The 344,293-nt window shown below is 39.7% G+C and carries 292 protein-coding genes, 1 tRNA gene and 1 pseudogene; 184 read left to right on the top strand and 110 right to left on the bottom strand.

Translation table 11 applies throughout. The annotated features are described in order from the left end of the window. Positions 1-98 precede the first annotated feature (98 nt). The 8 genes from MWU82_RS03365 (at position 99) to MWU82_RS03330 (ending at position 15,150) form a co-directional block, all read left to right on the top strand. Complete coding sequence (locus tag MWU82_RS03365; protein ID WP_281502393.1) at positions 99-668, top strand: DUF6268 family outer membrane beta-barrel protein; 570 nt, start codon at positions 99-101, stop codon at positions 666-668. A 431-nt stretch (positions 669-1,099) separates the two neighbouring features. After that, entirely contained in the window at positions 1,100-5,266 is a 4,167-nt protein-coding gene (locus tag MWU82_RS03360) for a two-component regulator propeller domain-containing protein (protein ID WP_247095219.1), read from the top strand. A 352-nt stretch (positions 5,267-5,618) separates the two neighbouring features. Further along, a complete protein-coding gene (locus tag MWU82_RS03355; protein WP_247095218.1) occupies positions 5,619-6,878 on the top strand; it encodes a prolyl oligopeptidase family serine peptidase in 1,260 nt (419 codons plus the stop codon). 47 nt (positions 6,879-6,925) lie between these two features. Then, on the top strand, positions 6,926-8,737 hold the full coding sequence (locus MWU82_RS03350) for an alpha-L-fucosidase (protein ID WP_247095217.1): 1,812 nt from the start codon (positions 6,926-6,928) through the stop codon (positions 8,735-8,737). Positions 8,738-8,755: 18 nt separating this feature from the next. Next, complete coding sequence (locus MWU82_RS03345; protein ID WP_247095216.1) at positions 8,756-10,294, top strand: sialate O-acetylesterase; 1,539 nt, start codon at positions 8,756-8,758, stop codon at positions 10,292-10,294. A gap of 140 nt (positions 10,295-10,434) precedes the next feature. Then, entirely contained in the window at positions 10,435-11,934 is a 1,500-nt protein-coding gene (locus MWU82_RS03340) for an alpha-L-fucosidase (protein ID WP_247095215.1), read from the top strand. 29 nt (positions 11,935-11,963) lie between these two features. Then, positions 11,964-13,547 carry an arylsulfatase gene (locus MWU82_RS03335; RefSeq protein WP_247095214.1) on the top strand — a complete coding sequence of 528 codons (1,584 nt, stop codon included), beginning with the start codon at positions 11,964-11,966 and terminating at the stop codon, positions 13,545-13,547. A gap of 193 nt (positions 13,548-13,740) precedes the next feature. Next, positions 13,741-15,150 (top strand): sulfatase-like hydrolase/transferase, encoded by a 1,410-nt coding sequence (locus tag MWU82_RS03330; protein WP_247095213.1) that lies wholly within the window; start codon positions 13,741-13,743, stop codon positions 15,148-15,150. A gap of 97 nt (positions 15,151-15,247) precedes the next feature. On the opposite strand, the gene MWU82_RS03325 is transcribed toward MWU82_RS03330, so the two are convergent. Next, positions 15,248-15,589, bottom strand: a complete 342-nt coding sequence (locus MWU82_RS03325) for a hypothetical protein (RefSeq protein ID WP_247095212.1) — start codon at positions 15,587-15,589, stop codon at positions 15,248-15,250. 175 nt (positions 15,590-15,764) lie between these two features. Between MWU82_RS03325 and MWU82_RS03320 the strand changes: the two genes are divergently transcribed. The 4 genes from MWU82_RS03320 to MWU82_RS03305 all read left to right on the top strand — a co-directional run bounded on the left by MWU82_RS03320 (position 15,765) and on the right by MWU82_RS03305 (position 19,673). Further along, positions 15,765-16,193 carry a hypothetical protein gene (locus tag MWU82_RS03320; protein WP_247095211.1) on the top strand — a complete coding sequence of 143 codons (429 nt, stop codon included), beginning with the start codon at positions 15,765-15,767 and terminating at the stop codon, positions 16,191-16,193. Between the two features lie 287 nt (positions 16,194-16,480). After that, a complete protein-coding gene (locus MWU82_RS03315) occupies positions 16,481-17,629 on the top strand; it encodes an NEW3 domain-containing protein (RefSeq protein ID WP_215949282.1) in 1,149 nt (382 codons plus the stop codon). Next, on the top strand, positions 17,629-18,600 hold the full coding sequence (locus tag MWU82_RS03310) for an ABC transporter ATP-binding protein (protein ID WP_247095210.1): 972 nt from the start codon (positions 17,629-17,631) through the stop codon (positions 18,598-18,600). Before MWU82_RS03315 ends, MWU82_RS03310 begins: the two co-directional genes overlap by 1 nt. After that, on the top strand, positions 18,597-19,673 hold the full coding sequence (locus tag MWU82_RS03305; protein ID WP_247095209.1) for an ABC transporter permease subunit: 1,077 nt from the start codon (positions 18,597-18,599) through the stop codon (positions 19,671-19,673). Before MWU82_RS03310 ends, MWU82_RS03305 begins: the two co-directional genes overlap by 4 nt. A 35-nt stretch (positions 19,674-19,708) precedes the next feature. Here the strand turns inward: MWU82_RS03305 and MWU82_RS03300 are convergent, their stop codons facing one another. The 3 genes from MWU82_RS03300 to MWU82_RS03290 all read right to left on the bottom strand — a co-directional run bounded on the left by MWU82_RS03300 (position 19,709) and on the right by MWU82_RS03290 (position 23,264). After that, entirely contained in the window at positions 19,709-20,434 is a 726-nt protein-coding gene (locus MWU82_RS03300; RefSeq protein WP_247095208.1) for a DUF6250 domain-containing protein, read from the bottom strand. 80 nt (positions 20,435-20,514) lie between these two features. Further along, positions 20,515-21,987 (bottom strand): sulfatase-like hydrolase/transferase, encoded by a 1,473-nt coding sequence (locus tag MWU82_RS03295; RefSeq protein ID WP_247095207.1) that lies wholly within the window; start codon positions 21,985-21,987, stop codon positions 20,515-20,517. Between the two features lie 26 nt (positions 21,988-22,013). Further along, a complete protein-coding gene (locus MWU82_RS03290; protein ID WP_247095206.1) occupies positions 22,014-23,264 on the bottom strand; it encodes a glycoside hydrolase family 88 protein in 1,251 nt (416 codons plus the stop codon). 470 nt (positions 23,265-23,734) lie between these two features. On the opposite strand from MWU82_RS03290, the gene MWU82_RS03285 reads away from it, so the two are divergent. The 6 genes from MWU82_RS03285 (at position 23,735) to MWU82_RS03260 (ending at position 30,282) form a co-directional block, all read left to right on the top strand. Next, positions 23,735-24,700 carry an SMP-30/gluconolactonase/LRE family protein gene (locus MWU82_RS03285; protein ID WP_247095205.1) on the top strand — a complete coding sequence of 322 codons (966 nt, stop codon included), beginning with the start codon at positions 23,735-23,737 and terminating at the stop codon, positions 24,698-24,700. Between the two features lie 254 nt (positions 24,701-24,954). Continuing rightward, complete coding sequence (locus MWU82_RS03280; RefSeq protein ID WP_215949289.1) at positions 24,955-25,431, top strand: RidA family protein; 477 nt, start codon at positions 24,955-24,957, stop codon at positions 25,429-25,431. A 24-nt stretch (positions 25,432-25,455) separates the two neighbouring features. Next, positions 25,456-26,382 carry an RraA family protein gene (locus MWU82_RS03275; RefSeq protein WP_247095204.1) on the top strand — a complete coding sequence of 309 codons (927 nt, stop codon included), beginning with the start codon at positions 25,456-25,458 and terminating at the stop codon, positions 26,380-26,382. Then, on the top strand, positions 26,382-26,888 hold the full coding sequence (locus tag MWU82_RS03270) for a nuclear transport factor 2 family protein (protein WP_247095203.1): 507 nt from the start codon (positions 26,382-26,384) through the stop codon (positions 26,886-26,888). The genes MWU82_RS03275 and MWU82_RS03270 overlap by 1 nt, the downstream gene beginning before the upstream one ends. Before the next feature lie 27 nt (positions 26,889-26,915). After that, entirely contained in the window at positions 26,916-28,004 is a 1,089-nt protein-coding gene (locus tag MWU82_RS03265; protein ID WP_247095202.1) for a bile acid:sodium symporter family protein, read from the top strand. 61 nt (positions 28,005-28,065) lie between these two features. Next, positions 28,066-30,282: a c-type cytochrome gene (locus tag MWU82_RS03260; protein ID WP_247095201.1), complete on the top strand. Its 2,217-nt coding sequence runs from the start codon at positions 28,066-28,068 to the stop codon at positions 30,280-30,282. Between the two features lie 21 nt (positions 30,283-30,303). Here the strand turns inward: MWU82_RS03260 and MWU82_RS03255 are convergent, their stop codons facing one another. The 6 genes from MWU82_RS03255 to MWU82_RS03230 form a co-directional block, all read right to left on the bottom strand. Continuing rightward, positions 30,304-31,296, bottom strand: coding sequence for a Gfo/Idh/MocA family oxidoreductase (locus tag MWU82_RS03255; RefSeq protein ID WP_247095200.1), 993 nt, complete (start codon positions 31,294-31,296; stop codon positions 30,304-30,306). Positions 31,297-31,304: 8 nt separating this feature from the next. After that, positions 31,305-32,216 carry a dihydrodipicolinate synthase family protein gene (locus tag MWU82_RS03250; protein ID WP_247095199.1) on the bottom strand — a complete coding sequence of 304 codons (912 nt, stop codon included), beginning with the start codon at positions 32,214-32,216 and terminating at the stop codon, positions 31,305-31,307. Positions 32,217-32,370: 154 nt separating this feature from the next. Continuing rightward, entirely contained in the window at positions 32,371-33,303 is a 933-nt protein-coding gene (locus tag MWU82_RS03245) for a dihydrodipicolinate synthase family protein (protein ID WP_247095198.1), read from the bottom strand. A 1-nt stretch (position 33,304) separates the two neighbouring features. Further along, entirely contained in the window at positions 33,305-35,647 is a 2,343-nt protein-coding gene (locus MWU82_RS03240) for an alpha-glucuronidase family glycosyl hydrolase (protein ID WP_247095197.1), read from the bottom strand. Between the two features lie 47 nt (positions 35,648-35,694). Beyond that, entirely contained in the window at positions 35,695-36,390 is a 696-nt protein-coding gene (locus MWU82_RS03235; RefSeq protein ID WP_215949297.1) for an SUMF1/EgtB/PvdO family nonheme iron enzyme, read from the bottom strand. 20 nt (positions 36,391-36,410) lie between these two features. After that, the gene (locus tag MWU82_RS03230) at positions 36,411-37,631 is read right to left on the bottom strand and encodes a hypothetical protein (RefSeq protein ID WP_247095196.1); all 1,221 of its coding nucleotides are present in this window, start codon (positions 37,629-37,631) and stop codon (positions 36,411-36,413) included. 555 nt (positions 37,632-38,186) lie between these two features. Between MWU82_RS03230 and MWU82_RS03225 the strand changes: the two genes are divergently transcribed. From MWU82_RS03225 to MWU82_RS03100, 26 genes are all read left to right on the top strand, one after another. Then, positions 38,187-38,531, top strand: a complete 345-nt coding sequence (locus MWU82_RS03225) for a rhodanese-like domain-containing protein (protein ID WP_247095195.1) — start codon at positions 38,187-38,189, stop codon at positions 38,529-38,531. A 45-nt stretch (positions 38,532-38,576) separates the two neighbouring features. Further along, complete coding sequence (locus MWU82_RS03220; protein WP_247095194.1) at positions 38,577-38,849, top strand: heavy-metal-associated domain-containing protein; 273 nt, start codon at positions 38,577-38,579, stop codon at positions 38,847-38,849. A gap of 19 nt (positions 38,850-38,868) precedes the next feature. Further along, positions 38,869-39,903 carry a DUF3365 domain-containing protein gene (locus MWU82_RS03215; RefSeq protein ID WP_247095193.1) on the top strand — a complete coding sequence of 345 codons (1,035 nt, stop codon included), beginning with the start codon at positions 38,869-38,871 and terminating at the stop codon, positions 39,901-39,903. A gap of 284 nt (positions 39,904-40,187) precedes the next feature. Further along, positions 40,188-40,790: a TetR/AcrR family transcriptional regulator gene (locus MWU82_RS03210; RefSeq protein WP_215949302.1), complete on the top strand. Its 603-nt coding sequence runs from the start codon at positions 40,188-40,190 to the stop codon at positions 40,788-40,790. 86 nt (positions 40,791-40,876) lie between these two features. Next, on the top strand, positions 40,877-42,142 hold the full coding sequence (locus MWU82_RS03205) for a TolC family protein (protein WP_247095192.1): 1,266 nt from the start codon (positions 40,877-40,879) through the stop codon (positions 42,140-42,142). Between the two features lie 22 nt (positions 42,143-42,164). Beyond that, on the top strand, positions 42,165-43,067 hold the full coding sequence (locus MWU82_RS03200) for an HlyD family efflux transporter periplasmic adaptor subunit (protein ID WP_215949304.1): 903 nt from the start codon (positions 42,165-42,167) through the stop codon (positions 43,065-43,067). Then, entirely contained in the window at positions 43,064-43,447 is a 384-nt protein-coding gene (locus MWU82_RS03195; RefSeq protein WP_215949305.1) for a hypothetical protein, read from the top strand. The genes MWU82_RS03200 and MWU82_RS03195 overlap by 4 nt, the downstream gene beginning before the upstream one ends. 3 nt (positions 43,448-43,450) lie before the next feature. Continuing rightward, on the top strand, positions 43,451-43,927 hold the full coding sequence (locus tag MWU82_RS03190; protein ID WP_215949306.1) for a hypothetical protein: 477 nt from the start codon (positions 43,451-43,453) through the stop codon (positions 43,925-43,927). A 36-nt stretch (positions 43,928-43,963) separates the two neighbouring features. Continuing rightward, positions 43,964-44,875 (top strand): ABC transporter ATP-binding protein, encoded by a 912-nt coding sequence (locus tag MWU82_RS03185; RefSeq protein ID WP_247095191.1) that lies wholly within the window; start codon positions 43,964-43,966, stop codon positions 44,873-44,875. Further along, a complete protein-coding gene (locus tag MWU82_RS03180; RefSeq protein ID WP_247095190.1) occupies positions 44,876-45,610 on the top strand; it encodes an ABC transporter ATP-binding protein in 735 nt (244 codons plus the stop codon). A 10-nt stretch (positions 45,611-45,620) separates the two neighbouring features. Next, entirely contained in the window at positions 45,621-46,727 is a 1,107-nt protein-coding gene (locus MWU82_RS03175) for an ABC transporter permease (RefSeq protein WP_111622703.1), read from the top strand. A gap of 227 nt (positions 46,728-46,954) precedes the next feature. Then, complete coding sequence (locus MWU82_RS03170; RefSeq protein WP_215949378.1) at positions 46,955-48,076, top strand: ABC transporter permease; 1,122 nt, start codon at positions 46,955-46,957, stop codon at positions 48,074-48,076. Next, entirely contained in the window at positions 48,076-48,819 is a 744-nt protein-coding gene (locus tag MWU82_RS03165; protein WP_215949309.1) for a TIGR00730 family Rossman fold protein, read from the top strand. The genes MWU82_RS03170 and MWU82_RS03165 overlap by 1 nt, the downstream gene beginning before the upstream one ends. After that, entirely contained in the window at positions 48,820-49,719 is a 900-nt protein-coding gene (locus MWU82_RS03160) for a phospholipase A (RefSeq protein WP_215949310.1), read from the top strand. Between the two features lie 17 nt (positions 49,720-49,736). Then, a complete protein-coding gene (locus MWU82_RS03155; protein ID WP_247095189.1) occupies positions 49,737-50,585 on the top strand; it encodes a restriction endonuclease in 849 nt (282 codons plus the stop codon). A gap of 3 nt (positions 50,586-50,588) precedes the next feature. Beyond that, a complete protein-coding gene (locus MWU82_RS03150) occupies positions 50,589-51,161 on the top strand; it encodes a Pycsar system effector family protein (protein WP_247095188.1) in 573 nt (190 codons plus the stop codon). A 170-nt stretch (positions 51,162-51,331) separates the two neighbouring features. Beyond that, entirely contained in the window at positions 51,332-52,789 is a 1,458-nt protein-coding gene (locus MWU82_RS03145; protein ID WP_215949313.1) for an FAD/NAD(P)-binding oxidoreductase, read from the top strand. Positions 52,790-52,860: 71 nt separating this feature from the next. Further along, entirely contained in the window at positions 52,861-52,998 is a 138-nt protein-coding gene (locus MWU82_RS03140; RefSeq protein ID WP_247095187.1) for a hypothetical protein, read from the top strand. Between the two features lie 231 nt (positions 52,999-53,229). Continuing rightward, the gene (locus MWU82_RS03135; RefSeq protein WP_247095186.1) at positions 53,230-53,859 is read left to right on the top strand and encodes a DUF2202 domain-containing protein; all 630 of its coding nucleotides are present in this window, start codon (positions 53,230-53,232) and stop codon (positions 53,857-53,859) included. Between the two features lie 267 nt (positions 53,860-54,126). Continuing rightward, positions 54,127-54,801 (top strand): DUF6799 domain-containing protein, encoded by a 675-nt coding sequence (locus MWU82_RS03130; protein WP_215949316.1) that lies wholly within the window; start codon positions 54,127-54,129, stop codon positions 54,799-54,801. A 74-nt stretch (positions 54,802-54,875) separates the two neighbouring features. Then, positions 54,876-55,778, top strand: coding sequence for a hypothetical protein (locus MWU82_RS03125; protein WP_247095185.1), 903 nt, complete (start codon positions 54,876-54,878; stop codon positions 55,776-55,778). 93 nt (positions 55,779-55,871) lie between these two features. Continuing rightward, the gene (locus MWU82_RS03120) at positions 55,872-57,176 is read left to right on the top strand and encodes a TolC family protein (protein WP_247095184.1); all 1,305 of its coding nucleotides are present in this window, start codon (positions 55,872-55,874) and stop codon (positions 57,174-57,176) included. Between the two features lie 73 nt (positions 57,177-57,249). Beyond that, entirely contained in the window at positions 57,250-58,329 is a 1,080-nt protein-coding gene (locus MWU82_RS03115) for an efflux RND transporter periplasmic adaptor subunit (RefSeq protein ID WP_247095183.1), read from the top strand. A gap of 245 nt (positions 58,330-58,574) precedes the next feature. Further along, positions 58,575-61,772, top strand: a complete 3,198-nt coding sequence (locus MWU82_RS03110; protein ID WP_247095182.1) for an efflux RND transporter permease subunit — start codon at positions 58,575-58,577, stop codon at positions 61,770-61,772. Between the two features lie 116 nt (positions 61,773-61,888). After that, positions 61,889-62,194: a hypothetical protein gene (locus MWU82_RS03105; RefSeq protein ID WP_215949320.1), complete on the top strand. Its 306-nt coding sequence runs from the start codon at positions 61,889-61,891 to the stop codon at positions 62,192-62,194. Between the two features lie 21 nt (positions 62,195-62,215). After that, positions 62,216-62,422, top strand: a complete 207-nt coding sequence (locus MWU82_RS03100) for a DUF2892 domain-containing protein (RefSeq protein ID WP_031445982.1) — start codon at positions 62,216-62,218, stop codon at positions 62,420-62,422. Positions 62,423-62,534: 112 nt separating this feature from the next. Here MWU82_RS03100 and MWU82_RS03095 read toward each other — a convergent pair whose 3' ends face one another. After that, a complete protein-coding gene (locus MWU82_RS03095) occupies positions 62,535-64,229 on the bottom strand; it encodes a SusD/RagB family nutrient-binding outer membrane lipoprotein (protein ID WP_247095181.1) in 1,695 nt (564 codons plus the stop codon). A gap of 30 nt (positions 64,230-64,259) precedes the next feature. Then, positions 64,260-67,673 carry a SusC/RagA family TonB-linked outer membrane protein gene (locus MWU82_RS03090; protein WP_215949322.1) on the bottom strand — a complete coding sequence of 1,138 codons (3,414 nt, stop codon included), beginning with the start codon at positions 67,671-67,673 and terminating at the stop codon, positions 64,260-64,262. 460 nt (positions 67,674-68,133) lie between these two features. Between MWU82_RS03090 and MWU82_RS03085 the strand changes: the two genes are divergently transcribed. From MWU82_RS03085 to MWU82_RS03040, 10 genes are all read left to right on the top strand, one after another. Further along, the gene (locus MWU82_RS03085) at positions 68,134-69,642 is read left to right on the top strand and encodes a sodium:solute symporter family protein (RefSeq protein WP_111622690.1); all 1,509 of its coding nucleotides are present in this window, start codon (positions 68,134-68,136) and stop codon (positions 69,640-69,642) included. Position 69,643: 1 nt separating this feature from the next. After that, complete coding sequence (locus tag MWU82_RS03080) at positions 69,644-69,859, top strand: hypothetical protein (protein ID WP_215949323.1); 216 nt, start codon at positions 69,644-69,646, stop codon at positions 69,857-69,859. A 17-nt stretch (positions 69,860-69,876) separates the two neighbouring features. Next, positions 69,877-70,110 carry a hypothetical protein gene (locus tag MWU82_RS03075; RefSeq protein WP_247095180.1) on the top strand — a complete coding sequence of 78 codons (234 nt, stop codon included), beginning with the start codon at positions 69,877-69,879 and terminating at the stop codon, positions 70,108-70,110. Between the two features lie 10 nt (positions 70,111-70,120). Continuing rightward, the gene (locus MWU82_RS03070) at positions 70,121-72,691 is read left to right on the top strand and encodes a glycoside hydrolase family 2 TIM barrel-domain containing protein (RefSeq protein ID WP_247095179.1); all 2,571 of its coding nucleotides are present in this window, start codon (positions 70,121-70,123) and stop codon (positions 72,689-72,691) included. A gap of 60 nt (positions 72,692-72,751) precedes the next feature. Then, positions 72,752-73,843, top strand: coding sequence for a sialidase family protein (locus MWU82_RS03065; protein ID WP_247095178.1), 1,092 nt, complete (start codon positions 72,752-72,754; stop codon positions 73,841-73,843). Between the two features lie 29 nt (positions 73,844-73,872). Beyond that, positions 73,873-75,156, top strand: coding sequence for a DegT/DnrJ/EryC1/StrS family aminotransferase (locus MWU82_RS03060; RefSeq protein ID WP_215949327.1), 1,284 nt, complete (start codon positions 73,873-73,875; stop codon positions 75,154-75,156). A gap of 57 nt (positions 75,157-75,213) precedes the next feature. Then, complete coding sequence (locus tag MWU82_RS03055; protein ID WP_247095177.1) at positions 75,214-76,032, top strand: glycerophosphodiester phosphodiesterase family protein; 819 nt, start codon at positions 75,214-75,216, stop codon at positions 76,030-76,032. Between the two features lie 71 nt (positions 76,033-76,103). After that, complete coding sequence (locus MWU82_RS03050) at positions 76,104-77,879, top strand: metallophosphoesterase family protein (protein ID WP_247095176.1); 1,776 nt, start codon at positions 76,104-76,106, stop codon at positions 77,877-77,879. Positions 77,880-78,061: 182 nt separating this feature from the next. Beyond that, positions 78,062-79,066, top strand: a complete 1,005-nt coding sequence (locus MWU82_RS03045; protein ID WP_247095175.1) for a Gfo/Idh/MocA family oxidoreductase — start codon at positions 78,062-78,064, stop codon at positions 79,064-79,066. Between the two features lie 27 nt (positions 79,067-79,093). Next, entirely contained in the window at positions 79,094-79,738 is a 645-nt protein-coding gene (locus MWU82_RS03040; RefSeq protein ID WP_247095174.1) for an HAD family hydrolase, read from the top strand. A gap of 369 nt (positions 79,739-80,107) precedes the next feature. Here the strand turns inward: MWU82_RS03040 and MWU82_RS03035 are convergent, their stop codons facing one another. Then, positions 80,108-80,359, bottom strand: coding sequence for a hypothetical protein (locus MWU82_RS03035; RefSeq protein ID WP_247095173.1), 252 nt, complete (start codon positions 80,357-80,359; stop codon positions 80,108-80,110). Positions 80,360-80,494: 135 nt separating this feature from the next. On the opposite strand from MWU82_RS03035, the gene MWU82_RS03030 reads away from it, so the two are divergent. From MWU82_RS03030 to MWU82_RS02935, 20 genes are all read left to right on the top strand, one after another. Further along, positions 80,495-83,470: a PSD1 and planctomycete cytochrome C domain-containing protein gene (locus tag MWU82_RS03030; RefSeq protein WP_247095172.1), complete on the top strand. Its 2,976-nt coding sequence runs from the start codon at positions 80,495-80,497 to the stop codon at positions 83,468-83,470. Further along, positions 83,470-84,921: a DUF1501 domain-containing protein gene (locus tag MWU82_RS03025; protein ID WP_247095171.1), complete on the top strand. Its 1,452-nt coding sequence runs from the start codon at positions 83,470-83,472 to the stop codon at positions 84,919-84,921. Before MWU82_RS03030 ends, MWU82_RS03025 begins: the two co-directional genes overlap by 1 nt. Before the next feature lie 27 nt (positions 84,922-84,948). Continuing rightward, positions 84,949-85,893 carry a hypothetical protein gene (locus MWU82_RS03020; RefSeq protein ID WP_247095170.1) on the top strand — a complete coding sequence of 315 codons (945 nt, stop codon included), beginning with the start codon at positions 84,949-84,951 and terminating at the stop codon, positions 85,891-85,893. 5 nt (positions 85,894-85,898) lie between these two features. Beyond that, positions 85,899-87,305 carry a c-type cytochrome domain-containing protein gene (locus MWU82_RS03015; RefSeq protein WP_247095169.1) on the top strand — a complete coding sequence of 469 codons (1,407 nt, stop codon included), beginning with the start codon at positions 85,899-85,901 and terminating at the stop codon, positions 87,303-87,305. Between the two features lie 160 nt (positions 87,306-87,465). Next, entirely contained in the window at positions 87,466-88,473 is a 1,008-nt protein-coding gene (locus MWU82_RS03010) for an LLM class flavin-dependent oxidoreductase (protein WP_247095168.1), read from the top strand. Positions 88,474-88,551: 78 nt separating this feature from the next. After that, positions 88,552-89,280, top strand: a complete 729-nt coding sequence (locus tag MWU82_RS03005; RefSeq protein ID WP_247095167.1) for a carbohydrate-binding family 9-like protein — start codon at positions 88,552-88,554, stop codon at positions 89,278-89,280. Between the two features lie 336 nt (positions 89,281-89,616). After that, positions 89,617-91,335, top strand: a complete 1,719-nt coding sequence (locus MWU82_RS03000) for a c-type cytochrome (protein ID WP_247095166.1) — start codon at positions 89,617-89,619, stop codon at positions 91,333-91,335. Between the two features lie 43 nt (positions 91,336-91,378). Continuing rightward, complete coding sequence (locus MWU82_RS02995; RefSeq protein WP_247095165.1) at positions 91,379-92,632, top strand: amidohydrolase/deacetylase family metallohydrolase; 1,254 nt, start codon at positions 91,379-91,381, stop codon at positions 92,630-92,632. A 72-nt stretch (positions 92,633-92,704) separates the two neighbouring features. Then, positions 92,705-93,919 (top strand): aminotransferase class V-fold PLP-dependent enzyme, encoded by a 1,215-nt coding sequence (locus tag MWU82_RS02990; protein ID WP_215949338.1) that lies wholly within the window; start codon positions 92,705-92,707, stop codon positions 93,917-93,919. A 30-nt stretch (positions 93,920-93,949) separates the two neighbouring features. Then, positions 93,950-94,531, top strand: a complete 582-nt coding sequence (locus tag MWU82_RS02985) for a RidA family protein (protein ID WP_215949339.1) — start codon at positions 93,950-93,952, stop codon at positions 94,529-94,531. Positions 94,532-94,787: 256 nt separating this feature from the next. Next, positions 94,788-95,351 carry a helix-turn-helix domain-containing protein gene (locus tag MWU82_RS02980; RefSeq protein WP_247095164.1) on the top strand — a complete coding sequence of 188 codons (564 nt, stop codon included), beginning with the start codon at positions 94,788-94,790 and terminating at the stop codon, positions 95,349-95,351. A 74-nt stretch (positions 95,352-95,425) separates the two neighbouring features. Further along, complete coding sequence (locus MWU82_RS02975; RefSeq protein ID WP_247095163.1) at positions 95,426-97,927, top strand: heavy metal translocating P-type ATPase; 2,502 nt, start codon at positions 95,426-95,428, stop codon at positions 97,925-97,927. Between the two features lie 170 nt (positions 97,928-98,097). Beyond that, complete coding sequence (locus tag MWU82_RS02970; RefSeq protein WP_215949342.1) at positions 98,098-99,387, top strand: DUF5690 family protein; 1,290 nt, start codon at positions 98,098-98,100, stop codon at positions 99,385-99,387. 234 nt (positions 99,388-99,621) lie between these two features. Continuing rightward, the gene (locus tag MWU82_RS02965) at positions 99,622-102,765 is read left to right on the top strand and encodes a SusC/RagA family TonB-linked outer membrane protein (protein ID WP_215949343.1); all 3,144 of its coding nucleotides are present in this window, start codon (positions 99,622-99,624) and stop codon (positions 102,763-102,765) included. Positions 102,766-102,778: 13 nt separating this feature from the next. Then, positions 102,779-104,260 (top strand): SusD/RagB family nutrient-binding outer membrane lipoprotein, encoded by a 1,482-nt coding sequence (locus MWU82_RS02960; RefSeq protein ID WP_215949344.1) that lies wholly within the window; start codon positions 102,779-102,781, stop codon positions 104,258-104,260. Positions 104,261-104,563: 303 nt separating this feature from the next. Continuing rightward, the gene (locus MWU82_RS02955) at positions 104,564-106,279 is read left to right on the top strand and encodes an alkaline phosphatase family protein (protein WP_215949345.1); all 1,716 of its coding nucleotides are present in this window, start codon (positions 104,564-104,566) and stop codon (positions 106,277-106,279) included. A 27-nt stretch (positions 106,280-106,306) separates the two neighbouring features. Continuing rightward, on the top strand, positions 106,307-107,563 hold the full coding sequence (locus MWU82_RS02950; RefSeq protein ID WP_247095162.1) for a hypothetical protein: 1,257 nt from the start codon (positions 106,307-106,309) through the stop codon (positions 107,561-107,563). Next, on the top strand, positions 107,550-108,914 hold the full coding sequence (locus tag MWU82_RS02945) for an aspartate aminotransferase family protein (protein ID WP_215949347.1): 1,365 nt from the start codon (positions 107,550-107,552) through the stop codon (positions 108,912-108,914). Before MWU82_RS02950 ends, MWU82_RS02945 begins: the two co-directional genes overlap by 14 nt. A gap of 22 nt (positions 108,915-108,936) precedes the next feature. Further along, on the top strand, positions 108,937-110,523 hold the full coding sequence (locus MWU82_RS02940) for a fibronectin type III domain-containing protein (RefSeq protein WP_247095161.1): 1,587 nt from the start codon (positions 108,937-108,939) through the stop codon (positions 110,521-110,523). A gap of 147 nt (positions 110,524-110,670) precedes the next feature. Further along, the gene (locus tag MWU82_RS02935; RefSeq protein WP_215949349.1) at positions 110,671-110,913 is read left to right on the top strand and encodes a hypothetical protein; all 243 of its coding nucleotides are present in this window, start codon (positions 110,671-110,673) and stop codon (positions 110,911-110,913) included. 338 nt (positions 110,914-111,251) lie between these two features. Here the strand turns inward: MWU82_RS02935 and MWU82_RS02930 are convergent, their stop codons facing one another. Continuing rightward, positions 111,252-113,048, bottom strand: a complete 1,797-nt coding sequence (locus MWU82_RS02930; RefSeq protein WP_247095160.1) for a hypothetical protein — start codon at positions 113,046-113,048, stop codon at positions 111,252-111,254. Positions 113,049-113,421: 373 nt separating this feature from the next. Continuing rightward, positions 113,422-114,177: a sulfite exporter TauE/SafE family protein gene (locus MWU82_RS02925; RefSeq protein WP_247095159.1), complete on the bottom strand. Its 756-nt coding sequence runs from the start codon at positions 114,175-114,177 to the stop codon at positions 113,422-113,424. Between the two features lie 83 nt (positions 114,178-114,260). Between MWU82_RS02925 and MWU82_RS02920 the strand changes: the two genes are divergently transcribed. After that, positions 114,261-116,072, top strand: coding sequence for a sodium:solute symporter family protein (locus MWU82_RS02920; RefSeq protein ID WP_247095158.1), 1,812 nt, complete (start codon positions 114,261-114,263; stop codon positions 116,070-116,072). 40 nt (positions 116,073-116,112) lie between these two features. Further along, positions 116,113-117,207, top strand: a complete 1,095-nt coding sequence (locus MWU82_RS02915) for a heparan-alpha-glucosaminide N-acetyltransferase domain-containing protein (protein ID WP_281502392.1) — start codon at positions 116,113-116,115, stop codon at positions 117,205-117,207. Position 117,208: 1 nt separating this feature from the next. Here the strand turns inward: MWU82_RS02915 and MWU82_RS02910 are convergent, their stop codons facing one another. The 3 genes from MWU82_RS02910 to MWU82_RS02900 all read right to left on the bottom strand — a co-directional run bounded on the left by MWU82_RS02910 (position 117,209) and on the right by MWU82_RS02900 (position 119,555). Beyond that, positions 117,209-118,021 carry an alpha/beta hydrolase-fold protein gene (locus MWU82_RS02910; RefSeq protein ID WP_247095157.1) on the bottom strand — a complete coding sequence of 271 codons (813 nt, stop codon included), beginning with the start codon at positions 118,019-118,021 and terminating at the stop codon, positions 117,209-117,211. Positions 118,022-118,136: 115 nt separating this feature from the next. Further along, a complete protein-coding gene (locus tag MWU82_RS02905) occupies positions 118,137-118,865 on the bottom strand; it encodes a DUF3784 domain-containing protein (protein WP_247095156.1) in 729 nt (242 codons plus the stop codon). A 99-nt stretch (positions 118,866-118,964) separates the two neighbouring features. Continuing rightward, complete coding sequence (locus MWU82_RS02900; protein WP_247095155.1) at positions 118,965-119,555, bottom strand: riboflavin synthase; 591 nt, start codon at positions 119,553-119,555, stop codon at positions 118,965-118,967. 70 nt (positions 119,556-119,625) lie between these two features. On the opposite strand from MWU82_RS02900, the gene pdxA reads away from it, so the two are divergent. From pdxA to MWU82_RS02855, 9 genes are all read left to right on the top strand, one after another. After that, on the top strand, positions 119,626-120,678 hold the full coding sequence (gene pdxA, locus MWU82_RS02895) for a 4-hydroxythreonine-4-phosphate dehydrogenase PdxA (RefSeq protein WP_247095154.1): 1,053 nt from the start codon (positions 119,626-119,628) through the stop codon (positions 120,676-120,678). 160 nt (positions 120,679-120,838) lie between these two features. Beyond that, positions 120,839-121,372 (top strand): DUF177 domain-containing protein, encoded by a 534-nt coding sequence (locus MWU82_RS02890; RefSeq protein ID WP_247095153.1) that lies wholly within the window; start codon positions 120,839-120,841, stop codon positions 121,370-121,372. Positions 121,373-121,380: 8 nt separating this feature from the next. Then, the gene (gene rpmF / locus MWU82_RS02885) at positions 121,381-121,578 is read left to right on the top strand and encodes a 50S ribosomal protein L32 (RefSeq protein ID WP_031445940.1); all 198 of its coding nucleotides are present in this window, start codon (positions 121,381-121,383) and stop codon (positions 121,576-121,578) included. A 174-nt stretch (positions 121,579-121,752) separates the two neighbouring features. Next, complete coding sequence (locus MWU82_RS02880; protein WP_247095152.1) at positions 121,753-122,748, top strand: beta-ketoacyl-ACP synthase III; 996 nt, start codon at positions 121,753-121,755, stop codon at positions 122,746-122,748. A gap of 33 nt (positions 122,749-122,781) precedes the next feature. After that, positions 122,782-123,267, top strand: coding sequence for an acetyl-CoA carboxylase biotin carboxyl carrier protein (gene accB, locus MWU82_RS02875; protein ID WP_072860254.1), 486 nt, complete (start codon positions 122,782-122,784; stop codon positions 123,265-123,267). Positions 123,268-123,357: 90 nt separating this feature from the next. Continuing rightward, on the top strand, positions 123,358-124,710 hold the full coding sequence (gene accC, locus MWU82_RS02870) for an acetyl-CoA carboxylase biotin carboxylase subunit (RefSeq protein WP_072860255.1): 1,353 nt from the start codon (positions 123,358-123,360) through the stop codon (positions 124,708-124,710). A gap of 187 nt (positions 124,711-124,897) precedes the next feature. Further along, positions 124,898-126,013 carry an FAD-dependent oxidoreductase gene (locus MWU82_RS02865; protein WP_247095151.1) on the top strand — a complete coding sequence of 372 codons (1,116 nt, stop codon included), beginning with the start codon at positions 124,898-124,900 and terminating at the stop codon, positions 126,011-126,013. 44 nt (positions 126,014-126,057) lie between these two features. Beyond that, complete coding sequence (locus tag MWU82_RS02860) at positions 126,058-126,513, top strand: 3-oxoacyl-ACP synthase (RefSeq protein ID WP_247095150.1); 456 nt, start codon at positions 126,058-126,060, stop codon at positions 126,511-126,513. Positions 126,514-126,566: 53 nt separating this feature from the next. Then, positions 126,567-127,268 (top strand): cyclase family protein, encoded by a 702-nt coding sequence (locus tag MWU82_RS02855; RefSeq protein ID WP_247095149.1) that lies wholly within the window; start codon positions 126,567-126,569, stop codon positions 127,266-127,268. A gap of 17 nt (positions 127,269-127,285) precedes the next feature. On the opposite strand, the gene arfB is transcribed toward MWU82_RS02855, so the two are convergent. The 7 genes from arfB to MWU82_RS02820 form a co-directional block, all read right to left on the bottom strand. Further along, positions 127,286-127,690, bottom strand: a complete 405-nt coding sequence (gene arfB / locus MWU82_RS02850; protein WP_247095148.1) for an alternative ribosome rescue aminoacyl-tRNA hydrolase ArfB — start codon at positions 127,688-127,690, stop codon at positions 127,286-127,288. Positions 127,691-127,697: 7 nt separating this feature from the next. Then, complete coding sequence (locus MWU82_RS02845; RefSeq protein ID WP_247095147.1) at positions 127,698-128,672, bottom strand: ABC transporter ATP-binding protein; 975 nt, start codon at positions 128,670-128,672, stop codon at positions 127,698-127,700. Between the two features lie 92 nt (positions 128,673-128,764). After that, positions 128,765-130,924, bottom strand: coding sequence for a prolyl oligopeptidase family serine peptidase (locus MWU82_RS02840; RefSeq protein WP_247095146.1), 2,160 nt, complete (start codon positions 130,922-130,924; stop codon positions 128,765-128,767). Between the two features lie 130 nt (positions 130,925-131,054). Further along, positions 131,055-132,044, bottom strand: coding sequence for an aspartate-semialdehyde dehydrogenase (locus MWU82_RS02835; protein ID WP_072860262.1), 990 nt, complete (start codon positions 132,042-132,044; stop codon positions 131,055-131,057). Positions 132,045-132,273: 229 nt separating this feature from the next. Continuing rightward, on the bottom strand, positions 132,274-132,681 hold the full coding sequence (gene mscL / locus MWU82_RS02830) for a large-conductance mechanosensitive channel protein MscL (RefSeq protein WP_072860263.1): 408 nt from the start codon (positions 132,679-132,681) through the stop codon (positions 132,274-132,276). A gap of 146 nt (positions 132,682-132,827) precedes the next feature. Then, positions 132,828-133,934, bottom strand: coding sequence for an alanine racemase (gene alr / locus MWU82_RS02825; RefSeq protein ID WP_247095145.1), 1,107 nt, complete (start codon positions 133,932-133,934; stop codon positions 132,828-132,830). Then, complete coding sequence (locus MWU82_RS02820; protein ID WP_072860265.1) at positions 133,927-134,571, bottom strand: thymidine kinase; 645 nt, start codon at positions 134,569-134,571, stop codon at positions 133,927-133,929. Before MWU82_RS02820 ends, alr begins: the two co-directional genes overlap by 8 nt. 203 nt (positions 134,572-134,774) lie before the next feature. Here MWU82_RS02820 and MWU82_RS02815 point away from each other — a divergent pair, with 203 nt between their 5' ends. The 3 genes from MWU82_RS02815 (at position 134,775) to MWU82_RS02805 (ending at position 136,825) form a co-directional block, all read left to right on the top strand. After that, positions 134,775-135,461 (top strand): hypothetical protein, encoded by a 687-nt coding sequence (locus MWU82_RS02815; protein ID WP_072860266.1) that lies wholly within the window; start codon positions 134,775-134,777, stop codon positions 135,459-135,461. A 102-nt stretch (positions 135,462-135,563) separates the two neighbouring features. After that, entirely contained in the window at positions 135,564-136,235 is a 672-nt protein-coding gene (gene rsmI / locus MWU82_RS02810) for a 16S rRNA (cytidine(1402)-2'-O)-methyltransferase (protein WP_247095144.1), read from the top strand. Next, entirely contained in the window at positions 136,235-136,825 is a 591-nt protein-coding gene (locus MWU82_RS02805) for a uracil-DNA glycosylase family protein (RefSeq protein WP_247095143.1), read from the top strand. Before rsmI ends, MWU82_RS02805 begins: the two co-directional genes overlap by 1 nt. A gap of 561 nt (positions 136,826-137,386) precedes the next feature. Here MWU82_RS02805 and MWU82_RS02800 read toward each other — a convergent pair. After that, complete coding sequence (locus tag MWU82_RS02800) at positions 137,387-137,995, bottom strand: superoxide dismutase (protein WP_072860269.1); 609 nt, start codon at positions 137,993-137,995, stop codon at positions 137,387-137,389. A gap of 119 nt (positions 137,996-138,114) precedes the next feature. Between MWU82_RS02800 and MWU82_RS24360 the strand changes: the two genes are divergently transcribed. The 3 genes from MWU82_RS24360 (at position 138,115) to MWU82_RS02785 (ending at position 146,127) form a co-directional block, all read left to right on the top strand. Further along, positions 138,115-141,234, top strand: a complete 3,120-nt coding sequence (locus MWU82_RS24360; RefSeq protein WP_247095142.1) for a UvrD-helicase domain-containing protein — start codon at positions 138,115-138,117, stop codon at positions 141,232-141,234. Positions 141,235-141,660: 426 nt separating this feature from the next. After that, positions 141,661-143,001 carry an OmpA family protein gene (locus MWU82_RS02790; protein WP_072860271.1) on the top strand — a complete coding sequence of 447 codons (1,341 nt, stop codon included), beginning with the start codon at positions 141,661-141,663 and terminating at the stop codon, positions 142,999-143,001. Positions 143,002-143,376: 375 nt separating this feature from the next. Beyond that, positions 143,377-146,127, top strand: coding sequence for a PD-(D/E)XK nuclease family protein (locus MWU82_RS02785; protein WP_247095141.1), 2,751 nt, complete (start codon positions 143,377-143,379; stop codon positions 146,125-146,127). A 2-nt stretch (positions 146,128-146,129) separates the two neighbouring features. Here MWU82_RS02785 and MWU82_RS02780 read toward each other — a convergent pair whose 3' ends face one another. Both MWU82_RS02780 and MWU82_RS02775 read right to left on the bottom strand, forming a co-directional pair. Continuing rightward, the gene (locus MWU82_RS02780) at positions 146,130-146,843 is read right to left on the bottom strand and encodes an SDR family oxidoreductase (RefSeq protein WP_247095140.1); all 714 of its coding nucleotides are present in this window, start codon (positions 146,841-146,843) and stop codon (positions 146,130-146,132) included. Between the two features lie 178 nt (positions 146,844-147,021). Then, positions 147,022-147,864 carry a universal stress protein gene (locus MWU82_RS02775; RefSeq protein WP_247095139.1) on the bottom strand — a complete coding sequence of 281 codons (843 nt, stop codon included), beginning with the start codon at positions 147,862-147,864 and terminating at the stop codon, positions 147,022-147,024. A gap of 256 nt (positions 147,865-148,120) precedes the next feature. Here MWU82_RS02775 and MWU82_RS02770 point away from each other — a divergent pair, with 256 nt between their 5' ends. From MWU82_RS02770 to MWU82_RS02750, 5 genes are all read left to right on the top strand, one after another. Beyond that, entirely contained in the window at positions 148,121-148,390 is a 270-nt protein-coding gene (locus tag MWU82_RS02770; protein WP_247095138.1) for a hypothetical protein, read from the top strand. A 295-nt stretch (positions 148,391-148,685) separates the two neighbouring features. Then, positions 148,686-149,333, top strand: coding sequence for a deoxyribose-phosphate aldolase (gene deoC / locus MWU82_RS02765; protein WP_247095137.1), 648 nt, complete (start codon positions 148,686-148,688; stop codon positions 149,331-149,333). A 51-nt stretch (positions 149,334-149,384) separates the two neighbouring features. Continuing rightward, the gene (gene deoD / locus MWU82_RS02760) at positions 149,385-150,083 is read left to right on the top strand and encodes a purine-nucleoside phosphorylase (RefSeq protein WP_072860277.1); all 699 of its coding nucleotides are present in this window, start codon (positions 149,385-149,387) and stop codon (positions 150,081-150,083) included. Between the two features lie 190 nt (positions 150,084-150,273). After that, positions 150,274-150,726, top strand: coding sequence for a DUF2267 domain-containing protein (locus MWU82_RS02755; RefSeq protein ID WP_247095136.1), 453 nt, complete (start codon positions 150,274-150,276; stop codon positions 150,724-150,726). Between the two features lie 174 nt (positions 150,727-150,900). Next, positions 150,901-151,356 carry a DinB family protein gene (locus MWU82_RS02750; RefSeq protein WP_247095135.1) on the top strand — a complete coding sequence of 152 codons (456 nt, stop codon included), beginning with the start codon at positions 150,901-150,903 and terminating at the stop codon, positions 151,354-151,356. Between the two features lie 3 nt (positions 151,357-151,359). On the opposite strand, the gene MWU82_RS02745 is transcribed toward MWU82_RS02750, so the two are convergent. Together MWU82_RS02745 and MWU82_RS02740 are read right to left on the bottom strand one after the other, a co-directional pair. Continuing rightward, positions 151,360-151,752, bottom strand: coding sequence for a DUF302 domain-containing protein (locus MWU82_RS02745; protein ID WP_247095134.1), 393 nt, complete (start codon positions 151,750-151,752; stop codon positions 151,360-151,362). Between the two features lie 505 nt (positions 151,753-152,257). Continuing rightward, positions 152,258-153,124 carry an OmpA family protein gene (locus tag MWU82_RS02740; protein WP_247095133.1) on the bottom strand — a complete coding sequence of 289 codons (867 nt, stop codon included), beginning with the start codon at positions 153,122-153,124 and terminating at the stop codon, positions 152,258-152,260. A 355-nt stretch (positions 153,125-153,479) separates the two neighbouring features. On the opposite strand from MWU82_RS02740, the gene MWU82_RS02735 reads away from it, so the two are divergent. From MWU82_RS02735 to MWU82_RS02725, 3 genes are read left to right on the top strand one after another with little or no spacing between them, the layout of a single operon-like run. Then, positions 153,480-153,989: a hypothetical protein gene (locus MWU82_RS02735; protein ID WP_247095132.1), complete on the top strand. Its 510-nt coding sequence runs from the start codon at positions 153,480-153,482 to the stop codon at positions 153,987-153,989. A gap of 51 nt (positions 153,990-154,040) precedes the next feature. Further along, a complete protein-coding gene (locus MWU82_RS02730) occupies positions 154,041-154,637 on the top strand; it encodes a CDP-alcohol phosphatidyltransferase family protein (protein ID WP_247095131.1) in 597 nt (198 codons plus the stop codon). A gap of 14 nt (positions 154,638-154,651) precedes the next feature. Further along, entirely contained in the window at positions 154,652-155,869 is a 1,218-nt protein-coding gene (locus MWU82_RS02725) for a metallophosphoesterase (protein ID WP_247095130.1), read from the top strand. A 54-nt stretch (positions 155,870-155,923) separates the two neighbouring features. Here the strand turns inward: MWU82_RS02725 and MWU82_RS02720 are convergent, their stop codons facing one another. The 3 genes from MWU82_RS02720 to MWU82_RS02710 are packed head-to-tail and all read right to left on the bottom strand — an operon-like array spanning position 155,924 to position 158,484. Continuing rightward, complete coding sequence (locus MWU82_RS02720; protein ID WP_247095129.1) at positions 155,924-156,913, bottom strand: MlaD family protein; 990 nt, start codon at positions 156,911-156,913, stop codon at positions 155,924-155,926. 4 nt (positions 156,914-156,917) lie between these two features. Continuing rightward, positions 156,918-157,700: an ATP-binding cassette domain-containing protein gene (locus MWU82_RS02715; protein ID WP_215949744.1), complete on the bottom strand. Its 783-nt coding sequence runs from the start codon at positions 157,698-157,700 to the stop codon at positions 156,918-156,920. A 1-nt stretch (position 157,701) separates the two neighbouring features. Continuing rightward, positions 157,702-158,484 (bottom strand): ABC transporter permease, encoded by a 783-nt coding sequence (locus MWU82_RS02710; RefSeq protein WP_247095128.1) that lies wholly within the window; start codon positions 158,482-158,484, stop codon positions 157,702-157,704. A gap of 156 nt (positions 158,485-158,640) precedes the next feature. Between MWU82_RS02710 and MWU82_RS02705 the strand changes: the two genes are divergently transcribed. Beyond that, a complete protein-coding gene (locus MWU82_RS02705) occupies positions 158,641-159,594 on the top strand; it encodes a L,D-transpeptidase (RefSeq protein WP_215949742.1) in 954 nt (317 codons plus the stop codon). A 92-nt stretch (positions 159,595-159,686) separates the two neighbouring features. On the opposite strand, the gene MWU82_RS02700 is transcribed toward MWU82_RS02705, so the two are convergent. The 5 genes from MWU82_RS02700 to MWU82_RS02680 all read right to left on the bottom strand — a co-directional run bounded on the left by MWU82_RS02700 (position 159,687) and on the right by MWU82_RS02680 (position 163,159). Beyond that, positions 159,687-160,193, bottom strand: coding sequence for a hypothetical protein (locus MWU82_RS02700; RefSeq protein WP_215949741.1), 507 nt, complete (start codon positions 160,191-160,193; stop codon positions 159,687-159,689). Between the two features lie 332 nt (positions 160,194-160,525). Beyond that, entirely contained in the window at positions 160,526-161,308 is a 783-nt protein-coding gene (locus MWU82_RS02695; RefSeq protein ID WP_247095127.1) for a patatin-like phospholipase family protein, read from the bottom strand. Positions 161,309-161,358: 50 nt separating this feature from the next. Further along, positions 161,359-161,592, bottom strand: a complete 234-nt coding sequence (locus MWU82_RS02690; protein ID WP_215949739.1) for a hypothetical protein — start codon at positions 161,590-161,592, stop codon at positions 161,359-161,361. Positions 161,593-162,165: 573 nt separating this feature from the next. Continuing rightward, positions 162,166-162,600: an Hsp20/alpha crystallin family protein gene (locus MWU82_RS02685; protein WP_215949738.1), complete on the bottom strand. Its 435-nt coding sequence runs from the start codon at positions 162,598-162,600 to the stop codon at positions 162,166-162,168. Positions 162,601-162,679: 79 nt separating this feature from the next. Then, entirely contained in the window at positions 162,680-163,159 is a 480-nt protein-coding gene (locus tag MWU82_RS02680; protein WP_247095126.1) for an Hsp20/alpha crystallin family protein, read from the bottom strand. A gap of 404 nt (positions 163,160-163,563) precedes the next feature. Here MWU82_RS02680 and MWU82_RS02675 point away from each other — a divergent pair, with 404 nt between their 5' ends. From MWU82_RS02675 to MWU82_RS02650, 6 genes are all read left to right on the top strand, one after another. Next, positions 163,564-164,346: a sigma factor-like helix-turn-helix DNA-binding protein gene (locus tag MWU82_RS02675; protein ID WP_247095125.1), complete on the top strand. Its 783-nt coding sequence runs from the start codon at positions 163,564-163,566 to the stop codon at positions 164,344-164,346. A 223-nt stretch (positions 164,347-164,569) separates the two neighbouring features. Next, positions 164,570-165,145 (top strand): peroxiredoxin-like family protein, encoded by a 576-nt coding sequence (locus tag MWU82_RS02670; RefSeq protein WP_247095124.1) that lies wholly within the window; start codon positions 164,570-164,572, stop codon positions 165,143-165,145. 278 nt (positions 165,146-165,423) lie between these two features. After that, positions 165,424-167,448 carry a helix-turn-helix domain-containing protein gene (locus MWU82_RS02665; protein ID WP_247095123.1) on the top strand — a complete coding sequence of 675 codons (2,025 nt, stop codon included), beginning with the start codon at positions 165,424-165,426 and terminating at the stop codon, positions 167,446-167,448. Positions 167,449-167,722: 274 nt separating this feature from the next. Beyond that, on the top strand, positions 167,723-168,778 hold the full coding sequence (locus MWU82_RS02660) for a class I SAM-dependent methyltransferase (protein WP_215949733.1): 1,056 nt from the start codon (positions 167,723-167,725) through the stop codon (positions 168,776-168,778). 123 nt (positions 168,779-168,901) lie between these two features. Further along, positions 168,902-169,405 carry a nuclear transport factor 2 family protein gene (locus MWU82_RS02655; RefSeq protein WP_215949732.1) on the top strand — a complete coding sequence of 168 codons (504 nt, stop codon included), beginning with the start codon at positions 168,902-168,904 and terminating at the stop codon, positions 169,403-169,405. 276 nt (positions 169,406-169,681) lie between these two features. Then, complete coding sequence (locus tag MWU82_RS02650) at positions 169,682-172,123, top strand: outer membrane beta-barrel family protein (RefSeq protein WP_247095122.1); 2,442 nt, start codon at positions 169,682-169,684, stop codon at positions 172,121-172,123. A gap of 133 nt (positions 172,124-172,256) precedes the next feature. Here MWU82_RS02650 and MWU82_RS02645 read toward each other — a convergent pair whose 3' ends face one another. From MWU82_RS02645 to MWU82_RS02635, 3 genes are all read right to left on the bottom strand, one after another. Beyond that, complete coding sequence (locus MWU82_RS02645) at positions 172,257-173,180, bottom strand: hypothetical protein (protein WP_247095121.1); 924 nt, start codon at positions 173,178-173,180, stop codon at positions 172,257-172,259. Positions 173,181-173,328: 148 nt separating this feature from the next. Further along, positions 173,329-173,402, bottom strand: a tRNA-Ala gene (locus MWU82_RS02640). A gap of 72 nt (positions 173,403-173,474) precedes the next feature. Beyond that, positions 173,475-174,272 (bottom strand): universal stress protein, encoded by a 798-nt coding sequence (locus MWU82_RS02635; RefSeq protein WP_247095120.1) that lies wholly within the window; start codon positions 174,270-174,272, stop codon positions 173,475-173,477. A gap of 157 nt (positions 174,273-174,429) precedes the next feature. On the opposite strand from MWU82_RS02635, the gene MWU82_RS02630 reads away from it, so the two are divergent. The 4 genes from MWU82_RS02630 to MWU82_RS02615 are packed head-to-tail and all read left to right on the top strand — an operon-like array spanning position 174,430 to position 177,554. Then, a complete protein-coding gene (locus MWU82_RS02630; protein ID WP_247095119.1) occupies positions 174,430-174,930 on the top strand; it encodes a GNAT family N-acetyltransferase in 501 nt (166 codons plus the stop codon). An 11-nt stretch (positions 174,931-174,941) separates the two neighbouring features. Continuing rightward, a complete protein-coding gene (locus MWU82_RS02625; protein ID WP_247095118.1) occupies positions 174,942-176,276 on the top strand; it encodes an MATE family efflux transporter in 1,335 nt (444 codons plus the stop codon). 27 nt (positions 176,277-176,303) lie between these two features. Then, entirely contained in the window at positions 176,304-177,074 is a 771-nt protein-coding gene (locus MWU82_RS02620) for an enoyl-CoA hydratase/isomerase family protein (protein ID WP_247095117.1), read from the top strand. 3 nt (positions 177,075-177,077) lie between these two features. Then, positions 177,078-177,554 carry a DUF4199 domain-containing protein gene (locus tag MWU82_RS02615; protein WP_215949726.1) on the top strand — a complete coding sequence of 159 codons (477 nt, stop codon included), beginning with the start codon at positions 177,078-177,080 and terminating at the stop codon, positions 177,552-177,554. Positions 177,555-177,712: 158 nt separating this feature from the next. Here MWU82_RS02615 and MWU82_RS02610 read toward each other — a convergent pair whose 3' ends face one another. Beyond that, positions 177,713-178,357, bottom strand: a complete 645-nt coding sequence (locus MWU82_RS02610; RefSeq protein ID WP_247095116.1) for a 2OG-Fe(II) oxygenase — start codon at positions 178,355-178,357, stop codon at positions 177,713-177,715. 194 nt (positions 178,358-178,551) lie between these two features. On the opposite strand from MWU82_RS02610, the gene MWU82_RS02605 reads away from it, so the two are divergent. Genes MWU82_RS02605 through MWU82_RS02595 form a run of 3 tightly spaced genes read left to right on the top strand, consistent with a single transcriptional unit; the run spans position 178,552 to position 181,038 of the window. Then, on the top strand, positions 178,552-179,760 hold the full coding sequence (locus MWU82_RS02605) for a histidinol-phosphatase (protein ID WP_247095115.1): 1,209 nt from the start codon (positions 178,552-178,554) through the stop codon (positions 179,758-179,760). Positions 179,761-179,800: 40 nt separating this feature from the next. Further along, complete coding sequence (locus tag MWU82_RS02600) at positions 179,801-180,250, top strand: 6-carboxytetrahydropterin synthase (protein WP_215949723.1); 450 nt, start codon at positions 179,801-179,803, stop codon at positions 180,248-180,250. A 20-nt stretch (positions 180,251-180,270) separates the two neighbouring features. Continuing rightward, complete coding sequence (locus tag MWU82_RS02595) at positions 180,271-181,038, top strand: UDP-2,3-diacylglucosamine diphosphatase (RefSeq protein WP_247095221.1); 768 nt, start codon at positions 180,271-180,273, stop codon at positions 181,036-181,038. Between the two features lie 154 nt (positions 181,039-181,192). Here MWU82_RS02595 and recJ read toward each other — a convergent pair whose 3' ends face one another. From recJ to MWU82_RS02580, 3 genes are read right to left on the bottom strand one after another with little or no spacing between them, the layout of a single operon-like run. Further along, positions 181,193-182,911: a single-stranded-DNA-specific exonuclease RecJ gene (recJ, locus tag MWU82_RS02590; protein WP_247095114.1), complete on the bottom strand. Its 1,719-nt coding sequence runs from the start codon at positions 182,909-182,911 to the stop codon at positions 181,193-181,195. A gap of 5 nt (positions 182,912-182,916) precedes the next feature. Beyond that, the gene (locus MWU82_RS02585; RefSeq protein ID WP_247095113.1) at positions 182,917-184,827 is read right to left on the bottom strand and encodes a peptide-N-glycosidase F-related protein; all 1,911 of its coding nucleotides are present in this window, start codon (positions 184,825-184,827) and stop codon (positions 182,917-182,919) included. 23 nt (positions 184,828-184,850) lie between these two features. Continuing rightward, on the bottom strand, positions 184,851-185,270 hold the full coding sequence (locus MWU82_RS02580; protein WP_215949720.1) for an OsmC family protein: 420 nt from the start codon (positions 185,268-185,270) through the stop codon (positions 184,851-184,853). 55 nt (positions 185,271-185,325) lie between these two features. Between MWU82_RS02580 and MWU82_RS02575 the strand changes: the two genes are divergently transcribed. Both MWU82_RS02575 and MWU82_RS02570 read left to right on the top strand, forming a co-directional pair. After that, positions 185,326-185,916 carry a carboxymuconolactone decarboxylase family protein gene (locus MWU82_RS02575; protein ID WP_215949719.1) on the top strand — a complete coding sequence of 197 codons (591 nt, stop codon included), beginning with the start codon at positions 185,326-185,328 and terminating at the stop codon, positions 185,914-185,916. A gap of 164 nt (positions 185,917-186,080) precedes the next feature. Beyond that, entirely contained in the window at positions 186,081-186,371 is a 291-nt protein-coding gene (locus tag MWU82_RS02570) for a hypothetical protein (protein WP_247095112.1), read from the top strand. Positions 186,372-186,406: 35 nt separating this feature from the next. On the opposite strand, the gene MWU82_RS02565 is transcribed toward MWU82_RS02570, so the two are convergent. From MWU82_RS02565 to MWU82_RS02550, 4 genes are all read right to left on the bottom strand, one after another. Beyond that, positions 186,407-188,305, bottom strand: a complete 1,899-nt coding sequence (locus MWU82_RS02565; protein ID WP_247095111.1) for an amidophosphoribosyltransferase — start codon at positions 188,303-188,305, stop codon at positions 186,407-186,409. 44 nt (positions 188,306-188,349) lie between these two features. Beyond that, positions 188,350-189,276 (bottom strand): PfkB family carbohydrate kinase, encoded by a 927-nt coding sequence (locus tag MWU82_RS02560; protein ID WP_247095110.1) that lies wholly within the window; start codon positions 189,274-189,276, stop codon positions 188,350-188,352. Positions 189,277-189,363: 87 nt separating this feature from the next. Then, on the bottom strand, positions 189,364-189,999 hold the full coding sequence (locus MWU82_RS02555; RefSeq protein ID WP_247095109.1) for a ribonuclease H family protein: 636 nt from the start codon (positions 189,997-189,999) through the stop codon (positions 189,364-189,366). Then, entirely contained in the window at positions 189,999-190,568 is a 570-nt protein-coding gene (locus MWU82_RS02550; RefSeq protein ID WP_247095108.1) for a phosphoribosylglycinamide formyltransferase, read from the bottom strand. The genes MWU82_RS02555 and MWU82_RS02550 overlap by 1 nt, the downstream gene beginning before the upstream one ends. A 159-nt stretch (positions 190,569-190,727) precedes the next feature. Here MWU82_RS02550 and MWU82_RS02545 point away from each other — a divergent pair, with 159 nt between their 5' ends. The 5 genes from MWU82_RS02545 (at position 190,728) to pyk (ending at position 195,162) form a co-directional block, all read left to right on the top strand. Beyond that, positions 190,728-190,961, top strand: a complete 234-nt coding sequence (locus tag MWU82_RS02545; RefSeq protein WP_008269813.1) for an acyl carrier protein — start codon at positions 190,728-190,730, stop codon at positions 190,959-190,961. Positions 190,962-191,072: 111 nt separating this feature from the next. Beyond that, the gene (gene fabF / locus MWU82_RS02540) at positions 191,073-192,323 is read left to right on the top strand and encodes a beta-ketoacyl-ACP synthase II (RefSeq protein WP_215949714.1); all 1,251 of its coding nucleotides are present in this window, start codon (positions 191,073-191,075) and stop codon (positions 192,321-192,323) included. Positions 192,324-192,331: 8 nt separating this feature from the next. Then, positions 192,332-193,075, top strand: coding sequence for a ribonuclease III (rnc, locus tag MWU82_RS02535; protein ID WP_215949713.1), 744 nt, complete (start codon positions 192,332-192,334; stop codon positions 193,073-193,075). 175 nt (positions 193,076-193,250) lie between these two features. Continuing rightward, a complete protein-coding gene (locus MWU82_RS02530) occupies positions 193,251-193,715 on the top strand; it encodes an IPExxxVDY family protein (protein WP_215949712.1) in 465 nt (154 codons plus the stop codon). A gap of 4 nt (positions 193,716-193,719) precedes the next feature. Continuing rightward, positions 193,720-195,162, top strand: coding sequence for a pyruvate kinase (pyk, locus tag MWU82_RS02525; RefSeq protein WP_215949711.1), 1,443 nt, complete (start codon positions 193,720-193,722; stop codon positions 195,160-195,162). A 70-nt stretch (positions 195,163-195,232) separates the two neighbouring features. On the opposite strand, the gene dinB is transcribed toward pyk, so the two are convergent. Then, positions 195,233-196,330, bottom strand: a complete 1,098-nt coding sequence (gene dinB / locus MWU82_RS02520; RefSeq protein ID WP_215949710.1) for a DNA polymerase IV — start codon at positions 196,328-196,330, stop codon at positions 195,233-195,235. A gap of 61 nt (positions 196,331-196,391) precedes the next feature. On the opposite strand from dinB, the gene MWU82_RS02515 reads away from it, so the two are divergent. Genes MWU82_RS02515 through MWU82_RS02505 form a run of 3 tightly spaced genes read left to right on the top strand, consistent with a single transcriptional unit; the run spans position 196,392 to position 198,069 of the window. Then, positions 196,392-197,099, top strand: coding sequence for an NAD-dependent epimerase/dehydratase family protein (locus tag MWU82_RS02515; RefSeq protein WP_215949709.1), 708 nt, complete (start codon positions 196,392-196,394; stop codon positions 197,097-197,099). Between the two features lie 5 nt (positions 197,100-197,104). Continuing rightward, positions 197,105-197,578 (top strand): CYTH domain-containing protein, encoded by a 474-nt coding sequence (locus MWU82_RS02510; protein WP_215949708.1) that lies wholly within the window; start codon positions 197,105-197,107, stop codon positions 197,576-197,578. Further along, on the top strand, positions 197,566-198,069 hold the full coding sequence (locus MWU82_RS02505; protein WP_247095107.1) for a hypothetical protein: 504 nt from the start codon (positions 197,566-197,568) through the stop codon (positions 198,067-198,069). The genes MWU82_RS02510 and MWU82_RS02505 overlap by 13 nt, the downstream gene beginning before the upstream one ends. On the opposite strand, the gene MWU82_RS02500 is transcribed toward MWU82_RS02505, so the two are convergent. From MWU82_RS02500 to MWU82_RS02405, 20 genes are all read right to left on the bottom strand, one after another. Continuing rightward, on the bottom strand, positions 198,061-198,651 hold the full coding sequence (locus MWU82_RS02500) for a TetR/AcrR family transcriptional regulator (RefSeq protein WP_247095106.1): 591 nt from the start codon (positions 198,649-198,651) through the stop codon (positions 198,061-198,063). The genes MWU82_RS02505 and MWU82_RS02500 overlap by 9 nt on opposite strands. Before the next feature lie 18 nt (positions 198,652-198,669). Beyond that, positions 198,670-200,088, bottom strand: a complete 1,419-nt coding sequence (locus MWU82_RS02495; RefSeq protein ID WP_247095105.1) for an efflux transporter outer membrane subunit — start codon at positions 200,086-200,088, stop codon at positions 198,670-198,672. A 5-nt stretch (positions 200,089-200,093) separates the two neighbouring features. Continuing rightward, complete coding sequence (locus MWU82_RS02490) at positions 200,094-203,231, bottom strand: efflux RND transporter permease subunit (RefSeq protein ID WP_215949704.1); 3,138 nt, start codon at positions 203,229-203,231, stop codon at positions 200,094-200,096. A gap of 25 nt (positions 203,232-203,256) precedes the next feature. Beyond that, the gene (locus tag MWU82_RS02485; RefSeq protein WP_215949703.1) at positions 203,257-204,390 is read right to left on the bottom strand and encodes an efflux RND transporter periplasmic adaptor subunit; all 1,134 of its coding nucleotides are present in this window, start codon (positions 204,388-204,390) and stop codon (positions 203,257-203,259) included. Positions 204,391-204,402: 12 nt separating this feature from the next. Continuing rightward, on the bottom strand, positions 204,403-204,906 hold the full coding sequence (locus MWU82_RS02480; RefSeq protein WP_215949702.1) for a transcriptional regulator: 504 nt from the start codon (positions 204,904-204,906) through the stop codon (positions 204,403-204,405). Between the two features lie 179 nt (positions 204,907-205,085). Beyond that, positions 205,086-205,481 carry a hypothetical protein gene (locus MWU82_RS02475; RefSeq protein WP_247095104.1) on the bottom strand — a complete coding sequence of 132 codons (396 nt, stop codon included), beginning with the start codon at positions 205,479-205,481 and terminating at the stop codon, positions 205,086-205,088. A gap of 143 nt (positions 205,482-205,624) precedes the next feature. Further along, positions 205,625-206,644 carry a phenylalanine--tRNA ligase subunit alpha gene (gene pheS / locus MWU82_RS02470; protein ID WP_215949700.1) on the bottom strand — a complete coding sequence of 340 codons (1,020 nt, stop codon included), beginning with the start codon at positions 206,642-206,644 and terminating at the stop codon, positions 205,625-205,627. Between the two features lie 78 nt (positions 206,645-206,722). Next, entirely contained in the window at positions 206,723-208,603 is a 1,881-nt protein-coding gene (locus MWU82_RS02465) for a SulP family inorganic anion transporter (protein WP_215949699.1), read from the bottom strand. A 120-nt stretch (positions 208,604-208,723) separates the two neighbouring features. Further along, complete coding sequence (locus MWU82_RS02460; protein ID WP_215949698.1) at positions 208,724-209,353, bottom strand: carbonic anhydrase family protein; 630 nt, start codon at positions 209,351-209,353, stop codon at positions 208,724-208,726. Between the two features lie 15 nt (positions 209,354-209,368). Then, the gene (locus MWU82_RS02455; RefSeq protein ID WP_247095103.1) at positions 209,369-210,214 is read right to left on the bottom strand and encodes a universal stress protein; all 846 of its coding nucleotides are present in this window, start codon (positions 210,212-210,214) and stop codon (positions 209,369-209,371) included. A gap of 5 nt (positions 210,215-210,219) precedes the next feature. Further along, on the bottom strand, positions 210,220-211,812 hold the full coding sequence (locus MWU82_RS02450) for a SulP family inorganic anion transporter (protein ID WP_215949696.1): 1,593 nt from the start codon (positions 211,810-211,812) through the stop codon (positions 210,220-210,222). Between the two features lie 76 nt (positions 211,813-211,888). Beyond that, complete coding sequence (locus MWU82_RS02445) at positions 211,889-212,185, bottom strand: hypothetical protein (RefSeq protein ID WP_215949695.1); 297 nt, start codon at positions 212,183-212,185, stop codon at positions 211,889-211,891. A gap of 58 nt (positions 212,186-212,243) precedes the next feature. Continuing rightward, positions 212,244-213,002 (bottom strand): tetratricopeptide repeat protein, encoded by a 759-nt coding sequence (locus tag MWU82_RS02440; RefSeq protein WP_247095102.1) that lies wholly within the window; start codon positions 213,000-213,002, stop codon positions 212,244-212,246. A gap of 3 nt (positions 213,003-213,005) precedes the next feature. Beyond that, the gene (locus MWU82_RS02435; RefSeq protein ID WP_247095101.1) at positions 213,006-214,784 is read right to left on the bottom strand and encodes a BatD family protein; all 1,779 of its coding nucleotides are present in this window, start codon (positions 214,782-214,784) and stop codon (positions 213,006-213,008) included. A gap of 5 nt (positions 214,785-214,789) precedes the next feature. After that, the gene (locus MWU82_RS02430; RefSeq protein ID WP_247095100.1) at positions 214,790-215,647 is read right to left on the bottom strand and encodes a tetratricopeptide repeat protein; all 858 of its coding nucleotides are present in this window, start codon (positions 215,645-215,647) and stop codon (positions 214,790-214,792) included. A gap of 13 nt (positions 215,648-215,660) precedes the next feature. Continuing rightward, positions 215,661-216,698 carry a VWA domain-containing protein gene (locus MWU82_RS02425; protein WP_247095099.1) on the bottom strand — a complete coding sequence of 346 codons (1,038 nt, stop codon included), beginning with the start codon at positions 216,696-216,698 and terminating at the stop codon, positions 215,661-215,663. Positions 216,699-216,749: 51 nt separating this feature from the next. Beyond that, positions 216,750-217,748, bottom strand: coding sequence for a VWA domain-containing protein (locus MWU82_RS02420; RefSeq protein WP_247095098.1), 999 nt, complete (start codon positions 217,746-217,748; stop codon positions 216,750-216,752). Then, positions 217,749-219,389, bottom strand: coding sequence for a BatD family protein (locus MWU82_RS02415; RefSeq protein ID WP_247095097.1), 1,641 nt, complete (start codon positions 219,387-219,389; stop codon positions 217,749-217,751). It abuts the gene before it with no gap. 20 nt (positions 219,390-219,409) lie between these two features. After that, positions 219,410-220,276 carry a DUF58 domain-containing protein gene (locus tag MWU82_RS02410; protein ID WP_215949690.1) on the bottom strand — a complete coding sequence of 289 codons (867 nt, stop codon included), beginning with the start codon at positions 220,274-220,276 and terminating at the stop codon, positions 219,410-219,412. A gap of 88 nt (positions 220,277-220,364) precedes the next feature. Next, positions 220,365-221,366: a MoxR family ATPase gene (locus tag MWU82_RS02405; protein ID WP_110354391.1), complete on the bottom strand. Its 1,002-nt coding sequence runs from the start codon at positions 221,364-221,366 to the stop codon at positions 220,365-220,367. 548 nt (positions 221,367-221,914) lie between these two features. Between MWU82_RS02405 and MWU82_RS02400 the strand changes: the two genes are divergently transcribed. Both MWU82_RS02400 and MWU82_RS02395 read left to right on the top strand, forming a co-directional pair. Next, a complete protein-coding gene (locus MWU82_RS02400) occupies positions 221,915-222,688 on the top strand; it encodes an SDR family NAD(P)-dependent oxidoreductase (protein ID WP_215949689.1) in 774 nt (257 codons plus the stop codon). Then, positions 222,685-223,821 (top strand): ATP-binding protein, encoded by a 1,137-nt coding sequence (locus MWU82_RS02395; protein ID WP_247095096.1) that lies wholly within the window; start codon positions 222,685-222,687, stop codon positions 223,819-223,821. Before MWU82_RS02400 ends, MWU82_RS02395 begins: the two co-directional genes overlap by 4 nt. Positions 223,822-223,840: 19 nt before the next feature. Here the strand turns inward: MWU82_RS02395 and MWU82_RS02390 are convergent, their stop codons facing one another. Next, positions 223,841-224,788, bottom strand: a complete 948-nt coding sequence (locus MWU82_RS02390) for a carbohydrate kinase (protein ID WP_247095095.1) — start codon at positions 224,786-224,788, stop codon at positions 223,841-223,843. 126 nt (positions 224,789-224,914) lie between these two features. Further along, positions 224,915-227,467: an adenosylcobalamin-dependent ribonucleoside-diphosphate reductase gene (locus tag MWU82_RS02385; RefSeq protein ID WP_247095094.1), complete on the bottom strand. Its 2,553-nt coding sequence runs from the start codon at positions 227,465-227,467 to the stop codon at positions 224,915-224,917. 413 nt (positions 227,468-227,880) lie between these two features. Between MWU82_RS02385 and MWU82_RS02380 the strand changes: the two genes are divergently transcribed. Further along, positions 227,881-228,606, top strand: coding sequence for a metallophosphoesterase (locus MWU82_RS02380; protein ID WP_247095093.1), 726 nt, complete (start codon positions 227,881-227,883; stop codon positions 228,604-228,606). A 63-nt stretch (positions 228,607-228,669) separates the two neighbouring features. Next, the gene (locus MWU82_RS02375) at positions 228,670-229,668 is read left to right on the top strand and encodes an acyl-ACP desaturase (protein ID WP_215949684.1); all 999 of its coding nucleotides are present in this window, start codon (positions 228,670-228,672) and stop codon (positions 229,666-229,668) included. Between the two features lie 170 nt (positions 229,669-229,838). On the opposite strand, the gene MWU82_RS02370 is transcribed toward MWU82_RS02375, so the two are convergent. From MWU82_RS02370 to MWU82_RS02350, 5 genes are all read right to left on the bottom strand, one after another. After that, positions 229,839-230,390: a hypothetical protein gene (locus MWU82_RS02370; RefSeq protein WP_215949683.1), complete on the bottom strand. Its 552-nt coding sequence runs from the start codon at positions 230,388-230,390 to the stop codon at positions 229,839-229,841. A gap of 18 nt (positions 230,391-230,408) precedes the next feature. After that, positions 230,409-230,606 carry a hypothetical protein gene (locus MWU82_RS02365; protein ID WP_215949682.1) on the bottom strand — a complete coding sequence of 66 codons (198 nt, stop codon included), beginning with the start codon at positions 230,604-230,606 and terminating at the stop codon, positions 230,409-230,411. Between the two features lie 627 nt (positions 230,607-231,233). Beyond that, a complete protein-coding gene (locus MWU82_RS02360; RefSeq protein ID WP_215949681.1) occupies positions 231,234-232,787 on the bottom strand; it encodes an aldehyde dehydrogenase family protein in 1,554 nt (517 codons plus the stop codon). Positions 232,788-232,939: 152 nt separating this feature from the next. Next, the gene (locus MWU82_RS02355; RefSeq protein ID WP_215949680.1) at positions 232,940-233,485 is read right to left on the bottom strand and encodes a 3-hydroxyanthranilate 3,4-dioxygenase; all 546 of its coding nucleotides are present in this window, start codon (positions 233,483-233,485) and stop codon (positions 232,940-232,942) included. 126 nt (positions 233,486-233,611) lie between these two features. Beyond that, positions 233,612-234,088, bottom strand: a complete 477-nt coding sequence (locus MWU82_RS02350) for a CAP domain-containing protein (protein WP_215949679.1) — start codon at positions 234,086-234,088, stop codon at positions 233,612-233,614. 354 nt (positions 234,089-234,442) lie between these two features. Between MWU82_RS02350 and MWU82_RS02345 the strand changes: the two genes are divergently transcribed. Further along, the gene (locus tag MWU82_RS02345; protein WP_247095092.1) at positions 234,443-239,953 is read left to right on the top strand and encodes an MG2 domain-containing protein; all 5,511 of its coding nucleotides are present in this window, start codon (positions 234,443-234,445) and stop codon (positions 239,951-239,953) included. 91 nt (positions 239,954-240,044) lie between these two features. Then, positions 240,045-240,575 carry a DUF5004 domain-containing protein gene (locus tag MWU82_RS02340; protein ID WP_215949677.1) on the top strand — a complete coding sequence of 177 codons (531 nt, stop codon included), beginning with the start codon at positions 240,045-240,047 and terminating at the stop codon, positions 240,573-240,575. 71 nt (positions 240,576-240,646) lie between these two features. On the opposite strand, the gene MWU82_RS02335 is transcribed toward MWU82_RS02340, so the two are convergent. Then, positions 240,647-241,195, bottom strand: a complete 549-nt coding sequence (locus tag MWU82_RS02335; protein ID WP_215949676.1) for a CvpA family protein — start codon at positions 241,193-241,195, stop codon at positions 240,647-240,649. A 106-nt stretch (positions 241,196-241,301) separates the two neighbouring features. Between MWU82_RS02335 and MWU82_RS02330 the strand changes: the two genes are divergently transcribed. From MWU82_RS02330 to MWU82_RS02315, 4 genes are all read left to right on the top strand, one after another. Further along, the gene (locus tag MWU82_RS02330; protein ID WP_215949675.1) at positions 241,302-241,658 is read left to right on the top strand and encodes a hypothetical protein; all 357 of its coding nucleotides are present in this window, start codon (positions 241,302-241,304) and stop codon (positions 241,656-241,658) included. 2 nt (positions 241,659-241,660) lie between these two features. Further along, positions 241,661-241,972 carry an antibiotic biosynthesis monooxygenase gene (locus tag MWU82_RS02325; protein WP_215949674.1) on the top strand — a complete coding sequence of 104 codons (312 nt, stop codon included), beginning with the start codon at positions 241,661-241,663 and terminating at the stop codon, positions 241,970-241,972. Beyond that, entirely contained in the window at positions 241,953-244,343 is a 2,391-nt protein-coding gene (gene pbpC, locus MWU82_RS02320; RefSeq protein WP_247095091.1) for a penicillin-binding protein 1C, read from the top strand. The genes MWU82_RS02325 and pbpC overlap by 20 nt, the downstream gene beginning before the upstream one ends. Positions 244,344-244,441: 98 nt before the next feature. Further along, entirely contained in the window at positions 244,442-246,109 is a 1,668-nt protein-coding gene (locus tag MWU82_RS02315) for a glycerol-3-phosphate dehydrogenase/oxidase (RefSeq protein WP_247095090.1), read from the top strand. Between the two features lie 51 nt (positions 246,110-246,160). Here the strand turns inward: MWU82_RS02315 and MWU82_RS02310 are convergent, their stop codons facing one another. Then, entirely contained in the window at positions 246,161-247,162 is a 1,002-nt protein-coding gene (locus MWU82_RS02310; RefSeq protein ID WP_215949671.1) for an NAD(P)H-dependent glycerol-3-phosphate dehydrogenase, read from the bottom strand. A gap of 316 nt (positions 247,163-247,478) precedes the next feature. Between MWU82_RS02310 and MWU82_RS02305 the strand changes: the two genes are divergently transcribed. The 3 genes from MWU82_RS02305 (at position 247,479) to MWU82_RS02295 (ending at position 251,261) form a co-directional block, all read left to right on the top strand. Further along, on the top strand, positions 247,479-248,405 hold the full coding sequence (locus MWU82_RS02305; RefSeq protein ID WP_247095089.1) for a nicotinic acid mononucleotide adenyltransferase: 927 nt from the start codon (positions 247,479-247,481) through the stop codon (positions 248,403-248,405). Between the two features lie 224 nt (positions 248,406-248,629). Beyond that, complete coding sequence (locus MWU82_RS02300; RefSeq protein WP_247095088.1) at positions 248,630-249,601, top strand: phytanoyl-CoA dioxygenase family protein; 972 nt, start codon at positions 248,630-248,632, stop codon at positions 249,599-249,601. Positions 249,602-249,683: 82 nt separating this feature from the next. After that, positions 249,684-251,261 carry a SulP family inorganic anion transporter gene (locus MWU82_RS02295; protein ID WP_215949668.1) on the top strand — a complete coding sequence of 526 codons (1,578 nt, stop codon included), beginning with the start codon at positions 249,684-249,686 and terminating at the stop codon, positions 251,259-251,261. Positions 251,262-251,367: 106 nt separating this feature from the next. Here the strand turns inward: MWU82_RS02295 and MWU82_RS02290 are convergent, their stop codons facing one another. Together MWU82_RS02290 and MWU82_RS02285 are read right to left on the bottom strand one after the other, a co-directional pair. Continuing rightward, positions 251,368-251,847 carry a cytochrome c gene (locus MWU82_RS02290; protein ID WP_072860368.1) on the bottom strand — a complete coding sequence of 160 codons (480 nt, stop codon included), beginning with the start codon at positions 251,845-251,847 and terminating at the stop codon, positions 251,368-251,370. Positions 251,848-251,889: 42 nt separating this feature from the next. Then, positions 251,890-252,852 (bottom strand): alpha/beta fold hydrolase, encoded by a 963-nt coding sequence (locus tag MWU82_RS02285; RefSeq protein ID WP_215949667.1) that lies wholly within the window; start codon positions 252,850-252,852, stop codon positions 251,890-251,892. A gap of 270 nt (positions 252,853-253,122) precedes the next feature. Between MWU82_RS02285 and MWU82_RS02280 the strand changes: the two genes are divergently transcribed. The 5 genes from MWU82_RS02280 to MWU82_RS02260 all read left to right on the top strand — a co-directional run bounded on the left by MWU82_RS02280 (position 253,123) and on the right by MWU82_RS02260 (position 258,709). Further along, entirely contained in the window at positions 253,123-254,505 is a 1,383-nt protein-coding gene (locus MWU82_RS02280) for a DUF1080 domain-containing protein (RefSeq protein WP_247095087.1), read from the top strand. A 28-nt stretch (positions 254,506-254,533) separates the two neighbouring features. After that, positions 254,534-255,892 (top strand): Gfo/Idh/MocA family oxidoreductase, encoded by a 1,359-nt coding sequence (locus MWU82_RS02275; RefSeq protein WP_215949665.1) that lies wholly within the window; start codon positions 254,534-254,536, stop codon positions 255,890-255,892. A gap of 19 nt (positions 255,893-255,911) precedes the next feature. Next, on the top strand, positions 255,912-256,976 hold the full coding sequence (locus MWU82_RS02270; protein WP_247095086.1) for a PmoA family protein: 1,065 nt from the start codon (positions 255,912-255,914) through the stop codon (positions 256,974-256,976). 7 nt (positions 256,977-256,983) lie between these two features. Next, positions 256,984-257,589, top strand: a complete 606-nt coding sequence (locus MWU82_RS02265) for a DUF1080 domain-containing protein (RefSeq protein WP_215949663.1) — start codon at positions 256,984-256,986, stop codon at positions 257,587-257,589. Between the two features lie 70 nt (positions 257,590-257,659). Further along, positions 257,660-258,709 carry a LacI family DNA-binding transcriptional regulator gene (locus MWU82_RS02260; protein WP_247095085.1) on the top strand — a complete coding sequence of 350 codons (1,050 nt, stop codon included), beginning with the start codon at positions 257,660-257,662 and terminating at the stop codon, positions 258,707-258,709. Between the two features lie 82 nt (positions 258,710-258,791). Here the strand turns inward: MWU82_RS02260 and MWU82_RS02255 are convergent, their stop codons facing one another. Beyond that, the gene (locus tag MWU82_RS02255; RefSeq protein WP_247095084.1) at positions 258,792-259,766 is read right to left on the bottom strand and encodes a nitronate monooxygenase; all 975 of its coding nucleotides are present in this window, start codon (positions 259,764-259,766) and stop codon (positions 258,792-258,794) included. Between the two features lie 137 nt (positions 259,767-259,903). Between MWU82_RS02255 and MWU82_RS02250 the strand changes: the two genes are divergently transcribed. Continuing rightward, positions 259,904-260,380, top strand: a complete 477-nt coding sequence (locus tag MWU82_RS02250) for an acyl-CoA thioesterase (RefSeq protein ID WP_247095083.1) — start codon at positions 259,904-259,906, stop codon at positions 260,378-260,380. Here MWU82_RS02250 and MWU82_RS02245 read toward each other — a convergent pair. Next, positions 260,364-261,257, bottom strand: a complete 894-nt coding sequence (locus tag MWU82_RS02245; protein ID WP_247095082.1) for a DMT family transporter — start codon at positions 261,255-261,257, stop codon at positions 260,364-260,366. The two genes, MWU82_RS02250 and MWU82_RS02245, sit on opposite strands and share 17 nt — an antisense overlap. Then, positions 261,254-261,607 carry an ArsC/Spx/MgsR family protein gene (locus MWU82_RS02240; RefSeq protein ID WP_215949656.1) on the bottom strand — a complete coding sequence of 118 codons (354 nt, stop codon included), beginning with the start codon at positions 261,605-261,607 and terminating at the stop codon, positions 261,254-261,256. The genes MWU82_RS02245 and MWU82_RS02240 overlap by 4 nt, the downstream gene beginning before the upstream one ends. Positions 261,608-261,813: 206 nt before the next feature. Here MWU82_RS02240 and MWU82_RS02235 point away from each other — a divergent pair, with 206 nt between their 5' ends. Continuing rightward, positions 261,814-262,281 carry a DinB family protein gene (locus MWU82_RS02235; protein WP_247095081.1) on the top strand — a complete coding sequence of 156 codons (468 nt, stop codon included), beginning with the start codon at positions 261,814-261,816 and terminating at the stop codon, positions 262,279-262,281. Positions 262,282-262,290: 9 nt separating this feature from the next. Here the strand turns inward: MWU82_RS02235 and MWU82_RS02230 are convergent, their stop codons facing one another. Further along, a complete protein-coding gene (locus MWU82_RS02230; protein ID WP_247095080.1) occupies positions 262,291-263,034 on the bottom strand; it encodes a DUF3298 and DUF4163 domain-containing protein in 744 nt (247 codons plus the stop codon). Positions 263,035-263,122: 88 nt separating this feature from the next. Here MWU82_RS02230 and MWU82_RS02225 point away from each other — a divergent pair, with 88 nt between their 5' ends. The 4 genes from MWU82_RS02225 to MWU82_RS02210 all read left to right on the top strand — a co-directional run bounded on the left by MWU82_RS02225 (position 263,123) and on the right by MWU82_RS02210 (position 268,974). Next, positions 263,123-264,277: a cystathionine gamma-synthase gene (locus MWU82_RS02225; protein ID WP_247095079.1), complete on the top strand. Its 1,155-nt coding sequence runs from the start codon at positions 263,123-263,125 to the stop codon at positions 264,275-264,277. A 104-nt stretch (positions 264,278-264,381) separates the two neighbouring features. Continuing rightward, a complete protein-coding gene (gene gdhA / locus MWU82_RS02220; protein WP_247095078.1) occupies positions 264,382-265,725 on the top strand; it encodes an NADP-specific glutamate dehydrogenase in 1,344 nt (447 codons plus the stop codon). A gap of 119 nt (positions 265,726-265,844) precedes the next feature. Further along, positions 265,845-266,564 (top strand): DNA repair protein RecO, encoded by a 720-nt coding sequence (gene recO, locus MWU82_RS02215; protein WP_247095077.1) that lies wholly within the window; start codon positions 265,845-265,847, stop codon positions 266,562-266,564. A gap of 1 nt (position 266,565) precedes the next feature. Beyond that, positions 266,566-268,974: a TonB-dependent receptor gene (locus MWU82_RS02210; RefSeq protein WP_247095076.1), complete on the top strand. Its 2,409-nt coding sequence runs from the start codon at positions 266,566-266,568 to the stop codon at positions 268,972-268,974. A 54-nt stretch (positions 268,975-269,028) separates the two neighbouring features. On the opposite strand, the gene MWU82_RS02205 is transcribed toward MWU82_RS02210, so the two are convergent. Further along, positions 269,029-269,448, bottom strand: a complete 420-nt coding sequence (locus MWU82_RS02205; RefSeq protein ID WP_215949650.1) for a hypothetical protein — start codon at positions 269,446-269,448, stop codon at positions 269,029-269,031. Between the two features lie 228 nt (positions 269,449-269,676). Here MWU82_RS02205 and MWU82_RS02200 point away from each other — a divergent pair, with 228 nt between their 5' ends. From MWU82_RS02200 to MWU82_RS02180, 5 genes are all read left to right on the top strand, one after another. Beyond that, the gene (locus tag MWU82_RS02200; protein ID WP_247095075.1) at positions 269,677-270,624 is read left to right on the top strand and encodes a DUF4382 domain-containing protein; all 948 of its coding nucleotides are present in this window, start codon (positions 269,677-269,679) and stop codon (positions 270,622-270,624) included. 126 nt (positions 270,625-270,750) lie between these two features. After that, on the top strand, positions 270,751-274,152 hold the full coding sequence (gene ileS / locus MWU82_RS02195) for an isoleucine--tRNA ligase (protein WP_247095074.1): 3,402 nt from the start codon (positions 270,751-270,753) through the stop codon (positions 274,150-274,152). A 4-nt stretch (positions 274,153-274,156) separates the two neighbouring features. After that, on the top strand, positions 274,157-274,540 hold the full coding sequence (locus MWU82_RS02190) for a TraR/DksA C4-type zinc finger protein (RefSeq protein ID WP_031445713.1): 384 nt from the start codon (positions 274,157-274,159) through the stop codon (positions 274,538-274,540). A 35-nt stretch (positions 274,541-274,575) separates the two neighbouring features. Further along, positions 274,576-275,196, top strand: a complete 621-nt coding sequence (locus MWU82_RS02185; protein ID WP_247095073.1) for a hypothetical protein — start codon at positions 274,576-274,578, stop codon at positions 275,194-275,196. Between the two features lie 34 nt (positions 275,197-275,230). Next, positions 275,231-275,881: a lipoprotein signal peptidase gene (locus MWU82_RS02180; RefSeq protein WP_215949646.1), complete on the top strand. Its 651-nt coding sequence runs from the start codon at positions 275,231-275,233 to the stop codon at positions 275,879-275,881. Here MWU82_RS02180 and MWU82_RS02175 read toward each other — a convergent pair. Next, positions 275,853-276,413: a 5-formyltetrahydrofolate cyclo-ligase gene (locus MWU82_RS02175; protein WP_247095072.1), complete on the bottom strand. Its 561-nt coding sequence runs from the start codon at positions 276,411-276,413 to the stop codon at positions 275,853-275,855. The genes MWU82_RS02180 and MWU82_RS02175 overlap by 29 nt on opposite strands. A gap of 584 nt (positions 276,414-276,997) precedes the next feature. Here MWU82_RS02175 and uvrC point away from each other — a divergent pair. From uvrC to MWU82_RS02125, 10 genes are all read left to right on the top strand, one after another. After that, the gene (gene uvrC / locus MWU82_RS02170; protein WP_247095071.1) at positions 276,998-278,785 is read left to right on the top strand and encodes an excinuclease ABC subunit UvrC; all 1,788 of its coding nucleotides are present in this window, start codon (positions 276,998-277,000) and stop codon (positions 278,783-278,785) included. Positions 278,786-278,802: 17 nt separating this feature from the next. Continuing rightward, positions 278,803-281,058, top strand: coding sequence for a patatin-like phospholipase family protein (locus MWU82_RS02165; RefSeq protein ID WP_215949643.1), 2,256 nt, complete (start codon positions 278,803-278,805; stop codon positions 281,056-281,058). A 261-nt stretch (positions 281,059-281,319) separates the two neighbouring features. Further along, entirely contained in the window at positions 281,320-282,462 is a 1,143-nt protein-coding gene (gene hppD / locus MWU82_RS02160) for a 4-hydroxyphenylpyruvate dioxygenase (protein WP_247095070.1), read from the top strand. 426 nt (positions 282,463-282,888) lie between these two features. Continuing rightward, the gene (locus MWU82_RS02155; RefSeq protein ID WP_215949641.1) at positions 282,889-283,716 is read left to right on the top strand and encodes a DUF3108 domain-containing protein; all 828 of its coding nucleotides are present in this window, start codon (positions 282,889-282,891) and stop codon (positions 283,714-283,716) included. Position 283,717: 1 nt separating this feature from the next. Next, positions 283,718-284,677 carry a tryptophan 2,3-dioxygenase family protein gene (locus tag MWU82_RS02150; RefSeq protein ID WP_215949640.1) on the top strand — a complete coding sequence of 320 codons (960 nt, stop codon included), beginning with the start codon at positions 283,718-283,720 and terminating at the stop codon, positions 284,675-284,677. Between the two features lie 7 nt (positions 284,678-284,684). After that, the gene (locus MWU82_RS02145) at positions 284,685-285,953 is read left to right on the top strand and encodes a peptidoglycan DD-metalloendopeptidase family protein (RefSeq protein ID WP_247095069.1); all 1,269 of its coding nucleotides are present in this window, start codon (positions 284,685-284,687) and stop codon (positions 285,951-285,953) included. Position 285,954: 1 nt separating this feature from the next. Continuing rightward, positions 285,955-287,592 (top strand): glucose-6-phosphate isomerase, encoded by a 1,638-nt coding sequence (gene pgi / locus MWU82_RS02140; protein ID WP_247095068.1) that lies wholly within the window; start codon positions 285,955-285,957, stop codon positions 287,590-287,592. Between the two features lie 172 nt (positions 287,593-287,764). After that, positions 287,765-290,335 carry a TonB-dependent receptor gene (locus MWU82_RS02135; RefSeq protein WP_247095067.1) on the top strand — a complete coding sequence of 857 codons (2,571 nt, stop codon included), beginning with the start codon at positions 287,765-287,767 and terminating at the stop codon, positions 290,333-290,335. A gap of 92 nt (positions 290,336-290,427) precedes the next feature. Next, positions 290,428-290,886, top strand: coding sequence for a hypothetical protein (locus tag MWU82_RS02130; RefSeq protein ID WP_072860394.1), 459 nt, complete (start codon positions 290,428-290,430; stop codon positions 290,884-290,886). A gap of 115 nt (positions 290,887-291,001) precedes the next feature. Next, positions 291,002-291,595: a DUF1080 domain-containing protein gene (locus MWU82_RS02125; RefSeq protein WP_247095066.1), complete on the top strand. Its 594-nt coding sequence runs from the start codon at positions 291,002-291,004 to the stop codon at positions 291,593-291,595. Positions 291,596-291,599: 4 nt separating this feature from the next. Here the strand turns inward: MWU82_RS02125 and MWU82_RS02120 are convergent, their stop codons facing one another. Further along, positions 291,600-292,643: an endonuclease/exonuclease/phosphatase family protein gene (locus tag MWU82_RS02120; RefSeq protein WP_247095065.1), complete on the bottom strand. Its 1,044-nt coding sequence runs from the start codon at positions 292,641-292,643 to the stop codon at positions 291,600-291,602. 121 nt (positions 292,644-292,764) lie between these two features. On the opposite strand from MWU82_RS02120, the gene MWU82_RS02115 reads away from it, so the two are divergent. Then, positions 292,765-295,506: a TonB-dependent receptor gene (locus MWU82_RS02115; protein WP_247095064.1), complete on the top strand. Its 2,742-nt coding sequence runs from the start codon at positions 292,765-292,767 to the stop codon at positions 295,504-295,506. 41 nt (positions 295,507-295,547) lie between these two features. Continuing rightward, entirely contained in the window at positions 295,548-296,918 is a 1,371-nt protein-coding gene (locus tag MWU82_RS02110; protein ID WP_247095063.1) for a DUF5689 domain-containing protein, read from the top strand. A gap of 2 nt (positions 296,919-296,920) precedes the next feature. Here MWU82_RS02110 and MWU82_RS02105 read toward each other — a convergent pair whose 3' ends face one another. Both MWU82_RS02105 and MWU82_RS02100 read right to left on the bottom strand, forming a co-directional pair. Beyond that, positions 296,921-297,328 carry a response regulator gene (locus tag MWU82_RS02105; protein ID WP_215949632.1) on the bottom strand — a complete coding sequence of 136 codons (408 nt, stop codon included), beginning with the start codon at positions 297,326-297,328 and terminating at the stop codon, positions 296,921-296,923. Positions 297,329-297,341: 13 nt separating this feature from the next. After that, positions 297,342-299,537: a PAS domain-containing sensor histidine kinase gene (locus MWU82_RS02100; protein WP_247095062.1), complete on the bottom strand. Its 2,196-nt coding sequence runs from the start codon at positions 299,535-299,537 to the stop codon at positions 297,342-297,344. A 348-nt stretch (positions 299,538-299,885) separates the two neighbouring features. On the opposite strand from MWU82_RS02100, the gene MWU82_RS02095 reads away from it, so the two are divergent. Beyond that, entirely contained in the window at positions 299,886-300,356 is a 471-nt protein-coding gene (locus MWU82_RS02095; RefSeq protein WP_215949630.1) for an ankyrin repeat domain-containing protein, read from the top strand. Between the two features lie 118 nt (positions 300,357-300,474). Then, the gene (locus tag MWU82_RS02090; protein ID WP_247095061.1) at positions 300,475-301,245 is read left to right on the top strand and encodes an amidohydrolase; all 771 of its coding nucleotides are present in this window, start codon (positions 300,475-300,477) and stop codon (positions 301,243-301,245) included. Here the strand turns inward: MWU82_RS02090 and MWU82_RS02085 are convergent. Both MWU82_RS02085 and MWU82_RS02080 read right to left on the bottom strand, forming a co-directional pair. Further along, positions 301,229-302,866 (bottom strand): Ig-like domain-containing protein, encoded by a 1,638-nt coding sequence (locus MWU82_RS02085; protein WP_348646975.1) that lies wholly within the window; start codon positions 302,864-302,866, stop codon positions 301,229-301,231. The two genes, MWU82_RS02090 and MWU82_RS02085, sit on opposite strands and share 17 nt — an antisense overlap. 29 nt (positions 302,867-302,895) lie before the next feature. After that, on the bottom strand, positions 302,896-303,597 hold the full coding sequence (locus MWU82_RS02080; RefSeq protein WP_247095060.1) for a phosphoribosyltransferase family protein: 702 nt from the start codon (positions 303,595-303,597) through the stop codon (positions 302,896-302,898). Positions 303,598-303,640: 43 nt separating this feature from the next. On the opposite strand from MWU82_RS02080, the gene MWU82_RS02075 reads away from it, so the two are divergent. Both MWU82_RS02075 and MWU82_RS02070 read left to right on the top strand, forming a co-directional pair. Next, entirely contained in the window at positions 303,641-304,537 is an 897-nt protein-coding gene (locus MWU82_RS02075) for a hypothetical protein (RefSeq protein WP_215949628.1), read from the top strand. A 37-nt stretch (positions 304,538-304,574) separates the two neighbouring features. Beyond that, entirely contained in the window at positions 304,575-306,119 is a 1,545-nt protein-coding gene (locus MWU82_RS02070) for a glycine--tRNA ligase (protein ID WP_215949627.1), read from the top strand. A gap of 64 nt (positions 306,120-306,183) precedes the next feature. On the opposite strand, the gene MWU82_RS02065 is transcribed toward MWU82_RS02070, so the two are convergent. Continuing rightward, positions 306,184-308,265 carry a TonB-dependent receptor gene (locus tag MWU82_RS02065; protein WP_247095059.1) on the bottom strand — a complete coding sequence of 694 codons (2,082 nt, stop codon included), beginning with the start codon at positions 308,263-308,265 and terminating at the stop codon, positions 306,184-306,186. Positions 308,266-308,509: 244 nt separating this feature from the next. Here MWU82_RS02065 and MWU82_RS02060 point away from each other — a divergent pair, with 244 nt between their 5' ends. The 3 genes from MWU82_RS02060 (at position 308,510) to MWU82_RS02050 (ending at position 312,123) form a co-directional block, all read left to right on the top strand. Then, positions 308,510-309,271: an exodeoxyribonuclease III gene (locus MWU82_RS02060; RefSeq protein WP_215949625.1), complete on the top strand. Its 762-nt coding sequence runs from the start codon at positions 308,510-308,512 to the stop codon at positions 309,269-309,271. Positions 309,272-309,452: 181 nt separating this feature from the next. Beyond that, complete coding sequence (locus MWU82_RS02055) at positions 309,453-311,009, top strand: VCBS repeat-containing protein (protein WP_247095058.1); 1,557 nt, start codon at positions 309,453-309,455, stop codon at positions 311,007-311,009. Between the two features lie 73 nt (positions 311,010-311,082). Further along, positions 311,083-312,123, top strand: a complete 1,041-nt coding sequence (locus tag MWU82_RS02050; protein WP_247095057.1) for an NADP(H)-dependent aldo-keto reductase — start codon at positions 311,083-311,085, stop codon at positions 312,121-312,123. 130 nt (positions 312,124-312,253) lie between these two features. Here MWU82_RS02050 and radA read toward each other — a convergent pair whose 3' ends face one another. The 5 genes from radA to panC form a co-directional block, all read right to left on the bottom strand. Beyond that, complete coding sequence (radA, locus tag MWU82_RS02045; protein ID WP_247095056.1) at positions 312,254-313,615, bottom strand: DNA repair protein RadA; 1,362 nt, start codon at positions 313,613-313,615, stop codon at positions 312,254-312,256. Between the two features lie 229 nt (positions 313,616-313,844). Then, entirely contained in the window at positions 313,845-314,987 is a 1,143-nt protein-coding gene (locus tag MWU82_RS02040; RefSeq protein ID WP_247095055.1) for an alpha/beta hydrolase-fold protein, read from the bottom strand. A gap of 25 nt (positions 314,988-315,012) precedes the next feature. Further along, positions 315,013-315,978, bottom strand: a complete 966-nt coding sequence (locus MWU82_RS02035) for a lysylphosphatidylglycerol synthase transmembrane domain-containing protein (RefSeq protein ID WP_247095054.1) — start codon at positions 315,976-315,978, stop codon at positions 315,013-315,015. A gap of 2 nt (positions 315,979-315,980) precedes the next feature. Beyond that, complete coding sequence (gene panD / locus MWU82_RS02030) at positions 315,981-316,331, bottom strand: aspartate 1-decarboxylase (protein ID WP_093977447.1); 351 nt, start codon at positions 316,329-316,331, stop codon at positions 315,981-315,983. A gap of 76 nt (positions 316,332-316,407) precedes the next feature. Next, positions 316,408-317,250 (bottom strand): pantoate--beta-alanine ligase, encoded by an 843-nt coding sequence (gene panC / locus MWU82_RS02025; protein WP_247095053.1) that lies wholly within the window; start codon positions 317,248-317,250, stop codon positions 316,408-316,410. Positions 317,251-317,353: 103 nt separating this feature from the next. Here panC and MWU82_RS02020 point away from each other — a divergent pair, with 103 nt between their 5' ends. The 8 genes from MWU82_RS02020 (at position 317,354) to MWU82_RS01985 (ending at position 329,534) form a co-directional block, all read left to right on the top strand. Then, complete coding sequence (locus MWU82_RS02020) at positions 317,354-318,163, top strand: glycogen/starch synthase (protein WP_215949619.1); 810 nt, start codon at positions 317,354-317,356, stop codon at positions 318,161-318,163. Positions 318,164-318,168: 5 nt separating this feature from the next. Continuing rightward, the gene (locus MWU82_RS02015; protein ID WP_247095052.1) at positions 318,169-320,007 is read left to right on the top strand and encodes a DUF4270 domain-containing protein; all 1,839 of its coding nucleotides are present in this window, start codon (positions 318,169-318,171) and stop codon (positions 320,005-320,007) included. A gap of 128 nt (positions 320,008-320,135) precedes the next feature. Then, positions 320,136-321,983 carry a glutamine--fructose-6-phosphate transaminase (isomerizing) gene (gene glmS, locus MWU82_RS02010; protein WP_247095051.1) on the top strand — a complete coding sequence of 616 codons (1,848 nt, stop codon included), beginning with the start codon at positions 320,136-320,138 and terminating at the stop codon, positions 321,981-321,983. 245 nt (positions 321,984-322,228) lie between these two features. Further along, positions 322,229-324,988: a TonB-dependent receptor gene (locus MWU82_RS02005; RefSeq protein ID WP_247095050.1), complete on the top strand. Its 2,760-nt coding sequence runs from the start codon at positions 322,229-322,231 to the stop codon at positions 324,986-324,988. Positions 324,989-325,012: 24 nt separating this feature from the next. After that, positions 325,013-326,740, top strand: coding sequence for a G-D-S-L family lipolytic protein (locus tag MWU82_RS02000; RefSeq protein ID WP_247095049.1), 1,728 nt, complete (start codon positions 325,013-325,015; stop codon positions 326,738-326,740). A gap of 336 nt (positions 326,741-327,076) precedes the next feature. Beyond that, entirely contained in the window at positions 327,077-328,585 is a 1,509-nt protein-coding gene (gene atpD, locus MWU82_RS01995; protein ID WP_215949614.1) for a F0F1 ATP synthase subunit beta, read from the top strand. A 78-nt stretch (positions 328,586-328,663) separates the two neighbouring features. Continuing rightward, positions 328,664-328,942 carry a F0F1 ATP synthase subunit epsilon gene (locus MWU82_RS01990; protein WP_247095048.1) on the top strand — a complete coding sequence of 93 codons (279 nt, stop codon included), beginning with the start codon at positions 328,664-328,666 and terminating at the stop codon, positions 328,940-328,942. A gap of 70 nt (positions 328,943-329,012) precedes the next feature. Beyond that, positions 329,013-329,534, top strand: coding sequence for a hypothetical protein (locus tag MWU82_RS01985; protein ID WP_247095047.1), 522 nt, complete (start codon positions 329,013-329,015; stop codon positions 329,532-329,534). A gap of 312 nt (positions 329,535-329,846) precedes the next feature. Here MWU82_RS01985 and MWU82_RS01980 read toward each other — a convergent pair whose 3' ends face one another. From MWU82_RS01980 to MWU82_RS01950, 7 genes and pseudogenes are all read right to left on the bottom strand, one after another. Continuing rightward, complete coding sequence (locus MWU82_RS01980) at positions 329,847-330,848, bottom strand: amidohydrolase family protein (RefSeq protein WP_247095046.1); 1,002 nt, start codon at positions 330,846-330,848, stop codon at positions 329,847-329,849. A gap of 142 nt (positions 330,849-330,990) precedes the next feature. After that, positions 330,991-332,097 (bottom strand): Gfo/Idh/MocA family oxidoreductase, encoded by a 1,107-nt coding sequence (locus MWU82_RS01975; protein ID WP_247095045.1) that lies wholly within the window; start codon positions 332,095-332,097, stop codon positions 330,991-330,993. Positions 332,098-332,178: 81 nt separating this feature from the next. Continuing rightward, positions 332,179-332,475 carry a putative quinol monooxygenase gene (locus MWU82_RS01970; protein WP_247095044.1) on the bottom strand — a complete coding sequence of 99 codons (297 nt, stop codon included), beginning with the start codon at positions 332,473-332,475 and terminating at the stop codon, positions 332,179-332,181. A gap of 159 nt (positions 332,476-332,634) precedes the next feature. Next, positions 332,635-334,083, bottom strand: a pseudogene (locus MWU82_RS01965) (sulfatase). A 135-nt stretch (positions 334,084-334,218) separates the two neighbouring features. Further along, on the bottom strand, positions 334,219-335,379 hold the full coding sequence (locus MWU82_RS01960; RefSeq protein WP_247095043.1) for a serine hydrolase domain-containing protein: 1,161 nt from the start codon (positions 335,377-335,379) through the stop codon (positions 334,219-334,221). 22 nt (positions 335,380-335,401) lie between these two features. Then, positions 335,402-335,773 carry a VOC family protein gene (locus MWU82_RS01955; protein ID WP_247095042.1) on the bottom strand — a complete coding sequence of 124 codons (372 nt, stop codon included), beginning with the start codon at positions 335,771-335,773 and terminating at the stop codon, positions 335,402-335,404. A 190-nt stretch (positions 335,774-335,963) separates the two neighbouring features. Beyond that, positions 335,964-336,179: a T9SS type A sorting domain-containing protein gene (locus MWU82_RS01950; protein ID WP_247095041.1), complete on the bottom strand. Its 216-nt coding sequence runs from the start codon at positions 336,177-336,179 to the stop codon at positions 335,964-335,966. Between the two features lie 717 nt (positions 336,180-336,896). Here MWU82_RS01950 and MWU82_RS01945 point away from each other — a divergent pair. Then, positions 336,897-337,730 (top strand): RteC domain-containing protein, encoded by an 834-nt coding sequence (locus tag MWU82_RS01945; RefSeq protein ID WP_247095040.1) that lies wholly within the window; start codon positions 336,897-336,899, stop codon positions 337,728-337,730. Positions 337,731-338,506: 776 nt separating this feature from the next. Here the strand turns inward: MWU82_RS01945 and MWU82_RS01940 are convergent. The 4 genes from MWU82_RS01940 to MWU82_RS01925 are packed head-to-tail and all read right to left on the bottom strand — an operon-like array spanning position 338,507 to position 340,083. After that, the gene (locus MWU82_RS01940) at positions 338,507-338,674 is read right to left on the bottom strand and encodes a hypothetical protein (protein ID WP_247095039.1); all 168 of its coding nucleotides are present in this window, start codon (positions 338,672-338,674) and stop codon (positions 338,507-338,509) included. Positions 338,675-338,685: 11 nt separating this feature from the next. Beyond that, entirely contained in the window at positions 338,686-338,907 is a 222-nt protein-coding gene (locus MWU82_RS01935; protein WP_247095038.1) for a hypothetical protein, read from the bottom strand. Between the two features lie 10 nt (positions 338,908-338,917). Further along, complete coding sequence (locus MWU82_RS01930; protein WP_247095037.1) at positions 338,918-339,325, bottom strand: DUF5675 family protein; 408 nt, start codon at positions 339,323-339,325, stop codon at positions 338,918-338,920. Then, positions 339,325-340,083: a hypothetical protein gene (locus tag MWU82_RS01925; protein ID WP_247095036.1), complete on the bottom strand. Its 759-nt coding sequence runs from the start codon at positions 340,081-340,083 to the stop codon at positions 339,325-339,327. The genes MWU82_RS01930 and MWU82_RS01925 overlap by 1 nt, the downstream gene beginning before the upstream one ends. Positions 340,084-340,343: 260 nt before the next feature. On the opposite strand from MWU82_RS01925, the gene MWU82_RS01920 reads away from it, so the two are divergent. Continuing rightward, positions 340,344-340,535: a hypothetical protein gene (locus MWU82_RS01920; protein ID WP_247095035.1), complete on the top strand. Its 192-nt coding sequence runs from the start codon at positions 340,344-340,346 to the stop codon at positions 340,533-340,535. Positions 340,536-340,635: 100 nt separating this feature from the next. Here the strand turns inward: MWU82_RS01920 and MWU82_RS01915 are convergent, their stop codons facing one another. After that, complete coding sequence (locus MWU82_RS01915) at positions 340,636-340,986, bottom strand: hypothetical protein (protein ID WP_247095034.1); 351 nt, start codon at positions 340,984-340,986, stop codon at positions 340,636-340,638. A gap of 418 nt (positions 340,987-341,404) precedes the next feature. Between MWU82_RS01915 and MWU82_RS01910 the strand changes: the two genes are divergently transcribed. From MWU82_RS01910 to MWU82_RS01900, 3 genes are all read left to right on the top strand, one after another. Further along, positions 341,405-342,325 (top strand): restriction endonuclease, encoded by a 921-nt coding sequence (locus MWU82_RS01910; protein ID WP_247095033.1) that lies wholly within the window; start codon positions 341,405-341,407, stop codon positions 342,323-342,325. Between the two features lie 4 nt (positions 342,326-342,329). After that, positions 342,330-343,118 carry a DUF6615 family protein gene (locus MWU82_RS01905; RefSeq protein ID WP_247095032.1) on the top strand — a complete coding sequence of 263 codons (789 nt, stop codon included), beginning with the start codon at positions 342,330-342,332 and terminating at the stop codon, positions 343,116-343,118. Positions 343,119-343,718: 600 nt separating this feature from the next. Continuing rightward, the gene (locus MWU82_RS01900) at positions 343,719-344,249 is read left to right on the top strand and encodes a hypothetical protein (protein ID WP_247095031.1); all 531 of its coding nucleotides are present in this window, start codon (positions 343,719-343,721) and stop codon (positions 344,247-344,249) included. Positions 344,250-344,293: the final 44 nt, after the last annotated feature.

Below are 344,293 nucleotides of genomic sequence, written 5' to 3'. Positions count from 1 at the left end.
GGTCAACATGCCCCGGAATGGGGTGGTCAACATACTCAGGAATGCCATGGTCAGTTTAAACCGGAATTAGGTGGTCAATATCACCGGATTTTCCACTCATGGCCCAATCCCAGATTTCCTCAAATTTTGATGAAATGGACTTTAGTGAAAAAGACCTGTTCTTTAACGGCGCATTAATATTCGACAAATTAAACGAAGAAAAAGGATCCATGTGGAGTTTCGGAGTCATTAATGATGCCCAGTACGGACTTTACTTTCCTATACCCACAGTTTCATACACTAAACGAATCAATGATTCCTGGGCTTATAAACTGGGGGTACCTGATAGCCGAGTAAAATGGACCTGGAACAAAAACAGTAGTTTTGAAGCATTTACTGCTTTGGACGGATTTACTGGCAATATTAATGATGATATAGAGATATACAAGGAGGATTATTTGGGAACTCTACGACAAACCAGTGTGGTAAGCGGATTGGAATATAACTTCAATTTTTGGCGCAATTTTCAATTGAATGCAAAGGGTGGCTATACCCTTTATAATCATATGGAAGTTCAGGGTTATGACAACGAGGAGGTTTATGATTTTAACATGGTTAATGGTTGGTATTTCAATGTTGGTATGAGTTATAAACTTGGAAAAAAGGTGAAACTAAAAAGTCCGTATTAAGCTTGATCAGCGGCAACTAAAATTTTGTGTAATGTAGTTTCAACGGGTTCAACTATAGAAAGTTGAATCCGTTTTTTAATTCAACAGGAAGAGCGTAGAATTTAACCTCCTTTTTAGGAATAAGGTCTATTGTACTCCTGGATTTTTGAATGGCTTTTTACGCAAAAAAGGGATTTAGAATTTCTTGCTTTAACTTTGAATTTGAAGGAGAAGGTATGTACTAATGTCCATGGTAAATTCATGGTAGTAATTTAGAAACCCAGCCAAAAAGGCGGGGTTCGTTCTACTATCGCATTGCAATGGGCCTGTACCTTTTGAAATATAGGTCCTGTGAATAAATTAGGCTTTATGACCCAACACATTTATATTTGCTTATATCCTATGATAAAACGTATTGGACGCCAGTATTCTGCAAAGATTTGACCAAAGGAATGAGAGGAAATTATAAGCAAGTTGGGTTACTGTTTTTTTGGGGAGTCGTAATTTTTAGCTTTACGGCCCCATTCTCCCTGTATTCCCAAAAGTTTGAAAGGTTTTCCAATCAGCAAGGTTTTAACCAGAATACCATTAATTCCATAGTACAGGATCGGTACGGATTTCTATGGTTTGGTACGCCAAACGGACTCATTAGGCATGATGGTTATGAATTTAAAACCTATACCACCCAATCCGAGAGCAACGGAAATATTCTTAGCAACGACGTTAAACAGTTATTTAAGGATAAGGATGGGTTACTGTGGATAGGAACTACCCTTGGCCTTAATGTTTATATTCCATCACTCGAAAAATTCCTAACAGTACCCCTAAATCATAGGCTTAGTATTAGTAGGATTAGTTCCGGACCGGATGGCAAAATCTGGTTTTCCGGTGAAAATGAGTTATATGTGTGCCAACTTACGGATATACAGAATGGCGTCTTCCAGGTTTCTCATAACATCCTTGAATCATATCCTCAAGTTCCTTTCCTAAACGATTTCAGGTTTAGGGATAAAAATTCTTTAGTACTGGCTACTGCTATGGGCTTATGGAATTTATCCCTTGGAACCCGTGTTTCTGGCGGTGATATGGAGATTAAGGGTTTGACCCAATTTAAGACTTTGGAAAATGAGGCCGTTTCCTGTCTCGTGAATAGAAATAATATTTTTTGGATCGGTACCGAAAAAGGCTTGTACAAGGCATCTTTTGAGGGTGAAAAGGCACACATTATCACCAATTTTGGTAAGGATAAAAAATTAAATTCCAAAAGCGCTATCATTATGGTAGACGTTATTTTTGAAGACCATTCCGGCAGTGTGTGGATCGGCACAACGGATAACGGACTCTTTAAATATGTGGAAGATGAGGATAGTTTTAAACACTTTGCCTACGATCCCCGAAATACTTTTGGTATAAGTAGCCAAAATATTAATGCTCTTTTTCAGGACGATTTTAATGTGTTGTGGGTGGGTACGGCCCAAGGAGGAATAAATAAATTGGACCTTAGCCAGAAACAATTTAAAAGCTACTCCAACAATCCCTATGAGCGGCAGTCCTTGACAGATAATTTATTGACGGCGATTCTCGAAGACAGAAATGGAAGGTTATGGTTGTCCGGTTACAACACCCCACTTTTCAGAAGTACCACTACGGTAAATGATGAAACCTTAAACTCGCTTAAGTTTGAAAATTTGGAAAATAGAATTCCTATTTCCGATATGGATATTGTTCGCAGCATTTATGAGGACAAAAAAGGTTATTTATGGTTTGGCACGGACAATTCAATTGTAGTGTATAACCCCTCAAGAGATCAATTTAAAAAAGTAAACTTGGCAAAGAGTGGAATTCAAATTTTCAATAAGGGAATTCGAAGTATTTGTCAGGTAGATGAAAATGAAATTCTACTGTTAGGGAGCCAGCTTACCATTGTGCAAAATCCATGGGCAATAATTGACAGTAATAAAAACCCGGAGCTGGAGGTTAGGTCGACTATTTCCTTAGAAAATGAAATTGGCCATACCTTCATTAAGACCAAAGATGGGTCATTGTGGATCGGCACCAAAAAAGGCTTGATAAATGCAAGTTATAACGGTAAGGAAATTAAGATTCACCATAAGTACTCGGACAACAAGAATGACAAAATAAGATTAAGCTATGAGAATGTTTTCTCCCTATATGATGATAATTCAGGAAATATCTGGGTAGGTACTTTTGGTGGTGGGTTGAATAAAATGACAATCGATAGTACTGGGAAGCCATCAGAAATAGAGTTCTTCCGAAAAAATGATGTGTTACCGGACGACGCCATCTATGGTATTTTGCCGGAAGGGGATAACTTTATATGGTTAAGTTCCGATATGGGATTATTGAGATTTCATTTAAAGGACAGTACTATAGATGTATTTGATGTGCGCGATGGTCTCGCCCAGAATAACTTTAGGCAAGGGGCTTTTTTTAAGGGTAAATCGGGGTATTTTTATTTTGGCGGATTGAATGGGCTAACTATTTTTAGGCCAGAGGATATTAAACTTAACGATCAACCTCCAAAGGTTTTGATTACCGACCTCCTGGTAAACAATCAGCGCGTAAGAATTGGGGAAAAACTGAATAACAGGATAATCCTGGAGAGGTCTATTTCTGAGACAACAAGTATTGCCGTAAGCCAAAAGGAACAGTTTATTGCTTTTGATCTAGCCGTGGAGCACACTTCTACTCCTTCCAAAAATAAAGTAGCCTATAAATTGGAGGGTTTTAATGAGGATTGGGTAACCGTCAACGAAGGCAAAACCACCGTCACCTATACCAACTTGCCCGCTAGCAGTTATGTGTTCAAGGTAAGGGCGGCCAATGGAGACGGCATTTGGAGTACAGAGACCAAGACCTTGAACCTTAAAATATTGCCCCCTTGGTACCAGACATGGTGGAGCTATTTGCTGTTTACATTGCTCACCGTGGGTATAGGAATAGGAATAGTCGTCTATTTTTCACAACATGAGAAATTAAAACAACGGTTGAAATTTGAAGAATTGGACAAAGAACGGGTGCATACCATCAATCAGGGCAAATTTCAGTATTTCACCAATATGTCCCATGAATTTAGAACACCGTTGACATTGATTGCGGGCCCTTTGGAGCGGTTGCTTACTCGAAATACAGATCCAGAAAACAACAAATATTTAGCACTGATCCAGAAAAATACCAAAAGGCTTTTAAGCTTGGCAGACCAATTGATTACGTTTCAACAAGCGGAACAAGGGAGACTGAAATTGAACTTAAGGAAAGAGACCTTAGGTGCTTTTATTAACCCCACCATTGAGGCATTTGAAAATTATGCCATTGAAAAGGACATCAATTTTACTTATAAAATTAGTTCACCGGACGAAGAGATCATAATCGATGTAGAAAAGACCGAACGTATTATATTCAATCTACTTTCCAACTCCTTTAAGAATACACCTGCCTTTGGCACTATCGGTATAGAATCAAGAATAGAATACGGGTCAGGGAAAAAACTGATTTATATAGATGTGGTAGACAGCGGTAAGGGAATACCTGAAGAAGATTTGGAAAATATCTTCGAACGGTTTTATCAATTGGGAAATAGGACCGATAAGGTAAGTGGAGGTGGGATAGGCCTGTCATTTTGCAAATCTTTGGTCAATCTACTCGATGGTAAGATTTCTGTAAAGAGCAAACCTGGTGTTGAAACGCGTTTTACGGTTGTTCTACCTTCCAAATCCCTGAATGAATACAAGGGGGACGAAATTGATTTTACCAAAAAGTCCTTTGTGGATGACTGGATCCCCCTGTCCTCTAATATTACTGAAGGAAACATGTCCTTGTCAACGGATAATAGTACTAAAAGGAAATATTCAATTTTGTTGGTGGAAAACGAAGTGGATGTACAGACCTTTTTAAAGGGTACTTTGTCTGAAAAATATAATATTGAAGTAGCGAACAATGGGATTGAAGGGCTCGAAAAAATTGGAAGTAATGAACCCGATCTGGTCATTAGCGATGTAATGATGCCCGGCATGGACGGTTTTGAATTGTGCGAGAAAATAAAATCCGATCCTAATCTTAGTCATATTCGTGTGTTACTCTTAACGGCATTGAACGAGAACGAAGATATGATCAAGGGACTCGAATTTGGCGCTGATGAATATATTGGCAAACCATTTTCATTGAGACACCTTGAGCTTAGGATAGAAAAATTGATTGAGACCAGAGAACGTTTAAAGGAATATTTTTCAAAGAATAGCAAGCTTCCCAAGAATGCCGTCGGTATTTCGACCAGGGACAAGGAATTTCTGAGCAATACCATTGCCATAATGGAAAAAAATATTTCGAATTCCAATTTTGGGGTCGAAGAGCTCGCCCAAGAAATTGGACTTAGTACCTCCCACTTTTACCGTCGCCTTAAACAGCTTACCGGTCAGGCTCCAAATGTCTATTTAAGAAATTTTAGATTGCAAAGGGCAGCAGAACTCTTAAACGATAATGAAGGTTATAATGTGGCCGAGGTCATGTATCAAATCGGTATCGAATCCAATTCCTATTTCTCCACAGCTTTTAAAAAACTCCACGGAGTTTCTCCTTCCGAATTTACCAAGACAAATTAAAGGCAAAAGTATAAAGGGAATCATATAGTCTACTTACCTATTTGGCAAATTATATTTAATGTCCCTTTAAATCATTCACATCGATTATTATAAACTATAACTTGGTTTTTAATGGTTGTTTTGTGTTTTAACATTATCCTATGGTTACAATAAAAGCGGATTGGTTGAAATAAGCAAAGGATTGGTTGAAAAGAGAAGGCCTTCTCCCAATTCCATAATTAGATTTGACCTTATTTAGTACCGTACCTCAAAATATATAAGGTCATGGTTATCAAAAGGTTTTAAATCAATAATGCGATATTTAAATTATTTGCTCCCAATACAGAATAAAACTACCACAAAAAGGTATGTCTTGGCGTTCCTTATTTTGTTTTTGGTCATTTGCAGTAGTGCGGAAGGTCAATCCAATGCTCTAAATGGACCACTTTGGGTAAAAAGTGAACTTGTAAAAGCTGGAGTGTTAAATACACCAAATTTTAGCCTTACCGATGATTTTGCAGCATACCAACAGTTTTCAAATATAAAAGGCTTGTTTTTTAAGGGACTGGATTATAACGGAAAACAGACAAAAGTGTTTTGCTGGTATGGGGTGCCTAACGGACTAATAAAAGGGGAGAAAAGGCCTGCTTTGGTTTTGGTTCATGGTGGTGGCGGCACCGCTTTTCCGGAATGGGTCAAGGAATGGACAGATAGGGGATATATTGCCATTGCAATAGCCCTGGAAGGCCAGGTTCCTGGAGAAAGAGTTGAACAAAGTAGTGGGGAAAAATTATGGCCGGGCCATGAATATTCTGGGCCGCGAAGAATAGGATTTTTTGAGGATGTTGTTACTAAAAGACTGCAGGACCAATGGTTTTATCACGCCGTTGCAGATGTAATGCTAGCCACCAGTTTGCTTAAAAGTTTTCCGGAAGTGGATGTTGAGAACATAGGTATTAGCGGAATTTCTTGGGGAGGCATTCTTACAAATGTGATTACGGGCATTGATGATCGTTATGCCTTTGCAATCCCGGTATATGGTTGTGGATTTTTGAATGAAACTCCCCATTATAGTCGCCTCCTAACCCTTTTGAACAAGGAACAACGGCAGTTCTACCTTCAAAATTGGGAACCTTCGTTGTACATCCCCTTGCAAGAACAACCTACTTTGTTTGTGAACGGCACCAATGATTTTCATTTCACTATGAACAGCTTCACAAAAACGTATCAAGCTTTCAAAAACGAAAAGTACCTCTATATTGAACATAATATGAAACACGGGCATAGCCCAGGTTGGGAACCGGAAGAAATTTACGCTTTTGCAGATTATGTTGTAAATAAGGGTAAGCGCCCATTATTGTCTAAGTTCAAGAAGTTAAGGAGAAAGAACGAATTGGTATATGGCTACGATGGAAAAGCAACAAAAGCTTTTTTGTATTATACCACAGATACGGCAGATTGGGGTAGGGATAATTACAAATGGCAGCAAGCCACTACTCGTTTGACCCATTCTAAAAAAAGAATATCAGCAACATTGCCTGAAAATTCACAGGCCTATTTTGTTAATATTATTGATCCGGAAGGTTATATGTATAGTTCGCCCATGAGAATGGTCGAGAAAAATAGCCCCTAATAACTTCGTCATTTAAAAAATTATAAATCTATAAATACAAGCAAACAATGAATTTAAAAATTGGGAAGAGGCAATCCATATTGCTATTGATGGCACTTGTACTGCAAGTTGGTACTATTTTGGGACAAGAAAAGCAAAATGGAAAGTCAATGGACGAAATGTGGGGCGAACAAAACACTTTGGGAGCGGATGCCCCCGCCTCCAGGACAGCACTATTTGATGATGGCAATTACGCCATGTTCATCCATTGGGGTATTTACTCCAACATTGCCAACAAATGGAAGGATAGTACCTATTACGGCATTAGTGAGTGGATCATGAATCCTAGAAGGGCCAATATTCCGGTAGATGAATATATGGCAGAGGCAAAAAACTTCAACCCGGTAAATTTTGATGCGAAGGCAATTGCCCAATTGGCCAAGGATGCAGGGATGAAATATGTTGTTGTTACCAGCAAGCACCATGACGGTTTTGCCATGTATAATTCCAAAAGTAATGATTTCAATATTGTAAAGGCCACTCCCTTTGCCAGAGATCCTATGAAAGAACTGTCAAAGGCTTGTAAAGAACTGGGCCTTGGATTCGGCTTTTACTATTCGCACAATCAGGACTGGACTTTTCCGGGGGGCAATGGAGGACCCAAGGTCAATGAGAAAGGCAAAGAAGTAGGTTTCGATTATTACTTTAAGAAAAAATGTCTTCCCCAAGTAAAGGAAATAGTTACGGAATATGGGGATATTGCCATGGTCTGGTTTGATACTCCCGGGAATATGGAGAAGAAATATGTAGCGGAATTGGTAGATGTAGTCCGCAAGCATCAACCCAATGCTATGATTTCTGGTAGGGCAGGCCACGGATTGGGAGATTATAAATCTTTGGGCGATATGAATATTCCCGTAAAAAATATTGGGGGCCTATGGGAAACGGTAGATGTTACCAACGACTCTTGGGGTTATGCTTGGTACGATCAGAATTGGAAGAGCCCTAAACGCATATTGAAGAGTATAATTTCTACAGTGGCTCGCGGGGGCACCTATATGTTGAATGTTGGGCCCGCACCCGATGGCAGTATTCCGATAGAGGCGCAGGAATCGTTAAGGGCTTCTGGAGAGTGGATCAGTAGATACCCGCAGGTAATTTATAAGACTGGGCCTTCACCTTGGGGACGAAAGTTGCCCTGGGGAGATGCTACCATAGCCTCAGATGGCAAGTTGAACCTCTGCGTTTATGAATGGCCATTGGATGGTAAATTGTGGCTTCCAGGCCTAAAGAATAATATAACTTCCGCAAAGCATTGGGTAAACGGAGAACAGCTAAAATTGGAGACCAGCAGGGACGGGAATTGGGCCAAATTAATTCTTCCGGCCAAACGTCCAGAAAACTTGATTTCCATTATAGAGGTTGAGCTAGATGGCCGTCCGGAGGTAGACACCAGCTCCAGTCTAGACCCCATTTTTGCTACGGTACTTCCTGTGGATTTCGCCACAGCGGAAGGTGTTGCCATCTCAGAAAAAAGGTGGATGGAAAAATTTGGGGAGTGGAAGCATATTGAACAGGCCCAAGATTGGACAGATAAGGGTAAAGTGACTTGGAAGGTAGTGGTGAAAGAACCCGGTTACTATCAAACGGAACTCAATTATGCGGGATCTGGCCGCTTGGTATGGAACATTACTTCGGATGAAGGAAACGTTGTTCAGAACCAACAGAACTCATCAGAGGTCTACAATTATTATGAAATGGGACTTCTAAAATTTGAAAGGATGGGAGAGCATACCATAACCGTTTCTTTGGTAGATGGAAATAGGAAAGGTGCAAGTCTCAAAGAAATACGACTGACTCCTGAGGAAAGTATGGAATAAAACTTATAATTTTGAAGAATGACGAAAAAGCCATTCATTTTAGTACAACTTGTTTTTCTATTATTTTATATATCAGTTGCACATTCCCAGGAGTTAAAACCATCCAATTTATTCTGCGATAATATGGTATTGCAACGTGGCATGGAAGTTCCTGTTTGGGGAGTTGCAGCGCCCAAGGAAAGAATAACGGTAAAATTTGCTGGCCAGACCACCTCAACAAAAGCAGGGAAAGATGGTAAATGGATGGTTGAATTAGAGCCCATGCAGGCTTCGAAAATACCTAGGGAAATGACTATCAGCGGAAAAACGGAAATAGTCTTGTCCAATGTGGTAGTGGGTGAAGTTTGGATATGTTCAGGACAGTCCAACATGCAATTTTCGGTAGACAATGTTCCTGAAACAAAAGCACTGTTGGCTTCTTCAAAAAATATTAGAAGTTTTGAGGTGAAGAGAACGGTTTCCTTTAAGGAAGAAGACAATGTTAGCGGAAAATGGGCAGATGTACCCCCAAGCAGTGCGGTTGCTTTTGGTTTTGCATACTTCCTTGAGAAGTCCGCTGATATTCCTATTGGAATAATACATGCCTCCTGGGGAAGTTCTTCCCTAGAAGCCTGGATGCCGCGAGACATGAGCAATGAGTTCCCATATTTTAAAGCTATTATAGAGGATTTAGACGCCGATACGGTAACCCGAAATAGAATCAATTCTGCCCTTTCCGGTGATGAAGGATGGTCTACCAAAGAGGATATTTTTATGCGGAGGCAACCCAATATTCTCTTTAATGCCATGATGAAACCCTTGGCACCTTATGCTTGTAGAGGATTGGTTTGGTACCAAGGGGAACGCAACACACGTTACTATTCCGGGGTACCCGAGGTAAACGAGGACAATTGGTACCATAGGGTGATAGGGATGAAAGAATATGGTGATGTTCTTCAATCATGGATCAGGCGTTATAGAAAAGAATGGAAAAATAATGAGATGCACTTCTCGGTAGTAATGCTTCCTGGTTATGGAAAGGGCACGAACAATAACCCGGACATAGACCCTAAAAGTCCTACCGCTTTATCTTGGGCATGGATGCGCGAGTCGCAAATGAAGGTATTGGAACTTCCTTATACCTCTGTTGTCAATACCATTGATCTAGGGGACGAAACAAATGTTCATCCCAAGGATAAACTTCCTATTGGCGTTAGGTTGGCACTGCAAGCAGAAAAAGAAACCCTAAATAAGGATGTTGTTGCAGAAGGCCCCATTCTAGACGAAGTAAAGGCACAAAACAATGCCCTTGTAGTTTATTTTAAGAATGCCCATGGATTAAAAACTATCGATGGAAAAGCACCTACGGGATTCTGGATTGCTGATGGGTCCATGCAATGGGAGGTGGCAGAAACTGAATTGGAAGGAGAAACGGTAGTGTTGTCCAATGATAAAATAAAGAAGCCGCTCTTTGTGCGATATGCCTTTGCCGGAAAACCTGAGGTAAACTTAGTTAATGGGGCAGACTTACCTGCCTATCCTTTTAGGACGGATAATGAAATTCCTCTGGATGAATAAATGCATAATGGAATTTTGCTTGCACTAATGATGACGGTTATTGGCATCCATTCAAAAAAGCCCAAAAAAAGTAGGTTTGAGTTTTGGCCAAGGATGAAAAAAGATGAGGTTTGTATGGATCAATATCATTACAAAATAATATGGGCAATTTAAAAAAAGATAGATTAAAGTTGGGCTGGTTTATGCTGCTGCTATTTCTAATTACCATACCAGTGAATGCCCAGGATGCTCCCGACCCCTACGCTGAGACGGGTAGTAATAGTACAAAAAAGGCCATTGAACCTATAGTAATCAGTAATAAGGAGATTAATGTGCTTTCCGGGGGTTTGGCGGAAACTGGCTCCAATTTTAAGACAACGGTTTTAAATTATATGTTCCAATGGATAGAGTCCGAAGCACCAGGGCCATATAATATGAAATGGCAATTGGAATCGACCATAGTGGGGAATTATGAAGTGGTTGCTAGGATCTTAGGTGCCAATATACAGGGGACATTATCATGCAATGGAAAAAGTCAACAGTTTAATAGTAATGAAAAGGACTGGTCCCAAATTACCTTGGGAACCATATCATTAAAAAAAGGAATCAACACTTTGGAGTTGGAAATTAATACGGCCGAGAAATTTAAACTTTCCGCCTTGGAATTGACAGCCCTATCTTTTGCAGTTAAAACAGATGAAGAGGCCCTTAAATTGAGGCAAAAAGCGGACTGGTTCAAAGATGCAGGATACGGCTTAATGTTTCAGTGGACCAATAGGGCAACACCGGAAAAAGGGGATACCATCAAGGCATGGGAAGATAAAGTCAATGATTTTGATATAGAAGAATTTGTGAATATGGTGGAGGAATCCGGGGCGGCATATGTCATCTGGTCTATGACATGGGGGCAACAATATATTTCCGCACCCATTGCATCCTTGGATAAGGTATTAAAGGGACGAACCACTAAACGCGATCTTCTGGGCGAAATGGCAGATCGCCTTTATGCAAAAGGAATAAAATTGATATTCTATTATCACTACGGTTATGATTGCTACCATTCCATAGACGCTACTTGGATGGAGGCGTCTGGGGGCTATAAAGCCGATAAAACGGAATTATACGGCAACCTAAAGAACATCGTGGCGGAGGTGGGTAATCGTTATGGAAAAAAATTGGACGGCTGGTTTTTTGACGGGGCCCAGCGCTATTATGACACCCATTTTGATGGTAGTTTCGGAGGAATTTCTACGGCCAATTTTAAGGAGATAGGTAAGGCCGCCAAAACTAATAATGAGCAACGCATAATTTCCTATAATTCTTGGATTTTACCCATGGTTACGGAATATCAGGATTATTATGCCGGAGAGGGTCTAAAACAATTTACAGGACTTAAGGACGGTGTATTTCCAGAAGGAAATTATAAGGGCTTACAGGCACATACCTGTTTCACTTTGGAAAAAAGATGGGGACACATAGATAAGAATACTACCATAGCCAGTCCAAAACATACCCTTGATGATCTTATTGGCAGAATAGAACATGCGCAAAAAAATCGATATCCACTTTCCATAAATCTAGAAATGTACGAGGACGGTTCAGTATCCCCGGAGTCTAGAGCATTATTGCAGGAAGTTCGTAAGGGTATTCGTGGTAGATAGATATCATAAAAATTAATTTAAAAGAGATTATGCATTTATTCAAAAAGGGCCTTAGTGTTTTATTGCTATTATTTTCAATAACAACTGGGGCGCAAAATTTACAGAAACCAAATATAATCATCATTTACACCGATGATCAGGGTTATGGCGATGTGGGAGCCTTGAATCCAGAGGCCAAATTTAGAACCCCCAATATGGACAAATTGGCCAATGAGGGAGTTATTTTTACGGATGGTCATAGTAGTGATGCGGTCTGCACCCCTTCCAGATACTCCTTGTTAACAGGGCGATACAGTTGGAGGACATCTCTTAAAAAAGGGGTTCTTGGTGCGGATGGCCCCTGTTTGATAGAAAAGGATAGGATGACCATTGCCTCCTTGCTAAGGGATAATGGCTATAACACCGCTATGGTAGGGAAATGGCATCTACAGATGGAGTTTCAAGGAAGTCTGGGCAAGGATCGAGACTGGTCCAAACCCTTTACCGATGGTCCTATTGAGAAGGGGTTCGACTATTTTTTCGGGATTCCCGCATCCATGAACTACGGCATACTTACCTATTTGGAAAATGATAGGGTTTTGGATCCTCCGGTCGTATGGACCAAAAAGAAAGATGATGATAAGCCAAGGTCTTTCGGGAACCGGATAAACCCGGCAGCCTACAGAATGACACCCCCATATGAAAAAGAGGGAGGTAAAGACTGGGTAGAGGCAGCACCATCTTTCAATGACGAGTTGGTACTTGAAACGCTGGCCAATAAGGCAGTGGAGTATATTGATGAATCTTCCAAGGAGGCAAAAAATGGCAAGCCTTTCTTTTTATACCTACCATTGACCAGTCCACATTTACCACATAGTACCCACCCCGATTTCCAAGGTCGTAGTAACTGTGGTAATTATGGGGATTTTATGGAAGAAACGGATTATAGGGTTGGACAAGTACTCGATGCCTTGAAAGCCAATGGTATTGAAGACAATACTTTGGTGATTTTTTCTTCCGATAATGGAGCGGAAACCAATTACGTTCTGCAACGGGATGACTATAATCATTATAGTAGTTTGAATTTTAAGGGCGGCAAACGCGACATTTATGAAGGAGGTCATCGCGTACCTTTTTTAATGCGTTGGCCCAATGCAATAAAGGCGGGGAAAAAGGTAGATGTCCCGGTGTGCCAGACCGATTATCTGGCGACTATTGCCGATATCATTGGAGTAAAGCTGCCGGATAATGCGGGTGAGGATAGTTATAGCCTGTTGCCGATCTTAAAAGGGGAGACTTACAATGAAAAAGTTAGAGGGCCGGTAATCCATCATTCAGTAACGGGCCACTTTGCCATACGCGATGGGAAATGGAAATTGAACATGCTGCGTGGTTCAGGGGGGTCCTTGGAACCTAGATTTATTCAACCCAAAGAAGGGGAAGCGGTATTTGAACTTTATAATATGGAAGTAGATCCAAGCGAAACTACCAACCTCTATTTTGAACATCCCGATGTAGTAAAAAGACTTACCAAAAAGATAAGCAACATCATAAAGGACGGAAGAACAACAGCCGGTACACCCCAGGCTTATGTAAAGGAGAATTGGGAGTTGCCCAATTGGATCAAATCGTAGATCTAATTTAAACGAAATGCAGCCAGAATTAAATTTCCTCCTTCTTGATCGAAATGAGCAATAGAAAGGGCGAACTGAGAAATACCATTTTAAGGTTTGTCTTTAGGTTTGCGTATGGAACGGTTTTGCTGTCCTCAAGGATCGACGGCCGTTTCTGATTTTAAAACACAGACCTTAAAATTTAATTTAAAAGATGAAAATAAGATCTATAATCTTGTCCTTTAGCTCCCTGCTAATCCTATCATGTGGTGGTAAACAAGAAGCTAAAAAGGAACCAATAGCTGCAGAAGAAACTAAACCAAATATCATATTCATCTTCGCAGATGATTGGGGGTATGGCGATTTGGGAATTCACGGAAGCACTTTTTGTAAAACTCCCAACCTGGATAAAATGGCTGCCGAGGGGATCGATTTTCAGAACTTCTCTGTGGTTAATCCTGTTTGTTCACCAAGTAGGGTTGGGGTAATGACAGGGCAATACCCTGCACGACAAAGTGTGCACGGGCATTTTGCTTCTGTAGAATCACATATTCAAAGAAATATGCCGGATTGGTTGAATCCTCAGGCTCCCTTACTTCCCAAAATGTTAAAGGAAGTTGGATATTCTACGGCCCATTTTGGTAAATGGCATTTGTCCAATACCCATGTTGAAGATGCACCTTCTCCCTTGGAATATGGATACGATGAGTATGGTGCATTTAATTTACCAAGCAACTTACATCAAATGCAGGCGGATTCTACTATATATAAAACTATTGATTTTGTGAAACGCAATAAGGATAAGCCATTTTTTGTAAATGCTTGGATCCATGCGACGCATACTCCGCATTACCCCAAGGATGAGTACATGCAACAATTTGCGCATTTGGGCGAACAGGAACAGGTTTATGCCGCTGTTGTGGCCGAGTATGATGCCCGTATTGGGGAATTGTTTACCACGCTAAAAACTTTGGGAATAGATGAAAATACCCTAGTTGTCTTCTCATCTGATAATGGGCCCGAAATAACAGGTAAAAATAAAATAACAGAGGATAATTCTACCGGACCAGGTTTGGGAACCTATTATTCGGTAGGGGAAACTGGTGGACTAAAAGGTCGTAAGCGTTCCCTTTTTGCAGGCGGTGTGCGCATACCCTTCTTGGTGCGTTGGCCGAGTGTAGTGCCTGCTGGGAGGATAGATAATACTACCGAACTGGCCACCGTAGATTTGCTGCCGACATTTTTGGACCTGGCAGGTGCAAGCTATCCTGAGAATTACCAACCAGATGGTGAGAGTATCGTATCTGCTATTATGGGCAATGCTTTTAACCGGCAAAAGCCCATCTATTGGGATTGGCGTTTTTCCAATGACAGACCAGATTTTTGGCCTAGTGCTGCTGTACAAGAGGGCAATTGGAAACTTTTGACCAACGATAAATTAGGAAGGGCCGAACTATACAATATTGCTTCGGATTGGGCAGAACAGAAGGACTTGTCCGCTGAAAATCCTGAAAAACTTAAGGAATTATTGGGAAAACTCGAGACTTTTCAAGAAACTCTTCCTAAATCGGCCCCTGAAAATAGTTTTTCAAAGGAGAGAGAAAGCCTAAAACTTGTAAATTAGAAAGACAAATGGACTTGTAGAATTACTTCTATGAGTCCTTTTTGGTTGTAAAAGAAAGCTTGCCCAAGAACCCCCTACTCAGTTTTGCAATGAATTCCTATGGCCATATTCTTTGAAAAATGTTATTTAATTCCTGTCCTGAGTACTCCGGAAGGATTGAAGAGGGAAAGAAGTCAACATTTTCACATTTTTTAACTTTTAGTATTTTCTTTGAATTTTTATTTTTATTCAAAATTTGAAATAGCGATATCATGCAATTTATTAAACGAGAGAACGATTTTTCGCCCACGTTTTCAGTTTGGTCAATTGAAAGAACAACCAAGAATCTATTGTCAAATGGCACAAAAAGTGGGCATCTTTTGCAACCTCCCACCTCGGGAAGGTTGTTCCAATATCTACTCCCTATTTTTTCTTTGGGGACTGAGCTTTTTGAATTCAAGTTTTACAGATGAGGGCATAATGGCCCTAGCATATAGGAGTGAAGGCTCCGCAAACCCAATAGCCAATATAGGCTGTGTTGGGAATTCCTTTTAGCGCAAAAAGCAATCATTTTTTCGTTCTGTTTCTTTAGACGATTACTTACTAACCGTAAAGTATAATTTAAAAAAATAGTTATGGAAGCATTAAAGACAACTAAGAAAAAAAACGATCACCAAAGACTAAGTTCCCTTCCCACGTTGAAATTCAGGAAATTCCAAATGAAAGTGGATAATGCCGGGGTCCATATCCTGATTTCGGCGAATTTTCTTAAAAAGGGCAATCATTCCGTAAGGATACAGAATGGCATTCTACACTTAAAAATAAAGCGATTTACAGGTCTGTTCGGGTATACTAACGGTTCCATTTCACAGGGTGTCCATAACAAGGATATGGATTTTCAAATTAGTTTGCCCCACAAAAAGTACAGGCATATAGATTCCGTTCGCTTTCAAAACGGTTCCCTACAGATCCATCTTGTTGAACAGTACCGTACAGGAGCTGCCATAAAGTATTCGGAACCATCAAGGATTTTTTATACAATCACCTCATCAATAAGGCATTAACGGAAAATATTCAGGCTTGGCACTTATAGGGTGTCCACGCCCGCATTGAGAGGCTAAATTATTGTCTAACCAAATAATTATAGATGTATCGTATATGGATTTACAAATTGAAAAACTGACCAAAACCTATGGCCCCCAAAAGGCGCTACAAGAGCAATTGATGATGATTATAAGGGCTTTTGGTAAACGATGAATAGTTCCAAATTGACTTGAATGAATAATAAAATAGACCGGCCGTTAGCTCGGCCCAAACGTGTTAACCTTTTATAAATTATAAACCATTTTTTATGAAATCCAATAAACTTTACTTAAAAAGCGTATTCTTTTTGTTTGCCTTATTAGTCTTTTATAGCCCGGCTGCCAAGGCTGGAAATGGCATAATACTCTATACACCTTATACTGACATTACGGTACCCCCTGGAGAATCCATTGACTATACCATTGAGGTTAAAAACTATGGGAGTCAATTGAAGGATGTAGAAATTGGCCTTTCCGGGCTACCCCACGATTGGAATTCTATCTTAAAGGCCGGAGGTTATTCCATTAAGCGGATAGCTGTTTTGCCTGGGGAGAAAAAAACGGTATCCTTGACCTTAAACGTACCTTTGAAGGTAGATAAGGGGAAATATAATATTAGGCTTGTTGCCAAGAATTATGATGTGCTGCCCATAGTGGTCAACGTTTCGGAAGAGGGTACCTTTAAGACAGAGTTTAGCTCGGATCAGATCAATATGGAAGGGCATTCCAAATCCAACTTCAACTTTTCCACAAAATTAAAGAATCATACAAGTGAAAAGCAGTTATATTCTTTGTTGGCAATACCACCACGGGGTTGGAACGTAGCGTTTAAGCCCAATGGTAGGCAGGCCACTGCGGTAGAGATAGAAGCGGGTAAAACCACCAATATTACGGTAGACGTACAGCCTTCCCCACAAGTAAGATCCGGATCGTTTAAAATACCTGTAAAGGCAACCAACAAGTATAGTACAGCCGATTTGGAATTGGAGGTGGTCATTAAAGGGTCCTATGATATGGAGCTTACCACCCCAACGGGATTGTTGAGTACCAGTGTTACTTCGGGAAGGGAAAAGCAATTGGATTTGCTGCTAAGAAATACTGGAACCAGCGAATTGAGAAATGTTAGCTTTAGCGCTTCAAAACCCAAGGATTGGGAAATTTCAATTGAACCGGATACCATTCCGGTTATTCAGGCCGGGGGCAGTACAAAGATACAGGCTACCATTAAATCCGCCGATAAGGCCATTCCCGGGGATTACCTGCCCAAGATTACGGCCAAGACCCCAGAGGCCACTTCAACCGCTTCTTTTAGGATTATGGTAAAGACACCTTTATTATGGGGTTGGCTCGGGATCTTTATCATCTTAGGGACCTTGGGGGGAATTTATTATCTGTTTAGAAAATACGGTAGAAGGTAATGGCGGAAAATAGTATAGATATAAAGGGATTGACCAAAAAATACGGCGAGCATATAGCGGTGGACAATTTAAACCTGATTATAGAAAAGGGCGAAATATTTGGTCTCTTAGGACCTAACGGGGCGGGGAAATCAACAACAATTCTTATGATTCTTGGACTGACCGAGGTGGATTCGGGGAGCGTAAAGGTATGTGGAATAGACAGTAGCCGGTATCCGCTGGAGGTGAAAAGAAAAGTAGGATATCTACCGGAAGATGTGGGTTTTTACAACGATTATACAGGATTGCAGAATCTTATGTACGTTGCCCGTTTAAACAACATCCCAGAGGAAGAGGCCAAGAAGACGGCTTTGGAGATATTGGCAGAGGTGGGGTTGAAGGATGTGAAGGATAGTAAGGTAGCCAGCTATTCCCGGGGAATGCGTCAACGCCTTGGTTTGGCGGATGTGCTCATAAAAACCCCCGAGGTAATTATATTGGACGAGCCAACTCTAGGCCTTGATCCGGAAGGGGTAAAAAAGTTTCTACAGCTCATTGTCCGCCTAAGCAGAAAAAAAGGAATAACCGTTTTGTTCTCCTCCCATCATTTGCACCAGATTCAACAGGTATGTGATCGGGTGGGGATTTTCGTGAAAGGTAAAATGCTGGCGGAGGGCAAAATTAGCTCCTTGGCCCAACAGTTGTTTTCCAAAAACGCCTTCACCTTGGAAGGGGGAATATCTACGGTGGCACAGAATGTTAAACCTTCCTTGTCATTAAAGGAGTTGGTTCACAAAATAAAAGCGGTACCCGAGGTTGAACATGTAGAATTAAAGGAGAGAAAATTTGTGGTAGAGTCCCATAGGGATGTCTCTGCTGAATTGTCCAGACTAGTAGTACAGTCGGGATATGGTCTTAATTTCCTTAGTAAAAAGGAATACGGTTTGGACGATATTTATTATCAATATTTTCAAGAAGACAAAAACACATGAAAAATAAAGTTTTAAGAGTGGGGATATCAAAATTAAACGAATTAAAACTTCGCGAGTGGACCTCTAACTTGCACTCCTTGGTATTTAGGGATGACGATGCGGGAACCAGTAAAGGTGATTTTCCTTGGGCTCCCTTTAAGGCGATGGTACAAAAGGAAATTTCCGACCATTTTAGGAACTGGCGTTTTATAATTTTATTTGTCATTATTTCACTGGCCTGTATGGCAACGTTGTTTTCTACTATGGCCGATGGCATGAAGGCCATTGCGGCAGATAGTTCGGGAAATAGCTTTTTTTTCTTGAACTTATTTACAAAATCCAATGGTACCCTGCCGCCTTTTTTTGGATTTGTGGGATTCCTCGGCCCCTTATTCGGAATAAGTTTGGGGTTCGATGCCATTAGTTCGGAACAACAAAGGGGAACTTTGAGTAGGGTAATGGCGCAACCCGTTCCCAGGGATAGCATACTTAATGCCAAATTCCTGGCAGGTATAGTTGTAATCAGCGTGATGTTTTTTACATTGAGTTTCCTGGTTTTGGGCTCGGGGCTGATAGCCCTGGGAATACCACCCACTGCGGAAGAATTTATGCGGATAATGGTATATACCGTACTTAGTATTGTCTATGTGTCCTTTTGGTTGAACCTTTCTATTCTGTTTTCGGTCCGATTTAAACAATCTGCCACTTCCGCTTTGTTGGGGATAGCGGTATGGTTGTTCTGTACCATTTTTTATCCTTTGATTGCCAACATGATCATAAAGGCATATGAACCATCAAAATTCGCCTCCCCCAAAGCCATTTACTTCTATGAAAAACTGAAGTTCTATCTGGGACAGATCATGCCAAATGAGTTGTTTGATGGAATTACCTCCGCCATTTTGGTACCTTCCATACGTAGTTTGGGACCACTCAGCATGGAGCAATTGCAAGGGGCCATCCCAAGTTCCCTGCCATTGGGACAGAGCATTATGTTGGTTTGGCCACAGTTTACGGGATTATTGTCGCTTACGCTGCTTTGTTTTCTGCTTTCCTACATAGTTTTTATGAAGCGGGAAATACGCTCTAGGGGATAGGGATTTTATGTAATTTGGTTGCAGGGCTTATTTTTTTATTCCAAACGGAAGACTTTAAAATTATCAATGGTCATATGGTTATTTACCGTCCTAAAACCAAAATAACCGCTTGTGTATGGAGAAGGGTCATAAAAATCAATAATGCATTGGCCATCGCGGTAATATTGAATAATTCCGTCATACGCTATAATCTTGATCTTTGTGACTTTATTTGGCTTTATCAGAAATTTTGATTCCGAAAGATCATGCTTTGGTAACAACGGTCTATCACCATTACCTAGGTACCTTCTAAAGCGGGTTTTGGTATTGTCGTGTCCGCCAACTCCCATATAGTAAAGTCGTAGGCTGTCATAATTGCTAAATTTTCCTCCCCTCTTTTCTGAATTGCCAAAAAGATCATTAGGATTTTCAGGGTCCTTGGCCATCCAAAAACAATTAAGATCTGAAACACGATCTTGGGGTCCACCTTCGTCTATTACATAGGCATCATATTGGATCATAATGGGACCTTCCAGTTGTTTTTGTAACCAAATGGTACAACCGGCCACATCGGTAATTTCCAGTTTTCCTTTGGTATTGGTAACGATACCGCCGGGCATCTGCTCCACCTTCCAATTCTCCAATCCGTTTTTGAAATTATCTTTATGGAGCAATGATGCTATGGCCCGAAGAGTATCGTTAATGACTAACTTCTTTTCTGTTTGGGGATAGGCCACTGAAAGCAACATAACTAACAAAAGTGATAGGCTGGTTTGTTTCATAAAACTTCAATATTAGGGGCTTTATTTCCGAAGTATTCTGAAATTAATAGCACGCCTACACTCCTCTTAAAGGTAAATTACTAATTGGATTTTTGATCCCACAGTCTATAGGGATCATCATGGGCCACCATTTGTTCTAGCAGTAGTGCCTCCATTTCCTTTAATTTATCATTGTATTTGGGATTATTTGCCAGATTAGTTTGCATTTCTTCAGACTTATTATGCTCTGGTAAATATTCGTTTGGGTTTTCAGCAAGGTTAAAAAGTTGGGTTTCCCTGACTGCCCCGTCCATAACATCATACTTTATTAATTTCCAATCCCCTTTTTTCACCGTGCGCATGCCCGGTTTGGTACCTCCTGCATATACCCCGTACATTACTTCTCTTACCACCTCTTTTTCGCCTTTTAGAACTGGGACAAAGCTTTTTCCTTCCACTGTAGCAGGGGTCTCTATCCCGGCCAGTTCACATAAGGAGGGCAGCACATCCAAAAGATAAATATTTCCTTTAACGCGTTTGCCAGCTTCCAATCCGGGGCCTTTAACAATAAAGGGTACACGCCATGTGTGCTCGTATAAATTTTGTTTTCCCATTAATCCATGGCGACCAATAGACATGCCATGGTCTGAAGTATAAATAATGTAGGTATTGTCCAACTCACCTGAAGCCTCAAGTTTAGCCAGCACTTTATTCAATTGAATATCTATATTTTCGGAACAGGCATATTCACGACCTAATTCGTTGCGGACTGTTTGTTCATCCCTATTTTTCCATACACCACTTACACGTTCCTCATCCCTGAGTTCCGGGTGGCCATGAAAGAAAGGATGTGCATTTAGGTAGTTTTCCTGTAATTGGGGCTGTTTTGGGCTGGCAGGGGGAAGACTATTTTGATCGGTATGGTTTGTGGCTCCGTATTTTTCCAGAAGTTCGGGGGTACCGTCGCGCGTATCGTGCGGATGCGAAAAACCAAAGTATATGAAAAAGGGGTCTTTCTCCTGGGTTTCCTCCCTATCACTTAGATAGTTTAATACTTGCTCTGCATGCCAAGCACTTCCTGATTCTTCCGTGCCTCCACGTTTGGTGGCATCATGTACTACAGTAAACTGCTTATTGGCTGCGGCATAGGAGTTTCCTTTTTTACAAGTGCGCATGGTTTTGTACCCGGCCCTATTAAAAACTGCAGCTATAGATTGCTGGTCTAAACTATCGGGAGCCACACTTTCTTTATATCCCGAACTTTTAGGCAAATGCCATAAGGTTCTACCGGTCATGATCATATGTCTAGATGGTGTACATACCGCACCTAATGCTGCACCCATGTGGCGGGCACTTTCAAAAACAACACCTTGTTTGGCCAGTTCGTTTATAGTTGGGGTTTCCAGAATGGAATTGGGGTCATACGTCTTTAGATCGAAGGGAGATTGATCATCGACCAATACGAAGAGGAAGTTTGGTTTTTTTTGGGTCTTGTCTTTTTTTGGGGCACAGCCCACAACAAGAATCGCTGCTATGGCTACCGCAAAGGCGGTATATATTGGTTTTCTATTCATAATTATTGGATTGGACTGTAATTTTTTTATTTGGTTTTGGTTACAAGGGTTGCGGTCAAAGGAATTCCGGCCTTAAGCTTTTTTAACCTTAGCAATGCCTCTACGTAATAGTAATCTGCGTAGTTAATGGAGTAATCAATTTCGCTGCCATTGGGCTTGTGACCTGTGGAATGCAGTAAAAATGCTGAATTTTTATCTTGGCTTTGGTAGTTGTTGGATAGTTCTACAAGCATTTTTTCGGCTTTGTCCAAATAATTTTTGGCAAGAATTGAATCTTTGGTGAAGGTAGAAAGTTCCAAAAGCGCTGATGAGACCAAGGCTGCTGCCGAGGCATCCCTTGGTTCGTTGGGAATGTTGGGGGCATTAAAATCCCAATAAGGGATAAGGTCATTAGGTAGGCGGTCCAGATAAGCCTTTGCGGTCTTTTGGGCAAGGTCCAGATACTTCTCATCCCGTACTTCCCTGTACACCATGGTATAGCCATAAATAGCCCAACCCTGTCCGCGGGCCCACATACTATCGTCGGCATATCCTTGATGGGTAACCCCTTTAATTTTTTCCCCTGTTTCCCGGTCGTATACCACTACATGATAGGAAGTATAATCTGGTCTAAAATGATTTTTCATGGTTTTATCGGCATGACTTACTGCAATGTCATATAAGGATTTGTCACCGCCATTTTTTGAAGCCCAGAACAAAAGTTCCAAGTTAATCATGTTATCCATAATGGTATTGTGCTGCGGCCATTCCATATTGGGAACTTCTCGTGGCCATGAGAGAATAGTACCTACATTTGGATTGAACAAAGTAGCCAAGGTATCCGCGGTTTTAAGTATAATTTCCTTGTATTCAGGATTTCCAGTTAGTCTATATCCATTTCCAAAACTGTTGAAGACCTGAAAACCAAGATCATGATCCAATGCCGGAGTAACCGAAAGGGGGGTGAGATACCTACTGTATGTGTCGGCTTGTTCCTTCCATTTTTGATCATTGGTATTTTCATAGAGATACCACAGGGTTCCCGGCCAAAAACCACTGGTCCAATCCTTATAGTTTATAAATCGCCATTCTTGGCTATCGGGGGCTATGTTTCTTGGAAGGCTCTTGCCATCTTTGGGTATAAGAGTCAAGGTCTTGGTAGCTTGTTGCGCACAATAAGAAAGTTGCTTATCAATATCAAAGGTTTGGGCATTGCTTTTTTTAGGTTTTTTATTGCCACAACCTATTGCAAGGGATAATATAACTATGGAAGTCAGTATTTGTATTTTATTGGTCATTATTTAATGGTTAGTCTTTTGTGATATTTAGTTAAGAATTGGTCTTTAATTGGTCATTACAATAGGATATGGATACACCGAGTGTGATTATTGGGTTGATACTTTTGTAAAATGTTTGGTGATTATTCGATTGGATTTTCATAATATTCCAAAGTTAATTCAATTTTCTAAATAATTTTTTGCGACTCCCATCCTGATCTCATTCTTAAATATGGTTTAATTAGTAAGCAAGGAGTACCTATATTTTAGGTAAAGTGGCATGGATTTCTACCAATGTAAAATTCCGTTGTCGCTATGTTACTTAAATATGTATATTTAAAAGTACAATTTCTCTTGATCATCGCTGGCCTAGTAAACATGCAATTGGTTGGCAGGCGCTTGTGTCTTCATAAGCACTATATCCTCTAAAAATAGGATTTTAAGTGAGCGGGAATAATTAATTGCTAACGGTCTTCTTTATCCAAATGAAAATGAATTACAAGTCAAGTTCTTTTATTAAATGCCAACTGTCCGCCTTTTGTTTAGTACTATCTATTGTAGGATGTAAGGAAAAACGGGAAAATACCGCGAAAAAAGGCTCTGAGGATATTGGTGTTGAGCAAAAAAAGGGATTGTACCAAAGTAGGGAATTTACCAAACCTGCCCTATTTCCGTCTGGAATTGAAGGTCCTGCGGTGGATGCCGGCGGGGTATTGTATGCCGTTAATTTTGAAAGGACGGGAACCATTGGTAGGGTTGATTCCATAGGCGAAGCATCCCTATTTGTTAATCTCCCCGAGGGTAGTATTGGTAATGGAATCCGTTTCAATAGCAAGGGCGATATGTTCATAGCAGATTATACAAAACATAACATATTAAAGGTGGACATGGATTCTAAAGAGATTAGTGTTTTTGCCCATAATGAAGCCATGAACCAGCCGAATGATGTTGCAATAATGGACAATGATATACTTTTCGCCAGTGATCCCGACTGGAAAAATTCGAAGGGACAAATATGGAGAATAGATACCGATGGTACCGTAACTCTATTGGAAGGGAATATGGGAACCACCAACGGGATAGAGGTTAGTCCGGACAACAAAACACTTTATGTAAACGAATCGGTGCAACGCAATGTTTGGGCCTACGACCTTTCTCTAACTGGGGAAATAAGCAATAAGCGCCTGCTTATTAAATTTGAGGATTTCGGAATGGATGGTATGCGCACGGATGTAAAAGGTAATCTTTACATCACTCGGCATGGAAAAGGAACTGTGGTCAAGGTGTCGCCCCAAGGCAAAATTCTAAAGGAAATCCAGTTAAAGGGCAAAACCCCTTCCAATATTGCCTTTGGAGGAAAAGACGGTACTATGGCCTTTATAACACTTCAGGACAATGGTAATTTTGAAACCTTTGAGACAGAACATCCAGGAAGGGAATTTGTAATGAATAAGTAGATTTTAAGTATCTATTATAGCAGTAATACCAATGTATGGTTGTTTTGGTAGGATCTGCCAAGGCTCTAAAATTCTGGTTTCCTAATATGTGGTTCAACAATTGTATGGGCAGTTAATTTAGGATGGAGAAATTTTCATATATTCATGTTTCCGGCAATAGATTGTTCAAAAACAAGCGTTTACGGGTTTGGAGTATCATTGTCCACAATTCAAAATATTAATACAGAACACAGATAATCATAAATTTTTAAACCATGGAAAACAAAACAACAAGAAGAGCATCTTTTAAAAAATTAGGAATGGGTTTGGCAGCTATGTTTGGAATAGGCGCCACCGCTAGGGCAATGGACGGGGGTTCAAAACCAAAAAAAGAAGTCGTAGGTGACATCGTTATGGATCAAGATATTCCATTATTTTCAGGAGGCGTAAAACACGGGAATACTCTTTATATTGCTGGTAAAGGCGCACATGTGGAACCTTTTGAGATCAAGGCACATACCGAAATTGTATTGCAAGAGTTGGAAAAGGAACTGAAAAAACATGGTTCTTCCATGGAAAAGGTGCTCAAGGTGAATGTTTATTTGGCAGATTTGGCAGATTATAAGGGAATGAACGAGGTGTTTAGGGGCCGTTTCGGACCAAACCCTCCAGTAAGGACCACCGTGGCGACCTATGGGGGAGTACCTGGTAATTCTTTGGTTGAAATGGACTGTATAGCTGCACTGGACTAAAAGAGGTATAAACATTTAAGGATTATGAAGTTCAATATAATTTTACAGTTCCTTTGCTTTCTTACACTGAATTCCGTTGTTTTTGGACAGACCATTCCCAAGGAGGAATTGATTTTCCTGACCTCCGAATGGAAAGGGGAACGCTTTGATGACGGCCGCCCAAAAATTCCGGACGATCTTTTGGAACGGGCAAAAAAAATTGGTATCGATGATGCATGGACGGTCCTTGAAAACGAAGGATATAAAAATCAGTTCGAGGGCAATTGGAAAATGGTACACGATGAGGTTCCTGTTGTAGGCAGGGCACTTACTGCCCTGTTTATGCCCAGTAGGCCCGATGTGGAAAAAAATATCAAGGAAAGGGGAATAAATTCGCAGGGTAGGAAGGGAAATACCAATTCATGGCCCATTGAGGTACTCACTAAAGGCGACGTTTATGTGGCCGATAGCTTTGGCAAGATTGATGCAGGTACACTTATGGGTGCTACCCTGGCAACTTCCATTTACAGTAAGTCGGGCAATGGAGTGGTTTTTAATGGCAGTGCAAGGGATCTGGAAAGCATAAGCCAGATAAAAGGATTCAATGCATTTGTCCGGGATTTTCACCCATCCTTTTTGGAGGAAGAAGTACTAATGGGGCTCAACACCCCAATACGCATCGGTCAGGTAATGGTCTTGCCCGGAGATCTTGTCCTTGCCAAAAGGGAAGGTGTACTGTTCATTCCTGCTCATTTGGCCGAACAGGTAGTGGGTACCGCAGAGTTTGTAGCTCTTAAGGACCAGTTTGGTTTTGAGATGGTAAAGACCAAAAAATATTCTACAGGAGAAATAGATAGTGATTGGAACGAAAAGCTAAAAGCGGAATTCTTTGAATGGCTGGATAAACATCCAGAATTGGTAAAAATGTCCAAGGAAACTTTGAATAAGATTTTAAGTAAAAGGACATGGTAATGGCAGCACGTAAATTAATAATAAGTGTAAAGAGCAGCTGGATCATGGCCGTTATCCCATTGTTAGTTTTGGTTGGCTGTAAGCAAAATGTGGATCAAAGCACAACCGGGGTTATGGGGGAAGAAGAAGTTCAAATTACCATCGATGAAGTACAACGGGCCGTTTCCACCTTTAATAAAGTTATGGTAAACCCCACCGCGGAACTTATGGAAACCCTGTGTTCAGAGGAACTTACCTATGGTCATTCGAGCGGACTTATTCAAAATAGGGACGAATTTATAGATGATTTAGTGAACGGGCCATTCGATTTTTTGACATTGGAAGCTGCAGATCAGACGATTCATATTTCAGGGAATACAGCAATTGTTAGACACATTTTTTTGGCCAAGGGCACCAATGCCGGGGAGGCTGTGGATGTTCGTATTGGCAATATGCAGGTCTATCAAAAAGGGAAGGACGGCAAGCTCAGACTTTTGGCCAGACAGGCCTATAAATTGCCCAACTAGAACCATAATAACCTAAACCAAACTATTTTGAAAAAATTGAATATTTATTCCATTTGTCTTGGCATGGCCGCCATATTGCTGTTGGCAATTTTGGGCATGATCTTTACCCATAATATTGAATATGCCGGACTTTTAATAATGGCCTTTTTTGCCCTTCTTGCCTTTGGCTTCAGTGGATATAAGTCCCTGAACAGTTATGTTTTTACAGCCTCCATATTTGCCGGAGTAGCCTTGGCGCTATATTACCCCCAATACTTTTTGCAGATAGGCGATTTTAAACTTACCGCACTGATCATACCCTTGATCCAACTGATTATGTTCGGTATGGGAACTTCCATGAAACTAGGCGATTTTGCAGAAGTTATCAAGTCGCCCAAAGGGGTAATGGTCGGTGTCACGGCACAGTTGGGTATAATGCCCATCATGGGTTTTGTTCTGGCAAAATACAGTAATTTTCCACCGGAGATAGCCGCGGGAATTGTGCTGATAGGGTGTTCCCCCAGTGGGGTGGCATCCAATGTAATGGCCTATTTGGCGAAGGCCAATCTGGCACTTTCCATCACAATTACTTCCATCTCAACACTTCTTGCGCCCTTTGTAACACCACTACTTATGAAGTTCTTGGCCGGGGAATTTATTGAAATAGATGTGTTGGACATGATGTGGAGTATTGTAAAGATGATTATTTTGCCTCTTGGAGTTGGATTACTGATTAACCAATTGAGGGGAGAGAAAGGGAAATGGTTGGACAAGGCACTTCCTGTAATTTCCATGTTGGGTATAGGTCTTATAATTGTGGTGATAACGGCAGCAGGAAGGGATAGCCTTTTGGATATCGGCGGAATCTTAATGCTATTGGTACTCATCCATAATTTATTTGGCTATATGCTAGGGTATTGGTATGCCCGACTATTGAGATTAAATGAGCAGGATGCCCGTACCATCGCCTTGGAAGTCGGGATGCAGAACGGCGGCCTTGCTTCGGGCATTGCAAATTCATTGGGCAAGATAGCCACAATGGGTCTGGCACCGGCCGTTTTTGGACCCTTGATGAACATAACCGGGTCTATTTTAGCCTCCTATTGGCACAAGAGACCTCCAAATGAAGGCAAATGATTCAAATATTAAAGTTAAATTTGGCGAGACTAGAAATATTTGAATAACAAGTTGATTAATTATGAATAAAATTTTTTTTGGCTTTCTTCTATTGGCGATAGTTAGTTGTGGTAAAAAGGAATACAAGGATAAGATTTATGTAAAACCGGAAATTGTAAGGGAGGCTCCGTCAGATTTTCTTTCCCCCGAGGAAAGTCTTGAAAAATTTTATTTGCCCGAAGGATATAAGATAGAACTGGTGGCATCCGAACCTATGGTAAATGAACCGGTGGCCATAGCTTGGGACGGGAATGGAAAAATGTATGTGGCCCAAATGGACACTTATATGCAAAATGTAGATGCAGTTGGTGAAGATGAACCTACTAGTCAGATAAAACTTCTGGTAGATTTGGATGGCGATGGAAAAATGGATAAGAGTACCGTCTTTATTGACAGTCTATTATTACCTAGGATGATTTTGCCTCTCGATGACCGACTTATTGTAAATGAAACCTACTCCTATGATCTATGGAGTTATAGGGATACTGATAATGATGGGGTGGCGGACGAAAAAATCAGGGTTTATGAAAATCCAAAAAGGAGGGGAGGTAACCTTGAGCACCAACAGAGTGGTTTGGTATGGAACTTGGATAATTGGGTGTATACCACTTACAATCCATTACGGTTTAGGTTTAACAAAGACGGTGTTCAAGTAGATTCCTTGGTCGGTGGTTCCAGCGGACAATGGGGGCTAACCCAGGACGATTTGGGAAATATGTATTATTCTTCTGCAGGATCTGAAATAGCGGCATATAATTTTCAAATACCTCCTATATATGGTGATTTAAACCCTGAGGGACAGATTTCAGAGGGATTCATGGAACCATGGCCAGTGGTTGGCACCCCTGATGTTCAGGGAGGTGCAGAATTAAGGTTAAAGCCAGATGGTACCCTTAATAAATTTACAGGGGTTGCGGGACAAGAAATATTTAGGGGTGATAAATTACCGCCATCCACCTATGGCGATTTATTTATTCCGGAACCCGTAGGCAGATTGGTACGTAGGGCAAAAATAAAAAATGAGAACGGAAAAAAAGTGCTGTACAATGCCTATGATGAGGCCGAGTTTCTGGCGTCCACGGATTTGAACTTTAGACCTGTTCAGGCACAAACAGGGCCGGATGGAAGTCTTTACATCGTGGATATGTACCGTGGTATTATCCAGGAAGGTAACTGGACCAGGGAAGGAAGTCATTTAAGACCAGTAATTCTTCGCAAAGGATTGGACAAGAACATAGGTAGGGGAAGAATATACCGTATAGTCCATGAAGATATAAAACCGGCAGCAAAACCAAATCTTTTGGATAAATCTGCAGGTGAACTAGTGGATTATTTAGGACACCCCAACGGTTGGTATAGGAATACGGCCCAAAAGCTTATTATAATAAAAGGAGATATGGGAGTTGTTCCCAAGCTGAAGGAAATAGCCAAGAATAATGAGTCCTTTTGGACAGATAACTTTGGGGATAAGGATTATGCGCTCCAAAGGGTTCATGCCCTTTGGACGTTGGAGGGTATAGGTATTGTGGATAAATCACTTATTCTAGAGAAGCTAAACGATGTTGATCCCAGGGTCCGTATAGCAGCTGTCCGCTTAAGCGAGGAATTTTTAAAGAAGGACGATCAAGTAATTTTAAAGGCATTGGCCAAATTGCAAAAGGATGTCGATATTAATGTGGTAAATCAGTTGGCACTGAGTTTGCGCTATTCCAATAGTGAGGAAGCTGAAGAACTATCAAGTTCCATAAGTAAGCAATACGAGGATAATGAAATAGTGACTGCTTCCATTGGCCTTGGAATAAAAGCCAAGGATTCCGATTTTCTGAAATTCAAGGAAAGAATTGCTAACAGTAGTAGAATTCATAAAATGACGGCCTTGGCCGGATACGACATTTATAGGCAGACCTGTGTTACCTGTCATGGCCCTGATTTAAAAGGGGTTCCAAATGGAGAAAATTCCCTGATAGCACCTTCCTTAATTGGTTCACCGAGGGTAACGGATAATAAGGATGTACTTGTAAGTATCCTATTAAACGGATTAACCGGTCCAGTAGATGGAAAGGAGTATGGCATTATGCTACCAATGGGCTCCAATGACGATGAGTGGATCGGCCAAGTAGCTACTTACATCCGTGCCATGAACAGTGCGTCTATGGTCCGTGAAAATGAGGTTAGGGATATCCGTGCCAAAAATCCGGACAGGAAAAACTATTGGACCTTAAAAGAACTGTTGAACTAGTATAAAAGGGACAAAAATAGTCTACATGGGTATCCGTTGTCCCTTTAAATTGCTTTCCTCCAACTTTTCAATTACGACCATATTTTTAACCGCATCCTCTAGGGGAGTAGGCACTGGTGTATTATTTTTTATGGCCTGTGCAAAAAGATCTGCCTGAATAGTGTACTGATTACAGATATCAAATTCTATGGTTTGGCACTCATCGTCTATAGTGACCCATATTTTGGAAGGCCTATCTATAGGGGGGTTAAAAGGAAGTTCAAATTTTATATTTCCTATGGTTCCGAAAATTTGTGCCTGTTGATTGTACGCCAATTGTGTTGAGCTGAAGAATACTGAAGTCCCAGTTTCAAACTCCAATATTCCTGAAGCTAAAACATCTACCTTGAAATCTGGGTGATAGTCTATTACCGCGGAAATACTTTTGGGTTCCGAATTGAACAAAAAACGGGAGAGGGAAATAGGGTAGCATCCAATATCCATTAAACTACCACCCCCGAACTCCTTGCTGTTTACAATACTATTGGGGTCATCTTCATAAAAGGAGAAAGAAGATTGAATGGTTTTAATGTCACCTATAACCTTTTGGTCCACTAATTCCTTAACCTTTATCCATTGGGGATGATGCCTGTACATAAAGGCTTCCATCACCTTTAAGTGCGGGTACTTTTTAGTTTCCTGCAACAATTTTTGGGCTTCCTTACTGGATAGCCCAACAGGTTTTTCTACCAACACATGCTTGTCAGCTTCCAAAGCTTTTATAGCCCAAGCTACATGAAGATGGTTGGGGAGAGGAATATAGACAGCATCTACCTCCTTATCGTCTAGTAATTCCTCGTAGGACCCGTAAAATTTTGGAATTTTAAATCGCTCGGATATATCCTTTGCCTTGACCAAATTTCTTGAGGCAATTGCATGAACATCACCATGTAGGCAGTTGAGCATTGCCGGAATTACTTGCTCCGTAGCAATATGGGCAGTGCCCAAAATACCCCATTTTAGCTTTTTGTCCATTCCTTTTTTTATATGACTTTTGAACTTTCGAACTGGTCAATGAATTGTTTTACCTTCTGGCGTTCCCTATTTTCAAATTTTCGCAACGGTAGTGCCATATGGTCCTCACAAATGCCCATTACGGATAGGGCACATTTTATACCCTTGGTAATTCTGGAGGCATTCTTGCCTACACAATAAATGGTGCTGTTAACAAATGCCACCTTGTTACGTAGTATTTTTATATCCTCTAAATTATTGGCCACAGAGGCGTTATATAGATCAACAAATAACTCTGGCAGAAAATTTGCACCACCAGCTACGGCCCCATACCCACCATAAATTATAGTCTCCGGTAAAAACAATTCTGTTCCTACAATGATGGAAAATTCCGGAGTCTCCTTAAAAGCTTCAATAAGTGAGTAGAAATAGGACATATCACCCGAGCTGTCCTTGATACCTATGGCACCTAATTCCTTAGCCTTTTTTACGGTCTCCAAGGAAAGGTGTAGTTTGGTACAGCTTGGCATATTGTACATCATGACCGGCAAGGACAATTGTGGAATTAAACGCTGCAAATAGTCGATCATTTCTTCCTGTGAAATTGGAAGATAATAAGGAGGGGCTACCACCACGGCATCTGCTCCGGCTTCTTTGGAGTGGGCTGCAATGTCCAAGGATCCGTTAAAGGAGGTATCGGTTATTCCAACCAGTACCGGAACCCTACCACGGATATATTTACAAGCCTTTGTAATAAGCTCTTTGCGCAATGCATAACTAAGACTGGGGGCTTCTCCGTTGGTGCCCAAGAGGAATATACCATGTACACCGCCAGTAATAAGGTGCTCTATAAGTTTTTCCAATCCTTTATCATCTAAACCACCGTCTGCGTTAAGAGGGGTGACCATTGGGGGAATGATCCCTTTTAATTCTAATGCCATATATTTTCTTTAGTGAGAACAAAGTAAATTTAAAAGGCAGGGGTGTACCACAACTATATTATTTAAAACAGATAATATATTGACCATTGTGTCTTTTATCCCATAGTTTTGTCAGAAATTGTTTAGGCCGCATTTATCAAGGGTATATTCAAGGTCAATAAATATTGGACTTTTGGGCTTTAAGCCGGTTTTCAAGCTTAATTATCTTTTCTATGTGTTTGTCTGCCAATTTTTTATGTACGGTATCAAAGGGAAGGATAGGATTGCGAACATTGGGGGTGTTGTAAATGCCTTGTCGATACAATAACCGTTTAAAAAAATGTACGGAGATATCCAGATGTTGATTGGAAAACGCCAATACGGGAATTATTTTCTCGAACAAGGCTTCTGCCTCTGCAATCTTCCCTTCTTCAAATAGTCGATTTATTGTGGTGTAAATGAAATGCATTCCAGTGGGCATAAAGGCATGTACACCTCTTTGTAGCCCTTCCATCATTTGGGTAACGGCCCAACCTCCACTTAGGTTTAATTTGCCTTGGGTCAGTTCTAAAATTCTTGAATATTTGGGCCCCGCAGGAACGGTTTCTATTTTTAAACATTGGAATGCAGCCACTTTTTCAAATAAATCAACTATAAGTTCATCCGATAGACCATATCCGGTAGCATCCCAATCCTGTAACATGATCATTTCCGGATCAAGGGCTGCCAATTCCATAAAATGATTTCTGAACTGTTGCTCCTCGATAAACGGAATCTGGAATAGAACATTCCTACAACCTAGGTTCATATAGGCCTTTAGAAGCTCCTTGCTTTTGGATAGATCCTTTTCCCCTGCACCTCCAATAACTGGGATCCTGTCCCCTACGGTTTCCAATACTGTCGATAGCATTTCCAATCTTTCCGAATGGGATAATTTATATACTTCTGCGGCCATTGCCGGCACCAATATACCCGCAACTCCGGCCTTTAATGCTTCCTCTACATTGTTCTTTAGGGCTGCGTGGTCAATGGTGTCCTCTTTGGTAAAAGGGGTGTTGAGCACCGTAACAATTCCTTTTAGTGTGAAGAGCTTTTTTTGGGCCAACATGCTATTTTTGTTTAATAAGCCAGACATCGGTTACCCGGGATTGTTTTCTCCAATTCAAATGTTCCTCATCGGGCTTGTCAAAGCTGACATTTAATTTGCCATCCTTGATCAGATTTTTAGGGAGGGGAAATTCCTTAAACTCCTCAAAACCTTTTTCATATTTGGTAGGTTTTAGGCGTTCTCCATTGGCTCTTAATAGGGCCTCTCCATAACCTGAAACACGGATTAAATAATTGGAATCGGGATCCAGATCATTGTATTCCAAGGTAGGGGTAAATTGGAACAATTGGGTAGAGAGCCGCTTTCTACTTAAGCCATCATTTTCCCATAGGAAGTCTATGGCATCATCGGTTTTGGAGGTTACATGCTTGGCATCCGCACTGGAAATATTGTCGTAAAAACTGCCTTCCCCGGGAGACTCATAGTTTTTAATAAATTCCAATCGCGCTAGCTTTTCTGCTTCCGATTTTAATTTGCCAATTTTATTAAATTCGTCCTCCAACCACCATCTATTGTTCAAGGGATAATCTATAAAATCCAAAATAGCCCCTCTTTCTGCACTACGTGCCTGATATTTCTCCACGCTGGTCTGTGCTCCAATGGATTGAAATAGTTTCTCGCCATATTCAAAAACCTTTTCCTTAAGGTCTTGGGAAACCAATTCGGTATCCGCTTTATTAATGTGTTTAAGGGCATCGTTCATAGCCTTATCCGCCCCAATGGTATTGGCCTTGGCCAGTATTTCATATGCTTCGTCTTCCAGTCTTTTTTCGTAGGCAAGTCGGTCTTGAATATAGGCGTCATAATAGGCGCGCATTATTAATTGTTGCCATCTCCAATTATTTGCCAGATCGGGGTTGTTTTCTTCCAAGCCTTTCCACAATGCTAGGGTTTCTTTAATGGAATTGTTTTCCAAAATGGGCCCGTCCCAATTTTTTTCCAAGTCAAATATGCCTTGGGCGGCTTCCTCGGCTACCTCTGGGCCAAAGAAGAATTGAGTGTATTCATAGATGATATCTTTGGGGTTTTTCTTGGAATCCCAACCCAATTGGCTCCATAAAACTTTATTAACGTCGTCATGGGAACCATCGGAATAGGTAATAAAGCCATCGGTATATTTGGTGTCTCTCCTAAAAAGTTGGTTGTACATGAGTGGTTGTGGGTTAATAGGCTCCCTTCCCAAGGTCAATCCATAAGCCTGATCCCAATTATCAACTGGATACTGACACCTAACGGTATGGGTAATATCTGGGTAAAAGCGGTGCAGATATTTTTTTGGCAACATTTCCCGTTCCAAATCTATGGGCGGACTACTTGGTCCATAAACAACCCCTTTAAGCCAATCAGGACTATCAGATTTTAGGTAATTAAAAAAATATTCCACTTTTTCCTTATTAAAACCCTGTAGGGAAACCCAAATACCGGCATTTGGATGGTATTTGTGCAATATTTCCGACAGGTCATTTAAATAGGGTATTAGCTGCGCAGGATGGTTTTCACCCGGGTCACCTCCAGGAACAAATACACCGTCCAATCTTGGACATTTTGCATAAAAGGCCTCTTGCTCTGCAAGTCCGTCCTCATGGGCATTTTTTACGGTGAGGTCATGAGGAGCTGGCGTCCAGACCCAATAATCGGCAGCGTATTTCTCGCATATTTTGCTTAATTCCACCTCCATGACCTGCGGGTCTACTTTAAAGTGGGGACTTGAATCGGCTTCTTGAAATGGAATATTTTCAAAACTATTGGCACCAAAAACTACTTGTTCCCTAAAGTGCTGATCAAACTGTTCCACGGTCCAGGAGTCCCATGAGTTGGCGGTATTCCGATACCCAAACTGATGTCCGCGAAGGGGGTATTCCGGAGCTTCGGAAAAATCAATGTTAGGGCTATGTGTTATTTGGTCCTTACTCATTTTAGCGGTTCGCAGTAGTTTGCCAATGCCATAAAGAATACCCCTTGTATCCGCACCAATAACCCAAAGAGTATTCTTGTCCCCGTGGTGTTCATGGTAAATGCGATAGCCTTCTTTTTTTAATTCGGGGTTATTTTCGCCATCGCGGGTCGGCACTTTTGTTCCGAACAATTCGTTTTCATTGGCCAAGGCTAAGGCAATGGTAGTTTTGGAATCCCAATTATTATTTAATCCAAGTTGAAGTTCGGTTCGGTTTTTAATTTCTTCCACTAGGATGTTAGCCGCCGTTTCTTGGATCGGAGATTTAATCTGGGCCGATATCACAATGTTTGCTTGGGAAAGGTCCAAGGTTTTAGGCTGTTCCTTTTCGCAAGACAGCATACTGCCAATACCAACCATTACCAGCCAAAATTTTAATTGTCTTTTCATCTTGTGCGACATTTTTATATTAAAATACTTTTTATAGGGGCGTTGTTCTAATTTATGTCCTTTACACATCGTATTCCAACAGGGTATACGTGTATTTTTTCTGGTAACACATAATAGCGTTGTGAGGTACGAATAAAGGAGTGGTTGTTAAAATTGGATCCGCCCCGCATTACTTTGTAGGTTTCGCCATATTGCTCCATAGGCACCTCGTTGCCAGGGTAGGGTTTATACCAGTCCGATGTCCATTCCCACACACTTCCAGCCATGTCATAGCAACCATAAGGGCTCGCAGGTTTGGCAATGGAAGTTCCGCGTGTCTCTTTTTGGTCCCACACAACATAAGTGTTGTCATAGGTATCTCCCCAAGGAAATACACGGCCGTCGATACCGCGAGCCGCCTTTTCCCATTCTTTTTCAGTGGGCAAACGTTTACCAGCCCATTTAGCATAGGCATCCGCTTTAGACCATGTCACTACTGCGGCATTGTTCTTTTTTTCCGGGGGGAATTTAAAAGTGGGGTCAAATTTGGCAAACTCCGTATTGCTAACCTCGTATTTGTCTATAAAGTACGCCTTTGTACTTGCAATTTGTTGGGGCCTTTCATCCGGATCGCCATAAGTGCTTCCCATAATGAATTCGCCGGCGGGAACATAAACCATTCCTTCGGGAGGAGTTGGCTTTTCTTGCCCTGTTAGATAAAGTATATGTATTAAAAAAGTTAGGAGTGTTAAACAAGATTTCATACGCTTCCTATTTTTTGTGATTACCATTTTTCATCAATAATACCGTAATACCTACCAAACCAATAATTTCGGATCATGGCCGCGGCAGTTCGTTCTTCCTCGGAACGAACCATTTTAAAACTGCCATCTTTTTGTGGAATTTTGAATTCCCTGGTATTGCGTTCAAATCCCCACATGTCCTTTATGCCCTGCTTTTTCTCTTCGGTAAAAATGTCCTCTCCTGTGAGTACCTTATAGACCATTAAGAACCAGATATTGCTTTCCCATGTAAATTCTATATCCTTCCAATCGTACCAATGTCTGTTTAAATTCATTCGGTATTTATTGAGTAGACTGGGATCGGTTTCTAAACGCATAATCATATAGAGGGAACGGGCAGCGTGGTAGTCGTCCCCTACATTCCGCCATTCTTTAGGGAATAGTATTTTGGAATTAATTTGGTGGTCGTCATAATGATAGCGGTCTATAAGCATGTGGTATGCGGCATTGTACCGTTCCTTTCCAGTAATATGATGGGTTACCTTTAGCGCGGCCAACATTTCCAAAGAGTTGAGTTCTTGGTGCGGAAGGTTAGGGCAAAAGTTGCCCCACAAGGTCATTTTTCCGTCGAGATCCGTAAGTTTAAAGTTGTTGTCCACTACCCGCCCTATAAATCGATCTAGGAGGCCTGCTGCTTTCTCCTTGTATTCTGCATCCGCACATAGTTCCCAAAAAGTTCCTACACCGTAAAAAATAGAAGTGAATTTATCGGCACTTAAATCACCCAACCATCGGTAACCGGGCATGGATGACGATTGGTGCCATTCATGGTACCAAAAAACCTCTTCGTGCCAAAGCGGTTCGTTGGTCCTATTGAAACTGCGCGCCACCAATCCTTCAACACCGGTTACTTTTTCCAATTTTAGTATGGCCTCGAAGATGTCATTGGCTATTTTCCTGTCCTTTGGGTCTCCGGTTATAGCGTACTTATGGGAGTAGGCAGCCAGCATTTCAGAAGTGGGATCAAGGCAATCGGCCTGGGAACCTATAATGGGCTGCTCCAGTCCGGCAGGTGGAAAAATAACATGTTGCATTATGGCACCTTCGTTCCAATGGTTTCCAAGCATCAACCTGTCAAACATTTCCACCTTTTTATGTAGGGGGTCTGTTTTCTTTGGGAATTGATTTACTTTTTGGGCAAGCAGGCCATGGTTTATAAAAATGAAAACTGAAACCAAGGGCAATAAACAATATTTAAACATGGCTAGTTCCTATTTGTGAGCATTTAAGTTTTTGGTCGAAATGATTTTATCTTTAATTGCATCCGGCCCTCTATACTCTTGGTTGTTCGTTAAGAAGGGGCATTAAGCACGTTGATTCTTTCTTTATTCGATTAATGCAATAATATTAACTTATTTTAATCAATAAAACCAATTAAATATTACTTTGGGTTAATATATAATGCATATTAAGTAATATATATTATATGGCAATTGCAAAGTGTACTTCTTATAAGTCTGGGACTGGATCCCTATGGGTATTTCGGCACTTATTTGGGGTATGCATTTTATATCCCTTTGTTGTTTGAGGGCGGTAATACTTGCGTTTAAACTCTCTGGAAGTTAATCTATTTGTTGGAGCAAAACTTTTTTATGGAAAATGCGGGAGTGTAACAAAAGTTGCTGTGGACATTAAATGCCTGGCCTATCTTTACACTATAAATGTTTTGGTTGGTTGTATAAGGAAACGGTCATTGTAAAAGGTGGCGGTTTCCTTTTTTAAACAATTACCTTGGAATAACTCAAAAAAGAAATAATATGTCTATTTTTAGTACACTTTTCGGAACAAGCAAAGAGAAATCGGATAAAATTGAAATATTGAGTCAAGCTGACTTTTCAGCGGCCATAGCGGGTAAAAAAGTACAACTCATAGATGTTCGTACGCCTAATGAATATGGTGGCGGCCATATAAAAAATGCCATTAATGTGGATTTTTTTAATGCAGCAAACTTTGAAAAATACTGTGAAAAAATGTCCAAGGATAAGCCCTTGTACCTATATTGTCGTTCCGGTGCCAGGAGTCAGAGAGCGGCGCATAAATTGATAGGTATGGGTTTTGAAAAAGTATATGACCTAAAGGGTGGCTACATGTCTTGGAGATAATATGCTTACTGACTAGAATTTATAAATTAGGCTTAAATTAACGCTATGAAATTAGCTCTAAGTGTTCAAAATATAAAATGTGGTGGTTGCGCTAAAACAATTACCACCAAATTATCGGAATTGGAGAATATCACGGAGGTTATGGTGGATGTAAACACTGGAACGGTATCTTTTGAATCCAACAACGTTGAGGCCACACAAAAGCTAAGGGATACCCTTAAAGCTTTGGGCTATCCTACAGTGGATGCCAAAAACGGCTTGGGTGACAAGGCCAAATCCTTTCTTAGCTGTGCCGCGGGAAAGATGATGAAGGAATAAATCCAAAAATATTAGCTTTATGAAGTATCTATCTTTCTTTACAATCCTTTTAATGACCCTAGTAAGTTGTAAGGAGGCAAAAAAAACGGAAACTAAACCGTTAGAAACCAAGGTAGCAAACTCATCGGCCGATCAGGAAAAGATACATCCAGGTAAAAAGATTATTGAAACAGAGTGCTATTTATGTCACAATCCTAAAGCATCGGAAGTCAGCATGATTGCGCCTCCCATGGTGGCCATTAAGAAGCACTATATCGATTCAACAACGACCAAGGAACAGTTTATAGAAGCTATTGTGGGTTGGATTAATGATCCACAGGAGGAAAAATCCAAAATGCCCGGTGCACTAAATCGATTTGGGATAATGCCCTATCAACCCTATCCTGAAGAAACCATTAGCCTGATTGCTGAATACATGTATGACTATGAAATTGCACAACCCGAATGGTTCGATGAACATTTTCAGAGGGAGCATGGTAGAAGAATGGGCAAAGGCAAAGGAATGGGTAAAGGTAAAGGTATGGGAAATGGAATGGGCCCAGGTTCCAAACATGGATTACAAACGGATTATGGCGATATAGGACTTGGTTATGCCTTGGCTACAAAAGCTGCGCTGGGGAAAAATCTAATGAAGGCCATACAGGAAAAAGGTACGGAGGGGGCGGTAGCATTTTGTAACCTTCGGGCCATAGAATTAACGGATAGTATTTCTGTTATGAACAATGCCCAGATTAAAAGGGTTTCCGATAAACCTAGAAATCCACTTAACAAGGCCAACAAAGAGGAACTGGGGTATATCGCTACTTTTAAAGAGCAGGTTGCCGCTGGTATCGAAGTAGATCCGGTAGTAGTTCCTGGTAACGAAGAAGTAACGGTATATTATCCCATAACTACAAATACCATGTGTCTCCAATGCCATGGGAAACCCAACGAACAGGTGAAGCCTGCTACTATGGCCACTTTAAGAAAATTATACCCTGAAGATATGGCCGTTGGCTATAATGTAAATGAGGTCCGTGGAATATGGAGTGTAGTTTTTGACAAAAATAAGTAGACATTTTTTTTGGTCTTGTAGTTATAGAGGTTGAAAGTCCTTGTTCCTTGAAGAAGGAAATTTACCCAATGACGTATCAGGCCAAGGGTTGTTTAGGAATAAATAACAATTTCAGACCATATAATGTATAGAATTTGTTTCTTAAATACCCCATGCAAAATCCCGAAAATATACTTTATAATTGGCTGTAATTAAACTAAATAACAAATATTTAGTGGCATTATCCTTATGGAATTAAAAAAAATTTGTACATTTATTAACCATTTGGTTAAACTATTTAGTTAATGAAAGATCAGAGCACAGAAGAAAATATATTAAAGGCAGCCATAAGCGTATTCCAAAAGAAGGGTATGGCAGGAGCCCGAATGCAGGAGATCGCGGATGAGGCAAAAATTAACAAGGCCATGCTGCACTACTATTACAAGAGCAAGCAAAAATTGTTCGAGGCGGTTTTTAGGCAGGCCTTTGAAAAGTTTGCCCCCCATATCAACCAGGTCTTTAATTCCGATAAAACGGTTTTTGAAAAAATAACGGAATTTACGGATAGCTATATTTCTTTTGTAATGGAGAATCCATACCTACCCAATTTTCTCATTCAGGAAATAAATAACAATCCGGAGTTTTCCGATTTATTTTTTGGCTCCGAAATAGCACCTAACCCTGCGCGCTTTAAGAAGCAGATAGCGCAGGAAATTGAGATGGGAATTATAAAGCCCATAGACCCTAAACAATTGTTGTTAAACCTTTTTTCCCTGACCGCTTTTTCCTTTGTAGGGACCGGCCTGGTCCGTGGAATATTGGACCTGGATGAAAAAACATTTAAATCCATGATGCAGGAACGTAAAATTTTGATTCCCGAGCTTCTAATTAATTCTATTAAAAAATGAAACATTCATACTCAATTTTAAACGAACGGGGAAAATGACTATTTGAATGTTGCATGTGACCACTGAAAATTAATAAACAAAAACACATGAAAAGACTTTTTTTAATATTAATATTGACCATACCTATGGTTGCAAAGGCCCAGCAGACCCTTAGGCTGGAGGAGTGTTTTGACCTTGTTACCGAGAATTATCCGTTGGCCAAACAATCTGGGTTATTGGAAAATCAGGTACAACTGGATATTGAGGCCTTAAGAACGGGGTATTTGCCCAAACTGGATCTTAATGCCCAGGCCACCTATCAGTCCGACGTAACAAGTTTGCCGATCCAGCTTCCGAATGTAACCATAGAACCTCCCAATAAGGATCAATATCGAGCCACTTTGGATGTAAACCAAATGATTTATAACGGTGGCCTCATCAATGCTTCATCCAAGGTGAAGGAGGCAGCATCAAAGGTAAACCAACAACAGTTGGAGGTGAGCCTATACGGATTAAAAAGTCAGGTCAATTCTATCTACCTTTCGGTCTTATTGCTTCAGGAAAACCAAGCCTTGCTTCAAGCCAAAGAGGAGCAATTAAAAGCGCGTATTGAAGATGTGAGAGCCGGAGTAAAGTACGGCACCTTGTTGGGGTCTTCAGAAAAGACACTTGAAGCAGAACTCCTAAGATTAAAACAACAATACATAGAGTTGAGCTATAATAAATCGGATTTGTTACAACGGCTGTCCTTGCTAATTGGCAGGGAATTATCATCCGATGTGCACCTTGAAAGACCAGCAGTTTTCATATCGGAAACCGAATCCCAACGACCCGAGATTGAGCTTTTCGACCTTCAAAAGGAACAGATCGATTACTCCTCAAAACTGATTTCAAAATCGAACCTTCCTAAATTAAATGCCTTTGCCCAAGGTGGTTACGGCAATCCTGGGCTAAATATGTTGGATAATTCTTTTAATACTTTTTATATGGCAGGTCTAAAACTCAATATGAACATTTTTGACTGGAACAAGACCAAGACCGAGAAACAATCCCTTGAAATAAACAAGGAAATAATAGATACCCAAAAAGAGACCTTTGAATTGAACAACAATTTGGAATTGGTAAAACTCAAGTCCGAAATTGATAAGATCGATGCTCTGATTTCCACGGATAATGAGATTATAGCGTTACGCGAAGATATTTTGAAAACGGCGGAATCACAATTGAACAACGGTGTAATTACGGCATCGGCCTATATTATCGAATTCACGAATTTATATGAGGCAAAAAGCAATTTAAATCTTCATGAGACTCAATTGCTATTGCACAAAATTCAATATGAAATTACGAATGGAAGCTATTACAATAACTGATATATAACAATACCTGAATAAAATGAAACATCCATATTTAATATTGACAAGCCTTCTTATAAGCCTTTTAGGTTCATGCTCCGGCAACGGGGACAAGGCAGATGGTTACGGTAATTTTGAAGCTACGGAAATAACTATTTCCGCCGAGGCCAATGGAAAAATTTTGTTCCTGGATGCGGAGGAAGGCACTGTGCTGGGCCAAAATAAGGTTGTTGGGGTTATAGACACCGTTCAGCTCTCCCTAAAACGAGACCAGTTGTTGGCTTCCAAAAACACTATTTTTTCAAAATCCAGAAACGTGCTATCACAACGCGAAGTTCTTAAGGAACAATTAAAAGTGGCCCAAAATGATAAATCTAGGATAGAGAACCTATTGCAGGCAAAAGCCGCAACTACCAAACAATTGGATGATATTAATGGACAGATCAACATTATTAAAGAGCAGATCAAAAGTGTGGAAACCCAAAATTCGCCCATTATTAATGAGGTAAAAAGTATTGAAATACAAATACGTCAAATTGAGGATCAGATCCATAAAAGCATCATTCAAAACCCTGTGAAGGGCACGGTCCTGGTAAAATATGCCGAACCCAACGAAGTAACTGCTTTTGGTAAACCCTTGTATAAAATAGCTGATCTGGAAGATATGATTTTAAGGGTTTATATCAGTGAAAATCAATTGTCCAACCTCCGCATTGGGCAGGAGGTAAGCGTAAAAATCGATGCAGGTGAGGAGATGAGATCATACCCCGGTGAGATTAGTTGGATTTCAGAATCAGCAGAATTTACCCCCAAGATCATACAGACCAAGGAAGAGCGTGTAAACCTAGTGTATGCGGTAAAGGTTAAGGTTAAAAATGACGGTAGTTTAAAAATAGGGATGCCGGCGGAAATGTGGATCACCTCAAAAACTACTGAAGAATGAAAACGACCTTGATCATAGCGACCATACTTGCAAGCCTTATCGGCATTCTATCCGTAATCTCAGGTTCCATGGTCCTATTGGGGTTACGCTCCGTGGATTATAGGGTATTGGATTGGTTGGTGGTCTACAACGTGGTTCTTGGAATTATATCCATTATGGTAGCCTATCAAATAGGCAAACAACATAGAAAGTGGAAATTAATGATAATCTCGATCCTTCTATTGCACTTATTGGTATTGGGCTATTTATACTTTTTTAATGAAAGCGTAGCGGTAGAAAGCATAAAGGCAATGGCTTTTAGGGTTGGCATATGGGGAGCAATTCTACTTTTGACCCTAATCAAAATTCCAAAAACAACACACAACAATATAAAAATATGAATCATGAAAACGAAGATTATCTTTTTAACGATCCTATCCTTAAGCTTTATAAACTGCAAACAAGCGGTAAAGGAGGATACCAAGTCCCCTGGTACCAATTTAACTAAAACAGCATCGGGAAGTGAACAACAATTAAATACCAATTGGGTAGAGGAAATGTCCCTAAACAATGGAACAAAATGGGAGGCTAATCTGGAAACTACCTCCGGGGTAGCAGATATGGCCAAACTCGTTGCGGAAACCAAAACCATTTCTGTGGAAGACTACAGAAATTTGGGAAATGGTTTAAACGGGGTTAAAAATAACATTGTTAAGGAATGCACCATGACCGGAGCATCGCACGATAATCTGCATGTATTTTTACATCCGTTGATTCAAAAGATTGAACTATTGCAAAAAACTGATGACACCGAAACGGGTGCAAAAATCAAGGAAAGTATAAATGGGCATTTAAAAAGCTATTACACCTATTTTGACTAATATATAACGGTTAATTCTTATTGAACGCTAAGGAAAATGAGCATCATTCTAAACAATATCAGCAAATCGTACAACAAAGTAAAAGCTTTGGATGATATTTCCTTTGAGGTAAAGCCAGGGGAACTGTTTGGTTTGATTGGTCCGGACGGAGCGGGAAAGACAACCCTTTTTCGAATCTTGACCACCTTATTGATTCAGGATGGGGGAAAGGCTTCAGTGGCGGGCTACGATGTCCAAAAACAGTACAAGGATATTAGAAATCATGTGGGCTATATGCCAGGTAGGTTTTCCTTATACCAAGACCTTACCGTTGAAGAGAATCTTAATTTTTTCGCTACTATTTTTGGAACTACTATAGAGGAGAATTATGATTTGATCAAGGACATTTATATCCAAATAGAACCTTTTAAAGCCCGTAGGGCTGGAAAATTATCGGGTGGGATGAAACAAAAACTGGCGCTCTGCTGCGCTTTGATCCATAAACCCAAGGTGTTGTTTTTAGATGAGCCTACTACAGGGGTAGATCCCGTTTCGCGTAAAGAGTTTTGGGAGATGTTAAAACGGTTACAGCAAAAGGACATTACTATTTTGGTCTCTACGCCGTATATGGACGAAGCCGAACTTTGTGATAGGATTGCCTTGATTACCAACGGAAAAATACTGCAGATCAACACACCCGAAGCAATTATTGCTTCGTTCCCAAAGAAAATTTATAAGGTACGTAGTTCCAACACCTATCAATTAATCGAAGACTTAAGAATTTACCCGGATACCTATAGCGCCTATCCCTTTGGAGAATACCTACATTTTACCCCTAAGTCCGAAGTTTTTAGGTCAATGGATCTAACCAAGTATTTGGAGGAAAGACATCATAAGGAGATTGAGGTTAAAGAGACCGTAGCAACTATTGAGGATACCTTTATGGATCTATCAAAAGCACATGAATAGATGACAAAAGATAACATGATACAGGTTCAGAATTTGACCAAAATGTTCGGGGATTTCACCGCAGTCAATAACATCTCTTTTGAGGTGGGAAAAGGAGAGGTTTTTGGATTTTTGGGAGCCAATGGTGCTGGAAAGACAACGGCTATGAAAATGTTGATCGGTATTTCCAAACCTACACATGGTGCCGCCACCGTGGCCGGATATAACGTGCTAACAGAGGCCGAACAGGTAAAAAGGAATATTGGGTACATGAGCCAACGCTTCTCCCTGTACAATGATTTGACCATTAAGGAAAATATTGTCTTTTTTGGGGGGATATATGGCTTGTCATCTGCGGACATCAAAGAAAAATCCCAGGCCATGATCAATGAATTGGGATTGCATGATATGGCCGATTCCCTGGTAGGTTCCCTCCCCTTGGGTTGGAAACAAAAAGTAGCCTTTTCAGTTGCCCTGCTCCACAATCCAAAAATTGTTTTTTTGGATGAACCCACGGGAGGAGTCGACCCCATAACCAGGCGCCAATTTTGGGAAATGATCTATATGGAAGCCAATAGAGGGGTTACCATTTTTGTAACTACCCATTATATGGACGAGGCCGAATATTGTGATCGGGTATCCATCATGGTAGCCGGAAAGATAGAGGCTTTGGACACGCCAAAGAATCTCAAACGTCAGTTTCAAGTAGATTCTATGAACCAGGTATTTCTGAAATTGGCGAGGAATATAGAATAATTAGGGAGAAATGAACAGATTTATAGGATTCATCAAAAAGGAATTTTACCATATTTTAAGGGATAGGCGTTCCCTGTTTATCTTGTTCGGCATGCCCATAGTGCAGGTGATGCTTTTTGGTTTTGCCATTACCAACGAGATCAATAATGTGGATATCGCCATTTTGGATCATTCCAAAGATGTTAATACCAAAGAGATCATAAATAAAATAGCGACTTCGAAATATTTCAGTATCAAAGGGTTTATAAGCCATGAAGATGAGATCGAATCCACTTTTAAAAAAGGGAAGATAAAAGCGGTACTCAATTTTGAAAAGGATTTTGGCAAAAACTTGGTCACCCAAAAAAAAGCTACCGTTCAAATTCTTACCGATGCTACGGACCCCAATACAGCAAATACCATTAGCAATTATGTAGGGTCTATTTTACAGAATTACCAACAGGAATTAAATAAAGGTTTAAACATGCCTTACCAAATAGTGCCAAAAACAAGAATGGTGTTTAATCCGGAACTAAAAAGTGTATATATGTTTGTGCCTGGGGTTATGACCATAATCTTAATGTTGGTATCGGCCATGATGACCTCAATATCCATTACCAAGGAGAAAGAATTGGGAACTATGGAGATTTTGTTGGTGTCTCCCTTAAACCCAATTCAAGTTATTGTGGGCAAGGTAGTTCCATATATTTTGCTTTCCATCATAAACGCTGCAGTTATTATTCTTTTGAGCATTTTTGTTTTTAAAATGCCAGTGCAGGGCAGTCTGTTTTTATTGGGGGCGGAGAGTACCTTATTTATAGTAAATGCCCTGTCGCTCGGGATTTTGATTTCCACAATATCCTCCACACAACAAACGGCAATGATGATTTCTTTAATGGGGCTCATGCTGCCGGTTATATTACTGTCGGGATTTATTTTTCCCATCTCCAGTATGCCTTTGCCCTTGCAATTGATCAGTAATATAATTCCTGCCAAATGGTTTATAATGATTTTAAAAGGAATTATGCTTAAAGGAGTTGGATTGGCCTACGTGTGGAAAGAAACCTTAATATTGATTGGGATGACCATATTTTTTATTGCCTTGAGCGTAAAAAAATATAAAATAAGATTGGAGTGAAAGAAATTTGGCAAGTAGTCAAAGCCTTAAAAATAAATTTAAAGCCCTTGATTACCAATTAATTAAAATTAACGTTTCTGTCTCCTCGAGCGCAGTCGAGAGGTTTTAGACGAATAGATTTTTAAAGTGAGGTCTCGACTGCGCCCGCCTGAATGGAACGGGCAGGCTCGACCGGACAACATAGCTTAGACAACTCACTTTTTTAAATGCGTATTACAAAAAAGAATATGAACATCATCCGCTATATCATCCAAAAGGAATTTAAACAGATCTTTAGAAATAAGGCGATGCTCCCTATTATTTTTGTTTTGCCATTGATCCAACTTATCATCCTATCCAATGCGGCAACTTTTGAAGTGAAAAATATAAAGTTTGCCTTTGTTGATAATGATAAAACTTCCCTTTCACGGGAACTAGTGGAAAAATTTGAAGCTTCCTCTTATTTTAATGTGATGACCGACTTTCCATCGGAAAAACTGGCGAGTAAGGCAATGTTGGAAGGGAAAGTGGATGTGATTTTAGAGATTCCGTCTTATTTTGAAAGGCAATTACTTAAAAATAAAAAAGCGGATCTGTCGGTTATAATCAATGCCATAGATGGTGCCGCTGCCGGAGTAGAAAATGTATATATCAATCAAATTGTACAACAGTTCACTAAAAAGGCACAAGTGGAATTATTCCTGTTTAACAATTTGGGAAACCAGCCGCAGAATATTGAAACCATTCCTTCCTTTTGGTATAATGAAACCTTAAATTATAAAACTTTTATGGTGCCCGGAATATTGGTTCTATTGGTAACAATGATTACCCTATTCCTTTCAGGTATGAACATTGTTCGGGAGAAGGAAATAGGTACTTTGGAGCAAATTAATGTTACCCCAATAAAAAAATACCAGTTTATTATTGGAAAATTATTTCCTTTTTTGGTTTTGGGCATGGTATTGTTGACCGTGGGTTTGATCATCTCTAAACTGTTGTTTCAGATTCCAATTGTTGGAAGCCTAACCTTAATGTATATCTATACCATTATTTACATTTTGGTGATTTTGGGGATGGGCCTCTTTATTTCCAATTTTACCGATACTCAGCAACAGGCCATGTTTATAGCCTGGTTTTTTATGGTCATTTTTATTTTAATGAGCGGTTTGTTCACGCCCATCGAAAGTATGCCGCAATGGGCGCAGTTGTTAACTGAATTCAATCCTATTAAATATTATGTGGAGGTAATGAGAATGGTGATGCTAAAAGGGGCCGGCCTGTCCGATATTTATCCACAAGTATTAAAGACATTCTTATTTGCCATTGCCATGAATGCTTTGGCAGTAATCAGTTATAAAAAAACAAGTTAATGGAAAACAACCACAACCACAACCGATTACAGCCGGAAGAATCCCGTTTTCTATCCGGACCGCTCTCCAGGTTTAAAGAACTGCTTTTCACCTTTAGGGTACAATATAGTTTTATCAGGGCATTTAGGAAAATGCACTTTATAGGTCCCTGCGTAACGGTTTTTGGATCCGCCAGATTTGACAATACCAATCCTTTTTACAAAAAGGCAGAACAGGTTGGAGCTGCATTGGCCAATATGGGATTTACGGTAATGACGGGTGGCGGACCGGGAATTATGGAAGCTGCAAATAAAGGGGCTTATGAGGCGGGAGGTTATTCTGTAGGCTGTAATATAATACTGCCCTTTGAACAAAAACCTAATCCCTATCTGCACAAATGGATCAACATTAGGTATTTTTTTGTACGGAAGTTCCTGTTGATAAAGTACTCCTATGCCTTTGTGGTTATGCCTGGGGGAATGGGTACCTTGGATGAACTCTTCGAATCCATAACCCTGATACAGACCAAGATGATTCAAAATTTCCCCGTGGTCATTTTCGGATCCGAATACCATAAAGAGCTCTGTGAACACATAAGTATTATGGCGGAGAATGAAAGTATAAGTCCTAAAGACATGGAGTTGTTGTTCGTAACCGACTCGGTGGAGGAGATGGCAGAACACATAAAAACCCATGCTATTGAAAGGTTTAAATTAGTTCAAAAACCACAAAGACCTAATTGGTGGTTTGGGGAAAAAGAATAAATGAACAAGTTTGGCTGCATATCGATATTGTTGAACCTCCTTATATGGCAAGCTCCAGCCCAAGGGGTAACGGACAGTTTGCCCCAATTTAATCTTGCCAAAATAGCCCAAGTGAACCAAGGTGATAGTTTTATTACTTTTCCCACGGATATTGGTAATTTGGAACCCTTGATGTTCGAGGCAAACGTTAACCCCAGTTTTGTGGTCCGAAAGCGACAGGATTCCAGATTAATGGCCGTACTTACCGCTCAAATTACGATCCGAATGTATAACGAGGAATCTTATCCGGTGAAGACACCTAGCTACATTCCCCAGATTTCCGCCTATTATGCGGTTAGTGCAAAGAATTCAGCAGAACAGTCTACCCTCTTTGTAAAATTGGGCCACCATTCCAACGGACAGGATGAAAGTTTTTATGATGCCGACGGAAATATCAATCTACAAACCGGAAACTTTGCTACCAATTTTTTTGAAATGGGCTGGTTAAAAACGGCCTACAGCAGTAATTTGAAGGCACAGAAGATATTTAAAACCTCATTGGAAGTGCATCCCAGAAGTTGGATGCTCCAAGAACTTCATGGACAGTATAGTGGATTGCGCTGGCACAATGCTTTTTTGGCCTATAAACTTCCCGTGAAAATGGGTCCAAGGGGGTCTATAAAGGCCAATTTTTCGCTAAAGGCAGAAACCACATGGAGCCTGGACAGCCTATACGATTGGGACACCTTTAACATAAAACGCCTTAATGCGAGTATTACGTTTTACTACCATCCAAAGTTTTTGGAGGATATCGGGTTCTTTGTTCGCTATTACCATGGTATGGATTATTACAACATCTATTTTCAACATCGGTTGGATGTAATCCGTTTCGGTATAATGACAGAATTGCTGCGGTTTTAAACTTAAACGAAAAAGACATGGACAAGAAGCAGATTACGATCAAAAAAAGTTCGGGGGACCTAGAACCGTTTTCTTCAAGAAAACTGAAAGATTCTTTAAGAAACTGTGAGGTATCCAATAATGAAATCGATTCCATTATCTCGCAGGTAACCCCGGAATTATATGACGGCATATCATCCGAAGAGGTCCATAATAAAGTATTTCCCATATTAAAAAAATATCACGAGATTTCTGCTTCCAAATACAGTTTAAAAAGAGGCATTTTCGAACTGGGACCTACAGGATTTCCCTTTGAACGTTTAATGGCTGCGCTTTTGGTGGAAAAGGGATATCAGACTAAGGTCAGCGTTGTCCTGAACGGGAAATGTGTAACCCATGAAATAGATGTTTTGGCCGAGAAGGACGGGAATACCTATGCCATAGAATGCAAGTTCCATTCCGATCCAAGGGGCGTTAGCAATGTAAAGGTGCCTTTATACATCAATTCAAGATTTTTGGACGTGCAACAACAATGGAATTCAGACACTTTGAAAACGACCCATTTAAAGCAAGGCTGGTTGGTTACTAATACCCGATTTACGATAGATGCCATAAACTACGGTAAATGCATAGGGCTGACCTTATTGAGTTGGGATTACCCTAAAAACAACGGAATGAAAGCCAATATAGATGCTTACGGACTATATCCAATCACCGTACTTACTACTTTGACCAAAAAAGAAAAGAATCAGTTGATCGCAAAAAATATTATTTTGGTGAAAGAACTTGTTAAGGAACCCTATCATTTAAAGAAGATGGAACTAAGCCCAGGAAAAATCAATAAAATACTTTTAGAAGCGGGTCAATTATGCCGTACAAAATTATAGGTTATGGAAAAGGAAACAAACAGTTTGGACAAGGTAGATCTACGAAAAGGGAAACGCCATAAATATGATGCCCGTGGCGTACAAACACTTTTTAAAACGCTTTCTAGAAACCATTACAATCTGCTAAAAATGGTGGATAACAAGGCTCGGATCGTTTTGACCGTGAATTCCATAATAACATCCCTGTTATTGGGCATCCGGTTCATCGATGCAGGAAGTAGGGTGGTAAACATAAATACAGGGACTAAAATATTGGTCATCAGCAGTATGTTGTCTATGATATTCGCTTTGTTGTGTATGTTGCCCCATCGGTATTTTGGCAAAAAATATAGAAAAAGTGGTTACAAGGGCACCTTGTACGCCGAGAATTTTTCATCCCTATCCTTAAACGAGTTTAAACAGGAATTTGAACGAATCATGGTAAGTGGCCAGAACGTTTATGATGAAATGATCATTGATCTTTATTTTTTAGGCAAAATTATTTCTATGAAACAAAAACTTGTGACCATATCCGTGGGCATGTTTTTATTGGGCTTAATTGCAACCATTATTTATACGCTGACCACAGCGATTTGATAATCTTCCTTTTCCAATTAAATTCCCTATTCCCTCTGTAACAATTGTTGCTGTGAAAGTGATTTTAAAGTCTCAAATTTATAATCACAAGAATATTTAATATGCTGATAATAATCATGTTAAGTGTTCGGGTAACTCGCTAAATTTATCTTTAAATAAATCCAATCGCAATGTCAAAAATAGTCATTCTCGGTGCTGGAATCTCTGGTCATGTGGCCGCAGCGCACCTCCGTAGAAAACTCCCCAAAGAACACGAAGTTTTAGTGATCTCCCCCAATAGCAATTACCAATGGATCCCTTCCAATATTTGGATAGGAATTGGAAGAATGGAACCAAAGGATATTATCTTTCCGCTTGCTCCACTTTATAAAAAAAAGAATATAGGCTATAAACAGGCAAAGGTAGTCACCTTTCATCCCGAAGGGGATACCGAAGTGGAAAAACCGTTTGTTATGGTGGAATATGTTACGGAAGACCAAAAAGGGAAACAGGAAAAAGTTACCTACGATTATCTTATCAATGCAACAGGACCCAAACTGGCCTTTGATATGACCGAGGGTCTGGTCCCAGGCACCAACAAGGCCTATTCTGTTTGCACCTACCATCACGCCAACCAAGCTTGGAAGGCTCTTGACGATTTAATACAACAGATGAAGCAGGGTAAAAAAGCCAAAATATTGATTGGTACCGGCCATGCCAAGTCGACTTGCCAAGGTGCTGCTTTTGAGTATATTTTAAATGTAGAGCAGGAATTAAGGCGACATAAGGTCCGGGATATGGCAGAATTGGTCTGGATTGCCAATGAGCCACAATTGGGAGACTTTGGAATGGATGGGATGCTTTTGAGCTATGGCAACAATATTATGAAGTCTAGCGAAATGGTAGAAATGGTTTTTGATGATCGCGGCATAAAATGGATCATTGGTGCCGGTGTTAATAAAATTGAAGACGGGGTGGCACATTATGAAACCTTGGATGGCGAATACCATAAGGAAACTTACGATTTTGCCATGCTTATCCCTGCTTTTTCGGGCCATGGCTTTAAAGCCTTTGATAAAAACAACCAGGATATTACGGAAAAATTGTTCAAAGGCTTTATGATTGTCGATGCCGATTACAGTCCTAAGCCTTATGAGGAATGGTCTGTTCAGGATTGGCCAGAGACCTATCAGAATCCTTCATACGCCAATATTTTTGCTCCAGGAATTGCCTTTGCACCCCCACATGCCATTTCAAAACCCAGGGTGAGTAAAAACGGAACAGCTATTTCCCCATCACCACCTAGGACCGGGATGCCATCTGGCATAACCGCAAAGTTGGTGGCCGACAATATTATAGATACCATAAAGAACGGCAAATCCTCTCTAAATCACCGCGGATCCATGGGCAACATGGGTGCCGCATGTATAGCCTCTGCTGGTTATGGCATGACCAAGGGAAGCGGTATTAGCATAACCACTTTCCCAATAGTTCCCGACTACAATAAGTACCCCGATACCCAAGGACGACAATTGGGGAAAACCTTTGGGGAAATTGGTTTGGCGGGTCATTGGCTTAAATTGGCCTTGCACTATGCCTTTCTCTATAAAGCCAAAATGAAGCCTTTTTGGTGGTTGATTCCGGAATAATAGCTGTTCCCAATAACGATAGGGACGCCATATGGCAATTACAAATACCCATTAATCCAAAAATTAAGAATATGACACGTAGAATATCAAAATCCAAACGCTTCTATATGATGAACCCTTTTGTTCAATTTTTTAAATTCATTTGGTTGAGCATAAAAATAATGTTGATCGTAGCAGGTGGTCATGGAGGTACTAGAAAGGCGAATTGAATTATCCAAGACAATAAAGTGTTTTCCACAGAACAGTGAAAAGCAATCTGATCAGGGCAAAGGATTATTGTCACCTTGTAATTTATCTTTTCCCTAGTAGAAATTTAGAACACCCTCCAAAATAAATTTAGACTTCCTTTATGTTTCAAATTCCATGGCCTGTGTAACTTAAGTGGCTGTGCATCTGTTTAATATGTTGGATATTGCTTATGTAACGTAAATCTATTAGCAATGAAACTTTTTAAACAAATAAGAACCAATTTATTCATTTTTGGCTTACCGTTCCTTTTGGCACTGTTCTCCTGTAATAATGATGATTCATCCGTTGCGGATGTGGATAATACAAACCTCACTAATGAAGACAGTGCTGCATTACTGTTTATGTTGGAAGAGGAAAAGCTTGCAAGGGATACCTATACCTATTTGGAGGATTTATGGGAAATAAATCAATTTTCAAATATTAAGAAAAGTGAACAAAGTCATATGAATGCCGTTATTGGTCTTTTGGACCAGTATAATATTTCCTATACTCTTTTATCCTATGGGGAGTTTAATAACCCGGACATTCAAAAACTTTATGATCAGTTTATTGATTACGGTAGTGAAAATGAAGCAAATGCCTTGGAGGTCGGTGCCAATATCGAAGATTTGGATATTGTGGATTTGGCCAATTATATAGACGCCACGACCAATATTGCCATCACAAATGTATTTGAAAGCCTACAATGTGGTAGCCGCAACCATCTGAGGAGCTTTGTCAGTGCCATTGAACTTTCGGGGAATACTTATGAGCCCCAGTATTTAACCCAAGAAGACTATACCCTAATAATCAATGATAGTCGGGAACAGTGTGGTCCGTAAAGGATTATATTAAACAGACTTCCAAAAAAAGAACTGAATTATTTGGCCGACCCAATTTTGAGCACAGTTCATATATATATTATGCATGTTGGCTGTCTTATAATATTACTGGACCATAACAACTGTAGTTAGATCTTCTTATGTAACAATTGTTACACATCACAGGTTGTAACTTATTGATATAAAATACATTAACTGACTTAAATCATTTTCAGTCCCTGGAATAGAAGGTACATTTAACCATATTAATTTATAAAAACACAAATCATGAAAAGAATAATTTTTACAATGGTATTTATTGCATTTGGATCAATAATGCTTAATGCACAGGATCAAGATCAATTGCGGGATAGGGATCAAGATCGATTAATGCTGGTAGATGGTGACGTGCTACAAATTAGAGATCGCGACCAAATAAGGTTACAAGATCCCATAACATTAAATGATGGAACGGTAGTAAATCCTGATGGTTCTTATGTAACAAGGGATCGGGATCGTCTGCGTTTAAAGGATGGCGAATGTTTGGACAATGATGGTATTAAATACCGCAATGAGTACCAATACAGATACAAAGTAAAACAGGAGAACAAAGGTCTTAGTGAGGCTCAAATGCAGGAACGTAACCAAAATAGGTTTCAGATCATGCAAATAGGTGGGGAAGTATATCAAATTAGAAATCAAGAACAAAAACGTCTTCAGCAGCAATTAAATCTCGGCGACGGAATATCAGTTAATCCTGATGGAACCTACCAAAGCCAAGACCGTAAACAGCTTCGATTGCAAGATGGGGAATGTTTAAATATGGATGGTACTATGTTTAAGAATTCATATTTACATCGTAAAATGATGGTTCAAAAAAATATGAAAGTCAACAAAAATATGAATATGAAAAGCGGAGTTAAGAAACCAATGACCCAGAAAAAGAATAAAGGCAATAATTAAGGAATAAGAATGGGAGGTAGGAATTTTATAATTCCTACCTCCCATTTCTACTAAAGAACTTAAACTTATATCTAATGAAATTCCGGCTAATTATATATACATTAATATTCTTTGCTCTTCCTACCTGGATGATATCCCAAAACAATAAGAAATCTATCCAAGAAAAATCCAATGACAATGAATCTTACGTTCTAACCGATGTTAGCTACCTAAATGATGCTGTATTTATGGGAAGGCGGGATTCAATTGCAGCCCCATATATTTTTCCATCCATTGGCTATTACGATAGGACAGGGTTTTTTGCGGATGCCTCGGTATCATATTTGACCGCGTCCAACGAAAATAGGGTGGATCTTTTTTTAATTAGTTCAGGGTTTATATTCAACTCATCAAAGATTAGTGGAGGAATATCAGGAACCGCTTATTTTTTTAATGAGGACAGTTACAATGTTAGGTCCGAAATTATTGGCGATATTACCGGTATTTTAAGTTATGACCTAAAGTTTTTGGAAATTGCACTTTCAGCAAGTACATATTTCAATAAAGAAAGTTCAGTGGATATTTTTACTGGACTAAAATTAGATCGAACTTTTTATACCCTCGGGAACAAGCTATTGCTGAATCCGGGTATTTCCCTTTATGCCGGATCACAATATTTCTATCAGGAATATTACAGCAGTAGTCGTTTAGGCAACAGAAAGGGAAAAGGAAAAGGAACCATAGTTACAGAACCATCTACTTCCACCGTGGTGGAAATAAAGGAAGCATCAGAGTTTAATCTCTTAAACCTGGAGTTAAGTCTTCCCGTGCAGTTTTATCACAAGCAATTTATTTTTTCATTTACCCCTTCTTTATCTTTTCCCCAAAGCAATGCCACTATTAGCACCGAGGATATTATAATAAAGGAAGATCTAAAAAATACATTCTATTGGACCATTGGCATTAGCTATTGGTTTTATACCAAAAAAGGAAACTAAAATTGGTTATCCCAATTGTATCAATCCCTTGGTAACATTGGTTACTGTGCAATCCTTTTTCTCCCCCTAATTTTGTCCTAAATAAATTGAAACATGAAGAATATCATATACATACTATCATTTTTGGGAACTATGTTCTTTGTTCAGGCACAGGAAAGAGTGTTGATCAGCAAGGAGGAAGTGTTGACCAAAGTGAGGGAAAACAACAATACCCTAAAAATGTCCCAACAGGATGTGTTGGCCGCCAAAGGAGATTTTAATCAGTCCAATGCGGTGATATTGCCCAATATAAGCGTTTCCCATACCGCTATGGCCACCACCAACCCTTTGATGGCATTTGGTTCCAAATTGAACCAGGAAATTTTGACCCAGGCGGATTTTGACCCCCTTTTATTAAACAATCCCAGTCAGATCGAGGATTATGCCACGCGTATTGTAGTACAGCAACCTTTGGTAAATATGGATGGAATTTTTCAACGGAAGGCTGCAAAAGCCAAATTAAATGCTGTGGAGTTAAAAGCCGATAGGACAAATGATTATATGGACTTGGAGGTAGAAAAGGCATATATGCAGTTACAATTGGCATACAAGTCCGTAAAGGTTTTGGAGGAGGCGAAAAAGGCAGCTTTGGAAAATAAACGTTTGGCGGATAATAGTTTTAAGCAGGGATATCTTCAAAAATCGGATGTCCTAGCAGTTGAGGTTAGGGTTACCGAAATAGAGAATCAGTTACAGTATGCCAAGAGCAATGTCCATAATGTCTCCAATTACCTGTCGGTTTTGATGAACGATGACAGTTATATCCTTTTACAACCATCGGATTCCTTGACCCTTGTGGTCAGTGATATTAATACGGAAGGATTGCCAGAGAATAGAAAGGATTTACAAGCCATGTCCTTGTCCAGTGAGGCATACCAACAAATGTACAGGGCAGATAAAATGAGTTTCCTTCCTAGCTTAAATGCGTTTGGGACCTATGAATTGCACGATGATCAAGTTTTTCAGGGAAATGCCAATGGATACCTGATCGGGGCAGAATTAAAATGGAACATTTTTGAAGGCAGCAAACGTTTTGGAAAGGTCCAAAAAAGTAGGGCCGAATTTGAAAAATCCAAACTGGAACTGCATCAATATAAAGCAGAGAGTCAGGTAGAATTGAATAGGGCCATGCGTTTGCTTCAAGATGCCAAAAACAATTTGGAGCTTACATCCTTGGCATTGCAACAGTCGGAAGAATCCCTCCGCATACGTACGAATAGGTTTAAACAAGGCTTGGAGAAAACAACCGACCTATTAAATACCGAAACCCAATTTTCCCAGAAGAAATTGGAATATTACACCACTATTTTCAATTATAATTACGCCTTGGCCTATGTTAAGTTTTTAACCAAGGAATAATAGCATATAGTTAATCAATATAAGAAACCATAAAAAGGAATATTTACATCCAGCACTAAAATTAAAAGAAAACATGCAAACAAAATTATACATAGCAGCACTCATCACCCTAGTCATAACTATTTCCAGTTGTGGGAGCGATGATAAAAAAATTGTGGCGGACAATTCTCCTGCCGTGGCCGTTGAAGTGAGCACGGTTTCCGAAGAGAACGGCAGTCCGTTCCTTTCCGCTAGCGGAAAGATTGAGGCGGTGAACAGTGCCAACATCAGTACCCGAATGATGGGATATGTTGATAAAATTTACGTGCAGGTCGGGGATAAAGTTAGTAAGGGACAGCAATTGATAAGTATTAACAATGCAGATATATCCGCCAAATTGGCCCAGGTAAATGCCGGTATTACCGAAGCAACGGCTGCTTTTACCAATGCAGAAAAGGATTATAAAAGGTATACGGCCTTGTTTAACGAGAACAGTGCCTCCCAAAAGGAACTGGACGATATTACGGCCAACTACAACATGGCCAAGGCCAGATTGGAAGGGGCCAAACAAATGAAGAACGAGGTTAACGCACAGTTTTCCTATAGCAATATACGTGCTCCTTTTAACGGAGTGGTCACCAACAAATTTATAAAGGTTGGGGATATGGCAAATCCAGGGATGCCCTTAATGGAGGTAGAAAGTCCGGGCAATTTTCAGGTATTGGCCATGGTACCGGAATCGGAAATTCTACAGATCAAGTCGGGTTCGGAAGTGGAAGTTTTGATCAAGACCCTGAACGAATCCTTTAAGGGAACGGTGGATGAAGTGAGTACATCTGCCAAAAATACTGGAGGACAATATATGGTTAAGGTAATATTGGACGAATCAAAGTCCAATCTACTTTCTGGAATGTACGCCACTGTGCAATTCCCAACTGCTAAAAAAGCAAATACCAATAGAGTGCTTATTCCTATAGAGGCGGTAGTGCACAACGGTCAATTATCCGGGGTGTATACGGTTAGTGAGAGCAATACGGCACTTTTACGCTGGTTGCGGTTGGGCAGGACTTATGGCGATAGTGTAGAGGTATTGTCAGGACTTTCCGCCGAGGAACAATATATAATTTCGGCCGAGGGGAAATTGTTCAATGGGGCCAAAATAAGTATCCAATAACTGAAGATTAAAAAAACGGATTTGCGTTAGGGATTGCAGTAGTTACCCCAGGTCTTTTTAGCGTATTTAGGCTAAAAAGGAGCTGGAGTAAAATCGGAAAGCCCGACCTGAGCATTCCTGCATGATCTTCCTGCAAGGTCCGCACTCCTGCAAGGTTTTTAAAACCTTGTAGGTATAAGAAAAGACCTTGCCGATATGATTGTCATGCGAAGGAAACGCCCAAATACAAAAACAATAAGAAAAAGATGAAAGAAGGATTAGCAGGCAAAATTGCCAAAGCGTTTATAGGTTCCAAGTTAACGGTCCTTTTAATGATCGTATTCATGGTCATTGGGGTGTACAGTTCGTTCTTGATTCCACGGGAGGAAGAACCACAGATAGATGTGCCCATGGCCGATATTTTTGTAGGTTACCCCGGGGCGAGTCCCACCGAAGTTGAGAGCAGGGTTACCAAACCCCTTGAAAAGTTAATTTCCAATATTAAAGGGGTAGAATATGTTTATTCTACTTCCATGGAGGAGCAGGGGATGGTTATAGTGCAGTTCTATGTAGGTGAGGATATTGAACGTTCGTTTGTTAAACTCCAGAACGAGATTAATAAACATATGGATGAAATGCCGCAAGGTGTTACCTTCCCTTTGATAAAAACCAGGGCTATAGATGATGTTCCCATGTTGGGACTTACCTTATGGAGCGAAAATTACGACGATTACCAACTAAAGAAAATTGCCCAGGAACTTACGGATGAAATTGAAAAGGTAAACGATGTGTCCGCCACCCAAAGAATTGGTGGTCGAAATCGTCAATTAAGGGTGGTGTTGGACAAGGATAAATTGGCGGAAAGCGGATTGGATTTTCTGTCCGTTGCCCAAATGATCCAGGCCAATAACCAACAAATTAGCGGAGGTACCTTTGATAAGAATGATACCGAATTTATGGTAACCACAGGTAAGTTCCTGGAAACTGCTACCGATGTGGAAAATTTGGTGGTAGGGGTACAACAGAACCGTCCCATTTATTTGAAGCAAATTGCCAGTATACAGGATGGACCCGAAATTCCCAAGGAATACGTATCCCTAGGTTTTGGTAAGGGAAGTGAAAAAGGGGAAACCTATAAGTCCGAATATCCTGCCGTAACCATTTCCATTGCCAAGCGCAAGGGTGCGGACGCCATGAATATTTCGGATATTATTTTAGAGAAAGTAGATCATTTAAAAAAGAATCTTATCCCGGATGATGTGCATGTGGAGGTGACCCGAAACTACGGGGAAACAGCTTCCCATAAGGTATCGGAATTATTAATGCACCTTATTGGGGCCATAATAGCGGTAACCTTTGTAGTAATGTTGGCCATGGGATGGCGTGGAGGATTGGTAGTGTTTCTTTCGGTACCAATAACCTTTGCCTTAACCCTGTTGAGTTACTATTTGCTGGACTATACCTTGAACCGTATCACTTTGTTTGCATTGGTTTTTGTAACGGGTATTGTGGTGGATGACTCCATTATTATTGCGGAAAACATGCACCGGCATTTTAAAATGAAACGCTTGCCTTTTAAACAGGCTGCCTTGTATGCCATTAATGAAGTGGGTAACCCTACTATATTGGCCACTTTTACCGTAATTGCTTCCGTATTGCCCATGGCTTTTGTCTCCGGTCTAATGGGGCCTTATATGTCACCAATGCCAATTGGAGCTTCTATTGCCATGTTGTTGTCCCTTTTTGTGGCCTTGACGATTACGCCTTATTTAGGGTATATATTTCTTAGGGAGAAGGATAAAAAAGGAGAGGAAAAGGTAGAGAAACCTTTGGAGGAAACTTTTATCTATAGGATGTACCATAAGTTTGAGAATCCTTTGATAGAAAATAAAAAGAAACGCTGGTTGTTTTTGGGAATTACCTTCTTGTTGCTATTGGGTTCCATAGGCATGTTCTTTACCAAATCGGTGGCGGTAAAAATGTTGCCGTTCGACAATAAGAACGAATTTCAGGTGGTCATAGACATGCCCGAAGGTACTACTTTGGAACGTACTGGAGTGGTGGCCAGGGAGATTGCCCAATACCTGAACACTCGTCCGGAAGTGGTAAACTACCAAAGTTATGTAGGCACTTCTGCACCAATAACCTTCAACGGTCTTGTACGTCATTACGATATGCGGGGAGGAAGTAATATGGCCGATATTCAGGTGAATTTATTGGATAAGGGAGACCGAACTGCTCAAAGTCATGAGATAGCCAGTTTATTACGTCCAGAGATTCAACGTATTGGTGATAAGTTTAATGCCAATGTTAAGATTGTTGAGGTGCCACCTGGACCTCCAGTGCTATCTACCATTGTTGGGGAAATATATGGCCCTGATTATGATACACAGATGGACATTGCGGACCAGGTACAGCAGATTTTGAAAAACACCCCGGATGTGGTGGATGTAGATTGGATGGTAGAAGCCGACCAGATAGAATATGAGCTTATCATAGACAAGGAAAAGGCAATGCTTTATGGTGTTGCACCCGCGCAAATTGCCCAAACTATGAATATGGCCCTATCCGAGAGGGCGGTTACCAATCTATATGATGAAAATGCTTCCAACCAAATTGGTTTGATATTGGCCCTGGAGGAAAAGGAAAAATCCACTATCCAGGATATTACCCAATTGAAGGTGAAATCCCAACAAGGAAATGGCAATATGGTGCCAATTGCAGATTTGGTAACTATAGAGCAAACTACCAGGGCCAAGAGCATTTATAGAAAAAACCAAAAGAGGGTGGTCTATGTCCTTGCCGATATGGCCGGGGAACTGGAAAGTCCGGTGTATGCTATTTTAGGGATGACCGATAAGTTAAAGGCCATGAATTTGCCCAAAGGATATTCCATTGATGAACTCTACATAAAGCAACCCGATTTTGAGGATAATTACACCGTAAAATGGGATGGGGAATGGCAGATTACCTTGGAGGTATTCCGGGATCTTGGATTGGCCTTCCTAGGAGTAATTTTCATCATATACATATTGATCGTGGGGTGGTTCCAGAATTTTAAGGCCCCGGTAGTAATGATGGTAGCTATACCACTTTCCTTGATCGGGATTGTTTTGGGGCATTGGATGTTGGATGCGTTTTTTACAGCAACTTCCTTCATTGGAATGATTGCCCTAGCGGGAATTATGGTACGGAATTCCGTGTTGTTGATCGATTTTATTAATCTGCGATTGGCGGAAGGGATTCCTTTAAAGTTGGCCGTAATAGAGGCCGGTGCCGTAAGGACTACTCCTATTCTATTAACAGCGGGAACCGTGGTAATTGGGGCGTTTGTAATCCTATTCGATCCTATTTTCCAAGGGCTGGCCATTTCCCTGATGGGAGGTACCATTGTCTCTACCGTGCTTACACTGTTGGTAGTTCCTTTGGTGTACTATATGATAGAACGGAAGAACTATAAATAATAAGGACGGGTCTCTGAGCGGAGTTAAAGCGAGCCCTCTAGGGGATTAATTTGGTCAATACCGATTTTGGGGATAAAGGCCCAATTCATAATAACGGAATTTTAAAATATAAAGTAATGAAACTACTCATAGTAACCGTTGTAGAGGAATACGCTAAGGAAATTCTACAACTCTTTAAAAAGGCCAATATTGAGAGCTTTAGCGGCTCCGATATTGATGGATATAAAAATCCTGCCCAAGTGCTCATGGCTTCAAACTGGTTCCCTAGTGAAAAAGGAGGTGTGGAATCTGCCATGTTTTTTTCCTTTACCTCCGAGGAAAATATTGATATTTTATTTGAACTTATTTTATCGTTCAATAATAATTTGGAAACCAACAATCCTATAAGGGCTGCAGTGGTTCCCATAGAAAAGTATATTTAATAACCTTTAAAAAATAGTATTATGATTAATAGATATATCAGGGCAATTGCCGGGGCTTTTGTAGTTATTAGTGTTGTATTGGCTGTATATGTAAACATAAACTGGTTGTGGTTTACCGTTTTTGTTGGGGTAAACCTTTTCCAATCTGCTTTTACCCAATGGTGCCTTATGGAAAAGATTTTGTTCAAATTGGGAGTAAAAAAGGAAGGGGATAGCTGTACCGTATAAGGGTCATAAAGAGTAGTGGGCTTAGCCATAACTATTAGACAAAAAAAATGCCCCGGGAAACCGGGGCATTTTAAAACTAACTCAAAACTCAATAAATAAAACTCAATCTTTATTACCAAGGCTTAGTAACTCCTTGTAGAATCCATGGTTTGGACCATGGAGTGTCGTTTTCGAATTTTCCGGGAACATCGTTCGTGTGAGTGGTTGTTTCCAATGAAGATAATGCTGCATTGTAATTGGCTTCATTAATATTCCTTTCTTCATCAGGATACTGAAAACGAACCGGAATTACTGACGATAGGGCAAAAGGACCTGTCTGTAGATCTGGAAGGCCAGTACGTCTCCAATCCAAGTAGGATTCAGAAGCGGTAGCAAAGTTGGCAATCCATTTTTGTTCCATGATTTGCGCCAAAGTACCATTATAGGCGACATCAGTATTGGTTATATAACTATCATATTCTCCACCAATTCCCCATGTTTCCAAGGAAGCTTCCACCCCTTTGTTGTAGTTGCCTTCTGCATCTGAGCCCCAACCTTTTAGAGCAGCTTCCGCTTTTAAGAAACAAACTTCTGCATAGGACAGAACCCTAGCTTTTAGGAATTCACCACTAGCGTCTTTAAACTGATCGTTCATTAGTGAAACATGTACGTTGCCTCCACCTTGTACTGGGTTAGGGTTCAAGTTATAAGTATATGGCTCTGATCCTTGATACGATACTGGGATACCCACATAGGTACTACTAGTATCTATTAAACTTAATCCAGCCAAACGATCGGCTTTCCAAGTAGTTTTGTCATATATCTTTAAACCATTATCAGCAAGAGTTTCTTCATTGATATAACGTACTCCATCTACTACTACATCATCTGCTCCTCCAGGAACGTCTGCGGCAGCTACAACTTTAATTGGAATTGCAACAGGTGCAAACCAAATGTCAGCTCTTGGGTCATTAAGTTCCCGTAATCTATCGGTAAAAGTAGTACAAGGCTTAACACGATTGAAGCTGGATGCTCCTCCTGTTGAGCTGTTACTTGGCTGAGCAGTAGCATCAGAGGTACCTATATAGGCCAAAGCACACTCCTCATCCACACTGCTGATCAAAGGTTTCGCCAATGTGGCTGTTACACCTGCTTGCGCATAAGATGGGTCTTTCTCTGACAATCGCATGTAATACCGCAGGGCCAAGGAGTTGGCATATTTCATCCATTTTTCTGCATCGCCTCCAAAGAAAATATCTTGGCTGGCACCAAAAGCCTCTAGGTTACCCATATTGCTGGATATTGAAGCTGCAGCAGCCACAAAATCAGCAATAGCCCCTTTATACACTGCTTCTTGAGAATCGTAAGTTGGTAGAATAACATCCTCGTCAGCTTGTACCGCATCAGAATAAGGTACGTCACCGTAGTAATCTGCCAAAGTAACAAAGTTCTGCGCCATTAATATTTGGGCAATAGCTTCATGTAAAGTATAACCTAATTCCTGAGACCGTTGTAGTGCTAATTTAGCACTACGCAAGTTTCCGTAGTAGGTGTTCCATCCACTTCCATCCCAGTCGTAATTGTTGTTACCCCATGAATCTTTTTGGGTGTATTGCACAAAGGCAGATAGTTCTCCACTATAGCCTTTATTACCCACGTCCAAAGCAGTATTCACCATCACTTGCGTTAATAGAAAACTTGGATTGCCTTGGCTAGGATCTACCCCGTTGGGGTTTTGGTTAATTTCTGTAAGGTCATTGTCGCACGAAGTAGTGGACACTAGACAAACTACGAGAAATAGTTTAAATATCTTATTTATTTTACTCATGATTTTTTGTTTTTTGTTTAAAGTGCCTAATTAGAAACTTACGTTAAGTTTGAAACCTACTGGAATGGTAAATGGGCTTATGTTAAAGCGTTCAATACCTTGCTTAAATTGGATACCACTTCCTCCTTGTGTACTTGATTCGTGCTGGAAAGCCATCTCAGGGTCGATTCCTATATCGGCCTTGGTCCATAGGATAATATTTCGGCTAAATAAAGATATATTTAGATTTTGAAGCCCTATTTGCTTAATATGTTTACTTGGCACGGAATAAGTAAGTGAAATTTCTCTTAATTTTAAGAAATCAGAATCAAAAGTTGCATTTCTAGTAAAATCCCATCCGTAGTGATCTTGGTATCTTGTAATTACAGTTCCAGGACCACCTAAGTTTTCGGCTGTAGCTATGAAGTTGCCATCATCGTCATAATCCCCTTGTACCCCTGGCATAAATACACCATCGTTCAATGTAATTCCACCTTCTGTTAATGGATACCCACCATCCGCTGCTGTAGGTCCACCTACTAACACATAGAATTCACCATCTTCTGATAAGAATTGGTCTGCATTCTCTCTTAAATAGGCAGGAACATCGGAAATGTCATTAAAATTATGCAATTTATCAATCCATCGTTGGGTATGTAAATCAGATTCTCCGTATCTGTGAGTTTGCGAAACAAACTGTCCGCCTTTTCTCCAGTCAAAATTCATGGAGATGCTCCAGTTCTTGTAGGATGCAGATGTTGTCATCCCTAAAGTGAAATCTGGGTTAAAGTTTCCAATAATTGGGGCAACCCTGTTTCCGTCTGCATCTTCCCTAGTACGATCACTGTTTTCAAAACCAGAATCGTCAATAATTGGCCAACCATTGTAGGGAGAGTTAGGATCATCAACACGCACTAGAGCGGCATCAAAAATATTTCCTATTTCTTCACCAACCCAAGTAATAGCACCACCACGGGCATCGGTCCACAACGTAATGGAATTCATACCTTCAGCTAATTCAATCACTTTGGTTCGGTTTCTGTTAAATACGAAGCCCATATCCCAACGCCAATCTTTGGAGTCTATTATGGTAGCATTTAAACCAGCCTCTACACCAGTACTTCTCAATAGACCGGCATTGGTGTTTTTAGAGCTATATCCTGAGGAAATAGGTAGAGCAATACCAAAAATTTGATTTTCGTTATCGGCAGTGTAATATGTGAAATCCATACTTAGCCTATTGTTAAAGAAGGCCAAATCAGCTCCTCCTTCCCAAGATTTAATACTTTCTGGTTTTAAATCTGGGTTAAGAAGCGTAGAACCTACGGATAACAAAGATCCTGATCCCCAAGAGGTACCACCACTTAAAGTAGGTTGTAGGTTGTATGCCCCAGTATCGTTACCTACTTCAGCATAACCTGCACGAAGTTTAAATAAGGATACCCCATTGCCAAAACCAAGAAGCCTATTAACCAATAAACTGGTTGATACGGAAGGGTAAAAATAGGAATTGTTATTATCTGGCAAGGTACTGGACCAATCATTTCTTCCTGTAACGTCTACATAGAACATATCTTTAATACCAATACTAGCCATTCCATACAAACTGTTTACTTGTTTTTCGTAACTGTTATAAGAGTAAACTAAATTGTCGTTGGCAATATTGGATAAGGTGAATAAACCTGGTGTTAAAAGTCCAGATCCTCTACTTATTGTGGAATTCAACAAATTGTTTCCTTTTATAACCCTTTTGTTACCACCTCCAGATACTGAGAAATCCCATCCATCCAATCTTTTGGCATAAGTTAATAAGAAATCGACATTTGTTTCATTTGTGAAGATTTTGTTGATACCGTAGGCCCCATTCATGTCTCCAGTATATCCTTTAGACAATTTGGTTTCCCGTACCTCGTTAATTTCATCCATGTTGTAACGAACCATACCCGTTAGATCATCGGTGATTTTCCACTCTCCTTTTACATTACCATAAAACCTGTTTCTTTCAAAACCATTGTTATTCTCGTAAGCTAAGAAATAAGGGTTGTTCCATTCAGTTTCTGTTGGATCGTCCCCAAAATTATAAGGTGAATTTTGGAAGATGCCTTCGTATCCTGGCAACCAATAATCCTTCATTTGGCGCACATCAATATGCGGGTTCAATTCGTAAACTGCCTGCATTGCGTTGGCACCACGGTTACCAACAGGTCTGTTGTCCGCACCAGATTTTGTATAATTAAGACTAGTACTAACCGTAAATTTATCGTTTAACTTTAATGATGAATTTAAACTGATGCTATGTCTGTTTAAATCCGTATTAGGGATGTTTCCCTTGTTCTTTAAATCCGAATAGGACAACCTGTAATTAATTCTTTCCGTATTGTCCTGGATAGAGATGTTATTGGTTGTTGTAATGGCCGTTTGAAAGAAATTCTTTGGGTTGTTGTACGACTTCAATTCCCTTGGTACTGGAACACCACTAGCAATTTCAGAAGCACTATAAGGCCATTGAATTGCCATGATGCCTTTGTCCAGTTCAGGACCTGCCCATGCTGAAGCAGTTTCGCCGATAACAATTGCACCATAGGAATTTGCCGGGAAATTATCTTCGGTATAAGGTCTAGAACCTGTAGCAAACCTAGTATGAGTATCTAAGAAACGACTAGGAATATCAAAAACAGTACTGGAATTAATAGTTACTCCCATTCCTTTTTTCGATTTTCCAGACTTGGTTGTAATTAATATAACCCCGTTACCTGCCCTAGAACCATAAAGTGCTGCTGCACTGGCACCTTTTAGAACCGTAACACTGGCAATATCGTCTGCATTGATATCAGAAATGGCATTACCGTAATCCACTTTGTTATCTCTACCTATCTCTGTAATGTTGTTAGCTGTATTAATTACAGGAGAACCATCAATTACAAATAATGGTTGGTTGTCACTGGATAATGAAGCTGCACCCCTAACATTAATATTTACAGTAGAACCTGCACCACCAGTAGAGTTGATATTCACCCCGGACACTTTACCCGAAAGAGCGTTTAGAACGTTCTCTTGTGGCACATTGTCCAAAGCATCACCGCCTACCTCGCTAACAGAATACCCTAGAGATTTCTTTTCCCTAGTAATACCAAGTGCAGTTACTACAACTTCTTCCAATTGTTCGGATGAGGTTGCCAAAGTAACATTGAGAGTAGATTGGTTTCCAACAGCTACTTCCTTTGTTTCCATTCCCAAATAGGAAAATACCAAAACAGAACTACTGTTAGGAACAGTAATACTGTAAATTCCATCAAAATCCGAGGTTACACCAGTAGTAGTTCCCTTAACCACCACGGACACCCCTGGGAGCAATTCGCCATCATCACTGCTGACGACTCCCGTTACTCCTTGTTGTGCCAACATGATTCCTGAAACCATACTGAACAAAAGGAAAGTCAAAAATTTCAAGCTTCTTTTTTTCATATTCATTTATATTAATTGGTTGAGTAATTAGCATTTCGTTAACAAAACTATTGTAAAATAATCGACAAAAAGCATAGTATTTTATTAGATACTTATGGAATATTACCTCTATAGGGGTCAATATTATGATAATGATAATTTTAGGTTAATATATGTTTGCTTTTGGGCAAGAATATTTCGTTAACGTAAACTTCACATTTTGGAACTTAAATATTTTGAGACGGTTTTACAGTTAAAATGGGTATTGGTTTAATATATAAGGTAGTGGTTGGTCCTATCAATATTAGTGGAGTGATATTTCATTCATTGCAAAAACTGCTATAATTTTAACTTAATTATCAAGAAATAAGTCAAAAAACTAGGTCTTATGTCAATATACCATGCAAATGCAATAAGATTTACTTATTCAATCACCTCTATTTGGATTTAATTTGTAGGTAATTAACCAAAATGCCAAACGATGTTAGCAGGTATAGATTATTTTATAGTAATAGCTTATATAATAGGAATGTTGTTATTAGGGCTATATTTCAAAAAATTTGTCAATAGTTCAGAAGACTATTTCCTAGGAGGCAAAAGTTTACCCTTTTGGGCTATTGGTATGTCTATCGTTGTGTCGGACATAGGGGCATTAGATTTTGTGGGTGTGTCCGGTCAAGCCTATCGATATGGTATTTCTGTCGGCAACTTTGATTGGGTAGGTTCTGTTCCTGCCATGTTGTTGGCGGCATTTATTTTTATTCCATATTTCTGGCGAGGGGGGATGTATACTATACCTGAATACCTTGGAAGAAGGTATAACCAAAAGGTAAGGACTATAGCTTCGGTTACCTGGATCCTGTTTTTTGCCTTGGATCTGGGGGTTCTTTTTTGGGCCAGTGCGGTGTTATTAAATGTTCTTATGGGGTGGCCCATCTGGATTTCGATAGTTGCCACTGCGGGTGTGGTTGGTCTATACACTTATTTTGGGGGTATTACCGCTGTAATTATGACCGATGTAGTACAGTTCGTTATAATGTTCATAGGAGGTTTTGCCCTAGTTTTTCTTAGTCTTTACGAAGTAGGAGGTTGGGATAATATGGTAGATAAAATTGCAACAATGGGACCAGAGTATCGCAATCATTTCGATATTATTCAACCTCAGGATACGAAATCGCCCTTTCCATGGACCGGCATATTATTCGGCCTAACCTTTGTTATGGCCAATGCTTATATGATAGGGAACCAGTCTATTGTGCAGCGCTGCCTTACTGCCAAGAACGAATGGCACGCAAAGGCGAGTATGATTTTTGGTTCTGCCCTTAAAATGTTTATTCCAATTTTGGTTTTGTTTCCTGGGCTTATGGCAGTGGTGGTTCATCCTGGCTTGGCCGATGGGGACCAAGCACTTCCAATGATGATCAAATCCATTCTGCCTCCTGGCTTGGTAGGACTTATGTTCGCCGCATTTTTTGCTGGGCTTATGTCCAGTGTGGATTCGTTGTTGAATTCAACGGCAACCTTGTTTACAAAAGATATCTACGAGCCGTTTATTAAAAAAGGGGCGGATGACAAACATTATTTAAAGGTTGGGCAGATTACGACCTTGGTGCTGTTGCTTATTGGAGTTGCAACTTCGCCTATTAGTAGTGATTTCCCTGGAATTTACGTGGCCATACAAACCTTTATGTCTTATTTCCAAGGACCAATATTCGCCATTCTCCTATTGGGTATATTCTGGAAACGAACAACGGAATGGGGAGGACTTTCGGCGTTGGTCATAGGTATTGGATTTGCCGTTTATCTTAATGTATTTAAGGAGCAATTCTTTACCATAGAAGATCCCTTTCTCTATATTTCCTGGTGGTCCTTCCTATTAGGATTTATAATTAATGTAGTAGTTAGTTTGCTTACCAAGAAGCACACCGAAGAACAACTTAAAGGCTTGGTGTTTAGTTCTAAAATTTTAGTGGAAAATAAAAAACTGTAATATGTTCAATTTTGACTGGCTTTCCGGTGTTTCACAAGAAACTGCAAAAATGATATTTCTTTCTTTGTATGCGCTAATAGGTATATTGGTGCTGTTATTGCCCACAGAGTATGTTTACGAGGGCATTGCCAAGGAAGATCGGCACTGGTGGAACAATTTAAAACTATGGTCTATTGCCGTACTATGTATTTTGGCATCGATCTATAATCATTTTTAACCCCTTAATAAAAAAGTATGGAGACAAATGAAATAAATGCGGGATTAAAGGCCGCTCAAATTAACAATGCTCTTGGATTTTTCATTATGGCTTTTGGGGTTATTGTACTTTTTGCAATGATCTATACCGAAACCTTTGTAGAACATATGACCGACATGGTTGCTGGTTTAATACTAATATCTATTGGCGGGGGAATGATGTGGAAGGCAAAAAGTACCATAAAGAAATTAAAATCCAAGAAGGAACAATAAAACATATACAATGCATAAGTCCTTCCAGATAAAGTTATCGGATAATTGGAGAATCCAGAGTTCAAATAAAGTTTCGGAAAAGGGGAGTGAAATCTCGACTAAGGCCGAAATTTCGGAAAATTGGTTTCCTACAGTAGTTCCTTCAACGGTTTTGAGCACTTTGGTAGCCAACAAGGTTTACGAAAACCCCTTTTTTGGGGAGAATTTAAAGACCATCCCAACAGAACAGTTTAAAGTATCCTGGTGGTACACTACCGGTTTTGAACTTACAAAGGAGCAATCCAATGGGTTTGGCAGTTTAAAATTTGATGGTATAAACTATAAGGCCAATGTTTGGTTAAATGGTGAACTCATTGCCGATGCCTCCACTATAGATGGGGCATATCGTATTACTTCTTTTGATGTAAGTTCACATATCAAAAGTGGGTCCAACATTTTGGCCATTGAGGTAATTCCACCTCAACCTGGCGACTTTAGTATAGGCTTTGTAGATTGGAATCCTTCCCCACCAGATGGGGATATGGGTGTTTTTAGGCCTGTAACCCTTCATTTACATGGTGGGGTACAAATTGAAAAACCCTTTGTGCAGACCAAGGTAAATCTTGAAACCTTGAAAGAGGCCGATATAACGGTTTCGGCAGAATTGACCAATTACTCCAATACTACAATTTCTGGAGAATTAGTGGGGACCATAGGTGCTGTGGTATTCAAGAAAAACATAAGCTTGGAACCAAAGAAGAAAGAGCTGATCACCTTTGATAGTAAGGAGTTTGTGGGTCTTAATTTTAAGGAACCAAAACTTTGGTGGCCCGTTAATTTGGGGAATCCGGATCTCTACGATCTGGATTTGAAATTTGTGGCCAAGGAGGAGGTTTTGGATGAAGCCCAGCTGAGATTTGGAATTCGCGATATACAGGATTATTGGTTAAATGAAATACACCGCGGTTATAAGGTAAATGGACAAAAGGTATTGATCAAAGGTGCCGGTTGGACGGATGATTTGCTTTTAATGGATACCGATGAAAGCATTGAAGCCCAAGTGAAGTATGTAAAACAAATGAATCTGAATTGTATTCGTTTGGAAGGCTTCTGGGGCAAGGACCACAAATTGTACGACCTCTGTGATGAACATGGAATATTGTTAATGGTAGGTTGGAGCTGTCATTGGGAACATGAGATCCATATGGGTGTACCGGTCAATGAGCGCTTTGGAGGCGTTTATAAGCCAGAGCATATTTCCCATGTGGCCCAAGCCTGGGAGGATCAGGTGATATGGTTGCGCAACCATCCCAGTATCTTTGTTTGGACCGTTGCCAGTGACAAGGTGCCGATTACGGAATTGGAACAAAAATATATAGACACTTTCGCCAAATATGACCCCACAAGGCCTTATTTAAATTCTACAGGTGGAGTGGGAAGCGATCAACATGTTATAGGCAGTGAGGATGTTATTAGCGAGATCAGTGGGTCTTCCGGCGTAAAAATGTTGGGTCCGTATGCCTATACTGCCCCAGTTTATTGGTTCACAGATACCAAATTTGGTGGTGCCTATGGATTTAATACGGAAACTGGTCCTGGAGCCCAAATACCACAATTGGAAAGTTTAAAAAAAATGATTCCTCAGGAGCAATTATGGCCCATGGGGGAAGCCTGGAACTACCATTGCGGACGGTATGAGTTTGCCGATCTCAGTAGATTTAACAAGGCTATTGAGGAAAAATATGGGGCCCCAAGTTCTTTGGAAGAGTTCGACAAAAAGGCCCAGGCCATGAATTATGAGCTTATGCGGCCTATGTTCGAAGCTTTTCAGGTCAATAAAAAGAAATCTACGGGTATTGTCCAATGGATGCTGAATGCGGCATGGCCAAAGATGTATTGGCAGTTGTACGACTATTACCTAAACCCAACAGCTGCTTTTTACGCTACCCAAAAGGCATGTTTGCCCTTGAGCCTTATTTACAATTATGGGGACAAACATATTTATGCCATAAATGACCACCTTAGGTCGGTAGAAAATTTAACTGCCCACATTAGGGTATATTCCATTGGTTCGAAAATTTTGTTTGAGGAAAAGATTGCCCTAACCGTGGATGCGGATTCATCTAAATCTATTTTGGCATTGGGAGAACTGAAAGGGCTCACAACTACTTATTTTGTAGATCTTCGTTTGTTGGATAAAAAAGGAGAAGAGATCAGCAATAATTTTTATTGGCTTTCTACCAAAGAAGAGGTGTTGGACTATGAGGCCGATTTGGGACCATTTGCTTTTCACACCCCCAGTAAGGTATATGCAGACTTCACTCAGTTGAATGAATTGCCTAAAACCCAGTTGGAGCAGTCACATTATTTTGAGCTGGACGGAGAACAACAAAATATCAAGGTAGAGCTTAAGAACAACAGTGATCATATAGCATTTTTGGTCAACTTAAAGGTGGTGGATAAAAATACCGGAGAACTTATTCTGCCCATATTCTGGGAAGATAATTTCATCAACTTACTACCAGGGGAAGAACGTATGGTCTGTGCCAATTTTAAAGGAACTTCCGAGGCTGCACTGAAGGTGGAGGGATGGAATTTGTAATAGTCCCAAGAAAGAGTTCCTTTTCTAGATTTGATTAGCAGACTTTTAATAACTGTCATTATGAGAATTTGGACAAAATATTTATTTGCTATACCCCTTCTAATATCGGCCGGGTCCTGTAAGGAAAAGCTGAAGGAAAATGGATCGGAAATATCTGGAAAGCATCCTGCCATAAGCCTTGAAGAGTATATATATCCCATAGGCCAAGGGCTAACTCCCCAATGTCACGCCCCAACTATTGATATTAGCAATGGTACACTGGTGGCTTCCTGGTTCGGGGGAACGGAAGAAAAAAACAATGACGTGGGTATTTGGGTTTCTAGAAAAATTGGGGACAAATGGACAACCCCGGTTGAAGTAGCCAATGGCGTGGAGGAAGATGGAATTCGATATCCTTGTTGGAATCCAGTTCTTTTTAAACCCCAAAATAAGCCTTTGATACTCTTTTATAAAGTGGGCCCAGATCCGTTATATTGGTGGGGAATGTATAAAACATCTGAGGATGACGGTCTTAATTGGTCTGCCCCTTTGAGACTTCCCGAAGGAATATTGGGACCTATTAAAAATAGACCCATTACACTGTCCAATGGGGATATTTTATCTCCTTCAAGTACCGAGAGCGAGACAGAGGGCCATAAAATTTACTTGGAAAGGAGTATGGATTTTGGCAAAACATGGACCAAAACGGCCCCTTTGAACGATGGCAAAAAATTTAAGGCCATCCAACCGGCTATCTTAGATCACGGTAAAGACACCATTCAATTGTTAAGTAGAACTTATCAGGGGGCAATAGGACAAAATTGGTCCTATGACGGGGGACTTAGCTGGACTGAAATGACTGCTACGGATCTTCCCAATCCTGACTCGGGGATTGATGCCCTTACCCTAAAAGATGGTCGGCATGTATTGATCTATAATCCTACCACCATTGAATCCGAGGATAGGGTTCCCTTGAGCGTAGGCCTATCCCAGGACGGTAAAACATGGAAGAGAGTGTTGGATTTGGAACCCTTAACGGCAACAACAGACAAAAAGGGAGAGGAATATTCGTACCCCACCCTGATTCAAAACCCTGACGGAATGATACATATAGTGTATACATGGAATAGAAAGACCGTGAAACACGTAGTATTGGACCCTGAAAAATTATAAAAGAAATCACTTTATAACAATCATTGACAATGAAAAAACTAGCAATAAATGGCGGCATACCTAGTCGAGATACTAATAAGAATCCGTGGCCTAAATGGCCGGTTTGGGGGAAAGAAGAGGAAGTTGCTCTGATAGAGGTCCTGAATAGTGGGGTTTGGTCCTATAATGGACCAAAGGAAATGGAGTTCAATAAACTATTTGCGGAATATACAGGGGTAAAACATTCTATATGTGTTGTAAACGGTACCATAACCATGCAAATTGCGCTGGAAGCCTTGGGTATAGGCGTTGGTGACGAGGTTATTGTCCCTGGCCTAACGTGGCAAGCTACTGCTGCCACCGTAATCGACGTAAATGCTACTCCCATATTGGTAGATATTTGTGAGGATACCTGGTGTATAGATCCAAAAGAAATTGAAAAGGCCATAACTCCAAGAACAAAGGCTATTATGCCAGTACATTTGTATGGTGCCTTTGCGGATATGGATGCGATTATGGCCATTGCCAAAAAACATAATCTTTATGTAATTGAGGATTGTGCCCACAAGCACGGAGGGGAATGGAAAGGTAAAAAAGCAGGAAGTATCGGTAATGTAGGTAGTTTCAGTTTTCAATTATCAAAACATTTAACTGCTGGTGAAGGGGGGTCTATTACTACAAATGATACCGATTTAGCCGAGAAAATGGATGCCCTTAGAAATGTTGGTCGCAGACCTGAAGGAGATTCGCTTATTGGTGCGGACAAAGGGATAGGCGATTATGGTGATGACGGTAATTTTATACAGTCCGGGAACTACAGGATTACCGAATTTCAAGCAGCTATACTGGTAGAGGGTTTAAAAAGATTGCCGGAACAAAATGCAAATAGAGATGCCAATGGGGTATATTTAAATACTCTTCTAACGGAAATAGAAGGGGTTACGCCATTAAAAAGAGATGATAGGGAAACCAAAAAGGCTTATTTCAATTTTGCCTTTCGATACGACTCGAACAAGTTTAAGAATTTGCCAATAGAGAAGTTCCGGTCTGCCCTGGAGGCGGAGTTGGGGATAATAGTAGATGCTTGTTATGAGCCTTTAAATAATTGCTCATTATACGTGCCGCACACAAAACCTTCCAGGCATAAATTGAACGATGCATATTGGAAGGCCATTGATCCCAAAAGGTTTTCATTACCGGTCTGCGAACGTATTTTTAAGGAAGAATCGGTCTGTGTTCACCACAAGGTGTTAATGGGAACAAGAGCGGATATGGATTTGGTTGCCGAGGCCATTAAGAAGGTTTATACCTATGCCGAGGAATTGATGGATTAAGGCAATAGGGCAGCCGTCCCAAAGACAATATCCCATAATAAGAAATATATTACACGGATGAAATTAGTGATACGTCTTTTTATTCTTTGCTCTTGGAATAGCCTTGTTTATTCTCAAGATTCCATGGTTGTTCCAAAAGATCATAGCATGCCACAAAATGGCATTTGTGCCCATAGGGGAGCCAATGAAACCCACCCGGAGAATACTTTGGCGGCATTTGCGGAGGCCATTCGGTTAGGTGCACAGATGATCGAATTCGATGTCCAAATGACCAAGGACAATCAATTGGTGATTATGCACGATGAAAAGGTAAACAGAACTACCAATGGCCGCGGGCTGGTTGGGAGTCTTAGCCTGAAAAAAATTAAAAAACTGGATGCGGGGAAATGGAAATCCAGAAGGTTTAAACGTGAACGGGTTCCCACCTTAAAGGAGGCACTGGATATTATGCCGAAAAATATCTGGCTTAATATCCATCTAAAAGGGGATGAGCAATTGGGGGCCGCAACTGCAGAGGCCGTGATTGCTGCCAATAGAATCCACCAGGCTGTTATTGCTTGTAATAATGAGGCTTCCAAAGGGGTAAGGCAGGTAAATCCCAATATTATGATGTGCAACATGGAACGATTATCCACTCGCGCTGAATATATTGATGAAACCATCAAAAAAGGCTTCGCATTTCTTCAAATAAAAAGCAGTAGGGACGATGAAAATATGTTGGCAGATTTGAAGAAGCTGAAGGAAAATGGGATTAAGGTTAATTATTTTCATTCAGAAGAAGAAGGTCGTGTGAAGGAATTATTGGACGCAGGGGTCAATTTTATTTTGACAGATCGATTGTCGGATATGCTGGATGCTTTTTCAAAAGCGAATTAGTTACTAAGTTATAAATATCATGAACATAGATCAATTAATATTGAAGAATCCAAATAAAGTATGGTAACCAAATGAGAAGATATTTAATTCTGTTCGCTGTTTTATTCATTTTTTCCTGTGCTGAAACCAAAAAGGAAGAACAACAGAACCAGACCTCTGTTGAAGATGTAATGGATAATGTAATCACCAGATTATATGAAAAAGTAGATTCCAAGGACTATGATTCCATTGACGATACTTTTATGCTTCAGTTTCTGACCGATAGCGAGAAAACAACACTGGCAACCCGTTACCAATATTTTAAGGTTAATGTACCAGTAACGGTTTCTTTGATGAGACATCTGGATCATGAAGTACCGTTTTGGCTTAAGGAAAGTGGTTTTGTAAAGACTAATGAACTCGTAAAAAATGAAGTCTATGAATATGAAGTATGGCAAAAGGATTTTGATGAGGGTTGGGTTAATCTCGGAATCCCGGGGTTCGACATGGATAGAGTCGTCTATTTTATTGCAGTAGGTCCAAAGAATAGCAATGAGGAACTTACAATTAGCGAACGCTATCCTGAGGAATATTCTTTGGAAGTGTTTAAAAAGGGGGCTTTTACATACCATGACTGGTCCGACCTTAAAATTACGGAACTGCCCAAAGAACTTGAAGGTCAGGTATTGTTCACAACGGTTAGGGGAAGGGCCAGGGAAGCACATGTAGAAGGCGCTTTTCGAAAAACAATATTCCCATCTTCCAGTCAACCCGATCAGATTATGCTTACCTGGAGTGCAGATCCTACAAATTCTATGGATGTACAATGGAGAACCAAAACTACCGTAAAAGATGGAACTGTTCAGTATTGGAAGAAAAATACATCCGACACTATTTCCTTAAATGCCTCGGTATCGGGCATGGAAGATAGAATGTTGTTCAATGATAGGTATATAAACCGATTTACAGCCAATCTGAACAATTTGGAGGCCGGAGGCAACTATGAGTATCGCGTAGGTTCAGCAGAAGCGCAGTCATGGTCTTCCGTTAGAAGCTTTAAGACCGAAGCCAAGGATGCCGATGAGTTCTCGTTTATTTGGTTTGGAGATACGCATAGGGATCCCAATTGGGCAGAAATGCTCAACGATGCTAACCTCCGACATCCTGAAACTGCATTTTATTCAATTGCAGGTGATATTGTAACCACAGGACTTTACCGTACCGAATGGGACATGTTTTTTGGATATTCGAAAGATGTGTTCTCCCATAAGCCCTTAATGCCCGTCCCTGGAAATCATGATCGGCAGGATGGTTTGGGCGCTTGGATGTATTATCAACTTTTTAGTTTGCCTAAAAATGGACCTGAAAGCGTGGATCCGGAAAGCACTTACGCTTTTGAATATGGCAACGCTTTATTTTTGATGATCGATTCAACCCAACCCAATGAAGCACAGACCCAATGGATAGAGAATCAATTGAAAAATTCCAATGCCACTTGGAAATTCGTCATGTTACATTTCCCACCGTATAATTTTGAAGAACCTTATTTGGATATTCAGCAAGAATGGGGCGGTCTTTTTGATACCTACCATGTTGATATGGTCATGGCTGGTCATATTCATTATTATATGCGTTCAAAGCCGATTAATAATGGCAAGGTTGTGGACTCGTTTAAAGACGGGACTGTATATGCAGTATCTATCGGGACCAATGGAAATCATGACGATATAGGCGAAGAACCTTATGCTAAAAAGAGGTTCAAAGAAGGTCAATTTTATCAATATATGACATTAACAGATAAAACTTTGAAATACACTACCTACAACAAAGTAGGAGAAATTGTGGATGAGTTTTTAATAAATAAATAACTATGAAATGAGCATAAACTCTTTTAAGCATACCATACTGATACGATTAAAATAAGTTTATGTGAAACCGAAAGGTTCACGAACACAAAAAATAATAAGGACGTGAGTAAAACGAAGTGGTTACATCTGTTTGTAAATTTTGTAATTACTTCTTTTTTAATCAATTATAAAATTTTAAACATATGACAACCAGAATAGCCCTTATAGGCGCAGGATTTATATCGGATTATCATGCGCGTGGACTACAAACCCTAGCCAATGTTGAAATTGTGGCCGTGGTGTCCAAAAACCTTGAAAATGCCCAAAAATTTGCTCTTAAGTATAATATCAAAGAAGCGCTGAACGATATTTCGTCCCTTGTAGAAAGAGATGATTTGGATGCCGTAATTATAAGCACTCCCAATCAATTTCATGCTCCCTATGCCATAGAGTTTTTACAAAATGGCAAGGATGTTTTTCTTGAAAAACCTATGGGAATGAGCGGGGATGAAGGCAGACAAATAGCTGAGGTTGCCAAAAAACATAACCAATTGGTAATGGTTGGGCATATGTGGCGTTTTGATACCGATACCCGTTATATAAAGGACACCGTGGCCTCGGGAACAATAGGAAAAGTATTTAAGACCAAAGGTTATGGTATACATGAAAATTGGGGGCCCTCGGGCTGGTTTACCAAAAAGGAATTGGCAGGGGGCGGAGCCTTGGCAGACATGGGTGTCCATGCCATTGATGCTGTAAGGTATATTTTGGGAGACCCAAAACCCGCTAAGGTATATGCCAGAATTTCTACAGAATTTGGAGATTATGATGTGGACGATACAGGTATTTTGGTCATTACTTGGGACAATGGCACTGAAAGCATTATAGAAAGTGGATGGTGGCACCCCCATATGGACGGACCTGAAGCCAGTACCAGCCTGTTCGGGACCAAGGGTTATGCCAATCTGTTTCCTACATTTTTAAAAATGAAGGAAGGGGAAGGTTCGGTAACCACTGTACCCGAGCTTCCAAAAAGGGAAGATCACTGCGACCAAATAATCTATACCCGTCAAATGGAGTATTTTGTGGACTGTATAAAAACTAGACAACAACCAGTTCCGGGACTTGTAGAAGGACAAATGGTGCTGGACATTGTAGATGCGGCCTATAAATCCGCCAAAACGGGTGAGGTAGTGAATTTAATTTAGTACCCATAGTATTCAAAACTATTAAAAATGACTCTCATTGACTTAAAGGATAATATTGAAAACATCATTTTTGACCTGGATGGTACCCTTTGGGATCCCATGCCCATGAGTATCAAGGCATGGCATACGGCACTGAATGGTTTCGACTGTATTAAAAATCCGATTTCCAAGGAAGATATACAGGGTATTCTGGGAATGCAGCACGACCTGGTAGGAAAGAAACTGTTTCCATATCTTTCCAAAGAACAGCAAGACGAGGTCATGAACAGTTGCTATGTACAGGAGGTAAATGACATTAAGGAGTTCGGAGGGGTTTTGTACCATGGATTGGAAGAAACCTTGAAGATACTGGGGAGTAAGTACGATCTGTATATAGTCAGTAATTGTCAGGCTGGTTATATCGAGGCCTTTTATGAATACCATGGTTTGGGTGCCTATTTTAAAGATTTTGAATGTTCAGGAAATACGGGTAAGTCCAAGGCCGAAAATGTAAAAATGGTCATTGAAAGAAATACACTTTCCAAACCCATCTATATTGGGGATACCTTAGGGGATTATACCGCTGCCGAAGGGAACCGAATACCATTTGTTTTTGCCAAATACGGATTTGGCGATGTGCCCAATCCGGAACATAATATCAATAAAATTACCGATTTAAGGGATTTGCTTTAATCCAAACATATCTGGTTGAAATGTTAGTGATTCCGCTTCGATCCTCCCTTGTTTAAGACATGGTCACTTTGATAGAATCCCCTATTGGCAGGAATCCCGCAGGCAACGGTTTTATAAAAGTTTCATCAGTTTTATTAATAGCTTGGAAATTATATACCCAATTAATGTTTTGGCTTAGTTAGTTGTGTGATTTTTCCCTATTGGTCGAAATGACTGTAGTAATCACTTCGACAGAGTCCCTTTTTGGGGACGACGAGAAGTCGTACAAGCTAGGTTTTCATTTTTGGAATCTCAATACTTTTTTTGAATAAAGAGGTTGCTTCATGGTAAGTTTTCAAAACTTCGTTGAGCTACTAGTGTGATTTGTTTCTATTTGGTACCGATGATGAAGTAGCTCAAAGGCACAAGGGGAAAGAGATAATCCAGTAGCCATAATGGGCACACAATGACGACAGCAGTGGCTCCTTCCCTTGGATAAGGGAAGGGTGGATCTTCCGCTGGGTGCGGAGGAGACGGAAGGGATTGATAGCCCAGGTCTTTGGGAGGGGACAATAGATAAGGTATGGGTTTACGGCTCGAGATTTCAAACTCCCCTTTTTGCCCCACCAAGGAGCGTGGCAATTCATTCCCCTCTTCGTTACATAAGGGGAGTTATTAGCCTTTTTAGGGTACAATTAATATCTACCCATGCAATTTAAATAGTTGATTCTAATGCTTTGGATCCGTATATTTGAATTTCCCTCTAAAATTTTGACAATGTTTTTTAGCAGAATAAAGGTTCTGATTTTAATTTGTACGCTGGGCGGTTTAGGTATTTCCTGTGACAGATCACAACAGTTCTCTGAACCTCTGCCTAAGGTGGTGGATTTTAATTTTCATGTAAAACCCATATTGGTACAGAATTGTTATTTGTGCCATGGCCCCGACCCAAGTAGTAGAAAAGCGGAATTACGATTGGATACCTACGAAGGTGCCACCGCTGCCCTAAAAGAAGGGGGGCATGCCATTGTGCCGGGGAAGGCTTCCAAAAGCCATATGGTACAGCGGATTTATAATGAAGACCCTGGTATGGTAATGCCTCCACCGGAGACCAATCTAAAACTTACCGAGAGGGAGAAGGCCTTATTGAACAAGTGGATAGATCAGGGAGCCGAATGGAAAGATCACTGGTCCTTTATTAAGCCGGAGACGAAAATTGCGTTATCGGACCCCAAGGCCATCGATTTTATAATAGAAAAGAAACTGGATGAAAAAGGGTTGGAGAAAGTACCTCTTGCCAATAAAAACTCACTTATCCGAAGAGTATCCTATTTACTTACCGGCTTACCCCCAAACCCTAAAGAGGTTCAAGAATTTATTTCTGACACCAGTAGTGTGGCTTACGAAAAGCTGGTAGATCGTTATCTAAATTCACCGGCCTATGGAGAAAGATGGGCAAGACATTGGATGGATTTGGTGCGGTATGCGGAAACAAAGGGGCACGAGTTTGATTATGCCATAACGGGTGCGTGGAAATATAGGGACTACTTGATCAGGGCATTTAACGAAGATGTGCCCTATGATCAATTCCTAAAGGAGCACATTGCAGGGGATTTATTGCCAACTACTAGGGAAAATAAGGAAACTGGAGTTTCGGAATCTAGGCTGGGCACTACTTTCTATGTTATGGGTGAAGGTACCCATAGCCCAGTGGATGTGCGGCAGGACGAGGCAGATCGCATTGATAACATGATAGACGTTACCACCAAGACTTTTCAGGGGTTAACGGTTTCCTGTGCAAAATGTCACGACCATAAATTTGACCCCATAACTGCGGCGGATTATTACGCCCTGTATGGGGTAATGGAGAGCACAAGGTTTTCTCCCGTTCCTGCCGATCTAAGTAAGGATAAGAAATTGGCGGCCAAGGAAATAGAAAATCTTAATTCCTATATGCGGAAGTTGGTGGCCGGAAAATGGGACACTGCCAAAAACAGTTATGAAAATACTGATCAGGCCCAGAATACAGCGATAAACACAAATGAAGAAGCCTATTCCGTCATCGGCGATTTTAGAGGCCGCGATTTTGATGGTTGGACAAGTGATGGATTTGCTTTTGGGCAGAAGACAACCCTGGGGAATCCCATAGTGGATCCGGCCACAGGAAAATTGCTTGGCTTGGATGAAGGAAAAGCTTCTAGCAGGGCAATGGGGATGGGCATTTTTGGGGCTTTACGGTCCCCCAATATTATCTTGGACAAAGATTTTGTTGGTGTTAGGGCACTTGGTAAAAACAGTAGCATCAGAATTATAATAGACAATTTTCAATTGATTCAAAACCCAATTTATGGCGGAATAGACCAAAAGGTGAATACAGGGGAATGGAATAATTTAGTTTTTAATGTAGCGGCCTGGAAGGGTAGAAAGGCATATATTGAAATCTTGCCGGGAACTTATGAACGCCACAAGTATAGCCTACAGGAGGATGCTTTTATTGAAGTTCAATACGCCGTGACTTACGATGGGGAATGGCCTTCGGATTTGGAAGAGAATTTTACCACACAACAACCACAGGAAAATTGGGCATCCCTGGATATATCTCCAACAAAGGTTACAAGGCTTAATAATGATCTGAAGAAGGGTAAATTACCTTCACATTTCCCTGAATTGAAATCGGTTTTGGATAGTAGCCAACAGCTGGCCAAAAGTCTAAAAACCGAATCCTTTGTTAATGGGATATACGATGGTTACGGAATTGATAGCCCCGTTTTCAATAGAGGTAATTATAAGGAGCCCTCGGAAGAACATATTCCTAGGAGATTTTTATCGGTATTGTCATTGGGCGATTCCATATTTAAATCTGAAGGAAGTGGACGTATGGAGTTGGCAGAGGTAATGTTGAATGAAGATAATCCCTTGACTTCTCGCGTAATGGTAAACCGGATTTGGCACCATTTGTTCGGCAAGGGAATTGTGGAGACTGTTGATAATTTTGGTCTTCAAGGAAAATTACCATCCCACCCGGAACTGTTGGATTACCTGGCGGTTAAGTTTCAGAAGGAGGGTTGGTCCGTTAAAAAATTGATCAGGGCAATTGTTACCTCAGAAACTTTTAAAAGAAGTACTGTGAGAAGTGATGCTCTAGCAAATACGGATCCCAACAATATTTATTTGGCTTCTTTTCCCGTAAGAAGATTGGAGGCAGAAGCTATCCGAGATGGAATATTGGCTGTTTCCGAAAGTTTGGATTCCACCATGTACGGAACACCTGTGGCCACCCATTTAACGGCGTTTATGCAGGGACGCGGTAGGCCGGGGAAATCGGGACCTCTAGATGGGGAAGGGCGAAGGAGTATTTATTTGGAAGTAAGGAGAAATTTCTTGGAGCCTATGATGACGACCTTTGATCGTCCTATTCCCTTTAGTACTTTTGGTAGTAGGAACGTTACTAATGTGCCTTCACAATCCTTGATTTTAATGAACGACCCATTGGTTGCACAACAGGCCGAAATTATGGCCGGGAAATTGATGGAAAAGGAACTGGTAGGTTTTGAGGAAAAAGTACAGTGGATCTATATGCAGACTTTTTCACGTTTGGCAAGTTCGGATGAACTAAAAAAAGCTTCTGATTTTTTCGAGATGCTCCGGACTATGGAAGAGAAAGAGGCAAGTAAGGAGAATCAGGAAATGGAACTCTGGAAAGAGTATTGTCATAGTATTTTTAATTTAAAAGAATTTATATACCTTATCTAATGGGCCATCATCACAATACTAAACCAAGAGTTATTTCCCGTCGGGAAATGTTGGGGCTATCGGCTGGGGGCTTCGGTTCATTGGCATTAATGAGTCTGTTTGGCACTATGCCCTTGGCCTGCAAAAGGCCCGGATCTTTTGATTCAGCTTCCAATCTTTATTTGGGACCACATTATTTGCCCAAGGCGAAAAATGTCATCTTCCTCTATATGGATGGGGGTGTATCACAAGTAGACTCCTTTGACCCCAAACCCCGCCTAGCCAAGGAGAACGGAGAGGATCCCAGAAAGAAATTTAAGGTAGATGCGACCCAGTTCGACAATGTGGGCAAGATATTAAAAAGCCCTTGGGATTTTAAACAATATGGGGAATGTGGTATGCCAGTAAGTGATCTGTTTCCACATATTGCCACCTGCGTAGACGACATTGCTTTAATTCGATCCATGGTTTCCAATTTTCCGGAACATACCAATGCCAATTATTTTTTACATACGGGTAGTGGTTTGCAGGGTCGCCCAAGTATGGGTGCTTGGATGAATTATGGATTAGGGAGCGAGAATAAAAATATACCTGGCTATGTTGTTTTGGACGGAGGGCTGGTTCCTCCGGGTGGATTGGATAATTTTAAAAATGGGTTTTTGCCGGCATCCTACCAGGCTTCTGTTTTTAAGGCTGGTCCAGAACCTGTAGCCAATATCAATCCAAGGGAAGGCGTTAAAAATCTTCAGGAGGAAAAACTCCAATTTATTAAACAATTGGATCATAGTTTAATTGGGAAAATTGGAGAGGCCGATGCCGTGGAATCTGCTATTTCCAATTATGAACTTGCCTATAAAATGCAATCCTCCATCCCGGAACTTACCGAGTTTAAGGAGGAAACCGAGGCCACTAAAAAATTGTACGGTATGGATTCGGATGACCCTAATTTGAGGGGATATGCCTCTCAATGTATCTTGGCCAGAAGGCTGATAGAGCGGGGCGTTAGATTTGTAGAACTTACTTGTCCCAACGTTGGTCCAGGTGTTGACAGGTGGGACCAGCACAGTAATTTAAAAAAAGGTCATGAAAAAAATGCCCATGCGGTAGATCAACCCATAGCTGGACTCCTTAAGGATCTTAAATCGCGAGGTTTGTTGGAGGAAACATTGGTGGTCTGGACCGGAGAGTTTGGCCGTACCCCTTTTGCACAGGGATCTGACGGGCGTGACCATAATCCGTCCGCCTTTAGTATGTGGATGGCCGGAGCAGGAGTAAAGGGAGGAACTATTTTTGGCAAGACCGATGAATATGGCTATCGGGTAATAGAAAACGAAGTAACCGTGCATGACCTACATGCCACGATTATGCATTTGCTGGGAATAGATCACAAGCAACTGACCTTCCGTTTTGGAGGTCGTGATATGAGATTGACAGATGTTCATGGTAATGTGGTAAAGGATATTTTAACCTAAATAAAATTTTAATTGGAATACACGCATATGAATATTTTTAGCAAAGGACTACTGTTTTTAATGATGTCGCCCCTGTTTTTGGTAGGTCAGGCTACTGTCTTATCACCCCAAAATCAGTCGATAAATAAAAATGAAATTAAACATTCATTCTTTGTAGCGGGACCTAATTTTACTGGGATTATTGGGGAAAATGGAGAGGAACTCTGGGATTCCGGGAAAAAAAGTGCCAGGGATGGCTATGTCTTAAAGAATGGCAATATCCTTATTTGTTGGGGAGATGAAGTGCGAGAGTATAACAAGAAAAAAAAGGTAATTTTCACCTATACTAGAGCTGAGAAATCCATGGAATTGGGAACCGCAGTTCGTTTATCCAATGGCAACACCATGATTACCGAATCCGGATCGGATCCAAGAATAGTTGAGGTTAATAAAAAGGGAAAAGTGGTAAGCAGCATACCACTTAAACCTGATACGGACAATGTACATATGCAGACTAGGATGGCCAGAAAATTATCCAATGGCAATTATTTAGTACCACATTTATTGGCCTTTGCGGTTAAGGAATACCAACCGGATGGGAAAGTGGTAAATGTTTTTCATACGGATTTGGAAGATTTGGGAGGAAGGGAAGCTGAAAATTGGCCTTTTACCGCCATTCGTTTGGATAATGGAAATACCCTGGTTACTTTAACTCATGGGAATAAGGCGGTAGAATTTGATTCCAATGGCAAGGTAGTCTGGAAAGTATCCAATTCTGATTTGCAAGAAGCACCTTTTGTTGATCCCTGCGGGGCACAAAGGTTACCCAACGGCAATACGGTGATTGCCAGTTACGGGGCTCAAAAGGGAATTAAATTGTTTGAGTTGGCACCTGATAAATCTATGGTATGGAATTATGAAGGGCATAGGGTGCACCACTTTCAAATATTGACCACCAATGGAAAACCCATAAAAGGCACTCCACTTAAATAGTATAAATGGGATTTATCTTCTTGATGAATGGTGGTATTTTGGATAACCCGCCAGATGTAGTATTGTTTTTTGGGCGGTTTCATCCTGTAGTTGTGCATCTTCCCATTGGCTTCCTAATTATGGCCATTTTGGCACAGCTGGCTACGCGTTGGCCCAAATTCAAGCCTTTGGAGATGTATCTCCCGCTGATGTGGCTTATGGGAGCATTTAGTGCACTATTGGCTGTGGTTTTTGGTTATTTCCTTTCCCTAAGTGGTGGTTACGATGAGGATACCCTCTTCTGGCATCAGTGGGGTGGAATTGCCGTAATGCTATTGTCTTTTGGGTGTTACTTTATCAATAAGAAATGGAGTAATTCACTCTCCATTTCCAAATGGATATTGGTTTTTATAGTCGGACTTTTACTTATGTTTACTGGGCACATGGGTGGTAACCTGACCCATGGTTCTACTTATTTACTGGAATACGCACCAAATCCCGTAAGGAATATGGCAGGATTGCCTTCCAAGGTGGAGCCGCGTGAAAAAGTCACGGTATTGGATTCCGCAGATGTCTTTCTGGATTTGGTGCTGCCAATGATGCAAACAAAATGTGTTAGCTGTCATAACGAGGGGAAAAATAAAGGAGGTCTTTTGCTTACCTCCTATGCGAATATGATGCTTGGAGGAGAAAGTGAAAATACCATTATCCCAAGTGATGCCTTAAAGAGCGAATTGGTTCGAAGGATTACCCTGCCAACAGAACATGACGATTTTATGCCATCTGAAGGAAAGTTGCCGCTTACGGATCAAGAAGTGTTGCTGATTAAATGGTGGATTAAAATTGGAGCTCCACCGAATGGTTTTGTAACCGAATTGGATATGGAAAAGGCAGTAAGTTCTTTGGTCAGTAATTATTTAGGATTGGATAAGAACAATCTTTTCAATAAAAAGGTCCCACCTCCCAATCGGTCCATCGTTGATTCCTTGATTCGACATGGCTTTGTAATCAATCCTTTAATGAAGGACAATTATTTTTTGGAGGCCAATTTTAGTTTAAGTGAATATGACCTTAAAGCTTCGGATTTGGACGCCCTTTTGGAATTAAAGGAGCAATTGGTTTGGCTTAACCTAGGAAATTCTCACCTCAAGGATCCATATCTTGAAAAAATTGGATTATTGCAAAACCTGGTAAAGTTGGACCTTAGGGGAAATGAAATTACCGATGACGGGATAAAACACTTATCTAAATTGGAGAATTTGGAATCGCTTAACCTTTATGGAACAAAAGTTTCAAAAGGTGTCCTGGACCTTGTGCCTAAATTAACTAGGTTAAAGAAAATCTATCTCTGGCAGTCCGAAGTATCTAAAGAAACCATAACTCAATTGAAGGAACAGAACCCGGGTCTCACCGTAATTTTTGAACGGGATTAAGTTTTTCACTTTAATCAAATAAGAAGGGGTTAGTTATTGTGTAGATCCATTCATTTAAAGTATGTTTCATTTACTGATTCTAGACTTCCTAAATTTGTTTTAAGTATTTGTATCATTTTTCGACTAAGCCTTACTATTACATCAAGTAAATACCGGAAAAATGGAGGATAACATCAATAATAATTTAAGGAACACAAAATTCTCAGTTTTGGATTTGGTCCCTGTAGCGCAGGGCTCAACGCCATTACAGTCTATACAAAAAAGCTTGGAACTGGCACAACATGTAGAAACTTTGGGCTTTGAAAGATTTTGGATTTCCGAACACCACAATATGGAAAGTTTGGTTAGTTCGGCCACGCCAATTTTAATAGGACATATTGCCCAAGGAACCAAAACCATTAGGGTAGGCTCCGGAGGAATTATGTTGCCCAATCACGCTCCCTTAATTGTAGCGGAACAATTTGGTACCCTAGAGACACTTTATCCAGGGAGAATTGACCTAGGCTTGGGAAGGGCGCCAGGAACAGATCAACTAACGGCTAAGGCATTAAGAAGAAATCGAACGGAAACCGTACACGATTTTCCAAATGACATAACGGAATTACAGACGTATTTTTCCAAGGAGAATAGAAATGCTGCCGTAAGGGCCATTCCTGGGGAGGGATTAAACATTCCCTTGTATTTATTGGGCTCCAGTACCTTTAGCGCTCAATTGGCGGGATCAAAAGGATTGCCATATGCTTTTGCCAGTCATTTTGCCCCTGCCCACTTGCATGAAGCCCTTAGATTATACCATCAGAATTTTGAGCCTTCAGAACAATGCAATGCTCCCTATACTATTGCCTGTGTTAACGTCATTGCCGCAGAAACCGATGAAAAGGCTAGGCATTTGGAGACAAGCCTTCAGCAATTAGCTTTGGGAATTATTAGAAATACTAGAAAACCGTTGCCGCCTCCGGTGAAGAGTATGGATGGTATATGGCATGAGATGGAAAAAGCTCAAATACAAAATATGATGCACTATAGTTTTGTTGGGTCTAAAGAAACCATAAAAGCACAACTTTCGGATTTTGTGGCAAATACCCGGGTCAACGAAATAATGGCGGTATCCCATATCTATGACCATAATGACCGCTTAAGATCTTATGAAATTTTGAGTAGCATTTAAAATGGGACTAAATTGCTGATCACATTATGTCTGGATGATAAATTTTAGCTAATTTGTAGTTTATTAGATATGTCATAAATGTGGAAGAGGATACATTTAGTAATATTATTCATCGGGCTAATGTTGGCCTGCAAATCTGAAATACATAGTCAGGACAAAGTGCTTAAGGTCAAGGAAATTAAATATAACGGACAAGTTGGTTTGGAGCAGGTGTCCCAACTTTTGGAAAAGCATGTAGAATTAGAGCATGTGGATTTAATTAATTGGGATAAGTTTTCTTACCGCCCCGATGTTGCCTTTAGGATTGCCCACAGCAATAATGCTATTTGGCTAAAATATTATGTCAAGGAAAAAAACATTCTGGCCAGTGTTGGGGACACCAATGGACCTGTGGCACGGGACAGTTGTGTGGAATTTTTTTTAGACCCCTTAGGGAACGGGAATTATTATAATTTTGAATTCAATTGTATTGGCACCGTTCATTTGGCTTATGGACCTGGAAGAGGGCAGCGTCAATTTGTGGATCCAAATACTATAAGGAATTTGATCGAGGTACAAAGCTCTTTGGGTGCACAAACTTTCACCGAAAGAACGGGTGATTTCACTTGGGAAATGACCATAATAATACCTGCTGAGGTTTTAACCCATAATTCCGAAATTAAATTAAAGGGTTTACAAAGCACTGCAAATTTTTATAAGTGTGGCGACGCTACTTCCCAACGCCATTATTTAACTTGGAATCCGGTAGGAACCGAAAAGCCGGATTATCACAGGCCCGAATTTTTTGGCAAACTTATTTTTCAATAAACAATAACTGGGTGATTCTAAGTCACTTCGGGAATAAGATATTTTAGAGGGGTAATTTTTGTAATCTTTCAATAGAAATTACGCTTTTCTTTCAATTGGGCAATATAATTGTTAAATATTGGAAATAAAATGGGTACTTTCTCTAAAGTATTATTAAATTTAAGATGTGTTCGAACACATATTATAGAGTTAACGGCAGGATCTGCATGCAGGCTGAGGATATTATTATCGGGTAAAACAACAATTTCAATCCATATAATATTTGGGAATTAAAAGGGATTGGTGAAAATTACCCACGATGGAGAGTCAATCAGAGGTTTATTAAATATATAGTCAATGCCCATTTCCACGCGTATCAAAAAATTACTTTTTTGTGTTGTGCCTATTTTGACTCTAGTGCAATGTGAGTTACAACAAGCTAACGGAGGTCTTTTTTTACCTGAAGGTTTTAAGGCGGTCGTGGTCGTGGATAGTATAGAGGAAAGGGTTCGGCATATGGCGGTGACAGATGAAGGCATACTATATGGCAAACTTAGAAATTCCAATGACAAAGGAGGTATAGTTGTACTTCAAGATAAAAATAATGATGGCAGGGCAGATGTGATAGAAAAATTTGGGGCGTACCGTACGCTTCAAAAATGGAGTTATTCTACGGCCATGAGGATATATAATGGCTATCTATATTTTAGTTCTGAATTGGTCATTTATCGCTATAAATTAAAACCGGGAACTTTAATACCTGAAGGGGAAATGGAAATAGTCATGACCGATGACCATGAGCATGGTAAGCACGAACATATAGGTAAGCCCATTGCTTTTGATAACAAGGGTCATATGTATGTTCCTTTTGGTGCCCCTTCCAATGCTTGTCAAAACCCTAAAAGAACCCCTGGGGCTCCAGGCATGGACCCATGTCCACAATTGGAGGACCATGGAGGTGTTTGGCGTTTTGATGCCAACAAGCTGGGTCAGACCCAAAAGGATGGGTACAAATATGCTTCGGGGATACGCAGTGTTGTTGCTATGGATTGGAATTCGGAGGACGAAAATTTATATATCGTTATGCACGGTCGGGACGATTTGCTGAGACTATTTCCAAATATCTATTCCGGTTGGGAAAGTGCCTTGCTCCCTTCCGAGGAATTTATAAAGGTGACTGAAGGTTCAAATTTTGGTTGGCCTTATTGTTATTATGATCAAATTCAGGAAAAAAAGGTGCTGGCACCGGAATATGGAGGTGATGGTAAAATTATTGGGAGATGTAAGGATTTCGATGACCCCATATTGGGATTTCCAGGGCATTGGGCACCAAATGATTTGGTTTTTTATGATGGGGATAAGTTGCCAAAAAGATATAAAAACGGGGCTTTTATAGCCTTCCATGGGTCAACTAATAGAGCTCCTTATCCGCAATCCGGATACTTTGTAGGATTTGTTCCCTTTAAGGGCGGAAAACCTTCAGGCGATTGGGAAATTTTTGCGGATGGTTTTGCAGGGGTAGATCCCATTGTTAGTGTTAAAGATGCTGAATACAGGCCTATGGGTATTGCCTTTGGTGCAGACGATAGTATGTACATTTCAGATTCGGTAAAGGGAAGGATATGGAAGATAGTTTTTGAGGGTGATAAAGATAATTTTGGCCGGGAACAATTAGCGGAAATGGAAAAAAGAAAACTATTGTCCCACCTTAGAACACCAGATGAAATCAAGGATAATCTTATAGCGGGGAAATATACAGGAGGTGAAAAGATTTATTACACCTACTGCAGTACCTGTCATCAACAGGATGGTAGAGGGGCAACGGGTAGATTTCCACCTTTGACAGGAACGGAATGGGTAACCGGCGATAAGGAAAGACTAATAAATATTGTTTTAAAAGGAATGGAAGGTTCTATGGAGGTGAACGGAGAGGTGTACAATGGGGTAATGCCGCAGCACAGTTTTTTAAGTGATGAGGAAGTGGCCGATGTCCTGACCTATATCAGGACCAATTTTGGGAACGATGCGGGGGAGGTAAAAGCAGAAGAAGTGAAGAAGCTAAGAAGCAGTTTATAGAATTTATATACTAGGTGTTTAGATCAACTAATACTTTTTAAAAATGAAAAATATGCTAAAAAAACGGATTTGGGTTATTATTTTAACGCTAGCGGCAACTACGACCTTGACCGCTCAGAGTTACGACATCTTGGTTAAAGGTGGGCATGTGGTAGACACAAAAAATAATTTGGACCAAGTGATGGACGTAGCCATAAAAGATGGAAAAATTGCAAAAGTCGATTCCAAAATTCCAGAAAACCAGGCCAAAACGGTGATTGATGCAAAAGGGCTAATAGTGGCTCCCGGGCTCCTTGATATTCATGGGCACAATTTTTTTGGGACCGAGGAAGATGCGTATTTAAGTAATAGTTTTACAGCCTTGCCGCCAGACGGGTTTACCTTTAGAAGTGGCGTTACCACTATTGTTGATGTAGGTGGCGCTGGGTGGAAGAATTTTAGAACGTTTAAGGCACAGACGATCGATCATTCAAAAACAAGGGTATTGTCTTTCCTAAATATTATTGGATCGGGGATGAAAGGAGGCGCTATTGAACAAAATATAGAGGATATGAACCCTAAAATGACCGCTTATGTTGCCATGCAGCACAAGGGGACCATAGTGGGGGTAAAATTGGCCCATTATAGCGGTTTTGATTGGGAGCCGGTAAATAGGGTGGTTGCAGCGGGTAACATGGCAGATATTCCGGTTATGATCGATTTTGGTGGCAGTGAACCCGAGTTGTCTTTGGAAACCCTGCTCATGGAAAAATTGCGTCCTGGTGACATCTTTACCCATGCCTATGCCCATGTAAAAGGGAGAACTCCTGTGGTCGACGAAAATGGCAAGGTAAGCAAGTATGTCTTTGAGGCTCAAAATCGAGGGATTATTTTTGATGTTGGCCATGGTGGTGGCAGCTTGGTGTTTGAGCAAGCTATTCCGGCCATAAAACAAGGTTTTTTACCTAATTCCATAAGTACGGATCTGCATACGGGAAGTATGAACGGGGGAATGAAGGATATCCTCAATATAATGTCGAAATTTATCAATATGGGTATGTCGGTAAAGCAGGTAATTGAATGTGCCACCTGGAATCCGGCGCAATATATTAAACGCACGGATCTGGGGCACCTGACTGTTGGGGCCGTGGCGGACCTAACAATTCTAAACCTAAGAAAAGGGAACTTTGGGTTTATTGATACACAGGGGAAAAAAATGATGGGCGATAAAAAATTGGAATGTGAGCTAACCCTAAGGGAGGGGGATGTGGTTTGGGACCTTAATGGTATTTCCAGACCAATATGGAATGCCAAGTAAACCGGCCTACCGGAAATTGGCCAGAGAAATTGCATTATTGTTGACTTGGATTAATCTAAAAAAAAATGAATTATGCTAAGTAGGAGAAAATTATTAAAAACCTTATCCAGTGTGCCAGTGGTGGGCGGATTGGTAGGTACGGGACTATTAGCGCCACAATTGCTGAGTGCCGCAGTAACCAAACCGGCAACTCGGAATTTTTTCAAGGAGTTGGGGCTCCGTACATTTATAAATGCTGCGGGAACCTATACTTCTATGACCGGGTCATTAATGTCCGAAGAGGTTACCTCGGCTATTGTATTCGGAGCTACGGAATATGTAGATTTGGATGAGCTTCAGGACAAGGTTGGGGAAAGGATAGCGGAATTGTTGGAATGTGAATATGCCACGGTTTCCTCTGGTGCTTTCGGGGCCATGTCCATAGGGCTTGCTGGGGTCATATCTGGAATGGATTCCGATATAGCTGCCCAACTTCCAGATACTACTGGATTAAAAAATGAGGTAATAATACAGGAAGGCCATAATATTGGTTATACTCATGCCCTTTTAAACGTAGGCGCTAAATTGGTCGTAGTAAAAACAAAGAAGGAAATGGAAAAGGCCATTAATAAAAATACGGCCATGCTTTGGTTTTTAAATGCCAATACGGATAATGGGGAAGTGAAGTATGACGAGTTTATTGCCTTGGGTAAAAAGCATAAAATCCCAACTTTTATAGATTGTGCCGCGGATGTGCCGCCTGTTGAGAATCTCTTTAAGTTTACCAAAATGGGGTTCGATTTAGTGGCATTTTCAGGTGGAAAAGGAATTAGAGGGCCTCAGAGTGCGGGATTATTGCTGGGCAAAAGAGATCTCATTAAAGCGGCAAGAATACATACCCCTCCCCGCGGAAGTACTATTGGTAGGGGGATGAAAGTAAACAAGGAAGAAGTTCTGGGAATGTTGGTGGCCTTGGAAATGTATTTGGCCAAAGATCATGAAAAAGAATGGGAGCTTTGGGAAAATCAAATCAAATTAATTAGCGACAGTGCCTTATCCGTAAAAGGAGTGCAGACAGAGATACATGTACCACCTTATGCCAACCATGTCCCTTCCCTACGTATTAAATGGGATAGCAATTTGGTTAAGATAAGTCCAGAGGAAGCCAGGAAAAAGTTAATGGAAGGTCACCCTGCCATAGCTACGGTGGGCGACAAGGAAACTATAGGTATAACTACCTGGATGATGGATCCGGGACAAGAGAGAATAGTAGCCAAACGCCTTAAGGAAGTGTTGGAGAATGTATAATAACCATAAATTAGATTTAAAAGCAAGCGTATGAATTTCAAGTATTTTTTAGTCCCTTTAATGATCATAATGACCATTTCCTGCAACACAAAAAAGGAAGATGTAGCGCCATCTGTTGAAAAGGAAACACCAGTAATTCCAGCGGACTATGACCCAGAGAAAAAACTTAAGGAACTGGGTATAACTTTAATGGAAGCCAGTGCTCCGGTAGCCAATTATGTAAATGCCGTTCGTTCTGGAAATCTAATTTTTCTTTCGGGAAAAGGGCCACTCCAGAGTAATGGGGAAAATATTGAGGGCAAGGTCGGGACAGATTTAACCATAGAGGAGGGTTATGAGGCCGCCCGAATTACTGGGATTAATCAATTATCTGTCTTAAAATCGGAATTGGGAAATTTAAATAAGGTAGTAAGGGTGGTCAAGGTCTTAGGTATGGTAAATGCAGGGCCGGATTTTCCCGATCATCCCAAAGTGATCAATGGATATTCAGATCTAATGGTGGCCGTATTTGGAGAAAGGGGAAAACATGCCCGTGCTGCTGTAGGTATGGGATCACTTCCAGGAAATATCGCCGTAGAGATCGAAATGATCGTAGAAGTAATGCCAGATTGAATTTGATGTCGAATATTCTGTATTACCTCTTTTCTACCTTCAAAAAGTAAACCGCCGTGGACGCTGGTCAACAACTGCTGGATTTGCATGTAGGAGCCGGAAGTGATTTCCTTTTGTAGCCAACGCTCTATGGATGCTTATGAATTCCCCTTCCCAGCTTTGGAAGGGGAATATTGTTATGTTTATTTATGATAGTTTTGTGGTAAGGTCCGCAACCAAAAGGTTGGGCTAAACCCAAATTTAAAATCTTTAACAGATGAAAAAACTCCTAATCAAAAATATGGTTTGTGATAGATGTAAAACCCTTTTGGCACAGGAGTTTTCCAAGCTTGGGATTGCCATGGTATCAATAAAATTAGGAGAGATCGTTTATGAGGAAAATGCGGATAATGAGGAAGAAATAATAGAAGGCATATTGAAAAATAACGGCTTCGAATTGGTTAAGGATACATCAGATATGATCATTGAAAACATTAAAATCGAATTAATTAATACGATCAATAATGGAGAAAATGATATAGCAGGGAACATGTCCACCTACTTGTCCAAAAAATTAAATAAAAATTACTCCATCCTAAGTAAAATGTTCAGTAAAAAGGAAGGTGTAACCATTGAGAAATACTACATCGATCTTAAAATTGAAAGGGCAAAGGAACTCATCCAGATGAACGAACTCAATTTTTCTGAAATTGGGTATACCTTAAATTATAGGAACAGTAGCCATTTGGCCTCGCAGTTTAAGTCGGTCACAGGCATGTCTATGGGAGAGTATAAAAAGTTACAACAATGGGATAGAAAACCGCTGGACAAAATTATGTAAGGATTCTCCATAATTGTAAAAAGTGTTCCGTGTCAATATGACTATTTTTACTTACGAATTAAAAATGCTTGGATATGAGACACACCTATAAGATACACGGTATGACCTGCAATGGATGTAGGTCGCATGTAGAGAACACCTTAAATGCAGTGGAAGGCGTTACCCAGGCAACGGTAAATTTGGAAAAAGCCGAAGCTGTAATTGACATGGACGGGCATATACCTCTATCTACTTTCAAAAAGGCCCTTGAAGATGATGGCGGCGCCTATGGCATTTCTATGCCAGGGGAGGAACACGAGCATCATCTACCTAAGAAACAAAAGCCCAATGGTAAGGGTACAGGGACCTTTTATTGCCCTATGCATTGTGAGGGGGATAAGACCTATGATCAACCGGGGGATTGTCCGGTTTGTGGAATGGATCTGGTGGAAGAGGTAAAGGCGAATATTGGGGGTGATACCCAATATACCTGTCCCATGCACCCTGAGGTTATCCAGGATGAACCAGGTTCCTGTCCGATCTGTGGAATGGACCTGGTGCCATTAAAGGCAGATATTTCGGCAGAGGAAAAAAACTATAATAAATTATTGAAGAAATTTTGGATAGCCCTTGCCTTTACGCTCCCCATTTTTCTTATTGCTATGTCCGAGATGGTACCCAATAACCCGTTGTATACTCTTTTGGAAATGAAATATTGGAATTGGATCCAGTTTGGACTTTCCCTTCCTGTGGTATTTTATGCTACTTGGATGTTTTTTGAAAGGGCATATCGCTCAATAAAGACATGGAATTTAAATATGTTTACCCTTATTGGTATAGGATCTGGGGTTGCTTGGCTATTTAGTGTGTTCGGGATGCTTTTTCCCGATATTTTCCCTTCCCAATTTAAAACCCATCACGGTACTGTACACGTTTATTTTGAAGCCGCTACGGTAATATTGACCCTGGTTTTGTTGGGACAGCTTTTAGAGGCCCGGGCCCATAGTAAGACCAACAATGCGGTGAAAGAGCTGTTAAAATTGGCGCCCAATAAGGCTATCAAACTGGTAGATGGGAAGGAAGAGGTCATTGCCATCGATAAAATTAAAATAGGGGATTTACTCAGGGTTAAGCCGGGGGATAAAATTCCTGTTGATGGGGTCATCCATGAGGGCATGAGCTCAGTGGACGAGTCCATGATTACCGGAGAACCCATTCCAGTAGACAAAAAAGAAGGTGACCATGTTAGTTCCGGAACTATAAATGGAAACCAATCCTTTGTGATGAAGGCAGAAAAAGTGGGTTCGGACACTTTGTTGGCACAAATTATAGACATGGTCAATAAGGCCAGTCGAAGTCAGGCTCCAATTCAGAAATTGGCGGATAGGATTTCAGGATATTTTGTTCCCGTTGTGGTATTGGTTTCAGTTATTACTTTCATCGTTTGGGCTATTTTTGGTCCAGAACCCAAATATGTCTATGCCTTGGTAAATGCTATTGCCGTATTGATCATAGCATGTCCTTGTGCCTTGGGCTTGGCCACACCAATGTCTGTTATGGTAGGAATAGGGAAAGGGGCGCAATCCGGGGTATTGGTCAAAAATGCGGAGGCCTTGGAGAAAATGAATAAAATTGACACTCTAATTATTGATAAGACCGGAACAATTACAGCAGGAAAACCATCTGTGGAAAAAGTAGTGGTTACCTCGGGTGAATACCCTGAGGAAAAAGTGTTGCAATATATTGTATCGCTCAATCAAATGAGCAAACATCCGTTGGCGGAGGCGACGGTTGCATACGGGAAGGAACAAGGAGCGGAAATATTGAAGGTGTCAGAATTTAATTCGGTCACAGGGAAAGGCGTAACAGGAATTGTCAATGGGAAAAAGTTGGCATTGGGGAATGATAGCATGATGGAGGAAGTCAAAGCCACAATGTCGGAAGAGTTAATCAATAAGGTAAAAATGCAACAGCAACTTGGTAAAACGGTTTCCATGATTTCTGTAGATAGTACAGCGGTTGGATTTGTTGTAATTACAGATAAAATAAAAGAAACCAGCAAAAAGGCGATTGCAGAATTGCAATCCTTGGGAATATCGGTAATGATGTTGACAGGGGATAACTATGATACTGCAAAGGCTGTGGCGGAGGAACTTGATCTTACCGATTTTAAAGCTGGGATGCTACCTCAGGATAAGTTAAATGAAGTGGAAAGCTTACAAAAACAGGGCAAAAAAGTTGCGGTTGCAGGAGATGGCATCAATGATGCACCTGCCTTGGCAAAGAGTGAGGTTGGTATTGCCATGGGAACAGGCACCGATGTGGCTATTGAAAGTGCCTCGATCACTTTGGTAAAAGGAGATTTACAAGGAATTGTAAAAGCGAGGAACCTAAGTGTAAAAGTGATGGGAAATATTAAGCAAAACCTATTTTTTGCACTTGTGTATAATACGCTTGGCGTACCTATTGCTGCTGGTGTTCTATATCCATTTTTTGGGCTACTTTTATCACCCATGATTGCAGCTTTGGCCATGAGTTTTAGCTCGGTTTCCGTAATCGCCAATGCCCTTAGATTGAGAAATGCCGATATTTCATGACCCGAGGCCGAGCCTTTCCTGAAAATTGACAAAATATGCCGTGGTTTATTATTTTAATCTTTACATAATGCTCTAATAACTTTAAAAAATTCATTTCAACTTAAAAAGGGGCGAATATTGTCTTTTAATATTTATCTTTTGAGAAATTTTAGACCAAACTACCAACACTTTTGAAGTTAGTAAAAAAAGATATTTCGTTTTTGCTATATGGGGCATTTGCCTCCTTTGGCACTTATTTCTGCATGTATGCTTTTCGCAAGCCCTTTACTGTAGCTACATTTGAAGACCTTTCGTTTGCGGGGGTAGATTACAAGATAATTCTGATAATTGCGCAGGTACTTGGGTATATGCTATCTAAATTTATAGGGATTAAAGTAATTTCAGAGCTTCAGCCCAACAAGAGAATATATTATCTCCTGGGACTAATTCTTGCTGCCGAGGCAAGTCTACTATTGTTCGCCATAACTCCGTCTCCTTATAATATAGTATTCATGTTCTTAAATGGCCTTCCTTTAGGGATGGTATGGGGAATTGTTTTTTCATATTTGGAAGGTAGAAAGTTTACTGAATTTTTAGGTGTGGCTTTATGTTCCAGCTTTATAGTATCCAGTGGCGCGGTAAAATCGGTTGGTCTTTTGGTTATGGAAAATTGGCAGGTATCCCAATTTTGGATGCCTTCCGTTACCGGTGGGGTTTTTTTAGCCCCTTTTGTATTTTTTGCTTGGTTGTTGAATAAAATGCCCCAACCTACGGAGGAGGATAAGGAACTTAGAACAGAACGGAAACCAATGACAGGAAAGGATAGAAAAAGGGTTTTTCTTGCCTTCCTGTTTCCAATTATAATTTTGGTTTTTTTCTACACTTTCTTAACGGCATTGCGCGATTTCAGGGATAATTTTTCTAGGGAAATTTGGGATGCCTTAGGTTTCCAGGGAGATGCTGCCATATATACCATATCCGAACTGCCTATAGCTATACTGGTATTGGTGATCATAGGTTTTTTAGGAGTGATCAAAAATAATTATAAGGCCTTTGTTTCCTATCACTACCTATTGCTTTTTGGTACTATTGCCATTGGTCTTTCTACCCTGTTGTTTCAAATGGCCTTAATTTCACCTATTCTTTGGATGATCAGTGTAGGCTTTGGGCTCTATATATGTTATGTACCTTTTAACTGTATTTTTTTCGATCGTATGATTGCCACTTTTCGGATAAAGGGAAATGCTGGTTACCTTATATATATTGCAGATGCCTTTGGTTATTTAGGTAGCATGGGAGTACTTCTTTATAAGAATTTTGGTCATAGCAAGCTTTCTTGGCTCAATTTCTTTATGGCCAGCACTTATTTAATCGCTGTTTTGGGGACTATTATTACTCTAGTTTCACTTTTCTACTTCAAAAGGAAATACAGAAAGAATTTATTAGTGGAAAAGTCGGAAATACAATTGGCCGAAGTGTAATTTTTCTCCAGTTTATTCCGCATCACTCTTCACATTTCTTCTAGAGGTGCACTTTTCTTAGGCGGGTCTTAAGTACTATTTTGTTGGTTTCTTGTCCAATTTTCGCTGTTAACGTTGTTTTAACAATTAAGCCCATTTCATTGCAATCTTTTAATATTAATTGAGGGTTTAGTTAACCTATGCCTAGGATATTTGCGCTCACTAAATAATTAAAAAAATCACAAACTAAACAGAATGAACAAAACAAGTATTGTTATGGTATTTGCCTTTTTTGCATGTATCATGGGCCATTCCCAGGGAATATTTACGGGAAAGGTTTTGGATGAAAACAATGCGCCTTTACCAGGGGCGTCAGTAGTCATTAAAGGTAGTTCCAAGGGTGTGGCTACCGATTTTGACGGAAATTTTCAAATTGAGTTGAATTCGGTAAGCGATATTCTCCTCGTTTCCTATATAGGATATATACCAACTGAACTTGCCACCTCTGGTAAAACATCAGCGGAAATAGTACTTCTTCCCGATTCGGAAAAATTAAATGAGGTGGTTGTAACGGCTTTGGGTATTACCAGGGCGGAGAAGAAGATCGGTTATGCCACCCAGAAAATGGATGTGGAGATCATAGAGGAAATAAATGCCCCCAATGTGGGGAATCTATTTACCGGTCAGGTAGCGGGACTCAGCGTAAGCAATCCCACTGGACTATTTCAAAAGCCCTCGTTTTCCCTAAGGGGCAAATCGCCCCTGATCGTAATTGACGGGATACCTGTCGAGACCGATTTTTATGATGTTTCCGCCAACAACATCGCCAATGTAAACGTCCTGAAAGGAACAACGGCTTCTGCACTTTATGGGTCCAGGGGAAGGAACGGTGCCATATTGATCACGACCAAGAACGCCAATGTAGACGGTTTGGAAATTTCGGTTTCCCATAATACAATGGTATCCGCAGGCTTCACTGTTTTTCCGGAAACCCAAACGGAATATGGTAACGGATCCAATGGAAAATATGAATTCTGGGACGGTAAGGACGGAGGTATTTCCGATGGGGATATGATCTGGGGTCCCAAGTTTGAGCCTGGGGTTATGGTCTCCCAATGGAACAGCCCGATATTGGATAACGTTACCGGGGAAACCATTCCTTGGTGGGGGGATGTCTATGGCACCCAATATGACGATAAATCCCGTTATTCCAGGGTGCCGACGCCTTGGGAATATCACAATAACCTAAAGGATTTCATGGGGACCGGGTATATTTCCAGTACGGATTTTTCCATATCGAGCAAATCCGAAAAAGGGTCGTTCCGTTTGTCGGGAAATTATTCCGACCAAAAGGATAGGGTCCCCAATTCGGGCCTTAAGACAGGGGGCCTGACTTTTAAATCTACCACCAACCTTTCCAAATCACTTACCTTGGACAGTAAATTATCCTATAACAAGGTGTATTCCCCCAACTACCCAAGGCATGGTTACGGACCAAAGAACCACATGTATACCATTCTAATTTGGATGGGGGACGATGTCAATGGCAAGGAACTTCAGGAACATATGTACGTTCCCGGACAGGAAGGCTATAGGCAGGCCAATTTTAACTATGCCTGGTACAACAACGTTTATTTTGCGGCCAATGAACTGAACCAGAAATACGATGCCGATCTGATCAATGCCCAGATGGTACTTAAGTACAATATAGCCGAAGGCCTTAACCTTCAGGGAAGGGGCTCGGCCGTGGTGCAGGATATTTTTGAGGACAGACAGAGCCCCAAGACCTATTTGAATTACGGCGATGCCAGGGAAGGGGACTATAAGACGTGGAACTCCAAAAGGTTGACCGTAGACTACGATATTTTGGCCTCCTATACCAGATCTTTGACCGAGGATATCTCCTTCGACGTGAACGCCGGTGCCTCTACCTTTTATAGAAAATACCAGCAGGAGTACAACTCCACTGACGGACTAGTGGTCCCTTTTGTGTACAGCCTTAACAATACCAGTGGCAATGTGGCCGCAACTACTTATGTCGAGGAAAGGGCGACCAATAGTGTCTATGCCACTTTGGGAGTGGATCTTTACGATGCGGTGTTTTTGACCGCTGCTGCCAGGAACGACTGGTCCTCTACATTGCCCAAGGAAAACCGTTCTTACTTCTACCCATCGGTTTCCTTGAGTACGGTGGTGTCCAATTTTGTAACCATGCCGGAGGCCGTGGACTATTTAAAGCTCTATGGGTCATGGGCACAGGTTTCCAGTGACCTGAACCCTTATAGCACGGAATCCTATTACACCAATAGCGGTGTTTTTGGAGGGAATATAAAATTGCAGTACCCCAATGGCCTTGTAAATTCCAATATAGAGCCCGAAAGTTCCGATTCGTTCGAGCTTGGTCTAAGTTCTGCCTTTTTAAAGAACAGGGTTGCCCTGGACCTTACCTATTACAATGTGGTGGACAGCAACCAGATCATTGATCTGCCAATCTCGAACACATCGGGATTTGAGAACAGAAAGGTAAATGGCAACGAATATACTACCAATGGTCTGGAAGTGGTGCTCAATGCCAAACCGATCCTTACGGAGGACTTTAGTTGGAACGTTACCGCGAACTGGAGCAGAAAGGTCCAGAAAATCACGGAAATATATGGGGACAATACCACTTATAACAATCTAAGGCTGAACGATAGGGCGGACAGCTACTATGCAACGGTGTGGCAGAAGTCTGCGGACGGGGATCTGATCCTGGGTACCAATGGATTGCCTATCAGGGATAATTTCCCACAACTTTTGGGACATAACGATCAGGATTGGACCCTAGGGCTTCAGAATAGTTTTAAGTATAAGAACCTGACCGTGAATGTTGGTATAGACGGCGGATGGGGCGGTCTGATCCGTTCCCTGACCGTTGAGAAGATGTGGTGGGGCGGTAAGCACCCCAATTCTACCGAATATAGGGATGCGGAATACGCGGCCGGAGTACCGGTATATGTACCGGACGGGGTACAGGTTACGGGCGGCGACCTGGTGCAGGACGTAAATGGGGATGTTATTTCCGATACCAGGACCTACACCCAGAATACCACTGCGGTGAGCTGGCAGACCTGGTCACAGAACTACCCGTACAGGGCTGCCGTGACCTACAAGGAAAACGAGAAGTTTGCCAATATTTTCGATCGGAGCTTCTTTAAGTTAAGGACCCTTTCCTTTAAATATGATCTCACCGAACTGACCAATATCAACGGCGTTAAGAATCTTGATGTAACCCTTAGCGGCTATAACCTATTGGTATGGAAGAAGGCAGATATCATTGATCCGGATTTTGGGAACGACAATAATTTACAGGATCCTTCCACTAGGTACATCGGTATAGGCGTTAATGTTAAATTTTAGTAAAAGACACACAATGAAAAAAATAGGAATTTTATTCGGATTAACAGTATTGATGGCTCTTACTGGCTGTCAAGATCTGACAGAATTGAACGACAACCCTAATAATGTCAGTGAAACGCACCCGCAATTGTTATTGACCAATATAGCAAGCAATGCCTTTGAGGTGGATGGTACCGGGGCCTTGTACGCATCCCGTATTTTGGTGCAGACCGATGGGGAGAACAGTGGCCAATATTACAACTGGGACCGTGCCAGCTTTGACGACTATAATATGTTGGGGGAGGTCACCAAAATGATGGAGGAGGCAGAGCGTATAGAAAGCGATGAATATATGGCCTTGGCCAAATTTTTCAGGGCATACTACTTCTATAACCTGACCCTTACATTTGGCGATATTCCCTATAGCGAAGCCCTTAAAGGGGAGACCGGGGAGCAGTATCTGCCCAAGTATGATACCCAAAAAGAAGTTTTTGTCGGGATATTAAAGGAACTGTCGGAAGCCAATGATCTTTTGGAGGGGAATACCAATATTATTGCCGGGGATATTATTTTTGGCGGGAATACCACCAAATGGCAAAAATTGGTCAATTCCTTTAGGCTAAAGGTCCTTATGACCCTTTCCAAAAAGGTGGGCGACGCGGATTTGAACCTAATAAGTTCCTTTGCCGGTATATACAATAATGGGCCCATAATGGAATCTAACGAGGACAATGGCCAGTTGGTCTTTTTGGACGAGGAAGGGAGTAGGTATACGGAATTCAACTCCAGTGGTTATGGATCGGGAATGTACATGTCCTCTACCTTTATCGAAATGCTCCAGGACAGACAGGACCCTAGGCTGTTCATTTATTGCGGACAGACCAAAAATGCCAAGGAGGCAGGATTGGCCATTGATGATTTTATGGCCTACGAGGGAGGGGATCCCTTGGCACCTTATGCAGAGGTAAACGACAAGGCGGCCGCAGGCGATGTCTCCAAGGTAAACCTGAGATATACCACGGACCCTACTACCGAGCCGCACAACTTAATGGGATATTGGGAACTGGAGTTTATATTGGCCGAAGCATCCGTTCGTGGGTGGATCGCTACCGATGCCAAGGAACATTATGAAAATGCGGTAAAATCATCTTTCGAATTTTATAATACCTATGCCAAGAATTTTGAAACCTATGTAGAGCCTTCGGATGCCGACAACTATCTTTTGGGGGCAGAGGTGGTGTTTGATAATAGCTTGGCCACTGAGGAGAAAATGGAGCTCATTCTGACCCAGAAATATTTTACTTCCTTTTTGCAAACGGGCTGGAGGGCATATTTTGATCACTTAAGGACAGGTTACCCTGCATTCGCACAATTACCGGGAGCCACCCCTCCAACCCGATGGATCTACCCTAATTCCGAGTACAACAACAATACTGCAAATGTAGCTACAGCCATTGAAAGTCAGTTTGGAGCTGGGAACGATAAGATTCGTGAAATAACCTGGTGGTTGGAATAATTTTCGGCACCAAATAGGTTTTGGGGGCATATTGCCGATATTGATTGGCAAAACAAAACCCAAGCCCATATATATTTTGTCCAAGGCCATAGTGGAAAACCGCTATGGCCTTGCCTTTTTAGTTAACTAAGCAGCTGTAAGTGTATAGGGAGGGAGTATACTTTCTATGGCATTGGCAATTATAAATTTTTAAATAGAAATTGTAGTTATAGTTACAAAAATTTAATATTATTAACTATTTAACTTAACTTAGTCACATGATATTTACACTTCTTCATTAATCAAAAATTAAAACCAATCTAAATGAGCAAAGCCAATTTTGTACTTAAAAGCACCTTGTTTTCGGCTATTTCGGGCATCTTGCAAAAAGTTTTCGCTAAAGAATTATTGCTTAAAATAATTGCATTGATAATTATTTTCGGTTCATTTTGGTCCTGTGCCAAAAAAAATCATGAAAATTCTCCCATAGTAAAGCATGTGGTGGTTATTGGTTTTGATGGATTAAGTCCCAATGGATTAAAAAATGCAACAACCCCAACCTTTGATAAGATTATAAGTGAAGGGGCTGCCAGTATGCATGCCAGGGCGGTTCTGCCTACAAGTTCCAGTACCAACTGGGCTTCCATGATTATGGGTGCCGGTCCTGAGCAACATGGTATTACTTCCAACAGCTGGGAGAAAAACAATTTTGTATTGCCCACGATTACGCAAAGTGAGGATTTTCTTTTTCCAAGCATCTTTCAATTGATAGATGACCAAAAGGAAAGTGCGGAAATAGGAGCAATTTATCATTGGTCGGGATTTGGAAGACTGTTTGAAAAAGGGGCCGTGGACTATGATATAAATCCAGAGTCCGAAGACCAAACGGCAGCCTTGGCCAGTGCTTATATAAAAGAAAAAAAGCCCACCTTCACTTTTATCCATTTTGACCATGTAGATCATGGTGGACACGAATACGGTCACGGGAGCCCTGAATACTATAAATCCGTGGAAAAGGCGGACGCCATGCTGGCAGAAGTAATGGCAGCTATCAAGGCATCTGGAATGGCCGATGAAACATTGGTTATCATAAGCGCAGATCATGGTGGACTGGGAAAAGGTCATGGAGGTGAATCTTTACAGGAAATAGAAATTCCTTTTATCCTTTGGGGAAAATCGGTCAAGAAGAACCATGTGCTTAAATATCCAGTTTATCAATATGACAATGCGGCAACGGTCGCTTTTGCTTTGGGAATAAAAACACCTATGGCCTGGATTGGCAAACCAGTAAAAAATGCTTTTGAAGGCTTTGATCTTAACGATGATTATCCCACTACGATAAGGGTTGAGCAACCGGCTATTCTACCTGTTGCCAAACTCAATAAAAAGGCTGGGGGCCTATTTGATGACACCGCGACCATTATTATGGAAAACACAAACGGTACTGGTGAGATAAGGTATACCTTGGATGGTTCCATGCCCACTGCAAATTCCACTTTATATACCGACCCGGTCGAGACAACAGAAAATGTTGTTGTTAAAAGTGCTATTTTTAGAAATGGAAAAATTGCCAGTACGGTATCGGAGGCCTTTTTTAGAATAAAAAACAAGACAATGGCCCCTCCCATTTCTTATGAGGTTTTTTATTTGGAAAACTTGACCAGCATTCCCAGTCTGGAAAATAGAAAACCGGATGCCAAGGGAACTTGTTTTGAAATTACTTCTGACGAGGTAAAGGAAGAAATTAGAAGCAACACAGTGGTAAGATTCAGCACCACCATTCAGGTCGAAAAGGAGGATAGATTTACCTTTTATACCAATTCTGACGATGGTAGTAAATTGTGGGTAAATAATGAATTGGTAGTGGATAATGATGGAGATCATGGGGTGATTGAAAAGAATGGCAGTATTTCCTTAAAGCCGGGAACCTACCCTTTGCAAGTGGTATGGTTTAATGGAGGTGGTAGTGGTTGGTTGAACGTGGATTATCAAACTAAGACCATTCCTAAACAAGTGCTATCTACATCAATATTAAAGTAATTGGAAATAACGGTAAAAGGTTTATCAATGAAGTTCATATTTCTTCTTTTGTCCATGATGCTGGTAACGGCCCAAGACAAAGGAGGGCAATTACCCGCGTGGGAAGAGGGGATGTTGGATATTCATCATATAAATACAGGTAGGGGGGATGCCGCTTTTTTTGTTTTTCCAGATGCGACCACGCTCTTGGTGGATGCAGGTGACATGTCCGAAACCCATCCTAGAACATTATCTGCCAGAAATGCAGTACAAAAACCCGATAATTCCAAAACTGCGCCCCAATGGATTGTGGATTATATTCATCAGTTTTTTCCAAAAAATAAAACCTTGCAACTGGATTACGGACTAATTACACATTACCATGACGATCATTTCGGGGAGATGGATGTTAAAAGGAAACGACACCCAAAAGGAAAGTATGGCTTAACAGGAATGATGGAAGTAGGGAGTTTATTGCCTATTAAAACCCATTTGGACCGCGGAAGTAATTATCCAATCGATTTAAAGAATACAGCAGTACAAAAGAAAATAAAAGCGAACGATTCTTATAGTATTATAGAAACATTGCAGGAGTATTGGAATTATATGGATTATCACATCAAGGAAGATGGGATGATTTACGAAGCCTTAAAGCCTGGGGCTATAAATCAAATCCATCTAAAACAATCCCCCAATAAATATCCCCATTTTGAAATTCGTAATATTGCTGTTAATGGCGATATATGGACTGGTGAAAACGAGGATTATTATTCTTTCTTTACCAAAGGGGATTATCCCGGTGAAAATCCTTTAAGCACATGTCTAAAAATTACCTATGGCCGGTTCGATTATTTTACCGGAGGAGATATTAGTGGTATCGATACCTTGGGACAAATGGACTTAAATTCCTTGGAATCGCACGTGGCACCAGTGATTGGTCCTGTGGATGTTGCCACCTTGAACCATCATGGCAACAGGGATTCCCAAAATGTATTCTTTGTAAGAACACTTAGACCAAGGGTATGGATCCAACAAAATTGGTCATCGGACCACCCAGGGGAGGAAGTGCTACGAAGAATAACTTCCAAGTCCTTATATCCTGGAGAGCGGGATTTGTTTTCAACGGTTATGTTACAACCTCTTAAAGATGTGATAGGCGATAGGTTGGATCAATATAAAAGTCAGAACGGTCATATTGTGGTCCGGGTGTATAACCAAGGAAGTCAATATGATATCTATATCCTGAACGAAAACACAAAAGAACGAGAAATAATAGCAAAATACGGACCTTATGAAGCAAGATAATTCAGGTATTGGTGCCCAGAACAAAAAGACCGAAGGAGATATTAATTTTACTCCGGCACGTGCTGCTTGGATGGACTCTGAGATTAGCGAGGAAACCAAACAAATTTTGGAACGGGATGCCAGATATTTCCTTCATCAATCCATGTCCACTCCTTGTCTGGATGTTTTACAAAGTTGTGAGGGACCCTATATTGAGAACATATCAGGAAAAAAATACCTGGATTTCCATGGCAATAATGTGCACCAAGTTGGCTACGCCAATCCAAATCTAATTGAAAAAATTATTGAGCAATTAAAAGTTTTGCCTTTTTCCCCAAGACGTTATACCAACATTCCTGCCATTGATTTTGCTGAAAAATTGGCCTCTTTGATGCCATCCGATCTTAACAGGGTGCTCTTGACTCCTAATGGAAGTTCTTCCATAGGAATTGCCCTAAAATTATCGAGGGCCGTCACGGGCAGATTTAAGGTGGTTTCTTTTTGGGATTCTTTTCACGGGGCTTCCTTGGATGCCATCAGCGTGGGTGGGGAAGCCGTTTTTAGGGAGTCCATGGGGCCATTAATGCCAGGAGTGGAGCGTATTCCACCACCTGTTACCTACCGTGGAATTTTTGAAGACAATGAGGATAAATGTTTGGAATATTTGGAATATGTGTTTTCCAAGGAAGGCGATATTGGGGCTTTTATTGCCGAAACTATTAGGAATACGGATGTTCAATTGCCCTCCAAAGCATTTTGGAAGAAGGCCAGGGAGCTTTGCACCAAATATGGGGTATTACTTATTTTGGATGAAATTCCAATAGCTCTTGGCAGAACAGGTAAGATGTTTGTTTTTGAACATTATGGAATAGAACCGGATATATTGTGTATTGGAAAGGGATTGGGGGGTGGAATATTTCCTCAGGCTGCAATTATCACTAGGGACGAATACAACAAGTTCGGGGATATCTCGCTGGGACACTATACCCATGAAAAAAGTCCGTTAGGTGCCGTAGCAGGACTTGGTACCATTGCCTTTTTGGAAAATGAAAAAATATTGGACAAGGTCAAGGCAGATGAAAAATACCTTAAAACGTCACTGGGCGCATTACAGTTAAAATATCCCCTTATTGGTGATGTCAGGGGTATGGGATTGTTGTGGGGTGTAGAATTGGTGAAGGACAAGAAAACCAAGGAAAAGGCGATAGATGAGGCGGAGGTGGTCATGTACGAATGTTTAAAACGAGGCCTTAGCTTTAAGGTTTCTGCGGGTAACGTTCTGCAATTGTCACCCGCACTTACCATAAGTAGAAAAGAACTGGATTCGGCCTTAAATATTCTGGATGAAAGTTTGGCCATTGTACATTCGTAATTAAAAATACATAGATCTAGACATGAAGATTAAAGTAATATTGTTTTTTGCCATGGCATTCCATGTATTGGGAGGTGCCCAAAATGCAAAGAAAGAATTTTTAATTCAACCCTATCTTCAGGATGCAGAGCCCAATTCCATTAAAATTATGTGGGAAACATCGGTGGGTGAGGAAAGCATGGTTGAATGGGGATCAACGCCAAAACTAGGCAAAAAGACCAAGGGTATTGCTTTTGACATCAATTTTAGTGAATCTAGAATTCACGAAGTTAAATTGGAAGGATTAAAGCGCTTTACCGAATATTACTATCGCGTGAAAACAGGAAAAATAGTGTCGGACATTTTTCAATTTAAAACCCCTCCCTTTGCCAGTGACCATGAGTCCTTTAAAATTGTGGCTATGAGCGATATGCAAATAGACCACAATAATCCCAATAAGTTTTCGGAAGTAGTCAATGATGGCATATTGCAATATTTGGAAAAAGAGTTCGGGGGCAAACTTCCCAATAATTTGGCCATGGTGATGATACCTGGTGATTTGGTGGAGAATGGCACCAAATATTATCAATGGAAAGATCATTTTTTTAATCCTGCTGAAAGATTATTTGCGGAGGTGCCGGTCTACCCAGTATTGGGGAACCACGAAAAAAATTCGGTATTTTATTTTAAGTATTTCAGTCTGCCGGAAAACGGCACGCCGGCCTATGCGGAACACTGGTGGTTCAAGGACTATGGCAATACCAGGATTATAGGGCTCAATTCCAACGATGGCTATAATAACAGTAGGGATCAGTATGAGTGGTTGCAAAAGCTATTGGATGAAACTGCACAGAACGATGAGGTAGATTTTGTTTTTGCTCAATTGCACCATCCCCACAAATCGGAACTTTGGATTCCCGGAGAAGAGGATTTTACAGGAAAGGTGGTAGCTCTTTTGGAAGCCTTTACCACTAAGACAGGGAAGCCCAGTATCCACTTTTTTGGACATACCCACGGTTATTCCAGAGGTCATTCCAAAGATCATAAACACTTATGGATCAATGTTGCCTCTGCAGGAGGGGCCATTGACAATTGGGGGGAATTTGAAGGCAGGGATTACGATGAATTTACGGTAACCCAGGACGAGTATGGTTTTGTGATGGTGGAAGTTGATGCCAGTCCGGAAGACCCTAAGTTTACCATTAAGAGAATTAGTCAGGGGAACGAAGAGTTGGAGCGAAAAAATGAACTTAGGGACAGTCTGGTCATTTATAAAAACGAAAGAAAGCCTGGAGCGCCCAGTGTTATCTCACCCAATAACGAAACGGTTGATTTTACAGGTACTACACTAAAAGCCGGGGATTTTAATAGCAGCTTCAGCAATGCATTCCATGCGGCTTCCCATTGGCAGATTGCAGAGAGCAACGACTTTGAAAAGCCAATTTTTGACAGCTGGAAACAATTCGAAAATTGGTACTACAAGGAAAATAGGCAAAAGGATGATGACCTTACCGATGAAAAAACCAATAAGTTAAAACCCAACACTACCTATTACTGGAGGGTCCGTTACCGGGATCAAAATTTAAATTGGAGCGACTGGTCAACTACCGCTACATTTGAGACTAATTAATGTTAAAAATGGGTATTATAGGACTATCTTTTTAGATCAAATTTCAAATTAAGGATAAATTAGGTCACAAACGCGGAGAAAAAAATATTGGTATTTGAATTAATTCATAATTGCATAGTTTTTGTAACTTTATTATAAAATGATTATATGGGCACGGCAGAATTAAACAAAACCAAAAAAGAGCTTGTAGGATGGATTCAAGCGTTGACCGATGATTCTATTTTAAGTCTCCTTAATTCTGTTAAATTGTCTAGTGAGGACAAATCTGCAGACTGGTGGGAAGAACTTACAGAAACGGATAGGATTAATATCCTAAGGGGCATCAAGGATTATCAGCAAGGTGAAAGTGTGGAATCCAGTGAATTCTGGGAAGGTTTAAACAATGGATAAACCTTATAGGGTTGAATGGACAAAAAGGTCATTGCACAATGCCATTTCCATTAAACATTGCCCGATTCAAAAGTTCACTGTAAAGGAGGTCGCCAAATTTGAAGGTTTACTTCGGCAATTTGAATTAACGGTTTCGAATTTCCCTACATTATATCCTGAATCAAAAAGTTAAAAACTTTTAAGGCGAGCAGTTATTCATAAAAATACAACTGTTTATTATATTTTCAACAAAGACCAAGTAACGGTTATAGCTATGAAGGACAATCGGCAAAGGAAGGCCCTTTGATATTCCGATTAAAATTCACGACTCTGCCGGATTGATCTTTAAAAGAGTAAGATTACACCTCCGATAAAGAAAGCGTTTCTATCTCCATTTTAAAACCTTCCAATGTTTTTAAACCTTGTGTCAATTCTGTTAGAACAGAGTCCTTTACGTTTTCAAATTGTCCTTTAAGGCTGCCAAATAATTGTTGGTAATAGGTGATACCCTCATTTAAATTATGGGTAAAGGTCAACAGGTATTTTTCCTGTTTTTTATTCATGGATTCCCTGGACTCCTCAATCTTATTTTTAAGATAATCAAGGTAAATCCCCAATTCCTTAACAAACATATGGGGTCTATCGGTTCTCTCAATAACATTGCCACGTCCGTATATATGGTCCACCATTTCCTTTAATGTCATTATTTTGGAATAATAAGCCATATTGGGTCCGGGGCAGATAGATACGCCTGATCCTTCTGTTTTAGTATCCAGGCCATAGGCCAATAAGGCAGAGGTACCTAAACCTACACAGGTACATGATTTCTCTGTTATTTTATTCAATCTTCCGGTATATTCTTTTTCCGATAGATCCAGATCATCCAGTTCCTTAATTTTTAAATTTTGGTATTGCCTTGAGGCAGTACATAGCCCTTTGTCAGAGTAATCCTTGTTTAAGGCTACAAATTTCTTTGGACAGGAGCTTCCTGGCCGATCCTTATCTATGTTTTTTTGTTTTTCCATATCCTTGGTGTTTCCACGAAGGTTGTGGAACGGTACTCCCAATGGGGATATATCGCTCAGGTACAAATCCTCTTCTTTTGCGGCGACCAATTTCTCCAAGGTGGACTTGTCTACGGTAGTGGCCTCCGGAACCAATAAAAATGGGGTCCCCCAACCTACAGAATCCACTTTGTAATGATCCATAAGAAATTGGTGTTCCTCAGCAGTACCAACACCACCCTGGGCGGTGATTTTTAAGGATAGATTCTGTTTGGGTACTTGTCGGCCTTTGTTGGCCAGTGCCGGAATTAAAATGTCGTGGATTTCATCTATGTAAGCTTGTCTGTTGTCCCTGAACTCGGCCATAATAGGGCCCATTAAATAACCATCTGTAGCAAAGGCATGCCCACCACAATTTAACCCGGATTCTATCCTATACTCTGATACCCAAATTCCTTTCTTTGCCAAAAATTTGCCTTGGATCAAAGCAGATCTATAATCACTGACTTTTAAGACTATCTTCTTTTTAATATTTCCGTTTTCATCAGGGAAAAAATCATCGAAATTTTCCAGGTAACTATAAAGTCGGGGGTTCATCCCAGCAGAAAGAATAACGGAGGAATATAGTTCGCTCATAGCATATCCACGCAAGGCTGCATGAGCATCATTAAATTCAGTGGGCAGCTTGTCATTTTTTGTATAATTGTCCTTGTCCACCTTGGTCATAATATTGACATCGATGCTGCCCATGGACAAATTCTCCTTTAACCATTTTTTAATTTCAGCAGATTTGAAATCGTTTGAAGTAAGTTTTTCAAATTCTTCCTTTAGATGGGAAGCATTTGGCAGGAGGCCTAAATATTCCTTTATTTCATGCGCAGAATTTTTTAGGTCCTCAAATTTTTTGTGTGCTGCATCATTGATCAAGTTGAGATAACTGGTAATTCTTTTGGCCCTAAAATCTTCCAATTTATCTGAAATTTCCTGGTATGGTAGTTCAAATTTTTCACAGTACATTTTCCTTAATTTTTCAATCAGGATATCATCTACCAAAGAAATAACAGAATCTATGCCAAGGTGGGAAACTTTTAGGGGGGTATCTATGGTAAATCCGATTCCCATTACCGGAATATGAAAGCTATGTTTTTTCATACGTTTAAATATTTTTATTTGTTGGACCCTTAGGGTGTTACTTCTAAAATATAAATCAGAGCTATCTATTTATGGGATAACTACTTATCATGGTAAAGTCCAAATATGAATCGACAAATTTTAGGAGAAATGCGTTCTTAGAATATGATAATTATCAGGAAATGCATAAAATATTTAGGGGACAATTAGGGTGTTGGGAAATACGCTTATCCTTTGGAGGTAGAGGCTTTTATTTTTGGTAATGTTAGCTTGAAGTTTAGTTAACTTCTAGACGGGTTTTTAATACGATTTTTGTTTCGAAAAGTTTGAGTTAGTATTAGTTTGAGTTAGTCTAGTTGAAGAGCTGGTGCATTGCACCAGCTTTTTTTGCTTATTATCGGAAAAGAATTAGGAAGGCCCCAATAGCGGTTAGGATCAAAATCATCTTACGATAGAATTGTTCTTTTATGATTTTTACCAAGCGCACGCCAACAATAATTCCCAAAATTATTCCGGGAACCAATTTTAGATTAATTATTAGGGTCTCAGGAGTAATGGTCTTCCATATAAAAATATGAAAGGGCAGTTTAAATATGTTCACTATAAAAAAGAGCCAGGCCGCGGTTCCAATAAATTCGTTCTTTGGCAGCCTCATGGCCAAAAAATAAATGTTGGAAAAGGCTCCGGCCAAATTACCTATCATGGTGGTAATACCCGCCATGGTTCCTATAAAACCGGCAAATGCCCAATGGGTAGGTACGTTTTTGGATTTTTTTCTGTCCCACCAATACATCATTATAACCGTTCCCAAAATTATAACGGACATGCTGATTTTAAAGGTGGTTTCCGGCAAATCCTTTCCTACGGCTGTGCCAATGAGTATGCCAAGAATCATCCAAGGTAAAAAGGCAACTATATACTTCCACTGGGCATGTCTGTTGTAATAAATCACGGCAAAGGCATCACCTACAACAAGTAGGGGTACTATCAATCCAGTCGATTCCTTGGCCCCAAAGGCCAATGCCATTAAAGTAACATTGATTATAGCGATTCCCTTAATCCCAGCTTTCGAAATTCCTATCACAAATGCGGCAGTTAAGGCAAGTACCCATGCCGTTATGGTTAAATCTGGTGTTGTTAAGAGTATCATACGTTACATTTGGCGAACAAAGGGCAAAAGTATCCCAAAAAAATTTATCTTTAGATCTTAATTCTCAAACCTAAGCCAAACTGATGGAATTAAGTACCCTCGATTACAGTTTTATTGTCGTTTTTTTCTCAATTGTTTTATTTATCGGAATTTATGTATCCAAGAAATCCGGGGCCAGTTCTTCGGAATATTTTCTTTCGGGTAGAACCATGCCTTGGTGGCTGTTGGGCCTCTCTATGGTGGCCACGACCTTTTCTACGGATACGCCCAATTTGGTGACGGATATTGTTCGTACCAACGGAGTTTCCGGAAACTGGGTTTGGTGGGCTTTTCTATTGACAGGTTTACTTACCGTCTTTGTATATGCCAAACTTTGGAGGAAATCCAATGTAAATACGGATTTGGAATTTTATGAACTGCGCTATGGGGGTAAACCGGCAAGCTTTTTAAGAAAATTTAGAGCCGTTTATTTAGGAGTGATATTTAATGTGATTACCATGTCTGCCGTTACTTTGGCAGCAATTAAGATAGGTGGTATTATGTTGGGCTTGGAACCATGGGTAACCGTGGTAAGTGCTGGATTGATTACCGTGACCTTTAGCGCCTTGGGCGGATTTAAAGGAGTGGTTTATACAGATTTTCTACTGTTCTTTGTAGCTATGGGCGGTGCTATTGGAGCGGCCTACTATTTGGTGAATATTCCGGAAGTAGGAGGTATAACAGCATTGATGGCCAATGAACATGTTGTGGATAAACTTGCTATTGTGCCCGACTTTACCAATACCAATGCTTTGATCACACTATTTATAATCCCTCTGGCAGTACAATGGTGGAGTTCTTGGTATCCCGGTGCGGAACCAGGTGGAGGGGGCTATATTGCCCAGCGTATGTTGGCGGCCAAAAATGAAAATCATGCAATAGGTGCTACTTTCTTTTTTAACATTATGCACTATGCTTTGCGTCCATGGCCATGGATTTTGGTAGCCTTGGCATCCTTGGTAGTATATCCTGACATTGCCAGTATACATGAGGCCTTCCCAAATGTTGCGGTAGATAAATTAGGTCATGATTTGGCTTATTCGGCTATGTTGACCAAATTACCCAGTGGATTATTGGGATTGGTATTGGCTTCCCTTATTGCGGCTTATATGAGTACTATTTCTACCCAGTTAAACTGGGGATCGTCCTATATAGTTTATGACTTTTACAAACAACAGATAAACCCCAATGCCTCCGAGAAAAGGTTGGTGGCCGTTGGTAGATTGTCCACGGTGGTGTTAATGGTTTTCAGTGCGGCCTTGGCTTTGCTTTTGCAAAATGCCTTGCAGTTGTTTGAAGTACTATTGGTATTTGGTGCGGGAACTGGACTGATCTTTATTTTGAGATGGTTCTGGTGGCGCATCAACGCATGGAGTGAGATAACTGCCATGTTTGCTTCGGGAATTGTCTCTATTATCTTAAAATTAACAGCTGTGGGACCTTTCTTATTTGCTGCTGAAACCGGTGTATTCCCGGATTGGGCGGAATATCCCTTTGTGGTCGTGGTTACTACGGTTATTTGGTTGACGGCAACATATATGACCCAGCCAGAATCAAAACAGGTATTGCAGGATTTTTACAAAAAAATTCAGCCGGGTGGACCAGGTTGGTCCAAAGTGATCAAGGAGGCGAAAGATGAAAATGTAGAGATTGTGAACACCAAAGAAAAATGGAGTGTTCCTGCCGGTATCACCGCCATGTTGCTAGGTTGTGTCCTGATCTACTCCTGTATGTTTGCAACTGGGTATTGGATATATGGAAAAACCACCAGTGCACTAATTCTAACAGCTGTCGCCATAGTGTCCGGATTTTTGTTGGCTCGGGCTTGGAATAAGATGAAGGATCATATTCTGTAGGTGAAGGTCCTATAAAAGGTAAGCAGGCACAAAACTAGGAATGAATATACAGAACAGAATAGTTTCCGTGGATATCTTTAGGGGACTTACCATTGTCCTTATGATTTTGGTAAATAATCCCGGAACATGGTCCCATGTATACGCTCCTTTCTTGCATGCTCCATGGCACGGATATACCCCCACAGATCTTGTATTTCCCTTTTTCTTGTTCATCGTGGGCTGTTCCATTGTTTTTGCGTATCAACACAAACCGGTAGATGCCAGTACCTATAAAAAAATAGCCATAAGAGCCTTGAAATTAATAGGCCTGGGTCTTTTCTTGGGAGCGTTTACCATTCACTTTCCCTTCTTTAAGGATTTCGAAAACATTCGATTTCCAGGGGTGCTACAGCGTATTGGTGTGGTGTTTTTCTTTGCCTCAATTTTATTTATCAATTTCAATTGGAAAACACTGGTTGGTATTTGTGCTTTTCTTTTGATTGGGTATTGGTTGGTAATGGGCTTTGTGCCGGTCAACGGTATGGCGCCTACCTTTGAGCGTGCACCGAACAATTTGGCCAATTATTTGGATGTCCTTGTATTTGGGAGCCACAGCTATAAGGCAGATTATGATCCAGAAGGTTTGTTAAGTACTTTGCCGTCTATAGCTTCAGCATTACTAGGAATTTTTACAGGTCTTATCTTACGCTCCAAAAGAGCTAAAAAGGAAATACTGCTTGTTGGAATGGGATTTTTAATGTTGGTCGTAGGTTATGTTTGGGATCTGTTTTTCCCCATAAACAAGGCGCTATGGAGTAGTAGTTTTGTAATGGTAACGGTTGGTTGGGCCAATATTATTTTGGGCCTAATATATTATTTTTCAGATGTAAAGGGAATTAAGTTTGGCAGTATATTTAAATATGCAGGGGCAAATGCCATTGTCCTATATTTTCTTTCCAGTTTTATCAGTAAGATCATGGGTTTGGTAAAGGTAGATGGGGATACTTCCCTAAAAGCCTGGCTTTTTAATACTGTTTATGTACAGGATTTTTTGGCAATGGAAACCTCTTCATTGTTGTATGGGCTCTCATTGGTCTCTTTTTATGTGTTACTGGGGTATATTCTTTACAGAAAAAAGATATTTATAAAGGTCTAATTCAGTCCTTTTGGAATGCCCATTTAATAAATTGTGGCAGCGCCGAGCCCCAAGTGAATAAATCATGCTTTCCTCCTTCAATTTCTTTATAGCAAATGTCCCCGGGATAGGAATACCCTTTTAACTGCAATTCGTTTATTACATCCAAGGTGTCATCTATTACATCTATAACACCATTGTTGTTTCGGTCATCGGTTTCTTCCTCCGTACCGCATTGAAAAAAGTATTGCAGAGGTGCACGGTGCTTAGAATTCTTGATCATGTCCAAAGTAATCCTGCTCCTATCCTCCATATCGTGTTTTTGGTATGCTTTTCTGCGCCACCAAAAGGAACCGCTAAAAACTCCTACTTTACCGAAAAATTTGGAATTGTTGAATACAATGTCAAAGGCGGAAAGGCCTCCTAAGGAAAAGCCACAATAGACCCAGTTTTGTACAGGAGGGGAAACTTTAAATTCCTTGCCTAAGAAGGGAATCAATTCCTCTATGATAAATTTGGAATATTGCAAGGCCTTGTTGCCCCTACCTTTAAAATCCGCAGAAATAGAAGTGCCATACTCATAAAGTCTATTGTGATCGGCTTCTATACCTACAAAAATAAACGGATTGGTTTCCTTGTCCTTATAGGCATCGGACAATGTTTTTTCTAAATTTAATCCCACATAATCCTGGCCATCATTCATTAACAGTACAGAAAATGGCGTTGGGGACTCCCTGTAGTTTGGAGGGGCAACCAGTCTAAAGGCCACGCTTCTCTCTAAATTGAAGGAAAAAACACTACCTTTTAAACTAATGTAATCGCTCGTAAACTGCATATATAAAACTTCAAATCTTGCAAGTATAACGATTCTTGAAAATAATATTGTACTGTAAATAGGGATTTAATCACGCTGGCAATGTTTATATATGAACAAAGATGGGATACTTCTACTATTCAAGTCCTTCTGGGTAGACATTTTTTATCTCATTATAGAGATCAATACTAGGTTTTTCCTTGGCCGAGAAGTAAATTTTTTCTCCATTCGTTTTTGTAAAAAGGAGGTATGCTTTACTTTCCGAGTTCAATATCAATTTCACTTTCTCCCCTTCCTTGGTTTTAAAATATCCCTTCTTGACACTTCCAAGGGCAAATCCATTGGTTTTTGATGTTATTTTAGGTAAATGGTCTACCAGGGCTACCGATTGTATTTCCGATGCATTTAGGATTTCCCCATAACTGCCCTTAAATTGGACAGAATCCGGTGCAATGACTATTTGATTTTCCTTAAAACCCATGGCTAGGAGCCCAAATACAAGAATTAAGGTCGCCACTAGAACATAAAGACCAATTTTATTCCATTTGCTACTGGATCCTTTCCAGTATTTATTGCTTTCCCTCATGAAATAAATGTAGGCTAGAATGGGATAAACACCTATGAAAATTCCGCTTGCGCTTTCCCCAATGGCAAAGTGCAATAAGAGGCCTATGGCAATAAAGCTAACTCCCAAAAACAGGTGGAACTTTTTAAAATAGGGGATGTACGATTTTATATCCACCTTTGTTCTTTCGGCTTCACTCATGGTGTTGTAGCCAGAAAGAAGATATTTTGAATTGTTTTCCGTTACGAGGAACGCCATGGCTATAAATAGAAGGCCAGTTCCAATGATTATATAAAGCATAAGTTTTAAACCCTATAATGTTCTAGTTGTTTAAATTAGCATAATTTTTATAATAATTGGTCTTGGTAAACGGGAAATTCTAAAACGATAACAGCATTATTAACCTCTGATTTCCAACAATCTGGAAACGTACTTACCAATTACATCAAACTCTAGATTAACCCGTGTCCCAATAGTGTAACTTCCAAATCGGGTATGTTCATAAGTGTAGGGGATTATGGCTACACTAAAACTGTTTTTTTGGGAATCCACGACCGTTAAACTGGTTCCGTCTATGGTTATGGATCCTTTTTCTATGGTAACGTTATTTTGCTTTGGATCATAACTGAAGGTAAAAAACCAACTACCATCCTTTTCTTTAATATCGATACATTCCCCTGTTTGGTCCACATGGCCCTGTACAATATGCCCGTCCAACCTGGCTCCAAGCACCATGGCACGTTCCAAGTTTACAAGATCTCCTTCATTAAGATCGTTTAAATTGGTTTTTTCCAAGGTTTCCTCTATGGCGGTTACGGTATACTGATCATCGGCAATTTTTACGACTGTAAGACATACGCCATTATGTGCAACACTTTGGTCTATTTTTAGTTCTTGGGTAATCTTAGATCTTAAGGTAATATGAAGATTGCCTCCCTCTTTTTCCAATTTTTTTACTTCTCCCAAAGTTTCAATAATCCCAGTAAACATGTCTCGTTTTAATTAAGTAGTTTTGTGTTGTAAATTTAGGGGTTTATTTCATATTAAACGAAAAGACAAAATGCAGGAAACTGGAAATATAAAATTGGGGATATCCATTGGGGATTTAAATGGGATTGGGTGCGAAGTGGTGCTTAAGACATTTGAAGATTCCCGAATGTTGGATTTCTGCACACCAGTTATTTTTGCATCCAACAAAACCATCTCCCACCAAAAATCGGAGTTGGGACTGGATATAAATTATAATGGTATCCAAGATGCCTCCAAGGCCATAGATGGCAAGATAAACGTGGTAAACGTTTGGAGGGAAACCCCCAATGTTAATTTTGGGGAGCCAACTCCAGAGAGTGGAAAATACGCCATACAGTCCTTAAGGGCTGCAGTAGAGGCGCTTAAGAATAATGAGATAGACGTTTTGGTTACGGCACCGATTAATAAGAACAACATACAGGCGGAGGATTTTAAATTTCCGGGACATACAGATTATCTAGCCCAGGAATTGGAAGGGGAAAGCTTAATGTTTATGGTGACAGATGGTTTAAGGGTGGGCTTGCTTACCGATCATGTAGCGGTAAAGGATGTTGCAGCCCATATTACACCTCAATTGATACGCTCTAAAATTACCACTATTTCCAACTCCTTAAAGATGGATTTTGGTATTAGGAAACCAAAAATTGCACTTTTGGGAATTAATCCGCACAGCGGTGATAATGGCGTAATTGGGAAAGAAGATGACGAGATTTTAAAGCCGGTAATCAAGGAAATGTCCGAAAAGGGACATTTGGTTTTTGGACCTTATTCTGCGGATAGTTTTTTTGGGTCTGACAATTACAAGAATTTCGATGCTATTTTGGCGGCCTATCATGACCAGGGACTTATACCTTTTAAAACTTTGTCCTTTGGGAAAGGGGTAAACTTTACCGCAGGCCTTAGTAAGGTGCGCACTTCGCCAGACCATGGTACGGCCTATGAAATTGCAGGTAAGGGGGTTGCGGACAATAGTTCCTTTAAAGAGGCCGTATTTACCGCCCTACATATATTTAAAAATAGAAAGGAATATAAGGAATTAACAGGGAATCCTTTAAAAAAGCATAAGCTAAAAAGGCAGGGATAGCGTTTCCATAATATTAGGAAGCTACTCGGCTTTGGATCATTGAATTAAGTGAATTTTACCGGAATATATTTATTTCGTTCTATTTGTTGGCTTTTTACAAAATAATAGTATCTTTGCACCCGCCTTTATTGCGGCGGGTACGTTAAAACCAGTGTGGATCATGATGCAGCATAAGGAGTTTATTATTCCTTTTTCGGGACTGAAACAGGGAAAACACGAGTTTGAGTACACCATAGAGAATAAGTTCTTTGAATCTTTTGAGTATGATGAGTTCAACGGTGCGAATATTAAATTGGACGTTACCTTGAATAAAATGAGTACCATGATGGAGTTGGAAATGAAGGCACGGGGAACAGTAAATGTTAATTGTGACCTCACCAGCGAACCTTATGACCAAAAAATAAAGGCCGATTTGGAATTGGTGGTTAAGTTTGGTGATGAGTACAACAACGACAATGATGAGATATTGATTATTCCACACAGTGAATACCAAATCAATATTGCCCAATATGTCTATGAGATGTTGGTGTTGGCCGTACCTCTTAAAAAGGTTCACCCTGGGGTGTTGGACGGCAGCTTAAAATCAGATGTGTTGGACAAGCTGGAAGAACTCCAACCAAAAGATACAAAGGAAAACAAAGAAGATATTGATCCCAGATGGGACGCTTTAAAAAAATTATTAACGGATAAATAAGTTTCATAATGGCACATCCTAAAAGAAAAATTTCCAAAACCAGAAGAGACAAGAGAAGAACGCATTATAAGGCGGTAGCTCCTACTGTAGCACAAGATCCAACTACTGGAGAAATGCATTTGTTTCACAGAGCTCATTGGCATGAAGGTAAATTATACTACCGTGGAGAGGTTTTGATTGACAAAACTGAAGAAGCAGTAGCATAATTTAGGCTAGAACAATATAATTTGGACTCCCACTTCTTAAGAGTGGGAGTTTTTTTATGAAGGCGATGTAAATTTCAAAAACAAGGTATTTTTGGACTTAAAGTCATATAAAATCACTAATTTTCACAAATTTTCAATTGTTTTTGGAGGTTTATTGATAAAAATCAAATTTAGATGAGCAAAACAACGGCAGCAATTACCGCTGTAGGGTCTTATGTACCAGACTTTGTAATGACGAATAAGATTTTGGAGACTTTGGTAGATACCAATGATGAGTGGATTACGACAAGGACGGGTATCAAGGAAAGGAGAATCCTAAAGGGTGAGGGCCTGGGAACATCATATCTTGCCATAAGAGCTGCGGAGCAACTTCTGGAAAAACGGAAATTGGATCCCAAGGAGATCGAATTGATTATTGTTGCAACTGCAACTCCAGATATGATGGTTGCCGCAACAGCTGCTTATGTGGCTTCGGAAATTGGGGCAACTAATGCTTTCGCCTATGATTTGCAGGCTGCATGTTCCAGTTTTTTATATGGAATGTCCACTGCGGCCAGTTATATAGAATCCGGGAGATATAAAAAGGTATTGCTTATCGGGGCCGATAAAATGTCCTCTATTATAGACTATACCGATAGAACCACCTGTATAATTTTTGGGGATGGTGCCGGCGCGGCGCTTTTTGAGCCAAATAACGAAGGTCTAGGTCTACAGGACGAATATTTAAGATCGGATGGTGTAGGAAGAAATTTCCTTAAAATGGATGCCGGAGGCTCCTTGCTTCCCGCCTCCGAGGAAACCGTTAAGAATAGACAACATTTTATTTATCAGGATGGGAAGTCGGTCTTTAAATTTGCAGTTACCAATATGGCCGATTCTGCCGCCAAGATAATGGAGCGAAATAATTTGTCTCATAATGATGTAAGTTGGTTAGTACCCCATCAGGCCAACAAAAGAATCATCGATGCCACTTCCAATAGAATGGGACTCGACGATTCCAAGGTAATGATGAATATACAGAGGTACGGAAACACTACTTCCGCGACCCTCCCACTTTTGCTGAGCGACTATGAAAGCCAGCTTAAAAAAGGTGATAATTTGGTTTTTGCAGCCTTTGGTGGTGGTTTCACCTGGGGCTCCATATATTTAAAATGGGCATACAATTCATAAATTTGAAGCAACCTATAAACTAATACGAACTCTATGGATATTAAAGAAATTCAAAGCTTAATTAAATTTGTAGCCAAATCTGGGGCTAGTGAAGTAAAATTGGAGATGGAAGATATAAAGATCACCATCCGAACCGGTGCAGCTGGTCATACTGCAGAACCAACTTATGTACAACAAATTCCTATGGGAGGCCATATGCCACAACAGATGGCTGCTGCTCCTGCTAGTTCTCCTTCTGTTGAAGTGGAGGTAAAAAAGGAAGCTGATGAAAATTCAAAATATATTACCATAAAATCACCAATAATTGGAACTTTTTATAGAAAACCCTCTCCTGATAAACCATCATTCGTTGAGGTAGGGGATACTATAGCAAAAGGAGATGTGCTTTGCGTCATAGAGGCAATGAAACTATTTAATGATATTGAATCCGAAGTTTCCGGTACCATTGTGAAAGTTCTTGTAGATGATAGTTCACCCGTAGAATTCGATCAGCCATTATTTTTGGTAGATCCATCATAAGAAGTTTTAAATGCTAAATGTCGGATGACGATTTAATATGGTCATTTCGAATCATTTAAAATTTAGAATACAAATTTAAAATTTCAAAAGATGTTTAAGAAAATACTTATTGCAAATAGGGGGGAAATAGCGCTACGTATTATTAGGACCTGTAAGGAAATGGGTATAAAAACGGTAGCGGTATATTCCAAAGCGGATGAGGAAAGCCTACATGTGCGTTTTGCGGACGAAGCCGTTTGCATAGGTCCTGCCCCAAGTAGCGAATCCTACCTTAAAATACCAAATATTATTGCAGCGGCCGAAATTACCAATGCCGATGCCATACACCCAGGATATGGATTTCTTTCCGAAAACTCCAAGTTCTCCAGAATATGCGCCGAGCACGATATAAAATTTATTGGGGCTACAGGCGAACATATAGATAAGATGGGGGACAAGGCCACTGCCAAAGAAACCATGAAAAAGGCCGGTGTACCTTGTGTACCAGGTTCTGAAGGCTTGTTGAAGGATGTAGAGGATGCCAAAAAAGTGGCCAAAAAAATGGGTTATCCAGTTATGATCAAAGCTACTGCAGGTGGAGGTGGTAAAGGGATGCGTGCCGTTATGTCCGAGGACAAGATGGAGGAACTCTTTAACAGTGCGGTAAAGGAGGCTACAGCTGCCTTTGGCAATGGAGGCATGTATATGGAAAAGTTGATCGAGGAACCTCGCCATATAGAAATACAGATAGTTGGTGACCAATATGGAAAGGCCTGTCACCTTTCAGAAAGGGACTGCTCTATTCAGCGTCGCCATCAAAAGTTGACCGAAGAAACCCCTTCCCCATTTATGACGGACAAGTTGAGGGACGACATGGGAAAAGCGGCTGTAAGGGCGGCCGAATTTATAAAATACGAAGGTGCAGGAACTATAGAATTTCTGGTAGATAAACACCGAAATTTCTATTTTATGGAAATGAATACCAGGATTCAGGTAGAACATCCCATAACAGAACAGGTAATAGATTATGACCTTATACGGGAGCAGATTCTAGTAGCTGGCGGAGTGCCTATTTCAGGTAAAAACTATCTTCCAAAGCTGCACTCCATTGAATGTAGAATAAATGCGGAGGATCCCTATAACGGATTTAGACCTTCTCCCGGCAAGATAACCACATTACATACTCCAGGAGGGCATGGGATACGTTTGGATACCCACGTTTATAGTGGTTATACCATTCCGCCCAACTATGACTCCATGATCGCTAAGCTTATTACAACGGCTCAAACAAGGGAAGAAGCCATCAATAAAATGAAACGGGCATTGGATGAGTTTGTTATTGAAGGTATTAAAACAACTATTCCTTTTCATAGACAACTAATGGATCACCCGGATTACTTGGCGGGGAACTATACCACAAAGTTTATGGAAGACTTTGTAATGGCACCACAACCAGCGGAATAATCAGATTTTAATAATATAATTATTTTTTGGATGAGGCGGATTAAACTGGTGGGCAACCAACAGTTTAATCCGCTTTTTTAGTTTAAAGGATTATTGAATGAACCTTTCACCATGGAATATTCTTATCTAAATTAATAATACCTTTATTCTTCTTTTGTTATTTTGATCATAAAAGCAACTGCCCACTATGAGCCTTAGTTATTGGGAATATAAAACCTGGTTGTCCAACATAGATTTTACTATTGTTGGCAGTGGAATCGTAGGGTTAAATTGTGCCTTATACTTAAAGAAACTGTTCCCCAAGGCAAAGATATTGCTCTTGGAAAGAGGTCATCTCCCGCAAGGGGCCAGCACAAAAAATGCGGGATTCGCTTGTTTTGGCAGCATTTCAGAGGTTTTGTCCGACTTAAAGAAGCATTCCGAGCAGGAGGTCCGCCAATTGGTTCTAAAGCGTTGGGAGGGGATACAATTGCTAAGGGAGAATCTTGGCGATGAACAAATGGATTATCAAAACAACGGGGGGCATGAGATTTTTTTAAAGGAACAGGCGGATTTATATGAGGATTGTCTTGATAAATTGAATATGATTAATTCCTTATTAAAACCGGTATTTGGTGCAGACGCTTATGTAGTGCATCCCAATAGTTTTAAGTTTAAGGGGGTCCAGAAAAATTATATAACCAATCCGTTCGAAGGCCAGATCAATACCGGCAGTATGATGAAAACCTTACTAGCCAAGGTACAGCACAGTGGGGTGACCATTCTGAATGCTATTGCCGTGGAAGGCTACCAAGAGAATATGGATCATGTTGTTGTTAAAACCGATCAATTCGAGTTTAAGACCAACAAACTGTTTATTGCCACCAATGGTTTTGCGTCCCAATTAATCGGGGAAATTGTGAAGCCTGCCCGAGCGCAGGTGTTGATCACCAAACCCATAGAAAACCTATCCGTAAAGGGTACTTTTCATTTGGATGAAGGCTACTATTATTTTAGGAATATAGAAAATCGAATACTATTGGGAGGAGGGAGAAATCTCGATTTTAAAGGGGAGGAAACCAGCTCCTTTGGCGAGACCACTTTGATCCAGAACAGGCTGGAGGAAATGCTGCGTACTATTATTTTGCCCGATACGCCTTTTGAGATAGATTTACGATGGAGCGGAATTATGGGGATGGGAAATCAGAAGAAACCTATTGTAAAACAACTTGCCAATAATGTGTTCTGTGGGGTAAGGATGGGCGGTATGGGAATTGCCATTGGTAGTTTGGTAGGTAGGGAATTGGCTAATTTGATAAAGTAGGTTTAAAGTTATAATGCCATTGAAATTTAATAACAATATTCTGAATGGATTCTTCGGTAAAACAACGGTTATACGAGTTTTGTAAATCATTTATAGAGAATAGGTTGGTGCGCATTAATAGCAATATCGATTCCTTACAGGAAGCTTTGACCTCCGAGACCAAAAGTAGTGCTGGGGACAAACATGAAACTGGAAGGGCCATGATTCAATTGGAGCGCGAAAAATTGGGCAATCAGTTGGCTGAAGCACAGTTGTTACAGGAGTTGTTTAAAAAGATACCTCCAAACAAGAAGACTTCTATGGTGGGATTGGGTAGTTTGGTAATTACCGACCAACATAATTATTATATGGGGATCAGTGCAGGGGAATTGAAGTTGGATGGAGTATCATATTTTGCCATTGCGCCCAATACGCCAATAGGGAAACTGCTATTGGGGAAAGCGGTGGGGGATATGGTTAGTTTTAATTCTAGAAAAATTGTAATACGGCAGATTGTGTAGTTTTTAATGCTGCTATGGAAAGTATTTAGTTTAAAAGGTATGATTCTTTTATTATGGTAGAAATTATTGACCTAAGCCAAGAAATATTTTCAGGGATGCCTGTTTATAAAAGCCTTCCTGAAGTAAGGATGGAGATGTATGCCTCCCATGAAGAATGGGACGGAATTACAGATAGCAATACGGTATCTCCAAGTGTCTACAAATTGGAGATGAGCGAACATACTGGAACCCATGTGGATTCCCTAAGTCATATGGCAAGGGAATTTAAGGGGCAGTCCATAGACACTATGCCGCTCACTATGTTCTATACAGAGGGAATTTGTTTGGACTTGTCCCACAAAGGGTTAATGGAATTAATAGAGCCGGAAGATTTGGTATCGGCTTGTTCCAATGGCAATATAACTATTAAAAAAGGAGATACGGTCCTGATCTACACAGACCACTATAGAAGGACCTACGGTAGTGCGGACTGGGGGCGCGGACCGGGGCTTAGCGCTGCTTCGGCACTTTGGCTGGGAGAACAGGGAATTTCCGCTTTTGGGGTTGAAATGATGTCTCCAGGAATTCCTGGGGTATCGAATAGGGAAGTACATCATGTTTGTGGGGAGATTGGCTTTACCCACTATGAAAATATGATCAATTTACAGCTCTTAATTGGTCGGGGTCGCTTTAGATTTATTGCATTGCCTTTGAAAATCCGTGGAGGTACCGGATCTCCCGTTCGTGCGGTTGCCGTTTTTGGGGAAGGGAAGTAAAGGTAAATTCAGGCGGATTACTCCAACCTAGGCTTGCCCCTGTTTAATTTTTTGAGTGCAGCCTTTTTTTTGCTCTTTAACCGCTTTTCAATGGCCGACCTGCTAGGTTTGGTCTTTCTTCTTCTTTTTGGGACCGTTAAACTGGTTTCGAGGGTATCAAGGAATTTTTTAATGACCAGTTCTTTGTTTTTGTGCTGACTCCTGGTTTCCTCACATTGCATTATAAGTATGTTTTCCTTGCTTAGCTTGGTCGATAGTTTCCTGAGAAGTCGGTTTTTTTCAATATCGGTCAAGGCCATGGAGTTTTCAAGATCAAAGGTCAATTCAACTTTGGAGGACACCTTGTTTACATGCTGACCCCCGGCACCACTGCTCCTCACCGCTTTAAATTTTAGCTCCTGTATGATGCCTTCCCTATTCAATATTTTATTATGGTTTTAAACGTTGGCTTATGGTTTCCAAGGCAATATTTAGGAATGCTTTGTTGCCAGGGGTTAGCGCTTCCTCGGAATTGAAGCGTATTCTTTTCTCCCCAGACATTGCTTCAACCAAAAAATGACTGCCCATAAAATAGCATTTTTCTACCATTACTGGTATTCCTTTTTTGTTTGAAACCCTAAATTCATGGGCATAAACAATAATTTCCCTTTCCAAATCCCCATAAGATTTTATAATATTTATAGGTATTAGGTTGGCTTCACCAAATAAGGTAGCGGTATAGATATTTTTCGGGTTGTTATATAGGTCTCTAGTATTGGCGTTGGTCATTATGGTCCTATCCTTAAGGACAATGATCCTATTGGCATAGGGTAAAATATCTTGATGGTCATGGGTAGCGGTGATACAGCTAATACCCTCTTTTTTTAAATAGTCAAAGAGATTTCTTCTAAGTTGATTCTTTCTAAAATTGTCTATATGTCCAAAGGGTTCATCCAACAAGAGCAATTCCGGTTTTTGTGCCAGAACCCTGGCTAAGGCTACCCGCTGTTGTTGTCCCCCACTCAGATTCTTAACCTTTACTTTGGCAAAGGACACCATATCTATCATTTCCAACAATTCTGTTGTTCTGGCCTTTAATTCCTCTGGATAAAAAACAGATAAAAACTGACTAACGTTTTCGGCCACTGTGGTGAAGGGCATTAAATCAAAATCCTGTGAAAGGTATTTCATGTAAGACTCTCCAGGTACCAGATTAAAATCTGGGCCCAATACCTGTTTTTCACCCCAAAATATTTCACCTTCAATTGGCTGTAATAGACCGTAAATAATTTTGAGCAGGGTGCTTTTGCCACAACCGCTTTCTCCAACAATGGAAACATGTTCTCCGTGGTCTACCTTGAAGTTGATATTGGTAAGTACCGGCTTTTTATCATAAGCGAACGAAAGGGAATTTACTTGTAACATTGGCTAAAACTATATATGTACCTAGAGGGGATAAAAAAAGTCCATTTCTAAAAGAAACGGACTCTAAAACAAAATTATCGATTTTTTTTAAACTATTCCTCAAAATCTTTTAAAACTCCCTTGTTAGGGAGCGCGCTAAAGCCCATATTGAACAAGGTAAATCCGAAAATATCCACATTTTGGTCAATGGTCTTGCTCACGGGAGTTCCTGCACCATGGCCGGCATTTACTTCTATTCGTATTAAGGTAGGGTTGGCCCCCGTCTGTTTATCCTGCAATTCCGCAGCGAATTTAAAACTGTGCGCCGGTACCACCCTGTCGTCATGATCGCCTGTGGTAATCAAGGTGGCTGGATATTCTACGCCTTTCCTAACGTTGTGTACAGGGGAATAGCCTTTTAGATAATTGAACATCTCCAAATTGTCTTCAGCTGTTCCGTAATCATAGGCCCAGCCAGCACCGGCGGTAAATGTATGATACCGCAACATATCCAAAACCCCTACGGCAGGCAGGGCCACCTTCATTAATTCCGGTCTTTGGGTCATGGTAGCTCCCACCAGTAGTCCACCGTTGGAACCTCCTTTAATGGCCAAATACTCCGATGAGGTATATTTCTCGGCTATTAAGTATTCGGCGGCAGCGATAAAATCGTCAAAGACGTTTTGTTTTTTGGTTTTAATCCCCGCATCATGCCATTGTTTGCCATATTCCCCACCTCCTCTAAGGTTGGGCACCGCAAGGATGCCACCTTGCTCCATCCATACAGCATTAATAACACTAAAAGTCGGGGTCAGGCTTATGTTAAAACCCCCATAGCCATATAAAATGGTTTGATTTTGGCCATTTAGCGGCAATCCTTTTTTATGGGTGATTATCATTGGTACTTTAGTGCCGTCCTTGGAAGTATAAAAGATTTGTGTGGACACGTAATTGTTTGGGTTGAAATCTATTTCAGGTTTCCAATAAATGGAATAGTCTCCTGTTTTAATATCCAATTTATAAATAGATTCCGGGCTATTGTAATTGGTAAAAGTGAAATAAAGTTCTGTTTCCTTCTTTTTGCCACCGAAGCCACCGGCACTTCCGAGCCCTGGAAGTGCTATTTCGCGTATCATTTGGCCTTGGTTGTCATATTGATACACTTTGGAAATGGCGTCTACCATATACTCTGCAAAGAAATAACCTCCACCGGTACCAACAGATAGAACATTTTGTGTTTCCGGAATTAGATCTGTCCAATGTTCTGGTGAAGGATTTTCTGCCCCCACGGTAACGACTTTCTTATTGGGTGCATTTCTGTTGGTTAAAATAAAAAGTCGGGATCCTACATTGTCTATGATTTGGCTATCGCTGTCCGTAGTATTCAAAATGGTAATCAGTCCGCTTTCAGGTTGGGTCAAGTCCTTTATGAATAATTTGTTCCCAGAGGTGGAGACAGCGGCCGAAATTATGAGATACCTGTCGTCTTCGGTTACATAACCCCCGACATATCTATGCTTTTCCTCTGGAATTCCCCCAAAAACCACCTCATCGCTCTTTTGGGGAGTTCCCAGTTTGTGATAATAAAGCTTATGTTGATCGGTTTTGGCAGATAGCTCGCTTCCTTCAGGTTTGTCATAACTGGAGTAATAGAAGCCTTCGTTTCCCTTCCAGGAAACTCCACTAAATTTAATGTCTACCAGAGTATCTTCAACAATCGACTTATTTTTTGCGTTGATCACGATTACTTTTCGCCAATCACTTCCACCTTCGGAAATGGAATAGGCGGCTATGGAACCATCCTTGGAAAAATTTATTCCGGCCAATGAAGTAGTAGCATCTTCGGAGAAGGAATTGGGGTCCAGAAATACTTCTGCCTGCCCATCATCACCTTTTTTGCGGTACAATACATTCTGATTTTGTAAGCCATCGTTCTTAAAAAAATAGATGTAATCGCCTTCTTTGAATGGAGAACCCAACTTTTCAAAATTCCATAATTGTTCCAAACGTTTTTTTAGCTCTTTGCGAAATGGAATTTTGTCCAAATAATTAAATGTGGTCTCATTTTGTTGCTTTACCCAATTTTCGGTCTCGGGGCTTCGGTCATCTTCCAGCCAACGGAATGGGTCGTGTATTTTTATTCCGAAATAGCTGTCTACGGAATCAACTTTTTTTGTGTTTGGATATTTCAAAATGATGGTATCTTTTTTTTGGTTGGTCTCACAGGCTAACATTAGTATTGCCGTAAGTGGGATCAATATTAATCGCTTCATTTATCGATGTTCTTAAGCCAAAAATAGCATAAAAAAAACCTTTGTAAATGGTGGTTACAAAGGTTTTAACATCTTTTCCTTCTCTCCTTAGTTCCTTTTGGGATTGAAGGCTGTTTTTACAGTAATTCTACTACACCAGTTGGTTTTCAACCAAATATTCTGCAATCTGTACGGCGTTCGTTGCTGCCCCTTTTCTTAGGTTATCCGCAACGATCCACATGTTCAGGGTATTGGGTTGGGTTTCGTCCCTTCTAATACGTCCTACAAAAACATCATCCTTGCCATGTGCATAAATGGGCATTGGATAGGTATTGGTGTCGGTATTGTCCTGAACAACGATTCCTGGAGTTTCACTCAACAACCTTCTAACTTCAGAAAGTTCAAAATCATTTTCAAATTCCACATTAACGGATTCCGAGTGCCCTCCTGAGGTTGGAATACGTACTGCTGTTGCAGTAACGGAGAATGAATTGTCATTGAATATCTTTTGAGGCTCTTTGGCCAACTTCATTTCTTCCTTGGTATATCCATTCTCCAGGAATACATCGCAATGTGGCAATGCATTTTTCCCGATAGGATAAGGATATGCCATTTCTCCCTTTATTCCTGCAATTTCATTTTCCAATTGCTGAACCGCTTTTACGCCTGTTCCGGAAACCGATTGGTAGGTAGAAACAACGACCCTTTTCATTTTGTATTTTTTGTGAAGGGAAGAAAGTGCCAATACCATTTGTATTGTGGAACAGTTTGGGTTGGCTATAATCTTATCCTCTTTTGTCAACTCCGATGCGTTTATTTCGGGAACCACTAATTTTTTAGTGGGATCCATACGCCAAGCTGAAGAATTGTCTATTACCGTGGTACCAACAGCGGCAAATTTTGGCGCCCATTCCAAGGAAGTATCGCCTCCTGCTGAAAAAATGGCAACGTCCGGTTTGGCGGCAACCGCAGTTTCCAACCCAATTAAGGTGTACTCCTTGCCTTGGAAGCTTAACTTTTTGCCTACAGATCTTTCCGAGGCCACTACCAATAATTCCGTTACTGGAAAGTTACGTTCTGCCAATACTTTTAGCATTACCTCCCCTACCATTCCTGTTGCACCAACTACAGCTACTTTCATTACGATTAAATTAAAATTTCAGTTGGCAAATGTACTGATTATAGGATATTAAACAATACATAAAATAGAATATATTAAAAATATAACAAATTGTTATAAATATAACTTTATTATATAAAAGAACCGTCAACTTGGATAGCGAATCCCAATTGACGGTTTTTGTTGGTTAGTTGGTAGTGTAGCGGTTGTACTTTGATTATAAGCCAAAGTACGTCATGTTTTAAAAAAATTATTTTTTTAGTAGATCCCTGATCTGGGTCAAAAGCTCTTCTTGACTTGGGCCTTTAGGTGCCGCAGGAGCTTCCTCCTTTGGTTTTTTAGTTTTGTTGTATGCCTTAACTATAATAAATAATACAAATCCAACAATAATTAAGTTAATGATAGAATTTATCCAGGCCCCATAACGGATAGCACTGGCAGGTTTTTCAACCGTTCCGTCGGCAGCAACAATTGCCTCTGACAGTACAATTTGCATATCGGAGAAATCCACTCCCCCGGTAAAATATCCCACGACTGGCATCATGATATCGTTGACAAATCCACTGACAACCAAGCCTGCAGCTCCCGCTAGCAGTACAGCAACGGCCAAATCAATGACATTGCCGGTCATAATAAAATCCTTAAATTCCTTTAACATAATTAGTGTTTTATTTGATTAATACTAGCTGCAATTTAATTTAATTTGGCATCTTAACAAAATGTTAAAATGAAAATGTTTGCTACATTGAACATATCTTATAAAATTGGGTTTTAAACATTTGGGAAAAATCTATTTTCTAAACCTCAATCTTTATAAATGCGTTTCACCCGTTGCGAAATTCCGGTCAGCAGTTCATAAGTTATGGTATTGGCCGAAGACGCTAAGGCTTCTGCACTATGTTTCTGGCCAAAAACTATGACCTCATCGCCTTCCTTACAATCAATCCCGGTGATATCCACCATGATCATGTCCATACAAACATTGCCAATAATGGGTGCCAATTTTCCGTGTATGGATACCTGACCTTTTCGGTTCCCATATTGTCTGCCAATTCCGTCTGCATGGCCCAATGGTAGTGTTGCCGTAACCTTGGGAGCATTGGAGACGAACGCCCTATTGTAACCTACACTTTCATTGGCCCCTATCTTGTGGATCTGTGAAATTATGGTTTTAAGGGTGGCGACAGGAATTAAACGTTCATCTTCGGCGGCCTCGTTTCCATAGCCGTAAAGTCCTATACCGCTTCTTACCATGTCGTACTGGGCTTCTGGGTAATTAATTATTCCGGAGGTATTCAACATATGCCTTTTGGGCCTGTACTTTAATTTGGAGATTATTGCCGAACTAATTTTTTCGAACTGCCTAATCTGGGAGATAGTAAATTCTTTTTCGTTCAAGTCTTCGGAAGCGGCTAAATGGGAAAATAGGGAACTTATTTTTACTTGCTCCGCTCCTTCCAGCGATGATAAAATAAAATCTATATCCTTTTCCCCAAAGCCCAATCTGTTTAGACCGGTGTTGAATTTTAAATGTATAGGGTAATTCCTTTGGTCCCGGTCTCTGGCAACTTTTAAAAAGGAAGAGAAAATTGTGCGCGAATATAGACTGGGCTCCAAACATTTTTCTATTAAGGTGGCAAAACTTACCTCTTGCGGATGCAACACCAGGATGGGCAGTTCAATTCCGACTTCCCTTAAGGCTACACCTTCTGCAGTATAAGCTACGGCCAAATAGTCCGCACCAAGGGTTTCCAGTTTTTTTGCGATGGCTATGGAATCACTGCCATAGGCGAAAGCCTTCACCACTCCTAGAAATTTGGTTTTTGGATCTACCTTGGATCTCAAATAATGATAATTGTGTTCCAGGGCCCTAAGGTCTATTTCCAGAACGGTTTCTCCGACCTTAGTCATTCGATTTTTTTTGAGGAGGTAATACTTCCTCGGATGTAACTTCTATGGCGTTTACTTTTTCTTTTAACATAGCTTTGTAGTACGCTGCTCTACTAAGAGGTTCATATTCTTCTGTTTCTCCCAAAAAAACCAATTTGTTGTTATTGGCCTTTCTAAAACTATAATTGGCAAGATTGCCGGTTCGTGTACAAACGGCATGAACTTTTGTGACATATTCGGCCGTGGCCATCAACGCGGGCATTGGTCCAAACGGGTTGCCCTTAAAATCCATGTCCAATCCAGCCACTACCACCCGGATACCCTTGTTGGCCAAATCATTGCATACGGTAACAATTTCGTCATCGAAGAATTGGGCCTCATCAATTCCTACCACATCGCAATCATCGGCCAAAAGCCGAATATTTGCAGCTGCCGGGACCGGAGTAGATCTAATTTCGTTGGCATCGTGTGAAACTACCATTTCCTCATGGTATCTTTTATCTACCATGGGCTTAAAAATTTCTACTTTTTGCTTGGCAAATTTGGCTCTTTTCAACCTTCGGATCAGTTCCTCGGTCTTGCCAGAGAACATGGAACCGCAGATTACTTCGATCCAACCGAATTGTTCTTTAGGGTTAACAGTATTTTCGAGAAACATTTTGTAATTTTAGACGAAAGTAATTTGTTTTCCGTTTTTTATTAGGAGGCATAAAATTATTAAAAAAATAATCCTTCTGGTATTAATGTTGGTAAAAGTTGGTAATCTAGATTACTTGTTCTTTAACCACCCATTAATTGCCTGAAAGGAATTGCTATATTGGTGCTCCAATTGAGCCCCTACTAATTTTAAAATATATTCAGATGAAAAAGAGACTAAAAGAGGAATTGAGAAAATTATCAACAGAAATAATAACCTCGAGAAATTTAAACGATTACTCGGCCTTATATGAAACTGCTAGGGAATTATATGAAAAGTTGGCAGTACTTAAATATATTGAGGAAAAATTAAATGAGGTGGAGATAGATGTTTCCAAGAATGCCATAGCGGCAAAATTTGAATCTATGGCCAACTCCGTGTTAAGTGCAAATTCTTCGGTACCTGAAAGTAACCCGCACGAAGAGGATATAATCATACCAGGAATAGATACCATAAAGGATATGGTGTCCGAGATGCCAGGAGCCACCACCATCGACGAGGTTTTATCACAGTTTACCAACAAACCGGATTTGATCAAAAACGATAAGGACCTATTTATGCCCAAGGAGGTGAAAACCGTGAAAGCGCCAAGTACTGCCCAATCTGTTGAAAATGGTCCTAAAAAGGTGCTGAAAGTGGACTTGAACGATCGCTTGGCATTTGTAAAGCATCTCTTCAATAACAATATGGAAGATTACAACAGGGTGTTGTCCCAGTTGAGTACCATAGATAGTGAAGAAAGATCTATTTCGTTTATTACGAACATGGTAAAACCGGATTATAATAATTGGGAGGGAAAAGAGGATTACGAACAAAGATTTATGAACGTAATTGCTCGCAAATTTGCATAAGGATTTTTTAAGGGACAACGATGAAAATTATTCTTCTTGATTTTCGTTAATTTTGTCGCTTTCCACCTGCATTTGTAAGATGGCTGGTGTTTAATAAAATTGATGGGGAAATTATATATAGTACCTACACCTATAGGTAACTTAGAGGATATTACATTGCGCGCTATAAGGGTGCTAAAGGAAGTGGACCTTATTTTGGCCGAAGACACCCGTACCAGTGGAAAATTATTACACCATTACAACATAGACACCCCTATGCAAAGTCACCATATGCATAATGAGCATAAGACGGTTGAAGGGATTGTAAGGCGTTTGCAATCCGGGGAGAATGTGGCATTGATATCCGATGCGGGGACCCCTGCCATTTCGGATCCTGGTTTTTTGCTTACCCGTGCCTGTGTAGAAAATAATATAGAAGTGGACTGCCTACCTGGGGCTACCGCATTTGTACCCGCCTTGGTAAATAGCGGTTTGCCTAATGATAAATTTGTTTTTGAGGGCTTCTTGCCCGTAAAAAAGGGCAGACAGACCAGATTGACCTTATTGGCCGAAGAGCCTAGGACGATTATTTTTTACGAATCGCCACATAAATTGGTCAAGACCTTATCACATTTTGAAGCCTATTTTGGTGCGGAAAGATTGGTTTCCGTTTCTCGGGAGCTGTCAAAAATGTATGAGGAGACTATAAGGGGTACGGTAAAGGAGGTCTTGCAACATTATACGGACAACCCTCCAAAAGGAGAGATCGTTATTGTGGTGGCTGGTAAAAAATAATGGAGCGATTATTATCGGAAATAAGAAGTTGCCAGGTATGTAAGTCCCAGTTACCCTTGGGTCCAAGACCCGTGGTTGCAGCACATCCCAATTCCAGGATTGTTATTATAGGTCAGGCACCGGGGACCAAGGTGCACCAAACCGGCATTCCTTGGGATGACCCAAGTGGTAAGCAGTTGAGAAGTTGGCTCAATATTTTGGATTCCGTGTTTTATGATGAAAGTAAAATAGCATTAATGCCTATGGGCTTTTGCTATCCAGGAAGGGGCAAAGGTGGCGACTTGCCACCGAGACCGGAATGTGCCCCCTTATGGCACAGCACCTTACTGAAATGTATGCCTAGTCTGGAACTAATTATTCTAATTGGCACCTATTCCCAACAATATTACCTTGGAAAGACCGCCAAAGCTACCTTGACGGAGACCGTAAAAGGCTATCAGGAATATTTACCGAAATATTTTCCTTTACCCCATCCTTCTCCTAGGAACAGATTTTGGCAATCTAAAAATCCTTGGTTCGGACAGGAAGTGGTACCTGTATTGCAAGAAAGGGTGGCCCATATTCTTGAACTCAACAGATCATCTACATAGGTATATCTTATTTATCCAAGAACTTTCTCTCAAAAATACTTTCCCAAAAGTATTTTGACCTATAATTGAGGCGTTTGTCTAAAACCTTTTTTACGCCACGGCTTTTGGTTTACTTTTGGAGGACCATAGCATAAGTAGGTTAAGTTCATGGTAAGATTTGGGGAAAAAAGGCGGAGCTTAGCTTCGCCTTTTTTATTGCTGAAAATCAGTATTTTAACTAATATTTAGTCACTTTTAACGATAATTGTTGATCATCATTGAAAAAAATTATGGTTAAAAGGTCATAATTATTTTTGTTATTTCTCACAATACCAGTATTTTAGTATCGCCATAGCATAAGTAGGTTAAGTTTATGGTAAGATTTGGGACGAAAAGGGTGGAGGCTTCTCCACCCTTTTCTATTTTTAGCATACAAAAAAGTCCGCTCGTCAAATTTTTGACGAGCGGACTTTAATTTATTCCTAGGAATGCCATGAAAAATCTACAGAAAATTATTCTGTTGGCCAATTGGAGCCTTCGCTTATTGACCATGAATTTTCAAAGTCCCGGTTAATGTAAGCCTTATTTATTGGCTTTGTAGGAAGCGGCTACCTTATCCCAATTAACTACATTGAAAAATGCGTTGATGTAGTCTGGTCTTCTATTCTGATAATTTAGGTAATAGGCATGCTCCCATACATCCAAGCCCAAAATTGGAAAACCGTCACATCCGGTTCCTGGCATAAGTGGGTTGTCCTGGTTAGGAGTTGAGCATATTTCCAGTTTCCCTCCTTTATGGACACATAACCAAGCCCAACCAGAGCCGAATCGTGTTGCTGCGGCTTTGGAAAAAGCATCCTTAAATGATTCAAAAGAACCAAAGGCTGATTTTATGGCATCGGCAAGCTCACCTGTAGGTTGCCCACCACCATTTGGGGACATTATTTCCCAAAATAAAGAGTGATTGTAGAAGCCTCCTCCGTTGTTTCTTACAGCGGCATTGGACATGTCCAAATTGGTCAAAATATCCATAATGGATTTTTTTGCCAAATCCGTTCCCTCAATAGCATTATTTAAATTGGTAGTGTACCCATTGTGATGCTTGGTGTGATGTATTTCCATGGTTCTGGCATCAATATGTGGTTCCAAAGCGTCGTACGCATAAGGTAATTTAGGTAATTCAAAAGCCATAATGTTTTCGTTTTTATGTTAAAAAATGTTGTTTCCCAAAATTACGGTTTTATGATAGAAATTCAACTAATAATTTGTTAAGAACTGTTTAATATTGCTTATTTTGCGACTAAAATTACGTGCAGGACGCTCCTTACAAAATATATAACGCCTCTGCTGGGTCTGGGAAGACCTATACGCTTGCAAAGGAGTATTTAAAAATTATCCTTTCTTCAGATTTCAATAAGAACTATCGCAGTATACTGGCCATTACATTTACCAACAAGGCGGTAAATGAAATGAAACAGCGAATTTTAGGAAGTCTGTTTGCCTTTGGTAAAATGTCCGATAGTAACGAAATTCCATCCATGCTGGCCGATATTTCCCAAGAGTTGGGAATAGATTACGGAACGCTGCGAACTAGGTCCAGAAAAGTCCTGAAGGAAATTCTGCATAATTATGCTTTTTTTGATGTCTCCACCATTGATAAATTTACCCATAGGCTTATAAGGACATTTGCCAAAGATCTAAAATTGCCCCAAAATTTTGAGGTGGTACTGGATACCAAATTATTGTTGGATGAGGCCATCGCCAAACTGATCAATAAGGCTGGTACTGATACACAATTGACCAAAGTGTTGGTAGATTTTGCTTTGGAAAAAATTGACGATGATAAGAGTTGGGATATAGCTTTGGATCTTCAAAAGATCGGGTTTTTATTGTTCAATGAAAATCAGGCTCCCCACCTTAAAAAGCTTGAAGAAAAGGACATCGATGATTTTTTGGATTTAAAAAAGGAATTGGTTCTTCAAATACAGTCCGACGAAACTAAGATTGTGGCTTGGGCAACGGAAATACTAGATATCATTGAAGGCAATGATTTGGAATTCAATAATTTCAAATCCAGCTATTTTCCAAAATTCATTGCGAAAATTGCTTCGGGAGATCTAAATATGGATTTTAATGCCGGTTGGAAACAAAATTTTGAATCCGAGCCCCTATACATCAAGACCTGTCCCCAAGCAATTAAAGATATTCTGGACGGCCTACATCCTAGGTTTATTGGTTTGTTCAATGAGATTAAGGAGCATTATAATGCGTTGTCCCTAGTTAAGAATGCGTACAACAATATTGTTCCCCTCACGGTCCTCAGTGCCATTCAACAGGAAATTAAAACCTTGGAACGAGAGCGCGATCTTCTGCCGATCTCCTCATTCAATAGTATTATTTCCAAAGAAATCAAAGATCAGCCAGCTCCTTTTATTTATGAACGTATAGGTGAAAAGTACCGCCATTATTTTGTGGATGAATTTCAGGACACTTCCGAAATGCAATGGAACAACCTAATACCTTTAATAGGCAACGCATTGGAGAGTCAGGACGATCAAGGAAAAATAGGTTCCTTGCTTTTGGTTGGCGATGCCAAACAGGCCATATACCGCTGGAGGGGAGGCAAGGCAGAACAATTCCTAAACCTTATCAATCTTAAGGAAAATCCGTTTGTTTTTCCTCCGTTTACGGCAAATCTTCCCGCAAATTACAGGAGTCATGAAGAGGTGATAAAATTTAACAACGATTTTTTTACGGTTACCAGTCCCTTTTTGGAGAATACGGTTTATAATAAATTGTTTGTAGAAGGCAATAATCAAAACTACAATAGTAAAAAAGGAGGTTTGGTACAGCTTTCCTTTATTGATGTTGATGAATCACAGGAGGAAGATGGGGAATACTGTAATTTGGTGATGAAAACCTTGGAAGAGGTTTTGGAAAAGAACTATTCCCTAAAAGATGTTTGTATCCTTACCCGAAAGAAGAAACATGGGATTTTGTTGGCAGATTTTCTGATGCAGAACACTATCCCCATTATTTCCTCTGAAACGTTGTTGTTAAATAGCAACCCCAAGGTAAGGTTCCTAGTTAATTTATTGCATTTTAGTCTTCAACCAAAGGAAATGGAAAGGTGTTATGAAATATTGAGCTTCCTTTCCGAGGAACTTGAAAACAGACATCAATTTATTAAGGCCAATATAAATAAGGTATCTCAACTGCTAATGGGTACCTACGGCTTTAATGTGGATATAATTGGACAATCCTCGGTTTATGATGGCTTGGAGTATGCTATAAAAAAATTCGGAATGGCAGACAGCTCGGATGCCTATATAACTTATTTCTTGGACGTTGTTTTGGAGGTTGAACAAAAAGAGGGAGCCAATACCCAAGCCTTTTTGGCATACTGGGATAAGAAAAAGGACAGTTTAAGCGTTACCGCCCCCGAAAATGTGGATGCCGTTCAAATAATGACCGTGCATAAGTCCAAGGGGTTGGAATTCCCTATTGTAATCTTTCCATTTGCCAACACCAATATATATGAAGAAAGGGATGCCAAACTATGGCTGCCGGTAAATCCTATTTCCTTTGCGGGCTTTGAGGAAATTTTGATCAACAAGAAACAGGAAGTTGTAGGTTATGGACCTCTTGCGGAAACCATTTATAATGAAGAACAGCATAAATTGGAATTGGATGCCTTTAACCTTTTATATGTAGCCTTGACCAGGGCGGTTAAGGGGCTCTATGTTATTTCCAAAAAAGATCTTACTCCCAAGGGTGAACATAAACCAAATTACTATTCTGGGTTATTTATTCATTATTTAAAGGAAAAAGGGCTTTGGGAAGAGGCTAAAACCTGTTATCAGTTCGGAAATCTTCAAATACAAGATGAACCATCCCGCCCAGGGGATCATCAGGAAAAGATAGCCCATCTATACACATATAAAGAGCGACCTGAATTTAGAATTCTGACCAAAGCCGGTGCCCTATGGGACACGCAACGGGGAACAGCACTTAGCAAGGGAAATTTGCTACATCATGTGATGGGGTTGATAGAGACCAATGACGATATTGACGGTGCTTTGGATATGCTAATTAGAAACGGCGATCTTTCCCATGAGGATAGCCAAGGGATGCAGCAAGGAATTAAGGCCATTGCCGACCATCCTAAGTTGTACACCTACTTTTTAAAAGGAAACCTAATAAAGAATGAACAGGATATCCTTACCAAAAATGGTAAGGTGCTTCGCCCGGACAGATTGGTCATCAAGGATAAGAAAGTAACCATTATAGATTATAAGACAGGTAAAAGGAATCCGGCATACCACGAACAGATCTATTCTTATGCAGATGCTCTGGAAGCAATGGGATATGAAATTGAAAACAAGATCCTTATCTATATCAATGAGGATATTACGCTAGACTTTATCTAGTAGTGGGCATTATGGTCATGGTCCGTGAATCGTAAAGGGGGAACATTGGCATTGAAGGGTGCGAGTTGCGATGGAATTGATTGGATTATTCTTAATTATTGGTCCCAAATCCTGTTATATAAGGTTATTTTAAGGTGGAATTACTCCAATTTGCTGCCCTTTCAAGTTTTTATCTAATCGGATTATTCTTTCGGTGCTACTTTGGAGCAAAGCAAGAACTTGCCTTCAGGGTCATATATATAATGCTTTTTTGGACTTGAGTTGTACAATAACCGTATTTGCCAGGGTGGGGACAGTATAAAATATCGATTAAATGCGTCTTTTTTGGTATGAAATACGTTAAAAAAATTAAGAGAATGATTTTGTTAATAATTTTTAACAACTTACATTTGCAGCTAATAAACACTTAAACTTAAAAAATTGAACATGAAACATCTTAGCAAATTATTGGTTGTTGCCTTACTTATTGTAGGTTTTAACAACGTACAAGCGCAAGACGAGAATAACCCATGGCAAGTAAGTTTCGGAGCTAACGCAATCGACGTTTTCCCTACCGAAGATTATAGCAGCTTTGGGAATGAATTCTTTAACGCAACAGACCATTGGAACATACTTCCATCTATTTCCTATGTAGGAGTGTCAAAGTATGTAGGTAGTGGCTTTTCAATTGGAGCAAGAGGTTCTTTGAACCGTATTGATAAATTGGGAGATACAAGCGTTGACGATTTGTCTCACTATGCTGTTGATGGTACAATAAAATATAATTTCTTAAAAAGTACAGTAATCGATCCATTTATTGAAATAGGTGGTGGTTACACTTGGATTGACGAAGTTGGTGCTGGTACCGTAAATGGTGGTGTTGGACTTAACATTTGGTTCACTGAGAACATCGGTCTAACATTACAGTCTTCTTACAAGCATGCTTTCGAAGATTATTTAGCTAAGCATTTCCAACATATGGCTGGTATTGCTATCAAATTTGGTGGTACCGATACTGATGGTGACGGAGTATATGACAAAGACGATGCTTGTCCAGAAGTTGCTGGTCTTGAGATTTTCAACGGATGTCCAGATGCTGACGGTGATGGCATAGAGGATAGCAAAGATGCTTGTCCTAACGAGGCTGGTTCCAAAGAAATGAACGGATGTCCAGATGCTGATGGTGACGGTATTGCCGATAAAGATGATGCTTGTCCTAACGAAGCTGGTCTTGCCGCTTTAGCTGGTTGTCCAGATGCTGATGGTGATGGTGTTGCCGATAAAGACGATGCTTGTCCTAACGAAGCTGGTCCTGCCGCTAACAAAGGATGTCCTTACCAAGATAAAGACGGTGACGGTGTATTGGATAAAGATGATAAATGTCCAGATGTTGCCGGAACTGTAGCTAACCAAGGTTGTCCTGAAGTTACTGAAGAAGTTCAGAAGCAATTGAACGAATACGCTAGAACAATCTTGTTCGATACTGGTAAATCTTCTATCAAAGCAGAGTCTACTTCTGTAATGGTTGATATTATCACTATCCTTAAAGAGTATCCTACTGCTAAATTTACTGTAGAAGGTCATACTGATAGCGTAGGAAGTAACTCTTTGAACCAAAAATTATCTGAGTCAAGAGCACTTTCAGTTAAATCTTTCTTAGTAGAAAAAGGTATTGAAGAGTTTAGATTATCTGCTGTAGGTTACGGTGAGGATAAGCCAATCGCTACAAACAATACTGCTGCTGGTAGAAAGCAAAACAGAAGAGTTGAAATTAACTTGGTAAAGTAATTTCCAAGTAGTTTTAAAACTATAAATAAGAGCCCCGCTATTTAGCGGGGCTTTTTTTTTGTTTTATAATCAACACGGATAAACTTCTAGAACACATTCCCAGAACAGAAATTATTTTATTTTTCATAATGGAACCGAGTGCATGCTTTCGTTCTCTTTTTTATAATTAAATTACCCCATATTTAAAGAAATTTGATTTCTAAAATGAATTTTGGGATGGAGGTTAGAGTACATGTTTTAAAGCAATTTTTAGGAAAGAAACTGGAAGGTATGGCCAAAGTCAGTTCTAATCATTGCAGGAACCACGTGATCTGGGATTTGTACAATGCTATGGCAAGGCAAGCTCTGACTTCAAAATATTTGATAATCTAACCAATGAAAAGTTTTCTCCAACAGGTAGTTGATGATTTATTAAAGACCTATGATTCCTTAGACGACCTAATTTTGATTTTGCCTAGCAAGCGTGCAGGGACTATTTTAAGGACAACCTTGGCCAATACGGCAGATAAAACCATTTTTTCTCCAAAAATATACAGTATTGAAGGCTTTGTGGAACAAATATCCCATCTGCAAACAGCTTCAAATATGGAGCAGCTTTTTACACTTTATAAGGCTTATTCGTCCATGGAATATGGAGAGAAGGATAACTTTTACACCTTCTCCAAATGGGGGCAGACCTTATTACAGGATTTTAATGAGATAGACAGATATTTAATAGATACCAAAGATATATTTTCTTATTTGGCCAATATCCAAGAAATAAATCATTGGGCCTTGCAGAAGGAAAAATCTGAAATAATAACCAATTACATTAAATTCTGGAATAATCTTGAGCCACTTTATAAGGCCTTCAACCATTTGCTAAAAGCCCAAAAATTAGGCCATCAGGGTCTCATTTATCGTACGGCCTGTGAAGAGCTTAAGGAATATTTAAGTAGTCACAAAAACAATACACATATATTCATTGGCTTTAATGCATTAAATACGGCGGAATCTTATATAATTCAGGAAATATTGGCCAAGACAAAGGCTGATATTTTCTGGGATGGGGACACTTATTTTGTAGAGGATCCCATACATGATGCCGGGTATTTTATTAGGCATCATTTAAATACCTGGCCCTGGCTAAAAGGGAAGGCCTTAAAGGGCGTGGAGAGCAACTATTTAAACCAAAAGAGGATTAAAATAATAGGGGTCCCTAAAAATGTTTCCCAGGCCAAGTATGTTGGAAACCTATTGTTACAACTAAAAAAAGAGGACAACAACATTCTTAAGAATACCGCTATAGTTCTTGGCGATGAAACCATGTTGAACCCACTTTTAAATTCTATCCCTTCTGAATTGGATACGGTGAACATCACCATGGGATATCCCTTAAAGAGTACTCCTTTGGCCAGCTTGTTTTCGCAATATCTGTCCATACATATTAAAAAGGATTCTCAAGGCTGGTATTTTCAGCAGGTGTTGGACTTTTTATCTCATCCCTACATTCAGATTTTGTGTACTGAAAACCAACAAAATAAGGCCAACCTGATAAGTGAGGCCATTAGAACAAAGAATTGGGCATTTATTACCTCTGATAATTTAAGGTCCTTGGGGGAAGAAAATGAAGATTTGCTAAGTCTACTTTTTTTTCGGGAGGAGGTCACCGGAAAGGTTTTTTTAGATAAATGCCATCATATTATCCAAATTCTTAGGGACAGGTTTGCCCAAGCCAAGGATTCCCTTGGATTGGAGTATTTGTACAAGTTTTATTCCATGTTCAATCAGCTTCAGGATATGGTAGAACAATACTCATTTGTCAATGACCTAAAATCATTGGAAAGCCTTTATTTGGAAATTGTAAGGAACGAAACCCTGGATTTTCAGGGAGAACCCTTGGAAGGTTTGCAGATAATGGGAATGTTGGAAAGTAGGGTTCTCGATTTTGAAACTGTAATTCTAACCTCGGTTAACGAAGGTATACTCCCTTCGGGCAAGTCCAATAATTCCTTTATCCCCTTCGATCTTAAAAAATATTACAAACTTCCTACCTATAAGGAAAAGGATGCCGTATATACCTATCATTTTTATCGTTTATTGCAACGGGCGAAAAATATCTACCTGCTATATAATACGGAACCCGATGTTTTGGAGGGAGGGGAGAAAAGTAGGTTGCTGACCCAATTGCTAACCGATGAAAATAAATGGGCAGATATCACTGAGATCATCGCTGCACCAGAAATTACCCCTTCCATTAAGGTGTTACAGACCATAGCCAAGGATGAAAGCCTAATGGAAATGATCAGGGCCCATGCCGAAAAGGGGTTTTCCCCTACGTCCCTGAGTAACTATATAAGAAACCCTATAGATTTTTATAAGCGAAATCTACTAGGAATAGATGATATTCTGGAGGTGGAGGAAACCGTTGCCAACAATACCTTTGGAACAATTGTACACGATACCTTGGAGGACCTCTATAAGCCTTATTTAAATACCTTTTTGGAAGTATCCATGTTAAGGGAAATGAAAAAGAATGTCAGGCCCCTGGTTTTAGGCCACTTCGCAAAAAGCTTCGCAGATGGCGATATATCCAGGGGAAAAAACCTAATTGCATACAATGTGGTAGTTAGGTATGTAGAAAATTTTCTAAAATTGGAATTGGCAGAGGTGGAACGGCATCAGATTAGGATATTGGGGGTAGAGGAAAAACTGCGGATGGATATTAATGTTCCGGGGCTGGATTTTCCAGTAGCCCTAAAAGGAAAATTGGATCGGATTGATGAAAAGGATGGGGTTCTTAGAATTATAGATTATAAAACAGGAAATGTAACCAGTTCCCAAGTTGAAATTGTAGACTGGGAAGATGCCATTGCGGACTACAATTACAGCAAGGCCTTCCAGCTGTTGTGTTATGCCATAATGTACAACAGTAGTAAACCTATTGGTAGTATTGAAGCAGGGATTATTTCATTTAAAAATTTAAGCTCAGGTCTGCTCAAATTTGCCACAAAAGAGAAAAAGGGCAGTAGAAACAAGGATAGTTCCATTACCCAAGATACTATTGCCCAATTTATGGAATCTCTTAAAACTCTAATATTTGAAATTGGTAATCCGGAGGTACCATTTACCGAAAAAGAGGTATAGCCCTATTTCTTATCGGGTCGCGTAGGTCTTACCTCAATCTTACTTGGCAAGGTCCTTGGATTCATTTTCAAAAGGTCTAAAACCAGTTCACCGATATCCTCTGGTTGTATCTTCCAAGCATCCCCTTTGGAAGGTTCATGACCATTAAAATTAGTGGCCACCGAACCGGGCATTATGGTAGAAACCTTAATATCATAGGGTCTTAAATCCAACATAGCTGCTTGGGTAAAACCTACTACTCCAAATTTGGTGGCGTTATATCCCGCACCATTGGCAAAGAAGTTGGTCCCGGCCAAACTTGCCACCGTAATATAATATCCTTTAGATTTCTTCAGGGCTTCTACCGAAGCTTTTAGGGAGTGAAATACTCCGTTAAGGTTGGTATTTACCATCTCATGCCAAAGAGTGTCGGATATTTGATCTACGGGAGCAAAATGTCCTACTCCTGCATTGGCCACCATCACATCCAATTTTCCCCACTTATCCAAAATCTTTTTAACTGCCGCTTGTTCGTCCCCAAGTTTTGACACATCCGAGGAAACGGCAAGTACCTTGTCTTCAGGGCCAAGTTCTTTGGCGGCTTTTTCCGCATTCTCCAACAGCCTGCTACTAATGGCCACTTTCATTCCCGCTTTCAATAATATGGACGCTATTCCAAATCCTATCCCCTTGGAGCCCCCTGTAATATAGGCTACTTTATCCTTCAAATCATTCATATGTTTAGTTTTAGGTGAAATTATAATTATAAGGGCAAAAAATGAAAAAGTAAGCGTTATTGTTTTCTTAAACTCGGAATAAAAAAGCCGAGGCAAGGCAGCGCCGCTAGGGAAGTTTTTTTACTATAGAATCTTATATGGAATTTTGATTATGGGAATTCTTGAATGTTGGGAATCCCTATAAATTAAGCTCGTTATAACTTAATAAAGGGATACCGATATGTTCCTCCATTTTTGCCACCAAGCTTATATGGAATATTTTCTGAAAAAAGCCTTTTTCCTCCCTCTCCAGGAGCACTATTAAGTCGGCCCCAATAGCATGGGCATGGGCTTTAAGTTTATCCTGGATCTTGTCAGAAAAAATTAGGGCGAAGTCTATGGCAGTATCGTCAACCTCTTGGCGAAGCATGTCCTTAAACCACTCCATCTGTTCTTTTCCTGCATACTCCTTTTCAGTGGATATATGTACTATCTGTATTTTAGCGCCTAGTGCCTTTGCCATTGGAACCAATTTCTTAAGCGCCAAAATATCCGCTTCCTCAAAATCTGTGGCATACAAAATAGTTTTTATAGACTTGGCCGCAACATTATTTGGGATAATTAGTAGGGGACAGGGAACCTTTTCCTGAAGGCCCTTTCCTATATTGCCCACAAATAGACCGCGATCTGTATGTTTGTCCTTTCTCCCTATGATTATCATATCGGTACCAAAATCCCTGGATTTTTCCAATATAGCGTCGGAAACCGAATCGTTATGGACAACCTCGACCTTTAATTTTTTGCCATCTACGGCAACACCCAAATGCTTTTCACAATATTTGATCAATATTTCGGTCTGCTCCTTAATTACATGGTATTCTATTTGCGCCGCTGGCCGAGAAACGGAAACCCTAATTTGTTCCATTTCATGAACATAGAGGACTATTAGCGAAGCCTTTAATTGGTGGCTTAATTGATATGCGTATTTCAAAGCCGGTGAGGAATGTTCAGTGCGATCGGAAGCGTAAAGTATTGTCTTCATGTTAACTTTATTTATAGGTTAAATCTAAAGGCATTTGCCGATAATAAATATGATATCGGTCATAAGCTAAAGTACTCTTGGTTATTGGGCATCTTGGATTGGCCTATTAATCATGAAAAAATGTCTTTTCGGAGCAACCTTATTAGATCTAAAGCCCTTATATGGTATAAATTATACGTTAACTGATCTGTATCATTTCAAAGGGGAATTTTCAGTTGTATTTTAGTATTCATTGGAAACTATAAACCTAAACTTCATGAAAGCTATAGCAAAAATTGGCAACCTAATCTCTAATAATGACAAGATGATGATTCTTCGGAACCTTAGGCGTATTATGGATATTAGGGTAATAGACCTTGAAGTTGACACTGGAAGGCTCATTTTCCATTACTATAGTCCAATAGCTTTGGAACAAGTAAAACAGGAACTTTGGAGGATTGGATATCCCATACGACATTTTAAATTTCTTTCTACATTAAGCCCCAATTTACAAGGTGATAGTAGTACTGAGACCGCATTTGCCTAATACTTTCCTTATTAACCTTATATCTTCATAATTGTTTATGCTTCTATTTTGGTCCCTGCAATTCCTCTTGCCAGTTTTGCCGGCCAATGTCATTTTTATGTATTTCTTCCCCCGAAAATGGGGAAAACAAGGAATAGCCCCAAAAATCCATTTTGGGAATTCTTGTTGATCAAATGTTCTGTCACCTATTATTTTGATGATCGTTGTCATAAAATGGCATATGTAAGAAGTTTACTTTTGGTAAAATGGGGTCGTTTATGAAACACTTAATTTCCAACAGGTTTTAATTTGAAAAATGCACTTTGAAAATTTTATTGATCACACTTTATTAAAGCCAACAGCAACAGACAAGGATATTATACAACTTTGTTCAGAGGCTTTACATTATAATTTCTATGGGGTATGTATCCACGGTTGTCATATAGCCGTTGCCAAGAATCTACTTAAAGATTCGAAGGTAAGGGTGGTCTCGGTGGTGGGATTTCCATTAGGGGCCATGTCCACTAAGGCCAAGGTGAACGAAGCCATGGATTATATGGAGCAGGGGGCCAATGAATTGGATATGGTATTGAATATTGGGTGGTTAAGATCTGGGAATTATTTAGCTGTACAAGAAGAAATAAGGCAAGTAAAGGAAGTTGTAGGCAATAATGTGCTAAAGGTAATTTTGGAAACTTGTTATTTGACCGATGCTGAAATAATTACCGCATGTAATATAGCGGTAAGAGCCAAAGCCGATTTTGTAAAGACTTCAACTGGTTTTGGTTCCAGGGGGGCATCTTTTGAAGATGTGGTTTTGATGAAGAAGGCAGTAGGAAACAAAATTAAGATAAAGGCATCAGGAGGAATTAAGGATGCGGTGACCGCCAAAAAATATATTGATTTAGGGGTGGCTAGAATAGGTACATCTTCTGGAGTAGCCATAGTCACCAACCAAAACTGAAAGTGTTGGTCCAATAGTATTTGGGAACAGGAATTAGAAATTATATTATATATGAGCACACATATTGAGGCCAAACAAGGTGAAATTGCAGAAACCGTACTAATGCCAGGGGACCCCTTACGGGCCAAATGGATAGCGAACACCTTTCTAGAAAACCCCTTCTGCTATAACCAAGTTCGTGGTATGTTGGGATATACCGGCACCTTTAAGGGCAAGCGGATATCTGTTCAGGGAAGTGGTATGGGCATTCCATCGGCGCTCATCTACTATCAAGAGCTAATAAATGATTATGGGGTGAAAAATCTAATTCGTGTTGGTACCGCCGGATCTTATCAAAAAGAGGTGAAAATACGCGATATTGTCTTGGCAATGGCGGCTTCCACCACCTCTGGGATCAATAATTCCAGATTTATCAATGCGGATTATGCGCCAACGGCCGATTTCGACCTGCTTCTTAAAGCTGCACTTTATGCCAAGGAAAAGGGAATTAACATTAAGGCAGGGAATGTACTTTCATCGGATGAATTTTATGAGGACGATCCAGATTTTTACAAATTGTGGGCGAAATTTGGGGTTCTTTGTGTAGAAATGGAGGCGGCCGGATTATATACCATAGCTGCCAAGTTTAATGTTAAGGCCCTTGCAATATTGACTATTTCGGATTCTTTGGTCACTGGCCAAAAATCCAATTCCATAGAAAGGGAAACTACTTTTCAGGACATGATAGATATAGCCTTAAATATTGCTTAAGGTGGGGTTAATGAAATTTCCTGATCCTCTTGCCCTATACTAAAACAATAGATAAAACCGATACGAAAAGCAAGGTGTTTTTGGACAAATTCAAATTGGTTTAATCCATGATTTTAGTACAAATGACCCAGGTCATTTTGCAATTAAAAAGATAAGACCATTTTTGTGTATACCCTAAAAACAAGAAATCATGGCACTTAATTTTAATCAGTACGCTACCGAGGGGCATACCTTCCTTAAGGATTATACCAAGCAAATGGATCTGGGGAACGATACCGACAAAGCTGGTCGTATTTTGACCTCTGTACTTCATGCGTTGAGGGAAATTATTCCTGTGGAGGAATCCTTGCAATTTATTGCCCAGATGCCCATGTTTCTCAAGGCCGTTTATGTTAATGGATGGACCGTCAAAAAGGTAAAGCCCAAAATTAAAAATATGACCGAATTTTTGGATTTGGTCAGACAATTTGATGGGCCTACAGCAATAAACGATTTTGAATACAGTGATGAAGTGGCCGAAGAATATGTAAATATCACATTTCTTTATTTACGAAAATATGTATCCCAGGGAGAAATGTCCGATATCCGGGATAGCCTTCCAAAAAATCTAAAAGGGATGATCTTTAATAATTTAATATTCTAAATACCAATACCATGACTTTATACCTAGCACTTTTTATTTATGCCAGTATTTATATAGTATCCTTTATGTTGAAAAGATATTCAAGAGGTTAAAAAAGTATGGGGGAATTTAGTCCTAGGTGGACTATGATAACCTACCCATATTCCTTAATATTTTTATTTAATTTGATATTTCATGAAATCAAAAACACAATTGTTTATTGAATTATGGGAAGAAGCCAGGACCCGGTTTTCCAACCAATTGTCCAATATAACACAGGAGGATCTAAGCAAAAGATTATTGCCAGCACCTAACAGTATCGGTTTTCTTATAAGGCATATTGGGGATGTTGAATTGCTTTTTGCCAAGAACGTATTTGGTGCACAAGAAGTCAAGGTCATTGCAAAAACGGTCATTGCCCAAAAGGATACAGGGGAGTGGTCCAATCTGACCGAATTATCGGAATATGTGGAATATTCTTTCCAAATGCTTAGATCGGTATTGGAAAAACAACAAGAGGTAGATTGGGAGACCACAGTTACCACCAAAGAATTTGGTACCAAGACAAAGGCGGAGGCCTTTGGGAGAATTGTATCCCACACTATACACCATTCCGGTCAAATGGTCATCATTAAGAAATATGGTTCTTAGTGATTAATGGATCTTGTCTACCACCCTTTTTAGTTTCACGCCCACTTCATCCGCAATATTCATTAAATCCAAGTTAATTACTGCCTGCATGGAGGCCATGGGGTTTACTGCTGCAATTTCTACAAGCCCAGGTTCCTTTTCCATTACAATTACATTACAGGGCAACATGGTGCCAATTTTATCTTCGGCCTGTAAGGCTTTATGTGCAAAAGGGGCGTTGCAGGCACCCAGAACGGTATAATTATAGAAATCTACGTCCAATTTTTTCTTTAGTGTAGCTTTCATATCTATTTCCGTCAGCACCCCAAAACCCTCTTCCTGTAAGGCTAATTTAGTTTTTTCAATGGCCTGGTCGAAGGGTATATTTCCGATTGTTTTATTAAAATAGTATTCCATAATAAAATTATTAATGTGTTTTTAGAAAATAAAATCAGTCAACTAAAATCTACTGACTTGAATATAGTAATTAATGTATTATTTTTTTAATCCATTTAAATCGGTCTATGCCGTAAAAAATGCAAAGAAGGCCTATTATAACAAAGACTATATATAAAAAAAAGGATTGGGATATCTAGATATCCCAATCCTTAATGTCCGGGCTTGGGTAGCACTTTTGCACTTATCCGAGTCCCAAGCAGCAAGCTACAATTGTAACGGGCTGTACAAGGGGGTAGGGTAATAAGGCTCAGGAAGTTACTTATGCACCGGTTTATGGTCGCTAAGGCATTACTGCTTAGAAACTTTATTTTTATTTCTTTCAAAGAACGATTGCTTTTTAATAATACTAATATATGGTTATCATATTGGATACGAAATGACATAGATCAGTTGAGTGTTTTTTTTCTTGATTTTTGAATAAAGGAAACAGGAATGCTTAATGTCCTGAATCCTTCTATGACTATTATCCTTTTCCCTGTCCCTCTACATTTGTGGTTGGGGGTTCCAGCAATTCAAAGAATTGATCTAGTTTGGGTAAAATAATGATTTCCGTCCTGCGATTAACGGCTCTACCTTCCGTTGTTGCATTGGTAGTTTTTGGCAGGTATTCGGAACGTCCCCCAGCCGTCATTCTTATAGGTTGAACAGCAAATTTAGTTTGCATTAATCGTACAATCGACGTTGCCCTTTTTACACTTAAATCCCAATTGTCGGTCATGCATTCGGTAGAAATGGGAACATTGTCTGTATGGCCCTCAACTAAAATATCCAATTCCTTATGGTCATTGATGATCTTGGCAATTTTGCCGATAACTTCCTCTGCCCTGCTACTTATGTTATAACTTCCGGAACGGAAAAGCATCTTGTCTGAAATAGAGACATAGACCACTCCTTTTTTCACCTCAATATTTATGTCCTCATCCTCAAAATTGTCCAAGGACCTTTTTAAGTTCATGACCAATACTAAATTAATGGAGTCTTTTCGCTGCATACTACTTGTAAGGTCTTTTATGTATTTATTCTGTTCGTTTAGGGCTTCCAAAGATTTCTTAATACTTTCGGCTCCCGATTTGCTTACAACGGAAAGATCGGAAAGGCGGGCCAACAGGTCTGTGTTGGTACTTTTAAAGTATTCCATTTGTTGCTCCAAGGATTTGGATCTGTTTTTCTCATTGGCCAATCCGGCTTCCAACAAATTAATTTCGTTCTTGCTGGTATTTAAATCATTTTCACAATTTACTGCCCGGTCTTGCATAGCAGTATATTTTTTTTGGCTTACACAGGAAGTAAAAAGTGTTAGTGCCAATACGTAAAGAAATAGTGTTTTCATATTCATAAGTTTATTGAATAATAGTTGTCCCATAAAGAAAGTTACAATTCAATCGGTATCAAATGATAAATATCATGTAGGGCATTGGCCTTTAGGTTTTTGGATATTGGTATTCTTTCTTCACAACACTTCATCAGTTTGGTTCACTGAACTGGATTTATCTATTATTAAACTTATATTAATTGCGTTGTGTGTATAACTGACAATGGTCATAGGGTGGTGCAGTGTTAAGGTATAGCTTTATAATCCTAAGCAGGAATTAGTGGGTGCTGCCCACAACGCTATTCAAGAGGGATTAAGACCCGAGTTGCTTGTACTTTTCCTTCTTAAGGCAGTAAATTAAAGATGTAATTCTATGAAAAAATTTAGAAAGATACTTCTTGTGTTTTTATCGGCTGCCGTGGTCTTCTTGGTGTTTATGTTTTGGTATCAAAATGAATACGCTATGGACCATGTTCAGGAATACGAGCTAAATTCTCCCGGGGAAAATTCCAGATTGCTTTTGGCCACACAGGGAAGTGAATTTAAAAATACAATTACTACCGCCATTGTGGATTACTATAAAACGGAGTCGGTATATATCAAGGTAATAGATGTTTCCGCATTAGTGGGTGTAAATCCGAATAATTACGATGCCCTATTGGTAATCCACACTTGGGAGAAGTGGAAACCACCCTCAGCGGTTCAATCGTTTATGGACAGAACCATCGAATATAGGGACAAGATGGTTGTCCTGACCACTTCGGGCGAGGGTTCCTACAAAATGGAAGGAGTGGATGCATTGACTGGAGAATCTATTTTGGACCAAACTCCCATGTACGTAGGTGAAATTATTAAAAAATTAAACCCGTTACTAAAGTTGTAAATCTTGCAATACGGTTTCTGATCATAGGATATATAATACTGATGAATAGTTATGTATAATTTTAAAAACTTCAATATTGCCGACTGGTTTTCCTTTTATCGAATTTTGGCCGTACCGCTATTGCTCGGTCTAATTTGGGTTGGTGATCGGGAATGGTTTAGTTGGATGTTGCTTATAAGTTACAGTACCGATGCCATAGATGGGTTCTTGGCAAGAAGATTAAAGATTTCCAGTGCCAGGGGATCACAGTTGGATTCTATGGGAGATCAAGTAACCCTTATTATGGGATTGATTGGTTTGATCTTTTTTGAAATCACTTTCATTAAGGAGAATCTTCTTCTTATAATTATTGCATTTGTACCTTACCTGATTCAGATGTCCATTGCCTTTGCCAAATATGGTAAAGCCACCGCCTTTCATACCTATTTGGCCAAGTTATCTGCCATTACCCAGGGAATATTTATTTTATGGCTGTTGTTCTTTGGGCCTGTATATTGGTTGTTTTATACCATGATTGTTTTGGGGGTGTTGGAAACTGTTGAGGAAATTACGCTTATCTTTATGTATGATGACTGGGTAGAGGATGTAAAAGGTTATTTCTGGGCGTTGAAAGATAAAAGAAGGCTTGTGAATAACAATAATCAATAGCAAAACCCCTATTAATGCGATCCTACACTTTTTTTGCAATAGTCCTTTTATGTTTGGCCATTTTATTGATCGATACTTTGGCGTTCTACTGGCTTAAATCTATCATGGAGCCTATTGCTTCTTCCAATATTAAGAATATTATTTATATCGCCTTTTGGTTTTTTACCATTGGGCTCATTATTTCTATATTGGTGTTGAAAATTAGATTGGAAAGTATATCACCATATAGAAAACAACTGCTTATTTCATCCTTATATGGATTGACCGTTTCCTCCTTTATTCCCAAGCTGATCTTTGTAGTTGTAATTTCCATACTCTATTTCTCAAATTTTTTGATCACAGGGGAGAAATCCTTATTGATCATTCCTTTAGTAGGTGTTTTTTTTGGGTTTTTGCCATTCTTCGTTATTGTGTATGCCGTATTCAGGGCCGTATACAGATTTAAGGTACATCAGGTGGTTGTAAAATCTAATTTGCTACCGCAAAACTTTAACGGATTGCGGATAGTTCAAATATCCGATCTTCACCTGGGCAGTTTCAATTATCGCTATCATATACTGGACCGCGCCATTAAAACCATAAATAGTTTAAAACCCGATTTTATTTTTTTTACAGGCGATTTGGTAAACAACTATGCATGGGAATTGAATGGTTGGGAGAAAATTTTAAAGGAGCTGACCGCCAAAAAGGGCAAATATTCCGTGCTTGGGAATCATGATTATGGGGATTACAGTAAATGGGAATCGGAAGAAGAGAGAAGGCGCAATTTTGCCGATATAAAGGATTTTCATGCCCAAATTGGTTTTAAGCTTTTACTAAATGAAGCCGAATGTATTGAAAACAACGGGGATAAAATTGCAATTGTGGGAGTGGAAAACTGGGGGAATCCGCCTTTTAAGCAATATGGGGACCTGCAAAAAGCCCTACAGGAAGTGGATGGCATTGGGTTCAAAATTTTATTGTCCCATGACCCTTCGCATTGGAGCGAAGAGGTGGTGGAAAAGACTAATATAGCCCTTACGCTCTCCGGGCATACCCATGGTATGCAGGCGGGGATCAACATTAAAAATATAGAATGGAGTCCCATAAAATACAAATACAAACATTGGGCTGGATTATATAGCTTGGGCCCTCAATTTCTATATGTAAGTCGAGGATTGGGGTGGATGGGATTTCCTGGCCGATTGGGCATGCGTCCGGAAATTACCTTGATAGAGCTTGAAAATGAATAGTGGAACCGTTATTTTACATGTAAATGCGTCTAAGTAAAGCAGTATTCAAGGTGCTTATTTCTCAATTTTTTCCAGCTCTTTTTTTTCCTCTTTTTCCTTCTTTTTGAAATAACGGCGGGTAAGAAAGTTATGCTTTAAGGCTTCCGTAACCTCGTTGAAATTTTTGATTCCTTCCGTAACGTTTTCCATACTGGTTTCCAATTGCCCTACCAATACGGTGTCTGTGGCCAAATAGTTAATGGCCCCTTTTCCTGTTTTAATATCCCCGATGACCGAATTTAAGTTCATGGACATTTTTTCGATCTCCAGGCTGGAATTTTCCAGATGCGAAATAACATTTTTCATTTTATCTCCGGTAATAGAGTCCTTCAAGAGTACACCTGCAGTACTATTATCAAAATCCAACTGCTTTACAATCTGGTTTATCTCTGCGATCATTATATTGGCTTCATTACTGGTATGTTTCAGATTGGTAATGGTTTGGTGCAGTTCCTTGGCCATAAGGGAATCGTTCAGCAACCTACCAAAGGTGCCTTTGCCCTGGGTTAAGGATCTGGTTACCTTTAGCAGGTCTTGGGTCAACAATGCGGCATTTTCATTGGTTTGGTTAAGGGTGTTTAGCATATCTTGGGTAGCCACCCGGCTAAAGGATTGTAATTCGTCCCCAGGTGCAATATGGGTTGTCTTTCCTTGCCCCGGTACAATATTGATGAGCATACTGCCCACAAGTCCATCGGAACCAATGGTAGCTATGGCATCTTTTTTAATATGATTTTGCATTTTTTCCTCTATGATCATATGTACGCGAATGGTGGTATCGTTGATCATCTCAATTTTGTTCACCGTACCTACATTTATACCGGAAAAGCGCACATTATTTCCATTCTGAAGTCCGTTGGCATCCTTAAAAAGGGCACTTATAGGAATGGTTTTACCAAACATATTCTGTCTGTTCCCAATTAAATAGGCTGCAACGACGAGTAGTGCCGTACCGAGGACCACGAATATTCCGAGTTTCAAATTTTCTAATGTTGTCTTTGCCATGTTCTTATTTTTTAAAAAACGCATCCACTTTTGGATCGGTAGATTGTGATAATTGTGAATAGGTACCTTCGGCGTAATTAATACCATCTACCAAGAGTATCATTCGTTCCGAAATTACCCGGGCACAATCCACGTCATGGGTAATGATCAGTGAAGAAGTACCATATTTCTTTTGTATGGAACGCATAAGTTCTATAATCTCCTTGGAGGTAATTGGATCCAAGCCACTGGTAGGCTCGTCATAGAGGATTACCTTTGGTTTTAGTATCAGGGTACGTGCCAGGGCTACCCTTCTCTTCATACCCCCGGATAATTCTACTGGCATTAGATCCATGGTATGGGCCAATCCAACATTTTCAAGGGCTTCGCGCACCAGCGGTTCGGTATCCGCAACCACTCCCAATTTTTCTTTATGCCTACGCATGGGAAATTCCAAATTTTCACGTACCGTCATGGAATCGTATAGGGCACTTCCCTGAAAAAGAAATCCGATATCCGAACGCAATTCGTCCAAGGTTTCCTGGTCCAAGGCGTTTATTTCCTGGCCCAGAACTTTAACCGTTCCGCTGTCAGGTTTTACCAGGCCAACAAGGCATTTGATCATTACCGATTTCCCGGAGCCCGATTTCCCCATGACCACTAGGTTTTCTCCTTCCAGTAGGGTCATATTAAAACCGTTCAGGACGTGATTGTCCCCAAAACTTTTATAAAGGTCTTTAATCTCTATAACGGCCTTTCCACGTTGGGCAGATTCATTTGAAGTTGTTATTTGGTCAGGGTCTGTCATATTAAAGCTCATAAAAAATGTCGGAAATAAATACCGCTATAAAATCTACCACAAACAAAAGTAAGGATGCCATTACTACAGCGGTATTGGCTGCTACACCTACGCCTGCAGTTCCCTTCTTGGAATAATAACCCTTATAACAGCCTACCAATCCTATTGAAAATCCAAAAAAGAACGATTTTATGGTGGCCGGTATCAGGTCACTAAAGGACAAAGCATCGAAAACCGTATTAAAGTAGAGTTGAAAGGAAACGTCTCCTTTTAAATTCTCTACCAGTGCCGATCCATAAAGGGCGACCAAATCCCCGTATATTACTAAAATGGGGAGCATTAAAGTGGTGGCCATTATCCTTGTTATTACTAAATACTTAAAGGGATTGGTCCCCGAGACTTCCATAGCATCAATTTGTTCGGTTACCCTCATAGAGCCTAATTCGGCCCCTATCCCCGATGCAATTCGGCCCGCACAGATAAGGGCCGTAATAACGGGTCCTATTTCCCTTACTATGGAAATCCCTACCATATTCGGCATCCAGGAAACTGCTCCAAATTGAATGAGGGTGGGTCTAGATTGCAAGGTAAGCACCAGGCCAATGATAAAGCCCGTTACCGTCACCAACATCAGGGATCTGTTTCCCATTTGATAGCATTGGCGCAATAGTTCCTTAAACTCGAAAGGAGGTTTTAAGACCTCCTTAAAAAATCGGGAAGCAAAATAGGAGAGATCCCCTATCTCTGTGAAAAATTGTTTTACCCCTTTAAATGATGTAGCTGTGTTACCCATACCCAAATCCCTTTGTAAGGGTCTATTTCATCAAAGATAGCATGAAAGAAAAGGCCTTAAAATGAGGAATGTCATATACAGGGGTGTGACCATTGTCATTTTATAATCCACGGAACCGTCTTAGTTTTGATTAAAATAACACCAGATTTTACCAATATGATTAAAGCCAATATTACCTTTCTCCATGTATTAGTTCTTTTGATAGTTTCATGTAATGTTAACCGACCTATTTCCGCAGAAAGCCCATCCCCTGAAAAACCTAGCTCTGATCAGCAAAAGGTAGTGCCCCAAAATAATATTCCTAAGAAAGCCAAACCCCTACAGGCATATGTAGATAAGGATATTACGGTGGCCAATTATTTTAAGTTTATGGATGCCTTGGCCAAGAAGTACGATTCCCTAGTACCCTATGCTTTATCCGAGCATGTCTTGGTGAGTGCCAATCCATGGATAATGGATACCTTGGCGAATACGGACTATTACAGGCAAATGGCAAAGGATTCCTTTGTTTATGACCAGAGTAAAATGATTGTTCTTAAGGCTCATGATTCCTTGTTGATTCCGGATGCTACTGAGGGACAGAGGCTTATAAGGGATATGGAACATACTTGGATAGACGTAAACATTCCGGAGTTTAAGCTTCGGATTTATCAAGATTCCCTGTTGTTATATACCTTCCCCATAAGGGTGGGACAACATAGAAAAAGATATTTGGCTATGGGGGATCGCGTTACGGATTTAAGGACCAAAACCGGAAAAGGCAAGATTGTAAGGGTGGAAAGGAACCCTAGTTTTTATAATCCCGTGACCGGCAAGCGATTTTATGTCACCAAAAGGGATGACAAAAAAACAACCATAATGCCTGTTATTCCATGGATAGAAACGGAAATAAATGGTATTCGAAATGGGCAAATGATACATCCTACCACCAATCCAGTGAGCTTGGGCAAGGCCTATTCCAACGGTTGTATAGGTGTTGCGGAAGCAGATGCATGGATTATTTATTACCATGCCCCTCTAAATACCCCAATTCAAATACGATATGATCTAACTATTTTGGATGATAATGGGGAAGTACAGGAATTAAAGGACATCTATAACTATCAATAGACTGCACAATCTAATAGGAAAAAATATCCCTTCCCGAAGAGTAAAAAACGAACTTATGGAGAAAAAATATAATCCCTTTTGGGATTATGTTATCAGCTTCTCTCTTGTGTTGGTTCGTTTTCAAGATTCTCAAATTCTGACTGATACCTTTCCAAAAACCTTTGCTGCATCGTTTCCATTCTTTTCCGGATCCTGTCTATATCCATAAAATCTTCCCCGAAATCGCTGTCAAAGAAATCGTCGTCAAAGAACCGTTTGGTAAAAAGGGAGTCGTCGGAGAAAAGGTCCCCGAAACGCTGATTGTCTATATGCGAAAAATTCCTGTAAAATTTGGACCTGAAAGACCGCAGGAGACTATCCGGATTCCTTTGGACCAATTCGTCCAGATTATCAGTAGACGACCAAGAATAAATTGAATCGTACCGAATAAGGTTTCCGTTTTCATCGAATTCCTTATCTACCTTCCAAGTTCCCTTGGGCGGTTCCACTTGGGTTATACTGTCCTTGTCCTTTTGAAGGTTGTTTTCTTTTTTGTTTTCTTGGGCGTTGCAACTTAAGTTCAAAATTGCCGCCATTGAAAGAATCACTATTTTTTTCATGTTAAACAATTTTTAGTTACACAATAATTCATCTGAAATTCCACAAAATTTTTGCCAAAACATTTGAAAATCAGGGGTTGTCAGGTTAAAAAATGTTAAAAATACTAGTTGTTGGGCCGTGGTGATTTTATAAAAATCCCTGATCATACCATCTTAAAAATAAATGGGCAAACACTAAAAATGACCCTTAAGATTGCCTAGGTATTCTTGAAAATGTTTACAATCGTTATTTTGTTCGCAGCATGCTTCTTTTTTTGTTTCAAGTAAATCAATATAGGGGGACACTTCAATTAAATACAATGCTATTATTTCTCATGAAGACCTAAGGCCAGTTATAAATCTAAGAGACTATCTAGGTACCTAGAGGCATGGTCGTATCCGATCATATAGGCTTTATCGATTCCTTTTTTGTCCAAGACTTTGATATATTCGAGATCCTGTGGTCGGAAAAGGATGTCCGTGGCACATAGCTTTTCCCTACTGTTCGCATGTAGCATAAGCCTGTTGATGCGGTTGGCCAACTGAAGAGGACTTTTTAGAACCGACTTTGCGATTTCTTGCATTCCGGAGGTGTAGCAGCCAATGATATAATCGACCTTGTTTGCTAGCGGCTCCAAAGGAAAATTATTCATTATCCCGCCATCGGCATAGAGACGGCCATCGATGGTTACTGGATTGAAGACTGGGGGCAGTGCTGCAGAGGCCAACAATGGCCGTATCAGTTCACCAGAACTGAACACCTTCGGAACCCCCGATTGCAGGTCGGTGGCAGTAACGAACAGCTCTTTTTCCAATACATCGAAAGTATCCTTATCAAAGTATTTCGAAAAAAAGAGGTAATATTTTTCGGTATCGAACAATCCAGGTTTGTTAATGCTAAATAAATTGTATTTGAACAGCGGAGTTTCTTTAAAGAAGTCCAACATGTTCATCGGATTTGTTCCATTGGCGTACAATGCCCCGACTATGGCGCCTGCACTTACCCCTGACATGATATCGGGGTAAATGTCCCGTTCGTTAAGGGCCTTGATGATTCCTATGTGCGCCATTCCCTTAAGCCCTCCCCCCGATAACACTAGGCCTATTGTCTTTCCTTTTAGTTCCTGCAATTTCATTTTTCTATAATCAATTCAATCAAAGTCAGTTTTTGGCCATACAACATTGGCTAAGATTGGTAAATACCTCCAGATTCGATCAACTTCAACAACCGGTTCTGATGAAGGGTGCGTGTAAATCGTTCCCCGTTTCTATAGTAGACGCATTCCACAAAAGTGTTGTTGTTGATGGTACCCGTCAACGGATCTTTTTTGGATACATATCTTACAATCTCCATTTTTTGGGCATTATTATCCCCCTTAATCTTTACCCAATCTCCAGGTTTAAATTTTTTAATTATCATGATCATATTGTTTTTAAAGGTTAAGGTTCTAATTGGGAAGGTGACTGCATATTGGGCCGCTTTCCCACAATTTATTTTGCTTTAGACAGAAATTTTATAAGCTACTGATACTATTTCACTGCTGAGGTCTGAAGCAATTACCTCGCCTGCTGCAATTTTGCATTTTCCAAGGCCATCTCAGCTTCTTCGGTAATTCTCTAATTAGTAGGTATAACGCTATCCAGATCATTTTTCCTGATATTAAAGACTAATATGGGCGAACAAGTGGTGGCGCTTTAAAAAATCTTAAGGTCTTGGACATGAAAATGGTCTTTTCTATATGCGACTTGGCCTTGTTTTAGCGGCTATTGGTAAAGTTCTTTTGGCATGTTGGCATGGGTACTTCCGCAGCATAGCTTATCGGCTCGTCGCTCGCAAACCTTATATTTTGTTGTGTTTCTTGGTTTATTCTTTTTTTTGAAACTGTACCTCTTCCAAATAATTCTTTTAGGGCTTCCCAAAACTATGCATCGGATCTAGCTTGGTCGATATTTCTTGTTTTTTGGATTACACATTTCGGCGACCAATCTTTTTTTAATTCACACTAATGATCCTCTGGGGCCGACGACCTTTTTTCTTTCCGATTTTTAGGCTCAATAGGCCGTTTTTCATTTTTGCTTCCAATTGTTCGGGATCTACATTATTTGGAAGTCTGAACGCCCTATAAAAAGAATTATGAACGAATTCTTGACGTACCCAGTTTCTGCCTTCTTCCTTACTAGTATGTTCTAACTGCGCCGTTATGGTCAGATAATCATCGACTACTTCGATACGCACGTCTTTTTTTTCTAATCCAGGCAACGCCACGGAAAGCTCAAAAGCAACGTTGTCGTCACTTATGTTTGTAGAGGGTATCGTTACCAGTTCTTCGTCATCTTTTTTACGGTGCGGCAATAGCTTGTCCACAAAATTGTCCAAGAATGGAGGAAACTTGATTGCCTTGCCCAATTCTTTGCCAAATATCTTCATATTCACCAATCTTTTAGGTTCAACAGTAAGTAAGGAAAAGGGGCCGAATCTTCGGCCCACCTTACCTCTAATTCATAATTCAGGAAATATTTATACTTCTGGCTGGCTTTTGTCTTGCCTCTTCCTTTTTTGGAAGATGAATGCTTAAAATCCCCTCATTATATTTGGCCTTGATCTTACCCTCATCAACGGTTTCAGGCAGCGTAAAACTTCTCTTGAACGAAGCGTAACCAAACTCCCTGCGAGTGTAATTTTCCTCTTTCAGATCATTTTGTTCCTCTGTTTCAGTAGAAATGGAGAGTACCTGATTGTCAAGGACAATGTTAAAATCGGATTTTTTGAGCCCCGGAACAGCCATTTCGACGAAATAGTCATCAGCGGTCTCTTTTATGTTTACCATCGGAAGGCTCATGCCGGTGTTGAAGTTTTGAGAAAATACCGATGGCCATTCCCTATCAAAAATATCATCGAACAAAGACCACATTGGGAGATTCGATTTCCTGTGGGGACTTGTTTTTGTCAAACCCCCATTGTTAGAAACTTTTGCTAAAGTGCTCATAATAATAAAGATTTAAATTAAACAATATTTTCACTTTTTATCGAACAATAAAAATGCCAAATCCTTTACTTAAAAAAGAAACAGCAAAATTTTAAAATCTTTTTAAGAAAATCATGTTGAAAAACCCATTCGGCGTCAGTTTTAAAATGTCAAAATGACATTCTTAATGACATTTTTTAACGCCTAAAGCATTAAAAGCCTGTTATTTAAGGTGTTTGTGCCATTGGAATATATTGCTTTTGCTATAACGATTGGAAGTTTAAATGAGCGATACTAAAGATATCGTTTTGGAACAGAATTTGAATATCGGAATTTGGTTATCCATTATCTAAATCCCTTTTGGATAATGACGTATTACCCAAGACAACTTTCTGAATATTGGTAAAAAATAAAGCTCTGATGTCATGGAAAATATAGATGATACACAAAGTTCGCATAGGGGCCTACATGGATTTGCGGCCTTATACTTTAAGGAACTGATACGTTTGAAAGAGGATGAAGATCGAGAAGCGTTCAACAAGTTGGTGCAGACCATACTACCGGATGTGGAAGGCTATATTGCGAACCGCCTTAGTACTTCGGCAAGGAATGGCCATATTCCAACAGGAAAGTACAAAGTAGAGGAATTTGTCAATGCACTCTACCTTCTGGCATTTGAGCGAATCTCCGAAATAGAGGATGAAAAAGATCTACCGTTCTGGCTTTTTCAAAAAGCGGACGAACTGTTGCAAGAAACCATAGTCGAGGAGGAATACAATACGCGCTTCCTTGATAATATTGAAAAATTTTCAAAATTAGAATGGATTAAAATGCAAGAGGATTACAGTGTGGACAGCGAAGGCGAACGGACTTTGTTGGAGGAGTTTGACGACCCGTCTTATCCGAAATATGACTACCAATTGGCAGATGTTTTTATCGAAGACCCCGAAGATAAATGGATCGAAAAACTCAATGAGGAACTGGGTGGGGGCAAAATGCACGAACATATTGATATGGTACTTCACCGTTTGCCGGCACCAATGAAATCTATATACGATCTGGCGGTAAACCAACGGTTTTCGGTTCAGGAAATTTCGAAGATTAAGGGTATTCCCGTGGAAGAGGTAGAATCATATTTGGTCAGGACACGAAAACATATCCGTACCAGTTTAAAGGGTAGATATCCATCAAAGAACGTGCAATCCTAAATAGGAAATGTTGCTGGATGCTTTGGATTATTTATTACCATGCCCCTCTAAATACCCCAATTCAAATACGATTTGATCTAACTATTTTGGATGATAATGGTGAAAAACAGGAGCTAGAGGATATCTGTGGTTATCAGTAGCCTTCCCAAATTATTGGTAAATTACTATTTATAGTTGTAGGCTGTTCATACTTTTTATTAGTTTGCACTTCAAACAATATATTATGGGTGAATTACAAGATTTCCAAAAGTTGGTTATAGCCAATGCCTCTCAGGCAAAAGGGCTTTCTAAAGGGGATATAGCTCCTGATTTTACGTTACTTAACGCTTTAGGAAAAAAAATAACACTATCCGATGCCTTAAAATCAGGTATTGTAATCATAAAATTCTATCGTGGCGAATGGTGCCCAATTTGTAATTTGGATCTTCGGGAAATTCAGAATCACTTGCCAGAAATAAAGTCTTTAGGTGCCACTTTAATTGCTATAAGTCCTCAAAAACCCGATGATGCTTTAACGGCCACGCAAAAAAATGAGCTCGAATTTGAGGTGCTCAGTGATGCGGATCAGGAAGTGATAAAAGCGTATAACCTTCAGTTCGATCCAGGGGAGGATTATCACCAACGTCGCGATTTAACCCTTTTAAATGGTGGGGGTTTAAAAACCTTACCAGTTCCAGCTACTTTCATAGTCAATACCAACCAGATCATTGAAGCAGCACATGTTGAGGCAAATTATACCGAAAGGATGGGTCCTTTGGAAATAATCAATGTATTGGAAGGGATGGAGAAGAAAGCTTAACGCTATAGGGGCAAACAGTTTCATTGCCATTTAAATTCCTATAATTGAAAGGATAAATTTAAGCGCAGATCACAGACAATTGCAGTGATCAGGATTTATCGGATATTGTTAATGGTGAATTAATTTCGTGGTTCCAAACTTCCTTAAGTCAACAACTATAGGCTAATTATGTTAATCTTTGGTTTAAAAGAACTAGTTAATTGTCTGATAGTTAAGGGTCAACTATTTTTTAAATTGCGTAACTTGTGCTACTCCCCTTTAAGAAATTGGATTAGTAGATGAGTTCGGACAAGAATTTGGACAAAGGATTTCACGCAAAATCAATGGGGGGTTCTCTAGTCGAGCAACTTACCAAAGAAATTGAGGCGCACCTAAACAACGATCAATTTGGGGTGGATTGTCTTGCCCAAGCGGTGGGAATGAGCCGTTCCAGTCTACATCGAAAACTGCACAAAATAGTAGGGGTCTCTACAAGCCAATTTATCAGGGAATATAGATTGAAGAGGGCTTTGGAGCTGCTAAGGGAGGAAAATGTTACAGCCTCAGAAGTAGCTTATCGGGTGGGTTTCAGCAGTGCCACCTACTTCAGCACTTCTTTCCATAAGTTTTACGGGTATACCCCAGGGGAGGTAAAATCTAGAGAGGCCAGTGATGGCGTTGAGAGTAAAGAACCATCCAATACCGCAACAGGCCAAGGGTTGCTCTCCGCCGTGGACCTATCAAAAAAACAAAAAGGAAGCAATAAAAAACCATTAGTCTTGTCTGTATTGTTAATAGCAATAGTAGCAGCGGCCTTATTTCTTTATAGTACTACTTTAAAGAAAAATGTAGAAACCAAAGGCATGGAAAACTTAATTGCAGAAAAATCCATTGCTGTACTGCCCCTTAAAAATTGGACGGGAGATCCAAATCTGGAATATATTAGTGATGGAATGACAGATGCCGTTATCTCTAGACTCACCAAAATTAATTCTATTGATAAAGTTATTCCCTTTACATCTACTATAAAATACAAGGAATCGAATAGGTCTACCCAAGAAATTGCAACAGAATTGGGGGTGACAAACCTCTTGCAGGGCAATCTTCAGATTTCAGGTGACCAAATCAAAATAAACCTGCAAATGATAGACAGTCGTACCAACGACCACTTATGGTCGGAAGAATACGTAAGGGAATGGAGAAGTGACGAAATTTTTAAAATGCAGACCCAAGTGGTAGAAGGTATTGCCGCCAATATGAATGCTGTTATTGCCGACAATGAGCTTGATAATATTCAAAAAGTGCCCACAAAAAGTAAACAGGCGTACTCCTTTTACCTTCAAGCCGAGTTTCAAAAGAATAAGGCCAATGAGCTATCGTACTCCAATGCTATTGCCTTATATGAAAAGGCTATCGCTATAGACCCGAATTTTGTGGATGCCTATAGGGGCCAGGCTATGGTATGGAGCTTCGGAGGATTGGTCTGGGGTATATATGATGAACGAGTAGCTTGGAGAAATGCGAAAGAATTACTGGAGAAAGCGTTTAAACTAGATCCGACCAATAAGGAAGTGGAGGAAGAATTATACAGCGGGTATTTTTTTTACGATTGGCGTTTTGAAGAGGTAGAGAAATATTACCAACGAATTTTGAAGGATTCCTTCATAGACAATACACCCTCTATAAATGCAGATTATGCTATAAAAACAGGAAGGTATCAAAATGCCCTCAATGCAATGAATGAAGTTATTTTGACCGATTCATCAAGTGGCTTTCTTTTCTTCTTCAAGGCCGAAGCCTTGTTTTTTCTTGGAAAAAATGAAGAAGCATTGGAACTTTTGAACAATACCTATTCTCTGCACAGTGATAATTGGTTTTATCTAAGGGAGTCCGCTAAACTGAATTATTATCTACAGGAATATCAAAAATCAAAAAAACAACTTCATAAATTACTGACCCAATTTCCGGATTATCCACCAATTTTGATGTGGCTGAATGCCGTATATGCCCAAATGGATGGTGATACTGTAGATGCTTCTAAATATTTGGTGGAGTTGGAAAGCAAGTATGAAAATCGCTCTTCCGGTAGTCCGGCATGGTTTATGGCACTATTTTATAGTACTCAAAAGAATTATGAGAAGACCTTTGAATGGCTACAAAGGTCGTACGAGAGGCATGAGGTAGAAATGACCTGGTTAAGGGAGGAGCCACTTCTTGCCCCGCTAAGAAACGATCCACGTTATATAAGTCTTTATGATAAAGTTGGATTTTCAAGTATAGGGATACCTATAAAAACTTCTTCAGAAATTTATAGCTCCAACTAAGCTTTTCAACATTTTTTAAAGGTTGCGCACCATAATTTAAAGGCCTGACCAAAAATTTAACAAGTTTGCATCATAGCTGTTAAGCAGCACTTTACGTTTATACCCATCTTTGATAACATCAATTTTGAGGTATAGGATAAATAGTCCGTTGCACGGAAATACTCCCTCCATATGCAGTAATAGTGAAACCCCTCTCTGCACAGTCTTCTTAACCTTAAAGTAAACTTTAGTTCCCCTTCATAATTAAATTAATTGTTCACTTAAAATTAGAACCATGGAATTAAATGAAGCAAAATTAAACGAGTTACTGGGAAAAGTAGTTACCGAAATGGGAGCTGCTGCCAATGGACCCTTAATCTTATTGGGGGATAAATTGGGACTTTTCAAATCATTGGCGGCATCGGGGCCAATGAATTCGACCGAATTGGCCGATGAAACAAATACGGCGGAAAGATATGTCCGCGAATGGCTATCGGCCCAGGCGGCATCGGGGTATGTAAGCTATGACGCCACTACCAATAGCTTTTCAATGACCCCGGAACAGGCGGCTGTTTTTGGCGATGAAGAAAGTCCTGTATTTATGACCGGGGCATTTTATGCAATTACATCGGTATACAACGATGCACCCAAGATGGAAAAAGCTTTTAAATCGGGTGAAGGGGTCGCTTGGGGAGATCATAGTACTTGTTTGTTCTGCGGTACCGAAAAATTCTTCAGTCCATCCTATGAGAATAATTTGGTGAATCACTGGATTCCATCTTTGGATGGTGTAGAGGCCAAATTAAAGAATGGGGCCAAGGTAGCGGATATTGGCTGTGGCCATGCCGCGTCTACTATCATTATGGCCAAGGCCTATCCCAATTCCACTTTTATAGGGTATGACTATCATCTTAAATCTATAGAACATGCTAGGGAAAGTGCCGCCGCCGCCGGGTTGGACAATATTTCTTTTGAAGTGGCCTTGGCCAAAGATTTTCCAGGAAGCGATTACGACTTTATTGCCTTCTTCGATTGCCTGCATGATATGGGCGACCCCATTGGTGCCTGTGCCCACGTAAAAAAAGCCTTAAAACCGGATGGTACCTGTATGATCGTGGAACCTTTTGCAAAGGATACTTTGGAGGAAAACCTAAACCCCGTCGGGAGAGCATTTTATGCATTTTCCACTACACTATGTACACCCTGTTCCTTGAACCAGGAGGTAGGTCTTGCCCTAGGTGCCCAAGCAGGGGAAAAACGCTTACGGGAAGTTGCTACTGCAGGAGGGTTTAGTAGATTTAGAAGAGCCACGGAAACACCTTTTAATTTGATTTTGGAGGCACGGGCCTAGATCTTTTATTCTTGTTAGGAGATACAACCATGTTGATTTTATGCCAATAAGGATTAAAACAATCCTTATTGGCAAATATCGAACACATAAAAAGTAAACTATTAACTATATAAATTTAAGATTATGAAAACTAAGATGACACTTACAATGATTATGATTTTTGGAATTTTAATTTCAGGATATGCACAACAAGCTGAAGTAAACAGGATCGATTTGATAAATGATGAGTTTCCGGAAGCGAAACTAGAAGTGATGGAGACCTTTGGTGCAATTGCACAAAGTATTAAGGATGGTGATATGGATAAACTAATTTCCTTTCACGCCTACAGTCCAAAGTTTACGGAATTCAAAAATGGAGAACCAAGAAATGGGGGTGATGCAAACGAGGCGCATGAACGAACTGTTTTTGGTGCTGTGTCCGAGGTAGTAAAGTTCGATGCCAAAGATTTACAAATTGCCGTTTATGGCGATGTGGCCAATTTAACCTTTCACTCGGATTTTCATTTAAAATTTGGAGAGGAACTAGTGGTGGTTAATGACCAAATAACATTGTTGTTCGTCAAGACGGATAATGGATGGAAAATGGTTCACGAGCATCATTCACCCTTGGCAAAAGAGGACAGTTAAAAGCGCGCCATAACAATAAATATAGGCAAGTGCTTTGGCTATTTTCTTTTAATAAACCATCTGTACAAACATTTATTCACACGGTGGGGAATCTATATTTTCATTTCCCCACCTATCATTATGATCTTATAGGATCCATAGCACCATCTCAAAGTCAATTACCTCAGGGCAGGCCTCTCTGCCGACAAAGGAAGGCTCATGAGGCATCGGAAGGAAATTACAGATAACATTTCAACAAAAGGCCAGAGCCTTCAAATCTCACTTAGTGGGGAAATAATGAAAATTATATACACAATGCGTCAACTCAATTATTATAGTTTAGTGGTGGTCCTACTGCTTATGGGAGCAGGACAGGTCTTATGTGGACAGAATGCTAGGCTGACAGGAAAAGTTTATGATGAAAACAAAGAGGCTATGCCTTTCGCACATGTACTTCTTTTACAACAACCGGATTCTGTTTTGGTGAAGGGAGTAACTACCGATACCAAGGGAGGGTTTGTTATTGAAGGAATATCAATTGGTAATTATATACTTAATATTTCCCTCTTGGGATATGAACCTTACTACAGATCTATAGCACTTACCGATTTAAAAGAGCATTCTACGAGGAATATCCAATTATCACCTATGAGCCAACAGTTACAAGGCGTTCAGGTGGTTGGGCGTAAGGCCTTATTCCAACAAATGAGCGATAGGTTGATATTGAATGTGGGATCCCTGCCTACTTTTAGTGGTAATAATGCCCTGCAAGTCCTTCAAAAGGCACCTGGGGTAATGGTACAGGAGAATTCGAACAGTATTAGTCTAAACAATAAGGGCGAGGTGCTGATTATGATAAACGATAGGGTATCGCGCGTACCCAAGGGTAATTTGATACAGCAATTAAAGGGAATGCGGGCAGAAAGCATTGATCGTATAGAACTCATACATCAGCCCTCGGCCAAATATGATGCCGATAATGCCGCTGGTATTATCCATATTGTCATGAAGGAAAACAATCTTTATGGGTTTAACGGTAACGCTAGTTTTACCGCTGGTATTGGGCAAAGGGAAAAATTTAACGGAAGCACCGACTTTAATTATCGCAATAACAGTTTGAACATTTATGGCAATGCCACTGGCTTTCATAGCAGATCTCCCCAATTATTGATAAATCATTTTAGGGAATATGAATATGAGGGCGATTATTACTATTACGAGAATAAGTTGAAATTTGAAAACCCTACCAGCAATTCATTGGGTTTTACATTGGGGGCCGATTTTGAAATTGATAAAAACAACATTGTAGGGGGTCTTTTTGGGTATTCCAAAAATAACGAACTGGGCCATGATTATACTAGTAGGTCAAGTGGTTCAATAAATTCGGTGCCCAATACCGATTCAGAATTCCTCCTTGATGTTGACAATCCTAACAGTAACACCTTTATAAATCTAAACTATTTTCGAAAAATAGGGGCTAATGCCTCTTTAAATATTGATGTGGATAGGGTAACACTGGATGTGCAAAATTCTTCCGAACTTTCCAATCTTGATCCTGCGGAAGCTATTGAAAGAACAGAAGTTGGTCGTGAATCACAATTTGAAATCAAAACGGCAAAGGCCGATTTTGAATGGGAGACCGAAGCGGGCAACAAATGGGAAACAGGTCTCAAAGGCACTTTTAATAACTCCAATACCCAATCACAGATTCGGAACAGTACATCCGGTGTTTGGGAAGTGGACGAAGCATTCACAATGAACGATGACATTGCGGAAAAGGTTTTGGCAGCCTATGCCTCGTTTCATAAACAATGGAACGGGAAATGGGAAAGTAATCTGGGCCTTAGACTGGAGCATTATAATTATGAACTTGACGATACCGTTGGAGAGAACGACTTTAGCGTTACTTACAATAATATTTTTCCGGTCGTCAGGACCAGCTACGCTATTGATTCGACCAAGTCGCTGACTTTATCCTTTAACCGCCGTATTGAGCGTCCGTCTTTTTTTAGTCTGGCAGGTTACTACGTTTTAATAGACCCGTCGTTATTCGCCAGTTCAAATACGCGGATTAGGCCATCGTTTACCAATGCGGTCAGGCTGGCATATAACCAGGGTTCTTTTTTGATCTCGATGGAAATAAACAGGGCCAAGGGTGCCATCGCTTTCTATAACACAGTGAATAAGGAAAAGAATCTGCAGACAAGTATCCCCATTAATTTTGATCAAATGGATGGGTTCCTGTTAAATATGAGCTTCCCTATAAAAATTAGTAAGATGTGGAAAATGAATTGGAATTTGGACGGTGCCTACAAAAAGGTAAAAGATGCTTCTAATCGGCCCCTACCTTTTGAAAAAGGGTTATTTACCGTTACGGCCCAATTGGCCAACGTTTTTGAACTAGGTAATTCATGGACCGCCAACATAGATGGTAGGTATATGAGTCCGTACATATCCGGAGACCAAGAGCAGTACTTGCGTCATTACATTAACTTTGGGATCAGCAAGAAATTTAGGAACGAGAGTTCCCTTACCTTCAGTATACAGGATATCACTGCCACTAGTGGCATCATCGAATGGGAATACGACCAGCCCGAATTGGGCATAAAGACCTATGGTAATAACGATTGGTCCGAAAGGGTATTTCAGCTAACCTATTCGTTTCCCTTCGGGAATAAAAAAGTAAAGGAAACTAGAAAACGGGAAACGGGATCCCAAGAGGAGCGCAATCGGATGTAAGGTTACTAAATGTTTGGGGTAAAAGAACGCTATTGGTTTAGCGGTTTTTTCGTCTATAGTATTATACCTAAAACTAAGTCGGAATCAAATTTGGATTTTGTAAGCTTTCACTATAGTCATTAAGCCAAAATGTTTAAACGATTTTTTTGAATTCATTCCAAAGTTTTTTTGATACTGGTTCTGATTTTCCATTTTTAGGGTTTAGATTTACTATGTAGAAGTTTTTTTTTATTTGTAATGTATTTGGCCAATCAGAATTGACTACTATCATGTTATACATGCTGTCAAGTAGGAATTCCATATTGTATAACGTCTCATAGACGATTTTTGAAATAGTATAATTTAAACAATATTCATCAATAGTTTCTGAACTATTTTTATCAACCAAAATGCTTTTTAAATGGTTAATTGTAGTTTTGGAGGTAATTAATAGCAACTGGCAATTTTCCATTTTATCATCAATTTTATAATGTAATTGGTGTTTGTCCCTAGTAGTATGAATAAGCCTAGATCTATATTTTTGTAATTTAAATACAAAGCTTCTATTTACTTTTTCTAAGTCATTTGATATTTCTAATTTCTGAAAACGATCGTCCGAATGTAGTTTTTTTATTAATTTATCCCAATCAAAGGTTCTGTCTTTATTTTTGTAGAGTACATAGCTTACTATATGACTTAGGTAGTCAAATGAAGAACAAATATTGAATAAAATATTGTCGAAATATGAAGAAAGATTAAGTTCATTTATGAATTCAGTATATGATTGACTACCGATTTGGATGCCTTTCTCTTTGTTTTGCTTATGCATCTCTAGTATTTCTTGTTCAGCTCTTTTTATACCTCCTATATATATCATGTATTGCTCCCGTGCTGAATATAGCCTGTAAGTAATGTTACTTTGTAAATGACCAATATTTTTAAAGGAGTGCTTATCATCTGAATGCTCATCATAAGCTACGGAAATGGCCCTAAACCCTTTTTCAAGTCTTTCAATACCACGAAAGATTTGTTCCGCGTTGTCTAAAACATTTTTAATTGTTTTAATATTCGTTTCCATTATAATAATGTTTATTATTATTTTAGACACTCTTTAATATTGGTCAAAGAATAAATATACTATTCTTTAATAAGATCTAAAATTATGAACTTGATTGTCAACTAAAATAAAAAAAGCCCATAAACATTACGTCTATGGACTTTATCTGTGGAGAATACCGGAGTCGAACCGGTGACCTCTTGCCTGCCAGGCAAGCGCTCTAGCCAGCTGAGCTAATCCCCCAAATTTGGCTGCCGCAAAGAAAATACTTTTTCCAACATAATCAAAGCACAATTTCAGCTAATTCCAAATTTCTTAGTCTTTCTTTACACTTAGGACCAAAACAGGTACCGGGGCATAAAATTCCGATTTAAGAATGGTGTTCCTTTCCCATAATTTTTTAAAGAACCCTCTTTTTCTCCTAAAAACACATAATAAGTCCGGATGTTTTGCCTCAAAATGCTGCAATACCCCCAAATAGGTCGAGGGGTTTTCAGATTGGGTAAGTTCAGAACTCAGGCCCATTAATGACATGTTTATTTTAAGATCTTCCTTAGTGTATCCAGGGGTTTTTACGAACAATAGACTCACCTTGGATTCGAATTTTTTCTTGATTTCAACCAAGGGGTATAGTATACTCTTCTGCTTTAATACCCCAGATTTAAAGGCTGTCAAGATTGTTTTAAACGGTTTAAAAACGGTCCCTTTTGGCACAATAAGGGTAGGGATATCTGTTTGTTTTACTATTTTTCCAGAAGTATTTCCTAGATAATATTCCTCTCGAATGTCATTACTTCTAGGCGCCAAAATAATTAGATCAATCCCTAGATCCCGATCAATATCTTTAAGTCCATCAACAATGTCACCGTTATAGGTGGCTATCTTTATGTTAATATTCCTCGCATTTACTTTGTCAATGACCCCTTTTATGTGCTCCTTGGTGCGTTCGTCCACTTTTTCCCTGATATTGGCCAAACTGCTGGCACTGGAACTTACACTAAATACTTCCATTACATAAATGTTGGAGTCAAATTCGGTAGCGAAATCAACCGCATATTGTAAGGTTTCATGGGCATTTTCAGAGGTTCCGATAGGAACGAGAATATTTTTCATAAGTTCAGTATTAATTGCTTTAAACGCTTCTATTTGTTTGTTGGTCAGACATGGCGTAGTTAAACATCTTGGTTATCGTATATAGTAGAATTCTTCCCTTGTATATAATTCAATTGTTCATGAATAGTATAAATTTACAAATTAAATTCAACCGTGCATGATTCGATTGGCAAAGATATTGGAAATTCCCGATATTCTGAATATTACGCAGGCCTGCGCAAAAAGCATGATAGACGAGGGCATTTATCAGTGGAACGAGTATTATCCTTCTAAAGAAGCCTTTGAAAAGGATATTGCCCGCAAGGAACTTTATGTTTTGGAGGAAAATGAAGAAATAATTGGAACAATCGTATTGTCTAAGCTTATGGATGAAGAATATTGTCCCATAAACTGGTTAACGCCCAATAAAAAAAATATTTACGTTCACCGCTTGGCAGTGCATCCTAAAGAACAAAAAAAGGGCTATGCCAAGGAATTAATGGATTTTGGAGAGGATTATGCCCGTAAAGGCGGGTTTATTTCCGTAAGGCTTGATACTTTCAGTAAAAATGGCCGCAATAATAGATTTTATCAGGCACGGGGTTACCAGACAGTTGGGGATATATATTTCCCCAAACAAAGTGAATTTCCCTTTCATTGTTATGAGCTAATTTTATAAAATATTCTTTTTTGAAGAGCCCAATTAATTTTAAAACGATTAATAACCTTGCCATTCCCGCCACTATTGCGGGTATAGCTGAACCAATTTTATCCATAACCGATACGGCCATAGTGGGCAACATTCCCCAAGATGGGATGGAATCCTTGGCAGCAGCAGGAATAGTGGGTTCATTTTTGTCCATGTTGATTTGGATTTTAGGTCAGACCCGTAGCGCCATTTCCGCTATAATTTCCCAATACTTGGGTGCAGGTAAGTTGGAAAGGGTTAAAACGCTGCCGGCACAAGCCATTTTCCTAAACATTCTGCTGAGTATTGTCATTCTCCTTTCCACTGTTTTTGTGGTGGAGGAAATATTTGTTTTGCTCAATGCCTCGGGAAAAATTCTGGAGCTCTGTATTTCTTATTATTCCATAAGGGTTTGGGGTTTTCCCCTAACCCTATTTGTATTTGCCGTTATGGGTATTTTTAGAGGATTGCAGAATACCTATTATCCTATGTTGATTGCCATCACGGGGGCTGTTTTAAATATAGTATTGGATTTTATTTTGGTTTATGGCGTGGAAGGGATAATTACCCCTATGTATTTGGAAGGGGCGGCCTGGGCCAGTTTAATTGCCCAGGGTATTATGGCTTTAATGGCATTTGTACTGCTGATTACTAAAACAAATATCAGCTTGGCCCTTAAATTCCCCCTACACTCGGAATTGGGTAGGTTGGTGGTCATGAGCCTAAACCTTTTTGTTAGGGCACTTGCCTTAAACATTGCTTTAATTTTGGCGGTTAGGGAGGCAACTGCCTTAGGGGACAAATTTATAGGGGCACATACCATTGCTATAAACCTGTGGCTTTTTTCTGCTTTTTTTATTGATGGCTATGGTGCCGCGGGGAATATTATGGGCGGTAAGCTATTGGGTGCCAAGAACTACGACGGACTTTGGGAATTGGCAAAAAAAATAATGTTGTACGGTTTTGTGATTAGTTTAATACTTGCTGCAGTAGGCTTCCTGTTCTATAGGCCTATAGGACGTATTTTTTCCAATGATATAACGGTATTGCAAGCCTTCTATTCTATATTTTTTATCCTTATTCTAGGAATCCCAATGAATATGGTCGCCTTTGTTTTCGACGGACTTTTTAAAGGTTTAGGGGAAATGAAATACCTTAGGAATGTTTTATTGGTAGCTACTTTCCTAGGCTTTGTTCCTATGCTATTCCTTGGTAAATTTCTAGGATGGGGACTGTATGGAATCTGGATCGCATTTACCATTTGGATGTTTATCAGGGGCGGGGCTTTGGTATGGAAATTTAGGCGAAAGTTTCGTCCGCTTCTTCAAAACGTGTAAATTTGAAATACCACTAAGGATAATAATATGGGTACCAGCCGATCTAACGGAAGTTTATATACCAGCATCATCAATGGCATTGCCACAGTAGAATTTGGACACCCTGCCAGTAATTCATTTGTATCGGAACTATTGGAAAGGCTCACAAAGACTTTGGGGGAATTATCCAATAACGGGGAGGTATCCGTAATTATATTAAAATCTGAAGGGGATAGGGCTTTCTGTGCAGGAGCCTCCTTTGATGAATTATTGGAAGTGGACAATTTGTCCGATGGTAAAATATTCTTTAGCGGATTTGCCCATCTTATCAATGCAATGCGGACCTGTAAAAAGCTAATCGTGGGCAGGGTGCAAGGTAAAGCAGTAGGCGGTGGAGTCGGAATTATATCTGCATGCGATTACGTATTTGCCGTTGAGGCAGCCTCCATACGCTTATCCGAGCTAACCATAGGCATTGCACCCTTGGTGATTGCACCAGCGGTGCAGCGTAAAATGGGTGTTGCCGCCCTATCGGAACTGTCGCTTTCCCCCAATGAATGGAAAAATGCCTATTGGGCACAGGAAAAGGGGTTGTTTTCAAAAGTATTTGATAAACAGGGGGTAATGGACAAGGAACTGGATATATTCGCGCAAAAATTAGCCAGCTATAATCCAGAAGCCTTGGAGGAATGGAAAAAAGTGCTTTGGGAAGGGACTGGACATTGGGACACTTTACTGACCAACCGGGCAGAAATTACCGGACGTTTGGCAATTTCCGAAGAAACTAAGAAAGCATTGGAAAAATTCAAAAATAACTAGATTATGAGCAAGTACCGTATTGAAATTAAATGGGCCATTATATTTGCATTGGCTACCCTGCTTTGGATGGTTTTTGAGAAATCTATGGGCTGGCACGATGTACTCATTGAAAAGCATGCCATATATACCAACTTTTTTGCCATCATAGCTATCGCAGTGTACGTATTGGCCTTATTGGACAAAAGAAAAGTGGATTACAATGGAAAAATGAATTGGAAACAAGGATTTATCAGCGGTATTATTTTAAGTGTAATCATTGCCGTAATAAGTCCGTTAACTCAATATATCACCAGTACTTTAATTACGCCCGAATATTTTACAAATATTATTAATTTTGTGGTGGATTCGGGAAAAATGGATCAAGAAGCTGCAGAGAGCTATTTTAATTTGAAAAGCTATATACTTCAAAGTCTTTTTGGCGCATTGACCATGGGAATCGTTACTTCGGCGATTGTGGCATTTTTTGTGAAGAAGCAATAACCGGTACCGTTTACCGTTTTATTTTTTTAAACTTTTATAATGGATATTTTATCGTTCTTAAACGGGAACTTCGTTTTCCCTTTACTAGCCTTAGTTTTATTGGTAGTTTATTTCGTTAATCGAATTAAAAACAATAGAAAATATAAAAGATAAGTCGGTTATCTGGTCTTTAACCACCCGGTGATGCTCAGCCTTTCGCGATGGGCAGGTTTAACCTCGTGCTCCAATTCCTGACTTTCAAAAATAACGACCCTTCCCGGAAAGGGGGTAATATGTTTTGCCTCTTCCCCTTGTTCTGTGGGCAAGTATAGTACCAATTCACCACCATCTTTTTCGGGTATCCAGTCTGGTTCATTCAAATAACAGACCATGGAAAGTTTACGTCTATCGTCATTTTGAAAGGTATCCAAATGTCTTTTGTAGAAAGTACCTTCAGGATAAATGGCATAGTGAAATTCTTTGAACAGGATTCCCATAAAGCAGGTCTTGTTCAGATAATTGGCCAATTCATTAATTTTCAAAAAAAATTGTTGCTCCAGTACATCCTTACTGCTTTCATCCATCCATAGAATAAAATCGCCTCGGATCGCCCTTATGATCAATTCGTTGACACGATTCCCAATAGCTGCTTTTTTAAACTGGTCCTCTTCATATTTGGCCAATAGGGAATCCCGTAATTCGGCCACATCTTCAGGCGAGAAAAAATCGTCTACAATACTGTATTTCTGTATCAAGATATCCTCTATCACTTTTTCAAAAAGTGGATTCTCCTTAAACTCCAGTTGTTCAAATAGTTCTACCAATTTGGTATGGTTTTAAAAATCGGACAAAAATAGACGAAAATGTAATTGGTTTTACACAGTATATTAAGTGTGTCTAAATTGTCCAGAACCATGTATTATATAATGGTAATATTATGGTTGATTTTTAGCTTATTCCCTGATTTTTAATACATTTTCATTAACTTTTGAGCATTAATTTCCAAACAAGCTTAGAAATGAAACATATTTTACCCTCTGTTGTATTGATTTTGACCTTTTTGATCGGAAGCTGCGGCGATAGTACCAAAAGCACTAACGAAGCTTTAAAGAAAAGGTGGTACAAAGGGAATCTGCACACCCATTCCTTCTGGAGCGATGGGGACGAGTTTCCTGAGACTATTTTGGATTGGTACAAGTCGCACGACTATCAATTTATAGCCCTATCGGATCATAATACCATTTCTATGGAAGAAAAATGGGTACAGCTAAGGGAAGATTCTATTTATCAAAAAAGCTTTGAGAAGTATTTGTCTACTTATGGGGAGGATTGGGTAGAACATAAAACGGACTCGGGAAAAGTGCATGTAAAATTAAAGACTTATGCAGAGTATAGGGACCTTTTTGAAAAACCGGGAGAATTTTTGGTCATTCATTCAGAGGAAATAACGGACAGGTACGAGGGTAAGCATGTTCATATGAACGCTACAAATATTCAAGAAAAGATAGATCCCCAGGGAGGAAATAGTATCTCCGAAGTCATGCAAAACAATCTGGATGCGGTGCTTAAACAACGGAAAGAAACGGGAGTTCCGATTATGCCCCATATAAACCACCCCAACTTTTATTACAGTATTAGCCTTGAAGATATGATATCCTTGAATGGAGAGCGCTTTTTTGAAGTGTACAACGGTCATCCTATGGTGCATAATATGGGGGATTTAACACATATTTCTACAGAGGAAATGTGGGATCAGATCAATATATCCTATTTAGCGGCCAAGAAGCCCATTATGTATGGATTGGCAACCGATGATTCCCATAACTACCATAAAATGGGCAGTAAATGGAGCAATTCCGGTAGGGGTTGGGTGATGGTACAGTCTGATACCTTATCGGCTCCTGCATTGATAGAGGCCATGGAAAAGGGCGATTTTTATTCCACCACCGGGGTTACTCTTAAAACCGTGGATTTGGACAATAAGATTTTAAAGGTGGAAGTGGAACCGGAAGCTGGTATTAATTATACCATAACCTTTCTTGGTTGCCTAAAAGGGGAAACGGAGGTACAGGAGTTGAAGACTGTTGAAGGCAGTTCTGCCAATTTTGAGCTAACGGATGATATATTGTTTGTAAGGAGTAAAATAACTTCTTCAAAACTTCAGGAAAACCCAATAGAGGACATCAAATACGAATCGGCTTGGACGCAGCCTGTTCTAAACGATTAGTTTCGCAGAATAAATTACCTTTGCAGTCCAAATAAATAATATGGGCAATATTCGTATTACCAAGCAGTTTAATTTTGAAACTGGACATGCCTTGTTCGGTTATGATGGTAAATGTAGAAATGTACATGGCCACAGTTATAAACTTTCCGTAACCGTAATTGGGAGGCCTATTACCGATGTTGCCCACGTAAAATTGGGTATGGTCATAGATTTCGGGGATTTGAAGAAAATTGTGAAGGAAGAAATTGTGGACCAATTTGATCACGCCACGGTTTTTAATAAAAATACCCCGCATGTGGAATTGGCGCAGGAACTAACGGATAGGGGGCATAATGTAATATTGGCCAACTATCAACCTACCAGTGAAAATATGGTTTTGGATTTTGCGGATAGAATTAAGGCCAGGTTGCCAAAAAATATCAGCCTACATTCTTTAAAGCTACAGGAAACCGATACCTCCTTTGCGGAATGGTATGCTTCTGATAATTAAAAAGGCCCTGGATGAAAACTATTGACGTTCCCGCGGGTAAAAAAATCTATTTCTCCAGTGATAATCATTTGGGAGCTCCTACCAAGGACCTTAGTTTTCCACGTGAAAAAAAGTTCGTGGCGTGGCTGGATACTATTAAGGAAGATGCTGCCGCTATTTTTCTCCTTGGGGATCTTTTCGATTTTTGGTTCGAATATAAAACAGTAGTGCCCAAGGGCTTTACCCGTACTTTGGGAAAGTTGGCGGAAATTACCGATTCGGGCATTCCGGTGTACTATTTTGTGGGCAACCATGATTTATGGATGAACGGCTATTTTGAAGAGGAGTTGAACATTCCTGTATATCACAAACCTCAATCCTTTCTTTTAAACGGAAAGTCATTTTTAATTGGACACGGTGATGGTTTGGGCCCTGGGGATAAGGGATACAAACGTATGAAAAAGGTATTCACCAACCCGGTATCCAAATGGCTTTACAATTGGCTACACCCGGATTTTGGGGTTAAACTGGCCCAATATCTTTCCGTGAAGAACAAAATGATCTCCGGGGATGAGGATATTAAATTTCTAGGTGAAGAGAACGAATGGTTGGTGCAATATTGCAGGCGAAAACTGGAGCAGCAGCACTATGATTATTTTGTTTTTGGACATCGGCACCTACCATTGGAAATATCTTTAAATGAAAATGCTACCTACGTAAATTTAGGGGATTGGATTTCCTATTTTACCTATGGCGAGTTTGACGGATCCTCCTTGTCCCTCAAAAAATATGAGCCTTCCCGGGGCTGATCTGTAGTAGATTTTGTAGACCATCTCAAATGAAAATCGGAATTATAATAATCAATCTATTTACCTAAGAAATAAGTAAGATAATGCTTACTTTAATTTGTAGTTTAGACCTGTTAAAGTTGGCTTATTGTGATACTTAACGGTTATCAATAAATTAAAATTGATAACTATCATGCTCTTTTAGGTCCTTTAACTTCATTTGAAGGGCTATTTTACCCTGCCATTCGTTTTCATCCAGTGTAAAAACGGCACTAACGGGTTTACTCAATACTGTAGGCAAATACTTACCCAAATTAAATCCAATGGCATCAATTGCCGACCTCTTGGAGCCGTTATTTTTGTCGAAAAGTTTACATTTTAAATGTTTTCCTTCTTGGCCGACCACTTTTGCGTAGCCGGTATCGTTGAGATTTTCTACCATAAAAATAGGAGTCATATTTCCAGGGCCAAAAGGGGCAAATTGTTTAATAATGCGCATTAACTTTGGCGTAATTTGATCTAGGCCAATTATGGCATCTACCATAATTTCAGGAGACATCAGATTTGGATCCATAGTATTGGCAACTACTTCCTCAAATTTGGATTTAAAGGCCTCGTAGTTTTCTTCAAGTAAGGTAAGTCCGGCGGCATACATATGCCCGCCAAATTGCTCAATGGTATCCGAACACCCCTCCAAGGCCTCATATACATCGAAACCTTTGATGGATCTGGCGGAAGCTGCTAATTTATTGCCGCTCTTTGTAAAAACCAAAGTGGGTCTATAATAGGTTTCTATGAGACGGGAGGCCACAATTCCTATCACTCCCTTATGCCAAGTTTCATTATATACGACCGAGGTAAAGCCTTCCTCTTCCTTGTTTTCTTGGATCTGCAATAATGCCTCTTGGGCAATGATCTGGTCCAGATTTCTGCGGTCCGTGTTGTATTTCTCTATTTCGGCAGCAAAAAATTCCGCCCGTTCCAAATCGGTTTCCTTTAACAGGTTAACGGCGTGTTGCCCATGTTCCATACGCCCTGCAGCATTAATTCGCGGAGCAATTATAAAGACCACATCGGTAATGGTAAGGACTTGTTTTTTTATCTGATTGATGATGGCCTTGAATCCGGCTCTTGGATCTTGGTTGATCACTTGGAGCCCCCAAAAGGCCAGCACCCTATTTTCTCCGGTAATGGGCACTATATCTGCACCTATGGCCGTAGCCACCAGATCCAAATAAGGAACTAAATCTTCAGTGGTTTGCCCCTTTTTGCTCCCTAGTGCCTGAATCAATTTAAACCCCACCCCACAGCCACAGAGTTCGTCATATGGATAGGAACAATCCACTCTTTTCGGATCCAAAACGGCTACTGCATCGGGCAATGTATTCCCGGGTCTATGGTGATCACATATAATAAAGTCGATACCTTTCTCCTTGGCATATTCAACCTTGTCAATGGCCTTTACTCCACAATCCAAGGCAATGATTAAGGAAAACCCGTTGTCCTCGGCAAAATCTATTCCTTGAAAGGAAACCCCATAGCCTTCTTTGTAGCGATCTGGGATATAGGTGGCTACGTTGGGGTAGGAACTTTCCAAATAGGAGGATACCAAGGCTACGGCAGTAGTGCCATCCACGTCGTAGTCCCCAAAAATCAATATGTTTTCTTGCTGTGCAATGGCCATTTCAATTCGTTCCACGGCCTTGTCCATATCTTTCATTAAAAAGGGATCATGAAGATGGTAAAGCTGTGGTCTAAAAAATCTTTTGGCGTCTTCGTAGTTGGCTATGCCACGCTGCAATAATAATTGTGCAACCAAATCCTCCACATTTAACATGGCTGCCAAAGCATCTATTTGCGGTTGTTCGGGTTTTGGTTTAATGGTCCATCGCATGGTAATTACTCCTTTAGCCTTATTCTATTTTTAAATACTTCTTTGCCGTCAATAACAACTTTGAGATAGTAGCGCATTTTGGGCAAATAGGAAAGGTCATATGTCAAAATACCCCTTTTGAAATTTAAGTAGGTATGGGTTTCCACTATTTTAGTCTCATCTTCCTGCTGTGTAATAATGACCTCCACATCTTTTTCGTCGTTGGCAAAATAATCCAATGTTACCGGGCCCTCGGTTCTGGCTGGGAACATGTTTATAGACGGTTCGTTGTCCAAATGATAGGCAACTCCAGGTTTTACCCTAAAGTTATAAATAATATGGCTCCCAAAGTCGGAATTAAAATGTTTTATGGCCTGTCCTAAGGTGTCCAAAAGTTTAACGCTACCATTGCCGTCTTTTGCCTTGAACCAAAACTCAAGTCCATCCCCTCCTGTATCTTGTACCCTAAAAGTATAGTTGCCCTCTTTAAGTTTAAGGGTATCCATATAGGCGGTATTGGGTTTAAGATCTACACTGTCTCTAATAAATATCTGCTTTCCGTAACTATCGGTAACTGAGTATTCATTTTGACCGGGCTTATTATTGGTCTTAAAGTAAACAATAGTGGATTCCGGTAATATATTTGGACTGGTATAGACCGAGGTTTTGGAATTATCCCCGCTGTATCCGTCTTTTTTACCATTGGGTCTTTTTAACTCCACGTAAAAACGAGAGGAATCTTTTTCACTAAATATTTCTTCGGGCAATGTTAACAGTGCCGTTTCTCCAAATGGGAGATTCCCGTTCCAACTAAATTTTTTCGGTTTTTGTCCCTCCAGGTAATAACTGACTACAAAAGATTTCAAGTTGTCCTTGCCATTATTCTTTATCCTGATAACTGCCAAGGCTCCCGTTTCATTTTTTCTACTATGGATTTTTTCATTGGAAGGGGATATGATATCCAATAAAGTGACGTCATTTTCGGAGTTTATCTTACCATATTCCAGTACATAGGCCACTAGAAGTTCCTTTGCACTGGGCTTTTCCGTTTCATAGGGTTCCATATTAAGGTCAATGGTAAATTTTTGTCCTGCATTAATGTCAAAGCTCACTTCATCCGGTTGCAGTAAATAACCAGGGCACCAATTGGCACGGTCAAAGATCCAGGTCCCGGCTTGTGGATATAAAGGGTTATCTCCGCATTCCATCCACAACTGTTTTTTATGGATAACTTTTCCGTTATGCAGTATTTCCCGGTATTTGTCACAGAATTCCCCACAGCCATTAGCGTCCATTCCATGTCCTGTCTGATGAATTTTTATCTTTCCAAAGTTGGATTGGGTATTGGCGGCTAAAGTCACAGGTGCCAGGTAATCTTCAATGGGATCTGTTTTATCCCCATAACTGTAATTACCATCGTAAATTTTATGTATGGCAAGTGGCTCGGCAACGGGTTTTCCATAAGTTATTTCAAAATCTACGGTAACCTTCCATCCGCGGGTCTTATTGTCTTCGTAGCCTGTATGTATATAATCTACTTCGAGGCTATCCCTTAGAATGGGACTAAAATCAGAAATATCAACTTTCCAATCAAATCGCCAGTCTTCCTGAAATCTACCACCATAGGGTGTGAGCATTCTGGCAATTTCATAGTTGACGGAGTCGTTCTTTTGTCTCACTTTAATATGGTCAACATAATCCCAATCCGCACAACGCATATTGTCTGGGCATTCAAAGGTAAGATTTAAGAATATCTGACGAATTTCCTTGTTCTGGGGAGGAAAAACGACCCAGTTCTTATAGCTATTCTCGCCTTTTGACGGATCGGTAACAATGGTTTCCTGGTTGTGGGATATTATATTTTCTGTAGCCTGGGCATGTAGGTTTTGTTGTAAAAATATAAAACTAGCTAATAGAAATAAAAATCTTTGGATCATAGTAAAAAGTGGAAGGGAAACTATTATTTATTAAAATAAGTCTTAATCTCCAAGGTTGAGAATTGACGGAACATTTCCATTACCCCACAATATTTTTCCACTGAAAGGTCAACCGCTCTCTGTAACTTTTTTTCGTTGAGGTTATCGCCTGAAAAATGATATTCTATCAATACCTTGTCATAATATTTGGGGTCCTCCTCGGTTAGGTTGGCAATAGTCTCTATTCTAAATTCTTCGACCTCCAGTTTCATTTTTTTAATAAGAGAGGCAACATCCAGACCAGAGCAACCGGCCAAAGCGGTAAGCATAAGGGCTTTTGGTCTATACCCCATGCCTTCTCCCCCGTTTTCAGGGGCTACATCTATAATTAAGTTGTTTCCGGAAGGATTGTTGCTTTCAAAGGCCATATTACCAAGCCATTTGGTAGTGATTTGATTTGTCATGAAGGTATTTTTTTCGTTACTTGTATAGGTCAAAAATACGCATAATTCACAAATCATGTCCCTTGTAAACCCTTTAGATGCCGATCATGATTCAGCGACCAAAAAGTTGGCTGAATTTTTTAATGAAACTTTGGGTTTCTGTCCCAATTCGGTATTGACAATGCAGCACCGGCCAGCTATTTCCAAGGCGTTTATTAATCTGAATATGGCGGTGATGGCGAATGAAGGAAGGGTGAGCTCGGCTTTGAAAAGAATGATGGCCTGGGTAAGTAGTAATGCCACTGGTTGTCGCTATTGCCAGGCACATGCCATAAGGGCGGCAGAACGTTATGGGGCAGAGCAGGAACAATTGGATAATATTTGGGAATACAGGACCCATTCTGCATTCTCAGAAGCCGAACGAGCGGCCTTGGATTTTGCTTTGGCGGCTTCCCAGGTACCCAATACCATGAATCCAAAAATAAAGAAAGCCTTATATAAGTATTGGGATGAAGGAGAGATAGTGGAAATGTTGGGGGTTATTTCTTTGTTCGGCTTTTTAAATCGCTGGAACGATACCATGGCTACTAGTTTGGAGGAGGATGCTATAGAGAGTGGCAAGCAGTATCTGGAAAAATATGGATGGGAGAAGGGCAAACACGTTTAGCGAAAATTCTTTCTGTTGCAACATGTGCACCTTCCAGTAAAACTCAATTGGTCTTAGGGAATTCTGTTCCTTAATCCCATCACAGATTTGGTTAAAAATAAAAAGGCAGAGCATAGCTCTACCTTTTTCCCCAAATCTTACCATGAACTTAACCTACTTATGCTATGGTCCTCCAAAAGTATAGTATTGTAGGCTGTGGAAAAAAGGTTTTAGATGAACGTCTTTTTAATAAGTTGAAATACTTCTTACCCGATAAACAGTTGTTTATACAGGATGTAATGCAGCGAGATCCAAAAGGCTGGATTAGGTCCAATAAAAAAGGTGGAGAAGTCTCCACCTTTTTTGCCCCAAATCTTACCATGAACTTAACCTACTTATGCTATGGCACTACTAAAGTACATGTGCACAGCAGGTTTTTGATCAAAAAGACGTTAAAGAGTGTATTTCATCGATGAAGTGCATAAAAACCTACCCTTCATCGATGAAATGTTTAATATGCCCGTTCGTTCTTTCCCTCGAAAAAGTTTATAAACGCCCTGTTTACTACCCTGTTACCTCCTGGCGTGGGATAATTGCCGGTAAAGTACCAATCTCCCAAGTTTTTAGGACAGGCTTCATGTAAGTTTTCAATATTTTGATAAATCACCTGAACTTTCGCTTTAATATCCGGCGGACTTAATAATTGCCCAATTTTATCGGAAATCTCATCTGCCGTAAAAGGGGCATAGAATTCCTTAACGTAATTTACCACCTCGGAATCATGTGTAGAGGTTTGTTGCAGGCACTTTTTGTAGATTTCCTCTACAAGGTGCATTGAGTTCCTTTCTTCATGAAGGGCCAAAGCGGCCTTAAATGCAATGAAATCTTCCAGTTTTGCCATATCTATTCCATAGCAGTCAGGATATCGGATTTGAGGTGCGGAAGAGACAACTATAATTTTTTTCGGCAATAGTCGGTCCAAAATTCTTAGAATACTCTTTTGAAGGGTGGTCCCTCTAACTATACTATCATCTATGATTACCAAATTGTCATTTTCCTTCACAGATCCATAGGAGATATCATAGACGTGTGCCACCAAATCATCCCTACTGCTGTCCTGCGTTATAAAGGTTCTGAGTTTGGCATCTTTTATGGCCACTTTCTCTATCCTAGGCCTTACTTCCAGAATCTCATGTAGTTCTTCCCGAGTTATTTTTCTACCAATAGAAAGTATCTGTTCTTCTTTCTTCTTGTTCATGTAATTCTGTGCCGCGATCACCATTCCAAAAAAGGAGGTTTCAGCAGTATTGGGAATATAGGAGAATACGGTATTTTTTATATCGTCATCTATTGATTTCAGGATCAGTGGGAAAAGTAGTTTTCCCAACATTTTCCTTTCCTGATAGATTTCCTTGTCACTTCCTCTGGAGAAATAAATACGTTCAAAAGAACAGGCTTTTCTTTCGGTAGGTTCTAAAATTTTCTTGATTTTAACCTTGCCATTCTTTTTAATGATAATCGCGTGCCCAGGATCCAATTCCTTAACATCGTCGAAGTTAACGTTGAATACCGTCTGTATTGCTGGTCTTTCAGATGCAACTACGGCAATCTCATCGTCTTTATAGTAATACGCAGGTCTAATCCCTGCAGGGTCTCTAAGAACAAAGGAATCACCATGCCCCAACATACCTGCCATGGCATAGCCACCGTCAAAATTTTTGGCCGCTCTTCTTAAAATTTTGGCAACATTTAATCTTTCAGCAATTATTGGGGAAGCTTCCCTTTTATTGAAACCTTCTTTTTTAATATCCTTATAAAGCTGGGCTACTGCATCATCCAAGAAATGTCCAATCTTCTCCATTACCGTTACGGTATCTGCCTTTTCCTTGGGGTGTTGCCCTATTTGAATCAAATTGTCGAAAAGTTCATTAACATTGGTCATGTTAAAATTTCCGGCAACGATCAAGTTTCGGTGCATCCAATTATTTTGTCTTAAAAAGGGATGTACACTCTCTATACTGTTTTTGCCAAAAGTTCCGTAACGCACGTGTCCCAAAAGTACTTCCCCTATATAAGGAATGTGTTTTTTTTGTTTGGCTACGTCGTTTATGTATTCTGGATTTTCTTTAAATGAAGTGTTTATACGGTCATTTATTTGGGCAAAAATGTCCTGTATAGGCTGTTGGTCTATGGATCGCACCCGACTCATATACCGCTCGCCGGCCTCCATATCTAATTTAATACTGGCAAACCCGGCACCATCCTGGCCACGGTTATGCTGTTTTTCCATCATCAAGTACATCTTGTTTACCCCGTAAAAGGCAGAACCGTACTTTTCTTGATAATATTCCAACGGCTTCAATAACCGAATCAGGGAAATTCCACATTCATGCTTTATAGCGTCGCTCATGGTAACTTTAAATTAAAAATGCCCTGTAAAATTAGGGCACATATTTATTGTAATTCAATATCAAACTGGGTAAGCTCCTTAAATTGGAGCAACCTGTCGTTGACCTCTTTCTTTTCTAATTTTTCCATTCTCTCAGTGCCAAAACGTTCAACACAAAATGAGGCTAAATTGGAGCCGTGTATAACCGCACTCTTTAGGTTGTTAAAACTTATGTTTTCGGATTCCGCTAAATATCCGGAAAAGCCGCCTGCAAAGGTATCACCTGCACCTGTTGGATCAAAAACTTCCTCTAATGGCAACGCTGGTGCAAAAAACACCTTGGATTTGTGAAACAACAGCGCTCCGTGTTCCCCTTTTTTTATTACCACAAATTTAGGGCCCATTAAGTGTATTTTCTCCGCAGCCTTTACCAAGGAGTGCTCTCCGGTCAATTGTCTGGCCTCTTCATCGTTAATGGTGATCACATCTATATGTTTTACAACTTCCTTTAGCTCCTCAAGGGCATGGTCCATCCAAAAGTTCATGGTATCAAGTACTATTAGTTTTGGTCGTTTTTCCATCTGATTAATTACACTCAGTTGTGTATCTGGGTGCAAATTCCCCAACATTAATACGTCCGCGTCCTTAAAATTATTGGGAACTACCGGAGCAAAGTCGGCAAGTACGTTCAATTCGGTCGATAAGGTATCCCTGGAATTAAGATCGTTGTGATATTTGCCGCTCCAAAAGAATGTTTTGCCTCCTTTAATGACTTGTAAGCCGGAAATATCAATATTCTTTTCAGTCAAAAGATCCAAATAGTCTTGGGGGAAATCTTCGCCCACAACTGAAACAATAGCAGATTTTACTCTAAACTGGGAAGCTGCCAAACTAATAAAGGTGGCTGCCCCTCCCAAAATTTTATCGGTTTTGCCGAAAGGGGTTTCTATAGCGTCAAATGCAACGGTTCCTACGATTAAAAGTTTGCCCATTAAATTTCGAAATTTGCTGCAAAGATAGGTTTTTGAACTGCCAATTCCACAGCATTGGAAATCAAATTTTAAAAAATGATGATATCACTATTTTCTGCCAAAATCTGCAGGAATTTCGCCCCAGGCCTTGGTTTCCCATTTCACTATAGTTGTGGTGTAGTTGTTTTTTTCCAACCAGGTAATGGCGCGCCTTACCAAATCGAAAACCACTTTGTTTTCTGGGGTCTCGGGCAATTTGGAGTTACAGCTTTTTTTTCGGACCCAACTCATGGCCGTTTTGGAATCCGTATATATTATTCTGTCGCTATTCTGCTGCTTTAAAAAGGCCAGTCCATGTACCAAGGCCAAAAACTCACCAATATTATTGGTGCCTTGCTTAAATGGTCCCTGTTTAAAAAGCTCTTTTTTGGTTTTGGTATCCACCCCTCTGTATTCCATGATACCAGGATTGCCACTGGAGGCGGCATCTACCGAAATGGAATTATAATTGGGCTCGCCTATTTTACTTATTTGCTCCTTGCTGAGTGTAGAGGAAGCAATTTTTTTGCCCTTATAATCATCATAATTGCCGTTATATGCCTTTTTTGCAGCCTCGAATGTTGGGAAAGATTTATATTGTGCCCCCTTGTAGTTGGTGATGGCTGCTTTACAGTCTTTCCAGCTGGTGTATATTCCTGGTCGACTTCCCTTCCAAACGGTATAGAATTTTTCTTTTTTGGCCATTATGTCCCCATTAAAACCTGTTCTATCACCTTAGGGAAATGTTCATATTCCAGATGATGGACCTTTTCCGCTATCATTTCGGGTGTGTCAATTGGGTTCAAATCAACTTTTGCCTGCTTAATTATGGCTCCTTCGTCATAATTCTCGTTTACAAAATGAATGGTTATTCCTGTTTCCGCCTCATTATTGTTTTTTACCGCTTCATGAACGTGCATCCCGTACATTCCTTTGCCGCCGTATTTGGGGAGCAATGCGGGATGAATATTAATAATTTTATTGGGATAGCTGCTAATAAGGTTATCTGGAATTTTCCAGAGAAATCCTGCCAAAACAATAAGGTCCGGATTTAGGGATTTAAGTATATTTAAAACGCAGTCCGAACCATAAAACGAATGTTTATTGAAATATAAGGCATTCAAATTTAACCGGTTACATCTTTCAAAAACTTTGGCGTCCCTTTTGTTGGATAGTACACAGCTAATGGAGACCTCAGGATTTTCGCGAAAATAGTGTTCTATGTTTTCAACGTTGGAACCAGAGCCGGAAGCAAATAGGACAATCCTTTTCATGTATTATTTTGGGGTTAGGACAGAAAATTATTTTGGGCTAAAATAGCACTCTTGTATTTAATTTTATTAAATTACATCACATTTTAACGACAAATAGTGTTATTAAACCAAAGTTTTTTATTTTTGCCATCAATTTAAATTTTTAAAACCGATATTATTATGTCAGACATTGCATCAAGAGTAAAAGCTATCATCGTAGATAAATTAGGTGTAGATGAGAACGAAGTTGTAACCGAAGCTAGCTTTACCAACGACCTAGGGGCAGATTCATTGGATACTGTTGAGTTGATAATGGAGTTCGAAAAAGAATTTGATATTCAAATTCCGGACGATCAAGCAGAAAACATTGCTACAGTTGGTCAAGCTATAAGTTATATAGAAGAAGCCAAGTAATTTTATGATTTCTTGAACAAGTTTCAAAATTATCCATGTGGTAAAGACGCTGCATGGATAATTTTTTTTAATTTACACCTAACTTATTAAGTTAAACAAAAATTTAGTTCAATGCAATTAAAGCGAGTTGTAGTTACTGGTCTAGGTGCTTTGACACCTATTGGCAATAATATTGAAGAGTATTGGGAAGGTTTAAAGAGCGGAAAAAGTGGTTCTGCACCCATTACTTATTATGATACGGAGAAGTTTAAAGTAAAGTTTGCATGCGAATTAAAAAACTATAATGCAGAAGATTATTTTGATAGAAAGGAAGCCAGAAAGTTGGACAGGTTTGCCCAATATGCTTTAATTTCTTCTGATGAGGCCATTAAAGATTCAGGATTGGATCTTGATAAGATAGACAAATTTAGGGTTGGAGTAATTTGGGGAGCTGGTATTGGTGGATTGGAAACTTTTCAGAACGAAGTTTTAAATTTTGCAGCAGGCGACGGTACCCCAAGGTTTAATCCATTCTTTATTCCCAAAATGATCGCAGATATCGCGCCTGGGAATATTTCCATAAAGCACGGTTTTATGGGCCCCAATTATACAACGGTTTCTGCTTGTGCATCTTCTGCCAATGCTATTATTGATGCCTTGAACACTATTCGTTTGGGGTACTGTGATGTTGTAGTTACTGGTGGTAGTGAAGCAGCGGTTACCATAGCCGGAATGGGAGGTTTTGGAGCTATGCACGCACTTTCTACACGTAATGAAAGTCCAGAGACGGCTTCTAGACCATTTGATGCCACCAGGGACGGATTTGTTCTTGGAGAAGGAGCTGGTTCTTTGATACTTGAAGAATATGAGCATGCCGTGGCAAGAGGAGCTAAAATATATGCCGAAGTTGCAGGCGGTGGCTTGTCCAGTGATGCATATCATATGACGGCACCCCACCCTGACGGAATTGGAGTTGTTCGGGTAATGGAGAATTGTTTAAAGGATGCCGGATTAAAACCCGAGGATGTGGATGCCATTAATACTCATGGTACTTCTACTCCTTTAGGCGATGTTGCCGAATTAAAAGCCATCAGTAAGGTTTTTGGCGACCATGCCAAGGATATAAATATAAATTCCACTAAATCAATGACAGGGCATCTTTTGGGTGCAGCTGGTGCCATTGAGGCCATAGCCTCTATTTTGGCAATGGAACATAGTTTGGTGCCTCCGACCATAAACCATACAACGGTAGATGAAAATATTGACCCTAAATTAAACCTGACCCTTAACAAGGCGCAAAAAAGAGAGGTAAATGTTGCTCTGAGCAATACTTTTGGATTTGGGGGACATAATGCATGTGTGATATTTAAAAAAATTAGCTAATTCATAATATGAACGCTTTTTCCAATTTATTTAATTCCCATTCAAAAAAGGATGGGGATTTTTTTTTGGGAATGAAAAAAATTTTAGGTTTTAAGCCTAAAAACCTGGAAGTTTATCAAAAAGCGTTCGTGCATCGCTCTGCCAATAGAAAGGATAAAGCAGGCTTCCCAATGAATTATGAGCGTCTGGAATTTTTGGGGGATGCCATGTTGGGGACCATAATCTCCAAGCACTTATATAGTAAGGTTCCGGATGGGGATGAGGGATATCTCACCAAAATGAGATCTAAAATAGTAAGTAGGGAACACCTCAATGAGTTGGGGAAGGATCTTAAACTAATCGATTTTGTGGAGAGTAGAATCCCTAAATCGCGCTTTGGTGACAATATACACGGAAATGTTTTTGAAGCCTTGGTAGGCGCCATATATCTGGATAGAGGTTATAAATTCTGCGAAAAGTTTATAAACAAGAGAATTATAGATCCCTATGTGGATATAGAACAATTGGAGGGTAAGGTTATAAGCTATAAAAGCTTGGTAATAGAGTGGTGCCAAAAACAAAAAAAATCCTTTAATTACGATGTTTACGAGGACACAGGAAATGATGTTATTAAGCATTTTGCCGTAAAATTGTCCATTGGGGGCAAAATTGTGGCCAAAGCTAGGGCTACTTCTAAAAAGAAGGCTGAAGAACGGGCCTCCAAGAGGGCCTATTTTGCCTTACAGGACAAAATGGATAAATCCAATGATTGAAAATCCTTAAATTAAAGGGTTATTGTTAAAATTTGGATGTAAAACTGGACAATTGCCATACTGTTCTAAAAATTTACTAAACTCCAACGTTTTCGTAGTCTGAACAACGTTTTATAAGTGGAATGGATAGGCTAGTTTCGTTATTAATCCTATATTTACGCCTTTCACGGAAAGTATGGCAGCGATACACAAAATTTCGGAAGATTTTTATGAAGAAACTTTTACTTTAATCGCTTTGCACAGCAGTATAGAAGATTTTATGCTGGTATACGCACTTAATTCTTGTCTTAAAACGAAGTTGAAGAGGTCTGTGAACGATTTGGATTTATCGCAAAACGGCTCTTTCCCAATTTTTGATTGGAGAGACGAAGTAAATGATCGCTATTACACATTTGTTAGCAATAATGATGTAAAGGAAGAAGTATTAGGTATAGGAAATCTATTCCAGGACCAGCCAACATTCACAAAATATCATTTGGTTCCTGAATATAGGGATGTGGACTACTTTTTAAAGATAGAACACGACGAATTGGACGTGGAAGAAAATATTTTGAAGTCTGTACTAACTATCCCAAAGGTCATAACGGCCTATTTAGTGGATGCAAGTAAACTAAAATCTAAAAATAATTTAATATTTTAAAATAATGCCAATAAATAAAAAGACAAAAATAGTAGCGACCCTAGGACCAGCTACTAGTACGAAGAGTGTTCTTAAGGACATGATTGAGGCTGGAGTGGATGTCTTTAGGATAAACTTTTCCCATGCCGATTATAAGGATGTTGCAGAACGCATACAGATGATTCGTGATTTGAATGAGGAATTGGGTACTTACACTTCTATTCTTGCAGATTTACAAGGACCAAAATTAAGGGTCGGAGTAATGGCAGGTGAAGTGGTAGTTGCCCCGGGAGACGAAATAACATTTGTTACCGGTAAGCCTTTTGAAGGAAATGCGGAGAAAGTGTATATGAACTACGCCAATTTTCCTAAAGATGTAAAAGCAGGTGAGCGCATCTTGTTGGATGATGGAAAGTTAATGTTCGAGGTAATTTCAACCAATTCCAAGGATGAAGTTAAGGCAAAAGTGATCCAAGGCGGACCTTTGAAGTCCAAAAAAGGGGTGAACTTGCCAAACACCAACATCTCTTTGCCCGCACTAACAGAAAAGGATATTAAGGATGCCATTTTTGCAATATCACAAGATGTGGATTGGATAGCACTTTCCTTTGTGAGATTTAGTCAGGATCTAATAGACCTACAGAATATTATCAAGGAACATTCCGAACATAAAATTCCAATCATTGCAAAAATTGAAAAGCCGGAAGCAGTAGAAAACATCGATAAGATTGTGGCGTATTGCGACGGATTAATGGTTGCAAGAGGTGATTTGGGAGTTGAAGTTCCGGCACAGGAAGTTCCACTTATTCAAAAACAATTGGTGTTAAGGGCCAAAAAAGCCAGAATACCAGTAATTATTGCTACCCAGATGATGGAAACAATGATTACAAGTCTTACCCCTACACGTGCAGAGGTGAACGATGTGGCCAACTCGGTAATGGATGGGGCGGATGCCGTAATGCTTTCAGGAGAGACTTCTGTTGGAAATTATCCTGTTCAAGTTATACAAAAAATGGCCAGTATCCTGGAAAGTGTAGAGAACTCAGAACTAATTAAAGTGCCGCACGAACCACCACAGGTTAGGACAAACAGATATATTACCAAATCCATTTGTTACCATGCCGCCAATATGGCCAATGAAATTAAGGCCAAGGCCATTTCTACCTTGACCAACAGTGGATATACGGCTTTCCAAATATCTGCATGGAGACCAAAGGCCCACATATTGGTATTTACCTCCAATAAAAGAATCCTTACACAGCTTAATTTGTTATGGGGAGTAAAGGCCTTTTATTACGATAAATATGTGTCTACGGATGAAACTATCGATGATGTCAATAAAATGGCGTGTCAGAAAGGGTTTTTAGAGGTAGGGGACATGTTGATAAGTTTGGCCGCGATGCCTATAAAGGATAAGGGTATGGTGAATACCTTGCGCGTCTCACAAATAGAAAGCTGTAATTTTTAGAAACGGATTACCGAATATATATATAAAGGGCCTGTCTGGATTTTTAAACCGGACAGGTCTTTTTTTATCGTCACAAGTCGAATTTTAGTTGTACGGTAAGCACCTTTTGTTCCAAGGGTTCATTTTTTTCCGTATTTAGATTGGATAGCGATATCCCCAGTAGACGCACAGAATTTTCCAATTTTTCTTGGTAGAGCAGTTCCTTGGTGGTTTCCAATATCAAGGATTTATCGGCTATATAATAGGGTAGGGTCTTACTTCGTGTTTGTAAGGTGAAATCGCTATATTTTATTTTCAAGGTTACCGTTTTCCCTGATATCTTTGATTTTTTTAGGCGCTTTTCCAGTTCTGTGGCAATGTTATCCAATCTTTGTAGCATAAAGATCTCACTGCTCAGGTTTTCATCGAAAGTACGTTCTGCTCCCACCGATTTTGGGATCCTATTGGGCTTTACCTCACTGGTGTGAATTCCTCTTACCACATGGTAGTAGTAATCGCCGCTTTTACCAAAATTTTCCCTTAGAAATTCAGCTGATTTCTGCTTAAGATCTTTACCCGTAAAAATACCGAGATGATACATTTTGTCCGCCGTAACCTTCCCCACACCATAGAATTTCCTTATTTCCAAGTCTTCCAAAAAGGATATTACTTCTTCTGGATTAACTGTTTTTTGACCATTGGGCTTGTTGTAGTCACTGGCAACCTTGGCGAGGAATTTATTGATGGATATTCCTGCCGATGCGGTAAGGCCAACTTCGTCAAAAATACGCTGTCTAATCTCCTCTGCGATAAGGGAAGCCGAGGGATTGCCCTTTTTGTTGGTAGTAACGTCCAAATAGGCCTCGTCCAATGACAGCGGTTCCACCAAATCTGTATAATCGAAAAATATGCTTCTAATTTTAAGGGAAATCTCCTTGTAACGGTCAAAACGTGGGGGTACAAATATTAAGTCGGGACAGTTCCTTTTGGCCAAGTAGCCACTCATAGCGCTGCGGACCCCAAATTTCCTGGCCTCATAACTGGCGGCAGAAACCACACCCCTTTTTTCGGCCCCACCAACGGCCAAAGGCTTCCCCTTTAAAGCAGGGTTATCCATTTGTTCCACGGAGGCGTAAAACGCGTCCATGTCCACATGGATTATTTTTCGTTGTGGGAAATCCAATTTCATACCGTAAATTTATAACAAGTTGGCGCTATAAGGCCCCACCTAAAATGTTAAACATCCTATAATGGGCAAGGGACAAATTAAGTTACAGGAGAAAACGGCGATTGTACTGGGTGCTACCGGCTTAACGGGAGGGAATTTATTGCAGATGTTGCTCAAGGATGAACGCTATATAAAAATTAGGCTCTTTTCAAGGAGCAGTATTGGATTTACCCACCCAAAATTGGAGGAACATATTGTAGACCTCTTAGATTTGGAGACTTATAAGACCAATTTTCTGGCAGATGAAGTTTTTTGTTGTATTGGTACGACCAAAGCAAAAACCCCCGATACGGAAATGTATAAAAGGATAGATTTTGGAATACCGGTTTCGGCGGCCAAAATTAGCCGTATAAATGGTATTGAAACCTTCCTTGTCATCTCGGCTATGGGAGCCAATTCCAAAAGCGGCGTTAACTATAACAGGATAAAAGGGGAAATGGAAGAAGCTGTTTTAAAGTGTGGCATCCCTAACACCTACATTTTACAACCCTCGTTAATAGGTGGTAAGCGGGAGGAGCAACGAATGGGGGAATGGCTGGCCAAGCAGTTTATGAAAATTCTTAATTTTGTTCTGGTTGGACCCTTGGAAAAATTTAGGTCTATTGATCCAGAAGTCATTGCGGGTGCCATGGTATGGTTGGCCAATAATAGTTATGACCAGGTCAAAATTCAATCGGACGAAATTAAAAAGATATACCATAGCCATTTTAATACATCAGTAACCAACTAGTATAAATGATAGAAATAGAGCGTAAATTTTTAGTGAAGTCGGAAGCTTTCAAATCAGACGCTGTTCAAAAGGAAAGAATTGTACAAGGTTTTTTAAATACGGATCCCTTACGAACGGTAAGGGTAAGGATCAAGGGAGACAAGGGATATATAACCGTGAAGGGAAAAGGTAACCACAATGGCACTACACGTTTTGAGTGGGAAAAGGAAATATCCGTTAAGGAGGCGGATGCCTTGATTAAATTGTCCGAGCCCGGGGTAATAGATAAGCAGAGATATTATATTGAGGTAGGGAAACATATTTTTGAGGTGGATGAATTCTTTGGTGATAATTCGGGATTGATAATAGCAGAAATTGAATTGGAACATGAAGATGAGGACTTTTCAAAGCCCCAATGGCTGGGTAATGAGGTGACTGCAGATGTCAAATATTACAATTCACAGCTGAGTAAAAACCCTTTTAAGACATGGAAAAAATAAGCTTGTTATGGGCTATTTTATTATTTGGGCAGTTATTTTCCTGTAAGGATTGGGGAGAGGTGCCAAGTGTAAAAATGGACCAGCAACTTGCTGAACCAGAGCTTTCCGTGGCCCAATTGAAGAAGCATTTGGAAGACCAAGGATTTCAAACTTTTTATTATATAGATGAAAAGTCCAAGGATACCATCTTGATGCAGCAATATTTTATTGCCTTTTTAAAGAGTGGTCCAAATCGCTCCCAATCCAAGGCAGAGGCAGATAGTCTACAGGCCTTACATTTGGCGCATTTGGGGAGTATGTACGAGCAGGGCTATGCCGATATTTCCGGTCCTTTTGGTGATAATGGGGATATACGTGGTATTACCATCTACAATGTGCCGACCCAAGAAATGGCAGATAGTCTCGCCAATATGGACCCCATGGTCAAGTCAGGACGCTTGGCGATAGAAATTAACTCTTGGTGGGCAGCAAAGGGATATAAACTAAGATAGGTTGGGGGCATAACTCTGGGTTGCTATACCTCTTAGATTGTTTATGACCAGATGTTCCAAAAGTTCCGAACTGCTGTATTGGTCAAAGAGATTGTTGCTTGAAAAAAGCACGTATTCCAATCGGTTTAAATATATATGGGAGGTAAGTGCCAAATTCACATTCTTTCTGATCTCGCCATTGATTTGGGCTTGTTGCAATAGCTCAAGAACACAATCATGTATTGCGTTTGCCCTAAATTCATTGAAAAGTTCGTTGGCTCTGGGATAGTATTTTTGTAGTCCCAATAAAAATGACGGACTAAACTTTTTAAGATTATCCAACCCTATCCTATAAATAGCAATGATTCCTTGAATAGGGTTGGTTTTTTCTTTTTCTATTGCCTCTGTTATTTCATTCTGTACTTTGGTCAATAGGTATTTGAGACTTTCCAGTACAATTTCTTCCTTGCTTGAAAAATACTGGTAGATCGTTTTCTTTGAGATGCCCATTTCATGGGCGAGGTCATCCAAGGTAAATCGTTTACTTCCAAATTTCAAAAACTTGGAAATAGCGAATTCTAAAAATTCCTCTTTGTTCTCCATTGCCTAAAGACTTGGGACCTATTGCCATCCACCACCCAAGGCCCGATACAATTCTACCGTGGTCGATAATTGAGATAGTTTATTGGTAATAAGGTTTAATTCGGCACTCAATGCACTTTGTCTGGCTGTTAACAGGTCTAAATAATTGGCGTAACCATTTTTTAACAACTCTTCCGAATTACTTTCTGCTTTTCGCAAGGCTTCCACTTCATTTTTTCTAAACTCGAATTTCTTGGTTTCTGCTTCAAAGGAAAATAACGCATTGGAGACTTCGCTTCCTGCAACCAATAAGGTTTTCTTAAAATTTAATAAGGAACTTTCTTGATTTGCAAGAGCGACTTCCTTTTGAGTTTTAAGTTTTCTTTGATTTAAAAGTGGTTGTGTTAATCCGCCGACCACCGTTGCAAATAAGGAGTTTGCATTAAGTAGTTTGTCTAACTCTAAACTTTGTAAACCTCCTGAAGCTGTTAAGGTAAGGGATGGATAAAAACTACTATTGGCCACATTGGTCAACTCAAAATCTTTAATCAAGGCATATTCTGCAGCCATAACGTCTGGTCTGTTTCTTAACAATGTTGCCGGTACACCCAGCTTAATTTCTTGATCGATGCTTTGAGTGTCCAATCGACTTCTTTCAAATTCTTGAGGTGCTTTGCCTAGTAAAATACTTAAGGTATTTTCTGTTTTAAAAATAGCAGTTTCAATATCTACTTGTAGCGCTCTAGCGCTATTGTACTGTGCTATGTTTTGGTCAACTGCAACTTGGGTTACCTGACCTGCATCTTTTAATGCCTTGATTGTTTCTACACTACTCTCTCTGGTTGCTATGGTTTGCTTCGTTACTTCTAACTGAGCATCTAGCGCCAATAAGTTGTAATAGGTATTCGCAATGCTGGAAATCAATTGTGTTTTCACGGCCTGATGTCCTGCAACACTTTGTAAATAACCTGCTTGTGATGCTCTTTTATTACTTCTTATTTTCCCCCAGATATCAGCCTCCCAAGATAAATTCGCAGTAATATCATAAGTGTCCAAACCTCCACTGAATATAGAACCGAACTGACTGTTCTCTGAATATTCCTGGTGTGTATAGTTGGGACCTACACTTAGTGTTGGCAAATAACCAGCTTTCCCTTGTTTTGCATAAGCTTCGGCAGCCATCATTTGCTGAATCGCGATTCTAATGTCCATATTATTTTGCAGACCCTCCTCTATGTATTGTTCAAGATATTGATCTGTAAATAAGTCTTTCCAAGATACGTCTGCTATAGAAACACTATCTGTTGGAAGGTTTTCGGTTCTATAAAGCGCTTTGGTTTCTATTTCTAAATCCGGCCTTACATAATCCCGTGCCACAAAACAACTTTGTAATGTTATTGCAACTACTAGTAATAGTGCCCCTTTACTTAAATTTCTATGTTTTATAATTGATTTCATAGTTCTTAATCTTCAATAGTTTGTACTGCTGGTTTACTAGAGACTTTTTCTTGTAGCCACTGAAATAAGATAAATAGGATAGGAATTACAAAGACACCTAAAATGGTTCCGATTAGCATTCCTCCCGCTGCTCCTGTACCAATTGAGTTGTTTCCTTCTGCTCCAACACCATTTGCCAACACTAAAGGCATTAATCCTAAAATAAAGGCAAACGAGGTCATTAAAATTGGACGTAAACGCGCTTTGGCCCCGTGGATGGCTGCATCAACGATACTCTCGCCATTCTTCCGTCTTTGTAGCGCAAATTCCACAATAAGGATGGCGTTTTTAGCGAGCAATCCTATAAGCATTATTAGGGCTATTTGGAAATAAATATTGTTTTCCAGGCCTAAAAACTTTGTGCTTATATACGCGCCAAATACACCAAATGGCAAGGATAATACAACTGCAAATGGCAATAAATAACTTTCGTACTGTGCACTTAATAAGAAATACACAAACAGAATACTTAATATAAAAATGAAGGTGGTTTGGTTTCCTGCATTCACCTCTTCCCGGGTTAATCCCGAATAAGCCACTGTATAATTAGTTGGTAGTTTTGCTACTTCTTCCTCAATAACCCTAATGGCATCACCTGTACTATATCCGTCGTTTGTGGCACCGGTTATGCTCGTAGAATTAAACAAGTTGAAACGAGTAACCGATTGTGGGCCATATACACGTTTTAAATTTACAAACTGTGTAATTGGTGTCATTTCTCCCGTATCGGTTCTCACATACATACTGTTTAAGGCACTTTCATCTGCCCTGTCTTCTGGCAATGCTTGTATGTATACCCTAAATTGTTTTCCAAATCTTGAAAAATCCGAGGCATAAATTCCACCAATGTATCCTTGTAATGTGGAAAAGATGCTGGTTATAGAAACTCCTTTTTCCTTAGCTAAGGGCACGTTCACCTCCATTTCGTACTGTGGGTAATTCGTATTAAATGCGGAGGTTGCGTATTTAATTTCTGGATGTTGCATTAAAGCCATGGTAAAATCATTCTTGGCTTTGTCCAAATCCGAAAACTCTCCTCCAAATTTATCCAGTAGATTAATCTCAAAACCAGCTGAGTTACCAAAGCCACGAATACTTGGGGGTGAAAAGAAAATAATATTAGCATCTGGAATTGTAGCAGCTATACCAAATAATTTTCCGGTAATGGCCTGCGCCGATAGGGCTTCGTCTTTACGTTCGCTCCAATCCTTAAGTTTTATAATTCCAAACCCAAAGTTACTTCCTGATCCACTAATGATACTTCTACCTTTAATAAAGTTAACGGCTACAATACCTTCAATACCGTCTATTTTGTCGTATAATTTTCTTGCTACAGCATCTGTTCTATCCAAAGAAGCCCCTGGTGGTAATTCAATATTTGCAAAAATAATCCCTCTATCCTCATTAGGTACAAAACCTGTTGGAGTTGTTGTTGATGCCCAATAAATTCCTATAACGGCAATGATCAATAATAGAACAGAAACAAATTTTCTTTTGTATAAAAACTGAAGTGATTTGCCATATTTGTCTACTGTAGCGTTAAAGCCACGATTGAATAAGGTGTAAAAACGTTTTAATGGACTTTTTCCTTTTAGTTCTTCGTCGTCCTTGTGTTCTTTTAATAATAGGGCACATAAGGCCGGACTTAAGGTTAAGGCGTTTACAGCAGAAATAAGGATGGCAATAATTAAAGTGACACCAAATTGCTCATAAAAAACACCTGTTGGACCCGTTACAAAGGTTACCGGAATAAATACCGCCGCCATTACCAAGGTAATTGATATAATAGCTCCGGATATTTCGTTCATGGCTGTTAGGGTTGCCTTTTTAGGATTGTGTTCGCCGTTGTCCATCTTGGCATGAACAGCCTCCACAACAACAATGGCATCATCCACCACAATACCAATAGCCAGTACTAGTGCAAATAGCGTTAATAAGTTGATGGAATAACCGAAAACATTCAAGAAAAAGAAGGTACCAATAATTGAAACCGGTACTGCAATTGCGGGAATCAAGGTAGAACGGAAATCTTGTAAGAAGATAAATACCACTAAGAATACCAATAAAAATGCTTCTAATAAAGTGGTTATTACTTTATCAATGGATGCATTTAAGAACAAACTTGTATCGTATGGCACAAAAATGTCCAGACCTTCTGGAAGGTCAGCTTTAACCGATTCCAAAGTAATTTTAATGTTCTCAATAATTTCTTGGGCGTTGGAACCTTTTGTTTGAAAGATTCCCATAAACACCGCAGGATGACCTTTACTCATCGCGTTAGCCGCGTAAGATTGTGCATCCAACTCGATAGTAGCCACATCTTTTAAGCGTAAAAACTCGCCATTTCCTAAAGCTTTAATGACAATGTCGCTGTATTGGCTTTCATTTTTAAAGCGTCCGCTATAGGTTAAGGTATATGAAAACGATTCTCCATTGTTCTGACCTAAGGAACCGGCCGCAGCTTCTAAATTTTGTTCTGCCAATACTGCAGAAATGTCTGAAGGAATTAAACCGTATGATGCTAACTTTTCTGGATTTAACCAGATTCGCATGGCATAATCCTGTTGTGAGAAAACACTAACATCCCCAACACCGCTGATACGTTGCATTGCCGGAATAACGTTAATTTTTAAGTAATTCTGAATAAAGGTAGCATCGTAATCTTCGCTTTCAGAATACATGGATATAAACATCAACGCACTAGTTTCCTGCTTTTGCGTAGTTACCCCAGTTTGGGTTACCTCTTGAGGCAATAAGGGAGTAGCCCTTGCCACACGGTTCTGCACGTTTACAGCCGCGATATCGGCATCAATTTCTTGATTAAAATATACGGTAATTTCTGCAGCTCCTGTATTGGATGCGGTAGACGTAATGTACGTCATGCCTTCCACACCGTTGATTTGTTCTTCGATTGGAATGATGACGCTCTCCAAAACTGTTTCAGCGTTTGCTCCGGTATAGTTTGCAGAAACCTTAATAGTTGGTGGTGCAATATCAGGGTATTCCTCTATAGGTAAGCTAGTAATACTGATAATTCCTAGTAATACTATGATAATAGAAATTACCGTTGAAAGAACGGGTCTTTCAATAAATGTTTTTAACATGACTACTATTTTTGTTAGTTGGTGACTAGTTTTTAAATAATGTTGCTACTGGTTTAATGGCATCTTCAAAAGAAGTTTCTTGAGGTGTAATGACCATTCCGTTTCTTAGTTTACCAACACCGGAAACAATAATTTTATCCTTGGTATCTACACCAGATTCCACAACATATAAATTACCTACTGTTCCTTTCGTTTTTATAATGGAAGTTTCTACTTTGTTGTCGGCACCAAGTTTAAATATCATTATGTTCCCTTGTTGCTCAAAAGTAGCTGTTTGAGGTACCACTACAGCGTCCTTATATTCTATAGGAAATCTTATTTTACCACTGTTTCCATTGGTTAGGATTTCGTTTGGATTGTTAAAAGCTGCTCTAATTTGTATGGTCCCGGTGCTTTGATTTATTTGGCCCGTACTCGTTTGAATACGTCCTTTTTCTGAATATATTTTACCGTTGGCCAAAACCAAACTTAAGTCCGGGGAATTTTTAATACGTTCTGCCTTACTTTTCCCTTCAGAGCGCTGTAAATGGTCTATGTATTGTGCTTCATTGAAACTAAAGAATGCATATACTTGGTCAATTTCACTAACTGTTGTTAATGGGGTGGCATCACTTGGACTTATTAAGGCACCTTCCCTAAAATTTATGGCACCAACATAACCATCAATAGGACTTTTAATAGTGGCATAGCCAATGTTTGCTGAAACTCCGCTATAACTAGCCTTAGCCTGTGCTAAATTGGCTTTGGCGGTTTCCAATTGTACTGGGCTAATTATGTTTTTTTCTACAAGAGGAATCAATTTATCTACCTCTACTTGTGCCACATTAACACGTGCTTTTGCTGCAACGGCATCTTGATTTAAAGACTGTGTTTCCAATTTAAATAACACTTGTCCTTTTTTTACTTTTTGCCCTTCATCTACATATACTTTTTCAATATATCCAGATGTTTTAGCTCTTACATCACTGTTTACCCTTCCTTCAATAGTGGCAGGATAATCTGTATATCCTGTTACTGTTTTATGTTCTACTTGAGACACTGGAAAAGGTAATGGTGGTGCTTGTTGTGCCGCAGCAGCGTTTTCTTGTTTGCTGCCACAACTCACAATAACTAAGAATAGGCTTAGTCCTAGAATGGTATATAATTTATTAATTTTCATTTTTAGTTGAGTTTAAATATGGAATTTGTTGCTAATTAATTTTTCTTTTAATTCTTTAACTGACGCTGTAGCTTCATCTACAAACTTGACGTAATCATTATGAAAGGTTAAATCGAACTTCTCCTCGTCATTTTCAATTTTTAAATTATTTTGACTTTCTTTATATGCTTTAATCTCTAAATGAATAGCACGTTCTGCATTCCAATGGCTGATCATTCTATCCACATGCTGAATAATTGTATTTTTATTGATTATAAAATACTTTTTCCGGTCTCCTGTCTTTGTGTAATACTCAATTTTATTTAAATCCTGTAAATGATTAAGGTGTGTAGAAATTGTACTTTTACTTGCACATAGTATAGTTACCATATCTTCAAAAGTGGATCCTTTTTTCCCCGTAAGGATTATATATGCCATAATACGTGCTGCAACAGGTGCCAATTGCTCCCTACCCTCTAAATGAACGCCTAGTTTTTCAACCAAGGCCATTTTCTGTTTGCAGATGTTGTCTTTCATTTTAATTGCTTTATTACTGTTTTCGGAATACAAATTAGCTGTACTCAGTAAAACAGGGCGCAAAGATACTTGTTAGTTCTGAACAAACCGAACTAAACGAAATTAAAGTTTTGTTAAATTGAGAAAGATCCCTGAATAGGTTATTTAAGGCTTGGAGTTATATGGATATAATCAATGGACTATTTGGCTAGGACGCCTTCCAATTCAATAACCGGGATAGGCCCTAGATTGGATTCGCTTATAGAATATTTTTCGAAGAGGAAGCGTTTTTCGTATAGTTTGTCATCGGCGAAAAAAGTAACAAAGAATTCATTGTTAAAGGCTAGTATATCTTCCTGGAGCACTTCAATTTTTCGAAAACCTTTGGCTGGGATGTCACCTAATCCATGTCTCATAGTGGAAGTTTTCCGGTCGCCTTCATAACCGTTGGAAACAGCTATGACGGCTTCAATCTTGGAATCCCTATCGTTGATAATGTAGGCATTCCAATTTTTTTCCAAGAATTCATCATTCCATTCGTGTATAATGGCTACATGTACATTTTTCGCAATAGGAATTTCTATATCTTTTTTCAATTGTACAGAAAATATTTCAGAATCCTCCCAACTATAGTAGTTGGTGAAATTTTGTTAATACTATATTTAAAAGGTAGACCTCTTTTCCAAAAAGGATACCATATTATGGGATTGCCAAATTTGTTGGAATACCGGGCTTAAAACTAAAACGCACTCTTAAACTGCTCCAAAAAGCGCACATCGTTTTCGCTCAATAGTCTTATATCTGAAATTTGATGTAGCAATAAGGCAATTCTATCTATACCCATACCAAAAGCAAAGCCGGAGTATTCGTTGGCATCAATACCACAATTGGTAAGGACATTGGGGTCAACCATACCACAGCCCATGATTTCCAGCCATCCGGTTCCCTTGGTCATTTTATAATCCGTTTCGGTTTCCAGCCCCCAATAAACATCTACCTCGGCACTGGGCTCGGTAAATGGAAAGTAGGAAGGCCTAAGCCTTATTTTGGATTTTCCGAACAGTTCGGTGGTAAAAAATTGTAATGTCTGTTTTAAGTCTGCAAAGGAAACATCCTTGTCTATATAGAGTCCTTCTACCTGATGAAAAAAGCAATGGGAACGAGCGGATATAGCTTCGTTTCTGTAAACCCTGCCAGGAGAAATGGTCCTAATAGGCGGTTTGTTGTTTTCCATATAGCGCACTTGTACCGATGAGGTATGGGTACGCAATAAAATATCCGGATCGGTCTGTATAAAAAAGGTATCCTGCATATCCCTTGCCGGATGGTATTCCGGAAGGTTAAGAGCGGTAAAATTATGCCAATCATCTTCTATTTCCGGTCCTTCGGAGACATTGAACCCTATACGGGAAAAGATCTCTATTATCTGATTTTTGACTATTGAGATAGGATGGCGTGTTCCAAGGCCCAAAGGCTCCCCCGGTCTTGTTAAATCACCGTAAATTCCTTTTTCCTCTTTCTTGTTTTCAAGGGCTTCCTTTAAAGCATTGACTTTTTCGGTTGCAACGGTTTTAAGTAAATTGACAGTTTTCCCAAACTCCTTTTTTTGCTCGTTTGGAACGTTTTTAAAATCTGAAAAAAAATGATTGAACAATCCTTTTTTTCCCAAGTATTTTATACGGAATGCCTCTATGGCCTCAATATCGGTAGAAGAAAAATTTTCTACTTCGGTAATATGCTTTTTTATGGTATCGATCATGGTATTCGGCTAATGCCGCAAATTTAAGATTTTTACGGCATTACCGACTACATATTTCATCATAAATTGGCTTAGAACTTATGCAGATGCTTCAGCCTTTTGTTTAACTGTTTTTTGATTTAAGTATGTTATGCATTCATCAAAAGTGTGAAAAATGTGTTCTTTAGGTATTAAATCAGGTATCAGATCTACTCGTTCCATCATATAACGTGGTTGATCCAGTACATCTACCAATAATACTTCAATGTTGGAGTTAAGCAAGTCTATAAGTACATCTTCCAAAGTGTAGAGACCGGATTGATCCATATACTGCATACGGTCCATACGAATAATAACCGTCTGTGCCGATCTTGGTATTTGGTTTGCCAAGGCTTGAAATTCACTGGTAGAACCAAAGAATAGGGGGCCTTTAATGTGCTTAATAAAAACTTTTTCTTTTAAATGTTTCGGGAAATTGGCTTCATCTGCCCATCCTTTTTCATGTTCCAAGGTTTTTACATCTGACCTTTCTGCGGTAAGATCCCCCATTTTTTTCATAAACATTAAGGAGGCAATTACCAGACCAACACCCACTGCATAGACCAAATTCCATACCGAAGAAAGAACAAGTACAACAAGCATAATGATAACTTCAGAACTTAATTTAATTGGGCCAAGGCTTATGTCTTTCGGTAAACTTGGTATGGCTTTTAAGCCTTTATAATCCATAACACCTATACCTACGGTAACCAATATCCCGGCAAGTACCGCTGCAGGTATTTGCGATGCAACTGGGCCCAAAGCTAAAAGAATGATTAAAAGCAGTACACCCGCAACCATACCCGATAGTTTGGTTTTACCCCCTGCATTTATATTTACTACTGTACGGATAGTGGCACCGGCTCCGGGTATTCCTCCAAAAATGGCCGCTATACTGTTGCCTATACCCTGACCTACAAGTTCTTTATTGGGTTGATGCTTTGTTTTGGTCATGTTATCCGCTACTACAGAGGTCAAAAGCGAATCTATAGCTCCCAATAAGGCCAATGTTAAAGCAGTAAAGATATAGGGAGTTACCGAACTGAGTTTAAAAGCGGTGAATATTTCAAGATTGGGCACGGGGAAACCACTAGGTATTTCTTCAATAGGACGGTAGTTGAGTCCAAATCCGTATGCCACTCCCGAAACTACAATTAGGGCTACCAATGCACTTGGGATGGCAGTTGTAATTTTTTTGAAACCGTAAATAATAGCTATGGTGGATAAGGCCAAAATAAGTTCTAGCCAATTGATGTTTTGCAAAGCTCTGGGGAGTACTTTTATTGTCCCGAAAACCCCTGATGCCTCAGTTTTGGCCAGGGTTCTGGCTTCTTTATTCACATCATTTTCGGTAATTCCTTCTGAACGTTTGATAGTTTCTTCAAAATTTTCCAAAACTAGAATGCCTTCGCCAGCCTCTTCTTTAAGAATATTTTCTAATATGATTTCCTCTGCCAGTGGTTTGTATTGTGATACAAACTCGTCATCTTCTTTTGGGTAATACCCTACAGATGGTAAAATTTGTGTAACCAATATGATAACCCCAATTGCGGTCATAAAACCGGAAACCACGGGATATGGGATGTAACGAATGTACTTGCCTATACCTAAAAGGCCAAGACCTATTTGCATAAGGCCGGCCAATAAAAATACAATAAGAATGGCGGGAAGGGCCTTTTCTATGCTTCCGTCATTGAGGGCCACAATACCTGCTATAACCACCATACTTACAGCCGTCATTGGAGCCGTGGGACCGGATATTTGGGTGTTGGTGCCTCCAAAAAGTGCAGCAAAAAAACTGATGAATATTGCGCCATACAGTCCGGCACTTGGTCCAAGTCCAGAACTTACACCAAAGGCTAAGGCTAGTGGAAGAGCAACAATACCTGCTGTAATTCCACCAAAAAGGTCTCCTCTAAAATTTGAAAAAAGATTTTTCATAATATTGAATTTAATGCTAGGTTAGTTTAAGTAATCATTACTTAAGATTGAAACCAACAATTGGTTTCAATAGGAAGAAGGCCAATATGGCAACATTGGCCTTCTATGTCATTGGGAGTATTATTCGTAGAAAACAACTTCACCATTGGAGACATCATACATGGCGCCAACAACTTTTATTTCCCCATTTTCTTCCATTTCAGTTAGAACAGGGCTGTTCTTGCGTATATTGCCCATTGTTAAATGTACATTCTTTTCAGCAACCTTATCTACAAACTCAAGGTTTTTGGAATTTCTTAAATTCTCTTCAGTTGGTTCTGTAACTGCCTCCACTGCCGGTTCTATCTTGTTGATCAGCGCGGTAAGATTGCCCAATCTTGCATGATCACAAGCTCCTTTTATGGCACCACAGCTGGTGTGTCCTAGAACAACGATCAGTTTGGTTCCTGCAAGTTTGCAGGCAAACTCCATACTACCTAGAATATCTTCGTTCACAAAGTTACCAGCTATTCGAATGCTAAAAATATCACCAAGGCCTTGGTCAAAGACCAATTCGGCAGAAACTCTGGAGTCTATACAACTCAAAATGGTTGCAAATGGAAATTGACCCTCGCTTGTATCGTTAACTTGTTCAAGTAGGTTTCTATTTGCTTTTAGGTTGCCCTGAAATCTCTGGTTGCCTTCTTTTAAATATTGCAACGCCTTATTCGGGGTCATTGTTGCTTGGGTTTCTCTTGTATGTGCTTTCATATTTATCTATTTTAATTATGCTATTTTTAGTGTTGTGTTAAAGTTATAATGGGTGTGTTTTTCCCCGGTTACCAAAAGATTAATATCTGATTTCCTTACCATATCATATATATTTAATAGTCTGGAGAGATCTTCTTTTTCCTTATTTCCTCCATCCAAAAACAATAGATCAATATTACTTATGGATAAGTAGACGGGAAGATTGTTCACCGTATTTTCATTGTGATCAAAAACATAGTTGATGGTCTTGCGCCCTAAGGAACTGTCTGTTTGCGGTAGAACACTTGAAGATTCAACAATGTTAAACGATTTCAATGCACTTTTTGCGTGTAAAAAGAGCTCTTCTGTAAAGGAGGAGTTAAATACCGCTTCGGAACAATTTAGGGAGCCTATACCTATCTTCATACCTGGTTCAAGGCCTTTATCATGTGGAACGATCAAGACTGTGCCCTTAAAAACACTTAGAACAAAGTTGATTATTCTATTTTCGGCCGTATTAAAATGTTTGCTCTTATGTCTTCCCAAGACTATAATGTCAGGGTTGTTTTCGCGTAGATACCTATCAATCTCATTTCTAATATTTCCAAAGGTACTGGAATAATTAACAGGTACCCCGTAATTATCAATTATAGGAGACAATATATCCTTCATTCTTTTATCCGCCAGAATATATTCACGGTTTAATGAGCGCATGGCCGATAATTGGTTTTCTTTCCCAATAACTGCCGTGGGCTTTGTTACATTTAAGACCTCAATTTCTCCATTGATCATTTGAGCCAAACTTACGGCACTTTTTAATAGGCCGGATATGTCTTCTTGTAAATCCGTGAATAAAGCTATCTTGTGTTTATTTCTTTCCATATTCATTAGCTTAAACTTAATTTAGATTTTGGTCTAGTTCTAAAGAAATCTGAAAAACTTGGTGGGTTTTCAACTACACCACGCTTTGAGATTAGTTGAATATCTATATTGCGATCTTTCGCTTTAACCGAAAAATCGTCTAGAATTTCAATAATATCAAGATCAAGATATCTTGTCTTTAGCAAGTTTATCTCTAAATAGGTGTCCCTTGGCAGGCTATCCAATTCTTTAAGAATGGCACCTTTATTAAAAAAGGTCACTTCTTCTGCAAGGGTCATTTTTATCCTGTGCTTTCCATTACTTACATCTTCCATATGAAGGAAATGGGAGTTCTGATAGCTTTTCAATAGGATAACCACAATACCTACAACAAGGCCAAGGCTAATACCAACCAGCAAATCTGTAAATATGATACCAAATACGGTAACCGAAAACGGAACGAACTGCTTCCATCCCAATTTGTACATCTTCACAAAAAGGGCCGGTTTCGCCAATTTATAGCCTACGATAAATAGTATGGCCGCTAAAACCGATAGGGGTATCATATTCAATAATTTTGGAATAAGAATTACGGAAATAAGTAATAGGAAACCATGAAAAATAGCAGATAGTTTTGATTTTCCACCAGATTGAATGTTGGCAGAACTTCTAACGATTACTTGGGTAATGGGTAGTCCGCCAATTAGTCCGGATATAATGTTACCCGTACCTTGGGCTAGCAGCTCGCGGTTGGTAGGTGTTACGTTTTTTTCAGGGTCCAACTTATCGGTGGCCTCAACGCATAAAAGAGTCTCCAGGCTGGCAACCAAAGCAATGGTAAAAGCAGTTATCCATACATCAGGGTTTGTAATTGCCGCGAAATTGGGAAAACTGAACTGTCCGAAAAATGATGCGGCATCCTCAGGAATCGGTACACTTACCAAGTGATCGGAAGAAATAGCCAAAAATGAACTGTTCTGTGTTAAAACAAAGAATATGATACCTACTGCAACGGCAACCAAAGGCCCTTGGATAAGTTGAAAAATCTTTCCTTTTTTGGAAAGTACCTTATCCCATAACAATAATATGGATAAGCCCACTATGGCCACCAGTGTTGCACCGGGGCTAATATTGTTTACGGTATTAAGGATTTCCGAAAAGGTGTTCTCCCCATCCACTTGAAAAAAGGCCCAATCGCCTTCCGGGTCAGGGTCATAACCAAAAAAATGCGGAATTTGTTTAAGTATAATAATGACACCTATACCTGTAAGCATGCCTTTTATTACGGATGAAGGGAAATAATACCCAATAATTCCAGCTTTTAGAATACCGAATATCAACTGAATGATTCCACCCAGTACAACGGCAACCAGGAAGTTTTCAAAACCTCCCAATGCGCCAATCGCTGTTAACACTATAGCGGCCAGACCGGCTGCTGGTCCACTAACACCAATTTTAGAGCCGCTTAGCGCTCCAACAACAATACCGCCAATGATACCGGCAATTAAACCTGAAAACAAGGGGGCGCCACTGGCTAAAGCGATACCCAAACATAGGGGTAGCGCAACAAAAAATACTACGACACTTGCGGGAAGGTCGCTCTTAATATTTTTGAACATATAAAATAATAATTTGGTCCTTAATGGGAATCAAGGACAAGTTTTTTAATTAATCGAAATAGTTTGACTTTTAAGATTAACCTATACGTTCAGGTGGTGGTAGAAGAATTTTTTGGGTGAAGTTTATATGCCCCATAGGGTGGTATATACCCATTGTAGATTTTTGGGACAGGGCTATTAAAGAAAAATCTGTATGACTATCGTTTACGAACTTCTCCTGCAATGGAGATTTCTTGCCGGTTTCTTGCTGTTCTTCCTCGTTGAGGTTGGTTACAATAACGGGATTGTCAATATCTAGTAAAGTTATGGCGCTCGGAGCCACAATGGCAAATAGCCAAAGGGAGAGTAAAAGAATACGAGCGAAAACTTTCATAGAATTACAAATAATGACAAATATAACACCAACGGTTTTATTAGACGTTAAAGAAATACTAAAAATCCTTAAGGATTTTTATATCCTCTGATGGAATCCAACCTGTGGTGCCATCGGCAATTTCAATTTTTTTCCAGTCATTTAATTCTTCAAGTACATTGACCTTGGTGCCGGCATGCAAATTAAAAATGGCCTGACTCCTATTGTTGGGTTCGGATTTAATGCCAACTTCTTCCGAAAAAACTATGGCAGGCTGTTCCGATTCAAATTTGGAAAGTTGCAAATAGGCCAGTATTGCCGCCAATACTGTCATCAGAAGAAAAATAAAACTGCTTATAAAGGCTATTCGTTTTTGGGAAGAAAACGTAAAATAATAAAAGGCAATATAACAGCATACAAAGAGCATCATAAAGCCAACTGCAACATAGGCCCATTGGTCAAATGAGAGATATGCGGTAAGTCTGTTGTACATTTTGGAAATAGTGGTCTGAGGTAGGGGTTCAATGGCATCCAAAGTCATATTTTGGGCATAGGCCAGGTTGTTCTTAACGTCCTGATCATTTGGTTTTAGCAATAATGCCTTTTCGTAGTAATATATACTAGGGGCAATTTTGTTAAGTTTATAATAGGTATTCCCAAGATTGAAATAGAGTTCGGCCGAATGCTCCCCATTCGATAATATCTTTAAATAATTGTCCGCAGCTTTTGTATACTCCCCTTGGTTGTACAATGCCGTAGCTTCGTCAAATAGTTGTTCGTTTTGGGAAAATCCCAAGGTACATACCAAATATGCTAAAATAGTTAATACACGTACCATTGCTTAAATTTGTTTATCCAGTTGTGAAATAACCTCACTCGCTTTATTGTAATCCTGTTGCATCTGAACATCAGAAAAAGGGCTATATCTTGCCATTTCACAATTTTTCAGTAATCCCACAAAGCCCTCCCGAGTGGCTTCATCTACATTTTTTTCACTTAATAAAGAGGATATTTTATCCTTGCTGAATTCTGATGTCTCTATTTTAAGTTTGGCCTTCAAATAATTGTGCAATGCCTTTTCCAAAGCTACGTAAAATGACTCCTTGGAGCCTAGTGCTTTTTTGGCTGCGGATAGGTATTTCCTTGCCAATTTATTGGCACGTTTAATTTTGTTTCCTTCTACGTCACTGGCAATGGCCTCTCTTTTTTTGCCAAAGAGGATGGCCAGAGGAATTAATAAAACCGGAAGTAGCCACCAAAGAAAGAAGCTGGTAGACCCAAAAAAGTAATTATTATTGATGGCTGTTAGGTTTGGCTTTATTTTATTGAAAACAAATTGATCCCCTGTAGCCACAACCCTTTGTTTATTATTGGAACTAAGACCAGTGTTGTCTACGGCTCCGCTTGTGGGGCCTTCCAGTACATTGATCATGATTTCCCCGGAACTCAAGGTTTGATATTTTTCGGTCTTTGGGTTAAAAAAGCTAAAAGCTATACTGGGAATGGGATACTTGCCTTTAAATGTAGGCACTACCGTGTAGCTATTGCTTACATTTCCTTCCATACCAGAGAGGGTAGTACGAACACTTTCATTAAACTCCGGATCATATACTTCCAAGGAACTTGGGAGATTTAAACTTGGAATTTCAAAAAGTTTTAAATTACCCTTACCATTTATGGCAACTTTGGCCTGTAGGGACTCTGATGCATTAAGATGGGTCTTACTGGTGGTCACCGAAAATTGGAATTCTCCTACCGCACCACTAAAATCTGCCGGTTTGCCTTCTGTAGGCAAAGGTTTTACATTAATGGTCCTATTGCCAGCGGATACGGTCTTGTTGGTTTGGGCAAATATTCTTCCCCCAAAGAAATCCCGTTTGTTGGTGGGAATCTGGAGACTTACATCCAGAGAAAGTGGCTCAATTTCCAATTCTCCCGTTCTCTGCGGGTATAAAACTACCCTTTTTAAGATTACGGATCTATATGACTTGCCATCATAGGTAGTATTCTGTACATCGTATTTGGTAACTGGAATATCCTGGCTCCAGAAATTGTTATATTTAGGGTTGTCCAGCGCCCTAAAATTGGTTACGTCTATAGAAGGACTTGCGTAAAGTTTATAAACTACGGTTACGGCTTCATTCAGATATGGGCTGGTTTTGGATATTTCGGCCACCAGATGTAAACTTTCATCGGCAACATCATCGACCGTTTTTTCCCCGTCCGGTCTTTCTACTGCAGCGGTAACCTCTACTTCTTTTGGGAGCGATTTATAGGTTTCACCCTTGATGACAATGGTGGCCTGTTTAATGGTAAATTTCCCCCTTGCCGTAGGCGCTAGGGTATAGGTGTAGGTTTTGGAAAAGCTTCTAACCCCGTTCACCCAAGAGGAGCTAATGGATTGCGATGGACCCATAAGTACCCTGAAACCTTCAAAATCCGGAGGAACAAAATTATCCCCATCCCTGTTCATGGTAAAGTCTACCCTTAGACGTTCGTTAATGCCCAATACATCCTTGCTGAGATTCATCTCGAAGGTAACGGTTTCATTGTTCTGGGCATACGAGAATATGCCGAGGAACAACAATGAAAATAACGATATGTATTTTTTAATATTCACGTGTATTACCAGTCTTTTTCATTTTGGATTTTTGCACCTTTTACTTTTTGTGCATCAATTTTTTCCTGTACTTTTTTCTCTTCGTTCTGCATGGCCTCCAACAAGTTTTTCACTTGCTGAGGAGATAATTGGTTAGGTCTTGGTTGTTGTTGCTTCTGATCTTCTGCCTTATATGGCTCGTCGTTTTTCTCTTCATCATCTCCTTCACCTTCTTTATTGTCTTCTTTCTCTTCCTCGCCTTTATCCCCTTCTTCCTTCTTATCGCCCTGGTTCTCTTCTTGTTGGTCGCCTTTATTGTCTTCGTCCTGATCCCCTTCCTTTTTATCCTGGTTCTGGTCCTTCTGATCTTTTTGGTCTTCCTGGTTCTGGTCGTCCTTATTCTGGTCGTTTTTTTGTTCTTCTTCCTGCTGTTTTTTCAGCATTTCCTTGGCCAAAGCCAAATTGTAACGGGTCTCCTCATCCGTAGGGTCATTTCTCAAAGCTTCCTTATAGGCATCTACCGCTTTTTGGTATTCTTTGTTTTTCATAAAGACATTGCCCATGTTATGGTAGGCCATGTGCTTGTCTTTTTTGTTGGTGGCATTTTCTCCCGCCTGCTTAAACCTGCCAAAGGCTTCGCTATAGGTTTCGTTTTCATAATAGGCGTTCCCTAAATTATAGGGAGCTATGCTACTTTCCGCACTCTTGGAGATGGCCCTCCTATAGTTGGCTTCGGCATTTACAAAATTACTTTCGGACAGATCTTTATTTGCTTCCCAAGTAAAGTTGTTGGCAATTTTAAGTGATTTTTCCTTTTCCTTGTCCACTTCCTGTGCTTGGACAAGGCCTCCGATCAAAATAATGATAAATGCTATCTTTTTCATAACCCTTCTGCGTTTATCGCTCGTTAAACAGATTCAATTTTTTAAGCCACTTGGTCTTTCTATCCAAGACAAAAATGTCTAAAAATAAGAATAAAAGCCCTGCGGCCAAAAACCACTGGAACTGATCTTTGAATTCGGCGAATTGCTTGGCCTCAAATTCTTTCTTGTCCATCTGGTTCAATTGCTCCTTAATGAAGGCAACCGCTTCTTCCGTGTTTTCCCCGTTTATGTATTCTCCATTGCCCTCATCGGCAATTTCTTGAAGCACCTCTTCATTTAATTTTGTAATGACCACTTCGCCTTGGTTATCTTTTTTCAGGCTTTCAACAATACCGTTTCTTTTTAGTGGTATGGGTGCTCCCTTTGTTTTTCCCACCCCAATGGTAAATACCCTTATGCCTTCATTGGTAGCATCTTCAACAGCATTGTTTACATTGCCTTCGGAATGGTCTTCCCCGTCGGAGATAATGAAAAGAACACGGTTGGTTTGTTCCTCATCGTCATAATAGGTCGATGCCAATTCAATGGCCTGGTCAATTGCCGTTCCTTGGGAAGAAAGCATATCGGTGTTCATGTTTTGCAAGAACATTTTGGCAGCACCATAATCGGTCGTTATAGGGAGTTGTGGGAATGCCTGTCCGGCGTATGCAATAATCCCAATTCTGTCACTCGCCAGTTGATTGATAATTTCGGAAACCAGACGTTTGGCCTTTTCCAGTCTATTAGGGGCTATATCCTCGGCCAACATACTTTTGGAAACATCTACGGCAAATACTATATCGACCCCTTCCCTTTTAACCGTTTCCAGTTTGGTGCCCATCTTTGGGTTGACCAATGCCATTGTTAAAGAGGCTATTCCCAATAAAATAAAAATTAATTTTAAGGTGGATTTGAAATTGGACCTGTCCGGAGTCAATCGCTTTAAAAGGCCAATATCCGCAAATTTTCTCTGCGTTCTTTTTTTCCAGATTTGAAGGAGCACAAAAAGAACCACCATCACCGGAATGATAGATAACAGATATAAATATGATTTTTCGTCTAACTGAATCATTTTGTATTCTTCCTTTTTAAATCAATTCCTTTGAAACCTAGTTTCTTCTTATTAAATAAAACTCCTGAACAAGGTGTTCCTTGCCAACCATTCCAACAAGAGCAAAACCCCTGCCAAATAGACCCAAGGTCTAAATTTTTCTTCGTACTTGTAGTACTTAAACTCCTCTACTTCCGTTTTTTCCAATTTGTTTATTTCCTCGTAAATGGCCTCAAGTTTTTTATTGTCGGTAGCCCTAAAATATTGCCCTCCGGTTGTTTCCGCAATAGATTTTAACAGGCTTTCGTCTATTTCTACTTCCCGCATCCCATATCTGTAAGATCCGTCGGCGTTATAGGCTATGGGCGACATGGCGTTTCCATTGGTGCCAATACCGATGGTGTAGGTTTTAATACCGAACTCCACTGCCAGATCTGCGGCTGTTTGGGGCTCAATAAATCCCATATTGTTTACCCCATCTGTAAGCAAAATAATTATTTTGCTCAAGGCCTTACTTTCCTTTAGTCTGTTGACAGAGGTGGCAAGTCCCATCCCAATAGCTGTTCCATCATTTAATTGCCCATATGTTATTTCGTCCAAAGCCCTTAAAACTATGGATTTATCACTAGTAATAGGCGTTTTGGTATAGCTTTCGCCTGCATAAGCCACCAAGCCGATCCTATCGTTTGGTCTTTCGTTAATAAAATCGGCCGCTACTTTTTTAAGCGCTGCCAATCTATACGGCTTTAGATCTTTTGCCAACATACTTGAGGAAACATCGATGGCCATAACAATATCGATTCCTTTTGTAGTTTTGGTCCTGGTGGAGATATCCTCGGTCTGTGGTCTCGCCATGGCAACTATGATCGCCGCCAATGCCAACAAGCGCATAACAAACAACGCCGGTTTTAATTTGGGCAATATGCTACCTTTGGGAAAGCCCTTAATGCTCGACATTTTCAAAGAAGCGGTCTGTTCCTTTCTTTTAAAGAAATACCAAAGCATTGCCACTGGAAGTAATAATAACAACCAGAAAAACTGTGGGTTCGCAAAGGAAATATTCTCAAACATCTATAAGCTCGTTTTTACTTCTACTGAGTTCAAAATTCGGTCTACTATCTGGTCTGCATATTGGTCATCTGCCAACCATGTCAAGATTACATTTTGCTGAAAACCCTTACCGCCAAAAAATAGGACCACATAGTTTCCAGAAATCAATTCCTTGGATTCGGGCACGGCAAATTTTCCACTTCCGTACAGTTTAACTCCTTTTACCCCTGAGAGGGTAGAAAAAGGTTCTTGCTTGGTAGTGATGTTCTTGGCGCCTTGATTTTCAAAATTTTTCAAAATTTGTTCGGAAGCCTTTTCAAAATCCGGTTCCTCCGGTTGTGCCAATGTAATAGAGGTGGCACCAATGGTAAACAGTCCAATGGAGCTCCTATAGGCAAACGCCTGCATTTCTTTTATGGAGGCTTTGGCTTCAGGCGGGAGTTTTACCGCTTGTCGCAATAAGACTTCCGGGGTATGTAAACTAATAGGGGGAAAACCGTAATCGCTCTGTACCCATTCCCCTTCCAATAATTCTTTGGTCGGGTGGCCCAAAACGGTATCCTTTACCTGTCCAAATCCATAGTAGCCTATTGCCGCTACAGTGGAAAATAGAAGTACAAGAACTGCAGAGACAGCAACAATTACTATTTTTTTCTTCTGCTTTTTGCGTTCCAGCTCCTCCAAATACTCTTCGCGTTGCAATAATTCCTCTTCAGTAGGCTCTGGAATGGCTTCTTTGGTCTTTATCACAATCTGCTCCACAGATTTCCTGTCTTGTTCCGCTGCAGAGGACTCCGGCTTGGATTTTGCAAATTTTACCAAATCCGAGGTCTGTAAAACCTTTTTGAACTGTTGTATGGTTTCAGGGTCCAGTTTCAACTGACCAGCATCCTTCATCATTTCCAATTTATCTATCAATTGGTCCGTAGTACTTTCCAATGCAGTGACATGTACATCTTCTTCCAGGTAGGATCGCACAATGTCCGTTAACTCGGAATAGTAGGATTTATAATCGTCCTGAATTAAATATTTTGATTTTTCCAATTGTTTTAAACCAAGAATAGCACGGTCAAAAGGAGGTAATAGGGCTACTTTTTCCTCTTCGCTCAATGGCTTCTTTCTGAAAACGAACCAATATAAGGCTGCCCCGACCAAAATTAAAATACCCAGAACCCAAAGGAGAATTCTCCAAAGTGCACCGTTCGATTTTTCTACATTTATAATGGGTTTTATGTCGTACATCTTCTGCGCCAAGGTATCGACAGGTACGGTAGCAACATCAATTTTTATGGAATCGGTAAAAAACGGTTTTCCGTTTACCATAATCTGTTGTCTTGGAAGAGTATAGGAACCTGAGTCAAATTGGGTTAGGGCATAAATTTTTTGCAGGGTCATCCTATCCAATTTTTTAACCGTATCGGTCTTGAGGGCCTCTACGGTTTCCAAAGGGGAAAAGGTCTGTCCTTCCGGGAAGATTACCTGGGCGGTGGAATCTGTTTCAACGGTAACCTTAAAATTAATCTGTTCGCCAATCTTTATATAGGTGGTATCCACCCCTGACACAATGGTGGGGGGAGTTTGGGAAAAACCTTGTGTCGAGGCAAATAGCAGACACAATGTAATATATCGTAGAAAATACGAATAAGTCTTTATAATGCTCAAAATTAAGTTCCTCATTTAAATCAACCTCTTCTCTTAAAATAGCCCAATAATTTCTTTACATAACTTTCATCCACCCTACAACTTAACACTCCACAACCAGATTTGGTAAAAGTCTCCTGAAAATAGGCAACGCGCTCATTATAGTGTTTGCCATAGGCCATCCTTACTTTTTTGGACTGGGTATTCACCAATTGAATTGCTCCAGTTTCAGCATCCTGCATTTGTACCATGCCTAAATTTGGGATGGTCTCCTCTCTTTCATCAAATACCCTAATACCGGTAAGATCATGCTTTTTGCCTGTAATACGCAAGGTTTGAAGGTAGTCGTCGGTAATAAAATCCGAGAGTACAAAGACTATTGCTTTTTTCTTCATTACGTTGGTAAGGAATTTCAAGGCAGCTCCCAAATCGGTCTCGCTGCTCTTGGGCGAAAACTCCAGTAATTCCCTTATAATTCTTAGGGCGTGACTTTTTCCTTTTTTTGGTGGAATGTAAAGTTCTACTTCATTCGTAAACAGAAGAAGTCCAACCTTATCATTGTTCTGAAGTGCCGAAAATGCCAGGGTAGCAGAAATTTCGGTAATAATTTCCTTTTTAAACTGATTGCTGGTACCAAATAGTTCTGAACCACTCACATCTACCATAAGCATCATGGTAAGTTCTCTTTCCTCCTCAAATACCTTTACATAGGGTTCGTTATAGCGTGCTGTTACGTTCCAATCTATGGATCTAACATCATCGCCAAATTGATATTGGCGCACCTCACTAAAAGTCATACCTCTTCCCTTAAAGGTCGAGTGGTATTCCCCACCAAAAATATGGTCGGAAAGACGCCTCGTCTTTATTTCGATCTTGCGAACTTTTTTTAATAATTCCTTGGTATCCATTTTCAGTATGCAGTTTGCAGTAAAAAGTATTCAGTTACAGTTTTAAGTATTAAAGACCAAAAGCTGTAGACGGATAACTGTAGACTGATTAAGGTACTTCAATTTCGTTTACGATCTTGTTTATTATTTCTTCCGAAGTAATGTTTTCTGCCTCGGCCTCATAGGTTATACCGATCCTGTGGCGTAAAACGTCATGAATCACAGCCCTTACATCTTCAGGAACAACGTAGCCCCTTCTTTTAATAAAAGCATAGCATTTGGCAGCTACCGCTAAATTTATACTACCCCTTGGCGAAGCTCCGAAACTGATCAAAGGTTTTAGGCTTTCAAGATTATATTTTTCCGGGTATCGGGTGGCAAAAACAATATCGAGAATATATTTCTCAATTTTCTCGTCCATATACACATCCCTTACCGCCTTTTGGGCACTAAGAATCTGCTTAACGCTAACCACGGGTTTTACCTCTTCATATGCTCCCTTAAGGTTTTGCCTAATTATTAATTGCTCCTCGCTAAGTTTGGGGTAATCTATTACGGTCTTTAACATAAAACGATCCACCTGGGCTTCCGGTAAGGGGTAAGTTCCTTCTTGTTCCACCGGGTTTTGGGTAGCCATAACCAGAAAAGGCTTGTCCAGTACAAAAGTTTCATCGCCTATGGTAACTTGTTTTTCCTGCATGGCTTCCAAAAGGGCGGATTGCACTTTTGCAGGGGCACGGTTAATTTCATCAGCCAAAACAAAATTGGCGAATATGGGACCCTTCTTAATGGAAAAATCGTTCAATTTCATATTGTAGATCATAGTACCAACAACGTCTGCCGGTAAAAGATCGGGAGTGAACTGAATTCTACTAAAGCTTCCTTGTACCGCTTTTGCCAAGGTGTTTATCGCTAAGGTTTTGGCCAAACCGGGGACACCTTCCAGTAGAATATGGCCCTGTCCTAAAAGTCCAATGAGCAATCGTTCAACCATATGTTTTTGTCCTACGATTACTTTGTTCATTTCTAAAATAAGTAGGTCAATAAAAGCACTCTCCTGGGCAATTTTCTCGTTCACGGCACTGATATCTACCGAAGTATTTTCTTCCATATAATCCTTTGTTTTGTTTTGTTTACAGTGGTTTACTCCAAAAGTGGATGCAAATTGAAAATTTATTTAGTTATTGGCTGTTAATGTATGGTTAAAAGTTAAGCAATGGGTCCAGTTTTATGAACTATTTAAGGGAATTATTCATAATTTCACAAACATATGAAAAATAAAACATCTTATTTCAAAATCGTAACAGGGACAATTACTTGGGGCGATAGGGGTAAGAAGCTTCCTTTTGGGGAAGGATATATGTTAATTGGTCATTGATAAGCACCGGGTAATCCCACTTTTGACAAGGTGGATATTTTAGGGGTCCCTTGGGCAATAAATCGTTCTATGGAATAGCCTTTCCACTGCTAATATCAAGGTGCAAAATTTGGCTTTTGAGTGCAACCTGTACTAGACTGGTGATTGATGCAAAAAAGGCCATAAATACGAACTATTAGCAGAAAGATTGGTTTTTGTTCCCTTGATTTAGAAATAGGGTAAAAGAGCCATTAGTTACCGACCAATGGCATTGTTAAGAAATAAAATAAAGAATTAGTTTTATGAGTATTACCATTAATGAGAAACCAACAGCATTTATAACAGGAGCTACAAGCGGAATAGGGCTTGCAACCGCCAAACTCTTTGCCTCCAACAGGATTAATTTAGTTATTTGTGGCAGGCGAAAAAAGCGATTGAATGAGCTTAAAAAGGAACTGTCCAGACATACCAAGGTTTTCATTTTGGAATTTGATGTTCAGGATAAAAAAGCGGTTTTTGAAGCTATTGCTTCCCTTCCCGAGGAGTTTTCCAATATTGATATTTTAATCAATAATGCTGGCAATGCCCATGGTCTGGATTCCATAGAGGAAGGTAATCTGGATGATTGGGAGGCTATGTTGGACATTAATGTCAAGGGCCTTTTATATGTTTCCAAGGCCATAATGCCAAAAATGATCAAAAACAAATCGGGTCATATTATAAATATTGGCTCCATTGCCGGGAAGGAAGTGTATCCTAAGGGGAATGTGTACTGCGCAAGTAAATACGCTGTGGATGCCTTAAACCAAGGGATGAGAATAGATTTAAACCAATACGGCATTCGCGTTGGGGCCATTAATCCGGGATTGGTGGAAACAGAATTTAGTAAGGTACGGTTTAAGGGGGATGATGGAAGGGCCGCGGATACTTACAAGGGTTATAAGCCCTTGCAACCGGAAGATATTGCGGATGTAATTTATTTTATGGTAACCAGACCCTCCCATGTTAACATTGCAGACTTATTAATTTTACCTACGGCACAAGCGAGTGCCACTATTGTCAATAAGGAATTATGATCAATAAACGCCTGCTCGTAAAAAGCCTATTGGCCCATAATGACGAGAATAGCTTTTATGATAAAAAGCGCTTTATAGATATTGGACAGAGGGAGGGGAAGGCCAAATTTTTGAAGCATGTCTGCGCACTTGCCAATAGCAACCCTCAAAACAATTCTTTTATCGTAATTGGGGTCGAGGATGAGGACAATGAAATTGTAGGGGTCGATTTTTTTGATGATAGCAAGATTCAAAATTTGGTAAACGCCTATTTGGACAATCCCCCACGGATTACTTATGAAAATATTCCATTTCCGCATTTGCCAATGGGTAAAGTAGTTGGCTTGGTAACTATAAAATCCAATGGGAAGGTATGTTCTTTGCGGAAGAATATCTGGAAGTATTATGGCGGGTCGGTGTTTTTTAGGGATGGCAGCATAAGTATGCCAAAAGCTTATGGAATTGAGTTAACGGATGTAAATGCAGATGTTGTGGCAACCATAGAAAAGCATGCCAAAAACAACATTGAACTTACCTTGGATGGCGTGATCGATTTCTTAAACGAAAGGCATAAGGATCTTACCAGTAATTATAAGGTTTTTAAGGAGCAATTTGTGGTTTGTTGGGCGGGGCATCAAAAAAAAGTAAAAAATGAAACCTATTATTCCCGTGTCGACATTGAATTGATCAATGAACAAGTAAAGTTGTTTTTTTCGGAATTTGATGAAATTACGATAGCTTATGATGAAAATTCCTTCACTACCATAGAATATGTGCAGTTGGGGTTAAGCAGTGAACAAAAATATTATCCGTTGGAAAAAGTGGTAATTACCTTTTCTGATAACGGCACCTATACCATTCAAAGCGATTTAATATTTGAACCTCCCTTATATGATAAAAAAACACTTCATCATATATACAACGCAAATGTGGCCGTGCTTAAGAAAATTGAAAAGGAAATTCCTTTGACCCTAAATGAGGAAAGGGATTTGGATCTGTTGTCCGATACTTTTTTAATTTGTTATGTAAATGGCTTCGAAGAGGCCAAGGATATTATGGAAAACACCAAGCCTGTAATGAAGAAATACAATCTTCCGGTGTATCAATCTATAAAAGAATCCCTACGCATCATTAGAAAGATGAAGTATAATTAGCGGTTTCCGACCATTACATTTATAGTTCGTTTAATTGCTGCTGCGTGGGCAAGGATTCTATGGCCCCATAATTTGTGGTCGTAATTGCACCTGCCTTATTGGCTTGTTGAACCATATTTTCCAAAGGTCCCGAATCGGCCATAAGGGTATCCAAGTTGGTGGTCAGGGCAATCTGTTTCAGCAAACATCCAATAAAAGCATCTCCCGCACCTGTGGTATCAACAGGGCTTACCTTTATACTTGGAATTATCTTTTTAATTGCCGGTGTACTTAAATAGGTGCCTTTCCCACCTAGGGTAACCGTAATAATCTTGGAGCCCAGCTGGTGTAAAAAAGCACATGCCTCTTCCAAATTTTCCTTTCCTGAAAGTAACTGTGCCTCTTCCAAACTAAATTTACACAGATGGGATTTTTCTATAAAAGGGATACATTTTTGCACAAATATGGCTTCTGTTCCTTTCCAAAGATCTGCCCTAAAATTAGGGTCAAAGGAAATAAAACTATTGTTGGAAATGGCCTCTTGGAGATAAAGTGAATAAGCCTCTTCCAGACTGCCCCCCAAGAATGAGGTGGCGGCTCCAAAATGAACAATTTGATCTTTGAACAGCTTACTTAAGCGGCGATCATATGTTAATTCTTTGTCCGCTCCACGGCTAAAAACAAAATCGCGCTCCCCATCCTCTGCCAGGGAAACAAAGGCCAGGGTAGTGAAAGTGTCGGACCGCTGTGCCAGGGATACGTCCACCTGTCCTTCCGTTAAGGTATTGATTAGGAAAGTACCAAAGGGATCTTTTCCTACGCAGCCAATAAAAAAACTTTTGCCCTCCAGTTTGGCTATTGCCGACGCCACATTGGCCGGGGCACCCCCTGCTTTTTTTGTAAAATTGTTGGCTTTTGCTAGATCGCTGCCTTGTTTTTCCGCTACAAAATCTATTAATAATTCCCCGATACAGAAAACGTTTTTCATGCCTTGATTTTAATTGATTAATCTAAAATAGATAGAAAAATGCAGTAATACTAAAAACACCCCCAAATGCATGCATTTGGGGGTGTAACTTTTAGAAATTGGACTATAAATACAAATGGCAATGGCTTATCCGCATTTGGACGAACCACAGTCCTTACAGGTAAGGCATCCTTCTTGGTAAATAAGATTCTTGGAATTACAGGAATCACATTTTTGTCCTTTGGCCTCTGTACCATCGGCAACGTATCTTTTAAGTGCTCTTGCTACCCCATTTTTCCATGTGTTGATAGATTCACTGTCCAGTTGTAGACTATTAATAAGGTCTACTACTTTTTCTATAGGCATTCCATGGCGGAGGGTACTCGAAATCAATTTGGCATAGTTCCAATATTCCGGATTAAATTTATGGGATAGTCCTTCAATGGTGGTTTTATAGCCTCTTTTGTTCTTGTACTGAAAATCGTAACGCGAAGAACCGTCCTCGTTTCTGCTTTTTATAATTAATCCGTTATTCACCCATCTAGGGATTAATATACCGTCCTCATCATCGGCCATACCAGTGAAAATTTCATAGGGTTGGTCGTTGATCAGGCCAATAAAAGCGATCCATTTTTCTTTGTTGTTTTGAAGTCGCACTACATCGGCCTCCAAAATTTGGGGACGTTTTGTGGGGAAATGGGTAAGGGCTTCCTCCTCTTCCGATTTTTTTGAATCATTGGAGATCAATACACCGGATCTGGAACCATCCCTGTAAACTGTAACGCCTTTGCAACCAGCCTTCCAAGCTTCCAAATAGAGTTTTCCGACCAATTCTTCGGACACATCGTTCGGAAGGTTTATAGTGACACTTATGCTATGGTCTACCCATTTTTGAACCGCACCCTGTAAACGTACTTTGCTCAACCAATCAACATCATTGGAGGTGGCTTTGTAATACGGGGAACTTTTTACAATTTTCTGTAATTCTTCCTGGGAATAATTTTTTTCTGTATCAATTCCCTTGACGGACATCCATTGTTTGAATTTATGATGGAACACCAAATATTCTTCCCAAGAATCCCCAACTTCATCCACAAAATCAATACGGACATCCTTATCATTGGGATTAACCTTCCTTCTGCGCTTGTATACAGGCAGGAAAACCGGTTCTATGCCAGATGTGGTTTGGGTCATTAAACTGGTAGTGCCCGTGGGCGCAATGGTCAATAAGGCAATGTTTCTTCGGCCGTATTCCAACATTTCGTAGTACAGTTTTTCATCGGCTTCCTTCAGTCTCAGGATAAAGGGGTTGTTTTTTTCCCTTTCCGCATCAAAAATTTGAAATGCCCCTCTGTCTTTTGCGGTATGTACCGAGGCTCTATAGGCTTCCAAAGCAATAGTCTTGTGTACTTCAATTGAAAATTTGTTGGCCTCTTTACTTCCATAACGCAAGCCAAGTGCGGCCAGCATATCTCCTTCGGCAGTAATGCCAATTCCTGTACGCCTTCCCTGTTGGGCCTTTTCTTTGATGTTGGTCCATAAATTATATTCCACAGCTTTTGTGTCTTCCAATTCCGGATCCGCTTTTATTTTTTTCAGAATTACATCTACCTTCTCCAATTCAAGGTCTATAATATCGTCCATAATTCGCTGGGCGGCGGCAATATGTTCTTTAAATAGCTTAAAATCAAAGGTTGCATTATCCGTAAAAGGTTGGTCTACATAGGAGAAGAGATTAATGGCCAACAAACGACAGGAATCATAAGGGCATAATGGAATTTCGCCACAGGGGTTGGTAGATACCGTGTTATAACCCAAATCTGAATAACAATCCGGTACGGATTCCTTTATAATGGTGTCCCAAAACAAAATACCAGGTTCTGCCGATTGCCAGGCGTTATGGACTATCTTGTCCCATAATTTTTGGGCATCTATAGTTTTGGAAACCTTGGGATTGGGGCTTTGAACAGGAAATTTTTGGGTATAGGGTTGTCCACTTTCGATGGCTCTCATGAAATCATCGTCCATTCTAACAGAAACATTGGCTCCCGTTACCTTACCCTGTTCCATTTTAGCGTCTATAAAATCTTCCGCATCAGGATGGTTAATGGAGACCGATAACATTAGGGCTCCCCTTCGGCCATCTTGGGCCACTTCCCTGGTAGTGTTGGAATATCTTTCCATAAATGGCACTAGGCCGGTTGAGGTCAAGGCCGAGTTTTTAACAGGCGACCCCTTGGGACGTATATGGGATAGGTCGTGGCCAACTCCCCCGCGGCGCTTCATAAGCTGCACCTGTTCTTGGTCTATTTTCATGATTCCCCCGTACGAATCGGACTGGCCCTCATTGCCTATTACAAAGCAATTGGAAAGGGATGCAATCTGAAAAGGATTGCCAATGCCGGCCATTGGGCTACCTTGGGGGACTATGTATTTAAAATTTTTGATCAGGTCAAAAACTTGCTCTTCATTTAGGGGATTTGGATATTTTTGTTCAATTCTGGAAATCTCCTTGGCTATCCTGTGGTGCATATCATCAGGAGTTAGCTCATAAATATTCCCTTCGGAATCTTTTAGGGCATATTTATTTACCCATACCCTGGCCGCAAGGTCATCACCTTTAAAATATTTTAACGAAGCATTAAAGGCTTCTTCCTGACTGTAAGTCTTTTGTGGTCCTTGGGCGATTTTTGTTGGCATATAATGATTTTTTAGGATTGTAATAGAATTGGAATAAAGAACAAAAGTATTAAAAAAAGTAGAAAGAAAAACATGATAAATATCATGAAAGTTTACAAGTAAAATGATTTAAAGAACTGATAATCAAAAATATAAAGATTTATCAACAGGAAAAAGTTAACAAATAAGTTGTACTTTTTTTTAATTTTTATTTTCTGAATGTTGTCGTTGTGAATAGAATTCCTGCACTAAATGGCTTGTAGGCCATTTGTTTTGGTAGATATGTTTTCACTTGGTTTGGTCTTGTTCATTGGGTTTTTAAGAGACATTGAATTATCTATTGGTTGTAGGATTTGTACTTAAATTATCCGGGGTAATCCATTTTTAATTCTTTTTGCCATGGATATTAAAGTGGTATTTGCGATTTTTGCAAAATGAGAACATTGGTAATCGGAGACCTGCATTCTGGGTTAAAGGCCTTGGAGCAAGTTTTGAAAAGGGCAAAAGTGAGTCCAAGTGATCATCTTATTTTTTTGGGGGATTATGTGGATGGTTGGAGTGATGCTGTAAATACGGTAAATTTTTTAATGGAGCTTAGGCTTACATATAAATGCTCATTTATAAGGGGAAATCACGATGAACTTTGCAATGATTGGTTAAAAAACGGGGAGAATAATCCACTTTGGTTACAACATGGGGGAAGTGCTACCCAGAATTCTTATCGGTTGGTAGGGGATGAAATAAAGGAAGCCCACATTCAATTTTACGATAATTTGGAAAATTATATTCTGGACACTGAAAATCGTTTGTTTATCCACGCAGGATTTACTAACTTAAAGGGTGTGGGACACGAGTATTTTACCAAAACCTATTATTGGGATAGGACCCTTTGGGAATTGGCATTGTCTTTGGACCCATCACTGACCAAAGAGGATGAATTTTATCCTCAAAGGTTAACACATTACAAGGAGATTTTTATAGGCCATACTCCGGTAACAAGGATTGGGAGGACAACTCCAAAGAATGCTGCCAATATTTGGAATGTTGACACAGGGGCAGCTTTTAGAGGTCCATTGACCATAATGGATGTTGGATCAAAGCAATATTGGCAAAGTGATCCGGTATATTTGTTTTATCCTTCCGAATTGGGAAGAAACTAAATTTTACTGTCTATAGGGACAGATTATCAAGATTATTAAGGATATTTACATAAAATTTGAAGAATGTCTAATAAGAACGTTAGAATAGAAGTGATGAAGTCCATTGAGGGTAAGGTGGATGGTTTTATAGACCAGTACCTTATTCCTATTCAGGATATTTGGCAACCAACGGATTTTTTACCGGATACACAAAGTGAAGGCTTTATGGATCACGTAACCCAAATACGTGAAGAAGCCAAGGAATTGGGGTATGATCTTTGGGTCACCTTGGTAGCAGATACAATTACCGAGGAGGCATTGCCTACCTACGAATCTTGGCTTATGGATGTAGAAGGAATAGACCAACATGGTGAAAACAAGAATGGCTGGTCCAAATGGGTGCGTCATTGGACCGCCGAGGAAAATAGGCATGGCGATGTGCTGAACAAATACCTTTATTTGGCAGGTAGGGTCAATATGAGGGAAGTGGAAATAACCACCCAGCATCTAATTGCCGATGGTTTCGATATAGGAACGGACAGAGATCCTTATAAAAACTTTGTATATACCTCTTTTCAAGAGTTGGCTACCAATATTTCGCATAAAAGAGTAGGTCAAATGTGTAAAAAGGGGGGCAATGCCCTACTTGGTAAAATGTGTACCATTATCGCGGGAGACGAAATGCGTCATCATTTGGCCTATAGGGAGTTTGTTAAGGTTATTTTTGAAAACGACCCAAGCCAGATGATGTTGGCCTTTGCCGATATGATGAAGAAAAAAATTGTAATGCCGGCCCATTTCCTAAGGGAGTCCGGAGGAAACATAGGGACCGCTTTTGAGAACTTTTCAAATTGTGCCCAAAGATTGGGGGTTTACACAGCTCAGGACTATATAGAAATTTTGAAAAAATTGAATAGCTATTGGGAATTGGATAGTATTCGAAGTCTTAATGATGATGCGGAAAGGGCTAGGGACTATTTAATGAAATTACCGGATAGATTGGAGCGAATCGCAAGCAGGATGAAATTCCCTGAGGACGACTACAGGTTCAAGTGGGTTGAAGCCAACGGAAGAATGGTCTAGTAAAAATAGCGTACTAAAAGCCAAAAACACCCCACTTATCCAGATAAGTGGGGTGTTTTTAATTGTATTTTTTACGACCAAGAGACCCTTGTCCTATTGGTTTGTTTGTAAGGTGTATAAGTAACACTTTTCTGATTTAGCCAAAGTGCAGTTTTAGGAAGATTGTATTACTATAGTTTTCCTCTTTTGTGTTCTTCCTGCCATTTGTGCAATTCTTTCCATTTGCCTTCGTAGGCCATTTTTGCTTGCATAGGCCAGGATGCAGGATCGTGAATTTTATAACGGGCTCCTCCAGTGTCTAGGATTTCCTGACATTTGGCAACGGCAGTTTCGGACAAATCTTTCCATGTTTTTATATCAAAAGAATTGAATAGTTGCTGAATTTTGGGTCCAATTCCTTCCACGATCTTTAGGTCGTCCCGTTTTACAGTTTTTCCAAGGGCGGCTTTTGCTGCCTGTGCATTGAATGGTAGTAGGGCTTCTGCTGCGGCTATTGGGGCAATGGGTTTGGCAGGAACAACAAGTTCTACTTTTTGGGATAGTTGTTTGTTACATGCCGCCAAATCGGTTTCCAGTTTTGCGTTTTTGTCCTTTAGTATATTTAATTCTGAAGTGTGGTCTATTTGGGAATTCTTGCCTTTTCCAATTAGGTAGCCAAATAGTGCGCAGACTACACCTACTACGGCAGGTATAAACCAGCACCAAATACTTAGGTTTTCCATGTGCTTTATTGTTTTGGGTTAGTTGTTTTTATCAAGGTTCTGACGCTCATTCTTTTTCTCTGCCAGCATTTTATTTTTAGCAACATCCACTGTATTTTCAACCGTTGGAGTATCCTCTGTTTCGGTGATGCATGTATTGCACAACATGAGGTTAAAATAGGTTCCGGCAACTATGGCAATAACAATACCCAATAAATTGGTTGTTTTCTTAGACATTTCGGATAGCTGTAAGGGTTTTGTCTAAATGTATTAAAAAATTCGCTTAAATGTTAAAAAAATGTTATTAAATATTACGTTTCAAGTAGTTAGCACGAATAATAGGCTTTGGGACGTTTCACTTCCTTCAACAAAAATATAGGGGATAATGTTGTATAGGGCTGGTTGTAAAAATTGTTCCAACCTATGTTTAAACTACTTTAAATGTGCAATATGGGCATTAGAATTAGGGGGCAGTAGTTGCAAAATTTACCAATTATACACATTTTATTACCATCCATATAGTTTTGCTTTTAATCATGGAACAAAATGTAGACTTTAGCGTAAATATTAGAATAACAAAGACCTTATTTCTCCCGACTAAGTTCCGGCATTGAAATAGGTCTTTTTCACCATAATTATTTGAGTTAGTTTGGTTAAACCCGCAGCTATTTCTAATGGACCTATTCGGGGGGAGGGGAAATTTTCAAGTGGCTACGGGTTTATATTCTGTCAAACATTCAAATTGAAAGTTTTTGTCTTGGAGTATAGAGCTATTCTTCAGGATGTAATTTGGTTGGTTAGTTTAAAACCCGCTATGTACTGGTTTACATCCAGTACATAGCGGGTTTTTTTATAGGTTCAATTCTAAAGATCAAACTTTATCCCTTGCGCTAAAGGCAATTCTGTGGTGTAGTTAATGGTATTGGTCTGTCTTCTCATATATATTTTCCAGGCATCCGAGCCAGATTCACGACCTCCACCTGTTTCTTTTTCCCCTCCAAAAGCTCCTCCTATTTCAGCACCGGAAGTTCCAATGTTGACATTGGCTATACCGCAATCGCTACCTTGGACAGATAAAAATCGCTCTGCCTCCCTCAGATTATTGGTCATTATGGCCGAGGATAGTCCCTGGACCACTCCGTTTTGTATATCAATCGCATTTTCTACATCTCCGGAGTACTTTAATAGATATAATACAGGGGCAAAGGTCTCGTGTTGTACAATCTCATAGGTATTGTTTGCTTCGGCAATGGCCGGTTTTACATAACACCCACTTTCATATCCTTCTCCTTGCAGTACACCTCCCTCAACAATTAGCTTGCCTCCTTCTTCCACTACTTTCTTAAGCGCCTTTTGGTACATCCCTACGGCATCGGTATCTATCAATGGGCCAACATGGTTTTTCTGATCCAGAGGATTTCCAATTCGCAATTGTTTGTAGGCGGTAACAACTGCATCTTTTACCTTGTCATAGATAGAGTCGTGTATGATTAATCTTCGTGTGGAGGTACAACGTTGGCCTGCGGTGCCAACGGCCCCAAATACAGCTCCTATAACTGTCATTTTTATGTCCGCATCAGGGGTTACTATAATTGCATTGTTTCCTCCAAGTTCCAGGAGTGATTTTCCCAATCTGGCGGCCACTGCCTGAGCTACGATTTTTCCCATGCGTATAGACCCTGTAGCAGAAACTAAAGGAACCCTTTTGTCATGGGTCATAAATTCACCTACCTTATAATCGCCATTGATTAAACAGGAAATGCCTTCAGGAAGATTATTTTCTTTAAATACTGTTGCCGCTATGTTTTGACAAGCTACACCACATAAGGGTGTTTTTTCACTTGGCTTCCAAACACAGACATCTCCCGATATCCATGCCAAGGCTGTATTCCAGGCCCATACGGCCACCGGGAAATTAAATGCCGAGATTATGCCAACCACCCCCAAAGGATGATATTGTTCATACATTCTATGTCCTGGTCTTTCGGAGTGCATGGTAAGTCCGTGCAATTGTCTAGAGAGACCTACGGCGAAATCACAGATATCGATCATTTCCTGCACCTCTCCCAATCCTTCTTGATATGATTTTCCCATTTCATAGGAAACCAATTTTCCCAAGGGTTCCTTGAGCTCACGAAGTTTATCACCAAACTGTCGCACTATTTCCCCCCTTTGTGGTGCGGGTTTTGTTCTCCAAAGTTTAAATGCATTGGTGGCCGCATCCATCACTTTTTCATAGTCTTCCTTAGAGGTGGTCTTTACTTTGCCAATTAGAACACCATCTACTGGAGAGTATGAACTCAACTCCTCTCCGGAGGAAAAATTATCCGAACCTGTTGAAGTTCCGTTATTTATAGCTTCGACGCCTAATTTTTTTAAGGCTTCATGGATTCCAAATTCTTGTGCAATTTTTGACATTTATAACTATTTTATCGTTAATTGTTATATTATTCAAATTTACAAATTAATGTGCAGTCTAAGGTATAACCAATCATAAATGTTTTAAAACCGGATTTATGGCTTTAAGTCCAACTTAAGTAATAGGAAGTAATACTGAAAAGTGGTATCGACTATTCGTCTTCCTTGGCAATAAACCTTTCATCAACGGGCATTATAGTGCCACAATTGCTACAGGTTCTAAGTTTTTCCGAACCATAGAAGGTTTTAAAATGCCCCAAAAAGTCTTTTTCAATATTATTTAAAGTGAAGTATACTTCATAGAGTTTATTGTTGCAGTTATCGCAAAACCAAAGCAGGCCGTCATCAACGTTCATCTCGGCCCGTTTACGCTCTATTACCAAACCAATGGATCCTTCTTTTCTAACTGGGGAATGCGGTATTTTGGCCGGGTGCAGGTACATATCCCCAGGTCCCAATTGCATTGTCTTTTTTTGGCCGTCTTCTTGAATATGGACCTCAATATTGCCTTCCAATTGATAAAACAGTTCCTCCGTTTCATTGTAATGATAATCTTTTCTGGCATTGGGGCCGGCAACAACCATAACAATGTAGTCTCCCGATTCCGTGTAAAGGTTTTTATTTCCTACGGGAGGTTTTAAAGTATCCCTATTCTCGGAAATCCATTTATTTAGATTGAATGGTTGTTTTATGGACATAGTGCATCTTATAGAAGTTAACATTATACTTCCGCCCCTTAATATTTGATAATGCAGTAGCTGCTATCAATTAATAAAACGCGGTTTAACATCAAAAATAATAAAAGTAAACTGCTTTTAGGAAGACTATCTGTAGAAGAGTTGTGTAAAATATAGTTTGCCGTCGGTATTCCTCTTTACACTTACCGCGGTGTGGGTAAATTCGCCTTCCATGGTTTTCCTATGGTCGGAACTGGCCAGCCATTTTTGAAAAGCCTCATAGGCAGAATCATAGTCTTTTGCCACATTTTCAGAGACAAAAGAGGCATTTACCGCTTGGGAAATATCCGATGCACGCGCGCTAAAATTGTCATGGTTAATAGACCCTTTGGCTATCATATAGTCTGTATGCTTGTTGGCGTACTCGTATGCCACTGAGCTAAAATCTAGATCGTTATAGCCTAAGGCAATACGATGTTCGTTGACGATTCCAAGTAATTCCTGTTCCACTTCAACCGCATTTTCGACTTCGGGACTAATTGCCGGCTCTAAAGACTCTGTGCTACAAGAGACTACTACAAATGCGAACAAAAGCATTACAAAATAATGCATTTTCATTTTCATATAATGTTCTATTTGTAAGTAGGAAGAAAGGGAAGAATGGGGAATTCTTGTGTTCTCGTGATTGGCTTCTCGTAACCAACGGTTGTAATATTAAAAAATTAATTTATCACGAAGTCGAAATAAGTGGTTTATTCGATGAAATGCATAGCTTATTATACATTCTGTAATCCAAGGACTACTTATATTATAAACCCAGCACCAAATTGTCGATTCACATTTAGTATTTACATTTTGGATACCATAACTGGATTTGAAATGATAGGAAAATAATTTTTTTGCCGGGCTTAATTAAATCAAAAAATACGCCACAAAGGGAAAACATTTTATCTTTACTGTACTAAATTGCTTCTTTTCATGAAATTAATTGTCCGTGCCCTAATATTTCTTTTCATCCTTGGTTGTAACCAGAAAAAAGAGACCGGCAAAACTCCAGTAGATAACTTAAATCTATATCAGGAATATATAACGGAAGTATCCCATGGATTAATTTCTGTAAAAGCAGATGTAAGGATAGTGTTGAGCCGTCCAGTTGATTCCTGGGAAAACGGAAAGGAATTGGACAGTGATTTATTACTGGTATCTCCCAAGACCAGAGGCAAGGTAATAGCCTTGGACAGTAGAACCATTGCTTTTGTGCCAGAGGCCGGTTTTCAGCAGAATAGTACCTATGGGTTTACCTTGGATCTGGGATCTTTTATTTCCGGGGTCCCAAAAGAGTTACGCAAGTTTAATTTCGAGGTAAAAACTTTGAAACAACAGTTCAATGTGTATACCCAAGCCCTGCAATCCTATTCCAAGGATTATCAATATTTGGAAGGACAATTGAAAAGTGCCGATCAATTAAGTTTGGAAAATGCCAAGAAGTTGTTGGAGGTAAAACAGAACGGGAAAAAGGTCCCTGTTAAATTTGATACATCCATAGCTGAAGGAACCCAATTTCATTTTAAGATAGATAGTATTCAGCGATTCACTGAAGATACAGACTTGGAGGTTGTGTGGGATGGCACCGGTGTGGATATTGAAAGTGCTGGAAAAAATAATATAAAAATACCGGGCAAGAGTAATTTTAGCATTCTGGATGTTGGCTTGGAAACAGGGGAAAATCAAATCATAAATATAAATTTTTCGGATCCCTTAAAAAAAGGACAAAACTTTAAGGGTCTGGTAGTGTTGGAAGGGGATGGCAACCTTAAATATGATGTAGTGGGCAATACGCTAAAGGTATATCCTTCCAAGGAGATGAGTACAACCCTTAGGCTGGAGGTTTTTGAAGGTATTGAAAGTGTTGATGGGTACAAGCTTAAAACAAAGCTCACAGAGCGGGTAGCGTTCGAACAAATAAAACCGGAGGTCCGTCTTTTATCAAATGGAACAATTTTACCATCCTCCAATAATCTAAAAATAAATTTTGAGGCGGTAAATCTGAAGTCGGTCAACCTAACCGTCTATAAAATTTTCGAGAGTAATATTCTGCAATTCTTACAAGGTAATGATCTTAACGGGAGTTACAATTTAAAAACTGTAGCACGGCCCATAGCCTCCAAGAAATTGGATTTGGAAACCGGTCTTGGCAATTATAATGGTAAATGGTCCGCCCATGCCATAGATTTAAGAACGCTCATTTCACCTGAGGTAGGGGCTATTTATAGAGTTGAATTTAGTTTTAAACCCTCGTATAGCCTTTTCAAATGTGACGACACCAATTTTGAACAAGAAGCGCCATCGGCAGATGATTTTGATCAAGAAACGGAAAACAGTTCATGGGACGGAGTGGAATCCTATTACGAAGATTATTACTTTAACTATGATTGGAACCAACGGGACAACCCTTGCCATACTTCCTATTACTTTGATAAAACGGTAGGGACCAATGTTTTGGCCTCGGATCTGGGGATAACCGTAAAACAGGGGGTGAACAAGAGTTATTTTGTAGCGGTCAATAATATTGTAAGTACTGAACCCGTTGCCGGGGCCAAGGTTACTTTCTATAACTACCAACAACAGCCCATTGGGCAAGTAATAACAGCGTTGGACGGTACTTCTCTCTTTGATACCGATCATTTGGCGTACTTTGCCGTAGCTGAAAGCAATGGTCAAAAGACCTACGTTAAACTAAATGACGGCAACGCGCTGTCCGTTAGTAAGTTCAATGTTGATGGGGTTGCACTACAAAAGGGAATAAAAGGTTTCATTTTTGGGGAAAGGGGGGTCTGGCGCCCTGGTGACAAACTCTTTCTTTCGTTTATGTTAAACGATAAGGCAAATAAACTTCCCGTAGGGCATCCTGTAAAATTGGAATTGATAGACCCCTACAATAAGGTGGTCCTACGGGAAGTAAGGACAAATTCTCTCAACAATTTTTATAGTTTCGTTTTAAGGACGGATGAAAATGCGCCTACCGGTAATTGGTTGGCGAAGGTTTCAGTAGGAGGGGCAACTTTTACAAAAACCATTAAGATTGAAACAATCAAACCAAATAGATTAAAGATTAAGACGGTGTTTGAAAATGAGGTGCTGTCCGGCGGTAAACCCATAAAAGGGATGTTGGAGGTGGCTTGGCTTCACGGCGCGGTGGCCAAAAACCTTAAGGCAGATATCACTGCCAGGTTCAATGTACAGACTACAACTTTTAAAAACTTCCCGGCTTATGTTTTTGATGATCCTACAAGGGCGTTTGCTACAGAAGATCAAATAGTTTTCAATAGTGCTGTCAATGCAGAAGGTAAAGCACCCTTTTCGTTAAATCCACAAATTAATAGTCAGGCCCCAGGAATGCTTACGGCAGCATTTATCACCAAGGTTTATGAAAACGGGGGCGATTTTAGTACCGATGTCTTTACAAAGCAATTTTCGCCCTTTAACACTTACGTAGGCCTTAATGTACCCAAAGGTGATAAAACAAGGGGAATGCTGCTCACAGATGAGTCCCATAAGTTTGAAGTGGTAACCGTAGATGAAATGGGCAATCCCAAAGCCACAAACAATTTAAAGGCGACTATTTATAAAGTGAGCTGGAGATGGTGGTGGGAGACTTCTGCTGATAATCTTTCCAGTTTTAGCAGTAGTGAGTATCAGGAAAAAGTATTTGAGAAAACCATAAGCACTAATTCCAGTGGTAAGGCATCATTTAATTTTGAGTTAAAATATCCCGAATGGGGCCGCTATTTGGTTAGAGTGGAAGATCCAATGGGAGGGCATGCAACGGGCAAAACAATATATGTAGATTGGCCGGGATGGGCTGGAAAAAGCATGAAAAATGATCCTTCCGCCGCCACTATGCTAGTGTTTTCCACGGACAAGGAAGTTTACAAAGTCGGGGAAACGGCCATTGTTACCTTTCCGGGTTCCCAAGGTGGCAGGGCCTTGGTTACCATTGAAAATGGCAGTGAGGTACTCCATTCACTATGGGTGGAATCTGAAAAAGGGGAAACAAAATTTGAAATACCCATAACTGAATTGTACACCCCAAATGTTTATATCAATATTAGTTTGCTGCAACCGCATGCCAATACTTTAAACGATTCGCCTATACGAATGTATGGGGTAGTTCCTATCTTGGTAGAAGATCCTTTGACCAAACTGCAACCAGAAATTGCTATGCCGGATGTCTTAAAGCCTGAGGAAAGTATAACCCTCAAAATAAACGAGAAACAAGGCAGGGCCATGACCTATAGCATTGCCATGGTGGATGAAGGACTGCTGGATCTAACCCGTTATAAAACTCCAAATCCGTGGAATACTTTCTATGCCAGGGAAGCACTGGGGGTCAAGAGTTGGGATGTATACGATGATGTAATCGGGGCTTTTGGCGGGAGAATAAATCAGGTCTTTGCTATTGGAGGGGACGGAGAATTGGCCGGTGCCAAAAATAAAAAGGCCAATCGCTTTGAACCTATGGTGGTTTATTTGGGCCCCTTTAGCTTGAATAAGGGGGAGACAAAATCACATACAATAGACATTCCCAAATATGTTGGTTCGGTACGTACAATGATCATAGCAGGAAATTCGGGGGAAGCCGCATATGGCATGGCAGAAAAAGCAACCCCCGTAAGAAAACCTCTTATGGTATTGGCTTCTTTGCCAAGGAAAATTACCCCTGGGGAGACGGTGACTTTACCGGTTACTGTTTTTGTTATGGAAGACAAGGTTAAGGAAGTGGCGCTAAAAATTAAACCGGATCCTTCCTTCAGCATTGAGGGGAAGACCGTACAAAACCTTTCTTTCGCCCAACCTGATGAAAAAATGGCCTATTTTCAATTAAAGGTAGCTGATTTTAAAGGAATCGGCAAGGTAGTGGTGGAGGCTTCGGGTAATGGGGAAAGGGCCTCTTTTGAGGTGCCTATAGATGTGGTAAACCCCAATCCATTGACTACGGTTACAGAGGATATTGTCCTGGAGGCCGCTAGTAGCCGAAAAATTGATCTTGAAACTTTTGGCATTCCTGGCAGCAATAGTGCAGAACTGGAATTTTCTACCCTTCCACCTATGAATTTTAATGGAAGAATGCAATATTTGATCCAATATCCGCATGGGTGTTTGGAGCAGACCACCTCTAGTGCTTTTCCGCAGTTATTTATTACGGATATCTTCGATATTAACGCAACAAAGAAAAAAGAGATACAACAAAATGTTGAAAGTGCCATAAAAAGGGTTGGTAGTTATCAAACCCCAAATGGGGGTTTCGCCTATTGGCCAGGACAAAATTATGCTGATGATTGGAGTTCATCATATGTGGGCCACTTTTTATTGGAAGCTGAGAAAAGGGGATATGTTTTGCCTCTAGGATTTAGGTCTTCTTGGATAAATTATCAACAAAATATAGCTAGGCAATGGAGATCAGGAACAGGGTCTTCAGATTTGGCCCAGGCATATCGCCTATATTCCTTGGCACTTTCAGGAAATGCGGATATTGCTTCAATGAACAGACTTAGGGAAACGCCCAATCTGTCCAATGAAGGGAAATTCCGCTTGGCGGCTGCCTACGGACTTGTTGGCCAGGAATCTGTGGCCCAACAAATAATTAAATCCGCCAATTATGATTTTTCGGATGGTAAATATGACTATCAAACCTTTGGGTCCTCCGAACGCAATAGGGCAATGGCCTTGGAAACCTTTGTGCTTTTAAATGATAAGGTAAAGGCTCAGGAAATGGCCAAGAGTTTAGCACAGCGCTTAAGTTCGGATCAATGGATGAGTACTCAGAGTACTGCCTATTGCCTCTTGGCATTGGCAAAATTTGCCGATATGATAGGGGGAAAGGGAATTAAGGCCAGCATAACTGTTAACGGGGGCAATACCACAATTGACACGGACAAAACCTTGGCCAATACAGAATTGGGTATTAGAACGGGAACCAATTCCATTAATATAAAAAATACTGGCGAAAATTTGCTTTATATGAGTATAATTAAGAGTGGAATTTTGCCTGTGGGAGAGGAAAGGGAGGTGCAGCGCAATTTAGTGGCCAATGTGGTCTTTAAGGGAAGGAACGGCATTAAATTGGACCCATCCTCCATAATGCAGGGCACGGATTTTGTCGCAGAAGTATCACTTACCAATACCAAGGCAGAGGTAATTAAAAATGTAGCACTGTCCGAAATATTCCCTAGTGGCTGGGAAATAGTAAATACCAGGTTCACGGATTTTGGCGATTTTGCTGAAAACGAGGTGACCTATACGGATTTGAGGGATGATAGGGCCAATTTTTATTTTGACATGAAGAAGAACGAAACAAAAATATTTAGGGTATTGCTGAACGCATCTTATTTGGGAAAATATTACTTGCCCGGGATACAGGCAGAGGCCATGTACAACAATGATTATTCCGTGCGTACCAAAGGCCAATGGGTAGAAGTTGTGCAATAATTGCCCTTAATGGTCATAAAAAAATCAACCTCCTTTAACGCAACCATTTTGTATTTTTTGCATTTATGAATAAAAATATAAATAATATCATATGAAAAAAATAATTTGGTTTGGGCTCTTTGGGGCAATTGCATTTAACAGCTTATTGGTAGGTTGTAGTACGGATAATACCGTTGAATGTCCAGCTGATTTTGAAGGGGCACTTGTTGCGGAGGAAAATGAGTTGCTCGGAGCCTGGGAGTTGACGGCTATAGTGGCGGAAAAGGAAGTAGATATTACCAAAGATGACGAGCAGAATCCAAAAAAGGATATTTATGTGCAATATACGGACTGCGAAAAGGATGCCGAGTATACTTTCGGACCAGGTCGCGCCTACGAATTCGCCCAAGGTCAAAATGCGTCTAGCTGCAGTAATAAGCTTAAGATTGAAGGAACCTGGAAGCTTTCCAGTGGCATCCTAGGTTTAATTGGGAATTGTTCCTCTCAAAATTTGAAAATTGTTTTCAATGAGGGCAAATCTGCATTTACCACTACTTCCAATTATAACATAACAGATGTAAATGGGCAAACCGTACAAACAGACGTTACATTTACCTATACTAAAACGGAAGCGACCAATTAATTGGTATTGAGTGTAAGATTATATCATCCTATGGTCCAAAAAAATAATTTGACAACCATAGGATGCTATAATTAGCCACCCACCTTAATGAAGGTGTTTTTATCCTTATTTTGTGGTGGCTCGGTCTCCAAAGCTTTATTCTCTTTTAATACCTTACTAAAAACAAGTGCCCCTATTTCCTTTACAGGCATATATAGTTTGGATTCGTCAATTGATTCTTGCTTAACAAATCCAAGTTGATTATTGGTCCTGTCAAAAAATATCAATAGGGCGCCTAGGATTACAGCAACTTTGAGCGCTCCAAATATTCCTCCTGCTATTTTATTTAGTATTCCCAACATGGCAAAATCGGCAATCTTGGTCAACAATCTTCCAGCCATATTCACTATAAGGACAATAATTATAAAGGTGATCAGGAAGGAAGCAGTGTTCATATATCTTTCGTTCCACTCCATATTTTTGGAGAGATATTCCCCTACAATGTAGGAGAAGTGAATGGCACCATACAAACCAGCAACAAGGGCAACCAAAGATGCCAATTCCACAAAGAGACCATTTTTAATTCCCTTATATAGGCCGTATAGTAATAGTAGTCCAATAATAATATCCAATACACCCATACAAAAGTCTTTTGACAAATATAAAACTTTGATTTGTACCTTTGAACAATTCTATTCTGTTTGGATAAGTGAATCCAGCAATAGATATAATTTAGGATAAATTACAATGTCTAGAGATACACAATTAAAAGATAGGTGGGAGATTTTGGTAAAAAAATTGTCTTCCCAATTTGCGGACAACGATCCCTTGGAATTGGATGCCATCATATATCTGGTAGGAGTCCAGGAACTGGGGCAAATTCATAAAACCTTTAAGAAGGATGAAAAATTAAATCTAATGCATATCGCTATCTGCAGGTTGTTGGAACCATATGGGTATTATGAGTTCGATTTTTTTGACGAAGATGGATGGCCGCATTATAACATAAAAGAAGAGCTGCCCTCTTTAAAGGCCGGCGAACAATCCGTTTTAATGAAGGAGGCTTTGGTGAGCTATTTCTTGGAAAAGGAATACATTATTTAGATATGGAACTTAAAAAACCCTATTACGCCGTAATATTTACTTCTATTACAACGGAAGATGCCAACGGGTATTTGGAAATGGCCCATCAAATGGAGTCATTGGCAAAAAGTCAGAAAGGCTTTCTAGGCTTTGAAAGCGCTAGGGGCCAAATAGGGTTAAGTGTAAGTTATTGGGATAGTCTGGGTGCTATAGCGGATTGGAAAATGCAGGCGGATCATTTGTTTGCCCAAAAAAAGGGTAGGGAAGAATGGTACAAATGGTACAAGGTACGTATTTGTATGGTGGAAAGGGAGTATGAATTTGGGAACGGATAAGGATTCGAAAAAGGGAAAAACAACCTTTCTACGGTTGAGGGGGCTAATTCATAGGCATCCTAAGAAATTACTTATCCTTACTTTACTCTTGATTGCCTATTATTTCTGTTTGCCCAAACAACTATTCCATACCCCCCATGCCACTGTTGTTGAGAGTAGATCGGGCAAGCTTTTGGGAGCACTTATTGCCGAGGACGGGCAATGGAGATTCCCTGTGGTGGATAGTGTGCCCTATAAATTTGAGACCTGTATTTTAAATTTTGAGGACGCCTATTTTTATAAGCATCCCGGTTTTAATCCAGTTTCCATAAGCAAAGCTTTTATAGCAAATATTATGGCAGGGAAAACAGTTAGGGGGGGCAGTACCCTTACCCAACAGGTAATACGTTTATCCCGCAATCACAAAAAACGGTCCTATTGGGAAAAAGTTAGGGAACTGGTTTTGGCAACGAGGTTGGAGTTGGGATATTCCAAGAAATATATATTGAAATTATATGCCAGTCATGCCCCATTTGGAGGAAATGTGGTAGGCTTGGAGGCAGCGGCTTGGCGTTACTTTGGTATGCAGCCCAGCCAATTGTCATGGGCAGAAGCAGCTACTTTGGCCGTATTGCCCAATGCCCCAAGTTTAATTTACCCTGGAAAGAATCAATCAAAACTGCTGAACAAGAGAAATAGGTTACTTCATAAATTATTGAATAATAATTATATAGATAGTACTACCTACCAGCTTTCGCTTTTGGAAGAATTGCCCCTAAAGCCTTTTCAATTACCGGATACAGCACCTCATATGGTTCAATATTTGGCTAAAAAATATAAGGGGAAGAGAATTTTGACCCATGTGGATGAAAACATACAGGCCGGTATAAACAGTATTGTAAGCAAGCACTATAAAAACTTAAAGCAGAATCAAGTCTACAATGCGGCAGTGCTGTTGATGGATGTTAAAACACGTAAGGTACTTTCGTATGTAGGTAACACCCCAACGGACAACGAACACGAAAAGGATGTGGATATGGTGCAGGCCAATCGCAGTACCGGGAGTGTTCTAAAGCCTTTATTGTATACCGCCATGATGAATGAGGGAGAATTGTTGCCCAATATGCTAATACCCGATATTCCAACCCAAATAGCAGGTTATACTCCGGAGAATTTTAATGAAAGCTATAGTGGTGCCGTAGAGGCCGACAAGGCGCTGGCCAAGTCCCTAAATATACCTGCTGTACGACTGTTACGTTCCTACGGATTGGAAAAATTTAGGGATCAACTGGATTTGTTTAACTTAAGGGGCCTGGATAAGTCTGCCGATCATTATGGCTTGACATTAATTCTTGGCGGAGCAGAAAGCAATCTGTGGGATATGTGCAAGACCTATGCTTCCTTGGCATCAACCGTAAACCATTTTAACGCTACCTCAAGTGAGTACTATACCAAGGAATTTGTTGAGCCAATCCCTACAGTGGATACCAAGGTAGATTTTGGTGCTAAATCTACCGAGGTGACTATTTTTGATGCGGCGAGTATCTACCTTACTTTTGAGGCCATGAAAAAGGTAAACCGTCCTGAGGGTAGTGAATCCTGGGAGTTTTTTGATTCCTCCAAGCAGATAGCTTGGAAAACGGGTACGAGTTTTGGAAACAAGGATGCCTGGGCCATAGGCATTACCAAAGACTACGTAGTTGGGGTGTGGGCAGGAAATGCCGATGGAGAAGGAAGACCAAATGTAACCGGACTCACCAGTGCGGCACCAATTTTATTCGATGTGTTCGATGTTCTGCCCAGATCTACCTGGTTTCAAAAGCCAGAGGATGAGTTTACTGAAATTAAAGTATGTTCGGAAAGTGGTTACCTTGCAACTGACATTTGTCCCAAAAAAGTAATTTCTATTCCCAAAAAGCAAAATTTCGTAAAGTCATGTGGGTATCATCAAATGGTGCATTTAAATGCTCAAAAGCAGTACAGGGTCAATTCCTCCTGCGCAGATTTGTCACAAGCAGTGAGCGAATCCTGGTTTGTGTTGCCCCCTTTGATGGAATATTACTATAAAAAGGGACATCCTTCCTATAAAACTTTACCACCATTTCTGGATAATTGTAGGGAAACCAATACTGCGGCAATGGAGTTTATATATCCAAGGAACGGAAGCAGAATTACCTTGGCAAGAAATTTTGAAGGTAAGAAGAATGAATTGGTAGTTAAGTTGGCCCATGTTAAACCGGCAACTCCGGTTTATTGGTATTTGGATGAGAAATTTATTGGGCAAACCCTAGACTATCACGAAATAGGATTGATGCCTGCACCTGGAGAGCATGTAATTACGGCAGTTGATGCGCTAGGTAATGAAGTTGTTATAACGATAACGATAGAGTAACAATTGTCCTTTGATTTGGGTCTATAAACAATTACCTTTAATGAAATTGGTCAAAGTAAGATAAATACAGCCGCAATAAACAGATACCGTATAAAGAGATGACAAAAAATATTCGATTTTCTAATTTGGACAGAAAAAAAACCGTTGCCAAACTAGCGGAAGAGGCTTTTGATCTGGTTGTGATCGGTGGCGGCATTACAGGTGGTGGGATTGCCTTGGATGCTGCATCCAGAGGCTTGAAGGTCGCCTTGGTTGAAAAAAATGACTTTGCATCAGGAACCAGTAGCAAGTCAACAAAATTGATTCATGGCGGATTGCGATATCTAAAACAATTTGATTTCTGGTTGGTAAAAGAAGTGGGTTCGGAAAGGGCCATAGTACATAATTTGGCACCACATTTAGTGTTGCCGGAGAAAATGTTGTTGCCATTGATAGAAAATGGGTCTTATGGCAAATGGCTTACTTCTATTGGGTTAAAGGTTTATGATATTTTGGCCCAGGTGACAGGTGATGATAAACGTAAAATGTTGGAGAAAAAAGAGGCCCTGAAATTAGAACCTTTGTTGCCAAAAAAGATATTGAATGGAGCAGGATATTATGCGGAGTATAGAACAGATGATGCCCGACTCACCATGGAGACCATAAAGACCAGCCTGCAATATGGCGCCATGCCACTAAACTATACCCAGGTGACGGACTTTATTTATGAGGAGGAGGTGGTTGCAGGGGTTAAAGTAAAGGACACGGTCTTGGATACTGAATTCGCCATAAAGGCCAAATATGTAATAAGCGCTGCAGGACCTTGGGTAGATGAGCTTCGGGGCATTAACAATTCTAAAAAGGGAAAGCGACTGCATCTTACGAAAGGGGTGCATTTGGTTTTTCCTTATGAAAAATTGCCTATAAAGCAATCCGTTTATTTTGATATTCCGGACGGGCGTATGATGTTTGCGATTCCAAGGGGCAAGATTACCTATGTTGGCACTACGGACACCAATTTTAATGAAAACAAGGATAGCGTAAAAACGGATGTGGCCGATGCCATTTATCTAATATCTGCAGTAAATAATATGTTTCCAAAAATAAATTTGGAAATGGAAGATATAATCTCCTCATGGGCAGGACTACGCCCACTTATACACGAAGAAGGTAAGTCTGCCTCTGAATTGTCTCGAAAAGATGAAATTTTTACTTCAGATACCGGCCTCATAAGTATTGCTGGAGGAAAACTAACGGGCTATCGTAAAATGGCGGAGCGCGTAGTTAACAGAGTAGCCAAAAAAATGGAGGAAGATTATGGAATTAGTGTAAAGGCTTCGGATACGGAACATATTCCTCTATGTGGAAATGAGTTTAAAAAGTATAAATACGTTAAGAAATATATTGCCGAAATCCATGAAAGATTAACCCCCGAGGGATTTTCTCAATATGATGCCTGGTATTTAGTAACCAATTATGGAAAACAAACCGAAACAATTTTGCAGTACTATGCAAAGCAGAAGGAAGATGATCATGTAGTGGGCATGGCAAAGGCCGAGTTAAAATTTACCATTGAAAATGAAATGGTACAAACTCCCATGGATTTTTTTATACGTAGAACTGGAAGGTTATACTTTGATATAGATAGTATTAGAAAATTGATGGAACCCATCCTGGCCGAGTTCAAAACTATTTACAAATTGGATGATGAGGCAATTAACTCCTACCGGAAGACCTTGGAAGGAGAAATGGTAGAGCATTCCAATTTTTCGCTAGACCGAATTTAAGGACTGTGGTAAAGGTGATCTTGAGAGGCCTACGGGTGTTAATATGTAAGCCTAATCCAGCTTTTCGGTCAGTTCCTTAAAGACCTTTTTCGGGCTTTTATTTTCATAAAGCACTTCGTAAACGGCATTTAGAATAGGGGTTTTTGATTTATTCTTATGTTTTGATACTATTAGATGGGCACTATTGGTGGCATAATATCCTTCAGCTACCATTTTCATTTCCATCATGGCACTTTTAACTGTGTAACCTTTGCCGATCATATTCCCAAACATGCGGTTACGGCTAAAAACGGAGTAGCCTGTTACCAAAAGGTCCCCTAAATAGGCAGAGTCGTTTATATTGCGTTTCATTTTATGTACCCGTTTTATAAACCGCTTCATTTCTCTAATGGAGTTGCTCATAAGTACGCTTTGAAAGTTGTCGCCGTATCCCAATCCATGGGCAATACCGGCAGCAATGGCATAAATATTCTTCAGCATGGCCGCATATTCCGTCCCAATAATATCGTCGGATATTTTGGTTTTTATGTAGTCACTACTTAGGTGTTTGGCCACTAATTTGGCTTTTTCGGTGTCCGCACAGGCTATTGTTAAATAGGACAAACGTTCCAAAGCAACTTCTTCGGCATGGCATGGTCCTGTAATGACCCCGATATTTTCGAAGGGAACTTTAAAGTTGACATGAAAATGTTCTCCGACGATCAAACCGGATTCCGGTACAATACCCTTAATGGCCGAAAAAATAATTTTGTCCTTGATATCTACGGTCAATTGCTTCAATTCGTTCTCTAAAAAAGCAGAGGGAATTGCAAAAATAAGGACATCGGCATCAGCAACAGCCTCATTGATATTGTCAGTCAGGTTTAATTGTTCTGTACGAAACTCTACCGAACTTAGGTAATTGGGGTTGTGTTTCTGTGTTCTAATGTGTTCAATAGCATCGGTATTGCGCATGTACCAATTAACCACATCGGCATTCTCTGTCAACATCTTAACAATGGCAGTTGCCCAGCTACCACCACCCAACATTGCAAACTTTATATTGTTTTTCATTTATTTAATATTTCTTGTTGTACGCCAAGATCCAATAACCAAGATGTCTTCTTGTTAAAAAAATCAATAGCCCATCAATTTTCCGGTATTAATTTAGAGGAGCAGATGGTTCAATAAAATCTATGGCAATGTAGGACTGTTTTTTGGAGATTCAAAACAAGAATTCAATACCATAGGCATAAGGTTTGGCCCCAAATTGGGAATCCAAAATTTTGAGCCTATATACATTTTTAATTACAAATACCTGATAATCAGTATTTAACATTATTGGCATAATGATTGTTTTACTGGAATAAGAAACATTAATCTTTATGATATGAGAGCCATAAAACTACTACTTACAGCTATAACCCTTAGTATTTTGGCAACGGGTTGTTATACCGAAGTTATTATTGAGGACGAATATTTGGATGAACCCGTTCTAAATGTACAAGCCCTATTAAAATCCTATGAGCTTTGGTATGTAGATATCAATGCTACTTCTGGCAATGGGGAGGTTCCTTTTTTACAAAGGGCTTTTACCGTCTCCTTTGTGGGTGAAACGGTTTTTGCCAACAATAATATAGTGGGTATTGGTAAAACGGGGAACGGCTTTGGATTGGATGTTGGGTATTTTAATACTGATAATGGAAGGCTGCAAATTAATCATGATGTGGACGGCTACTGGAGCTTAGAGGTATTTCTTGTGGATAACAACACTATTGAACTATATGATTCCAACAGCCGAACGTCATATTATTTGGAGGGATATCAAAGAAATAACTTTGATTACAGCATGGTATTTTACGATAATATTGAGTACTTGTTGCAGGAATATGAAGTTTGGGAAAAGGTTGCTACTAGTGAGGAGGGAACAGTGAACGATTTTGATTCGGAAAATTACCTACAGTTCTATTTTGAAGGAAACAGAAGTATGTTCAATTCCTCGGTAGACCCCAACGGGATGCATTTCAACGACATTTTATGGGATTATGGAGGGGAGTATTCATTATTTGATGTTTATAACGATGAAACGCTTAAAACTTTAACACTGGATTATGACTTCATGGGCAATGATTACTTTGAGTTGTACGTTATTAATGATAGTACAATAGAGCTGTATCATTCCAAAAGTGGAACGGTTTACAAGTTTAAGGGAAAGGGATTTATCACTTATTTGAAATCTGGTATATCCCAATTGGATAAGAAGAGGATGAAAACCGAATATGGGACCATGAAGGTGGTCAGAAAAAGAAAGATATAATTATTGCCGTAAAATTATACGGTGACTATATAAAGAAGTTTTTGGTTGGTTATTTAGTTAAAGACCGTCTTGGAGTAATTACCCAGGGCGGTTTTTTATTTGCCATAGTTCTACAGCATTTTTAAAGATTAATTCCGCCAATAATTGGCGGTCCAACAAACAGGATATTTTCAATTAAATTCCTTAAATTATGGTATTGTTCGTGACGATAAAAAATCAAGGAGATGCGATCCAAGTATACTAAGGCAACAAACAAGAACCCACATGCGGAGATTCCGGGAAATCCTTCCACCTCAACAACAAGCAAAATTGGTTTGAAGGACAGAAGTAATGGAAAACCATTACGGATCTTGAGTGAGGAGGATTGGAAATTTTGGTTGTACAACGGGTATATTGTTATCAAAAATGCTATCACAAAGAACCAAGCGCGGGAAACCGCAAAATTTATATGGGAATTTGAAGAAAAAGACCCTAAGAACCCCAACAGTTGGTATACGCCTCCAAGGGCAGAAATGCAAATGAAGGAATTAACGGGTACGGGAATGGTTGAGGTGTATAACCATCAGTATCTATGGAACAATAGGCAACAAGAGAAAATTTACGATGCTTTTGTAGATATTTGGGGAACGGAAAAACTTTGGGTAACTATTGATAGGGCCAATCTAAACTTTCCAATTCGGTCAGGATTTGAGCAAAAAGGCTTTATCCATTGGGACTATGACCCGGAAACTAGACCTCAGAATGTACAGGGTGTATTAGCTCTAGTGGACCAGACCGATGAAAATATGGGAGGATTTCAATGTATTCCCTGGTTATACCGAAATTATGAAACTTGGAAACTTGACCAGCCGGAGAATAGGGACCGTTTTAAGCCAGATGTTAGCGGACTGCAGGATAAGATTGTAAAAGTGAAGATGGAGGCGGGCGATCTTTTAATTTTTAATAGCTTGCAACCCCACGGCATAAGGCCCAATAATTCAAAGGACAAGGTCCGTATTGCCCAATATATTTCTATGATGCCGGCTGAAGAGGACAATATTCCCCTAAGAACCTGGCGCATCAATTCTTGGAAAAATAGATTGGCCCCAGAAGGATATGCTTTTCCCGGTGACCCTAGAAATTGGGAACAGACCAAATATAAAACGGCCGATTTAAGTGATTTGGGCAAGAAATTATTAGGGCTTCAATCTTGGTAATTTGTTGTAAATGTCACATTTAGGCATTACGTGGCCTTTAAAACCAGAAAATCCACTACTTTTGCGCCCTTAAAACAAAGACGTGAAAAAGTATTTAAATCTATTCGATTTTAAGCAAAAAGTAGATTATAAGACCGAGATATTATCAGGTTTAACAGTAGCCCTAGCTTTGGTCCCTGAAGCAATAGCTTTTGCCTTGATTCCTGGGTTTTCACCACTAACAGGGTTATATGCAGCCTTCGTATTGGCCTTGGTAACTTCTATTTTAGGCGGTAGGCCAGGAATGATTTCTGGTGCTACAGGAGCCGTGGCAGTCATATTTATTGGTTTAATTTTAGAATTAAAAAATACGTTTCCCGGAATTACTCCAGAAACTATTTTGAACTATGTGTTTGCTACCGTTATCATTGCCGGGCTATTACAAATAATGGCAGGGGTTCTAAGATTAGGTAAATTCATACGCTTGGTACCACACCCTGTAATGTTTGGATTTGTAAACGGACTGGCCATTATAATTTTTATGGCGCAGTTCCCTAATTTCTATGTGAAGGGCACCACAGATCTTTTGTCCGGTTCGGCATTGTGGATTATGCTGGGGTTAACGCTTTTAACCATGTTGATCATTTGGGGACTTCCAAAATTAACAAAGGCAATTCCATCTTCCTTATTGGCCATTGTTGTGGTGTCTGCAATAGTTTTGGGCTTTGGTATAGATACGCTTACAGTAGCGGATACTATGGCCGAAGGCGAGACAATTAAAGGAGGGTTTCCACCTTTATCCATTCCAAATATTCCCTTAACTCTGGAAACATTTAAAATAATCTTTCCTTTTGCGGCCATAGTAGCGGGAGTTGGTTTAATTGAAAGTCTATTGACATTGAACATAATAGATGAAATCACCGATACTCGCGGAAGTGGCAACAAGGAGTGTATAGCGCAGGGAACAGCAAATATTTTCTCAGGATTTCTATCCGGGATGGGCGGGTGTGCTATGATCGGACAAAGTTTGATCAATACTTCTGCTGGCGCCAGGGCCCGATTATCTGGGATTACAGCGGCCGTAATGTTGTTGGTCTTTATAATGTTCGGATCTAATTTAATTGAACAATTGCCCATGGCCGCTTTGGTTGGACTTATGTTCATGGTGGCAATTGGTACATTTGAATGGGCCAGTTTTAAGACATTTAGAAAAATGCCTTCTTCTGATGTAGTCGTAATGGTTTTGGTTACATTAATAACAGCTATTACCCATAACTTGGCCGTTGCCGTTTTGTTTGGGGTAATTATTTCTGCCTTGGCCTATTCATGGGAAAATGCCAAGCGTATTAGGGCCAGAAAGACCATCGATGAAAACGGGGTAAAGCATTATGAAATATACGGACCTTTGTTTTTTGGTTCCACAACCGCCTTTGCCGAAAAGTTTGATATACAGAACGATCCCAACGAAGTAATTATAGATTTTAAGGAAAGTAGGGTTGCGGATATGTCCGGAATTGAGGCCCTTAACAAATTAACGGAACGCTATGCCAAGGTTGGTAAAAAAGTACATCTTAAACATTTAAGTCGCGACTGTATCAGGTTATTGGAGAATGCCAATGAAATTATTGATGTAAACGTAATAGAGGATCCTACTTACAAGGTAGTTGTGGATAAGGTATAGTTTACCCTTAAGGATATTCGTCACAGAGTATAATTCTAAAAAGAAAAGCGTTTGCAACAACCTTATATTGGTGCAAACGCCTTTTTATTTTTTATGGATCTGTATACTATAAGGTCCTTAAATACTCTGCTACCGCACGTGCATCCTCTTCGGAAAGATTCTGGTTTAACATAACGGCATTGTTATACTCCTTCAATAAGGCCTTAGCTATAGGGTCTTCCTTAAGCATACCATCTGGGTTCAAGATCATGTTCATAACCCATTCAGGGCTTCTTCTTTCAAAAACACCTTTTAGTGCCGGTCCAATTAAACGTTGTTCGGCCATATGGCAGGCCACACAAATAGTACTGAATGTCTTTTGTCCTTTGGCAGCCAGCTCGGTATCTATTTCATCTGCGAAAGTTACAGATTTAATAGGGCCAACACCTTTGTTGCTCATGTCTACAGGTACTCCCTCACTTACAGGTTCCGCCTTGACTTCTTTTTTGGTACGGTTCATTTCAAAACCTTCCTTCTTTTCTTCTTTTTTTTCGCCACAGCTAAGGATTAATCCAGCTAAGGCCAAAGGGATAAATAATTTTCTCATCGTTTAGGTATATTATTTCACGAAGATAATAAATAGATTATTTTAATATAATTCTTCAACGAATTTTAATGCCCTTTTTTCAGTATAGGTGATATTTTTTTGACCATAAAACCCTACATGACCGCCATACAAGGGAAGTTCAAAATGTACGGAATTGTTTTGTTCGGCTTCCTTGTAGGGATAACATTGGTCCCCTAAAAAGGAATCATTTTGTGCATTTATAATCAGGGTAGGGGTTCTAATGGAATGGATAAATTGTAGTGAACTGGATTTTTGGTAATAATCAATGGCATCCTTAAATCCATGAGCCCTACTGGTATAGATGTCATCGAAATCTTTTAGGGTGTTTATCTTTGCAATATCCAAATCGCTTATCTCGTCTGGAAAAAGAAGCTGTTTAGACCGCAGTTTTTCTATAAGATGTTTCTTAAACCGTTTGGCATACATCATATTTTTAGGTTTCAGAAGTTCTAATAATGAACTGTGCAAATTGCATGGTACAGATACTGCTATCGCCCCTTTTATTTCCTTGGGAATCGACCTTCCTTCTCCCAAGTATTTTAAGGTCATATTGCCGCCCAGGCTAAATCCCTTTAAGTAAATAGAAGCGTATTTTTTTTCTTTTAGTATATGGTCAATTACGGCTTCCAGATCTTCCGTGGCCCCGGAATGATAAGATCGGAAAAGACGATTGGTTTCGCCACTGCAACCTCTATAGTTAACGGCACAGGCATCTATACCAATGGCATTGAACTGTTTCGCACTACCGGTAATATAAGGTCTTTGGGCATTGCCTTCCAAACCGTGTAAAAGTATTACCACTCCTGTAGATGGCCGGGAGGAGTAGCTCCAATCCAAATCCAAAAAATCCCCATCACTAAGCTCTAAGCGTTCCCGTTGTTGGTTTAGACCATTGACCTTTCTAATTAATCCTGAATAGATAGTGGAAAAATGTCCACTTTTAAAGGGGAATGGGGGGTTGTATTTGGAATGGATTATGGGCATAGATAGTGTTCTAAATGGGGTTGTAGAATTACAAGTATAAAGCTACAAGATAAGGCTATCCTATATTCTTTCAAAGATTGGTTGCCAGGATATTAAAGGACGGTAGAATAGAGACTCAAATTTTTTAGAATATGCCATAAAATGGTTGAAAAATTTACTTAATTCATGTTTATTGCAAATTATATATATGAATTTGTCAATTAATATGTTGTTGTTTCAACATATTTTTATATTTTCGTTAACGTTAACGAAAATTAATACTTAAATGTTATGGCTAATAGGAAACTGACCAGGATAACCTTGGTAATACTGCTTCACTTTACCTTTTTCAATGCTCTTGCCCAAGATGGGTGGGAAACACTTTTTAACGGTAAGGATTTCTCCAATTTTGAACAATTGAACGGAAACGCGAAGTATAAAATTGAAAATGGGGAAATGATAGGAACCTCTAGGTTGAATACACCTAATAGTTTTATGGCTACCAAAAAGGCCTATGGCGATTTTATTTTGGAGTTTGATGTATTTGTGGAAAACGGACTCAATTCCGGAGTTCAATTTAGGAGTTTGAGCCTTCCCGAATATATGGATGGAAGGGTGCATGGATACCAATGTGAAATTGAAACCAGTGATAGAAAATGGGCTGGGGGTATATATGATGAGGCAAGAAGGGGCTGGTTATATCCTTTGTCCAGAAACAATAAAGGACAAAATGCTTTTAAACCTGGGGAATGGAACTATTATAGAATTGAGGCTATCGGCAACAATATTAGAACTTGGATAAATGGGATACAGTGTGCCAACTTGGTAGACGATGTTACTGCCAAAGGATTTATTGCTTTTCAGGTGCATTCCATTCACGATGCCAGTTTGGAGGGCAAAATAGTGAAATGGAAAAACATTAGGATCAAAACCACTGATTTGGAGAAGGAGCGTAAGCAGGTGGCCGTATATGCCCCGGAAATAAGCTATTTGCAAAATCAGCTTACTTCTGATGAAATTAGAAAAGGCTGGAGATTATTATGGGACGGCAAAACATCGGAAGGATGGCGTGGTGCCAAACTGAATGCGTTTCCAGAGAAAGGTTGGAATATGGAAGAGGGAACACTAAGTGTTCTGTCATCTGATGGTGCCGAATCCAGAAATGGTGGGGACATTGTAACAACGGAGGCGTTTAGCAATTTTGAATTAAGTGTAGATTTTAAGTTGACCAAAGGGGCCAATAGCGGGATTAAATATTTTGTAGATCCAGGGCTCAATATGGGACAGGGTTCTGCCATAGGGTTGGAGTTTCAGGTGTTGGATGATAAGGAACATCCAGATGCCAAAATGGGAAAAAATGGCAATAGGACCGTGGGATCCCTATATGACCTGATCCGTGCAGAGAACTTTGAAAATTCTAGGGGCAAGAACTTCAATGGGGTAGATAAATGGAACAATGCCCGTATAGTTGTAAGGGGAGGCCATGTTGAACATTGGTTGAATAATGTGAAGGTGGTGGAATACGACCGGTTTAGCCAGACCTTTAAGGCTCTGGTCGAAAAAAGCAAGTATGACAAATGGGAAAATTTTGGAACAATACCTGCAGGTAGGATCCTTTTGCAGGATCATGGAGACCATGTTTCCTTTAGAAGTATAAAAATTCGTGAGTTTTAAAAAAGGTTCAATTCAAAATATTAAGATTATGGGTGAAGGACGTAGAAATTTCATAAAGAAAACAGCATTGGCCTCAGGAGGCATAGCCTTGGGAATCAACTCTATGAGTGCAAAAAGCTACAGTAAGATCATTGGTGCCAATGACCGGGTAAGGGTAGGAATTGCGGGTTTTTCCAATAGGGCCAAAGGAGCCTTGATTCCTGCATTTTTGGGGCATCATAAAAAACAGAACTTTGAAATTGTGGGGGTTTCCGATATTTGGAACCGAAGAAGGGACGAAGGAGCTGCCTATTTGAAGGAGAAAACCGGGGACAAGATGAGGGTTTGGAGAAACCATGATGAAATGTACGAGGAAAATAAAATTGATGCTGTTATAATTTCTACTCCAGATTTCCAACATGCCCTACACACCGTTCAAGCTGCCAATGCAAAAAAGGATATTTACGTAGAAAAACCATTTGCAGAAACCATGGACGATGCAAGGGTGGGTAAAAAGGCGGTCGAAGATTCCGGTATCGTGTTTCAAATAGGTTCCCAAAGGCGAAGTGGACGCAATTACCATGCTGCCAACGACTATATTAAATCAGGTAAATTTGGGGATATCGTAATGGTTGAAATGAGTTGGAACGTAAATCAACCGGACAGATGGCGCTTGCCTGAATTGACCAGTCAGATCAAAGAATCGGATACCGATTGGAAGCGTTATTTAATGAACAGACCTTATGAGGCCTGGGATCCTAGAAAGTATTTGGAGTATAGATTGTTTTGGCCTTTTTCTTCAGGAATTCCAGGACAATGGATGTCCCACCAGATTGATACCGTACACTGGTTTACGGGGCTAAACCATCCAAGGAGTGTTGCAGCCAATGGCGGAATCTATCTTTGGAAAGATGGAAGAAAAAATTACGATACCATGACTGCGGTATTCGATTATGGCCCATTGGATGACCTTTCCAAAGGTTTTCAAGTGGTATATTCTTCCAGGTTTACCAATTCCGCAGGTGGCACCAAGGAGATTTATTATTCCAATGGGGGAGAATTAAATCTGGACACAAATAAGGTGAGTCCCAATGGTGGGTTAAATGCTTCCCATGCCAATAAAATGGGAATGCAAGAGAATAAATTACCAGAATTTGATCTGTCGGATAGTGCCGTACAAGTGGTTACCTCCGCTGACACCGGTGCCGATAATATGACCTCATTGCATATGTTGAATTGGATGGAATGTGTAAGGAGCAGAAAGGAAACAAATGGTCCAATAGATGCGGCTTACAATCATTCTATTGCCAACATTATGACCACCGCGGCCCTTAGGACAGGATTAAAATCCACTTTTGATGAGAAGGCTCAGGATGTTTTGGCCGGTGACAAGGTTTTCAAATATTAATCCTAAAATCGATAATAGCATGAATAAGATCAATATTAGTTGTTTGCTCATTCTTATGGTAATTTCTTCCTGTAAGGATAAGGTGGAAAAGGGTAATGTTGAGGAACCTTCACAAAAGACGGATCAAGTTACCTTTAACAAAGATGAAAAGAATCAAAAGGTAGACGTACTAATAGACGGGAATTTATTCACAAGCTATGTATACGACGGAAAAACACCTAAACCCGTGCTCTATCCGGTAATTACCAAAAGCGGTAAAAAAATAACCCGGGGGTTCCCTATAGAGCCAGTAGAGGGGGAAAGGGTAGATCATCCGCACCATGTGGGAATATGGTTTAATTACGGAGATGTAAACGGGTTGGATTTTTGGAACAATTCCTATGCCATAAAAGAAGAGGATAAACATAAATATGGAACCATAAACCATCTGCAGATCTTGGAAACCAATGCGGAAAAGGGTACTCTGGTTACCAAAGCTAGCTGGGATACTTCAGATAATACCAAGCTATTGGAGGAAACAACGGAATTTTCCTTTAGTCAAAACGGGGATACTAGGAAAATTGTTAGAACCACGACCTTGAAAGCCATGGAAGATGTTTCCTTTAAAGATAACAAAGAGGGAATGATTGCTATCCGGGTAACTCGAGGGCTGGAACTTCCTTCTGACCAACCTTCTATATTCATGGATGCCAATGGGATACCAACCGAGGTTAAAGCTCTGAACAACGAAGGGGTTAATGGTAATTATTTAACCAGTGAAGGGAAGACTGGTGAAGAGGCCTGGGGAACACGGGCCAAATGGACTACTTTATACGGAAAGATTGCTGAAGAGCCTGTTTCGGTAACCATAATGGATCATCCCAACAATGTGGGATATCCTACCTATTGGCATGCACGGGGTTACGGACTATTTGCAGCCAATCCATTGGGACAAGAGGTGTTTTCGGAAGGAAAGGAAAAATTGAATTTTACTTTGGCCAAAGGGGAATCCGTAACTTTCAAATATACCATCTTGGTGCACAACGGCGAGCAATTGTCACAAGATTCACTGAATGGATATTTTTCTGATTTTAGCAAAAATTAATACTACTATGAAATATGTTGCGGTTTTATTGCTTTTTCTAACTTTTGGAAAAAGTGGAATGGCCCAGGATTCGGAAAAGGCATCCATGAACAGCTTGTTCAATGGTAAAACATTGGAGTCATGGAAAATACCGGATGGTGGGGAATGGACCGTAAAAAATGGAAAAATAATAGCCAAGAACAATCCCGGAAAAAAGGGTTCCATTCTTTGGACCAATGAGAGTTATAATGACTTTGTGGTGCAAATGGATTTTAAAATGATAAGTGGGAACATAGATTCTGGCATATTTATGCGGGGAGAGGATAAAAATAATCCTCAGATTCAAATTGGCATATCGGGTTCACTAAAAAGGGATATGACCGGGTCGCCATATGTTCCAGGAGCCAGTTATCCTGTGGAAGCGAAGAATGTAAATAAATTACTTCGTTTAAAGGGGTGGAATACTATCAAGGCCCGTGCAGTGAACAATAGGTATACGGTTTGGTTAAATGGAGAGGAAGTCATGAACTATACTATGGATAATGCCAATCTGCAAGGCCCCGTTGGGCTGCAATTACATCCTGGCAGGGAAATGGAGATACACTTTAGAAAAATAGTTTTAGGCAAGCTTTAAACAGAATCAAGTTGTAATTTTGCCGCCATTTTATATTGCCCTTATAATGCTAATTTAAGGAAGCTGGCCTATGGACAATCTTATCGGAATTAAACAAATTGCCAAACTGGCCAATGTCTCCATTGGCACCGTAGATAGGGTGTTGCATAATAGGCCCGGGGTATCCAATGCCACACGGGACAAGATAAAGGCTATAATCAAGGAAACCGGATATAAAAAGAATACGGTGGCCAGTCGCCTTAATTTGGCAGGACGCAAGAAATTAAAAATAGCCGTTCTTATACCGGAGGTCTCCAGTAATTGGAGCTATTGGGAGCTGCCCAAAAAAGGTATCGAAAAGGCTGTGGAAGAATTAAGCGAGATGGGCATCCTTGTCTCATATTACTATTTTACCGATCCTTTTTCCTTTATAAAATTGGGAGACGCCATTACCAATAAAAATTATGACGCCTTGGTCACGGTTCCATTTTTTATGGTGGAATGCAACAATCTGTTAAGTAAGGCCAAAGCCAAAAATATTCCTGTAGTCTTTATGGATACGGAAATCAAACTGGATTACCCTTCCTGTTTTATTCGGCAGAATTCACATAAGGCCGGAATGGTGGGAGCTAGGCTTTTACATGGGCTGGTTGGGACCGAGGGCCTCTATTTTGTAATCAATATTGTAACGGAGAGGGGCTTGCATGCCAATAATCAACAAAGGGAAAATGGCTTTAGGGAGTTTTTTGCAACGAATTTTAAGGGAAAGCCAATTTCCATCATGACCATTAATCATCCCATTGATCGTCCTTTCGAAATTAATCCTGAAATAGAAAACTGGTTCAAAGACCCTAGGCGAAAAGGGATTTTTGTAACCAACGCAAGATCTTATTTAATTCCGGAAATTCTTAAGACCTATAATGTTTCAAATGTTTCCGTGGTGGGCTTTGATCTGCATCAAAATAACTTGGACTGCCTAAGAAAGCAGGAGATTGATTTTTTAATCAATCAAAAACCGGAATTTCAAGGGTATACAGCTATTAAGGGAATGTTTAAATTCCTTACGGAACAGGATTCCTCAGATTTAAATATAGATGTCCCAGTAGAAATAATTGTGCAGGAGAATAGTGATGCGCTTTAAATTTAAGCGTTTGGTATTTTTAAAAATCAGTTAATGGTTAAGTGTTTGAATAGATTAAATTAAAAGTAAGCGTAGACAAATCCTATTTGGGATAAATTTCCAAAATCTTTATCTGCTCTTCAATAGCCGATTTAAATTCGGATTTTAGGTTCGCCACCAATTCTGATACGGATTCTACATTGTCTATAGTCGTAACTCCCTGTCCGGCAGACCAAATAGTTTTCCACGCTTTGGCTTCCGTATTGAGCTCTTTCCCAAAATCTATCTTTCTGTCTTTTTTTAAATCTTCTTCTGTAATTCCGGCAGCCTTTAGGCTGGCTCCCAAAAAGTTGGCGTGTACGCCTGATATTGCGGCGGTATAGACCACATCACTGGCCCCGGCCTTGATAATCATTTGTCGATATTCCTCCGAGGCTTTACTTTCTTTAGTGTTTATAAATCTAGTGCCCATATAGGCGAGATCTGCTCCCATTTGCAAGGCCGAGGCAATATCCCGTCCTGTACTGATACAGCCAGAGAGTAAAATGGTTTTGTCGTAGAATTTCTTTATTTCTGCCACTAAGGACATGGGGTTTATGGTGCCAGCGTGGCCTCCCGCACCAGCGGAAACAAGTATTAAGCCGTCTACCCCAGCTTCGGCGGCTTTTTCCGCATGTCTTTTTTTAATGATATCATGAAACACCAGGCCACCATAACTATGTATGGCGTGGACTACCTGGGCTACAGCACCTAAAGAGGTAATTATTAGAGGGACTTTATGCTTTATACAGACTTTTAAATCGGCTTCCAATCTGGGATTGGTAGGGTGAACAATTAGATTCACCCCATAAGGGGCCGCTTTCTTTCCAGTTTCCTCTTCATATTTCTTTAATTCGGTTTTAATCTCTACCAACCAATCCTCAAAACCCTCTGTACTACGCTGATTGAGTGCTGGAAAAGTGCCCACTATCCCATTTTTACAGCATTCAATGACCAATTGTGGGCCAGATATAAGAAACATGGGTGCTGCCACCACGGGTAGTGCTAGTTCTTTTATGAAAGCGGCTTTATTGCTCATTTGGATTATGGTTTTTAAGAATTGAATATACTTGGATAACCTAAAAGTAAATGACTAAAATATTTAAATTTTTATAAAAAATAGTACATTTGAATTATTATGCATGCATAATAATTCAAATGTACTAAATAAAAAGAATGTATTTAAAAGAATTCGAAATACGATGGAGCGATGTAGATGCCAATCGCCATATGGCCAATTCCGCCTATTTAAATTTTATGAGCCACACAAGGATGTCTTTTTTGCTGGAAATTGGCTTTAACCAAAAGACAATGTCACAGAACAATATTGGTCCCGTGGTGTTCCATGAGCATGTCTATTATTTTAAGGAAGCATTTTTAGGGAAGCCAGTAAAGGTTTCCTTGGAGTTGGTTGGACTTAGTGAGGACGGAATGTTCTTTGAATTTCATCATAATTTTTACGATGGAAATGGAAAGAATTTTGCCCATTGTCAGATTATGGGGGCATGGATAGATTTGAAAACAAGAACCCTGACCGGTTTGGGCATGGAGTTTCTGGAGGCTTTTAACAAGGTGCCCAAGGGAGCCGGATTTAAGGTACTTACAAAAGAGGATACCCGTAAGTTTTCGGTGCGTCCTAAGGACCTGGTCTAACTTTTTTACTTACCAGATACACGCCGATCAATACCAAGACTATTGCCAAAAACTTAACCAAAGTAAGATGGTCCTTGCCGGCTATAATGGCAAATATGATTCCTATCAAGGGTTGCAGGTACATAAAAACACCTACTGTTGAGGCCTTGAGTTGCGTAAGTGCAAAAACATTGAACAAATAGGTCAAAAAGGTAGTTCCAATGACTACAAAAGCGATGGCTCCAAGGGCCTCTGCAGGAAGATGGCTCCATTGTATCTCTGTAAATTCTGAATATGTTATGGGAAGTGTAATGATGAATCCAATTCCAAACATCCATTTCATAAGGGTGAAAGGGTGGTATTTTTCGAGTAGTTTTTTAACTAATATAAGGTACAGCCCATATGAAGTAGCATTTACTATAAATAGCAGGTTTCCCAATGGTATGTTGGTGGCATCCTGTCTAATTTCAGCACCAAATAAAATTAATGCCAGTGCTCCTATCAAGCCCATAAAAACACCAATCCCCCGCTGAAGGGTAATTTTTTCCTTGATAAATAGTGCAGATAATATTACGACAAGGATTGGGGTAATAGTAATGAGTACTGCACTGTTGATTGGGGTGGAAAGGTCCAATCCCTTAAAGAACGAAAGCATATTGATACCCATTCCAAAGAAGGCGCAAACCAATAACCTTCCCCAGTCCCTCCGTTCCAGTTTTTCTTTTGGACCAAAAAAGGAAATGCCCCAGAATAATAGGCTTGCACCTAAAAGCCTAAGGAAAATAAATCCAAAAGGTTTAACATAGGTAGGCATCACCCCCTTGGCAATGGTGTGGTTTATGCCATATATGGTTGTTGCCCCCAAGGCAGCTAGGATGGCAAGGGTTCGTCTACTCACGAATTTATTTTTGCTTTGGCTGCTGCCACAACAGCCTTGCTATTTCCTACAAAAATATCGTTGTCAATAATGATAACCGGGCGTTTTAAAAAGGTATAGTGTTCAAGGATAAGGTCCTTGTAGTCTGCTTCCGTTAGTTTTTGTTCCTTCAGATTTCGCTCTTTATAGAGTCGCGCCCGCTTGCTGAACAAGCTCTCGTAGCTCCCGGACAATTTGGCCATACCTTCCAGTTGGTCCGGTGTAATAGCCTCGGTTTTAATATCCTGAAGTTTAAAATCCTTGGGTGGTTCCAACTCTTTTAAGATCCTTTGGCAGGTATCACAAGTGCTCAAGTGAAATATCTTTTTCATGTATATTTATTATCGCTTTCAGAGGTCACATGAAACCATTTATGATCAAAATAACTATTAAATAACCAGGGAAAAGATTATTTTAATCATGTCGGTTTCATTTTGTAAATCTGTTCCTCCATATATTTTCGCCTTGCAAAGAAACCCAATTACATTGAATTGTACTATTTTTAGCGGCAATTGTAAAAAAATAATAACCGAAAAAAATGTCAACTTTGGAAAATGCATTCGATGTTACGCTTCAAAACAGAAAAAGACTTTATAAATTTTTAACCGAGACTCCAAAGGAGATTCTTCTACAAATTCCACATGGCTTCCGCAACAATATTTGGTGGAATATTGCCCATGTGGTAGTTACCCAACAACTTCTGGTGTACAAATTCAGCGGACAACCCATAAGGGTGAGTGAGGCCTTGGTGGAAAAATTTAAAAAGGGAACCATACCTGATGGTACTGCTACAGAAGAGGAGATTAAACAAGTGGCAGATTTATTATTGCCTACTCTTGAATGGATGCAAGAGGACTATGCGAAAGGACTATTTAAAGAGTATACTGAATATACTACTAGCGCCAATGTAACTTTAAGCTCGGTGGATGATGCCATTATTTTCAATGTTTATCATGAAGGCCTTCATCTTGGAGCTATTTTATCCTTGTTGAAAGTTGTATCCTAGGGGCAGCATTTATAATTCTTTCTTGAATTTTAAGTAGGGTTCTAATTCCTTGAATTTCAGGGTTAAAATAATTGGTCCGTCCGCATAGGAGGCAACTTCATACTGTTCGTAGAACAATTGTAGGCCTTCTTGGGTAAACCCAATATTTTCCGGAAGGTAAAATTTATCGTCCTCAAACATAAAACCGGTGGCATTAATTGAGCCGTTTACTGGAATTTTTTCTTGGTCCCTAAATTTGCCTTCTGCAAAACGTTGAAATTCCAATGGGTCTTTAAATAATTCCATGGTTTCCATTTCCAACACTTTTGCCTTATCAAAATTTAAAAATCGGGTAGAGGAAAAACCGTGTGCCCCACCGGTAAAGGAATAGGCATTGACCTGAATGGTCAGTATATTTTTATCCTCATAGGTTACTTTGCCTTCAATATCGGCTTCCCAACCAACAGGCTCATCGGGATACATTTTTTTTAATTCCAAATATCCGTTCTTAAAGGATTGGATGGCTTCCTCTATGTTGGTAGCTTCTATTTCATCATCGTAAATAAGTAAGGATATCACCTCTTCCTGCACCGAATTGTTTATGATGTTGCTTATAGGTTTGTCGTCCAGGGCTCTAGGGATGTGGATGGTTACCTTTGGACAATTGTTACAATCTTCTGTTATAAAATCGAGAGGCTCAAAAGTGAGCCGATCATCCTTTTCACAATTCCACAATAATAAAACGATCAAAAAATAGGCGAATCTAATCTTCATAAAAGCAATTACTTAAGATAGGTGCAAAGCTACAATATCATTGTATTCCCAAAAAGATAAAGGTACATTTGTGTATAGAAATTTAGATATGGGTAAAAAACAATTAAAATTCAATAGCAGGACAATTCATGGAGGACAGTCACCCGACGAGGCATATGGTGCGGTTATGCCCCCTATCTATCAGACATCTACATACGCCCAAAGCACTCCGGGCGGCCATAAGGGATATGAATATTCCAGAAGTGCCAACCCAACTAGGACAGCATTGGAGAATTCCTTGGCCAGTATTGAGAATGGGAATTATGGTTTGGCATTTGGTAGTGGATTGGCGGCCATTGATGCGGTTATTAAATTATTGGGTCCTGGGGATGAGGTTATTTCCACCAGTGACCTGTATGGGGGGAGTTATCGGATTTTCAAGAAAATTTTTGAAAAGTTCGGTATCGTTTTCCATTTTGTTGGGATGCAGGATACTGCAGAAATAGCAAAACATATTAGTGCAAAAACAAAGCTTATTTGGGTGGAGACCCCCACCAATCCAATGATGAATATTATTGATATTAAGTTGATTTCCCAATTGGCAAGAAAACATAAGATCCTGCTTGCTGTGGACAACACTTTTGCGACGCCTTATCTGCAGCTGCCTTTGGATTTGGGGGCCGACATTGTAATGCACTCCGCCACGAAATACCTTGGGGGACATAGCGATGTTGTCTTGGGGGCACTGGTGGTCAGGGACAAGGAACTGGCTGATCAATTGTATTTTATTCAAAATGCAAGCGGAGCCGTGTGTGGGCCTATGGATAGCTTTTTGGTGCTTAGGGGAATAAAAACCTTGCACGTAAGGATGCAAAGACACTGCGAAAATGGGAGGGCTGTGGCCGAATATTTGGCAAATCATTCAAAAATTGAAAAGGTATTTTGGCCAGGATTTCCTGATCACCCCAATCATGAAGTGGCAAAAAGTCAAATGAAAGATTTTGGGGGAATGATTTCCTTTGTTCCAAAAGGGGGCAATTACCAAGATGCCATTAAAATTGTTGAAAAACTACAGCTGTTTACCCTTGCAGAATCCTTGGGCGGGGTGGAAAGTTTGGCTGGTCATCCGGCCAGCATGACCCATGCCAGCATTCCTAAGGAGGAAAGGGAAAAAAGTGGAGTGGTAGATGCCTTGATAAGACTTAGTGTGGGCATAGAGGATAAGGAGGATTTAATGGAGGACTTACGCCAGGCTATAGAATAAATATGTTATCAAATTTTGAAAAAAATAGGGTTTACATTATAGAAATACTATAATTTTGCCATTAAACTCAATATTTATCAACAATTAGCAATAAATCAGATTTTATGGAAGACAAGATAAATGCCTTTATGGATGAGGTAAAAGGGCGTAATAGTCATGAGCCGGAATTCATACAAGCTGTGCAAGAAGTTGCAGAAACAGTTATTCCTTACATTAGTAATAATGAAATTTACAATGGCAAGAATATATTATTAAGAATGGTAGAGCCCGAAAGGTTAATTTCCTTTAGGGTTTCCTGGGTGGATGACGATGGTGAAATACATGTAAATAGAGGTTATAGGATCCAAATGAATTCTGCCATTGGTCCTTATAAAGGCGGGCTTAGGTTTCATCCTACCGTAAATGCAAGCGTCCTAAAGTTCCTGGCCTTTGAACAGGTTTTTAAAAATAGCCTTACAACCCTGCCTATGGGAGGAGGAAAAGGAGGATCGGATTTTGATCCAAAAGGAAAATCGGATGATGAGGTAATGCGTTTTTGCCATGCGTTTATGACGGAGCTTTGTAGGCACATTGGTCCCAATACGGACGTGCCTGCAGGTGATATAGGTGTCGGCGCAAGGGAAATTGGGTTCCTGTTCGGAATGTATAAAAAGATCAGAAATGAGTTTACAGGGGTTTTAACCGGGAAGGGTCTTTCTTGGGGCGGGTCTAAAATTCGACCTGAGGCTACAGGGTATGGTACCGTTTATTTTGCCCAAAGTATGTTGCAATCCAAAAAGGAAGATATTAAGGGTAAAACCGTGGTAATCTCCGGATCTGGAAACGTAGCGCAATATGCTGCTGAAAAAGTGATTCAATTAGGGGGCAAGGTAGTTACCCTTTCAGATTCTGGCGGCTATATTTATGACAAGGAAGGTATTGATGAGGAAAAACTGGCCTTCGTTATGGATATTAAAAACAAAAAACGCGGAAGAATATCCGATTATCTGAATAAGTATACATCCGCAGAATTTCATAAAGGAAAGACACCATGGGAGGTGCCATGCGCAATAGCCTTGCCATGTGCAACCCAAAATGAGCTGGATGGGAAGGATGCAGAGACCTTGCTGAAAAATGGATGTATCTGTGTGGCCGAAGGAGCGAATATGCCATCGACCCCTGAAGCAATACATGCCTTTCATGAAGCTAAAATACTATTTGCCCCAGGAAAGGCGTCCAATGCAGGTGGGGTGGCCACCTCAGGTTTGGAAATGTCACAGAACTCATTGCGCATTAGTTGGACCCGTGAAGAGGTAGATGAACGTCTTCAAAAAATAATGAAGGATATTCATGATTCCTGTATAGAATATGGAAAGGACGACGATGGCTATTGTAACTACGTAAAGGGAGCAAATATTGCCGGGTTCGTAAAAGTTGCCGACGCTATGTTGGCGCAGGGAGTGATATAAGTTTTAATAAGTCGACATTAAGTCGAGCTATTTTAATTATGAGCAATTTTCAAGACCCTTAAGGTTTTCATGACCTTAAGGGTCTCTTTGTGTTATCTTTGCTCCCAGATATATTTGTAATGCAGGTTGCTACCAAAGGAATTGTTTTAACGTCTATTAAATATGGGGATACCAGTTTAATTGTCAGGATATTTACTCTTTCGGATGGAATAAAATCCTATCTGTTGAGAGGGATTCTGGCTTCAAAAAAAGGGAAGTTAAAAACAGCATACTTTCAACCCTTGCTTCAATTGGATCTGATTGCCTCCCATAAGAACAAGGGAACTTTGGAAAGCATTACCGAAGCCAAGGTAAGTTATCATTATCAGTCGCTGCACACGGATATTGCCAAGAATGCCCTAGCATTTTTTTTGGCAGAAATGTTAAACAATAGTATTCACGAGGAAGAGGCCAATGACAGTCTGTTCAACTTTATTGAAGCGGCTCTGCAGTGGTTGGATGCCCATGATGAATTTGCTAATTTTCATCTCTATTTTTTGCTATCATTGACCAAGTATTTTGGTTTTTACCCGGACACCAATAATATGGATTATTTGTGCTTTGACCTGTTGGAGGGGGAGTTCATAAAAACGCCATCGTTAAATCCAATCTTGGAAGGGGAGAATTTAAAACACTTTAAAGAGCTTTTGGGCATAAATTTTGATGCACTACATAGTATTAAACTAAACAAAAAGAACCGTCAGGAGCTCTTGAAAAATCTTGTCCTTTATTTTGAATTACATTTGCAGGGATTTAGAAAACCGAAATCATTGGCCGTGTTAAATGAAGTTTTTAGCTGATATGCAAAAGATAGTTTTCATAGTTGTCCTCCTAATAGTTAATGGTGCATTGGGGCAGGAAATTGTTATTTTGGACGAGGAAGACCATCAGCCGATTCCCAATGTTATTGTTTATAATTGGGATAAATCCAGAACGGCCCTTTCCGATTTTGACGGCAAATGCGACCTTTCCAAATTTGATCTGGGCGAACGGATCACCTTTACGCATATAGGGTACCAAAACTATAGAAGTACAAAGTCCCATGTGCTTAGAAAGGAAAAACTCTATATGACATTGATTGCGGAGCAGTTGGATGAGGTGGTGATGTCTATCTCCAAATGGGAGCAGCAGAAAAAGGACATTCCTCAGAAAATATCGCTGATGAATGCCAAAACCATAGAATTTACGGCCTCCCAAACCTCGGCAGATCTCCTTCAGAATAGCGGAAAAGTATTTGTCCAGAAAAGTCAGCTAGGGGGCGGTAGTCCAATGATAAGGGGTTTTGCAACCAATAGATTGTTGCTTTCCGTAGACGGTGTTCGTATGAACAATGCCATTTTTAGGGGGGGCAACATTCAAAATGTGATTTCAATAGATCCCTTTACCATTAAAAGTACCGAGGTGATTTTTGGTCCTGGATCTGTAATTTATGGTTCTGATGCTATTGGAGGGGTCATGAATTTCTATACCAACAATCCCCAATTCTCAAAGACCGATAGTTTGCAGTTCTCCGGGAAATCAAATTATAGGTATTCTTCGGCCAATAACGAAAATACCTTTCATGTAGATTTCAATTTGGGCAAAAGGGAATGGGCGTTTTTGAGTAGCCTTACCTATAACAACTTTGGAGATCTTAAAATGGGGTCCCATGGACCTTCTTCCTATTTGAGGAACAATTACGTAGTTACCGAAAATGGTCAGGATGAACTTAGGGAAAATGAGAACGCCAAAAAGCAGGTGCCCTCAGGGTATGATCAAATTAATATAATGCAAAAAGTGCTCTTCAGGCCCAATAGCAATTGGAATATCAATCTAAGCGCATATTATTCCGAAACTTCCGATTATTCCAGATATGATAGACTTATTAGACCGTCCAAGGACGGGCTTGGCCTACGTTCCGCGGAATGGTTCTACGGTCCACAGAAATGGTTTATGGGAAACCTGCAATTCTATAAAAACGGCAAAGGAAAGTTTTATGATGGACTAAAAATAACAACTGCCTATCAAAATTTTGGGGAAAGTAGGAACGACAGGAATTATGGGGATGTTATAAGGTATAGGACCAAGGAGAATGTAGATGCTATTTCTGCGAACGTGGATTTTGAAAATAAGCGTATTGGAAATCTTAGGCTTTACTATGGTGGGGAATACATATTTAATAAAATAGGGTCTACAGGAAATGAGTTTAATATAGAGACTATGGCCACCTCGCCTAGTGCATCCAGGTATCCGGACAATTCTACCTGGCAAACACTCGCCGGCTATATTAGTGGTGAGCTAAAGGCCAAGCCTAACTTTACATTTCTATCCGGGCTCAGATATAGCCATGTTTGGATAGATGCAATTTTTGACCAAACTTTTTATTCTTTTCCCTTTAATGATGCCGATCTTAGTACTGGCGCCTTAACCGGAAGCTTGGGATTTAGTTGGTTTCCAAAAGCGGATTTACAGGTTACCTTTAATGGATCCACCGGATTTAGGGCCCCGAATATAGATGATGTAGGTAAGATATTTGATTCAGAGCCTGGGTCTGTGGTAGTTCCCAATCCAGATTTGGAGCCGGAGTATGCCTATAATTTGGAGGTTGGGATCCAGAAAAATTTTAATGATAGATGGATGTTAAAGGGAGCCTCCTTCTATACTTATTTGGTAGATGCCCTTGTCCGACGGGACTTTCAATTTAATGGGAACAGCGAAATAGTTTACAACGGGGAATTACATAATGTCCAGGCAATACAGAATGCGGCAAAGGCCTATGTTTACGGTTTCGAATTTGGTTTGGATGCCTTTCTGACCGAAAGCCTATCTGTGAACGCCAACCTTACCCTTACCGAGGGGATTGAGGAAGAGCAGGATGGTACCGACACCCCAGGAAGACATGTGGCCCCAACTTTTGGCGATTTTCATATAGTTTGGAAGAATCAAAAATTAAAAACCGATCTCTTTGCCAACTTTAACGGGGAAATAAGTTATTCGGATATGTCTATGTCCGAAAAAACAAAGGACTATATTTATGCAGTAGATGCGGACGGCAATCCTTACTCCCCATCTTGGTATACCTTAAATTTTAGATCACAATACCAATTCTCCAACGCCTTTAAATTCACTGCAAATTTGGAAAATATTACGGATCAAAGGTATCGTTCCTATTCCTCCGGAATCGTGGCACCGGGAATTAATTTAATTTTGGGTGTGGGCTATACGTTTTAAAAAAAAAGTCCGGTATTTGTATACCGGACTTTTTTTTAATGAAAATAGGGAAAACTATTCCTGTATTTTCTCTTTGGCCTCCTTGGCAGCGGCCTTCGTCTTGTCTGCAGCCTTGGTGGCGGCATCTTTTACCTCGTCACCTACCTCCTTGGCAACAGCTTTGGTCTTGTCTACTGCATCGGTGGCGGCGCCCTTAATATCCTCTCCTGCTTCCTTGGCCGCATCACCGGCCTTATTCATGGCCTCGTTGCCCGCCTCTTTCATATCATCTCCCATTTCTTTTGCATCTTCCATGGCTTCTGAGGCAGCACCTTTTACCTCTTCCCCAACTTTTTTCATATCCTCCCCAACTTCTTTTAATGCTTCATTTGTTTCTTCCATGGCATCCTTGGCCTTATCCTTCGTTTCTCTACACGATACAAATGAAATGCTCAGGGCAATCATCAAAATTGAACTTAAAATTACTTTTTTCATTTTGTTAGTTTTTGAAATTAAATTGAATGTGATACAGATATATACGTAAGTCTTGGGGATTTAGACCATATTTCTTGTTCTAAGACCAAGAAAATTGTAAGAAAATTAATCGTTTAGGTTTCTGTAAATCAGGTTTCTAGACAAGAATCCATTTTTCAGGGGGATTTTTTAGGTAGGGGAAGACTGGTCTTGATTGTTATATAGGCAAATGTTTAAAACTAAATTATTATGAAGAATTATTTAAAGATTTCAGGGTTAGCTTTAATAGCGTTAGTTGGGATGATGTCATGTAATAAAGATGATGATTCTGCCATGGAGGGGGAATCGTATAATACATCTTTTGAAGTTACGGATGCACCTATAGATAACGCCGAAGTAGAGGCAGTTTTTGTTACCATTACCAATGTTTCCGTAGATGGAAAGTCTTTGGAAGGTTTTAACGCAACAACTATAAACTTAGCGGCTTTGGTCAATGGCAAAACAGAGGCTTTGGGAAACCTGGATTTGCAGGCTAAATCATATTCCAGTATCGTTTTTGAATTGGATTTTGATAAGGATGTGAATGGTGATGCTCCTGGTTGTTACGTGGAAAAGGCCAACGGTGAAAAAGATGCTTTGGTTGCCTCATCCAACAAAATCACCATAAACAATACCTTTGAGGTACTGGCTAATGCCACTAATGTAATCGTGGTAGATTTCGACCTTAGAAAAACTATCAAGAAAGAGAAGGATGGATTGTCCAATGATTTCAATTTTGTTACCATGGCAGAGCTTACTGCAGGAATAAGAACGGTTAATGCAGAATTGACCGGAAAAATTTCAGGGAGTGCCAATGATGCCAACAATACATCGGACAAGATTATTGTCTATGCTTATGAAAAAGGGACTTTCAATGCCGATGTTGAAACACAGGGAAAAGGGGAGAGCGAAGTTACCTTTGCCAATGCCGTAACCAGTGCGGAAGTAAAAAACTTAAGTGGATCCTATAGTCTGGATTTCTTGGAGGAAGGGGAATACGAATTAATTTTTGCATCTTATAAGGAAGATGACAATAATGAGTTCTACTTCAACGCTTTGTTGAATGTAGAGTCGACCACAGGGCTTAATTTAGGGGCTATAGAGGTAAGCTCGGCCATCCAAATAAGCGCAAATGTTACCGTAACCGGGACAAAATAATTTCAACAACGTACAAAAATTTTAAAAAGCTCCTTTTCTAAGGGGCTTTTTGCTTTTAACAGAATCATTTTACACTAAAAATCATTAGTTTTGCAAACTTAAAATGTAGCATTAGAAGCTGTTATTATGAAGTTTGCAGAATACAAGGGTTTAGATTTACCGAAAGTCGCTGAGGAGGTATTGCACTATTGGAAGGAGAACAATGTTTTTGAGAAAAGTGTAAGCAGTAGGGAAGGCAAAGATAGTTTTGTTTTTTATGAAGGACCGCCTTCTGCAAACGGATTGCCTGGCATTCACCATGTAATGGCCAGGACCATTAAGGATATTTTTCCACGCTATAAGACCATGAAAGGGTTTCAGGTAAAGCGCAAGGCCGGGTGGGATACCCACGGACTTCCAATTGAATTGGGAGTGGAGAAGGAATTGGGAATTACCAAGGAAGACATTGGCACCAAAATATCCGTTGAAGAATACAATGCAGCCTGTAAGAAGGCGGTTATGCGGTATACCGATGTATGGAATTCCATGACCGAAAGAGTAGGATATTGGGTAGATATGGAGGACCCATATATTACCTACAAATCCAAATATATGGAATCTGTTTGGTGGTTGCTTAAACAGATTTACGACAAAGGACTTATTTATAAGGGTTATACGATACAACCTTATTCGCCAAAAGCGGGAACGGGTTTAAGTTCCCATGAGTTAAATCAGCCAGGGACTTATCAAGATGTTACGGACACAACCGTTGTGGCACAATTTAAAGCGGATAAAGCTACCTTGCCACAGAATTTTAAGGATGTTAAGGGAGATGTATTCTTTTTGGCATGGACGACCACACCATGGACCTTGCCATCCAATACGGCATTGACCGTAGGTCCTAAGATTGATTATGTTGTTGTGAAAACCTTCAATCAATATACCTTTGAACCCATGCATGTTGTCTTGGCCAAATCTTTGGTAGGAAAGCAATTTAGCGGTAAATTTTTTGAAGCAGAAGACGATGCCGACTTTGATAAATACACATCAACAGATAAGAAAATACCATATCAAATTGTAGAAAGTGCCAAAGGGCAGGAACTTGTTGGAATAAAATATGAGCAACTGTTGGACTATGCACTGCCTTACCAAAATCCAGAGAATGCCTTTAGGGTAATCGCAGGTGATTTTGTTACCACAGAAGATGGTACTGGTATTGTACATACGGCGCCAACTTTTGGGGCAGATGATGCCTTGGTAGCAAAATTGGCGGAACCGGAAGTACCGCCTATGTTGGTTTTGGATGAAAATAACAATCCAGTTCCCTTAGTGGATCTTCAGGGTAGATTTAGACCCGAAATGGGAGAATATGCCGGTAAATATGTTAAAAACGAGTACTATGACGATGGTGAGGCTCCAGAGCGGTCGGTAGATGTAGAGATCGCCATCAAACTAAAAGAAGAAAACAGGGCCTTTAAGGTGGAAAAATACGTTCACAGCTATCCCAACTGCTGGCGTACGGATAAGCCTATCCTATATTATCCCTTGGATTCATGGTTTATAAAGGTTACTGATATCAAGGATAGGATGTTTGATCTAAACCAAACCATTAATTGGAAACCCAAGGCTACCGGAGAAGGAAGATTTGGTAATTGGCTGGCCAATGCCAATGATTGGAACCTGTCCCGTTCCCGTTATTGGGGTATTCCCTTACCCATTTGGCGTACCGAAGATGGCAAGGAAGAATTGATGATAGGTTCTGTGGCCGAACTTAAGGTAGAAATGCAAAAAGCCTTAAAAGCAGGAATTCTTGAAAAGGATATTTTTGAGGATTTTGTTGTAAGTGATATGAGCGAGGCCAATTATGATAAAATAGACCTTCATAAGAATATTGTAGATCAAATAATTTTGGTGTCGGCTTCTGGAAAACCAATGAGGCGGGAAAGCGACCTTATAGATGTTTGGTTCGATAGTGGTTCTATGCCCTATGCACAATGGCATTACCCATTTGAGAATAAGGACTTAATAGATGAAGGAAAGACTTTTCCGGCCGATTTTATAGCCGAAGGAGTTGATCAGACCCGTGGTTGGTTTTACACCTTGCATGCCATAGCTACTATGGTATTCGATTCTGTGGCTTATAAAAATGTTGTTTCCAATGGCCTGGTATTGGATAAGGAAGGTAAGAAAATGTCCAAGCGTTTGGGCAATGCTGTAGATCCTTTTGAAACCATGGATGAATTTGGGGCCGATGCCACTAGATGGTATATGATATCCAATGCAAATCCATGGGATAATTTAAAGTTCGATGTAGAGGGGATAGCAGAGGTAAAACGTAAGTTTTTTGGAACTTTGTACAACACCTACTCATTTTTTGCGCTGTACACCAACATAGATGGATTTAACTATAGCGAAGAGGATATTCCCCTAAATGAAAGACCGGAAATAGACCAATGGATTTTATCGGAATTGCATTCCCTGATCAAAACTGTGGATGAGGCTTATGAAGATTACGAACCCACCAAGGCAACTAGGGCTATATCGGACTACGTACAGGAAAACCTTAGCAATTGGTATGTGCGTTTAAGTAGAAGGCGTTTTTGGAAAGGGGACTATCAAAAAGATAAAATATCGGCTTACCAAACTCTGTATACCTGTTTAACCACTGTGGCAAAACTATCAGCACCGGTGGCACCATTTTATATGGATAGGTTATACAAAGATTTAACCATTACGACACAGAAAGAGCCTTTTGAAAGTGTACATTTGGCCGATTTTCCTAAATATGATGCCTCAATGGTGAATAAGGAATTGGAAAGTAAAATGGCAAAGGCGCAGACCATATCATCCTTGGTCCTGTCCATTCGTCAGAAAGAGAAGATCAAAGTACGCCAACCATTGCAAAAGATAATGATTCCGGTATTGGATAATAAACAAAGGCTGGAGATCGAGGCTGTTGCAGATTTGATAAAGTCCGAGGTGAATGTGAAAGAGATAGAATTGTTGGATGACGCTTCTGGAATTTTGGTTAAACAAATTAAGCCAAACTTTAAAACCTTGGGGCCTAAGTTTGGGAAGGATATGAAGTTGATTGCCAGTGCCGTAGCGCAATTGAATCAGGATGATATCCAAAAAATTGAACAGGAAGGCGAAATTTTGCTGCATTTTGATAATAAAAGTATTACTTTACAGTTACAGGATGTAGAAATTTCCTCCCAAGATATAGAAGGTTGGTTGGTAGCAAGTTCAGGCCCAATAACGGTGGCCTTGGATATATCTATCAATGAGGACCTTAGAAAGGAAGGTATTGCTAGGGAACTAGTCAATAGAATTCAGAACCTTAGAAAGGAATCGGGTTTTGAAGTGACAGATAAAATAGATATTAAATTATTGAAAAATGGATTTGTCCAGGATGCGGTAGAAAGTAATATGGCATATATTAAGACCGAAACCTTGGCAGCAGAACTTAATTTTGAAGAAAGCATGGACAATGGAATAGAAGTGGCTTTCGACGAAGTTAATACCAGATTGTTTATAGTAAAACACTAAGATTATGGCCGAAGAATTAAAAGTAAGGTACGCGGATAAGGATTTAAACGAGTTTAAAGTTCTGATCGAAGAAAAAATTGAAAAAGCAAAAAGTCACTTGGAACTTTTAAAGAGTTCCTATATGAATGATGGCAATAATGGAACTGATGATACATCGCCAACATTCAAGGCTTTTGAAGAAGGCTCCGAAACAATGAGCAAGGAAGCAAATACCCAATTGGCCATTCGTCAGGAGAAATTTATAAGGGATTTAAAGAACGCCTTGTTGCGTATAGAGAACAAAACCTATGGCATTTGCCGGGTTACAGGAAAGCTGATCAGCAAAGAGCGACTTAAGCTAGTACCGCACGCAACGCTGAGTATAGAAGCGAAAAATATGCAATCCTAAAATTAAAAACGCCTTTAAGGGCGTTTTTTTATTGTATGAGACTAGTTGCCGTTGTTATCTTTCTAATGGGTAGTTGTATTTTACACGCCCAAAAAAAAGTAGTCAAAACCATTGAAAATCCCAACGTATCTTTTGTTCAGATAGATGGCAAGAATTGTTTTTCCCTTGCTTTGGAAACTGTGGATATTCCAAACATAACCGTTGAGGCTTCAATAGACGGTGAGTATTTACAGGATTTAATGGTAAATGTAAAACAAGAGGGGGCAACCGTATTGGTCAGTACCGGTTTTCAGCCCAATTTTGTTTTTCCAAACGATAAATTAAGTGCCCATAAGGTTATTTCCATTTCCTTAAAGATTTCAATCCCCAAATACCTTGATGTTAACGTATACGGTACCAGCACCAATGTGGGCGTTACGGGGCATTATGCCAACCTAAAAATTAGTTTGTCCGATGGCAAATGCACTTTAAAAGCAACGGGGGAAAATGTGGATGTTCATACCCAAAGTGGAAATATTGAGCTAATTACAAAAAACGCCCAAATTATGGCTTCCACAAAATATGGCAAGATTAAACGCGAAGCGATTGCCTCTGGAGATGACCATTTTACGCTGAATTCCGTAACCGGAAATATCAGCATAAGGAAAACCGAATAATATGTTTATTTTTGCCGAATCTATTTTTTAAGTAATGAGTTTAAAAAAATCCTTAGTAATCATAATAGCAATTCTTGCTATAGACCAGATAAGCAAAGTATATATTAAGACAAACTTTGTTTTAGGCGAGTCGGTAGATGTCTTTAGTTGGTTCAAGATTTTGTTTATAGAAAACGAAGGTGCTGCTTGGGGAACCAAACTAAGTGATTTACTGCCCATATCCGATGAAGTAGGAAAACTGATACTTACCATATTTCGCTTGTTTGCCATTGTTGGGATAGGATATTGGTTGTTCGATACCATAAAAAAGAATTCTTCCAAAACCTTGATACTGGCGGTATCCCTAATATTTGCAGGCGCACTCGGAAACATTTTGGATTCCGTTTTTTACGGTATGATTTTTAACGATAGCTATTCTCAAGTAGCCACAGCATTTTCTTCTGAGCCTTATGGCAGTATATTTCACGGCAAGGTGGTAGATATGCTCTACTTTCCTATGATAGATTCCGTATGGCCAGATTGGGTACCTATGGTTGGGGGAAATAATTTTCGTTTTTTCGAACCCGTTTTTAATATAGCGGATACCGCAATTAGTACAGGTGTAGGTATACTAATTGTATTTAATAAAAGAGCTTTTGGAGAAAGTTCAGAAGAAGTTAAAACGAATAAATCCGATCAGGAGTAACGCAAAAGTTCAAGGGAACGTCGTGCGTATCTATATCCTCAATTTTTTCTTCTGCCTTAAATAGCGAGAGTCCCACCTTAACAACATCGGGTCTGCATTTGTTCAGGAGCACATCATAAAACCCTTTGCCATAACCAACTCTGTGACCTTCTTCGTCAAAAGCCATTAACGGAAGAAAGACAACATCTATTTTTTCAGGAGGCACTTCAATCCCATCTACCGGTTCAGGGATGTTCCAGCGATTTTTTTTTATGGGCGTACTATCGGTAAGTAAATAATTGATAAGATTTCGGCTATCCAACATTTTCGGAAGTAGGATGTTTTTGTCCTTGCCCTGTAGAATGGACAGAATAAAACTAGTGTCAACTTCCTTTTTCTCGGTTATGGAAAGGAATAGATGATAATAGGAATAATTCCAAATGGGTAATTGAAGCAGCCGGTTGGCTATCAGTAAGCTTGAATCTGATATTGATTGTGAAGTAAGATTTTCTCGGCGTTCGGAGTAGATTAAACGCAAATCTTTTTTCAACATAGGGGTTGGTTAAACTCGGGGCTTTTGGGGGCAGGGTTTAATTGGGAAATAGGAAAACTATTCCTTGGAGGCCACTGCGTAATATATTTTGAAAAAAAGCATAAGAATTAAATATGTGCCCAAGGTTATTATATAGTTGTCCATGCGTTAAATAATTTTGATTTTTTAAATATAATTAAAAAAATATGAAATGCTCCATAAAGGGTATCGTTTTATCGATGAAATGCATCATTTTTAACAAATATTTGGGATTTTGAATTATTTGTTAATTGAATTTTATCATTAAAATACCGTAAAAAGCTGTTTGTCAGTATATTATAAAATAGTGTACGATAACGTTAATTTTTGGCAACTGTGCATTTAATCGATAATTTTTTTTGATTTATCGAATTTTATTGGATTGGATGTTAAATTTAGACTAGGAGAAGTCCTACTTTTTGCTAGAGGAATACAATTATTAAAATGGAAGGTTTCCAAAATTTCACTTTAGGATCTTAGCATCAGAGTTAAAAAACTAGAATCTTTGTGTCCTTTGGTAAAAACACTGTAATTTTCATATTTAAAGAAAAAATTTATCTCAATACATGTCCCATATACCTATAGAAGTACAGTTAAGTTCGCTTCCTACCAATCCCGGGGTATATCAGTTTTATGATTTAGAGGACAAGATTTTATATGTTGGCAAGGCTAAAAATCTAAAAAAAAGGGTTAGCTCCTATTTTAATAAAACGCACGAGCAAGGAAAAACCCGTGTTCTGGTGAAGAAAATTAGGAGTATTAGGCACATAGTGGTGCCTACCGAGTCTGATGCTCTGCTCTTGGAGAATAATCTAATTAAAAAATACCGTCCTAGGTACAATGTTTTACTTAAGGATGATAAGACATTTCCATGGATTTGTATAAAAAATGAAAAGTTCCCGAGAATCTTTCCTACCAGGAAATTTATCAAGGATGGGTCGGAGTATTTTGGACCCTATACGAGCATGAAGACCATTCATACCTTATTGGACCTGATTAAAAGTGTCTACCCTCTGCGTACCTGTAACTATGATCTTGCACAAGATAAAGTGGCGGCCGGGAAATACAAGGTTTGCTTGGAGTACCATTTGGGAAATTGTAAAGGTCCTTGTGAAGGGTATCAATCGGAGGAGGAATATAATCGGCAAATCCAGGAGATCAGGGAAATTATAAAAGGTAATTTTAAGTCCTCCCTCCACTATTTTAAAAGTCGCATGAAATTGCTGGCCCAGGAGATGAAGTTTGAAGAGGCACAGCTTATAAAGGATAAGATAGAGGTTCTTGAAAACTATCAGGTAAAGACCACCATTGTAAATCCTAAGATCAATAATGTGGATGTGTTCACCATTATTTCCGATGAGGTTTTTGCTTATGTTAATTTCCTGCAATTGTCCCACGGCTCCATTATACGGTCCCATACCTTGGAAATTAAGAAGAAATTGGATGAAACGGATGAGGATTTACTCCAATTGGCGATAATTGAAATTAGGCAACGCTTCAATTCCCATTCAACGGAGATTTACGTTCCATTTGAGGTTACCTTGGAGTCGCACCTAAAGGTGGTAGTGCCTAAATTGGGAGATAAAAAAAAGATATTGGAGCTATCGGAACGCAACGCCAAATTCTTTAGACAGGATAGGTTTAAACAAATAAAGATTATTGATCCGGATAGGCATACCAATAGGGTAATGGGACAAATGAAAAAGGACTTGCGACTTTCCATGGAACCGAGGCATATAGAGTGTTTTGATAATTCCAACATCCAAGGCAGTAACCCTGTGGCGGCCTGTGTGGTATTTAAGGATGGAAAACCTTCAAAAAAGGAATACCGTCATTACAATATTAAGACTGTTGAAGGTCCGGATGACTTTGCCTCCATGGAGGAAGTGGTTTTTAGACGTTATAAGAGACTTTTGGAAGAAGGACAGTCGTTGCCACAACTTATTGTTATTGATGGAGGCAAGGGCCAGCTGTCATCTGCCCTTAAAAGTTTGGATGCCCTTGGGTTAAGAAGGAAAATAGCCATTATAGGTATCGCCAAAAGATTAGAGGAAATTTACTTTCCGGAAGATCCTATTCCTTTATATTTGGATAAAAAGTCCGAATCGTTGAAGATAATTCAACAATTGCGAAATGAAGCCCATAGATTTGGGATAACTTTTCATAGAAACAAGAGAAGTAAGGCGGCCATTAATTCGGAATTGGAAAGTATAGATGGGATAGGGAGTAAAACTGTGGAAGAGTTATTGAAAAACTATAAATCCGTAAAAAGGATAAAAGAGGCCAGTTTAGAGAATTTGGCCCAAACCATTGGAATGTCCAAAGCCAAGAAAATATATGAAACCTTTCATTAAACCACTGTATTAACTTTATGCTAAAGTCGCTACTTATATATTGTATATTAATTATTCCGCAACTGATCCTTTCCCAGGAACGGGTAGAAAATAAGGATATAAAAGTTGGGCTGGTCTTAAGTGGGGGCGGTGCTAAAGGGTTGGCACATATTGGTGCCCTAAAGGTAATTGAAGAGGCCGGGGTAAAAATAGACTATGTAACCGGAACCAGTATGGGTGCTATTGTTGGGGCGCTCTACGCTTCGGGATATACTGCAAAAGAATTGGATTCTATTTTTAAAAATACGGATTTCGAGTCATTGATTCAGGATAACGTGCCCAGAAGCGCCAAAACATTTTATGAGAAGGAAGATTCGGAAAGATATGCCCTAACACTTCCGTTCAACAAATTTAAAATTTCCATCCCCCAGGCCATATCGGGCGGGCAAAGTATTTACAACGAGTTTGTTAGGTTGCTGTATCATGTTAAGGATATAGATGATTTTAGTAAACTTCCAATCCCTTTTTTATGTGTTGCTACAGATGTGGAAACCGGGGATCAGATATTATTGGATAAAGGCTATTTGCCCGAGGCAATTTTAGCTAGTGGCACATTTCCTTCACTTTTTAGACCCGTAGAGATCAATGGAAGAGTGTTGATTGACGGGGGTGTGGTAAATAACTATCCCATAGGCGAATTGAAGAAGATGGGCGCCGATGTGGTAATTGGGGTGGATGTACAGCATGGGCTGTCCGATAGGGAATCTTTGTTGAGTGCTACGGAAATACTGCTGCAGATCAACAATTACAGAACGGTTAGGGATATGCAAAAGAAATCGGCCCAAACCGATATTTATATCACCCCGGATATCAAGGATTACTCGGTGATAGATTTTGACATGGGAAAAGTAATAATAGATAGGGGCGAGGAAGCGGCTAGATTGCATATGGAGGAATTGTTGAAAATTGCCAAGACCCCCAATCTTAAGAGGCAAAAGATAATAGCTGCCGGGATAAAGGATACCCTGTTTGTAAATGAATTGACAATCCAAGGGAATTATAATTATTCCAGGGCCTACATCAAGGGTAAATTAAGATTTAACGTAGATGACAAAATAACCTTTAAAAAATTGCAGCAGGGAATCAACAATTTGTCCGCTACCGGAAACTTTAGGGCTATTAAATACGAATTGCTCAATAATGGCGAAGGGGTGGAGCTGCTGTTGAACGTTAAGGAGAATCCTGATAAAATGTTCATTCGCCTAGGGGTTCATTTTGATGACCTTTACAAAAGTGCGGGAATCGTAAATCTTACAAGGAAGAATGTTTTAATGGATGATGATGTAGCCTCGGTAGATTTTGTCATTGGGGATAATCTAAGATACAATTTGGAATATTATGTGGACAAGGGCTTTTATTGGAGTTTTGGGATAAATTCCAGGTTCGACGATTTTAATAAAGAAATAAATTTTGATCTGATAAAATCCAATTTTGATGTCGATAATAGTTCCAATATTAGAAAAATAAACCTAAGCGCTTCAGATCTGACCAATCAGATGTATTTACAGACCGTAATAGAAGAAGAGTTTGCCTTTGCCATTGGGGTGGAACATAAATTACTGAAATATAGCACTAAAACTTTGGGGCAAATAGATACCATTAGCACGTCTACAACGGCCAATAAGAGAACCTATTTTGAAAAAAGTAATTATTACAGCACCTACGGGCAGCTTACTTTTGACACCTATGATGACGTTTATTTTCCCACTAAAGGGCTATACTTTGACGGAGATTTTCATTTTTATGTCTTCTCATCCGATTTTAACGATAATTTCAAGGAATTTTCAATAGGCAAGGCAAGAATGGGAGGAGCATTTTCCTTGGCTAAAAACATATATCTTAACTTGGAAACTGAAGGGGGTTTTAAATGGGGCATATCCCCTGTTACCTCCCTCGATTTTATATTGGGGGGTTATGGGAACCATTTAGTGAACAATGTTGTCCCTTTCTACGGATATGATTTTTTAAGTTTGGTAGGGAACAGTTATGTAAAAGCCTATGGCAGGCTGGATTTTGAGTTTGTTCCCAAGAACCATATATTGTTGGCGGCAAATTTGGCCAATGTCGGCGATGACCTTTTTAGAACGGCAGATTGGTTTAAAGCGCCCGAGTTCTCCGGTTATGCACTCGGTTATGGGTTCGAATCCTTTATTGGGCCAATTCAGGTGATTTATTCCTATTCCCCCGAAATTAAGGAAAACCACTTCTTTTTTAGTATTGGTTATTGGTTTTAAATAAGGCTTTTGGATTATTTTTCTGTAATCAAATGCACGGCTATTAACACTTTAAGCCAACATTTATTCCGATATTTGTTGAACAGGATTTTGATCATGCTACAATTTAGAATTGATATTACGGCCCATCTCAGGGCTATGTGGTAATTTAAGGCGATTTGGAAGTTGTCCAAATTTTGTTTTAGACCGTTTGGGCTAACTTCTTCTACTAGCCAATGACTTGGCTATATATGTATTATATCAATTCAAAAATCTATTATTATGGCAACTACCGATAAAACATCTTTAAAATTAACAAAGGAAAATCTGGATGCTCAGGATTTTCTACCACTTCTTGGCACCGATTATGTAGAACTGTATGTGGGCAATGCAAAACAAGCCGCATATTACTACATGGCTGCATGGGGTTTTCAGCCCCTAGCCTATTCCGGATTGGAAACAGGATTAAAAGATAGGGTTTCCTATGTGGTACAGCAGGACAAGATTAGACTGGTATTAACTTCTCCCTTAAAATCCGGAGGGGATATCAATAGACATATAGATGCCCATGGTGATGGGGTAAAGGTAATTGCATTGTGGGTAGATGATGCCAGGGAGAGTTATGTGGAAACAATGAAACGAGGGGCCGAAAGTTACTTTGAGCCCAGAGCCAAACGGGATAAGGACGGGGAAGTGGTAACATCCGGCATCCATACTTATGGGGAAACGGTTCACGTTTTTGTGGAACGCAAGAACTACAAGGGGGTATTTATGCCAGGATTTAGACCCTGGAATCCTTTTTATAAACCATCGGATGTTGGATTGAAGTATATAGACCACATGGTAGGTAATGTGGGCTGGAACGAAATGAACAAATGGTGCCAGTTCTACGCCAAAGTTATGGGGTTTGCCCAATTGGTCTCCTTTGATGACAAGGATATTTCAACGGAATACACCGCTCTAATGAGCAAGGTAATGAGCAATGGGAACGGCAGAATTAAATTCCCGATCAATGAGCCGGCGGACGGAAAAAAGAAATCCCAAATTGAAGAGTATATAGAATTTTATAACGGTGCAGGGGTGCAGCATATGGCATTGGCAACCGACAATATTATTGAAACGGTGAGCGCCCTTAAAAATAGGGGGGTTGAGTTCCTGACCGTTCCTCCTAGTTATTACGAAGATGTTTTGGACAGGGTCGGTTCTATAGACGAGGATTTGGCGCCTTTAAGTGAGCTTGGGATACTAATAGATCGGGATGATGAGGGCTATTTGCTCCAAATCTTTACAAAACCAATTTTGGACAGGCCAACGATGTTCATTGAAATAATCCAGAGGAAGGGTGCAAAATCTTTTGGGAAGGGAAATTTTAAGGCATTGTTTGAAGCAATAGAGAGGGAACAAGAGTCCCGAGGAACGTTATAAAAAGGCACCTTTTCTTAACTTTTTGCCAATTTTAAGTATCTAATTATTAAATAGTGTTAATAGAATCGTTAAAGTAAGTTAAATCTTATTTTTAAAGCGAATCTTGTATTAAATTTGTACTCGTAAGGGGTGGTTCCCTTACAACTTTAAGTATTGGTTTTTCATAATTTAAAGTTTGGTTGGTTATTTAGGAAAAGCCCAGTTTTACGACTGGGCTTTTTTTGTGGGCCAATTTTTGGAACAAATTTTGTTTAAGATTTATCAAATAAAAGAAAAGTAAAATCGTTTTTATTAATTTTACAGGAGTAATGAGGTGTTACATAGGCTATTGCAATTTATGCCTTAGCCGTCAAAATCAAGATCGCCTATGTATTGGATAGGCAGAAAGTACATTAATGCCTACTGTAATTAGATCAATTTAAACAGATGAAAAAGATTTGCATTGTACTGGTTTTAATTTTTGGATTCACTATCAATTCCCAGGTTCAACAACTGGAAAATGACGGTGAGTTTCATTTGCCTGAAAATACAGAAAATACATCTGCTTTTAAAATAGGGGAATGGCTGAAGTTTAGGATACATTATGGATTTCTAAATGCCAGCTACGCCACGCTTCAGGTAAAATCCCATGATTTGGACGGTTTGCCTGTCTATCATGTGGTAGGAAATGGTAAAACAACCGGTTTTGCCAGTATATTTTTTAAGGTGGATGACACCTATGAGAGCTTTTTTGATAAAAGAGATGGCAAGCCTTATAAATTTATAAGAAAAATTGATGAAGGTGGATATACCAAGGATATTGAGGTGAATTTTGACCACGAGAAGGATATTGCGGTATTAAACGATAAAAAAAAGGATAAAAAGTTTAATTTTACCATTCAAGAGGGTATTCAGGATTTGATTTCGGCCTTTTATTATCTCCGTAACAACTACAAAGTAGAAGAGTTGGTTGAAGGGGAGTCCATTGAATTAAATCTCTTATACGATGATGATGGAGTTTTTAAGTTTAAGCTTAAATACTTGGGCAAGGAGGTTTTAAGAACAAAATATGGGAAGGTCGAATGTCTAAAGTTTAGGCCTTATGTACAATCAGGACGGGTATTCAAGGAACAGGAAAGTTTGTCCCTTTGGGTTTCCAATGACAATAATAGAATTCCAATAAGGATACAGGCAGAATTGAGTGTTGGGTCTATAAAGGCGGATTTGGACGGATACAACGGACTCAAGCATCAATTTAAAATAATAATGGATTAAAATGAATAAAGAGCATATTGATTCCCAGATTTCCAAACTAGAAGAAAAATACAAGGATTCTGGACAAGACTTAAGCTCTTATTTGGACGGCCTTTTATATCAACGATATCTCACTTATTGGGATTACATCCATCTAGATACCCTGCTCAGTATCCAAGTGCCTAGGACGCATTTCCCGGATGAGGAGATCTTTATAATGTACCATCAGATTACAGAATTGTATTTTAAACTTATCCTTCACGAGCAAAAGCAAATTGTGGATGATAAGACCCAGGATTTGGATTTTTTTATAGAAAAGGCAAATCGCATCAATAGTTACTATCAGGTCTTGATATCTTCCTTTAGTGTTATGATCAAAGGGATGCAAAGGGAGCAGTTTATGCAATATAGAATGGCATTGCTTCCGGCCAGCGGATTTCAGTCTGCACAATATAGAATGATAGAGCTGTACGCCACTCCCATGGAAAACCTCGTGCAATTTTCGGAAAGACATAATTTCTCATCGGATAACACTATTGAGGAATTATATGAACACATTTATTGGAAAAAAGGGGCAACCGATCGGGTTACCGGCGAAAAAACACTTACTTTAAAGCAATTTGAGTACCGTTATACACCAAGATTGATACGAATTGCCAATCAGGTGAACAACAGCACTATATACCATAAATACCAGCAGTTACCACAAAAAAGTAAGGATAATAAAACCTTGGTTGAAGCGTTAAAAGCTTTAGACGTTAATGCAAACATAAATTGGCCACTGATGCACATGGGGTCGGCATATCGTTATTTGACCAAAGACAATGAACAAATAGATGCCACTGGCGGAACAAATTGGAAGGAATATTTGCCTCCAAGTTTTCAGAAAGTTGTATTTTTTCCAGAATTGTATACAAAACAAGAGTTAAATAATTGGGGAAAACAATGGGTAGACCATATCTTTAACCCAGAAAAAGTATAGAATAACAATGCAAAAATATTGGGGCCTATTTTTTAGTTTAATATTTATTTTTTCATGTAAGGACGACAAACCTGTTACAGAGGAAATAGCAGAGGTGGTAACCATAGAGAAACCTGTGGTAATAAAAGAGTTTGGGTTTAATCTGGACGATTTTGAGGTTTTGCGCGACACCGTCAAAAATGGGGACAGCTTTGGTGAGCTAATGTTGAGAAATAGTGTGGAATACCCCAAGATTGCAAGAGTTTCGGAACACTTCCGGGATACTTTCGATGTAAGGAAAATAGTTGTTGGCAAGCCTTATCTTATTTTGAAGTCCAAGGACACGGCCAATAATGCACAGGTATTTATTTATCAAAATGATCCCATTAACTATACGGTAATCGATTTTAGGGACAGCGTCCTCGCCTATAAGAAAAAGCAAAAGGTAAAATATGTGGAGCGGGAAGCTTCCGGAATTATTGAATCTTCCTTGTCCGAAGCAATATTGAAACAAGGTATTGATTACAACGTTACCAATAGTTTATCTGAAATTTACGCATGGACCATAGATTTCTTTAGACTTCAGAAAGGGGATCGGTTTAAGGTAATCTACAAGGAAAAGTATATCAACGATACCATTTATGCTGGTGCCAGTGGTATTGAGGCCGCTTATTTTGAGCACAATGGAGAGCCTTTTTACGCCTTTAACTTTGTGTCCGACTCCACCAAAAACATCAACGACTATTATGACGATCAGGCCAAAAACCTTAGACGTACATTTTTACAGTCGCCAGTTCAGTTCAGCAGAATATCCTCTAGGTATAATTTAAACAGAAGAATTGCCTATTATGGATACAAGGTTAAGCCTCATAAGGGAACGGATTATGCAGCTCCTATAGGAACCCCTATCCTAGCTACCGCCAATGGTACAGTCACAGAATCCACAAGAAGAGGTGGTAATGGTAAATATGTCAAGATTCAGCATAATGGTACCTACAGCACCCAGTATCTGCATATGAGGAAACAGCATGTGAAGAAAGGGGATTTTGTAAAGCAGGGAGATGTAATAGGTGAGATTGGAATGACCGGTAATACCGGAGGCCCGCACGTATGTTATCGTTTCTGGAAAAATGGGCAACAGGTAGATCCGCTAAAGGAAAAATTACCGGCTGCCGAACCTATTGCGGATAGCCTAAAAACTGCTTATTTGGATTTTGTAGGGCCTAAGAAAAGTCAATTGGATTGTATTGAATACATAGAATTACCAGAAGAAGATTTGCTAACACTCAACGAATAAAATGGCTTTACAGAATACCGACCCGACCAAAACAGAAGCTTGGAAAAAACTTTCACAACATTATAAAGAGAATACCGGTCTTTCCTTAAAGGACTTGTTTGCAAAGGATTCCGATAGGGCTAAGAAACACAGCATTCGCTGGAACGAATTTTTCGTAGACTTTTCAAAGAATAGGATAACCCAAGAAACCCTTCAACTTCTTTTGCAATTGGCAAATGAAGTTGGATTGAAGGATGCTATCCAGAAGCAGTTTGAAGGCGGTATTATAAATAAAACAGAAGGCAGGGCGGTTCTTCACACGGCCTTAAGGGCAAAAGAATCGGATGTCATCGAAGTAGACGGGGTAAACATTGTCCCAGAAGTTTACGAGGTGAAACAGAAGATAAAATCCTTTACGGATTCCGTAATTTCAGGTGCTAAAACCGGATTTACAGGAAAAGCCTTTACCGATGTGGTCAATATTGGTATCGGTGGATCGGATCTTGGTCCCGCCATGGTAGTGGAAGCCTTAAAATTTTACAGCAACCATTTAAAAATGCATTTTGTAAGCAATGTTGATGGTGATCATGTTTACGAAACCCTAAAGGGCTTAAATCCTGAAACAACATTGTTCGTTGTGGTTTCCAAGACCTTTACTACCCAAGAAACCCTAAGCAATGCCACTACCATAAAAAAGTGGTTTCTAAAACACGCTACCCAAGCAGATGTGGCCAAGCATTTTGCCGCAGTCTCTACCAATGCCGAGAAAATTTCGGAATTTGGAATTGATGCAGATAACGTATTTCCTATGTGGGATTGGGTCGGGGGTAGGTTTTCATTGTGGAGCGCGGTTGGTTTATCTATTGGCTTGGCGGTGGGATACGAAAATTTTGATGCCATGCTGATGGGTGCCAATGAAATGGATCAGCATTTTGCAAGCACAGATTTTGGAGAGAACATACCGGTAATCCTTGCTCTTATAAGTGTTTGGTATAATAATTTTTACGGTGCAGAGACAGAGGCCATTATTCCCTATACCCAATATTTAAGTAGGTTTTCGGCCTATTTGCAGCAAGGGATTATGGAGAGTAATGGAAAAAGCGTGGACAGGAACGGAAATAGGGTAACCTATGAAACAGGAACCATTATATGGGGAGAGCCTGGTACCAATTCGCAGCATGCCTTTTTTCAACTGATCCATCAAGGGACTAAATTAATTCCTACCGATTTTATTGGGTTTAAGGAGTCCTTGCACGGGGACAAGGACCACCACAATAAATTAATGGCCAACTTCTTTGCCCAAACAGAGGCGCTAATGAATGGTAAGTCTGCTGATGAGGTTAGAAAGGAATTGGAGGATAAAAAGGTTTCGGAAAAAGAGATTGCGGAAATCTTGCCATTCAAGGTTTTTGAAGGAAACAAACCTACCAATACCTTATTAATAGATAAGTTAACTCCCAAGAGTTTGGGGTCTCTTATTGCCATGTACGAACACAAAATATTTGTCCAGGGCATAGTCTGGAACATATTTAGTTACGATCAATGGGGTGTGGAATTGGGCAAGCAATTGGCTACTGCCATATTGAACGATATTGAAGGATCTACCATTGCGAATCATGATGCTTCTACGTTAAATCTTTTAAATTTATTTAAGAAATAATTGGCAATTTTGCCAATTCCTAATAAACGGTATTAACTTACTGTCTTTCAGGAGTTATTAAGGTATTTAATGTTAAATTTGCACTTACTAATTTAACATTATAGTAATGTATTGTTGTAAAAATATACTCACTTTTGCAGCGATTATTAAAAACTAATTAACTCTTAGAAAAATGAAAAAAATGTACTTTGTTATTGCCGCATTTTTGTTAACGGCAATAGGGTTTTCCCAAGGAACCATTACTGGTTCTGTAGTAGATGGTGATTTTGGCGATCCCTTACCGGGAGCTAACATTTTGGTTCAGGGAACCACAAATGGGGTTGCAGCAGATTTTGATGGTAACTTTACCATTGAAGTATCCCAAAGTTCAGGAACTTTGGTAATTTCCTATATCGGATTTATTAGCAAGAAAGTAAATTTTACAACACTCGGTAACATCGGTACCATATCCCTTAATCCGGACGCACAGGAATTGGAAGGGGTGGTTATTGTGGGCTCTGGAATTATAGATTTGGCCGAAGACAGACAAACACCCATAGCAGTGTCTACCATAAAGGCCAGGGAAATCAGGGAAAAAACAGGAAACTGGGATTTACCTGAGTTATTAAAGTCTACCCCTTCAGTTCAGAACGTTAAGGGAGGTGCTTTTGGAGATGGTCAAATGTTCTTGAGGGGTTTTGATCAGACCAATACGGCATTCTTGTTAAACGGACAGCCTATCAACGGAATGGAAGATGGAAAAATGTACTGGTCCAACTGGTCTGGAGTATTGGATATTGCGAATGCCGTTCAGGTGCAACGGGGATTGGGATCTTCTAAATTGGCCATTTCATCTGTTGGAGGTACGGTAAACATTGTGACCAAAACCTTGGACAAGCGTGAAGGAGGTTTTTTTCAAACTATGCTTGGCAATGATAATTACATTAAGACCACCGGATATTACTCAACAGGTATAATGGAAAATGGCTTGTCTGTTGCAGCAATGTTGGGACATTGGCAAGGAGATGGTTATGTGGATAATACCGGAGGTCAAGGTCAAACCTATTTCTTGTCCTTTGGATATGTACCCAACGAAAATAACATCTTCAACTTTATTCTAACAGGTGCTCCACAATGGCATGCTGCTGCAGGGTCCGATAATCTTAGGACTTTTTTGGATAATGGAAGAAAATACAATTCTTGGAATACAGCAAACGTTAACAGTCCTAACACTTTAAATGGGGGCGCCTACCCTGGAGGTAGAAATATTTATCACAAACCGGTAGCCAACCTTAGTTGGGACTTGACTTTTAACGAGACTGCCTCTTTGTCTAGCGTATTGTACGGTTCAATAGGAAGGGGAAGTTTTGCTCAATTAATTACAGATAGAAATACAGGGGAGGCCCTTTATGCCAGGGGGTCCAACAACAACCATAACTGGGGTGGTTTGGTAACCAACTTCAATAAGCAAATCAATGAAAACCTTAATTTCAACATTGGGGCGGATGTTCGTTTGTACAACGGAATCCACTTTAGGGATGTACGTGAGTTTATTGGTGTTACATCGGTTTCCAATTCCAGCAATTACAACGGAGGTGCCTACGAACTTACCAATGCCTATGGCGGTATTAATCCTTGGAATATAACCTTTAACCCGAATGATGACCACTCCCAAAGATTTGGTTATGATTACGAGGAAAGAATCAACTATGCAGGGGTGTTTGGACAATTAGAGTATTCCAAGGGAGCTTTTTCTACCTTCTTTCAAGGGTCGGCTTCTACACAATCGCATATCAGGGAAGAGTTTTTGAATGCTGCCAATGAAGGGCAATCCGAAGAATCGGAAAAAGTAAACAACCCAGGCTTTAACGTTAAGGCCGGTGTGGCCTATAACCTATCCGAGCAACACGCGATATTTGCAAATGGAGGTTACTACTCACGTCAGCCTTATCACAGTGATTTGTATATAGATGATAGAAATTCAAATGAATTGAATCCTTTGGCAACTGAAAATCAGAAGATTACTGGTTTGGAAGGTGGATATAAGTTTATGGGCGATATTTTATCTGCCAACCTTAACGTGTATTACACTATTTGGGACAATAGGATACAATATAGCTCTGATGATACCAATAATGACAATATCGTGGACGAGTTTACCCAAACCAGTCCATTGAAGCAGGTACATTCCGGTGTGGAATTGGAAGTGTTTGCACGCCCCGCGGACGGATTGAATTTTCAAGGATTTGTATCTATTGGTAATTGGGAATATGATGGTAATGTTACCACCACCACCTCTGATGAAAATGGAAATATAATTTCTACAGGAGACCCTAGTTATATAGATGGTGTAAAAATAGGACAGGCTGCGCAGTTTACTGCAGGTATTAGTGGGGATTATGAAATATTGCCCAGATTTAAATTGGATGCCAACTGGAATCTATATGATAATTTATATGGTTCCACCCTTTTCGGGGATTCCGAATTTTCAACTGCCAACAATAGGGGGGCTATTAAATTACCTTCTTATGACACCATGGATGCCGGGCTCTCTTACCGTATGTTGGTTGGGAAGGAGAACAATAAATCCATTCAGTTCCGTTTAAACATTAACAATGTCTTTGATGAGGTATATTTGGAGAGCTCAAGCGATAACACACATGTTGAGTCTGGAGATGACGTTTGGAACGGTGTAAATACCGATAACCGAGTTAGGTTTGGTTATGGTAGGACTTGGAACTTTAATATGCGCTATAACTTCTAAGTACTAATAGAAGTAAAAAATAATGACCCCGCTAATTAGCGGGGTTTTTTTATTACCAAAATTCCTTACATTTATAAATTAAAATAAAAACTATGGAAGATTACGGATTAGCACATCAATGGATTCTCGCCTTACATTCTTATTTTGCCTATGTGGTATTGGCTGTATTATTTTTAGCCGTGGCCAATGGTATTTTGGGATGGACAGGAAATAAGGATTTCACTTTGAGAAAGGATTTTAGAATTAGCCTATTTGCGCTGATTTTATCGCATTTGCAACTCTTGGTGGGCCTAGTACTCTATTTTGTGTCTTCCAATGGGTTGAACGCCATTAAAACATTGGGTATGGGCGGGTTAAACTCGGCCTCCCGTTTATTGGCCGTAGAACATCCGTTTATCAATATAATTGCAATTGTCTTTATTACGGTCGGCTGGTCCAAACACAAAAAAGTATTGGAAGGCAAAAGAAAGTTTAAGACCATTACCATTTTTTACGGTTTGGGATTGATCCTTATCCTTAGCAGAATTCCATGGGCACAATGGCTCAATTAATTAATTGTATTTGGAGAGGTTAGGGTTATTTGGCCACAGGTAGGTCTTTTAGTAACTATATTGATCTTAACAAATTAATAATAACAATAAATCATAAACCAAATTTATGTACCATATGAAAAATTTAGTAGTTATTGTTCTGGCCCTTATGGCCATACCTGGGGTATCCCAGGAAATGTCGCTGTTTAATGGCAAAGATTTATCGGGCTGGACGATCTACGGCACCGAAAAATGGTACGTGGAAGATGGATTGCTTGTTTCTGAAAGTGGACCGGACAAACAATATGGTTATTTGGCCACCGATAAATATTACGATGATTTTGAACTTACCTTGGAGTTTAAGCAGGAAGCCAATGGTAATAGCGGGGTGTTTGTTAGGTCTACCGTTGATGGCACCAAAGTTAGTGGTTGGCAAGTAGAAGTTGCACCTCCGGGACATGATACGGGAGGTGTCTACGAATCCTACGGCAGAGGATGGCTAATTAAGCCCGATCCCGAAAAGGATAAGGTCCTCAAGGAGGGGGAGTGGAATACGATGAAGATTAAGCTGTCTGGCAATAAGTTAACTTCATGGCTAAATGGCACCGAAATGGTGAGCATTACCGATGATAAAATTGGTGCCGGTAAAGGCTCCATAGCCCTTCAGATCCATGACGGTGGCGGAATAAAGGTGAAGTGGAGAAATATCAATATTGTACTTCCGCAATAATAACTTAATCTACTGCCTTAATCAGGTGGATATATACAGGGAAATGATCGCTATAACCGCCAATATAGTTTCCTCCTGCATAGGTGCGTAAGGGATATCCTTTGTATTGGCCCTTTTTATCAATTAGGTAAGTAGGACTGTATACTCCGGCTTTCCAGAAGTGGTATTGGTCAGGCGATTCATTAGTAATATTGGCGGTGAAATATATTTGGTCAAATAGGTTCCAATGGTCCCTATAGGCCAAGGAGCCGATTCCTTTTTTAAACAGCAGTTCCATAGGATTATATAGATCGGTTTTTTCCAAATCGACAACCTTTCCCTTGGTTTTCAATATTTTTTTTAAACTATCGTCTATTGGGTCGTCGTTAAGATCGCCCATGCTGATGATTTTTGCTTCTGGACTCAACTTTGAAATAGAATCTATGATGCTTTTGTTTAATCGGGCCGCGGCTATTCTATTGGGCTTGCTTCTTGCTTCCCCTCCGCTTCTTGAAGGCCAGTGGTTTACAATGAAATGCATTTCCTCCCCGTCTAAAATGCCGCTTACTACCAACTGATCCCTAGTGTAATCCCTATAATCGTTTTCATTAGTGAGCAATAGTCGCAGACTGACAAATGAAGTGGGCAGAAAAACAGTTTTTTTATATAAAAGGGCCACATCTATGCCCCGCTCATCTGGGGAATCAAAATGAATTATTCCATAGTCCTTCTCCCGTAGATGGGGATGGTTCGTTAGGTCTTCTATTACCTGTCTATTTTCCAATTCACATAGGCCAATAATGTCTGGGGAGGTTAGGGCATCGGGACTTCCTATTTCCGATAAAACCTTGGACATATTGTAAATTTTTTGGTTATACCTTTCAATGGTCCAATTGTCCTTACCATCCGGGGTACGATCGTCGTCCAAGGTCAATGTGTCGTTAACAGTATCAAATAAGTTCTCCAAATTGTAAAAGGCCACGGTTCTTAATGTATACGTCTTAGTCTCCTGTGCCAGGGCCCCACTAATTGTAAAAAAGACCACAAATAAGGTGCAAGTGATACTCATGGATTACATTAATTTTTGAATACTGTAAGCTATTCATTAACTTTTCTTGGAATAAATTAAGAATAAACTGTCAATTATTAATATCTTATAACCAAATTGTTAAAATATTTCATCTTCATCAATGAAAAATGGTTTGGCAATATCATTTTTTCTTCTGCAGGGCATCTGGGGTTATGCACAGGAAATCTACAATGTAAAGGGTTTTGTAAAGGATATGCTAACCCAGCAAACCATTGAATATGCCAAAATTGAAATTTCAGGGTCTGCCCCAATAAGACCTGATCCCATAGACGGAAAATTTGTACTTTCTTTAAAACAGCCTGGAGATTATATACTATCTATTACCGCCCAAGATTATCTAATTAAAAGAATGCCCATTTCTATAAGCAATGAAGATTTGGATCTGGGAATTATTTTTTTGGATCGTGATATTGTCCAGGAGAAAACAGACAATTTAATAACATTAACAGATTCCGACTTGTTGGAAGATGAAAGCATTTCAATGACCTCGGGCATGTTACAGGCCACCAAGGATATTTTTCTAAATAGGGCGGCATTCGATTTTGGTCAGGCATTTTTTCGAGTAAGGGGCTATGGATCGGAAAATGGGGTTATTCTTCTAAATGGCATTTCCATGAACAAATTGATGGACGGACGTCCTCAATGGAACAATTGGGGCGGCCTTAACGATGTAACAAGGAATCAGGAATTCACCCATGGGTTACAGGCATCGGATTACTCCTACGGAGGTATTTTGGGAACTACGAATATTAGTACCAGGCCTTCCACTTTTAGGAAAGGGATGCGTTTGTCGTCCTCGGCATCCAATAGAACTTATGCGGGCCGACTTATGGTTACCTATTCCTCAGGTCTGCCGCAAAAAGGAATAAATTACAGTATCTCTGCCTCTAGAAGGTGGGCAAAGGAGGGTTATATTGATGGTACCTTGTATGATGCCTATTCTTTTTTTGGTGCTTTTGAATATAAGTTGGATGACAAACATAGTATTAATCTAACAAGCATTTGGGCCTCTAACCGCCGAGGAAGGTCTTCCGCAATTACAGAGGAAGTTTTTCAATTGGTCGGGAATAAATATAACCCATATTGGGGCACTCAAAATGGCAAAATTAGAAACTCCAGGGAACGGAAAATAGTAGAGCCTATATTTATGTTCAATCACTATTATAGCTCCAAAAGATTTACACTAAACACCGGAGTATCTTATCAATTTGGAACAAATTCCAAGGGTAGGTTGGGATACTATAACGCCCCTAATCCGGATAAAACTTATTATAGATATTTGCCAAGTTATTATATTAATAGTCCTATTGGGGCCAATTTTATAGCCGCCAATATGGCCAAAAACGGCTTCTTGGAAAATCCGCAATTAAATTGGAACAATTTGTACCAGGCAAATTCCAGTTTGTCCCTGCAGGGCAAAGCGGCCTATATTTACTACGATGACACCAATGAGGACCAACAGTTTAATGTAGCCACCATAGGTAATTACACCCTAAATGACCACTTCAAAATTGATTTTAGTGGGCATTATACCAATTTGGACTCGGATAACTACGCCGAAATCAGCGATTTGTTGGGCGCTGAATATCATGAGGATATAGACCCATTTTCCAACACAAAAAATGATTTGGACGGTAGTCTAAATAAAACAACATCCAACCTGTTCAACTACCATTATAATATTAATGCTGAAGTCTATAATGCCTTTGCCCAATTCGGCATAAGGTATCCAAAATGGGAGGGGTTCTTGGGTGCCAATTATATCTCGACCAATTACCAAAGGGAAGGTAAATTTAGGAACGAACGTTTTTTGAACACCTCCTTCGGAAAGGGTGAAAAAGTTAAATTTTCCAATTTTGGGACCAAAGTGGGTTTTACCTATAAATTTAGCGGTAGGCATTGGGTTGCTTTAAACGGGGCGTATTTGACCAAACCCCCTGTTTATCAAAATGTATTTATTAACCCAAGGGAGAATAATCAGGTGGTAAATGATATTCAAAGCGAAACAATTACTACAACAGACCTTAACTACTATATAAGACTACCTAATTTAACGGGACGTGTAACAGGCTATTATACCCGATTTCAGAATATTACGGATATTAATTTTTTCTTTGTGGATGCAGGGGTAGGTAGCGATTTTGTGCAGGAAGTCCTTACGGATTTGGACAAGCTTCATTTAGGGACGGAACTAGGATTGGAGTACCAGCTTTCGTCGGCAGTGAAATTATCTTTGGTGGCTTCTGTAGGCAAATATCTTTATGCAAGTGATCCTTATGTAACCATAAATTTTGATACGGCAGGAACGGAGGAAGATATCCTTAATCCTGAAGGCAATATAGATTTAGGGGTAGCAAAGGTGAAGGATTACAAATTGTCCCAAGGGCCTCAAAAGGCTTTTGCCTTAGGGATGGAATACCGTGATCCCAAATATTGGTGGATAGGGGCTACTGCCAATTATTTGGGGAACAATTACGCTGGTATTTCTACCATAACTAGGACACAGAGTTTTTATTTGGATCCCGATACGGGTACGGCATTTCCAGATGCTACCCAGGAAAATGTAGAACGCTTATTGTCCCAAAATAAATTGGATAATTTTTATTTGTTGAATATTGTCGGGGGCAAATCTTGGTTGAAAAAGGGTAGGTATATAAGTGTTTTTGCAAGTATCAACAATGTTTTTGATGCGGTTTTTAGAACTGGTGGATACGAACAAAGCAGGAACGGTAATTTTGGACAATTACAACAGGACAATTTAAGTGGTAACCCCTCATTTGCTCCTAAATATTGGTATGGCTATGGACGTACCTATTTTATAAATTTTGCGATTAGTTTTTAAAATTCACTTTTGTAATTATTCTGGATAGTAATAATGGATCAATGAATTTCAGGATCAACAATATTGTATGTCTTTCTTCCCTTTTGGGATTATACCTGGTAATGGCCTGTGTTAAGGATAAAAATTTTGACACACCCGAATCCGATTGTGTATCGGACCTTTCGGCCAATATTACCATAGGGGAGTTAAAGGCGCTTTACGTTGATGAATTGATTCAGATTCAGGAAGATTGGGTTATAGAGGGTTATGTGGTATCGTCAGATCTGGCAGGCAACTTTTTTGGAACTTTACACATACAGGATAATTTTATCAATCCCACACAGGGCCTACAATTGGAAATTGACCTCAGGGATTCTCATTTGTTTTACGAGGTAGGCTCTAAGATCCTCATAAAAACCAAAGGACTTTATTTGGGGATGAGTAAAGGGGCCATTAAATTGGGAGGCGTTTTCAGTGCTTTTGGCAACCCTGCAGTAGGACGTTTGCCTGCTGCCGTAGTTGGGCAGCATTTATTTAATTCCTGTGATCCATTGGGTTCGCTCCAACCAAAAACGGTCGATCTTAATAAGTTGGACGATTCCATGATAAGCACCTTGGTGCAGTTTGCCAATATGGAAATTTTATCGGCCGAATTGGGACTGACCTATGCTGTAAAGGAGGAGGAAACTATAAGAACCTTGACCAATTGTGAAGATTTGGAACTTGAGCTACTGAACAGTGGGTATTCCGAATTTCAGGCCAATCTTTTGCCAGAAGGCAATGGAACCATAACCGGGATTTTAATTAAGGACAATAAGGATTATCAATTGGTAATAAGGGATACCTCCGATATTGCTTTTACGGATATTCGTTGTGAGGATTTGGTGGATGAATTTACCTCATCAAAAATTTTCATTTCGGAATTGGCAGATCCGGATAACAATGCGGGAGCAAGGTTCGTAGAGCTTTATAATTCGGATTCGGAACCGCTTTCTCTAAAGGGATGGACTTTAAGAAGGTACACCAATGATAATACGGAAATTAGTTCTACCATAGATTTGTCGGGATATGAAATTGAAGGCAATAGTACCTTTGTTATTTCTCCCAATGCCTCAGAGTTCGAAAACGTATACGGCTTCCCTCCCAATCATGGTGTTTCAATAAATAGTCCTGCCGATTCCAACGGTGATGATAATTTGGAATTGGTGGATCCTTTTGGGACTGTAATAGATATTTTTGGAGTTATAGGCGAGGATGGGTCTGGCACCAACCATGAATTTGAAGATGGCAGGGCACTACGAAAAGGAAATGTCTCGCAAGCGAATCCAATTTATACGCCTAGTGAATGGACAATATATAATGATTCTGGAGAATCGGGTACTATCAATGAACCACAAAATGCTCCGGACAATTTTAATCCGGGCACCAGGTGATTTTAATAGTTACTGCCATCGGATAGTAATTTAAGCAGATCTGCTGATTTGATAGGTTTCAAAATGTAATTGCTTACCAAACTATAATCTTGGACCTTAATTACATCCCGAGGATCTATGGAGGAACTGATAATATAAATTGTTACTTTTTTGGTATTGTTATTCGGAATTTTAATAAAATCGTCCAGAAACTCCCACCCATCCATAATGGGCATATTTAGGTCCAATAAAATAATGGAAGGTAGCGCTATCCCTTCCGCAACCATATTATTCAATCCGTCTATGGCATCCTGTCCATTTTTATAGACTACTATCGTGTTGCAGAAATCAATTTCCTTCATCGATCTTTTTATTCCATATATGGCAATAGGATCGTCATCTATAATACAACTACTTTCAATCTTTCCCATTTCTATTTAGTTTTTAAGCAGCAACCAAGGTGATTTTAAAAAGTGTTCCCTTGTCAACGGCACTTTCCACTTCAATTTTTCCGTTCATTGCCTCTATTTGATTTTTGGTAATAAAAAGCCCAATTCCTTTCGAATCCTCATGTTGATGAAACGTTTTGTACATTCCGAACAGCTTTTTTCCATGTCGCTCAAGATTGATTCCCAGTCCATTATCCCTAAAGTTTAAGATAATGAAATTTCCGGACTTGGTCGCTTGGATCGAAATCTTTGGAATTCTATTAGGGCTACTGTATTTTACACTGTTGGTAAAAAGATTAAGTAGAACACTGTCTAGATAGGCATGTATGCCTTTTACTTTAATGGATTGGTCTATTGAGATTTGGCATTCTACTTTTTTCTGTTGTAGAAGGGCGCTAATGTTCTTCTCTACGTTTTTAACTATTTCATTTAGACAAACAGCCTGTAATTGTCCTTCCGCTTCGGTGCTGATCTGTACAACTTCATTTAAATGCGCAACGGTTTCGTTTAGACTTTCCGATGCGTTTACTATCATGGCCTCAATTTCCCTTTTTTCACTTTCCCCTTGTTCCTCTATTAAATAATTGGATAACATGGACAGGTTGGAAGAGTGCGATCGTAGATTGTGGGAAACAATATGGGCAAAATTTAATAAGCTATTATTTTGACTTTTGGTCAATTCCAAGAACTCTTCGGATTTCTTTTGGGCTTCAATTTTTGCTGTAATATCCACCACCTGGGAAATAAAATGGGAAATATTACCTTCTATATCCTTCACGGCAGTAACGGTGAGCACTACGTATACGATTGTTCCCTTTTTATGGAAGTATCTTTTTTCCAATTGGTAACTATTAACCTTCCCATCCAATAGCATTTGTAGTTGGGATAAATCTTTCTCAAGATCTTGAGGATGTGTAATATCCTGAAAGGAAAGCTGCAGTAGTTCCTTTCTTGAATATCCCAAGCTAAGACATAGGGTGTCATTTACGTCCAACCACGAACCATCCTTTGCAACCAGTGCCATTCCTACAGCGGAAGACTTAAATGATCCCTTGAAGGACTCTTCACTTTTATTCAGCTTTAATTGGGTATTAACAACTTCGGTTATGTCCCAATTGGTCCCGACCATTTTAATAATTTTTCCCTCATCGTCCTTGAAAATACCGGCATTGGCCTTAATGTGTTTTATAGTGCCATCTGGATGGACGATTCGAAACTCGGTTTTAAAATCCTTGATTCCGGACACGGCCATGTCAAATTCCTTTAAGCATCGCTCTAGGTCATCTGGATGCACAGTGGCTTTCCAGGAACCGAAATTACCCTTGAAGTCTTTGCGTTTTACTCCAAATAGAGGGAACATTTCGTCGTTCCACTCAAGCTCATCTTTATGTAAATTGTATTCCCAAATTCCTATATTGGCCACCTCAGTAGCCAAATCTAGCCTTTCTTTAATTTGGGTATTCTTGATTTCGGCTTTTTTCTCTTTGTCTATATCTTGAAATATTCCATAAAGTCTAACACATTTTCCATTCACAAACTCTGGCATTCCCTTGGCCCTTACCCACAATTCTTTGCCTTTAGCGGTAACAATCTGTAATTCGGTATCCCATTCTTCTCCGTTGGTAATGGCTTTTTGAATCAACTCGGTAATTTTTTCCCTATGTTCTCCTTCCTTATAGAAATTTATACCTGTCTTCAAACACGGTTTGTAATCTAATGGCACTTCATGTATCTCCTTTGTAATTCTGGACCAATGTATGGTATTGGTAATCATATCCAAATCCCATCCTCCCATTTTGGCCACATTTTCGGCTGCAATCAATAGATCTTTAGCGCGTTTTATCTTGGTAATGTTGGTACATGTTATTATTAAACCACCAATTGTACCGTCTACATCTTTCCAAGTTTTAATGCTCCATTGATACCATTTAATGCTACCGTCCGGCATAATATGTTTTTGTTCTTCAATGATATTATCGTCAATGGAAAAACTATTTTCGAGGATTTTTCTAAATACCGGAGGGGAACTAGGGACAACGTCAAAAAAAGATTTTCCATAGATTTCTTTGTCCGGGCTTATAAATTCTTGTTGCCAAGGGGTGGAACAATTTATAAAACAGAGATTGGTATCTAATGTGGCAATGGCAATAGGGGCTTCTTCTATTGTAATCGTACGCGTTAATGTGTTCAAAATTATGTATGCTTTTAGGGGAATTTATTAAGAAAACGTAGGAATATGGCTATAAATTGTGAAAGGCAAAAAAATTCCTATAAGACAACGAATTTCTTGTATTCAATATGTCAAATGTTCCCTGGAGATTTTAGCTATAAATGAATTAGAGCTTTTAACGAAGGTTTAGCTAAATGACAAATGGTTATAAACTATGTTGGAAAAGGTATTATACCTTTTTTAGGATAAGGAACTTTTTAAAGCATGTAATATGTTTTATTGGGTTTAATGGGAATTATTATTTTAAACTATATTTTCAGTTTATTAAAGTGATTGTTTTTTTATACATTTAACTAATGGTAATTATCTATGAACGAATTTTTCTTTAACGAAATTAGAAACGGGAACTTCGATGAGGTAAGGGCCATGTTGAAGAAGAACCCCTTATTGCTGGACAGCAAGGACCAAAGGGGATCTACACCACTTATTTTATCTACATATTACGACCAGGAGGAAATTACCGATCTTTTGTTGGAAAATGGGGCCAAAATAGATGCCAAGGATGCCTCTGGCAATACGGCCTTGATGGGTGTCTGCTTTAAAGGCTATACGGATACCGCCAAGAAGCTCATAGATAAAGGGGCCGGTATTAATGAGCGCAACACTATGGGGGCTACCTGTCTTATCTATGCCGCAACATTCAATAGGGAGGAGATTGCTAAAATGCTTTTGGCCAAAGGTGCAGATACTACCATCAAAGATGTACGAGGCCTTTCTGCCTTGGATCATGCCAAAATGCAAGGAATGCCATCGCTAATTACTTTGTTGGAAAAGGCCTAGAATAGATTAAAGATTTACGGGAGTAGCTCATGCCTGTTATCAGAATTTCTGTATTTATATAGACTGGCCATTTAGAATCTTCCTAAGCATATTTTGATTAGAGCAATAGCGCATAATAATGGAACTTAAAGTAGCACTTATACAATCCCCGCTGGAATGGGAAAATCCATCAAAGAATAGGGAACACTTTTCCAAAAAGCTCGACACCTTAAACGGGGAGGTAGACTTGGTAATACTTCCTGAAATGTTTACCACGGCCTTTACCATGACCCCTTGGAATATCGCCAAAGAGGAAGGGGAGGTAACGGTTAAATGGATGCAAAAGGAAGCGGAGAGAAAGAATGTGGCCTTAACCGGAAGTATGGTCTATTTTGAGGATGGGCATTATTATAACCGACTTTGGTTTGTGGAGCCCGATGGAAAATCGAGTTTTTATGACAAGCGACATACCTTTACACTAGCCGGTGAGGATAAAATTTATAACAGAGGGGAAAAAAGGATTGTGATCGACTATAAAGGTTTTAGGATCTGTCCGCTTATTTGTTATGATCTACGCTTTCCTATTTGGGCAAGGAATACCGAGAACTATGATGTACTTATTTATGTTGCCAACTGGCCGCAGCCAAGAATTAATGCTTGGGACGCCCTGTTAAAAGCACGTGCCATTGAAAATATGGCTTATGTAATAGGAGTAAATAGAATTGGAACGGATGATACCGGACATAATTATTCAGGCCATTCCACTGTAAACAATGTCTTTGGTGAACCAATAGTGTTTTCGAAAGAGGAAAAGGTACTTTATGCCACCTTGGATAAAAGACATATTGCCGATGCAAGGGAAAAATTAAAGTTTTTGGAAGATAGGGACCATTTTAGTTTGAAAGTGTAAAGGTTTGTTCCAATTCCCAATTGGCCCTCACTTCCAATGCATTTGGGTAGTAGGTAACTTTTTCCGGCTGAATTCTTTGAAGATAATTTCCAGTATCCCATTTTTGATTACCGTTGCTATCGTAAATGACCCGAATCAGGTATTTTGCCGGTTTAATATTGGTGAATTCAAAGACTTTTTGTTCATTGGCGAACAATTCCTTTACGGTAACCCCTTTTTCGTCTGTTAATTGTACTATCAAAGGGTAGGTAACAGCCCCGTCCAAGGTAAGTCTTAAATTTCCGAAATCTGCATAACTTTTGGTAGACAGTTTAATGGATATGGTGTCATTTTCGGTTTCAAAAAAATCTACAATCGCCCCAGGTAGTAGTTCTAAGGCATAATTCTCGTTGGGCTCTACTTCAAAATCAAAATCAATTTTATTGCCTATAGTATCCAATACCGTCATGAATTTTACCAAGGTTGAATCCTTGCGTGCCAAACTGATTTTTGAACTGTCCATACGGGAAATGGGGGTGTTGGTTCCAATATAAAAAGGCTTTCCAAACTCTAGGGACCCTCTTTGGTTTGGCTGTACAATAAGGGTGTCCAAGCCTACTTTTTTTGTTTTTACGGTAAAGGTATCAATTAGGCTTTCTTTCTCATTGGCCACTGTAAAAACCAGTGAATCCACTTTAAAAGGAGTAAACCAATAGTTTAGGGTGTCCTTATCCCGCTCTTTGGTGATTTTGGTTTTTACCGTATCGGGAATGTTGCTTAGGGCTTTAACTGATATATCTTTTGCATTGCCCTGATACCCAAAAATAATCTTGTTTTTTGCCGCAAAATTGGGAACTGAAATACTATAGTCGGGCAATTCCTTAAACATGGTCAATAAATAAACCGAATCCGTCGGAAGGCTAATAGTGTCCTTTATAAAAGCAATTTTGTCGACCCTTTGATTGAAAATGTTGTTTTTGGCCTCATCTTTTACCCCGAACATGGCATATTTTCCCTCTTTTAGATTTTTCAAATGAAAAATGGGAGTACTGTCCAGTGTGTTGGTAATATAATTTGGAGGTTGCCGATAGATGGTAGAATCGTTATAGGTGCTATCAATCTCATAAAGCATGATACTGATAAAAGTGTCTGCGTTCTTATTAAATGCATCCTTTACCACGCCAGAAACTGTTAATGAATCTATATAGTCCCCTGTTGAAAACACGTAAGTAAAATAGCTAAGGGGGTTGCCCTCGTTGTTATCAATTATACTTTGGCCGAAATTTAAGGTATAGGTGGTATTCGCTTTTAGGGTATCTTTTAGGATAATCTCTACATATCTGTTGGCCGAGCCCTGTGGGGATATTAAGGGAGTGTATTTTAAAGGTGGGGAAACAATAAGTTGCTTTTCAATATCCTTGAGCTTAACGTATTCGTCAAAATACAATCGGATTTTTTTGGTATTGAAGTTTATGGACATGTTCTTGGGCTCTGCCTTAACCAATTTCGGCGGAGTAACATCCTTAGCACCTCCACTGGGCGCGCCTCTGCGTGCACACTGTACAAGGGCCGATACGGTTAAAAAGAGAAACAAAAACCCTAAAATGCGTTGGATCATAACAGTAATGAAAATGTTCAACAAAGAAACAACTAATTTGTAGAATTGTAAAATTAAGGTACTATGGCCATGGAGGCAACATATATATTAATTCCCTTTGTTGCGGATAAGGCTGTGGCACAGACCTCCATGGTAGCCCCTGTGGTAATGACATCGTCCAATAACAACACATTTTTATCCTTGAATATTTCATGGTCTGTTAAAACATAAAGGGCTTGTTTGTTCTGCCACCTTAGTATTCTGGATTTTTTGGTTTGGGTCTTAGTGTTGGCGGTTTTAATAAGGACACCCTCTTTGTATTGGGCCCCAATGTGTTCAGCTATCGATTTGGCAAATAGGGAAACTTGATTATAGCCTCTTGTTTTTAATTTTTTACGGTGCAGGGGAACTGGCACTACGTAATCAATGTTGTTAAGAAAGTTGTTTTCCTTCAGTATATGGCCATACCAATTCCCTAAAAATGTGCCTATTTGCTCTTGGTTTTTGTATTTTAGGTAGTGAATTATACTTTTTACGATTCCCTTTTCAGTAAAAAACAGAAAAGAACTGGCCTTAATAATGTTAATTCTTCCATAAAATATACGGTCAACAGGGTTTACAGCGTTAAAAGTATACTCGGTGAGTGGTAATTGATTTCGACAAACGGTACACACATGTTCTTCTCCTCTATATAATAGAGCATTACATCCAAAACATAGCCTAGGTACAAGGACCGTGTTGATATCGTTTAGTATATTTGAAATCTTGGAATACACAAATCTAGATTACTATTAACCTACTTAATACGCATGCTTTTAGATGGATACTGAAGATAATAAATTTAATTATAAGATAATACTTGCCGCTTTGGCAGCTATTATACTGGGAATTCTTATTGCCTTCTATTATAGTTATGCCCAATCCAAAAGTCGCATTAGTTTTTTGGAGCAGGAGAAAGAATTACTTGTTAAGGACCTTACTCTGATGAAATCTGATGTAGATAGGCTTTCTGCGCTTAATGAGGTAAATGAAATAGAATTACAGGATTCAAAATATAGGGTGCAACAGTTGTTGGATTCCGTGGGACGCTTAAATTTTACGGTCGAAAAATTAAAGGAATACAAAACCGAACTTAGAAAGCTCGAGGCCAAAAATGATAGCCTTAAACTAAAGAACAATTTCCTTAAGTATAACAATATGCTCCTTGGGGACAAATATGAGGAAACCAGGAAGATGATAGAGGAACTCAGGGGAAAGAGCAGTTCGTTGGCGGAGGCCGAAGCTTTACTTAGGAGGAAGAACAAAGAACTTAGTCAGGAGCTCAAGACCAAAAGCTATCTAAAATTGGAAAATTCGGAGGGTAGTGGTTTTAGGTTTAGAAGTGGCAAACACATTAAAACCAATAAGGCGAATATCATATCCAAACTAAGGGGTTGTGTTACCGTAATGGGAAATCCCAATTCCAAAAATGAAGAGCGGGTTATCTACTTGCAATTCTTAGGTCCAAATATGGGTGTCATAGAGGATAATGCCAATACCATTTCCGTAAACGGCAATGTTTACAGTAAACGTGTAGAACTGGTTTTTATGGGGCAGGAATTTAGCGTTTGCGATGCTATTTCAGTACCGGAAGGATCTTTGGCGGAAGGAACCTATACCCTAAATGTTTTCGAGAATGAAAAATTATTGGCGACTTCAGAATTTCAATTGAAATAAATCTCTTCAATTTCCACTAATATTATATTTTTGCCAAATGGTGAAACAAGAAGACGATTTTAAAAAAGTAATCTCGCATGCAAAGGAGTATGGATACGTTTTCCAATCCAGCGAAATTTACGACGGACTAAGTGCCGTATACGACTATGCCCAAAATGGGGCCGAGTTAAAAAAGAATATCCGTGAATATTGGTGGAAGGCCATGGTTCAGATGAACGATAATATTGTGGGACTAGATTCTGCAATATTTATGCACCCAACCGTTTGGAAGGCATCCGGACACGTAGATGCCTTTAACGATCCATTGATAGATAACAAAGATTCCAAAAAAAGATATCGTGCAGATGTTTTGGTGGAGGATTATACCGCTAAAATTGAAGCTAAAATAGATAAGGAAGTAGCCAAGGCTGAAAAACGTTTTGGAGATGCTTTTGATAAAAAACAGTTTTTGGAAACCAATCCAAGAGTGGTAGGTTATCAAGAACAGATCAATACCATCTTGAAGCGTTTGGGAAAATCCTTGGAGAACGAGGATTTGGTAGATGTAAAAAATTTAATCGAGGAATTGGAAATTGCATGTCCATTGTCCGGATCAAGGAATTGGACAGATGTAAAGCAATTTAATCTAATGTTCGGTACCAAATTGGGAGCCTCTGCCGATAGCGCCATGGATCTATACCTTAGGCCCGAAACTGCACAAGGTATTTTTGTTAACTTCCTTAATGTTCAAAAAACCGGTAGAATGAAGATTCCGTTCGGGATTGCCCAGGTGGGCAAGGCCTTTAGGAACGAGATTGTTGCAAGACAGTTTATCTTTCGTCAAAGGGAGTTTGAACAAATGGAAATGCAATTTTTTATTCGTCCCGGATCTCAAAAGGAATGGTACGAAACCTGGAAGGAAAAAAGGATGGCCTGGCATTTGTCTTTGGGGATGGGAGCCGAGAACTATAGATTTCACGATCACGAAAAATTGGCGCATTACGCAGATGCCGCTGCTGATATAGAATTCAAATTTCCGTTTGGATTTAAGGAATTGGAAGGGATACATTCCAGAACCGATTTCGACTTAGGTAGCCACGAAAAGTACTCGGGCAAAAAATTACAATATTTTGATCCTGAACTCAATGAAAGTTATGTTCCCTATGTGGTTGAAACTTCCATTGGTTTGGATCGTATGTTCTTGGCCGTTTTTTCAAACTCCTTGGTAGAAGAGGAGTTGGACAACAACACTACTAGGACCGTACTTAAATTACCGGCTGTTTTGGCGCCTATGAAGGCCGCGGTACTGCCCTTGGTAAAAAAGGATGGTTTGCCAGAATTGGCCCAAGAAATCATAGATGACCTTAAATGGGATTTTAATGTGGTATATGATGAAAAAGATGCCGTTGGCCGTCGTTACAGAAGACAGGATGCCAATGGGACACCTTTTTGCATTACCGTGGATCACCAGTCTCTAGAAGATAAAACGGTTACCATACGTCATAGGGATACTATGGAACAGCAACGAGTTGCCATTTCAGATGTAAAGGCAATCATCCATAAGGAAGTGGATATGAAAAGCTGGTTGAAAAGAATGGAATAGTTCCGTGATCTACAAGAAATTAAAGGTCCAATAACTTAAGTTATTGGACCTTTTTTTGTTTCCCTTATAGTGAATATCCTAAACGTAAACTGCTATAGAAATTTCTATCATTACCGGGATAGTAGTACCTAGGTTCGGCGCCGCCAAAACCAGTGGTATTTATAAGTACGGATTGGGCATAGTTGACATCGAAGATATTGTTGATACCAAAGGATATGTCCATCGATAGCTTTTTACCCAATTGGTTTTTATACCCCACTTTACTATTCACCACATTAAAGGCATCACTGTAGAGTTCATTAGCGTCCGTTAAAGGTATTTCTCCTACATATTGATGGGTGGAATACCAATAAAATTTATTGTTAAGTTGGGCTTGTAGGCCAGAATTCAATCTGTGTTTGGGAACCCCTGTCAATGGATTTCCGGAATAATTGTTGTCCCCATCAACAAAGGTTACAAAACTGTGATCGTTAAATGTATAGCTAATAAAAGGGGTTACCCTAAGCTTTGAGGAAATGTCAATTTTATATTCGGCATCCAATTCCAAACCTTGGTGCTGTGTCTTGCCTGCATTCTTCCCAATATATTGATCTTCACCTACCCTTTGGGCTACCAGTAGATTTTTAATATCCATTCTGTATAAGGCAAGGTTTATGTTTAATTTTCTATCCAACATAAGCAGACTAGTGCCAATTTCATAGTTCACGCCTGTTTCTTGGGCAATATCAGGATTAATTACCCCGTCCGGAGTAAGGGTTTCCTCCACCGTAGGATTGGAAAAGCCTTTACTTATATTGGCATAGATTGATTTTGTGGCTGAAAAATTATAGTTGAGGTTTAGGCTGGGCAGCACTATGGCGTCAAAATCCCTTTCTGCGCTCTTATTATCTGCTCCTTGATTGAATTCATCCCTGAAATCGTAATAGGTTTTGTTTACACCTAGCCCAATTTGGGAAGAAAAGGCCTTCCCCAATGGAATAAGTAGATTGCCAAAAGCATTGAACTGTCGCCTAAACTCTTTGTTATCGGCAAATTGATCGCCCTGTACACTTCCTTGTCCATTATTATCTTGATATAGATTTTCAAATTCGCTCCATTGGTATTCATCCTTGTATAATTCAGCACCAAAATTGTAGCCAATTTTAGGGCCATCGGTAGCCCATGCACCAGCGAACTTTGTCCGGAAACCATAGCCGTTGGTGTATTCCTCCAAAATTCCAAAAGGTCTGGGTTCATAGTGATCCAGATAGGAATAGAAAATACTGGTGGTGTTGTTTATTTTCTCTGAAAAGGCATGATTTAAGGTAAGGCCGGCAAGGCTATATTTGTTATCCTCGTATCCTTTGGCAGATTTCCATGTAAATGCGGCCTTGGTGGGGTTTTCCTTAAAATCGGTCTCTCCTAAAGAGCTAGGTATTTGGGCGTTATAATCAACATGGTTAAATAGAAGGCCAATATTGGTTTTGGGAGTTATTTGGTAATTCAAATCCAAGAGTACCCCTTCGCGTTCAAATCTGTTGTTTTCCCTATAGCCATCGGTCTCCAAAAAGCCATAGTGAAAGTTTAGCGCAACCTTATTTTCCTTTAGACTAAATTGTAGGTTGTTCTTAACTAGACTGTAGGAGCCTATAGTAAAGTTATTTCTGAAATAGGTAGACTCGTTGGTGGGCTGTTTGGAATTCAGCAAAATTGCCCCTCCCAAATTGGCCCCATAATTAGTTGCTTTTGGACCCTTGATTACCTCCACCGAACTTAGATTTTCCAAATCGAAGGATTCAATGGTAGAGAAACCCGAACCGTTGGTTATTGGGATATCATTATAGTAAAGACGCAGTTTATCCGTCCCGTACAAGGTTCTTGCACCTACCCCCCTAATGGTGATTCTGTTAGTGTTCAAAGCCCCGGACAATATATAAACTCCGGATATCTGATTGATTGCCGAAACCATATCTACGGGACTGTAGTTCTGAAATACCTTGGTGCCTATAATTTTAGTGGCTATAATGCCATTATCTGGGGCCGATTGAAGGGAATCCAAAAGGATTACTTCGTCCAATTCAGTGATGCTGTCTCTCTGGATGGGTTCTTGGGCATAGGATACAAATAGGGAAGATAAGGCCAATAGAAAGTGAAAGGAGGATTTCATGCATTTAATTTAAGTCTCAAACTTAAGGATTATTATCTGATTTTTTTCTACTGAAATTCAAAGTTTCCATGGCTTGGGTACTTTAAAGCAAGTATAAATATTAACTATTTTACGCTGCCTTTTCGGTTACAAAAAACATTGGCTATTTTTGGCCAGATTTTGGTAAAGTGGACATAGAAGTAAACTAAAGCACATATAACTTCATTATATTTAAAAGGGGTGAGTGCGGCATAAATATATTTAAATGAAAATTGTTTCTTATAACGTAAATGGAATCAGGGCTGCTGTGAAAAAGGGATTTTTGGATTGGTTAAAAACAGTAAATCCGGATGTGGTGTGTTTGCAAGAAATCAAGGCCAACCGGGATCAATTGGATCTGGCAGTATTTGAAGCCTTGGGTTATCACTATCATTACTGGTACAGTGCCCAAAAGAAAGGATATAGTGGAGTGGCCATCCTTGCCAAAACACAACCGGACCATGTGGAGTACGGAACGGGAATAGACTATATGGATTTTGAGGGGCGAAATCTTAGGGCCGATTTTAATGGAGTCTCTGTCATGAGCCTTTATTTGCCCTCTGGAACCAATATAGCCCGATTGGATCATAAACTGCAGTATATGGCCGATTTCCAAGACTATATAGATGATTTAAAAAAGGAAAATCCGAATCTTATTATTTGCGGGGATTATAATATATGTCATGAGGCTATAGATATTCATGACCCTGTTAGAAACAAAAATGTTTCCGGTTTTTTACCTGTGGAAAGGGAGTGGATCGGCAATTTTATGGATAGTGGTTTTGTAGATAGCTTTAGACATTTTAACAAGGAGCCCGATAATTATACGTGGTGGAGCTATAGGGCAAACTCCCGAGCCAATAATAAGGGATGGAGATTGGATTATGGTTTGGTCAGCAGGCCGCTGGTGAGTCGTTTGAAGCGTTCCGTTATTTTGTCGCAAGCCGTTCATAGTGACCATTGTCCCATTCTTGTAGAGTTGGATTAGAGACACAGGCTTGGAACATAATTTTTATATCCATTGAAATGTGAAGTGATTGCCTAAATAAAGTATATTGGGGCAAGGTCTTAGTTGAATTAAATTGTAATTTTTAATTTTAGATGTCATTATCCATTTTGGAACTTTGATCGGTAATTGAATAAGGCTAATTTAACTAATAAGAGCGGGCATGAAAATGGTAAGTGTTTCTCGATTGATTTATGCTCTATGCCTGTCATCTTTTTGTTTAGCAATCTTTTTTCAGGGTGAAAATATATTCCCGCCACAGAAACAAAAATCCAAATTAAAGTCATCGGGTAAGGAATTGGCAGAAAGGTATTGTCAAATGTGCCATACTTTTCCCGAGCCAGGATTATTGGATAAAAATACTTGGCAGAAGAGTGTTCTGCCCAATATGGGTATGCGCTTGGGCATTAGGACAAATGGAGCCGATCCTTTTGAAGACCTTGACCCTATAGATGAAAGTATTGTAAGGAATCTAAATATCTATCCTGATGCTCCATTGATTTTAAAGGAGGATTGGGACAGGATTGTAGAATATTATGTTCAAAATGCCCCAATTAAACTGGAGTCGCAACAAGTAACCGTTAGTCGTACCAAAGAAAAGGCCCCTTTTAAATCACAATTTATTACGATAGGAGACAACAAGCTTCCAAAAGTGTCATTGCTGAACTTCAATGAGGCAACGTCAGAGCTTTATATAGGCGACAACAATAATCTTTACGCCCTTAAAAACACGGGTGAAATCAGCAATAGTTGGATATTGAATAGTCCTGCCTCGCATATTGAGTTCAACGAAAATTCAGACCCCTTGCTCTTGACCATAGGGCAATTTAGACCATCCGATCAGGAGTTGGGTAGGCTGGCCAATTTAAAAACAAGGGAGAATAGTCAAAGCCCTAACATAGCCATTTCAAAATTGCGAAGGCCGGTTTATTTTGCTTCGGGCGATCTAAACGGAGATGATAAAGAGGATGCAGTGGTTTGCAGCTTTGGAAATTACGGTGGCAAATTATCATGGTTTGATGATTTTGAACCCTCTAAGGAACATGTATTAAGTAATTTACCAGGGGCCCGAATGGTAGCGATCAAAGATCTAAATGGGGATGAAAAACCAGATATTATTGCCTTGATGGCACAGGCCTATGAGCAAATTTCAATTTATTACAATAAGGGACATGGGGAGTTTGAACAAGCGAAGGTTTTGGAATTTTCCCCGGTACATGGCGTTAGTTATTTCGAATTGGTCGATTTTAATAATGACGGATTTCAAGATATTTTGCTTACCAATGGAGACAATTGGGATTATTCCAACGTGGATAAACCATACCAAGGACTTAGGATATACCTGAACGACGGACATAATAATTTTAAAGAAACATTCTTTTATCCCATGTTCGGATGTAGTAAGGCCGTGGCCAGGGATTTTGATAATGATGGGGATTTGGACATAGTGGGCGTATCATTTTATGCAGATCTTAAAGACCCTAGGGAAAGCTTCGTCTATTTATTGAACAACGGAAATTTGAAATTCACTGCATCTTTTCATCCGGACGCAGTATATGGTAGATGGTTGACTATGGAAGTGGCCGATTTTAATGGGGATAGTAGGCCAGATGTAATGCTGGGGTCCTTTATGTTTAATATTAATGAAATGGCCAAGGTGGTGGCTTCTACTGGTATATCTTCATTTCCACAGGTTTTATTGTTGACGCAAGTTGAGTGATATAACGAGAGTTGGGACATTTATTTGTTTTAGTAGATATTAATTATTTTTTTTACACTCAAAAAACACCTGAATGAAGTATACCAATCTCCCCCACACCGAAATTGAAGTAAGTAAAATATGTCTGGGCACCATGACCTGGGGCCGACAAAATACGCAAGAGGAGGGCCACGAGCAGATGGATTATGCCTTGGAACAGGGAATTAATTTTTTTGATACCGCAGAATTGTATCCCATTCCAGCCACAAAGGAGCGATATGCTGACACCGAAAGAATTATTGGCAATTGGTTTAAAAAGAAAAAGAACCGCGATAAGGTAATTTTGGCATCCAAGATTGCAGGAAAAGCCGAAATGACCAAGTTCATCAGAACCACAGGAATAAACCGGGACACTATTAAACAGGCCGTTGAGGGAAGCCTTTCGCGCTTGCAAACGGACTATTTGGATCTTTATCAGTTGCATTGGCCGGATCGGACAACAAATTATTTTGGAAAAAGAGGGTATAAGCATAGTATCAATGACCATTGGGAGGACAATATCCATCAGATATTGGAAGCTTTAAGAGACCTTGTAAGAGAAGGAAAAATTAGACACGTAGGTATTTCCAACGAAACTCCATGGGGAGCTATGAGGTACTTGGAGGAAAGCAAGGTACATGCCAGTTTACCAAGAATGATTACCATACAGAATCCATATAGCCTTTTAAACCGTCTTTTTGAAGTTGGTTTGGCAGAAATTTCACATCGGGAAAATTTAGGCTTATTGGCTTATTCGCCTTTAGGCTTTGGTACTTTGAGCGGCAAGTATTTGGGAGAAAGAAAACCGGAGAATTCCAGGATTGCCCTTTTTCCAAATTACAATAGGTACAGTAGTGAAACGGCTATTAAGGCAACCCAAAAATATTATGATTTGGCCCGGGCAAACGGCTTGTCATTAGCACAAATGGCACTTGCCTTTGTAAATTCGAGACCATTTTTAACCTCCAATATAATTGGCGCCACTACTATGGATCAGCTTAAGGAAAATATAGGGAGTATAGAGGTGCAATTAAGCGAGGAGGTACTAAAGGGTATTGAGGCGATACACAATGAAATTCCTAATCCAGCTCCTTGAGGATATGATAGCGATATATTTTTTAAAAGTAGGTTTTTGGCAACTAGGTTTAATTGTTGTGGTCGTGGTTCTAATGATGGTTTTGGCAAGGATGTTCAATTCTAAAAAATAGCGAATACTTAAGCGGACACTAGGAGAATAGACTATTGGCTACATCTTCGATCTTGGAGGCCAATTGTATTCGGATTTGGGTGTTTTTTAAAGTTATCTTATTGTTTTTGGAAACATAGATTGTGCTGAAACCCAATTTTTCTGCTTCCAAAATACGTTGATCTATACGTTGTACCGGCCTTATTTCACCAGCAAGACCTACCTCGGCAGCAAAACACACCCCTTTTTCTATGGGAATGTCCTCGTTACTGGAGAGGATGGCCGCAATAACGGCAAGGTCAATGGCGGGGTCGTCCACAGATATACCTCCAGTAATGTTTAGAAAAACATCCTTTGCCGCCAATTTAAATCCGGCCCTTTTTTCCAGTACCGCCAAAAGCATGTTCAATCGCTTTGCGTTGTAACCTGTGGTGGAACGCTGTGGCGTGCCATATACTGCTGTGCTTACCAAGGCCTGTATTTCTATCATCAGAGGGCGCATACCTTCTACGGTAGACGCAATTGATGTTCCGCTTAAACCTTCGTCGTTCTTGGAAATTAGAATTTCGGACGGATTGTTAACTTCCCTTAGACCGCTTCCCTGCATTTCATATATTCCTAATTCGGAGGTAGATCCAAAACGGTTTTTTAGGGATCTTAGGATGCGGTACACGTAATTTCTATCGCCCTCAAATTGCAAAACGGTATCTACCATGTGCTCCAATATTTTGGGTCCGGCGATAGTGCCGTCTTTGGTGATATGCCCAATGAGGATAACTGGAGTGTTGGTTTCCTTGGCAAATTTTATGAGTTCCGCCGTGCATTCCCGTATCTGGGAAATACTGCCTGCGGTAGACTCAATATAATCCGTATGAAGGGTTTGTATGGAATCTATCACCACAATATCGGGCTCAGTGGCTTCGATCTGTTGAAAAATGTTCTGTGTTTTGGTCTCGGTAAGGATAAAACAAGTTTCACTATTGGGGTGAATGCGATCTGCACGCATTTTAATTTGTTTTTGACTCTCTTCCCCGGAAACATATAAAGTTTTGTAAGGGAGTTTAAGGGCTATTTGTAGTAATAAAGTACTTTTTCCAACTCCGGGCTCCCCGCCCAAGAGGGTTAGGGAGCCAGGGACCAATCCACCACCTAGGACCCTATTGAACTCCAGATCGAAAGTGTTGAGTCTTATTTCCCTGTCGGTGCTAATTTCATTGACCCTTAATGGTTTTGCAATTTTTTTGGAGGGCTGGGAAGAACTTTTCCAAGATACTTTTTCCTCTTTCTGAATTACCTCTTCCACAACGGTGTTCCATTGCTTGCAAGCTCCACATTGTCCTACCCACTTGGCATATTGCGTTCCACAGTTCTGACAAAAAAAAGCAGTTTTTGTTTTGGCCATTATTTAAATTATGGTTTGCGCTAAGGTAATAAGAAGTTTGAAAAGGATGTAGGGTTTTGTACACTTAGGCTAAAATGATGCCAAGTGCAGTTAGGGTAATGGGATAAGGGCAATAAGTATTTCCCAACATGATGGATAAATGACTATGCAGGTAACACCAATGGCAGATTTACAAACTTCCGGACTTTAGGATTTTTAATTTCGCCTGAGCATTTATGTAAAAGCTGGTTTAGTATCCAAAATCAGCTTTGAGGGCATCAATTTTTTCCAAGGCCATTTCTTTGGTGAGAAAATCAATTTCTTCCATGCCAAAAGCCTTTTCAAAAGTCCTTAGGGCCTTTTTAGGTTCGCCCAATTGCTCGTAATATTCGGCTTCAAAATAAAAGCCCAACATAGTATTGGGATACTCTTTTTTACAAAGATCTGACAAGGGCTTCAGGGATTCAAAATCTTCCTTTTTTCTAGAGGCGGCATATATGGCCATAATGTCGTTTAGACTGGTTGTTTTTCTAAAGCCAAATAGATTTTCTATGGAAGCTTGTTTGTATGCCAGATAATCAAATACAGGTCCAACCTGGGTTAAAATCTTTTCTTTGTACTCCTTTGGACTTATGGGTTTGAACATCCCAAAGATATTGTCGAAGGCTTTCCCAATGCCGTAGGTGGCTACAGAAATATGGTCTGCATTCTCGTATTTATCAAAGAAATAGTGCAAATTATCACTTTTCATCCCTTTTAAGTTTTGATCCAATGCCAAGACCCTATTGCTATTTTCACTTTTTTCGCCCTCCAAGATCAATTGGTAGAATATTTTCTTTTTCATCACCGATAACCTCGAAGGCACCCTTGTTTCCATTTCTGGGGCCAAGTATGGTGAAATGCTTATATAGGCATTGAAAAGGGAATCGTCCTTAAAGAGGTAAAAATTTCCAAAATTGGCAGTGATATCATATCCTACGAACATTTTAAAGGGAGCTGTACTGAATTTGGTTTCCAAATAAGGGATAAGTTCCATTCCCAAAAATTCGAAGAACAGTTTGCCTTTTTCGTTGGGCAGACCACTATCGGGCTCAAAGGCACAATCCTGATTCCTTAGGTTGTTTTTAGATTGATTTACGCCAACTACAATAGCTTCCGGCATACCGTGGAAATTACTGTAAAATTTTGCGTTGGCCACCACTTGATCAAATAGATATTCTCCATCTAGAACAACAATGATAGGATATTTTTTTTCTGCGGTATAGGTTTCGGGGAAGTAGTATTGTACATCCCTGCGCTCCTGTAATTTGAAGGATTCGAATATTTCTTGGGTTACCTGTGCATTGCTGCCAAAGTAGACAAACAAGGCCAATAAAGTAAAAAAACGTTGCATAGAACAGTATTTGGGCAATAGAAGACTATTTGTTTCTGTTCCATAACGGTAAAATCAGAAAAGATATTGCGCCAAATACTACTATCATTAAAGTTTGTGAAATCCACATAATCCATCCAAAGGCATCGCCTGAAACCTTGCTAATGCCGAAAATTGCCAAGGCGCTACTAACGGCAATGGGATAAATGCCTATGCCACCATTGGTAGCGGACATGGCAAAGGCTCCTGCCACAAAGGCTACCAGTAACTGACTTACGCTTAGGTCCACGGTTTCCAGAACCGTATATTTTATTACCCAAAACATGGCTATATAGGCTAGCCAAATAAATAAGGTGTGAAAAACAAAACCCCATTTGTTCTTCATTCTAAAAATACTGAGGATGCCCTCCAAAAGGCCTCTCAAAAATGTTTTTATTTTCAGGGCCAATTTTGATTTTGATTTTTTTAGTATATACATACCAATGGATAGGGCCAATATCCCAGAACCAAGTAGTACCAATAGCAATACAAGATTAAAACCTTTTTGTTGAAGGAAGTCCCATATAATTTCGGTTTGAAGGAAGAGTGCTATGGCCACAATCAGGAATAGCATAACCAGGTCGATGACCCTTTCGGTAACTATGGTTCCAAAGCCTTTTTGGAAGGGAACATGCTCGTAGGTGGCCAAGGCTGTAGCCCTTAATATTTCTCCGGACCTAGGTATTCCCAAATTCGTAAAATAGGCCGTTAATATAATCAATATATTGTTGAATAGTTTCGGCTTATAGCCTAATGGCTGCAACAAATAATTCCATCTTACAGCTCTGGAAAGATGTGTAAGGATTCCTAAAAAAACGGATACCCCGACCCAAAAAAGGTCTGCATTTTTTATGTAATGTATTATTTCCGATCTATCCTCTTCGGAAGTGGAATAATAAGAATACCAAACCAAAAAAACACCCAGCAGTATGGGGAGAATTGTTTTTAAGGTATTCTCAATGGAAGATTTCAAAACTAGGTCAACAGATTGGTTTCCTCATTGGGGAAAACCAAGGATGGATTGAATTTCTTGGCCAGCTCAATATCCATGGTAGCATAGGTTATTAGAATTAAAACATCGCCAACGGCTACCTTTCTGGCGGCAGCGCCATTTAAGGTTACCTCGCCACTGCCCCTAGTTCCGGGAATAGCATAGGTCTCCAGCCTTTCCCCATTGTCGTTATTGACAATTTGTACTTTTTCACCTCTAATAATATTGGCCGCATCCATCAAATCTTCATCAATGGTAATACTGCCTATATAGTTAAGGTCAGCACCCGTCACTTTTACGCGGTGTATTTTAGATTTTACTACTTCTATTTGCATGGGACAAAGTTAATCATTTATGCCAATTGGATTTCCAATTTAATTATGGTCGGCATTATGTAATTGGATTTCAACTTTAAAGGGCAATGTTATCTATAAGCCTAACATCTCCCGCATAAACGGCGATAAAGGCTCTATATTTTACCTTTTTGTTTTTTCTTTTAACCGGTTTCAATTGGTCTACATCTGCAATTTTAACATATTCCAAGTTTAGTTTTGGGTGGGCGTTAAATTGCTTTTTTACCCAATCCATTGTAAAATTAGCACTTTTCGTGCCAAATTTAAGTTTGGCAGCTTTTAGGGTTTTGTAAATAAAACCAGCCTCTTGTCTTAATTCTGTGTCCAATCGTTCGTTTCTGGAACTCATAGCCAGTCCGTTGGCTTCCCTAACAATTGGGCAACCTATGATTTCTATTGGCAAATGGACTATTTTCACCAGTTTTTTAATGATTTGCAGTTGTTGAAAATCCTTTTCCCCAAAGTATGCCCTGGTTGGAGAGATTAAGCGCAATAGCTTTTCAACAATTGTTCCTACACCGTCAAAATGTCCTTTTCTAAATTCACCTTCCATAACATTTTCCAATCCCTCAAAATCGTATGTTTTGGAGATAATTTCACCAGAATATATTTCGGAGGCAGAAGGTGCAAAAACCACTATCCCATCGGAAACTGCTTTTAAAAGGGTTAAATCGGCTTCCAAAGTGCTTGGGTACTTGTCCAGATCTTCCTTGTTATTGAATTGTGTGGGGTTTACAAAAATGCTTACCAGGGTAAGGTCATTTTCTTCAACCGACTTTTTAACCAAGGCTATATGTCCCATATGCAATGCCCCCATGGTTGGGACCAAACCAATTGTTTTGGTTTTTTTATGGGAGTCTAGATAAGACTTTAGTTCCTTTTTAGTGTTAATTAGCTGCATTCGTTTTACTTAAAAGAGAGCAAACTTACTATAATTACTGCTAATCTGCATAATTTTTGTAATTTTGCACTTTCTCTTACTCTATTAATAAAATATTGCTTTTATGAATGGCAAAAAGATATTGTTTGTATCTTCAGAATTAGTACCCTATCTACCAGAGAACGAAGTTTCCTTAATGTCTTACGAAACCCCAAGAATGGTCAATAGTAATGGTGGCCAAATAAGGATTTTTATGCCAAGGTTTGGGAATATCAATGAACGTAGGCATCAATTGCACGAGGTAATTAGATTATCCGGGATGAATTTGGTGATCAACGATATGGATATGCCATTGATCATAAAAGTTGCCTCTATTCCTAGAGAGCGTATTCAGGTATATTTCATTGATAATGATGAATACTTTAAAAGGAAGGCAACATTTACCGATGAGGATGGGAAATTATTTCCCGATAATGACGAAAGAGCTATTTTCTTTGCCAAAGGTGTGGTAGAGACGGTCAAGAAATTGAATTGGTCCCCAGATATTATACATGTTCACGGATGGTTGGCATCTTTGTTGCCACTCTATCTTAAAAAGTTCTATGCCGACGAGCCTTTATTTTCTGAAAGCAAGATTATCATGTCCGTTTATGGGCAAGGTTTTGATGGTACATTGGATAAAGACCTCATTAAAAAGATTGCCTTCGACGGAGTTCCTGAAGAAAGTATAAAAGCGCTTGAGGAGCCCAATTATAATAATTTGTTAAAAGTTGCTGTGGATTATGCCGATGCTGTTATTTTAGCGGCAGAAGATATTCCGGCCGACTTGGAAGACTACATATCCAAGCTCGAAAAACCTGTTTTGCCATTTGTTCCTTTACAGGAGTTTGAGGAAGCTTACGTGAATTTTTATAACACCAAAGTTTTAAAATAATCTAAATGAATTTACTGAACAGATTAAAATTACCTACTGTGGTAGGTATATTGCTTGTTGTGGTCTTGGGGTCCTGTGAGGAGGATTTGACTACCATAGGTAGTGGTGTAGTAGGTGGCGAACCATTTACGGCCGGCAAGGCGGTTTACGATGTTTTTGCCTACAATAAAAAGATAGAGGCGGTAAGGACCAATAAACTACCGGCATATCAAATCGGGAATTATACAGACCCAATATATGGAAAAACTGAGGCTAGTATAACCACTCAGGTGCAGTTGTCCATTGCCAATCCCAGTTTTGGAAATTATTCTGCGTCAGTGGAAGAAACTGCCGATACAGATTCCAGTACCCTTACCATAAAAGAAAATGAGACGGTGGAAGAGGTTATTCTTTTCATACCTTTTCTGACAAACCCAAAGGGAGACCTTGACCTTGATGGTGTGGCCGATGCTTATGATGCAGACCCCGAGGATGCCAATAGCGATAGCGATGGGGATACTTTGACGGATATCCAGGAAAAATCGCTTGGGACCGACCCATTAAACCCGGATACGGACGGCGACGGCATAAATGATAATTTGGACGACGATACTGCAGTAAATAGATTCCCGATAAAGTATGACCTGGATAGTATTTTTGATGCCAACGGAAATATTCCGGAATCCTTTAATTTTAAGGTAGAACGATCTACTTATTTCTTAAGGGATTTGGATCCCAATACCAATTTTCAGGAGGCACAGCAGTATTATTCATCCCAACAGTTTTCACCGACCTTTGTATCGGATTTATTGTTCGATGGCGCTGTAGAGGTGAGCAATGTGGAAGAATTGATCTTTAAGGAAGACGATCCCGAAACAGAGGATGTGGATGAATCGGAGGAAGCGCCAACTAGGATTGCTCCCGGAATAAGAGTGCCCTTAAATACAGCATTTTTTCAACAAAATATTATAAATAAGGAAGGTTCTTCAGAGTTGTTGAGTCAGGCCAATTTTGCTGAATTTTTCAGAGGTGTCCATTTATCCATTCCGGATGATGTGTTAGTGTTGTTGGATATAACACGGGGGAATATTACCATAAAATATACATATGATAGTGTAACCAGTTCTGTGGATGATACCGTTATTGAAAGCGAGAAGGAGTTTGTGCTAAATTTCATTAGGCGCGATACTAGTACAGGTGCGGTAATTGGGAATGCCGTAAATACTTTTATCAATGAGGCCTATCCAGCTGATATCGCGAATAGATTGGACAATGGGGAAAACGCATCTAAGGTCTACTTAAAAGGTGGGGCAGGAAGTTTTGCCCAAATTAAACTTTTCGACGAAATAAATGGGGATGAGATCATCAACCAGATCAAAGCCAAGAATTGGATCATAAATGAAGCTAATTTGGTGTTTTATGTAGATCGAAATACTTTGGATGCGGCCGGTAATGTTATTGAGCCTTCAAAATTGTATTTGTTCAAGGACAACACCAATAGACCTGTCTACAATGAATTTCTGGAATCTGAAGAGGATTACAACGCTGGTAATTTTACCAACTATGATGGAGGTCTAAATAAGGTAAGCGGTAAAGGGCAGAGCTATAAAATTAAAATTACAAATTATATTAACGACCTAATAGTAAGGGATTCTACCAATACCACCCTGAATTTAACCTTGACTTCGGACATACGGATTGCAACCACCGGAAAGGCCATGTTGGCCAATAGTACGGAGGGAGAAGTACCTGTGATGTCTTCTATAAATCCTTTTGGGACTGTCCTTTACGGCAGTGATAATTTACCCAGTGGGCAAGAGGGAAAAAAATTAAAACTCGAAATTTTCTACACCAAAGCAAATTAAAGGCCAGAAAAATACCACTTATAGTATTTTTACGTTAATTAACTAAAAGATAAAAGGTTTTACATAACAAGCAGTTAAATTTGTTAAGTAAAACCTTTTGTTAATTACTAACCATTAAACTTTGAAATATGTGTGGAATCGTAGGATATATTGGGCATAGGGATGCTTATCCCATTATTATAAAAGGACTTCAGCGTTTAGAGTATAGGGGATATGACAGTGCAGGTATAGCCTTATACGATGGCAACGCTATAAATTTATCCAAGACCAAGGGCAAGGTAGAGGATTTAAAAAATAAGGCAAAAAGTACCATTTCCCTTGAGGGTAAATTGGGAATTGGACATACAAGATGGGCTACACATGGTGTCCCCAATGATGTTAATTCGCACCCACATTATTCCAATTCTGGAGATTTGGTAATTATCCATAATGGGATTATAGAGAATTATGATGCTATAAAGAAGGAATTAACCAAAAGGGGCTATACTTTTTCTTCAGAAACCGATACGGAAGTATTGGTAAACCTTATAGAAGAAGTTAAGCGCAAGGAAGGGGTTAAGCTTGGGAAAGCTGTGCAAATTGCTTTGAATGAAGTGGTTGGGGCATATGCCATTGCAGTTTTTGACAAGCAAAAACCAGATGAAATAGTAGTAGCCAAATTAGGTAGTCCTTTGGCGATAGGTGTAGGGGAGAACGAATTTTTCATAGCGTCCGATGCATCCCCTTTTATAGAATTTACCAACAATGCCATTTATTTGGAAGATGAGGAAATGGCGGTCATTAGATTGGGGAAGGAAATTAAATTGAGAAAAATAAAGAACGATGCCATTGCCTACCCTTCTATCCAAGAATTAGCACTTAATCTTGAGGAAATTGAAAAGGGTGGGTTTGACCACTTTATGCTAAAGGAGATCTACGAACAGCCAAGAGCTATTTTGGATACCTATCGTGGCCGACTTAGGGCTAAAGAGGGGATTATTAAAATGGCGGGCGTAGATGATAACCTGGAAAAGTTTTTGAATGCCAATCGTATTATAATAGTGGCATGTGGTACCTCCTGGCATGCGGGATTGGTGGCAGAATATATTTTTGAAGATTTGGCCAGGATTCCTGTAGAGGTGGAATACGCTTCGGAGTTCAGATATAGAAACCCGGTTATAACGGATAAGGATGTGCTTATTGCCATTTCGCAATCCGGGGAAACGGCAGATACGCTGGCAGCCATTAAATTGGCCAGGGAAAAGGGAGCTTTTGTGTTTGGTGTGTGTAATGTTGTTGGGTCTTCCATAGCTAGGGAGACAGATGCAGGTGCCTATACCCATGCCGGTCCCGAAATTGGAGTAGCTTCGACCAAGGCATTTACTACACAAATAACGGTGTTGACATTATTGGCCTTAAAATTGGCCAAGGAAAAAGGGATCTTCAACAAAACACGTTTCCATGAGCATTTAACTGAATTGGAAAATATTCCCGCCAAGGTGGAAAAGGCCTTGCTTTCAAATCCACTGGTGGAAATAATAGCCAATGTCTATAAGGATTCTACCAACTGCCTTTATTTGGGTAGGGGGTACAATTTTCCGGTAGCTTTGGAAGGTGCTTTGAAATTAAAGGAAATAAGTTACATACATGCCGAGGGCTATCCTGCGGCAGAAATGAAGCACGGGCCAATTGCCCTGATAGATGAACATATGCCCGTGGTGGTAATTGCAACGAACAAAGGGCATTATGAAAAAGTGGTAAGTAATATACAGGAGATAAAATCCCGTAAAGGTAAAATTATCGCTGTGGTTACGGAAGGTGACGTGCAGGTTAAGGATTTGGCGGACCATGTCATAGAAATTCCGGAAACCTTGGAAAGCTTAACTCCATTATTGACTACTATTCCACTTCAGTTATTATCGTATCATATTGCGGTAATGAGAGGCTGCAATGTAGATCAGCCCCGTAACTTGGCCAAGTCGGTTACGGTGGAATAGAATCCCCTTAATAAAACTATAATGACATCCATAGATGATGGTCCAAAAGGATCGTTATTTATGGATGTCATTTTTTTGCAACCTATATTTTGTCAAATTTCTATTAAAAAGTGTTAAATTTTGAACAAAAAATACTATGCATGCATAATTTATTTGATTTTCGTTTTGTTAATTTGAAAATTGGTGTATATTGGCTATAAGGTGATATCTTATCATTAACTGATACTAATTTAACTCAAAACTTTATGAGATCAACTCTTCTGTTATTCTTTTTCATGTTTGGAATGTTGGCGCATTCACAAACGATTATTAAAGGGAATGTGGTGGATCAAAACAATGACCCCGTACCTGGAGCCAACATTGTAATTATGGGCAAAGCCATTGGTACAGTATCCGATTTTGACGGGAATTTTATATTGAACACTTCTGAGAATCCCCCGTTTACATTGAATATTACCAGTATTGGATATGAGGGTACTACTACCAATATTACACAAAATAATCATACAATTTCGGTTACTTTAAACGAAGAACAGACAAGTTTGGACGAGGTGGTAATTTCTGCTTCAAGGACTCCAGAGCGTGTTTTTGAATCCCCGGTTACTGTGGAACGTTTTGGATTGGAAGATATTAAAAACACTACAGCTGCAGATTTTTACGGCGGATTGGAAAATTTAAAGGGTGTAGATGTAAACACTAACAGTTTAACTTTTAAATCCGTAAACACCAGGGGCTTTGCTTCTTTTGCCAATACTCGATTTATGCAATTGGTTGATGGTATGGATAATTCTACTCCGGCGTTAAACTTTCCAATTGGAAACTTAGTGGGGATGATAGAGACAGATGTTCTAAGTGTTGAATTACTTCCTGGGGCATCCTCAGCACTTTATGGTGCCAATGCCTTTAACGGGATACTTTTTATGCGTAGTAAAAGCCCTTTTGATCATGAAGGAATTAGTGTATCTATAAAAAGAGGTGTCACCTCTCAAGAGTCGGCAGGTACTAATCCGTATACTGATTTTGGTATTCGTGCGGCGCATAAATTTTCTGATAAATTTGCTGGTAAAGTAAACTTCGGATATTTAAAAGGGACAGATTGGGCTGCAACCAGTGAGGTTGATAAATTTGATCCAACTAGAACAAGAGCTGATTATAACTATGATGGAATTAATATATACGGAGATGAAGTTTCCACGAACATTAGATCTGCATCTGGTTTGGGAATTATTCCAAATGTTGAGGTAAGTAGAACAGGTTACAATGAGCGGGATTTAACCAACTATAACGCTGAAAGTATTAAAGCGGATTGGGGATTATACTATCGTCCAATTGAAGACAACAGCCTTGAGTTCTCTTACGTGGGTAAGGTGGGTACCGGTACTACTATCTATCAAGGAACAAACCGTTACAATATCAATGGTTTTTTTCAAGAGCAACATAAATTAGAAATTAAAAATGACAATTTCTTTTTAAGAGGATATGTTGTAGGGGATAAAGCAGGAGACTCTTATGATATGGTGTTTACGGGGATTAACATTAACAGATCCTGGAAATCCGACGAAGATTGGTTTGGAGATTATATAGCAACTTATGCTGGAATAGAATTGTCCGGCAACCCTTCTGGTTTAACAGATGATCAAAAGCATGCACAGGCGAGAGCCGTTGCAGATACGGGCCGTTACCTGCCAGGAACACCGCAATTTGAGGCTGCATTTAATAAAAGTATAAATGATCCTGATTTAGCAACAGGTTCTAAGTTTCAAGATGCCTCTAAATATTACCATGCTGATGGTAATTATAATTTTAGCCATTTGATTGATATTGCTGAAATTCAAATTGGAGGATCCTATAGAAAATACAGTTTAAATTCTGGCGGTACAATATATACTGATACTGATGGTCCAATTGATTATTCTGAATATGGTATTTATACCCAAATTCAAAAAAAGATTGAACTTTCTGATGTGAAAAGCATAAAATTAACAGGATCAGCACGTTATGATAAATCAGAATTTTTTGATGGCTTCATATCGCCACGTATTTCTGCTGGGTTCACACTTAATAGAGATCACAACATTAGAGCCTCCGTGCAAACTGGATTTAGAAACCCGACCACACAAGATTTATTTATTGGTTTGGATGCAGGTAGAGCAATTTTAGTTGGTTCCGCACCTGATAATTTGAATCGTTATTCTGATACTTATGATGTAAGTTCAACTGGTCAATTGGCAGGCCAGCCTGCATCAGTAGTACAAACAGGAAGGGCTGCTTATGAAAATGCCTATTCAGCGCAATCAGTGGAGACCTTTAAGCTTACTAATAACGTGGCTGATTTAAAGGTTTCAAATCCGGAATTGGTAAAACCCGAACAGGTTACCTCAATTGAGGTTGGGTATAGAGGAAAGATAGATAAACTTGTAGTTGATTTTAGTGCCTATTACAATAGTTATAAAGACTTCATTTCTCAAGAGGTTGTTGATGCACCTTTTTATGGTATTGCCGGTGATGGCAACCTATCTGTAGATGCTATAAGGAACGATGATGTACAGCGCTATAGTGCCTACACTAATACTGATGCAGATGTTAACTCTTACGGAGCTTCTATTGGTTTAGACATGAAAGTACTTGGTAATTTTGATTTAGGGGGTAGTTATACTTTTACAAAGTTGGATTTTGATCGAGAAGCAAATCCAGATGTTATGTTGAATTTTAATACTCCAGAACATAAGTTTAAAGCCAATTTTGGGAATGAAGAGTTATTCAAAAACTTTGGCTTTAATCTAGCATACAGATTTAGTGATGATTATTTTTGGGAAGCTACTTTTGGCAATGGTGTTGTGCCGGAATTCCATACACTTGATGCTCAAATTAGCTACGCTGTTCCAAGCATCAAATCTTCCTTTAAGTTAGGTGGAACCAACATTACGGGCAATGAGTATTTTACTGCATTCGGTACAGGCTTTATTGGGTCTATGTACTACCTATCTTGGACAATTAATAACTAATCGGAAATCAAATCATAATTTGACATGAAAAATTTAAAATATATATTCTTAGCTTCTTCACTGTTTTTGTTTACAAATTGTAACGATCCTGAAGATGTAGATTTGAACCTTGTTGTGGAAGAGGAAGCAAAACCCGCATTGACTGCTGGTTCTGCTGATTTTTCCAAATATGTAGCTATAGGAAATTCATTTACTGCTGGTTTCACTGATAATGCGTTATTTATTGCATCACAGGAAAATTCTTTTCCTAATCTATTATCGCAAAAATTTTCATTGGTTGGTGGTGGCAATTTTTCCCAACCATTAATGAATGATAATTTTGGAGGACTTTTATTAGGAGGAAGTCCTGTTTTAGATCCACTAACTGGAAAAAATCTATTCGCTCCAAGACTCTATTTTTATTCTGATTCCAATTCAGCATGCCCGGACTTTACCGGCCCTGTTGTTCTTGGAATTGACCCTAACGATACCAATACACAGGTAGCTAGTTCTACAACAGATTTTTTATTAAATAATCCAACAGGGCCATTTAATAACATGGGCGTTCCTGGCGCAAAAAGTTTTCATTTATTAGCTCCAGGTTATGGAAGTTTGGCAAACGTTCCATTAGGGTTAGCAAATCCTTATTTTGTAAGAATGGCTTCAGAACCTAGCGCTAGCGTTTTAGGCGATGTTCTTGCACAGGCACCAACCTTTTTTACACTTTGGGTTGGTATTAATGATGTTTTAGGGTATGCCCTTTCTGGCGGAGACGGATCTAGTGCGATCACCCCAATAGATGGAGCTCCGGGAGTTGGTTTCAACCAAACTTATGCAACTTTGATCGGAGCAGTAACGGCAGGTGGTGCACAAGGTGTTGTGGCAAATATTCCAGATGTAACAAGTATTCCACATTTTACAACCGTACCCTATAATCCTTTGGATCCTAATGATGAATGTTTACAAGCATATGTTGATCAAATACCAACTTTAAATGGTGTGTTTGGTCAGTTGAATCAGGTGTTTGCTTTTTTAGAGAGTCAAGGAGTTCCAAACGCAACAGACCGACAAATTGTTTTTTCAACAACTGAGGCAAGTGCGGTTGTGATTAAAGATAAATCTTTAGTTGATTTGTCGGCTCAAATTGCTGGAGTATTGAAACAAAGTCCTGCGTTTCCTGCGTTTGTACAATCATTTGGTTTGCCAGTTGAAGCCGCGCCAACGGTAGCCGATCTTTTTGGTTTAGCTTACGGACAAGCAAGGCAGGCTACAGCTGACGATTTGTTTGTATTGCCTAGTTCATCTATAATTGGTACAGTAAACACCAGTTCAGTAGAATTTTTAATGTCCCGAGGACTATCCCAAGCATTGGCTGGGCAATTTTCAGTAGAAGGGGTGTCTTTACCATTAGCTGATAAATGGGTTTTATTGCCAAGTGAACAAGCAGAGATTGCAGCAGCAACGACTGCATTTAATACAACCATAGCAGCAAGTGCTACTCAAGCAGGTTTGGGTTTGGTGGACGCCAATGGTTTAATGAACAAATTGGCAGATGGAGGAGTTACCAGTGGTAATTTTATCTTAACGTCTGTATTGGTCAGGGGTGGTGCATTTTCTTTAGATGGTGTTCATCCAACAGCTAGAGGTTATGCTTTGATAGCCAATGAATTTATGAAAGCGATAGATGTTACTTATGGTTCAAATTTTGAGGCATCAGGTTCTTTATTGGATATAGGCGCCTATCCAACAAATTATTCTTCAACGCTTCAATAGAATAAAGTTGATTTAAACAGATATATAGCACCTTAATTATAAGGTGCTTTTTTATATAAATGATTTTAATTTTTTGTGTTTAAGTGAAAATTAGTCATTATTTGAAAACTTTTTCATGTTGAATAGCATTGGCTAAGAAAGGAGGAAAAGGTAATAAAGGGGCGGAAAGGAAGATTTTTTAGCAAATGAAAAAAGGATACATCAGTTCTTCCATAAAAATTAAAAAAACAATTTCTTTTTAAGAATGGAAAACATATCTTTGCAGCCTTAAAAACAAAGCGGTAAGTCGCGCTGTTTTTATTTTAAAGATAACAGTAAAACGTAAATACTCAAGTAATGTCTAAAGTTACAGGTAAAGTTTCTCAAATCATCGGCCCGGTAGTTGATGTTGAATTTCAGTCCGGAGCGGACCTTCCCAGAATTTATGATTCTTTGGAAATACAAAATGAAGATGGATCACTATTAGTATTGGAAGTTCAATCCCATGTTGGTGAAAGTACCGTAAGGACAATTTCAATGGACTCTACTGATGGTTTAAGTAGAGGTGTTGAGGTAAAAGCAACAGGAAGTGCAATCCAGATGCCAATAGGTGATGCTGTTTACGGTCGTCTGTTTAATGTAATTGGAGATGCTATCGATGGTCTTGGAGATTTGCCAAAAGCTGGTAAAGATGGTCTTCCAATTCATAGGGATGCACCTAAATTTGAGGATTTATCTACTTCTACTGAAGTTTTGTTTACTGGAATTAAAGTAATCGATTTGATTGAGCCTTATGCAAAGGGTGGTAAGATTGGTTTATTTGGTGGAGCAGGTGTTGGTAAAACGGTACTTATCCAGGAATTGATCAACAACATTGCAAAAGGACATGGTGGACTTTCTGTATTTGCCGGGGTAGGTGAACGTACTCGTGAGGGGAACGATTTACTTCGTGAGATGTTGGAGTCGGGAATTATAAAATACGGAGATGATTTCTTGCACTCTATGGAAGAAGGCGGATGGGATCTATCCAAAGTTGATAAAAAAGTAATGAAGGATTCCAAAGCGACTTTCGTTTTTGGACAAATGAACGAACCTCCTGGAGCACGTGCACGTGTGGCCTTGTCCGGATTGACTATTGCAGAATACTTCCGTGATGGTGCAGGTGAAGGTCAAGGGAAAGACGTTCTTTTCTTCGTAGATAATATATTCCGTTTTACGCAAGCTGGTTCTGAGGTATCGGCCCTTTTGGGACGTATGCCATCAGCGGTAGGTTACCAACCAACTTTGGCAACAGAGATGGGTGCCATGCAAGAGCGTATTACATCAACTAAAAGAGGTTCCATTACTTCAGTACAGGCGGTTTACGTACCTGCGGATGATTTAACGGATCCGGCACCGGCAACAACATTTGCCCACTTGGATGCAACTACCGTATTGTCTCGTAAGATTGCCGAGTTGGGTATTTACCCTGCGGTGGATCCTTTGGATTCAACTTCAAGGATTTTGACTGCCGAGATATTGGGGAAAGATCATTATGCCTGTGCTCAAAGAGTAAAAGAGTTATTGCAACGATATAAAGAACTTCAAGATATTATTGCCATCTTGGGTATGGAGGAATTATCTGAAGAGGATAAATTGGCCGTAGGTAGGGCAAGACGTGTACAACGTTTCCTTTCCCAGCCGTTCCACGTAGCTGAGCAATTTACAGGTATCCCAGGAGTTTTGGTAGATATTAAGGAAACTATCAAAGGATTTAATATGATTATGGATGGCGAGTTGGATCATCTTCCAGAATCTGCATTTAACCTTAAAGGTACCATTGAAGAAGCTATAGAAGCTGGAGAGAAAATGCTTGCTGAAGCGTAAATGAGTAGGCAGTAATCAGTGGCAATTGCCAAGGTGCGATTTAATACTGAGTGCTGAATACTGAATACCGATAAAAATATGTATCTAGAAATTGTATCACCAGAGGCTACTTTGTTTGCCGGAGAAGTTACCGCGGTAACGGTTCCTGGGATTGATGGTGAATTTCAAATGTTGAACAACCACGCCCCTATAGTTTCACTATTACAGGAAGGAAAGGTAAGGATTAAAGGAAATATTGTACTCGAAGAGGCTTATGAGAGCAAGTTCTCTAAAGCTCCCAACGGGGATACTATCCTTGCCATTAGCAGTGGTACTGTTGAGATGAAGAACAATAAAGCAATAGTACTGGCAGATTAACCTAGGTTATTGTCATTAATAAATTAGTAAAAGCCATACGTTTCGTATGGCTTTTGTTGTTTTATAAGCAATGGACAGGAAGAATATAATTATTTCTGAAGGGTTTAGGCCTCTATGGCAGACCTTAGTGGCTGCGGCTTTCTACACTTTGGCCGTTATTTTACTGGCCATGTTCTTTTTTGGTTTCGAAATATTCCCGGATAAGGGAATGGACAACAGTTGGAATTTTAAGGTGTTTTATATTGCTGTTGCCTGTGCGGCTCAGGGAATTTTATTTTCGAGTGTAAAAAGTATTTTCTTTGATCTGAAGAATAAAAAATATAAAGAAGAATATCGTGTGGGTCCGTTTGGTGTTGGTAAATGGAAAGCCCTTCCCACAATAGAATATGTATCCGTTTTTAGACAATTAAAAGCAAATGGTTCCTATACTTATGAGGTGAATTTGTGGCTAAAAGGGAATAAAAGCTTTACTATTTATGAAACGGGGGATATGGCAACCACCTTTGCCATGGGTGAAAGCACGGCCAGGTCACTAAAAGTGGATTTGTTGGATGCTACGGTACCCAATGATTTTAAGTGGGTAGATCTTTAGTCTTTCTGTATTCCCACGTATTTTAGCCTTGTATTTTTGCATTGAGGTGGGATAGTAGATTGGATTAAGGCCAAATGTGGGTTTTATTTCGAATATGTTTTTGATATATTTTTCCAATAAATTAAATACTTCCCAATTGATTCCTCTGAATCTTTTGAAATGCGTTAGGGACCGCGGCGGCATCCCCGCAGCAACGCCAGGGATATAGCCAAGGGCCCGCCCGACGAAGGAGGGAACGCCCAAAATGAAGAAAACATTGGGCAGTGTTAGGTTATTTGGTTTATATAGGCAAAGTCCATGGGGTTAATTCGATTATTTGCCGTGATGTTTGGCAATTTCCTCATCACTTAGCCGCAAAAATCTAGCGGCATTGTTATAAAGAATATCTCGTTTTTGTTCAGGATCAAGAAAATTGGCGGTGTTGACAGCCTCTATTCCAACTTCAATAGTTTCTGGCCAGTTCATTTGGTCGGACCCAAACATGACCCGTTTTCCAAATCCTGCATCAAAAATGCGTCTTAGGTATTCATGAAATGCTTTTCTGGGGATGGCGAAACAAATTGCACCAATATCAACGTATGCCTGTGGATGCGTCCAAAGAACGGCTAGGAGATCGTCTATCATGGGATACCCTGCATGCATTAAATAGATTCTTAGTTTTGGATGTCGCATTAGAAGTTCTTCCACTACCATGGCGCTATGAAGTTTAGCCCTGTAATTCCCAACACCGGGTAGGTAGGCGGCACCTGGAGGTCCGGTGCCCACATGTATTCCTATGGGAATGTCCAATTCTTCGGCAATTTGGGCATAAGGATCAAATCTTGGGTCACTGGGCGAAACACCGTTATATTGGATGGCTACTTCAGCAAATACCTTGTATTTTCCAGACGACAGGAGTTCGCGTACTTTTTCAGGCGTCTTATCGGACATAAAAAAATTGAAATGTAATGCTGGTATTATTCGATCTCCACCAACGGCTATATAATCATCTATCAAGGACCCGCTGGTTATTCCATAGATATTATGCTTATTTAGAATCTCCAGGGTTTTGTCCATAAGTTCTTTGTCTGAAGTAGCTCCCCAAACGGCATTTTTGCAGTCGGGATTTTTGAGATATTCATTGAAGCCCTCGGCCCACGATTCTGCAGGATCATGAACGGGCATTTCTTCCGACGGAGCACAAATGGCGTTGGGCGGTGGCCCGTTTTGAGAAGCGGGAAGGGCATGCAAATGCATATCCAATATGGGGAGTTTCTCCTGACAAAAACCTGTAATGGCTAAAAGTACCATAGGCAAAAAAGTCGCAAACCTCATTTCTATGTGCTTTAGAATTCAACATAATTACGGGTGCATAAAGGATATTTATGCTAAACGGGAAGAGAGTGTGGAGTATATGAACCTAATACACAATAAGATACAAAGAATTTTATTTACCGATACGCTTTTTGCAGGGCAATTAATTTTTTAGTTGTACGGTACGTCCTGTTTTTGAACTCTTTACGGCGGCGTCCAGTATTTCCATGCTAATCATGTTGTTTTCCAGAGAATAGGGGTCGTACCTTTCCAGGATAGTTTCACCTCTAATTACGGAAGCCAACAGGGCAAAGGGTTCGTCATAAGGGGCATCCCTTTCCCCCAGTTTAAAAATTTCCTCATCATAACCACTGTATCCTTCCGAAATACGTAGCCGCAGGTCATGTTTATTATCGGCATATATAGCACCCTTTTCCCCATAGATTTCCATATCCTTACGGCCAATGGGCCAGTTCCATGAGGGTTCCAGAATGGCCATGGCAGTGTCATAGGTAAGTATTATGGTGGCATCATCGTCTACTTTCGGGTTGTTTTCGGGCTGTAATTGTTGGGTTACCGCGGTAACGGAATTGGGTTTTTTGCCCTGTTGGATCCATGTCATGAGATTGGCACCGTAGCAGCCAAAGTCCATGATGGCACCACCTCCATTGAGCTTGGGATCGGTTAGGAAATTTAAAAATTCGGCACTTACCCCTATTTTTTTCGGTCCTTTATGTCCGTCCCTCACGATTACCTTTCTTAGAGCTCCTATAGTGCCATTATGTAGCAGTTCATAGGCCTTAACATTGGTAGGATACCAAGAGGTCTCATAGTTGGTAAGTAAATGAATCTTATGTTTTTTGGCCAAGGCCTCCATCTTCTTGGCATGTTCCAAACTAACGGCCAAGGGTTTTTCTACCATGACATGGATGCCTTTGGGCGCGCAGGTTTCCACAATGGCAAGGTGGTCGTAAATGTTCCCGAAACCTGCCACGGCCTCTGGCTTAACGGCTGCAATCATCTTCTCTATGGTATTAAACACCATATCCATGGGAAAGCCATGCTTCTCCGAAAGGCGCTGCGTCAGATTCCGATCGGTCTCCACGATACCCACCATTATAATATCATCATTGGCTTCCCTATTTAAAATCCACCCTACATGGCCATGGGTAAGTCCGACCACTCCCAATTTTATCGGTTCTTTCTGGGCCAAAGCACTCGTCAGCGTCAATAAAATGAAACAAAGGGAAAGTGTAATGTATTTTTTCATGGTTATATAGTTATTAGGAGACCACAGTAATTAGGCTTACCGTGGTCTTTGAAAGATACTACATTTTTAAATGCAAAAGATTCAACTAACAGGAGATAATTGACCTATAACGACCTCTACTACGGCCCCTTCGGTGGCCTTTCTGTGAGCTGCTATATGTGCACTGTTGTTGTGTTGTTGCCAATGATCATAACTGACCCAATTTTCATAAAAGAAAAAACGATCTGGGTTTTCATTGTCCTGGTGTAGATCGTAATTTAGGCAGCCTTCCTCCTTTAGGGTGGGAGGTATAAGTTTTAATAGGGCTTGCTTTACAAATTCTCGCTTTTCGGTTTTTGCCAAAATACTGGCCGTGATGGTCAATTGCTTGTTGCTCATTTTTAAATGGAATTTTATTTTTTAAATATATGGAACTTCTGGGGCATGGGGAAGGCTATTATATATTCTTTGGCACTTATAGGTGGAATCATCAATAGGACATTTAAGTATTTATTTTCCATTTTTTTTGGGGAGTAGCACGCTGCTAAGGGAGCTAGTCTAAAATGCACCTTTGGCGTTATTTTTTGTGGCGTTTAAACTTTCACCTGGCATTTCTCCCCTTATATTGTGAAATTCCGTTTTTATTAATCCGGCCTCTTTTAGATACCAATCCTTGGTAAGGTTTTCCGGGATATTATCGCCAGTTTCATTCATCCATCGGTTTAATATTTCTCTCATACTTTTCAGGGTTTCGGCGTACTCGGGCAAGGAGGCTACATTTAGTAATTGTAGGGGATCCCGATTATAATCGTAAAGTTCTTCATAGGGCCTTGGCACCATAAACACATCGGCCTGTATGGCAGAAAGTTTCCCTTGATCCTTTAAAATTTCCAATTCCATAAAGGAAGGACTGCCAACGGCATCTGCCGGCCCGTTTTGTGGTTGCATGGGCCTCGAATTTAAGATATACATATAATTCTTGTTCCTGACCATACGTTCGTGTGCTTCATAATCGTGCCAATTGTGCTCCGCGAACAGATAGTTACGAAAATCCAGGTCCGGGTCTGTTAAAAGTGGGGCGAAACTATGGCCCTGAAATTCGTCGGGAATTTCGATGCCCGCCAAAGTTAACAGTGTGGGGGCAATATCCACGGCACTTATTAGGCTTTTGCTGCTAACATCTTTATTTTTTATTCCGTTGGGCCAATGCATGACAAATGGAGTTTTCATGCCTCGATCATTCACCCTTGTCTTGCTATGGGGAAAAGGCCGTCCGTTATCGGACATAATTATTATTAAGGTATTGTCCAACTCTTTTTGTGCCTTCAGTTCTTGGACCACTTCTCCAATATAGTAATCGAATCTTTTTATTTCGTCATAGTATTTGGCAAGGTCCGCTTTGGTTTCGTCTCCATTGGATAAATAGAAAGGGGGTTTTAATTGGCTGGGTTGGTGTGTTCCCGAAAATTTATTGGGACCCCATTCCCGGTGGGCATCATAGGATGCGAACCACATAAAAAAGGGTTTGTTTTTAGGTCTTTTCTTTAGGGAGCTAACCCAACTTTCCTCGCCCCCATCACCGTTGTCTTTATGGCCCTCGTACATCACATCGAATCCACGTTTGGCATAGGGGCCCATATGGAACTTACCGGCCAGCACGGAATAATAGTTATTGTTCCTTAATAATTCCGGAAAGGAAACCATGTCCAAAGGAGGGGAGGTATGTAATTCGGCTGCTCCAGTATTATGGGGGTATCTCCCTGTAATTATGGAATTTCTGCTGGGACTACATTAGCTTGCCGTTAAATAGAAATTATCAAATTTTAACCCCTCTTTTGCAAGTTTATCAATATTGGGAGTTTTGACCTGTGTATTCCCGTAACAACCAATGTCGTCCCAGCTAACATCATCGGCTATAAAAACAATGATGTTCAACTTTTCTTTTTGTGCATAGCCTGTACTGTAGACGGACAGATATAAGAGTATTGGGATAAAAAAATGCTTCATAATTTTTGCGGTTGACTTATAAAATTTAATTAGCAGGTTTTCAATTTTTTTTAGGACGGGGACTTAAAAATATACAAAACTATCAAGCAGCGAAAATGCTATTTTACCAGAGGTCTGGATGAATTACTATATGTCCTATTGTTGGACAATTGAATTGGATTTGTCAAGGGTCTTCAATAAGCGAATACCAAGGTTGTCTATGTTCATATTGTTTTTGTGAAAGGCGGATAGATTGGAAAGAATAATTACCCCATTTTGCTTCGCCATATTAAGCACAATATTGGATCTGTAGCCTCCAGTACCACCGCTATGCATAATCAATTTTTTACCTATGTCTTTTTGAATGGCCCATCCCAGGCCCATCTCGGCTTTATTGGGCTCCAGACTAAAAGAAACTTTTCTTGTCAATGATAATATTTGATCGGAATCATTGAATTGTGCTTGTGCAAATTTTGATAGATCGGCTACCGATGATAGTATTCCGCCAGCGCCCACCAAAACATTCAAATCCCAGTTTGGAGTTTCATTTCCATTTTCATCAAGACCCTTGATTAATTGGGACCTTATTTGGTCTCTATCCGTCGTAGTGCGGACCAGTTTGTATTTTGTGCAAATTTTGGATTGGAGTAGGTTTTCATAGGATGTGCTATCTATTTTACTCAACATAAAACCCAACAATCCTACCCCTAGGTTGGAATATTCGGATTTTTCCCCAGGATTTTGATTGAGTTGCAGATGCTGGGTTACATATTGTTTTAATTTTTGTTCATCATAGTCTTTATAAGGGTTCTGTAGGTCTACAGAATCTAGGGGCAGGTTGGTGGGTAGCCTTGGTAGTCCTGAGGTATGGTTGGACAACTGCTTAAAGGTGATTTTAACATCGCCTTTAAGCGGCCATTCCAAATAATCGTTGATATTGTCATCCAGGCCGAGTTGTTGGTTCACTACCATATCCGCCAAAAGCGTAGCAGTAAATACTTTGGAGATAGAGCCAATTTCAAAAACACTGCCATGGTTGTCAATAGTGAAAATAGTGTCGTTCTCACGTTTTATTCCATAAAAGTTGGTAGTTCCATTGTGTAAAATGGCAATGGCCAACTGGGTGTTATTGGGGAATTCTTTGGTTTCCGCAAAAATATATTTGGCCTGGAGTTCCGTGATGTGTTGGCTATAATCTTTTTGACCGTTAAAAGCGACTTTTTCATCTGTACACCCACTAAAGGCATATAGGAAAAGAATTAAAATAAAATACTTTTTCTTCTGTTGGGTATTCGTTAGGATTGAATTAAGGAACATTTCCAACGGCCCAATTTTCAGATTAAACATGTTGATCTATCAAAATCTGGTTACCATCGGGATCGGTGAGCATAATACTTGCCGGTCCGGTAGATTTGTCGTCTGCTTCTTGGTCCAATTTTAGTTTTTTATTTTTTAGGTGGGCTTGAATTTTTCTAACATCGGTAAAAGAGGATAACGCAGCGGCATTCTCGTCCCATCCCGGATTAAAGGTAAGGATGTTCTTTGGGAACATTCCTTGGAACAAACCTACCAAGGCATTTCCATTTTTCATGATCAGATAATTCATTTTTAGGTCTCCGGCAAACACAGTAAACCCCAATTTTTCATAAAATTCTTTGGATATGTTTAAATCCTTTACGGCCAAACTAATCGAAAATGCTCCTAGTTCCATAATGCTGGTTTTATGGTGTAACAATTTATTTTAAGATGTTTTTGGGGGAATTGGGCGGTACCTTGCCTTACTGCACTAAGATAGGTTTTTTTTTGGGGGATTTGATGTCTTTTTTGATGCTTAGGTCTCTTTTTCGCTGAAACCTTTGGGATTGGAAAAAGTATTGATTATATAATTCCAATTTCGAAGATTATTTAAGGATTACCTTTCTTAGGGAATTGCCATACGGGGTCTCGAGCAATACGGCATATACCCCAGAGGCCAGACCGGAGATATCGAAGGGAATGTTATAAGACCGCTCTCCTCTTGCCTTTTCAGAGGCCATTAGGGCGTTGTTGGCGAAATTAAATATCTTGATGCTTATATTTCTCCCCGTTGGCGCGAGCGTCTCGCTCGTGCCTCTCATTAACTTAGCTGGACACTAGTTTACTGGCAACCCTACTTGAGCAATCCAGAGTCTTGTTCTTTTTCACCTGACCTTTGAAAAAAAACAGTTGCGTAGCTACGGCTATGCAACATTTTTGTGCCTTGGCGACATAAATGGCACAGTAGCATTTACACCACATCTAGGGACCAGGAACAATTGTTGTGTTTATGCAAAATTCTTATGGAAAAAAAGTTTTATAAAGACACCGAGTTTCGGCTTCGTTTTCCGCAATGGATCCTGGATCGTATTTTGCCGTCCATGAAAGGTAAAAGGTGCCTTGAAACGGAGCTATTATAGCGCACTAAAAAGGGGTGGACCTAACCAATTTTCATATACGTACTATCTATGGAGTATCTATGGACCATCTATGAAGTAACTATGGATTACCCACCCCTCAATCCCCTCCAAGGAGGGGAGGTGACCCGTCCTAAAGTAGCTATACAGGTTATTTGGACTTACTAGTCGAGAAGTCACTTTACGGTTAACTTAACACAAGTATGGGAATTGATCCATAATTGTGGAGGTAGGCCCTATTGAGACCACAGTTCAATACCTTTTGTTTGGCCAAGAGCATGCATTTCATCGGTTCTGGCGGCAAGTGATGTACTTTTTGTAGGAAATATCTTATATTTAAATTTCCCCTAAACCAAAGAACATTTAATTCCCAAACTATCTATTGACCCAGAGCGATAGGCCATGGAAAATTTTGAAAGACAACTTACTGATTTTAAACTAAGACTCAAGGAAATAGATACTACCCAAACGGACCGTTTGCTCCGCAGCAAGATCGCAATAGGTCATTGCAACACGCTATTGAACAATTTTAAAGAACAGGTATCCTCTTATATATTTGCTACGCCTAGGGAGGAAATACGATTTTTTAAGCATATTAAGGCCTATCCAATGAGTTGCCTTATCTACTTTGCCAAAATTAGGGATTTTGAAATGCGGTTTACGTACACTACTGCAGAAGAGAAAAAAAAGGCGATCGATAAGGAATTAAAAAGGATCCATAAGTTTTTTAGGGAACACTTTGATTTTGTGCAGTATATAGACCAGGAGCGGGAGCATTTGGACCACCTTTATTTTACCAGGGAGCACCATCTGCTTTTGGTATCGGAACCCATTACAAGCTTTGTAGACCCCAATTTTAATACCTCCCATGACCGTCTTTATGCCCGTATCCGGGCAAAGCAATGTTTTAGGACCTATTTGCAGAACAGATATGGAACCATTGATGCCACTGATCACCTTTTGGGCAATGATAGGCCTAGACATACTTTACGTTGGACGGCCTCCAAAGCAGCGCTAACAGAGTTAATTTATGCCCTCTACGCCAGTAAGGCCATCAACTTGGGGCAGACCGATATTAAAGAAATTGCGGAAACGTTGCAAGACGTCTTCCAGTATGACCTGGGCAATGTTTACCAAACTTTTTCCGAAATTAAGGAACGACAGAAGAGCAAGACCAAATTTTTGGACGAGCTGAGTATGGGCCTTTATGCCTATATGGAGCGTTTTAACGATTAAAGTGTTAAAAAATGACCCCATCTTGGGGGGTAGTGGGGAGAAATTCTCGTGAATTTTTGGCATTTTGCCGTTTAAGATCATATCACCCCAAAAGCTGTCGGTAGCCTATGGCATGTGCTACTGGCAGCTTTTATGTTGACTCCCCTCTTCGTCCGTTCTATAGGTGTTTGCCGTTAATATGAAAGCCAAAGGAAAACGGTACTTTCCATTTTGGTTTTGGAGACTTCCACTTTAAATGGCCCCTTATTGAGCATAACACATTCTGCCTGGGCACTAAATGAGAGTGAGTTCGATGTATATACTAATTAAAATCAGTTGTTTATATGGTATCTGTGGGGTCGAGACCAAAAAAATTTTATTCTCTAACGGATAGAATGACATTATTTTGAAAATTTGATTATGAAGTACCTAACAAATACGATACGGGTAGAGAGAAAGTTAAAGGTTTCAGTTATAAGTTAAAGGTTCCCAGGTCGTCATTTTAAATGCATATGAGAAATCGAAGATTCGGCGAAGCTAAACCGAAGGTTCACGAATACCCGTGAAATAAGTATGACATGAGCTAAATCGCACATCTAGCTCCCGGCAAGTGCGACTTCTCGTCGTCCCGAAAAGGGACTCTGACGAAGTGACTGCCGTTGCCCTGTTCAAGTCATTAATATCGAGATTCTTAATAAAGAGGTAAATGGTAGTGGGGGGATAGAGAAGATTGTACCTATATGGATACAAAAAAGCCCCCGGAGAGGGGGCTTACACAGGCACTGTTACAATAATGCCTATTTTTTAAAAACCTTGTTAAGAAGATAGGAAACCAAGTAACTTATGGTTGCCCCAACGGCCGCCAATACCCCCGTTTTATAGAGGTCGGCCATCGTAATATTGGGAAGAATGCTTAGGAGCATGCCGCCAATAATCCCGCATTTGTAGCTAAAATTTGTTTCCATAGCTACCGTTTTTATGGGGTGGTCTCCACTTCTTTTTCGGTGGTGATCTGGCTTACCGCAGAAAGGACGCTCCCTGCCACGGCAAGATAGCCGGCGGCCGAAATTACAGCGGCCGGGAGGCTTATTGGTGCCGTTAGGATCGCGCCGCTTACAGCAGCAAGCGCCAGCCCTATATTCCGTAAGGTTTTAAAAAATTTGGAGGTGGGCTGTTGTGCCCTTTTTAGAATGTTCATAATGAAATATTTAAGATGATACAAATGATTTAATTGTGAGATAAACAGCTTCTCCTTTATCCAGAGCGCTGAAGACTACATGTTCCAGGCGTTTTAAGGCCGGTCGGGATCGAAGCCCTGTTCCGGGGCCCGTTAATTGGACCACTGGAGCGATACAACCCCTTAATTCCTTTCTGGCGTTGTTGGCCGCATGAATAAGGATCAGGTTGCGCTGGGGCACTTTACATAGGACAAGATGCCTTCCAAAGCGTTGGCTCCTACGTTCTTTTATCAAATACCTCCCCTCCGGAATACAGGAGACATGGGCCTTGTTTGCCACCCATGGCAGTTCGATAGTGTGGCAGAGCCACCTTTGATGGTAGAGCACACTACCGTTTGTTCCTTCGGGGAAGTATTTTCTTTGAAGTTCCAGGTCCATTAAGGAGCAGGGATTATCTCCACCAGATTAAGGGCATTGTGTACGCCATTTTTAAGGGCGTACATTTGCCCGTTCACCTCTTGGAAAAACGCTATTCCGAACACCAACAATAGGGGCAGCGCCGAGGCGGCCGTTACGGAACTGTCCAATTCCAACAATTCCGTATCCGCACTGGAATAGGGCAGAATTTCCGAATTGCTCATGGCACTTACATGCAACCCGTTGTCGAAATCGATCTCTGCCCCACCGGACAATAGTTGGAAATGCGTGGTCCCAGAAGGGGCCACCACCATGTCCAACGGTGTAAACGGGGCAATGCTAACGCTAAGGCTTCCCGTTGCCCTGTCCACTACGGGGACATAGGGGGCGAAGAAGGTAGTACCCAATTTTGCATTGATGTTAAAATCGAACTGCTTAATTAGGAGCAGGTCGCCTGCAGAAGCCATCCGTTGGCCCCGTGGGTTTACCGTATCTGTCCGTACTACACGGAGCATTTCTTTGGTAAGCCTACTGGCCAATCTTTTATCCGCTGCGCTAAGAAGCGCAGTTCTAAAAGCGGTACGGATAAGCTTACCGGCCTTGCCAGCATTCCCAAATTCGGCATTGTTTTCCCGGGTACGTTGAAAGGCCGGGTCGCTTGCGATCCTGGAGCGATCAATGCTCCCTTTTGTACGGACCATGTAGCCGTCTTTTGACTTGTAAAAGGTAATCCCGTCCAGGGTTCCCTTAAGCCTTAAAATTCCTCTTTGTTTTGCCATAATAATAAAAATTTAAAGATTAGGGCGTAAAGAAAAACGGGAGGGCCGAGTAATAAAAAAGGACAGGAGCGTCCACGGCGCATAGGCCATTTTATGGCATTTGTGCTGTTTATGGCGTTTGTAGCGTTTATATCATTTTATGGAAAAAAAGTAAGAAAATATTTACTTATATTTGTGGAAGGGTGATCTGATTTTCGAAATGCCACAAGCGGTTTTGCCATGCAGTATGGGCAAGGCCGCAAGGTTGCTAAACGAAAATTATGAAGAGAACCTGTATCTATCCCAAAGACATACAGCGCATTACCGGGCGCAGTGGTAGCTATAGTAGAAAAATTCTGGCTCAGATCCGAGCCACCTTGGGCAAGGAACCGCACCAGTTTGTAACGGTGGAGGAATTTGCCGTCTATAGCGGGCTGGACGTAGCTACCATAGAACCTTTTATTGTTGATTGATGCACCCGTGTTTGGAGGTGTCCTAATATGGGCTCTTCCGTCATAACACCCGACCTTTCCCGATCCTCTTTGCATGATTACATGTGGAGTAGGCTTAGAATTATCTTAATGGTCCCCCTAATTCATTTTGCAACTCTATATCCCAATATGATCCAATTAACATTTCTCCTATTAAAAATCCTTCTCCTCTAAAAATATTATTGGTAATTCTATTGGTCCATTCTAAAATAAAAACTGTTGCCGGTTCTGGCAATGATTGTATATCCAATATATATGCTTCTGCTCCATTGTTAAACCAGGTGGAATTATAGGTTCCTACAAAAGTCCTTTCAGAGAGATTTGAGATTCTATCGGCACTTTCGGTGGAACTAGTAGACAAAGTATTATTACAAAATTCGCCAAGAAGATTGCCGTTATTTGTCATTCTTAAAAAAAAGCTTCCTAGTATCATTTAATTTTGACTTAGAATATTAATCATTACAATATAGCACAAAATCGGATTAGATTTCACCTGCTCTGTAAACTACATCTATAACAGTGTTAATTTAAATTAATGGCATCTTTATAAAGAATATACATTTCTAAACTTAAAATCTAGATCTAAGGCCATAATAATTAGGAAAACAAAAAAATTCCCCCGGCACAAAGCAAAAATCACTAAATTGGTAAGAAATGAAATAGTAATCCCCATAGCAAGGGTAGCACAAAACCGAGACCAACATAGTCATTCCCTCTAGACTTTGTAAAATAATTATATTACAAATCCAGCTACAATAAAGCAACAAAATTTATTTATTACATAGGACCTATAAGAGATATATAGTAACTTAGTACTATACCCATACGTTAGCATTTATTAAAAATAACGAATGAAGATAATTTCAGCAGCAGCAATTAACGCCTTGAAAAAAGCACTTTCAACAGTTTACTGGTATAAATCTGACCTTCGAAGTTTTCTAGATCACACCATCACCAATAAACAAATCTTATCATATTTAGACTGGAATGATTATAAAAGAAATATTTGCTCAAGACTTGTTGACCTGCTCGTTAAAAACGAAGAAAAGACCCAAAATGACCTATTGAAGCTTGTTTATGAACTGTGTAATATGAATGACTTTTCTCATCTCAAACAGCTTGATGATGGAGCCGAGAAAGAAAAAGCAGCGAAAGAATCTGTTTCTGCTTTAAGAAAGTTATCGAAAGGGCATTTAGAACAACAAAAAGAGCAAGAAGAGGTCGAAGAAAGAAGAAATAAAGTTTTCAAGAAACAGCTTGAACAATCCGCGGTTCGTGAAAAATTAGAAGAAATTAAGACTGACTTTTATGCTCTTGTGAGCTCAAATGATGCGCAAAAACGTGGATTCCAACTTGAAAAATTATTAAAAGATTTGTTTAACCTTTTTGACCTTGACTCAAAAGCATCCTTTAGAATTACAGGAGAACAAATAGACGGAATGTTTACGTTCGAGAATAATGATTTTTTACTGGAAGCAAAATGGTATAAAGACCCCGTAGATATAAGTTCATTGGATGCTTTTAGTGGGAAATTAAGCAGAAGATTGGAAAACACGCTTGGATTGTTCATTTCAATTAATGGATTTTCACCTGATGCGATTCAAGCTCATTCAACAGGAAGGCGATTGATGATACTTATGGATGGTAGTGATTTAATGGCTGTATTAGAAGGTAGAATTGACTTAATTCAACTGTTAGTCAGAAAAAGGAGATATGCTGCTCAAACTGGAAATATTTACTTAGGTATTCACGAAATAATGAAAGGGATATAGACCAATGACAAAACCTTGCGAAGTATTTAGTGAATGCACAGCTTACGTTAAAAATTGGATAAGTAAGCAACCGGAAGTTGGCGAAGAATCAATAACAGATTGGTTTCTATTTAACATTTCTGAAAAGCTACCTCATATCAAGTACAGGCAGTTCACAAGATACGTTGAAGGGCGAGTAACTGGAGCTGATTGGGAATGGTGGTTTGTTTTTTCAAACTCTCAGTCTTTCGCTACAAGAGTTCAGGCGAAGAAAATAAGGCTTAATAAGGACAATTATTCAGGGTTAGCCCATACAACCCAAGGGACACTGCAAGTTGACAAGTTAATCAAAAATGCTCGAACCAAAGGTATGGCAGCTTTTTATGCTTTTTATACGAATTCAGATTCCCAGACCTTATGTAACAGAAACGGAAAGGGATATGGTGTTTATTGGAGTGAAGCAAATAAGGTGAGAACAGATTTCATTCAAAAAGGGCGAAAGAAAGTAAGTGATTCAGATGTGCTGTCCATATCAAATCCGATAGAATGTTTATTCTGTTGTCCTTTGACTTTTAAAGGACAGAACGGAGTTGAAGGATTTAAGAATTATCTTGAATCATACTTCCCGACATACAATGAGCAGGATGTAAATTCAAATATTCGAAGTGAGAATTTAGGATTTCTAAAGACACCAAATCATATATCAACACTTTTAGAAAGCAAAGAAATACCTGATTGGTATGAAAGTGAGTTTAGAAATAGAATTGAAGGAATAAAATCAATCCTTGTTATTGATATGAGAAAAGAAAAATAACAAATGCTAACAATGGTAACTGTTGCACAACCCTATAATTTATAAAATATCGATGTTATAAGCGGCCTTTTAGGGCCGTTTTGTTTTTTAAACGAAAGTGTTGCCACTCATTTTTATAGTGCCAAAAAGGAAGCAAATAGACTTATGGAGTACATTTTCCATACAATTGTGCAGAACTATGCTTTCCGCTCCACTTTTTGTACGTTTTCCCGAGAATTTCAGGTATTTTTTGATGTTGTAGGCAATGGCCGATAGCTGCATTGCCTTGTTGGCCTACAGCTCGATATTCTTTCTTCATTGTCTTGGTTGATACCTTAGTTTAATGTGCCATGCATTTCGGACCAATTGTGCGATTATAAAAAATAGAAACTAGAAAAATCCCAAACTACGGTTTCCCGCAACCAACTTCCCAAAGAATTGTTTTTCTTTAGTTCCATAAATTTAAGCAAACGAACTATAGTAGGCCCCAGAAAATAGGGTAGGGATCAGTTGAGACATAAGCCATTAAATTAATAACCAGGCTATCTAAAAAGATTTACTAAATTGGACCTATAAGAAGAATATAAACACTAGTTGCTATATTCCATTGTTACCCAACATTTGAAAAAAATATCACTAGAAATAGGAAATAGAATTAAATGGATTAATTCACTCGGTCTGGTTTTATTCGGAATTGGATTACTGACATTAATCTTAACTGGACTTGTGATATATTCTGGAACTCTTTTGCCACTTGAAATTAAAGTGTTGTACTTCTTTGAGGTATTGTCAAAGAATTTTTATCTGACATTTTTGGTTTCAATTTTAATCAGTTTTATTGGATATAAAATAATGACATTGGAAAAGTATGTACAAACGGAACTGAATATAAATGATAAAGATATAAGTTTCGTTGCGGACAAAAGAAAAGTCACAATCCGATTTAGTAGAATAACGGAATTCTATGAAAAGAAATCTAACGAACAGAAATTACTAACTATTAAATCAAATCGAGGAGAATTATATAATTTTAAACTAACTCAAGCGGAATTTGAGAATCTGATAAATAATTATCCGAATGAAATAAAAACGTTGGGTAACTGTAGCCTTACCCTTTTTAGGACATCTCTAAATTCAACAATTTTTCTTTAATATTGGTCGTTTCGGGGAAGAATTCTTCCCCGAAACGGTCTTTG

The organism is Arenibacter sp. S6351L (assembly GCF_023016025.1).
GTDB classification, from domain to species: Bacteria; Bacteroidota; Bacteroidia; order Flavobacteriales; family Flavobacteriaceae; genus Arenibacter; species Arenibacter algicola_B.
This window is presented reverse-complemented; position numbering and strand designations above follow the sequence as displayed.

Excerpts from the sequence above, each read along its gene's own strand:
- MWU82_RS02600 (WP_215949723.1), top strand. The coding sequence starts at position 179,801 with ATGGGCAATATTCGTATTACCAAGCAGTTTAATTTTGAAACTGGACAT.
- MWU82_RS02095 (WP_215949630.1), top strand. The coding sequence starts at position 299,886 with ATGAACGAATTTTTCTTTAACGAAATTAGAAACGGGAACTTCGATGAG.
- MWU82_RS02270 (WP_247095086.1), top strand. The coding sequence starts at position 255,912 with ATGAATAAGATCAATATTAGTTGTTTGCTCATTCTTATGGTAATTTCT.
- MWU82_RS02710 (WP_247095128.1), bottom strand. The coding sequence starts at position 158,484 with ATGGGTAACACAGCTACATCATTTAAAGGGGTAAAACAATTTTTCACA.
- MWU82_RS03255 (WP_247095200.1), bottom strand. The coding sequence starts at position 31,296 with ATGGACAAAAAGCTAAAATGGGGTATTTTGGGCACTGCCCATATTGCT.
- MWU82_RS02570 (WP_247095112.1), top strand. The coding sequence starts at position 186,081 with ATGGTCCTCCAAAAGTATAGTATTGTAGGCTGTGGAAAAAAGGTTTTA.
- MWU82_RS02395 (WP_247095096.1), top strand. The coding sequence starts at position 222,685 with ATGATCAATAAACGCCTGCTCGTAAAAAGCCTATTGGCCCATAATGAC.
- MWU82_RS02250 (WP_247095083.1), top strand. The coding sequence starts at position 259,904 with ATGTATTTAAAAGAATTCGAAATACGATGGAGCGATGTAGATGCCAAT.
- MWU82_RS02405 (WP_110354391.1), bottom strand. The coding sequence starts at position 221,366 with ATGGAAGAAAATACTTCGGTAGATATCAGTGCCGTGAACGAGAAAATT.
- MWU82_RS02815 (WP_072860266.1), top strand. The coding sequence starts at position 134,775 with ATGAAAAAGAGACTAAAAGAGGAATTGAGAAAATTATCAACAGAAATA.
- MWU82_RS03155 (WP_247095189.1), top strand. The coding sequence starts at position 49,737 with ATGGACAAGAAGCAGATTACGATCAAAAAAAGTTCGGGGGACCTAGAA.
- MWU82_RS03045 (WP_247095175.1), top strand. The coding sequence starts at position 78,062 with ATGACAACCAGAATAGCCCTTATAGGCGCAGGATTTATATCGGATTAT.
- MWU82_RS02005 (WP_247095050.1), top strand. The coding sequence starts at position 322,229 with ATGAGATCAACTCTTCTGTTATTCTTTTTCATGTTTGGAATGTTGGCG.
- MWU82_RS03135 (WP_247095186.1), top strand. The coding sequence starts at position 53,230 with ATGAAACTTTTTAAACAAATAAGAACCAATTTATTCATTTTTGGCTTA.
- MWU82_RS01945 (WP_247095040.1), top strand. The coding sequence starts at position 336,897 with ATGGAAAATTTTGAAAGACAACTTACTGATTTTAAACTAAGACTCAAG.
- MWU82_RS01955 (WP_247095042.1), bottom strand. The coding sequence starts at position 335,773 with ATGGAACTAGGAGCATTTTCGATTAGTTTGGCCGTAAAGGATTTAAAC.
- MWU82_RS02425 (WP_247095099.1), bottom strand. The coding sequence starts at position 216,698 with ATGATTCAGTTAGACGAAAAATCATATTTATATCTGTTATCTATCATT.
- MWU82_RS02450 (WP_215949696.1), bottom strand. The coding sequence starts at position 211,812 with ATGTTCAAAAATATTAAGAGCGACCTTCCCGCAAGTGTCGTAGTATTT.
- MWU82_RS02455 (WP_247095103.1), bottom strand. The coding sequence starts at position 210,214 with ATGGAAAGAAATAAACACAAGATAGCTTTATTCACGGATTTACAAGAA.
- MWU82_RS03230 (WP_247095196.1), bottom strand. The coding sequence starts at position 37,631 with ATGTTTAAATATTGTTTATTGCCCTTGGTTTCAGTTTTCATTTTTATA.
- MWU82_RS03095 (WP_247095181.1), bottom strand. The coding sequence starts at position 64,229 with ATGAGTAAAATAAATAAGATATTTAAACTATTTCTCGTAGTTTGTCTA.
- MWU82_RS02000 (WP_247095049.1), top strand. The coding sequence starts at position 325,013 with ATGAAAAATTTAAAATATATATTCTTAGCTTCTTCACTGTTTTTGTTT.
- MWU82_RS02440 (WP_247095102.1), bottom strand. The coding sequence starts at position 213,002 with ATGGTACGTGTATTAACTATTTTAGCATATTTGGTATGTACCTTGGGA.
- MWU82_RS03070 (WP_247095179.1), top strand. The coding sequence starts at position 70,121 with ATGCATAAGTCCTTCCAGATAAAGTTATCGGATAATTGGAGAATCCAG.
- MWU82_RS02805 (WP_247095143.1), top strand. The coding sequence starts at position 136,235 with ATGGAGCGATTATTATCGGAAATAAGAAGTTGCCAGGTATGTAAGTCC.
- MWU82_RS02925 (WP_247095159.1), bottom strand. The coding sequence starts at position 114,177 with ATGATACTCTTAACAACACCAGATTTAACCATAACGGCATGGGTACTT.
- MWU82_RS03075 (WP_247095180.1), top strand. The coding sequence starts at position 69,877 with ATGGAGACAAATGAAATAAATGCGGGATTAAAGGCCGCTCAAATTAAC.
- MWU82_RS02755 (WP_247095136.1), top strand. The coding sequence starts at position 150,274 with ATGGCACTTAATTTTAATCAGTACGCTACCGAGGGGCATACCTTCCTT.
- radA (WP_247095056.1), bottom strand. The coding sequence starts at position 313,615 with ATGGCCAAAACAAAAACTGCTTTTTTTTGTCAGAACTGTGGAACGCAA.
- MWU82_RS02955 (WP_215949345.1), top strand. The coding sequence starts at position 104,564 with ATGAGCAAAGCCAATTTTGTACTTAAAAGCACCTTGTTTTCGGCTATT.
- MWU82_RS03260 (WP_247095201.1), top strand. The coding sequence starts at position 28,066 with ATGAATAAAATTTTTTTTGGCTTTCTTCTATTGGCGATAGTTAGTTGT.
- MWU82_RS02555 (WP_247095109.1), bottom strand. The coding sequence starts at position 189,999 with ATGGCCAAAAAAGAAAAATTCTATACCGTTTGGAAGGGAAGTCGACCA.
- MWU82_RS03280 (WP_215949289.1), top strand. The coding sequence starts at position 24,955 with ATGGAAAACAAAACAACAAGAAGAGCATCTTTTAAAAAATTAGGAATG.
- MWU82_RS02940 (WP_247095161.1), top strand. The coding sequence starts at position 108,937 with ATGAAGATTAAAGTAATATTGTTTTTTGCCATGGCATTCCATGTATTG.
- MWU82_RS02800 (WP_072860269.1), bottom strand. The coding sequence starts at position 137,995 with ATGGCTTTTGAATTACCTAAATTACCTTATGCGTACGACGCTTTGGAA.
- MWU82_RS03040 (WP_247095174.1), top strand. The coding sequence starts at position 79,094 with ATGACTCTCATTGACTTAAAGGATAATATTGAAAACATCATTTTTGAC.
- atpD (WP_215949614.1), top strand. The coding sequence starts at position 327,077 with ATGTCTAAAGTTACAGGTAAAGTTTCTCAAATCATCGGCCCGGTAGTT.
- MWU82_RS02605 (WP_247095115.1), top strand. The coding sequence starts at position 178,552 with ATGAAACATATTTTACCCTCTGTTGTATTGATTTTGACCTTTTTGATC.
- MWU82_RS02860 (WP_247095150.1), top strand. The coding sequence starts at position 126,058 with ATGGATTCTTCGGTAAAACAACGGTTATACGAGTTTTGTAAATCATTT.
- MWU82_RS02230 (WP_247095080.1), bottom strand. The coding sequence starts at position 263,034 with ATGAAGATTAGATTCGCCTATTTTTTGATCGTTTTATTATTGTGGAAT.
- MWU82_RS02050 (WP_247095057.1), top strand. The coding sequence starts at position 311,083 with ATGAAGTATACCAATCTCCCCCACACCGAAATTGAAGTAAGTAAAATA.
- MWU82_RS02225 (WP_247095079.1), top strand. The coding sequence starts at position 263,123 with ATGGGTAAAAAACAATTAAAATTCAATAGCAGGACAATTCATGGAGGA.
- MWU82_RS03335 (WP_247095214.1), top strand. The coding sequence starts at position 11,964 with ATGCATTTATTCAAAAAGGGCCTTAGTGTTTTATTGCTATTATTTTCA.
- MWU82_RS03160 (WP_215949310.1), top strand. The coding sequence starts at position 48,820 with ATGAACAAGTTTGGCTGCATATCGATATTGTTGAACCTCCTTATATGG.
- MWU82_RS02460 (WP_215949698.1), bottom strand. The coding sequence starts at position 209,353 with ATGAAAGCACATACAAGAGAAACCCAAGCAACAATGACCCCGAATAAG.
- MWU82_RS02335 (WP_215949676.1), bottom strand. The coding sequence starts at position 241,195 with ATGGGTGTATTGGATATTATTATTGGACTACTATTACTATACGGCCTA.
- rpmF (WP_031445940.1), top strand. The coding sequence starts at position 121,381 with ATGGCACATCCTAAAAGAAAAATTTCCAAAACCAGAAGAGACAAGAGA.
- MWU82_RS03365 (WP_281502393.1), top strand. The coding sequence starts at position 99 with ATGGCCCAATCCCAGATTTCCTCAAATTTTGATGAAATGGACTTTAGT.
- MWU82_RS02365 (WP_215949682.1), bottom strand. The coding sequence starts at position 230,606 with ATGTCTAAGAAAACAACCAATTTATTGGGTATTGTTATTGCCATAGTT.
- MWU82_RS02995 (WP_247095165.1), top strand. The coding sequence starts at position 91,379 with ATGAAAAATATGCTAAAAAAACGGATTTGGGTTATTATTTTAACGCTA.
- MWU82_RS02580 (WP_215949720.1), bottom strand. The coding sequence starts at position 185,270 with ATGACAAATCAAATCACTACCAAATGGCTTGGTAATATGGCCTTTGAA.
- MWU82_RS02670 (WP_247095124.1), top strand. The coding sequence starts at position 164,570 with ATGGGTGAATTACAAGATTTCCAAAAGTTGGTTATAGCCAATGCCTCT.
- MWU82_RS02495 (WP_247095105.1), bottom strand. The coding sequence starts at position 200,088 with ATGAAATCAATTATAAAACATAGAAATTTAAGTAAAGGGGCACTATTA.
- MWU82_RS02370 (WP_215949683.1), bottom strand. The coding sequence starts at position 230,390 with ATGGAAAACCTAAGTATTTGGTGCTGGTTTATACCTGCCGTAGTAGGT.
- MWU82_RS02905 (WP_247095156.1), bottom strand. The coding sequence starts at position 118,865 with ATGCTTTATATAATCATTGGAACTGGCCTTCTATTTATAGCCATGGCG.
- MWU82_RS02530 (WP_215949712.1), top strand. The coding sequence starts at position 193,251 with ATGGCAGCGATACACAAAATTTCGGAAGATTTTTATGAAGAAACTTTT.
- MWU82_RS02350 (WP_215949679.1), bottom strand. The coding sequence starts at position 234,088 with ATGAAAATGAAAATGCATTATTTTGTAATGCTTTTGTTCGCATTTGTA.
- MWU82_RS03080 (WP_215949323.1), top strand. The coding sequence starts at position 69,644 with ATGTTCAATTTTGACTGGCTTTCCGGTGTTTCACAAGAAACTGCAAAA.
- MWU82_RS03330 (WP_247095213.1), top strand. The coding sequence starts at position 13,741 with ATGAAAATAAGATCTATAATCTTGTCCTTTAGCTCCCTGCTAATCCTA.
- MWU82_RS03350 (WP_247095217.1), top strand. The coding sequence starts at position 6,926 with ATGAATTTAAAAATTGGGAAGAGGCAATCCATATTGCTATTGATGGCA.
- MWU82_RS02390 (WP_247095095.1), bottom strand. The coding sequence starts at position 224,788 with ATGAAAAACGTTTTCTGTATCGGGGAATTATTAATAGATTTTGTAGCG.
- MWU82_RS03315 (WP_215949282.1), top strand. The coding sequence starts at position 16,481 with ATGAAATCCAATAAACTTTACTTAAAAAGCGTATTCTTTTTGTTTGCC.
- MWU82_RS02190 (WP_031445713.1), top strand. The coding sequence starts at position 274,157 with ATGGCCGAAGAATTAAAAGTAAGGTACGCGGATAAGGATTTAAACGAG.
- MWU82_RS03275 (WP_247095204.1), top strand. The coding sequence starts at position 25,456 with ATGAAGTTCAATATAATTTTACAGTTCCTTTGCTTTCTTACACTGAAT.
- MWU82_RS02290 (WP_072860368.1), bottom strand. The coding sequence starts at position 251,847 with ATGAGAAAATTATTTATCCCTTTGGCCTTAGCTGGATTAATCCTTAGC.
- MWU82_RS02260 (WP_247095085.1), top strand. The coding sequence starts at position 257,660 with ATGGACAATCTTATCGGAATTAAACAAATTGCCAAACTGGCCAATGTC.
- MWU82_RS01960 (WP_247095043.1), bottom strand. The coding sequence starts at position 335,379 with ATGTTCCTTAATTCAATCCTAACGAATACCCAACAGAAGAAAAAGTAT.
- MWU82_RS02820 (WP_072860265.1), bottom strand. The coding sequence starts at position 134,571 with ATGTTTCTCGAAAATACTGTTAACCCTAAAGAACAATTCGGTTGGATC.
- MWU82_RS02155 (WP_215949641.1), top strand. The coding sequence starts at position 282,889 with ATGAAAAAGATTTGCATTGTACTGGTTTTAATTTTTGGATTCACTATC.
- MWU82_RS02840 (WP_247095146.1), bottom strand. The coding sequence starts at position 130,924 with ATGAAGCGATTAATATTGATCCCACTTACGGCAATACTAATGTTAGCC.
- panC (WP_247095053.1), bottom strand. The coding sequence starts at position 317,250 with ATGCAGCTAATTAACACTAAAAAGGAACTAAAGTCTTATCTAGACTCC.
- MWU82_RS01990 (WP_247095048.1), top strand. The coding sequence starts at position 328,664 with ATGTATCTAGAAATTGTATCACCAGAGGCTACTTTGTTTGCCGGAGAA.
- MWU82_RS02935 (WP_215949349.1), top strand. The coding sequence starts at position 110,671 with ATGGGCACGGCAGAATTAAACAAAACCAAAAAAGAGCTTGTAGGATGG.
- rnc (WP_215949713.1), top strand. The coding sequence starts at position 192,332 with ATGAACGCTTTTTCCAATTTATTTAATTCCCATTCAAAAAAGGATGGG.
- MWU82_RS02880 (WP_247095152.1), top strand. The coding sequence starts at position 121,753 with ATGAGCAAAACAACGGCAGCAATTACCGCTGTAGGGTCTTATGTACCA.
- MWU82_RS02060 (WP_215949625.1), top strand. The coding sequence starts at position 308,510 with ATGAAAATTGTTTCTTATAACGTAAATGGAATCAGGGCTGCTGTGAAA.
- MWU82_RS02130 (WP_072860394.1), top strand. The coding sequence starts at position 290,428 with ATGGAAGATTACGGATTAGCACATCAATGGATTCTCGCCTTACATTCT.
- recJ (WP_247095114.1), bottom strand. The coding sequence starts at position 182,911 with ATGCGATGGACCATTAAACCAAAACCCGAACAACCGCAAATAGATGCT.
- MWU82_RS02515 (WP_215949709.1), top strand. The coding sequence starts at position 196,392 with ATGGGCAAGGGACAAATTAAGTTACAGGAGAAAACGGCGATTGTACTG.
- MWU82_RS03050 (WP_247095176.1), top strand. The coding sequence starts at position 76,104 with ATGAGAAGATATTTAATTCTGTTCGCTGTTTTATTCATTTTTTCCTGT.
- MWU82_RS02375 (WP_215949684.1), top strand. The coding sequence starts at position 228,670 with ATGTCTAATAAGAACGTTAGAATAGAAGTGATGAAGTCCATTGAGGGT.
- MWU82_RS01970 (WP_247095044.1), bottom strand. The coding sequence starts at position 332,475 with ATGAGCAACAAGCAATTGACCATCACGGCCAGTATTTTGGCAAAAACC.
- MWU82_RS01905 (WP_247095032.1), top strand. The coding sequence starts at position 342,330 with ATGACAAAACCTTGCGAAGTATTTAGTGAATGCACAGCTTACGTTAAA.
- MWU82_RS02200 (WP_247095075.1), top strand. The coding sequence starts at position 269,677 with ATGAAGAATTATTTAAAGATTTCAGGGTTAGCTTTAATAGCGTTAGTT.
- MWU82_RS02845 (WP_247095147.1), bottom strand. The coding sequence starts at position 128,672 with ATGTTACAAGTAAATTCCCTTTCGTTCGCTTATGATAAAAAGCCGGTA.
- MWU82_RS02855 (WP_247095149.1), top strand. The coding sequence starts at position 126,567 with ATGGTAGAAATTATTGACCTAAGCCAAGAAATATTTTCAGGGATGCCT.
- MWU82_RS02685 (WP_215949738.1), bottom strand. The coding sequence starts at position 162,600 with ATGAAGATATTTGGCAAAGAATTGGGCAAGGCAATCAAGTTTCCTCCA.
- MWU82_RS02965 (WP_215949343.1), top strand. The coding sequence starts at position 99,622 with ATGAACAAAACAAGTATTGTTATGGTATTTGCCTTTTTTGCATGTATC.
- MWU82_RS02770 (WP_247095138.1), top strand. The coding sequence starts at position 148,121 with ATGAAAGCTATAGCAAAAATTGGCAACCTAATCTCTAATAATGACAAG.
- MWU82_RS03200 (WP_215949304.1), top strand. The coding sequence starts at position 42,165 with ATGAAACATCCATATTTAATATTGACAAGCCTTCTTATAAGCCTTTTA.
- MWU82_RS03220 (WP_247095194.1), top strand. The coding sequence starts at position 38,577 with ATGAAATTAGCTCTAAGTGTTCAAAATATAAAATGTGGTGGTTGCGCT.
- mscL (WP_072860263.1), bottom strand. The coding sequence starts at position 132,681 with ATGTTAAAGGAATTTAAGGATTTTATTATGACCGGCAATGTCATTGAT.
- ileS (WP_247095074.1), top strand. The coding sequence starts at position 270,751 with ATGAAGTTTGCAGAATACAAGGGTTTAGATTTACCGAAAGTCGCTGAG.
- MWU82_RS02485 (WP_215949703.1), bottom strand. The coding sequence starts at position 204,390 with ATGAAAATTAATAAATTATATACCATTCTAGGACTAAGCCTATTCTTA.
- MWU82_RS03235 (WP_215949297.1), bottom strand. The coding sequence starts at position 36,390 with ATGAAATCTTGTTTAACACTCCTAACTTTTTTAATACATATACTTTAT.
- MWU82_RS02205 (WP_215949650.1), bottom strand. The coding sequence starts at position 269,448 with ATGAAAAAAGTAATTTTAAGTTCAATTTTGATGATTGCCCTGAGCATT.
- MWU82_RS02865 (WP_247095151.1), top strand. The coding sequence starts at position 124,898 with ATGAGCCTTAGTTATTGGGAATATAAAACCTGGTTGTCCAACATAGAT.
- MWU82_RS03145 (WP_215949313.1), top strand. The coding sequence starts at position 51,332 with ATGTCAAAAATAGTCATTCTCGGTGCTGGAATCTCTGGTCATGTGGCC.
- MWU82_RS02145 (WP_247095069.1), top strand. The coding sequence starts at position 284,685 with ATGCAAAAATATTGGGGCCTATTTTTTAGTTTAATATTTATTTTTTCA.
- MWU82_RS02780 (WP_247095140.1), bottom strand. The coding sequence starts at position 146,843 with ATGAATGATTTGAAGGATAAAGTAGCCTATATTACAGGGGGCTCCAAG.
- MWU82_RS03030 (WP_247095172.1), top strand. The coding sequence starts at position 80,495 with ATGTTTTTTAGCAGAATAAAGGTTCTGATTTTAATTTGTACGCTGGGC.
- MWU82_RS02950 (WP_247095162.1), top strand. The coding sequence starts at position 106,307 with ATGAAGTTCATATTTCTTCTTTTGTCCATGATGCTGGTAACGGCCCAA.
- MWU82_RS02620 (WP_247095117.1), top strand. The coding sequence starts at position 176,304 with ATGGGTACCAGCCGATCTAACGGAAGTTTATATACCAGCATCATCAAT.
- MWU82_RS02065 (WP_247095059.1), bottom strand. The coding sequence starts at position 308,265 with ATGAAATCCTCCTTTCACTTTCTATTGGCCTTATCTTCCCTATTTGTA.
- MWU82_RS02105 (WP_215949632.1), bottom strand. The coding sequence starts at position 297,328 with ATGGGAAAGATTGAAAGTAGTTGTATTATAGATGACGATCCTATTGCC.
- MWU82_RS03120 (WP_247095184.1), top strand. The coding sequence starts at position 55,872 with ATGAAGAATATCATATACATACTATCATTTTTGGGAACTATGTTCTTT.
- MWU82_RS03185 (WP_247095191.1), top strand. The coding sequence starts at position 43,964 with ATGAGCATCATTCTAAACAATATCAGCAAATCGTACAACAAAGTAAAA.
- MWU82_RS03295 (WP_247095207.1), bottom strand. The coding sequence starts at position 21,987 with ATGAATAGAAAACCAATATATACCGCCTTTGCGGTAGCCATAGCAGCG.
- MWU82_RS03225 (WP_247095195.1), top strand. The coding sequence starts at position 38,187 with ATGTCTATTTTTAGTACACTTTTCGGAACAAGCAAAGAGAAATCGGAT.
- MWU82_RS02235 (WP_247095081.1), top strand. The coding sequence starts at position 261,814 with ATGTCAACTTTGGAAAATGCATTCGATGTTACGCTTCAAAACAGAAAA.
- MWU82_RS02750 (WP_247095135.1), top strand. The coding sequence starts at position 150,901 with ATGAAATCAAAAACACAATTGTTTATTGAATTATGGGAAGAAGCCAGG.
- pdxA (WP_247095154.1), top strand. The coding sequence starts at position 119,626 with ATGCAGGAAACTGGAAATATAAAATTGGGGATATCCATTGGGGATTTA.
- MWU82_RS03250 (WP_247095199.1), bottom strand. The coding sequence starts at position 32,216 with ATGGCATTAGAATTAAAAGGGATCATTCCCCCAATGGTCACCCCTCTT.
- MWU82_RS02700 (WP_215949741.1), bottom strand. The coding sequence starts at position 160,193 with ATGAAAAAAATAGTGATTCTTTCAATGGCGGCAATTTTGAACTTAAGT.
- deoC (WP_247095137.1), top strand. The coding sequence starts at position 148,686 with ATGCACTTTGAAAATTTTATTGATCACACTTTATTAAAGCCAACAGCA.
- MWU82_RS02560 (WP_247095110.1), bottom strand. The coding sequence starts at position 189,276 with ATGGGCAAACTTTTAATCGTAGGAACCGTTGCATTTGACGCTATAGAA.
- MWU82_RS02330 (WP_215949675.1), top strand. The coding sequence starts at position 241,302 with ATGTCTAGAGATACACAATTAAAAGATAGGTGGGAGATTTTGGTAAAA.
- dinB (WP_215949710.1), bottom strand. The coding sequence starts at position 196,330 with ATGAAATTGGATTTCCCACAACGAAAAATAATCCATGTGGACATGGAC.
- MWU82_RS02775 (WP_247095139.1), bottom strand. The coding sequence starts at position 147,864 with ATGAAGACAATACTTTACGCTTCCGATCGCACTGAACATTCCTCACCG.
- accB (WP_072860254.1), top strand. The coding sequence starts at position 122,782 with ATGGATATTAAAGAAATTCAAAGCTTAATTAAATTTGTAGCCAAATCT.
- MWU82_RS02615 (WP_215949726.1), top strand. The coding sequence starts at position 177,078 with ATGAGCAAGTACCGTATTGAAATTAAATGGGCCATTATATTTGCATTG.
- MWU82_RS02745 (WP_247095134.1), bottom strand. The coding sequence starts at position 151,752 with ATGGAATACTATTTTAATAAAACAATCGGAAATATACCCTTCGACCAG.
- MWU82_RS02900 (WP_247095155.1), bottom strand. The coding sequence starts at position 119,555 with ATGTTTACTGGGATTATTGAAACTTTGGGAGAAGTAAAAAAATTGGAA.
- MWU82_RS01925 (WP_247095036.1), bottom strand. The coding sequence starts at position 340,083 with ATGGCAAAACAAAGAGGAATTTTAAGGCTTAAGGGAACCCTGGACGGG.
- MWU82_RS02660 (WP_215949733.1), top strand. The coding sequence starts at position 167,723 with ATGGAATTAAATGAAGCAAAATTAAACGAGTTACTGGGAAAAGTAGTT.
- MWU82_RS02020 (WP_215949619.1), top strand. The coding sequence starts at position 317,354 with ATGAATGGCAAAAAGATATTGTTTGTATCTTCAGAATTAGTACCCTAT.
- MWU82_RS03245 (WP_247095198.1), bottom strand. The coding sequence starts at position 33,303 with ATGTTGGCCCAAAAAAAGCTCTTCACACTAAAAGGAATTGTTACGGTG.
- MWU82_RS03090 (WP_215949322.1), bottom strand. The coding sequence starts at position 67,673 with ATGAAAAAAAGAAGCTTGAAATTTTTGACTTTCCTTTTGTTCAGTATG.
- MWU82_RS03210 (WP_215949302.1), top strand. The coding sequence starts at position 40,188 with ATGAAAGATCAGAGCACAGAAGAAAATATATTAAAGGCAGCCATAAGC.
- MWU82_RS02480 (WP_215949702.1), bottom strand. The coding sequence starts at position 204,906 with ATGAAAGACAACATCTGCAAACAGAAAATGGCCTTGGTTGAAAAACTA.
- MWU82_RS03170 (WP_215949378.1), top strand. The coding sequence starts at position 46,955 with ATGAACATCATCCGCTATATCATCCAAAAGGAATTTAAACAGATCTTT.
- MWU82_RS02635 (WP_247095120.1), bottom strand. The coding sequence starts at position 174,272 with ATGAAAAATATTCTCGTTCCTATCGGAACCTCTGAAAATGCCCATGAA.
- MWU82_RS02430 (WP_247095100.1), bottom strand. The coding sequence starts at position 215,647 with ATGAAAAAGATAGCATTTATCATTATTTTGATCGGAGGCCTTGTCCAA.
- MWU82_RS02655 (WP_215949732.1), top strand. The coding sequence starts at position 168,902 with ATGAAAACTAAGATGACACTTACAATGATTATGATTTTTGGAATTTTA.
- MWU82_RS02665 (WP_247095123.1), top strand. The coding sequence starts at position 165,424 with ATGAGTTCGGACAAGAATTTGGACAAAGGATTTCACGCAAAATCAATG.
- MWU82_RS03300 (WP_247095208.1), bottom strand. The coding sequence starts at position 20,434 with ATGAAACAAACCAGCCTATCACTTTTGTTAGTTATGTTGCTTTCAGTG.
- MWU82_RS03360 (WP_247095219.1), top strand. The coding sequence starts at position 1,100 with ATGAGAGGAAATTATAAGCAAGTTGGGTTACTGTTTTTTTGGGGAGTC.
- MWU82_RS02240 (WP_215949656.1), bottom strand. The coding sequence starts at position 261,607 with ATGAAAAAGATATTTCACTTGAGCACTTGTGATACCTGCCAAAGGATC.
- MWU82_RS03130 (WP_215949316.1), top strand. The coding sequence starts at position 54,127 with ATGAAAAGAATAATTTTTACAATGGTATTTATTGCATTTGGATCAATA.
- MWU82_RS03190 (WP_215949306.1), top strand. The coding sequence starts at position 43,451 with ATGAAAACGAAGATTATCTTTTTAACGATCCTATCCTTAAGCTTTATA.
- MWU82_RS02340 (WP_215949677.1), top strand. The coding sequence starts at position 240,045 with ATGAAAAAAATAATTTGGTTTGGGCTCTTTGGGGCAATTGCATTTAAC.
- MWU82_RS02090 (WP_247095061.1), top strand. The coding sequence starts at position 300,475 with ATGGAACTTAAAGTAGCACTTATACAATCCCCGCTGGAATGGGAAAAT.
- MWU82_RS03005 (WP_247095167.1), top strand. The coding sequence starts at position 88,552 with ATGTGGAAGAGGATACATTTAGTAATATTATTCATCGGGCTAATGTTG.
- MWU82_RS02285 (WP_215949667.1), bottom strand. The coding sequence starts at position 252,852 with ATGCCCATAATCCATTCCAAATACAACCCCCCATTCCCCTTTAAAAGT.
- MWU82_RS02380 (WP_247095093.1), top strand. The coding sequence starts at position 227,881 with ATGAGAACATTGGTAATCGGAGACCTGCATTCTGGGTTAAAGGCCTTG.
- MWU82_RS02125 (WP_247095066.1), top strand. The coding sequence starts at position 291,002 with ATGAAAAATTTAGTAGTTATTGTTCTGGCCCTTATGGCCATACCTGGG.
- MWU82_RS03000 (WP_247095166.1), top strand. The coding sequence starts at position 89,617 with ATGCCCATTTCCACGCGTATCAAAAAATTACTTTTTTGTGTTGTGCCT.
- MWU82_RS01930 (WP_247095037.1), bottom strand. The coding sequence starts at position 339,325 with ATGGACCTGGAACTTCAAAGAAAATACTTCCCCGAAGGAACAAACGGT.
- MWU82_RS02890 (WP_247095153.1), top strand. The coding sequence starts at position 120,839 with ATGATGCAGCATAAGGAGTTTATTATTCCTTTTTCGGGACTGAAACAG.
- pgi (WP_247095068.1), top strand. The coding sequence starts at position 285,955 with ATGGCTTTACAGAATACCGACCCGACCAAAACAGAAGCTTGGAAAAAA.
- MWU82_RS02355 (WP_215949680.1), bottom strand. The coding sequence starts at position 233,485 with ATGTCCATAAAACAACCATTCAATCTAAATAAATGGATTTCCGAGAAT.
- MWU82_RS02975 (WP_247095163.1), top strand. The coding sequence starts at position 95,426 with ATGAGACACACCTATAAGATACACGGTATGACCTGCAATGGATGTAGG.
- MWU82_RS03025 (WP_247095171.1), top strand. The coding sequence starts at position 83,470 with ATGGGCCATCATCACAATACTAAACCAAGAGTTATTTCCCGTCGGGAA.
- MWU82_RS02720 (WP_247095129.1), bottom strand. The coding sequence starts at position 156,913 with ATGGCAAAGACAACATTAGAAAATTTGAAACTCGGAATATTCGTGGTC.
- MWU82_RS01950 (WP_247095041.1), bottom strand. The coding sequence starts at position 336,179 with ATGAGAGGCACGAGCGAGACGCTCGCGCCAACGGGGAGAAATATAAGC.
- alr (WP_247095145.1), bottom strand. The coding sequence starts at position 133,934 with ATGACTAAGGTCGGAGAAACCGTTCTGGAAATAGACCTTAGGGCCCTG.
- MWU82_RS02360 (WP_215949681.1), bottom strand. The coding sequence starts at position 232,787 with ATGTCAAAAATTGCACAAGAATTTGGAATCCATGAAGCCTTAAAAAAA.
- MWU82_RS02680 (WP_247095126.1), bottom strand. The coding sequence starts at position 163,159 with ATGAGCACTTTAGCAAAAGTTTCTAACAATGGGGGTTTGACAAAAACA.
- MWU82_RS03240 (WP_247095197.1), bottom strand. The coding sequence starts at position 35,647 with ATGAAAAGACAATTAAAATTTTGGCTGGTAATGGTTGGTATTGGCAGT.
- MWU82_RS02990 (WP_215949338.1), top strand. The coding sequence starts at position 92,705 with ATGCTAAGTAGGAGAAAATTATTAAAAACCTTATCCAGTGTGCCAGTG.
- MWU82_RS03345 (WP_247095216.1), top strand. The coding sequence starts at position 8,756 with ATGACGAAAAAGCCATTCATTTTAGTACAACTTGTTTTTCTATTATTT.
- MWU82_RS02650 (WP_247095122.1), top strand. The coding sequence starts at position 169,682 with ATGAAAATTATATACACAATGCGTCAACTCAATTATTATAGTTTAGTG.
- MWU82_RS02545 (WP_008269813.1), top strand. The coding sequence starts at position 190,728 with ATGTCAGACATTGCATCAAGAGTAAAAGCTATCATCGTAGATAAATTA.
- MWU82_RS02645 (WP_247095121.1), bottom strand. The coding sequence starts at position 173,180 with ATGGAAACGAATATTAAAACAATTAAAAATGTTTTAGACAACGCGGAA.
- MWU82_RS02255 (WP_247095084.1), bottom strand. The coding sequence starts at position 259,766 with ATGAGCAATAAAGCCGCTTTCATAAAAGAACTAGCACTACCCGTGGTG.
- glmS (WP_247095051.1), top strand. The coding sequence starts at position 320,136 with ATGTGTGGAATCGTAGGATATATTGGGCATAGGGATGCTTATCCCATT.
- MWU82_RS01920 (WP_247095035.1), top strand. The coding sequence starts at position 340,344 with ATGAAGAGAACCTGTATCTATCCCAAAGACATACAGCGCATTACCGGG.
- MWU82_RS02015 (WP_247095052.1), top strand. The coding sequence starts at position 318,169 with ATGAATTTACTGAACAGATTAAAATTACCTACTGTGGTAGGTATATTG.
- MWU82_RS01985 (WP_247095047.1), top strand. The coding sequence starts at position 329,013 with ATGGACAGGAAGAATATAATTATTTCTGAAGGGTTTAGGCCTCTATGG.
- MWU82_RS02690 (WP_215949739.1), bottom strand. The coding sequence starts at position 161,592 with ATGATAATTAAAAAATTTAAACCTGGAGATTGGGTAAAGATTAAGGGG.
- MWU82_RS02410 (WP_215949690.1), bottom strand. The coding sequence starts at position 220,276 with ATGGATACCAAGGAATTATTAAAAAAAGTTCGCAAGATCGAAATAAAG.
- MWU82_RS02960 (WP_215949344.1), top strand. The coding sequence starts at position 102,779 with ATGAAAAAAATAGGAATTTTATTCGGATTAACAGTATTGATGGCTCTT.
- MWU82_RS03175 (WP_111622703.1), top strand. The coding sequence starts at position 45,621 with ATGAACAGATTTATAGGATTCATCAAAAAGGAATTTTACCATATTTTA.
- MWU82_RS02280 (WP_247095087.1), top strand. The coding sequence starts at position 253,123 with ATGGCTAATAGGAAACTGACCAGGATAACCTTGGTAATACTGCTTCAC.
- MWU82_RS02315 (WP_247095090.1), top strand. The coding sequence starts at position 244,442 with ATGACAAAAAATATTCGATTTTCTAATTTGGACAGAAAAAAAACCGTT.
- MWU82_RS02075 (WP_215949628.1), top strand. The coding sequence starts at position 303,641 with ATGGATACTGAAGATAATAAATTTAATTATAAGATAATACTTGCCGCT.
- MWU82_RS02325 (WP_215949674.1), top strand. The coding sequence starts at position 241,661 with ATGGAACTTAAAAAACCCTATTACGCCGTAATATTTACTTCTATTACA.
- MWU82_RS02920 (WP_247095158.1), top strand. The coding sequence starts at position 114,261 with ATGGAATTAAGTACCCTCGATTACAGTTTTATTGTCGTTTTTTTCTCA.
- MWU82_RS03195 (WP_215949305.1), top strand. The coding sequence starts at position 43,064 with ATGAAAACGACCTTGATCATAGCGACCATACTTGCAAGCCTTATCGGC.
- MWU82_RS02305 (WP_247095089.1), top strand. The coding sequence starts at position 247,479 with ATGAGAGCCATAAAACTACTACTTACAGCTATAACCCTTAGTATTTTG.
- MWU82_RS02505 (WP_247095107.1), top strand. The coding sequence starts at position 197,566 with ATGGAAAAAATAAGCTTGTTATGGGCTATTTTATTATTTGGGCAGTTA.
- MWU82_RS02705 (WP_215949742.1), top strand. The coding sequence starts at position 158,641 with ATGATTAAAGCCAATATTACCTTTCTCCATGTATTAGTTCTTTTGATA.
- MWU82_RS03165 (WP_215949309.1), top strand. The coding sequence starts at position 48,076 with ATGGAAAACAACCACAACCACAACCGATTACAGCCGGAAGAATCCCGT.
- MWU82_RS02550 (WP_247095108.1), bottom strand. The coding sequence starts at position 190,568 with ATGAAAAGGATTGTCCTATTTGCTTCCGGCTCTGGTTCCAACGTTGAA.
- MWU82_RS02110 (WP_247095063.1), top strand. The coding sequence starts at position 295,548 with ATGAATTTCAGGATCAACAATATTGTATGTCTTTCTTCCCTTTTGGGA.
- MWU82_RS02730 (WP_247095131.1), top strand. The coding sequence starts at position 154,041 with ATGTATAATTTTAAAAACTTCAATATTGCCGACTGGTTTTCCTTTTAT.
- MWU82_RS02930 (WP_247095160.1), bottom strand. The coding sequence starts at position 113,048 with ATGAAAAAACATAGCTTTCATATTCCGGTAATGGGAATCGGATTTACC.
- MWU82_RS02465 (WP_215949699.1), bottom strand. The coding sequence starts at position 208,603 with ATGAAAAATCTTTTTTCAAATTTTAGAGGAGACCTTTTTGGTGGAATT.
- MWU82_RS02115 (WP_247095064.1), top strand. The coding sequence starts at position 292,765 with ATGAAAAATGGTTTGGCAATATCATTTTTTCTTCTGCAGGGCATCTGG.
- pheS (WP_215949700.1), bottom strand. The coding sequence starts at position 206,644 with ATGATCGATACCATAAAAAAGCATATTACCGAAGTAGAAAATTTTTCT.
- MWU82_RS03180 (WP_247095190.1), top strand. The coding sequence starts at position 44,876 with ATGACAAAAGATAACATGATACAGGTTCAGAATTTGACCAAAATGTTC.
- pyk (WP_215949711.1), top strand. The coding sequence starts at position 193,720 with ATGCCAATAAATAAAAAGACAAAAATAGTAGCGACCCTAGGACCAGCT.
- MWU82_RS02565 (WP_247095111.1), bottom strand. The coding sequence starts at position 188,305 with ATGAGCGACGCTATAAAGCATGAATGTGGAATTTCCCTGATTCGGTTA.
- MWU82_RS03140 (WP_247095187.1), top strand. The coding sequence starts at position 52,861 with ATGACACGTAGAATATCAAAATCCAAACGCTTCTATATGATGAACCCT.
- MWU82_RS02735 (WP_247095132.1), top strand. The coding sequence starts at position 153,480 with ATGAAAAAATTTAGAAAGATACTTCTTGTGTTTTTATCGGCTGCCGTG.
- MWU82_RS01975 (WP_247095045.1), bottom strand. The coding sequence starts at position 332,097 with ATGAAAAAATACATTACACTTTCCCTTTGTTTCATTTTATTGACGCTG.
- MWU82_RS03055 (WP_247095177.1), top strand. The coding sequence starts at position 75,214 with ATGAAATTAGTGATACGTCTTTTTATTCTTTGCTCTTGGAATAGCCTT.
- MWU82_RS02915 (WP_281502392.1), top strand. The coding sequence starts at position 116,113 with ATGAATATACAGAACAGAATAGTTTCCGTGGATATCTTTAGGGGACTT.
- hppD (WP_247095070.1), top strand. The coding sequence starts at position 281,320 with ATGGCAACTACCGATAAAACATCTTTAAAATTAACAAAGGAAAATCTG.
- MWU82_RS02785 (WP_247095141.1), top strand. The coding sequence starts at position 143,377 with ATGAAAAGTTTTCTCCAACAGGTAGTTGATGATTTATTAAAGACCTAT.
- MWU82_RS02310 (WP_215949671.1), bottom strand. The coding sequence starts at position 247,162 with ATGAAAAACAATATAAAGTTTGCAATGTTGGGTGGTGGTAGCTGGGCA.
- MWU82_RS01935 (WP_247095038.1), bottom strand. The coding sequence starts at position 338,907 with ATGAACATTCTAAAAAGGGCACAACAGCCCACCTCCAAATTTTTTAAA.
- MWU82_RS02385 (WP_247095094.1), bottom strand. The coding sequence starts at position 227,467 with ATGCCAACAAAAATCGCCCAAGGACCACAAAAGACTTACAGTCAGGAA.
- MWU82_RS03305 (WP_247095209.1), top strand. The coding sequence starts at position 18,597 with ATGAAAAATAAAGTTTTAAGAGTGGGGATATCAAAATTAAACGAATTA.
- MWU82_RS01915 (WP_247095034.1), bottom strand. The coding sequence starts at position 340,986 with ATGATACTAGGAAGCTTTTTTTTAAGAATGACAAATAACGGCAATCTT.
- MWU82_RS02210 (WP_247095076.1), top strand. The coding sequence starts at position 266,566 with ATGCAAAAGATAGTTTTCATAGTTGTCCTCCTAATAGTTAATGGTGCA.
- MWU82_RS03060 (WP_215949327.1), top strand. The coding sequence starts at position 73,873 with ATGAAAAAACTAGCAATAAATGGCGGCATACCTAGTCGAGATACTAAT.
- MWU82_RS02400 (WP_215949689.1), top strand. The coding sequence starts at position 221,915 with ATGAGTATTACCATTAATGAGAAACCAACAGCATTTATAACAGGAGCT.
- MWU82_RS03150 (WP_247095188.1), top strand. The coding sequence starts at position 50,589 with ATGGAAAAGGAAACAAACAGTTTGGACAAGGTAGATCTACGAAAAGGG.
- MWU82_RS03270 (WP_247095203.1), top strand. The coding sequence starts at position 26,382 with ATGGCAGCACGTAAATTAATAATAAGTGTAAAGAGCAGCTGGATCATG.
- MWU82_RS02345 (WP_247095092.1), top strand. The coding sequence starts at position 234,443 with ATGAAATTAATTGTCCGTGCCCTAATATTTCTTTTCATCCTTGGTTGT.
- MWU82_RS03310 (WP_247095210.1), top strand. The coding sequence starts at position 17,629 with ATGGCGGAAAATAGTATAGATATAAAGGGATTGACCAAAAAATACGGC.
- recO (WP_247095077.1), top strand. The coding sequence starts at position 265,845 with ATGCAGGTTGCTACCAAAGGAATTGTTTTAACGTCTATTAAATATGGG.
- MWU82_RS02120 (WP_247095065.1), bottom strand. The coding sequence starts at position 292,643 with ATGAGTATCACTTGCACCTTATTTGTGGTCTTTTTTACAATTAGTGGG.
- MWU82_RS03215 (WP_247095193.1), top strand. The coding sequence starts at position 38,869 with ATGAAGTATCTATCTTTCTTTACAATCCTTTTAATGACCCTAGTAAGT.
- MWU82_RS03205 (WP_247095192.1), top strand. The coding sequence starts at position 40,877 with ATGAAAAGACTTTTTTTAATATTAATATTGACCATACCTATGGTTGCA.
- deoD (WP_072860277.1), top strand. The coding sequence starts at position 149,385 with ATGAGCACACATATTGAGGCCAAACAAGGTGAAATTGCAGAAACCGTA.
- uvrC (WP_247095071.1), top strand. The coding sequence starts at position 276,998 with ATGTCCCATATACCTATAGAAGTACAGTTAAGTTCGCTTCCTACCAAT.
- MWU82_RS03115 (WP_247095183.1), top strand. The coding sequence starts at position 57,250 with ATGCAAACAAAATTATACATAGCAGCACTCATCACCCTAGTCATAACT.
- MWU82_RS02790 (WP_072860271.1), top strand. The coding sequence starts at position 141,661 with ATGAAACATCTTAGCAAATTATTGGTTGTTGCCTTACTTATTGTAGGT.
- MWU82_RS01980 (WP_247095046.1), bottom strand. The coding sequence starts at position 330,848 with ATGAGGTTTGCGACTTTTTTGCCTATGGTACTTTTAGCCATTACAGGT.
- fabF (WP_215949714.1), top strand. The coding sequence starts at position 191,073 with ATGCAATTAAAGCGAGTTGTAGTTACTGGTCTAGGTGCTTTGACACCT.
- MWU82_RS03320 (WP_247095211.1), top strand. The coding sequence starts at position 15,765 with ATGGAAGCATTAAAGACAACTAAGAAAAAAAACGATCACCAAAGACTA.
- MWU82_RS02695 (WP_247095127.1), bottom strand. The coding sequence starts at position 161,308 with ATGAAATTGCAGGAACTAAAAGGAAAGACAATAGGCCTAGTGTTATCG.
- gdhA (WP_247095078.1), top strand. The coding sequence starts at position 264,382 with ATGGAAGACAAGATAAATGCCTTTATGGATGAGGTAAAAGGGCGTAAT.
- MWU82_RS02185 (WP_247095073.1), top strand. The coding sequence starts at position 274,576 with ATGAGACTAGTTGCCGTTGTTATCTTTCTAATGGGTAGTTGTATTTTA.
- MWU82_RS02055 (WP_247095058.1), top strand. The coding sequence starts at position 309,453 with ATGAAAATGGTAAGTGTTTCTCGATTGATTTATGCTCTATGCCTGTCA.
- MWU82_RS02490 (WP_215949704.1), bottom strand. The coding sequence starts at position 203,231 with ATGTTAAAAACATTTATTGAAAGACCCGTTCTTTCAACGGTAATTTCT.
- accC (WP_072860255.1), top strand. The coding sequence starts at position 123,358 with ATGTTTAAGAAAATACTTATTGCAAATAGGGGGGAAATAGCGCTACGT.
- MWU82_RS02630 (WP_247095119.1), top strand. The coding sequence starts at position 174,430 with ATGATTCGATTGGCAAAGATATTGGAAATTCCCGATATTCTGAATATT.
- pbpC (WP_247095091.1), top strand. The coding sequence starts at position 241,953 with ATGAATTTGGGAACGGATAAGGATTCGAAAAAGGGAAAAACAACCTTT.
- MWU82_RS02180 (WP_215949646.1), top strand. The coding sequence starts at position 275,231 with ATGAGTTTAAAAAAATCCTTAGTAATCATAATAGCAATTCTTGCTATA.
- MWU82_RS03125 (WP_247095185.1), top strand. The coding sequence starts at position 54,876 with ATGAAATTCCGGCTAATTATATATACATTAATATTCTTTGCTCTTCCT.
- MWU82_RS02585 (WP_247095113.1), bottom strand. The coding sequence starts at position 184,827 with ATGATCCAAAGATTTTTATTTCTATTAGCTAGTTTTATATTTTTACAA.
- MWU82_RS02445 (WP_215949695.1), bottom strand. The coding sequence starts at position 212,185 with ATGAAAGTTTTCGCTCGTATTCTTTTACTCTCCCTTTGGCTATTTGCC.
- MWU82_RS02265 (WP_215949663.1), top strand. The coding sequence starts at position 256,984 with ATGAAATATGTTGCGGTTTTATTGCTTTTTCTAACTTTTGGAAAAAGT.
- MWU82_RS03015 (WP_247095169.1), top strand. The coding sequence starts at position 85,899 with ATGGGATTTATCTTCTTGATGAATGGTGGTATTTTGGATAACCCGCCA.
- MWU82_RS02420 (WP_247095098.1), bottom strand. The coding sequence starts at position 217,748 with ATGTTTGAGAATATTTCCTTTGCGAACCCACAGTTTTTCTGGTTGTTA.
- rsmI (WP_247095144.1), top strand. The coding sequence starts at position 135,564 with ATGGGGAAATTATATATAGTACCTACACCTATAGGTAACTTAGAGGAT.
- MWU82_RS02500 (WP_247095106.1), bottom strand. The coding sequence starts at position 198,651 with ATGGAGAACAAAGAGGAATTTTTAGAATTCGCTATTTCCAAGTTTTTG.
- MWU82_RS02980 (WP_247095164.1), top strand. The coding sequence starts at position 94,788 with ATGAAAAAACTCCTAATCAAAAATATGGTTTGTGATAGATGTAAAACC.
- MWU82_RS03290 (WP_247095206.1), bottom strand. The coding sequence starts at position 23,264 with ATGACCAATAAAATACAAATACTGACTTCCATAGTTATATTATCCCTT.
- MWU82_RS02910 (WP_247095157.1), bottom strand. The coding sequence starts at position 118,021 with ATGCAGTTTACGAGCGATTACATTAGTTTAAAAGGTAGTGTTTTTTCC.
- MWU82_RS02575 (WP_215949719.1), top strand. The coding sequence starts at position 185,326 with ATGTCCCTTGTAAACCCTTTAGATGCCGATCATGATTCAGCGACCAAA.
- MWU82_RS02725 (WP_247095130.1), top strand. The coding sequence starts at position 154,652 with ATGCGATCCTACACTTTTTTTGCAATAGTCCTTTTATGTTTGGCCATT.
- MWU82_RS02715 (WP_215949744.1), bottom strand. The coding sequence starts at position 157,700 with ATGACAGACCCTGACCAAATAACAACTTCAAATGAATCTGCCCAACGT.
- MWU82_RS03285 (WP_247095205.1), top strand. The coding sequence starts at position 23,735 with ATGAATTACAAGTCAAGTTCTTTTATTAAATGCCAACTGTCCGCCTTT.
- MWU82_RS02300 (WP_247095088.1), top strand. The coding sequence starts at position 248,630 with ATGCGATCCAAGTATACTAAGGCAACAAACAAGAACCCACATGCGGAG.
- MWU82_RS02510 (WP_215949708.1), top strand. The coding sequence starts at position 197,105 with ATGATAGAAATAGAGCGTAAATTTTTAGTGAAGTCGGAAGCTTTCAAA.
- MWU82_RS02740 (WP_247095133.1), bottom strand. The coding sequence starts at position 153,124 with ATGAAAACACTATTTCTTTACGTATTGGCACTAACACTTTTTACTTCC.
- MWU82_RS02175 (WP_247095072.1), bottom strand. The coding sequence starts at position 276,413 with ATGTTGAAAAAAGATTTGCGTTTAATCTACTCCGAACGCCGAGAAAAT.
- MWU82_RS02150 (WP_215949640.1), top strand. The coding sequence starts at position 283,718 with ATGAATAAAGAGCATATTGATTCCCAGATTTCCAAACTAGAAGAAAAA.
- MWU82_RS02165 (WP_215949643.1), top strand. The coding sequence starts at position 278,803 with ATGCTAAAGTCGCTACTTATATATTGTATATTAATTATTCCGCAACTG.
- MWU82_RS02835 (WP_072860262.1), bottom strand. The coding sequence starts at position 132,044 with ATGAAAGTAGCTGTAGTTGGTGCAACAGGAATGGTAGGGGAGGTAATG.
- MWU82_RS02675 (WP_247095125.1), top strand. The coding sequence starts at position 163,564 with ATGGAAAATATAGATGATACACAAAGTTCGCATAGGGGCCTACATGGA.
- MWU82_RS02070 (WP_215949627.1), top strand. The coding sequence starts at position 304,575 with ATGGTGAAACAAGAAGACGATTTTAAAAAAGTAATCTCGCATGCAAAG.
- MWU82_RS01940 (WP_247095039.1), bottom strand. The coding sequence starts at position 338,674 with ATGGAAACAAATTTTAGCTACAAATGCGGGATTATTGGCGGCATGCTC.
- MWU82_RS02985 (WP_215949339.1), top strand. The coding sequence starts at position 93,950 with ATGAATTTCAAGTATTTTTTAGTCCCTTTAATGATCATAATGACCATT.
- MWU82_RS02040 (WP_247095055.1), bottom strand. The coding sequence starts at position 314,987 with ATGCAACGTTTTTTTACTTTATTGGCCTTGTTTGTCTACTTTGGCAGC.
- MWU82_RS03010 (WP_247095168.1), top strand. The coding sequence starts at position 87,466 with ATGGAGGATAACATCAATAATAATTTAAGGAACACAAAATTCTCAGTT.
- MWU82_RS03085 (WP_111622690.1), top strand. The coding sequence starts at position 68,134 with ATGTTAGCAGGTATAGATTATTTTATAGTAATAGCTTATATAATAGGA.
- MWU82_RS02275 (WP_215949665.1), top strand. The coding sequence starts at position 254,534 with ATGGGTGAAGGACGTAGAAATTTCATAAAGAAAACAGCATTGGCCTCA.
- MWU82_RS03340 (WP_247095215.1), top strand. The coding sequence starts at position 10,435 with ATGGGCAATTTAAAAAAAGATAGATTAAAGTTGGGCTGGTTTATGCTG.
- MWU82_RS03020 (WP_247095170.1), top strand. The coding sequence starts at position 84,949 with ATGAATATTTTTAGCAAAGGACTACTGTTTTTAATGATGTCGCCCCTG.
- MWU82_RS03110 (WP_247095182.1), top strand. The coding sequence starts at position 58,575 with ATGAAAGAAGGATTAGCAGGCAAAATTGCCAAAGCGTTTATAGGTTCC.
- MWU82_RS03105 (WP_215949320.1), top strand. The coding sequence starts at position 61,889 with ATGAAACTACTCATAGTAACCGTTGTAGAGGAATACGCTAAGGAAATT.
- MWU82_RS02135 (WP_247095067.1), top strand. The coding sequence starts at position 287,765 with ATGAAAAAAATGTACTTTGTTATTGCCGCATTTTTGTTAACGGCAATA.
- MWU82_RS03065 (WP_247095178.1), top strand. The coding sequence starts at position 72,752 with ATGAGAATTTGGACAAAATATTTATTTGCTATACCCCTTCTAATATCG.
- MWU82_RS02945 (WP_215949347.1), top strand. The coding sequence starts at position 107,550 with ATGAAGCAAGATAATTCAGGTATTGGTGCCCAGAACAAAAAGACCGAA.
- MWU82_RS03100 (WP_031445982.1), top strand. The coding sequence starts at position 62,216 with ATGATTAATAGATATATCAGGGCAATTGCCGGGGCTTTTGTAGTTATT.
- MWU82_RS01910 (WP_247095033.1), top strand. The coding sequence starts at position 341,405 with ATGAAGATAATTTCAGCAGCAGCAATTAACGCCTTGAAAAAAGCACTT.
- panD (WP_093977447.1), bottom strand. The coding sequence starts at position 316,331 with ATGCAAATAGAAGTAGTAAAATCTAAAATACACCGCGTAAAAGTGACG.